At 37.8% G+C, this 454,300-nt stretch carries 447 protein-coding genes, 4 pseudogenes and 1 other annotated feature (1 of these 452 cut by a window edge); of the genes and pseudogenes, 370 read left to right on the forward strand and 81 right to left on the reverse strand.

The annotated features are described in order from the left end of the window. The 3 genes from TY13_RS02500 to TY13_RS02510 form a co-directional block, all read left to right on the forward strand. Positions 1 to 80, forward strand: the 3' end of a protein-coding gene (locus tag TY13_RS02500) for a competence protein CoiA (RefSeq protein WP_042471240.1). It extends 1,054 nt beyond the left edge of the window; only the last 80 of its 1,134 coding nucleotides appear in the window; its start codon lies beyond the left edge, outside the window; the stop codon is at positions 78 to 80. 46 nt (positions 81 to 126) lie between these two features. After that, entirely contained in the window at positions 127 to 1,935 is a 1,809-nt protein-coding gene (pepF, locus tag TY13_RS02505; protein WP_042471242.1) for an oligoendopeptidase F, read from the forward strand. 636 nt (positions 1,936 to 2,571) lie between these two features. Continuing rightward, positions 2,572 to 3,402: an EcsC family protein gene (locus tag TY13_RS02510; protein ID WP_042471244.1), complete on the forward strand. Its 831-nt coding sequence runs from the start codon at positions 2,572 to 2,574 to the stop codon at positions 3,400 to 3,402. Between the two features lie 48 nt (positions 3,403 to 3,450). Here TY13_RS02510 and TY13_RS02515 read toward each other — a convergent pair whose 3' ends face one another. The 4 genes from TY13_RS02515 to TY13_RS02530 form a co-directional block, all read right to left on the reverse strand. Beyond that, positions 3,451 to 4,275: a DsbA family protein gene (locus TY13_RS02515; RefSeq protein WP_042471246.1), complete on the reverse strand. Its 825-nt coding sequence runs from the start codon at positions 4,273 to 4,275 to the stop codon at positions 3,451 to 3,453. After that, positions 4,272 to 4,670 (reverse strand): globin domain-containing protein, encoded by a 399-nt coding sequence (locus TY13_RS02520; protein ID WP_042471248.1) that lies wholly within the window; start codon positions 4,668 to 4,670, stop codon positions 4,272 to 4,274. The genes TY13_RS02515 and TY13_RS02520 overlap by 4 nt, the downstream gene beginning before the upstream one ends. A 139-nt stretch (positions 4,671 to 4,809) precedes the next feature. Beyond that, positions 4,810 to 5,508, reverse strand: coding sequence for a lytic transglycosylase domain-containing protein (locus tag TY13_RS21100; protein ID WP_042471250.1), 699 nt, complete (start codon positions 5,506 to 5,508; stop codon positions 4,810 to 4,812). A gap of 193 nt (positions 5,509 to 5,701) precedes the next feature. Then, a complete protein-coding gene (locus TY13_RS02530) occupies positions 5,702 to 6,286 on the reverse strand; it encodes a CYTH domain-containing protein (RefSeq protein WP_042471252.1) in 585 nt (194 codons plus the stop codon). Positions 6,287 to 6,572: 286 nt separating this feature from the next. On the opposite strand from TY13_RS02530, the gene TY13_RS02535 reads away from it, so the two are divergent. The 6 genes from TY13_RS02535 (at position 6,573) to TY13_RS02560 (ending at position 11,632) form a co-directional block, all read left to right on the forward strand. Beyond that, entirely contained in the window at positions 6,573 to 6,968 is a 396-nt protein-coding gene (locus tag TY13_RS02535; protein WP_042472363.1) for a UPF0738 family protein, read from the forward strand. Positions 6,969 to 7,274: 306 nt separating this feature from the next. Next, complete coding sequence (locus TY13_RS02540; RefSeq protein ID WP_042471253.1) at positions 7,275 to 7,949, forward strand: GTP pyrophosphokinase; 675 nt, start codon at positions 7,275 to 7,277, stop codon at positions 7,947 to 7,949. Next, on the forward strand, positions 7,946 to 8,743 hold the full coding sequence (locus TY13_RS02545; RefSeq protein ID WP_042471255.1) for an NAD kinase: 798 nt from the start codon (positions 7,946 to 7,948) through the stop codon (positions 8,741 to 8,743). The genes TY13_RS02540 and TY13_RS02545 overlap by 4 nt, the downstream gene beginning before the upstream one ends. 11 nt (positions 8,744 to 8,754) lie before the next feature. Beyond that, entirely contained in the window at positions 8,755 to 9,648 is an 894-nt protein-coding gene (locus TY13_RS02550; RefSeq protein WP_042471257.1) for an RluA family pseudouridine synthase, read from the forward strand. Between the two features lie 223 nt (positions 9,649 to 9,871). Then, a complete protein-coding gene (gene mgtE, locus TY13_RS02555) occupies positions 9,872 to 11,248 on the forward strand; it encodes a magnesium transporter (RefSeq protein ID WP_042471259.1) in 1,377 nt (458 codons plus the stop codon). 48 nt (positions 11,249 to 11,296) lie between these two features. After that, the gene (locus TY13_RS02560) at positions 11,297 to 11,632 is read left to right on the forward strand and encodes a 4-diphosphocytidyl-2C-methyl-D-erythritol kinase (protein ID WP_154661498.1); all 336 of its coding nucleotides are present in this window, start codon (positions 11,297 to 11,299) and stop codon (positions 11,630 to 11,632) included. Between the two features lie 311 nt (positions 11,633 to 11,943). Here TY13_RS02560 and TY13_RS02565 read toward each other — a convergent pair whose 3' ends face one another. Beyond that, positions 11,944 to 12,444, reverse strand: a complete 501-nt coding sequence (locus TY13_RS02565; RefSeq protein WP_042471263.1) for a CotY/CotZ family spore coat protein — start codon at positions 12,442 to 12,444, stop codon at positions 11,944 to 11,946. 187 nt (positions 12,445 to 12,631) lie between these two features. Between TY13_RS02565 and TY13_RS02570 the strand changes: the two genes are divergently transcribed. The 6 genes from TY13_RS02570 (at position 12,632) to TY13_RS02590 (ending at position 15,307) form a co-directional block, all read left to right on the forward strand. Then, the gene (locus tag TY13_RS02570) at positions 12,632 to 13,030 is read left to right on the forward strand and encodes a YhcN/YlaJ family sporulation lipoprotein (protein WP_042471264.1); all 399 of its coding nucleotides are present in this window, start codon (positions 12,632 to 12,634) and stop codon (positions 13,028 to 13,030) included. Next, positions 13,030 to 13,485: a stage V sporulation protein AC gene (spoVAC, locus tag TY13_RS02575; protein ID WP_042471266.1), complete on the forward strand. Its 456-nt coding sequence runs from the start codon at positions 13,030 to 13,032 to the stop codon at positions 13,483 to 13,485. Before TY13_RS02570 ends, spoVAC begins: the two co-directional genes overlap by 1 nt. Further along, entirely contained in the window at positions 13,479 to 14,474 is a 996-nt protein-coding gene (locus TY13_RS02580) for a stage V sporulation protein AD (RefSeq protein WP_042471268.1), read from the forward strand. The genes spoVAC and TY13_RS02580 overlap by 7 nt, the downstream gene beginning before the upstream one ends. Before the next feature lie 9 nt (positions 14,475 to 14,483). After that, positions 14,484 to 14,846 (forward strand): stage V sporulation protein AE, encoded by a 363-nt coding sequence (spoVAE, locus tag TY13_RS02585; protein WP_042471271.1) that lies wholly within the window; start codon positions 14,484 to 14,486, stop codon positions 14,844 to 14,846. Positions 14,847 to 14,944: 98 nt separating this feature from the next. After that, the gene (locus TY13_RS19990) at positions 14,945 to 15,046 is read left to right on the forward strand and encodes a YjcZ family sporulation protein (protein ID WP_230199378.1); all 102 of its coding nucleotides are present in this window, start codon (positions 14,945 to 14,947) and stop codon (positions 15,044 to 15,046) included. A 12-nt stretch (positions 15,047 to 15,058) separates the two neighbouring features. Further along, a complete protein-coding gene (locus TY13_RS02590; RefSeq protein WP_042471273.1) occupies positions 15,059 to 15,307 on the forward strand; it encodes a stage VI sporulation protein F in 249 nt (82 codons plus the stop codon). 172 nt (positions 15,308 to 15,479) lie between these two features. On the opposite strand, the gene TY13_RS02595 is transcribed toward TY13_RS02590, so the two are convergent. The 3 genes from TY13_RS02595 to TY13_RS02605 form a co-directional block, all read right to left on the reverse strand. Further along, positions 15,480 to 15,908 carry a GNAT family N-acetyltransferase gene (locus tag TY13_RS02595; protein ID WP_042471275.1) on the reverse strand — a complete coding sequence of 143 codons (429 nt, stop codon included), beginning with the start codon at positions 15,906 to 15,908 and terminating at the stop codon, positions 15,480 to 15,482. Between the two features lie 4 nt (positions 15,909 to 15,912). Further along, positions 15,913 to 16,425 carry a 2'-5' RNA ligase family protein gene (locus TY13_RS02600; protein ID WP_042471277.1) on the reverse strand — a complete coding sequence of 171 codons (513 nt, stop codon included), beginning with the start codon at positions 16,423 to 16,425 and terminating at the stop codon, positions 15,913 to 15,915. A gap of 86 nt (positions 16,426 to 16,511) precedes the next feature. Then, positions 16,512 to 17,231, reverse strand: coding sequence for an alpha/beta hydrolase (locus tag TY13_RS02605; RefSeq protein ID WP_081796909.1), 720 nt, complete (start codon positions 17,229 to 17,231; stop codon positions 16,512 to 16,514). A gap of 105 nt (positions 17,232 to 17,336) precedes the next feature. Here TY13_RS02605 and TY13_RS02610 point away from each other — a divergent pair, with 105 nt between their 5' ends. The 9 genes from TY13_RS02610 (at position 17,337) to TY13_RS02650 (ending at position 25,813) form a co-directional block, all read left to right on the forward strand. After that, positions 17,337 to 17,918, forward strand: coding sequence for a phosphatidylglycerophosphatase A family protein (locus TY13_RS02610; RefSeq protein ID WP_042471284.1), 582 nt, complete (start codon positions 17,337 to 17,339; stop codon positions 17,916 to 17,918). A 354-nt stretch (positions 17,919 to 18,272) separates the two neighbouring features. Further along, on the forward strand, positions 18,273 to 18,941 hold the full coding sequence (locus TY13_RS02615; protein ID WP_042471285.1) for a thermonuclease family protein: 669 nt from the start codon (positions 18,273 to 18,275) through the stop codon (positions 18,939 to 18,941). Positions 18,942 to 19,113: 172 nt separating this feature from the next. Continuing rightward, positions 19,114 to 19,764 (forward strand): heme uptake protein IsdC, encoded by a 651-nt coding sequence (isdC, locus tag TY13_RS02620; RefSeq protein WP_230199365.1) that lies wholly within the window; start codon positions 19,114 to 19,116, stop codon positions 19,762 to 19,764. Positions 19,765 to 19,784: 20 nt separating this feature from the next. Continuing rightward, on the forward strand, positions 19,785 to 21,554 hold the full coding sequence (locus tag TY13_RS02625; RefSeq protein ID WP_042471287.1) for an NEAT domain-containing protein: 1,770 nt from the start codon (positions 19,785 to 19,787) through the stop codon (positions 21,552 to 21,554). A 149-nt stretch (positions 21,555 to 21,703) separates the two neighbouring features. Then, complete coding sequence (gene isdE / locus TY13_RS02630; protein ID WP_042471291.1) at positions 21,704 to 22,594, forward strand: heme ABC transporter substrate-binding protein IsdE; 891 nt, start codon at positions 21,704 to 21,706, stop codon at positions 22,592 to 22,594. An 18-nt stretch (positions 22,595 to 22,612) separates the two neighbouring features. Then, a complete protein-coding gene (locus TY13_RS02635; protein ID WP_042471292.1) occupies positions 22,613 to 23,578 on the forward strand; it encodes a FecCD family ABC transporter permease in 966 nt (321 codons plus the stop codon). Between the two features lie 4 nt (positions 23,579 to 23,582). Next, positions 23,583 to 24,353, forward strand: coding sequence for an ABC transporter ATP-binding protein (locus tag TY13_RS02640; RefSeq protein WP_042471295.1), 771 nt, complete (start codon positions 23,583 to 23,585; stop codon positions 24,351 to 24,353). A gap of 12 nt (positions 24,354 to 24,365) precedes the next feature. Beyond that, positions 24,366 to 25,085, forward strand: a complete 720-nt coding sequence (gene srtB / locus TY13_RS02645; protein WP_042471299.1) for a class B sortase — start codon at positions 24,366 to 24,368, stop codon at positions 25,083 to 25,085. Positions 25,086 to 25,288: 203 nt separating this feature from the next. Continuing rightward, complete coding sequence (locus tag TY13_RS02650) at positions 25,289 to 25,813, forward strand: YceI family protein (RefSeq protein WP_042471302.1); 525 nt, start codon at positions 25,289 to 25,291, stop codon at positions 25,811 to 25,813. A gap of 75 nt (positions 25,814 to 25,888) precedes the next feature. On the opposite strand, the gene TY13_RS02655 is transcribed toward TY13_RS02650, so the two are convergent. Both TY13_RS02655 and TY13_RS20815 read right to left on the reverse strand, forming a co-directional pair. Beyond that, positions 25,889 to 26,371 (reverse strand): hypothetical protein, encoded by a 483-nt coding sequence (locus tag TY13_RS02655; protein ID WP_042471306.1) that lies wholly within the window; start codon positions 26,369 to 26,371, stop codon positions 25,889 to 25,891. A gap of 219 nt (positions 26,372 to 26,590) precedes the next feature. Continuing rightward, positions 26,591 to 26,740, reverse strand: coding sequence for a hypothetical protein (locus TY13_RS20815; protein WP_195891646.1), 150 nt, complete (start codon positions 26,738 to 26,740; stop codon positions 26,591 to 26,593). 300 nt (positions 26,741 to 27,040) lie between these two features. Between TY13_RS20815 and TY13_RS02660 the strand changes: the two genes are divergently transcribed. After that, entirely contained in the window at positions 27,041 to 28,429 is a 1,389-nt protein-coding gene (locus TY13_RS02660; RefSeq protein WP_042471308.1) for an aldehyde dehydrogenase, read from the forward strand. 77 nt (positions 28,430 to 28,506) lie between these two features. On the opposite strand, the gene TY13_RS02665 is transcribed toward TY13_RS02660, so the two are convergent. Next, positions 28,507 to 30,084 (reverse strand): two-component system sensor histidine kinase NtrB, encoded by a 1,578-nt coding sequence (locus tag TY13_RS02665; RefSeq protein WP_042471309.1) that lies wholly within the window; start codon positions 30,082 to 30,084, stop codon positions 28,507 to 28,509. A gap of 241 nt (positions 30,085 to 30,325) precedes the next feature. Between TY13_RS02665 and TY13_RS02670 the strand changes: the two genes are divergently transcribed. From TY13_RS02670 to TY13_RS02695, 6 genes are all read left to right on the forward strand, one after another. Further along, on the forward strand, positions 30,326 to 31,387 hold the full coding sequence (locus tag TY13_RS02670; protein WP_042471313.1) for a M42 family metallopeptidase: 1,062 nt from the start codon (positions 30,326 to 30,328) through the stop codon (positions 31,385 to 31,387). Between the two features lie 3 nt (positions 31,388 to 31,390). Continuing rightward, positions 31,391 to 32,860: a UDP-N-acetylmuramoyl-L-alanyl-D-glutamate--2,6-diaminopimelate ligase gene (locus TY13_RS02675; protein ID WP_042471316.1), complete on the forward strand. Its 1,470-nt coding sequence runs from the start codon at positions 31,391 to 31,393 to the stop codon at positions 32,858 to 32,860. Between the two features lie 111 nt (positions 32,861 to 32,971). Further along, positions 32,972 to 33,550 (forward strand): VanZ family protein, encoded by a 579-nt coding sequence (locus TY13_RS02680; RefSeq protein WP_195891647.1) that lies wholly within the window; start codon positions 32,972 to 32,974, stop codon positions 33,548 to 33,550. A gap of 31 nt (positions 33,551 to 33,581) precedes the next feature. Further along, positions 33,582 to 35,153 (forward strand): peptide chain release factor 3, encoded by a 1,572-nt coding sequence (locus TY13_RS02685; RefSeq protein ID WP_042471318.1) that lies wholly within the window; start codon positions 33,582 to 33,584, stop codon positions 35,151 to 35,153. Between the two features lie 182 nt (positions 35,154 to 35,335). Continuing rightward, positions 35,336 to 38,404, forward strand: coding sequence for an efflux RND transporter permease subunit (locus tag TY13_RS02690; RefSeq protein ID WP_042471322.1), 3,069 nt, complete (start codon positions 35,336 to 35,338; stop codon positions 38,402 to 38,404). Between the two features lie 278 nt (positions 38,405 to 38,682). Then, entirely contained in the window at positions 38,683 to 39,444 is a 762-nt protein-coding gene (locus TY13_RS02695; protein ID WP_042471325.1) for a TerC family protein, read from the forward strand. An 88-nt stretch (positions 39,445 to 39,532) separates the two neighbouring features. Here TY13_RS02695 and TY13_RS02700 read toward each other — a convergent pair whose 3' ends face one another. Continuing rightward, complete coding sequence (locus TY13_RS02700; protein WP_154661499.1) at positions 39,533 to 39,970, reverse strand: hypothetical protein; 438 nt, start codon at positions 39,968 to 39,970, stop codon at positions 39,533 to 39,535. A 172-nt stretch (positions 39,971 to 40,142) separates the two neighbouring features. Here TY13_RS02700 and TY13_RS02705 point away from each other — a divergent pair, with 172 nt between their 5' ends. Next, a complete protein-coding gene (locus tag TY13_RS02705) occupies positions 40,143 to 41,492 on the forward strand; it encodes a TrkH family potassium uptake protein (RefSeq protein WP_042471330.1) in 1,350 nt (449 codons plus the stop codon). Positions 41,493 to 41,803: 311 nt separating this feature from the next. Here TY13_RS02705 and TY13_RS02710 read toward each other — a convergent pair whose 3' ends face one another. Further along, positions 41,804 to 43,543 carry a B12-binding domain-containing radical SAM protein gene (locus tag TY13_RS02710; RefSeq protein WP_042471332.1) on the reverse strand — a complete coding sequence of 580 codons (1,740 nt, stop codon included), beginning with the start codon at positions 43,541 to 43,543 and terminating at the stop codon, positions 41,804 to 41,806. A gap of 206 nt (positions 43,544 to 43,749) precedes the next feature. Here TY13_RS02710 and TY13_RS02715 point away from each other — a divergent pair, with 206 nt between their 5' ends. Together TY13_RS02715 and TY13_RS02720 are read left to right on the forward strand one after the other, a co-directional pair. Further along, complete coding sequence (locus tag TY13_RS02715; protein WP_042471333.1) at positions 43,750 to 45,171, forward strand: PAS domain-containing sensor histidine kinase; 1,422 nt, start codon at positions 43,750 to 43,752, stop codon at positions 45,169 to 45,171. A gap of 371 nt (positions 45,172 to 45,542) precedes the next feature. Further along, positions 45,543 to 45,989, forward strand: coding sequence for a MarR family winged helix-turn-helix transcriptional regulator (locus TY13_RS02720; RefSeq protein WP_042471335.1), 447 nt, complete (start codon positions 45,543 to 45,545; stop codon positions 45,987 to 45,989). Between the two features lie 102 nt (positions 45,990 to 46,091). Here the strand turns inward: TY13_RS02720 and TY13_RS02725 are convergent, their stop codons facing one another. From TY13_RS02725 to TY13_RS19995, 3 genes are all read right to left on the reverse strand, one after another. Then, positions 46,092 to 46,790 (reverse strand): hypothetical protein, encoded by a 699-nt coding sequence (locus TY13_RS02725; protein WP_042471337.1) that lies wholly within the window; start codon positions 46,788 to 46,790, stop codon positions 46,092 to 46,094. A 64-nt stretch (positions 46,791 to 46,854) separates the two neighbouring features. Beyond that, complete coding sequence (locus TY13_RS02730) at positions 46,855 to 47,466, reverse strand: CPBP family intramembrane glutamic endopeptidase (RefSeq protein WP_042471340.1); 612 nt, start codon at positions 47,464 to 47,466, stop codon at positions 46,855 to 46,857. 242 nt (positions 47,467 to 47,708) lie between these two features. Then, positions 47,709 to 47,885 carry a YkvS family protein gene (locus tag TY13_RS19995; RefSeq protein WP_066169499.1) on the reverse strand — a complete coding sequence of 59 codons (177 nt, stop codon included), beginning with the start codon at positions 47,883 to 47,885 and terminating at the stop codon, positions 47,709 to 47,711. Between the two features lie 263 nt (positions 47,886 to 48,148). Between TY13_RS19995 and TY13_RS02735 the strand changes: the two genes are divergently transcribed. From TY13_RS02735 to TY13_RS02820, 19 genes are all read left to right on the forward strand, one after another. Beyond that, positions 48,149 to 48,337 (forward strand): hypothetical protein, encoded by a 189-nt coding sequence (locus TY13_RS02735; RefSeq protein WP_042471345.1) that lies wholly within the window; start codon positions 48,149 to 48,151, stop codon positions 48,335 to 48,337. 39 nt (positions 48,338 to 48,376) lie between these two features. Then, positions 48,377 to 48,553, forward strand: coding sequence for an aspartyl-phosphate phosphatase Spo0E family protein (locus TY13_RS20000; RefSeq protein WP_074432918.1), 177 nt, complete (start codon positions 48,377 to 48,379; stop codon positions 48,551 to 48,553). A 217-nt stretch (positions 48,554 to 48,770) separates the two neighbouring features. After that, positions 48,771 to 49,649, forward strand: coding sequence for an NAD(P)-dependent oxidoreductase (locus tag TY13_RS02740; protein ID WP_268258001.1), 879 nt, complete (start codon positions 48,771 to 48,773; stop codon positions 49,647 to 49,649). Between the two features lie 230 nt (positions 49,650 to 49,879). Beyond that, positions 49,880 to 50,782, forward strand: a complete 903-nt coding sequence (locus TY13_RS02745; RefSeq protein ID WP_042471350.1) for a chemotaxis protein — start codon at positions 49,880 to 49,882, stop codon at positions 50,780 to 50,782. A gap of 196 nt (positions 50,783 to 50,978) precedes the next feature. Next, a complete protein-coding gene (locus tag TY13_RS02750) occupies positions 50,979 to 52,514 on the forward strand; it encodes a Ppx/GppA family phosphatase (protein WP_042471353.1) in 1,536 nt (511 codons plus the stop codon). 35 nt (positions 52,515 to 52,549) lie between these two features. After that, positions 52,550 to 54,694: an RNA degradosome polyphosphate kinase gene (locus tag TY13_RS02755; protein ID WP_154661522.1), complete on the forward strand. Its 2,145-nt coding sequence runs from the start codon at positions 52,550 to 52,552 to the stop codon at positions 54,692 to 54,694. 42 nt (positions 54,695 to 54,736) lie between these two features. Continuing rightward, entirely contained in the window at positions 54,737 to 56,380 is a 1,644-nt protein-coding gene (locus TY13_RS02760) for a putative bifunctional diguanylate cyclase/phosphodiesterase (protein WP_052344207.1), read from the forward strand. A 175-nt stretch (positions 56,381 to 56,555) separates the two neighbouring features. Then, entirely contained in the window at positions 56,556 to 57,323 is a 768-nt protein-coding gene (gene fadH / locus TY13_RS02765; RefSeq protein WP_042471358.1) for a 2,4-dienoyl-CoA reductase, read from the forward strand. 82 nt (positions 57,324 to 57,405) lie between these two features. Further along, on the forward strand, positions 57,406 to 57,657 hold the full coding sequence (locus TY13_RS02770; protein WP_230199379.1) for a short-chain dehydrogenase: 252 nt from the start codon (positions 57,406 to 57,408) through the stop codon (positions 57,655 to 57,657). A 151-nt stretch (positions 57,658 to 57,808) separates the two neighbouring features. Beyond that, the gene (gene cbpB / locus TY13_RS02775) at positions 57,809 to 58,252 is read left to right on the forward strand and encodes a cyclic-di-AMP-binding protein CbpB (RefSeq protein WP_042471364.1); all 444 of its coding nucleotides are present in this window, start codon (positions 57,809 to 57,811) and stop codon (positions 58,250 to 58,252) included. A gap of 67 nt (positions 58,253 to 58,319) precedes the next feature. Next, positions 58,320 to 59,207 (forward strand): LysR family transcriptional regulator, encoded by an 888-nt coding sequence (locus TY13_RS02780; protein ID WP_042471367.1) that lies wholly within the window; start codon positions 58,320 to 58,322, stop codon positions 59,205 to 59,207. 321 nt (positions 59,208 to 59,528) lie between these two features. Beyond that, positions 59,529 to 61,916, forward strand: coding sequence for a hypothetical protein (locus TY13_RS02785; RefSeq protein WP_042471370.1), 2,388 nt, complete (start codon positions 59,529 to 59,531; stop codon positions 61,914 to 61,916). Beyond that, positions 61,916 to 62,851 (forward strand): ABC transporter ATP-binding protein, encoded by a 936-nt coding sequence (locus TY13_RS02790; protein WP_042472373.1) that lies wholly within the window; start codon positions 61,916 to 61,918, stop codon positions 62,849 to 62,851. Before TY13_RS02785 ends, TY13_RS02790 begins: the two co-directional genes overlap by 1 nt. Continuing rightward, a complete protein-coding gene (locus TY13_RS02795) occupies positions 62,848 to 63,699 on the forward strand; it encodes an ABC transporter permease (RefSeq protein ID WP_081796910.1) in 852 nt (283 codons plus the stop codon). The genes TY13_RS02790 and TY13_RS02795 overlap by 4 nt, the downstream gene beginning before the upstream one ends. A 12-nt stretch (positions 63,700 to 63,711) precedes the next feature. After that, the gene (locus TY13_RS02800; protein WP_042471376.1) at positions 63,712 to 65,157 is read left to right on the forward strand and encodes a hypothetical protein; all 1,446 of its coding nucleotides are present in this window, start codon (positions 63,712 to 63,714) and stop codon (positions 65,155 to 65,157) included. An 11-nt stretch (positions 65,158 to 65,168) separates the two neighbouring features. Then, the gene (locus tag TY13_RS02805; protein WP_042471378.1) at positions 65,169 to 66,164 is read left to right on the forward strand and encodes an AAA family ATPase; all 996 of its coding nucleotides are present in this window, start codon (positions 65,169 to 65,171) and stop codon (positions 66,162 to 66,164) included. Beyond that, complete coding sequence (locus TY13_RS02810) at positions 66,161 to 67,036, forward strand: DUF58 domain-containing protein (protein ID WP_042471381.1); 876 nt, start codon at positions 66,161 to 66,163, stop codon at positions 67,034 to 67,036. Before TY13_RS02805 ends, TY13_RS02810 begins: the two co-directional genes overlap by 4 nt. A gap of 10 nt (positions 67,037 to 67,046) precedes the next feature. Then, the gene (locus TY13_RS02815; RefSeq protein ID WP_042471384.1) at positions 67,047 to 68,792 is read left to right on the forward strand and encodes a vWA domain-containing protein; all 1,746 of its coding nucleotides are present in this window, start codon (positions 67,047 to 67,049) and stop codon (positions 68,790 to 68,792) included. After that, on the forward strand, positions 68,776 to 71,373 hold the full coding sequence (locus tag TY13_RS02820) for a VWA domain-containing protein (protein WP_042471387.1): 2,598 nt from the start codon (positions 68,776 to 68,778) through the stop codon (positions 71,371 to 71,373). Before TY13_RS02815 ends, TY13_RS02820 begins: the two co-directional genes overlap by 17 nt. 162 nt (positions 71,374 to 71,535) lie before the next feature. On the opposite strand, the gene TY13_RS02825 is transcribed toward TY13_RS02820, so the two are convergent. Together TY13_RS02825 and fdhF are read right to left on the reverse strand one after the other, a co-directional pair. Further along, a complete protein-coding gene (locus tag TY13_RS02825; RefSeq protein WP_042471389.1) occupies positions 71,536 to 72,012 on the reverse strand; it encodes a DUF1641 domain-containing protein in 477 nt (158 codons plus the stop codon). Between the two features lie 4 nt (positions 72,013 to 72,016). Next, positions 72,017 to 74,950 (reverse strand): formate dehydrogenase subunit alpha, encoded by a 2,934-nt coding sequence (fdhF, locus tag TY13_RS02830; RefSeq protein ID WP_042471392.1) that lies wholly within the window; start codon positions 74,948 to 74,950, stop codon positions 72,017 to 72,019. Between the two features lie 327 nt (positions 74,951 to 75,277). Here fdhF and fdhD point away from each other — a divergent pair, with 327 nt between their 5' ends. Both fdhD and moaA read left to right on the forward strand, forming a co-directional pair. Further along, positions 75,278 to 76,087, forward strand: coding sequence for a formate dehydrogenase accessory sulfurtransferase FdhD (gene fdhD, locus TY13_RS02835; protein WP_042471394.1), 810 nt, complete (start codon positions 75,278 to 75,280; stop codon positions 76,085 to 76,087). Positions 76,088 to 76,119: 32 nt separating this feature from the next. Continuing rightward, entirely contained in the window at positions 76,120 to 77,136 is a 1,017-nt protein-coding gene (gene moaA, locus TY13_RS02840) for a GTP 3',8-cyclase MoaA (protein WP_042471396.1), read from the forward strand. Positions 77,137 to 77,219: 83 nt separating this feature from the next. On the opposite strand, the gene moaC is transcribed toward moaA, so the two are convergent. The 3 genes and pseudogenes from moaC to TY13_RS02855 form a co-directional block, all read right to left on the reverse strand. Then, positions 77,220 to 77,702 carry a cyclic pyranopterin monophosphate synthase MoaC gene (moaC, locus tag TY13_RS20820; RefSeq protein WP_042472376.1) on the reverse strand — a complete coding sequence of 161 codons (483 nt, stop codon included), beginning with the start codon at positions 77,700 to 77,702 and terminating at the stop codon, positions 77,220 to 77,222. A gap of 105 nt (positions 77,703 to 77,807) precedes the next feature. After that, positions 77,808 to 78,272 (reverse strand): annotated as a pseudogene (locus TY13_RS20950) (molybdenum cofactor guanylyltransferase); the annotation flags it as partial. After that, positions 78,269 to 78,766, reverse strand: coding sequence for a MogA/MoaB family molybdenum cofactor biosynthesis protein (locus tag TY13_RS02855; RefSeq protein WP_042471399.1), 498 nt, complete (start codon positions 78,764 to 78,766; stop codon positions 78,269 to 78,271). The gene TY13_RS02855 and the pseudogene TY13_RS20950, both read right to left, overlap by 4 nt. 62 nt (positions 78,767 to 78,828) lie before the next feature. Between TY13_RS02855 and TY13_RS02860 the strand changes: the two genes are divergently transcribed. The 5 genes from TY13_RS02860 to moaD are packed head-to-tail and all read left to right on the forward strand — an operon-like array spanning position 78,829 to position 82,339. Further along, complete coding sequence (locus TY13_RS02860) at positions 78,829 to 79,845, forward strand: thiazole biosynthesis adenylyltransferase ThiF (protein WP_042471402.1); 1,017 nt, start codon at positions 78,829 to 78,831, stop codon at positions 79,843 to 79,845. A 13-nt stretch (positions 79,846 to 79,858) separates the two neighbouring features. Continuing rightward, complete coding sequence (locus TY13_RS02865; protein ID WP_042471406.1) at positions 79,859 to 81,151, forward strand: molybdopterin molybdotransferase MoeA; 1,293 nt, start codon at positions 79,859 to 79,861, stop codon at positions 81,149 to 81,151. Next, on the forward strand, positions 81,112 to 81,633 hold the full coding sequence (mobB, locus tag TY13_RS02870; protein WP_042471409.1) for a molybdopterin-guanine dinucleotide biosynthesis protein B: 522 nt from the start codon (positions 81,112 to 81,114) through the stop codon (positions 81,631 to 81,633). The genes TY13_RS02865 and mobB overlap by 40 nt, the downstream gene beginning before the upstream one ends. After that, complete coding sequence (locus TY13_RS02875) at positions 81,633 to 82,103, forward strand: molybdenum cofactor biosynthesis protein MoaE (protein WP_042471412.1); 471 nt, start codon at positions 81,633 to 81,635, stop codon at positions 82,101 to 82,103. The genes mobB and TY13_RS02875 overlap by 1 nt, the downstream gene beginning before the upstream one ends. A 2-nt stretch (positions 82,104 to 82,105) precedes the next feature. Beyond that, entirely contained in the window at positions 82,106 to 82,339 is a 234-nt protein-coding gene (gene moaD, locus TY13_RS02880) for a molybdopterin converting factor subunit 1 (RefSeq protein WP_042471415.1), read from the forward strand. A gap of 45 nt (positions 82,340 to 82,384) precedes the next feature. On the opposite strand, the gene modB is transcribed toward moaD, so the two are convergent. The 5 genes from modB to TY13_RS02905 all read right to left on the reverse strand — a co-directional run bounded on the left by modB (position 82,385) and on the right by TY13_RS02905 (position 85,965). Next, on the reverse strand, positions 82,385 to 83,050 hold the full coding sequence (gene modB, locus TY13_RS02885) for a molybdate ABC transporter permease subunit (protein WP_042471418.1): 666 nt from the start codon (positions 83,048 to 83,050) through the stop codon (positions 82,385 to 82,387). 3 nt (positions 83,051 to 83,053) lie between these two features. Further along, complete coding sequence (gene modA / locus TY13_RS02890; protein ID WP_042471421.1) at positions 83,054 to 83,824, reverse strand: molybdate ABC transporter substrate-binding protein; 771 nt, start codon at positions 83,822 to 83,824, stop codon at positions 83,054 to 83,056. Continuing rightward, entirely contained in the window at positions 83,821 to 84,303 is a 483-nt protein-coding gene (locus tag TY13_RS02895) for a hypothetical protein (protein ID WP_042471424.1), read from the reverse strand. The genes modA and TY13_RS02895 overlap by 4 nt, the downstream gene beginning before the upstream one ends. A 42-nt stretch (positions 84,304 to 84,345) precedes the next feature. Beyond that, complete coding sequence (locus TY13_RS02900; RefSeq protein WP_042471426.1) at positions 84,346 to 84,678, reverse strand: CpXC domain-containing protein; 333 nt, start codon at positions 84,676 to 84,678, stop codon at positions 84,346 to 84,348. A 99-nt stretch (positions 84,679 to 84,777) separates the two neighbouring features. Continuing rightward, positions 84,778 to 85,965, reverse strand: a complete 1,188-nt coding sequence (locus TY13_RS02905; RefSeq protein ID WP_042471428.1) for an MFS transporter — start codon at positions 85,963 to 85,965, stop codon at positions 84,778 to 84,780. A 595-nt stretch (positions 85,966 to 86,560) separates the two neighbouring features. On the opposite strand from TY13_RS02905, the gene TY13_RS20955 reads away from it, so the two are divergent. Then, positions 86,561 to 91,063 (forward strand): S-layer homology domain-containing protein, encoded by a 4,503-nt coding sequence (locus TY13_RS20955; RefSeq protein ID WP_230199366.1) that lies wholly within the window; start codon positions 86,561 to 86,563, stop codon positions 91,061 to 91,063. Between the two features lie 48 nt (positions 91,064 to 91,111). Here TY13_RS20955 and TY13_RS02915 read toward each other — a convergent pair whose 3' ends face one another. From TY13_RS02915 to TY13_RS02935, 5 genes are read right to left on the reverse strand one after another with little or no spacing between them, the layout of a single operon-like run. Then, complete coding sequence (locus TY13_RS02915) at positions 91,112 to 92,188, reverse strand: ABC transporter substrate-binding protein (RefSeq protein ID WP_042471431.1); 1,077 nt, start codon at positions 92,186 to 92,188, stop codon at positions 91,112 to 91,114. A 3-nt stretch (positions 92,189 to 92,191) separates the two neighbouring features. Next, positions 92,192 to 92,986, reverse strand: coding sequence for an ABC transporter permease (locus tag TY13_RS02920; RefSeq protein ID WP_042471433.1), 795 nt, complete (start codon positions 92,984 to 92,986; stop codon positions 92,192 to 92,194). After that, on the reverse strand, positions 92,986 to 93,792 hold the full coding sequence (locus tag TY13_RS02925) for an ABC transporter permease (protein ID WP_042471436.1): 807 nt from the start codon (positions 93,790 to 93,792) through the stop codon (positions 92,986 to 92,988). Before TY13_RS02925 ends, TY13_RS02920 begins: the two co-directional genes overlap by 1 nt. Further along, positions 93,782 to 94,888, reverse strand: coding sequence for an ABC transporter ATP-binding protein (locus TY13_RS02930; protein ID WP_042471440.1), 1,107 nt, complete (start codon positions 94,886 to 94,888; stop codon positions 93,782 to 93,784). The genes TY13_RS02925 and TY13_RS02930 overlap by 11 nt, the downstream gene beginning before the upstream one ends. A 15-nt stretch (positions 94,889 to 94,903) precedes the next feature. Beyond that, positions 94,904 to 95,449 carry a helix-turn-helix domain-containing protein gene (locus TY13_RS02935; protein WP_042471443.1) on the reverse strand — a complete coding sequence of 182 codons (546 nt, stop codon included), beginning with the start codon at positions 95,447 to 95,449 and terminating at the stop codon, positions 94,904 to 94,906. 197 nt (positions 95,450 to 95,646) lie between these two features. On the opposite strand from TY13_RS02935, the gene TY13_RS02940 reads away from it, so the two are divergent. Then, entirely contained in the window at positions 95,647 to 96,081 is a 435-nt protein-coding gene (locus TY13_RS02940) for a redoxin domain-containing protein (RefSeq protein WP_042471446.1), read from the forward strand. Between the two features lie 61 nt (positions 96,082 to 96,142). Then, a complete protein-coding gene (locus TY13_RS02945) occupies positions 96,143 to 96,799 on the forward strand; it encodes a potassium channel family protein (protein ID WP_042471449.1) in 657 nt (218 codons plus the stop codon). Positions 96,800 to 97,131: 332 nt separating this feature from the next. Here TY13_RS02945 and TY13_RS02950 read toward each other — a convergent pair whose 3' ends face one another. The 6 genes from TY13_RS02950 to TY13_RS02975 form a co-directional block, all read right to left on the reverse strand. After that, entirely contained in the window at positions 97,132 to 97,335 is a 204-nt protein-coding gene (locus TY13_RS02950) for a hypothetical protein (protein ID WP_042471452.1), read from the reverse strand. 93 nt (positions 97,336 to 97,428) lie between these two features. Beyond that, complete coding sequence (locus TY13_RS19655) at positions 97,429 to 97,818, reverse strand: MerR family transcriptional regulator (RefSeq protein ID WP_052344208.1); 390 nt, start codon at positions 97,816 to 97,818, stop codon at positions 97,429 to 97,431. 12 nt (positions 97,819 to 97,830) lie between these two features. Beyond that, positions 97,831 to 98,148 carry a hypothetical protein gene (locus tag TY13_RS02960; protein ID WP_042471455.1) on the reverse strand — a complete coding sequence of 106 codons (318 nt, stop codon included), beginning with the start codon at positions 98,146 to 98,148 and terminating at the stop codon, positions 97,831 to 97,833. A gap of 194 nt (positions 98,149 to 98,342) precedes the next feature. After that, positions 98,343 to 100,010 (reverse strand): ribonuclease J1, encoded by a 1,668-nt coding sequence (gene rnjA, locus TY13_RS02965; RefSeq protein ID WP_042471460.1) that lies wholly within the window; start codon positions 100,008 to 100,010, stop codon positions 98,343 to 98,345. Positions 100,011 to 100,015: 5 nt separating this feature from the next. Then, entirely contained in the window at positions 100,016 to 100,225 is a 210-nt protein-coding gene (locus TY13_RS02970) for a DNA-dependent RNA polymerase subunit epsilon (protein WP_042471462.1), read from the reverse strand. Between the two features lie 302 nt (positions 100,226 to 100,527). Next, positions 100,528 to 100,707: a hypothetical protein gene (locus TY13_RS02975; RefSeq protein ID WP_042471464.1), complete on the reverse strand. Its 180-nt coding sequence runs from the start codon at positions 100,705 to 100,707 to the stop codon at positions 100,528 to 100,530. A 60-nt stretch (positions 100,708 to 100,767) separates the two neighbouring features. On the opposite strand from TY13_RS02975, the gene TY13_RS02980 reads away from it, so the two are divergent. Next, complete coding sequence (locus tag TY13_RS02980) at positions 100,768 to 101,538, forward strand: Cof-type HAD-IIB family hydrolase (RefSeq protein ID WP_042471467.1); 771 nt, start codon at positions 100,768 to 100,770, stop codon at positions 101,536 to 101,538. A gap of 60 nt (positions 101,539 to 101,598) precedes the next feature. Beyond that, the gene (locus tag TY13_RS02985; protein ID WP_042471469.1) at positions 101,599 to 102,285 is read left to right on the forward strand and encodes a response regulator transcription factor; all 687 of its coding nucleotides are present in this window, start codon (positions 101,599 to 101,601) and stop codon (positions 102,283 to 102,285) included. A gap of 99 nt (positions 102,286 to 102,384) precedes the next feature. On the opposite strand, the gene TY13_RS02990 is transcribed toward TY13_RS02985, so the two are convergent. Next, on the reverse strand, positions 102,385 to 107,499 hold the full coding sequence (locus TY13_RS02990) for an ATP-binding protein (protein ID WP_042471472.1): 5,115 nt from the start codon (positions 107,497 to 107,499) through the stop codon (positions 102,385 to 102,387). Between the two features lie 143 nt (positions 107,500 to 107,642). Then, the gene (gene def / locus TY13_RS02995) at positions 107,643 to 108,200 is read right to left on the reverse strand and encodes a peptide deformylase (protein WP_042471476.1); all 558 of its coding nucleotides are present in this window, start codon (positions 108,198 to 108,200) and stop codon (positions 107,643 to 107,645) included. 569 nt (positions 108,201 to 108,769) lie between these two features. On the opposite strand from def (TY13_RS02995), the gene pdhA reads away from it, so the two are divergent. The 21 genes and pseudogenes from pdhA to TY13_RS20960 form a co-directional block, all read left to right on the forward strand. Continuing rightward, positions 108,770 to 109,816, forward strand: coding sequence for a pyruvate dehydrogenase (acetyl-transferring) E1 component subunit alpha (gene pdhA, locus TY13_RS03000; protein WP_407637701.1), 1,047 nt, complete (start codon positions 108,770 to 108,772; stop codon positions 109,814 to 109,816). 3 nt (positions 109,817 to 109,819) lie between these two features. After that, entirely contained in the window at positions 109,820 to 110,797 is a 978-nt protein-coding gene (locus TY13_RS03005) for an alpha-ketoacid dehydrogenase subunit beta (protein WP_042471480.1), read from the forward strand. A gap of 19 nt (positions 110,798 to 110,816) precedes the next feature. Continuing rightward, on the forward strand, positions 110,817 to 112,124 hold the full coding sequence (locus TY13_RS03010) for a dihydrolipoamide acetyltransferase family protein (protein ID WP_042471483.1): 1,308 nt from the start codon (positions 110,817 to 110,819) through the stop codon (positions 112,122 to 112,124). Between the two features lie 3 nt (positions 112,125 to 112,127). After that, entirely contained in the window at positions 112,128 to 113,540 is a 1,413-nt protein-coding gene (gene lpdA / locus TY13_RS03015; RefSeq protein WP_042471486.1) for a dihydrolipoyl dehydrogenase, read from the forward strand. Positions 113,541 to 113,699: 159 nt separating this feature from the next. Next, a complete protein-coding gene (locus tag TY13_RS03020; protein WP_042471488.1) occupies positions 113,700 to 114,482 on the forward strand; it encodes an SDR family NAD(P)-dependent oxidoreductase in 783 nt (260 codons plus the stop codon). A 79-nt stretch (positions 114,483 to 114,561) separates the two neighbouring features. After that, positions 114,562 to 114,939 carry a CidA/LrgA family protein gene (locus TY13_RS03025; protein WP_042471491.1) on the forward strand — a complete coding sequence of 126 codons (378 nt, stop codon included), beginning with the start codon at positions 114,562 to 114,564 and terminating at the stop codon, positions 114,937 to 114,939. 1 nt (position 114,940) lies between these two features. Further along, positions 114,941 to 115,621, forward strand: a complete 681-nt coding sequence (locus TY13_RS03030; RefSeq protein ID WP_042471494.1) for an LrgB family protein — start codon at positions 114,941 to 114,943, stop codon at positions 115,619 to 115,621. 34 nt (positions 115,622 to 115,655) lie between these two features. Then, a complete protein-coding gene (locus TY13_RS03035; protein WP_042471497.1) occupies positions 115,656 to 116,615 on the forward strand; it encodes an NAD(P)H-dependent flavin oxidoreductase in 960 nt (319 codons plus the stop codon). 137 nt (positions 116,616 to 116,752) lie between these two features. Next, positions 116,753 to 117,022, forward strand: a complete 270-nt coding sequence (locus TY13_RS03040; protein WP_042471500.1) for a UPF0223 family protein — start codon at positions 116,753 to 116,755, stop codon at positions 117,020 to 117,022. A 101-nt stretch (positions 117,023 to 117,123) separates the two neighbouring features. Next, positions 117,124 to 117,276 carry a YpzG family protein gene (locus TY13_RS20010; protein WP_074432919.1) on the forward strand — a complete coding sequence of 51 codons (153 nt, stop codon included), beginning with the start codon at positions 117,124 to 117,126 and terminating at the stop codon, positions 117,274 to 117,276. 113 nt (positions 117,277 to 117,389) lie between these two features. Beyond that, positions 117,390 to 117,824, forward strand: coding sequence for a GNAT family N-acetyltransferase (locus TY13_RS03045; RefSeq protein WP_042471504.1), 435 nt, complete (start codon positions 117,390 to 117,392; stop codon positions 117,822 to 117,824). A 377-nt stretch (positions 117,825 to 118,201) separates the two neighbouring features. Continuing rightward, a complete protein-coding gene (locus TY13_RS03050; protein ID WP_042471506.1) occupies positions 118,202 to 120,040 on the forward strand; it encodes a BglG family transcription antiterminator in 1,839 nt (612 codons plus the stop codon). Between the two features lie 11 nt (positions 120,041 to 120,051). After that, complete coding sequence (locus tag TY13_RS03055) at positions 120,052 to 121,176, forward strand: amidohydrolase/deacetylase family metallohydrolase (RefSeq protein WP_042471510.1); 1,125 nt, start codon at positions 120,052 to 120,054, stop codon at positions 121,174 to 121,176. Then, positions 121,173 to 121,505 carry a PRD domain-containing protein gene (locus TY13_RS03060; RefSeq protein WP_042471513.1) on the forward strand — a complete coding sequence of 111 codons (333 nt, stop codon included), beginning with the start codon at positions 121,173 to 121,175 and terminating at the stop codon, positions 121,503 to 121,505. The genes TY13_RS03055 and TY13_RS03060 overlap by 4 nt, the downstream gene beginning before the upstream one ends. 12 nt (positions 121,506 to 121,517) lie before the next feature. Further along, entirely contained in the window at positions 121,518 to 121,877 is a 360-nt protein-coding gene (locus TY13_RS03065; RefSeq protein WP_042471516.1) for a glycine-rich SFCGS family protein, read from the forward strand. A gap of 6 nt (positions 121,878 to 121,883) precedes the next feature. Further along, positions 121,884 to 122,231, forward strand: coding sequence for a DUF4312 family protein (locus tag TY13_RS03070; protein ID WP_042471519.1), 348 nt, complete (start codon positions 121,884 to 121,886; stop codon positions 122,229 to 122,231). Positions 122,232 to 122,242: 11 nt separating this feature from the next. Continuing rightward, complete coding sequence (locus TY13_RS03075; protein WP_042471522.1) at positions 122,243 to 123,028, forward strand: DUF4311 domain-containing protein; 786 nt, start codon at positions 122,243 to 122,245, stop codon at positions 123,026 to 123,028. Between the two features lie 3 nt (positions 123,029 to 123,031). Continuing rightward, entirely contained in the window at positions 123,032 to 123,700 is a 669-nt protein-coding gene (locus tag TY13_RS03080) for a DUF4310 family protein (protein ID WP_042471523.1), read from the forward strand. Between the two features lie 10 nt (positions 123,701 to 123,710). Beyond that, positions 123,711 to 124,814, forward strand: coding sequence for a DgaE family pyridoxal phosphate-dependent ammonia lyase (locus tag TY13_RS03085; protein ID WP_042471526.1), 1,104 nt, complete (start codon positions 123,711 to 123,713; stop codon positions 124,812 to 124,814). A gap of 5 nt (positions 124,815 to 124,819) precedes the next feature. Then, entirely contained in the window at positions 124,820 to 125,539 is a 720-nt protein-coding gene (locus tag TY13_RS03090; protein ID WP_042471528.1) for a KDGP aldolase, read from the forward strand. A gap of 438 nt (positions 125,540 to 125,977) precedes the next feature. After that, positions 125,978 to 126,167 (forward strand): annotated as a pseudogene (locus TY13_RS20960) (IS1595 family transposase); the annotation flags it as partial. A 13-nt stretch (positions 126,168 to 126,180) separates the two neighbouring features. On the opposite strand, the gene TY13_RS03095 reads toward TY13_RS20960, so the two are convergent. Beyond that, entirely contained in the window at positions 126,181 to 126,678 is a 498-nt protein-coding gene (locus TY13_RS03095) for a DinB family protein (RefSeq protein WP_042471532.1), read from the reverse strand. 500 nt (positions 126,679 to 127,178) lie between these two features. Here TY13_RS03095 and TY13_RS03100 point away from each other — a divergent pair, with 500 nt between their 5' ends. Further along, a complete protein-coding gene (locus tag TY13_RS03100) occupies positions 127,179 to 127,622 on the forward strand; it encodes a hypothetical protein (RefSeq protein ID WP_042471535.1) in 444 nt (147 codons plus the stop codon). Between the two features lie 392 nt (positions 127,623 to 128,014). Here TY13_RS03100 and TY13_RS03110 read toward each other — a convergent pair whose 3' ends face one another. Further along, entirely contained in the window at positions 128,015 to 128,896 is an 882-nt protein-coding gene (locus TY13_RS03110) for a LysR family transcriptional regulator (protein ID WP_042471543.1), read from the reverse strand. A gap of 154 nt (positions 128,897 to 129,050) precedes the next feature. Between TY13_RS03110 and TY13_RS03115 the strand changes: the two genes are divergently transcribed. Genes TY13_RS03115 through TY13_RS03125 form a run of 3 tightly spaced genes read left to right on the forward strand, consistent with a single transcriptional unit; the run spans position 129,051 to position 132,180 of the window. Continuing rightward, positions 129,051 to 129,722, forward strand: a complete 672-nt coding sequence (locus tag TY13_RS03115; RefSeq protein ID WP_074432928.1) for an ankyrin repeat domain-containing protein — start codon at positions 129,051 to 129,053, stop codon at positions 129,720 to 129,722. A gap of 4 nt (positions 129,723 to 129,726) precedes the next feature. Beyond that, complete coding sequence (locus TY13_RS03120; RefSeq protein WP_042471547.1) at positions 129,727 to 130,956, forward strand: amidohydrolase family protein; 1,230 nt, start codon at positions 129,727 to 129,729, stop codon at positions 130,954 to 130,956. A 15-nt stretch (positions 130,957 to 130,971) separates the two neighbouring features. Then, positions 130,972 to 132,180: an amidohydrolase gene (locus tag TY13_RS03125; RefSeq protein ID WP_042471549.1), complete on the forward strand. Its 1,209-nt coding sequence runs from the start codon at positions 130,972 to 130,974 to the stop codon at positions 132,178 to 132,180. Positions 132,181 to 132,248: 68 nt separating this feature from the next. Here the strand turns inward: TY13_RS03125 and TY13_RS03130 are convergent, their stop codons facing one another. Next, entirely contained in the window at positions 132,249 to 132,875 is a 627-nt protein-coding gene (locus TY13_RS03130) for a YktB family protein (protein ID WP_042471552.1), read from the reverse strand. 96 nt (positions 132,876 to 132,971) lie between these two features. Here TY13_RS03130 and TY13_RS03135 point away from each other — a divergent pair, with 96 nt between their 5' ends. Beyond that, complete coding sequence (locus TY13_RS03135) at positions 132,972 to 133,169, forward strand: hypothetical protein (RefSeq protein WP_042471553.1); 198 nt, start codon at positions 132,972 to 132,974, stop codon at positions 133,167 to 133,169. Positions 133,170 to 133,330: 161 nt separating this feature from the next. Continuing rightward, the gene (locus tag TY13_RS03140; protein WP_042471556.1) at positions 133,331 to 134,122 is read left to right on the forward strand and encodes an inositol monophosphatase family protein; all 792 of its coding nucleotides are present in this window, start codon (positions 133,331 to 133,333) and stop codon (positions 134,120 to 134,122) included. A gap of 62 nt (positions 134,123 to 134,184) precedes the next feature. Here the strand turns inward: TY13_RS03140 and TY13_RS03145 are convergent, their stop codons facing one another. Next, positions 134,185 to 134,400, reverse strand: a complete 216-nt coding sequence (locus TY13_RS03145; RefSeq protein ID WP_042471558.1) for a DUF5325 family protein — start codon at positions 134,398 to 134,400, stop codon at positions 134,185 to 134,187. A 122-nt stretch (positions 134,401 to 134,522) separates the two neighbouring features. On the opposite strand from TY13_RS03145, the gene typA reads away from it, so the two are divergent. The 7 genes from typA to TY13_RS03180 all read left to right on the forward strand — a co-directional run bounded on the left by typA (position 134,523) and on the right by TY13_RS03180 (position 140,931). Then, positions 134,523 to 136,373 carry a translational GTPase TypA gene (gene typA, locus TY13_RS03150; RefSeq protein WP_042471560.1) on the forward strand — a complete coding sequence of 617 codons (1,851 nt, stop codon included), beginning with the start codon at positions 134,523 to 134,525 and terminating at the stop codon, positions 136,371 to 136,373. Between the two features lie 29 nt (positions 136,374 to 136,402). Beyond that, positions 136,403 to 136,807 carry a YlaH-like family protein gene (locus tag TY13_RS03155; protein WP_042471561.1) on the forward strand — a complete coding sequence of 135 codons (405 nt, stop codon included), beginning with the start codon at positions 136,403 to 136,405 and terminating at the stop codon, positions 136,805 to 136,807. A 223-nt stretch (positions 136,808 to 137,030) separates the two neighbouring features. Next, positions 137,031 to 137,447 carry a DUF2243 domain-containing protein gene (locus TY13_RS03160; RefSeq protein WP_407637702.1) on the forward strand — a complete coding sequence of 139 codons (417 nt, stop codon included), beginning with the start codon at positions 137,031 to 137,033 and terminating at the stop codon, positions 137,445 to 137,447. Between the two features lie 12 nt (positions 137,448 to 137,459). Further along, positions 137,460 to 138,257: a cytochrome c oxidase assembly protein gene (locus TY13_RS03165; RefSeq protein ID WP_042471566.1), complete on the forward strand. Its 798-nt coding sequence runs from the start codon at positions 137,460 to 137,462 to the stop codon at positions 138,255 to 138,257. Between the two features lie 134 nt (positions 138,258 to 138,391). Further along, positions 138,392 to 139,387 carry an ABC transporter substrate-binding protein gene (locus TY13_RS03170; RefSeq protein WP_042471570.1) on the forward strand — a complete coding sequence of 332 codons (996 nt, stop codon included), beginning with the start codon at positions 138,392 to 138,394 and terminating at the stop codon, positions 139,385 to 139,387. Between the two features lies 1 nt (position 139,388). Then, the gene (locus TY13_RS03175) at positions 139,389 to 140,159 is read left to right on the forward strand and encodes an ABC transporter ATP-binding protein (protein WP_042471572.1); all 771 of its coding nucleotides are present in this window, start codon (positions 139,389 to 139,391) and stop codon (positions 140,157 to 140,159) included. Then, the gene (locus tag TY13_RS03180; RefSeq protein WP_042471574.1) at positions 140,095 to 140,931 is read left to right on the forward strand and encodes an ABC transporter permease; all 837 of its coding nucleotides are present in this window, start codon (positions 140,095 to 140,097) and stop codon (positions 140,929 to 140,931) included. The genes TY13_RS03175 and TY13_RS03180 overlap by 65 nt, the downstream gene beginning before the upstream one ends. Before the next feature lie 173 nt (positions 140,932 to 141,104). On the opposite strand, the gene TY13_RS03185 is transcribed toward TY13_RS03180, so the two are convergent. Both TY13_RS03185 and TY13_RS03190 read right to left on the reverse strand, forming a co-directional pair. Further along, on the reverse strand, positions 141,105 to 142,178 hold the full coding sequence (locus TY13_RS03185) for an LLM class flavin-dependent oxidoreductase (RefSeq protein WP_042471576.1): 1,074 nt from the start codon (positions 142,176 to 142,178) through the stop codon (positions 141,105 to 141,107). A 217-nt stretch (positions 142,179 to 142,395) separates the two neighbouring features. Next, entirely contained in the window at positions 142,396 to 143,598 is a 1,203-nt protein-coding gene (locus TY13_RS03190) for an MFS transporter (protein WP_042472389.1), read from the reverse strand. 236 nt (positions 143,599 to 143,834) lie between these two features. Between TY13_RS03190 and TY13_RS03195 the strand changes: the two genes are divergently transcribed. Continuing rightward, entirely contained in the window at positions 143,835 to 144,416 is a 582-nt protein-coding gene (locus tag TY13_RS03195) for a TetR/AcrR family transcriptional regulator (RefSeq protein WP_042471579.1), read from the forward strand. Positions 144,417 to 144,570: 154 nt separating this feature from the next. Here TY13_RS03195 and TY13_RS03200 read toward each other — a convergent pair whose 3' ends face one another. Then, positions 144,571 to 144,774 (reverse strand): YlaI family protein, encoded by a 204-nt coding sequence (locus tag TY13_RS03200; RefSeq protein WP_042471581.1) that lies wholly within the window; start codon positions 144,772 to 144,774, stop codon positions 144,571 to 144,573. Positions 144,775 to 144,788: 14 nt separating this feature from the next. Next, positions 144,789 to 145,286, reverse strand: coding sequence for a molybdopterin-binding protein (locus tag TY13_RS03205; RefSeq protein WP_042471584.1), 498 nt, complete (start codon positions 145,284 to 145,286; stop codon positions 144,789 to 144,791). A 375-nt stretch (positions 145,287 to 145,661) separates the two neighbouring features. Here TY13_RS03205 and TY13_RS03210 point away from each other — a divergent pair, with 375 nt between their 5' ends. Genes TY13_RS03210 through pyc form a run of 3 tightly spaced genes read left to right on the forward strand, consistent with a single transcriptional unit; the run spans position 145,662 to position 150,622 of the window. Next, complete coding sequence (locus TY13_RS03210) at positions 145,662 to 145,943, forward strand: YlaN family protein (RefSeq protein ID WP_042471585.1); 282 nt, start codon at positions 145,662 to 145,664, stop codon at positions 145,941 to 145,943. A 56-nt stretch (positions 145,944 to 145,999) separates the two neighbouring features. After that, positions 146,000 to 147,172: an FtsW/RodA/SpoVE family cell cycle protein gene (locus TY13_RS03215; RefSeq protein WP_042471587.1), complete on the forward strand. Its 1,173-nt coding sequence runs from the start codon at positions 146,000 to 146,002 to the stop codon at positions 147,170 to 147,172. Between the two features lie 15 nt (positions 147,173 to 147,187). Continuing rightward, the gene (gene pyc / locus TY13_RS03220) at positions 147,188 to 150,622 is read left to right on the forward strand and encodes a pyruvate carboxylase (protein ID WP_042471589.1); all 3,435 of its coding nucleotides are present in this window, start codon (positions 147,188 to 147,190) and stop codon (positions 150,620 to 150,622) included. Between the two features lie 273 nt (positions 150,623 to 150,895). On the opposite strand, the gene TY13_RS03225 is transcribed toward pyc, so the two are convergent. Then, positions 150,896 to 151,816, reverse strand: coding sequence for a COX15/CtaA family protein (locus tag TY13_RS03225; RefSeq protein ID WP_074432920.1), 921 nt, complete (start codon positions 151,814 to 151,816; stop codon positions 150,896 to 150,898). A gap of 992 nt (positions 151,817 to 152,808) precedes the next feature. Between TY13_RS03225 and coxB the strand changes: the two genes are divergently transcribed. The 6 genes from coxB (at position 152,809) to TY13_RS03255 (ending at position 158,715) form a co-directional block, all read left to right on the forward strand. Next, a complete protein-coding gene (gene coxB, locus TY13_RS03230) occupies positions 152,809 to 153,876 on the forward strand; it encodes a cytochrome c oxidase subunit II (RefSeq protein ID WP_042471592.1) in 1,068 nt (355 codons plus the stop codon). Positions 153,877 to 153,912: 36 nt separating this feature from the next. Beyond that, a complete protein-coding gene (locus TY13_RS03235) occupies positions 153,913 to 155,853 on the forward strand; it encodes a cytochrome c oxidase subunit I (protein ID WP_042471594.1) in 1,941 nt (646 codons plus the stop codon). Beyond that, the gene (locus tag TY13_RS03240; RefSeq protein ID WP_042471597.1) at positions 155,853 to 156,488 is read left to right on the forward strand and encodes a cytochrome (ubi)quinol oxidase subunit III; all 636 of its coding nucleotides are present in this window, start codon (positions 155,853 to 155,855) and stop codon (positions 156,486 to 156,488) included. Before TY13_RS03235 ends, TY13_RS03240 begins: the two co-directional genes overlap by 1 nt. 1 nt (position 156,489) lies before the next feature. Further along, the gene (locus TY13_RS03245; protein WP_042471599.1) at positions 156,490 to 156,831 is read left to right on the forward strand and encodes a cytochrome C oxidase subunit IV family protein; all 342 of its coding nucleotides are present in this window, start codon (positions 156,490 to 156,492) and stop codon (positions 156,829 to 156,831) included. Between the two features lie 483 nt (positions 156,832 to 157,314). Beyond that, positions 157,315 to 158,229 (forward strand): cytochrome c oxidase assembly factor CtaG, encoded by a 915-nt coding sequence (gene ctaG, locus TY13_RS03250; protein WP_042471602.1) that lies wholly within the window; start codon positions 157,315 to 157,317, stop codon positions 158,227 to 158,229. Positions 158,230 to 158,253: 24 nt separating this feature from the next. Beyond that, positions 158,254 to 158,715, forward strand: a complete 462-nt coding sequence (locus TY13_RS03255) for a DUF420 domain-containing protein (RefSeq protein ID WP_042471604.1) — start codon at positions 158,254 to 158,256, stop codon at positions 158,713 to 158,715. Positions 158,716 to 158,785: 70 nt separating this feature from the next. Here TY13_RS03255 and TY13_RS03260 read toward each other — a convergent pair whose 3' ends face one another. Then, complete coding sequence (locus tag TY13_RS03260; protein WP_042471607.1) at positions 158,786 to 159,277, reverse strand: Lrp/AsnC family transcriptional regulator; 492 nt, start codon at positions 159,275 to 159,277, stop codon at positions 158,786 to 158,788. Between the two features lie 218 nt (positions 159,278 to 159,495). Between TY13_RS03260 and TY13_RS03265 the strand changes: the two genes are divergently transcribed. Continuing rightward, entirely contained in the window at positions 159,496 to 160,419 is a 924-nt protein-coding gene (locus tag TY13_RS03265) for a DMT family transporter (protein ID WP_042471609.1), read from the forward strand. Positions 160,420 to 160,581: 162 nt separating this feature from the next. Here TY13_RS03265 and TY13_RS03270 read toward each other — a convergent pair whose 3' ends face one another. After that, positions 160,582 to 160,938, reverse strand: a complete 357-nt coding sequence (locus TY13_RS03270) for a YugN family protein (protein WP_042471612.1) — start codon at positions 160,936 to 160,938, stop codon at positions 160,582 to 160,584. Positions 160,939 to 161,087: 149 nt separating this feature from the next. On the opposite strand from TY13_RS03270, the gene TY13_RS03275 reads away from it, so the two are divergent. From TY13_RS03275 to TY13_RS03290, 4 genes are all read left to right on the forward strand, one after another. Next, positions 161,088 to 162,164: a CAP domain-containing protein gene (locus TY13_RS03275; protein WP_042471614.1), complete on the forward strand. Its 1,077-nt coding sequence runs from the start codon at positions 161,088 to 161,090 to the stop codon at positions 162,162 to 162,164. Positions 162,165 to 162,211: 47 nt separating this feature from the next. Further along, entirely contained in the window at positions 162,212 to 163,669 is a 1,458-nt protein-coding gene (locus tag TY13_RS03280; RefSeq protein WP_042471617.1) for a UDP-N-acetylmuramoyl-L-alanyl-D-glutamate--2,6-diaminopimelate ligase, read from the forward strand. Positions 163,670 to 164,059: 390 nt separating this feature from the next. Further along, the gene (locus TY13_RS03285; RefSeq protein ID WP_042471620.1) at positions 164,060 to 165,022 is read left to right on the forward strand and encodes a 2-hydroxyacid dehydrogenase; all 963 of its coding nucleotides are present in this window, start codon (positions 164,060 to 164,062) and stop codon (positions 165,020 to 165,022) included. Between the two features lie 252 nt (positions 165,023 to 165,274). Then, positions 165,275 to 165,721, forward strand: a complete 447-nt coding sequence (locus TY13_RS03290; protein ID WP_042471623.1) for a YlbF family regulator — start codon at positions 165,275 to 165,277, stop codon at positions 165,719 to 165,721. A gap of 78 nt (positions 165,722 to 165,799) precedes the next feature. Here TY13_RS03290 and TY13_RS03295 read toward each other — a convergent pair whose 3' ends face one another. Next, complete coding sequence (locus TY13_RS03295) at positions 165,800 to 166,708, reverse strand: glycerophosphodiester phosphodiesterase family protein (RefSeq protein ID WP_042471627.1); 909 nt, start codon at positions 166,706 to 166,708, stop codon at positions 165,800 to 165,802. Between the two features lie 646 nt (positions 166,709 to 167,354). Here TY13_RS03295 and TY13_RS03300 point away from each other — a divergent pair. After that, a complete protein-coding gene (locus TY13_RS03300; protein ID WP_042471629.1) occupies positions 167,355 to 167,627 on the forward strand; it encodes a YlbG family protein in 273 nt (90 codons plus the stop codon). Here the strand turns inward: TY13_RS03300 and TY13_RS03305 are convergent. Continuing rightward, complete coding sequence (locus tag TY13_RS03305; protein WP_042471631.1) at positions 167,622 to 168,017, reverse strand: DUF7147 family protein; 396 nt, start codon at positions 168,015 to 168,017, stop codon at positions 167,622 to 167,624. The two genes, TY13_RS03300 and TY13_RS03305, sit on opposite strands and share 6 nt — an antisense overlap. Before the next feature lie 55 nt (positions 168,018 to 168,072). Here TY13_RS03305 and TY13_RS03310 point away from each other — a divergent pair, with 55 nt between their 5' ends. The 3 genes from TY13_RS03310 to coaD are packed head-to-tail and all read left to right on the forward strand — an operon-like array spanning position 168,073 to position 170,572. Next, positions 168,073 to 169,500, forward strand: a complete 1,428-nt coding sequence (locus tag TY13_RS03310) for a hypothetical protein (protein WP_042471633.1) — start codon at positions 168,073 to 168,075, stop codon at positions 169,498 to 169,500. A gap of 15 nt (positions 169,501 to 169,515) precedes the next feature. Continuing rightward, a complete protein-coding gene (gene rsmD, locus TY13_RS03315) occupies positions 169,516 to 170,091 on the forward strand; it encodes a 16S rRNA (guanine(966)-N(2))-methyltransferase RsmD (RefSeq protein ID WP_042471636.1) in 576 nt (191 codons plus the stop codon). Further along, the gene (gene coaD / locus TY13_RS03320) at positions 170,084 to 170,572 is read left to right on the forward strand and encodes a pantetheine-phosphate adenylyltransferase (RefSeq protein ID WP_042471638.1); all 489 of its coding nucleotides are present in this window, start codon (positions 170,084 to 170,086) and stop codon (positions 170,570 to 170,572) included. The genes rsmD and coaD overlap by 8 nt, the downstream gene beginning before the upstream one ends. Positions 170,573 to 170,639: 67 nt before the next feature. Here coaD and TY13_RS03325 read toward each other — a convergent pair whose 3' ends face one another. Continuing rightward, on the reverse strand, positions 170,640 to 171,557 hold the full coding sequence (locus TY13_RS03325) for a hypothetical protein (protein ID WP_052344210.1): 918 nt from the start codon (positions 171,555 to 171,557) through the stop codon (positions 170,640 to 170,642). 66 nt (positions 171,558 to 171,623) lie between these two features. Between TY13_RS03325 and TY13_RS03330 the strand changes: the two genes are divergently transcribed. Then, positions 171,624 to 172,667 (forward strand): SepM family pheromone-processing serine protease, encoded by a 1,044-nt coding sequence (locus TY13_RS03330; RefSeq protein WP_230199367.1) that lies wholly within the window; start codon positions 171,624 to 171,626, stop codon positions 172,665 to 172,667. Between the two features lie 147 nt (positions 172,668 to 172,814). Here TY13_RS03330 and TY13_RS03335 read toward each other — a convergent pair whose 3' ends face one another. After that, on the reverse strand, positions 172,815 to 174,026 hold the full coding sequence (locus tag TY13_RS03335; protein WP_042471647.1) for a nucleotidyltransferase: 1,212 nt from the start codon (positions 174,024 to 174,026) through the stop codon (positions 172,815 to 172,817). Positions 174,027 to 174,257: 231 nt separating this feature from the next. Between TY13_RS03335 and TY13_RS03340 the strand changes: the two genes are divergently transcribed. The 35 genes from TY13_RS03340 (at position 174,258) to TY13_RS03510 (ending at position 210,493) form a co-directional block, all read left to right on the forward strand. After that, a complete protein-coding gene (locus TY13_RS03340) occupies positions 174,258 to 174,791 on the forward strand; it encodes a YceD family protein (RefSeq protein ID WP_042471651.1) in 534 nt (177 codons plus the stop codon). Between the two features lie 22 nt (positions 174,792 to 174,813). Then, positions 174,814 to 174,987, forward strand: coding sequence for a 50S ribosomal protein L32 (rpmF, locus tag TY13_RS03345; RefSeq protein ID WP_042471657.1), 174 nt, complete (start codon positions 174,814 to 174,816; stop codon positions 174,985 to 174,987). A 130-nt stretch (positions 174,988 to 175,117) separates the two neighbouring features. Beyond that, positions 175,118 to 175,882 carry an enoyl-CoA hydratase/isomerase family protein gene (locus tag TY13_RS03350; RefSeq protein ID WP_042471660.1) on the forward strand — a complete coding sequence of 255 codons (765 nt, stop codon included), beginning with the start codon at positions 175,118 to 175,120 and terminating at the stop codon, positions 175,880 to 175,882. A gap of 303 nt (positions 175,883 to 176,185) precedes the next feature. Beyond that, entirely contained in the window at positions 176,186 to 176,563 is a 378-nt protein-coding gene (locus tag TY13_RS03355) for a transcriptional regulator (RefSeq protein WP_042471663.1), read from the forward strand. 274 nt (positions 176,564 to 176,837) lie between these two features. Continuing rightward, positions 176,838 to 177,050, forward strand: coding sequence for an acetyl-CoA carboxylase biotin carboxyl carrier protein subunit (locus TY13_RS03360; protein WP_042471665.1), 213 nt, complete (start codon positions 176,838 to 176,840; stop codon positions 177,048 to 177,050). A 24-nt stretch (positions 177,051 to 177,074) separates the two neighbouring features. Then, positions 177,075 to 178,610 (forward strand): acyl-CoA carboxylase subunit beta, encoded by a 1,536-nt coding sequence (locus TY13_RS03365; RefSeq protein WP_042471667.1) that lies wholly within the window; start codon positions 177,075 to 177,077, stop codon positions 178,608 to 178,610. A gap of 345 nt (positions 178,611 to 178,955) precedes the next feature. Beyond that, positions 178,956 to 179,858 carry a ketopantoate reductase family protein gene (locus TY13_RS03370; RefSeq protein WP_042471670.1) on the forward strand — a complete coding sequence of 301 codons (903 nt, stop codon included), beginning with the start codon at positions 178,956 to 178,958 and terminating at the stop codon, positions 179,856 to 179,858. After that, complete coding sequence (locus TY13_RS03375) at positions 179,855 to 180,244, forward strand: DUF3397 domain-containing protein (protein ID WP_042471673.1); 390 nt, start codon at positions 179,855 to 179,857, stop codon at positions 180,242 to 180,244. The genes TY13_RS03370 and TY13_RS03375 overlap by 4 nt, the downstream gene beginning before the upstream one ends. Before the next feature lie 115 nt (positions 180,245 to 180,359). Next, on the forward strand, positions 180,360 to 181,976 hold the full coding sequence (gene bshC, locus TY13_RS03380; protein WP_042471675.1) for a bacillithiol biosynthesis cysteine-adding enzyme BshC: 1,617 nt from the start codon (positions 180,360 to 180,362) through the stop codon (positions 181,974 to 181,976). A 176-nt stretch (positions 181,977 to 182,152) separates the two neighbouring features. Beyond that, complete coding sequence (mraZ, locus tag TY13_RS03385) at positions 182,153 to 182,584, forward strand: division/cell wall cluster transcriptional repressor MraZ (protein WP_042471679.1); 432 nt, start codon at positions 182,153 to 182,155, stop codon at positions 182,582 to 182,584. Between the two features lie 21 nt (positions 182,585 to 182,605). Continuing rightward, positions 182,606 to 183,544 carry a 16S rRNA (cytosine(1402)-N(4))-methyltransferase RsmH gene (gene rsmH / locus TY13_RS03390; RefSeq protein ID WP_042471681.1) on the forward strand — a complete coding sequence of 313 codons (939 nt, stop codon included), beginning with the start codon at positions 182,606 to 182,608 and terminating at the stop codon, positions 183,542 to 183,544. A 15-nt stretch (positions 183,545 to 183,559) separates the two neighbouring features. After that, entirely contained in the window at positions 183,560 to 183,946 is a 387-nt protein-coding gene (gene ftsL / locus TY13_RS03395; RefSeq protein ID WP_042471683.1) for a cell division protein FtsL, read from the forward strand. 65 nt (positions 183,947 to 184,011) lie between these two features. Further along, a complete protein-coding gene (locus TY13_RS03400) occupies positions 184,012 to 186,165 on the forward strand; it encodes a penicillin-binding protein (RefSeq protein WP_456061797.1) in 2,154 nt (717 codons plus the stop codon). Positions 186,166 to 186,239: 74 nt separating this feature from the next. Next, positions 186,240 to 188,168 (forward strand): peptidoglycan D,D-transpeptidase FtsI family protein, encoded by a 1,929-nt coding sequence (locus TY13_RS03405; RefSeq protein WP_042471685.1) that lies wholly within the window; start codon positions 186,240 to 186,242, stop codon positions 188,166 to 188,168. A gap of 21 nt (positions 188,169 to 188,189) precedes the next feature. Next, a complete protein-coding gene (mraY, locus tag TY13_RS03410; RefSeq protein ID WP_042471688.1) occupies positions 188,190 to 189,164 on the forward strand; it encodes a phospho-N-acetylmuramoyl-pentapeptide-transferase in 975 nt (324 codons plus the stop codon). Continuing rightward, entirely contained in the window at positions 189,161 to 190,513 is a 1,353-nt protein-coding gene (murD, locus tag TY13_RS03415) for a UDP-N-acetylmuramoyl-L-alanine--D-glutamate ligase (RefSeq protein ID WP_042471691.1), read from the forward strand. Before mraY ends, murD begins: the two co-directional genes overlap by 4 nt. An 18-nt stretch (positions 190,514 to 190,531) precedes the next feature. Then, positions 190,532 to 191,632 (forward strand): putative lipid II flippase FtsW, encoded by a 1,101-nt coding sequence (gene ftsW / locus TY13_RS03420; RefSeq protein WP_042471695.1) that lies wholly within the window; start codon positions 190,532 to 190,534, stop codon positions 191,630 to 191,632. After that, positions 191,629 to 192,450, forward strand: a complete 822-nt coding sequence (locus TY13_RS03425; RefSeq protein WP_042471697.1) for a cell division protein FtsQ/DivIB — start codon at positions 191,629 to 191,631, stop codon at positions 192,448 to 192,450. Before ftsW ends, TY13_RS03425 begins: the two co-directional genes overlap by 4 nt. Further along, positions 192,428 to 193,156, forward strand: a complete 729-nt coding sequence (locus TY13_RS03430; RefSeq protein WP_042471701.1) for a DUF881 domain-containing protein — start codon at positions 192,428 to 192,430, stop codon at positions 193,154 to 193,156. The genes TY13_RS03425 and TY13_RS03430 overlap by 23 nt, the downstream gene beginning before the upstream one ends. 13 nt (positions 193,157 to 193,169) lie before the next feature. After that, positions 193,170 to 193,889, forward strand: coding sequence for a DUF881 domain-containing protein (locus tag TY13_RS03435; RefSeq protein WP_042471704.1), 720 nt, complete (start codon positions 193,170 to 193,172; stop codon positions 193,887 to 193,889). Positions 193,890 to 193,892: 3 nt separating this feature from the next. Beyond that, the gene (locus TY13_RS03440) at positions 193,893 to 194,255 is read left to right on the forward strand and encodes a small basic family protein (RefSeq protein WP_042471706.1); all 363 of its coding nucleotides are present in this window, start codon (positions 193,893 to 193,895) and stop codon (positions 194,253 to 194,255) included. A gap of 353 nt (positions 194,256 to 194,608) precedes the next feature. Next, positions 194,609 to 195,901: a cell division protein FtsA gene (gene ftsA, locus TY13_RS03445; RefSeq protein WP_042471710.1), complete on the forward strand. Its 1,293-nt coding sequence runs from the start codon at positions 194,609 to 194,611 to the stop codon at positions 195,899 to 195,901. 41 nt (positions 195,902 to 195,942) lie between these two features. Continuing rightward, entirely contained in the window at positions 195,943 to 197,079 is a 1,137-nt protein-coding gene (ftsZ, locus tag TY13_RS03450; RefSeq protein WP_042471711.1) for a cell division protein FtsZ, read from the forward strand. A gap of 1,060 nt (positions 197,080 to 198,139) precedes the next feature. After that, complete coding sequence (locus TY13_RS03455) at positions 198,140 to 198,964, forward strand: sigma-E processing peptidase SpoIIGA (RefSeq protein ID WP_042471715.1); 825 nt, start codon at positions 198,140 to 198,142, stop codon at positions 198,962 to 198,964. A gap of 16 nt (positions 198,965 to 198,980) precedes the next feature. Next, complete coding sequence (sigE, locus tag TY13_RS03460) at positions 198,981 to 199,685, forward strand: RNA polymerase sporulation sigma factor SigE (RefSeq protein WP_042472399.1); 705 nt, start codon at positions 198,981 to 198,983, stop codon at positions 199,683 to 199,685. A gap of 91 nt (positions 199,686 to 199,776) precedes the next feature. Beyond that, positions 199,777 to 200,550 carry an RNA polymerase sporulation sigma factor SigG gene (gene sigG, locus TY13_RS03465; RefSeq protein WP_042471718.1) on the forward strand — a complete coding sequence of 258 codons (774 nt, stop codon included), beginning with the start codon at positions 199,777 to 199,779 and terminating at the stop codon, positions 200,548 to 200,550. A gap of 219 nt (positions 200,551 to 200,769) precedes the next feature. After that, on the forward strand, positions 200,770 to 201,009 hold the full coding sequence (locus TY13_RS03470; RefSeq protein ID WP_042471720.1) for a PRC-barrel domain-containing protein: 240 nt from the start codon (positions 200,770 to 200,772) through the stop codon (positions 201,007 to 201,009). A 210-nt stretch (positions 201,010 to 201,219) separates the two neighbouring features. Beyond that, on the forward strand, positions 201,220 to 201,888 hold the full coding sequence (locus TY13_RS03475; RefSeq protein ID WP_042471722.1) for a YggS family pyridoxal phosphate-dependent enzyme: 669 nt from the start codon (positions 201,220 to 201,222) through the stop codon (positions 201,886 to 201,888). A 16-nt stretch (positions 201,889 to 201,904) separates the two neighbouring features. Beyond that, on the forward strand, positions 201,905 to 202,399 hold the full coding sequence (locus tag TY13_RS03480; RefSeq protein WP_042471723.1) for a cell division protein SepF: 495 nt from the start codon (positions 201,905 to 201,907) through the stop codon (positions 202,397 to 202,399). Between the two features lie 22 nt (positions 202,400 to 202,421). Further along, a complete protein-coding gene (locus TY13_RS03485; RefSeq protein WP_042471725.1) occupies positions 202,422 to 202,682 on the forward strand; it encodes a YggT family protein in 261 nt (86 codons plus the stop codon). A gap of 64 nt (positions 202,683 to 202,746) precedes the next feature. Continuing rightward, positions 202,747 to 203,535: a YlmH family RNA-binding protein gene (locus tag TY13_RS03490; RefSeq protein WP_042471726.1), complete on the forward strand. Its 789-nt coding sequence runs from the start codon at positions 202,747 to 202,749 to the stop codon at positions 203,533 to 203,535. A 94-nt stretch (positions 203,536 to 203,629) separates the two neighbouring features. Then, entirely contained in the window at positions 203,630 to 204,151 is a 522-nt protein-coding gene (locus tag TY13_RS03495) for a DivIVA domain-containing protein (protein WP_042471728.1), read from the forward strand. A 76-nt stretch (positions 204,152 to 204,227) separates the two neighbouring features. Beyond that, positions 204,228 to 204,454, forward strand: a binding site (T-box leader). A 255-nt stretch (positions 204,455 to 204,709) separates the two neighbouring features. Then, positions 204,710 to 207,469 (forward strand): isoleucine--tRNA ligase, encoded by a 2,760-nt coding sequence (gene ileS, locus TY13_RS03500; protein WP_042471730.1) that lies wholly within the window; start codon positions 204,710 to 204,712, stop codon positions 207,467 to 207,469. 233 nt (positions 207,470 to 207,702) lie between these two features. After that, positions 207,703 to 208,932, forward strand: a complete 1,230-nt coding sequence (locus tag TY13_RS03505) for an EAL and HDOD domain-containing protein (protein WP_042471732.1) — start codon at positions 207,703 to 207,705, stop codon at positions 208,930 to 208,932. A gap of 331 nt (positions 208,933 to 209,263) precedes the next feature. Then, positions 209,264 to 210,493 (forward strand): EAL and HDOD domain-containing protein, encoded by a 1,230-nt coding sequence (locus TY13_RS03510; RefSeq protein WP_042471734.1) that lies wholly within the window; start codon positions 209,264 to 209,266, stop codon positions 210,491 to 210,493. A 78-nt stretch (positions 210,494 to 210,571) separates the two neighbouring features. Here TY13_RS03510 and TY13_RS03515 read toward each other — a convergent pair whose 3' ends face one another. Next, complete coding sequence (locus tag TY13_RS03515) at positions 210,572 to 211,096, reverse strand: isoprenylcysteine carboxyl methyltransferase family protein (RefSeq protein ID WP_042471737.1); 525 nt, start codon at positions 211,094 to 211,096, stop codon at positions 210,572 to 210,574. Beyond that, a complete protein-coding gene (locus tag TY13_RS03520) occupies positions 211,096 to 212,178 on the reverse strand; it encodes a type III polyketide synthase (protein WP_042471740.1) in 1,083 nt (360 codons plus the stop codon). The genes TY13_RS03515 and TY13_RS03520 overlap by 1 nt, the downstream gene beginning before the upstream one ends. Positions 212,179 to 212,319: 141 nt before the next feature. On the opposite strand from TY13_RS03520, the gene lspA reads away from it, so the two are divergent. The 13 genes from lspA (at position 212,320) to TY13_RS03585 (ending at position 226,563) form a co-directional block, all read left to right on the forward strand. Continuing rightward, positions 212,320 to 212,796, forward strand: a complete 477-nt coding sequence (gene lspA / locus TY13_RS03525) for a signal peptidase II (protein WP_042471742.1) — start codon at positions 212,320 to 212,322, stop codon at positions 212,794 to 212,796. Continuing rightward, positions 212,796 to 213,701 (forward strand): RluA family pseudouridine synthase, encoded by a 906-nt coding sequence (locus TY13_RS03530; protein ID WP_042471745.1) that lies wholly within the window; start codon positions 212,796 to 212,798, stop codon positions 213,699 to 213,701. The genes lspA and TY13_RS03530 overlap by 1 nt, the downstream gene beginning before the upstream one ends. A gap of 217 nt (positions 213,702 to 213,918) precedes the next feature. Beyond that, the gene (gene pyrR / locus TY13_RS03535) at positions 213,919 to 214,461 is read left to right on the forward strand and encodes a bifunctional pyr operon transcriptional regulator/uracil phosphoribosyltransferase PyrR (RefSeq protein WP_042471748.1); all 543 of its coding nucleotides are present in this window, start codon (positions 213,919 to 213,921) and stop codon (positions 214,459 to 214,461) included. 20 nt (positions 214,462 to 214,481) lie between these two features. Next, on the forward strand, positions 214,482 to 215,819 hold the full coding sequence (locus TY13_RS03540; protein WP_042471751.1) for a solute carrier family 23 protein: 1,338 nt from the start codon (positions 214,482 to 214,484) through the stop codon (positions 215,817 to 215,819). 65 nt (positions 215,820 to 215,884) lie between these two features. Further along, on the forward strand, positions 215,885 to 216,763 hold the full coding sequence (locus tag TY13_RS03545) for an aspartate carbamoyltransferase catalytic subunit (protein WP_042471753.1): 879 nt from the start codon (positions 215,885 to 215,887) through the stop codon (positions 216,761 to 216,763). Position 216,764: 1 nt separating this feature from the next. Next, positions 216,765 to 218,036 (forward strand): dihydroorotase, encoded by a 1,272-nt coding sequence (locus TY13_RS03550; protein ID WP_042471756.1) that lies wholly within the window; start codon positions 216,765 to 216,767, stop codon positions 218,034 to 218,036. Positions 218,037 to 218,041: 5 nt separating this feature from the next. Beyond that, positions 218,042 to 219,136 (forward strand): carbamoyl phosphate synthase small subunit, encoded by a 1,095-nt coding sequence (locus TY13_RS03555; protein WP_042471759.1) that lies wholly within the window; start codon positions 218,042 to 218,044, stop codon positions 219,134 to 219,136. Beyond that, positions 219,129 to 222,329, forward strand: a complete 3,201-nt coding sequence (gene carB / locus TY13_RS03560; protein ID WP_042471760.1) for a carbamoyl-phosphate synthase large subunit — start codon at positions 219,129 to 219,131, stop codon at positions 222,327 to 222,329. Before TY13_RS03555 ends, carB begins: the two co-directional genes overlap by 8 nt. After that, complete coding sequence (locus TY13_RS03565) at positions 222,326 to 223,099, forward strand: dihydroorotate dehydrogenase electron transfer subunit (RefSeq protein WP_042471764.1); 774 nt, start codon at positions 222,326 to 222,328, stop codon at positions 223,097 to 223,099. The genes carB and TY13_RS03565 overlap by 4 nt, the downstream gene beginning before the upstream one ends. Next, positions 223,096 to 224,007: a dihydroorotate dehydrogenase gene (locus TY13_RS03570; RefSeq protein ID WP_042471766.1), complete on the forward strand. Its 912-nt coding sequence runs from the start codon at positions 223,096 to 223,098 to the stop codon at positions 224,005 to 224,007. The genes TY13_RS03565 and TY13_RS03570 overlap by 4 nt, the downstream gene beginning before the upstream one ends. Continuing rightward, entirely contained in the window at positions 224,007 to 224,714 is a 708-nt protein-coding gene (pyrF, locus tag TY13_RS03575; protein ID WP_042471769.1) for an orotidine-5'-phosphate decarboxylase, read from the forward strand. Before TY13_RS03570 ends, pyrF begins: the two co-directional genes overlap by 1 nt. 1 nt (position 224,715) lies before the next feature. Then, positions 224,716 to 225,345 carry an orotate phosphoribosyltransferase gene (gene pyrE, locus TY13_RS03580; protein WP_042471771.1) on the forward strand — a complete coding sequence of 210 codons (630 nt, stop codon included), beginning with the start codon at positions 224,716 to 224,718 and terminating at the stop codon, positions 225,343 to 225,345. Between the two features lie 561 nt (positions 225,346 to 225,906). Then, positions 225,907 to 226,563 (forward strand): HAD hydrolase-like protein, encoded by a 657-nt coding sequence (locus TY13_RS03585; protein WP_042471773.1) that lies wholly within the window; start codon positions 225,907 to 225,909, stop codon positions 226,561 to 226,563. A 209-nt stretch (positions 226,564 to 226,772) separates the two neighbouring features. Here TY13_RS03585 and TY13_RS03590 read toward each other — a convergent pair whose 3' ends face one another. The 4 genes from TY13_RS03590 to TY13_RS03600 form a co-directional block, all read right to left on the reverse strand. Then, positions 226,773 to 227,174, reverse strand: a complete 402-nt coding sequence (locus tag TY13_RS03590) for an NUDIX hydrolase (RefSeq protein ID WP_042471776.1) — start codon at positions 227,172 to 227,174, stop codon at positions 226,773 to 226,775. 24 nt (positions 227,175 to 227,198) lie between these two features. Continuing rightward, positions 227,199 to 227,978, reverse strand: a complete 780-nt coding sequence (locus TY13_RS03595) for a methyltransferase domain-containing protein (protein ID WP_042471779.1) — start codon at positions 227,976 to 227,978, stop codon at positions 227,199 to 227,201. Positions 227,979 to 228,157: 179 nt separating this feature from the next. Beyond that, positions 228,158 to 228,298, reverse strand: coding sequence for a hypothetical protein (locus tag TY13_RS20525; RefSeq protein ID WP_154661501.1), 141 nt, complete (start codon positions 228,296 to 228,298; stop codon positions 228,158 to 228,160). A gap of 129 nt (positions 228,299 to 228,427) precedes the next feature. Next, positions 228,428 to 230,104: an Rqc2 family fibronectin-binding protein gene (locus TY13_RS03600; RefSeq protein WP_042471782.1), complete on the reverse strand. Its 1,677-nt coding sequence runs from the start codon at positions 230,102 to 230,104 to the stop codon at positions 228,428 to 228,430. 154 nt (positions 230,105 to 230,258) lie between these two features. Here TY13_RS03600 and TY13_RS03605 point away from each other — a divergent pair, with 154 nt between their 5' ends. The 15 genes and pseudogenes from TY13_RS03605 (at position 230,259) to spoVM (ending at position 244,057) form a co-directional block, all read left to right on the forward strand. Continuing rightward, positions 230,259 to 231,134, forward strand: a complete 876-nt coding sequence (locus TY13_RS03605; protein ID WP_042471784.1) for a YicC/YloC family endoribonuclease — start codon at positions 230,259 to 230,261, stop codon at positions 231,132 to 231,134. Between the two features lie 22 nt (positions 231,135 to 231,156). Beyond that, positions 231,157 to 231,774: a guanylate kinase gene (gmk, locus tag TY13_RS03610; RefSeq protein WP_042471786.1), complete on the forward strand. Its 618-nt coding sequence runs from the start codon at positions 231,157 to 231,159 to the stop codon at positions 231,772 to 231,774. Positions 231,775 to 231,777: 3 nt separating this feature from the next. Then, positions 231,778 to 232,002 (forward strand): DNA-directed RNA polymerase subunit omega, encoded by a 225-nt coding sequence (rpoZ, locus tag TY13_RS03615; protein WP_042471789.1) that lies wholly within the window; start codon positions 231,778 to 231,780, stop codon positions 232,000 to 232,002. 76 nt (positions 232,003 to 232,078) lie between these two features. Beyond that, a pseudogene (coaBC, locus tag TY13_RS03620) lies at positions 232,079 to 232,621 on the forward strand (bifunctional phosphopantothenoylcysteine decarboxylase/phosphopantothenate--cysteine ligase CoaBC); the annotation flags it as partial. A gap of 20 nt (positions 232,622 to 232,641) precedes the next feature. Continuing rightward, a complete protein-coding gene (gene priA, locus TY13_RS03625; protein WP_042471792.1) occupies positions 232,642 to 235,056 on the forward strand; it encodes a primosomal protein N' in 2,415 nt (804 codons plus the stop codon). A gap of 18 nt (positions 235,057 to 235,074) precedes the next feature. After that, the gene (gene def / locus TY13_RS03630; protein ID WP_042471795.1) at positions 235,075 to 235,569 is read left to right on the forward strand and encodes a peptide deformylase; all 495 of its coding nucleotides are present in this window, start codon (positions 235,075 to 235,077) and stop codon (positions 235,567 to 235,569) included. A 1-nt stretch (position 235,570) separates the two neighbouring features. Further along, positions 235,571 to 236,512, forward strand: coding sequence for a methionyl-tRNA formyltransferase (gene fmt / locus TY13_RS03635; RefSeq protein WP_042471797.1), 942 nt, complete (start codon positions 235,571 to 235,573; stop codon positions 236,510 to 236,512). After that, positions 236,509 to 237,867 (forward strand): 16S rRNA (cytosine(967)-C(5))-methyltransferase RsmB, encoded by a 1,359-nt coding sequence (gene rsmB / locus TY13_RS03640; RefSeq protein ID WP_042471800.1) that lies wholly within the window; start codon positions 236,509 to 236,511, stop codon positions 237,865 to 237,867. The genes fmt and rsmB overlap by 4 nt, the downstream gene beginning before the upstream one ends. A 5-nt stretch (positions 237,868 to 237,872) precedes the next feature. Next, the gene (gene rlmN, locus TY13_RS03645) at positions 237,873 to 239,012 is read left to right on the forward strand and encodes a 23S rRNA (adenine(2503)-C(2))-methyltransferase RlmN (RefSeq protein WP_042471803.1); all 1,140 of its coding nucleotides are present in this window, start codon (positions 237,873 to 237,875) and stop codon (positions 239,010 to 239,012) included. A gap of 9 nt (positions 239,013 to 239,021) precedes the next feature. Further along, the gene (locus tag TY13_RS03650) at positions 239,022 to 239,771 is read left to right on the forward strand and encodes a Stp1/IreP family PP2C-type Ser/Thr phosphatase (protein ID WP_042471806.1); all 750 of its coding nucleotides are present in this window, start codon (positions 239,022 to 239,024) and stop codon (positions 239,769 to 239,771) included. A 3-nt stretch (positions 239,772 to 239,774) separates the two neighbouring features. Then, entirely contained in the window at positions 239,775 to 241,745 is a 1,971-nt protein-coding gene (gene pknB / locus TY13_RS03655) for a Stk1 family PASTA domain-containing Ser/Thr kinase (protein ID WP_042471809.1), read from the forward strand. 12 nt (positions 241,746 to 241,757) lie between these two features. Beyond that, positions 241,758 to 242,639: a ribosome small subunit-dependent GTPase A gene (gene rsgA / locus TY13_RS03660; RefSeq protein ID WP_042471812.1), complete on the forward strand. Its 882-nt coding sequence runs from the start codon at positions 241,758 to 241,760 to the stop codon at positions 242,637 to 242,639. A gap of 3 nt (positions 242,640 to 242,642) precedes the next feature. Next, positions 242,643 to 243,311, forward strand: coding sequence for a ribulose-phosphate 3-epimerase (gene rpe, locus TY13_RS03665; RefSeq protein WP_042471816.1), 669 nt, complete (start codon positions 242,643 to 242,645; stop codon positions 243,309 to 243,311). Then, positions 243,308 to 243,955 carry a thiamine diphosphokinase gene (locus TY13_RS03670; protein WP_042471819.1) on the forward strand — a complete coding sequence of 216 codons (648 nt, stop codon included), beginning with the start codon at positions 243,308 to 243,310 and terminating at the stop codon, positions 243,953 to 243,955. The genes rpe and TY13_RS03670 overlap by 4 nt, the downstream gene beginning before the upstream one ends. 12 nt (positions 243,956 to 243,967) lie before the next feature. Continuing rightward, on the forward strand, positions 243,968 to 244,057 hold the full coding sequence (gene spoVM / locus TY13_RS20530; RefSeq protein WP_154661502.1) for a stage V sporulation protein SpoVM: 90 nt from the start codon (positions 243,968 to 243,970) through the stop codon (positions 244,055 to 244,057). A 295-nt stretch (positions 244,058 to 244,352) separates the two neighbouring features. Here the strand turns inward: spoVM and rpmB are convergent, their stop codons facing one another. Then, positions 244,353 to 244,541 (reverse strand): 50S ribosomal protein L28, encoded by a 189-nt coding sequence (rpmB, locus tag TY13_RS03675; RefSeq protein WP_004227417.1) that lies wholly within the window; start codon positions 244,539 to 244,541, stop codon positions 244,353 to 244,355. Positions 244,542 to 244,815: 274 nt separating this feature from the next. After that, on the reverse strand, positions 244,816 to 245,556 hold the full coding sequence (locus tag TY13_RS03680; protein WP_042471823.1) for an IclR family transcriptional regulator: 741 nt from the start codon (positions 245,554 to 245,556) through the stop codon (positions 244,816 to 244,818). Positions 245,557 to 245,750: 194 nt separating this feature from the next. On the opposite strand from TY13_RS03680, the gene TY13_RS03685 reads away from it, so the two are divergent. The 8 genes from TY13_RS03685 (at position 245,751) to sdaAA (ending at position 254,702) form a co-directional block, all read left to right on the forward strand. Next, positions 245,751 to 246,623 carry a dimethylarginine dimethylaminohydrolase family protein gene (locus TY13_RS03685; RefSeq protein WP_042471824.1) on the forward strand — a complete coding sequence of 291 codons (873 nt, stop codon included), beginning with the start codon at positions 245,751 to 245,753 and terminating at the stop codon, positions 246,621 to 246,623. 64 nt (positions 246,624 to 246,687) lie between these two features. Next, positions 246,688 to 247,449, forward strand: coding sequence for a dimethylarginine dimethylaminohydrolase family protein (locus tag TY13_RS03690; RefSeq protein ID WP_042471827.1), 762 nt, complete (start codon positions 246,688 to 246,690; stop codon positions 247,447 to 247,449). A gap of 114 nt (positions 247,450 to 247,563) precedes the next feature. Further along, the gene (locus TY13_RS03695) at positions 247,564 to 248,904 is read left to right on the forward strand and encodes an amino acid permease (RefSeq protein ID WP_230199381.1); all 1,341 of its coding nucleotides are present in this window, start codon (positions 247,564 to 247,566) and stop codon (positions 248,902 to 248,904) included. Between the two features lie 19 nt (positions 248,905 to 248,923). Further along, positions 248,924 to 250,528: a M20/M25/M40 family metallo-hydrolase gene (locus TY13_RS03700; protein ID WP_042471833.1), complete on the forward strand. Its 1,605-nt coding sequence runs from the start codon at positions 248,924 to 248,926 to the stop codon at positions 250,526 to 250,528. Between the two features lie 328 nt (positions 250,529 to 250,856). Then, positions 250,857 to 251,219, forward strand: coding sequence for an Asp23/Gls24 family envelope stress response protein (locus TY13_RS03705; protein ID WP_042471835.1), 363 nt, complete (start codon positions 250,857 to 250,859; stop codon positions 251,217 to 251,219). An 18-nt stretch (positions 251,220 to 251,237) separates the two neighbouring features. Continuing rightward, the gene (locus TY13_RS03710; RefSeq protein WP_042471837.1) at positions 251,238 to 252,881 is read left to right on the forward strand and encodes a DAK2 domain-containing protein; all 1,644 of its coding nucleotides are present in this window, start codon (positions 251,238 to 251,240) and stop codon (positions 252,879 to 252,881) included. Positions 252,882 to 253,130: 249 nt separating this feature from the next. Further along, complete coding sequence (gene sdaAB, locus TY13_RS03715) at positions 253,131 to 253,793, forward strand: L-serine ammonia-lyase, iron-sulfur-dependent subunit beta (RefSeq protein WP_042471839.1); 663 nt, start codon at positions 253,131 to 253,133, stop codon at positions 253,791 to 253,793. Between the two features lie 12 nt (positions 253,794 to 253,805). Continuing rightward, complete coding sequence (gene sdaAA / locus TY13_RS03720; RefSeq protein WP_042471841.1) at positions 253,806 to 254,702, forward strand: L-serine ammonia-lyase, iron-sulfur-dependent, subunit alpha; 897 nt, start codon at positions 253,806 to 253,808, stop codon at positions 254,700 to 254,702. A gap of 255 nt (positions 254,703 to 254,957) precedes the next feature. Here sdaAA and TY13_RS03725 read toward each other — a convergent pair whose 3' ends face one another. Both TY13_RS03725 and TY13_RS03730 read right to left on the reverse strand, forming a co-directional pair. Beyond that, a complete protein-coding gene (locus TY13_RS03725; RefSeq protein ID WP_042471843.1) occupies positions 254,958 to 255,659 on the reverse strand; it encodes a hypothetical protein in 702 nt (233 codons plus the stop codon). A gap of 205 nt (positions 255,660 to 255,864) precedes the next feature. Then, entirely contained in the window at positions 255,865 to 256,809 is a 945-nt protein-coding gene (locus TY13_RS03730) for a phosphotransferase enzyme family protein (protein WP_042471845.1), read from the reverse strand. A gap of 257 nt (positions 256,810 to 257,066) precedes the next feature. Here TY13_RS03730 and recG point away from each other — a divergent pair, with 257 nt between their 5' ends. From recG to TY13_RS04285, 111 genes are all read left to right on the forward strand, one after another. Then, positions 257,067 to 259,109 carry an ATP-dependent DNA helicase RecG gene (recG, locus tag TY13_RS03735; RefSeq protein ID WP_042471846.1) on the forward strand — a complete coding sequence of 681 codons (2,043 nt, stop codon included), beginning with the start codon at positions 257,067 to 257,069 and terminating at the stop codon, positions 259,107 to 259,109. A gap of 93 nt (positions 259,110 to 259,202) precedes the next feature. Then, the gene (gene fapR / locus TY13_RS03740; RefSeq protein WP_042471848.1) at positions 259,203 to 259,781 is read left to right on the forward strand and encodes a transcription factor FapR; all 579 of its coding nucleotides are present in this window, start codon (positions 259,203 to 259,205) and stop codon (positions 259,779 to 259,781) included. Continuing rightward, positions 259,778 to 260,782 (forward strand): phosphate acyltransferase PlsX, encoded by a 1,005-nt coding sequence (gene plsX / locus TY13_RS03745; RefSeq protein ID WP_042471850.1) that lies wholly within the window; start codon positions 259,778 to 259,780, stop codon positions 260,780 to 260,782. The genes fapR and plsX overlap by 4 nt, the downstream gene beginning before the upstream one ends. Next, positions 260,782 to 261,726, forward strand: a complete 945-nt coding sequence (fabD, locus tag TY13_RS03750; protein ID WP_042471852.1) for an ACP S-malonyltransferase — start codon at positions 260,782 to 260,784, stop codon at positions 261,724 to 261,726. Before plsX ends, fabD begins: the two co-directional genes overlap by 1 nt. Next, positions 261,726 to 262,469: a 3-oxoacyl-[acyl-carrier-protein] reductase gene (gene fabG, locus TY13_RS03755; RefSeq protein ID WP_042471854.1), complete on the forward strand. Its 744-nt coding sequence runs from the start codon at positions 261,726 to 261,728 to the stop codon at positions 262,467 to 262,469. Before fabD ends, fabG begins: the two co-directional genes overlap by 1 nt. A 38-nt stretch (positions 262,470 to 262,507) precedes the next feature. Continuing rightward, a complete protein-coding gene (gene acpP, locus TY13_RS03760) occupies positions 262,508 to 262,744 on the forward strand; it encodes an acyl carrier protein (RefSeq protein WP_042471856.1) in 237 nt (78 codons plus the stop codon). 287 nt (positions 262,745 to 263,031) lie between these two features. Continuing rightward, complete coding sequence (gene rnc, locus TY13_RS03765; RefSeq protein WP_042471858.1) at positions 263,032 to 263,793, forward strand: ribonuclease III; 762 nt, start codon at positions 263,032 to 263,034, stop codon at positions 263,791 to 263,793. Between the two features lies 1 nt (position 263,794). Then, the gene (gene smc / locus TY13_RS03770; protein WP_042471860.1) at positions 263,795 to 267,367 is read left to right on the forward strand and encodes a chromosome segregation protein SMC; all 3,573 of its coding nucleotides are present in this window, start codon (positions 263,795 to 263,797) and stop codon (positions 267,365 to 267,367) included. Between the two features lie 2 nt (positions 267,368 to 267,369). After that, positions 267,370 to 268,593, forward strand: coding sequence for a signal recognition particle-docking protein FtsY (gene ftsY, locus TY13_RS03775; RefSeq protein ID WP_042471863.1), 1,224 nt, complete (start codon positions 267,370 to 267,372; stop codon positions 268,591 to 268,593). A 208-nt stretch (positions 268,594 to 268,801) separates the two neighbouring features. After that, on the forward strand, positions 268,802 to 269,134 hold the full coding sequence (locus TY13_RS03780; RefSeq protein ID WP_042472403.1) for a putative DNA-binding protein: 333 nt from the start codon (positions 268,802 to 268,804) through the stop codon (positions 269,132 to 269,134). A gap of 13 nt (positions 269,135 to 269,147) precedes the next feature. Then, complete coding sequence (ffh, locus tag TY13_RS03785; protein WP_042471865.1) at positions 269,148 to 270,506, forward strand: signal recognition particle protein; 1,359 nt, start codon at positions 269,148 to 269,150, stop codon at positions 270,504 to 270,506. 92 nt (positions 270,507 to 270,598) lie between these two features. Then, positions 270,599 to 270,871 (forward strand): 30S ribosomal protein S16, encoded by a 273-nt coding sequence (gene rpsP / locus TY13_RS03790; protein ID WP_042471867.1) that lies wholly within the window; start codon positions 270,599 to 270,601, stop codon positions 270,869 to 270,871. Between the two features lie 16 nt (positions 270,872 to 270,887). Next, positions 270,888 to 271,124 carry a KH domain-containing protein gene (locus tag TY13_RS03795; protein WP_042471869.1) on the forward strand — a complete coding sequence of 79 codons (237 nt, stop codon included), beginning with the start codon at positions 270,888 to 270,890 and terminating at the stop codon, positions 271,122 to 271,124. Between the two features lie 114 nt (positions 271,125 to 271,238). Continuing rightward, positions 271,239 to 271,754, forward strand: coding sequence for a ribosome maturation factor RimM (rimM, locus tag TY13_RS03800; RefSeq protein WP_042471870.1), 516 nt, complete (start codon positions 271,239 to 271,241; stop codon positions 271,752 to 271,754). Further along, positions 271,754 to 272,482, forward strand: a complete 729-nt coding sequence (trmD, locus tag TY13_RS03805) for a tRNA (guanosine(37)-N1)-methyltransferase TrmD (RefSeq protein WP_042472407.1) — start codon at positions 271,754 to 271,756, stop codon at positions 272,480 to 272,482. The genes rimM and trmD overlap by 1 nt, the downstream gene beginning before the upstream one ends. Positions 272,483 to 272,787: 305 nt before the next feature. Continuing rightward, on the forward strand, positions 272,788 to 273,132 hold the full coding sequence (gene rplS / locus TY13_RS03810; RefSeq protein ID WP_042471872.1) for a 50S ribosomal protein L19: 345 nt from the start codon (positions 272,788 to 272,790) through the stop codon (positions 273,130 to 273,132). A gap of 123 nt (positions 273,133 to 273,255) precedes the next feature. Continuing rightward, the gene (gene lepB / locus TY13_RS03815; RefSeq protein WP_042471874.1) at positions 273,256 to 273,819 is read left to right on the forward strand and encodes a signal peptidase I; all 564 of its coding nucleotides are present in this window, start codon (positions 273,256 to 273,258) and stop codon (positions 273,817 to 273,819) included. Positions 273,820 to 273,878: 59 nt separating this feature from the next. Further along, entirely contained in the window at positions 273,879 to 274,754 is an 876-nt protein-coding gene (gene ylqF / locus TY13_RS03820) for a ribosome biogenesis GTPase YlqF (protein WP_042471875.1), read from the forward strand. A 110-nt stretch (positions 274,755 to 274,864) separates the two neighbouring features. After that, positions 274,865 to 275,620: a ribonuclease HII gene (locus tag TY13_RS03825; protein WP_042471877.1), complete on the forward strand. Its 756-nt coding sequence runs from the start codon at positions 274,865 to 274,867 to the stop codon at positions 275,618 to 275,620. Between the two features lie 4 nt (positions 275,621 to 275,624). Beyond that, positions 275,625 to 277,511, forward strand: a complete 1,887-nt coding sequence (locus TY13_RS03830) for a hypothetical protein (protein ID WP_042471879.1) — start codon at positions 275,625 to 275,627, stop codon at positions 277,509 to 277,511. Further along, complete coding sequence (locus TY13_RS03835) at positions 277,508 to 277,801, forward strand: EscU/YscU/HrcU family type III secretion system export apparatus switch protein (protein ID WP_042471881.1); 294 nt, start codon at positions 277,508 to 277,510, stop codon at positions 277,799 to 277,801. The genes TY13_RS03830 and TY13_RS03835 overlap by 4 nt, the downstream gene beginning before the upstream one ends. Positions 277,802 to 277,970: 169 nt before the next feature. Next, positions 277,971 to 279,131 (forward strand): ADP-forming succinate--CoA ligase subunit beta, encoded by a 1,161-nt coding sequence (gene sucC / locus TY13_RS03840; RefSeq protein ID WP_042471886.1) that lies wholly within the window; start codon positions 277,971 to 277,973, stop codon positions 279,129 to 279,131. Between the two features lie 18 nt (positions 279,132 to 279,149). Further along, complete coding sequence (sucD, locus tag TY13_RS03845; RefSeq protein WP_042471889.1) at positions 279,150 to 280,052, forward strand: succinate--CoA ligase subunit alpha; 903 nt, start codon at positions 279,150 to 279,152, stop codon at positions 280,050 to 280,052. Positions 280,053 to 280,388: 336 nt separating this feature from the next. After that, positions 280,389 to 281,285 (forward strand): DNA-processing protein DprA, encoded by an 897-nt coding sequence (gene dprA, locus TY13_RS03850; protein ID WP_042471893.1) that lies wholly within the window; start codon positions 280,389 to 280,391, stop codon positions 281,283 to 281,285. Between the two features lie 271 nt (positions 281,286 to 281,556). Then, positions 281,557 to 283,641, forward strand: coding sequence for a type I DNA topoisomerase (topA, locus tag TY13_RS03855; protein ID WP_042471896.1), 2,085 nt, complete (start codon positions 281,557 to 281,559; stop codon positions 283,639 to 283,641). A gap of 16 nt (positions 283,642 to 283,657) precedes the next feature. Then, positions 283,658 to 284,971, forward strand: coding sequence for an FADH(2)-oxidizing methylenetetrahydrofolate--tRNA-(uracil(54)-C(5))-methyltransferase TrmFO (gene trmFO, locus TY13_RS03860; RefSeq protein WP_042471898.1), 1,314 nt, complete (start codon positions 283,658 to 283,660; stop codon positions 284,969 to 284,971). A gap of 215 nt (positions 284,972 to 285,186) precedes the next feature. Then, positions 285,187 to 286,089, forward strand: coding sequence for a tyrosine recombinase XerC (gene xerC / locus TY13_RS03865; RefSeq protein WP_042471900.1), 903 nt, complete (start codon positions 285,187 to 285,189; stop codon positions 286,087 to 286,089). 12 nt (positions 286,090 to 286,101) lie between these two features. Beyond that, positions 286,102 to 286,644 (forward strand): ATP-dependent protease subunit HslV, encoded by a 543-nt coding sequence (gene hslV / locus TY13_RS03870; protein ID WP_042471902.1) that lies wholly within the window; start codon positions 286,102 to 286,104, stop codon positions 286,642 to 286,644. Beyond that, entirely contained in the window at positions 286,641 to 288,029 is a 1,389-nt protein-coding gene (gene hslU, locus TY13_RS03875) for an ATP-dependent protease ATPase subunit HslU (protein WP_154661504.1), read from the forward strand. The genes hslV and hslU overlap by 4 nt, the downstream gene beginning before the upstream one ends. A gap of 128 nt (positions 288,030 to 288,157) precedes the next feature. Beyond that, entirely contained in the window at positions 288,158 to 288,937 is a 780-nt protein-coding gene (codY, locus tag TY13_RS03880; RefSeq protein ID WP_042471906.1) for a GTP-sensing pleiotropic transcriptional regulator CodY, read from the forward strand. Between the two features lie 349 nt (positions 288,938 to 289,286). Further along, positions 289,287 to 289,679, forward strand: a complete 393-nt coding sequence (gene flgB / locus TY13_RS03885) for a flagellar basal body rod protein FlgB (protein ID WP_042471907.1) — start codon at positions 289,287 to 289,289, stop codon at positions 289,677 to 289,679. A 2-nt stretch (positions 289,680 to 289,681) separates the two neighbouring features. Continuing rightward, positions 289,682 to 290,143, forward strand: a complete 462-nt coding sequence (gene flgC / locus TY13_RS03890; RefSeq protein WP_042471908.1) for a flagellar basal body rod protein FlgC — start codon at positions 289,682 to 289,684, stop codon at positions 290,141 to 290,143. A gap of 26 nt (positions 290,144 to 290,169) precedes the next feature. Further along, positions 290,170 to 290,475: a flagellar hook-basal body complex protein FliE gene (fliE, locus tag TY13_RS03895; protein ID WP_042471910.1), complete on the forward strand. Its 306-nt coding sequence runs from the start codon at positions 290,170 to 290,172 to the stop codon at positions 290,473 to 290,475. Between the two features lie 343 nt (positions 290,476 to 290,818). Beyond that, positions 290,819 to 292,414 carry a flagellar basal-body MS-ring/collar protein FliF gene (fliF, locus tag TY13_RS03900; protein ID WP_042471912.1) on the forward strand — a complete coding sequence of 532 codons (1,596 nt, stop codon included), beginning with the start codon at positions 290,819 to 290,821 and terminating at the stop codon, positions 292,412 to 292,414. 201 nt (positions 292,415 to 292,615) lie between these two features. Then, a complete protein-coding gene (fliG, locus tag TY13_RS03905) occupies positions 292,616 to 293,629 on the forward strand; it encodes a flagellar motor switch protein FliG (RefSeq protein ID WP_042471914.1) in 1,014 nt (337 codons plus the stop codon). Continuing rightward, positions 293,613 to 294,413 (forward strand): flagellar assembly protein FliH, encoded by an 801-nt coding sequence (fliH, locus tag TY13_RS03910; RefSeq protein ID WP_326582855.1) that lies wholly within the window; start codon positions 293,613 to 293,615, stop codon positions 294,411 to 294,413. The genes fliG and fliH overlap by 17 nt, the downstream gene beginning before the upstream one ends. Before the next feature lie 5 nt (positions 294,414 to 294,418). After that, positions 294,419 to 295,747, forward strand: a complete 1,329-nt coding sequence (fliI, locus tag TY13_RS03915) for a flagellar protein export ATPase FliI (protein WP_042471918.1) — start codon at positions 294,419 to 294,421, stop codon at positions 295,745 to 295,747. Continuing rightward, complete coding sequence (gene fliJ, locus TY13_RS03920; protein ID WP_195891659.1) at positions 295,744 to 296,193, forward strand: flagellar export protein FliJ; 450 nt, start codon at positions 295,744 to 295,746, stop codon at positions 296,191 to 296,193. Before fliI ends, fliJ begins: the two co-directional genes overlap by 4 nt. A 4-nt stretch (positions 296,194 to 296,197) precedes the next feature. Then, positions 296,198 to 296,803, forward strand: a complete 606-nt coding sequence (locus TY13_RS03925) for a MotE family protein (protein ID WP_042471921.1) — start codon at positions 296,198 to 296,200, stop codon at positions 296,801 to 296,803. Positions 296,804 to 296,822: 19 nt separating this feature from the next. Beyond that, entirely contained in the window at positions 296,823 to 298,007 is a 1,185-nt protein-coding gene (locus TY13_RS03930) for a flagellar hook-length control protein FliK (RefSeq protein ID WP_042471922.1), read from the forward strand. Positions 298,008 to 298,010: 3 nt separating this feature from the next. Continuing rightward, positions 298,011 to 298,730, forward strand: a complete 720-nt coding sequence (gene flgD / locus TY13_RS03935; protein ID WP_042471925.1) for a flagellar hook assembly protein FlgD — start codon at positions 298,011 to 298,013, stop codon at positions 298,728 to 298,730. 21 nt (positions 298,731 to 298,751) lie between these two features. Beyond that, entirely contained in the window at positions 298,752 to 299,114 is a 363-nt protein-coding gene (locus TY13_RS03940; protein ID WP_195891660.1) for a TIGR02530 family flagellar biosynthesis protein, read from the forward strand. 98 nt (positions 299,115 to 299,212) lie between these two features. After that, positions 299,213 to 300,199, forward strand: coding sequence for a flagellar hook-basal body complex protein (locus TY13_RS03945; protein ID WP_042471928.1), 987 nt, complete (start codon positions 299,213 to 299,215; stop codon positions 300,197 to 300,199). 61 nt (positions 300,200 to 300,260) lie between these two features. Beyond that, on the forward strand, positions 300,261 to 300,482 hold the full coding sequence (locus TY13_RS03950) for a flagellar FlbD family protein (protein WP_042472409.1): 222 nt from the start codon (positions 300,261 to 300,263) through the stop codon (positions 300,480 to 300,482). Next, on the forward strand, positions 300,472 to 300,903 hold the full coding sequence (fliL, locus tag TY13_RS03955) for a flagellar basal body-associated protein FliL (protein WP_042471930.1): 432 nt from the start codon (positions 300,472 to 300,474) through the stop codon (positions 300,901 to 300,903). The genes TY13_RS03950 and fliL overlap by 11 nt, the downstream gene beginning before the upstream one ends. Positions 300,904 to 300,939: 36 nt before the next feature. Further along, entirely contained in the window at positions 300,940 to 301,935 is a 996-nt protein-coding gene (fliM, locus tag TY13_RS03960) for a flagellar motor switch protein FliM (protein ID WP_042471931.1), read from the forward strand. Beyond that, the gene (gene fliY / locus TY13_RS03965; RefSeq protein WP_042471933.1) at positions 301,928 to 303,163 is read left to right on the forward strand and encodes a flagellar motor switch phosphatase FliY; all 1,236 of its coding nucleotides are present in this window, start codon (positions 301,928 to 301,930) and stop codon (positions 303,161 to 303,163) included. The genes fliM and fliY overlap by 8 nt, the downstream gene beginning before the upstream one ends. Positions 303,164 to 303,184: 21 nt before the next feature. Next, the gene (locus tag TY13_RS03970; RefSeq protein WP_042471935.1) at positions 303,185 to 303,547 is read left to right on the forward strand and encodes a response regulator; all 363 of its coding nucleotides are present in this window, start codon (positions 303,185 to 303,187) and stop codon (positions 303,545 to 303,547) included. Positions 303,548 to 303,551: 4 nt separating this feature from the next. Then, complete coding sequence (locus TY13_RS03975; protein WP_052344212.1) at positions 303,552 to 304,214, forward strand: flagellar biosynthetic protein FliO; 663 nt, start codon at positions 303,552 to 303,554, stop codon at positions 304,212 to 304,214. After that, the gene (fliP, locus tag TY13_RS03980; protein ID WP_042471936.1) at positions 304,211 to 304,876 is read left to right on the forward strand and encodes a flagellar type III secretion system pore protein FliP; all 666 of its coding nucleotides are present in this window, start codon (positions 304,211 to 304,213) and stop codon (positions 304,874 to 304,876) included. The genes TY13_RS03975 and fliP overlap by 4 nt, the downstream gene beginning before the upstream one ends. 13 nt (positions 304,877 to 304,889) lie before the next feature. Beyond that, positions 304,890 to 305,159, forward strand: coding sequence for a flagellar biosynthesis protein FliQ (gene fliQ, locus TY13_RS03985; protein WP_042471938.1), 270 nt, complete (start codon positions 304,890 to 304,892; stop codon positions 305,157 to 305,159). A gap of 3 nt (positions 305,160 to 305,162) precedes the next feature. Next, a complete protein-coding gene (fliR, locus tag TY13_RS03990) occupies positions 305,163 to 305,939 on the forward strand; it encodes a flagellar biosynthetic protein FliR (protein WP_042471939.1) in 777 nt (258 codons plus the stop codon). A 1-nt stretch (position 305,940) separates the two neighbouring features. Continuing rightward, the gene (flhB, locus tag TY13_RS03995) at positions 305,941 to 307,029 is read left to right on the forward strand and encodes a flagellar biosynthesis protein FlhB (RefSeq protein ID WP_042471941.1); all 1,089 of its coding nucleotides are present in this window, start codon (positions 305,941 to 305,943) and stop codon (positions 307,027 to 307,029) included. A gap of 23 nt (positions 307,030 to 307,052) precedes the next feature. Next, on the forward strand, positions 307,053 to 309,086 hold the full coding sequence (gene flhA / locus TY13_RS04000) for a flagellar biosynthesis protein FlhA (protein ID WP_042471942.1): 2,034 nt from the start codon (positions 307,053 to 307,055) through the stop codon (positions 309,084 to 309,086). Further along, positions 309,083 to 310,261, forward strand: coding sequence for a flagellar biosynthesis protein FlhF (gene flhF, locus TY13_RS04005; RefSeq protein ID WP_042471945.1), 1,179 nt, complete (start codon positions 309,083 to 309,085; stop codon positions 310,259 to 310,261). The genes flhA and flhF overlap by 4 nt, the downstream gene beginning before the upstream one ends. After that, complete coding sequence (locus TY13_RS04010) at positions 310,258 to 311,130, forward strand: MinD/ParA family protein (RefSeq protein WP_042471948.1); 873 nt, start codon at positions 310,258 to 310,260, stop codon at positions 311,128 to 311,130. The genes flhF and TY13_RS04010 overlap by 4 nt, the downstream gene beginning before the upstream one ends. Before the next feature lie 51 nt (positions 311,131 to 311,181). Then, positions 311,182 to 312,258: a protein-glutamate methylesterase/protein-glutamine glutaminase gene (locus TY13_RS04015; protein ID WP_042472414.1), complete on the forward strand. Its 1,077-nt coding sequence runs from the start codon at positions 311,182 to 311,184 to the stop codon at positions 312,256 to 312,258. A gap of 14 nt (positions 312,259 to 312,272) precedes the next feature. After that, positions 312,273 to 314,324, forward strand: coding sequence for a chemotaxis protein CheA (locus TY13_RS04020; protein ID WP_042471950.1), 2,052 nt, complete (start codon positions 312,273 to 312,275; stop codon positions 314,322 to 314,324). A gap of 24 nt (positions 314,325 to 314,348) precedes the next feature. Beyond that, a complete protein-coding gene (locus tag TY13_RS04025) occupies positions 314,349 to 314,795 on the forward strand; it encodes a chemotaxis protein CheW (protein WP_042471951.1) in 447 nt (148 codons plus the stop codon). Between the two features lie 56 nt (positions 314,796 to 314,851). Next, positions 314,852 to 315,484 (forward strand): chemotaxis protein CheC, encoded by a 633-nt coding sequence (locus TY13_RS04030; protein ID WP_042471954.1) that lies wholly within the window; start codon positions 314,852 to 314,854, stop codon positions 315,482 to 315,484. Then, positions 315,485 to 315,982: a chemotaxis protein CheD gene (locus tag TY13_RS04035; RefSeq protein ID WP_042471955.1), complete on the forward strand. Its 498-nt coding sequence runs from the start codon at positions 315,485 to 315,487 to the stop codon at positions 315,980 to 315,982. Then, positions 315,982 to 316,359 (forward strand): hypothetical protein, encoded by a 378-nt coding sequence (locus tag TY13_RS04040; RefSeq protein WP_042471958.1) that lies wholly within the window; start codon positions 315,982 to 315,984, stop codon positions 316,357 to 316,359. Before TY13_RS04035 ends, TY13_RS04040 begins: the two co-directional genes overlap by 1 nt. A gap of 323 nt (positions 316,360 to 316,682) precedes the next feature. Further along, positions 316,683 to 317,483, forward strand: coding sequence for a FliA/WhiG family RNA polymerase sigma factor (locus tag TY13_RS04045; RefSeq protein WP_326582874.1), 801 nt, complete (start codon positions 316,683 to 316,685; stop codon positions 317,481 to 317,483). A gap of 11 nt (positions 317,484 to 317,494) precedes the next feature. Continuing rightward, positions 317,495 to 317,800 (forward strand): hypothetical protein, encoded by a 306-nt coding sequence (locus tag TY13_RS04050; RefSeq protein ID WP_042471963.1) that lies wholly within the window; start codon positions 317,495 to 317,497, stop codon positions 317,798 to 317,800. Positions 317,801 to 317,808: 8 nt separating this feature from the next. Continuing rightward, positions 317,809 to 318,348 carry a hypothetical protein gene (locus TY13_RS04055; RefSeq protein ID WP_042471966.1) on the forward strand — a complete coding sequence of 180 codons (540 nt, stop codon included), beginning with the start codon at positions 317,809 to 317,811 and terminating at the stop codon, positions 318,346 to 318,348. 302 nt (positions 318,349 to 318,650) lie between these two features. Next, positions 318,651 to 319,379: a 30S ribosomal protein S2 gene (rpsB, locus tag TY13_RS04060; protein ID WP_042471967.1), complete on the forward strand. Its 729-nt coding sequence runs from the start codon at positions 318,651 to 318,653 to the stop codon at positions 319,377 to 319,379. Positions 319,380 to 319,479: 100 nt separating this feature from the next. Further along, complete coding sequence (tsf, locus tag TY13_RS04065; RefSeq protein ID WP_042471970.1) at positions 319,480 to 320,361, forward strand: translation elongation factor Ts; 882 nt, start codon at positions 319,480 to 319,482, stop codon at positions 320,359 to 320,361. A 109-nt stretch (positions 320,362 to 320,470) separates the two neighbouring features. Beyond that, positions 320,471 to 321,196 (forward strand): UMP kinase, encoded by a 726-nt coding sequence (gene pyrH, locus TY13_RS04070; RefSeq protein WP_042471972.1) that lies wholly within the window; start codon positions 320,471 to 320,473, stop codon positions 321,194 to 321,196. Then, complete coding sequence (frr, locus tag TY13_RS04075; protein ID WP_042471974.1) at positions 321,196 to 321,753, forward strand: ribosome recycling factor; 558 nt, start codon at positions 321,196 to 321,198, stop codon at positions 321,751 to 321,753. The genes pyrH and frr overlap by 1 nt, the downstream gene beginning before the upstream one ends. Positions 321,754 to 322,711: 958 nt before the next feature. Beyond that, the gene (locus TY13_RS04080) at positions 322,712 to 323,497 is read left to right on the forward strand and encodes an isoprenyl transferase (protein WP_042471977.1); all 786 of its coding nucleotides are present in this window, start codon (positions 322,712 to 322,714) and stop codon (positions 323,495 to 323,497) included. Next, entirely contained in the window at positions 323,497 to 324,291 is a 795-nt protein-coding gene (locus tag TY13_RS04085; protein ID WP_042471979.1) for a phosphatidate cytidylyltransferase, read from the forward strand. The genes TY13_RS04080 and TY13_RS04085 overlap by 1 nt, the downstream gene beginning before the upstream one ends. A 112-nt stretch (positions 324,292 to 324,403) precedes the next feature. Further along, entirely contained in the window at positions 324,404 to 325,549 is a 1,146-nt protein-coding gene (gene dxr / locus TY13_RS04090) for a 1-deoxy-D-xylulose-5-phosphate reductoisomerase (RefSeq protein WP_042471981.1), read from the forward strand. Positions 325,550 to 325,722: 173 nt separating this feature from the next. Further along, on the forward strand, positions 325,723 to 326,991 hold the full coding sequence (gene rseP / locus TY13_RS04095) for an RIP metalloprotease RseP (RefSeq protein ID WP_042471984.1): 1,269 nt from the start codon (positions 325,723 to 325,725) through the stop codon (positions 326,989 to 326,991). Positions 326,992 to 327,057: 66 nt separating this feature from the next. Beyond that, positions 327,058 to 328,764 carry a proline--tRNA ligase gene (locus TY13_RS04100; protein ID WP_042471986.1) on the forward strand — a complete coding sequence of 569 codons (1,707 nt, stop codon included), beginning with the start codon at positions 327,058 to 327,060 and terminating at the stop codon, positions 328,762 to 328,764. Positions 328,765 to 328,849: 85 nt separating this feature from the next. Next, positions 328,850 to 333,178 carry a PolC-type DNA polymerase III gene (locus TY13_RS04105; protein WP_042471988.1) on the forward strand — a complete coding sequence of 1,443 codons (4,329 nt, stop codon included), beginning with the start codon at positions 328,850 to 328,852 and terminating at the stop codon, positions 333,176 to 333,178. A gap of 391 nt (positions 333,179 to 333,569) precedes the next feature. Then, positions 333,570 to 334,055 (forward strand): ribosome maturation factor RimP, encoded by a 486-nt coding sequence (rimP, locus tag TY13_RS04110; protein ID WP_042471991.1) that lies wholly within the window; start codon positions 333,570 to 333,572, stop codon positions 334,053 to 334,055. A 12-nt stretch (positions 334,056 to 334,067) separates the two neighbouring features. Next, the gene (nusA, locus tag TY13_RS04115; RefSeq protein ID WP_042471994.1) at positions 334,068 to 335,207 is read left to right on the forward strand and encodes a transcription termination factor NusA; all 1,140 of its coding nucleotides are present in this window, start codon (positions 334,068 to 334,070) and stop codon (positions 335,205 to 335,207) included. A gap of 122 nt (positions 335,208 to 335,329) precedes the next feature. Next, entirely contained in the window at positions 335,330 to 335,608 is a 279-nt protein-coding gene (gene rnpM, locus TY13_RS04120; RefSeq protein WP_042471997.1) for an RNase P modulator RnpM, read from the forward strand. Further along, positions 335,605 to 335,913, forward strand: a complete 309-nt coding sequence (locus TY13_RS04125) for a YlxQ family RNA-binding protein (protein ID WP_042471999.1) — start codon at positions 335,605 to 335,607, stop codon at positions 335,911 to 335,913. The genes rnpM and TY13_RS04125 overlap by 4 nt, the downstream gene beginning before the upstream one ends. Before the next feature lie 14 nt (positions 335,914 to 335,927). After that, positions 335,928 to 338,201: a translation initiation factor IF-2 gene (gene infB, locus TY13_RS04130; protein WP_042472003.1), complete on the forward strand. Its 2,274-nt coding sequence runs from the start codon at positions 335,928 to 335,930 to the stop codon at positions 338,199 to 338,201. Next, positions 338,201 to 338,479 (forward strand): DUF503 domain-containing protein, encoded by a 279-nt coding sequence (locus TY13_RS04135; RefSeq protein ID WP_042472005.1) that lies wholly within the window; start codon positions 338,201 to 338,203, stop codon positions 338,477 to 338,479. The genes infB and TY13_RS04135 overlap by 1 nt, the downstream gene beginning before the upstream one ends. Before the next feature lie 34 nt (positions 338,480 to 338,513). Continuing rightward, entirely contained in the window at positions 338,514 to 338,858 is a 345-nt protein-coding gene (rbfA, locus tag TY13_RS04140) for a 30S ribosome-binding factor RbfA (protein WP_042472008.1), read from the forward strand. 137 nt (positions 338,859 to 338,995) lie between these two features. Next, positions 338,996 to 339,916, forward strand: coding sequence for a tRNA pseudouridine(55) synthase TruB (truB, locus tag TY13_RS04145; protein ID WP_042472010.1), 921 nt, complete (start codon positions 338,996 to 338,998; stop codon positions 339,914 to 339,916). Positions 339,917 to 339,922: 6 nt separating this feature from the next. Beyond that, positions 339,923 to 340,867, forward strand: a complete 945-nt coding sequence (gene ribF / locus TY13_RS04150; protein ID WP_042472011.1) for a riboflavin biosynthesis protein RibF — start codon at positions 339,923 to 339,925, stop codon at positions 340,865 to 340,867. Between the two features lie 135 nt (positions 340,868 to 341,002). After that, positions 341,003 to 341,272, forward strand: a complete 270-nt coding sequence (gene rpsO, locus TY13_RS04155) for a 30S ribosomal protein S15 (RefSeq protein ID WP_042472014.1) — start codon at positions 341,003 to 341,005, stop codon at positions 341,270 to 341,272. A gap of 161 nt (positions 341,273 to 341,433) precedes the next feature. Beyond that, positions 341,434 to 343,539, forward strand: coding sequence for a polyribonucleotide nucleotidyltransferase (pnp, locus tag TY13_RS04160; protein WP_042472016.1), 2,106 nt, complete (start codon positions 341,434 to 341,436; stop codon positions 343,537 to 343,539). Between the two features lie 117 nt (positions 343,540 to 343,656). Further along, positions 343,657 to 344,883, forward strand: coding sequence for a M16 family metallopeptidase (locus tag TY13_RS04165; RefSeq protein WP_042472018.1), 1,227 nt, complete (start codon positions 343,657 to 343,659; stop codon positions 344,881 to 344,883). Positions 344,884 to 345,126: 243 nt separating this feature from the next. Then, positions 345,127 to 345,390 (forward strand): PRC-barrel domain-containing protein, encoded by a 264-nt coding sequence (locus tag TY13_RS04170; protein WP_042472021.1) that lies wholly within the window; start codon positions 345,127 to 345,129, stop codon positions 345,388 to 345,390. Beyond that, a complete protein-coding gene (locus tag TY13_RS04175; protein ID WP_042472024.1) occupies positions 345,387 to 346,175 on the forward strand; it encodes a dipicolinate synthase subunit A in 789 nt (262 codons plus the stop codon). The genes TY13_RS04170 and TY13_RS04175 overlap by 4 nt, the downstream gene beginning before the upstream one ends. Next, positions 346,148 to 346,735: a dipicolinate synthase subunit B gene (locus tag TY13_RS04180; protein WP_042472026.1), complete on the forward strand. Its 588-nt coding sequence runs from the start codon at positions 346,148 to 346,150 to the stop codon at positions 346,733 to 346,735. The genes TY13_RS04175 and TY13_RS04180 overlap by 28 nt, the downstream gene beginning before the upstream one ends. Before the next feature lie 431 nt (positions 346,736 to 347,166). Then, positions 347,167 to 348,207: an aspartate-semialdehyde dehydrogenase gene (locus TY13_RS04185; RefSeq protein ID WP_042472028.1), complete on the forward strand. Its 1,041-nt coding sequence runs from the start codon at positions 347,167 to 347,169 to the stop codon at positions 348,205 to 348,207. A gap of 255 nt (positions 348,208 to 348,462) precedes the next feature. Further along, positions 348,463 to 349,380 carry a 4-hydroxy-tetrahydrodipicolinate synthase gene (dapA, locus tag TY13_RS04190; protein WP_042472030.1) on the forward strand — a complete coding sequence of 306 codons (918 nt, stop codon included), beginning with the start codon at positions 348,463 to 348,465 and terminating at the stop codon, positions 349,378 to 349,380. 144 nt (positions 349,381 to 349,524) lie between these two features. Next, positions 349,525 to 350,106, forward strand: coding sequence for a hypothetical protein (locus tag TY13_RS04195; RefSeq protein ID WP_042472032.1), 582 nt, complete (start codon positions 349,525 to 349,527; stop codon positions 350,104 to 350,106). Positions 350,107 to 350,298: 192 nt separating this feature from the next. After that, positions 350,299 to 351,966, forward strand: a complete 1,668-nt coding sequence (locus tag TY13_RS04200; protein WP_042472034.1) for a ribonuclease J — start codon at positions 350,299 to 350,301, stop codon at positions 351,964 to 351,966. A gap of 207 nt (positions 351,967 to 352,173) precedes the next feature. After that, on the forward strand, positions 352,174 to 354,399 hold the full coding sequence (locus TY13_RS04205; RefSeq protein WP_042472037.1) for an FtsK/SpoIIIE family DNA translocase: 2,226 nt from the start codon (positions 352,174 to 352,176) through the stop codon (positions 354,397 to 354,399). A 180-nt stretch (positions 354,400 to 354,579) separates the two neighbouring features. Continuing rightward, the gene (locus TY13_RS04210; RefSeq protein WP_042472417.1) at positions 354,580 to 355,308 is read left to right on the forward strand and encodes a GntR family transcriptional regulator; all 729 of its coding nucleotides are present in this window, start codon (positions 354,580 to 354,582) and stop codon (positions 355,306 to 355,308) included. Positions 355,309 to 355,361: 53 nt separating this feature from the next. Beyond that, positions 355,362 to 356,453 carry a BMP family lipoprotein gene (locus TY13_RS04215; protein ID WP_042472040.1) on the forward strand — a complete coding sequence of 364 codons (1,092 nt, stop codon included), beginning with the start codon at positions 355,362 to 355,364 and terminating at the stop codon, positions 356,451 to 356,453. A 286-nt stretch (positions 356,454 to 356,739) separates the two neighbouring features. After that, positions 356,740 to 358,278 (forward strand): ABC transporter ATP-binding protein, encoded by a 1,539-nt coding sequence (locus TY13_RS04220; protein WP_042472042.1) that lies wholly within the window; start codon positions 356,740 to 356,742, stop codon positions 358,276 to 358,278. Position 358,279: 1 nt separating this feature from the next. Beyond that, complete coding sequence (locus TY13_RS04225; RefSeq protein ID WP_042472045.1) at positions 358,280 to 359,326, forward strand: ABC transporter permease; 1,047 nt, start codon at positions 358,280 to 358,282, stop codon at positions 359,324 to 359,326. 1 nt (position 359,327) lies between these two features. Beyond that, positions 359,328 to 360,290 carry an ABC transporter permease gene (locus TY13_RS04230; RefSeq protein WP_042472047.1) on the forward strand — a complete coding sequence of 321 codons (963 nt, stop codon included), beginning with the start codon at positions 359,328 to 359,330 and terminating at the stop codon, positions 360,288 to 360,290. 391 nt (positions 360,291 to 360,681) lie between these two features. Beyond that, positions 360,682 to 361,962, forward strand: a complete 1,281-nt coding sequence (gene yfmF / locus TY13_RS04235) for an EF-P 5-aminopentanol modification-associated protein YfmF (protein WP_042472049.1) — start codon at positions 360,682 to 360,684, stop codon at positions 361,960 to 361,962. After that, the gene (gene yfmH, locus TY13_RS04240; protein WP_042472052.1) at positions 361,949 to 363,247 is read left to right on the forward strand and encodes an EF-P 5-aminopentanol modification-associated protein YfmH; all 1,299 of its coding nucleotides are present in this window, start codon (positions 361,949 to 361,951) and stop codon (positions 363,245 to 363,247) included. Before yfmF ends, yfmH begins: the two co-directional genes overlap by 14 nt. Continuing rightward, positions 363,247 to 363,969, forward strand: a complete 723-nt coding sequence (gene ymfI, locus TY13_RS04245; RefSeq protein ID WP_042472054.1) for an elongation factor P 5-aminopentanone reductase — start codon at positions 363,247 to 363,249, stop codon at positions 363,967 to 363,969. The genes yfmH and ymfI overlap by 1 nt, the downstream gene beginning before the upstream one ends. A 56-nt stretch (positions 363,970 to 364,025) precedes the next feature. Beyond that, positions 364,026 to 364,283 (forward strand): DUF3243 domain-containing protein, encoded by a 258-nt coding sequence (locus TY13_RS04250; protein ID WP_042472056.1) that lies wholly within the window; start codon positions 364,026 to 364,028, stop codon positions 364,281 to 364,283. A gap of 594 nt (positions 364,284 to 364,877) precedes the next feature. Beyond that, positions 364,878 to 365,663: a DUF3388 domain-containing protein gene (locus TY13_RS04255; RefSeq protein WP_042472060.1), complete on the forward strand. Its 786-nt coding sequence runs from the start codon at positions 364,878 to 364,880 to the stop codon at positions 365,661 to 365,663. An 8-nt stretch (positions 365,664 to 365,671) separates the two neighbouring features. Next, positions 365,672 to 366,565, forward strand: coding sequence for a helix-turn-helix domain-containing protein (locus TY13_RS04260; protein WP_230199368.1), 894 nt, complete (start codon positions 365,672 to 365,674; stop codon positions 366,563 to 366,565). 58 nt (positions 366,566 to 366,623) lie between these two features. After that, positions 366,624 to 367,202: a CDP-diacylglycerol--glycerol-3-phosphate 3-phosphatidyltransferase gene (pgsA, locus tag TY13_RS04265; RefSeq protein WP_042472066.1), complete on the forward strand. Its 579-nt coding sequence runs from the start codon at positions 366,624 to 366,626 to the stop codon at positions 367,200 to 367,202. Positions 367,203 to 367,218: 16 nt separating this feature from the next. Next, positions 367,219 to 368,460 carry a competence/damage-inducible protein A gene (locus TY13_RS04270; protein WP_042472069.1) on the forward strand — a complete coding sequence of 414 codons (1,242 nt, stop codon included), beginning with the start codon at positions 367,219 to 367,221 and terminating at the stop codon, positions 368,458 to 368,460. A gap of 154 nt (positions 368,461 to 368,614) precedes the next feature. Beyond that, positions 368,615 to 369,682 (forward strand): recombinase RecA, encoded by a 1,068-nt coding sequence (gene recA / locus TY13_RS04275; RefSeq protein WP_042472070.1) that lies wholly within the window; start codon positions 368,615 to 368,617, stop codon positions 369,680 to 369,682. Between the two features lie 253 nt (positions 369,683 to 369,935). After that, the gene (gene rny / locus TY13_RS04280) at positions 369,936 to 371,501 is read left to right on the forward strand and encodes a ribonuclease Y (RefSeq protein WP_407637698.1); all 1,566 of its coding nucleotides are present in this window, start codon (positions 369,936 to 369,938) and stop codon (positions 371,499 to 371,501) included. Positions 371,502 to 371,765: 264 nt separating this feature from the next. Next, the gene (locus tag TY13_RS04285; protein WP_042472073.1) at positions 371,766 to 372,563 is read left to right on the forward strand and encodes a TIGR00282 family metallophosphoesterase; all 798 of its coding nucleotides are present in this window, start codon (positions 371,766 to 371,768) and stop codon (positions 372,561 to 372,563) included. Positions 372,564 to 372,590: 27 nt separating this feature from the next. Here TY13_RS04285 and TY13_RS04290 read toward each other — a convergent pair whose 3' ends face one another. After that, positions 372,591 to 372,878, reverse strand: a complete 288-nt coding sequence (locus TY13_RS04290; protein WP_042472075.1) for an RNA polymerase alpha subunit C-terminal domain-containing protein — start codon at positions 372,876 to 372,878, stop codon at positions 372,591 to 372,593. Between the two features lie 137 nt (positions 372,879 to 373,015). Here TY13_RS04290 and TY13_RS04295 point away from each other — a divergent pair, with 137 nt between their 5' ends. The 19 genes and pseudogenes from TY13_RS04295 to TY13_RS04380 all read left to right on the forward strand — a co-directional run bounded on the left by TY13_RS04295 (position 373,016) and on the right by TY13_RS04380 (position 394,354). After that, positions 373,016 to 373,282, forward strand: a complete 267-nt coding sequence (locus TY13_RS04295; RefSeq protein ID WP_042472077.1) for a stage V sporulation protein S — start codon at positions 373,016 to 373,018, stop codon at positions 373,280 to 373,282. Positions 373,283 to 373,586: 304 nt separating this feature from the next. Next, complete coding sequence (locus TY13_RS04300) at positions 373,587 to 373,979, forward strand: hypothetical protein (RefSeq protein WP_195891652.1); 393 nt, start codon at positions 373,587 to 373,589, stop codon at positions 373,977 to 373,979. A gap of 198 nt (positions 373,980 to 374,177) precedes the next feature. Next, on the forward strand, positions 374,178 to 375,911 hold the full coding sequence (locus tag TY13_RS04305; protein WP_042472081.1) for a 2-oxoacid:acceptor oxidoreductase subunit alpha: 1,734 nt from the start codon (positions 374,178 to 374,180) through the stop codon (positions 375,909 to 375,911). A gap of 2 nt (positions 375,912 to 375,913) precedes the next feature. Next, positions 375,914 to 376,780: a 2-oxoacid:ferredoxin oxidoreductase subunit beta gene (locus TY13_RS04310; RefSeq protein ID WP_042472082.1), complete on the forward strand. Its 867-nt coding sequence runs from the start codon at positions 375,914 to 375,916 to the stop codon at positions 376,778 to 376,780. Positions 376,781 to 377,338: 558 nt separating this feature from the next. Then, positions 377,339 to 377,509, forward strand: a pseudogene (locus TY13_RS21230) (methyl-accepting chemotaxis protein); the annotation flags it as partial. Positions 377,510 to 377,623: 114 nt separating this feature from the next. After that, on the forward strand, positions 377,624 to 378,454 hold the full coding sequence (locus tag TY13_RS21235) for a methyl-accepting chemotaxis protein (protein ID WP_407637704.1): 831 nt from the start codon (positions 377,624 to 377,626) through the stop codon (positions 378,452 to 378,454). Between the two features lie 32 nt (positions 378,455 to 378,486). Next, entirely contained in the window at positions 378,487 to 378,840 is a 354-nt protein-coding gene (locus TY13_RS04320) for a hypothetical protein (RefSeq protein ID WP_042472086.1), read from the forward strand. Between the two features lie 243 nt (positions 378,841 to 379,083). Further along, positions 379,084 to 380,622, forward strand: coding sequence for a tRNA (N6-isopentenyl adenosine(37)-C2)-methylthiotransferase MiaB (miaB, locus tag TY13_RS04325; protein WP_042472089.1), 1,539 nt, complete (start codon positions 379,084 to 379,086; stop codon positions 380,620 to 380,622). Further along, a complete protein-coding gene (locus TY13_RS04330) occupies positions 380,622 to 381,056 on the forward strand; it encodes a RicAFT regulatory complex protein RicA family protein (protein WP_042472091.1) in 435 nt (144 codons plus the stop codon). Before miaB ends, TY13_RS04330 begins: the two co-directional genes overlap by 1 nt. A gap of 339 nt (positions 381,057 to 381,395) precedes the next feature. Then, positions 381,396 to 383,573 (forward strand): sensor domain-containing protein, encoded by a 2,178-nt coding sequence (locus TY13_RS04335; protein ID WP_042472093.1) that lies wholly within the window; start codon positions 381,396 to 381,398, stop codon positions 383,571 to 383,573. A gap of 345 nt (positions 383,574 to 383,918) precedes the next feature. Then, positions 383,919 to 384,503 (forward strand): O-methyltransferase, encoded by a 585-nt coding sequence (locus TY13_RS04340; protein WP_042472097.1) that lies wholly within the window; start codon positions 383,919 to 383,921, stop codon positions 384,501 to 384,503. A gap of 306 nt (positions 384,504 to 384,809) precedes the next feature. Next, on the forward strand, positions 384,810 to 386,231 hold the full coding sequence (gene aspA, locus TY13_RS04345; protein ID WP_042472100.1) for an aspartate ammonia-lyase: 1,422 nt from the start codon (positions 384,810 to 384,812) through the stop codon (positions 386,229 to 386,231). Positions 386,232 to 386,358: 127 nt separating this feature from the next. Further along, positions 386,359 to 386,955, forward strand: coding sequence for an outer spore coat protein CotE (cotE, locus tag TY13_RS04350; protein ID WP_042472102.1), 597 nt, complete (start codon positions 386,359 to 386,361; stop codon positions 386,953 to 386,955). Positions 386,956 to 387,338: 383 nt separating this feature from the next. Beyond that, positions 387,339 to 389,903: a DNA mismatch repair protein MutS gene (mutS, locus tag TY13_RS04355; RefSeq protein WP_042472105.1), complete on the forward strand. Its 2,565-nt coding sequence runs from the start codon at positions 387,339 to 387,341 to the stop codon at positions 389,901 to 389,903. Between the two features lie 12 nt (positions 389,904 to 389,915). Then, positions 389,916 to 391,769 (forward strand): DNA mismatch repair endonuclease MutL, encoded by a 1,854-nt coding sequence (gene mutL / locus TY13_RS04360; RefSeq protein ID WP_042472107.1) that lies wholly within the window; start codon positions 389,916 to 389,918, stop codon positions 391,767 to 391,769. 55 nt (positions 391,770 to 391,824) lie between these two features. Then, entirely contained in the window at positions 391,825 to 392,736 is a 912-nt protein-coding gene (locus TY13_RS04365; RefSeq protein ID WP_042472110.1) for an alpha/beta fold hydrolase, read from the forward strand. Then, positions 392,723 to 393,628, forward strand: a complete 906-nt coding sequence (gene miaA, locus TY13_RS04370) for a tRNA (adenosine(37)-N6)-dimethylallyltransferase MiaA (RefSeq protein WP_042472112.1) — start codon at positions 392,723 to 392,725, stop codon at positions 393,626 to 393,628. Before TY13_RS04365 ends, miaA begins: the two co-directional genes overlap by 14 nt. A gap of 147 nt (positions 393,629 to 393,775) precedes the next feature. Continuing rightward, a complete protein-coding gene (gene hfq, locus TY13_RS04375) occupies positions 393,776 to 394,003 on the forward strand; it encodes an RNA chaperone Hfq (protein ID WP_042472113.1) in 228 nt (75 codons plus the stop codon). 48 nt (positions 394,004 to 394,051) lie between these two features. Then, entirely contained in the window at positions 394,052 to 394,354 is a 303-nt protein-coding gene (locus tag TY13_RS04380; RefSeq protein ID WP_042472115.1) for a rhodanese-like domain-containing protein, read from the forward strand. A gap of 44 nt (positions 394,355 to 394,398) precedes the next feature. Here TY13_RS04380 and TY13_RS04385 read toward each other — a convergent pair whose 3' ends face one another. Continuing rightward, positions 394,399 to 395,004: a trimeric intracellular cation channel family protein gene (locus TY13_RS04385; protein WP_042472117.1), complete on the reverse strand. Its 606-nt coding sequence runs from the start codon at positions 395,002 to 395,004 to the stop codon at positions 394,399 to 394,401. 163 nt (positions 395,005 to 395,167) lie between these two features. On the opposite strand from TY13_RS04385, the gene TY13_RS04390 reads away from it, so the two are divergent. The 5 genes from TY13_RS04390 (at position 395,168) to TY13_RS04410 (ending at position 399,346) form a co-directional block, all read left to right on the forward strand. After that, the gene (locus TY13_RS04390) at positions 395,168 to 396,415 is read left to right on the forward strand and encodes a methionine gamma-lyase family protein (protein WP_042472121.1); all 1,248 of its coding nucleotides are present in this window, start codon (positions 395,168 to 395,170) and stop codon (positions 396,413 to 396,415) included. A gap of 340 nt (positions 396,416 to 396,755) precedes the next feature. Beyond that, entirely contained in the window at positions 396,756 to 397,130 is a 375-nt protein-coding gene (locus TY13_RS04395; protein ID WP_042472124.1) for a MerR family transcriptional regulator, read from the forward strand. 33 nt (positions 397,131 to 397,163) lie between these two features. Beyond that, on the forward strand, positions 397,164 to 398,498 hold the full coding sequence (gene glnA / locus TY13_RS04400) for a type I glutamate--ammonia ligase (protein WP_042472126.1): 1,335 nt from the start codon (positions 397,164 to 397,166) through the stop codon (positions 398,496 to 398,498). 96 nt (positions 398,499 to 398,594) lie between these two features. Continuing rightward, positions 398,595 to 398,789, forward strand: a complete 195-nt coding sequence (locus TY13_RS04405) for a hypothetical protein (protein ID WP_042472128.1) — start codon at positions 398,595 to 398,597, stop codon at positions 398,787 to 398,789. Positions 398,790 to 398,896: 107 nt separating this feature from the next. Next, a complete protein-coding gene (locus TY13_RS04410) occupies positions 398,897 to 399,346 on the forward strand; it encodes a hypothetical protein (protein ID WP_042472130.1) in 450 nt (149 codons plus the stop codon). A gap of 207 nt (positions 399,347 to 399,553) precedes the next feature. Here TY13_RS04410 and TY13_RS04415 read toward each other — a convergent pair whose 3' ends face one another. From TY13_RS04415 to TY13_RS04425, 3 genes are all read right to left on the reverse strand, one after another. After that, entirely contained in the window at positions 399,554 to 400,825 is a 1,272-nt protein-coding gene (locus TY13_RS04415; protein WP_052344213.1) for a murein hydrolase activator EnvC family protein, read from the reverse strand. 202 nt (positions 400,826 to 401,027) lie between these two features. Continuing rightward, positions 401,028 to 401,744 carry a ZIP family metal transporter gene (locus tag TY13_RS04420; RefSeq protein ID WP_042472132.1) on the reverse strand — a complete coding sequence of 239 codons (717 nt, stop codon included), beginning with the start codon at positions 401,742 to 401,744 and terminating at the stop codon, positions 401,028 to 401,030. A 341-nt stretch (positions 401,745 to 402,085) separates the two neighbouring features. Continuing rightward, on the reverse strand, positions 402,086 to 402,418 hold the full coding sequence (locus TY13_RS04425; RefSeq protein WP_042472134.1) for a hypothetical protein: 333 nt from the start codon (positions 402,416 to 402,418) through the stop codon (positions 402,086 to 402,088). Between the two features lie 189 nt (positions 402,419 to 402,607). Here TY13_RS04425 and TY13_RS19660 point away from each other — a divergent pair, with 189 nt between their 5' ends. From TY13_RS19660 to TY13_RS04450, 5 genes are all read left to right on the forward strand, one after another. Then, on the forward strand, positions 402,608 to 403,018 hold the full coding sequence (locus TY13_RS19660) for a helix-turn-helix domain-containing protein (RefSeq protein ID WP_052344214.1): 411 nt from the start codon (positions 402,608 to 402,610) through the stop codon (positions 403,016 to 403,018). 15 nt (positions 403,019 to 403,033) lie between these two features. Next, a complete protein-coding gene (locus tag TY13_RS04435; protein WP_042472137.1) occupies positions 403,034 to 403,741 on the forward strand; it encodes a DNA alkylation repair protein in 708 nt (235 codons plus the stop codon). A gap of 382 nt (positions 403,742 to 404,123) precedes the next feature. Then, on the forward strand, positions 404,124 to 404,666 hold the full coding sequence (locus TY13_RS04440) for a 5' nucleotidase, NT5C type (protein ID WP_042472138.1): 543 nt from the start codon (positions 404,124 to 404,126) through the stop codon (positions 404,664 to 404,666). A 155-nt stretch (positions 404,667 to 404,821) separates the two neighbouring features. Beyond that, positions 404,822 to 406,078 (forward strand): M20/M25/M40 family metallo-hydrolase, encoded by a 1,257-nt coding sequence (locus TY13_RS04445; protein ID WP_042472142.1) that lies wholly within the window; start codon positions 404,822 to 404,824, stop codon positions 406,076 to 406,078. A gap of 244 nt (positions 406,079 to 406,322) precedes the next feature. Then, complete coding sequence (locus TY13_RS04450; protein ID WP_042472144.1) at positions 406,323 to 408,491, forward strand: DUF2339 domain-containing protein; 2,169 nt, start codon at positions 406,323 to 406,325, stop codon at positions 408,489 to 408,491. A 48-nt stretch (positions 408,492 to 408,539) separates the two neighbouring features. Here the strand turns inward: TY13_RS04450 and TY13_RS04455 are convergent, their stop codons facing one another. From TY13_RS04455 to TY13_RS04465, 3 genes are read right to left on the reverse strand one after another with little or no spacing between them, the layout of a single operon-like run. Next, entirely contained in the window at positions 408,540 to 410,144 is a 1,605-nt protein-coding gene (locus TY13_RS04455) for a pilus assembly PilX N-terminal domain-containing protein (protein WP_042472147.1), read from the reverse strand. Then, a complete protein-coding gene (locus tag TY13_RS04460; RefSeq protein ID WP_230199369.1) occupies positions 410,141 to 410,596 on the reverse strand; it encodes a prepilin-type N-terminal cleavage/methylation domain-containing protein in 456 nt (151 codons plus the stop codon). Before TY13_RS04460 ends, TY13_RS04455 begins: the two co-directional genes overlap by 4 nt. 1 nt (position 410,597) lies before the next feature. Continuing rightward, positions 410,598 to 411,062 carry a type IV pilus modification PilV family protein gene (locus tag TY13_RS04465; RefSeq protein ID WP_042472150.1) on the reverse strand — a complete coding sequence of 155 codons (465 nt, stop codon included), beginning with the start codon at positions 411,060 to 411,062 and terminating at the stop codon, positions 410,598 to 410,600. 539 nt (positions 411,063 to 411,601) lie between these two features. Between TY13_RS04465 and TY13_RS04470 the strand changes: the two genes are divergently transcribed. The 10 genes from TY13_RS04470 (at position 411,602) to TY13_RS04515 (ending at position 421,288) form a co-directional block, all read left to right on the forward strand. Next, on the forward strand, positions 411,602 to 412,933 hold the full coding sequence (locus TY13_RS04470) for a VanW family protein (protein ID WP_195891653.1): 1,332 nt from the start codon (positions 411,602 to 411,604) through the stop codon (positions 412,931 to 412,933). Positions 412,934 to 412,951: 18 nt separating this feature from the next. Beyond that, positions 412,952 to 414,622, forward strand: a complete 1,671-nt coding sequence (locus tag TY13_RS04475) for a GspE/PulE family protein (protein ID WP_042472152.1) — start codon at positions 412,952 to 412,954, stop codon at positions 414,620 to 414,622. 12 nt (positions 414,623 to 414,634) lie between these two features. Next, complete coding sequence (locus TY13_RS04480) at positions 414,635 to 415,678, forward strand: type IV pilus twitching motility protein PilT (protein ID WP_042472155.1); 1,044 nt, start codon at positions 414,635 to 414,637, stop codon at positions 415,676 to 415,678. Beyond that, positions 415,675 to 416,880: a type II secretion system F family protein gene (locus TY13_RS04485; RefSeq protein WP_042472158.1), complete on the forward strand. Its 1,206-nt coding sequence runs from the start codon at positions 415,675 to 415,677 to the stop codon at positions 416,878 to 416,880. The genes TY13_RS04480 and TY13_RS04485 overlap by 4 nt, the downstream gene beginning before the upstream one ends. Positions 416,881 to 416,980: 100 nt before the next feature. Then, positions 416,981 to 417,442, forward strand: a complete 462-nt coding sequence (locus TY13_RS04490; protein ID WP_052344220.1) for a prepilin-type N-terminal cleavage/methylation domain-containing protein — start codon at positions 416,981 to 416,983, stop codon at positions 417,440 to 417,442. Between the two features lie 103 nt (positions 417,443 to 417,545). Continuing rightward, positions 417,546 to 418,523, forward strand: a complete 978-nt coding sequence (gene pilM, locus TY13_RS04495; RefSeq protein ID WP_042472160.1) for a type IV pilus biogenesis protein PilM — start codon at positions 417,546 to 417,548, stop codon at positions 418,521 to 418,523. Then, entirely contained in the window at positions 418,520 to 419,107 is a 588-nt protein-coding gene (locus TY13_RS04500) for a PilN domain-containing protein (RefSeq protein WP_042472162.1), read from the forward strand. Before pilM ends, TY13_RS04500 begins: the two co-directional genes overlap by 4 nt. Next, positions 419,107 to 419,772 carry a hypothetical protein gene (locus tag TY13_RS04505; protein WP_042472165.1) on the forward strand — a complete coding sequence of 222 codons (666 nt, stop codon included), beginning with the start codon at positions 419,107 to 419,109 and terminating at the stop codon, positions 419,770 to 419,772. Before TY13_RS04500 ends, TY13_RS04505 begins: the two co-directional genes overlap by 1 nt. Before the next feature lie 3 nt (positions 419,773 to 419,775). Further along, complete coding sequence (locus tag TY13_RS04510; RefSeq protein WP_042472169.1) at positions 419,776 to 420,531, forward strand: prepilin peptidase; 756 nt, start codon at positions 419,776 to 419,778, stop codon at positions 420,529 to 420,531. 64 nt (positions 420,532 to 420,595) lie between these two features. Continuing rightward, complete coding sequence (locus TY13_RS04515) at positions 420,596 to 421,288, forward strand: gamma-glutamyl-gamma-aminobutyrate hydrolase family protein (RefSeq protein ID WP_042472171.1); 693 nt, start codon at positions 420,596 to 420,598, stop codon at positions 421,286 to 421,288. A gap of 646 nt (positions 421,289 to 421,934) precedes the next feature. Here the strand turns inward: TY13_RS04515 and lexA are convergent. Then, a complete protein-coding gene (gene lexA / locus TY13_RS04520; RefSeq protein WP_042472172.1) occupies positions 421,935 to 422,555 on the reverse strand; it encodes a transcriptional repressor LexA in 621 nt (206 codons plus the stop codon). 340 nt (positions 422,556 to 422,895) lie between these two features. Between lexA and yneA the strand changes: the two genes are divergently transcribed. From yneA to tkt, 4 genes are all read left to right on the forward strand, one after another. After that, the gene (gene yneA / locus TY13_RS20375; protein WP_042472174.1) at positions 422,896 to 423,225 is read left to right on the forward strand and encodes a cell division suppressor protein YneA; all 330 of its coding nucleotides are present in this window, start codon (positions 422,896 to 422,898) and stop codon (positions 423,223 to 423,225) included. Then, positions 423,225 to 423,881, forward strand: a complete 657-nt coding sequence (locus TY13_RS04530) for a YneB family resolvase-like protein (RefSeq protein WP_042472177.1) — start codon at positions 423,225 to 423,227, stop codon at positions 423,879 to 423,881. Before yneA ends, TY13_RS04530 begins: the two co-directional genes overlap by 1 nt. A 99-nt stretch (positions 423,882 to 423,980) precedes the next feature. Then, complete coding sequence (locus tag TY13_RS04535; protein WP_042472178.1) at positions 423,981 to 424,217, forward strand: DUF896 domain-containing protein; 237 nt, start codon at positions 423,981 to 423,983, stop codon at positions 424,215 to 424,217. Between the two features lie 143 nt (positions 424,218 to 424,360). Beyond that, complete coding sequence (gene tkt / locus TY13_RS04540; RefSeq protein WP_042472181.1) at positions 424,361 to 426,355, forward strand: transketolase; 1,995 nt, start codon at positions 424,361 to 424,363, stop codon at positions 426,353 to 426,355. Positions 426,356 to 426,825: 470 nt separating this feature from the next. Here tkt and TY13_RS04545 read toward each other — a convergent pair whose 3' ends face one another. The 5 genes from TY13_RS04545 to TY13_RS04565 form a co-directional block, all read right to left on the reverse strand. Then, complete coding sequence (locus tag TY13_RS04545; protein ID WP_042472184.1) at positions 426,826 to 427,458, reverse strand: response regulator transcription factor; 633 nt, start codon at positions 427,456 to 427,458, stop codon at positions 426,826 to 426,828. After that, positions 427,451 to 428,476, reverse strand: a complete 1,026-nt coding sequence (locus TY13_RS04550; RefSeq protein WP_042472185.1) for a sensor histidine kinase — start codon at positions 428,474 to 428,476, stop codon at positions 427,451 to 427,453. The genes TY13_RS04545 and TY13_RS04550 overlap by 8 nt, the downstream gene beginning before the upstream one ends. Continuing rightward, entirely contained in the window at positions 428,473 to 429,150 is a 678-nt protein-coding gene (gene liaF, locus TY13_RS04555) for a cell wall-active antibiotics response protein LiaF (protein ID WP_042472188.1), read from the reverse strand. The genes TY13_RS04550 and liaF overlap by 4 nt, the downstream gene beginning before the upstream one ends. Before the next feature lie 110 nt (positions 429,151 to 429,260). After that, the gene (locus tag TY13_RS04560; protein ID WP_042472191.1) at positions 429,261 to 429,914 is read right to left on the reverse strand and encodes a PspA/IM30 family protein; all 654 of its coding nucleotides are present in this window, start codon (positions 429,912 to 429,914) and stop codon (positions 429,261 to 429,263) included. A 20-nt stretch (positions 429,915 to 429,934) separates the two neighbouring features. Further along, complete coding sequence (locus TY13_RS04565; protein ID WP_042472193.1) at positions 429,935 to 430,276, reverse strand: lmo0954 family membrane protein; 342 nt, start codon at positions 430,274 to 430,276, stop codon at positions 429,935 to 429,937. A gap of 206 nt (positions 430,277 to 430,482) precedes the next feature. Here TY13_RS04565 and TY13_RS04570 point away from each other — a divergent pair, with 206 nt between their 5' ends. The 4 genes from TY13_RS04570 to TY13_RS04585 all read left to right on the forward strand — a co-directional run bounded on the left by TY13_RS04570 (position 430,483) and on the right by TY13_RS04585 (position 432,967). Beyond that, on the forward strand, positions 430,483 to 430,701 hold the full coding sequence (locus TY13_RS04570; RefSeq protein ID WP_042472194.1) for a YneF family protein: 219 nt from the start codon (positions 430,483 to 430,485) through the stop codon (positions 430,699 to 430,701). Positions 430,702 to 430,720: 19 nt separating this feature from the next. Then, positions 430,721 to 431,212 (forward strand): hypothetical protein, encoded by a 492-nt coding sequence (locus TY13_RS19670; protein WP_195891654.1) that lies wholly within the window; start codon positions 430,721 to 430,723, stop codon positions 431,210 to 431,212. Positions 431,213 to 431,518: 306 nt separating this feature from the next. Beyond that, entirely contained in the window at positions 431,519 to 432,700 is a 1,182-nt protein-coding gene (locus TY13_RS04580; protein WP_042472197.1) for an acetyl-CoA C-acetyltransferase, read from the forward strand. A 9-nt stretch (positions 432,701 to 432,709) separates the two neighbouring features. Beyond that, positions 432,710 to 432,967 (forward strand): YqkE family protein, encoded by a 258-nt coding sequence (locus TY13_RS04585; RefSeq protein WP_042472200.1) that lies wholly within the window; start codon positions 432,710 to 432,712, stop codon positions 432,965 to 432,967. Positions 432,968 to 433,016: 49 nt separating this feature from the next. On the opposite strand, the gene TY13_RS04590 is transcribed toward TY13_RS04585, so the two are convergent. Together TY13_RS04590 and TY13_RS04595 are read right to left on the reverse strand one after the other, a co-directional pair. Beyond that, positions 433,017 to 433,496 (reverse strand): VanZ family protein, encoded by a 480-nt coding sequence (locus TY13_RS04590; protein WP_042472202.1) that lies wholly within the window; start codon positions 433,494 to 433,496, stop codon positions 433,017 to 433,019. Then, positions 433,493 to 434,383, reverse strand: coding sequence for an aldo/keto reductase (locus TY13_RS04595; protein WP_042472204.1), 891 nt, complete (start codon positions 434,381 to 434,383; stop codon positions 433,493 to 433,495). Before TY13_RS04595 ends, TY13_RS04590 begins: the two co-directional genes overlap by 4 nt. 69 nt (positions 434,384 to 434,452) lie before the next feature. Here TY13_RS04595 and TY13_RS04600 point away from each other — a divergent pair, with 69 nt between their 5' ends. From TY13_RS04600 to TY13_RS04670, 15 genes are all read left to right on the forward strand, one after another. Then, positions 434,453 to 434,992, forward strand: coding sequence for an NUDIX domain-containing protein (locus TY13_RS04600; RefSeq protein ID WP_042472207.1), 540 nt, complete (start codon positions 434,453 to 434,455; stop codon positions 434,990 to 434,992). Between the two features lie 76 nt (positions 434,993 to 435,068). Beyond that, positions 435,069 to 435,581: a hypothetical protein gene (locus tag TY13_RS04605; protein ID WP_042472209.1), complete on the forward strand. Its 513-nt coding sequence runs from the start codon at positions 435,069 to 435,071 to the stop codon at positions 435,579 to 435,581. A 100-nt stretch (positions 435,582 to 435,681) separates the two neighbouring features. Continuing rightward, entirely contained in the window at positions 435,682 to 436,137 is a 456-nt protein-coding gene (gene fur / locus TY13_RS04610) for a ferric iron uptake transcriptional regulator (RefSeq protein WP_042472212.1), read from the forward strand. Positions 436,138 to 436,285: 148 nt separating this feature from the next. Next, positions 436,286 to 437,185 (forward strand): site-specific tyrosine recombinase XerD, encoded by a 900-nt coding sequence (xerD, locus tag TY13_RS04615; protein ID WP_042472214.1) that lies wholly within the window; start codon positions 436,286 to 436,288, stop codon positions 437,183 to 437,185. 151 nt (positions 437,186 to 437,336) lie between these two features. Beyond that, positions 437,337 to 438,515: a phosphopentomutase gene (gene deoB / locus TY13_RS04620; protein ID WP_042472216.1), complete on the forward strand. Its 1,179-nt coding sequence runs from the start codon at positions 437,337 to 437,339 to the stop codon at positions 438,513 to 438,515. Between the two features lie 13 nt (positions 438,516 to 438,528). Next, complete coding sequence (locus TY13_RS04625; RefSeq protein ID WP_042472218.1) at positions 438,529 to 439,833, forward strand: pyrimidine-nucleoside phosphorylase; 1,305 nt, start codon at positions 438,529 to 438,531, stop codon at positions 439,831 to 439,833. 389 nt (positions 439,834 to 440,222) lie between these two features. Then, the gene (locus TY13_RS04630; RefSeq protein ID WP_042472221.1) at positions 440,223 to 440,576 is read left to right on the forward strand and encodes an STAS domain-containing protein; all 354 of its coding nucleotides are present in this window, start codon (positions 440,223 to 440,225) and stop codon (positions 440,574 to 440,576) included. Next, complete coding sequence (spoIIAB, locus tag TY13_RS04635) at positions 440,569 to 441,009, forward strand: anti-sigma F factor (protein WP_042472223.1); 441 nt, start codon at positions 440,569 to 440,571, stop codon at positions 441,007 to 441,009. Before TY13_RS04630 ends, spoIIAB begins: the two co-directional genes overlap by 8 nt. A 4-nt stretch (positions 441,010 to 441,013) precedes the next feature. Beyond that, positions 441,014 to 441,793 (forward strand): SigF/SigG family RNA polymerase sporulation sigma factor, encoded by a 780-nt coding sequence (locus TY13_RS04640; protein WP_074432925.1) that lies wholly within the window; start codon positions 441,014 to 441,016, stop codon positions 441,791 to 441,793. Further along, the gene (locus tag TY13_RS04645; RefSeq protein WP_042472224.1) at positions 441,790 to 443,232 is read left to right on the forward strand and encodes a spore germination protein; all 1,443 of its coding nucleotides are present in this window, start codon (positions 441,790 to 441,792) and stop codon (positions 443,230 to 443,232) included. The genes TY13_RS04640 and TY13_RS04645 overlap by 4 nt, the downstream gene beginning before the upstream one ends. A 74-nt stretch (positions 443,233 to 443,306) precedes the next feature. Continuing rightward, positions 443,307 to 444,626, forward strand: a complete 1,320-nt coding sequence (gene lysA / locus TY13_RS04650) for a diaminopimelate decarboxylase (RefSeq protein WP_042472226.1) — start codon at positions 443,307 to 443,309, stop codon at positions 444,624 to 444,626. A gap of 148 nt (positions 444,627 to 444,774) precedes the next feature. Continuing rightward, complete coding sequence (locus TY13_RS04655; RefSeq protein WP_042472228.1) at positions 444,775 to 445,128, forward strand: GNAT family N-acetyltransferase; 354 nt, start codon at positions 444,775 to 444,777, stop codon at positions 445,126 to 445,128. Between the two features lie 80 nt (positions 445,129 to 445,208). Continuing rightward, positions 445,209 to 445,529, forward strand: coding sequence for a DUF3221 domain-containing protein (locus tag TY13_RS04660; protein ID WP_042472230.1), 321 nt, complete (start codon positions 445,209 to 445,211; stop codon positions 445,527 to 445,529). 144 nt (positions 445,530 to 445,673) lie between these two features. After that, on the forward strand, positions 445,674 to 446,648 hold the full coding sequence (locus TY13_RS04665) for a helix-turn-helix transcriptional regulator (protein ID WP_042472233.1): 975 nt from the start codon (positions 445,674 to 445,676) through the stop codon (positions 446,646 to 446,648). Positions 446,649 to 446,716: 68 nt separating this feature from the next. After that, a complete protein-coding gene (locus TY13_RS04670) occupies positions 446,717 to 447,175 on the forward strand; it encodes an SRPBCC domain-containing protein (protein WP_042472235.1) in 459 nt (152 codons plus the stop codon). A gap of 339 nt (positions 447,176 to 447,514) precedes the next feature. Here TY13_RS04670 and TY13_RS04675 read toward each other — a convergent pair whose 3' ends face one another. Further along, positions 447,515 to 448,012, reverse strand: a complete 498-nt coding sequence (locus TY13_RS04675) for a DUF309 domain-containing protein (RefSeq protein ID WP_042472238.1) — start codon at positions 448,010 to 448,012, stop codon at positions 447,515 to 447,517. 210 nt (positions 448,013 to 448,222) lie between these two features. Here TY13_RS04675 and TY13_RS04680 point away from each other — a divergent pair, with 210 nt between their 5' ends. The 7 genes from TY13_RS04680 to TY13_RS04710 all read left to right on the forward strand — a co-directional run bounded on the left by TY13_RS04680 (position 448,223) and on the right by TY13_RS04710 (position 454,083). Continuing rightward, the gene (locus tag TY13_RS04680; protein ID WP_042472239.1) at positions 448,223 to 449,005 is read left to right on the forward strand and encodes a segregation/condensation protein A; all 783 of its coding nucleotides are present in this window, start codon (positions 448,223 to 448,225) and stop codon (positions 449,003 to 449,005) included. Next, positions 448,974 to 449,558: an SMC-Scp complex subunit ScpB gene (scpB, locus tag TY13_RS04685; RefSeq protein ID WP_154661507.1), complete on the forward strand. Its 585-nt coding sequence runs from the start codon at positions 448,974 to 448,976 to the stop codon at positions 449,556 to 449,558. The genes TY13_RS04680 and scpB overlap by 32 nt, the downstream gene beginning before the upstream one ends. A 12-nt stretch (positions 449,559 to 449,570) precedes the next feature. Beyond that, positions 449,571 to 450,536, forward strand: coding sequence for a D-alanyl-D-alanine carboxypeptidase family protein (locus TY13_RS04690; RefSeq protein ID WP_042472244.1), 966 nt, complete (start codon positions 449,571 to 449,573; stop codon positions 450,534 to 450,536). A gap of 184 nt (positions 450,537 to 450,720) precedes the next feature. Next, positions 450,721 to 452,082 (forward strand): HAMP domain-containing sensor histidine kinase, encoded by a 1,362-nt coding sequence (locus TY13_RS04695; RefSeq protein ID WP_042472245.1) that lies wholly within the window; start codon positions 450,721 to 450,723, stop codon positions 452,080 to 452,082. 16 nt (positions 452,083 to 452,098) lie between these two features. After that, on the forward strand, positions 452,099 to 452,779 hold the full coding sequence (locus TY13_RS04700) for a response regulator transcription factor (protein WP_042472248.1): 681 nt from the start codon (positions 452,099 to 452,101) through the stop codon (positions 452,777 to 452,779). Between the two features lie 29 nt (positions 452,780 to 452,808). Then, on the forward strand, positions 452,809 to 453,333 hold the full coding sequence (locus TY13_RS04705; protein ID WP_042472251.1) for a CueP family metal-binding protein: 525 nt from the start codon (positions 452,809 to 452,811) through the stop codon (positions 453,331 to 453,333). Positions 453,334 to 453,351: 18 nt separating this feature from the next. Beyond that, the gene (locus tag TY13_RS04710) at positions 453,352 to 454,083 is read left to right on the forward strand and encodes a cytochrome c biogenesis CcdA family protein (RefSeq protein WP_042472253.1); all 732 of its coding nucleotides are present in this window, start codon (positions 453,352 to 453,354) and stop codon (positions 454,081 to 454,083) included. Positions 454,084 to 454,300: the final 217 nt, after the last annotated feature.

Genomic DNA, 454,300 nt, shown 5'->3' on the forward strand with positions numbered 1-454,300 from the left:
CAATTACTAATAAAATTGAAGATACGACGCTATTCTTGCATTTATTCAGCGAATTGATTGCATTTTCTGAAAAGAATTGAGAAAATAAAAGGGTATTTCGTAATATGATTTTTGGAGGCATTTATAATGGCAAAACAAGTGTTAACACGTGAAGAAATTCCTGTAGATTTAACTTGGGATTTAACATCTATTTTCCCAACTGACGAAGCTTGGGGACAAGAGTTTACAGAAATTCAAAGCTTATTAGAGCAAGCAGGAGAATATAAAGGGAAAGTAGCAACAGGAGCGCAAGGGTTATTTGAGACACTGCAATTTAGCGATTTAGTTAGTCAGCGCTTCAGTAAGCTATATGTATACAGCCACTTAAAGCACGACCAAGATACGGCGAACAGCACATATCAGGCGATGGATAGCCGTGTTAAATCACTTGGTGCGAAATTAAGTGCGGCATTATCATTCATCACACCAGAGATTTTAGCTTTAGATGAAGCGACAATTAATGCATATGTTGCAGAGTATGATGAGCTAAAATTATATGAGCAAAGCTTAAAAGAATTAAATTTAGGTCGCCCACATGTTTTATCTGCTGAAAAGGAAGAGTTACTTGCACAATTATCTGAAATTTCGAACGCATCAGGCGAAACGTTCGGCGCATTAAACAATGCAGATATCGAATTCCCAAAAGTGAAAAATGAAGATGGTGAAGAAGTGCCGTTAACACATGGCTCATACATTTCATTTTTAGAGAGCGATAATCGTGAAGTGCGTGAAGGTGCATTTAAGGCTATGTACAGCATATACGGTCAATTCCGTAATACATTTGCATCAACATTAGCTGGTAATGTAAAAGCACAAAATGCAAATGCAAAAGTTCGTAATTATCAATCAGCTCGTCATGCAGCAATGAGTAATAACTTCATTCCTGAGAAAGTGTATGATCAATTAATTTCAACAATTCACGATCATTTACCATTATTGCATCGTTATGTAGCATTGCGTAAGCAAGTTCTTGGCTTAGAAGAGCTGCATATGTATGATTTATTTACTCCACTTGTGAAGGAAGCGAAGATGGAGATGCCATATGATAAGGCAAAGGAGCTTATGGTGAAAAGCTTTGCGCCACTTGGTGAAGAGTATCAAGACATCGTACAAAAAGGTTTAGATAGCCGATGGGTAGACGTTCTTGAAAATAAAGGAAAGCGTAGTGGTGCTTATTCATCAGGTACATTCGGCACAAATCCATATGTTTTAATGAACTGGCAAAATAATATGGATAATTTATTTACGTTAGCGCATGAGTTTGGTCATAGCTTACATAGCTATTACACACGTGCCAACCAACCATACCCATATGCAAGCTATTCTATTTTCGTAGCAGAGGTTGCTTCGACATGTAATGAAGAACTATTATTTGATTATTTATTAAATACTTTAGAGGATCCGCAACAAAAAATTTATTTATTAAATCACTGGTTAGATGGGTTCCGTGGTACTGTTTTCCGTCAAACAATGTTTGCAGAGTTTGAGCACATTATCCACGAAATGGATCGTAATGGTGAAGCATTAACAGCAGAAAAGTTAACAGAAATTTATTACAACTTAAACAAGCAATACTTTGGTGATGCGATGGTAGTAGATGAGGAAATTGGTTTAGAGTGGGCACGTATTCCACACTTCTATTATAATTATTACGTGTATCAATATGCGACAGGTCAAAGTGCTGCAACGGCATTAAGCAAGCAAATTTTAGAGGAAGGTCAGCCAGCAGTAGAGCGTTATATCAATAACTTCTTGAAAGCAGGCTGCTCAAATTTCCCAATCGAAGTATTAAAGGCAGCAGGTGTCGATATGGAATCACCAGCACCGATTGCAGAAGCTTGTAAAGTGTTCGAAGAGAAGCTAAACGAGCTTGAAAAATTACTTTTAGCAAACTAAATTGAAACAGGGATGTTGGGAAAAGCGAAAATCTTCCCAACATCCCTTTATTATTTTTGAATTGGGCGGATTAAGGTGGTTTACGGGCGAAATCGAATAAGAATCGGGCGAATAGTTACTTTAGACCTGTTCTATACGTAAATTTTTGTGCTCCTGCGGTGGCTGCGCCATCCTCGTCGCAAAAAACATATCTGAAAATTACATTTTCAGATATGTTTTTTGCAACCGCTTACTATATGACGATTTTGTGAAACAAGCCGTAAAGCGTTGCAACGGCTATTGTTCCGTGATAAAGTAATACATGTGAAATACATCACATAACAAACATACACCCCTTTGTTTGAACGTGAACATTTCTCCCATCCCCTTTTGTGTAAGAGGCGTCCTATTGTCGAGAGTAGGGCGCCTCTTTTGTTTTAGTTGTAGGAATATGCTTTATTAAAGCAACAAAAATCTTCTACATAGCTAGCACTTCTTTTAAACCATTCTCATCCTAATGTTTAGAATAAAATTATGCTCCTTTCTAAATAGTACATAAATGAAACTTTCTTCTTTCTTTTACGTATATTAATCTAAATCAGCGACGAATGTTATATAGAATCTCAAATTAAGCCTAAATAGAAGGAGTGGGAATGAGTGGAGGAGCAAGCGCAATTACAGCAGTATTTACAAGAAATTGAGAAGTGGGAGAAAGAGCAACAAGGGCTTTGGTTTTGGGAGAAATTAGGTAGACTACCTTTTGTGCTGCTTGATAAAGTAACTCCGTCTTTTGTGCAAAAGAAGATTGCTTTATTAATGGATGAGCTAGGAAGCTATATTCAGTCTGGTGGTAAATATTTAATTAATGAACAAGCGATGATAGCAAAAATTAGACATTATTCATCGAAATGGGATATTAAGAATATAGAAGATATTGGGCAGATTCCGTTACAAGACATGATTGCTATGAGTGAACAACTGCAAAAGGAGCGTGTGAAATTTGCAACTTTGCAAGGGGCTTCCACAGGCATTGGAGGTATTTTTACATTAGCAATTGATATTCCATTTATTTTAGGGATAGCGTTAAAAACATTACAGGAAATTGCTATCATTCATGGTTATCATCCAAATGATAAAATGGAGCGCGTATTTATTATAAAATGTTTGCAATTTGCAAGCGCTGATATCGTTGGCAAAGAAGCGATTTTAAAGGACATTTCCTCTATGCACGATAAATCTCATACATCTGAGGAGATGATTGCACAATTGCAGGGATGGCAGGAAGTCTTTCACACGTATCGGGATCATTTTGGCTGGAAAAAGTTATTTCAGATGGTTCCAATCGTAGGTATTATTTTTGGTGCGTATGCCAATAAAGGGATGATACAGGATATTGCAGAAGCAGGAAATATGTTGTATAGAAAAAGAAGAGTTTATGAAAAATTAAGAGAAATAAAAAATGGGGCTGACGGGAAAGGTACTGTCTGAAAAGTTATTTTTAGACAGCTTCATTTCTCGTCAGCCGATTTGTTATATTTATAATGACTGAAAGCTTCCCTTTTGGCGCCATAGCGCAATATCATCTTTAATAAATCGTTCAATTTTTTGTTGAAGCATACGCTTTTTTAATTCTCGCTCCGCAACTGATTCAGCAATTTGATAAATCGCTGCAATTTCAGCTGTTGTGAATGTTTGGAAGCGGATAAATAATTCGTCTAATGTAGGAAGTGGCTGGCGTACAAGCTGCTCTTGAATCATTTCCTGTAAAATATGTTCATACACTTCGTAGCTATATAAACCACTTACCTTTAGTCCTTCATCTTCGACATTTTCATTGAAAAAGACGATGCTTGGTACCTCATTAACTTCCATTTCGCGCGTAATATATAAATCACATTGAAATGCGTGTGCTGCTTCTTTTGAGCCGAAATCAACTGTAAATTCATTCATATCTAGTTGTACTTCAGAAGCAATTTCTGTAAGTGCTGTATGAGAAAGTACGTTTTTCGTTTGTAATGCAGCATGTTCCTGTAATTTTGATAAATAGCGCGAGCCAGCGCGCTTGCCTTGCAATTCAGCTGCTTTAACTGCAATTGAAGGTAAGGCAGGGTGTGTAATATCTAGTTCATCACCTGATAGGCAACCTTTAATACGATTACTTAAGCAGTTTAATGATGTTAATTTAGTGCTTAATACATAACGCCAAGAAAAATAGTGCTCATACTCCAATTGAAGCTTACGTAGCATCGACTGCATAGCAAAGGAGTTTGGACATAGCGGATCGATGAAAATATACAGTTCTACTGGCTTATTCGTCGGTAAGGAGGCAGTAGGCTGTGATATCATCTGAATATTATTCACTCCGTTTCCTCCTCTTCGTTTGGTGAATTGACCATGTGATGAGCAGTTAGTACAAGACGCTGATAATAAACTTCACGGAATTTTCCGTCCAAGCCTACTTCATCCATTGCTTCTGCCATACATTCAAGCCAAGCTTGTGCCCTGTCTGGTGTTATTTTGAAAGGTATATGTCTAGCTCGCATCATTGGATGACCATGTTCCTCGGTATATAGGCTAGGTCCACCTAAGTACTGCGTTTGAAATTGGATTTGCTTACGAATTGTGTCTGTTAAATCCTCTGGAAAAATAGGGATAAGTTTCGGATGTTTTGCTACACGAGCATAGAAAGCATGAATTAGCTCAGCCAGCTTTTCAGCACCAAGTTCCTCGTAAGGAATCGTATACTTTCGATTCATAGGTGATACTCCTTTATACTTGCAATTACATTTTCTATATTTAAGTGCATTTTACTATGACATTATATTTATTCTAACAACGTCTATCCTTTTTCACAAACAAAGCGCTCTTTAACATTTTAAGGAAAAATAAAAAATACTAAGTATTATAATAGCTTAATACTTTCCTTACATAATTTTGCGTTTCTTTGAAAGGTGGGATACCATTATATTTTTTTACATTGCCTGGGCCTGCATTGTAGGCCGCTAATGCTGTTTCAAGATTTTGTCCAAATTGATTTAGCATTTGACGTAAATATTGTGCGCCACCCATTATATTTTGCTCATTGTCAGTAGGGTTTTGTATACCTAAATATTTTGCTGTACCTGGCATTAATTGCATTAAGCCGACAGCACCTGCTGTACTTACTACTTCAGGGTTAAAATTGGATTCCTGTTTCATGACTGCTGCAATTAATTTTTCAGGTAAGTTATATGTTGAAGCAGCTTTGGTAATAGAATCTTGAAAGCGATTTGCGCCTGCTAATACGTTGTTAAAAGCTTCTTGTCCAGTATAGTCTGTAATGTATTGCTCAATTGGTGAACTAGCAGTGGCACCTTCATATAGAAAGGCATCTAAATATTTCGATTGTGGTGCTGGCCATTGACCTGTTTGCATTATTGTATGCTCACTACCTAAAGTTTCTGTCAAATTAGTTGTAGAATTCGCTTGCTGTGATTGTAAAACGTCACCTAGCATTTCATTGAATAGTGCTGTATTGGAATCACTTAATGCTGTGTTACCAACAGATTGGATTGCTTGTATTTCCATTAATAGTTTCATTGCTTGGATATCCATTATATGCTCCTTCTCCCTTAGCTAGTAAGTTATTTTAATTTAGCCAATGTTTTATACCGAAAGTACTACCTCCATAGGTAGTGAGATGAATGCCTGTTTGTGCTTTATTCAGTAAATATAGGAATCGTTATTCGTATGAAAAAATTTAAAGCCCTTAATGGACGATTTTTTGAGCAAGCTTCTTCAAAAAAACTTAGTTTCTAGCTGCTAGTGCCGCTGCAAAACGAGCGATTTTTTTTTCTGCATGTGCAATTGGAATATTATAATCTGTTAAAAATTGTTGGAAAACTTTCTGCCCAATTGTTTCATCTTTCGCTTCATATTCTACCTCATAATCTTCACGGTGCAAATAAAAAGAATGATCTAATACAAGTAATCCCCCTTTATAAGGGATTTCTACACGTTCTGTTGCAAGCGTACCAAATAGAGCGAGTTGTTCGATTGCAATACCACGTTCTTTTAATCTTGCAACGACTGTTGGTGCTGTGAATTGTCCACCTTGTAAAATTTGGTTCGCTTCTTCCTCTGTTAAAGCATCGGTTGTTTCAATATGTGTATGATTATTGCTCTTTTCTTTTAAAGTACATTCAATTCTATTTGGTAATACACGAATTCGCAATCCACTTGCAATCGCCTTTAATTGAAAATCCGCAGTGTCGAAATAATGATTTTCCTGCCGAATGACTTCTTCCTCTTGAATGTCGAATGTTGTAAGTAGTTCGTCGTATTTTGTTTTCGACAACATATTTTTAAATTCGATTTCAATTTCATGATTCATTATATTTCACCCTTTATTCGCTATTTTTTGCATCTTCGCTATTTTGAATTACTATTAACTAAATTCTTTCGAGTACCTCATTTACCGTGGATGGTTTTATCCTGAGTCCACTTTATGAAATATAGAACAAGCATCTATCTTACCCCCAAATACAAGAAGTTTCTACATTTGGCTCCGCTGCACTTTCGGTATAAAAACATTGTTTAATTAAGATAAAACCACACTGCATCCCTTTTCGTCGTATGGTAAAATAGGAAGAGAACATTTGGAAGGGAAGTACAAAAAAGTGCGTAAAGTATATACAATTCAAAAATTTGAACAAATACATAATGATATTTATTTTAGTTTACACGATAATGAGCATGGGATTCAAATTCAACCGACAGGGCAGGTCATTGTCGATTCAGATAATATGGCATTTATTTATATTGTGGAGGAAGAGGGAGCGTATAGTTATTTAAGCTTCCCGCAAACAGTGTGGGCAGGATTATTACAAATTGTACAAAATAAGCGCGATCCATTTTTATCACCTGACTTGGCACTTCCTAATTTTACGGAGGAGCTTGAGTATTTATTGTGGAATATTCAAGGTAATGAAAACTATGGTAAAGAATTTGTCCAAGCTATAGAAGAGCAATTTTCAATAATATATCTTGATTCAGCAGAAGATTCGCCTCTTTAAGAGATGATGAGACAAATGCTTTGTTCTAATTACGTAGGTGTGTAAACTCTTGCTTATAGAGAGCAATTTAGTTTACACCATACATGCGTACCCGACATCATGCTGCTCCAAAGCCTCTGACACAAATTTTCCTGTGGTGAGCTTAAGGAAAATTGAATGAAGGTTAGACAAGGTGTAATGATAATGATTAATAATTACTCATAATCAATAAATTCGATTGCATATATTACGATTTGTGTGGTAAATGAAAAATACGTAATGTATTGCTGAAATAGGCATGCTATTTCATATGAGGAGGTTGTTGTGATGGGCCAATGGGATGTTTTTTTAAGCCCTTATAAACAAGCGGTAGAAGAGCTGAAAATAAAGTTAAAAGGTATGCGCTCGCAGTTTAATATTGTGGGGGCAAACTCGCCAATTGAATTTGTGACAGGACGAGTGAAGCCTTTAGCAAGTATTTATGACAAATCATTAGAAAAAGGAATCGCATTTGAACCTTCTCAGCAGTTAGCAAAAGAACTACAGGATATTGCAGGGCTACGAATCATGTGTCAATTTGTCGATGACATTGCGACAGTAACTGAGTTGATTCGACAGAGAGAAGATTTTAGTGTAGTGGAAGAGAAGGATTATATTACACATAGCAAACCGAGTGGCTATCGCTCGCATCATATGATTGTTGAATATCCAGTTGAAACGATTCATGGCAAAAAAGTTGTTTTAGCTGAAATTCAAATCCGAACATTAGCAATGAATTTTTGGGCTTCAATTGAGCATTCATTAAACTACAAATATAAAGGGGCTTTTCCAGAGGAGATTCAAACTCGTCTGCAAAGCGCCGCTGAAGCAGCCTTTCGTCTAGATGAGGAAATGTCTCAAATTCGCAATGAAATACAAGAGGCACAGGTATATTTCAGTGAGGTAAAAGAAGCTCCAAGCGTAACACTACATGCAAACAAAGATAAGGGGGTAAGCTCATGACATCATTTGCAATTCAATCACGCCGCGACGCACAATCTAATGAACTAATGGAGCTCGCAACATCGTATTTACAAGATTTCGGACTAGAACTTAATGAAGAAGAGCCTGATATTGTACTTTCTATCGGAGGAGATGGAACGCTTTTACATGCCTTTCATCGCTATGCACACCGTCTGGATAAAGTGGCATTTGTCGGAATTCATACAGGCCATTTAGGTTTTTATGCAGATTGGAAACCATCTGAATTGGAGAAGCTTGTATTATCTATAGCCAAAAAAGATTTTAATGTTGTCGAATATCCGCTGTTGCAAGTACATGTTCACCGCCATCATTCAGAAACAAGTCATTATTTAGCTTTGAATGAGGCGACAATTAAATCACCAGATGTTACGCTCGTTATGGATGTTGAATTAAATGGTACTCAGTTTGAGCGCTTCCGTGGAGATGGTTTATGTGTTTCAACACCATCGGGTAGTACGGCTTACAATAAAGCATTAGGTGGAGCAATTATTCATCCAACATTACCAGCGTTTCAACTAACAGAAATGGCATCCATTAATAATCGAGTGTTCCGTACTGTAGGCTCTTCGCTTGTATTCCCTGCACATCATACATGCGTGTTAAAGCCAGTTAATAATCAGCGTTTTAATATTACAGTCGACCATATTCAACTGACAGAAGCCGATGTTAAATCAATTGCATTTAATGTTGCGGTGGAACGTATTCGTTTTGCAAGGTTCCGTCCATTCCCATTTTGGGAGCGTGTGCATGATTCGTTCATTTCAAATGAGTAGCTGAGGATAATATGAAAAATAGATTTACATTACAGTTTGAAGTACAACATGAAATGCTATTGCGTGAAGCAATTGCATTATGGGGAATTTCTAAGCGAGCATTAACAGCGATTAAATTCGATGGTGGTGATATTCTTGTTAATGGTATTAGGTGCAATGTACGTTATGTAGTTGCAAAAGGAGATACTGTAACAATTATATTTCCAACAGAAGAAGCGAGCGAGGGACTTATCCCACAGCATGGAGAGTTAGATATTGTTTATGAGGATGAGGCATTGCTCGTTATTGATAAGCCAGCTTATATGAGCACAATTCCTTCACGTGAACACCCGGATAGTAGTGTAGCGAATTTTGTCCTTGGTTATTTTGAAACGCAAGGACTTGCTTCTACTGTACATATTGTGACACGGCTTGACCGAGATACGTCAGGTTTATTATGTATTGCGAAGCATCGACATATACATCATTTAATGAGTGCATCACAACAACAAGGTGCGGTGCATCGGCAATACGAGGCCATCGTTTATGGACAGACTATGAGTCAATCAATTATCGTACCAATTGGGCGTAAAGAGTCTAGTATTATAGAGCGAGAAGTGCGCGAAGATGGACAGTTTGCGCATACAGACGTCGAAGTGATAGAATACGGTAGACTAAACGATTGCATCGTATCGCATGTTCGTTTAACATTGCACACAGGACGTACACATCAAATACGTGTACATATGGCTCATATAGGTCATCCGCTTGTTGGTGATGAGTTGTATGGAGGCAATAAGCAAGTAATCAACCGCCAAGCATTGCACTGTGTATCATTAACATTTCGGCACCCATTAACTAAAAAAATGCTATCTTTTAGCAGTGAGTTGCCTAAAGAATTGGGAAATTTACTAAAGGAAAATTAGTACGTATTGAAAATGGGAAGAAGTTATTAAGCAAGGATTTACTATTATATTTATTGATAAAAATCCACGTAGACGCCAGCGGTTTAACCGTAAAAATCGAAGTGGATTTTTATTGTTTTAAGCTGCTCAGCTATAAATGTAAAATTTCCATGTCTTTTTGAAATAATGATTTACGAACTTACTATATTGCTTGTATGATGAACTTTGAGAGGAGGGGACAAGAATGGTAGAACAAAAACGAGAAAATAACGAAGTGCGTTATAATGAAGAATTTTTACAAATGCTTTTAACTGAAGAAGAGATTGATGCTTTCCGAGAGCATTTTTTAGCACTTCACCCGTATGATCAAGCCCAATTTTATAAAAAGGTGGGACCAGACATACGTCAAACCATCTATTTATACTTGTCTCCTGAAGAAATGGCCTTGATTTTTGAAGTAATCGAGCTAGAAGATGATGAGTACGAGCAATTTTTAGGTGAAATGGAACCAGCATACGGTGCATCGATGTTATCACATATGTACACAGATGATGCTGTTGACGTTTTAAATGAGCTGGACAATGAACAGCGTGAAAGCTTTTTAGAAATGATGGATAGCGAAACTGCTGAAGAAATCAATGAATTATTAAGCTACGCTGAATATACTGCCGGTGCAATTATGACAACTGAGTATGTAACGATTTTAGAAAACTCAACAGTTCGCTCGGCAATGGCTGTGTTGCGTAATGAGGCGCCAAACGCAGAAACAATCTACTATATTTTCGTCGTTAACGATCACCATCAATTGGCAGGAGTTATGTCATTACGTGATTTAATTATTGCTGATGAGGATACACTTATTCACGATATTATGAGTGAGCGCGTTGTATCGGTAAAAGTGGGAGATGACCAAGAGGATGTTGCGCAAATTATGCGAGACTATAATTTCTTGGCAATTCCTGTTATAGATGATAATAATGAGCTACAAGGAATTATTACAGTCGATGATATTATCGACGTTATTGATGAAGAAGCATCTGATGACTATTCTAAGCTAGCCGGTATTTCAGATGCGGATGATATTGATGCTGGACCTTTTAAAGCAGCGATGACACGCTTACCTTGGTTAATCATTTTATTATTTTTAGGAATGTTTACGGCAAATTTAATGGGGCAATTTGAGGCAACATTAGAAAAGGTAGCACTTCTTGCTGTCTTTATTCCACTTATTTCAGGAACATCTGGGAACAGTGGTACACAGGCACTAGCAGTTGCAGTGCGTGGTATTGCTACAGGTGAAGTGGATGAGCAGAGCAAGCTGAAGCTGCTTATAAAAGAATGTATTACTGGCTTGCTTACAGGTTTAGTTTGCGGTTTAACAGTTGTTGCAATTATTTTCTTTTGGAAACATCAAATTATGATTGGCTTGTTAGTTGGTGCAGCTATTTGCTGTTCAATTTTAGTCGCAACAATAGCAGGCTCGTTTATCCCGTTATTAATGCATAAGCTTGGCATTGACCCAGCCGTTGCATCAGGTCCATTTATTACAACATTAAATGATGTGACGAGTATTTTAATCTATTTAGGATTAGCGACTACATTTATTAATCAAATTTTGTAACAAAAGCTGTTAATAGTGCATATTGTATGAAAAAAAGGTGGGCGATTGTTGATGAAATATCAACCACTGCTTTTCATCAGGACGCCGTCTTATGCTGTTGAAATAACGGCGGCTGAGCAGCGGGAGCTAGAAGAAAGCACCTCAATTTACGAAATGCCACAGACACATAGTATTGCCAATTCACTTATTGCACATCAATTACGCTTTTTCGCACGACCAGCAGTAAAGCCACGTGTACTACTTGTTGTGCTGAAAAATGGGGAGCGTCTCGTTGGAACGATTGAGCATTTGAATGGAACGGATGTTGTCATGAAAGTATTTGAGCAAAAAATGGTTGTCAATGCCAACGATATTGCGACAATACATGCATCGAGAATACATTAAAATGGATAAGGAGGTTGTCCGAGAAGCAGGCTGGTGCGCCGCTTTTTGGACAGCCTTTTGCTGTTTGTTTAAAATATGCATCATGTATAAACATGTCGATATTTTGTTCATTAATAAAATGAATAAGTTAGCTTAAATTTTCTGCTGTGTCAAAGGTGAATTCGACTTTCTAGCCAACAGATTTTCTATATTGTAAAGCTGCGAGTAAAAGCGCACATGCGAGTCATACTATAAATAGGAGCTATCGAATCAACTGACAAGAATACAAATATAAATTGTGTGGGTGCATAGCACCCACACAATTTATATAATTAGTTACAAATTCCTAAATTCACATCAGCAACACATTGTACAGCGCAGAAGCAATTTAAATCGACTGTAATACAGCTATCTGTCACTGCGAAGTTTGTTACATCACAAATAGCGCGCAATGACACGGCAGTGCCATCACTATTTAATAAATCAACCGTATCTCCACCGCGGTCTAAAGGCATTAACACACGTAATGTTGCACAGCAATCGTCGAATACATCTTCTACACGGAAGAACACAGATGCACAATCCATACAGTCCTCAGCACTAAATGTTGCAACGAAAGGCGTTCCGAATTTCGTTAATAACATAAATACCCTCGTGTCTACTTGTGATCTACCAGGGCTAACGATGCCGCCTAAAGGCTCTAAAAAGCAATTTGTTGTACAACGAGAACATTCTTCACGCACAGATTGATTTTGGATGTCTAAAATAGCACGAACTACTTCACAAACGCAACCATTACTCGAGCTTGGGCTAATATTTTTACTACAACCCATACTCTTTCACCTCCTAATTTTAGTTCTCTATACAATATGAGTAATTTGCCAAGGGAACAGGGCGTTCGCATAGAAAGGATTGCCTAGATTTTGAATAAAGCAAAAAAATTTGTTCATACTAGATAAAGTAAAACTGTAATTACATGAATTCATATGTCAATATACAAATTGAAGAGGGAGGCATGAAATGGTAAGGCGTTTTTTAGGTATCGCAATATGTTTGCTCTTACTATCTGCCTGTGGCGCAAAGGAAAAGATTGTCGCATATGATGAGCAGGATGAAAAAACAAAAGAGATTAGGCAAGAAATCGAGAAAATGAATAATATTCACAAAGCTAAAATAGTCGTTGTTGACAGTGATATTATCGTTGCAATTGAAGTAAAGCCATTGCACTCATTTAAAGAGCAAAAAATCGCAAGTGATTTGCAAAAAAAATTAGAGAAAAAATGGGAACATTATGATGTGCTTGTTTCTTCGGATTTCAAACTGCTCTGGGAAACGGATAAGCTAATGTCTGAGCAAAACAAGCAGAAGGTCAACGAAAAAATAGAGCATCTAAAGAAGTTAGCGAAGGAGGAAACATAATGAAGGAATCTCAATATGAAACAATTGAACAGCAAATGACACCAACTCCACCATATGTAGTAAACGTATTAAAAGCTTTTCTAATCGGTGGACTCATTTGTGTTATCGGACAAGCTATTTCCTTCTTTTATATGATTTTTTTCGATTTTACTGAGAAAACAGTTGGCAATCCAACTGTCGCAACGATAATTTTTATTTCGATGATTTTGACAGGTTTAGGACTGTACACAAGACTTGGGCAATTTGCAGGTGCTGGTAGTGCAGTCCCTGTTACAGGTTTTGGCAATGCGGTCGTCTCAGCTGCCATTGAGCATCGAACAGAGGGCTATGTGCTAGGAGTGGGGAGTAATATGTTTAAGCTAGCTGGCTCGGTTATCGTCTTTGGTACAGTGTCTGCTTTTGTCGTAGCTTTAGTGAAGACAGTGCTTGTCATGCTGGGGGTTGTCACATGGTAATTGTGTTTCAGACGAAACCAGCATTATTAGCTGGAGCAGCAGCAGTTGGTCCATTGGAGGCTCGGAGCGTCTTTCGTTCCTATTTTGATATCGTAGCAGATGATGAACGCTTTCAAGAAAAAACAAATGAACAAGGGCAGAGGCGCCTTATTACAAACACCTGTCAGCATGTGATGGATAAGGCAAAAATAAAAAATTTAGATGTTGATTATTTTTTGAGTGGTGATTTAATTAATCAAATGACACCAACCAATTTTGCTGCGAGAGAATTAGCCGTTTCCTTTATCGGGATGTTTTCAGCATGTGCAACATCCATTTCATCAGTTATTGTTGCAGGTTTATTAACGGAGCTAGGAGCGTCGAAACTGGCAATTGCTGGCGCTTCGAGTCAACACAATGCGACAGAGCGTCAATTTCGCTATCCAGTTGATTATGGTGCACAGAAGCCTGCAACAGCACAATGGACAGTAACGGCAGCAGGCTATGCGTTAGTTGGTCAATACCAACCAGATTTCCCCTATATGGTAGCAGCAACAGTAGGGAAAGTAATTGATTATCATGAAACAGATCCATTTCATATGGGTGGAGCGATGGCACCAGCCGCTTACGATACAATTAAAAGGCATTTACAGCATAGAAAGCAAAAAATAAGTGATTACGATATGGTGATGACAGGTGATTTAGGTAAAATCGGTCTAAAACTAGTGAAAGCGATGTTAGCTGAGGATGGCATTAAAAATGATGAGCTACAGCTAATCCGTGATGCAGGGGCTGAATTTTATGGAGATGATCAGGCGTTTCAGGCAGGAGCAAGTGGGGCAGGATGCTCAGCAGCAGTTTATTATAGCTATGTTTTAAGTCAATTTATGACAGGACGCTTTAAACGAGTATTGCTTGTAGCAACAGGCGCACTATTATCTCCGCTGTCCTACCAGCAAGGGGAAACAATTCCATGTACAGCCCATGCGATAGAAATTGCGATGAACTGAGGGAGAGCAATGTATACTTTTATTTTTGCGTTTTTGGTTGGAGGCGCTATTTGTGCGATTGGGCAGCTACTAATGGATGTTGGCAAGCTGACACCAGCGCATACATTATCAACACTTGTTGTAGCAGGCGCTATTTTAGATGGATTTGGTTTATATGAGCCACTTATTGATTTTGCTGGTGCGGGTGCCACGGTTCCAATTACTTCATTTGGTAATTCGTTAACACATGGTGCGCTTGCAGAAGCAGAAAAACATGGCTTAGTCGGAGTCGTAACAGGGATGTTTGAGGTAACGAGCTCCGGCATTAGCGCGGCGATTATTTTTGGTTTTATTGCTGCACTTATTTTTCATTCAAAAGGAAAAGTGAATTAGGGCATTTACCCCTCCTATGACAGTTGGCTTAGCATAAACTACACTGTAGAAAGGAGGGGTTATTCATGTCTGGCTACGGATGGAACCAATGTGGAAATGTGCAACCAGGCTATTATGGTGGGGGCGGATATGGCTCCACATTTGTATTAATCGTTGTATTATTTATTTTACTAATCATTGTTGGTACTGCATTTTATTAAGGAGGGCGAGTAATGGATAAGGGTTTTTTTAAACAGTTTGAGCGTAAAACTGGTGTGGAAATGGATGAAGTATTCGCATTAGCTCGCGCCATACAATATGCAGATTTTACAAATGAAAAACAAGTGAGAAAAATTGTACAAAAGGTAAGTAAAGTTGCAAAACGTAAAGTATCACCACAGTTAGAACAGCAAATTGTACAGTCTATTTTAAAGGATGGCAAATCTCTTGATTTTAGTAAAATAGAGCGAATGATGCGCTAATAAAAAGAGGGGCTATCGGGAAAGTTACGGCTTTTTCGGTAGCCTATTTTGTGAAACGTGGAATAAACTTCGAAAAACGTAGAATAAAGCTCTGAAAACGTAGAATAAACTTTGAAAAACATAGAATAAACCAAATAAAAAGCTGTTTGGAAATTTCCAAACAGCTTTTATATTAAATAGATTTCTCCATAGCGCGATGCGGAATGCCAGCATCTAAAAATTCTGGAGACGTTACGATGTATTGTAGTTTTTCATAAAATGGAACAGCATAGCTTTGGGCATTGAGTTTTAATTTTTCCCAGCCCTTTTCTTTTGCTACTTGCTCGATATGTTCCATTAATAAAAACCCTAGTCGTTGTCCGCGATATTCACTTAATACGCAAACGCGTTCAACTTTCCCTACTAATGGCTCGTATTCTCTTAAACGGGCCGCAGCGATTGTTCGCTCACCATCTATCACAATAAAGTGATATGCTGTTTTGTCATACTCATCTAGTTCAAGGTGAATGGGTACACCTTGTTCCTCAACAAACACTTTTTTGCGGATATCGAACGCACGCTGTAATTGTTCTTCAGATATTGCAGAGTGTACTTCAAACATTAGGTTATTCAGCTCCATTTAATCTAAATGATTCGACGATTTCCCATTTACCATCTTGTTCTTTTAGTAAATGAATTTGCTGAATTTCCTCTTGTACATCAACGCCAGACATACGTAATTGACCGAAGACATCGTCGTGCTCAGAAGCTGTTAGCTTTTGCGCAATTGTAATATGTGGTACAAAAACGTGTTTTTGTTCGCCAAAAGCAATTTTTTCTTGAATTGTCTTTTGAATATTAGCTAATTGCTCTGTAGGTTCAATTCGGAAATACATAGCATTCGTTGTAGGGAAAAACGAGCTAATGCGTGATGCATGAATTTTTAATGGTGCAAAATTGGATGCAATTTCAGTTAATTTTGCAGCAATATCTTGTACGGCGCTTTCATCAGCTTCAAACGCATCCTTTAATGTCATATGCGGAGCGATTTGTGCATAATGTGGGTCGTAACGTTTACGATAATTATTCGCTAAATCTTGTAAATTTTTAGAAGGAAAAGCAACAATACCATACTTCAAGTTCATAACCTCCCGGAACATTTCGATTTTTCTCTCTTTATAAGTATAACAGAATTTGATTATTTACTACATTTATTACGCCGTTTTTATCCGAAATTTTCTATAAGTGCTCGTCTTAAGTCTGGTTTCCAGTATTTCCAAGTGTGATCGCCATCAAATTCTTCATAAAATGTATTGAACCCTTTTTCATGGAATAGCTGATGAAGCTCTCTATTTGGTGCAAGGAAGTCCTTTACTTCTTTATTTGTTGTAACAACTTTATCTTCACCTTTACCAATAATATGATAAATCGATAGTGCACTATAGTTTGTGGCATTCATTACTGCCTTAAGCACAAGCTCATCAACATAAGGGGATTGCAAAATGGCTTTACCAAATACATTTGGATACTTTAGAGCTGCCATTAAAGCGGCTGTTGCGGCCATTGAATCACCAATCATAGCGCGGGTTTGACCAAGCTGAAATGTCGCATAGTTGTCGTCTAAATAAGGTACAAGCTCATGTGCTAAAAAGCGTAAAAATGCTTCATGTTCTTCACCAGAAGGGATATATTTTTTTTGGCGATCTGCAACATTTTTATATGGTACGCCTACAATAATCGTATTTTCCATTTCATAATTACCAATTAATTCATCAGCAAGCTTTGTAATGCCACCTAATTGAAAATAGTCTTTACCATCTGCCGCAATGAGTAAATTATATTTATATAGTGGCGAATAATTTGCCGGAATATAAACAAGTAGTTGAAGCTCTTCCTGAAGTGCTTCACTATAAAAAACTAAATCCTTTACTGTTCCTTTATCCAAAACACTCATTCCTTCTCAAGTAAGATGTAACGAAATTGTATCATAATCGTTGGGAAAGGTGTAATATGATGTAGGAAAGAAAATACATTAATAGAGGTGTAAATTATGCATAATCGAGAAGTTCGTGTTCATTCTGATCAAGTAACAGCAGCAACTTATTCTGCGTTGGAGCGTAGGGGAGTAAAAGTTGAGGATATTGCGGAAATCGTTTATGAAATGCAAAACCCTTATAATGAAGGATTATTGATGGAGCACTGTGTCAGCTCAGTTGAGCGAGTATTACACAAGCGTGAAGTACAACACGCGGTATTAGTGGGTGTTGAGCTTGACGAGTTAGCAGAAAAGAAAATGTTATCAGAGCCATTGCAATCTATTGTAGAGTCAGATGAAGGATTGTTTGGTGTCGATGAAACGATTGCACTTGGTTCCGTATTTACGTATGGTAGCATTGCAGTGACAACATTCGGTCATTTAGATAAGAAGAAAATCGGCATTATTAATAAGTTAGATACAAAGGCAGGACAATTTGTAAATACATTTTTAGATGATTTAGTTGCGAGTATTGCAGCGAGTGCAGCCTCACGTATTGCCCATCGTATGCGTGATTTAGAGGAAGAAGGAGAAACATTTGCAGCCATTTCACCAGATAAGCTAGGCCCGCAGCCAAAATCAAATGAGGATGTTTAAATAGAAAAACCAGCTGAGTAAGATATGATGTCTTATCGCATGTAAACTAAATTATCTTAACGAGGCAAGTTTCGTATTTAGTAGCAAGAAAATACAGAGGAGATATCACATTACAATTGAAAGCAGGAAAATTCGAGTACGTTTCAGAGACAGAAAGGTTAGTAATAAGGCCATTAAGGAAAGAAGATCATAAAAACTCAAATTAATTTACTACAACAATTGAAGAAGGGAACTCCAAAAAACGGAGTTCCCTTTTGTTATGGATTGAAAATGCCTTTTTTCAGACATTTGTATCATGTGGAAAGTTTGATAAAATAAAAGCAATGTTAATTTACGAAAGGGAATAAAGTAATTATGAAACCATCAGATATTAAAACACTTATTACAAGTGGAACGATTATTTTAGCAGTTGCGCTTTATTTAATTTTTAGTCCAGACCCAAAGGACAAACCTGTAGATGAAAATATTACAACTCAACAGGAAGAGAATAAAATCGGGCAAGAAAATGAACAACAATCAGCAGTAGCTGCTAGCATTTCCATACAATATGCGCAGCAAGCTACGGGAAATAAGCTGCAAGCAGTTAAATATTTATCTATTAATGACGGAGATACATTTAGCATAGAAATGAATGGTGAAAAGCATAAAGTTCGCCTATTAATGGTTGACACACCTGAAATGAACTATGATAAAGGAAAGCCGATGCCATATGCAGAAGATGCAAAGGCATTTACAGAAAATCTGTTGAAAAATGCATCGAAAATTGAGTTGCTTTTTGATGTTGGTCCAGAAACAGATAAATATGACCGAATACTCGCTTATATATATGTAGATGATGTGCTTTTACAGGAATCTTTGTTAAAGGAAGGTCTTGCTGTTATGCGCTATATAAATAAGCCGAATAATACGTTAGAAGCAGAATTGAAAGAGGTTCAAGCAGAAGCACAAGCGCAAAAACTGAATGTTTGGGCGCATGAAGGTTATTTTGATGGCAAGCAATTCCATGAGGATGCAGTTCATTAAATTCATTTGAAATAGGTTAACTTCCAACCAACTTAGGAAAATCTGGACAAAAGTTAGCCGAGGTACGATTGATAATATGACAATTCGTTGAAGTTTTAAATTCTAATTGAGAATTATTCTTATTTATGCCATAATTGTGAAGGAAATAATTATTTTGAGGAGGACTTGAACTGTGAAAAAGCTTTTTCTAAGTCTTTTTGTGTTGATGTTAGGGGTATTTATATTTGCGCCTAATTATTCGCATGCACAATTAGCTGATGGAACATACGATATTAATTATCAAGTAAATAAACCGACTAGTATTTCAGCTTCTATGGCGAACGACTATTTCTTAAAGCCAGCCAAAGTAATTGTGAAAAATGGCAAAGCGACTGTGCAGTTGACGATCAAAAATAGCGCATGGGTAACAGAGTTTAACCCACCAGGTGGCGCAGCAGTTATTAATCAAAATACTAATGCAGATACACGTGTTGTGCAATTTGCAGTAGCAAATTTATCAAATCCTGTAACAGTAGCAATGAAAATTGATATTGATGATATTAATTATCATCACAGCTATAGCGTTGATTTTGTATTTGATGCAACAAGTATTCCACAAGCAACAGTAGGAAACAATACGCCAACGACAAAAGAATCATCGAAAGCTGCGAACAATGTGAATAAGACATCTAGCGCTTCAAATGCTGGAAATAAAGCTGACGAGTCAGTAAGTGTTAACGAAAAAGTAGAGAATCCACAAACAAGTGATTCACTACCATATCTTCTTATCATTATGCTTATTACTTCGGCGCTTGTATTTTATAAAGTAAAACAAACAAATTAATTAATTGGGGGAAATGACAAATGTCAAAATTTCAATCTCGTACGACAAAAATAGCTTTAGCTTCAGTATTAGCAACATCTGCTATTGTACCAGCAGTAGCAGCTTCAGCGGCTGAAACAACACCTTCACGCTCTATGCCAGATGGTAAATACACAATCGATTTCACAATTACAGATACGACAAAGCAATTGGCGAAATATGTAAAAGGTCCAGCTACTTTAGTTATTGAAGATGGTAAATATGCAATTCAATTATCAGCAGATGAGACTGTTATGAACATGTTAACGAAAGTAGAAGTAAATGGTGCAAATGTTGTTCAAGAAGTAAATGGACAAAAAGTAATCTATATTCCTGTAGAACGTCCAGGTGGCACTGTAAAGGGTGAAGGTACAGTAAAAGTTGGGGACAAAGAAATTCCAACATCATTTGAATTGACATTAGATCCAACAACAATTAAAGCACCTGAAGCAAAACCAGAGGAAAAAGTAGAATTCAAGCCAGGTAAAACATTTAAGCAAGTAAAAGATGGTGAATATGCGATTACATTTGATGCTTATCATCCAGAAACAAATAAAGGTGAATATACAGCAATTACAAGCCACATTGAAAAGGATGCAAAGTTAATTGTTAAAGATGGCAAATATTCAGTACAATTAGCGATTACTGAAAAAAGTAATCCAATGATTACTGGTTTAAAAGTAGGTGGTGTTGATGCAAAGGTAGTATCAGGCTCTGTGGAAAAGGGACCACAAGTATTTAACTTTCCAATTACATCAATTAGCGATTTAGTAAAAGCGGAAATCCATGTTGTAGTACCTGCTGCAAATATGGATAAATGGTATCCATTCGGTTTTGCAATTAACACAACAAACCTTGATTTACCAGAAGTGACGGCAGAGGAACCTGTAGAAGCAGGGGAAGAGCTTCCTTTATACATTTACAAAGATAAAACAAATGAAGTTTCTGTTATGTCGAATTATGTGAAACCGACTGTTACAGTGACGGAAACAGAAGAAAGTTTCCTTGTTGATTTAACATTTGTACAAGGTCAATACTTGAACAAATTTGATATTAAAGGTGCAACAATCGCTAATGAGAAAACGGTTGAAGCGGGCAAAAATACAACAAAAATCTATACAGTCGAAACAACAAACTTGGATGCTATTTACACAGCGACAGTTGATGTCTCTGTAGATGCTGGACCTGTGAAATATGATTCAACATATCCTGTGCAATTACAATTTGGTGGTAAGCAAAATCCATTCAAAGATATTACAAAATTAGGCGACTACGGAAATATCGTAACACTATATTCTTTAGATATTTTCAAAAAAGCGGATAAATTTAATCCAAACGGCAAAGTGAAGCGCTCACAATTTGCATTAATGCTAAACCGTTACCTAGGGCTTGATGCATCTGCAAAAACTACATTTAAAGATATTACAAAATTCGATGCTGAAACGCAAAATGCGATTAAAGCATTAAGTGAGTCTGGTATTATGAATGGCACATCTGCAACAGCATTCGAGCCAACGAAGGAAGTTACTCGTCAGCAAGCAGCGGTTATTATTTACCGTGTTTTAGAGGGGGCTGGCTATAAAGCAACTGGAGCAAAAGTGCCGTTTAAAGATGTGACAACTTCAAATAAAGAAGTAGTAACAGCGATTGCTGAATTAAATGCATTAGGCATTATGACTGGCAATGAAGGTAAATTCAATCCAAACAACACTTTAACACGTAGCCAAATGGCGAAAGTTATTTTAAACACACTTTATGTGTTAGAATACTAAGAGAATAATTCAAAGAGTTGGCTTCCTCTCACTATATGAGGGGGAGCCACTGTTGTTATTTTGATTCAGTGGGCGTTTGGATGTCCCATTTATAGTACGAAAAACAACATCCACTGAATCAAGATCAAGCAAAAGAAAGGAAGCTAAAAATGAAAAAATACTTACCACTTTTATTGCTTATGGCTGTCATGCTACTTGCTGCTTGTAGCGGAAAAACAGTGGCTCCAGAACAACAAAAAGATAATGATTCGGAAGAGAAGCAAGAAGAGCATCGTATTGTAGCTGGAACAGTTGTTGTGGCAGATATTATGGATCGTTTAGAGCTTGATGCAATTGCTGTACCAGACACTGTGAAACAATTACCTACTCGCTTTGCTGGCTTACCATCAATCGGTAATGCGATGCAGCCAGATATGGAGATTATTAAATCGTTAAAGCCAACAGAGGTATTATCAGTATCAACATTGGAATATGATTTAGCTCCGACATTTGAGCAACTACAAATACCTGTCGATTTTGTTGATTTAACGAGCATTGATACGATGCTTACCGAAATTGAAGAACTAGGAAAGCGCTATGCAAGGGAAGAACAAGCGAACGCGCTTATTGAAAAACTAAATGGCGAAATCGCCCAAGTAGAAAATGTTGCAAGCCAGCATGAGCAGCCGAGCGTTCTTATTTTACTAGGTGTGCCAGGGAGCTATTTAGTTGCTACGGAGCATTCATATGCAGGCGACCTAGTACGACGAGCTGGTGGAGTTAATGTTATGGCTGGTCAGGAAGCAGAATATTTAGCCTCTAATACAGAGCATTTGTATAACAGCAATCCTGATATTATTTTACGTATGGCACACGGGATGCCAGATGAAGTTATTAAAATGTTTGATGAGGAATTTAAAACAAATGATGTTTGGAAGCATTTTAACGCCGTGAAAAATAATCGCGTATATGATTTAGAGGAAGAATTATTTGGTACAACAGCAGCATTAAACGTGTCAGAGGCATTACAGCATTTAATTGAAACTTTCTACAATGAGTAACTTAAAAGGTGTTGTTAAGTGATGAAAAAAATAATTAGCACTGTTATCATTGCTGCTTTGCTTGTGATAACAGCTATATATGCTGCGACAACAGGCAGCATTAAAATGGGGTTTTGGGAATTCATTAGCGCATTATTCGATCCAAATAACGAAACGATGGCAGCCATTCGAGATTTGCGTTTCCCACGCATTATTGTAGCGATATTTGCTGGAGCTGCTTTATCTATAGCGGGCGCCTTGCTACAAGCGATTATGCGCAATCCTCTTGCAGATGCAGGTGTTATTGGGATTTCGTCAGGAGCAGCCTTTACAAAATTATTTATTGTTTCAGTTATTCCAACTTTGTTTTTTATGACGCCGATTTTTGCATTTATCGGTGGTGCCCTTGCCTGTTTTTTAGTGTTTGCATTAGCGTGGAAATCAGGTTTAAATCCACTGCGTTTAATTTTAATTGGTATTGCCATCAATGCGATGTTTACAGGTTTAACGGAGGCCTTTATTAGCTTTGGAGGCTCTTTAAATGCTTCTGCTAGTAGTGTTCTTGGTTCAAGCTTAGCATTTAAAACGTGGGATGATGTAACGATTATTGCAATTTACGGTTCAATTGGCATAGTTTTGGCGTTCGTTATGTATTCATGGTGTAATGTGCTTGCATTGTCTGATAAAACAGCACAAAGCATCGGCTTTAATGTTACATTGGCACGTTTAGCGATTGCGGCAGTTGCCGTATTATTATCAGCTATTTCAGTCGTTGTAGCAGGAGTTATTGCCTTTGTAGGATTGCTCGTTCCTCATATTGCACGACGCATCGTTGGACATGACCATAAAGTGCTATTACCTTTTACAGCTTTGCTCGGTGCATTTATTATTTTATTGGCAGATACGATTGGGCGCACAGTAATCGCACCATTAGAAGTGCCTGCATCGACAATTATGGCGATTATAGGTGGTCCATTTTTAATATTTTTACTGAGAAAAGGGTGATAGTGTGGAATTACAAAAAATTGTTGTCTCACATGACGGTAAAAAACAACATTTACAAGGTGTATCAACAGCGATACAGCGCGGCAAAATTACGACTATTATTGGCCCAAATGGCTGCGGCAAATCAACATTATTAAATGTAATGGCACGCAATCATTCTCCACTTCAGGGCAAAGCATTACTAGACAATAAAGATTTAGTTCATTATCGACCAAAGGAATTTGCACAAAAATTCGCGATTGTTTATCAGCAAAATGATATTCCTCAAGATTTAACAGTTGAAAAGCTTGTTAGCTATGGGCGTATGCCTTATCACTCATTGCTAAAAAAGAACGATGCTGATGATGACAAGGCTGTTGATTGGGCATTAGCATGTACAAGTTTGAGTGAGAAACGTCAGCATGATTTATCGGCATTGTCTGGAGGAGAAAGACAACGTGTATGGATTGCGATGGCATTAGCGCAGCAAACAGAGCTACTATGCCTAGATGAGCCAACAACATACTTAGATATTTACTATCAGCTAGAGTTATTAGAGCTAGTAAAAGAGCTTAATGAAAAGCATGGTTTAACGATTGTCATGGTGCTACATGATATAAATCAAGCAATTCGTTATAGCGATCATATTATTTTAATGAGTGCAGGGTGTATTGTCGCAGAGGGGGAGCCCCGCAATGTTATTACAAAGCAAACAGTGAAGGAAGTATATGGTGTCGAGGCGATATTTCAAGAGGACGCTACTCTCGGATTGTATATGGTGCCAATCGGAATTTAAGGAGGCGATAATATGAAGGTGAAAATTATAAAAGCCATTTGTATTATCGTCTTTATTATGTCGGCTGTTGGGCTCGTTAACCATTTTTATAGCTACAAGCAAGTGGAAACGGAGCTTCAACAAGTACAGGAAGTGTATGAGCAAGTTGAAGAAGAGATAGCGGCAGAGTATGATGCAAAAAATGCAAAATTTATTGAGCTACAAAAAATCAATTCTGATATTGTCGGTTGGCTTCATTTAAGCGATTCACAGCTTGATAATCCTGTATTACAAACAAATAATAATGAATTTTATTTGCATCATAATTATGCGGGCGAAAAAAGTCGTGCAGGTAGTGTTTTTATGGATTACCGCAATGATTCTAATGCACGTCATACGATTTTCTATGGGCATGTTATGCGCAATGGCACGATGTTTGGCGAGCTGGCAAAGTTTGCTGAGCAGCATTATGCAGAGACACACCCATATTTTATTTACGAAACTCCGAATGCAACATACCGTCTAGAAGTATTTGCAGCTTATGAAACGACAACAGATTTTTATTATATTGAAACAGATTTTACTGAAGACACGTATGTAGCATTTTTACAGACGATTCAGCAAAAATCGGTTATTCGTATGCCTGTTAATGTGACAGAAGACGACAAAATTGTTACGTTTTCAACATGTACAACATCACCAAACGATAATGAACGCTTTGTCGTACATGCAAAAATTGTTGTCGAAAAATAAAATCTTGAATTCGAAATATTTTTCTTGACTCATGTAAAAATGTGAATTATACTAAGTTACAAATAGTAAGTAATAAAGTTCAGCCTTGCAGCATAAAAATTAATGTTTAACAAATCACCTCAGTGGGGATATGTAATGATGTAGGCTGCTTTATTTTTAATAAAATATCTCGAAATCGAGACAAAAAACAGGAGGGTTTTTTTATGACAAACTGGACAGTAGACCAATCACACTCAAGCATCGGATTTAACGTAAAGCACATGATGGTATCAAAGGTAAAAGGAGCTTTTGAATCTTATACAGCTCAAATCGAATCATCTGATTTAGCAGATTTATCAACTGCAAATATTACATTTGTAATTGATACAGCAAGCATAAACACGCGTAACACAGATCGCGATAATCACTTAAAATCAGGAGATTTCTTTGATGCAGATCAATTCCCTAAAATTACATTCCAATCAACTTCGATTGAAAAATCAGGTGATTCATATAAATTAACAGGTGATTTAACAATTAAAGATGTAACGAAACCAGTAACATTTGATGTAGAATTCAACGGTAAAGGCACAAACCCTTGGGGTCAAGAAGTATACGGTTTTGAAGCAGAAACAAAAATTAACCGTGAAGACTTTGGTTTAACATGGAACGCAGCACTTGAAACAGGCGGGGTTCTTGTAGGTAAAGATATTAAAATTCAAGTAGAGCTTGAAGTTAACCAAGCATAATTGATTTGGTGGAACACGTAAAATCACTCACAATGACAAAAAAGCAAGGAATCTGCTAGCAGTTTCCTTGCTTTTTTAATACTGTTCAAATGTATTTGCAATAGATGCTAAATCACTATATGCAATCGTTGGAATTTTATCGAGTCCAGCGCGATCAAATGTCATAGAAAGTACGACATGATTTTTATTTTTAACAGGCTGTTGCCAAATAAATGTGAATTCTGTAATTTGTGGTGCGTCAGCAATTTTGGCTAGCATATTATAGCTATCCTTTAGTAATGTATCAAACGACATAAATTCTGAGCTTTGCATTTCGACAACAACGACTTCTTCATTTTTCTTTGGCGTAACCTGAATATCTAATACTGCATTTTCTAACTGCTGATCTTTTGTCATTTCCTCAATTGTACGCATTGTTGCATAGCCAGGTGTTTTTTCTAAAGCAATTTCTTCAACTGTCTGTTCTGGGTTTTTATTTTTTGAGGAAGAGAATCCAGAAATGCCAACAACAATAAATAGTACCAACAATATTAAATAAAAGTTAACAAATTTTTTCATCGTAATCATCCCTTATACTTGAAAAAATAGTAAAAAAGACCCCCGGCAATCCGCGCCGTTCAATGGGGTCTTTTGCGTGTATTAGTTGTTCCGGCTAATACACTAGGTTTGGCACCTAGTGACAAATTATAAGGGATTTTGAAGAAAAAATCAATAAAAGATAGGAACAGCTAGACAAAGCAGAAGCCTTGTCCAGCTGTTAGTATGCTGAGGGGGTTTTTATGATGTTTGAAGTTCTTCCTGCTGTAAAGGCGGCATAGTAAAATATAAAAACGATTCATCTTCAAGTTCTAGTAACTTTTGTTCATTAATACCGATTGATAAAGGTCCAGAAAAAATTGCTTCCCACCAAGTTTCAGTAATAATCATTGAAATTGCCTCCTTGTCGATGTAAAAATATATAAGAGAATGCTTATCCTAAATTTGGTTGCCTGACGGTAGTCATTTTTGATCCAGCACTGCTAAAACTCCTGCTAGGTCAAGGGTAATTCTCTAACTGATATTATGGATTTTCCTATTCAAGCTAGAAAAAACCTTAATGCAGAGCTATGCTGAGGCACAATTGATGTACAATCAATTGAAAGGATAATAAGCAATCGTTATAGTAGTTAATATGTGTGGGAATGATGAAATTATGCATAAAAATAAAAAATGGAGAGGAAGTTTTTTATGAATTTTACAGCTCAAGATGTAGAAAATATGATAACAGCACAGCGTAGCTACTATTTTTCACGTGCTACAAAAAATATAGAATTTCGCAAGCAACAATTGTTAAATTTAAAAGAAACAATAAAAAAATATGAAAAAGAAATTATAGATGCTTTAAAGTTAGATCTGAACAAAAGTGAATTTGAAGCATATGCAACAGAAATCGGAATCGTCCTAGATAGCATTACGCATATGGTGAAAAATATCGATGACTGGGCAAAGCCAGTTGCTGCAAAAACACCTGTTCAATTTCAGCCAGGAAAGAGCTATATTGTTCGTGAGCCGTATGGAGTTGTTTTAATTATTGGACCATTTAATTATCCATTCCAGCTTGTAATGGAGCCGTTACTTGGTGCAATTATTGGTGGCAACACTGCAATAATTAAGCCCTCTGAAGCGACTGTTCATACAACAAAAATTATTAAAAAAATTATTACAGAAACATTCGCTGAAAATTACGTGCGTGTGGTAGAAGGAGAAAAAGCAGAAGTAGAGGCATTAATCCATGCTTCATTTGATTTTATTTTCTTTACAGGCAGCGTGTCGACAGGCAAGGTTATTATGCGTGCTGCTGCCGAAAGATTAACGCCAATTGTATTAGAATTAGGTGGAAAAAGCCCTGCGATTGTTGATCAAACTGCCAACTTGCAAGTCGCAGCAAAGCGCATTGTTTGGGGGAAATTTACGAATAATGGGCAAACATGTGTCGCTCCTGATTATGTTTTGGTGCATAGCTCTGTCTATAAAAAATTTATTAAAATTTTGAAGCAAACGATTACGGCCTTTTATGGAGAAAATCCGCATCAAAGCGATGATTATGGTCGTATTATCCATCATCGTCATTTTGACAAGCTAAAGGCGATATTAGAGGTCGATGCTGAGTACATTACATTTGGCGGAACAACAGATCGTGAAGATTTATATATTGCACCAACGATAATTGAAGGTGCAGGATGGGATAGTAAAGTAATGGAAGATGAAATATTTGGTCCGATTTTACCGATTATGGCCTATAACGATTTAGCAAATGCAATTCACGCAATACGCCGTTTGCCAAAGCCTTTAGCCGCGTACTTATTTACGGAAAATGATAATGCACGTGAATATTTCCTAGAGGAATTGCCGTTTGGTGGAGGCTGTATTAATGATATTATGGCGCATGTAGGTAACACTAATTTACCGTTTGGTGGTGTTGGACCATCAGGTATGGGTGCTTATCATGGTCAAGCAAGCTTTGAATGCTTCACACATCAAAAATCAATTTTACAGCGCTCAACAAAGCTAGCGACCAATATACTATTCCCACCGTATAAACAAAAGGTTAAGCTAATTCGTAAGGTGATGAAATAAAGCTAGGCTAAAAGTAAGTATTCGCATGTTAAAGCCTGCTTTTGCATGCAAAACTAAAAGCGCATGAAACTTTGATTTCATGCGCTTTCTTTTTGATGTTCTAACGGGATTTTAATAGTAATCGTTGTACCGACATGCTCCTCGCTTTGAATATTAATGGCCCCGCCATGCTCACAGATAATTTTATTTGAAATCATCATACCTAAACCAGTGCCATGAATCTTTGTCGTATAAAATGGTTCGAAAATATAGCCGATTAAATGCTGAGGAATTCCTTCACCTGTATCGGAAATTTCGATATAAGCAAAATGTTCATCATGATGGCAAATAAGCGTAATTGTACCGTTCTTCTCGATTGCTTCAATTGCATTTTTAACAATATTAATAAATACTTGCTTAATTTGATTATTATTACCGTAAATAAATAAACGGTCACTACTAAACTGCTGAACTAATTGAATTTGATGCTGCTCTAGCTGAAACTCGAAAAACAGTACGATATCTTGTAGAATTTCTAATAAATTAAGTGGGCTCTTTTGTTCAGCGAGTGGCTTAGAAAGTACTAAAAACTCGGAAATAATTAAGTCAATTCGCTCGATTTCAGACTGAATAATGTTTGTATATGCAAGATAGGGTGATTGTGAATCCTCGTTCATCATTTGAATAAATCCTGATACGACCGTCATTGGATTGCGAATTTCATGTGCTACGCCTGCCGCAATTTCCCCTGCTAATTTTAATTTCTCTGATTGTAAAGACAGCTTTTCATTTTCTTTAAGGTAGGAAATATCCCGTGAAATAACCGAAACAGCTAACATATCTCCGTAAGAATTATAAATAGGGGATAATGAAATTTGTGCATCAAAAATGGAGCCATCCTTGCGCATATCTTTCGTTTCGAGTAAACGGAAGCGTTCTCCTTGTAGTAGCTTTAGAAATCTTTCATTTGCTGCATCCGTATTTTCAGGTGCTACGAGTTTAAGCGATTGACCAATGCATTCTTCTCTTGTCCAGCCATACATTTTTTCGAAAGCAGCATTTACTTCAATAATTTTATTATTTAAATCGAACACCGCCATTGCATCTTCAGCATGATCGAAAAATAACTTTAAATATGCTTCGGTTGAGGAAAATTCAAGCCTCTTATCTATATTTCTTTTTTCCTCATAAAGCCAAAGCTTCTTTGCGTACAGTGTTTGCAAAAAGCCAACGATACATAAAAATAATGTGAAAAAAATAAAGCTTTGAATAGGGTGGGTAAGATTAATATTGGATTGTTTAAAAACAACAACGAACGCTATTTCAATAGCCGTAACAATTGCTAATATCGTATTAATAATATGTGATTGATAAACATTGGCGATAAGTAATAAATATAAAAAACCAAATAAAAATAATAATTGGCCGCTCCCGAGTGTTAACGTGATAATCAATATATTCCATGTTAAAATTAATAAAATTTGAACGAATCGTGCATGTACTTTTTTATAAAGTAAAAGTCCAATCAATGCTACAACTAAAATAATAACTAGTGTATAGCTATGAGTATAGTGGACAATACCGAATAAATTAATCGTAATAAAGAACATTGTACAAATGAAAAGCGAGTAGTAAATAAATAAGTTGCGCTTATGTATAATGGCAAGTGGATGCATTATTTTCTCCTGAAAAATTTTAATTATTGTTAAAACTTGTATAATACTTTATGTATAATTGAACCATAAAACTGTCTGTCGATATACATTAAAATTTGATATGATAAAATATAACTTCAATTAGTTGGGGATTTTCTTTTCTTCACTAATTACTAGTTTTTATTTATCGTGTTTTACAGGTAGTTCATCTTTAAAGTGGATAGCCTGATAATGCAGGATAAAAAGCATTAGGAGGGTTTTTATGACGAATATATTCAATCAACAACAGACTTTATCATTATTAGAGAAATTAGTAAATATTGCAAGTCCATCTGGATATACGACAATAATTATGCGATTTATGGGAGAATTTTTGAAGGAGCATAATATTGCTTATACAAAAACAAATAAAGGTGCGATTGTTGTAACTTTCGAAGGTAAAAATGATGAACAACACCGCTTATTAACAGCTCATACAGATACGCTTGGTGCGATGGTCAAAGAAATTAAGCCGAGTGGTCGTTTAAAACTAGCAATGGTTGGTGGCTTTAAATGGAACGCTGTAGAGGGGGAATATTGTACGATTCATACAGCAGATGGTAAAACGGTGCGTGGTACAATTTTAATGCATGAAACGACGGTGCATGTGTATCGTGATACAGATAGTTTAAAACGTGACGAGAATCATATTGAGGTGCGTATCGATGAAAAGGTATTTAATGCAGCAGATACACGTGAACTTGGCATTGAAGTAGGTGACTTTGTATCATTTGATGTGCGTTATGAGGAGACGGCATCAGGCTTTATTAAATCACGTCATTTAGATGATAAGGCAAGTACAACATTGCTTCTGCAATTAATGAAATATATAAAAGAGCATAATGTAAACCTACCTTACACAACGCATTTCTATATTTCCAATAATGAGGAAATTGGCTATGGTGGTAACTCTAATATCCCACCGCAAGTTGTAGAGTATATTGCTGTTGATATGGGAGCCATTGGTGACGGTCAAACGTCTGATGAGTACACAGTGTCAATTTGTGCAAAGGATGCGGCAGGTACATATCATTATGAGCTTACACAGCATCTAGTGCAGTTAGCAAAGGGAAATAATATCCCATATAAGCTTGATATTTATCCATACTATGCTTCAGATGCATCAGCAGCGATTCGCGCGGGCTTTGATATTCGCCATGCTTTATTCGGTCCAGGTATCGAATCATCGCATGCTTATGAGCGTACACATGTTGATTCATTACAGGCAACAGCAGAATTATTATATGCCTATGTAACATCGCCAATGGTTGAAATGGGGGAATAGTGAATGCGCGTTGAGGAATTAATAAGTGTCATTCCACAAAAGAAAATACTTGGCGTATTACCTAGCTATATTGAAGATATCGCAGTTGATTCAAGAAGCGTGCAACCGCAAAGCATGTTTATTTGTATAAAAGGTTATACAGTTGATGGGCATGATTATGCACAGAAAGCTGTGGATGCAGGGGCAACAATGATTGTAGCAGAGCGTGAATTGCAGCTTACAGGCAATGTAGCACAATTAATTGTTCCTAGTACAGAGCGAGCGTTAGGTTTACTGTCAGCCAGATTTTTTGGTTATCCATCAGAAGAAATGTTGATGATTGGGGTTACAGGTACGAACGGTAAGACGAGTGTAACAGGCATAATTCATAATATTTTAATGGGCTTAGGCAAAAAATCAGCGCTAGTAGGAACAATAGGCTTTAATTTAAATGGCACGCTTTACGAGTCTGCTAATACGACGAGTGATGCCCTAAGTACGCAGCAAATGATTTACCGCGCAAAAGAAGAGCGCTGTGATGCAATGGTGATGGAAGTATCCTCACATGGCTTGGCATTAGGTCGGTTAGCAGGAGTCAGTTATGATGTTGCCATTTTTACGAATTTAACACATGACCATTTAGATTTCCACGGTACGATGGAGGCTTATGGTAACACAAAAGGGCTATTATTTGCACAGTTAGGACAGGATTTGCGCAAGGATAAGCATGTTGTGTTAAATGCTGACGATGAATGGTCAGCGCATTATAAAACGTTAACACCGTTTCCGATTTGGACATATGGACTACAAAGCGATGCAGATTTCCGAGCAGTAAATTGTCGTTATGAGGATGGTATGACACACTTTACAATGCAAACGCCTGAAGGCATCTATGATATTTCGATGCATTTACTTGGGGAGTTCAATGTTTATAATGTGTTAGCTGCAACAGCGTGCTTGTATGCTCGCCAGTTTTCGTTATTTGACATTATCCAGCAAATTGAGCAGCTCCCGCCAGTAAAGGGACGTATGGAAAAGGTACAAACGGATTTGCCAATCCAAATATTTATCGATTATGCACATACACCTGACGCGATTGAAAAGGCGATTAATGCAGCAATGCCTTATAAAGGCGAAAATAGCAAATTAATTTTCTTAATTGGTACTGGTGGCAACCGTGATAAATCAAAGCGCCCAACGATGGCAGCAAAGGCCTCAGTTGCAGATTACGTTATTTTAACGACAGACGATCCACGCTACGAGGAATACGATAGCATTACGGGCGATTTAGCTAAAGGAATGCTACATGACCAATATGCATGTATAGGCGATCGCGCAGAGGCAGTTCGGCATGCAATTCATATTGCAGAAGCAGGTGACATTGTCATTTTCGCTGGCAAAGGCCATGAGGATTACCAAATTATCGAAAATACCAAATACCCTCATAGCGATGCAGAGATTGCTATTTCTGAAGGAAAAGTGAAGTTTGTGTAAGTGCCATGCACATATACAATTCAGACACAATTTGATAAGGCTATCTGGAAAGTAGCATTACGCACTTTCTAGATAGCCTTTTCTAGGAGAGCGATTAAAGGAGCAATATATATGATTCAATCTTTTTTAGTCAGCATGCTTTTGTATTGTATGCTGACACTGCCGATTTATGGGGTGTTACGTTTTCTTTGGATGCGGAAACGCCCTATAAACAAACAATATGAAATCATGATGTTACTATTCTTTTGCTTCTGCATCAGTATTTTTTCGCAAACGATTTTGCCTGAATATTGGTTTGAGAATGGGCGTATCGTTTTGCAGTTGGAGCCTGCTTTCTTACGGCATAATTTTATCCCCTTTCGCACTATTTCTTTGTATATGTCTGAACTAAATGGTCCGATAGCAGAAATCGCTTTTTACAATTTAGCTGGCAATATTATTTTATTTATTCCATTTGGTTTTTTTATTCCTTTATTATGGACAAGTATGCGTAGTACATTGAAAATGTTGTTTGTATCATTAGTGATTCCTTTGTTTATAGAGAGCTGTCAGTTTTTCATTGGACGCAGTACAGATGTGGATGATGTGTTGTTAAATACCATTGCGATTGTGATAGGTTATATTTTGTATCAGATTGTACAGTTTCTAAGAAAAAAGGTTGTAACAATAGGGGAAAGTCTTTTAAAATAAGTTAGGATGAAAAAAGGAGACGGAAAAAATTATGACTTTAGAGCAAGATATATTATCACGTCGCACATTTGCGATTATTAGTCACCCGGATGCTGGGAAAACGACAATTACGGAAAAGCTGCTTTTATTTGGTGGTGCAATTCGTGATGCAGGTACAGTAAAAGGGAAGAAAACGGGGAAATTTGCTACTTCTGACTGGATGGAAATTGAGAAGCAACGTGGTATTTCGGTTACCTCGTCGGTAATGCAGTTTGATTATAGTGGGCATCGCGTCAATATTCTAGATACACCGGGGCACCAAGATTTCTCGGAGGATACGTATCGTACATTAATGGCGGTGGACAGTGCAGTCATGGTAGTTGATGCTGCGAAAGGGATTGAGGCACAAACATTAAAGCTATTTAAAGTTTGTAAAATGCGTGGCATCCCTATTTTTACATTTATTAACAAATTAGACCGTCAAGGGAAAGAACCTTTAGAATTAATTGAAGAGCTAGAGGAAGTGCTAGGCATTAACGCATATCCAATGAACTGGCCAATCGGTATGGGAAAAGAGTTCCTTGGGATTTATGACCGTTACAATAAACGTGTAGAGCAGTTCCGTACAGAGGAAGATGAGCGCTTTTTACCGCTTGACGAAAATGGCGAGCTAGCAGTAGACCACCCAATGAAAGTAACTTCTTATTATTCTCAGGCGATGGACGATATTTTGTTATTAAATGAGGCAGGTAATGAATATTCGGAGGAGAAAATTCGTCGTGGTGAATTGACACCAGTATTTTTTGGCTCTGCACTAACGAATTTTGGTGTGCAAACATTTTTAGAAACATATTTGCAATTTGCACCAGTACCACAACCTCGTTTAACAGAGGATGAACAATTTATCGATCCAGTTGAGCATGGGGAGTTTTCAGGCTTTATTTTCAAAATCCAAGCGAATATGAATCCAGCTCACCGTGACCGTATTGCCTTTGTGCGTATTGTATCAGGCAAGTTTGAGCGCGGCATGAATATGACGTTAGCACGTACTGGGAAATCATTTAAAGTAACGCAGTCAACGCAGTTTTTAGCGGATGATCGTGAAACGGTGGATGAAGCTGTTGCGGGTGATATTATCGGCCTATACGATACAGGTACGTATCAAATTGGCGATACAGTCGTTGGAGGCAAGAAAACATTCCAATTTGAAAAATTACCTCAATTTACGCCAGAGCTATTTGTTCGTGTAACTGCGAAAAACGTGATGAAATCGAAGCAATTCCATAAAGGGATTTTACAGCTTGTTCAAGAAGGAGCAATTCAATATTATAAAACATTGCATACTGAAGAAGTATTGTTAGGTGCTGTAGGTCAATTACAATTTGAGGTTTTCGAGCATCGCATGAAGAATGAGTATAATGTTGAAGTGAAGATGGAGCCAGTGGGTAGTAAAATCGCACGTTGGATTGAAAACGAGGACGATGTGAGAGAATCTATGTCTTCTTCACGCTCTATGCTTGTGAAGGATCGCTTTGACAACCTAGTATTTTTATTTGAAAATGAATTCGCGATGCGCTGGTTCTCAGATAAAAATGAAAATATTAAATTATATAGCTTATTATAAAGCGACTTTGTTTTAGCGAATAAATCACATTTAAAAATTCTACTAATAAGAATAGAGGCGCATGAAATCAAGGTTTCATGCGCTTTCTGTATTTGATAAGCTATCCGTTTTAACAGAGAATGTCGAATAAATACAATTAATTAAGGTGAAAATAGAGTAACTGATATGAAGGAGTATAACGAATGAAAATAACTGAATTTTCTGTTAGACGCCCTGTATTTACAATTGTGACGATGGCACTTGTTATTATTTTAGGGGTTGTCTCACTTTTTAAAATACCTGTAACACTTATTCCTAACTTGAATCCGCCAGTTGGTGTTGTTGTCACAAGCTATCCAGGTGCTAGCCCACTTGAGGTGAGTGAAAAAGTAACGAAGCCTTTAGAGCGTAGCTTAGCGACATTACCTGGTATTAAGCGATTACAGTCCACAGCACAAGAGGGGGCTAATTTGACAATTGTAGAATTTAGCTGGACGACTGATATGAATGTGATGCAAATGGAAATAATGCAGCGTTTAGATGCGGTATCATTGCCAGATGAAGTAGGTAAGCCTTCATTTATGAAATTTGATCCATCTCAATTCCCGATTATTCAGCTAGGTTTGCAGGCAGAGAGTGCAGATGTTAATCTACGGCAAATGGCAGAGGCTTTAGAGCAGGAGCTGAAGCGTACAGAAGGTGTAGCAAGCATTAATGTATCAGGGAAAATTGTTGAGGAAATTCGCATTGTTTTAGATGCTAACAAGTTAGAAGAGAAAGGCCTAACACAAACCGATATCATTCAACTTGTGCAGGCGAATAATATTTCTCTGCCTGGAGAAACAGTTTCGACAGATGGTCAGCAATTGACGACACGTATCGTTAGTTTATTTACATCCTCTGAACAAATCGCTGAGCTTATTATTTCGGTGAATCCATTAACAAATGAACCGCTGCTACTGCGAGATATAGCTTCAGTAGAGCGAACTGAACAGCCCCAAACAACGATTACGCGGGCGAATGATTATCCAGCACTATTAATTTCAGTACTCCAGCAATCAGATGCAAATACAGCGCAAGTATCTGATGCTTTCCAAGAAGCTTTAAGTGAATTATTAGCCCAGCCACAATATGCGGGTGTTACGGCGCATGTACTATTTGATCAAGGTGACTATGTGAAGCTAGCAATTGATAATATTACCTCATCATTATTATTTGGTGGCGTCTTTGCTATGCTTGTATTATTTGTCTTTTTAAGAGGCTTTATTAGTCCTTTAATCGTCGGCATTGCGATTCCTTATTCGGTTATTGTGACGTTTGTGCTCATTTATTTTGCTGATTTTACTTTAAATATTATGACGCTTGGTGCACTTGCACTAGGGATAGGTATGCTTGTTGATAATGCAATTGTTGTAATTGAAAACATTGAGCGTCATATGGCATTAGGTAAATCACCAAGAGAGGCGACTTTATATGGAACGAAGGAGGTAAGCCTCGCCATTATTGCTTCGACATTAACGACTGTGGCAGTCTTTTTACCAGTCGTCTTTATTTCGGGTTTAATTGGGCAAATATTCACTGAGTTTGCATTAACGATTGCTTTTAGCTTATTTGCTTCATTGGTCGTAGCATTGACAGTTGTGCCAATGCTAGCTAGCCATTTATTAAAGCCAAGAATGACAAATTTGGCAGAACGACGCCAGATATCAAAGTTTTATCAAACGTATAACAAAATAATTCACTGGGGACTACACCACCGCGCCATTGTATTAATAACAACTTCACTGCTTTTTGCAGTAACAGGCTTTATGCTTTATCGCACAGGGACTGAATTTATTCCAGCAACAGATGAAGGTTATGTTTCGTTACAAGTTCAGTTAGAAAACGGTTCTTCTATAGAAAAAACAGAAAGTGTCGTAGCAGATATTGAGGATTACATACAGCCGCTTAAAGAAGTGGACGTTGTTGTCAGCATTATTGGTGGAAATCAACAATCGATGTCACGTGGTACAAGCATGGCGAATGAGGCAGAGCTTTATATTAAGCTTGTACCAATTGCAGAACGTAACAAATCTATTTTTGAGCTTGTTGAAACAATGGAGAAAGATTTAGCAGCAATACTAGGAGAACGCGCAGAAATAGAATTTGCTCTAACTTCATCATCTGGTTCGACTCCAAATACATTGACGTTTCGCGTAACAGATTCAAATGAAGTGCAGTTGCAGGAGTCGGTACTAGCTATTCAACAAGCTGTAGAAAAAATTGATACAGTGAGTGAAGTGACAACAGATTTAAATAGCACTGTTGAAGAAATTCGTATTGAGGTTAATCCGAAAAAAGCGAAAGATTATGGTTTACTGCCTGCACAAATTGCGCAAACAGTAGGGAGTATGACACGGGGGCTTTATACGACGCAAATTATAGCTGAGGACGGTGTTGTTCTGCCTGTAATGACAAGCTTTGGTGATGTATTTAATAAGAGCATTGAGGCGCTAAAAAGTATGAAGCTGCGCACACCAGCAGGTCTTTTTGTCGAGCTTGAGGATGTTGCTACAATTGAGCTAGCGCAAAGACAAACAGCAATCAGACGATCAGATCAAGCTTCAGCGGTAGCTTTTTTCGTTAAATATACAACGACAGAATCATTAAGTGGCATTTCAACAAAGGTTGACAAAGCCATTGCAGACGTAGATTTAAACGAGACGACGCGAGTTATATTTAGTGGGGATAGAGAGCTATTTGAAAGTGCTAAAAACGATATGATACTTGCGATATTGCTTGCGGTTATTTTAGTGTATATCGTGATGGCAGCGCAGTTTGAATCATTAAAATACCCGTTTGTTATGCTGTTTAGTGTGCCATTAATGGTTATAGGAGTCGCTTTTGCATTATTCATCACAAATACATTACTCGGTGTGACAGCGATTATTGGGATATTAGTGCTTGTAGGGATTGTTGTTAACAACGGTATTGTACTCGTAGATTACATTAATCAGCAGAAAGAGCTTGGGCAGTCGTCCTATGAAGCGATTATCCTTGCGTGCCAAGATCGTTTACGTCCAATTTTAATGACAGCTTTAACGACGATGCTTGGATTAGTTCCACTTGCATTAGGTATAGGAGAGGGAACGGAGCTTAATCAACCAATGGCAATTGTTGTAATTGGGGGACTTTTTGCTTCAACGCTTCTTACTTTATTTATTGTCCCAATTATTTATAGCCTAATGGATAAAGAAACACGTCATTTAAAGAAATTTATTGCAAAAACATAGTATTTTGCTGTATACTATTTATAAAGTTGAATATCCATTGACAACATGTCAAAGGGGAGTAGCTATAAGTATTGTTGGATTGCTTGATGTAAATAGTAATCTAATGAACTTACTTCACATTCGTCATTACATGGCTTCATGCCATCGGGTGTGATAGCAATGAAATTTGCTTAGCAAGACCTTTGCCTACTTTTTAGGCATAGGTCTTTTTTGTTGCCTAAAAAAGGTATTTACAACGTATGGAAATGGGTAAACAATAATTAAAGGAGGAATTGACAATGGAAACAATATTATTAGAATACGCATGGGTGCTCCTTGTACTTGTCGTATTAGAAGGACTACTTGCAGCAGATAATGCTGTTGTAATGGCAGTTATGGTAAAACATTTACCACAGGATCAACAAAAGAAAGCTTTATTTTATGGATTATTTGGGGCATTTATTTTCAGGTTCGCAGCATTATTTTTAATTACAGTATTAGTAAATTATTGGCAAATCCAAGCGCTTGGTGCAGCATACTTATTGTTTATTTCATTTAAAAATATTTATGATGCGAAATTTAAAAAGGACGATGAGGAAGGACAGGCTAAAGAAAAAAAAGGTTCTGGCTTCTGGATGACTGTTGTAAAAGTGGAGTTAGCTGATATTGCTTTTGCTATCGATTCAATGCTTGCAGCAGTAGCTATTGCAGTAACATTACCACATTTGACTGACTATCATATCGGTGGTATTAATGCAGGGCAATTCTCTGTTATGTTCCTAGGTGGTCTAATCGGGTTAATCATCATGCGTTTTGCAGCGCAATGGTTCGTAAAAGTTTTAAACAAACTACCATCACTTGAAACAGCAGCGTTTTTAATTGTTGGCTGGGTAGGGGTAAAATTAGTAGTTTTAACATTAGCGCATGAAAGAGTAGCGTTAATTCCAATGGATTTCCCACATTCAACATTGTGGAAAGCGACGTTTTGGATTGTGTTAGTTGCAATTGCAGCAGGTGGTTATTTCTTTAGTGTAGCGAAAAATAAAAAACAAGAAGCTTAATAAAATGATAAAAGCAACTGTTGGATAAGTAAGCTTATCGACAGTTGCTTGTTTTTTAGCGTTCTACAAAAGGGTAGCCATATGTACATCAATTAATTAACTCAATATCAAATACAAAAGTAACCATACTGCCATTTTCCCATTGTGCAACAACTTCATATAAATAATAGCCTTCAACTGATGGTAACGAAATTTTATTATTTATGGCATTAACTATTTCCATTTCACCGTCAATATTGTATTGTTGTACTGAAATAGTGTCAGGGTTTTTTTCGATTTCTAATATCAATTCACTATCCTTTGATATAGTTAATGTTTCGAAGTTGCTAGCATACTCATATAATGATTTTCCTAATCTAGGTGCTCGCATTGTTAAATTCCCGTCTATCCATTCATGTCCTGCATCTATCATTTGATAATTCTTGTTATCTATAAGAACTTCCCCAATGGGTGCTCTTGTTTCCTCATTAGATTGACAAGCAACTAACAATAAAATGCTTAATAAAAATATGAAAGACTTCTTCAAAATATCACCTACTTTTATTTGTGAATACACCATTTATATAATTTTACCAAAAAAGAATGAATTTTGCATTTATTAATTACTATAAACATTCCGTTACTTCTCTGTTTCCCCTTTTCTTTTTTCTTAACATTGTCTATACTAATGACTACCTAAAGAAGGAAAGGGCATTTAGATGAAAAAGAAAAAGAAGCAATTACGATTAGTTACGCCATTTCAATTACTTGTGTCTTATTATTTCATAGCAATCGCTACATCGTTTGTTTTACTACGGCTGCCATGGGTACATAAGGAAGGCGTAGAGGTAGCTTATTTAGATACATTATTTACAGCAGTTAGTGCAGTTAGTGTTACAGGATTAACCGTTTTTGATATTTCGGAAACATATACGACATTTGGACTTGTTATGCTCCTAATTGTTTTGCAATTAGGTGCAATTGGTATTATGTCGCTTGGAACATTTATTTGGCTACTAGTTGGAAAAAGAATTGGTATGCGTGAGCGACAGTTGATTATGATTGATCATAATCAATACAAGTTATCTGGGGTTGTCCAGTTAATTAGGGAGATTGTAAAAATATTATTTTTCATTGAGGCTACTGGTGCTATTATTTTAACTTTGCATTTTAAACGTTATTTTGATACGTGGCAGGAAGCTTCGATACATGGTATTTTTACATCGATCTCAGCAACAACAAATGGTGGCTTTGATATTACCGGAATGAGCTTGCAGCCGTTCCACTTAGATTATTTCGTTCAATTTGTTACGATGCTATTAATTGTACTTGGGGCGATTGGTTTTCCAGTTTTAATTGAATTAAAAATCTTTTTAACAAAAAGAGACCAACCGTTCCGATTTAGCCTGTTTACGAAGATTACAACGGCAACCTATGGAATATTGTTTATTGTAGGTTCATTAGGTATCCTAGCTCTTGAAAGCTTCCACTCATTCAAAGGGATGTCATGGCACGAGGCGCTATTTTCTGCAATGTATCATTCAATCTCAACACGTTCAGCGGGATTGACGACTTATGATGTACAGACATTTGGTGAGGCAACTGATCTTTTCATGAGCTTTTTAATGTTTATTGGAGCATCTCCTAGCTCAGTAGGTGGAGGAATTCGTACGACAACGTTTGCGATTGCTATTTTATTTTTAATTACGTATGCGAACGGTCGTGAGGAAATTCAGGTGTTTGGTCGAGAAATTCACATGATTGATGTGTTCCGCTCCTTCGTTGTTATTACATTAGCGCTTTTTATGGTGTTTTTAGCGGCGATTATGCTGCTAATTTCAGAGCCACAAGCAACAGCTACACAGCTAATTTTTGAAATCACATCGGCATTCGGAACATGTGGTATGTCACTTGGTATCACGAGCGATTTATCGACATTCGGGAAAATCGTTATAATGATTTTAATGTTTATCGGGCGTGTCGGGCTTATTTCGTTTTTATATACTTTGGGGGGCAATACGAAAAAATTGAAGTACCACTATCCTAAGGAACGCGTCATCATTGGATGAATAACAAAAGGCTAGCCAAGAAATTTGGCTAGCCTTTTGTTGAAGTTACTGTTAGAACAGAAAAAGTTCCTCATAAAATGCAAGAGAGTGTCTTTGATAGTCATTGTAATGAATCTTGTGCATATTTTGTGCCCTCTATGTTCCATTGTTGAGATATGATATTATCCGTCGAATCATATTGTATTATGAAGAAATTTGCCTTAGCTAATCTGTTTGCGTTTATTCAAATAGTTTGTACTATGATTCTGCAATTTGTGACAAAATAAAAGAGGTATCAAGGAATTTTTTTCCTGATACCTCTAGATTTTCCCCTATAAAGCCTTAATATCTGCAAAGTATGGCTGCTGCCCTTGGCGGAAATACGTGAATAAATAGCCTTTATGCTTTTTGACTTGTCCATTAATGAAATCATTATAAGAAATTGTTGTTGGGATAATAAGCGAGTGCTTAAATAAATCGCGCTCTGTAATATCCATTGCCACAAATTCTTCCCCTACAATAGCAGGGTTTTGGCGAAGTTGTGCATAAATATTTTTCTGCTGTTCGCCATCCACACGTTCATGCCACCAAATTTTACGCGGCTGGAATTGCTGCTCCTTTAAATAATCAAGCTGCATAATATTTTGAATAATATCTAGATCAACATTTGGTACTGTCTGTAAAAATTCGAGCAAACGACGGAATAAATCTTCTAGCTGATGTCCGATACGAGACCAACCTTGAGTTTCCCAATATGTGCCGAAGTTTTGGAAGAAGTCAAATGGTGTTTCAAATACTTCCGTTACTAAATATTCAATCGTGTAATCCATGCGATGTGCGTTCCAATATTTTTCAAGTACATCTTCGGCATGTTTGATACGGACAATCTCATCAAATGTTAGGACATTGTTTGAGAAAATTTCGTATGGTGCAATATCAACATATGTGTAACCATATTTTTTAGCTTCTAAGCGCAATCCAGTCCCACGTAAAAGCTTTAAAAAGCCTAACTGTAATTCTTCTGGACGCATTGCAAAAACATCGTTAAAAGTGTCACGGAAGGAATCGTAATCTTCTTCAGGTAAGCCAGCAATTAAATCTAAATGCTGATCAATTTTTCCGCCTTCCTTTACCATTGTGACAGTGCGTTTTAATTTTTCAAAGTTTTGACGGCGTTTGACAAGCTCGTTTGTTAAATCATTTGTAGATTGGACGCCGATTTCAAAGCGGAACAAGCCCTTTGGTGCATTGTCATTTAAAAATTGAATTACTTCTGGGCGCATTATATCTGCTGTAATTTCGAATTGGAACACAACGCCTGGCTTGTGTTCATCGATTAAAAATTGGAACATTTCCATCGCGTAGCTGCGGCTAATATTAAATGTTCGGTCTACGAATTTGATTGTTTTTGCACCATTGTCCATTAAGAAGCGAATATCTTCTTTTATTTTTTCGCGATTAAAATAGCGTACACCTACTTCGATACTAGATAAGCAAAATTGACATTGGAAAGGGCAGCCACGGCTTGTTTCAATATATTGAATACGCTTGCCAAGATGAGGTAAATCCTCCTCAAAGCGAAATGGTGTTGCAAGCTCACGTAAATCAATTTTAGGCGGCTGCGCATGAATTTTCACTTTGCCATCAATTAAATAGCAGATTCCACGTACATCTTCTAAAGGCATTTCTCCATTGAAATAATGCATTAATTCCTTAAATGAAGTCTCACCTTCACCCATTACGATAAAATCGATTTCAGCATGGTTTTTTAGCCAATGGTGCACATCATATGAAACTTCAGGTCCACCTAAAATAATCTTTGTATTAGGTAAGACAGTTTTCAGCATTTTTATGACATGTAATGTCTCTTCAATATTCCAAATATAACAGCTAAACCCTACAACATCGGGTTGCTTTTGGAACAAATCAGAGACAATATTAAAAGCAGGGTCTTTAATTGTATATTCAGCAAGCTCCGGTATAAATTCTGGATAGGCACTCGCCTTTAGGTAACGGATTGCTAAATTTGTATGAATATATTTGGCGTTTAATGTTGTTAATACAATTTTCATAATTTCTCTCCTCTTCACATTTATCATTGTAGCAGTGTATTAAAAAGGGGACAACTTACTAATTATTCGTAAAAAATGTCTTTATTTCTAAATAATTTTTCGGAAAATATAGAATATTAGGTAATAAAAATGTAATATAGTTAATAGGATATAAATAGCATACTAATTGATAGCGCGATTACTTTACAACAGGAGGTTCGTTTTCCTTGAGTTATATTGATATTTCCAAGCTTGATAGACTCTTTGATGAGTGCAAAGAGTCGATTATTATCATGCACGAATCAGGTCAAATTCAAAAAATGAATCAAGAAGCAGCGCAATTATTAGATAGGAATCATGTAGTAGGGCAGCTGATGCTTGATGAAATGTCTAGTGAAACATGGAATGCTTTTATGAAACAAGTGAAGTATTCAGGAATAGCATTTTGCAATGTAAACATTATTGTAGAAAATAATGCTATTTCTACAAGTGTATTTGGTTGTTATTTTAGAAAAGAGCAATCACTTATCATATGGCTAAATCCAAATTACAATGAGGACAAGCTAGTCAATAAAGATGTTCTATACTCTATTATAGACTGTGCATGCTACGATGCAATTTTGTCGGACAAGCATGGTTATATTGTGAATGCAACACAAGGTGTTTTAAAAATTTTAGGGCATACAAGCGAACAGACGATGCAAAAGACGTATGAACAACTATTACATGATTTAGGTATTTCACAAGTGCGAACTTTAAAGTATTTTGAAAACATAGATTGTTGCTCTACAAGTACACTAGTTTTTCAACGTGAAATGGCTAGTGGAACAATGATTTATGAAATGACAGCAACCCCAATAAGCTCTAATAACTTGATTGTTACAATATTTAAAGATGTAACGTCTGAAACAAATGTTGCACATAATGAAAATGAAGAGGAAAAAATGCTATCCAATTTAAATGAGCTTGTTGCAACGATTGTGCATGAAATACGAAATCCAATGACTTCTTTAAAAGGATTTTTAGATTTACTAAAATTAAACATGAGTGAAGATGGCAAGCAATATTTTTCGATTATTGACGCAGAATTCGAACGCTTAGAGCTTATTTTAGAGGATTTTCTATATCTATCGAAGCCACCAAGATATTCAATGGAGGAAATCTCCTTGGTTGGAGTTGTTCAACAAATAGTCGATCTTATGCAGCCGCAAGCAATTCAAAGTAATATTATATTAATGCTCCAATACTCTCTAGTAGATGAATTTAAGATGATGGGGAATGAAGTACGTTTGAAGCAGCTGCTTATTAACGTTATTAAAAATGCGATTGAAGTGATGCCGCTAGGAGGAACGATAACAATTGCACTGGGCTATAATATTGATGGCAATATTGAGTTGACTGTAAAAGATGAAGGCTATGGTATGAGTGAAGAAACAATGCAAGGGTTATTTACACCATTCTTTACTACGAAGAAGCAAGGTTCGGGTCTTGGTTTACCTCTTGTAAAGAAAATTATTGAGGAACACAATGGGGATATTAATGTTTGGAGTAAGGAAGGTGTAGGTACAGAGTTCACATTTACAATTCCTATTGATCCATACAAATACGTAGTAAATATTCCACTACATGAATCTGTAAGCCTAACTTGAATAATCGATAAAGAGGCTGCGGTAAAGTCAGATATTTATCTGGTTTTACCGTAGCCTTTTGACGCATTTTAGTTTCAATTTTAATTTATAGAAGAGGCAAACAAGCCGATGATTTCCGTTATGGGTGGAGCTATGCCCCGTGGAAAGCGAGCCAATCGTAACGGAAATCAACTGCGTTTTCGGCTTTTTATATAAAATCTGCGAAAGTGAGCATACACTCCACTTTGAGCCATAATTATATTTAATTTTATCAACCACAGCTTTTGACAATAAACCTAAATATAGAAAATTAGTTTAAAAAATTGGACAAGTCTTTCAAGCAATGGCTATAATGCTTTGTAGATAAGTTTTCTCAGATAAGGATGGATCATATGGCTTCAGAAGAAATTAAACAATCATTAAAATTATTTATCGTACTGTCACGTGCATATAAAGCGATTAATGAATCAACAAATCAATTTTTCCACCAAAATGGATTGAATCCAACGGAGTTTGCTGTATTGGAGCTACTCTATCATAAAGGAAGACAGCCATTACAGCATATTGGCAATAAAATATTATTAGCAAGTGGTTCGATAACTTATGTAGTAGATAAACTTGAAAAAAGGGGCTATTTAACGCGAGTATCCTGTGCAGCGGATCGTCGTGTAACATATGCAGCCATTACAGATGCAGGATCTCAATTTATGGCGGAGCTATTTCCGCAGCATGAGAAAAGCTTACACGAGCTGTTGAGTGCGTTAACTCCAGAGGAAAAAGACCAAGCAATTGAGCTGCTGAAAAAGCTAGGTTTATCTGTTAAGGATTTATCATATTAAAAGAGAGTGTGGCCAAACACTAATTATTTTAAAACCACTATCCTTCTAAAAATAGCTGTAGAGAAAGCTCGCATTTGTTCGCTTTCCCTACAGCTATTTTAATTACTCAATTGTTAAACCCATTTGTATTAATGCATCTTTTAAATCAGCTTCATTATCAAAAATCGTTAGGCGAATAAATTTTTCAGGTAGTTCGTATAAAAGTGTTAATACTGTTTCGCCTTCAAATTCAACATAAAATGTATGCATATTTGTAATTTGTTCATTTAATTGAATAGATGATAAATCATATTCATTATAGCCATCTTCAGGGGCAATTGCGCTCACTGTGTCATTCGTATTTGTTAACAATTCATCGAATACAGCTTCAGATTTCGGAAATGCTTCAATACGCATTGATACATCTGGATCTGCATCAGCCATTACAACATCACGACCAGGCTCTTCGGCAGTGATTGTAAATCCCTCCATTAAATCCATATGATAGTCTTGCTGCGGACTCTTTGTATTAATTGTAGAACCTTTCATTTCCTGATTATTTGATTTATACGTAATTGAATGTACTTGACTAGATGGACTTTCTTCTGATGTTATGTTTTCTGTATCTACTTCTTCATCTTCTTCTTTTTCTTTTTCTTCTATTGCGCCATCCTTGTCCGTTTCCTCTTGGTCGCTAGGATTTTCAACTGTAACGTCATTTGAATCAGTTTCTGGAGATGGTTCCTCAGATTGGGACTCTGCATTACATGCTGCTAGTAATAGAGCAGTTAGAATAGAGAAAATTAATAAATATTTTTTCATTTAACATTCCTCCTTAAAATATAAGGACGTACTTAATTAAAATAAGTTTCCTGCAAAAAAGTAATTATGTGAGTGGTAAAACTAAAAATAATAACAAAACAAAGACAACATGAGACACAATAATTAGCGGTAAGCTCTTTTTCCATTCATATAAAGCACCCCATAAAAGCCCGGAAACAAGGGCAGCTATTGTACCTGGGATGAAGCCGCTGATAGCGACCGAAATAGAGAAAAGAACGGCTGTAATAATGACCGCATAGCTACTTTTGACAAAGCGTTTTAATTGTTGCTGAACAAAGCCACGCCAAAACATTTCCTCTCCTACGACAATAATAAAGATAAGTAGTAAATAATGCCAAACAGTTGATGGTCCATATTTTGCTAAAAAGCTCGCGATTTGTTGTGGAGCACTTTGACTTATTATTGGTAATATTATATAGCCCGCTTTTACAATCCCATAGGTGATTGTCCCATAACCAATACCGAATATTAAATATTGCCATGTAGGTAAGCTATCTTCAAATTTTTCTGTTACGAGTGAAATGGCGATACCAACTAATAAAGTGAATGTGTACAAATACCAAAAAATCGTTTTTTCAGAAAATGTATAAAACAGCATTGCGTACATGAAAATTAAAGAAAGCAACAGTACTGGAGCTTGTTTAATTAATTTCATAAAATGTATCAACCTCCTAACGTAATACTATCAAAAAAACTCCCCTTCATCATCAATTTTATGACGAAAGGGAGTTTTTCTAAACATTGTAGTATAGTAATTGTAAATAATGCCATATTATAATACTAACAGAACTTATTATCAGTCTGTTGTAGCAAAGATTGCGGCATTTGTAGAGAGGTTTGAAACAGCATAAATTTTAAAAAAATGGTAATAAATATGCATTGTTTTTTATTGCTGAATCAAGATAAAATTTTATAACGTTTATGGTTAACGACTGTTTTCTCTTCTATTTCTAAGTCCGTGAAATTTTCCATAATGGTTAAGTCAACGATAACAGAATTCTCATTTACTTTTTCAACAATACCTTGTAAGCCATCTTTAAATTCAATGATATTTCCAACTTCGGCAATTTTCACAGGCAGTCAACTCCTTTAATGACTTCATAATTCACGTCATTACCATAACTGTTGTTAAGAATAACATACTAGGAGTATATAAAGCAATTATATGGGCAAGGTTTGTATTATTTTACAAAAATGTGCTAATTGGAGCTGTATTCTTAAGGCAAATATTGTATAATAACAATATATTAATTTCAAATTCGAAGTAATATTTGATGGTGAAAATTGCAAAAACAAAATAAAGAAATTTTCTTTTTCGAAGGAGATATGAGTTTCATATGGAATTATATAGAAAAAAGATTGATGATTTGCGAAATAAAGAAGTACAGTCAATAGAAATAGAAAAAGATGAATTTTTAGCTTTTCGACAAATTTTGGTGAATGAGCCTGATTTCAAGCATTTTAGAGGAGAAGCGAAACAAGGTGGCAATATTATATATACTTATTTAGACATTGCCCGAACATAATAGGCACGTTATTTGTATCAATGTTAGGGGGGGACAAAAGTGGAGGAAGGTATTTTAAAGCAGCTTGAACGTACGCGTGAACTAATGATTCGTTCGGGAATTGAAAATGGACTGCGAAATGCCAAAACAATTCGCTTGAGTAAACAACTAGATCGATTGATGAACAAATACGCAAAACAAAAAGAACAAAATCAAAGTGATCAGTTAATGAACTAAAAATAACAAATATTTTTTATAAAGTATGTTTAACTATATGAAATCCTGGGAATAATATAATTGAACACAGCAACATTCTCATTTCCCCCTTTTGGAGTAGAAGCAAATTAAGCTTCTACTCTTTTTTTGTCCAACTACTATAATAATTACTCTTTTTACAGTACAGTAAAGAGAGGGAATATTTAAAATTTACACATCCAAGGATTTTGAGGAGGAAATAACTATGACAACAATCGCGTTTATTGGAACTGGTGTTATGGGCGCAAGCATTGTAAAGCATTTATTAAAGGCAGGACATGAGGTAACAGTTTATACAAGAACACAGGCAAAGGCATTGCCACTAATTGAACTAGGTGCAAAATGGGCTGATTCACCAGCACAGGCAGCGTTAAATAAAGAGGTTATTTTTACAATGGTTGGTTACCCTCAAGATGTAGAGGAAGTGTACTGTGGAGCTAATGGCATTTTATCAACAGCTAGGCAAGGTGCAATTGTTGCAGATATGACAACATCTGAACCAACATTAGCGAAGAAGCTTTACACTCTGGCATTAGAAAAAGGGATACATAGTATTGATGCACCTGTATCAGGCGGTGATATTGGTGCACAAAATGGCACATTATCTATTATGCTTGGAGGAGATAAAGCTGTTGTAGAGTTGATTCGACCAATATTTGAGGTGTTTGGAGGAAATATCGTATATCAAGGACAGGCTGGAGCTGGACAGCACACAAAAATGTGTAATCAAATCGCAATTGCAGGTGGAATGATTGGTATATGTGAATCCATTATTTACGGTTTACAGGCTGGTCTGACAATGGAAGATGTTTTAAAATCTATTTCATCAGGAGCAGCGGGATCTTGGTCTCTTTCCAATTTAGCACCACGTATATTACAAGAAGACTTAGAACCAGGCTTTTATATAAAGCATTTTATTAAAGATATGAAAATTGCCTTAGATGAGGCTGAAAAAATGAACTTGCAATTACCAGGCTTACAGTTAGCCAAAAAAATGTATGATATTTTATTAACAGAAGGTTATGGTGATAAAGGCACACAAGCGCTAATTCAATATTATAAAACGAAAAATAGCTAAATGATTAACAAGATAGAGAGTGCCTATTATATGTAATTTACTTTAAGCACAAAGAGAGAAGTCTAGTTAAATGGTAACAGTCCATTTAACTAGACTTTTTGATTGATAGCTATGCTTGCTTAAGAAAAATGTAACAATTGTAAAAATTAAAAACGGTGATATGACAAATAGGCTTGCTGTGATACAATTGTAGTATAAAAATAGGGGCTTTAAGAGAGGGGCGAGCGACCTTGGATCAGAAAGGTATTTTATTAGAAAGTGGTACTAATGAATTAGAAATAGTTGAATTTGAAGTAGCTAATAATAAGTTTGGTATTAACGTTATTAAAGTAAAAGAAATCATTCAACCGATTCCCGTAACATTTATTCCACATGTCCACCCACACGTAGAAGGGATAATTCAACTACGCGGTGAGGTTTTACCTGTTGTAGATATGTTAAAGGTATTAGGGCTGAACCATTTGCAGCATGGTCCACAACAAAAGTATATCGTCGCTGAGTTTAACAAACAGCGTGTAGTATTCCATGTGGATAATGTGACACAAATTCATCGTATTTCATGGAATCAAATTGAGAAACCGTCTGATATGTATCAAGGTGGAGTTTCGCAAGTAATCGGTGTTATCAAGTATAATGAAGAAATGATACTACTCCTTGATTTTGAGAAAATTATGGTAGATATAAACCCAGATTCAGGTATTAGTGTAGAGTCAGTGAAAAAATTAGGTAAACGCGAGCGTTCTGAAAAGAAAATTATTATCGCTGAAGATTCGCCATTATTGCGCAAGCTTCTACATGATACGATGCATGAAGCAGGCTACGATAATATTGACTTTTTCGAAAATGGTCAAGATGCGTTAAATTACTTAGAGACATTAGCGAGAGCTGGCGGAAATATAGGGGAACATGTTCAATTAGTTATTACAGATATTGAAATGCCTCAAATGGACGGGCATCATTTAACGAAGCGAATTAAAACAAACCCTGATTTAAAAGTGTTACCTGTTATTATCTTCTCAAGTTTAATCACGGATGATTTGCGACATAAGGGAGATCAAGTTGGTGCTGAGGATCAAATTTCAAAACCGGAAATCGCAGAGCTAATTTTACGTGTAGATCAATTTATTTTGTAGTAAGCACCTATCATTGATATGTAATGAAAAGTCGGATGCTTACGCAAGGTATTCCGACTTTTTTATTTTGATTTCCATATGGCGGATAAGTAGCTATTTCGAGTAAAAATAGTAAAGCATATTTTAATTGCGCAAAAGGCGTACACCTACTAAATCATGATAAATAGATTAAATAGATAGAAAAGGAGCGACAATTATGAAAGATATGCGAACAGCGATTATTGATATCGGTTCAAATACTGTCCGTCTCGTTATGTATCGTTTTAGCAAGGATGAAGGTTTACGAGAATTTGGAAATATGAAAAAAGTTGCAAGGCTGCGTACATATATTTTACCGACTGGTGAGATGTCCGAAGAAGGTATTCAATTATTACAAGATTTATTGCAGTCATTTAAGCAAATTTTAGAAGACTACAATGTAAAAGACATTAAAATTGCAGCAACTGCAGCAGTGCGTCAAGCAACAAATAATAAAGAAATTGTGCAACGAATGCAAGATCAGCTCGGTATGACATTGGACATTTTAACTGAGGAAGAAGAAGCATACTATGGTTTTTTAGCTATTGTTAATTCAATGGCTACACCATCTGCAATAACAATTGATATTGGTGGTGGCTCAACAGAAATAACATTGTTTAAAGATAAAAAGCTTCTTAAAACGCATAGTTTTCCTTTTGGAACGGTATCGCTAAAGCAAAATTATGTGAAAAATACAATTATTACTGAAGAAGAAAAGAAGCGATTGCGCAGCTATTTGCGCCAACAATTTATGTCACTGCCATGGATAGTTGATGCTAATTTACCTATTATCGGCATTGGAGGAAGTGCTCGTAATATTGGACAAGTTTATCAGCAAAAAATAGGTTACCCCATTTCAGATGTACATCATTATGAAATGACAAAGCAAAATATTGAAGCATTAAAATTAGAGCTTGGCAGTATGACCTTTGAGCAGCTTAAAAACTTAGATGGTCTATCAGCAGATCGCGCGGATATTATCGTCCTTGCACTTGAAGCATTTGCTGCATTAATGGATGTAGTAAAATCAAAGCACTTCCAACTAAGTAAAAAAGGATTGCGTGAAGGCTTAATTATTAATCGGGTTGCAGGGAATAATGGGGCGGCATTTGATAAGTACAACGTATTTAATCAAAATGCCCGTCGTATCGCATTTGAGTATGGACGTTCTGAAACGGAAGTAATGATGCTTAGCAGTTTAACGGAGCAATTATATCAAGTAGCTTGTCATTTAAAGTTGTTTGATTATAACAAAACACATCTAGAGCTTATTACGCGAGCAGCTAAGCTGTATGCGATAGGTGAGTATATTGAGTTAGATTCAGCAAGCCAGCATACATTTTATTTAATTGCCAACCAGTCGATTCCAGGGGTAACACAAATAGAGCGAATAAAAATAGCTCTTTTAGCTTCTTATAAAAATAAAGAATATTTTGAGCGCTTTATACAGCCGTTTTCAGGGTGGTTTTCTAAAGAAGAGCAAAAGGTTTTAAGGGATTTTGGGGCACTATTAAAGTTTGTCTATGGATTGAATATCTCGAAAAGAAATATTGTAAGCACAGTAACACTCGAAAAAGTGGATGAAGGAATAGTAGTTATTGTAACAACAAAAAGAACTGCTGTTGCTGAGGAATACCAAGCAAATAGACAAAAAAAGAATCTTGAACGCTTATTTAAATGCAATTTAACAATTAAATTTGTAGTGGAAGGATGAAACCAATAATGCCAGCAAACTTAAGTACAGAGCAAATGAATAATAATCATGAAAATGTAGATACTATTATATCAAACGAGGCTTTAATTGAAGAAATTAGTAAGCCTGAATATTATAATAATCGTGAGTTAAGTTGGTTAGCATTTAATGAACGTGTGTTAGAAGAAGCAGAAGATACGAATAACCCATTACTTGAACGCTTGAAATTTTTGGCTATTTTCAGCTCTAATTTAGATGAGTTTTTTATGGTGCGTGTAGCAGGGCTGCAGGATCAGGTGAGAGCAGGCTTCCATAAGGCTGAAAATAAGTCTGGTTTAACACCGAAGGAGCAATTAACAAAAATCGCAGAGCGTACACAGGCATTAGTACGTCGACAAATGGAAGTTTATCGTCATTTAATTGATGAGCTACTGCCACAAGAAAATGTTTTTATTCGTGATTTGAAGCTATTGAATCCTGAACAAAAGCAATATATTAATGAATTGTTTATGGAAACTATTTTCCCTGTTCTGACACCGGTGGCAGTTGATGCTTATCGTCCTTTCCCAACACTTTTGGGGCGTACGCAAAACTTGCTTGTTATGTTGGAAAATAACAATGATACGGAAATGGAGCATTTTGACAAAGTAGCTATCGTTCAGGTTCCTTCTGTATTAGATCGAGTAATTAAAGTACCTGGCAATAAAGATGAAGCTATTTATGTACTGTTAGAAGACGTTATTACAAGCCAAATTGATAAATTATTTTATGGCTATAAAGTGAAATCTTCACAAGCGTTCCGATTAACTCGTAATGCAGATCTAACAATTCATGAAGAAGGTGCACAGGATTTATTAGTTGAAATAGAGAAAGAGTTAAAGAAGCGTAAATGGGGAGTTGGGAGTCGTCTAGAAGTACGAGAAGGCGAAATGGACGATGATGTACTTGAATATTTATTGGAGGAATTCGAAATTGAAGAATCTGATGTATTCAAAATTGACGGACCACTTGATTTAACCTTTATGTTTTCCTTTGTAAAGACGATTTCTGAGGGGCTTGAGCATTTAATGTACGAAAGCTTTATACCACAGCCGCCACAAGATTTACACTCAAATGAAAATTTATTTGAAAAAGCATTAGTGCAGGATTTATTTTTCCACCATCCTTATGAATCCTTTGCGCCAATTGTTGATTTTATTACAGAAGCAGCAAATGATCCATCGGTATTAGCGATTAAACAAACATTGTACCGAGTTAGTGGCAATTCACCTGTTATTCAAGCATTGAAGCAAGCTGCTGAAAATGGTAAGCAAGTTAATGTATTAGTGGAATTAAAGGCCCGTTTTGATGAGGAGAACAATGTTCATTGGGCAAAACAGCTTGAACAGGCAGGTTGCTTAGTTATTTATGGTATGAATAATTTAAAAACCCATTCTAAAATTACATTAGTTGTACGCAGAAGATTAGGTAAAATTGAGCGCTTTGTACATTTAGGAACTGGAAACTATAATGATGCAACAGCTAAAATTTATACGGACATGGGGATTATTACATCAAATAAAGATTTTGGTATTGATGCAACGAACTTCTTTAATTATTTAAGCGGTTATACTGAAAAACCAAAATTCAATCATTTAGTCGTATCACCTTACGATATTCGAGATGAATTTATTAAATTGATTGATGAGGAAATTCGTTGTCATAAAGAGCATGGTAATGGCTTTATAAAGGCAAAAATGAACTCATTAACTGATAAAGATTTAATGCTGAAACTTTATGAGGCTTCCATAGCAGGAGTGAAAATAGAATTAATTATTCGTGGTATTTGCTGCTTGCGACCTGGTATTAAAGGGGTAAGCGAGAATATTCGCGTGACGAGCATTGTTGGACGATTTTTAGAGCATTCGCGAATTTTTTGGTTCCATCATAATGGAGCAAACAAACTATTTTTATCGTCTGCAGATATGATGACACGTAACATGGTGAATCGCGTAGAAATTCTATTCCCGATTTATTCAATGGATATTAAACAACGCATTATGGATATTATGGATTTACAATTAAATGATAATCAAAAAGCGCGTATTCAAGATGCTAATGGAAAATACCACTATAAAGAGGGGCATACTGGCATGGAGCGTATTAATAGCCAGGAGATGTTTTTACAAGAAGCGATTGGTACGGTCAAACTTGAGGAATAGGCAAACGCGAAATAACATTTGTCTGGAGGATTCGATAACAACATGATAAAGCAGAATATGAACAATTTGTTCGAAAGAATTATTCAACTAAATCCATTTGATGCAATTGTAGTTTTACAATACACTGAACAAAAGTATATTGTTCAGTGTGCAAATTGTAAAGCAGCTCGTTTATTAAATTCTTTATTCAAAGAGGGAATGAGTGCAGAGCATTTTTTTCATCAAATCAATTGGTTTGAAGTAAAAAAACTTCTCTTACAAAATGACCAAGAAATCAAAAAAATTAGAATTAATGATGTTGAAATAGCTGTCGTATTACAAACAATTATTGAGCAGGACGAGGAGTATATTGTTGTGATTATGCGCTCTTTAGTAGCATCACCAATTATTGATGAACAAAGTTTGCATATCATGGGCTCAGCCTACTACGATGAATTAACGGAGCTATATAATCGCCGAGCATTAAACAAGCAATGGGCAGATCATAATAACTTCAAAAAAACATCAAATATTGCATTATTACTTGTGGATTTAGATCGCTTTAAAAAGTTCAACGAATCCTTAGGCAAACAACGTTCAGATCGATTGTTATTTGAAGTAAGCGAACGATTTAAAAGTTTACGCAGTGAGTACTGTGAAGTGTTTCGACATAACGGAGATGAATTTGTAGTAATTTTCCATTATGAAGAATTAGATGAAGTGGAAACTGTAGCATACAATATTTTACAAAGTCTACAGGAGCCATTTATAGTAGAGAACCAAGAATATTTTATTACTGCCTCAGTTGGGATTGCTTTATCAACAATCGAAGAAAGAGATTTAGACATTTTACTTCATCAAGCGGACCAAGCATTATTCTATATGAAAAATAATGGAAGAGGGCATTATTGTTATTATAATGAGGAATTGAAACATTATTTCCCTAATGAAGCTTTAATGGAGGCCCATCTACATCGAGCCGTGGAGTTAAATGAGCTTATGATTCATTTTCAGCCTCAGGTTAATTTAGAAACAAATAAAATAGACAGCTTTGAAGCGCTTATACGTTGGGAAAATAGAAAATTTGGTATGGTTTCACCAGCACAATTTATACCTATAGCTGAATCCTCGGGTCTTATTATTAGCATTGGTGAGTGGGTTTTAGAGCGAGTTTGCCAGTATCAAAAAGAATGGCGAGAATGTGGCTTCAACCCAGTGCGTATTGCGGTCAATATTTCACCGAAGCAATTCAAACAAAAGGATTTTGTGAAACGTGTCTCAGCATTGTTGAAAGAATATAGCATTGAGCCAAGATATTTAGAGCTTGAAATTACTGAAAGCTCCATGACGAATCTACATGAAACGACGACTATTTTAAGACGGCTAAAAGAAATAGGTGTATATGTTTCGGTAGATGATTTTGGTACAGGCTATTCATCGCTCAGTTATTTGAAGGAATATCCAATTGATATTATAAAAATTGATCAATCATTTATCACAGATATTGAGAAGGATCAAAAAAATAAAGCAATCGTAGAAACGATTATTTTATTAGCTCAAAACCTTGGTTTAGAAGTAATTGCTGAAGGTGTTGAGGAAACTGCACAAGAACAATTTTTAAGGGAAAATAATTGCCAAAAAGTGCAAGGTTACCTGTATAATCGACCATTGCCAGCCGAGCAAATAGTAGAGCAATATTTCCATTAGGTTATTTCAATTATGGAGCTAGGCTAAAATCAACAAGATAAGCCTAGCTTTTAAATTGCAGTATATTTTTGGAGTAGCTCATAGTAATATATAATTAGGTGTAGCTTTTAAAGCTTTAGTTACATCAAAAAATGAATGATAATTCATTCATTAAAAGCTGTAAGGGGGAGTATGTATGTTACAGGCAAAAACAATTATTATTACAGGTGGCTCTAGTGGGATGGGGCTTGCTATGGCAAAGCAATTTGTACAAGAAGGGGCAAATGTCGTTATTACAGGGCGAGACGTAGAGCGTTTGGCTAAAGCTAAAGAAGAAATAAAAAGCTTCGGCAATCATATTGAAACATTTCAAATGGATGTACGCGAGCCAGAGCATGTAAAGGGAATGCTCGCTTTTGCGCTAGAAAAGTTCGGACAAGTAGACGGGCTAGTTAATAATGCTGCGGGTAATTTTTTAGTAAAAGCAGAAAATTTATCACCAAATGGTTGGAAGGCAGTTATCGATATCGTATTAAATGGTACTTTTTATTGTTCTTCCGAGTTAGGGCGTTATTGGATTGAAAATAATATTAAAGGTTCAATTTTGAATATGGTTGCGACTTACGCTTGGGGAGCGGGAGCAGGCGTCATTCATTCAGCGGCTGCTAAAGCAGGTGTCTTGTCATTAACACGGTCCTTAGCTGTTGAATGGGGTGGACAGTATGGGATTCGAGTGAATGCTATTGCGCCAGGACCAATTGAGCGAACAGGTGGAGCCGATAAATTATGGGAATCGGAGGAACAGGCTCGACGTACAATTGAGTCAGTACCATTAAAACGTCTAGGTACACCTGAGGAAATTGCTAATTTAGCGACATTTATTTTATCTGATAAAGCAGCCTATATGAACGGGGAATGCGTTACTTTAGATGGTGGCGCATGGTTAAACCAATTCCCGTTTTAATATGTGAATTACTTCCTTAGACCTGTAAGCAAATTTGAATATATTTTAGTTGGAAAAGCACATACTAACGAAAACGAAAGGAGTGTTTCCGTTGGGGATATGGCTTTATCCAACTATTTTTGTTGGCGTACTATTGCTTGCATGGAGCTATTATGTGACGGTTCGTGTAGCAAAAGAAACAGAAAGACACGCAAGTACAGAAGATACACCGATTCACGAGGCAATTAAAGATCACCCGTTTCTTTTAAATCCCATCATCGTCATGTATTTTATTATGAACTTATTTTTAGGAATTATTATTTTTTATTACTGGGCAACGACAGGTTCTTATTAATAACAATAGGGAAAGTTGGATTTTATCCAATTTTCCCCCTTTCTCATGGCAACTTCTCCGACCTTCACATAGTCATAATGAAATAAAGTATGATATGATAGTAGTAAGGGTGCGATTCTAGTGAAAGAACGCAAAAAGGAGTTATGATGTCATGATTTCATTAAACAATAAAGCTATACTTGACATGCCAATAGCTGATTTGGTGATTCCAGCTGAAAAGGTTGCGCATGTTCAAAGTGGCAACAGTGCTGAGCATGCCTTGTTAGTTTTGACGAAAACAGGTTATTCGTCGGTTCCGGTATTAGATGTGAAATATCGTCTACAAGGCTTGCTTAGTACGAAGATGATTACTGAAGAAATTTTAGGATTAGAACGTATTGAATATGATCGGCTTGCAACACTTAAAGTAGAAGATGTGATGGATCAAGAGGTTGCATATTTAAAAATAACTGATACGTTTCGACGAGCTTTAGATTTAGTTATTAACCATGCTTTTCTTTGTGTAATAGAGGAAGATGGGACATTTGCAGGTATTATGACGCGACGTGTTATTTTAAAGCAACTAAAGAAACACATTTATTCAAGCGAATTATAGGGGAATTTGGGGGTGTCGGGAAAAAGTTTCCTGACACCCCTATTATACTAGATAAAGAGGTGAAACAATGACTACAACAGAAGCTGAGATTATTAAAATATTAGCAGAGGAGCGCAATATGAGAAAGGCGGCGGAGCGTTTATTTTTAACGCAACCAGCATTATCTCAAAGGTTACAGTCAATTGAAAAAGACTGGGGAATCCAGCTATTTTTACGATCTCCAAAAGGCTTATCCCCAACACCGGCTGGTGAGCTTGTCATCCAATATGCGATTGATTCGATAGCAAAACGCGAGGAAATTTTTGAAACGATTCAGGCCTTGAATTCGAAGGTGCATGGTACTTTGAAGATTGCTTGTGCCTCGATTGTTGGGCAAAACTGGCTACCAAAAGTATTGAAGGATTTTGTGACACAGTATCCAGATGCGAAAATTTCTTTAATGACAGGCTGGAGCTCAGAAATCGTCAAAGCACTTTATGAAGGCGAGGCACATGTTGGTATTGTGCGAGGGCAAGTTGATTGGAAGGGGAAGAAGCTACATTTGTTTCGCGATATGATGTATTTGGTTGATACAGAAATTACGAATTTAAAGGAGATTGAAACGACAGATCGCCCGTTTATTCAATTCAAAAGTGATTCCAATTACTATCAAGAAATTCAACAATGGTGGCAGCGCCATTTTCATTCTAATCCGCGCCATCAAATTGTCGTTGACCAAATTGAAACATGTAAGCAAATGGTAATGAATGGGATTGGCTATGCGATTTTACCTTCGATTACACTGAACGGTGCTGAGTATATGAATAAAATTCCTCTAATAAATTCGGAAAATGATTTAGGGCTAACACGTGATACATGGCTAATTGGCTATGAATCTTCATTTGAGCTACGCCAAGTAAATGCTTTTGTAGAAGTTGTGCAAGATCATGCGAGATGTTTGTATGAATATAAATAAGCAAGGATGTAGGTGAACACTGTTTTCATCTACGTCTTTTTTGCATTTGAGTATATATGTTGTAACAAACAATTATTTATTACGTCTAATAAGAAAAGTAGGTAATATGACAAAAACTGTTTTGTGATTTTCCTTCCGCAGTATACAAAAAGATATGAGAGTCGATAAACGCAGTTTTACTGTATAGCTACTCTAAGAAAGAGGATAATAATGAAGTTTTTCTTAAGAATTTCTGAAAATTTCATAATAATTGGAACTAATGGAGTTTAAAAGCGTATAATTATTTAGGGTAGTTAATGAATTAGAAGAGGGGTTGAGCTTTTGAGAAATGTAAAAATAACAGCATACATACTAGTCATGATGCTAATGATTGGCTTGTTTTTACCGTTTGGACAAGCTAGCGCGGCATCATCTCTAGAGGTCGATGCAAAAGCAGGTATTAACGGGAAAGCGAAACATATGCAGCCCACGCCATTATATGTAACAGTTAAAAATACTGGAGACGATTTCAATGGGGATATGGTAGTGAACACAGCCTACTCCTATGAAGCGGCATCAGCGCTTGTTATTCCTATTTCGATAGCAAGTGGTGAAGAAAAAACATTTGAATTATATTTGAATGGCTTATCGGATTATAATTATTCAGATCAGGAGATATTCGCCTTTTTTGAAGGTGGGATTGAAAAGGATAAGAAAGTAAAATACAAAGGGACGAAGCGTCTTCAAACAAACTTTATAGATCCAATGTCAACCTTTGTTTTTACTGTAACTGATAGCAGCGACCGTCTTAGTGGATACTTGAAACTATCGCAATTTTCACAAAACTATCAAACTGAAGTAATACATTTAAATCAAATAAAAGGATATAAGCTTCCTGAGGACGCATTAGGCTTAGCAATGGCCAATATTATTGTATTTGATGAGGTGTCCATCGCAGATTTGTCACAAAAACAGCAGCAAGCATTGCTAAGCTGGGTGCAGGAGGGCGGCACACTTGTTATTGGTGCGATGGAGCAAATAAATACTGCATCTGGAATTTTTAAAGATGTTTTACCGTTAACATTGTCAAAAGAAATGATAACAATTGAAGCTGATACGTTAACAACATTATCTAATGGTGGGATTTTCTCAGATTCGATTCAAGCATATGCAGCTACTATGACGGATGGGAGCCTTCCTGTATTAGAGGATGGGAATAATGTTTTAGCTGCAAAGAAAAAAGTAGGCAGTGGTGAAATTATTCAAACAACGTTTTCGTTAGGCGATCAGCCACTTGCTTCTATGGATGGCTATGCAGCATTGACTGCAAAAATGTTAAACATTCAAAAATTCTCTAATAACTCAGGGATGTATTACCAACCGCCATTAGAGCAAATGATGTATGGCTTACGTACAGTTAACGAACTGTTTCCATCTTTTGAAGTTTCGATGAGCTCCACTCTTATTGTTGTTATTATTTATATCATCTTTATTGGACCTATTCTTTACTTTATTTTAAGAAAGCTAGATAAGCGTGAACATGCTTGGTGGATTATTCCTTTAATATCGATTGTTGTATCGATAGCACTATTTATTATAGGTGCACAGGGGCGTATTATGCAGCCTCAAGTACAGCAATCCGCAGCTTATAAAATAAACGAGGATGGTAGTTTAAATGGCTATTATATAGAATCAATTTTAACAAATCGTGGTGGGAATTTTGTTGTTAATACAAATTCAAATACAACTGCAATCGCCCTACGTAATTATGGTAGATTTACAGGTTCAGACGCAATATATGAAAGTTCATATATTAAGGAACATGCAGATGGTACAAAGCTCACGATGCGCAATTTAAGTTATTGGTCTGTGCAATCGTTTATAGGTAGTACAAATGCACAAAATGTAGGGAAAATGGATATTGATTTAACATTAAAAAATGAAAAGCTAACAGGGACAATTAAAAATAACTTCCCGTTTGATTTAAAAGATGTAACATTGCAATCAGGCTTGAAGGTAGTAAAATTAGGCGATATTGAAGCAAATGGTACGCTTGCTGTTGAAAAAGATGTGAAATTGACAACATTACAAAAGCCAACAAATTACAACGGATATAACTATAACTATCCAACAACGAAAGAGGATATTGATCCAGTTCGCATTGAAAATTTACAAGCGACAACAGGATCTTTAACTATGCAAGACGAGCAGCCAATTATCAGTGCATGGGCAGAGCAAGCGTTAGTAGGTGTTGAGCTAGAAACAGGTGCTGATATGTCTCCGATTTCATATTTCGTCCAGCCATTTGAAGGGAAAATAGAATTATCAGGACCATTTACAATGAAGCAAAGCAATTTAAATTATGATGTACGACCTCTATCAATAAATGGCTACTTTGACCCGTACGATAAGCTAATGAACAGATGGTATTTATCGGATGGCACATATGAGGTTGTTGTTTCATTGCCAAATAATTTCACGCAACATATTAAGAAACTTGATGAAATTAATATTACTAATAAAGATACAGCAAATATGGTGCTAGCTGTGTGGAATAACAGTACGAGCACGTATGAGCCTTTAGAAAGTGCACGTGTTTCATTAACAAATACTGTTGAAAATTATATAAATGAGACTGGAGAAATCCGTCTAGAGCTAGTTTTCTCTACAAATCAGGGAACAGTTGAGACGACATTACCTAACGTTGAGCTGAAAGGAGTGGCGAAATGATGATTGAAATTCAAAATTTAACGAAAAAATACGGCTCCTTTATAGCTTTAGATCAATTAAATTTATCGTTAGCTGAAGGAACTGTATTCGGATTTGTAGGCGCAAATGGTGCAGGAAAATCAACAACGTTCTCCATTTTAGCAACGTTGCTCTCACCTACTTCCGGGGATGCTTTTATTAATGGAAAAAGCGTCATTAAGGAACCTAAGGAAGTGCGCAAGCAAATTGGCTATATGCCAGATTTCTTTGGTGTTTATGACCAGCTAAAAGTCGATGAATATTTAGATTTTTATGGCGCTAGCTATGGTATTAATATAGCGGATCGTGCGGTGTTAATTCCACAGCTTTTGGAGCTTGTTAATTTAACAAATAAGCGCTATGAATATGTTGATTTATTGTCACGTGGTATGAAGCAGAGACTCTGCTTAGCAAGGGCTTTAATTCATGATCCAAAAGTGCTGATTTTAGATGAACCAGCATCTGGATTAGATCCACGCGCACGAGTAGAAATGCGCGATATTTTACGCAATTTAAAAACGATGGGCAAGACGATTTTAATTTCATCACACATATTACCTGAATTAGCGGAAATGTGTGATGAGATTGGTGTTATTGATAATGGGAAGCTTATTGCGCATGGCAATGTGGCGACAATTCAAGCGCAACTACAAGGTGAAAAGCATATCGTTGTAAAAGTAACAGACCGTTTAAATGAAGTGCGTGCTTTTTTAGAGGAGGACCCGAAAATATCTGCAATCGATGTTATTGAAAGCAAATTGGAAATAGAATTTAATTACCGAGGGACAGATGAGGAGCAAGTTGTCTTACTAAAAAAAGCGATTTTAGCTGATTTACCGATTTATGCTTTAACAGAGGAAGAGAAAGACTTGGAAGATGTCTTCATGGCAATTACGAAAGGAGCGGATGCAGAGTGATGGAACGCTTATATAATCCAGTATTTGTGAAGGAGCTGAAGTTGCGCTTCCGTTCCTTTAAAAGTTTTTCAGGTTTAATGTTTTATTTGGCGGTTTTAGTCATCTTTATTGCAGGCTTTTTATTAATAACAACTGGTTTTACGGGAAAAGGGTTTTTTAGACCAGATACAAGCTTTGCGATGTTTTCTGTATTAACAATTATTCAAATGGCACTTGTTTTGTTTATTACACCAAGCTTAACAGCAGGTGCTATTAGTAGTGAGCGTGAAAAGCAAACGTTAAATATTTTGCTGACGACAACACAAAGCTCTACGCAAATTGTGATTGGCAAATTATTATCATCGGTGTCATTTCTTGTATTAATGCTTATTGCAGGCTTGCCATTATATAGCTTGGTTTTCTTATTTGGTGGTGTATCACCATCGCAGATTGCTTCAATTTTTTTATTTTATTTATTAACAGTTGTAGCAGTCGGGAGTATTGGCGTGATGTTTTCGACAATTACGAAAAAAACAATTGTAGCGATGATTGCTACATATGGCTCCATCATTTTTTTAGGGGGCATAACAGCCTTCTTCTTCTTCATAACAATGGCGTTTAGCCAAATGACACCACCAGCGGCAGGGGGGACAGCGCAATCCTTTATGGCCTATTTTTGGGCAGCGATTAATCCTGGAGCATTAATTCTCACATTAATCGAGCCTGAAATGGGGAGAGGATTAAAGGAGTTATCTGGAGTTAAGCTACCTGTTTGGGTAACCTATTTAATTTTTTATAGTGGTATAATGCTACTTTGTTTAACTGTAGCTATTAAGAAATTGCGTGCAAATATGAAGAGCAATCGATAAGGAGGAATGGATATGGAGCAACGTAAGCAATTATGGAGTTATATTCAACGTGCAAAAAGAAGTTTACTACTAGAAAAAAGCATACCGCTTGCGCAATATGGCTTGTTTTTTGCATTGCTTGCGGGCGCTTCAATCATGATTATTTCAAGATTGTTCGTCTGGCCATATTATCGTCATACAGCCTTAGCAGCATTTGCTGTAGGGCTTGTTGTGACGATAATTGTTATATGGTGGAAGCGTGTACGTGAGCAGGAAGCTTTATTTAAGTTAGATAGTTATTTTGCGCATAATGAACTAGTAACAGCACTATCTTTTAAAGATGATGAGGAGCCACTAGTTCTATCGCTGTTACAAAAAGCATGGCGCAATATGGAGCAGGCATATGCAGCATTTAAAAAACGTGACAAGCAGTTGTTTCGACCAAAAGCATTCATTGGCCTAATCATGACTGCTTGTTTATTAGCTGTCATGTACATGTTTCCTGCAAAGCCACAAATGGAAGCAATTGAAACGGAAAAAGAGCGTGCAGTGATACAGGACATAAAAAAAGAAGTGGCTGAGTTAGAAAAAAAAGCAGAGTCAAAAGAAGTAAAGGAACAATTGAAGGAACTACAAAACAAATTGAAAGAAACACAAACAGCTGAGGAAGCATTGCGTGAAATGGTGAAAAAGCAAAAGGAACTTGCATTGAAGGAGCAGCAGCTAAAGGATAAGCAGACAGCGAACAGCAATGAAGGAAATGAAAATGAAGGCTTAACGGAGCAAGAAGTTGAACAGCTAAAGGAGCTAGCGCAAACACAGCAGCAATTAACGAAAAATGCAAACTCCACACAGACAGCAATGGGTAAATTAGGAAAGCCTTTAAGTAAATCGCTACAAAATGCGATTGCAAGTGCGAACAATTCCAATGCAAATGCTACAAACCAAAGTAATCAATCCAATCAACAGGGGCAGTCAGGACAGCAAGGGCAGGCTAGTCAACAAGGTCAAGCGGGACAACAGGGTCAATCTGGTCAACAAGGGCAGTCAGGACAACAAGGTCAATCTGGTCAACAAGGGCAATCAGGTCAGCAAGGAAAAGGTTCGGGACAAGGGCAAGGGAATGGTCAAGGTCAAGGAGCTGGGCAAGGTCAAGGACAGGGGCAAGGCTCTGGACAAGGCAATGGTAAAGGTGGCACAGGTGCAGGTACGGGCCAAGGCAGTCGCGATTTACTAACAATCCCTAATCGAATAGGTGGCTCAAGTGAGACAACTGTTGATGGTGGTTCATTAGGCCAAGGCTCACATGTTTCTGAGCAGGAGGCAGATGGCCCTGTTGTAAAAGGGACAATACGTCCATATGAAGAAGTGATTGGCACATATAAAGATAGCTATTTAGAAAGCTCGGAGCGTTTACAGCTACCAAAAGATTTGCAATCAGTTGTACAATCATACTTTACGTCAATCGAGTCGCGCTAGGAGGAAGATTCATGGCATTTACAGAGCAGCAGTATACAGAAATGAGTAAAAAATTACAGCAAGTAAAAGAAGAAATTCATCGCTTCATTGTTGGACAGGAGGAAGCGATTGATTATACTTTATATTCAGTTTTAGCGGATGGTCATGCGTTATTAGAAGGTTTACCAGGCTTAGGGAAAACGATGTTAATTCGCACGATTTCGGAGGTCTTGGATTTGTCGTTTTCACGAATTCAGTTTACGCCAGATTTAATGCCAGCAGATATTACGGGAACGAGCATGATTGAGCGGACACCAGATGGCAAACAGCAATTTACATTCCAGCCAGGCCCTATTTTTAGCCAGATGGTATTAGCGGATGAAATTAACCGTGCAACGCCAAAAACGCAAAGTGCTTTGCTTGAGGCTATGGGTGAAAAAACAGTAACGATTTTAGGCGATACAAAAAAGATGGCAAAGCCGTTTTTCGTATTGGCTACGCAAAACCCTATTGAAATGGAAGGAACATACCCATTACCAGAAGCACAAATGGACCGCTTCCTATGTAAAATACTTGTACCATACCCAGCAAAGCAAGAGTTAATGGAGATTATGAAACGCACAACGGGCTCGATGGAAATTGGCTTACAAAAAATAATGGATGCCGAGGAATTAGTTGAGGCACAACGCATGGTGAGAGAAGTATTAGTAGCTGATGAAATGCTAGAATATGCAACAGAGCTTATTGTAGCTACACATCCAGAGGGTGAATATGCGATTGATGAAGTAAAGCAATATGCGTTGTATGGCAGTGGTCCACGTGGCTTGCAAAGCTTAATTAAGCTTGCAAAGGCACGTGCATTAATGAATGGTCGCTTCCATGTTTCAGTAGCGGATATTAAGACGGTTGCGAAGCCTGTACTGCGTCATCGTATGCTGTTGAATTATGAAGGGGAGGCTTCTGGGAAAACAGCGGATGATATTATTGAGGTTATTTTAGAAAAAGTGCAGCAAGGTGTCAGCAAGTGACAAATAAATATGTATTGCCGGAAGATTGGCTTGTCAAAATAGGTCGCTTCCAAGTAGCAACGGCCTCCAAATTACGTGGGCAGCATAAAGGCTCGCACCGTTCGCAACGCTTCGGGGCATCACTCGATTTCTCAGATTTCCGTGAGTATCATTTAGGTGATGATGTGCGACAAGTAGATTGGAATGTTTTTGCAAGAACAGATAAATATTTTATTAAACGCTTTTTAGATGAGCAGGAGATGCGTGTGCATATTTTGCTTGATACGACAAAATCAATGGGGGCAGATGCGAAATGGCTATTTGCAAGGCAAATAGCTACATCGCTTGGTTTAATGGTGCTTGGGCGCGATGATCGCTTGTCCTTTTCTTATTTACAGGAGGAGGTAGTTCCTCCGTTTCGTCGAAAAGGTGCAACATATAGGCGCGCCTTTTTGCAAATTGTTTCTGTAATCGAGCAAGCAAACTATAATGGAAGCTTTGCACAAGGTGCTTTAAGAGCGTTACCAAAGGATAGTACAGTGCTGTTTATTATTACAGATGGCCTAGAGCCAATTGAGGAATGGGAACAGCTATTGAAACGACTGCCACGCTTTGCAGGAGATGTGCGCATTATTCAAATCGTGACTGATGAGGAGCTTTCACCAAATTACACAGGAGATGTGCGACTTTTAGATAGTGAGACAGGTAACGATGTTAATGTGACGATGTCGAGCAAAGTATTACAAACGTATACAGAAAGACGAATATTACATGAGCAACAATTCGATGCGGAATGCCATCGCTTTGGCATTCGAAAATTACAATTGAAGGTGGAGGATGGCTTACAGCATGCCATATTTCATCAATTAATGAAAGCACATTGGATTAGGTGAGGTGAGCCGTATGGGCTTTAGTCAAATACTTTATAGCTGGACGGCCATCTTTCCAGTTATTGTTCTACTATATTATTTCTTCCGTAAAAAATATACGGATCAGCCTGTTTCTTCAACCCTTTTTTGGTCAGAAATTATGCAGGAAACACGTGTATCACCGTATTTAAAGCATTTGCAAAAAAATGCATTGCTCTATCTACAATTGCTTGCATTATTGCTACTTGTGCTTGCATTGATGAATCCCTATGTTAATAAATCAAAAATTGCGGGTTCACAAGTAGTCTTCATTGTTGATACTTCAGCAACAATGCTGGCAGGTAAAGAGCAATCAACATTTGAGCTACATAAGCGCGAAATGCTGTCGTTAATTAATGATTTAAACGGTAGGCCAGTAACACTTATTACAACAGGACATGCTCCGACAGCTATATTGCAGCAAGAAACTAATATGAGTGCGATTGAGCAAGCAATTCAAGCATTACAAGTAACATATGAAACAGCCCAAATTCACAAATCACTTGATGTAGCACAGGCTTTTATTGGGAATTTGCCAACGTCCGTTTATATTTTTACGGATGCGCTTGATAAAATGCAATTGCCGATTGAAAAGGACGAGGTACAGTGGATTGTGAAAGGGGCAGCAAAGGATTTAAAAAACATTGCGATTACACGCTTTGCCGCGACTACAGATGGGCAGGCTGTCATGGCACTTGTGCAGCTTCGTAACGATACGAAGGAGGAGCAGCAGGCGACGCTAACATTGTATGATGTTAAAAATAATGAGCTTGTCAGTGAAAAAGTCACTTTACCTGCAAAGGAAACTGTTTCGAAAACTTTTAAAAACCTACCTGTCTCTACAACGATAACGGCTCAAATTGCAGTAAAGGATGATTATGCAATTGATAACACGCAAATAGCATTGCTACAAACAACTAGCTCTGCATTAGTCGTTGATCAAAGCTTGCATCAGCTTATTCAAAAAGGATTTCAAGCAATACAGCCTAATGTTAAAATGGTGCCTGCTCTACAGCTAACTGACAATAAAGACGCAGTCATAGTAACGAATCAAGCGACATTGCTCGGACAAACGACAAAGCCTCTTATTTTATTTGGAAGAGATGATGTAGAAAAGCGAGAAGCTGTGGGCAATGTTAGCACGACAAATGATGCATTATTCGCATTTAGCGATTTAAAGGACATTTATGTAGGTGCATTGTATGAAGGCTTTGATAGCTATAAAACAATTGCAACAGTTGATGAAGAGCCGTTCATCCAACGTTCTCCTGAGGGAGATATTGTTATTTTAGCGGATATTGAAGATACAGATTGGCCATTACATCCATCGTTTCCACTGTTTTTATGGAGCGTGGAGCAGCAATTATTAGAGGCGTCTAGCTCACTTGGCATATTTGCTCCAAATGAGGAACGAGTAGTTGCATTGGCACAAGGAGATTGGTCTGTGTATTCGCAGGATGATGAGTTTTTATCAACTGTAACAAATGGCATTTTAACAGCTCCAATGAAGCCAGGTGCTTATATTGCACGTTCGTCGGATGAAGAGAAGCGCTTTATTGTGCAATTGCAAGCACAGGAGCGTACGATTGAAGAGGGAACAAGCTATACCATTGGAGCTCTACCAGACAACGGGAAAGAAGAGCTATCAAAATCATCCATTGTACCGTGGATTATCCTGCTTGTTTTAATATTGTTAATTGCAGAATGGGAGGTGCAACGACGCCGTGGATTTACGAATTGATATACCGCTCGCTTTGTTGCTATTACTTCCAGTGTTGATTTATTTTAGTTGGACCTATTGGCGTGAACGAGAGCGCCTAAAGAAAAGTCATATTGTAGTGCTATGTATTCGAATTGCGGCAGCCTGCTGTCTTGTATTTGCGATTGCAAGTCCTTACATTCTACTACCGATTAAAGAGCAGCAAATTATTTTTTTAGTCGACCGATCAGCGTCAATGAATACAACGGAGCAGGAGCTTACTGATTTTATAGTAGAAAGCTTAAAATCGAAAAAGGATGACCAAGCAGTCGGCATTTATTCCTTTGCTTCAACAATGCAAACTGAAGCTACTATAGCAGCTGATTTAAAGGAAGTACCGAAATTTACAGCATTAAAAAATAATAGTGAAACGAATATTGAGCAAGGATTACAAATAGCTACAGGAATTGTTGACCCGCGAAAGGCAACACGCTTTGTACTATTAACAGATGGTAATGAAACAAAAGGCGACGTACTAGAGTTTACGACTAAGCTAAAAGGCTCTACAATGAGCGTTGATGTTGTTCCATTCCAGCAAAATATTAGCAATGACGTGTCATTGAAAAGTTTTGTGACGCCACAAGTTGCTTATGCTGGAGAGCAACAGCAGCTCGTAACAGAAATTTATGCGACAGAAGCTGGGCAAGGGGAGCTTTTATTATATGAAAATGACCAGCTTATACATCGTGAAGCAATTGAGCTGACGGAAGGCTCGAATGTTTTTACGTATAAGCACAGCATGAAATCTGAGGGGCTTGTTAAATATGAGGCCGTTGTACAAGTTGGAGAAGATGCAATTTATGAAAATAATAAGCTAACAAGTATTACAATGGTGCAAAGTGAACCACGTCTATTAGTTGTTAATGGCTATGATAGCGCGTCTCCAATTGCAGCGGCGCTTGGTCAACATGCAATATCTTATGACGTTGTCGATGCTACAAGCTTACCAAACGAGCTTTCAAGCTATTTACAATACAATGCCATTATTTTTGATAATGTACCAGGACATTTAGTTGGCGAGGCGAAAATGCTTGTTATTGAACAGGCTGTGAAAAACTTCGGTGTAGGTTTTGCCATGATTGGTGGGGAAAATAGCTTTGGCTTAGGTGGTTATTTTAAAACGCCAATTGAAGCGTTATTGCCTGTTGAAATGGAGATAAAAGGTAAGGAACAGCTTCCTTCACTAGGTCTTGTTATTGTACTTGACCGCTCTGGTAGTATGTATGGTAATAAGATAGAGCTTGCCAAGGAAGCAGCAGCCCGTTCAGTCGAATTGCTACGTGAGGAAGATACGCTAGGCTTTATCGCCTTTGATGATCGGCCATGGGAAATTATTGAAACAGGCCCGTTAGGCAATAAGGAAGATGCTATTGATACAATTTTATCGGTAACGCCTGGCGGTGGTACCGAAATTTATACCTCTTTAGCGTTAGCATATGAAAATTTAGCAGATTTACAATTGCAGCGAAAGCATATTATTTTATTAACAGATGGTCAGTCTCAGTCTGGAAATTATGAAGAATTAATTGAAGAAGGTAAAGGCAATAATATTACGCTATCAACAGTAGCGATTGGCAGTGATGCAGATGGTGTACTACTACAACAATTAAGTGAAATGGGAAGTGGGCGTTTTTACGATGCTGTAGATGAACAAACAATCCCATCTATTTTATCGCGGGAAACAGCAATGATTTCGCGCACTTACATTGAGGATAATCCGTTTTATCCTACGATCTACAATGCATCTGGCTGGAATGCACTGTTTGCACAAGGTGTGCCGCAGATGAATGCTTATATCGGCACTACAGCAAAGCAAGGTGCAATCGTTGTAGCGGAAAGTGCGAAGGAGGACCCTGTACTTGCACAATGGCAATATGGCTTAGGGAAAACATTCGCCTTTACTTCTGATTCAACAGGAAAATGGACAGGCGACTGGGCAAGATGGCAGGAATGGGGCATGTTCTGGCAAACCCTGCTATCACAAATGCTCCCAAGCTATAATGATATTGCCTACGATGTTCGTTTAGATGCAGATGGCTCTTTTGTTATTACAGACCCAACAAATGAAGCAGCCTTTTTAGATATTGTTGCTGTAAATGAGGCAGGGGAAGAGCTAGAAACACAGCTTGAGATGATTTCTGCATCACAAGTAAGAGCGACAGTGGAGACAGAGCAAGGGCTAATCTTTTTCCGTATTGCAGACGAAGAGCAAACCATTTATCAGGCTGGTTTAACAGTTCCATATAGCTCGGAATATGAGTTGAAGCCTGTGAATGAAAGGCTAGTTCAAGATTTGACGGAACAAACAGGCGGTGCCATTTTGAAAGAACCAGCTGAAGTATTCCGTGACTTCACAACTAAAGGTGCTGAACGCCAAAATATTGCGGTATGGCTCTTACTAGCAGGTATGCTACTGTTCTTTATTGATATTACGCTACGTCGCTTTGGTTGGGGCTTTTTCGTTCAATCAAGAAAAGCAGCACCAATTTTAGAGCAGCAGCCTGTACAAGCTGAGGACACAAACGTTGCCCAATTGTTGAAAGGTATGAAAAAACGCTCATAAGATAACAGAAGTGCTTTTACTCAAAGTGTCGAGGCAACCATGTTAACAAGCAATTAAGAGATGATTCCTATATTAGGGATCATCTTTTTATATGTGATGGTGATAAGAAAAAGCGCAAGGAATCAATTGGAAATTCGATTTCTTGCGCTTTTGTCTATTTCATTATTTTAGCCCTTTACCGAGCCCTTTTAAAAAATGTACGCCAAAATTTACAGCGCGGTTAACATCAGGGTCTTTTAATTGCTTCATTAATTGTAAAACACCGATTTTTTCATCTGTTTCTACGGCTTTATTTGCTTCATCTATCCCGCTATTTAAAGCATCGATAAGTTTTGTCGTAGTTGCTGGGTCCATATCAGACAATGCACCAGCAACGCCCATTAAATTATTAATTATATTTGTAACAGGTTTCCGTGTTAATTGACCTAATGTAATGTGGGCAATCTCTTCTTTTGCTTCAATTAATTTTGAAGCTGCTTCTAGTGCACCTATATCATTCAATTCAGTTAAGATTGTAAAGATTTGCGTCACAGCCTCTTCGTTATCTGTTACAAGGCGCTTTAAATCTTCGAGTTTCTGGGCCTGCAATTGCTCTTCAGTTAACTGTTCTTTTTTTATCGTAGAAATTAATTTTGCCAATTTATCACTTCCCTCCATTCGTTGTTAAATGCACATAGCCAGGGCGATCCCATTTGCGCTGTACTTCTACACCATTTTGTGGGTGGCGCTGTTTATAGCGCGGGTTTGTTCTAGGAAGTGGCGATTTCCCCTTAGGCTTCAGCACCTCAATCCGCACCTTGGTCTGTTTATATGCAGGAGTAGATGTATTGATATCTGCTGCTGGCCCTGTTAGGAAATTAATTGCTGAATCTTTGCTAACGGAGTTCATCGGTAAAAACAGCTCATTTCCTTGAACGCGGTCTGTGACAAGTGCATTTAATTTCAATGCACCATATGGCGATACGAGGCGCAGAAGAGCACCATCTTCTATCCCACGCTGTTTAGCTAATTCAGGTGATATTTCAACGAAAATTTCAGGTACTTTTGCTTGAATACCTTTTGATTTATTCGTTAAATTTCCTTCATGGAAATGCTCTAGCATACGTCCATTGTTAATTAAGCAATCATATTGCGCCTCATATTCAACAGGTTTTATCCAGTCATTTAAAGCAAAACGTGCTTTTTTATCAGGGAAGTTAAAGCCGTCTTCATATAATAAAGGTGTATCTCTTCCGTCAGAGCTACCCCAGCAGAAGCTACCCCAGCCCTCTAACACATCATAATTTGCTTGAGCAAATAAAGGTGAAAGGCTAGCCATCTCATCAAATATTTCACTCGGATGATTATAATTCCAATCCGCTCCTAAGCGACGCGCAATTTCTTGTGTTATTTCCCAATCAGCTTTTGAGTCACCTAGCGTTGGCAAAGCTTGGTACAGACGCTGTACACGGCGTTCTGTATTTGTGAAGGTTCCTTCTTTTTCAAGCGATGGAGCAGCAGGTAAAATAACATCGGCATATTGTGCTGTACGTGATAGGAAGCAATCTTGCACAACGAAGAAATCTAATTGTGAGAGCACTTCATCAACATGGTTTGAATTACAATCTACAAGTGCCATATCTTCTCCAACCAAATACATTGCTTTCATTTTGCCTTCCATTATCGCATCCAACATCGCCATATTTGTTCGACCAGGCTGTGCGGGAATTTTGACACCGTAAGCTTCTTCAAATTTTGCACGCTCATCATCGTTTACAACCTTTTGATAGCCTGGTAATAGATGAGGCAATGTTCCCATATCACAAGCACCTTGTACATTGTTATGACCTCGTAATGGGTAGGCACCTGCTCCTGGGCGACGATAATTCCCAGTAGCTAATAGTAGATTAGAAATTGCTGCAGATGTATAAGAGCCACCTGTATTTTGTGTTACACCCATACCCCAAAGAATACATGTGCCATCAGCATCGCGAATCATTTCAGCTACTTGGATTAATGTTTCCTTTGAGATACCTGTTTGTTGTTCCGCGTAGTCTAATGTGTATTTTGCTAGCACATCTTTAAATTCATCATAATAATTAACATTTTCCTTAATAAAGGCTTCATCATGCCAGCCTTGGTCAATCATATATTTAGTAACAGCCATTAACCAAACTTGATCTGTTCCTTGTTTTGGGCGCATGAAAATATCGGAACGTTCCGCCATTTCGTGTTTACGAATATCGGCAACAATTAATTTTTGTCCATGTAATTTATGTGCACGTTTGACACGGGTAGCTAATACAGGATGCCCCTCAGCAGGGTTTGCTCCGATAATAATAACAAGACCAGCTTTTGCAATATCTTTAATTGTACCTGCATCACCACCTAGACCAACTGTGCGAATTAGACCGTCTGTAGCAGGTGATTGGCAGTAGCGTGAACAGTTATCGACATCATTTGTTTGGAACAATTGACGCGCCATTTTTTGAATTAAGTAGTTTTCCTCATTGGTAATTTTTGAAGAAGAAATAAAGCCGATAGAGCCTGAGCCATATTGCTCATGAATGCTGCCTAATTTGCTCGCAATTAAATCAAGAGCTTCATCCCAAGAGGATTCGACAAATTCATCATTTTTACGAATTAAAGGCTTTGTTAGTCGTTCTTCTGAGTTGATGAAATCCCATCCAAATTTGCCTTTAACACAAGTTGAAATAGCGTTGACAGGTCCATCTGAGGGCTGTATTTTTAAAATTTTGCGTTCCTTTGTCCAAACTTCAAATGAGCAGCCTACACCGCAAAATGTGCAAACGGTTTTTGTTTTTTTAGTGCGCTTGCTACGCATCGCAGCTTCAATTTCAGAAACGGCAAAAATACCACTATAGCCTGGTTCAACTTCTTTAATTAAGTTAATCATAGGGTCTAATGTATCTTGCTTCAGCCCAGTCATAAAGCCAGCCTCTCCAAGCATCGTTTTTTCCATTAATGCATTACATGGGCAAACTGTAACGCATTGACCACAGCCAACACAGGAAGAGTCATTAATAGCAACGCCTGTATCCCAAATAACAAGAGGTCTTTCGGCTTCCCAATCAATTGATAAAGTTTCATTCACTTGTAAGCTCTGACATACCTCTACACATTGACCGCAGGCAATACATTGATTTGGATCATAGCGGTAAAAGGGGTGTGACATATCTACTTGATGTGGTTCCACTTTTGGTTTATAAGGATATTTTTGATGTTCAATTTCCATCATTTGTGCAGTGTTGTGCAATTTGCAGTTACCGTTGTTATTATCACAAACTGTGCAGTATAGTAAGTGATTTTCTAATAATCTATCCATAGCTTCTGTTTGTGCAGCTTTTGCTTTAGCAGAGGCCAATTGTACACTCATGCCATGTACCGCTTTTGTCGAGCAAGACCGCACTAATTGCCCATCTACCTCAACAATGCATGTATCGCATGTTTCGATGGGGTCAACAACTGGCAAGTGGCAAATTTGCGGATGAGCAATATTATTTTGATTAATTGTATCAAGAATTGTTGCACCTTCAGTTATAGGATATAATACGCCATTAATGGTAATATTAGTCAATTTAATTCCCCCTTATTCTCTTCATCTTGATGGAATACTATATTAAAAAAATCCACCAAGAAATGACACGCTATTTGCATGTTAGTCATTCGTGGCGGATAAAACTTTTAACAGAATGAGCTAAAAACTCAATCTATTTTTCAATTAATTTGACAATAGCATTCATAAAATTCACTTAATTTCGTTTGTCTAACTTTTATTATAGCGCTTTCATTTTGAATGAACAATCCTTATTATATGACTTGTTGCAATTGTTTTTTCATTGATGATGTTATAATAGTAGCAAACTAGCCAGAAAATATTATTAGTGAATAGAGGTGATGACTGATGGAAAAAGCAGTTATGCGAAAAGTTTTGCGTGTTGATAATCAGCATGTGAAGGAGATAGAGGATACGATTGTGACAGAGCATGCTGTGACAATTAAAATTAATCAGCAGGAATTTGTGACAATGGTTTGCACACCGGAATATGTGGAGGATATGGTAATTGGCTATTTAGCCTCTGAGCGTGTAATCCGAGGCTTTGAAGATATCGAGGATATTTGGTATCAGCAACAGGAGGGCTTTGTGCATATTACAACGAAGCAAGTGAATCCATATTACCAACAAATCCAAAACAAACGCTATATCACTTCATGCTGCGGTATGAGCAGGCAGGGCTTTGTATTTGCTAGCGACGCTTTGACCGCGAAAACAATGAAAGATACTCAAACTCGTATTACGACAGAAGATTGTTTTCGCTTTATGCAGGAGATGCAAAATGCAGCAGTAATATTTAAGCAAACAGGTGGCGTGCATAATGCAGCTTTGTGCGATAGTAACGGCATACTATTAACGCGCATGGATATCGGGCGGCACAATGCGCTTGATAAAATATATGGCTATTGTATGCGACAGCGAATTGATATGCAGGATAAAATTATTGTATTTAGCGGGCGTATTTCCTCTGAAATTTTATTAAAAGTATCTAAAATTGGCTGTGCAATCGTTCTGTCAAAATCAGCGCCTACAGAATTGGCATTGCAATTAGCCGAGCAATTAGGTATTACCACAGTAGGCTTTATTCGTCATAATTCACTGAATATTTATACACATCCAGAACGCATCCAGCTGACACAAGATAGTTCGGAGCTATAAAATCTGGACACTGAGGAAAAGGAGGGTTAAAGATGCTGAATGTACAAGATCAGCTACACAGACCATTGCGAGACTTGCGGATATCTGTAACAGACCGCTGTAATTTTCGTTGTCGATATTGCATGCCAGCAGAAATATTTGGACCAGATTATGCATTTTTACCGTCCGATAAAATTTTAAGCTTTGAAGAAATTGAACGATTAGTGAAAATTTTTGTATCGTTAGGTGTAAAAAAGGTGCGAATTACAGGCGGTGAACCTTTACTACGACGAGATTTGCCCACTTTAATTGAACGCATTCAGCAAATAGCTGGCGTAGAGGATATTGCTTTGACGACCAATGGCACTTTATTAAAAAAATATGCACAGGATTTAGCACGGGCAGGTTTGTCGAGAGTGTCTGTTAGCCTAGATTCGCTGGATGAGCAACGTTTTTCGGAGATGAATGGTCAGCGTGGAAAAGTAGCTACGGTGTTAGAAGGAATTGAAAAAGCAGCAGAGGCAGGATTACCTGTAAAAATTAATATGGTTGTACAAAAAGGTAAAAATGAGCAAGATATCGCAGAGATGGCACGCTTTTTCAAGGAAAAACAACATATTCTCCGCTTTATTGAATATATGGATGTAGGGAATTCCAACGGCTGGCGTTTAGATGATGTTGTGCCGAAAAAGGATATTCTTGCGCAAGTGCAGCAGTTTTCACCGCTCAATGCCACGAAACCGAATTATACAGGAGAGGTAGCGTCACGCTATCAATATGAGGATGGACAAGGAGAAATAGGGGTTATATCGTCTGTTACAGAATCTTTCTGTTCAACATGCTCACGTGCACGTATCTCAGCAGAAGGGACATTATACACTTGTTTATTCGCAACAACAGGTGTTAATTTAAGAGAATTGTTACGCTCTGGAGCTGATGATGCCATTATTACTGAGCAATTAGCAAGCGTATGGCAAAAGCGCACGGATCGCTATTCTGATGAACGAAATGAACAAACGATGCAAAAAAGAAAAAACGCAAAAATCGAAATGTCGCACATTGGTGGGTAACTATTTTTGAATTTTCTAGTTTAAAGATAGGGTTCGCCCATTAAAGAGGGGCGTGTCTAGAATTTCCAGACAGCCCCCTCTGATTACTCACGTATATACGTACCGTTTTTTCCACCTGTTTTTTGAATAAGGCATGTTTCTTTAATAACCATCGATTTATCGACTGCTTTACACATATCATAAAATGTCAGCGCTGCAACAGAAGCGGCTGTCAGTGCTTCCATCTCAACACCTGTCTTACCGCTACATGTGACCATCACTTCAATATGTAGCTCGTATCCAGATGTTGTTTGTTGATAATCAAAATGAAAATCTGTTCCTTGCAGCATAATTGGATGGCACATTGGGATAATATCTGCTGTTTTTTTTGCAGCCATAATGCCAGCAATTTGAGCTACTTGTGTAGGGTCACCTTTTTTGATATGCCCTTGCTGAATCGCTTGATATACTTCATTAGATAAAGTGATAATACTACGGGCGATAGCTGTACGCTGTGTAATATCTTTAGCAGATATATCGACCATCTTTGGACGACCTTGCTCGTTCCAATGGGTAAAATTATTCATAGCTTGACTCCTTTGCCAATCTTGCTGTGTATTGATATTGGTAAATGCCATTGTATCGTTTTCGAATGGGACATAGCAAACACGAAGCTTTCCTAATAAAGCTTGCATACTACGTCGATTTTGTTGGACTAATTCACTTGCTATCGGATATGCACTACGTCTGTACAAGGCTGCAAGAGGTTGCAATTTATCGACTTGTTTCGGCACAATAGCATCATAACGTTCATCTATAAATAAGAGTAATGTTTGGACAAACTGAGCATTGATAAAAGGCATATCACACGCTAATACGAAAAACCACTCAACACTAGGGAAGTTTTCCATAACATTATGCAAGGCAAAGAGTGGCCCTTGATGCGGCTGCTGCTCAATAAGCCATTGCACATTATCTGCTGCAAAACTTGATTGTAAGCTAGAATTTGTTGCTATGATTAAAGGCTGTAGCTGATTTTGTTGTAAAGCTTTTAAGCTATATTGATATAGAGGCTGATCTGCAAAGAGTTCAAACATTTTTGGCTGACCATAGCGAGAGGATTGTCCTCCTGCTAATACGACACCTGCAATTTTCATAAGCGCTGTAACTCGCCAACAAAATGTTGGATTGTAGGTAAAATAAGCTGCGTCATTGCAAGCGTTACAGCATTAGTAGAGCCAGGCAGTACATAGATTGCTGTTTGCTTGCGGCTGCCTGCTGTTGCACGGCTAAACATTGCTTTTGCGCCAATTTCATTATAGCTAAGTGTTCGAAACAGCTCGCCAAAGCCCGTCATCTCCTTATCGAAAAGGGGGGCCACTGTATCATATGTTTGGTCTCTTGCTGTAAAGCCGGTTCCTCCTGTTATAATGATGGCATGGATTGTCGAGTCATCACACCAATTTTGAACGTATCGAGAAATTTCAGCAGGTTCATCTTGAACAATTTGATAGTCTGCTAATGTGAATGAAGCTTCTTCAAGCAATGCTTGAATACGTTGGCCACTACGGTCATCCGCTATTGTACGCGTGTCGCTCACTGTTAAAATTGCAGCTCGTATGGATAGATGGTGATGTGTAGGATGTGTCATACATAAGCCTCCTTTTCTGAATCTTATTATAATAAAAATATAAATAGAAAGGCAAAAATGCCATGCATGATAGATATTCTAGACAACAATTATTTCATCCAATTGGACAATTAGGACAGCAACAACTCAAGCACAAGCATGTACTAATTGTAGGTGCTGGTGCATTGGGCAGTGCAAGTGCAGAAGCCCTTGTACGAGCCGGTATTGGCAAAGTGACGCTGGTTGATCGTGATTATGTGGAATGGAGTAATCTACAAAGGCAGCAACTATATACAGAGCAAGATGCGCTACAAAAAATCCCAAAGGTAATTGCTGCAAAACAGCGATTACAGCAAATTAACACAGAAGTGACGATTGATGTACATATTTTAGATGCTCATACAGAGCTGTTTACAGCATTGCTTGATGATGTAGATCTTATTATAGATGCAACTGACAATTTCGATATTCGCTTTTTTCTCAATGATCTTGCCCAAAAGTATCGAATCCCATGGGTGTATGGCTCTTGTGTTGGCAGCTATGGTGCTACCTATACAATTGTGCCTGGCGTAACACCTTGCTTACACTGCCTGTTGTCCGTCGTACCAAATACAGGGGCAACCTGCGATACAGTAGGAATTATTAGTCCGACTGTACAAATTGTAGCGGCCTATCAAGTAGCTGAAGTGCTAAAAGTGTTAGTAGGAGATATAGCAGCATTGCGAAAAAGCTATTTAACGTTTGATGTTTGGCGTAATCAACATTATGAAATTAATGTAGACAGCATACGGAGTGACAGTTGTCCATCCTGTGGAACGAATCCGAGCTATCCATATTTAGCCTATGAAAATCAAACAAAGCTCGATATATTATGCGGGCGTGATGCTGTTCAAATTCGCCCGCCACAGCCAGTTCACTATGACTTGCAGCAACTTGCGAATCAGTTTCGACCTTATGGGGAAATTCAACAAAACCCTTATTTGCTTTCCTGTCAAACAGAGGATTACCGCTTTGTCCTTTTTCAAGATGGGCGAGTTGTTATTCATGGTGTGCAGGATGTCCAGCAAGCTAAAAGCATTTATTATCGTTTACTAGGATAAAGGGGTGTTCAATATGGTAGAACAAAGAAAGCCAATAGCTGTAGAGGAAGCTGTGCTACGCGTTATGGATTTTGCATATGAAGAAAAAACAGAAATCGTTCCATTACATCAAGCATATGGACGTTTTTTAGCGGAGGATATTGCAGCAGACCAAGATGTCCCTGCTTTTGACCGTTCACCTTATGATGGCTATGCTATTCGTTCAATTGATAGTAAAGAAGCATGTGCTGAACAGCCTACTACGTTTCATGTTGTAGGGGAAATTGGTGCGGGCTATGTATTTGATGGTATCGTAGGTGAGCGACAAGCCGTACGTATTATGACAGGTGCTATGATTCCACAAGGGTGTGATGCCGTTGTCATGTTAGAAATAACACATAGCTTTGAGCAGGATGGGCAAGCATATATGTCGTTAAAGCGCCCTATACAGGCTGGAACAAATATCTCATACAAAGGTGAGGATATTCAAGAGGGAGCTGTTTTAATAACAAAAGGGCAGTATATTAATCCAGGGGTTGTGGCATTACTTGCGACATTTGGCTATGCAGAAGTGTCCGTTTTCAAAAAGCCAATTATCGGTGTGCTTGCGACAGGCAGTGAATTACTAGAGCCCCATGAAGCGCTGCAAGTTGGGAAAATTCGTAATAGCAATGCTTATATGGTGATGGCGCAAATTGAACGCGCTGGTGCAAGCGCAAAATATTTTGGACAATTGAGTGATGATCTTGATTTATGTATTCAAGCTGTAGAACAAGCTTTAAAAGAAGTAGATATACTTATTACAACAGGCGGTGTATCTGTTGGAGATTATGATTACTTACCGGCTATTTATAAAGCAATTGGTGCAGATGTGCTATTTAATAAAGTAGCAATGCGACCTGGTAGTGTTACAACAGTTGCTGTTCGCAATGGTCAGCTATTATACGGTTTGTCAGGAAATCCATCTGCTTGCTATGTTGGCTTTGAGTTATTTACGCGGCCGATTGTGCGAGCTGCCTTTCATAATCCACAGCCACATTTACGTCGAGAGCAAGCCGTGTTAGGAGCAGATTTTACAAAGCCTAATCCATTTACTCGCTTTGTGCGCGGGGCGGTTTCCTTGAATAATGGACAACTAATTGCTGTGCCTTCGGGTTTTGATAAATCAAGCGCTGTGTCCTCGTTAGAAGGAGCCAATGCTTTTATCGTCTTACCAGGTGGTTCGCGTGGTTATGAACAGGGCATGCAAGTAGCAGTTTTATTATTGGAAGATATGCAAGGAAGTGAATGGCCTTGGGACAAAATCGAAAAATCCTACAGATCGTAGGCTATCAAAATAGCGGTAAAACAACGCTTATTGAGCAACTAATTGCATATGCGACAAAAGAGGGGCTGCGTGTAGGGACAATCAAGCATCATGGTCATGGCGGTACCCCACAAATAGATAATATAAAGGATAGCGCACGACATGAGCAGGCGGGTGCTATCATGACAGCTGTTGAAGGGGCAGGTACTTTGCGTTTAAGCATACAGCAGGAGCGCTGGGAGCTAGCAGATATTTTAGCTATTTATGCTTCTTTTCCTCTTGATCTGCTTTTAATTGAAGGCTATAAAAATGAACATTACCCAAAAGTTGTACTGCTACGAACAGCGGAAGATAATGTTTTATTACAGCAAGTATCCAATATTATCTGTGTGCTATATTGGCCTAGTTATCCACTTCAGCAGCCACTGCATTATCCATCTTTTTCAATTGATGAAAAAGCACAATATATTGATTTTTTAGTAGCAGAAATGAGGAGAAATTGATGAATGGACCATTGTTTGAGATTACGGACAAAGTGATTGATGTGGAGCAGGTAAGGCAAAAAGTAGTAAGCCGTAATGCTGGTGCTATCACCGTTTTTATTGGCACAGTGCGAGAAATGACAAATGGCAAAAAAACGTTGCATTTGGAATATCAAGCCTACACACCTATGGCAATTAAAATGTTTGAGCAAATAGCACAAGAGATAAAGGAACGCTGGCCAGATGCGCATATAGCTATTACACATCGTGTTGGTCATTTAGCGATTTCAGATATTGCAGTTGTAATCGCTGTCTCCTCGCCACATCGAAAAATGGCCTATGAAGCAAATGAATATGCCATTGATCGTATAAAACAGATTGTGCCAATATGGAAAAAAGAGCATTGGGAAGATGGAACGGAATGGATAGGGGATCAACTAGAAAATGTCCCTTATCCTACAGGAGCTCCACCATTAAATGAGGAGGAATAAACATTATGCATATTTTATTATTTGCTCATTTACAAGAAACCATTGGGCAATCAAAAATAACGATTGATTTACCACAATGCACAGTTGGTGAAGTGAAGGAATGGGTAGCAAGCAACTATCCAAATATTTCATTACAGCAAGTGATGGCTGCGGTAAACGAGGAATTTGCGACAGACGCAACGATTGTTCAACCAGAAGATACAGTTGCCTTTATTCCACCAATTAGTGGTGGATGACTTGGGCAAGTCGCAAATAAATCAAACAAAAGAGCGGGCAATTCATCATGAATCGCTCGCTCTTATTATATGCACAGCTATTAGCATAAGAAATGAAATCCCAACCATGCAGCCTACCCATGCCCATGCGAGTGGCATATTGTTGGAGCCTAGCGCCATATAAATCGCGATTGGGGCAGTTTGTGTTTTGCCAGGCAAGTTGCCAGCAAACATTAATGTTGCGCCGAATTCGCCTAAAGCTCTTGCAAAGCTTAGTACGCCACCTGCTAAGAGAGCTTTGAAGGCAAGGGGAATAGCTATATAGAAAAAAATTTGCCTTTCATTTGCCCCATCTACACGTGCTGCATTTTCAATGTCTTGGTCAATCGACTCGAAGCCTAGTTTGGCCGATTGATACATTAATGGAAAAGCGACCACAGTCGAAGCAAGAACTGCTGCCCACCAAGTGAACATAATTGGCTGGTTGAAAAGACAAATAATGGCACTACCTAATACACTATTTTTACCGAAAAGGATAATTAATAAAAAGCCAACAACAGTAGGTGGTAAAACTAGCGGTAATAAAAGCAAAGTTTCTACCAATAATTTTCCGCGGAAATGTCGCCTTGCCATCCATCTTCCTAGCAAAGTACCGATAATCAGAACGATACCACAAGAAACAAAGGCAGTCTCCATAGAAAGTATAAGTGGAGACCAAAAATAAGCGCCCATCAACTATTGCCCCTTTTTAAAGCCGTACTTTTCGAAGATATTCATTGCTGTATCGCTTTGTAAAAATTGATAAAAATCTGTGGCAGCAGTAGCTTGTTCACTATCCTTTAAAATGCCTACTGGATAAATAATAGGTGTATGAGTGTCGCTCGCAGCAGTCGCTACAATCTTTACTTTATCTGAGATGAGCGCATCTGTTTTATAAACTAAGCCTGCATCAACATTTTCAGTTTCAGTATACGTCAGTACTTGTCGTACATCTTTTGTATAGGCAATTTTATTTTCTATTGCAGACCACAATCCTATATTTTGTAATGTTTCCATCCCATATTGACCAGCAGGAACATTATCAGGTGTACCAAGCGCAATCTTTTCAGCATTTTTTAAATCCTCGAAAGATTGGATGTTTTTAGTATTGCTTGTAGGAACGACTAAGACAAGCTCGTTCGCCAGTAAATTTACCCCTTGTTGTGGGTCAATTAAACCTTCATTTACTAGCTCATAAAATTTATTTTCTGCTGCTGAAAAAAACAAATCAACAGGTGCACCTTGTAAAATTTGCTGCTGTAATGCACCAGAGCCAGCAAAATTATAGGTAATATTAATAGTGGGGTGCTCCGCAATATAAGTAACTTTTAATTCTTCTAACGCATCTTGTAAGCTAGCGGCAGCCGAAATAGTTAGTTCAGTTGTTGCAGAGCTGCTTGTTTGACTGTTACAGCCTACTAATAGAATAGATAAAAATAGAATGGCTAAGCTATAAAATTTTTTCATATTCGCTTTGCTCCTTGATTTTTAGAGAGGTTAGTCATGAAAGAATTTTTTTGGCTATCAAATAATTGCTCTACTAGCGCAATATTTTTCTCCATTTGTTGCAAGCGTTGTTGTGACATATTCAAGCTATTTTTATAGGCAGCTGCTTGTTTTTCTAAGTTACCCTTAGCACTAGAAAGGGATTTGAGAAGGTGCGAGCTCGTTGTTTCTTGTAAAATATTCGACATTTTCTTATTGTCGTTTAAAACGTCATGTATACTATCAGGGATATGAATTCCTGATAACAGCCCTTTACTAAAAGCAAGGGAGCTGGCGTCAGAAAATAAGTTAAATGTCGTATCTGTTTTTTTATAATGCTTCTTATCCTTTGCATCAAATACACTCAATAAAGTATCAAAGAAATCTTTGTCGTTCGTAGCTTCTTTTGTAGAAAAAAGATTTTGGTTTATATACTTTACATTTGATATAGAATTGGTCATGTTTTTGCCCCCATAGTAAATGATTCGAATTGAAATGTCCCTCTATTGAAACAGCCAGCTCCAAATAACTGCAATACCTCTACCAGCAAAAAATAGCGCGACTATTGCGCCGAGTAAAATAAATAAACAACTAAATGATAAACCATACATTAGCTTTTTGGGAGAGGGGATTTTGCGATTGCCCCACTCATTCGGATCCTCACTTGAAACTGTATGGACATGCCCGCACTTCGGACATGCCTCTATAAATAAACGATTTTCAATTGTTTTGCCGTTAACTCTAGCAACTTGCACTGACAAGTTTGCTGTAGCAAAATCAATTGTAAATGTTTCACCGCATTGCTCGCACTGTAATCTCACCTTTTTTGCTTCCAATTGTCTTCATCCTTTTACCGATTATTAATTATAATTATAACAAAACATCCTATCGCTAAGCGATGAGGATGTTTATAAAGGCATATGAAAATAAAGTTTCTATTCACTTGGTTGCATTAAATGCGACGCTTTACGCGTTGTCCATGTAAATGCGAGTAGTAAGCATGCAAGTAAAATAACGGTTCCAAAAATATAAGGAGCATTCATATTCCAATCAAATAAAGTACCAGCAAGTGCAGGTCCTACCATATTACCTAAGCTCATATAAGCATTATTCATACCAGCAGCATAGCCTTGTCCATCGCCAGCTAACTTCGATACAAGCGTATTAACAGCAGGGCGAATAAATGTTGTTGCGATTGAGAATAGTGTTGCAACAGTTAAAATAATGAAGAAGCCGCTAATATAAATCATTAATAGCATTGTAATTGCTGCAACGAGTAAATTTATAAGAATGACTTTCATTTCACCGAAACGTTTAAATAGTCGGTCGATAACAAACATTTGCAAAATAACCCCAGCAAAGCCACCGACAGTAAGTACAATGGCAATATCTGTAGGCGTATAGTGGAATTTATAGCCTAAATAAATAGCCATCGTTGCTTGGAAATTAGCGATACCAAAGCTGAATGTGAAAATAACAATTAATATAACGAAGTATGGCATTTTTACGGAATTTGCTAATTGTTTAAAGACATTATCCTTTTTCACCTGCTGCTTTATTTGTGCGGCTACATTTGGTAAAACAAAATAAGAGACGACTGCAGTAGCTAAAGCAAAGCTACCTGCAATATAAAAAGGAAAGTGTAAATTCACCTTTGCTAAAAAACCACCAATACCAGGTCCAATTGTGAAACCTAAAGACATCGCAGCCCCAAGCATCCCCATACCTTTGCCGCGTTCTTCTACTGTTGTAATATCAGCAACATAAGCCATTGTTGGAGCCATAATTAAAGCTGCGCCAACCCCAGCTAAGAAACGTGCAACAAACAGCATCCAAACATGTGTAGCTAGACCGAAGAAAATTTGGGCACAGCCATAGATAATAAGCCCCGCAATAATAAATAATTTGCGCCCATGTCGGTCAGATAAATCGCCAGCAATCGGCGAAAATAAAAATTGTGCTAAAGCAAAGCCTGCAATTAAAAAGCCTAGCGCCTGGCCACCAACGCCAAATAGCAGTAGGTAATCAGGCATCACCGGAATAATAATTCCGATACCACCCATTGTAATAAATAAACTAAACATTAGTATGTATAGCGCGGATTTATTCGTTTGTTGTGTCATATTTTTGTCCATCCTTTCGATTCAATTTAGTCTACCATAAGGAGTTGGGGACTGCTATTAATTAAGATTGTGGCAGTACATTAAATAAATTGAAGTTAGTAGTTCGTATATACTACTGATTGTTAACTTCACTAATCATTTTTTATCTTGATTCAGCAATGGTTTACTGCGACGAGTAACCGCAGGAGAAGATGTCTTTTTGTATCGAAAGCGAAGCGTCAGATACAGAAAACTCCCATCTCTACAGGTGGGGAGATGAATGCTCTATTTTGTTTTCTATGGTTCAGTAGGTGTACAAACACGCACTGAATCAAGATAAACGCCCCGGCGGATGTCACAGATTTTTGGAGAGGAGCTTTTCGAGCAAGCTCGAAAAAATCTGGACGCAATTACGCCTTGGCGTAATTGATAGGCTGTCATTCCTCACTAAAACTACATCCATTTAGCTTCAATTTTTTGAAGTGGTGATACTTCACTTTCGACACAAAAAAATTGTTAATACAGGTTAATTTTTTTGTTTTTTTAACCTAATTTTAACCTTGTGTCTATATAGTCTATTTATAAGGAAAAAAACAAATGAAGGAGGGATAGTAATATGCAACAAAAAAACAAGCAAACATTAGCACTTATCGCCATTATTGTATTGCTAGTGCAAACTGTATTTAGTAGCTTACCAGTTATGGCGACAAGTACCACCTCTATACTACAAGTTATGATGACCACAGATGGCAAGCCGTATGTAGAAGGCGACATAGCGACAAGCCCTGTAGCCATTCAAGTCACATCTACTTATGCGGATAGTGCTACGGTAGAATTTTCGCAAGACGGGCAAACATGGCAACCTTTTGATGTAGCAAAACTATTTATGGTAGAAGATATTGGTGAGCATTTTCTATGGTTCCGTCTAATGGGGTCAAGTGAGATACAAAAATACACAATTCGCATTGCTCAGCCAATGCTTCAAACAATGGCTAATGGGTTAAATGAAGTAACGCATTTACCAGAAGCAGATGTTATGACATTTGAAGGGAGTATTGGTGGTTCTTGGGATGGCATGTACAACAATTACCAAAATGGTAAATTATACGTCGGTATGACGCATCAAGCCCCTGATCTTTTGAATACCAAAAGTAGAGGGGCCTTCCGTTTCAAGTTAGATGCGGGGAAGGAGGTCACTGCTGCTACCTTGGAGTTGTATGTTCAAGACGTCGAGGGGGTGAATCCAGGGTATCCCCTGTATGTTGATGTGTATGGCTCCCCAAACAACGATTTCCCCAACGCTGATAGACCGTTAAATTCATTCCCTCTAGTAGAAACAGGGGCATCTTCGGTACGCTACATAGCTCCGACAGATCTCAGCGGTCTTCCAGTAGTACCGCCAGGAGGTAAAATAACAAAAGATGTGACTGAAATGGTCAAAGCATATACAAACAATACAGACCGGGATATTACGCTTGTTGCAATTGGAAATGAATCGAATCCACTTAATGGGCGATTTTCTATTTATTCAGCCGAGCACACGAACGCAATACTTCGCCCTAAGCTGATTGTTACTTATGCAGACAACCAACCACCGACTGGAACGATACTTGTCAAGGAGGGGGCATATACGAATGAAGCTTCTGTTACGCTTGCGATTACCGCCTCTGACCCTGATGCAGGTGATATTGTGACAGCTATGAGATTCACAGAAAATCTAGCAAATTGGCCTTCTGTATGGGAGAATTTCACAACCTCGAAGTGGTTCCCATTATCGCCGGGGGATGGTAATAAGACCATTTACATGCAGCTAAAGGACAATCGGGGTGGAATTTCGGCTATTGAAAGCACGTCCGTCTTTATGGATACATCTGCTCCGACAGGAACATTGCAAATTAACGGAGGTGCATTATGGACAGCTTCCACAAACGTTAATCTGAGTCTGACGGCGTCTGACTCAGGGAGCGGCTTGAAAGAAATGCGATTCTCGAATGATTCCCTGTCATGGGGAGCATGGCAAGCATTCAACTCATTAGCCTCTTGGAATATTGCCAATCAAGAAGGCGAAAATACCGTGTATGTCCAGTTCAAAGATGCTGCAGGCAATATTAGTTCAGGCACAATCAGCGATACAATTTGCCTTGATAAAACGAGTCCTTCTGGAACAATCATGATTAAGGGAGGTGCTTCGATAACAGCAAGCGCCAATGTCAACCTTGCGTTAACAGCTAACGACAGTGGATCTGGTGTTACGCTCATGCGGTTGCGCAATGAGAACCAGCCTGCGGGTATGGGTACATGGGAAAACTATACAACATCCAAAGGCTGGACACTTTCTGGCGGGGAAGGAACTAAAACCGTATATGTAGAGTATCGTGATGCTGCTGGTAATGTAAGCACAGCAGTCAGTGCAAGCATTGTTTTGGATACCACTCCACCTCAAGTAGTCGGAGTAACAAATGGAGGGCTCTATAATGAAAGGGTAGCTTTCATCTTTAATGAGGGGACAGCAACACTAAACGGCGCCCCTATAACCTCTCCTTATATGGTTACAGACGAAGGTGATTATACGCTCATTGTTACAGACGGTGCTGGTAATACAACGACTGTTTCGTTTAAGGTTGATTGGACGCCACCTGAAGGGGAGCTTACGATCAATAACGGGAATCAGTGGACGAACAACGTTAATGTCACTTTAATGCTATCGGGCTTGAGTCCAGATACTCATCAATTGCAAATCTCCAATGACCCGGTGGGCTTCGATGATCATAGCGGCTGGTTGCCTAAAGCTACAACGATAGGCTGGGCCCTAACGCCAGGAGACGGTGAGAAAACAGTATATGTCCGCTTTAAGGATCAAGCTGGCAATATTAGCAACATCGTAAGCGATTCGATAAAGCTTCTGACAGCAATACCTGCTGGAGCAGTGACAATCAATAACGGTGCTACATGGGCGACAAGAACGGCAGTAGAGCTTTCCTTTGATAATCTTAGTGATGGTATTGCTGAATTCCAAGTGTCGAATCTGAATGGAGACTGGAGCAATGCAGTCTGGACGCCGATTGCGCCGGTATATAACTGGAATCTTTCAACAGGAGACGGCGATAAGACAATTTATGTCCGTTTTCGTGATAAGGCAGGCAATATCGGCAACGAGATTAGTGCTGCAATTAAGTTAGATACGGAAGTACCAATGGGTAACTTTACAATTAACGATGGAGACGAGTGGGTAACAGATAAAAATGTAACGCTAAAGTTTACGGGGGTTAGCGCAGATGTGGTAGCAATGCAAGTATCGAATGAAGCTGATACATGGTCGTCTGCATGGGAAAATATCACATCAACGTACAATTGGAATGTTGAATCGGGAGATGGCGTAAAGACAGTTTATGTCCGCTTCAAAGATGAAGCAGGCAATATAAGTAATGTCGTAAGTCAAACGATTAAGCTAGATACAGAAGCACCGATAGGGACGGTTGTAATTAACGATGGCAACGAGTGGACAATGGATACAGATGTAACACTATCGATTACGAATGTCAGCCCAGATGCGGAAGCAATGCAAATATCGAATAAGGCAGATACATGGCCGTCTATATGGGAAAATATCGAACCAACATACAATTGGAATCTTGAAACAGGAGACGGTACGAAGACAGTCTATGTGCGTTTTCGTGATGAGTCGGGCAATATCAGCAATGCGATTATTGCTACAATCAAGCTGGATACGGAAGCACCGATAGGGACGGTTGTAATTAACAATGGCAACGAGTGGACAATGGATACAGATGTAACACTATCGATTACGGATGTCAGCCCAGACGCAGAAGCAATGCAAATATCAAATGAGGCTGGTACATGGTCGTCTATATGGGAAAATATCACATCAACGTACAATTGGAATCTTGAATCGGGGGACGGTGTAAAGACAGTTTATGTCCGCTTCAAAGATGAAGCAGGAAATATAAGTAATGTCATAAGCCAGACGATTAAGCTGGATACAGAAGCACCAACGGGAAGCTTTACAATTAACAATGGAGACGAGCTGACGAAGGATAAAAATGTAACGCTATCATTTGTTGGAGTCAGTGCGGATGCAGAAGCAATGCAAGTATCGAATGAAGCTAATACATGGTCGTCTGCATGGGAAAATATCACATCAACGTACAGGTGGAATCTGACAACAGGGAACGGTATGAAGACAGTCTATGTGCGCTTTCGAGATGAGGCGGGCAATATAAGCACCGCGGTTAGTGCTACAATCAAGTTTGATGCTACGCCATCAACAGGAGGTAATACAACGTCACCTTCAACATCAAACGACAATGATGATTCAGCACCAGCACCTGTTAAAATTACATTGCATACAAATGGTGGCACAGTGCTAGCGCCAATTGAACTTGCTTATAATACAAAAATAAGTGACTTACCTATACCAACAAGAGGAGGCTATCGCTTTGACGGCTGGTATGAGGATGAAGCATTGACAAAGCCTTGGGCAGCAGACACAGTTGTGCGAGAAAATATTTCGCTATATGCGAAATGGACAGCATTGCCCGTGGAAGAATCTGAATCTCCACAAGAGCCACAACCATCAAAGCCAACTGTAACGTTTGGTGATGTAGAGACACATTGGGCGAAAGAAATGATTGAAGAACTAGCGGCACAGGGGATTATCCAAGGCTACGAGGATGGCACTTTCCGTCCAAATGAATCAGTTAGCCGTATGCATGTCGCTGTATTACTAACAAGAGCTTTTTCATTGGAAGCAGTGAGAGAGGCGGATGATTTCTTAGATGTACCAAAGAATCACCGCTATTATGAGGCGATTAAGGTGTTACAGCAAGCGGGCATTATTGACGGCTCCAATGGCGCATTCCTGCCAGCAGAAAATATGACAAGAGCGCAATTGGCGAAGGTGCTTGTTGGTATATTGGGATTAACACCAGATGGCACAAGCTCGTTCACTGATGTAGACAAGAAGCATTGGAGCGCAGGCTATATTGCCGTACTAGAGCGTGAAGGCATTGCGTTAGGTGATAATGGCAATTTCCGACCGAATGAAGCTGTCACAAGAGCGCAATTTGTGGCGTTTTTATATCGCATTATGCAAAGATAGTTAGAAGAAAAGAAGCTTGTTTGGAAAAAATCCCAAACAAGCTTCTTTTTAACGCATATTCATTTTAAACTCTAAAAACAGCTCATTATATTTACCTAACCATTCAAGACCAAGGTTTTCGTATACTTCGAGATGCTCGCGTGTTTCTTCATCAGGATAGTAACGCTCATCCTCAACTACCTCAGGGTCCATTAGCTCCATTGCTGCTGCATTAGGCGTAGAGTAGCCTACGTAATCCGTATTTTGTGCGTTGACTTCTGCATCCAGCATAAAATTAATGAAGGCATGTGCCCCATCAATATTTTTCGCCGTTTTTGGAATAACGAAATTGTCAAACCATAAATTCGAGCCTTCTTCTGGTACAGCATATGTTAAGTCTTCATTTTCAAACATCATATCTGCGGCTTGCCCTGACCATGTAAGAGCAACAGATGCTTCATTATTAATCATTAAGGGTGTAATTTCATCACCGATAATCGCTTTTACATTTGGCGCAAGAGTGATTAATTTATCCGTTGCTGTGCGTAAAATTTTATCATCTTTCGTATTTAAAGATTCGCCAATTGAGTTTAAGCCCATACCCATTACTTCACGTGCACCATCAACTAAAAAGACTTTACCTTTTAATGATGGATCCCATAAATCTTCCCAAGAGTCAAATGTTAATTCATCACCAATTATCGTAGGATTATAGACGATACCAACAGTTCCCCAAAAGTATGGAAGTGAATATTCATTGCCTGGGTCAAATGCTAAATCTAAAAAATATGGATCAATATTTTTCAAATTTGGTATTTTTGAATGATCTAAAGGAATTAATAAATCCTTTTCCTTCATCATTTCGACTGTATATTCAGAAGGAGCAGCTATATCGTAAGCTGAGCCTCCTTGTTGAATTTTCGTTAACATTGCTTCATTTGAATCAAATGTTTCATAAATAACATGGATACCTGTTTCTTTTTCAAATTGCTTAATTAAATCTGGATCGATATACTCTCCCCAGTTAAAAACAGTTAGTGTATCCTTGCCTCCTTTACCCCCAGTTACCTGCAGTTGATTAGCAGCTAGAAATAACAGAGCACAAGCAATGACGATAGCAATTGTAGCTTGAAGTAACTGTCTCATTTGTTAGCGTCCCACCTTTGCTTGTTTTGAGCGACTATTAACAAAATAGTAGCCAACGACTACAAGTACTGTAATAACGAAGATTAAACCGGAAATTGCGTTAATTGTTAATGTAATACCAGTACGAGCCATAGAGTAAATTTCTACAGACAATGTGCTAAAGCCGTTTCCCGTTACGAAAAATGTAACAGCGAAATCATCTAATGAATAAGTCAAGGCCATGAAAAATCCTGCGAAAATACCTGGTGCAATATAAGGTAAAATAACACGCATTAACACATCGCGTTTTGTTGCACCTAAGTCACGCGCAGCATCAATTAAAGATGTATTCATTTCAAGCAGCTTTGGCAATACCATCAGTACAACAATCGGTACGCTGAAGGCGATATGTGATACAAGCACAGATGCAAAGCCCAACTTGACACCGATAAAAGTAAATAAAATTAAGAAACTAGCACCAATAATAACGTCTGGGCTAACGATTAAAACGTTATTTAATGACAACAATACGCTACGCATTTTTGCATTTTTTACGGAAACAATACCAATTGCTCCGAATGTACCGATAATTGTGGCAAGCAAACCAGATAGCAGTGCTACTAAAACAGTATTAATTAAAATGACAATTAAGCGTGAATCGCCGAATACTGCGGCATAATGCTCCCACGTAAATGATTCGAAATCGTTCATATTGCCAGCGCTATTGAACGAATAAAAAATAAGGTAAAGGATGGGTGCATATAAAATAGCGAAAACAAGCACCAAGTAAGTTTTAGCAAGGGGCGATAGTCTTTCCATTATGCACGGCCTCCCTTAGAGTTTTTCCCTGTAAATAGCATAATTAATACCATAATAAAGATTAAAAATACCGCAATTGTAGAGCCCATTCCCCAGTTTTGTGATACGAGGAATTGCTGCTCAATCGCTGTCCCAAGTGTGATTACTCGGTTACCTGCAATAAGTCGTGTAATCATAAAGAGCGATAATGCAGGAATAAATGTTACTTGAATACCCGACTTTACACCATCAATCGTTAATGGGAAAATCACACGACGAAACGTTGTGAAGCTTGAAGCACCAAGGTCACGTGCAGCATAGACAAGCGTCGGATTTAGCTTATCAAGTGAATTGAAAATCGGAATAATCATAAACGGTATGAAAATATAAACCGATACGAATACAAAGCTGAAATTAGTAAATAAAATTTGTTGTGGGTCAAAGCCAAACACTTCAATCATTGCATTGATAGGTCCATATAAACCGAAAATACCGATAAATGCATATGTTTTTAATAACAAGTTAATCCAAGAAGGAATAATGATGAGCATAAGCCATAAATGTTTATGCTTCGTTTTCGTTAATAAATAAGCTACTGGATACGATACAAGCAATGTGAAAAATGTAATTAAAAAGGCGTACCAAAAGCTAGATAGCGTCATTTTCAAATAAACAGTTGAGAAAAATGCAGCATAGTTAGCTAATGTAAAATTTCCTTCTAAGTCCTGCAAAGAATAATAAATAATTAAAGCAATTGGTGCGATAACAAATAGTGCAATCCAAATGGCATAAGGAAATAATGCACTTTTTGAATTTTTAGTTTGCATCATCATCATCTCCATATGATTCAAGTCGCTTGTCGAAATCTTCTTCCGTTTCGTTTAGGCGCATAACATGAATAGCTTCTGGATCAAAATCTAAGCCGATTTTTTGCCCTACTTCCGCTTTTTTCAATGAGTGGACAAGCCATTCATTACCATCTTGGTCGTATGTTGAAATTTCATAATGAACACCACGGAATAATTGTGTATCTACTGTTACAACAAGTTTACCTTTGTCAACAGCTGTAATTTCTAAATCCTCGGGTCGAATAACGATATCGATTTTTTCATTTTTTTGCATCCCTTGGTCAACACATTCAAACTCTTTTCCCGCAAAGCTAACACGGAAATCATCAAGCATAATGCCATCAACAATATTGGATTCGCCAATAAAATCAGCTACGAAGCGGTTAATTGGCTCGTCGTAAATATCTACAGGAGTACCTGATTGCTGAATTTCACCGTTTGATAAAACGAAAATTTCATCGCTCATTGCTAACGCTTCCTCTTGGTCATGTGTAACGAAGACAAATGTTTTCCCAAGACGTTGCTGTAATTCACGTAGCTCATACTGCATTTCTGTACGCAGCTTTAAATCAAGTGCTGATAATGGTTCATCTAATAAAATAATTTCTGGATCATTAACGATGGCACGTGCGATTGCTACACGCTGGCGTTGTCCACCTGACATTTCAGAAATTTCACGGTTGCCATAGCCTGCTAAGTTAACGAATTTCAATGCCTCTTGTACACGTTCCTCAATTTCTGCCTCTTTTACTTTTTTAATACGTAGACCAAATGCCACATTTTCAAAAACATTTAAATGAGGGAACAGCGCATAATCTTGGAACACTGTATTTACTTGACGCTCATTAGCAGGTACATTATTGATTTTTTTATCATGGAAGAAAACAGAGCCGCCAGTTGGCTCAGTAAAGCCTGCAATAATTCGTAAAATCGTTGTTTTACCACAGCCAGATGGACCAAGTAACGTATAAAACTTACCTTTCTCTAGCTCAAAGTTAATGTTTTTCAGAACGACTGTCCCGTCGTCATAAGATTTCGTCACATTTTCAAAACGAATAATTGTATTGTTGTCCATAACAAGCCTCCTAAACTATAAATAAGATTCAGTTGCAACGAGCAACAATTCTGTTGTCCCGTCATGAGCATTAAAAATTTGATGATTGGACACAGCATCATAGTAAACAGAATGTCCCTCTGTTGCAATATAAGCCTCGTCGCCAATCACAACACGAATGCGCCCTTTTAATACGTAAATAAAAGTTTCCGCAAGAGAAGGTTCAAATGCTTTAAAAGCTCCACCTTTTTGGATTTTTAAAAAGACAGGCTCCATCTCTTTATCGTTTGATGTTGGTATCAGCCATTCAATTTCAAATTGTTTTTCGCTATCTGTAAAGCTAGTGCGGTCTTCCTTCGTAAATACAACGTGCTTATTTTGCCATTTTTCATCATCAAAAAATTGCTTCGGTGTTGTACCGAGCACCTCTAAAATTGAAAATAATGTTTCGATGGAAGGGGAGTTTAAATCGCGCTCAAGCTGCGAAATATAGCCTTTAGTTAAGTCTGTTCGTTCGCCAAGCTCTTCTTGGGTAAGCCCTTTTTTAAGGCGAAGCTCTTTTATTTTCATGCCAATTTGCATTTCTTTGCCTCCTTATAAGTTTAGTAATTTTAAACTGTTAGTTATGAAAGTTTACTTTTACAAAACTTTAAGTTTACAAAAACATAGATAATTATACAGCTTTCTACCTAAAATACAAGTGCTTTCAAAAGTTTTTACAAAGAATTTAGGGCAAATTTTTATGGTGCTTACATATTGTAAAGAAGGAGGAGATAATAATGAAATTGAAAGATACGATGCCGGAATTTCATGGGGCAACAGGCTGGTTAAATCGTAAAATAAGAAAAAGTGATTTGAAAAATATTACGATTGTTCATTTTTGGTCAGTTAGCTGCTCTTTATGTAAAGAGCTATTGCCAAAGCTTTATGCAATTTCAAAAAATTATGAAGTTGATTTAATCGCAGTTCATATGCCAAGGCAGCCAGAGGATGAAGTACTTGCAACAGTAAAGGATGCTGTGCAGCAATACGGAATGAAGGAAGCAGTTTTTTTAGACCACAAGAAAAATCTAACAAATATTTATAATCCTCGTTTTGTGCCAACTTATTATGTATTTGATCAGGAGCAGCAGTTACGCCATATTCAAATTGCAGGGAGCATGCGATTAATTGAAAATAAAATACAATATTTATCCCGCAATAACATTCAGTAATTAATTGAAAGAATAAAGCAATTTACGTTACACTGATGACAGCAGAGTGGAGGAGACACAGATGAAAAAAGAATTCGTAGTAATTGGATTAGGGCGTTTTGGAGGAAGTATAGTAAGGGAATTAGTATCACTTGGTGCAAACGTTATGGCAATTGATTTAACGAGTGAGCGTGTAGATGAATATGCTCAAATTGCCACACAGGCTGTTGTTGCAAATACAACAGATGAATCCGTTATTAAATCGCTAGGTCTATGGAATTTCGAACATGTTATTGTGGCGATTGGTGAGGATATTCAAGCAAGTATTTTAACGACATTAATTTTAAAGGAGCATGGTGTTCCACAAATTACAGTAAAGGCACAAAATGATTATCACGAAAAAGTATTAAGAAAAATTGGTGCAGATTTTGTCGTACATCCAGAGCGAGATATGGGAATCCGTATTGCCAACAATATGATGTCGACAAGTGTGCTTGATTATTTAGAGCTTTCAGATGAATATTCTATAATGGAAATTAAAGCGAGCGATAAAATTGCCGGTTACAGCTTAATTGATTTAGATATCCGTGCACAATATGGCATTAACATCGTAGGTATTAAAAGGGATGAAACAATTATCGTCTCGCCAGCACCACAAGACCCAATTTTATTAGGAGATATTTTATTAATAATTGGCGCGGATGTGGATATTAATCGCTTTGTTAAAAAAGCTTTATAAATAATAAGAAGTTGTTCGAAAAGCAGGCTAACAAGCCGCTATTCGGACAACTTTTTGCTTGAAATGCTCACAAATTTTTAAAACACGTAGTATGATGTTTCACCATTTATTTAAAAGGAGAAACTAGTTGAATTCTGTTGGGGAGGGACGCTTTCCGCAGGTATGGCTTCAACTAATTTATCTCGGCCATTACCGAAATATATAGGTTTTCAGCACATGCTATGTCTCATGGAAAGCGAGCCAATCGTAACGGAAATCAATTGAGTTCTCGGCTTTCTAGAGGAAATCTAAGCAAAGCTGAATTTTTTAGATAACCTCTTTTATTTATTCATTCATTCATAGCGTTTCTCACTGGATGAAGTATGCTTCGTATTATTTTTATCCCTTTCATCCTTTACTTGCTCGTTTAGGTCTTCGACAGGTATTGCATCCACCGTCTTCATATCTTCGTGCATATCAAAAATGCTTTCTTTATCTGTATCTAATACATCTGGATTGTGTAAATGTCTTGTTTTAAATCGGTTATTATTTTTCATAATTCCATCACCTCACTACTATTTTTCACAGAAATCGAAATATTAAACATAAATAAAAGGTGAAATGAGTTTTGCTTTTTAGTAGATGGAATTTTAGCTTTTATTTTTTTCTAAAAGCTGCTCTATTTTATTATCAGCTTGTAGTAATACTTGTTTTATTTGTTGAATTTGTTCTTCTTTTTGGAGCATTTCCTCATACTTTTTTTGGAATGTTATTTTTATTTGGAGAAGATTTTGTATCTCTTCTTTTGTTAGTTTTTTATTTTGATCAGCGTTTTGTGACCATTCAAAAAGCATTTTGATTTCTTGAAGTGAAAATCCTGTTTGCTTTAACTTTAGAATAATATTTATTATATCGATATCCTTGTTACTATAATCACGGTGCTTATTTTTGATTTCTGGATGCAATAAATCCATTTTTTCGTAATAACGAATAGTGTCTTTACTAAGACCCGTACGTAGGGCAAACTCACTTATTTTCATTATTATCACCTGTTATTTTATATATTTATAAACCATTAGAACAACTATAAAATGAAACATAAAACGAATAATATGATGTCTATAATTAAGCTTACCATTTGCTATTATTCCTTCAGCCACTGTTAATACATGAAATAAGAAAAATGCAAGTATTAGTAATATCAACATCCATGCTTTATTTGATATAAATAATATTAACAAAGTGCTTATTGATACAATAATAAATAGACATAATCGTATTTGAAATCCCGTTTCCTTCAATTTAGCCATACCTGCAATTCCTGTCAACAATGCATATAATGCAATTAATGCATAGATAATAATATTCATGTATATCACTCCATTCTTTTATTACATTCACTTTAAAATATGGAGTTAACTCCATGTCAATAAATAAAAATTTGTGGCTTTCAAAGGTTTATAAATTCTCTATGGTGAGATAAAAGCCCATGAAAAAGCCCTCAATTAGGGGAGACATCTATCCACCTAATTGAGGGCATATAAAAATTTTATATCTCTTTTTATTATACTTCCATAATAATTGGTAAAATCATTGGGCGACGTTTTGTTTTTTCATATAAATATGGTCCTAAAACATCTGTTATTTCATTTTTTAATTCTGCCCATTGAATTGATTTATCTTGAATCACTCTTGTTAAATGTTGATTTAGCATTTTTTGTGCTTCATTAATCATTAAGCCCGATTCACGCATATAGACAAAGCCACGCGAAATAATATCTGGGCCTGATACCATTTTATGCTTTTCCATATCGACACTTACAACAACGATTACAAGACCTTCCTCAGATAAAATGCGGCGATCACGTAATACAATATTGCCAATATCGCCAATACCATTACCATCAATATAAACATCACCAGATGGAATGCGACCAGCGACATGAGCTTCATTTGCACTTAATGCTAAAACATCACCGTTTTCCATAACAAAAGAGTTTTCGATTGGAACATCACAATCTGCAGCAAGTTGTGTATGCATTTTTAACATACGATACTCACCGTGGATTGGCATAAAGAATTTTGGCTTAATTAGGCGCAGCATTAATTTCTGCTCTTCCTGTGAGCCATGTCCAGAAGTGTGAATATTATTAAGTGAGCCATGAATAACTTCAGCTCCTGCGCGATATAGCAAGTTAATAATTTTATTGACACTAATTTGGTTTCCAGGGATTGGTGATGATGAGAAAACTACTGTATCACCAGGCTGGATTTGAATTTGACGGTGCGTACCATTAGCGATACGGGATAGTGCAGCCATTGGTTCACCTTGTGAGCCAGTACATAAAATCAGCACTTCATTGGCTGGTAGGCGATTGATGCTCCCAGCATCTACGAAAGTTTCTTTAGGAGCTGAGATATAACCTAGCTCTCGACCAATTGTAATTGCATTATCCATAGAGCGACCAAATACAGCGATTTTGCGTCCATGTGCTATTGCTGCATCTGTAACTTGTTGTAGGCGATGGATATTTGATGCGAATGTCGCAAAAATAACACGACCTTCAACTTTACGGAATACATCATCAATGCTCTCACCGACTTTACGTTCAGACATCGTAAAGTTTGGCACCTCAGCATTTGTACTATCTGATAATAAGCATAGTACGCCATCACGCCCAATCTCGGCCATTTTTGTTAAGTTTGCTGGCTCACCAACAGGAGTAAAATCGAATTTGAAATCTCCTGTATGTACGATATTGCCAGGTGGTGTTTTTACAACGATACCATAGGCATCTGGAATACTATGTGTAGTACGGAAAAAGCTAACCGATGTTTTGCGGAATTTGATAACATCTTCTTCCTTAATTTCGATCATCTTTGTTGTGCGTAATAAGCCATGCTCTTCTAGTTTATTACGCAATAGACCTAGTGCCAGTTTACCTCCATAAACAGGGATATTTAATTGGCGTAGTAAGTAAGGAATACCACCAATATGGTCCTCATGTCCATGCGTAATAAATAAACCTTTAATTTTATCCACATTACGTACTAAATAAGTGTAGTCTGGAATAACATAGTCAATTCCTAGTAAATCATCTTCAGGGAATTTAATACCTGCATCAATTAAAATAATTTCGTCTTGAAATTGAACGCCATATGTGTTCTTGCCGATTTCACCCAGTCCGCCAAGTGCGAAAACAGCTGCTTGATCATTTTTAACAAATTTCATAGAGTTTATGCGTTCTCCAGACGGAAGTTCGGACTTGCTTGTTCATACTCTAAGTAGTTGCCTTCTAAAAGCTGAACAAGTTCGATATTGTAGTTTCGTTCTTTTAAGTAGAGACGTACTTCACGCTCTGAAGAAGCTTCTACATAAAGTGTTTTAGTGTTTTCGCGAACTGGAGTTTCGTGCTTGTTTTCTTGATAATAAACTTTGTAAATCATATTGACTCTCCTTTTAATTACGTACATTATTATTGCATTTTTATATTCATAGTCTATTCGTAATGTGCATTGTTGCATGTCTGAAGGTTTTGCACAGTAAGAAATAAATGAATGTGAAATCAATCACGCCTCCGCTAACTCAAGTACAAATTTTTTTGAGTTTGCGCTAGCATTTTCTCTTCAAAATTTGTGATTTCAGCCAGAGGCTTTATCTTAATTCAGCATACATCCTGTCATAGAGAGAAGGATGTGCTACTGCAGTCACTTTGCATTCGATAAAAAAACATATTTAACTCCTGCGGTTACTCGTCGCATACAACATTGCCGAATAAAGATAAATGCATTTCCTTTATATTATCATGCGTTTCCTTTAAAATAAAGAAAAGCCCTTCAAAAGAAGGGCCTAAGCAATTGATTTTTTTCCGAGGATGCCATTCAATCGTTTCAACAACTTCTTTTTGAGCCGTTTTAGCATGGCGCATCACTCCTTGTGAGCATTATACTGAATTTTTCGAAAAATGTAAAGGAGAACGATTAAATTTATGAAGAAAATTTTATTTTTTGATGTAGATGGAACGCTTTATAATAGTGATAAAAAACTTCCAAGTTCTGCAAAGGAGGCTTTATTACAGGCACGTGCGAATGGTTATGAGCTAGCAATTGCGACAGGTCGTGCACCTTATATGATTGAAGAGCTAAGAGAAGAACTGGGAATCGATACATATGTCACATTAAATGGTCAATATGTTGTTTATAAAGGAGAAGTCATTTTTACAGATAAGATTAACGATGAGATTCTAGATGAACTTGTGAAAGTTAGTGCGACACAAGGGCATCCAGTTGTTTTTATCGATGAAAAGCATATGATAGCCTCCATGCCAGAACACGAAGGCATTCGAGGAAGCTTGGCGACATTACATTGTCCTTACCCTCAAGTCGTACCAGACTATTATAAAAATAATCCGGTTTATCAAACATTGCTTTTCATGAGAGAGCATGAAGAGACGCAATATATTGAAGCATTTCCAGATATACAATTTGTGCGTTGGCATAAGGAAGTATGTGATGTATTGCCTAAGGGTGGCTCGAAAGCACGAGGGATTCAAAAGCTTCTTGAAAAAACAGGCTATACAATGGAAAGTGTAATCGCTTTTGGTGATGGCACAAATGATATTGAAATGCTACAGCAAGCTGGTATCGGTGTTGTGATGGGGAATGGCCACATCGATGCTAAAAAAGTAGCGGATGTGCAGGCACCGCATGTGGATGATGATGGCATATACAAAGTGATGAAAGAATTAGAACTTATTTAGTTGTAGCTTTTGGTTATTAGAGCGCTAAAAATCTTACTATAAATGAAAGGAGGGGCCTAGATGGCGGGTGAGAAAATATTAATAATTGAAGATGACGAAGATATTATAGAAGTATTAGCTTTATCGATGAAAAGTGCCAATTATAAGGTGTGGCAAGCAATGACCTTCCGAGAAGGCTGGAACGCTGTATCGCAGTATTTGCCAGATTTAATTTTACTAGATGTAAATCTCCCCGATGGTAATGGCTTTCAATTAGCAGAGAAAATTAGGGAAATATCAGATGCTATTATAATTTTTGTGACTGTAAATCATTTAATTGATGAAAAATTGCAAGGATTTGAAGTTGGGGCGGATGATTATGTAACGAAGCCTTTTATTCCAAAAGAACTTGTAGCGCGTGTACAAGCGCATTTGAAAAGAAGGGGTGCAACAGCTAGTCAGCAAATCTTGAAGTTTGATCAATTGGAAATTCATATAGACGATAAAATGGTTTATAAAGATGGGCAGTTAGTAAATTTATTTACGAAAGAAAGGCAGCTGCTATTTTATTTAATTGAAAATTTGAATAAGGTGCTTAGTGTTGAGCAATTAATTAATCATGCTTGGGGATTTGATGGTACAGCAGATGGGAAAACTTTATCTGTTCATATGAGTACACTACGTCGGAAAATTGAAGAAAACCCCTCACAGCCAAAGTATATTCAAACAGTACGGGGCTTTGGCTATGTTTTTAGCAAGAGAGATTAGTAGAGAAATCAAGTTTCCAACAAATATGAAAGATAAAAAATGGGGCTATTCAGAAAGAAATCTTTTTCTGAATAACCCCATTTGTTTTGGTTGTAGTAATTAATCCTTTAATAAAGGCAATGTGAAGGTGAATGTTGAGCCGCTCTGTTCAGAGCTTGTTACCCCAATTTCTCCATGATGCTGTGAAATGATTTGTTTACAAATCGCAAGACCAATTCCATGGGAATTTTTAACATTTGAATTTGAAGCCCTGTAGTAGCTATCAAATACAAACGGTATATCGCTCGCGGGTATACCAATACCGCTATCTTTAATAGAGCACACAAGCTGTTCATCATTTGTATAAATTGTTAACTCAATACTCCCTTTTGTCGTATATTTCATTGCATTCAACATAATATTTTCAAATACTTGCTGTATACGTGCAGGATCGATAAGAAGCTGGGCATGCTGAGAACCATAAAAATGTGCGCTGTAATGTAAATCCAGCTGTTCAATTTCGTACTCATAGCACAACTCAAATTGTTGGAATAGCTCCTTGGCACTTATTTTTGTAAATTGATATTCTGCTCTGCCAGATTCTAAATTCGCTAAATCAAATAAATCCTGAATCAAAGTATTTAAAGAAAGCAATCTATCCTTCCCGCGTGTTAAATACTTTATTTTCTCCTCTTCATCTGTAATGACACCATCTAAAATTAGTTCAATATAGCCTAAAGAAGAGGTGATAGGTGAGCGTAATTCATGGGAAATGCTATGCAATAACTTTTTGCGTTCAAGCTCGTTTTTTGCAAGCTGCTCGTTTACTTTTTTCAAATGCTGATTGGTTTCATCCACTTGCTTTGTTCTTGCCTGCACCCGATGCTCAAGCTCCTCATAAATTTGGGCATTTTCAATTGAAATAGCAATTTGTGTTGAAAGCATTTTAAGCAAATCGATATGTGATGCATTAAAAGCATTTGCTGTTAAAGTATTTTCCAAATATAAAATAGCGATGATTTCACTTTTATGGTGAATTGGTAAGCATAAAATGGATTTGGCTACTGAAAATGAACGCAATAGCGCATTTGATACTTTTGTATTTGGAATAATATAAGGCTCTTCACTTTGAATAACATAACGCACAATTGACTGCATATTTTCATGGAATTGCTCAATATGCTGCTGTTCATATGTGGCAAACAGTGTATTATCAGCCTCGGCCTTTGCTAATACGATTAGCTCATCAGCGCGTCTATGAATAAAATAGCCTACCGTTGCGCTTGCATGTTTAAGCAATGAAAATAGAATATTTTGCAGTAAACCCTCCATTTGAATATCCTTTGCAAATGATTGTGTTGTTTCTAACACTGTCATCATTTCAAAGCTACTGTTGTTGCTTAGCTGTGTTGTGGGGGGGAGCGTAAGAACATCGTATAGTGTTTCCCAATGCTCTGCGACAGTTTCAGCCCCCCATTGACGAGCTGCATTAATTGCCTGCACACTATAATACCTTGCAGTAACATAATCTTCCTTCGTTTTGTAATAGTTTGCGGCACGTTCACAAGCAATGGCTCTATCCTGTATAAATAAATGCATTTTTGCCAGCTGAATTGCACGATCATAATAGAGCTTTGCGTTTTCATCTTCATTATTTAAACGGCAATTTTCTGCTAGCAGCAATAAATATAAGTGTTCGTAATGTTGAGGCGAGAATTGCATCCATTTTTTGAATTTTTGAATGCTTTCTTTAATTTCTGTACGAAATACTTTTTGTTCTCGCTTACTTCCTTTTTGCTGGTAAAGCCAGTCGAATTGCCATAATGCTCGATAAAAATAATAAAGTGTTGTAATTGGTAGATCGAAAACTTCCTTATGAATAGGGTTTAGCAGTGATAGCACAGCTAAACCTTGCTGCTCATTATTTAATAAAAATGACATTTGTAGCCGAACTGAGTAATGCATCGTCTTAATAATCGGTTGATCCTGTATTTTAAATGGATAAGACCATTCGACTGGATGATGTGGGTCGCGAAGTACATCCATCCATAAAGCCATTTCCGCTAAAAAATCAATCGTTAAAGAGGTTGCATTTAATGAAAATTCATCTTGCTGTTGTCTGATTTCTTGCTGTAGCTCAGAAATTGTTGTACCGCGAATGAACTGCGCTACAACGATAAAGCAGGAAGCGGTTGTGACAATAACATGTAGCCCGATTTCACGACAATACTGCTGTGCTTTACTCATATAGTGGATGCTTGTTTCATATGAATTTGTCCAATGGCTAATAAATAAGCCATATACATAATAGACATGCCCTTTTATATAAATACTGTCTTGATTGTCAGCTACTTCAATTGCGAGTTGGCCAAAACGAATAGATTCCTTGATATTGCCAAATCCGGAGTTCAACAGCATAGCATAATTAATAAGGATGATGCCACCCTTTGTACCAAGTCCATACTTTAACTGCAAGCGAAAAGCACGTATCAGTGCAATACCTGTTAAGTTAGAATCAACTCTTACTGTGCTTGCAGCCATATTAATCAATAATTGAATAATAATATCTATTTCTTTATTTTCAAAATTTGAAGCTATTAGCAAGTCTTGATTTGATTTGGTGCGTAAAGTGAAGTGTAGCTTAATCAATTCATTCAATACTTGTAGCTTACTAGGACGCTCCACAATGGGCATTTTCGCTTCAGATAAGCCTGTTAAAGCAGCTTCTATACTTGTATGAGGGTCATCAGATTCTATATATAGCCAAGTTTTTAAGTTGTAAATGGTTAGTCTCTCAAGCAATGTTTCAGAATAAAGAAGTGCCTCTGATAAATGTTTATCAGAGGATTCAAAATCCCCTATTAAGCATTCACATTCTCCTAAATTAATGTATATATCCATTGCTTCTTTACGCATTACTTGCCAGCAATTTGAAGGGAGTAAACGACGACTAATTGTTAAAAAGTATAGAGCATTTTCCAAGAGACCAACCTTTTTAGTACTAACACCAAGTTGATAGTTCCAAATGGCTAGCTGATATTTTTCTTGATCGCTTAATAATGATTGACAATAATTAAAGTGCTTCACTACTTCATGTAGCTCATAGCTATCTTGTGAATTGCCAAGCAGTGTTGTAAAAAGTTGTCCGATTTGATAATGTAGCTGCAGTTTCTGTTCCTCAGAAAGTCTTTTATAGGCTGCTTGTTGAAAGCGATTATGAACAAATTGGAAAGTTAAAATGTGCGTTAGAAGCACTTCTTCTAATACAAGCTGACTAGCCCATTTAAAATCAGTATTTAAAGGAATGATAAAGCCATTTGTTATTAGTAAATCAAGGTGCTTGAGAAGCTCTTGGTCTGTAAAATTAACTAGTTGCTGCAATATATGAAATTCAAATTTTGATCCTAGGCAGGAGGCAATTTGCAAAACGTGTAATGTGTCTAATTGCAAATTGGTGAGTTTATTTTCTAGGAAGAGCAACAGCTCCGAGTTAAGGGCAGCTTGATTAAACTTTTGTATATCGAATTTCCAATGTTTTGATTCAAAATCCAAATAAATTGTATTGTCCTGTTGTAAGGAACGAAAGGCCTCTTTAATAAATAAAGGATTGCCATTTGTTAAATTATTCAAATGTTTGACAATTTCTTCTGTCGTTGACTCTTGCATGTGCAGTGATTCTTTAAGCCAAAGTGTCAAATCCTCCTTTTTAAGTTCTTTTAGCTCAATATGCTTATAAAAGGGAAGCATAGCTTTTAACTGTTTTTCTTCAGCTTCACTTTTTTCATGAATACGAAGTGTTGTGATGACCATTAAAAACCCTTCGCGATGTTGCTCATAAATATCAATCAATGCTTTTAATGTGTTTTTATCGGCCCAATGTAAATCATCAATCAATAAAACAATTGGTTTTTTTTGTAGTGCAAAGCATTGTAATATTTTTTTTATACTATTAAATAAATGAGCTTGTAATTGCTTGCTATCCTCATAAAATTCATCTTGAATGCTGTCTTTATCATAAAACCAACGTAACTCTGGCAACAGAACTGCTAAATCCGCTGTAACATGTAATTGCGTTTCTTCAAAATAATTCCGCCAATTTTTAACGGATACTTTGCCCTCCATATAGATTTGCTTTAATAAATTTCGCAATGGTTGAATGACGGAAGTAAAATCATTTTCCAATTGTAATTGGCTATATTTTGTTTCAATAAAATAGCCTTTCGCTGCGGCTACCTCCCCTTTTAATCCATAAACAAGCTGTGACTTTCCGACACCTGCTTCTCCAGATATAAGGGCAAACTTTTTGTCGCCGTTTATAACTTGCCGAAATAGATGATTAAGAGATGTAGCATGTTGTTCACGACCATAAAGCTTGTTAGTTAAAGTCGGTGACAGGGCTATATCTTCAATGCCTAAAACGAAATCCTCAATCGCTTCATCTGCAAGAAGTGCTTTTTGAATGGTTAGCAAATCTGCCCTTAAGCCAACTGCACTTTGGTAACGAGCGCTAGGGTTTTTTTCAAGTAACTTTTCGATAATACGCCAAAGAGCAAAAGGGCTTTTATGCTGTGTAGCTAATAATGGTGCTGGTTTTTTCGTTAAAATATTATAGATGATATCGAGATTATTTTGACCCATAAACGGTGGAGTGCCGCTTAATAATTGATAAAAAATTGCACCTAGTGCATATAAGTCAGCTCGATAATCAATAGCAATATTTAATCTTCCGGTTTGCTCAGGTGCATAATAAGGGAGCTGCTGCAAATGTTGTTGGGTATTGTCCATTACAATTGTGGCACCAATATTATATTTTGTACTTGTATCACTGCTTAGAAGTTTTAGCTTCAATGAGTCAGGCTGGATTAAAATATGGTACGGATTTAATGCTAAAAATAGTATTTGATTTTGATGCAAACTAATGCAAATATTGCTAAGCTCGATTGCTATTTGTAAAAATTGTAACATCGTCATGCTTTTAAAATTAATTAAAGGAATACCATCGAAATTTTCATAAATAAGCCCGTAGTGCTGCTCCATATAGTCAACTGCAATCGGCTTTAACAACCATGGATTGCTATCCTTAGAAAATAACGAAAACTCATAATTTAGCCGAGCGCGATATTCAGCAGAATTTTGATGAATACTTTTAACAAGCATCCTATTATGAAATTTATCGATATAGATTCGTTGTAAGTGCCAACCTTGATTTGTTTGCAAAATAATATGACTTTTCAATGTTCAACACCTCGATTCACTTTGTTTTTCATTCATTATAAAAGATGGAGGTTAAAATTAGGTTAAACTTTTCACGATTATAATTTTTTTAAGAAATAAAAGAGGCTAGAGGAAAGGTTTTAGCTTTTCCTCTAGCCGATTGATTATTCTCTAATAAATGGTACAGCATCTTGTATTTCAGCGAACGGATTTTGTTCATTAATGCGATCATAAAACATCACACCATTTAAATGATCTAACTCATGTTGGAATGCGATAGCAGGTAGTCCTTTTAAGCGCATTTTTTGTTCATCACCATCTATAGTCTTAAACTTAACAGTAATGCGTGCATAGCGTGGGACATAGCCTGGTATAGCACGATCAACCGAAAGACAGCCTTCACCAGATTCAATATATGTTTGCTCAACAGAATGGCTAACGATTTTAGGGTTAATTGCGACAAAGCTTAATTGTTCACCTTTGTCGTCTTCTAAATGTAGTGCAAACATGCGTTTTAAGCTGTTCACTTGGTTAGCTGCTAAACCAATACCTGGGCGTAAATTGTATTTTTCAGCTACTTCCTCATCTTGGCTATTTATTAAATACTGTAGCATTTCTTCTGCTAATTTGCGGTCTTCTTCTACTAAAGGAAATGTCACTTCCTCAGCGCGAGTACGTAATACTGGATGACCTTCACGAATTATATGTTCCATTAAAATCATAAAAAAGCTCCCTTTCTATTTTGCTCTCTATACTTAGTATACAATATGTAGCTATCTGTTCAATGTGAAATGCTTGAAATAATTCAAAGATATTTGTATTACTCCTTGAAAAACAGTGCAATATAGAGTTGTTCGAAAAGCAGGCTGGTGGATTGCTTTTCGAACAATATTTACTGTTTTATTGAAATGTAAGTATGTAATATTGCTTTTGGGCAAAAAATATCTACTTAACTCAAAATAAATCTGATGATAAAAAAGAGGATACGACGAAAACGCTTGTTATTGTTGAATTCTATCTTTGTTATAATACAGATTTATATCTAATGTATAACAGAGATAACGCTTTCTTTTTTACGTCGAATTTTGAAGAAATGTGTCTAATAAAGAAAAACTATTGATTGACCGATGAAGTTTTATTATTTATACTCAAGGAGAAGATTTTGTTGTACTAATAATTAATGATTATTTTTTAATACAGTTGAAAGGGAGTTGTACTACAAATGGGAGAAAATATTTTAAAAAAATATGATCCAACAGCAACATTGCATGAAATTGAAGATAAATTTCAGATGTTCCAAATTTTAAATGAAGAAGGACAAATTGTTAATGAGGAAGCAAATCCAAATTTATCGGATGATGAGCTTGTGGAATTAATGACACGTATGGTTTATACGCGTATTTTAGATCAACGTTCAATTTCTTTAAACCGCCAAGGTCGTTTAGGTTTCTATGCGCCAACAGCTGGTCAAGAAGCATCACAGCTTGCTTCTCATTTTGCACTGGAAAAAGAAGACTGGATTTTACCTGGTTACCGTGATGTACCACAAATCGTGTGGCATGGTTTACCATTAGCGAAAGCATTTTTATTCAGCCGTGGTCACTTTATGGGTAACCAAGTTCCAGAAGGCGTAAACATTTTAGCACCACAAATCATTATTGGTGCACAATATATTCAAACTGCTGGTGTTGCACTTGGCTTACAAAAGCGCGGCAAAAAATCAGTAGCAATTACGTATACAGGTGATGGTGGTTCATCACAAGGTGACTTCTATGAAGGTATCAACTTTGCAGGTGCATTTAAATCGCCAGCAATTTTCATCGTACAAAATAACCAATACGCAATTTCAACACCTCGTGAATTACAAACAGCTGCAAAAACAATCGCACAAAAAGGTATTGCAGCAGGTATTCCAAGTGTGTTAGTAGACGGTATGGACCCATTAGCAGTATATGTAGCAACACGTGATGCACGTGAGCGTGCAGTAAATGGCGAAGGTCCAACACTAATTGAAACAATGTGTTACCGTTACGGTCCACATACAATGGCAGGGGACGATCCAACTCGTTACCGTACAGCTGATACAGATAATGAATGGGCAGCAAAAGATCCGATTGTACGTTTCCGTAAATACTTAGAAGCAAAAGGTTTATGGACTGAAGCAAAAGAAGAAGAAGTAATCGAGCGTGCGAAGGAAGAAATTAAAGAAGCAATTAAAGAAGCTGATCAAGCACCAAAACAAAAAGTAACAGAACTAATTGAAAATATGCATGCAGGTGAAATGCCATATAACTTACAAGAACAGTATGCAATTTACAAAGAGAAGGAGTCGAAATAAGCTATGGCACAAATGACGATGATTCAAGCAATTACGGATGCACTACGTTGCGAATTACGCGATGACGAAAACGTTCTAGTTTTTGGGGAAGACGTAGGTGTAAACGGCGGGGTATTCCGTGCAACGGAAGGCTTACAAAAAGAATTTGGTGTGGATCGTGTATTTGATACACCTCTTGCAGAATCAGGAATTGGGGGCTTAGCAATCGGTTTAGCTCTTGAAGGTTTCCGTCCAGTACCAGAAATCCAATTTTTCGGCTTCGTTTATGAAGTAATGGACTCAATTAGTGGACAATTAGCGCGTTTACGTTACCGCTCAGGTGGTACGTATAATGCACCTGTAACAATCCGTTCACCATTTGGTGGTGGGGTTCATACACCAGAAATGCACTCTGACAGCTTAGAAGGCTTAATGGCACAACAACCAGGCTTAAAAGTTGTTATTCCATCAACACCTTATGATGCAAAAGGGTTATTAATTTCATCAATTCGTGATAATGACCCAGTTATTTTCTTAGAGCACTTAAAACTATATCGTTCTTTCCGTGAAGAGGTTCCAGAAGAAGCTTACACAATTCCACTTGGTAAAGCGGATGTGAAGCGTGAAGGAAAAGACTTATCAATTTTCGCATATGGCTTAATGGTACATGAAAGCTTAAAAGCGGCTGAAGAATTAGAAAAAGAAGGCTATTCAGTTGAAGTTGTTGATTTACGCACAATTCAACCTTTAGATATCGAAACAATTATCGCTTCAGTTGAAAAAACAAATCGTGCAATCGTTGTACAAGAAGCGCAAAAGCAAGCAGGTATTGCAGCGAATGTTGTAGCAGAAATTACAGATCGCGCAATTTTAAGCTTAGAAGCACCAGTATTACGCGTAGCAGCTCCAGATACAATTTATCCATTCCCACAAGCGGAAGGTGTATGGTTACCAACGTATAAAGATGTAATGGAAACGGCGAAAAAAGTTTTAACATTCTAATGAAGTGAGGGTGACAAATATGGCATTTAATTTCCGTTTACCAGACATTGGGGAAGGAATTCATGAAGGTGAGATCGTTAAGTGGTTCGTAAAAGCTGGCGATCATGTAAAAGAAGACGATATTTTATGTGAAGTACAAAATGATAAAGCTGTCGTTGAAATTCCGTCTCCAGTAGAAGGTACAGTAGAAGAAGTATTAGTAGCAGAAGGAACAGTTGCAGTAGTAGGGGACGTGTTAATTCGTTTAGATGCACCAGGCTACGAGGACATGAAATTAAAAGGCGACGAGCATGCGGAAGCTAAAACTGAGGCACAAGTGCAAGCGACAGCTGAGGCTGGTCAAGATGTTGAAAAAGCACCTGTTGAAGAAACAGCAAAAGTAGAAGATAATAAACGTATTATTGCAATGCCATCAGTGCGTAAATATGCGCGTGAAAAAGGCGTAGACATTCGCACAGTAGTTGGCTCTGGCAAAAATGGTCGTGTATTAAAAGAGGATATCGAGAAATTCTTAGCCGGTGGACAAGAAGCTGTTGCTGAACAAGCACAGGCTGTAGAAGAAACAGTAGTGGAAGCTGCGGTAGAAGCACCAAAAGCTGCACCAACTGTAGTTTTAGAAGGTGACTTCCCAGAAACACGTGAAAAATTATCAGGTATGCGTAAAGCGATTGCCAAAGCAATGGTGCATTCGAAGCAAACAGCTCCACACGTTACACTAATGGATGAAGTAGATGTAACAGCGCTTGTAGCACATCGCAAAAAGTTCAAAGATATGGCAGCGGAAAAAGGTATTAAATTAACGTACTTACCATATGTAGTAAAAGCGTTAATTGCAACATTACGTGAATTCCCTGAGTTCAATCGTTCACTTGACGATGCAACACAAGAAGTTATTCAAAAGCATTATTACAATATTGGAATTGCAGCAGATACAGAAAAAGGCTTGCTTGTACCAGTAATTAAACATGCAGACCGTCAATCGCTATTCGCTATTTCTAACTCAATCAATGATTTAGCTACAAAAGCGCGTGAAGGCAAATTAGCATCGCATGAAATGAAAGGTGCTTCAATGTCTATTACGAATATCGGCTCAGCTGGTGGACAATGGTTTACACCAGTAATCAACCATCCAGAGGTTGCAATACTAGGAATCGGGCGTATCTCAGAAAAACCTGTAATAAAAAATGGTGAAATTGTAGCCGCACCTGTGTTAGCATTATCATTGAGCTTTGACCATCGTATGATTGATGGAGCAACTGGGCAAAATGCATTAAATTATTTAAAGCGTTTGCTAAGTGAGCCAGACTTATTATTAATGGAGGCGTAAAAAATGGTAGTAGGAGATTTCCCAATCGAACTAGATACTCTTGTTGTAGGATCAGGCCCTGGTGGATATGTTGCAGCAATTCGCGCAGCGCAAACAGGTCAAAAGGTTACAATCGTAGAAAAAGGTAACTTAGGAGGCGTATGCTTAAACGTTGGATGTATCCCATCAAAAGCATTAATTTCTGTAGGTCACCGTTATGAGCATGCGAAGCATTCTGATGATATGGGTATCGTTGCATCAGAAGTGAAGCTTGACTGGGCAAAAGCTCAAGCTTTTAAAGATGGCGTTGTTAAGAAGCTAGTTGGCGGTGTTGAAGGTTTACTAAAAGGTAATAAAGTAGACATCGTAAAAGGTGAAGCATACTTTGTTGATGCGAATACTGTTCGTGTGATTAACGAAGATTCTGCACAAACTTACACATTCAAAAATGCTATTTTAGCAACAGGCTCTCGTCCTGTTGAGATTCCAACATTCAAATTTACTAAGCGTGTAATTAACTCTACAGGCGCACTTTCTTTACCAGAAGTACCAGGTAAATTAGTAGTTATCGGTGGTGGTTACATCGGTACTGAGTTGGGCTCTGCTTATGCAAACCTTGGCTCACAAGTAACGATTATCGAAGGCGGTAAAGATATTTTAGCTGGTTTCGAAAAGCAAATGACGCAAATCGTTAAAAAAGGCTTAAAGAAAAAAGGCGTAGAAGTAGTAGTTGGCGCATCAGCTAAAGGTGTAGAAGAGAGCGATACTGGAGTTGTTGTAACATATGAAGTAGGCGGGGAAGAAAAAACTGTCGAAGCTGATTATGTATTAGTAACAGTAGGTCGCCGTCCAAATACTGACGAAATGGGTCTTGAAGAAGTAGGTATTAAATTTGCTGAGCGCGGTTTAATCGATGTTGATAAACAGTGCCGTACTTCAGTTCCAAATATTTATGCAATCGGTGATATCGTTGCAGGTCCACAACTTGCACATAAGGCATCTTATGAAGGTAAAGTTGCTGCTGAAGCAATCGCTGGTGAGCATTCTGTAGTAGACTACTTAGCAATTCCTGCTGTATGTTTCACAGATCCAGAGCTAGCAACAGTTGGTTATTCAGAAGAGCAAGCAAAAGCAGAAGGTTTAGAAGTAACAGCTGCTAAATTCCCATTCGCTGCAAATGGTCGTGCTTTAGCATTAAATGCAACAGAAGGCTTCGTGAAGCTAGTTGCGCGTAAAGAAGATGGCTTATTAGTAGGTGCTCAAATCGTAGGTGCTGGTGCATCTGATATGATCGCTGAAATGGGTCTTGCAATCGAAGCTGGTATGACAGCTGAAGATATCGCATTAACAATTCACGCTCACCCAACATTAGGTGAAATCACAATGGAAGCTGCTGAAGTATTACTAGGCAACCCAATCCATATCATTACAAAATAATGTGTAGAAATCCTTTGCCGTTTTTTGGGCAAAGGATTTTTTTCATAGTTCGATAATAAAAGAAAGAAACCTACCAATAGAAAGGCTTCAATAGATGAAATATTTACGGAATTTTCATATAATTATAGATGGAGATGATAAGATAGGGGGCAATTAGGGATGGAACTAGGTTTAAAGGAGAAAGTAGCAATTATAACAGGAGCAAGTAAAGGAATTGGTTATTATACAGCGCTACAGCTTGCACAAGAAGGAGCATCAGTTGTGCTTTGTGCGCGCGGTGAAAAGCAGTTAGAGGTTGCTGCTGCGGCTATTAAGGAAAAAACAGGTGCACAAGTTTTGATAGTGCCTGCTGATATGACAAAGGAAAAAGAATGTGTAGAGTTGATTGCAAAAACTGTTGAGCATTTTGGACGACTTGATATTTTAGTAAATAATGCGGGTACAGCTTCTGCTAATCCATTTGAGCAGGTTGGTAGCGAGCTTTGGCAAAGCGATTTAGATTTAAAATTGTTCGGTGCAGTCAATTGCTCAAAAGCAGCCCTTCCACATATGAAAGCATCAGGCGGTGGCTCCATTATTAATGTCACAGCAGTTCTTGCCAAAACGCCGCCAGCATCCTCATTACCAACAACTGTGAGCCGTGCCGCAGGGCTTGCTTTAACGAAGGCGATGAGCAAGGATTTAGGAAAATATAATATACGTGTAAATGCTGTTTGTATTGGACTAATTCGCAGCGATCAAATTGAAAAGCGCTGGAAAAATGACGCACCTAATATAACATGGGAAGAATATTCACGAAAAGTAGGGGAAACAATTCCTTTAGGGCGAATTGGCAATACAGAAGAAGCTGCAAATGTCATCACGTTTTTAGCTTCGGATGCTTCTTCATATGTGACAGGTACTTCAATAAATATTGATGGTGGTTCGGGTGGGGCATTGTAGCGCCACCTTTTCTTTTCAGCCCTTATAGACATATTATTTCGGAAGTCGTACAATATGGGGGAAGAAAAGAGGTTTTTTTATGCAAATTATACGGACAATTGTTCAAATTGGTATTTTAACGATTTATTATTATTTAGGTGTTCTTATTGTTAATATAACGGGCATTTTTATTCCAGCAAGTATTGTTGGGCTTATTTTATTATGGCTATCGCTATACTTTAAGCTGCTAAAGGTAGAATTTATTCGTGATGGCGCAACATTTTTCCTAGCATTTTTAACATTATTTTTTATTCCATCGACAATTGGCGTAGTAGATCATCCGGAGCTACTATCAAAAGCAGGGCTTTATTTAATTTTAGCAGTTATTATTAGCACGCTTGTAACAATAGCATTGACAGGCAAATGGAGCGGGTGGATTGAGAAAAAAGAAGCAGCTGTAAAGGACGGTGAGCAATAACATGCAAGCATTATTCGCCATCGTTAGTACAGTCGGCCTATTTTTAATTTATCAAAAACTTTATGCAAAATGGAGCAAACCCTACTTACTCCCAATTTTAACGACAGCTATTACACTTGTTACTGTACTGCTAGTATTTAAAATTCCATATGCTACATATATGCAAGGAGGTCAATGGATTCATAAAATGCTAGGACCTGCTGTTGTTGCGTTAGCATATCCGTTGTACAACCAACGCAAGCTTGTTTTCCAATACAAATATTCCATTATATCAAGCTTAATCGTTGCCATGCTATCAGGATTAATTAGCGTTTTTCTATTATTAAAAGTGTTTAAAGCATCGCATGCATTTATGCTAACGGCGTTACCGAAATCTTTAACAACACCGATTGCGATGCAGGTGAGTGAAACGATTGGTGGCGTTGTGCCATTATCTGCATTGCTAGTTATGATTGCAGGCTTTACAGGTGCGCTTTTAGGACCCACTGTTTATAAATTAGCGAAAATTGACACTGCGATTAGTCGAGGTGTCTCAATGGGTAGCGCCTCACATGGTGTAGGCGTATCAAAATTAACAGAGTACGGGGAAAAGGATGTGTCGATTGGCTCATTGGCAATGGGGTTAAGTGCAGTACTCGGTGCATTTATTTGTCCATTATTTGCTATGTTATTTTTATCTTGATTGTTATTTCCGAGGAAATAAAGGGGGACTTTTTATGAAATGGGAGACACGTGTAACAGAGCTTTTAAATATTAAGTATCCAATCATTCAAGGAGGGCTTGCGTATTTAGCTTATGCTGATTTGGCCGCAGCTGTATCCAATGCTGGAGGACTTGGACAAATTACTGCAATGAGCTTAGCGACACCTGATGATTTGCGCCAAGAAATTGAAAAGGTTCGTACATTAACAAATAAACCTTTTGGTGTTAATTATGCAATCGGTCAGCATGGCAAAGGCTATGAGGATATGGTAAAGGTCGCAGTAGAAATGGAAGTACCTGTTGTGACAATTACAGGTGGCAATCCTGCACCGATTTTTGAATTGTTGAAAGATGCCCCTTGTAAAAAGCTTGTACTTGTGGCCGCAAGACGCCAAGCACAAAAAGCAGAGGAGCTTGGTGCCGATGCAGTTATGGTCGTTGGACAAGAAGGCGGAGGTCATTTAGGACGAGACGATGTTGGAACAATGGTGCTTGTACCACAAGTAGTAGACCATGTCTCCATTCCAGTGATTGCTTCAGGTGGCATTGGTGATGGTCGTGGCTGGATGGCTGCACATGCACTTGGCGCAGAGGGTATCGAAATGGGGACACGCTTTATCGCGACACAGGAATGTGTGCATGCTTCAAATGCTTATAAAGAGGCACTTTTGTACAGTGCAGAATATGATACAACAGTAATAAAGCGTTCTATCGGTGCGCCCGCACGCGCATTGCGCAATGAATTTACAGAGCGCATTTTACAAGTAGAAGGAGAAACGCCAACATATGAAGCACTGAAAGACTTGATTAGTGGAAAAGCAAATCAACGCTTTATTTATGATGGTGAGAGTGCGCAAGGCTTTGGATGGGCTGGTCAAGTGGCAGGCTTAATCAAAGATGTGCCAACAGTTGCCGAATTAATTGAGCGCATGGTTGCAGAGGCGACATCCATTCGTGTAAAATGGGGCGAGTAATTAAGTGAAAATCCCACATAAATCGTTGTAGAAGAACACAAGCTAAGTTCACCAGATTTTGTGAAAACATTAAATTATGTTGATCGAAGGTTAGCTTTTACAGGCAGTTAATATGGGTGAAAAGGTAGGTTAATGAAATGGAATATTCTTATCCACTATCAACAGACTGGACAACACAAGAGATGGTTGATGTTGTACACTTTTTCGAAGTAGTCGAGGCAGCTTATGAAAAGGGTATTAAGCGAGAGGAAGTTATGGCAAAATATCGCCGCTTCAAGGAAATTATCCCTTCACAGGCTGAGGAAAAAACAATTTTCCGCGACTTTGAGAAGGCAAGTGGCTATGTCAGCTACAAAGTTGTCAAACAAGCGAAGGAATCAGCAGATGGAACGATTATTCGTTTATAAGACAAGGACGTAACAGTCCTTGTCTTTTCCATAGGTATAAAATAATAAAAATCACACACACTACTATAGATTTCACTTTTGAACAGAGGGAGGCGGAAGGGATGAGTAAGAAGACCGATATGGATCCGAAATCTCAGAAAATCCACCAGAACTGGACAAGAAATAAGCAGCAGAAATCTCAAGTAAATGGTGAGACGGAGATTACTCTCCATAACCAGATGCTGAGAACTGCTGCAAAATCGAAACAGCTCTAGCTTTTGGAATGAAGTGAATCAAGCCTTCGTACGCGAGAAATCGCTTGCGAAGGCTTTTTTGTAAAAGGAATTCACCCTCACTATAGCGAATATTCCTAGAGGGGGGAGATACAATGATTCAATTTAAAGAAATAGATAGAAAAAACTTTTGGGATGTTATTGATTTAAAGGTGGCAGAGGAACAAAAAAGCTTCGTTGCCTCAAACTTATTTTCACTCGCACAGGCGAAGGCTTATCCAGAGTGCATCTGCTTAGCAATTTATGCAGATGAGGTGCTCGTTGGTTTTACGATGTATTGTATTGATGAGGATGATCATGAATATTGGATTTATCGTTTAATGATAGACGAGAAATTTCAAGGAAAAGGCTACGGCAAAGCAGCAATGGAAAAATTAATTGAGCATATAAAAGAAGACAGCGAGCGCAATGTAATCTATTTAAGCTTTGAGCCAGAGAATTCTTTAGCAAGAAGCTTATATGAAAAATTAGGCTTTGAAGCGGATGGTCGTATTATCGATGGTGAGGTTGTTTATCGATTAGTTTATTAGTAGGAAAGTCATAATTCGCTCGCAAAGTATAGGAATTCGCTCGTGAAACAGTGAAATTCGCTCACAAGATATGAAAATTCGCTCATTAAACAGCAGGATTCGCCCGCAATAACAATAGAATTATAAATTTCTCGAAGTTATTGCCAGTTTTACTAAGAAAAGCCTGATACTGAAGTTTTCATTATATGAAACATAAGCAACAGATAAGACTGTGGAAAGCAAATAAAAGCTTTCTCACAGCCTTTTTAATTTGTCGGATGAAAATTACTTCACCATTTGGAGGGAAAGCATTTGGTCTTTAATATTCAGAATATACAAACTATAATGAAGACACGTAAGCGGTTTCAAAATCTACTATTCATAGGGGTGGTGAGAGGATGTTAAGTGAAAGAGAATTGAAAATTGCAATTAAACTTCTTGAAACCAAATTACCTATGAAAATAAAGGATTTATCACAGGATTTCGCTGTTACTACACGAACGATCAAGTATGATCTTGAGCATGTGAAAGAATGGTTTCAGCTTCAGAAAATAGATGTACACTCTCAGCCGAATAAGGGGCTATGGGTAACTTGTGACGATAGTATGCGTGATAAAGCATTGCAACAATTGCTTGGCGATGAAAGATGGAGGCAAAGTCCTGATCAAAATGTTAGGTTACAACGAATTTTAGTAGCTATGCTTTTAAGCCATGATTACATTACAGCGAATAGTTTAGCCGAAAATCTTCAAGTGAGCCGCAATACGATATTAAGTGATATGAATTTTGTTAGTGAATATATCGCTCCGTGGATGATGCAGTTAGACCGAGTTAAGCGCAAAGGCTATAAGCTAGTTGGGGCAGAGCTGAACATTCGGCTATTTATGGAGCATCTTATTTATACGAATTTGACAAACTATGAAATTTATCAAATTATGACACGCATTACGGCGGATGAGGAAGAATCTGAGCAAAAATTTTTAATGGATACAACGCTTCTTGCTATGTTCAAAATAGCGGAGCGACATGTAAAAAATTTATATACACCAGCAATTGGGCAGCTATTTCATCAGTCTGATTTAATTTTGCTTTTAATTCGCATGACGATATCTGTTGTGCGCTTAGAAAGCGGGCAAACGATGGATGGCTACCGTGTATTGAATAAACAGTTGTACACAGATGATGCCTCATTATTTATGTTAGCTTTAATGGAAAATGTTTTGACTGAGTTGGAGTTGCCGCTGCTGCACAATGAATTTTTATATTTATCTGGAGATATTGCAAAGGATACACGAGGAATTGATTTAACAGTTGTGACGAATCAAGTTATTCAATATGTTAGTGCAAAGGAAGGCGTTGAATATGGCAAGGATCCTAGATTATTTAATAGTCTATTTGCCCATCTATCCTTACGTTTAAATAAAGGTGTATTCAACGTTTCAGAGATAAACCCCTTTGCAGATGAAATTAAAGCAGATTATCCTAAGCTATTCCAAAATATCACAGAGGCTTGCAGAATACACCTTGGTCTATCATCTATTATTAATCATGATGCATTTATCTCGTTAATTGCACTACATTTTTTAACTTCATTCGAAAATACCTTTGCTACAAAAAGAAAGGTTCGAGGGTTATATGTTTGTGCTACTGGTGGGGGAGTTGCACGACTAATCAAAAATAGAGTGGAGAAGGAAATTCATGATATTGAAATCGTTGGCTACTGCTCCATTGTGGAAGTAGAAGAATTATGCCAACGGGAGCATGTAGATTTAATTATTAGCGTATTTCCTATTCAATCACATTTACCGGTTATTGCAGTAGATGCGATACCAACAAAACGAGATATCGAAATGATTCGAGAGCATGTTAAGGCACTGTTAAAGGATGGTCACTCTTATCAACCGAATTTGCCATACGATCATCAGCCTTTAGCGAATGAAGATCATGAGCAAGTAAGCTTAGAAATTATTTTGAAGGGCTTTGAAATATTTCATGAAATTTCGGCCGCATTTCAAAAGGATATTCAAGAAGAACGTAAGCAGGCATTACAATTTCATATTTTTTTAATGGTGCATCGTAGTTATTTTGATAAGCAATATGACAATTTTCTTTATACAAATCAGCCTCTATCAGAAAAGCAACAACGTAATATACAACTATTGCAGGAAATACTCGAACAACTTCAAGTATTTGTTCAAAAATCTGAGTTAATGGCACTTTTACAATATTTAAAATAGGAGGTGGACGTGTGGGGAATTATGCAATTATTCAAAATGGATTTGTGATTGATCCAGAGCAGAATAGCATTGAACAAAGGGATATTGGCATTATCGATGGCAAGCTAGCTGATAGCAAAAGCGTACTTGAGCAAGGTACAAATATTGACTTTATTGATGCAGAAGGAGCATATATTGCGCCAGGTTTTATTGATTTACATGTCCATGTTTTTAAGGATGCTACAACATTAGGTATTGAAGCGGACCTTGTAGGGATTAAGCAAGGTGTTACAACAATTGTTGATGCAGGGAGTGCAGGCTACGCCAATTATCAGCTATTAAAGGATACAGTCATAGAGCGAAGTGTAACAGAGGTATTGGCGTTTTTGAATATAGCCAAAGAAGGGCTAGGTGCTGGGCTATCTGAGCTTGCAGACCCAACAAACTTAATGACTACAGAAGAAGCGAAGGAAATTTTCGCAAGTGAGCCACAAATTGTAGGTTTAAAGGCGAGGATGAGTGGTTCTGTTGTGAAGGAGCAAGGTATCGCACCACTTCAACATGCTCGTTTAGTAGCAGATACGCTGCATAAGCCGATTATGGTGCATATTGGCAATCCACCGCCTTATTTAGATGAAGTGTTCCCATTATTAATAAAGGGAGATATTGTAACACATGCCTTTCATGGCAAAAAGCATGGCATTTTAAATGAGCAAGGACATCTAATTGATGAAGCCGAAAAAGCGTTACAGCGTGGTGTGCTTTTGGATGTAGGGCATGGTACATCGAGCTTTAGTTATCAAACACTTCGGAAATTTAAAGAAAACTATAGACAGCCCTTTTCAATTAGTACGGATATTTATCTAAATAACTATGATAATCCAGTTGGCAGCCTAATGCTTACGATGTCCAAGCTTCTGGAATTAGGCTTTACGCTTGAGGAGGTTGTACGGGCTGTAACCATTCAAGCAGCGCAAGCAATTGGCTTAACAGAGCAAGGCACATTACAAAATGGCACACGCGCAGACTTAACGATTTTTACATTGCACGAACACCCTACAGATCTTGTGGATTCAGAGGGAGCAGTTTTAATCGCAAATCGTGTGCTACAACCAAAAATAACAGTAAGAAATGGAAGAGTGGTGTTTCGTCAATGACAGCATTAGATATGGAAAAGATAATCGAAAAAAGTGGGGATGCTGCGAGATGTCGTGAGCTACTAGCGGCAACAAAAGAAATTATAGCACAGGCAGAAGTTGTAATGAATGAAACACAATGGCTATCATTAGCCTCTCATTTATCTGCTATGCTCTATCGCTCGATAAATAAAGAGCCTATTCAGCCATTGGATAGCACGATGTTTAGTGAAGTGTCGCAGGAATCTATTAAGCTGGCAGCTACTGTTTGTGGGTTATTACCTGATTTACATGAAGATGAAAAATATTTACTATCTATTCATTTTGAAGCAGCAAAAATAAATAATTAGGAGGAATTGAATATGAGTCAAGTTGTTGTTGTAATTGGAGATCGTTTAGGGAAAGGGCAAAATGTAGCGAAGGGAGTAGAGGCTGCTGGTGGCAAGGCAATTGTCATTCCAGGAATGGGTGCTGATATGAAATTAGGTGACATTATGCAGGCTGAAAATGCGAATATCGGTATTTCTTTCTGTGGTAGTGGTGGAGCAGGCGCGATTACAGCACAAACGAAGTATGGCTATCCATGTCACTATGGCATGCGTTCAATCGATGAAGGAATTACAGCTCTGCGTGAAGGAAAATGTGTATTAGGCTTTGGTTTTATGGATGTGGAGGAATTAGGTAAACGAATTACCGAGGAATATATCAAACTCAAAGGGTGATATGGGATGAAAAAAACGTTTCAAGCAAAGGTGCAAGTTGAAGGTGTTGGACAATCAAAGGAACTAGCGATTAATACGGCATTAGGAAGCATTCAAAAAAAGATTATGTCGAGTTATAAAGGCTTAATTCTTAGAATCGAGCCAATTGATGTATCGATTATTGAAGCGAAAGAAGTAACTTATACAGAACGCTTCTTCCTGCTATTTTTCCCAAGGCAACGCAGTAAATATAAAGTTGTACTAGAGGTAGAGGTTAATGTCTTCCTGCTAGATGCGGAGGAAATCGTCTTTGAGAAAACGGATGTACCAGATAATATGCGCAATATGTTGTTAGGCAATCAAGCAAATAAATAGGGGGTGGTTGTATGGAGCTTATTGAAATTATTATCAAGTCAATTATTATTGGGGGACTTGTTGGGTTTGGTGTTGGGGCAGGTGCTGCGAGGATGTTCCATGCACCAAAAGTACAAGGAATGGGCGCTTTCCGAACATTAGGTGAATTAAACGCTTGCGCAGGGGATGCAGCCTCTCACTTTTCATTCGGTCTTGGCTTCTTCTTCAATGCATGGGCATCCTCTGTTGGAGCAGGTGCATTTACACAGGATGTAGACCATCGCATTATTCCAAACTGGGCAGCAGCCATTTTAATGAGAAAAGGCAAACGCCCTGAAGATACGTTGCATAATCCGAAAAAGATGGCGATTGCAGGAGCAGTTGTAGGTGTGGTTGTTGTTACATTTCTTAATTCCACAGCATCAGCAATTCCAGAATCTTTACAGGCGATTGCCATCAAGGTGCTTGTACCAGCAGCCAATTTATTAATTAATCCAGTTATGCCAGTGATTTTCTGGTTGGCAGCATTAGATGCTGGTAAACGCTCTGGCTTATGGGGCACAATTTTTGGTGGTGCAGCCCATTTGATCATGGGTAATGCTGTGCCAGGGATTGTACTAGGGATTTTAATTGGTAAAGGTGTAGATGATGGCGGTTGGTCTAAAGTTACAAAAACGTTGTTAACATCCGTTATTTTGTTATTTGTGCTAAGTGCGTTTTTCCGCGGCTTCGATATTCAAATGATTAGAAGCTTTAATTTGGAAGTACCAGGTTGGATTATTGATTTACACAAACTAATTGGATTTGAGGTGAAGTAGCATATGACAAATCAACAAGAGACAGAAACGTTGTATAATAAAAGCTTTTGGTATGCAGATTGGTCGTTTCCTATTTTTGTAGCGCTTCTATCAGCAGGTATATTTGCTGGAACACATATGTACTACCAATATCATATTGGTGCTTTTAACGATGTTGCCATTGTGGCGATGCTTGAGGCAGGGCTTCAAGGAGCAGGCTACGGAGCAGCGGCTGCTTTTGGTGCAAGTTTCTTATTTGCTCGTATTTTAGAAGGCTCATTAGTTGGTATTTTAGATATTGGTGGCTCTTTGCAAACGGGGCTCGGTATTGGGGTACCTGCATTGCTATTAGGTGCAGGAATTACAGCACCGCTTGAATCCTTTGTTTTATCATTAGCAACAGGTGGTATTTTAGGGATTGTTATTGGTTATGTCATTATCGGTATTCGAAAATTTACAGTAGGGCAATCGAATTCAACATTTGGTGCGGATATTATGATGGGTGCAGGAAATGCCTCAGGTCGCTTCCTAGGACCATTGATTGTTATTTCAGCAGCAAGTGCTTCAATTCCTATTGGTATTGGCTCAATTATCGGTGCAGCAATTTTTTATGCTTGGAAGAAGCCTGTAGCAGGTGGCGCAATTCTTGGAGCAATGCTATTTGGTGCATTCTTCCCAATTTCACTTGATTGAGGTGTAATAAATGGGGATTTTTAAACAACTAGGCTTACGTGAAATTATTAATGCCAGCGGTAAAATGACGGCGCTTGGGGCGTCAGCAGTGACAGATGAGATTGCGCAGGCTTTAAAGGATGCTGCGCAAGATTATGTAGATATTGATGAGTTGATGGAGTTTACTGGAAAGGTCATTGCCGAAAGCACAGGTGCTGAAGATGGCTGCCCAACATGTGGAGCAGCGGCAGGTATTGCGATTTCGATAGCGGCAGTAATTGCAGGTAAAAACTTATCACTAATTGAACGCATTCCAAATACAGTAGGGCTGCGCAATGAAATCATTGTTCAAAAAGGTCAGCTTGTTCATTTTGGTGCAAGCATTGGGCAAATGATTCAAATTGGTGGTGGGCAAGTTGTAGAAGTAGGGCAAGCAAATAAAGTGGAAAAAGAACATATTGAGCAAGCGATTACAGATAAAACAGCCGCACTGCTTTATATTAAATCACACCATGCTGTGCAAAAGGGGATGCAATCCATCAAGGCGATGATGGAAGTAGCACAGGACCACGGGCTACCATTTATTATTGATGCAGCAGCAGAGGAGGATTTTCAAAAATATATCTCGATGGGCGCAGATATAGTGATTTATAGTGGTGGCAAAGCATTAGAAGGGCCAACATCAGGTTTGATTTGTGGGAAGAAAGAGCTAATGGAAGCATGTCGTATGCAGTACAAAGGTGTTGGCCGCCCAATGAAAGTTGGGAAAGAAGCAATGGCTGGTTTAATTACAGCATTGCGCCAGTATCCATCAAAAACGTCAAATGCAGAGCAGCAAATAGCGCGTATGACTCATTTATGTAATAGGCTAGAAGCGATTCAGGGCTTAACTTGCTCAATTAAACAAGACGAAGCAGGAAGAGAAATTTATCGCGCGCAAATTCATGTAGATGAAAAAAAGACAGGTCTTTCTGCTGAAAGGTTGTTGCATTTGCTTGAGGCGGGCAATCCAGCAATTTATTTACGCCATCATTATGTAAATGTAGGTATTTTATCTGTTGATCCTCGCCCATTATTAGATGGGCAGGAGGATATTATTGCTGATGAAATTATTCGAATTGTAGCAGGAGGTTGAGCAAATTGAATTTGCAGCATAAAGTCATTTTTAATGTACTAGCGAAAGATGTAGACAATGCAAAAGAATTAACGGCAGTAGCAGGTGAACGTGTATTAGTCGGTGTGATGGTGAAGGATTTCCCGACTGAGGAAGCGGCTATTAAGCAAGTGCAATCCTTCCAAGAGAATGGTGTATTGGTTTCTGTAGGCTTAGGTGCGGCTGATCCTGCAATGTGGAAAAAAGTAGCGGATGTTTCTGCTGCAACAAAGCCTGATCATATTAATCAAATTTTCCCAGCGGCAGGCTATACGCTTGGACGCATGGAGCAACTGGCAGAGCAGCCTGTAGTCAATGCAGTTATTGAGCCTACGGGTACACCAGGTAAAGTATATATTTCAACAGGACCAAATAGCTCAGCTAATCGAGAAGCCATTTCCTGTGAGATGGCTGCCAACATGCTAGCTGAAATAGGGATTCATTCAGTAAAATTCTACCCAATCGAGGGGGAAAAAAGATTAGCTGAGGTTGCGGCAATGGCACAGGCAGCAGTAAAGGCAGGCTTGAAAATTTTTGAGCCAACAGGCGGTATTACTGTAGAAAACGTCTATAATATCGTGAAAACATGCTTAGATAACGGCGTTGAAACGGTTATCCCTCATCTTTATACATCCTTGATTGATAAGGCAACAGGTAAAACAGAGGTTGAAAAAATCCAGCAACTGCTTGAAATGCAGTGGGATTGATTATAGAGGATGTAGAAGTAGGTAATGAATGTATGCTTAAATAAAAGTTATTTTAATGTATATTGGCATACAGATGGAGAAGAAAAAAGAAAAGAGTATAATATAGGCCAATCATTAAGATTTATTAAATAATTTATGTGTAAAGTTTATAAAAAGAGACTTGGAGTTTTAAAGGCAATAGAATACTCGTTTAGTGTTGTCATTTTTTAAATTAAAAATTATTTAGTTTATGCTTTAATTAGAATCATCAAATTAGCCAATTGATTGGGAATTGGCTATGATATGTTAATAGTTTATGTTAAGAAATCTCTTTAAAGTGATTGTGTATGACTTTAAAGGGATTTTCTATATCATTTAAAAAATAGGGATATCTCATGACAATAATATATAGGATTATTGTTTTTTCATTATACTTATTGGCACATTTTTTCTAAATATAATAATTTCCATAATCGCTTAAAAGGGTGGTTGGAACGTTTTCGAGGAGGAGGAACTTATTATTTGGACATTGGTTCCGTTCGTTGGAAAAAGGAGAGACTTGGCATTTGATAAATGAGTAGAACAAATGCTTATTTTAGCGTGTCAAAAATCTAATTATACAACGGTTGAAAGGCTAAGAAGCGCATAAAAAACAACTTGAATTAGTCCAAGTTGTTTTCCTTTAGGAATTGTATAATTTGTCCTTTATGGTGATTATCGTGGTCTGTAAATTCCTTGACAATATATATAAGTGAGTAAGGTGTCAAAGTATGGGGACAATGAGATACACCATTTGCAGTTAATGGTTTGTTTAAATTTTTAGTTGGTAGTTCGTTAAGTTCTTTCACAAGTAGTTCCCTAGTATCTTTTGCTTCTTTAAGTAATTTTGACTGTGATATGCCTGATTTTGCGTAATCAGATGCTTTTTTATTATAGAAATCAAAATCTGGAAACTCCATTCCAATTTCGTCCCTTACTGATGGGATGACTCCGGATAAAAGGTGTTTATCCCAATTTGTAATATGGGCTATTATTTCACTTACAGACCATTTACCTTTGGCTATTGGTGTAGACCATAATGTTTCATCCATATTTTCTAATGTAATTAACCAAGATGAATAATTATTAAAATCTTTAATTATTTTTATTTCTTCACTCATTTTTATTTCCCCCATTCCTATGTTAATTAAGAATATTATAACATAAAATCACATTCTAATAAAACGTACGTTCTTATATTTATGCTGAAAAAAAGGGTTTTTTAGAAAACAGCCTTTCTAAAAATATGTATTCTTCCTTAAAATGTACTTCCTTCAGCCTGAAATGACAGTAATCTTTCAGTAAGGAAAAATAAACTCTTGGAAAATATCTTTTTTGTTGTTTTAATCTATACTGAGTATTTAGCTATTTCCTTCTTCGTATATAAGAAAATTACAAAATATTGATTACTGAGGTATGGGATGATAGGTTTGCGGGTATTGACCATTGTTTTAGGTATTGCCATTTTTCTTATAGGATATTTTGCGCCAGTGAACTTTCTGTACACACTCCCTATAGCAGCTGTGATGGTTTTGATTGGGGTATTTTTTATAAAAAATAAAGTGAAATAGTAATTAGGGGATTGATGAGTATTTTTTTAGAAAGCAGGAAGATCTATTATATGAAAAAAAGATATTTAGCTATTTTTACATTAGTAATAGTTCTATTAGTTGGTTGTGCAACAAAGGAAACAATTATTGATACAAGTGATATTAATATTTCTTTGCTTGAAGAAAGTAAGGATGAATTAGATGGAAAACGCTATATTTTTCGCGTAGCAAACAATACAGAGCAGTCGCTAGAAGCACTTGTACTTTATTGGGAGTATCCAGGATTAGCTACAGAAGATGAGAGCTATCGACTTGTTAGTGTGAGTGAGAATACGAGTGTCGTTGAACAGCTTGGAGTTGGGCAACAAATAGATTTTCAGCTTCATATTCCTAAAGAAGAGGGCTTTTTGAGCGATTATCCTATCGATATTGATAATCCATCTCTTATTGCAGCAGGCTTTGTGCAAAATCAAGAAATTCAGTTAATTATAGCTGTTGATAAATTAATCGAATAATGCTGCGAAATTCCCTTTTGTTGTTTCGTTAAAAAGAGGAAATGTATTTTGAAAAAACAAAGTAAATTAAAAAATGGGTTACTATTTACGCTTGTGACAGTAGCATTAGTCTTTCTTTACCATGGCATCTATATTCAACGAGGAAATAAGACAATTTGGTGGAATCAATCCATTTGGGTGATAGTTTTACTAGGAAGTTGTTTCTTAGTTATGGCGATTAACAACTTTATAATGAAAAAATATATTATGCTCTATCTTTGTACAGGGGCATATATTGCTTACATATTAATGATTATTTTGAAAATCATATTTTGATAGAAGGTGACTGTCAGAAAATGTGGTTGTTAACCTATTTTCCAACAGCCTTTTATTGATATTATCGCAAGTGAAAATTATTGAAGCCCTTGCTTTTTAAATAGCTCCACAAAATTTTGAGCTGTTTTAGATAAATAATGATTTTTCAGCCAAATTAGACCGACTGAGGAAGCAAGGGAGCTACTGTCGATTTTATAGGTATAGATGTTATTTAAATGATGTTGTTTTAACACTGATTCTGGTACGATTGCTGTGCCAAAATTTGCTTCGACTAGCTTGAGTAGCAAAGTAATATCCGAGCATTCACTAATAATATTTGGTTGTATTTGCTGGCGAGAGAAGGCTTCCCAAATTAAATAATGTAAACCCAACCCTTCAGTGCTTGGTAAAATTAGCGATTCTTGTTGGATATCTATTAAAGAGATTTCCTCATGAAGGGGAAATTGCTTCTGGCTTGTAATAAAATAAAAAGGCTCTGTGTAGAGATGAACGACTGAAAAATCCTCAAGCTCTAATGGTAGCCGAATGAAGGCGAGCTCAACATGGCGTTCCCGCACAAGCCGACATAGGTACGCAGATTCATTTTGCTGAATTTTGTACGTCACATTTGGATAGAGCTGTTTAAATTGCTGAAGTACATCACTCAGCTTTGAAACGGATAATGTATTCACGCCAATTTTTAATATGCCGCTGCCTCCATTCCCAATTTCTTTTACTTCTGCTTGAGCCTCCTCCATTAGCTGCGTCATTTGCAGTGCATATTTATATAAAGTTTTCCCAGCCTCAGTTACTTCAAAAAAGCGCCCGTTACGTTCAATTAATTTAGCATCAAGCTCCTGCTCCATTGCCTTTAAATGTTGGCTTAATGGTGGCTGCGATATGTGAAGTCTTTCAGCAGCAGCTGAAATTTTTTGTTCCTCTACAATAGCAATAAAATAGCGTAGTTGTCGAATATCCATCGTACATTTCCTCCTTTATATAGCTAAATCTTAAGTGAAATTAATTTATTTAATATTTTTCATATAGTTCATTCCATGCTAGCATATTTAGTAAGAAATATAAAAGGGGGTATTAGCAATCATTAAAACTCAAGCGATTGTGCTAGCGTCATTTATGATGATGACTGCATGTCAGCAAAAGGAAATAGTCACATACGAGCTTGAAGGACAAAATGAAGCAAAGCAGGTGGAGACGATGGGGCAGCAATTAATTAAATATGCAGAGCAAGGGGATATAAAAGAGGCTTTAGCATTATTAGAAACAAGCATTAATATTAATGAACAAGATATGAATGGAAGAACTGCTGTTATGGCAGCGACATATAACAACCAAGTAGAAATGGTGGAATTATTAATTGAGTATGGTGCAGATATTAATATTCGCGATAAACAATTAAATAATGTCTTATTGTATGCTGGAGCATCAGGCTATTTGCCAATTGTTAAGCTTGCACTTGAGGCAGGTGCAGATACAAAGCTTACGAATCGCTTTGGTGGTATCGCTATTATTCCTGCATCTGAACGAGGGCATGTAGAGGTGGTTAAAGAGCTACTTGAAAATAGTGATACGAATGTAAACCATATTAATAATTTGCATTGGACAGCGTTAATGGAAGCAGTAATTTTAGGTGATGGTGGTAAACGCCATCAGCAAATTGTTCAATTGCTTATTGAACATGGAGCGGATATTACGATTGCGGATGCACAGGGGGTTACGCCACTACAACACGCACGTAAGCTAGGTTTTACAGAAATTGAAAAAATATTAACAGCAGCAGGAGAGTGAAAAAATGAATAGCACAGCTTATTGGTTAACAAATGTTCGTTTAGAGGAAGGCTATCATTATGAAAATGGCACAGTAATTGCAACGAAAACAGGACTTTATAATCTTCATATTGAAGACGGAACAATAAAGGAAATTACTGCAGTGGGTGAGCCATTATCAACAAGCTTACCACAGCACGATGTGGAAAAGCGCTTAATGTTACCATCGTTTAGAGATATGCATATCCATCTTGATAAAACGTATTATGGTGGCGATTGGAAAGCACCTTCTATTCCAACAAAAGGGATTATCACGCGTATTGAGGAAGAGCAGGAGCTACTACCACGCTTATTACCGGTAGCACAGCAACGAGCTGAAAAGCTGATGGATTTATTATTAAGCGCAGGTACAACACATATTCGTTCACATGTGAATATCGACCCTACGATCGGCTTAAAAAATTTAGAGGCAACTTTGCGTGCAGTTGAGAATTATAAAAATAAAGCGTTTGTTGAAATCGTAGCATTTCCTCAGCGTGGTTTATTACGTAGCGATTCAGTTGCGCTTGTAAGAGAGGCAATGAAAAACGGTGCCGCATTAGTTGGTGGTGTAGATCCAGCCACGATGGATGGCGATGTTGAACGATCTTTACAAACTGTGATGGATATTGCGGTAGAGGCGAATGCTAATATCGATTTACATATTCATGATGGTGGACATTTAGGTATTTATACGTTTAAACGTTTAGCAGCATTAACAGAGGAAGCAGGCTGGCAAGGTCGAGTAACGATTAGCCATGCGTTAGCACTTGCAGATATTCCGTTAACAGAGGCAAGTGAAGTGGCAGAAATGCTAGCACAGCAACGTATTTCAATCGCTTCGTCTGTTCCACTTGGACATACGATTCCGATTCCAATGTTAAAGGAAAAAGGAGTAGAGGTGTTCCTAGGAGACGATAGCATTATCGACCATTGGTCACCATTTGGTAAAGGGGATAGCTTGGAAAAGGCGAGCACTTTAGCAGAGCGTTTCCGATTAAGCAATGAGTATTCACTTGGACAAACTTTAGGTCATATTACAGGTGGTATTACACCACTTAATGAAGAAGGGCAACGTGTGTGGCCAAATGTCAACGATGTAGCAAACTTCGTATTAGTAGATGCAAGCTGTTCAGCAGAGGCAGTAGCACGTAGAAGTAATCGAGCAGCTGTTGTATATAAAGGTTCTTTAGTAGCAGGCACGCTGTTGAAATAAGGGAGGATAAGGAAAATGACATATTGGTTAACGAACGCATTATTAGAAACAGGCTATGAAATGGATGGCGAAACGGTAATTAGTACGAAAACAGCTAGTTTTCATTTATTAATAGAGAATGAGCAAATCGCAAAAATCGTGCCAGCAAATGAAGCATTAACGGATAACTTACCACAAAAGGATGCTAAAAACTTATTAGTATTGCCTTCATTTGTAGAAAAGCATTGTCATTTAGACAAAACATTGCTAGGTGATGATTGGCGTGCTGTTACGCCAACGAAAGATATTTTCGGACGTTTCGAAGTGGAAAAAACAGTGCTACCTACACTGCGTACATCGACACAGGAGCGCGCGGAAATTTTACTCGCACGTTATGTACAATACGGCGTGACACACGTTCGTACACATGTTGATATTTATCCAGAAGTTGGGTTAAAAAATTTAGAACAAGTACAAATAGCGTTACAAACATTTGAAGGGAAGCTATCAAATGAAATCGTAGCATTCCCACAACATGGCTTATTACGTACAGATGCCAAAGAGCTAGTGCGTGAAGCGTTACGACAAGGTGCAGGGCTAGTTGGTGGTGTAGACCCAGCAATGGTAGATGGCGATATTGAGCGTTCATTGCAGGAGATGGTGGAGCTTGCGGTAGAAGGCAATGCAGGTATTGATTTGCATTTGCATGATGCAGACCAACTAGGGATTTATACGATTAAACGTTTAGCACAGCTAACAATAGAAGCGGGCTTACAAGGGAAAGTAGCAGTGAGCCACGCATTTGCGCTTGGCGATATTTCTCCAGCACAGGCAGAGGGAATGGCGGAGCTTTTAGCGAATGCAGGTATGTCGATTATTACAAGTGCACCGATTGGTCGCAACTTCCCACCTGTTGGTTTACTTCATAAAAAAGGTGTGAATGTAGCAGTAGGCTGCGATAATATTTTTGATTCATGGTCACCATTCGGTAATGGCGATGTTTTAGAGCGTGCAGGTCGTCTAGCACAGCTTTCAAGATGGTCACATGAACGTGCATTAGCAGAAACACTACAATTTATCACAGATGGTATTAAGCCTTTGGATGATAAAGGACAGCAAGTTTGGCCAAAGGTTGGCGATGCTGCAAATATGGTGCTTGTGGAAGCATCATGCTCTGCTGAAGCGATTGCAAGAACGTCGAAGCGAGTAGCTACAATTTATAAAGGAAATGTCGTAGCGGAATAAGATAAAAAAAGACTAACAACACCAACTTGGTATGTTTGTTAGTCTTTTTTGCATAGTATATAATAACGTTATTTTCCAACAATCGTATTATAAATTGGTAGAAGTGCATCGAATGTTTCTTCAGCAAATGTTAAAAATTCATCAGCAGACAATGCTGTTGCTTGCTTGATTGTTAAATGGCGACCAACTAAAAACTCTCCCTTTTTCACATCACGTAAACGTTGAAGTAGCTTTTGTAATTGCTTTGGGCGTGCTTCAACTAATGGAATAACGTTAGGTGACATATGGTCGCCTGAAATGACGTAATCATTTGTCAGTTCATCGAATAACGTTAAGTTTGCTAAGAGGCGCTCTGCCATTTCAGCTTTTTGAGGCGCTTCATAAATAACGGCGACAACGATGAAAAGATGCGTACCCCATAAGCCGATTTGGAAATGTGGTAATGCTTTATAGCCGCGTTTATAAGGCGCAAAGGCAACCCATGAATCTTTCGGTGGATTTATTGTACGGCGAGCATGCTTCGCAACATGTGGGAAAAATTCATCTCCTGTTTTAGTACTAAAGTATGTAGTGAAATACTCACCTAATAGCTGAAATTTTGGGCGTACAATTGTTGTTAATGCCCCCATTCTTTCGTCTAAGCCATCTATTGAAAAGACTTGGAAATCTTCATTTGTCCATTGTATTTTTTTCATTTTATTTGAACTCCTTTCAAAATTAAGGTTTATTTTCTTTATTTTTTGGGAAAATAGTAGTAACAGCAAAATCAAACTAGAGGGAGCGTGACGAGTATGAAACAGATGGTTAAAATTATACGCAAGGTTGATGTTGAAAAGCAATATGAATACATTCTAAGATTAGAGCTTGATTACGAGCTAGCTTCCTTGTTTGAGGCGATGCAAGTAAAAGATGAAAAAGAAATGGAAAAGTCAAAAACACGGCTGAAAGAAATTCAACAAGAGCTAGAAAACCTATATGCCTATGAATAAACAACAATTACAATCAAATTAAAAAATCACTTGCTAAAAACATTCGGGTAGCAAGTGATTTTTGTTATACTAATATTAGGTCTTCAGTTTATATGTAGTTTATTTCTCATAAGTATATATATTGTGTTTCGTGACAGAGAGAAGAAAGGTGGTACATAGTGATGGATTTACAGCAACTAGATTTGTTTGCAAAAGATTTAATTATGCAGGCAGGACAGCGTATTCGCGCTGCATTCTCCTATGATTTAAAAATCGAAACAAAATCAAATGCCAATGATTTAGTGACAAATATTGACCGAGAAACGGAATTGTTTTTCATTGAAAAAATTAAAGAATACGATGCATCACATAAAATTTTAGGCGAAGAAGGTATGGGCGAAAAGGTTGAGTCATTAGATGGTGTTGTCTGGATTATAGATCCGATTGATGGCACGATGAATTTCGTTAAGCAACATCGTCATTTTATGATTACAATTGGTATATTTGTTGATGGTGTTGGGAAATTAGGATACATATTCGACGTGATGCGTGAAGATTTATTTTGTGCGATGGCAGGTCAAGGTGCTTGGTATAATGACACGCCGTTACGCAGGCTAAATCCTGTTAAGCTAGAAGAGGCTGTTATTGGTATTAATACAATCTGGGTAACGCCAAATAAAAGGGTAAACCACGAAAAATTAATTGAGCTTGTCAGAACAGTACGTGGTACAAGATCGTACGGTGCAGCAGCAATGGAAATTGCCTTTGTTGTTAGCGGTAAGCTTGATGCCTATTTATCAATGCGCTTATCGCCATGGGATGTCGCAGGTGGTATCATTATTGCACAGGAGGTTGGTGCAGTAGCAAGCAATTTGCAGGGACAGCCGTTTAATTTATTATCTTCGGGTACATTTATGATTGCTAATCCATCAATTCATTCGCAAATTTTAGAACAGTATATTGAATTGAAATAAAAAATAAGGATTCATTTGTAAATTAAAACAGCGCGAGAACGTATTATTTTCTCGCGCGTTTTTTATAAAAGCCCTTGCTCTTTAAATTTACGTTTTGTTTTGAAAGCCATCATAAAGATGAAGCACATCACAAGCACACAGGCGATAACACCAATAATTCCTGCTTTATCATATTCTGTACCTGTAACGCCGATAAGCGATACAGAAAAACCGATGCCTACCATTGATAAAATAGCAGCTAATGCATAAATGAACATTACTAATTTTGCTTTATTCACTATTTTCTCCTCCAAACTATCTTCTATATTAAATCAGTTCAATCAATTGACAAAGACAATTAACTATTCTTATGCTATAATATCACAGTTAAACATTCGAAAAAAGAATATGGAGTGGAATAATGACAAATTTACGTCAAGATTTACGTAATATAGCGATTATCGCGCACGTTGACCATGGGAAAACAACTTTAGTAGACCAATTATTAAAACAATCGGGTACATTCCGTTCAAACGAGCAAGTAGAAGAACGCGCAATGGATTCAAATGATATTGAGCGTGAGCGTGGGATTACTATCCTAGCTAAAAATACGGCAGTAAATTATGAAGGCACACGCATTAACATTTTAGATACACCAGGACACGCCGATTTTGGTGGAGAAGTAGAACGTATTTTAAAAATGGTAGATGGCGTTATTTTAGTAGTAGATGCTTATGAAGGCTGTATGCCACAAACACGCTTTGTGTTGAAAAAAGCGTTGGAGCAAAATTTAACACCAATCGTTGTAGTAAATAAAGTAGATAAAGATTCAGCACGTCCAGAGGAAGTAGTAGATGAAGTGCTTGAATTATTAATTGAGCTTGATGCTAATGACGATCAGTTGGACTTCCCTGTTGTTTTTGCATCAGGTGTAAATGGTACAGCAAGCCTTGATCCTAATCCTGCAAACCAAGAAGAAAATATGAAATGCTTATTTGAGCAAATTATCGCTCATATTCCAGCACCAGTTGATAATTCGGACGAGCCATTACAATTCCAAGTAGCTCTTTTAGATTATAATGATTTCGTGGGACGTATCGGTATTGGACGAGTAGCGCGTGGTACAATTTCAGTTGGTCAGCAAGTATCATTAATGAAGCTTGATGGCACGGTGAAAAACTTCCGCGTAACGAAGATTTTCGGTTTCTTTGGCTTAAAACGTGAGGAAATTCAAACGGCAAAAGCAGGAGATTTAATTGCAGTATCTGGTATGGAAGCAATCAATGTAGGGGAAACAGTATGTCCTGTTGAGCATCCAGAGGCATTGCCACCATTACGCATCGATGAGCCAACATTACAAATGACGTTTTTAGTAAACAATTCACCATTTGCAGGACGCGAAGGAAAATGGGTAACTTCTTCAAAAATTGAAGAGCGTTTACGTGCACAATTGCAAACAGACGTATCTCTTCGTGTAGAAGATACAGATTCACCAGATGCATGGACAGTTTCTGGTCGTGGGGAGCTGCATTTATCAATTTTAATTGAAAATATGCGTCGTGAAGGCTTTGAACTACAAGTATCAAAACCACAAGTTATTATTAAAGAAGTTGACGGTGTGAAATGTGAACCAATCGAGCGTGTTCAAGTTGATGTACCTGAAGACAGCGTAGGTTCAATTATTGAATCGCTTGGAACACGTAAAGGCGAAATGCTTGATATGATTAATAATGGTAACGGACAAGTACGTATTATTTTTAACGTACCAGCACGTGGTCTAATCGGTTATACGACAGAGTTTATGTCATTAACAAAGGGCTTCGGTATTATTAACCACACATTCGATTCTTACCAACCAGTAGTTCCAGGTAAAGTTGGTGGACGTCACCAAGGTGTGCTTGTTTCAATGGAGAACGGTAAATCTACAACTTATGGTATGATGCAAGTAGAAGACCGTGGTACATTGTTTGTAGAGCCTGGTACAGAAGTGTACGAAGGTATGATTGTTGGTGAAAATACGCGTGAAAATGATATTACTGTAAATATCACAAAAATGAAGCAAAAAACGAATATTCGTTCTGCTAACAAAGACCAAACGAACGTTATTAAAAAGCCTCGTATTATGACTTTAGAGGAAGCACTTGAATATTTAAGTGACGATGAATATTTAGAAGTAACACCTGAATCAATTCGTTTACGTAAGCAAATTTTAGATAAAAATGAACGTGAACGTATTGCGAAAAAGAAAAAATACGCGGAAATGGAGCAATAATTTCGCGTGAACATGTGAAAGGATGAGTAATGTTGTTGAATTTAGCTTCAAACTTGATTCAAGCATCTACATCTGTTGCAACAATTAATGACCCGCTTGTCTATAAGAAAATGTCTGGTATTACACGCTTTATTTATGAGTATTTTGCAAGTGTGGATGCCAATGGTATGGTGAACTATACGATTCCGGGATACATTACACTATTAGTGATTTTTGCTTTATCAGCTCTTGTGTTCAAATTAGGCTTTGCACGTGAGCTACCGTTAATGAAAAATATTATTATTTATACATTTTTATTTGTCGGTTGTATTGTGTTAACATTGTTCGCCCTCTACCTACCAATGATTGAGGGGCTTATCGTCGCAGCGTTAATTTTAATAATTTATAAAACACGCTTATGGCGAGAAAAACGTGAGCAAGCTACTGGAAAATAATAATAGATAAGAAACTACCACATTTGAAATTTTTAATGTGGTAGTTTTTTTCTTTACCTTCAAAGTACTTAAAAATATATGACTTATAGAGAGCGTATAAATTTCCTAATTATTTGGATAAACTAATAAAAATTAAGCTGAGGTGATGGAGTTGACCTTATCAAATACGTATACTGAAAAAAGTCATAAACATGAAAAACGCTTTCAATATGGACAACGTAATATGTGGACAGGTTTAATGTTTGGACTTGGTGTTGTGGCATTTATAGATGAGGTTGTCTTTCATCAATTATTACAATGGCACCATTTCTATGATAAATCTACGGCTAAGATTGGATTAATTTCAGATGGGTTATTTCATGCTTTTAGCTTTTTTGCTACAATTGGCTCTGCTTTTTTACTTGCTGATCTTCATCGAAAACATGGCTTTTGGTTAAAAAGATGGTTAGGAGGAGTTTTTCTTGGGGCAGGAGCGTTTCAACTTTACGATGGTATTATTCAGCATAAATTTATGAAACTACATCAAATACGCTATAATGTCGATATTATTCCCTATGATATAGCATGGAATGTTATTGCATCCCTTTTGATTATTATTGGTATTGTTTTATTAGTAAAAACGAATCAACTAAAGCGCTAGGAGGATTCAAATTTGCACTCACATGAAACGCATCTTCAAGGATTCCCCAATCTGATACAAGCAATAATTGTTTTACCATTTCTAATTTCCCTTGTCATTTATATTGTTGCAGTTATTTACTCTAATCGCTATAAAAAAAGATGGTCACATTTTCGTACAATAAGTTGGATACTAGGCCATATATGTGCCATCGCCACCTTAATTGGCCCATTTGCAGAGCTTGCACATATTAATTTTGCTGCACATATGATTGCTCACTTATTGTTTGGAATGCTTGCCCCACTTCTAATCGCTTTAGCAGCACCAATGACTCTACTAGTAAGATCAATCCCAGTGAAAATGGCTCGTCGTATTTCTTGTGTATTAAAAAATCGCTACTTAACTCTTGTACGTAATCCAATTATCGCTTCAATATTTAATATAGGTGGCCTGTGGTTACTCTACACAACCCCACTTTTTTACATGATGCATGAAAGCTTGCTTTTATATATTTTAATCCATGTTCATATTTTTCTAGCAGGTTATCTTTTTACAATTGCTTTTATTTATATCGATCCTACCCCTCATCCACTTTCTTATATTTTTCGATCCATTGTTTTATTAATTGCCCTAGCAGCACATTCCATATTAGCTAAATATATTTATGCTTATCCCCCTAATCATGTATCTCCTATACAGGCGGAAATGGGTGCTAAGATTATGTATTATGGCGGAGATGTGATTGAAATAGGGCTGGTTTATTTACTCTTTTATCAGTGGTATAAAAGTACGAGAGGTTCTAATTTAGCAAAATCCATTCCTGCTAAATAATCATATTAGACGATATACTTGATGAATCTTGATGAAAGCATTTTTAAATGAAGCTTTTCGAGTTAGCGCACACTTTTTTCTTTTAATGCATACGCTACTCTAGGTATAACAGTCGTATGTAAGGAGGAGTGACAATGTCTAGACGTAGAATGCTAAGTTTTCTTGTGATGCTATCTTGCTTTATACTCCTAACAATGGGTGCTTGTAAACAGGAAGAACTCAAGGAAGTTCGTGTTGGGGAAGTGACGCGATCTATTTTTTATGCCCCCCTTTATGTAGCAATTGAGGAAGGGTTTTTTGAGGATGAGGGCTTGAAAATTGATTTAAGAACAATTGCAGGTGGAGACAAGACGATGACGGCGTTATTATCAGATGGCATTGATGTAGCGCTTGTTGGATCGGAGACATCTATTTATGTCAACGCCCAAGAAGCAAATGATCCGATTATTAATTTTGCGCAATTAACACAAACGGACGGGACATTTTTGGTAGCTAGGGAGGACATCAAAGATTTTTCATGGGAAATGTTGAAAGGGTCTGTTTTTCTTGGGCAGCGTAAAGGTGGAATGCCTCAAATGGCTGGGGAATATGTGCTAAGAAAGCATGGTGTGGATCCACAAAAGGATTTAGAGCTAATACAAAATATCGATTTTGCAAATATTGCTACGGCTTTTGCTTCAGGTACAGGGGATTTTGTTCAATTATTTGAGCCAACAGCGAGTCTATTTGAGCTAGAGGGAGTTGGGCATATCGTTGCTTCTTTTGGTGCACAATCAGGTCATTTACCATACACTACTTTTATGGCGAAGAAAAGTTATTTAGAGAAACAAGCAAGTATTGCAGAAAGCTTTACGCGTGCTATACAAAAAGCGCAAAATTGGGTGTATGCAAATAGTTCGGAAGATGTAGCGAAGTCCATTGCTCCTTATTTTGAAAATACGGATATCGCATTAATTACTACTGTTGTAGAGCGTTACCGGGCGCAGGAGTCGTATGCAAAAAATCCTATTTTGGATGAGGCAGAATGGGAGTTGCTACAAGATGTGATTGAGCAAGCAGGAGAGCTTCCACGAAGAATGGACTACAATCAGTTTGTAGATACTTCTTTTGCAGAGAAAGCAATGAATTAATATGGCGATACTTACAGTTAATCATGTGTATCATACGTATTTTTCGCAAGAGGTAGCAACTGAAGCATTGCATGATATCCATTTCTCTGTAGAGCCTGGTGAGTTTGTTTCAATTTTAGGGGCCAGTGGATGTGGAAAATCTACGCTACTTTCTATTATTGCTGGTTTACTTGAGCCAACAGCAGGCGATGTCATTATCAAAAACCACGACCAAAGCACATCAATCGGCTATATGCTGCAACAGGATTATTTATTTCCATGGAAAACCATCGAAGAAAATGTCACACTCGGTTTAAAGTTATTAAAATATCATGATTTACACGCTAAAGACATTGCTAAGGAGCTGTTACAGGCTGTAGGTTTGCCAAACATTGAAAAGAAATTTCCGAGACAGCTATCAGGGGGGATGCGGCAACGAGCTGCGCTGGCAAGAACACTTGCAGTAGATCCTAAAATATTATTGTTGGATGAACCATTTTCGGCATTAGATTATAAAGCGAAATTAAAGCTTGAAGACTTGGTTTGTGCAATGTTAAAAAGCTATGAAAAAACAGCGATTTTAGTAACACACGATATTGGGGAAGCTATCGCGATGAGCGACCGAATTATTTTAATGAGTGCGAAGCCTGGGGCGATTCATAAAATTTTCGATGTGCCGCGAGAGTTAGCAGCTTTAACACCATTTGAGGCTCGTACACATCCGAGCTATGGAGCCTTTTTTCAAAGCGTTTGGAAGGAGCTTGAGAGCCTTGAACATTCAACTTCTTCATGAACAATATAAAGCATTATTAAGAAAAGAGAAGCGCCGCATTCGTTTCTTTCAATTGTTGATAATAATCAGTTTTATTGGACTTTGGGAGCTTGCCTCACAAAACCATTGGATTGACCCACTTATTTTTAGTGCACCTTCAAAAGTATGGAGATTGTTTGTAGAAAAATGGTCTGATGGCACATTGATGATTCATGTTAACATTACGTTATTTGAAACAGTGCTCGGCTTTATTATTGGGACATTGCTAGGTACAATTATTGCAGCGATTTTATGGTGGTCGCCATTTTTCTCGAAAGTAGCAGATCCTTACCTCGTTGTGTTGAATGCGATGCCGAAAGTAGCGCTCGGCCCTATTTTAATTGTTGCACTTGGACCAGGAATGATATCCATTATCACAATGGGCGCAATTATTTCGGTTATTATTTCAACAATTGTTATCTATACAGCCTTTATTGAAGTTGATACGAATTATGTGAAGGTATTACAAACATTTAATGCAAATCGTACGCAAATTTTTAAAGAGGCGATTTTACCAGCATCCTTTCCTACTATTATTTCAACATTGAAAGTGAATGTTGGATTGTCATGGGTTGGTGTAATCGTAGGAGAATTTCTTGTATCAGCAAAAGGCCTTGGCTATTTAATTATTTATGGCTTCCAAGTATTTAATTTTAATCTTGTATTTTTAGCTCTAATGATTATTGCAGTGTTTGCAACGATTATGTATCAGCTTGTGGAATTAGTGGAAAGAAAGCTAATAAAAGCAAGATGATCGTTGAAAAGCATAGGAAGTTATATTGCAGCGAGTCTAGTATCATTTAATTGTTGTAACTGATGCTAAGCACGCAAAACAATAAAAGATAAGGCTGTTGGGAAAAGCAGGGTTAAGCCTGCTTTTCCTAGCAGCCATGTGCATTAAAAAGGAAACTTCACTAGTTCAATTAATTAAAAAAGCGGACGCCCTGTTAATTGTATTTCAGCTTCCCATTTAGCTACTTCTTCACGTACACGAGGCGCAACTTTTGTTCCGAGTAATTCTATTGCTTGCATAACTTGATCGTGCGGCATTGTACTTAAAGGCACATACAGCATAAAGCGTGTAATTCCAACATGTTTTCGTAGATGAATAATTTTTTCTGCAACTGTATCAGGGTTACCAACATAGAGTGCTCCATTAAAACTTCGCGCAGCATCATAGCTAGAACGACTATAATAAGGCCAACCACGTTCTTTTCCTAATTTGTTCATGCCTGCCTGAGTAGATGGGAAAAATGTATCCGCTGCTAATTCCGTATTTTCACCAATAAAGCCTATTGAATGAGCCCCTACTTTAAGCTTGGCAATATCATGACCTGCATGAGTAGCCGCTTTTTTATAAAGCTGAACGATAGGTGCAAATTGCATTGGGCTACCACCAATAATTGCAAGCATAAGTGGTAATCCTAAAAGACCAGCACGAATAGCGGATTGTTGATTGCCCCCACTACCAATCCAAATTGGTAAGGAGCTTTGAACAGGTCTTGGGTATATCCCTAAATTATTGATAGCTGGTCGGTGTTTACCTTGCCATTCTATCTTTTCAGACTGATTAATTTTGAGTAGTAACTCTAAGTGTTCTTCAAAAAGCTCATCGTAATCGTTTAAGTTATAGCCGAACAATGGAAAGGATTCAATAAAGGAACCTCGGCCTGCTATAATTTCGGCACGTCCATTTGAAATACCATCCAAAGTAGAAAAGTCTTGAAAGACACGAACGGGATCAGATGAGGATAGTACCGTCACTGCGCTTGTGAGTCGTATGTTTTTTGTTTGTGGAGCTGCAGCAGCGAGCACCATCGCTGGAGAAGATGCAGCATAATCCTCTCGATGGTGCTCACCGACACCAAAGACATCTAACCCCACTTGATCAGCAAGAATGATTTCTTCCACTACCTCGCGCAGACGTTGTGCGTGGCTAATGACCTCACCACTATGCACGTCTGGTTTTGTTTCTACAAAAGAAGTAATTCCTATTTCCATTTTTTATATCTCCTAATTAAAAAGTTTTTTAATCCTAAATGGTTTAATTTGGTAGATGTCAAAACATCCATTGGGACCACATACACGCATACTGGCGAAGTGATCAATATTATTTTGGCTCAAAGTTTCTGCTGGATATTGCAGGACATGGCAATTTTAAGCTAATATCCATTGGTCAGTTAGAATAAATTTAGACTGGAATTAAAAGTGTAGCAATTTACCGTTTTGTTATTGCCCAAAAAAGCAGAGCGACAACGCTGACAACTGCCCCCAATAAACAAACGCCTTCCCAGCCAAAGTGTGCATACATCTGAGTTGATGCGATAGAGCCACAAGCACTGCCGATTGAATAAAACATCATATAGCCAGCAGTTAGACGACTTCGTGCCTCTGCGCGCAATGGAAGAATCATCGTTTGATTTGTAACATGTATTGCTTGTACAGCTAAATCGAGTAAAACAATTCCTATAACGACTGCAATTAATGATTGCTTTATGTAAGCAATAAACAACCACGATATGAATAAAAGCGCTAACGCGATGCCTGTCGTTCTTTGCCCATAGCCCTGGTCAGCCAATTTTCCTGCACGCGTAGCAGCTAATGCACCAGCTACTCCTACAAGACCAAAAGCTCCGATTACACTATGTGATAGAGCGAATGGAGTGGCGCTTAGCGGTAATACAAGAGAAGTCCATAAAATACTGAAATCAGCAAATATCAGCATTGCTAGAACAGAACGGATACGTAACGTTCGTTCTTCAATAAATAACATAAGCACGGATTTTATTAACTGGAAATAGGAAAGTGATTGTACCTCTCGCTCCATATTAGGTAACAACCTCAAAAATATTAAAGTCATTGAAAACATTAGTATTGCAGAAAATAAATATACGGAACGCCAGCCAGCAATATCCGTTAAGATACCTGCTATTGTTCGTGCAAGCAATATACCGATAACAATTCCGCTTGTGATATTTCCAACAATACGCCCTCGTTCTAAAGGGGAGGCCATAGTTGCTGCGAAAGCCACAATAGTCTGTGTTACAACTGCAAGCAGCCCTACTAAAGCCAAACCACTGAAAAGTACTGCACTAGAAGTGGCAAAACTAACGATGACCAAGGCTATTGTGGATAGAAGCATCTGACCAATAATTAACTGACGTTGGTTTAATAAATCTCCAAGGGGTACAAGTAATAGTAAACCAAGACCATAAAATATTTGCGTAATAGTAATAACAACGCCAATAACAGAGTGGTCAATATGGAAATCACGAGCCAGTTCATCAAGTAAAGGTTGTGCAAAGTAAATATTGGCAACTGACATCCCACAGGCTATCGCAAACAATAATGTTACAAAGTATGGTATTGATGATTGTCGTTCTGTATTCAATGCCTTCATTTCGATATTAGTATAGAACATTTGATTTCTTCGTTTAGCCACATCTTATCCTCCATTCACTAATAATTCGCGATTATAACATACCGAACGGTACGTAATAATCATCGATAAATATATATCTAATTTGTTCGTTATGTCAATACTTTAGTAAGTAATAATTGACTATAAAAAATATTTGATGTACATTAATTACATACTGATTGGTATTTTAAAGGTTACTAACATACATATCCTTAAATAATGGAGGGCTGTTTCTAATGGCAAGAACTCGAGAATTTGATGAAGAAAAAGTATTAAACGCAGCGATGCAGTTATTTTGGGAGAAGGGGTATGAGGCTACTTCTTTAAGCGATCTCACAGCTAGAATGGAGATTCAACGTCCTAGTATTTATTCCACTTTTGGCGATAAAAAAGAGCTATTTGAAGCTGCACTTCGCAAATATACTACGGCCCGTGCATCCGAGATACGGGCATTACTACAAAGCTATACATCTGTTAAGCAGGCGTTTGCTATTTTTTTTAAAGAAGTGATTGAAGCTGAGTATAAAGGTGATTTGAGTAAGGGATGTTTTTGTATTAATACAATGGTTGAACTTGCTCCACATGATGAAAGATTTGAAATTTTAACTAGGGAGCATCAATTATATTTAGCTGTTATTTTTCAAGAGACAATCGAACGGGGCATTCAATCTGGTGAGCTTGAAGTCGGTACGGATGCTAAGTCTTTAGCGCAAGCACTTATTATTGCATTAATTGGGATAACTGTTATGATGAAATCTCAACCACAGCGTTCATTTGTTGACAATGCAATCGCCAAAACACTGACATTACTAAAATGATAGGTTTAACTAAGTCTATTAATATTTCAAATTTTTATATTTTACTTGCAAGGTGGTAAGTAGCTTAATAAAATGCAAATGGCTGTTAGGAAAGCTTTTGCTTTTCCTAACAGCCAAATCTTTATAAAGAACCACTCCTACCTATTCAAATGAATTAAAATTCCTCATCGAACTTTGAAGATGTGCGGAAAAATCGAAATTTTCCTGTGGCTAGCCTTTTTTCTGTATTGTTGGCGATGCGTGTATGGCATGATTCGCACATATACGTATGGATTGGTCGATTGCGCAGCTTTTTAGAGAGGGGTAAATCGTCCTCAAGCTGCTGTATAGTATCACAAATGACACATTTAACACGCATAACTAATTTTCCTCCTATTGAATACGAATAGCGTCTACATGTGTGATTGGGTTATCAATGTTTGATCCATCAGCGAATAAAATATGGACTGGTCCGTCTTCAGTTAATGGCTTACCGTCATGACTGTATTTAAAAATAAGTGTTTTTGCTTCTTCAATTGAAAAAATGTGTTCTTCTCCAGTGCGGCATTCAAAAACAACTTCTGTTGCATCCTCTTTAATGCCAGCATTGTTTAAAAAAGGCTTAATTTCGATGCCGAATGTCCCTGTTATCATACCTTTACGGTCGAATTTTCTTTCTGTTTTTAAAGTAGGAGGGAATACAGCGCCTTCCATAATTTCCCGTGACCAATGTGCGCCAACCTCACGTAAATATTTTTCCTCGTCGTCTTCTGCTGGTTTTTCATTAAAGTATGTTTTTAAATCTAACTTACGATCATCAAAAATCCAAACAGTTGGGTCAAGTGTTAAATTATATGTAACTGCACCTTTAATCGGAATTATTCCTTGCATCTTTATGAAATCCTCCTTCTTTCTTACATCAAACTATAGTATACCGTTTTTCTATCTTAATAATCAATTCGTGGTTATAAGAAAGTGAAAGAATAGAGCTCATCTTGTAAAAAGAAACTTTAATTCAGTGTGATGTCCTTACGTTTATCTTAAATTTAGAAGTGCACAACTTATTGACACTTAACAAATGAGTGAAAACTTCTATTCATAAAAGGCTGTCTTCACACAAGCTTACTACAGTCTAGCAGGCACTGTTTTATATTGAAGTGTGATAAAAGAGTAGATTCCTTATATAGATACTTGCATTTTTACTCACTAAAAGATAAAATTTATTAATATACAATCCAAGAAATATCAAATAATGGGGGCGTCCTCATGGATACTAAAGCACAATCTTCTTTTCAGGAAAAGGCATTAACTTTATTACAAGCAGATGCAGAAAAAATTGCTCGTTTAATTAAAGTGCAAATGGATCACTTAACGATGCCGCAATGTCCTTTATATGAAGAAGTATTAGATACACAAATGTTTGGTTTATCACGTGAAATTGATTTTGCTGTAAAACTTGGCTTAATTGAGCGTGATGAAGGAAAGAAAATTCTTGATACATTAGAAAAAGAATTATCTCTTTTACACGATGCGTATACAGAAAAATAAAAAAACTCAAACGCTTTACGCGCTTTGAGTTTTTTTTCTAAACGAGGTTTTTTGAAATGAAAAAATATTTAAAGACTTACTTTCGTAATTTTGATTACCCATTATTTATAACATATGTTTTGTTATGCCTATTTGGACTTATCATGATTTATAGTTCAAGTATGATGGTGGCTATTATAGAAGAAAAGCCGCCAGATGCTTATTATACGAAGCAGCTAACTAACTTAAAAATCGCAGCGTTAGCGTTTTTAGTAGGTGCGTTTTTCCCTTATAAGCATTATAGTAATAAAATAATTCTCTTTATTATGATGTGTGTAATGGCTATTTTACTAGCTTGGGTGAATGTCAAAGGAATTTCAGCAGGGGGATCTAAAAGTTGGATTTCTTTATTTGGTGTAATGAATTTCCAGCCTTCTGAATATGCGAAATTATTTGTTATTTTATATTTTGCTGGCTCATTGTATAAAAAAGGATTACGGGAAAATTCCATCCAAAATGTGCAACCTAATGATATTATTTACCCCATCTCCATATGGTTATTAATTTTATTTAGTGTAGGTATGGAAACCGATTTAGGTGCCGTTATGATTATCGGGGTAATTGCCATGTCTATCTTAATGTTTAGTGGTATTAAGGGCAAGACATTGGGGAAGTTTGCCGCTGTACTAGGGGTTTTTGGAACCATTATTATTGGTGCTGTATTTTTAATCAAAGATGACATTATTAACGAGAGCCGAATGGGGCGCTTTTTAGTATTAAAAAATCCTTTTGAATATATAGATGGATCTGGATACCAAATTGTTAATGGTTATTTAGCAATTGGTGCTGGAGGGCTTGAAGGTCGAGGGCTTGGGCAGTCAATTCAAAAGCTCGGTTATTTACCGCACCCTGAGACCGATTTTATAATGGCCATTATAGCCGAGGAGTTAGGTGTGTTTGGAGTTGGGATTGTTATCATTGGGCTTGCTTTTATTGTATTGCGTGGTTTATATATTGCGATGACCACAAAAGATCCATTAGCACGTATGATTGCGGGCGGAATTGCTGTATGGATTGGTTTCCAAGCATTTTTGAATTTGTCAGGTTTATCAGGTATTTTTCCTTTAACTGGTGTTACGTTGCCATTTATTAGTTATGGTGGTACGTCAATACTACTATTATCGTTAGCGATGGGAATATTAATTAATATTTCTATGTACTATAAATTTGATAAGCATAAGCAATCATAGGAGGGGTTTTGAGAGATGAAGAAAATCAGCAAAATATTGGTAGCAAACAGAGGGGAAATTGCAATTCGAATTTTCCGAGCATGTAATGAACTTAATATTAAAACCGTTGCGATTTATTCGCGAGAGGATAGCGGCGCTTATCATCGCTACAAAGCAGATGAAGCTTATTTAGTAGGGGCAGGCAAAAAGCCAATCGATGCCTATTTAGACATAGAAAGTATACTCTCGATTGCAAAAGATGCAGAAGTGGATGCGATTCATCCTGGCTATGGCTTTTTATCAGAAAACGTGGATTTTGCTAGACGCTGTGAGGAAGAAGGGATTCAGTTTATTGGACCAACTTCTGCACATTTAGATATGTTTGGGGATAAAGTAAAGGCACGTGAGCAAGCGATTAAAGCAGATATTCCTGTTATTCCAGGAACGGATGGACCTGTAGCTGACCTAGCAGAAGTAGAAGCGTTTGGGGAAGCACACGGTTACCCGATTATGATTAAAGCTGCTTTAGGCGGTGGCGGTCGCGGGATGCGTATGGTACAAGCAAAGGGCGAGCTTGCATCAGCATATGAGCGAGCAAAATCTGAGGCGAAAGCAGCCTTTGGGTCAGATGAAGTATATGTAGAAAAATGTATTGTTAAGCCAAAGCATATTGAAGTGCAAATTTTAGGGGATGCGACAGGTGAAATTGTTCATTTATATGAACGAGATTGCTCGATTCAACGTCGTCATCAAAAGGTAGTGGAAATTGCACCATCGAACTCAATTTCTGCTGATTTACGTCAACGCATTTGTGATGCAGCAGTGAAATTAATGCGCAATGTAAACTATATTAATGCAGGTACTGTGGAGTTTTTAGTAGCGGGAGATGATTTTTATTTCATCGAAGTGAATCCACGTATTCAAGTAGAGCATACAATTACAGAAATGATTACAGGGATTGATATTGTGCATGCACAAATTAAAGTCGCAGAAGGGCATGCATTGCATTCAGAAACAATTGGTATCCCTGCTCAAGATAAAATTCCATTATTCGGTTATGCTATTCAATCACGTGTAACAACAGAAGATCCAACAAATGATTTCATGCCAGACACAGGTAAACTAATGGTTTATCGTTCAAGTGGTGGATTCGGTGTACGTTTAGATGCAGGAAATGGCTTCCAAGGTGCTGTTGTTACACCTTACTATGATTCACTGCTCGTTAAAATTTCGACATGGGGTATGACGTTTGCGCAAGCAGCAGCAAAAATGGACCGAAATTTACGTGAATTCCGTATTCGTGGTGTAAAAACAAATATTCCGTTTTTAGAAAATGTTGTTGTGCATGAGAAGTTTTTAAATGGACAATTTGATACAAGCTTTATTGATTCGACACCAGAGCTATTCCAGTTCCCAGAAAGAAAAGACCGTGGAACAAAACTATTAAACTATATTGGGAATGTAACGCTTAATGGTTTCCCTGGGGTGGAAAAGCGTACAAAGCCAATTTTTGTTCAACCAAATAAGCCGAAAATAGACTTGTTAACACCACCACCTGCTGGTACGAAGCAGATTTTAGATGAGCGTGGTGCAGATGGCTTAGTTGGGTGGATTAAAGCACAAAATGATGTGCTTCTAACAGATACTACATTTAGAGATGCGCATCAATCATTACTTGCTACACGTATGCGTTCACAGGATATGTTCCAAATTGCGGACCATACAGCACGTATGATGAACGATTTCTTCTCACTGGAAATGTGGGGCGGTGCAACATTCGACGTTGCTTACCGTTTCTTAAAAGAAGATCCGTGGGCACGTTTAGAAAAGCTACGTAAACAAATGCCGAATGTGCTATTCCAAATGTTATTACGTGGAGCAAATGCAGTTGGTTATACGAACTATCCAGATAGTTTAATTCGTGAATTTATTCAAGAATCAGCGGAATCTGGTATCGATGTATTCCGTATTTTTGATAGCTTAAACTGGATTAAAGGAATGGAAGTAGCTATTGATGAAGTGCGCAATACTGGTAAAATCGCAGAGGCCGCAATTTGCTATACAGGCGATATTTTAGATGATTCTCGTGCAAAATATACGGTGCAATATTATAAAGATATGGCACGTGAGCTGGAGGCTGCAGGTGCACATATTTTAGCAATTAAAGATATGGCTGGCTTATTGAAACCAGAAGCAGCATATCGCTTAATTTCAGAGTTAAAAGATGCAACAAGCTTACCAATTCATTTACATTCACATGATACGAGCGGTAATGGCATTTACTTATACGCAAAAGCAATTGAAGCTGGTGTAGATATCGTTGATACTGCATTAGGCTCAATGGCAGGCTTAACATCTCAACCAAGTGCCAATTCGTTATACTACGCAACAAAGGGTGGTAGCCGTCAAGTACGCGCTAATATCGAGTCATTAGAGCAATTAAATTATTATTGGGAAGATGTACGTAAATATTACAAAGATTTCGAGAGTGGTATGAATAGCCCTCATTCAGAAATTTACGTGCATGAAATGCCTGGTGGACAATATAGTAACTTGCAGCAACAAGCAAAGGCAGTAGGGCTTGGCGATCGTTGGGATGAAGTGAAGAAGATGTATTCTCGCGTTAACTTTATGTTTGGGGATATCGTAAAGGTAACACCATCGTCAAAAGTGGTTGGAGATATGGCATTATTCATGGTACAAAACGATTTAACAGAAGACAATATATTAGAGCGAGGTCAAGGCATCGACTTCCCAGACTCTGTAATTGAGTTTTTCCAAGGTTATTTAGGCCAACCACATGGCGGCTTCCCACATGATTTACAACGCATTGTGTTAAAAGAGCGAGAGGCAATTACAGTGCGTCCAGGTGAATTATTAGCACCTGTTGATTTTGCTAAGCTAGCAACAGAATTAGAAGAGAAAATTGGGCGTGCTGTAACGAAAAAAGATGTGTTAGCATATGCGCTTTATCCGAAAGTGTTTGAAGAATACGCAAATGTGTATGCGCAATTTGGCGATACATCTGTTTTAGATACGCCAACATTCCTATATGGCTTAAAGCTAGGGGAAGAAATTGAAGTTGAAATCGAAAAAGGGAAGACATTAATTGTAAAGCTAGTGTCAATCGGAGAGCCACAGCATGACGGTACACGCACAATCTATTTTGAGCTGAACGGTCAATCACGTGAGCTTGTTATTCAAGATTTGACTGTTGAAGTGGATGGTAATGTCGCATTGAAGGCAGACCCATCAAATCCAAATCAAATTGCAGCAACAATGCCTGGAACGGTGCTAAAAGTTGTTGTATCGAAAGGTAGCCCAGTTAAACGAGGTGACCATTTGCTTATTACAGAAGCAATGAAAATGGAAACGACGGTACAGGCACCGAAAGATGGCATTGTAAAAGAAATTTATGCTTCAGCAGGTGACGCTATTTCAACAGGTGATTTATTAATAGAATTAGAATAAAAGGAGTTGTACAAACAGCAGGCTAGTGCGCCGCTGTTTGTACAACTTTTGTGCTCCTGCGGTTACTCGTCGCAGAACTGATTTTCTGTTTAATTGAAGTGTTTGTTATTTAGAAAAATGTAAATATTTTTTGAGAGGTAAAAAATTGATTTTCACATCGTTCTTTCAATTTTAAATTGAATTGGAGCCAATGTGATATAGATTTCTTGGGCAGTCTCATATTTTAACCACTTTAAAACAAAAGAAGTGAAACCAATTTGGTTTCACTTTTTGTTATCTTCTTTGATTTAAATTGCTGCGGGAAACGAGTAAAATCATGTAACAGAATAAACCGAATAACAACGAAATAAATAGGGAGTGGAGCAATGCTACGAATAAATTAAGCCTTGTCATAATAACGAACATTCCTACTAATGCTTGTACAAGAACAAGACCTAATGCGATAATCCAGCCCCAATAAAGAACGGCTTGATTTTTATAATGTTTTACTGCATGCCATGTAATATAGGCAATCCAAATTACGATTAGTAATACTGCGAAGCGATGTCCCATTTGCACCCATTCATACATATTTCTCGGTAATGCAGTAAGATCATTATTACGACAAAGCGGCCAATCAGGACAAACAAGACTAGAATCTGTATGGCGTACTAACGCACCAGTGTATACTACGAAATAAGAATAAAGTGTAACACCGATTGTATGTCTTTTTAGTTTGTCACCAATATAAACTTTATCGGCGTCGAATTTGCGGTCAACCTCGAATACAATTAATGCTAAAAGTAAGACAGCGGCAAAGGATATTAATGAAATGCCGAAATGCAGTGCTAAAATAAAGTCACCTTGACCCCAAAGCACTTGTGCAGCCCCTATTAAAGCTTGAGCTACTAAAAAGAAGATAGCTAAAATACCTAAAAACTTTACTTCACGGATATGACCAAGCGTACGCCAAGTCCATGCGACAAGAAGAACTATAAGAATGGATACTGAGCCAGTTACAGCACGATGTGAGAATTCGATTAATACTTCTGCTGTGATTTCTTTTGGGATAAGTGAACCATTACAATCAGGCCAATTTCGACCGCAGCCTAAACCACTATCTGTTTTTGTAACGAGCGCACCACCTAACAGAATTAACAGCATCCCAACCGTTGCTGCTACTGCAAGCCATTTTAAATATTTACTATGCTGCAATTATAAGCCACCTACTTTGTCTATCAACATCGCTAAAAAATAGCGTCTCTAGTTTTAGATAATAGCGAATTATAGTCTAAAAGACAACTTCATTCACAGAATGACATTTTAATGTAGAAAGCTTTTCACAAATTGTTCATAAATTCGTGCCGTTACCTTCACAAAAGCGATTGTAAAATAGCTTACTATAGAATATGGTATTTCTATATTCAGAACAGTTACGGACTTTTTCTGTATTCTTCACTGAAATTTCACCAAACGTCTAGAAATTGAAGACAAATTTCGCTATAGTTATGTTAGCGGAATATGCTTACAAAAATGAAAGGCAGTTTGTAAGATGCAATTTAGACTTTGCTTATGAATTGAAAATAATAGGGCTAAGGCGATTTCTATCGTACAAACATCTTCTCGCATTTATTAGACAGATTGTTATCGTTAAATCTAATTTTTTCAATTAGCTTTTCCTTGCAGAGGTTATTGAAGGTAATTTAGAAATGCTCTATTTTTATTTTACATTTAAGTCAAATTGTAAAAACTGCTTATAATGACGTAAGCGAAATTTTGTAATTTTAGCATTACATAGTGCTAACATGTGAAGATATACAAGGATTATTTCTCGCGATTCAGCAGATGTCATAGATTTTGAAGGAATGCCTGCACAATGTAGGTCAGTTAACTGCTGGCGCTTGTGAGCATATTCGGAAGAGTCTAGACTAGAGTTAGCTGAGGAGCAATTGGTATGGTTGTTCAGCAAGTAATTAGAAAATAATACTCGTTCTAAAAATAACATTATACTAGTTGCCCATTTAGGATAAGCTAGTATGGGTAATCAATGTTATTGAAAGTGGCGAGTGTAGCTAAAGATAACACTAAAGCTGAAATTACACTGAGCTACTAACTAAGGATTCTTTCTGTAACAAGAATTCGTATAGGGAACCATAGTCCGAGTCACACATGGAAATACAAAAAAGAAAGAGGGGTTTAATTAAGCTATGATGAAAGGGCTTAAAAAATGGCGTCTATTTTCACTTTTAGCAGTAATGACAGTATTCCTTGCAGCTTGTGGTGAAGAGCAACTTTCCACTTTAAAACCAGCTGGCGCTGTAGGGAAAGAACAATTGGATCTTTTACTGCTTACAACTTCAATCATGACGGTAGTAGTAATTGTTGTTTCGGTAATTTACTTACTTGCATTCGTTAAATTCCGTCGTTCAAGAGTAGGGGAAAACGTAATTCCAAAGCAAGTAGAAGGAAGTCACACGCTAGAAGTAATTTGGACAGTTATTCCAATTATTTTATTAATCATTATTTCTGTTCCAGTTTTAACTGCTACTTATAAATTTGCAGATGTTGCTGCAATGGAGGAAGTAGATGAAAATGGAGAGAAAACAGCTCTAACAGTTAACGTAACAGCAAAATTATATTGGTGGGAATTTGAATATCCAAACCAAGGTATTATAACTGCACAAGAGTTAGTAGTTCCAACTGGCGAAAAAGTTTACTTTAACTTAAAGGCAGCAGATGTTAAGCACTCGTTCTGGATTCCAGCTGTTGGTGGTAAAATGGATACGAACGTAGATAACCTTAATAAATTCTATTTAGAGTTTGATAAAACTTCTAAGGATTTAAAAGATGGTGTATTCTACGGTAAATGTGCTGAGCTATGTGGACCATCACATGCTTTAATGGACTTTAAAGTAAAAGCATTAGATCGCCCAGAGTTTGATGCTTGGGTTGCATCAATGAAAGCAACTGAAGGTAAAACAGCATCAGCTGAATCAACAGATTTAGGTGAAGCAACATTTGCTAACAGCTGTTTAGGCTGTCACGCAGTTTCAGGTGTAGGTGTAGCTGGTAGCTACGGTCCAAACTTAGCGGCATTTGGAGATCGTAACCGTGTAGCTGGTTTCTTAGATCACACAGTAGAAGATACTGCTGCTTGGATTAACGACCCAGAATATTACAAACCAGGCAACTTGATGACTGGTAAATATAACGTTACACCAGAAGAGGCTCAAGCAATTGCTGAGTACTTAATGACACTATCTGTAGAAAAATAATTACAAGAGATAGAAACTTTGAAGGAGGTTAAAGTTGTGAGCTCTGTTGCACAGAAAAAAGGCTTTGGCGCACAAGTATGGGACTATTTAACGACAGTTGACCATAAGAAAATCGCCATTATGTATTTAGCTGCCGGTACACTGTTCTTCGCAATTGCCGGACTTGAAGCATTGTTTATGCGTTTCCAACTTATGTTCCCAGAGAGTACTTTCGTTTCAGCGGGTACTTTCAACCAATTATTAACAATGCACGGTACAACGATGCTATTCTTAGCAGCGACACCGTTACTATTTGCATTTATGAATGCGATTGTACCGTTACAAATTGGGGCACGTGACGTAGCGTTCCCATTCTTAAACTCATTAGGATTTTGGTTGTTCTTCCTAGGGGCAGTTTTCCTTCACTTATCATTCTTTATGGGTGGAGCGCCTGATGCAGGTTGGACTTCGTATGCATCATTATCTTTATACTCTCCAGGACATGGTATTGACTTCTATGTTCTTGGTTTACAAATTTCGGGTGCTGGTACATTAATTTCAGGTATCAACTTCATCGTAACAATTATTACGATGCGTGCACCAGGTATGACATTTATGCGTATGCCACTATTTACGTGGACATCTTTAGTATCTAGTACTTTAATTTTATTCGCATTCCCTCCACTTACTGTTGGTTTATTCTTAATGTTAGTGGACCGTATGTTTGGAGCAAACTTCTTCGATCATACTATGGGTGGTAACACAATTATTTGGGAGCACTTATTCTGGATCTTTGGTCACCCAGAAGTTTATATTTTAGTATTACCAGCGTTTGGTTTATTCTCTGAGATTATTCCAGTATTCGCTCGTAAACGTTTATTCGGATACTCTTCAATGGTATTCGCTACAATTTTAATCGGTTTCTTAGGGTTCATGGTATGGGCTCACCATATGTTCACAACTGGTCTTGGCGCAACAGCGAACGCTATTTTCGCAGTAGCAACAATGACAATTGCTGTACCAACTGGTATGAAAGTATTCAACTGGATTTTAACAATCTGGGGTGGATCTATTAAAGTTACAGTACCAATGCTTTATGCACTTGGTTTCATTCCGTCATTCGTAGCGGGTGGGGTAACAGGGGTTATGCAGGCTGCTGCACCACTAGATTACCAATTACATGATTCTTACTTTATCGTAGCGCATTTCCACTACGTAATCGTAGGTGGTATCGTTACAGCTTTATTCGGAGCGGCTCATTTCTATTGGCCAATTATGTTTAACCGTGCTTTAAATGAAAAGCTTGGGGTATTAACTTTCTGGATATTCTTTATCGGATTCCATTTAACATTCTTCTTACAGCACTTCCTAGGTTTAATGGGTATGCCACGTCGCGTATTCACATATATGGGAGATCAAGGTTGGGATTTATTCAACTTAATTTCGACAATTGGTGCTGCTATGATGGGTGTAGGGGTAATTTTATTAGTACTTAATGTATTGATTTCTATCAAGTCTGAACCACTTAACCGCCGTGATTACTGGGGCGATGGTCGTTCACTTGAGTGGGCATTAGAAACACCACTACCATTCTATAACTTTAAGCAAACTCCACTTGTACGTGGATACGATCCATATTGGATTGAGAAGCAAGAAGGAAATAAAGAAGGTATGGTATATGCTGAGCCAGTAGGCGATATTCATATGCCAAATAACTCAATCTTACCGTTAATTATGTCAATCGGTACATTTATCGCAGCATTTGGGGCATTATATAGCCCATGGGGTGACCAAGCGATTGCTGGTACTGCGGATAGCGTATCACCAGGTCTTTCTGTAGGACTTATCGTACTTGGTTTAGGTATTACAGTTGGAGCGATGATTGCTCGTTCATTAAAAGACGATTTAGGCTATCATGTGCATGTTGCTGAAATCGAAGCAATTGAAAAAGATTTAGCACAATACCGTGCAACAGGTAAAAAAGGAGGTAACAAATAATGGATTTAAATACTAAATTCACTCCTCAAAATTGGCCTGAGCATGCTGAGCAAGCAACAATGGAAGGGAAAAATAAGTTTGTTGGCTTCTGGATTTTCCTTTCTTGTGAGGTTGTCTTATTCGCAAGTTTATTTGCAACATACTTAGCTTTAAAGGATTCTGGTCCAGCTGGTATGGATTTAGCAAAATATTCAACGAAGGCACTTTATGAGTTGCCATTAGCATTCGCAATGACGATGATTCTTTTAACATCATCTTTAACATCGGTTTATGCGATGTACCATATGAAAAACTTTAATTTCAAAGGTGTACAAACTTGGATGGGGATTACAGTTATTTTAGGCTTATGTTTCTTAGGTCTAGAAATTTACGAATTCTATCACTATGTACACGCAGGCTTTGGTTATAGACATTCAGCGTTCTCTTCTGCATTCTTTACTTTAGTAGGGACGCACGGATTACACGTTATTATCGGTTTAGTATGGATTTCTTGTTTAATCTTCCGCAACATGAAGCGTGGATTAAACTTATATAACGCTCCGAAATACTTTGTAGCTTCTCTATACTGGCATTTCATTGACGTTGTATGGGTATTCATCTTTACTGTAGTTTACTTGATGGGAGTGTTAGGATAATATGGCACACGATACACATTTCGAAGCTCGTTCTCAAGTTCAACAAGAGTACTACCGCAAAGAAAATGCAGCAAAAATGCGCTCACAAGTAACGCAATTTGCGATTATGATTTTATTAACTTTAGTAGCATTTGCGTCAGCTGTAGCAGACTTTGCTCCAAACTTTGTTAAACCGTTTGTGCTTTTACTAGCAGGTGTTCAAGTAGTACAACAATTGTATGCATTTATGCATATGGAGGATAAAAAAGCTTACCACATCGGAGTTATTTCATTCTTCATGTGGGGTGGCGCTTTAATCGCCTTCACATTCTTCCTATGCTTCTTAACAATTATTTGGTGGTAATATTAAAAGCTGTCGAGAAAATTATTTCTCGACAGCTTTTTAGCGTCTTATTATCCATTAAATTAGAATATCTAATAAGATGTATTGATGTAAAAAGAACTAGAACATCATGAACTGGAAATAAGTGTAGGAAGGCTATTACACGGGGATAGGTGCAAATTTTAAACTTACTTAAACATTCGAGATATTTTCCGCAAGGAAGGTCCACAAGCACTATATTGATTTAATTTATTAATGGTACCCTCTAAGTCATCATTATCTATAATAGTTAATAATTTTGAACTTTGTTGATTGCAGGGGTGAATACGGCTCTTAATAAAATTGTACTCCATGAGTTTGCAAATACTTTGGAAAACGCAGGGATTTCAAGAAAGACAACTATTCCATCTTCAAAATTGCTTTAATTGTCATAGTTCCTCTATTGCTGTAACTACTAGTGGCACTTTATAATAGAAGTATTGAAGTTAAAGGAGCGCGGTAGTTATGCCATTAAGTATTTTTGGATTTAAGGCATTATGGAGTCCTTATTTTATTGGGGTATTAGTATTTTTAACAGTTGTTTATTTTTTAGTAACTGTTACGTGGAGAAAAGATTTTAAAGTAAGCGAGCCTTTGAAAAAAAGTGAGGCTATTTATTTTATTTTAGCTATGATTGTTCTTTACATCATTAAAGGCTCTCCTGTTGATTTATTAGGTCATATTATGTTTACAGTGCATATGACGCAAATGGCATTTTTATTATTGTTAGTGCCTATCTTTTTAATTAAGGGGATACCTTGGTGGGTGTGGAGCGTTGTAGTCAATGCACCAGTTGTAAGAAAGATTTTTAAAGTTCTTACACAGCCATTAGTTGCGATTTTTGTATTTATTGCATTATTTTCGTTTTACCATATACCATCAGTTTTCGATACGATTAAATTAGATGAAACATTGCATGGTTTATACACGTTTATTTTATTTTTATCGGCGGTCTTCATGTACTGGCCTTTATTTAATAAAGTCGATGGGCAGCATCAGCTTAAGCCGCTATATAAAATTGTTTATATTATCGGAAACGCTGTACTAATTACACCAGCCTGTGCCTTAATTATTTTTGCACCAAACCCAATGTATGCAACATATACAGATGCTGATGTGTGGCTAAAAGCGATGGAGCTGTGTGTACCAAAATCAACGTTATCTGGATTATCATTATCAGGGCCGGAGCTATTTTCATCTATGAGCGCATTAAGCGATCAGCAAGTTGGCGGGATTTTGATGAAAATTATTCAAGAAATTATTTTTATAGTTGCTTTAGTAGGTATTTTCCGTAATTGGTGGAATAGTGAGCGAAAAGATCCTGATGAAATTACAGCAAAATCTTTAAAGGAATTTCAAGAAAAGGCAGTTTATAAATAAGATAAAGAGATTGGAGAAAAAGAAATGGGTGTACCAATTTTACCTACAATCAGTACAACTTTTATTGTTATTAGTGCAGTTTTAGTTGCGATTGGTTGGTATTTAATTTATAAGCGTAAAGTAGAGGCACATAAAAAGGTGATGCTAGCAGCTGGTGTATCAGCGCTAATCTTCTTTATTATTTATGCATCGCGTACAATTTTTGTTGGAAATACTGCGTTTGGTGGACCAGAAGAAGTAAAAATATACTATACGTTCTTTTTAGTTTTCCATATTATTTTAGCTACTGTTGGAGCGGTATTTGGAATTGTTAGTATTTTATCTGGCTTAAAAACAAATTTAAAATTACACCGCCGCATTGGTCCAATTACAAGTCTTATTTGGTTTTTCGTTGCGATTACGGGTGTAGCAGTATATATGTTACTATATGTAATCTACAAAGGCGGAGAAACAACTTCAGTTATTAAAGCAATTTTAGGATTTTAATCAATAAGTCCTCTATCTTGAAATTTTTTCGGATAGAGGACTTTTCTTTATAGGTTGCTTGAAATTACTTTTAGCAGGATTGCTCATTATCTACTATTGGTAAAATAGTGGAGTTTTTTACTTCCCTCAATGATAAGTTTGTTTGGATTCTCGATATACCTAGTTTATTTAACTTTCTTATAAAATAATCCAATTCCTTTCTATCCCGAATCACCACTTTTAATAAATAATCATGTTCTCCAGTTAAACAATGACATTCTAAAACTTCAGACATAGTAGCTAAAGAGCCTTCTATTTTTTCTAACAACTCCGATTGATGAATATTTGTGCTAATAAAAATATAACATAACAAATCGAACCCAAGCTTCTCTTGGTTTAAAATTGCCACTTGTCGTTCAATAAAGCCTTCACTTTCCAGTCGTTTAATTCTGGTGTGTGTAGCTGGTGGTGATAAATTAACACGTCTTGCCAATTCGGCATTATTAATTTGTGATTCTTTTTGAAGTAAGTCCAAAATTTTAATATCAATCTCATCTAAAACTTTACTCACATAGGACTCCATAAAATTTCCTCCTTAATAATCGTTCAAAATATAACATATATCCCGTATGCATTTTGAACTTTGTTTTATCAAAATCCATTTACAGTTAATTTTATTTCATTTTTCTGTATTTTATAAGAATAATATTTTGTATTGTAGATGAATCAATTATAATAATTACAAATGTCATTGCGCAATGGCTTCAGTTTTCAACAATGAAAAAAAGGAGCTAAAATGATATGCCCAAACGTTACGTATTATTATTGCTTGTTACAAGTTTATTTTGGGGAGGCAATTTTGTTGTAGGGAAGTCACTTGTAGAACACGCTTCTCCATTAACTTTGACAAGTTTAAGGTGGCTTATCGCTATTCTCTGCCTTCTTCCAATAGTGTGGTGGAAGGAAAAAAAGTTATTGCCTCCGCGTCAAGCGCTACTCCCTTTAATACTAATGGGGATTACAGGGGTCGTTTTATTTAATCTATTTCAATTTGTAGCTCTAGAGCGTACATCATCAATTAATGTAGGTTTAATTTCTACGTTAAACACGATGTCAATTGCTATTTTTTCATTTATATTTTTAAAGGAAAGGATAAATTTTTTACAAATATTTTCAATACTCCTTTCATTTTGCGGAGTGATTTTAGTGCTTTCTCAAGGGAAAATCGAGTTATTGCTATCTGTGAGTTTTAACTCTGGAGATTTGTGGATGATTGTCGCAGTATGTATATGGGGCATATACTCTATTTGCAGTAAATGGGCAATGCAAACAGCGTCGCCCTTAATGTCTACATTATATTCTGGGATTTTTGGGCTTATTATTTTATTGCCTTTTAATATTTCGAGCTTTTCTATTACAAATATCAGTTTTTCTTTTATTCAAGCATTGCTCTATACAGGAGTCATTTCAACAGTTGTTTGTATGCTCTTATGGAATGTTGGTGTACAAAAGTTAGGAGCTACTACAGCGGGAGTTTTCCTGAATTTTAACCCTATATTTACCGCTATTTTGGCTTTTCTATTTTTAGGTGAACAATTGTCATGGTTACAGGGGATTGGTGGACTTTTAGTAATAGGAGGGTGCTATTTATTTTCCCGTTTTAAAACGAAGCCGCCTTTACAAAATCAATGTCATTTAAAGAAAACTACTGTTGTTTCATCATAAGTAGAATTAAGGATTTACTCCTGCGATTACTCGTCGCAAAAAACCTTGCTCCTGCGGTTACTCGTCGCAGAAAATGATTGCTAAATCAAGATAAATGCATAAGGCTGTCAGGAAAGACAAGTACATGTCTGTTTTCCTGACAGCCTATAATTTTTGGGAAAATTAAATACCAAACTCAGTTAAATCTTTACGAACGTCTGCTAAGATTTTTTCGCAATCTTTTACTAAATGAGCAGGGAATACTTCGTCTGTGTATTCAACACCATGCGGATAGTAGTATTTACCAAGAACTGGTTTGTGTAATTTTAATGTTGAATCATGTGCACCTACATCACCAGAAATAGCGCTACAGAATAAACGTAAATAGTATCGTCCTTCGCGTACATCAAAGCGGCGGTCGAAAGTCATACGGTCATAATCCCAAGCACCGTGACATTCTAGACCATGTTTTTCTAAAAGTCTTGTCAACACTTGTTGATCAACTACTACGTCTTCAAGGTTCGTGTTTTCAAAATACATTGTATAGTCCTCCTCTAAAAAATCGTACATACTCATATATGCTCCATTTTATAATAGAGCAAATTCAGCTTTGTTGCAATGACAACATTGTGTCAAGCTTGCTTTAATTGCTATAATGATTAATAAGAAAAGGATACAAGGAGGTAGAAATGGAAGCCCTTTTCCGAATTTTAATTATCATTGCTTTTTTAGGCATTATATATTATTACGCAGGTCCTAATGCGAAGCAGCATGATCCATTAGAAGGACCAAACACAGTGCAACAACCAATTTTGGAAGAAAAAGAAATTATAGATAATGGAGATACCTTAACGCGCCCTACTAAAGGTTTGTCAACGCATATAGGGGAATCGAGTAAGGAGATATTATCTACATATGGGCGACCTACCCGCATTGATAAATCGCCATTTAATTATAAATGGTGGGTCTATCATAATAAAGACGGATTTAAAATGTTTGGTATTGCCGATGATAAGGTGGTACAAGTTTATACAAATAGTCCAAATATGAATGTTGCTCCTTACGAAGTTGGACAAATGCTAGGAGATATATATCGTATGACGATTATTGAATCGGAAGTAACAGCACATATCGGTGATAACATCTATATGTTTGCAATGAATGATTATGATTTGCATAGTCGCATATTAGTGAAATTTCAAGATATTTTTGCCCAGCTTTATATTGATACAGAAACTGAAAAACTAATTGGTATTCGGTTTTTAGATAAGGAGACACTTGTTACACATAAGCCCTATGAGATGCAATTTATTGGGGAAGTAATTAATTCACCAGCTCCTTCATCTTTTAGTCAACTATATATTCATCAAGCAAACGCAGCACAACTTGCTGATTTAACAAATGTGTTTAGAGAGCAATATGGTTTGTTAGCATTAGTTAATGATTCAGCACTTAATGATTTGGCCATGGAGAATAGTGAAAATTTATTTTTACAAAGTATGACAACACAGCAAACAGAGAGTAATGATATTTCATTAAAGGATCGCTTATCCGCTTTAGACATTCAATTTAAATCAGCTAGTGAAATAACAGCAACAACTTATATTGATGCAATTGAGGCAATGCATGGCTGGTTAAACTCTAAAGAGCATCGAAAAGTATTGCTTGATGAAAGCTTTTCCCATATAGGTACTGGTGCGTATATGGATTACTACACACAAATATTAATAACAAAAAATAACCGAGATTTATCTGAGATACAGTAGCATTTATAGCTTCTTTTCATAAAGTAATGAAAAGGAGTGAACTGAATGTGCAGCTAGCTGAATTGTTAAAAGATTGGCCATGTATCGTAAAAGGCTCGATTCGAGAGCAAGTAACAGGTATAGATGATTATGCCCAAAATATTCAGCAGGGTTATATATATGTGCTGCGAAAAGGGAAAAAATTCAATGGTAAGACGTTTTTACAGCAGGCTATTACTAATGGGGCAAGTGCTGTAGTTGTTGACGATGATACATTGCTCGATTTAAAACTAGCAATTCCGATTGTGTGGGTACCAAATAGCATGCAATTTTTATCATTTGCAAGTGCAAAGTTGCGGAATTTCCCTGCAGAAGCTTTAACAGTAGTTGCTGTCACAGGAACGAATGGTAAAACAACGGTGAGTCATTTTATTAGCCAGATGCTGCAAATGCAAGGTAAAAGCTGTGTCGTTATTGGTACGAATGGCGTGTTTTTAAATGGGGAGCGCTGGTTAACTTCCTACGAATCCTTGACGACATTACAGGCGAAACAATTACAAGAAATATTTCAAATTGCTGTGCGCCAAGGTGTAGAATACGCAATTTTAGAAGCTTCTTCAATGGGATTAGCACACCATCGATTAGATGATTGTGCTATTGATGTCGGCATTTTTTTAAATTTATCAGCAGAGCATATTGAGGATCATGGTTCATTAGAAAACTATAAAAAGGCGAAACAAAGACTAGCATTATTAGCAAAAAATATCGTTTTAAATGGAGACGACCCATTCAGTCGTTCAGTCGGAATAAACTTAAAGAAAAAAACAGTGTTATTTGGCTCAAAAGGACGAGTTGATATGCAATGGCAACTGTTAACTGAAAGCGAAGGACATAGCACATGCTGCCTACAGTACAAAGGTGAAGAGCATATATTTATATTGCCCTTTGTAGGAGAATTTCAAATTCAAAATATGATGGCGGCATTTGCTACATTGTATGTATTAAATTTCGATATAGCACAAGTTATTCATCAATGTTTGCATTTAAGGCTACCAGAAGGGCGCATGCAGGAAATAAACAATGACAGGGGTTTGCGTATTATTATTGATTATGCTCACACACCAGCAGCCTTAAAGGCGGTACTACAGGCATTAAAACAAGAGAAAGTTCGACTTGTTTTTAGTTGTGGTGGCGAGAGAGATAAAGAGAAAAGGCGTAAAATGGGAACAATCGCATCAACTTACGCCTACAAAATTTATTTGACGACAGATAATTCGAGAAGCGAGAAACCTGCTGAAATTAATGCACAAATAAAAGCAGGCTTTTATAGTGAGCAGTTGTATGAGGAAATCGAAGATAGAGCACAGGCGATTGAAAAAGCCATTCGTGAGGCACGAAAAGGAGACGTTGTGTTAATCGCTGGGAAAGGCCATGAGCAAACGCAAACAATCGGCTCTACAACAATTCCATTCTCAGATAAAGCATGTGCAGAAAATGCTTTGCGAATAACGGGCTCTATAGAATAATAAAATGATTTGATTGTTTAATTTATTATCTAGGTGGTAACAAGTTAAACGTGGTGTCAGGAAATATGAGCTTGAGCTTCCTTTCCCGACACCTATTTGTATTTTATCTTGATTCAGCAAGTGTTTTCTGCGACGAGTAACCGCAGGAGCAGAAGTCTTTTTGTATCGAAAGCGAAGCGTCAGATACAGAAAACTCCCACCTCCACAGGTGGTGAGATGAATGCTTATCTAGTCTTTGATTCAGTGGGTGTCCAAACACTCACCGAGAAAGAGGTACTCAGTCTAAGAACGCCAAGTCCTGTGGCAACGACTGAGTGACCAACATCGTGTTGCCCTAAAGCTTCCGGCAGATGTCACAGATTTTTAAAATAGAAAAGAGAGGGACTACATGTGAAAAAGAAATTATTAATTACGCGCAAATTACCATCTCATATTATTGAGCCGTTACGCAATTATTATGATATTGCTGAATGGTCAGAGGAAGAGGCAATAATGCCACGTCAGAGATTACTAGCATCAGTCAAGGATTGTGAGGCTCTTTGGGTAACATTAGCTGATAAAGTGGATGAAGAGCTTTTAGCACATGCACCAAATTTAAAAATAGTAAGTACATTATCAGTTGGGTTTAATAATATTGATGTGAGTGCACTGCACAGTAGAGATATTATAGCAACAAATACACCAGATGTATTAACAGACACAACCGCTGATTTAGTATTTGCTCTATTATTAGCAACTGCTAGAAGAATTCCAGAGGCAGAGCGCTATTTACGTGAAGGACAATGGCAAGGGTGGTATCCACTACAGCTTGTAGGTAAAGATGTGGGTGGTGCAACAATTGGCATCATAGGTTTAGGACGAATTGGTCAAGCCGTAGCGAAACGAGCACTAGGCTTTAATATGAATGTGCTGTATTATAATCGCAGCCGTAAAATTGCTAATGAGGAGCAGTATGGCTTTCAATTTAGGGAGTTTGAGGATGTATTAAAGGAGTCAGATTTTGTTGTGATTATGACGCCGTACAGCAAGGAAACAGAAGGGCTGATAGGTGCACGAGAGCTAGCGTTAATGAAAGATGATGCAATATTAATTAATGCTGCACGTGGAGGGATTGTCGATGAAGACGCGCTATATCATGTACTGAAAGATGGTAAGCTATGGGCAGTTGGATTAGATGTTTTTGAACAAGAGCCTGTTGCTTTAAATCATCCGTTATTGACCTTGCCAAATGTTGTCGCCTTGCCACATATCGGCAGTGCTACTTTACAAACAAGGACAGCCATGATGAATTTAAATGTTCAAGCACTACTTGCGTACGCACAAGGTCAGCAGGTGCTTAATCAAATCCATTAATTGCGTCCAGATTTTTTTCGAGCTGACTGTCAGAAGTTAATCTAAAATTGTCACGTTCTGTGACAACGGTTAATTGCTTTACGCTAGGGCGTGTATTTTGATTCATTGAGTTTTTGTACACCCAATGAATTACAGAAAACAAAATAGCATTTATCCTACCACCTTTGGGGAGCTATTGAATCAAGATAAATCATTCCAATTCCACAGAATCTATATTTCTGTTATGATAATGACAGACTGGAGGAAAAAAGAATGTTAATGACTTCTGAATGGGCATTTATTTTGGATGAAGCGGATGAGCTAAGCGCGATGATTCTTTCCTCAGAGCCCGTAAAAAGGCTGGAAGATGCATATAGAACAGTTTATAAAGATGTTGAACTTGCTAATCAAATTCAAGCATTTGGGCGAATGAAGGAGCATTATGAGGACGTGCAACGCTTCGGTAAATATCACCCGGATTATCATACAATAATGAAAAAAATACGTGAGCAAAAGCGAGCATTAGATCTTGATAATCGTATTGCTGCCTTAAAGCTTGCAGAAAATGATGTGCAGGATTTATTAGATGAGATCAGCTTAATCATTGGGCGCTCTGTATCTGAAGCGGTAAAGGTGCCGGTAAGTAATCCGTTCTTTAATAGCAGTACTAGTTGTGGCACAGGCTGTGGTACTGGTGGCAGTTGTTCTTGCTCAGCATAAGACAAGCTAAAATAAATAAGGTGCATGAAATCAAGTTTTTCAATTTGATTTCATGCGCCTTTATTTTTTATAATCTTGCTAAGCCTCTTTATATTTTAAGAGTAAGGGTTGTGCCAAATCTGGGCGATCTGTAACAATACCTTGTGAGCCTGTACGTAATAAACGGCTCATCGCAACTAAATCATTTACTTCTTTAAAGAAAATAGCAACATTTAAACCATTTAAAAACTGCATAAATTTAGTTGAATCAAATGCAATAAGTGCTGATTTTGTTGGGATAGTAAATACATCTACCTTTGGGTTAAATAAATGCCCGAACTGGCTTGTAAAGGATGTATATGCTTTTGTAGCTTCCCCTTCACCAGCACCTAATATTATTTGGTTTTGTGCGTATAAATTAAAGCGCTCAATTTGTTCGTTATAAGCACTTGTAATTATAACCTGCGGGGCAAGATTGAACTCTTCAATAATGCGCCATAGTTTTGAAGGAATCAAGCTACCTTCATATGTGTCAGGACTATCTTGAATATTTAAAATAAATTTTTTATCTTGATATTTTTTGAATATTTCTTGTAGCGTTACAACGGAAATATGCTCATTTGCAAACGGCTTATGACCTTCTAAATCTTCAAATTTCTCACCAAAATTAATTTCTTGTAGCTCTGCTAATGTAAAATCTTTAACAAAGCCAATAGCAGTAGATGTACGTTCTAATGTTTCATCTGCGAAAAGGATAATTTCTTCATCTTTCGTTAAGCGTAAATCTACATAAAAGCCATCTACTCCTAATTCAGCAGATTTATCAAATGCTAAAATTGAATGTTCTGGGGCTAAATGTGCGCCTCCACGATGAGCAAAAATTAATGGTCTACCTTGTAATAAATCTTTCGTTTGTCGTTTTTGTGGTTTTACTACGGCTTTAGAGCCTGCCCAAATTGCTGCACTCGCTGCAGCAATTGCAAGTGCAACTTTCGCTTTTTTCCCCATATGTCTTCCTCCTCAGATTCTTCCTCAATCATTGTGAATTGAAAACAAATAAGCTGTATAGAGAATATTTTATCTCACATTAACAGGCAGTATATTCTGCGACGAGTAACCGCAGAAGCTCTTTATCTGTATTAAAAGCAATGCAACAGATGCAGATACATGGTACCCACTGCAAAACTTAGGTATAACAGAAAAGTTTTGGTGGGCGACGAATAGCCTGTAAAAGCTTGATTAGTGAGAGCTGACAATCAGTAGAGATGAAGTTAACTCAAGACGTAACAGTTATATGCCAATTTACATCCTATGCATAAAAAATCCCTCTTTGATTGAAGCTTCACATTATCATAATAAGCCTATTAATGCTTATTATAGCTGAAAATGTTACCTATTGTCTAAACTCTGTTGCTATCAAATTAGACATTTGGTATGCTTTTATCATGATTTAGACGAAAACTTCCACTGATAAAAAGGAACTTAGTCTAAGAACGCCACACGTGCACAGTGGAGTGACCAATGACCTATTGATCCGAAGCTTCAGGCAAATGTCACAGATTTTGAAAAGAGAACTGCACAGCGCAGGTCAGCTCGAAAAAAATCCTGACGTAAGTTAGCCAAGGCGTAATTGACTTGGAAATGAGGGGAACTTATGAACGAAAGACAGGGACTTATTGTTTATGTTAATCAATTGAAGCATGCCAAATCCTTACGTAAATATGGTCATGTTCATTATATCTCAAGAAAATTAAAATATGTCGTGATGTATTGTCAGCGCGAGGATGTTGAGGCAACTAAAAATAAACTACAACGCCTTCCATTTGTGAAAGACGTTGTAGAATCATTTAGACCGTTTTTAAAAACGGAATTTGAAAATGCTAAGCCTGACAAAGCGAAGGAATACGATTACAAATCAGGTCTATAATGCGTGCATAGCAGGGATATAGTGATTTAATCGTAAAATGCCAATTAAATATTGGTAAAATAAAGCCGTTTCAGTAAAATCAGCGGAATGCTTCACTTCAAGATAGTGTAGTTGTTGATTTACGTGTTGGACACTCTGTTTAAAAATTTCTAAACGTTGTGTTGGTTTTTCCTCATTATAAGGAATCCCTTCACGGCATATGTAAATCGGCATGAATTTACTCTCTTGTGCTGGTTGTAATGCAACGGCAAGTGAGGCATATGTTTTTCCTTCCTTCTGTGAAGTAAACACAAATGTGCGATGAATACGAGCTTTATTTGTATTAATTAACTCACAAAGCTCAAATACGTCGCCATAGCCTTGTCCTAACTCGATAAATTGTTGAATCATTATAAGTCACACCCTTTCCACACATAATAGTATCATGATGCAGGAGGATGAGCACATGAAATTTGCCATTAGCTTTTTTGTTGTTTTAGTTAGTACTATAAGCGCACTACTTTTTATGCAATTTCAAGTTTATTCAAATCAAATTGATTTGGAGGATTCAGCGTTTAACTATTCACAAGAAATTGAAATTGTTTATCGTGGTGAAAGTTTAGACATTCGTCAGCATTTTAAAAATTTACCGAATGAGGATGTAACAATTGTTTGGCCAAGCAAGGCTGAAAATCCAAACTGTTTTATTGAAACTGAATATAGTTGTTCGCGTTTAAGTGAAGATTTAACTACTTTTAATAGTGGAGAAAATCGCACGCAGTCGCTATCGTACATAATTCCTTTAAAAGGAGGACTTAAATCTAATCAATTAATGGAAGATTTATTTATTAAATTGAAAAATGGGACTGTTAAGTTTTCAACAGTACATATTTCAACTGATAGTGAGATAGGCGGTCAGTGGGTAACTGGCTTACCATTAATCGGTCAACAGTCGTTATCACTTGTAAATTATTCGATGTTTAGTGGAGAAGGGGAAGTTCGAGACCTTTATTGGAAGGCAGGGAATTTGGCGCTACAACAAGCAACAAACACCATTTCTGTTTATGCAAAGAACCCAACTTCTATTGCTTTTAACGAAAAGCTAGCAAAGCTAAAACTTTTAAATGATGAGCATATTGCGATTGTTGAAGGGGAAAATAATTCAGATTCACAAGGTAAGCGCATTTTATTTTTACCACAGATTACAACGAAGCAAATTCAGCAGTCTGTCATATTTGCGCAATTAAATGCGATGTATGATTTTGTTGATACACCGAGATGGTTAAAGGAAGTTGTTGCGAGCTATTTAACAGGGAGTACATTAGGTGGAGAGCGTGCGACAACAATCGTTCAAACATTGACGAACCAAATGACAGATGAGCAACTGCAAAAATGGCTTGATGAATTGCGGGCGCTTCAAGGTAAAGAAGTGACGCCAAGTAAATTAGATGAGGTCTTATCTACAGTATTTGGTATTCATACATCATACTTTTCGTTGAATGCTAACTCTAAGGAAATATTCCCATTCTTATTTAATGATAAACGAGATGTTTATATTGACGAGGAGAAGCAGAATACAGTTGATGTTATTTTCAAAGAAGGACTTGTTCTATACTCAGCGCAAGACTTGCTTAATGGTCTAGGCTATGAGGCTACAAAGGGGCAGAATGGTTATTATGTTGAAAATGCAACACGTGCCTTCAGATTCCCTAATGAACCTGGTTTCTACGTGTTTAATCAACGACGTTATAATACAATTTCAGAACCTATTGTACAAGTTGCTGGGCAATATTATATTGAAGAATCATGGTTACAACGTCTGTTTTTAGTAGAAATTCAAAAAACAGAGCAAAATATTAATTTAATTACTGCTGAAGTACAGCAGGAGAAATAAAGGTTTGGTGAAAATATGCGCGTCGTAGCAGGACAACGAAAAGGGATGCCATTAAAAGCAATAGATGGTACAACGACAAGACCTACAACTGATAAAGTAAAGGAATCTATTTTTAATATAATCGGCCCATTTTTTGATGGTGGGATTGCACTAGATTTATTTGCGGGTAGTGGTGGTCTAGGTATAGAAGCGCTAAGTCGAGGAGCGGATAAAGCTATCTTTATTGAAAAAGATGGACGAGCTTTTCAAGTGTTACAAGAAAATATTAAAAAATGTCGCTATGAGCATGATACGGAGCTTTTCCGAACAGATGCTATACGCGCAGTAAAAGGCTTATTGAAGCGAGAAATTGTACTTGATTATATATTCGTAGACCCACCATATCACAAAGAAGCATATTATGATTTAGTGGAGCAGCTCGTAGAAAATGAGAAAGTTGCGCTAACAGGTATCATCGTATGTGAACATGCGAAGGAAGTATCATTGCCTAAAAATTATGGTGCATTTCAATTAACGAGACAAGAAACATACGGGGCAGCGGTTGTATCAATTTATCGCTGTATGCAGGAAGAGGGAGAAACAATTGGCTGAAAAAATCGCAGTAGTACCTGGTAGCTTTGATCCAATAACAAATGGGCATCTAGATATTATTAATCGAGCAGCAGATGTTTTTGATATTGTTTATGTGGGGGTACTCAATAACTCATCGAAGCAGCCGTTATTTACGATTGATGAGCGTATTCATTTGATTAAAGAAGTAACGAAAGAGCGATCAAACATTCGCGTTGAAAGCTCTACAGGACTATTAGTAGATTATGCAAAGGAAAAAGGGGCGCAGGCCATTGTACGTGGCTTGCGTGCAGTATCTGACTTTGAATATGAAATGCAAATTACATCGATGAACCGTGTGCTTGATGAAAATATTGAAACATTTTTCATCATGACAAAAAATCAATATTCCTTCTTAAGTTCTAGCATTGTTAAAGAAGTAGCGAAATATGGAGGCAATATTAGAGAACTTGTGCCACCTGTAGTAGAGCAAGCGTTAAAGGAGAAATTTAACAAAAAATAAAAGAACGACTAGTCTTAAAGCATTTGCTTAAAGACTAGTCGTTTTTTAACATAAAAATTAATCGCATCTATAAAAAAATTAACCAATAAATTGTTGGGATAATGACTACATAAAGAAGGCGCATGTATATATATGGTCGGAACGCAATGGCGTTTGATTTTGCAATAACGAGTACTTGCATATGGATGCTTAAGCTTTGGGCGGTTAGCCCTGTAACCAACGCTAATATAAGTAGTGTACCTTGAAGATCTCGCTGCATTAACTGCAATCCATTTGTCATTTCAAGTAATGACGCGAAGAAAATTTGCAAATTGTTATTCAAAGTGAAGAAATGATTCATACTATGCAAAAGGACAGCATAAATCGTTGTAAAAAAAACAATCGTTGCACAAACAATTAATACTGTTGGTACACTATCCTTTATACTTTGGGCAAATGCGTAGCGCGCGGTAACTGACTGTGATACATTTTGATTTCTATGATGCGGCAAAGCAATATAAACAATACAAAGCAATAATAATGAGAATATATGCAGCACAATTAAATAGCGCCATCCTATAGTTACATCATTAAGTAAATCTAAACTGACGAAGCCTATGATAAAGAGAGGGCTTGGACAATGGCAAATACCGAGTAAAATGGCAGCCTCCTTTTTTGACAGCTCATTCGATTTGAAAAGCTGAGCAATGGCAGCAGCACCTGTTGGGAACCCACCTAAAGCGCTAATAGCATATGTTTTTATATATAATAAAAAAGGATGTGCTGTATATTTTCCTGTAATACGCAGTAGCCAGCTCGTTAAAATCAAATACGGCAGTAGATATGGAAACAAAGCTTCCATAAATAAATGAACACCTAAGTCTGCTCCTTCGTGTGCGACACCAGGAAAAAGAAGGAGTAAAATAATTAATGTAAAACAAATAAAAATAGCGAAAAAATGTGTAATAACATCAACTCTTTTCAATATTTTGTGAAGTGTTGTCACAAGTGTTACACTAACTATATGCATTCATGCTATTTATTAGTCATAGGCAAAAGGAGTCGGGGCATCGTGAAAAAGAAAATAGCCATTATTATTGTGGCTTTTGTTATGTTAAGTTTTTTAATGTTTTATAAGCTTGATTCCTACATTATGAGCCCTGGAAGCGCATATGATGTGAGCGAATTTGTTGATGTTCAAAATGCAGGCAAAGAGAATGAAGGAACATTTAATTTAATGACTGTATCAATGATGAGGGCAACCCCACTTTTATATGCAATTGCTCTTGTTAAAGAGCATCAGGAAATAATACAGTTAAACAATGTGCGTCAAAATGAAGAAGATGATGAAGAGTATAATATTCGTCAATTCAAGCTAATGACGGATTCACAGTTTAATGCCCTATATGTAGCATTCTCCAAAGCGGGGCTAGACTATAAAGTTACATTCAAAGGGGTATACGTATTAAATGTGTTAGCTGGGGGAGCTGCTGAAGGCATCATAAAAGCTGGCGATGAGATTGTCGAGGTCAATGGACAGCGCATAAAAAAACAATCGGAGTTAGTAGATATTATCAGTAAAGCACAAAAAGCCGATAGTGTGGAGCTTGTCATCAATCGTAATAATGAATTATTAACGAAGGATGTACAATTAAAGGAAATTCCCGGATCTGATGGTCGTGTAGGGCTAGGGGTAGTGTTTACAGAAAGTAAATCGATTAAAACCGAACCTATAGTGAAGATTAATGCAGAGGATATAGGAGGTCCATCTGCTGGTCTAATGTTTACACTGGAAATTTTAAATCAATTGTTGAATGAGGACCTTACAAAGGGCTATACAGTTGCTGGAACAGGTGAAATGCATGAGGATGGTACTGTTGGACGTATTGGAGGTATCGACAATAAAGTAATTGCTGCTGACCGTGATGGTATGGAAATTTTCTTTGCACCAGATGATGAAATCACTGCTGAAATGCGTCAATATAATCCAAAAATCGAATCGAACTATGCGGTAGCAGTTAAGACTGCAGAAGAAATTGGTACTAAAATGAAAATTATCCCAGTTAAAACAATTGATGATGCACTAGATTATTTACAAACTTTGCAGCCAAAATAAAAGAAATCTGTAGGGAGAAGAGATACTCATTTGTCTCACCCTACAGATTTTTTGTTTTATTTTTCTAAATGATTTACATTTCAATCAAACAGCAAAAAGTTAGCTGGAAAGCAGCTCGCAGCCTACTTTTTGGACAACCCCAATCATCTATAGCTCTCGTATAGGTGGTGTATTATAATCGTCATTGATGCTCTGCTTTGCATGAAATTGTAGACCTTGTTGATATGTTAGCGTTGCCCGTATATCGAGCTCTAGCATTTCATTTTGTATAGCGGCAACTCTGCTAATTAAAGGCAATGTCATTTGTTTTTTATGAGCGGATAAATAACGTTGTCCATTTTCTGTCATACCAAGCAAACGGATATAGGATGGTTCAGAATAAGCATGAAGCTGTGCCTTTGTAATACCTGTATAAATATGTGTTAATATTCTTTGCAAACGTGTCCAAGTATAGCGTTTTGACTTGATTTTATTCATAAAATCGTTAAATGAAGTTGCGTTTTTTGCGTGTTTAATAAGCGCATATTCAATCCCCTCTGAAACATCTGCAAAAGCGGTAAGCTGCTCTGGCGTATAGCGCAAAATAGTAAAGCGTAATAAAGGCCAAAAAGTATTCCAGCTTGCAAATATATTATGTGTTTGTTGCCACTCTTCTAACAGTTTATAAGTTGGGAGTGGGATAAATTGCTCTACACCTTGCAAAACTTGTTGTTGAAATAATGCTTGCCGTATTCCTGTAGCACTGGCGATTTCGCTTTGCTCATTAATAATATCGTGATAACCTGCGCCTATACGTGTGATTGTGACAGGCTGTATCGTATTATTCAACGAATTTGCAGCTTCAATATAATGAAAGCCTAAAATATTATTGGGCTTGGCTAAATCAATATAAGTGCCGGGAAATTGCTGCTGTAAAGCTGTATAAGCCTCCTGTAATGCCTTTGGGTAACTAATACCTGTAGCGATTAGTTCCTTAATAAGTGCATCATAAAGCCCTCTATTACTCTCAATAAGTGCATAGCTATTAAGAAATGGTTGAAGCCTTCCATCCTCACTACCAAAAGCGAATGTTTGGCAACCTATCGCATGGAGTAAAGAAATAGCACCATAGGCAAATTGCTTTGCGTGTGCCGTACTAAAAATGTAGGGTAATTCAATGACAATATCAATACCATTTGCAAGTGCCATTTTCGTGCGAGTCCATTTATCTACAAGAGCAGGCTCGCCACGCTGTAAAAACTGCCCGCTCATCACAGCGATAACAACATCGGCCTCTGTTAATTTTTTTGCTTGCTGTGCATGATAGGCATGTCCATTATGAAAAGGGTTATATTCTACAACAACACCTACAGCCTTCATAAATTTCCACCTCACAATCCATATGTTTTAGCTGATAATTGTATAATATACACATTATAAGTGGTAAAATAAGATTGTTAAAGTAAACCTTTGATTATGAGGGATGGAAAAACAACACGCTGCCTGATAGTGCAGGGCAAATGTAATTTCATATAGTGACAAGAAATTATCTTGACATCTAATTTAGAAATCTATATAATCAACAGTGTTGTCTAACGAGGTGATTAATGAATGAAATGGTCAATTCATCAACTATCGAAATATCGTCAAAATGGACTTCCACTTGATACACATATTCAATTGGATGAAGTGATGACACGCAATCAAGATATTCGAGCAATCTCACCCGCACATGTAAAAGGGCTATGCACATTTGGTGCATCGCAAATGACTTGTCAATTTACATTAAGTGCGACATTAACTCTTCCTTGTGCAAGAACATGGGAGGATGTTGAATTTCCGATTGAAATCGATACAGTTGAAGTTTTTAGCTGGATTGATGAGGATAAGCGTGGCGATTTAGACGGGGATATACATTATATCGACGGTGAAGTAATCGACATGAAACCAGTATTAGAGGAGTTAATTCTTCTTGAAGTACCAATGCAAGTATTTAAAGAAAATACCGAAGGACAAGTGCACGGGGGTAAAAACTGGTCTTATACAACGGATGAAGATGTAGCTCTTAGTCGTAAAGATGACGAACCAAAATTGGATCCAAGACTGGCTGATTTAGCTAAGTATTTTGATCAAACAGATGAATAACTATCTGTAAGGAGGTGCCATAATGGCTGTACCATTTAGAAGAACTTCTAAAACTGCAAAAAGAAAGCGTCGTACGCATTTCAAATTATCTGTACCTGGTATGGTAGCTTGCCCAAACTGTGGTGAACATAAATTAGCTCACCGCGTTTGTAAAGCTTGCGGACACTATAAAGGTAAAGAAGTAATAGCGAAATAATTCAGTATTACGCTATATAAAGGCGAATGAAGAGGCCATGGCTCTTCATTCGCCTTTTTTCGTATTGTCAAACGAAATATTATTCGCTACGATTGAATTGTGTGTGCCTAGCACGGAAGGGGAGAGAGCAATGGCATATTTATTTGAACATAAAGATGGTATCGCAACGTTTACAATAAATCGTGAAGAGAAACGGAATGCTGTGAACGATGAAGTGATGGATGGCTTACAAGAAGCAATTACATATGTAGAACAAAGTAATAATGTTCGTTTTCTAGTGATTACGGGCGCAGGTGAAAAATCGTTTTGTTCAGGTGGGGATTTATCTGTTTTTCATGCATTGGAAACGGAAGACGAAGCTTTCGGTATGCTGAGTAAAATGGCGAATATTTTATATAAGCTTGCTACATTACCAGTACCTACAATTGCATTAATAAATGGAACGGCAGTAGGTGGAGGCTGCGAGATTGCTACAGCTTGCGATTTTCGTTTGATAGCAAACCATGCGAAGGCAGGCTTTATTCAAGGAACCCTTGCTATTACGAGCGGTTGGGGTGGCGGCACATATTTATTTGAAAGAGGGCTACGCCATGACCGCGCATTAAAACTGCTTGTGGATGCGAAGGCCTACGAAGCGAGAGAATTATATGAAATTGGCTGGGCAATGAAAGTTTTTGAAGGAACAAAGGAGCAAGCGTTAACAGATTTTATAGAGGAAATGCGCAAAATTCATCCTTCTGTCCATCAAGCATATAAAGAAATTGAGTTGCGAAAATGGCGTGAACGCAATATATATGAGCGTGTTATGGAGGAAGTACGTACGTGCGCAAAGTTGTGGGAGAGCGAGGCGCACCATCAGGCTGTTAACAGCTTTCTAACAAAATCAAAAAAATGAATGTGGCTGTAGGGAGACGCTAGTGTAAATTAGCATTTTCCTATAGCCTCATTTTTGATTCAGCGGATTTTTTGAGCAACCACGAAAAATCTCGAGCTAAGATGAAATTAATTTAAGCTCATCACATACTTGTTAGAAGGGTGTGAGTTTGCTGTGAGAAATTTCAATAGCACAAAATTGAAAAGTGAGAAGGAGTATAAAAAGTAAGTATTAAAGGAATTTTAGTTTGATATTTTCGATAGATTTAAGATTCTATTTCCTCGTCTGCTGCATATAGTAGTAAAAAAATAAGAGGTGATAGAGATGGAAGCGAAAAGAAGAAAAGATCAATGGACGATTGCTGATGATGAAAAATTAGCGGAAATCGTTATCCAATTTGTACAAAATGGAAAAACACAACTCGAAGCGTTCGAGGAAGCGGCAACAGTGTTAAATCGCACGAAGCAGGCATGTGGTTTTCGTTGGAATAAAACGCTAAGAGCGCAATATGGGCAAATGCTTGGCAGTGTGAAGAAAAGACCAAAGCAGCTTATGCGTAGCCATTTAAAGCTTGCTTTAACAAGCTTTGAAGAGCTCACGGAAGCTTATGGGCAGCTTGAACTAAAATATCATGAGCTACAAACAGAGCATGAACGATTACTGAAATGGTTGAAGCAAGGCGCACAGTTTACTCAAAAATAAAAAGCTGGAAGTATTTACTTAAGTATAGAATACGGAACTTTAATTAAATGATGTGTAAGTGTAGTTGTTTCAAATTTTTCGAGCCTTCGCATGAAATCCTCCTCAAAATCGGGGGTATCTGCTATAGGCTTTATCTTGATTGTTTGAGAGTTTCAACGTCTAACAAATACTGAAATAAGAAAAAGAAAAATGAAAAATAGTTGGAATCAATTATATGAGTGACGTACAATAAAGAGGAACAGCTTTGTTCAATTACACAAAGGGGGATTTTCAAATGACACAAGTAAAAGCACCAATGGCAGGTACAGTTTTCGAGGTAAGTGTAAAAGAAGGGGATACTGTAACGGTTGGACAAACATTAATCATCTTAGAATCAATGAAAATGGAGATTCCATGTGAGGCGGAAGTCGCAGGTACTGTTAAGAAAATACTTGTAGCAGAAGGCGATTTTATTGATGAAGAGGCGGTCCTTTTAGAGCTAGAATAATAGTGCTGCAAAGGGGTAGAGAAAATGACAAAACAATACAATGAACAGCTACAGCAAAAAATTGATGCAATTTATGCGGGTGGAGCGCAGAAATATCATGATAAACTAGCGGAAACAAATAAACTATTTGTGCGCGATCGCCTAGCATTGCTATTTGATGATGGACAATATGAAGAAGATGGTCGCTTTGCAAACTGCGAAGCAGGTGATTTACCTGCTGACGGTGTTGTATGCGCTATTGGAAAAATAAATGATGAAACGGTTTGCGTTATGGCGAATGATTCAACAATCAAAGCAGGCTCATGGGGCTCACGTACGGTTGAAAAAATCATTCGCATTCAAGAAACAGCAGAAAAGCTACAAGTGCCTATGTTGTATCTAGTCGATTCAGCGGGTGCACGTATTACGGATCAACTTGAAATGTTCCCAGGACGACGCGGGGCAGGGAAGATATTCCATAATCAAGTGAGAATGAGTGGTGCTGTTCCACAAATCTGTATTTTATTTGGTCCTTCAGCAGCAGGTGGTGCTTATATTCCGGCATTTTGTGATATCGTTATTATGGTTGAAGGCAATGCTTCAATGTATTTAGGCTCACCACGCATGGCTGAAAAGGTTATTGGTGAAAAGGTAACATTGGAGGAAATGGGTGGAGCACGTATGCACTGTACAGTGAGTGGCTGCGGTGATGTCTTAGCTACAACTGAGCAGGAGGCAATTGAGCTAGCACGGCAGTATATTAGTTATTTCCCTAGCAACTTTGCGCAATTACCACCTCTAAAAGAATCGCTTCAGCCTGTTGCGGGGCGAACGTTGGAAGAAATCATTCCAGAAAACCAAAATGCTCCGTTTGATATGTATGAGTGTATCAATCAATTAATTGATGAAAATAGCTTTTTTGAAATTAAAAAGTTATTTGCACCAGAATTAATAACAGGCTTGGCAAGAATTGATGGGCAAGTAGTTGGGATTGTTGCAAATCAGCCAAAAGTAAAGGGTGGCGTTTTGTTTGTCGATTCAGCAGATAAAGCTGCTAAGTTTATTACATTATGCGACGCCTTTTCGATTCCATTGTTATTTTTAGCGGATGTACCAGGCTTTATGATTGGTACAAAGGTGGAGCGGGCAGGCATTATTAGACATGGTGCTAAGCTTATTTCAGCAATGAGCTCTGCAACGGTTCCTAAAATTTCTGTAATTGTGCGCAAAGCATATGGAGCGGGCTTATATGCGATGTGTGGACCAGCATTTGAACCAGATGTATGTATCGCACTGCCAACAGCACAAATCGCTGTAATGGGACCAGAAGCAGCCGTCAATGCAGTCTATTCAAATAAAATTGAGGCAATTGAAGACCCAAAAGAGCGCATGCAATTTGTTAAAGAAAAAATCGAGGAATATAAAAAGGAAATCGATTTATATAAGCTTGCCTCGGAGTTAGTTATCGACGAAATTATTGCACCTGGTTATTTACGTGAGACATTAGTGAAGCGCTTACATTATTATGGTTCAAAGCAAATTTTATCACCATATCGTAAGCATCCTGTTTATCCAGTTTAATAATGTGATATCATGCTGCTCTGAAAGTTATGTATAATGGCTAGTATGAGGAGAGGGCTGTCTGAAAAATGCGCTAGCGCAAGGCTTTTCAGGCAGCCATTTGCGCTTATATTGAAGAACTCCCGATTTAAAAAATAGGTATTCTTACGGCAGGGCCGAGATAAATTAGTTGAAGCCATGCCTACGGTAAGCGTCCACCCGCAACTGAAATCAACGGCTTTTTTGTCTTGTCTATGAATAAATGGTGAAACAACATGCTAGTTATTTAATCAACCTTCAGTTATTGTGATGAACATTTTTAAGGAAATAAAATCTGAAGATTATATACAACGAGGTGAGTGAATAGTGCGTATCTATATAATTGGTGCTGGAGCAGTAGGTTTATTAATGGCGAGTTTTTTAAGTGAGGCAAACTATCCTGTAACAGTAGTAACAAGACGTGAGGAGCATGCAGAAGAAATTCGTAAGCATGGCATTACACGCTATAATATAGATGGACAGCAACAAAAATTTAATGTTACTTCGATGACGGAGCAACAAATACATATAGAAGAAGAGGCAATGGTTATTGTTGCGACGAAATATGATGCTTTGCAATCTCTTTTCCCGACATTAGCAGCAATACGAAATGTTCCACTATTATTTATGCAAAATGGCTTGCTACATTATGAGCAAGCATTAGCACTAAAGCATCAGGATATAGCATTTGGATCAGCACAATTTGGAGCTGAGAAAGCTGGTGAAACAACTGTTTATCATCGCGGCATAGGTGTTTTGAAGCTAGCTATCGGGCGAGGTAATGATGCCATTATTAATATTTTTGAAGCTGCTAGTAAAGAGGAATTCTTCATAGAGTGGCAAGAAGACGCTGAACAAATGCTATTGGAAAAAGCGCTGCTTAATTGCTTTGTTAACCCGCTAACTGCGCTTTTGCAAGTGAGAAATGGACAATTAATTCATAATGAGCATGCATATCATTTATTACAGCAGTTATATAAAGAATTAATGCAGGCATTTCCTCAAATGCAGCAAAAATTTCCGTTTCAATCTGTCTATAATTTATGTCAGCGAACTGCTAATAATATTTCTTCTATGCTAGCGGATAGGCAAGCTGGGCGAAAATCAGAAATTGAAACGATAGTTGGAGCAATTATAAAAAAAGCACAAAAAATGGGGGCAGATGTGCCAACGCTCAGCGTGTTATACTATTTATTATTAGCGATAGAGGAGAGCGGTGAAAAAATGTGAAGTTTTTAGCTTTTTTAATAACGGTAATTATTATTTGCCCTTTAGTTGCACTTGTTATCACTTACTTTATATGTCGGAAATTTCGTTTAAGTAATTCAAAAGCATTTGGCTTTGCTGCTGATGTTGCAACATTATTACTGTTTTTTTCAGTTCCAATGGCTGTCGCAAGTATTTGGGATATTTCGATTGTGATTCCGCTTATTATAATTGCTATTTTTATAGCCATTACGTTTACATATATTGATTGGCGAACAAAAAAAGAAATTGCTGTACCGCAATTGCTCAAAAAGATATGGCGTGTTTATTTCATATTATTGAGCGTTAGTTATTTTTTCATTTGCATTGCTGGTTTAACTTTAAATGTACTTGAATATGTCTCAGTGTAAGCAAATTCTTTTTCGAAATGCTACATAACGTTTACAATGGAATAAGTTAAAATGTTGAAAATAACAATAGACATATTATTTTAAAAGTTAGTAAGGGATAGAGAGGGTTTTCATAATGAAACTGGAACAAAACGTTTTACCAGTACAAAATAAAATAATGACACATTATTGGGATAGGCAGTCTGATATACAGAGTTTCTTTGATTATGCATATAATGAAGATGCCTTTCAAGAGCGTGCTCAATATCTATCTACAAAAACATATGATACAACACAATTAAGTAACATCGTTCGGTCGTATATGGCACCATTCGGTTTATCAGAGGCAAGTGAACATCATTTAAAAGAACTGGCGGCTGGTGCTTATGTTATAGTAGGGGGGCAACAAGCTGGTTTATTAACAGGACCGATGTATTCGATGCACAAGGCAATTTCGGTTATTTTGCTTGCAAAGCAGCAGCGTGAAAAGCTTGGAAAGCAGGTTGTTCCGTTATTTTGGATTGCTGGTGAAGACCATGATATTGAAGAAATTAATCATACGTATACAACGGTTGATGCTAGCTTAAAGAAGCGTGTTTATAAAGAACGCTCAAAGCGCAAAACAATGGCTTCTACAACAGCTATAAACAAAGAAGAGATGGAGCAGTTTGTACGTACTGTTTTTGCGGATTTTGGAGAAACGCAATATACAAAAGATTTACTACATAACGTATTAATGCATTTACATGCTAGCAAAACGTTTACAGACTTCTTCACAGCACTAATGAACGAGCTGTTTGCAAAGCATGGTTTGCTTATGTTAGATGCGGCGTTTCCTGCATTCCGTCAATATGAAGCAAACTTTTTTGTGAGATTAATAGAGCGCAATGAAGAGATTGCACAAGTGGTTGTAGCGCAGGAGGAGGCTTTCAATCAGGCAGGTTACGGCAAGCCAATTGAGGCAACGGTGAATAATGCAAATTTATTTTTTGTACAGGATGGCGAGCGCTTTTTATTAGAGCGCAAAGATAACTATTATACGAATGCGCTTGGTCATATTAAGCTGACAAAAGAGCAGCTGCTAGAAATTGCACGACAAACGCCTGAGAAATTAAGCAATAACGTTGTTACACGTCCATTAATGCAAGAAATGACAATCCCTGTCTTAGCCTTTGTTGGCGGACCTGGTGAATTGGCGTATTGGGCAACATTGAAACCAGCATTTTCTTTATTGAATTTACAAATGCCTATTTTCGCCCCAAGGTTAAATATTACGTTAGTTCCTCGTACAGTACAACCGTTACTAGCACAAAATGATTTAACTGTGCAAGATGTAACAAGAGGGCATGCAGAGCAATTAAAAAATCGCTTTATCGAAGAGGTGCAGGATGAGCAAGCTAAAGAAAAAATTGCTCAAATGCAGCAACAATTAATTGCGCAATATGAAGAGCTTGAAAAGCATTTGCATGGTGAGCAGCTAGATTTACGTAATGTAATTTTGAAAAATAAACAATATCATTGTATGCAGTTTGATTATTTAACGTCAAAAATAGAGCAAGAGGTATTACGTAAGCATGATGTTAAAATAAAGCAGTTCAATTTAATCATAGCAGAGCTTTTCCCTAACAATAATTTGCAAGAACGTTTGTTTAATCCGTATCAGTATTTAAACCTATATGGACCAACGTTGATTGATAGTCTTATTGAACTATATTTAGTCCCTTCTGACCAACATAATTGCATAACGCTTTGATATAAAAAGGCTATTTCTATTGAGAAATAGCTTTTTTGTGTGCATATATTATCAGTCTCCTTTTTTATAGTAAGGTCTATTTGCGTAATTTCTTATTATAACAGAAGAAATGTGAGGAATTGGTGGTGAAAAGTGGGGGCTTGTGGTACATTTATTAGTAAAGTGGGGTGAGTAGCATGTTCATGGGGGAATACGTGCATTCCGTTGATGTAAAAGGACGTCTCATAGTACCTTCGAAATTTCGAGAATCACTAGGAGAAACGTTCGTTATTACACGTGGATTGGACAACTGTATTTTTGGATACCCTATGGATGAATGGCGAAAGCTTGAAGAAAAATTAAAAAACTTACCGATGACGAAAAAGGATGCACGTGCATTTGCGCGCTTCTTCTTTTCGGGTGCAACGGAAGTTGAGTTAGATAAGCAAGGTCGCATAAATATTCCAGCTACATTAATCCAATATGCAAATCTCGAAAAAGAGTGTGTTGTATTAGGTGTATCAAGCAGGATAGAGATTTGGGCGAAGGAAGCTTGGGACACATACTATGATGAATCAGAAGCATCATTTAACGAAATAGCAGAAAATATGATAGGCTTTGATTTTTAAAGCACTAAAGGAGTAAAGAATATGTTCAATCATACAACTGTATTATTGAAGGAGACGGTTGATGGGTTGAACATCAATCCAGATGGGGTATATGTGGACTGCACATTAGGTGGCGCTGGACACAGTGAATACCTCGTACAGCAACTGTCTCCAAACGGAAAGCTTATTTGCTTTGACCAAGATACGACAGCAATAGAAAATGCAAAAATTCGATTAGCTAACTATTTAGATCGTGTAACATTTGTCCACTCGAATTTTAGATATTTAAAGGACGAGCTATATGCACTAAACATTCAGCAAGTAGATGGAATTTTATACGACTTAGGTGTATCTTCCCCACAACTGGATACACCAGAGAGAGGTTTTAGTTACCATCATGATGCACCACTCGATATGCGCATGGACCAAACAGCAGAATTAACAGCATTCCATGTAGTGAATGAATGGTCATACGAGGATTTAGTGAGGATTTTCTTCCGTTATGGTGAAGAGAAGTTTTCAAAGCAAATTGCACGCAAAATTGAAGCAGCACGAAAAAATGCCCCGATTGAAACAACAGGGCAATTAGTGGAATTAATTAAAGAAGGTATTCCTGCTGCTGCACGACGCACAGGGGGGCACCCTGCGAAGCGAGTATTTCAAGCTATTCGCATTGCTGTGAATGATGAGCTTGGAGTAGCAGAGGATTCTATCGTTGATGCGATTGAACTATTAGCGATTGGTGGGAGAGTTAGCGTTATTACGTTCCATTCATTGGAGGATCGCCTTTGTAAAACAATATTTAAAGAAGCTTCTTCATTACCAGAATTACCACCTGGCTTACCAATAATTCCGGATGATATGAAGCCGAAGCTAAAATTAATTACGAAAAAGCCAATTGTACCTACGGAAGAAGAGTTAGAGGCTAATAACCGTTCACGTTCAGCGAAGCTACGCATCGCTGAAAAAATTAATAAATAAAGGAAGTGGATGACGATGGCAGTACGCGTAAGGCAACAACCGTATATACAGCAGCCAGTAATATCACCACAACCACAGCAACCAGAAAAGCAACCTAGCAAAAAGTCGAGCTACAGGAAAAGTAAAGGATTAATTTCTAAACGTGAAAAATTATTATATATTTTATTCCTGATTATTGTAGCAATAATGGCAGTTGCAATCCTACATACACAAAGTAAAATCCAAACGACAAGTATGGAAATACAGCAAGTAGAAAAAGAAGTATCTCAAATTGCAAATCAAAATGTAGGCTTAAATGTGCAGGTTAGTGAGTTGTCGGCTTATGAACGTATTTTGAAAAAAGCACAAGAACTCGGTTTAACTCTTAATGAGAAAAATGTAAAGGTAGTGCCGGGAGAATGAAAAAAAGTACATTTCGTTTCCAAAAAGGAGCCTTCCTGATGTTTTTAATATACGGAGGGCTCTTTTTGCTATTATTTTGGCGCATCGTCCATTTGCAAACGGCTAATGAAGTAAACGGTTATTCACTCGCGGCTGAGGCGGCAGCTAAATATGCGCGAGAAGTACCACTTGCGGCAAATAGAGGACGTATTTTAGATCGCAATGAAAATGTTATTGCGGAAGATATATTAGCATATAAGCTTGTGGCAGTTGTTAATGAATCAGCGACAGGAAAATCAAAAAAACCGTTACATGTTGCTGACCCTCAAAAAACAGCAAAAGTGTTAGCACAATATCTAGAAATGGATGAGCAAGATATTTATCAAATTTTGACGAGAAAGTTGGACGATGGAAGAACACCCTATCAAGTTGAGTTCGGGGCTGCAGGACGCAAAATTAGTTACGATACGAAAGTGGCAATCGAAAAAGAGCAGTTGCCAGGTATTATTTTTATAGAGGACACAAAACGATATTATCCGAATGGTCCATTTGCATCACATTTAATTGGCTTTGCTGTAGAAGAAAAGCAAAAGGATGATAAGTTGAAAACAGTCGGTAAAATGGGGCTGGAATATACTTATAATGATCAATTGACAGGGACACCTGGTTCCATCTCGTATGATAGCGATATTAAAGGCTACTTATTGCCGAACAGTGAAAAAATGATTCAACCTGCAAAAGATGGTGCTGAAATCTATTTAACAATTGATAAAACAATTCAAAACTTTTTAGAAGAAGCGATGACGCAAGTTGATAAGCAATATAACCCTGAATCCATGACTGCTGTAGTGGCAGATCCGAAAACAGGTGAGATTTTAGCCATGTCACAAAGACCTACCTTTGATCCAGCAGACCGTATTGGCTTAGAAAGCAACTGGCTGAATGAAACAATAGAAAATGTAATCGAGCCAGGTTCAACGATGAAAACTTTTACGTTAGCGGCGGCGATTGACTCGGATAACTGGCATCCAAATGCGAAATTCCAGTCAGGGCAATATGTAGTTCACGATCGTATAATTAGAGACCATAATAACGGAGTTGGTTGGGGAAAGATTAGTTATTTAGAAGGCATCCAACGTTCCTCTAATACAGGAATGGCACATATGCTATCAATTATGGGGGCAGAGACTTTTTATGACTATTTAGATCGATTTGGCTTTGGTCAGAAAACAGGTATTGATTTGCCTGGCGAAGTGACAGGTACATTGCTATCTAGGTATCCAGTTAATAAAGTAACCACAGCATTTGGTCAAGGGTCCACCGTAACACCAATGCAGCTTATTCAAGCTATGACTGCAATTGCGAATGACGGTAAAATGATGCAGCCATATGTAATTGATAAAATTGTTGATCCAAGTACAGGAAAAATAATATTAGATGATGAGCCTATCGTAAAGAATCAGCCTGTTTCAGCTGAAACAGCAAAGCAAGTACGAGAAATTCTTGCAACGACTGTAACGAGCAAGAATGGGACAGCACAACGCTTTGCATTAGAGGGCTATGAGGTTGCAGGGAAAACAGGAACTGCACAAATTGCTCGAGAGCAAGGCGGAGGCTATTACTCAGGGAAAAATAATTACCTGTATTCATTTTTAGGAATGGCTCCAGTTGATGACCCACAGCTTATTATGTATATTGCAGTAAAAAAACCAAAGCTAGCTGACACTGAGGGTGGTTCAGAACCGACTTCAACTGTATTTAAAACAGTAATGGAAAATAGCTTGAAATATTTTAATATTAACCCTGAGGAAACGGCAGAGGTTCAAATGACAAAATTAGCCGATTATACTAAAAAGCCAGCTGAAAATGTTCAAGTAGAGCTGATAAATAAAGGGTTAACGCCAATCATCATTGGTGAAGGTGGGCAAATTGTTGAGCAATATCCAGCAAAAGATTTAGAAGTGACACAAGGAAGTATCGTCTTTTTAAAGACAGATGGAGCAGTTACGTTGCCATCATTTATTGGTTGGTCGTTACGCAATGTCTTAATTTATAAAGCCTTATCTGGATTGCCAATTGAAATTGTTGGAGAAGGCTATGTAGATAGTCAAAGTGTATCAGAAAATACACCAATTCAAGATACCGCGCCGATTGTTGTAAAGCTGAAGACACCTGAGGAATCCTTTGCACCAGAAGTGGAGGAAACGGATGAAGAGGGGGAACAGTTGCCACAAGATTAGTAGAGGCGTAATTGCTGGAAAGCTGAATAGAAGTCCACTTCTATACATACTTTGTTAAAAACGGAGTGTGTCGAATGAAGTGGATTTCACTGCTTTCCAAGAAGCGATTGAAATTAATTATTTATGCCTTTTTCTTATATGGACTGGCGATTATTGCTCGGTTAGTATATGTACAAATTATTCAACACGAGCATTTAACGGAGCTAGCGAAGGCAAACTGGGATCGAGAAATACCTTTTGTAACAGAGCGTGGGAATATTGTTGATCGGGAAAATGAGATTATCGTCACGAATAAATTAGCACCGACACTTTATTTTATCCCAAAGCAAAGTGACGATATAGCACTAGCTGCTAGGCAACTGGCACCTATTTTAAAAGCGGATGAAGCGGAGCTACTTAAAAAAATGCAAAAGCATGCTTACTTAGTGAAGCTTGCGCCAGAAGGTAAAAATATTACTGAGGAGCAGGTTGAAGCGATACAAGCTTTGCGCATTAAAGGTGTTTATAGTGGAGTAGACTATATCCGGCATTATCCATACGGCTCCTTATTATCAAGATTTTTAGGTTTCACTGGTTATGATAACCAAGGTTTAGCTGGTGTTGAATATGAATATAATAAAATACTTACTGGCAATAATGCTGCAATTCGTTTATTTACAGATGCTAAAAACATTGAAATGGCACATGTCGATGATGAATGGAAAGAGGGCGAAGCAGGTGCGACTGTTCAACTTACCATTGATTTAACGATACAGCAAGTAATGGAAAGAGAATTAGCTCAGGCAATGCAACGCTATGATGCGGATCAGGCAATTGGTATCGCAATGAATCCGAACACCGGTGAAATTTTAGCCCTGTCTTCCTTCCCAACATATGACCCAACAAATTTTAAAAATGTTGATTCAACAATTTATAATCGTAATTTGCCAGTCTTTATGACATATGAGCCTGGTTCAACATTTAAAATTATTACGTTAAGCGCCGCTTTAGAAGAAGGTGTTGTTAACCTTGAACATGATCATTTTTATGACCCAGGTTTTACAATGGTTGAAGGTGCGCGTTTACGTTGTTGGAAACGTGAAGGACATAAAGATGAAACGTTTTTAGAGGTTGTTGAAAACTCTTGTAACCCGGGCTTTATTGAGCTAGGACAGCGTGTTGGTTCACAAAAATTGCTACGATATATTAAAGATTTTGGCTTTGGACAAAAAACTGGCTCGAATATAGCTGGTGAGGCAAGTGGTATTTTATTCTCAGAAAAGGCATTTGGACCTGTTGAGCATGCGACAACATCATTTGGGCAAGGGATTTCTGTGACACCAATTCAACAAATGCAGGCAGTTGCAGCCGCAATTAATGGCGGTACTTTGTATACACCATATGTTGTTTCACGTATTGTCGCAGACGATGGAGAAGTTGTTGTAGAGAATAAGCCAGAAGCAAAACGTCAAGTAATTAGCGAACAAACATCTGCGCAAGTACGTCATGCATTAGAGTCAGTTGTTGCAAAAGGTTCTGGTAAACAAGCATTTCGTGAAGGATTGCGCATAGGTGGAAAAACAGGAACAGCACAAAAGGTAGAAAATGGACGATATAAAGATGGCGATTATATAGTATCATTTATAGGCTTTGCACCAGCAGATAAGCCAGAAATTATCGTTTATGTAGCAATTGATAATCCTAAAAATCATTTACAATTCGGTGGACTTATTGCAGCGCCTATTGTTGGGCAAATTATAGAAGATGTTGCACCGATTGTTGGCATTGAAAAATCGCAAGAACAAATTGAGAAAGTAACTGTTTGGACAGATCCTATTATGGTAGAGGTAGCTGATTTTGTCGGGCAAACTGTCGATGAAGTAGTTCAGCAACACTATCCATTGACAATTGAATGGCATGGTGAAGGAACGATTGTCTCTGAACAAATGCCTGCTGCGGGTAGTAAACTCATGCAGCAAGGGACATTGCATTTATATTTAACAGAAAAAAAACATGAAGATTGATGAATTTAAAGGAGATTTAACATGAAACTTGCAACAACATTGACCATCTTAGTAATAGCATTCGTAGTAACTGTTATTTTAGCACCTATTGCTATTCCAATATTAAGACGATTAAAATTTGGTCAAAGCATTCGCGAAGAAGGTCCAAAATCCCATATGAAAAAAGCGGGTACACCAACGATGGGTGGTATTATTTTCCTGTTGGCAATTATTGCTACTACATTGGTTACAGGAAATATGTTTAACTTATTTACGACGCATACAGTAGTGCTGTTACTTGTATTAGTTGGCTTTGGTGTTATTGGCTTTCTAGATGATGGAATTAAAGTTATTTTCAAGCGTAATTTAGGTTTGACATCATTACAAAAGTTAATTGGTCAAATTATTATTTCTATCGCAGCGTTTATGCTATTACGATTAGGGACATTTGATACAGTTGTTGAAATTCCATTCACAGACTTCTCAATTGATTTTGGTTTATTTTATATAGCCTTTTTAATATTTTGGCTTGTAGGCTTCTCAAATGCAGTGAATTTAACTGATGGTTTAGATGGTCTTGTTGCTGGAACAGCTTCAATTGCCTTTGCAGCCTTCGGAGTTATTGCTTTATTTAATGAGCAGGCTGATATAGCCTTAGTTGCATTCGCAATTACAGGAGCATTGTTAGGGTTTTTAGTTTTCAATATCAATCCAGCAAAGGTATTTATGGGGGATACAGGCTCACTTGCGCTTGGTGGGGCTCTTGCAATGTTTTCAATTTTAGTGAAGGCAGAGCTTTTACTTTTGTTAATTGGTTTAGTATTCGTAATTGAAACATCATCTGTTATTTTGCAAGTAGGTAGCTTTAAATTACGTAAAAAACGTATCTTTAAAATGAGTCCTATTCATCACCATTTTGAATTATCTGGATGGTCAGAATGGAAGATTGTATTAGTATTTTGGTCTACAGGATTAGTTGTTGCATTAATCGCAGTAATGATGGAGGCGTTATTATGATTCAATACACAGGATTGCAATATAAAAAAGTGCTTGTATTAGGCCTTGCAAAAAGTGGCGTTGCTGCTGCCGAGCTGTTACATGAACTTGGCGCATTTGTCACAGTAAACGATGCGAGGCCATTTGATGCAAATCCAGAGGCACAAAGCCTTTTAGCAAAGGGGATTACAGTAATTTGTGGACGCCATCCAGAAGATTTACTTGATGAAGGTTTTGAATTAATTGTGAAAAATCCAGGTATTCCATACAGTAACCCAATTGTAGCTGATGCAATTAATCGACAATTACCAGTCATTACAGAAATGGAACTTGCATATTTAGTAAGTGAGGCACCTTTTATTGGAATTACAGGGTCCAATGGCAAAACTACAACGACGACATTATTATTCAAAATACTTGAGCATGGACAGAAGCAGCCATTAATTGCTGGTAATATCGGAACAGTCGCATGTAGCGTTGCTGCTGAGGCAACGAAGGAGCAAGTATTGGTAACTGAGCTTTCCAGTTTTCAATTAATGGGGACACGCACATTTAAACCGCGTATTGCTATTTTAACGAACATTTATGAAGCGCATTTAGATTATCATAGCTCGTTTGAGGAATATGCAGATGCAAAATTTGCTGTAACACGCAACCAAGATCAGCAAGATTATTTTATTTACAATGCTGATCAACCGCTCGTACAGCAATATGCAACGAAGTCGAAAGCACAAAAGATCCCTTTTACGACAACTGGAAAGACAGCCGAAGGGATTAGTGCCGATGCGGTGGCTATTTATTGGAAAGGTGAGCATTTATTAGATCGCTCTAGCATCGTGCTACCTGGTGAGCATAACTTACAAAATATTTTATGTGCTGTAGCTGCTGCTTTGTTAATGGAATGCTCAGTTGATGCCATTAAGGATATTTTAGCTACATTTACAGGAGTGAAGCATCGCACACAGTTTGTCCGCAATTGGAAAGGTGTGCAGATTTATAATGATTCAAAAGCGACGAATTGCCTTGCTACGAAAAGTGCACTTGCAGCATTTACACAACCGATTGTCCTGCTAGCTGGTGGCTTAGATCGTGGGCATTCTTTTGAAGAATTGCGTGAAGTGATGGGGAATGTAAAGGCGGTTGTTGCATTTGGAGAAACAGGAGCACGTTTTATCGATTTTGCGAAATCATGCGGAATTGAACAAACTATTGCTGCAACAAATGTAGAGGATGCGGTTATGTACGCTGCCAAACTTGTTACAGCAGGAGACGTTATGTTACTGTCTCCAGCTTGTGCAAGCTGGGATCAATATGCTAGCTTTGAAATCCGTGGCGATTTATTTATTGATGCTGTGATAAAACTAACTTAAAAAGTCCTAAAAGAAAGGATGCCCTTACTGACGCACCATTATCAAAAGCTATTTGTTTTTTGTGCATTGATGTTAACGGTTATTGGAGTTGTGTTTGTATACTCTGCCAGTACTTATTGGAGCTCAGTTCATTATGAAGGACAAACGCCTTTTTATATAAGGCAAATTATTTATTTTGTTATTGCATGTATTGTTTTTTTTGCCATTATAAAAGGTCCAGAGCTAACAGAAAAAAAGCTCTTAATGCTCTATTTGTTTTCTTTGGCACTGCTAATTATCGTATTAATACCAGGCATTGGTATTTGGCGTAATGGCTCTCGTAGTTGGATAGGAATCGGTCCATTAACAATTCAACCAGCAGAGCTTGTAAAAATTACGACATTATTGTATTTAAGTACTCGATTGGCGAAAGTTAAATCCTTTGAAAGGGTCGTTAAGTTAGAGCATTTTGTTATCGTATTTTTACCAGCTCTCTTGATTATGCTCCAGCCTGATTTTGGTTCTGTGTTTATTTTAGTCGTCACAGCCTTTATTTTGCTTTTTATCGCAAAGTATCCTATTAAACTATATATTTTTTTAATGTTTGCGGGTGTAGCAGGTTTAACAGGACTTATAATTTCTGCCCCATATCGCTTAAAGCGCATCCAGTCATTTTTGGATCCGTGGTCTGATTCGCTTGGAAGTGGCTTTCAGGCCGTACAATCTTTAATGGCTATTGGTCCAGCCGGATTATTTGGTCACGGATTTTTGCAAAGTCGTCAAAAGTATTTATACTTACCGGAGCCGCAAAATGATTTTATTTTCTCTATTATATTAGAGGAGATGGGGTTTGTTGGCGGGTTAGTTTTATTAATTTTGTTTGCTATTTTATTTTATAGTGGCTATGCGCTATCAATTAGAGCATATAGCTTGGAGCAATTTTACATGATTAGTGCTTTAACGACGATGCTTGTTTTACAAACATCTTTAAACATAGGAGTAGTTATTGGCTTGCTGCCCGTAACGGGGGTAACTTTACCGTTTATTAGCTACGGCGGAACTTCACTTATCGTCATTTGGTTAACGGTTGCTCTTATAATTAAAATAACGAATACAACAGGAAGGAGGAGTAAAAATTGAAAAAAGTAATTGATATAGAAGAGCGCATACCTACACTCCGAGCGAAGCGCAGGCGTCGCTCGAATATTAAATTTATCTTATTAACAACAATTTTCGGTGTAATATTATTTTTACTCCTTTATTTCCAATCACCTTATAGTGATATTAAAACGATTGACGTGACTGGAGGAAGCATTGGAGATGCTACATTTTATCAAGAGCAATCAGGATTGAATGTAGGAGAATCAATGTGGGGATTCAAAGAAGAGGATATTGAGGCGCGTATATTGCAGCAAGATTGGGTCAAGGCTGCCACCGTAAAGCGTAAATGGCTAACGACTGTTTCAATTCAAATTGAAGAATGGAGCAAGGTAGCTTATATAGCAAAGGACAATAATTTTTATCCGATGCTAGAAAACGGCGTAATTTTACCGTTACAGGATCAACTAGTACCAATTGACGCACCAATTTTCCTTGAATTTGATAATGAAAAAGTACGGAAACGCTTATTGAAGGAGCTGGCAAAGCTTAATAAAGAAGTGCTAGCGATGATTTCGCAAATAAAGGCGACTCCAACAAGTACAGACCCTTACGCTGTGACATTATTTATGAATGATGGCTATGAAGTACGTGCGGAAATAACAACATTTGCTAGTAAGCTTAATCACTATCCATCATTTGTAGCATGGATTGAAAAGACAGAAGGCTATGAAAAAGGCATTATTGATATCGAAGTAGGAGAATACTACCGCTCTTATTTGAAAGAATATAAACAAGTAGAGGAAGCAGAGGACGGGCAACAAGGAGTGGAGCAAAATGAAGAACAATCAGAGGAATAACAGACCATCCTTGTTTCAACGTAAATATTTTATTATGCTTATCGTCTCTATTATGATCGGTTTTATCATCGGTATTTCTTATAATTTGACGAAGGATAATAAAAAACTAAGCTCACGTTCGCCGATTTATTTGCAACAACAGGAAACATACCGTGAGGAACTAATTACACAACAAGAGCGTAATAAAGAGTTGGCGGACGAGCTTAATCATTTACAGCAAACAATTCGCAAATATGAAAAAGAGCTAACTTCAAATGCAGAACAACATGAGGATTTAGTAGCTGAGGCTGAACGTTTACGCCTTTTACTCGGCGATATTGCAGGTCAGGGACAAGGTATTCGTCTAACGTTAGCAGACGGTGAATATGATCCGAATTCAACGAATCCGAATGACTATATTGTACATGAAAGCCATATTTTTAAAGTGCTGACAGAGCTAAAAATTGCAGGTGCAGAGGCGATTACAATTAATGGCCAACGCCTCAAAACAAATTCCTATATAAGTTGTAACGGTCCAGTTATTACAATTGATGGAAAACAATCGCCGGCACCATTTGTGATTGAGGCTATTGGAGAACCAGATACACTAGTTTCATCTTTGGAAATTCCAGGAGGAGTTTTTGATCAACTATTAAATGAGCGTATCAATGTTACTTTTGAAAAAAGCAATTTAATTTCTATGCCTTCCAATACGGCAGAAAGTTGAGGGGGGAGGATAGATGAAAAATAATAAAAATCTGCATATTACACTTATTTCTCTAATCATCGGCTTTATGCTCGCTGTGCAGTATAATACGATGCAAAATCCGCAAGAGCGAGATACGCGAGATATTTGGGAAATTCGGCAAGCACTATCTGAGGAGAAAAAGCGGCATTCCGAATTATTAACAAGTATTCAATCGTTAAATGAAGTTGTTAGTAAGTATGAGGATGCTGAATCAAGTAATCCAGAGCTCGTATTACAGGAAACAATTACTGATTTACATCGTCAAATAGGTTTATTGCCTGTCACTGGTCCAGGTTTAACATTAACGATTAAGCCTGCTCAAGAATTAATTGAGTATGGCTATAAGATAGAAGCAATATCACCAGAGCTATTATTTCGTTTAGTCAATGATATATACCGCAATGGTGGTCAATATGTTGAAATTGGTGGACAACGTCTGCTGCACACTTCAGCTATTCGAGATATTAATAGTGTGACTACAATTAATAGCGTACCGATAAGTAAAGCAGATGTAGAAATTAAAATTATTATGCCATCTGAAGAACTAGCGCAAAAATTATATAATTATTTACTTTCCTCTTCATTAATGGACGAGTTTTACATTGATAATTTAGAGCTCGTCGTCAATGATGTAGAAAGCTCTATTGAAATTAAAAATACAGCAACTCAAATAACAAGCAGCTATTTGAGTGAGGCAAATAAAGGGGATTAGAATATGTGGCTGCCACTTTTAGGACTGATTTTAGGTATTGCGCTAGGTCTATTAACGGATATTCAAATTCCAGCAGTATATGAAAATTATTTATCAATTGCAGTATTAGCTGCGCTTGATACAATGTTTGGTGGTATACGTGCAAAATTGCAAGAAGTATATGATGATAAAGTATTTATCTCAGGATTTTTCTTTAACATCGCACTTGCAGCAGGACTTGCCTTTTTAGGTGTCCATATTGGTGTCGATTTATATTTAGCGGCAATTTTTGCATTTGGCGTTCGACTATTTCAAAATATAGCAGTAATTCGACGTATTTTATTAACAAAGCTTGATGAAAGAAAAACAAAAAAGCAAGAAAAGTAATATTAATTACACCTCTGCTAATTTAAGTCTAGATTTTTTCAGACTAGTTAGAGGGAAAAATCAACCTAAAACCGTGACTACACATATCAACGGTTAACCGACCTGCGTCGTGCAATTTTCTTTTAAAAATCTGTAATAAACGCAGCAAGTCTATCTTCATTCAGTGAGTATTTAGTCACTTGTGAAACCAAATACTAAAAAATCATTCATCTAATCATTTAGAGAGATGGGAATATTGTACTGTATGAAGATGAAACTCATTAAAATTTCGTTACAAAAGCGAATAAGCTTAGACAACAGCGAAAAATTGCAATAGAATGAACATTAGGAGTATTAGAAGGAGGTGCAGCGAGTTGAGTCAACAAGATATTTATATTTCGCTGGATATTGGATCATCCTCTATTAAAGTGCTAATAGGTGAAATGAGTGAGCAACAATTACATGTAATTGGTGTCGGTCACGTAAAATCGACTGGAATTCGTAAAGGCGCCATTGTTGATATTGATGCAACAGTTCAATCAATAAAAAAAGCAGTTGAGCAAGCTGAAAGAATGACAGGCATTAAAATACACGATGTAATACTGGGAGTACCAGCAAATCAAACATTTTTACAACCGGTAAAAGGTGTTGTTGCTGTAAACAGTGAGAATCGTGAAATTGGCGATGATGATTTAGAGCGCGTCATCGAATCTGCCCAAGTTATGTCTATCCCACCAGAACGTGAGTTAGTTAACTTAATACCTAAGCAATTTATTGTGGATAATCTTGATGAAATTAAAGATCCGCGCGGTATGATTGGCATTCGTTTAGAAATGGATGCAACGATGATTACGACTTCAAAAACTTTATTACATAACGTGTTACGTTGTGTAGAGCGAGCTGGTTTACAAATTCGAGAAATTTATTTACAGCCTTTAGCAGCAGGCTATTTTGCTCTGACAGAAGATGAAAAAAATCAAGGCACTGCTTATATCGATTTAGGCGGAGGGTCAACAACTATTGCTGTATTTGAAGAAGGCTTATTAAAGCATACAGGAGTTATCCCAGTAGGTGGAGAGCATATTACAAAAGATTTATCAATTGTTCTTAAAACACCAACTGAACAAGCCGAAAAAATAAAAAGACAATTTGGACATGCCTTTTATGATGATGCTTCAGATGACGAATTATTTGAAGTACCTGTTGTAGGAACGGATACAACAGACCAATATAATCAACGCTATATTGCTGAAATTATCGGTGTTCGTCTAGAAGAAATGTTTGAGCTTGTGCTGGATGAATTAGCACGTTTAGGTGTGCGTGATTTACCGGGAGGTATTGTGATTACTGGTGGAGTAGCACAGCTCGAGGGGCTTGCACAGCTTGCGCGGGAAGTGATGCAGACGCGTGTACGTGTATTTGTGCCAGATTATATCGGCGTACGTGATTCAGCGTTTACAACATCGGTAGGATTAATTAGTTATGCATATGCGGATGATAAATTCTACGGAAGAAGTTCTGTAACAGATGTATCACCATATATTGCCGCAACGGCACAGTCGACTCCTACTAAAAAGCAATCTCAGCAAGTAGAATATACAGATAATAGTAATAAAGTAAGCGTTATTGATAGAGCGAAAAATATCTTTAATAAGTTTTTTGAATAGTGAGCTTAGGATAAAAGTCGAGTGAAGTGGGAGGAGAAATAATGTTAGAATTTGATACAAGTAATGATCAGCTTGCTGTCATCAAAGTAATTGGTGTAGGTGGCGGCGGTAACAATGCTGTTAATCGTATGATTGAACACGGTGTGCAAGGTGTAGATTTTATTGCAGTGAATACAGATTCTCAAGCTTTAAATCTATCAAAGGCTGAACATAAATTACAGATTGGTGGAAAGCTTACACGCGGCTTAGGAGCAGGTGCAAATCCAGAAGTAGGGAAAAAGGCAGCTGAAGAAAGCCGTGAGCAAATAGAAGAAGTACTACGTGGTGCAGACATGGTGTTTGTTACTGCTGGTATGGGTGGCGGTACTGGTACGGGAGCAGCTCCAGTTATTGCTCAAATTGCACGTGATTTAGGTGCATTAACAGTAGGTGTTGTAACACGTCCATTTTCATTTGAAGGTCGTAAACGCCAAACACAGGCAATAGGTGGAATTGGCTCAATGAAAGAAGCTGTTGACACTTTAATCGTTATCCCTAACGATAAGCTATTGCAAATTGTTGATAAATCAACGCCTATGTTAGAGGCATTCCGTGAAGCAGACAATGTATTGCGTCAAGGTGTACAAGGTATTTCTGATTTAATTGCAACACCTGGTTTAATTAACTTAGACTTTGCCGATGTAAAAACGATTATGTCTGATAAAGGGTCAGCATTAATGGGTATTGGTATCGCTTCTGGTGAAAATCGCGCAACAGAGGCTGCAAAAAAAGCAATTTCAAGTCCGCTTCTTGAAACATCAATCGATGGTGCGAAGGGCGTTATTATGAATATTACTGGCGGTACAAACTTAAGCTTATTTGAAGTACAGGAAGCAGCTGATATTGTAGCTTCTGCATCAGATGAAGAAGTAAATATGATTTTCGGTTCGGTTATTAATGATAACTTAGATGACGAGATTATTGTAACTGTTATTGCAACTGGCTTCTCAGATGATATATTAGCGCAGCGTCAAAACATGCGACCTAGCATGGGAGTACGTCAACAAGCTCCTGCACAACAGCAGTCGTCTCGTCAAGAGCCTGTGCAACAAGAAGCACCACGTCAAACACAAAATTATCAACAAGAAGATACACTAGATATTCCAACATTTTTACGTAATCGTAGAAATCGAGGATAATAATTTCTGAGGGTGTTAGAAAAGATAAAATCTTTCCTAACACCCTTAGTTTTTGACTTTAATTAGAGCTAATAAGAGGCTCCAGAAAGTCAAAATCCTTAGCCTTACTTATCCATTTTAAAATTGAAAAACCAGCGTAGAAGCCATTGTTGTGGCTTAACAATGCAACTTGAAGTTAATTTAGATAAGTAACAGTTTGTTTCACCATTTATCCCGTATTAACAGGCTGTACTTTTGCGACGAGTAATTGCGGGACGCTCACCATTCCAATCAACTAGAAAAAGTTTTTATCCAATGAAATAGCCAAAAACACATTATTCAATAGCGGATACATAAAAATAATAGCAATGTACCTATTTCATTTTAAGATTCAGAATAAATCAAACCTTGTATTGTGGAACAATCTATATAGAGAGCTTACTCCCTTCAGCAAAAAGTGGGCTATATGTAATTTTAACGATGAATCAAAGAATCTTCTTCAAATAGGACATAGTAAAAATAATATTCTTTATGTGCGTGTTTTTTGGTTAAGACACTTGTTATCAGGCTGTCTCCAGTTGATTGGAGTGAAGATGGCTCGACTCCAACGGGAAAAGGCATAGCGGAAAATCCATTATTTTCGGCCCCCGCCGAAAATAATTAGTTGGAGCTATGCCCCGTGGAAAGCGAGCCAATCGTAACGGAAATCAACTGAGTTTTAGCTTTTTATTGTAAATCAGAACTAATAAGCACATATATCTCTTTCGGCAACCTTAGCCACTGCAACTACCTTCAACCAATCTCCTACCATTTTAAATTTCAACAAAAAGGCCTTAAATCCAAAATTTTAACCATCCAAAGAAAATGACTACTTTTTAAATAACCAACATTTCTAAAAAACACCAATATCTACAGAAAAAGAGGCGTGTTTGCCCACGTTTTCTGTAGCCCCCCTCTCATTTTGTCATTTCACCAATTTTTTTGTATTTTCTTGTCTAAATTTTTTATTAACTGAATACAATGAAGTGACAATTTCTAACATAGCACTAATGGTAAGCTTCTAATTAGGAGGAAGCGATACATGGTTGGCGAATGGCTTGTATTTATAAATACACTATTTAACTATTTACTTGTGTTGTTTATTAGCAAAATTACAAATGTGTATATTACGAAAAAGCGCGCTTTGTTTGCTGCTTTTATAAGCGGTATGATTAGTGCAATTTTTTCACCATCATTATTAATTGGTGTTATAAGTGCTCTTTTATTAGCTGGCATTGCTTTTTCATTCAAATATCGCATTTTACTGAAACAAACAGCGGTACTTGTTGTAGCAACTATATTTCTAGGAGGCTTATTAACAGCGGTACAACCTTTCTTGGCAGGTCGTTCATTGCTTTTTTATATAGTGCTTTGTAGCTTACTCGCTATTTTTAGCTCCAAATGGGCAGAAATAAAATGGCAGAGTTTTTGGCAACAAAAAATACAAGCAAGCTATGTAGTGACATGCAAGTTACATCTAGGTGATACAGAATTGGAGCTACGTGGCTTTATAGATACTGGAAATATGTGTACTGAGCCCATTAGTCAACAGCCGGTACATTTTATTTCCTATCGTATGATTAAGGATAAGCTACCTGCAACCATTAATAATGCCATTACTTCATGGGATGCAGCATCACCTTATAATTTATCGATGTTTCCACGTGAATGGTTGACATCTATCCGTCTTATTCCACTGACAACCGTACAGCAGAAGGCAATTGTACCTGCATTTCGTTTAACAGAATGGACGATTAATGAAAAAAAGGTGACAGGACATTATGTCGTACTAACAAAAAATGATGCCAATTTTCCGCAGCAAGCTGATATGATGCTTCATGTTTTAGCGCTTTCCAATCAACAATAAAGGAGGAGAATGATTGATTCAAAAACTAGTAGCGTATTTGCAAAATATTTGGAGTAAGTTCTTTGCTAAAGGAACATACTATATAGGAGGACATGATTCATTGCCAGTACCATTGACTAGAGAAGAAGAATTAACTGTCGTTGAAGCCTTTATGAATGGAGATTTATCCGCAAGAGATACATTGATTGAACGAAATTTGCGTCTGGTTGTTTATATTGCACGACGCTTTGATAATACAGGCACGCCAATTGAAGATTTGATTAGTATCGGCTCAATCGGTTTGATTAAAGCGATTGAAACGTTTAATAAAGAAAAAAATATAAAGCTCGCAACATACGCTTCACGTTGTATTGAAAATGAAATTTTAATGCATTTGCGTAAAACGAGCCGTATGAAGGGTGAAGTATCGTTCGATGAACCTCTTAACTCAGATGCGGATGGCAATGAATTATTGCTATCTGATATTTTAGGAACCGAGGTACACATTATTACGAATGATGTTGAACGCAAAATTGAACGTCAACATATGTTTAGCGCAATAAATTGCTTAAATCCACGCGAAAAATATATTATGGAATGCCGCTTTGGATTGAATGGTAAGGAAGAAATGACACAAAAAGAAGTAGCCGATCATTTAGGGATTTCGCAATCATATATTTCAAGATTAGAGAAAAAAATAATACTTGAGTTACGAGAATATTTAAATGCGCCAATTGCATAACTTGGATGAATTTGCCGCTCATTTTTACGCATAGCCTAAACTGCCCCGGGACAAACTGAACGAAAGATAATTGTTCGGAGGGGAATATTTGATGAGAACAAAAGTAGAGCTATGTGGTGTAGATACGGCAAAGCTACCAGTTTTAAAACATGAGGAAATGCGTGAGTTATTTATTCAATTGCAAGCAGGAAACATAGCTGTGCGTGAGGAGCTTGTCATTTGCAATTTGCGTTTAGTATTAAGTATCGTAGGACGCTTTTCATATCGCGGCGAGCAGGCAGACGATTTATTTCAGGTAGGCTGTATCGGTTTATTAAAAGCAATTGATCATTTCGATTTAAAGCATAATGTTCGATTTTCGACATATGCTGTACCGATGATTATCGGTGAAATCCGCAGACATTTACGTGACCATCATGCACTTCGTGTGTCACGTTCATTAAGGGATATTGCTTATAAAGCGATGCAGGCAAAGGAGCGATTTATTACCGAAAATCTACATGAGCCAACAATTGAGCAATTAGCCGCTGCGATTGAAATGAAGCCTGAAGATGTTTTATTTGCGCTTGATGCAATTCAAGATCCGGTTTCATTGCAGGAGCCAATTTATTCTGATAGTGGAGATGCAATGTATTTAATGGATCAACTTAAGGGAGATGTATCAGAAGATCAGTGGGTAGATTATGTATCTGTAAAGGAAAGTTTACAAAAATTAGACGAGCGACAGCAGCTAATCGTAGCAAAACGTTTCTATTATGGCGAAACACAAACAGAAATCGCTAAATCACTAGGCATATCTCAAGCACAAATTTCACGCTTAGAAAAAAGTGCAATTGAACTAATGCAGTCGGACTATTTACAGTAGCAGGGTGGCTGTTGGAAAAGCGAGTTAATGCGTCATTTTCCTGACGGCTACTTGCACTTTGATTGTAGTGATGCGATTTAAAACGAAGCATTTGCATTGTACAATAAATATTTATTTTTCAAAATATGTATGGCTATAACGATAAAATCCACTTAGACGCACTCGCTATAAGTGGATTTTTAGCGTTTATAGGAACAGTGGTAATTTAGGAGGGATATTATGCGTTTTTCTGTTGCGCAGCAAAAAGAAATAATTGAAGCTGGAAGTGGCCGCTTTATCGGTTACATTGTAGATGCTGAAATTTGTGAAAGGAGTGGGCTAATTACTGGCTTTATTGTTGCAGAACCAAAGAAAATACTGCACATTTTTCAAGCGGAGGAAACAACAAGGAAAATCGATATTAAGGATATTTTAACAATCGGTAAAGATGTAATATTAGTAAAGGGAGTCATGTCATAAGATTTCTTAGGACAATAGATATAGAGCAAGCTATTCATTGATAAATCACAGTAGGCTTGTTACAATGAAATAAAATAAACTTCAAACAATGCGTAGTTTTTCTAACGTTGATTAAGATTTACAGAGAATTATAACTACATGTATTATCTATTTTTGGCTAAAAGCACTATTTAGAGCAGAATAAATTATTGTTGTAAAGATGGGAATAAAATGGCGAAAATTATTGAAAACTTAAAGCAAATTCAAATTAAAATAAAACAAGCACAAGAGCGAAGCAATGCACAGCAGCAAGTGCACATCATTGCTGTTACAAAAGAGGTAGATGTAGCTCGTACTAATGAAGCAATTGAAGCAAGTTTACTTCATTTAGGTGAAAATCGTCCTGAAGGATTGCTCACGAAAACTGAGGCCATAGAGCAGCCTGTAAACTGGCACTATATCGGATCATTGCAGACACGCAAGGTGAAGCAAGTAATAAATAAAATCGATTATTTGCATTCGTTAGATCGTTTCAGCTTAGCTGAGGAAATTGAGAAGCGAGCTGAGCATGTTGTTAAATGCTTTGTACAAGTAAATGTATCTGGTGAGGAATCCAAGCATGGTTTAACTGCTGAAGAAACAATACCATTTCTCCGTAGCTTAAGTGAGATGACAAAACTTGAAGTTGTTGGCTTAATGACAATGGCACCGCATTCTGATGATGAACAGCTAATACGTTCAGTGTTTCGAAATTTGAAAAAATTACAGCAGGAAGTTGTGGCACTAAAGCTACCGTATGCACCTTGTACAGAACTTTCGATGGGGATGTCAAATGACTATGAAATTGCCGTTGAGGAAGGTGCGACATTTGTAAGAATTGGCACAGCTCTTGTTGGCTAGAAGGAAGGGATAAAATATGAGTATGAAAAATAAAATAAAAAACTTCTTTTATTTAGACGAAGAAGAAGAGATGGAAACAGTACAAGCAACACCAAAAAATTCATATGAGCCGCCAAAGCAACAAGAACAGCCAAAGCCTATCGTTAATAATCGTGTAAAAAAAGAGCGAAAAGTTCAAATACATGAAGAACCAGCGTCTATACAAGCGATAAATAATGTAGTAAGTCTACAAGCGGCAGCATCGTCGAAGGGCTCAAAAGTAATACTAATCGAACCACGTGTTTATGCAGAAGCACAAGATATCGCGGAGCATTTAAAAAATAAACGTGCGACAATTGTGAATTTACAGCGCATCGATATCGATCAAGGCAGACGTATTATTGACTTCTTAAGTGGCACAGTTTATGCATTAGGTGGAGATATTCAACGAGTAGGTGTAGATATTTTCTTATGTACACCAGATAATGTTGAAGTTACAGGCGAAATTTCAAGCTACTTAGAAGATATATAAAATTTAGTGAGGATACTTAACAATGATTCTTTTAACGATTATACCGCAAGTTTTTCTGATTTACAGATTTATACTAATTGGCTATGTTTTAATGTCGTGGATACCAGCAGCGCAAGAGTCAGCAGTTGGGCGTTTTTTAGCAACATTAGCTGAGCCTTATTTAGGCTTTTTCAGAAAGTTCATTCCGCCGCTTGGCATGATTGATATTTCACCAATTGTAGCGATAATAGCATTGTCCTTTATTGAAAAGGGTGTTTGGGTTGTTATTAGCTACTTAATTTAAACATGGAAAAACAGTTGCCTCCTTACTAGGGGGCTTTTATTATACACAGAGATGGAGATTAAAAATGGAGCATTTAATTCAGCATTTCAGGAAGGATGAACAGCCATTTATTGAGCAAGTTATTGGCTGGCAACGTGAGGTAGAGGATCGTTATGCACCTAAATTAACTGATTTTTTAGATCCGCGTCAGCGCTTTATTGTAACTGCTGTTGTTGGACATGCTGACGATTTACAAGTAAAAGCAACAGGATTATTTGATGCAGCTGAGCGCGAGCGTATAATGATTGCGCCAAGCTATTTTGATGCAACTATAGAGGATTTTCAAATAACAGTTTTTCGTGTTAATTACCCAGCAAAATTTGTGCAATTAAAACATCCAGATGTTCTTGGAGCATTATTATCTCTAGGTATAGATAGAAGTAAATTTGGAGATATTCGTGTAGCGGATAGCACAATTCAATTTGCAGTTGCTAGTGAAGTTGCTGATTATGTAAGAACCAATTTAACGAGTATTGGAAAAGTAAAAGTTCATGTGGAGGAGACGGATGGGCAGACACCTCTTATTCAATTAGAAGAGCAATGGGTGGAGCAACTCATCTTAATTTCTTCTATGAGGTTGGATGTTGTAATTGCAACCGTTTTAAACGTGTCTCGTCAAAAATCGCAAAGCTTAGTGACAGCTGGTAGAGTGAAGATCAATTGGACAGTACGTGAAAATGTGAGCTTTGAATTGCAGGAAGGCGATATCGTTTCTGTTAGAGGTTTCGGACGTTTCAAACTACTCATGACAGAAGGACGGACAAAAAAGGATAAAATTCGATTACAAATAGGTCGTTTAGAGCAAAAATCATAATTATTGATTGTTTTTTATGAATAACCGTATTCATAATTGCATAAAAGCTTTATAATAGACGAAAATGATGAAATGGATAAAGGAGTGTCATGTAATGCCGTTATCACCGCTTGATATACATAATAAGGAGTTTACGAGAGGCTTTCGCGGCTACGCGGAGGACGAAGTAAATGAATTTTTAAACCAAATTATAAAAGACTATGAAATTATTTTGCGTGACAAAAAAGAAATGGAAGAAAAAGTGAAAATGATGTCAGAGCAAATTAACCATTATAATACACTAGAAGAAACTTTGCAAAAATCCATTATTGTCGCACAAGATGCTGCTGAAGAGCTTCGTCGTAATTCGCAAAAAGAAGCGAAGTTAATTGTGAAAGAAGCTGAAAAAAATGCCGATCGAATTGTTAACGAGGCCTTGACAAAGGCTCGTAAAATTACAATTGAAATTGATGAGCTGAAAAAGCAGTCAAAAGTTTTCCGCAACCGCTTTAAAATGCTTGTAGAAGCACAGTTGGATTTATTAAGTACAGATGACTGGGAGCATTTACTTGAGTATGATGTGGATTTAACTGATATTCAAGAGCAAATAAAAGTAGGGGAAGATGACGAAAAATAACTTGGTCTACACTATAATTACTTGCTATTGAGCTTGACGTTTTTTTGTGTTTTTCATATACTGTGAGTACACATTGATTATGGCACTTGAGGAAGACAGTATGTTTTAATTGCTGTTTAGCGATCTGGGGATAGTGGGAGCTCAGACGAAACAATTAAAGCAGAATATCACTTCTGAGCTAAATTACTGAAAATGACTATGAGTAAGTAATTTCGTTTAACGCTATGTTACAGCGTTCTAAGAGACACAAGGTATTTGTGTAAATTAGGGTGGTACCACGAGTTATAGCTTCTCGTCCCTTGTTATAAGGGATGAGAGGCTTTTTTTATCTTGATTTAGTGGAGATACAAACAATCACGAATCAGAATAACTCAGTCTAGGAACACCTCCCACGCGCGCAACGTATCGTGTTGTTACAAACGCCCAGGCGGATGTAACAGATTTTGGAGAGACCTGCACGACGCGACGGTTTTAGGTAAACTTTTACTCAGTTCGCAAAAAATTCGAGCTAAAATTAGCCGAGGTCTAATTGATTTAATTAAGGAGGAATTTAAACAAATGGTAGAGTATAAAGACACGTTATTAATGCCAAAAACGGATTTCCCAATGCGTGGAAACTTGCCGGCAAATGAACCGAAAATCCAAGAAAGATGGAACGAGCAAAACATTTATCAGCTTGTAGACGAGCGTACGAAAGGCAAACCACATTATGTATTGCATGATGGGCCACCATATGCAAATGGTGATATCCATATCGGGCACGCCTTAAACAAAGTGTTAAAAGACATGATTGTGCGCCACCGTTCAATGACAGGTTATTATGCACCATATGTTCCAGGTTGGGATACACACGGTTTACCTATTGAGCAAGCATTAACAAATAAAGGCGTTAAACGTAAAGAAATGTCTGTTGCGGAATTTCGTAAGCTTTGTGAAGAGTATGCGTATGAGCAAATTGATAATCAACGTGAGCAATTTAAACGTTTAGGTGTACGTGGTGATTGGGAAAACCCATATATTACGCTAAAGCCAGAATTTGAAGCTCGCCAAATTGAAGTTTTCGGAAAAATGGCGGAGAAGGGCTATATTTATAAAGGCTTAAAGCCAGTTTATTGGTCACCATCTTCAGAATCAGCGCTAGCAGAGGCCGAAATTGAATATAAAGATGTAAAATCGCCATCAATTTACGTAAGCTTTGCAATTAAAGATGCAAAGGGTGTTGTACCAGCTGATGCGAAATTTATTATTTGGACGACAACTCCTTGGACATTACCTGCAAACCTTGGTATTACAGTAAATCCAGAATTAACGTATGTCGTAGTAGCAGTAGCTGAAAATAAATTTATCATCGCGAAAGATTTATTAGAAACAATTGCAAAAGAATTAGACTGGGAAAACTATGAAATTGTACAAGAACTAAAGGGCGAGTCATTAGATCGCGTTGTTGCAGCGCATCCATTTTATGAGCGTGACTCACTTGTAATGCTTGGGGAGCATGTTACAGCAGATGCTGGTACAGGTTGTGTTCACACAGCACCAGGTCACGGGGAAGACGACTTTAATGTTGGTAAATTATATGGCTTAGATGTTTTATCACCTGTGGATAATCGTGGTTGCTATACAAGTGAAGCACCTGGCTTTGAAGGGATTTTTTATGATGATGCCAATAAAGTCATCACTGAAAAATTAAAAGAAGTTGGCGCCTTGGAAAAATTAAACTTCTTTACACACTCATATCCACATGATTGGCGTACGAAAAAACCTGTTATTTACCGTGCAACACCACAATGGTTTGCATCTGTAGAAATGTTCCGTAGCGAATTATTAGGTGCTGTTAAGGCGACTGAATTCACACCGGCATGGGGCGAAACACGTTTATACAATATGATTCGCGACCGTGGTGACTGGGTAATTTCGCGTCAACGTGCATGGGGTGTTCCGATTCCAATTTTTTATGCAGAAAATGGTGAGGCAATTATTACACCAGAAACGATTACTCATGTAGCAGCATTATTCCGTCAAAACGGCTCAAATATTTGGTTCCAAAAGGAAGCGAAGGAGTTATTGCCAGAAGGCTTTACACATCCAGGTAGCCCGAACGGTGAATTCACAAAAGAAAACGATATTATGGATGTTTGGTTCGACTCTGGCTCATCTCACCAAGGTGTCTTGGTAGAGCGCGGTATAGCGTATCCTGCAGATCTTTATTTAGAAGGCTCTGACCAACACCGTGGTTGGTTTAACTCATCATTAATCACATCTGTTGCGATTAATGGTCATGCGCCATATAAAGGCTTATTAACACATGGCTTCGTGTTAGATGGTGAAGGGCGCAAAATGAGTAAATCACTAGGCAATACGATTGTTCCACAAAAAGTAATGGATCAGTATGGCGCAGATATTTTACGTCTATGGGTAGCATCTGTAGACTATACAGGTGATGTGAGAATTTCAATGGATATGTTAAAGCAAGTTTCAGAAGTATATCGTAAAATCCGTAATACGTTACGCTTCCTACATGGGAATGTGTCTGATTTCAACCCAGCGACAGACCGTGTTGCTTATAACGAATTACGCGAAATGGATCAATATATGTATATGCGCCTGCAAGAAGTGTTGAAAACAGTACGTGCAGCGTATGACCGCTACGAGTTTTCAACAGTTTATACAGTTGTGAACAACTTCGTAGCAGTTGAGCTTTCTTCATTCTATTTAGACATTGCAAAAGATGTTGTTTACATTGAGGGAACAGATCAAAAAGATCGTCGCGCAATGCAAACAGTAATGTATGAAACATTAATGACATTATTAAAAGTATTAACGCCAATTTTACCGCATACGACTGATGAAATGTGGTCTTACTTAGGTCAAGAGGAAGTGTCTGTTCAATTAACAGACTTCCCAGAAGTAGATGAGCAAGCGAATTTTGCAAGCTTACGTGCGAAGTGGACGAAAGTAATCGCAGTGCGTGATGAAGTGTTAAAAGCATTAGAGGAAGCGCGTAATGCCAAAACAATTGGTAAATCTTTAGAGGCAAAATTAACTGTTTATGCAGATGCGGAAACTGCGGCATTGTTACAAGAGGAAAATATTAATTTTGCACAATTATCTATCGTTTCGGCATTTGAAGTGGCGGGAGCAAAGGCAGATGCACCTGCTCATGCATTAGTCTTGGATAAAACAGCAATTATTGTTGAAAAAGCAGAGGGCGAAAAATGTGAGCGTTGCTGGACGATCTCACAAACTGTTGGTACAAATGACAAGCACTCTACATTATGTGCGCGTTGTGCAGATGTTGTAGAAAAATATTATGTTTAATATTCTTAAGCAAGCTAGAAATGTTCCCCATTTCTAGCTTGCTTTTTTTGATTAAGCTTCCTTAATTCTAATTAAGGAGATGTAACTAAAAAACACACAAGGGTTTATTATTTATCCTGTATATTTCCTTTTTAACAGGTATTTATTTAGGTCTTTTTAACTTATTTTTAATGTATGTTTGATATAATTATTTTGTGGATAAAAAAGTGTATAAACACAAGGGGGAAATAATAGTGGAAGTGTTTGTAGGAAGGCAGCCAATTTTTAATGCTAATAAACAAATTATTGCATACGAACTATTGTATCGAAATAAAAGTTTAACTGCATTTCCAATGATTAATGAGGATGTAGCAACAATTAAAGTACTAGTTAATTCATTTTTACACATAGGAGCAGAAAAAGTTACTAGAGGAAAGCCTGTCTTTATAAATTTTACAGAAAACTTATTAGAAAGTACCTTAGATCAGCTTTTAGAATCTTCGCAAGTAGTTATTGAAATTTTAGAAAATGTGCAGATTACACCAAAACTTATCCAACGAGTACGTGAATTGAAAGAAAAAGGCTTTAAAATTGCCCTTGATGATTTTGTTTTAGATAAAGAAGTGACTAGCTATAATGAGTTATTTCAATATGTCGATTATATTAAAATCGATTTCTTAGCAACAACATTGGAAGAACGGCGAAAAATTGAAAGGAAAGTACAAGAAAAATTTCCACACATTCAACTGCTTGCTGAAAAAATTGAAGCATACGATCAATTTAAGACAGCAAAAGATTCAAATTATCAATTATTTCAAGGTTATTTTTTCGAAAAGCCGCAAATTATCAAGGGTAGTAGCATTCCGCCTAATACAATTCAGTATCTAAACATATTGCTATTATTGAGTGAGGAAAATCCTGATGTTCATTTGATTGCGGAAAATTTTGAGAGGGATTTATCACTAGCTTATAAATTGCTACAAATAATCAATAATGCAACAGGGCAAGTAAAGGTAAGGATTCATTCTATAAGACAAGCAATTATGATGATTGGCATACCAAACTTAAGAAAATGGGTTTATTTCGTAGCAATGAGTGAACAACAAATGGATGGAGACGAGGAGTTTTTTGAGGAAGTTATTCGGGCATCTTTATTTCGGGCAAAAGTTTGCGAAATATTAGCGAAGCGTAATGGTAAGCAAAATCATTCAGAATATTTTTTAGTAGGTATGTTTTCTTTGATTAATATATTGCTTAACAACTCTTTAGAAGAAATTTTAAGAAAATTACCTTTATCTGATAATGTAATTCATACACTTTTAGATCAACAAACAGAGATGACACCATACTTACAATTTACGATAGCACTCGACAAATTAGAATGGGAGAAGCTCGAAGCATTGGGAGAGAATATAGGTTTGAATATACATGAGATGGATAAGTTGTATAACGAGGCTCTAACTTGGGCAGAAAAATCATTATAGAATTCTAAAATTTTAAGATAGGTCTCACAAAAAAATTTCACTTACTTAAGCATTTGGAAGAGTATATATAGGTTAAGTTCCACCAAATTAACTCAAAATAATAATAGCTATTAATATGCCCTGGTTAGGTAAACTTATCTAATCGGGCTTTTTTATGATTTTATTCGATTGATGGGGAAATAAGGAACCCTAATCGGTCTGTAAAAGTAAATTCTAACTATGTTCAGTAATTGTTTAGGTCTGTACTGTAATATTTAAATATTAGATTTACTAAAACTAAAATTGGAATAATTAGTTAAAAAGATAATTTTATTCAAGAAAGGAAAGTGGAATGGAAGTTTTTGTTGGAAGACAACCGATTTTTAATGCTAAAAAGCAGATTGTTGCCTATGAGCTACTGTATCGCAATAAAGATATAAACGCATTCCCAGTTATTGATTCGGATTTAGCGACAATCGAAGTGTTGGTAAATTCATTTTTGCTAATTGGCACAGAAAAAGTGACGAGAGGGAAGCCAGTCTTTATAAATTTTACAAAAAATTTATTGGAAAGCTCCATTGCAGATTTTTTGAAGCCTTCAGAAGTAGTTATTGAAATTTTAGAAGATGTGCCGATTACGCCTAATTTAGTGAAACGTGTATATGAATTGAAAACAAAGGGCTTTAAAATAGCTTTGGATGATTTTATTTTAAATGAGCAAGTGAAAGGCTATGATGAGCTGTTTCGATATGTGGATTATATAAAAATTGATTTTTTGCTTTCTTCAATGGCAGAGCGCTATAAAGTCGAGAGAAAAATACAAGAGAAATTTCCAAATATCAAATTACTTGCTGAAAAGGTAGAGGCACATGACGAATTTAATGTTGCACAAGCTTCAGGCTATGAGCTGTTTCAAGGCTATTTTTTTGAAAAGCCACAAATTCTTACGGGAACGAGCATCCCTCCAAATACGATTCAATATTTAAATACATTGCTATTATTAAATGAAAGGGAGCCTAATGTGCAGTTAATAGCGGAGAATATTGAACGAGATTTATCGCTTACATATAAGCTGTTAAAGATGATTAATAATACAACAGGACAAGTAAAATCGAGAATACAGTCAATTAAACAAGCGATTATAATGATCGGTATACCAAATTTACGAAAATGGATTTATTTTGTTGCGATGAGTGAGCGGCAATTAGAAAATGATGAGGAGTTTTTCGAAGAGGTAATACGCTCCTCTTTATTTAGGGCAAAAGTTTGTGAAATGCTGGCGAAGCGTAATAATAAGCAAAATCCATCTGAATATTTTTTAACAGGTATGTTTTCGTTAATTGATACTTTGTTAAGAAGCACTTTAGAAGAAATTGTGCAAAGATTACCACTATCTGAAAGGGTTATTCATACGCTTTTAGGTCAGCCCACAGAAATGACACCTTATTTACAGTTTAGTATCGCATTAAGCAAATTAGAATGGGATAAACTTGAACTACTTGGTGCTGATGTAGGGCTGGATGTTTATGAGATGGACGAGCTATATAGTGAAGCATTGAGTTGGGCAGAAAAATCATTTTGAAAAAACTGTAATGAGACCATTGGAAAAACTGGTTAACAGCTATATTCCCTGACGGCTCAATACAGTTTCAAGTCATTATTACTTAAATGCTTCATTATAATTAGTTGCTTGCCTAAGCGCACGTTCCTCAATCGGTATACGCACAGATAAAATGATAACATTTAACAACGTAAAGATGAATGCAGTGAAATAAGCTTGGAACATGAAAGGCAATAAAAGAATTTCCAGGCTGACAACGATATAATTAGGGTGACGCAAAAAACGGTAAGGTCCTTTTTGAATGACTGGAGCATTCGGTAAAATGAAAATTTTTGTGTTCCAAAATCTCCCTAAAGAATATATACACCATATGCGTAATCCTTGAACAAGGATAAACAGTAGTAGCAATAATGAAAATAAAGGAGATAGTACAATTTTTTCGAGTGTGACTTCTAAAATTAAGACGATAAAAAAGCTGCTATGCATTGCAAGCATGTATGGATAATGTGAAGTTCCTACTTCATAAGCTCCTTCTGCACGTAGCCAACGCTCATTTTTGCGTGCAATGATTAACTCCGCAAAGCGTTGTAAAATAACAATTAATATAAATAAATAGACCATCATTACGTCCCCCATTCTACCAGTACAGCTTCACCGCAAAAGCCAGGTCCTAGTGCAACAAGTAAGCCGAATTTATAAGACTCTTTATTTTGTAACATAAATTGTTCTAGTACATAAAGCACAGTAGGTGAGGACATATTACCGAATTGCTGTAAAATCGCGCGAGCAACTGCCGTTTGCTCAGTTGTTAGGAATAATGCTTGTTCATAAGCCTCAAGCACTTTTTTGCCACCAGGGTGAGCGATAAAATAGGCAACATCTCGTTCTGTTAAGTATTGTTCCTCTAAAAATTCCGTTATAAAAGGGCGTAGCCAGCTATTAATAATAGCCGGAATACTTTTTTGAAAAATGACATGCAAGCCGCTATTTTGTACATCCCAGCCCATTACCTGCTCAGAGTTTGGCAATAATTTAGAGGCGCTATGAATAATGTGGGGGACAGCACATCGCAGTTCGACATCTGCTTCATCACCACATATTAGAACAGCAGCGGCTCCGTCAGCGAATAATGAGGCACCAACGATATTGCTTTTGCGTATATCCTCAGTTTGGAATGTTAAGCTACAAAGCTCTACACAAACGACGAGTACTTTAGCAGTTGGGTATGCTTTGCAATAATCAAATGCTCGACTAATACCTGCTGCCCCACCAGCACAGCCAAGCCCCCAAAGAGGCATGCGCCTTAATCGATCAGAAAAAGGTAATATATTCATAACGCGTGCATCGATGCTTGGTGTTGCTAATCCAGTTGTGCTGACGAAAATAATGGCATCAATGCTGGATGGGGTAACAGGCGAGGTAAGGAAATGTTCATTCGATAAGCATTGTTGGATTACTTCAACACTATACTGTGTTGCTAATTCCATATATAATTGATTGCGCTCCGCAAATGACCGCTGTGTGCGATGCCATTCTGCTGGCACACAGAGCTGCCTTGTTTCAATGCCCCCATTATGAAAAACTTTTAATAATCTTTCCAATCGAGGCATGTGCTGCTGGAATAGCTCTTTCGTTAATTGCTGTGCATTTTGCTGTGTTAATGTGTGAGGTGCTTTATATGTACTAATTGAACATATTTTAGGCATATAGATTTTCCCTCCAATTCAAGTATGCTGTAATGTATGCAACGAAGAAGGTGTAACATGCAAATTTCATATATAATATTATTCGTCGTAAGCGGACTGTGGTAAAATGAATAACATATTGCGTAAACGGAGGCGGCGTTTGTGAAGAAGTATTATGGAATAGCGTTAATTGCTATTTTACTGGATCAAATTACAAAATGGATGATTGTTAAAAACATGGAATTAGGTGAGCGTATCGCTATTTGGGACCCGTGGCTCGGCTTGTTATCACATCGCAATAAAGGGGCGGCTTGGGGCATGCTGCAAGGGCAAATGTGGCTGTTTACAATCGTAACAATCGGTGTAATAATTGCTATTCTTTATTTTTTCTATACAGAGGCAAAAGGCAAGCCGCTGCTACAAGCAAGCTTAATGCTATTATTTGGTGGAGCAGTGGGGAACTTTATCGATCGTTTATTTAGAGGAGAAGTAGTCGATTTCGTAGATGTTCTTATTCCGGTTATAAATTATGAATTCCCAATTTTTAATGTGGCAGATGCTGCACTTTCGATTGCAGTTGTCATGTTATTAATTGCAGTCATTTTAGATGAAAAACAACAGAAGAAAAAGGTGAAATAATGACAGTAGTCACATATACAATTGAAGTTGAACAAGCAGGTGAGCGTATTGATAAAGCGCTAGCAGGTTTTCAAACAGAATGGTCACGCACACAAATTAGCAATTGGGTAACAGATGGCATTATTAAAGTAAATGGTGCAGAGGTAAAGGCAAAATATAAGGTAAAGGAAGGCGATGTAATTGAAATCGATGTTCCTGAGCCAGAGCCATTAGAAGTAGTTGCAGAAAATTTAGCACTTGATGTTGTCTATGAGGATGCGGATGTTGCCGTTATCAACAAGCCAAAAGGGATGGTTGTTCATCCCGCACCAGGGCATCTGACAGGTACGCTCGTGAATGGTTTAATGCATCATTGCAAGGATTTATCAGGCATTAATGGCGTGTTGCGTCCAGGAATTGTACACCGGATTGATAAAGATACGTCTGGTTTATTAATGGTTGCGAAAAATGATGTAGCACACGAATCTTTAGTAAATCAACTTGTAGAAAAATCAGTGACGCGTAAATATACAGCGCTTGTACACGGCCATATTGCACATGATAAAGGGACGATTGATGCACCGATTGGTCGAGATTCAAAGGATCGCCAAAAACAAGCGGTTGTCGATAATGGCAAACATGCTGTTACACATTTCCAAGTAATTGAACGCTTCGGGGATTACACTTTAGTTGAGTGTCGCTTGGAAACAGGGCGTACACATCAAATTCGTGTCCATATGCAATACATTGGTTTCCCGCTTGTAGGTGATCCGAAATATGGACCGAAAAAAACAATTGATTTCGGTGGGCAAGTGTTGCATGCAGGTGTTTTAGGCTTTATTCATCCTGTAACAGGCGAGTATCTAGAATTTTCTGCACCACTACCAGAAGACTTTCAACAATTACTTGCTGAATTACGCAAGTAACTGTTGACATCGACAAAAAACAGCATTATAATAAGTACCAGTAAAAATGAATATTGCACCTTTAATGGCAGTCCAGAGAGGCTGAGAAGGTAACTTGTGAAGTGTAGGGGATTTTTGTGCGCAAAATTCTTGCTACATGCTATTTAAACACGGACTTTTCAACCTCTCAAGCAGCTGCTTGAGAGGTTTTTTGTATAGCAAAGAGAGGGGTTAAAAAATGTCAAACGGAAATGTTTTGCTTGATAGTACTTCAATGAATCGTGCTTTAACACGTATCGCTCATGAAATCATTGAGCGTAACAAAGGAATTGATGAATGTATTTTAGTAGGGATTAAAACGCGTGGTGCTTTTTTAGCAAAGCGATTAGCAGAACGCATCGAGAAAATAGAGGGTAAGCCAATTCGCACAGGGGAGCTAGATATTACATTATATCGTGATGACCTGACAGAAAAACAAGCTGAAGCTAAGGTTCAGCAAGTGGCGATTGATTATCAGGTAAGTGAGCAGAAAATCGTTTTGGTAGACGATGTGTTATACACAGGGCGCACAGTACGCGCAGGACTTGATGCTGTAATGGATTTAGGAAGACCTGCACAAATTCAACTAGCTGTTTTAGTGGATCGCGGTCACAGAGAATTGCCTATTCGAGCAGATTATGTAGGAAAAAATATTCCGACATCTGGACAAGAGCGCATCGTCGTAAGCTTAGTCGAAGTTGATGGGCTAGATCAAGTAAGTATTCACAAAAATAATGAATAGTAAAAATTAGGAGGAACAAGATGTCGAAGCCGCTATTAGATATTCATCAAAAGCCATCTGGCATTCAATTAGTTACATTAAGCTTTCAGCATATGTTTGCAATGTTTGGTTCGACCATATTAGTGCCAAAGCTAGTAGGCTTAAGCCCTGCTATTGCATTGTTGACAAGCGGGATTGCGACAATCGTATTTTTATTAATTACTCAGTTTAAAGTACCTGCCTATTTAGGTTCCTCCTTCGCATTTATCGCACCGATACTTATTGCAGCAGGTGGACTAAATGATAATGGTGAAAGTGTCACCCCAGGTAATGCAATGATAGGTGCAATACTAGTAGGGGTTACATATGGAATTGTTTCATTAGTTATATGGCAGACAGGCTACAAATGGTTAATGAATATTTTACCGCCAATTGTTGTAGCGCCAGTTATTATGGTCATCGGTTTGGGACTAGCCGGAACAGCTGTTGGGATGGCGATGAACATTACTGTTGAAGTGCTAGATGAAGCAACGGGCGAGATGATTAAAACGACGGTTTATAGCTTTAAGCATTTTACAGTAGCATTAGTAACATTGTTTGCAGCGATTATTTTCACGGTGTATTTCAAAAATATTTTAAGTGCAATGCCAGTCTTACTCGGCATAGTTATTGGTTATATATACGCTGTTATCATCGGAATTGTTGATTTCACAGCAGTGAGTGAGGCGAAATGGTTTGCAATGCCAGACTTTATAATACCAGGTGTGCATTATGAATTTACCGTTACATCAAAAATCTTTTGGGCGATGGTACCAATTGTTATCGTGACATTATCAGAGCATATCGGGCATCAGCTCGTACTTGGGAAAGTTGTAAATCGCAACTATATTAAAGACCCGGGCTTACATCGTTCAATTTTAGGGGATGGACTTGGCACATTTTTGAGCGCCTTAATTGGTGGTCCACCAAAAACAACATACGGTGAAAATATAGGTGTACTAGCAATTACACGTGTGTACTCAGTTTATGTAATTTTAGGTGCAGCAATTATCGCGATTGTTTTCTCTTTCGTAGGAAAAGCGATGGCATTAATTCAAACGATCCCGACAGCGGTGTTAGGCGGTATTTCCATCCTGCTCTTCGGAATTATAGCATCAAGCGGGTTACGCATGCTTGTTGAAAATAATATAGACTTCGGTAACAACCGTAACTTAGTGATTTCATCTGTTATTTTAGTCATTGGTATCGGCGGCGCAGCCTTCCACTTCACAGATGCATTTAAAGTAGAAGGAATGGCATTAGCAGCAATTGTAGGGGTTTTATTAAACTTAATTTTACCAGGGCGTGAAAAAACAGTTACTTATTTAGATGAAGAGTAATTTGAAGAAGATGACGATTCTCTCAACAAAAAAATTTAGCACATTGTAAATGGAGGCATTAATATATGAAAAACTTATTTTCCATGGAGCATTTAACGAATGAAGAAATTTTACACATTTTAGACCGAGCGCGAGCTTTTGAAAATGGGGAGCAGTCAAAGTTAGCACGCTCCTACAATGTCGCTAATTTATTTTTCGAACCTAGCACAAGAACGAAAACAAGCTTTGAAATGGCTGAGCGTCTTGTAGGCTGTACAGTGATTCCTTTCGATGCTGATTTTTCAAGTGCAATAAAAGGTGAAACGATGTACGACACTGTAAAAACGCTTGAAATGATTGGGCTAGACGCAGTGATTATTCGTGCAGAGGAAGATGAATTTTACAATGAGCTTTTAGAAGGAATTAATTGTGCTGTCATCAACGCAGGAGATGGCGCAGGGCAGCACCCATCACAGAGCTTACTAGATTTATATACAATACAAAAAGAATTCGGCACATTTGAAAACTTAAATATTACGATTGTGGGAGATATTTCTCATAGTCGTGTAGCGAAATCAAATGCGACTGCTTTAACGAAACTTGGAGCCAATGTACGCTTCCTATGTCCAGAAGAGTGGGCAGGGCAATTTGAAGCGCATCATTCATGGGATGGGCTAATCCAAGATAGCGATGTAATTATGTTGTTACGCGTTCAACATGAACGTCATACGGGAAATAAAAAATTTTCTAAAAGAAGTTACCATGAGCAATATGGTTTAACAGCAGAGCGTGAGGCACAAATGAAGGAGGGGGCAATCATTATGCACCCTGCACCAGTAAATCGCGATGTTGAAATTGCTGACCATCTTGTAGAATGTGAACGTTCACGTATTTTTCAACAAGTACGAAATGGTGTCTATACGCGTATGGCTATTTTAGAAACAATTCTGGAGGAGAGAGAATAACATGACTACTTATATCCACAACGTAAAAATAGTGAACGAAGCAAGTGAACTAGTGACGACAAGCATTACAATTGAAGATGGTAAAATTACAGCAATTGGTAGTGAGCAACCAACAGGGGCACAAGTAATCGATGGAAAAGGCAATTTAGTTGCACCAGGCTTCGTTGATGTACATACACATTTACGTGAGCCAGGCTTTGAGCATAAAGAAACGATTGCGACTGGTACAGCATCAGCAGCAAAAGGTGGCTTTACAACAATTTGTGCTATGCCAAATACGAAGCCAGTGCCAGACTCAATTGAAAATATGCAGCTAATTAATGGCTTAATTAAAGACAGTGCAGTGATTCGCGTATTACCATACGGCTCACTTACAAGAGATATTTCGGGTGAAGTGCGCACGAACATGGAAGAGCTAAAGGCGCACGGTGCAGTTGCGTTTTCAGATGATGGTGTCGGTATTCAGCTAGCAGCAACAATGTATGAGCAAATGAAGGAAGCTGCTCGTCTTGATGCAATCGTAGTAGCACACTGTGAGGATAACTCCTTAATTTATGAAGGTGTTATGCATGAAGGGAAGCGTAATAAAGAGTTAGGCTTACCAGGCATTCCTTCAATTTGTGAATCTGTACAAATTGCACGTGATGTACTTTTAGCTGAGGCAGCAGGAGCACGCTACCACGTTTGTCACGTATCAACAAAAGAGTCTGTACGCGCAGTACGTGATGCAAAGGCAGCGGGTATTCGAGTAACGGCAGAGGTTTGCCCACATCATTTATTACTAGAGGAAATGGATATCCCTTCAGATGATGCAAACTGGAAAATGAACCCACCATTACGTGCAATAGAAGATAAGGATTCTTTACATGCAGCATTATTAGATGGCACGATTGATTGTATTGCAACAGACCATGCACCACATACAGTAGAAGAAAAATGCTGTGGCATGGTAGGCGCTCCATTCGGTATTGTAGGCTTTGAAACAGCCTTCCCACTTTTATATACGAACTTTGTTGAAACTGGCAAATGGACTTTAAAGCAATTAATTGACTGGATGGCAATCAAGCCTTCACAAATTTTCGATTTGCCATATGGCACATTAGCAGTAGGCGCATCAGCAGATTTAACAATTATAGATTTAAATAAAGAGCAAACGATAGATGCTGAAGGGTTTGTAACAAAAGGTCGTAACACACCATTTAATGGTTGGGTAGCAAAAGGCTGGCCAGTATTAACGATGGTTGAAGGTAAAATCGCATACGAGGAGGCATAATCATAATGAAAAAGCGTTTATTAATTTTAGAAGATGGAACGGTGTTTAACGGTATTGCATTTGGTAGTGACAAAGCGTCACAAGGAGAGGTCGTATTTACAACAGGTATGACAGGCTATCAGGAAACACTATCAGATCCATCATTCTATGGACAAATCGTAACATTGACTTACCCTCTAATCGGAAACTACGGAATTAACCGTGATGATTTTGAAGGTATTACGCCAGCAATTCGCGGCTTTGTAGTGCGTGAGCTAGAGGAGCATCCATCAAACTTCCGCTGTGACATGACATTAAATGATTATTTAAAAAGTCAAGATATCCCTGGTATTGAGGGAATTGATACGCGTAAATTAACACGTATTATTCGTTCAAAAGGTGCAGTACGAGCGATTTTAACTGCAGCGAATGAGGAAGTTAATGTAGAAGATATCGTGGCACAATTACAGGCAACACCTTTGATTACACATCATGTAAGAGAAGTATCACCAAAAGCAGCTTATCCATCACCAGGTCGTGGCAAGCGCGTTGTTGTAATAGATTTTGGTATGAAGCACGGTATTTTACGAGAACTTAATAAACGCGATTGTGATGTACTTGTTGTACCTTACAACACATCAGCAGAGCAAATTTTAGCATGGCATCCAGACGGCATTATGCTTTCAAACGGTCCAGGGAATCCAGCCGATGTAACAGAAGGCATTGAAACAATTAAAAACTTAATCGGCCAAGTACCGATTTTCGGTATTTGCTTAGGTCATCAGCTATTTGCGCTTGCAAGTGGTGCAACAAGCTTTAAATTACCATTCGGACACCGTGGAGCTAACCACCCTGTTAAAGATTTACGCACAGGTCGTACTGAATTAACATCTCAAAATCATGGCTATGCTATAGATCCAGAATCATTAGCTAATACAGATTTAGAAATTACACATATTGCATTAAATGATGGAACAGTTGAAGGGGTACGCCATAAAACATATCCAATCTTTACTGTGCAATATCACCCGGAAGCTTCACCAGGCCCAGAAGATTCAAATCATTTATTCGATGAATTCATTGATATGATGGAAGCAGAAAAGGAGAAAAAATATGCCTAAACGTACAGATATAAACACAATTTTAGTTATCGGATCAGGTCCAATTGTTATCGGTCAAGCAGCGGAGTTTGACTACGCTGGTACACAAGCTTGTTTATCGCTAAAAGAAGAGGGCTACCGTGTAATTTTAATTAACTCAAATCCTGCGACAATTATGACAGACACAGAAATCGCGGATAAAGTATATATCGAGCCAATTTCATTAGAATTCGTTTCACGCATTTTACGTAAAGAGCGACCAGATGCCCTATTACCAACTTTAGGTGGACAAACGGGCTTAAACATGGCAATCGAATTACATGAATCAGGTATTTTAGACGAGTTAGGCATTGAAATATTAGGGACGAAGCTGGATGCTATTCATAAGGCAGAAGACCGTGATTTATTCCGTAATTTAATGTACGAATTAGGCGCACCAGTACCTGAATCAGATATTATCCACAATTTAGATGAAGCAAAGCGCTTTGTTGAAAAAATCGGCTACCCTGTAATCGTTCGCCCAGCCTTCACTTTAGGTGGTACAGGTGGAGGTATTTGCAACAATGATCAAGAGCTAGAAGAAATCGTAACTTCAGGCTTAAAATATTCACCAGTAACGCAATGTTTACTGGAAAAATCAATCGCAGGCTTTAAAGAGATTGAATATGAAGTAATGCGTGACGCTGCTGATAATGCAATCGTTGTGTGTAGCATGGAAAACTTTGACCCTGTAGGTATTCATACAGGTGACTCTATCGTAGTTGCGCCAGCTCAAACTTTATCAGACCGTGAATATCAAATGCTACGTAATATCTCTTTAGATATTATCCGCGCATTAAAAATTGAAGGTGGCTGTAACGTTCAATTAGCGTTAGATCCAAATAGTTTCCAATATTATGTAATTGAAGTAAACCCACGTGTTTCTCGCTCATCTGCTTTAGCATCGAAGGCGACGGGTTACCCAATTGCAAAGCTAGCAGCGAAAATTGCGGTAGGTTTAACTTTAGATGAAATTAAAAATCCTGTTACAGGCTCTACATATGCATGCTTCGAGCCGGCAATCGACTATATTGTAGCTAAAATTCCGCGCTGGCCATTCGATAAATTCGAATCAGCGAAACGTAATTTAGGTACGCAAATGAAGGCGACTGGTGAAGTAATGGCACTTGGTCGTACATTTGAAGAAGCGTTATTAAAAGCAGTTCGCTCACTCGAAACAGGTCATGTCCATATCGAAATGAAAAATGCTAATGAATTAACAGATGCTTGGATTGAAAAGCGTATTCGTAAAGCAGGGGATGAGCGTTTATTCTTCATCGGTGAAGCATTACGTCGAGGTGTGACAATCGAGCAAATTCATGACTGGTCAGCAATTGATTTATGGTTCTTAAAGAAATTAGAAAAAATCGTAGCAATGGAAAGCACATTAACTGCGAATAAAAATGATAAAGATGTATTGCGCACTGCAAAACGTCTAGGCTTCGCCGATAAAAAAATTGCAGAGCTTTGGGAAACAACACAAGAAGCTGTTTACACATTCCGCAAAGAGCAAGGCATCATCCCTGTTTATAAAATGGTTGATACTTGCGCGGCAGAATTCGAATCACAAACACCATACTTCTACGGCACATATGAGGAAGAAAACGAATCGGTACGCTCTGACAAGCAATCTGTTGTTGTACTTGGTTCAGGTCCAATCCGCATTGGTCAAGGAGTAGAGTTTGACTATGCAACGGTACACTCTGTGTGGGCAATTCAAGAGGCAGGCTATGAGGCAATTATTATTAACTCAAATCCTGAAACGGTTTCAACAGACTTCTCGATTTCAGATAAGCTTTATTTCGAGCCATTAACAATCGAAGACGTAATGCATATTATCGACTTAGAGCAACCAATTGGTGTAGTTGTTCAATTCGGTGGACAAACAGCTATAAATCTAGCAGATAAGTTAGAAGCAAACGGCGTGAAAATTTTAGGTACGACTTTAGAGGATATCGATCGTGCTGAAAACCGTGATAAATTTGAACAAGCATTAAGAGAATTAGCTATTCCACAGCCTCCGGGTGACACTGCCACTTCAGCAGAGGGTGCAATGGCAATTGCTGAAAAGCTTGGCTTCCCAGTATTAGTACGTCCATCTTACGTTCTTGGTGGTCGTGCAATGGAAATCGTTTATAACATGGAAGAATTAGCACATTATATGGAGCATGCAGTAGAAGCTTCTCCTGACCATCCGGTGTTAGTTGACCGTTATTTAACTGGTCAAGAAATCGAAGTTGATGCAATTTGTGATGGCGAAAATGTTTTAATTCCTGGTATTATGGAGCATATTGAGCGCGCGGGTGTACACTCTGGTGACTCGATTTCTGTATACCCACCACAAAAATTAACGGATGCACAAAAGGAAACGCTAGTAGATTATACAACTCGACTTGCAAAAGGTCTAGGCATCGTTGGTTTAATGAACATCCAGTACGTCTTAAGCGATGGGGAAATTTACGTAATCGAAGTAAACCCACGTTCATCTCGTACGGTACCGTTCTTAAGTAAAATTACGAACATCCCAATGGCAAATATTGCAACGAAGGCAATTTTAGGTCAAACAATTCCAGCGCAAGGTTACCCAACTGGTTTAGCTGATGAACAGCCGGGCGTATTTGTAAAAGTACCTGTATTCTCATTCGCGAAATTACGCCGTGTAGATATTACATTAGGTCCTGAAATGAAATCAACAGGTGAGGTAATGGGTAAAGATGCTACCTTAGAAAAGGCGCTTTACAAAGGCTTAGTAGCTGCAGGAACTGAAATTAAAACTTATGGTACAGTATTATTTACTGTATCTGATAAAGATAAAGAAGAAGCAATCGCAATTGCAAAACGTTTCTCAACAGTGGGCTACCGCATTATGGCAACAGAAGGTACAGCACGAAGCTTCGAAGCTGCAGGTGTACAAACAGATGTTGTCGAAAAAATCGGTGCAAAGGGCAAAACATTAATTGATGTCATTCAAAATGGTGAAGCACAATTAGTTGTTAACACCTTAACAAAAGGTAAGCAGCCAGCGCGTGATGGCTTCCGTATTCGCCGTGAGTCTGTGGAAAACGGTGTGCCATGTTTAACGTCGCTAGATACGGCAGAGGCAATGTTACGTGTTATTGAATCAATGACATTTACAGCAGAAGAAATGCCAAAAGCGGAGGTACAGCATTCATGATTAGAAGTGAACGTATGATAGTCGTTCGCCAAGCAAAAATCGCTCATAATATTTTCGAACTAGTATTACAAGGAGAGCTTGTCCAGGATATGAGTCCTGGACAGTTCGTTCATGTAAAAGTATCGGATACACTTGAGCCGCTATTGCGTCGACCAATAAGCATCGCTGATGTGAACAAAGAAAAGAGTCAATTTACAATGATTTACCGTGCAGAAGGGCGCGGTACAGAAGTGCTTTCATTAGCTAATGCAGGTCAGCTTGTAGATGTGCTTGGTCCATTAGGTAATGGATTCCCTGTAGAAGCAGCACCAGTGGGCGGCACAGCGCTATTAGTAGGTGGAGGCATCGGTGTGCCACCATTGCATGAACTATCAAAGCAACTAAATGCGCGTGGTGTACGTACAATTCATGTGTTAGGTTTCCAATCAGAAAATGTGACATTTTATGAAGAAGAGTTTAACAAGCTAGGTGACACATATTATGTAACCGTAGATGGCACAAAAGGTACAAAAGGCTTTGTAACAACATTGCTAGATGAGTTACAACCAGAGTTTGATGTATTTTATTGCTGTGGTCCACTGCCAATGTTAAATGCAATGGAAAATGCCTACCCTAATAAAGAGGGTTACTTATCATTTGAGGAGCGTATGGGCTGCGGTATCGGTGCGTGCTTCGCTTGCGTTTGTCAAACGACAGAGCAAGTAGAAAAAGATTATGTAAAAGTGTGCTCAGATGGGCCAGTATTCCCGAAAGGAGTTGTCCAACTATGAGCCGTATCAATATTGAATTACCAGGATTATCGTTAAAAAACCCGATTATGCCAGCATCAGGCTGCTTTGGCTTTGGGCGTGAATATGCACAGCTCTATGATTTATCAAAGCTAGGTGCTATTATGATTAAAGCAACAACACTTGAAACACGTGCAGGCAATCCAACACCACGTGTAGCAGAGACAGCTGCGGGTATGCTGAACGCAATTGGTTTACAAAACCCAGGTCTTGAAAAGGTTATGAATGAAGAATTAAAGTTTTTAGAAAGCTATGATGTGCCAATTATTGCAAATGTAGCAGGCACAGAGGTGTCAGACTATGTAGAGGTGGCACGCCAAATTTCTACTGCATCAAATGTGAAGGCACTTGAATTAAATATTTCTTGTCCGAATGTGAAATGTGGTGGCATTCAGTTTGGAACAGACCCAGCAACTGCACAGGAATTAACAGCAGCAGTGAAGGCTGTATCAAGCGTTCCGGTTTATGTAAAGCTATCACCGAATGTTACAAGTGTTGTAGAAATTGCAAAGGCAGTAGAAGCAGGTGGAGCGGACGGTATTACGATGATTAATACATTAGTTGGCATGCGACTACATGAAAAAACAGGAAAGCCTGTTATCGCTAATGGTACAGGTGGTTTATCTGGCCCAGCCGTGAAACCAGTTGCGATTCGCATGGTATATGAAGTGTATAAAGCAGTGAATATTCCAATTATCGGTATGGGTGGCGTAACAAATGCACAGGACGTAATTGATTTTATGTCAGCAGGTGCTTCGGCAGTAGCAGTTGGAACAGCCAATTTTGTAGATCATTTCGTTTGCCCAAATATTATCGATGCATTACCAGCGAAGCTAGATGAGTTAGGTGTAGAGCATATTTCAGAAATTATTGGAAGGAGTCATCGTTAATGAACAACAAACCGATTATTGCACTTGACTTTCCAGGCGAGAAAGAAGTGTTTAACTTTTTACAACAATTTAATGAGTCATTGTTTGTGAAAGTCGGCATGGAGCTTTATATGCAGGAAGGTCCAAGCATTGTGAACAAAATTAAGGAGCAGGGACACGATATCTTTTTAGATTTAAAGCTTCATGATATTCCAAACACAGTGCAATCTGCAATGAAAGGTTTAGCCCGTTTAGGCATTGATTTAATCAATGTTCACGCAGCGGGTGGCAGACCGATGATGGAAGGAGCCCTAGAAGGCTTAGAGGCAGGAACAGCAGCAGGTAACAAACGTCCAGCATTAATAGCTGTAACACAATTAACATCGACAACTGAGGAACAAATGCAAGCTGAGCAGAAAATTGCTTTATCTTTACAGGAATCTGTCCTACATTATGCAAAGCTAACAAAGGATGCAGGTTTAGATGGTGTTGTGTGTTCTGTACACGAAGCAAAAGCAATTGCTGAAGCTTGTGGCAACGATTTTTTACGCGTAACCCCAGGTATCCGCATGTTAGGTGGCGATGCGCATGACCAAAAGCGTATAGCTACACCAGATGGCGCTAAAAAAGATGGTTCTTCATTAATCGTTGTTGGACGCGCAATTACGGGTGCAGCAAATCCAGTACAGGCATACAAAGAAGTTTGTCAATTATGGGAGGCAAAATAACATGACATTACAAAAAGAAATCGCTCATGCAATGTTGCAAGTAGGAGCAGTAGAATTAAACCCAACAGACCTATTCACATGGGCATCAGGCATTAAGTCACCAATTTACTGTGACACACGTTTAACGATTTCTGATCCAGTAATTCGCAAGCAAATTGCAAACGGCTTAGCAGCGAATATTAAAGAATTTTTCCCTGAAACTGAAGTAGTAGCAGGTACGGCAACAGCAGGCATTCCACATGCTGCATGGGTATCAGATATTTTACAATTGCCAATGGTTTACGTACGCTCAAAAGCAAAAGAACACGGTCGAGGCAACCAAATTGAAGGCAAATATGCAGCAGGACAAAAAGTAGTAGTAGTTGAAGACATCGTATCAACAGGTGGCTCATCAATTACAGCAGTAGAAGCATTACGCGCAGCAGGCTGTGAAGTTGTAGGCGTAGTTTGTGTTTATACATACAACCTACCAAAAGCAGAAAAAGCATTCGACGAAATCGGCGTAAAATACGTATCACTAACAAACTTCGACTATTTAGTAGAAGCAGCCTCAGAATCAGGCACAATCTCAGAAGACCAAATCCCATTCTTGAAGGAGTGGCATGTAAAACTTAAAGCTGGGGAGCTTTAAGTTTTACATGCGCCGAGGATGGCGCAGCCACCACAGAAGCACACGGATGGAAGGTTCAGCGAATAGCTGAACCTTTTTTGCATAAAACAGGAGAGTTTTAAGCTTTTCATATGGCGAAGGTGATGTAGTCATTAAAAATAGGTCTAAAGTAATGATTCGCCCGATTAGCAGGTTAATTCGCCCGTTTAACGGATAGACTCGCCCGATTCAAAGCGAATTTCGCCCGAAAATGGGTTCAATTCGCCCGCAAATTTGAAGATAAGCAAAATCAAATTAAAAAAGCGCTAGAAATCTATCTTTTAAAATGGATTTCTTGCGCTTTTTAAAATTTTAAGTTGTTTTGTTTCTAAGCATATGTAGTGGTTTTCAAAACGTAGAATAAAACTAATTAAAGGGTTCGGGTATTTGCTATTTTACATAGTTGATAAATAGCTATGGAGATTCATTAAAGCAGGAGGATATTGATTGTTTTATTAGCTAAAACAAATTAGAATTTGCATTATGGAATATCTTGGACAATGTCCTAGAATAGACAATAAATATGATTGGATGATGCTAATGATGAATAATGCAATTATTTTCGACATGGATGGGACCTTATTCCAAACTAATCTTATTTTAGAGCCTGCTTTAGAAAAAACCTTTGCTATTTTACGAGAAGAAAAGCTTTGGTATGGTGCTACACCTATTGAAAAATATCGAAATATCATGGGGGTGCCATTACCGGTTGTATGGGCAACATTATGTCCTGAACATTCATTAGAAACACGCATTCAAAGCAATGATATATTTCATAAGCAGTTGATACATCAAATTAATGATGGGCAAGGAGCTTTATATGATGGTGTTATTGAAACTCTGAGTAAATTAAAAGATGAATATTCTTTATTTATTGCAAGTAATGGGCAGCAAGAATATTTACATACGATTGTTGAGAAGTATCAATTAGCTCGCTTTATTCAAAAAACATATAGCATTGAATTGATTGAATCTGGTGATAAATCACAACTTATCCACCTTGTAAAAGAAGAGAATGGCATTCAAAATGGTTTTGTAGTTGGGGATCGTTTATCAGATATTAAAGGTGCTAAAGATAATCGACTCACTTCTATTAGCATGCGTTTTGATTTTGCTCAAGAAGATGAATTAGAACTGGCAGATTATGTGGTAGATTCTTTTAGAGATATTTTAGATATTACTATAGAAGAAATTTTCTAAAACATAGAATAAACTTCCGAAAACGTAGAATAAGTCATAAAAAACGTAGAATAAATATTTGAAAACGTAGAATAAACCTCAAAAAACGTAGAATAAAACTTATTAAAGGGTTCGGCAAAGGCGCCGAATCCTTCTTTAGCGTAATTTTTAAGTTGTTCTAGGGGAAATTTTCCCTCACATAAATCACTTGCATAAGCTATTTTGCAAGGTTACTCAAAGAATAGGGTAAATGGTTGCAAAGCCTTATCATAGCAGGACAACAGCTCCATTTTAAAGTCTTCGTTAGTGATTAACTGTAAAGCCTGTTCTAAGCTGAAAAACCCAACCTCTAAGCTTTCGTTACTAGTATTTAAGTTACCACTGACTGGTTTACCTATCCACCAAATATTGCATAACTGCTTATTTAATTCTTGTGAGATACCGCAAAATCTCTCAATTATAATTTCTATTCCTGTTTCTTCCTGTACCTCTCTTACAGCGGCTTCTTTAAATGTTTCATTCAATTCAACCATTCCACCTGGAAGCTCCCAGCCACGCTTAGGATCCTTTTTTAGAAGGATTTCTTTTTCATTATTCAATACTAGACATGCCGATGTTATCAAATATTTCATTTTTTCACCTGAATTCTATAGATATTAAATAATTGCTTTCACAATATAGCGGGAAAATGTAATAGGTAAGCCATTTTCTGTTGCATGCTGCTCAAAAATAGTAGTTATTTCATATAGGTTTTTTTCTTTTAATGATTCGTAAATAGATGGTTGTTGACCAAAGCAACGCAATTTTAATATATCTAATGGAGTTTCGAAATACTCAATTGTATTGATTGTTTCAATAGCTGCATCTGAGAAATCACTGCTAACGAGCCTTTCTTTAATTGTATCTAAAATGGGGGTTCCTGTTGATAACTCAAAAAGATTAGGAAACAAAAGGGGGAGCTCTTTACCTGATGCATCTCCAGGGTGTAGTCCAATAACTGATCCACCTTGTTTTACAACATTTTTAAGCGAGGGATAGGCGGATGTAGGGCCCTTTTTTATGTATGCACAATCAAATTCATTTGTTTGAAAAGGTAAACCATCTTTTGTATTTCCTACAATAAAAGAGGCATTTGGTCTTGTATTGTTGAGACCAGTTTGAATGAAATGATTTGTTACATCAAAGCCAATGATTTCTTTTGCTAGTAAACTACATTTCAATGTGAACTCACCATGGCCGCATCCAACATCCAATACTTTTTTGTCTACTATACTTTGGGCTACTAATTCATCAAAAATAGATTCCCCATTTGGCTCTGTAAGAGAGGAAGCCCACGAATATTCGTAACGCTGTTGGAGGATACCTAGCTGTTCATACCACTCAAGGGAATGAGGGGCTAACCAATTAGAAAAGGTTGTCGGGTTATGTAGTGTCATATACTGTTCTTCCTTTCTTATGTAAAAATGGTGATAGAGGATAATTTTAACGAATATTTGTTGTTATGTCTATTAGGTTTTGTTTTGATGAAAAATTATTTTTCATAATAAAAAATGTATGGCACCATTCACCATACATTTTTCAAATGTCTTCAATTAACATGTTTTGTGCTCCTCTTTTAGAAGTCATTATCGCCAAAGTGGTCAAATGTGTCTTCACAACGTTCCTCATGTAAGTAAGAATCATTATTCTCGCAAGAACCTTCGTATGTGTAAGGGTATTTGCTTTGCACTTGATCTAAGTATAATTGATAGGGCATATACAGCACCTCCTAATAAGATATTTTTTAATTATACAATATTCTGAATATTTTTTAAATAGAAAAATGAAAATTTTTTTAGAAACAAAAAGCCTGCTACCTTTTGATAGGCGCAGGTCTTTTGTAAAGCTATTTTTTCTTAAGTTTCAGCACCAATTCTTCATCTGGTGTCACATACAATGTTTTCTGTTCAAAGTAAATGACGAAGCCAGGCTTTAAACCGTTAGGTTTTTTTACTTGGCGGATTTCAGTGTAGTCGACTGGTACAGAGGAAGATTCTCGCGCTTTGCTGAAATAGGCGCTTAGCATGGCAGCCTCGTGCAAAGTCGTTTCATCAGGTGATTCGCTATGAATAACGACGTGTGAGCCTGGGATATCCTTTGTGTGTAGCCAAATATCACTTTTCTTTGCAAGTTTAAATGTTAAAAAGTCATTTTGCTTATTATTTTTACCGACAGAAATGGCAACACCTGTTGATGATAAAAATGTTTCAGGCATTGGCTTAGTCGGCTTTTTCTTTTTCTTTGATGCACGCAGGCGTAAAAATCCTTGCTCAGCTAATTCCTCACGAATTTCTTCAATATCGCTTGGGGCAGCTTGTGCAACCTGTTGTGCTAGCATTTCGAAATAGTCGATATCCGCATGTGTTTTTGCTAACTGTTCCTCAATCATTACAAGTGCATTTTTTGCTTTATTATAGCGTTGATAGTAGTGCTGTGCATTATCAATTGGCGTTTTACGAGGGTTAATAGAAATTGTTACCGTTTCTCCAGTATAGTAGTTTTCCACTGTAACGCTCTCTTGCCCTTTATCGAATTGGTAAATATTTGCCATTAATAATTCGCCGTATAGTTGCAACTGATCAAGTTTAGAAGCCTGCTCATAATCTCTTTCAAGCTTTTTAGTTTTTAGCTTTAGTTTATCAACTTCATTGCTCAGCCAACGTTCCAAATCACCTGCCTGCTGCTTCACACGATCACGCTCTGCTCGTGCAAAAAAGACGCGGTCAAGGAGTGCACCAAGCGTTGGATAGGTAGCGATTTGTCCTTCTAAATGTGTTAAGTGGCTTGGTGAAAAGGCTGCTTTACCATCCGTTTCTACATAAGTAGGGTTAGTAGCGTTCGTCAAGTCCTGTAAAAATTGTTGGAATGCTGCTGGTCCATGCTGCTCTAAACGTGTTAGCAATTCCTGTGCATGTAACGGCGAGAAGCCTGCAAAATGTGTGACAACTTCTTTTGCGTTTATCGGTTCACTAAAAAAGCTTCTCACTTCTTCATCAGTCACTGTATATGGATTTACTTTATGTTGGGCAGGTGGTGCGATATAAGGCTGACCTGGCAAAACAGTACGATAGCTATTTAATGAAGGGGGTAAATGCTTCAAGCTATCGAGTATTTTGTCATTATCTGCATCAATTAATAAACAATTGCTGTGTCTGCCCATTATTTCAATAACCAGTTTGCGCATAATTGGGTCACCAATTTCATTTTTACTTTCAATGACCAAATGTAAAATACGCTCTGTACCATCCTGAGTAACGGCATGAATAAAGCCCCCCTCTAAATGCTTGCGCAATAGCATGCAAAACATTGGTGGTTCTGCGGGATTATCAATCGTTTGCTCTGTTAAATGTACCCGTGCATATGAAGGGTGGATTGAAATAATAAGTTTATGATTTGCACCATTTGCCCTGATATGAAGCATTACCTCCATTGCATTTGGCTGGTGAATTTTTGTAATACGTCCTGTTACTAGTTGCTGTAATTCCTGCGCCATTGCGCGTGTAAATAATCCATCAAAAGCCATATTAATTCCTCTTTCGTTCATTACTTGATTCTCTTATCATAGCATTTTTCTTCTGTAATGCTCTAGTTGAATGTTTTTCTTCAAAATGTACGAAAAAACATCCAATCCTATGTTATAATGGTGTGCAGTATTTTAAAGGAAGGTGTGACGGACCTTGGTGCGTAGTATGACAGGCTTTGGCAGGGGTGTCACAACGACGAAATCGTATCAATTAACGGTTGAAGTTCGTGCTGTGAATCATCGTTTTTTAGAAATAAGTGCAAAATTTCCGAAAGAATGGATGGAAGCGGAAGTACTAGCGAAGAAAATGCTTTCCACTGCCATTTCGCGTGGGAAATTAGATGTATTAATTGTAATGAAAGAACTTCAAGCAGAAGAACAGCATATACAAATTAATTGGCCTCTACTAGAAGCATACATAAATGCAAAAGAAGCGTTGTCACAAAAAATTGCGATGCAGGAAAAATGGTCGATGCAGGAAATTGCGATGCTTGATCAAGTGCTTGTAGTAGAAAAGCAGGATGCAGTGCAAGATGACTTATTGGCTTCTGTAGAGCGAGCGATGCAAGAAGCAATTGAAAATTTAGTGCAAATGCGTGAGCGTGAAGGGCAAGAGTTGAAGCTAGTTATGTTACAATATAAAGAACAATTGCAACAGCAAATAGCAGAGATTCGCGGCACGTCTTCGGACGCGGTGAGAAAATATCGTGAGCGGTTAAAAACGCGCATTGAAGAAATTGCTAGTGGACAGCTACTAGAGGAACGTTTGTTAATGGAAGTGGCATTATTCGCAGAGCGTGTAGATATTACGGAGGAGCTGGACCGTCTTGATAGTCATTTTGGACAGCTAGAAGAAACATTGAAAGAGCAAGGTGCTATTGGGCGTAAGCTGGATTTCTTGATGCAGGAAATGCACCGCGAAATTAATACAATTGGCTCAAAAAATCAATCCTCAGAAAGCTCGATAGCGGTCGTACAAGCGAAGGCCATTTTAGAGAAAATGCGTGAGCAAGTTCAAAATATTGAATAGCTAAAGGGAGATTTAATAATCAATGAGAAAACAACGCGGCTTATTAATCGTATTATCTGGCCCATCTGGTGTCGGAAAAGGGACGGTTCGTAAAGAGCTATTTTCACAGGCGAATACAAATTATGAATATTCGATTTCCATGACGACACGTCAGCCTCGCGAAGGAGAAGTAGATGGTGTAGACTATTTCTTTAAAACGCGTGAGGAATTCGAAGGTTTAATTGAGCAAGGTGGCTTATTGGAACATGCAGAGTTTGTAGGGAATTACTATGGTACACCGCTTGCCTACGTAAATGATACACTTGACGCAGGGCGAGATGTATTTTTAGAAATTGAAGTACAAGGTGCAGCACAAATTCGCGCGAAAGCACCAGATGCGCTCTTCATCTTTTTAGCGCCACCGAGTCTTTCTGAATTGAAGGATCGTTTAGTTGGTCGAGGAACAGAAACAGAGGATATTATTGCAAAGCGCATTGCTACGGCACGTGAAGAGCTTGAAATGATGAGCCTTTATGATTATGTTGTAGAAAATGATGAAGTTCAAAATGCATGTGAAAAAATTAATGCTATTATTAAAGCAGAACATTGTCGACGTGAGCGCGTCGAAAAAATATATTTGTCAATGTTGAGAGGAGAATAATCTATGTTATACCCATCAGTAGATACATTAAAAAAAGAAATCGATTCAAAATATTCACTTGTGAGCTTAGCTTCTAAGCGTGCTCGTCAAATGCAAGAGCAAGGTGGCGAAAAGCTTGGTAAGTACGTATCGTATAAGCCAGTAGGACGTGCTTTAGAGGAAGTAGCGGCAGGCGTTTTACGCAAAGAGGCACAAGATGCTTCGACTGTTTACGAGGATGAAATTTAAACGACTTAAAGACTGATGAATTAGCTCCCGAGGAAATATTCTTTGGGAGCTTATCGTTTGAAAGGGTGATAAATCAATGAGCAAAAAGAATATTTTATTATGTGTGACAGGTGGAATTGCTGTTTATAAAGCTGTGGCACTCGTAAGTAAGCTATCGCAGGCGGGGATGAATGTAAAAGTAATCATGACCACATCTGCAAGACAGTTTGTTAATCCATTAAGTTTCCAAGTAATGTCTAAAAATGATGTTTTTTTTGATACATTTGATGAAAAGGATTCAAGTGTTATTGCCCATATTGATTTGGCAGATTGGGCAGATCTTGTTATTGTCGCTCCTGCAACTGCAAATGTTATTGGCAAGCTAGCGAACGGCATTGCCGATAATATGGTTACAACAACGCTGCTAGCAACAACGGCTCCCGTGTGGATTGCACCAGCAATGAATGTCCATATGTATGATCATCCAGCTGTTAAACGAAATATTCAGCAACTACATGAAGATGGCTGTCATTTTATTGAGCCTTCAGAAGGGTTTTTAGCGTGTGGCTATATTGGTAAAGGGCGCTTAGAGGAGCCAGAAAAAATAACGGCGCTTGTGCTTGAGCATTTTGCTAAGCAAAAGGAAAGAGAAGAGCAGCAATGACACGCATCGCGAAAGTAATTGTAGATGTGGCGGCATACCCTGTTGATCGTCCGTTCGACTACATTGTGCCAGCTGATTGGCATGATTTAATTGAATGCGGCTGTCGTGTCAAGGTGCCATTTGGGCCGCGTAATGTGCTAGGTTTCGTCGTAGAGCTTGCGAGTGAAACAGATGTACCACTTGATAAAATAAAGCCGATTGCACAAGTTTTAGATATGGAGCCTGTATTAACAGAAGAAATGCTTACATTAGCACAATGGCTAAAAAAAGAGACAATTTGTTATGAAATTGATGCACTGCAAGTAATGTTGCCCTCCGCTTTACGAGCAAAGTATGAAAAAATGGTGTATTTACAAGTGGCATTAGAGGAGCTAGAGCCATCAATAGCCGCTGTTTTTCAAAAGTCAAAAAAAGCAAATTTCAAGCAATTCGAAAAGCTGGAGCTATTAAAGGAGCTTAAGAAAGCAATCATCCAACAGCATGTCTACATTGAAAACGAAGTGAAGCAGCAAGGCAATATTAAAGAGGTTCGTAAAGTGCAAATTCATGCAGATGCCACTTATTTAGCTACGATTGAACAGCAGCTATCAAAGCGAGCAAAGAAGCAAATTCAATTGGCACAGTGGATGCAAGCACATAGTGGTGAAATTTATTCACCTGATGCTATTTATGAACAAGTAGGTGTGACAGCAAGCGTTTTACAGGCACTTATTGAAAGTGGTGCGGCACAATTTATTCAAGAGGAAGTGTACCGAGACCCTTTTACAAAGGATGTAGAGCTAACAACAGCGCTACATTTAACAGATGAACAACAGTACGCATTAAGCGCCATAACGAACGCTATGGAGGCTCTTCGCAATGAAACTTTTCTATTACATGGTGTAACAGGTAGTGGTAAAACCGAGGTTTATTTGCAGGCGATTCAGCATGCGCTAGGAGAAGGGAAAGAGGCGATTATGCTTGTACCTGAAATCTCCCTTACACCCCAAATGACGGAGCGCTTTCGCTCACGTTTTGGTGAGCTAGTAGCAGTACTACATAGCGGTTTGTCTGTCGGTGAGAAATATGATGAATGGCGTAAAATTCAGCAAGGGAAAGTGAAGGTTGTCGTAGGTGCACGTTCTGCGATTTTTGCTCCGTTCCAAAATGTTGGATTAATTATTTTGGATGAAGAGCACGAATCAACGTACAAGCAGGAAGATACACCTCGCTATCATGCTCGCGATGTAGCAATTTGGCGCAGTGCATTTCATCATTGCCCTGTTATTTTAGGGAGTGCTACACCAGCGCTTGAATCCTTTGCGCGTGCGAAAAAAAATGTTTACACATTGTTAACGCTTAAGCAGCGCGCCAAGCAGCAAACCTTACCAAGCGTTGAAGTTGTTGATATGCGCGAGGAGCTTAAATTGGGAAATCGCTCCATGTTTTCGACAAGCTTAATTGAGGCGATGCGTGATAGGTTAACTCGCCAGGAACAAATCGTTTTATTTTTAAACCGTCGCGGCTATTCGAGCTTCGTTTTATGTCGAGATTGCGGAACCGTTGTACAATGTCCAAACTGTGATATTTCCTTAACATATCACCGCTATAATGAAAAATTAAAATGTCATTATTGCGGCTATGATGAATATGTGCCGCAAAGCTGTCCACAGTGTCAAAGTGAGCATATTCGCTTTTTCGGAACAGGAACGCAAAAAGTAGAAGAGGAAATTTATAAGCTCTTTCCAGAGGCGAAAATTGTACGTATGGATGTTGATACAACATCGCATAAAGGAGCACATGAGCAACTGTTAGAAGTGTTTGGAAGCGGGCAGGCAAATATTTTACTCGGTACACAAATGATTGCAAAGGGGCTGGATTTCCCGAATATAACACTAGTTGGTGTATTAAGTGCGGACACGTCCTTGCATTTACCTGATTATCGAGCGAGTGAGCGCACATTCCAGCTATTAACGCAAGTAAGCGGGCGAGCTGGCCGTCATCATTTGCCTGGTGAAGTCATTGTCCAAACGTACACACCTGAGCATTATGCAATTGAGCTGGCAAAGGAACAACAATATGAGCCGTTTTATACACGTGAAATGCATGCGAGGCATCAAGCAGGCTACCCGCCATACTATTATTTGGCGCTCGTCCAAGTATCACATGAGGATGTTATCATGGCGGCAGAGTATGCTGGACGCGTAGCGGATTATTTGCGCTCCAATTTATCATTTAATGTGGACATTATTGGCCCTACAACTGCTAGTATTAGCCGCCTCCATAATAGATATCGCTATCAATGTTTGATAAAATACAAAATAGAACCGAACTTGATTGATACATTATTGCAATTGATTAAAATATATCGTACAGACTGGAGCAAGAAGGGGATACAGCTTATTGTAGACCTTGATCCATCTGTCATCTAGAAAGAAGGAATTAAACTTATGGCTATAAAAGAAGTAGTAAAAAGCCCAGCAGCAATTTTAACGACTCCAACAAAGGAAGTCGATGTAATTAACGAAGAAATCATCGAGCTGCTAGATGATTTATATGACACGATGGTGGAATATGATGGCGTTGGTATTGCCGCACCGCAAATTAATGTTGGCTTACGTGTAGCTATCGTTGAATTAGGCGAAGATATTTTAGAAATGATTAACCCAATTGTTTTAGAAACGAAAGGGGAAGAGGAAGATGTGGAAGGCTGCTTAAGTTTCCCCCAATTATTCGGTATGGTGAAGCGTCCTACCTATGTAAAAATTGAAGCTGCTGACCGTGAAGGACGCATTTATGAGCTAGAGGCAGAGGATTTTGAGGCGCGCGCTATTTTACATGAGATTGACCATTTAGATGGCATTTTATTTGATTCGAAAATTACGCGTATATTAACAGAGGAAGAATTGGAAGAAATGTACGCAGAAGAGGACGAGGAGGAATAACATGACATCAATTGTTTTTATGGGGACACCTGCCTTTTCTGTACCGATTTTGCGTATGCTACATGAAGAAGGCCATAATATACTAGCTGTTGTTACACAGCCTGATCGTCCAGTTGGTCGTAAAAAAGTGTTAACGCCACCCCCTGTGAAAGAAGAGGCGCTGCGCTTAGGCTTACCAATTATTCAGCCAGAAAGGCTACGTGGCTCACAGGAGTTAGAGCAAATTTTAGCCTTAGAACCAGATCTAGTTGTAACGGCTGCATTCGGTCAAATTTTACCGAAAGTACTGCTTGATGCACCGCAACTAGGCTGCATTAATGTACATGCTTCATTGTTACCTGCATATCGCGGTGGAGCGCCTATTCATCAAGCGATTATTGATGGACAAAAGTTTGCTGGTGTAACGATTATGTATATGGTTGAAAAGCTTGATGCGGGCGATATGATTAGTCAACAGTCGATTCCGATTGAGGAAACTGACCATACAGGAAGCTTATTTGACAAACTAAGTATTGTTGGGCGTGATTTACTTAAGGAAACATTGCCTTCAATTATTGACGGTACAAATAGTCGTACAGCTCAAGATGAAACAAAGGTGACATATGCGCATAATATTAGCCGTGAGCAAGAACGTATCGATTGGCAGCAAAACGCTCGTACGATTTACAACCAAGTGCGCGGCTTACATCCGTGGCCAGTTGCCTACACAACGTTTGAAGATAGCAATGTGAAAATTTGGTGGGCACAAATGGGCGCTACAAAACATAATTCGGCACCAGGTGAGGTTGTGCATATAGCAAAGGATTACTTTGAGATTGCAACTGGTGAGGGTGAATCTATCGCAATTTATGATTTGCAGCCTGCGGGCAAAAAACGATTAAGTGCAGAGGAATATTTGCGTGGTACAGGGGCGAAATTGCAGATTGGAGATCGTTTTGAATGACGAAGAAAAAGCAGCAAATTTGGAATGGTAATGTAAGGGATGCAGCATTAAGTATTTTATTAGCGGTCGATAAAAACCAAGCTTATAGTAACCTATTACTACATCAAACAATTGAGAAATATAAAATAGAAGCCAAGGACCGCGCGTTATTAACTGAGATTACGTATGGTACTTTACAGCATAAATTAACATTGGATTATTATTTAACACCGTTTTTGCGTGGGAAAGTGGATGCATGGGTGCAATGGCTGCTTCGATTATCACTATTCCAAATCCACTATTTAACGCGTATTCCACCACATGCGGCAGTTAATGAGGCGGTAGAAATTGCAAAGAAGCGTGGACATAAAGGGATTGCCTCAATGGTTAATGGCGTTCTACGTTCTATTTTACGTCAAGGCGTGCGTTCCACAGATGATATAAAAGATGAGACGGAACGTTTAGCAATTGCAACAAGTCATCCACAGTGGCTAGTAGAGCGCTATGTGACAACATATGGTATGGAAAAAACAGCAGAGATGCTAGCATATAATAACTTACCAGCAAAGCAAACGGTGCGTGTCAATACGCTTAAGGCTACACTCGCAGAAGCTATTACTGCATTAGAGCAAGAAGGAATGACAGTGCAGCAAAGCTCGTTTTTACCTGAATGTTTGACAATTACAGGTGGGCAAGCAGCGCGTACAACTGCTTTCAAACAAGGGCTTATTACAATTCAAGATGAAAGTTCCATGCTACCAGCAAATGTCTTGAATCCACAGCCAGGTATGCGCGTATTAGATATGTGTGCAGCACCAGGTGGTAAAACGACGCATTTAGCAGAAAAAATGCAAAATGAAGGGACAATCCTTGCCTTAGATTTGCATCCACATAAGCTAGAGCTTATCGATGAAAATACAGGGCGTCTTGGTATTGATATTGTGCAAACAGCACCGTTAGATGGACGCAAAGCTGCGAATACTTTACAAAAGGAAAGCTTCGATGCAATTTTAGTCGATGCACCATGCTCAGGGCTAGGGGTTATGCGCCGCAAGCCAGATATTAAATATACAAAAAGCATTGAGGATTTCGCTAATTTACAAACGATACAGCTCGCAATTTTAGCGAATGCTGTAGAGCTTTTAAAGCCGAACGGGCGATTAGTTTATAGCACATGTACAATTAACAAAGAAGAAAATGAAGGAACAGTACAAGCATTTTTAAAAGAGCATCTGAATATGGAAGCTGTTACACTAGAAAATTTACCAAAACAGCTTAGCTCAGAGCAGCATAATGGAATGCTTCAAGTATTCCCACAACATATGGACAGTGACGGCTTCTTCGTCGCTGCATTCGTAAAAAAGGAGACAAAATAAATTTTATGGACCAAAATAAATTCGATGAACGTATTTTAGACTTAGTCGAGGAAGCAGAAGATAAACCCGTACGCCGTGAGAAAAAAGAGAAGCCACAATTAAAAGAATCGATTTATTCATTACGACCTGATGAATTGCAAAACTGGTTAGTGGAAAATGGCGAAAAAGCATTTCGTGCAGGACAAATTTTTGATTGGTTATACCATAAGCGTGTGAAAACTTTCGAGGAAATGTCGAACTTGTCAAAAGCATTACGTGAGAAATTAAGTGCCCATTTTGCATTAACGACACTATCGACAATTATTCAGCAAGAATCCAAAGATGGAACAATCAAATTTTTATTCCAACTGCAAGATGGTTATTCTATTGAAACGGTATTAATGCGTCACGAGTATGGTAATTCTGTTTGTGTAACTACACAAGTGGGCTGTCGCATCGGTTGTACATTCTGTGCCTCTACTCTAGGTGGATTAAAACGCCATCTGCTTGCAGGAGAAATTGTGGAGCAAGTTGTTAAAGTACAACAGGCCTTGGATGAGGTAGATGAGCGTGTTAGCCATATTGTTATTATGGGAATCGGCGAGCCGTTTGATAATTATGATGCAATGATGAACTTCTTAAAAGTGATTAATGATGAAAAAGGATTGAATATTGGGGCTCGCCATATTACTGTATCAACTTCAGGTATCGTACCAAAAATTTATGATTTTGCGGATGAGCAGCTACAAATCAATTTCGCACTTTCTCTACATGCACCGAATCAAGAGTTGCGTCAAAAGCTGATGCCAATTGCGCGTGCCTACAAGCTGGAACAATTAATGGAGTCAATTCGTTATTATACGAAGAAAACGGGACGTCGTGTTAGCTTTGAGTACGGCTTATTTGGTGGAGAAAACGATTCAGTTGAACATGCAGAGGAGCTTGCAAAATTAATTAAAGGGATCAAATGTCATGTCAATTTAATCCCGGTAAACTATGTCCCAGAGCGAAATTATGTAAGAACGCCACGCAATCAAATTTTTGAATTTGAAAAAACATTAAAAAAGCATGGAATCAATGTGACAATTCGTCGCGAACATGGCTCGGATATTGATGCGGCATGTGGACAGCTGCGAGCAAAGGAGCGAGCACAAGAAACAAAGTAGGTGGATAATGTGGACTTTACAGTTGAAAGTGATGTTGGCTTAAAGCGTTCAGAAAATGAAGATCGAGTAGCTTTTTGTGAACGTCCAGACAAGTATAAGCTAGCGGTATTAGCTGACGGTATGGGCGGGCATAATGCGGGAGATATAGCGAGTGAAATGGCAATTACCGCGTTGCAGCGTGCATTTATACAGGCAGAGGCTGCTGAATTAGCGACAGAAGAGGTAAGGCAGCAGTGGCTAAGTAATGTAATATCACAAATAAACGAAGACATTTATCATTATTCATTATCACATGAAGGCTGTAAAGGAATGGGAACGACGCTTATCGCCGTTGTGATTGATAGTGCTACTTGCACGATTGCTCATATCGGCGATAGTCGCGTGTACCATTTCACTACAGAGGATGGCAAGCTTATTACACGTGACCATTCTTATGTCAATGTACTAGTTGATAATGGAGAAATTAGCGAGGAAGAGGCACAGCATCATCCAAAGAAAAATTTTATATTAAGAGCCTTAGGAACAGAACTAACAATTCAAGCGGATTTTTATAGTATGGAGTTGCAGGAGGATTCCTATTTACTTATTTGCTCGGATGGTTTAAGCGATAAGCTGACCTTGCATGAAATGGCGGCATTAATTACATTGCCAATGACCCTACAAGAAAAGGGGAAAAAGCTTGTACAGCTTGCAAATGAGCTAGGTGGCGAGGATAATATTTCGCTTATCCTGTTGAGGCTAAAGGATAAGGAGGTGTAAGGGATGATTATTGGCAAAAGAGTTAGTGACCGTTATAAAATTATAGAACTAATCGGCGGTGGTGGTATGTCCAATGTTTATTTAGCGCACGATATGATTTTAAACCGCGATGTAGCGATTAAAATTTTGCGCTATGATTTCACGAATGAAGAAGAATTACATCGCCGCTTTCAACGTGAAGCACTTTCCGCAACGAGCCTTACACACTCCAATATCGTTAGCATTTATGATGTTGGCGAAGATGGCGATATGCATTATATCGTCATGGAATACATTAAAGGCAAAACGTTAAAGCAATACATACAGGAGTTTTCGCCTTTATCGCCTGCAAAAAGCGTTCACATTATGAAGCAGTTAACTTCAGCGATTGCCCATGCGCATGAAAATGGCATCATTCATCGCGATATTAAACCACAAAATATTTTGATGGATTCAGAACGCAATGTAAAGATTACCGATTTTGGGATAGCGACAACTTTAAGTGCGACAAGCTATACACAGACGAATTCGGTTATTGGTACGGTGCACTATTTATCGCCTGAGCAAGCGCGAGGTGGTATAGCAACAGAGCAGTCAGATATTTATGCGTTAGGTATTGTATTATATGAGTTATTAACAGGAGAATTGCCGTTTTCAGGAGAGTCTGCTGTTGCTATTGCATTAAAGCATTTGCAGGCAGAAACACCATCCGTTCGTGCCTTTGATGGATCAATTCCACAAAGTGTGGAGAACGTAGTATTAAAGGCAACTGCAAAAGACCCAAAGCATCGTTATGCTAGTGCAGAGGAAATGGAAAATGATTTAAAAACATGCTTATCTGCTGAGCGTACTCATGAACCGAAATTCACGTTGCCGATAGATGATGATGCAACAAAGATTTTACCAATTATTAAAGATGAAAAAATGCCTATTCAAGATATAACAGAAACGAAGCAAATGGAAACGGTGAAAAAAGAACCACTTAAGCAACAGCCTGCACCACCAAAAAAGAAGAAGTGGCCGATGATTATAGCAGGAATTGTGCTATTGGCAATAATAGCGATTGCTGCGATTTATTTCTTAACACCGAAAAAAATTGAAATCGAGGATGTTAGCGGAATGACGGTGGAGGAAGCAACGAGGGAATTAGAAAAGCAAGGCTTTGTTGTGAGTGGAACCGAAGAACGACATGATGAGACTGTTGATCAAGATAAAGTCATTGAGACGAATCCGAAAGCGCACACGTTGAAGGTAAAAGGTACTGAAATAAAGTTAATTGTAAGTCTTGGTGAAGAAACTTCGAAAATGTCAGATTATGTAGGTCAAATGATTTCACAAGTACTTCCAATGCTAGAAAAAAGAGATTTTGTAAGAGTTGTTGAGGAGCCAGTATACTCAGATGAAGAGGTAGGTAGGATTATTAGACAAGAGCCAGAAGCTGGGAAGGATATTATTGTGAAAGATACAACAATTCGTTTTTTTGTAAGTCAAGGCAAAAAACATGCAAAGATGAAAAATTTCTACAATTCTCCAAAGGCTCTGCTCGATGATTTTGCTAATGAAAATAAATTAAAGGTAAATGTTGTAGAGCAAAAAACATCGGAAACAATTCCGGCTGGTAGTATCATCTCTCATAGCCCGACAGAAGGGCAGGAAATTGAGGAAGGCGGTACAATTAACGTCGTGCTTTCGAAAGGACCACCTGAAAAAAGAGTAAAATATTGGACTCGTTCGATAGATATTCCTTATGAACCAATAGAAAATGAAGATGGCGAAGAAGGCGAAGAAGAGCCAACTGAGCAAACTATAAAGATTTATATTCAGGATAAAACGCATACAATACTTGATTTATACGACACAATAACAATTACTGAATCAACGAAGTATACTATTAGTCTAACAATTGAAGAAGGTAGCACAGGTGCATACCGTATTGAGCGCGACTCATTCAAAATTGCTGAGGAATCGATTCCATATGATGGAGTACCAAATTAAAGGAGGTATTTGATGGCGCAAGGCCAAATTCGTAAAGCATTAAGTGGCTATTACTATGTGTATCAAGGCGGGGAGCTTATCCAGTGCCGCGGTCGTGGTGTTTTTCGCAACCGCGGGGAATCTCCGCTTGTTGGAGATATTGTCGATTATACAAAAGAGGGTGAATCAGATGGCTATGTTATGAAAATTCATCCTCGTAAAAATGAGCTTGTACGACCTCCGATTGCGAATATCGACCAAGCCATTTTGGTTTTTTCTGTCAAGGAGCCAGATTTTAATACATTGCTATTAGATCGTTTTTTAGTTGTGCTAGAATCATTTTTTATTCAGCCGGTTATTTGTTTAACAAAAATGGATTTACTATCAGAGAATGATAAAAAGAAACTACAAGAAATCATTGCTGATTATGAGGCAATTGGCTATACCGTATTAACAACGTATCAAAATGATGAAGCATTGATGGCTCGATTGAAACCATTATTAGAGGGCAAAGTTAGTGTTTTGGCGGGGCAATCAGGCGTTGGGAAATCGACGTTATTAAATACATTACTACCCAATTTACAATTAAAAACAGGGGAAATTTCACAAAGCTTAGGGCGAGGTAAGCATACAACACGTCATGTTGAATTAATCGAAGTCGGTGATGGCTTACTAGCGGATACCCCAGGCTTTAGCTCCTTTGATTTTGATACGATTGAAAAAGAGGAATTAACTGCCTGTTTCCCAGAGTTTTTACGATTAAGTGAAGATTGTAAATTCCGTGGCTGCCTGCATATAAAGGAGCCGAAATGTGCTGTAAAGGAAGCGCTTGAAACAGGAGAAGTTCGCCCATATCGCTATGAGCACTATGAACAGTTTTTACAAGAAATTATGGAACGAAAGCCGAGGTATTAGAAGATGATTAAAATTGCACCATCTATTTTAGCTGCGAATTTCGCGAAATTAGGACAAGAAGTAAAGGAAGTAGAAGCTGCTGGCGCAGAGCTTATTCACATCGATGTAATGGATGGACATTTTGTCCCGAATATTTCATTTGGCTCTATCGTCTTAGATGCGATTCGCCCTTTAACATCGCTACCACTTGATGTACATTTAATGATTGAAAATCCAGACCAATATATCGAACAATTTGCGAAAGCCGGTGCAGATTATATTACGGTGCATGTAGAGGCTTGCCGCCATTTGCACCGCACAATTCAGTTAATTCGTTCATACGGTGTGAAGCCAGGTGTTGTATTAAACCCACATACGCCGATCGAATCAATTCAACATGTTTTAGAGGATATCGATATGGTATTATTTATGACAGTAAACCCAGGCTTTGGCGGGCAAAAATTTATTTCGTCTGTTGTGCCTAAAATTGCTGCGCTATCAAAAATTATTAAGGAGCGCGGCTTAACTATCGATATCGAAATCGATGGTGGTATTACGGCAGAAACAATTGTTCCATGTGCACAAGCAGGCGCTAATATTTTTGTGGCAGGTTCTGCTATTTATAATCAAGAGGACCGCACAGCTGCATTACAGCAAATTAAAGCAGCTGGTGAAGCGGCATATGTACGATGATTGTCGTAATTTGTTCAGGTGGGCCAAGCGAGGAGCTTTGTTCATTTGAGCCTTTTATGAAGAAAGAGGATGTTATTTTTATTGGTGCTGACCGAGGAGCCTATCGTCTATTAGAACGAGGAGTTCGACCAGCAGCAATTGTTGGAGATTTAGACTCTCTCACAGCCAGTGAGCGTCAAAAACTAGCACAAGCAAATATACCAATGGAAATGTACGCGGCTGAAAAGGATGAAACTGATACTGATTTAGCACTGTTAAAAGCTATTTCCTATAAACCAGAGAAAGTTGTGTTAACAGGTGTTACAGGCGGTCGCTTAGATCATTACGAGGCTGTGTTACGAACGGTGTGTGGTTTACAGCAAGAGCATCCAAATATTGTGTTCGAGATTAGAAATCGTCATAATCAAATGCGCTTTTTGATGCCAGGCACGCACAAAATTCAAGAAGATAAAAGTTACCAATACTTATCGTTTTTTGCTTACGGCGAAACAGTACGAAATATAACGCTACGTGGCGTGAAATATGAAACGACAAACGAAGAAATTAGCCTATGGTCATCGCGCTTTACAAGTAATGAGATTATAGAACAAGCGCATATTACCTTTACATCTGGCATATGTTTAGTGATAAGAAGTGCCGATTAAGGGGGAGCGACTGTGAAAGTATACACATTTCAATTACCAAAGTTTGTTAGCTCAATGACACGTGCATGTATAAGATTATTTAAGAGAGAGAAGAAAAATTAAAGGGCTAGAGGGAAAGCAGATTTATATCTGTCTTTTCCTCTAGCCCTTTCGCATTTTATAAAGTTAAAAATAGCTAAGGAGATGAAAAAACTAAAATAAATTAAAAAACCGTAGATAATTTGTGAAATTCGCAGAAAAATTTAGATTTGTATCCGAAAGAGAATGTACGTTCTTTTAATAGTGCACATCAAATAGAATTTCTTGTTCCTTTATTTCCATATTATTAGTATAAAAATTTCCAATCAATAAAACAAAAAACATCGACCATATTAATGGTCGATGTTTTTTATCGCGATTACACGCGCTCAATTTTACCTGATTTTAATGCACGAGCAGAAACCCATACGCGCTTTGGCTTACCGTCAACTAAGATACGAACCTTTTGAAGGTTAGCACCCCAAGTACGTTTGTTAGCGTTCATTGCGTGTGAACGGTTGTTGCCTGTACGAGCTTTACGGCCAGTGATAACACATTGTTTTGGCATGTAAATTCCCTCCCTACAGTTGAATCTGAAAGCAATATATTTCAGTTCGATATTTCACATACCATATTAATTTAACATAGACTCCAAGCGAGTGCAACAATTTTTCAACAACCTTTCAAGAAAAAAACCTTTACAGTAGTTTAAGCATAATTGAATAGGGTGTTCAATCGACTGAGCAATCAACATTGTGCCATCCTAAAGTGTCTATCAGATGTCACAGATTTTTAAGAAATTCCTAGCGAAGACGCGAAAAATCTGAACTCAAGTTAATGGATTAGTTTCCACGGTAACCTAGCTTCATGGAAACTTGTTGTCCTGTTGCGATTAGTTGTTTTGTTAGCAGCTCAATTCTTTCTGTAGATACATTGAAGCTGACGAAGCCAATACTGATAGCTCCAACAATTTCACCAAAACCATTAAAAATGGCTACAGCTATAGCAGAAGTTCCTACTGTACGCTCCCCATGACTTATGGCAAAGCCCTGAGCCCTAATTTGTTCAAGCTGAGCCTCAATTTGTTCTATCTCTTCACCAGAAACAAGTTGCTGTAAAATTTCTCTAGCACGATCTGGTGACATTGCGGCAAGAATGGCTTTATTTGCTGCACCGATGTTCATTGGGACACGAATACCTAATTGATCATAAATTCGAATAGGATTGGAAGGATTATCAATTCTCTCAATAATAATTGTGTCTAAGTCGGCAGGTTTATTCAAATAAACACTTTCCCCTACTAATCGAGCTAGTTGCTCTAATTCAACTCTGATTTTGCTTATGTAATCCATTGAATCATACACTTGCAAACCAATTTCCATCCAAATTGATCCAAGATGATAATGCTTTGTTTGACTATCTTGCACGACCATACCTTGTTTAATCATTGCTTGTAAAATTCTATGTAATGTACTTAATGGTAGATCACATTTTGTGGATAGCTCCGAAATGGATATACCATTTTCATTTGCTTTAGAAGCTAAAATTTTTGTAATAGTCATTGCTCGTTCTAATAATTGCATAAATGTGTCACCTCTTCTATGTCTATTCTATTGTGATTTTGAATACGCGTCTAGTTTTAGAATAGTAGTTTTCGACAACACTCCAAAAAAATTTCTGAATATATTGACATTTTGTTGTGGAACGCATATATTTTTTATATAAACTTTCCTGTACGCGGAAATCGTTTCCGTTTAACGGAAAAAGGAGTGGTGTAATGTATTATTGTTCATCTATGTATGCGCCATTGAAGCATGTGATTGTGAAACATCCAAAAGATGCATTTCAAAATCAAAATCATCTACACGCAGAGTGGCAAACATTTAATTATTTAGCGGAGCCAAATTATGCTGAGGCTGTTGAAGAATATGCTCATTTCATAGCTGTTTTAGAAAAGCATGTTGAGCATATTGATTATTTGCCAAAGTCTGAATCTGTTGGTTTGGATTCTCTTTATGCACATGATCCAGTAAAGTTCACGCCAAAGGGGGCAATTATTTTAAAGTCTGGTAAAAAATTAAGACAGCCAGAAGCAATCGTTTATAAAGAATTTTTAAGAGCTAAAAATATAGCGATTATTGGTGAACTAACAGGCGAAGCAGTATCGGATGGAGGGGATATCGTTTGGTTAGATGACCGCACATTAGCGGTGGGACGAGGCTATCGGACAAATGATGAGGCCATCCGTCAATTAAAGGAAATAACGGCTGATATGGTAGATGAATTTATCGTTGTACAGCTCCCACATGATTTAGGAGAAGCAGAGTGCCTGCACTTGATGTCCTTTATTAGCATGGTGGATAAAGATTTAGCAGTTGTACATTCACGGTTAATGCCAGTCTTTTTCCGCCAATTGTTATTAGCACGAGGGATTCAATTAATTGAGGTACCAAAAGAAGAATATGATGCACTAGGTTGCAATGTGCTAGCACTAGCACCGAGGGTATGCGTCATACCTAGTGGTAATCCAATTACAAAACAGCAATTAGTAGATGCAGGTGCAACTGTCTATGAATATAAAGGTGATGAAATTACGGTCAAAGGGACAGGGGGACCAACATGCTTAACCTGTCCAGTAATTAGAGGATAAATTGGAGCTTTTACCTGCTGATGCGGGGTAAATAACTATTGTAATAAAAAGGAGAAGAATAATAATGTTTAAAAATGTGATTGTGAAAAACCCAGGAAATAGTTTTGTTAATGGCTTAACAACGAGTGATTTAGGAAAACCGATATTAGAAAAATTATTTGAGCAGCATGCACAATATGTAGAGGCATTAAAAAAATGTGGTGTAGAAGTGACACAACTAGCGGCTGATGAGGCATTCCCAGACTCCACATTTGTTGAAGATACGGCTGTCTTAACGTCTGAGTTTGCTATTATTTCAAATCCTGGCGCAGAGGCACGCAATCGTGAAATTGAGGCGATGGAGCCAGCAATTCAACAGTTTTACGACAAAATTTATTATATTAAAGCCCCTGGTACACTTGATGGTGGGGATGTATTGCAAGCAGAGAAAAAGTTTTACGTAGGTATTTCGGATCGTACAAATGAAGAAGGTGCACGCCAATTTAAAGAAATTGTTGAAAAGGTAGGCTACGAAGCAACGATTATCCCATTAAAAGAATTTTTCCATTTAAAAACTGGAATTGCCTACGTTGGGGAAAATCGTATGGTGCTTGCTGGAGAGTTTGTCGACCATCCTGCCTTTGCTTCTTATGACAAAATTATTATTCCAAAAGAGGATGAGTACTCAGCAAACTGTATTCAAGTAAATGATTACGTTATTATCCCAGCAGGTTATCCAGAAACAAATCGTAAGTTAATAGAATTAGGTTATCAAACAATTGAATTAAATATGTCAGAGTTTCGTAAGCATGACGGTGGTCTAAGCTGTTTATCATTACGCTTTTAATGATATTAAGAGAAAATAGATTTTAAAATACTTTTAGAATTAATGCTGTATGGAAAGAAGGGAAGAACATTGGATAACGGACAACAACAGCACGATAATACATTAAAACGTTCCATGAAAAGTCGCCATTTATTAATGTTATCACTTGGTGGCGTTATTGGAACAGGCTTATTTTTAAATGTTGGTTATACCATTAATCAGGCTGGACCTGGTGGTGCATTAATTGGTTATTTATTTGGTGGCTTAATTTTATTTATGGTGATGAATTGTCTTGGAGAGTTAGCCGTTTATATGCCTGTAACAGGCTCTTTTCAAACATATGCTACCCGCTTTATTAGTCCAGCGGCAGGCTTTTCCTTAGGCTGGATGTATTTTGTTGGCTCCGCTGCTACGGCAGGTGTTGAATTTACTGCGGCAGGTATTTTAATGCAGCATTGGTTTCCAGACGTAGCGATATGGATATGGTGTGCTGTTTTTATGGTGCTGTTGTTTGGCTTGAATGCCTTGACAACGAGAGGCTTTGCAGAAGCAGAGTTTTGGTTTGCGGGTATTAAAGTTGTCGCAGTTATTGCCTTTATAGTGATTGGAGCAGCTGCAATTTTGGGGGTTATTCCTTTAGCGGATCGTCCAACTCCGCACTTAACGAATTTAGCACCGTCTGGATGGTTTCCAGCAGGTGTCACGGTTATTTTTGTAACAATGATGAATGTTATCTTCTCTTATCAAGGGTCTGAGCTAGTAGGGATTGCAGCTGGAGAAACAGAACAGCCAGAAAAAAATATTCCAAAAGCAATACGCACAATTATTTTTAGAATTATTGTCTTTTATATTGCTTCTATTATTGTATTATCTGCCATTTTCCCTGCGTCTGAGCTCGGTTTGTTAGAAAGCCCATTCGTTACTTTAATGAAAATAGCAGGTGTACCATATGCAGCAGATATTATGAATTTTGTTATTTTAACAGCCATTTTATCAGTAGGGAACTCTTGTCTTTTTGCTTCAACTCGCTTACTTTGGTCAATGTCAAATGAAGGTATGGCACCTAAAATGTTTGGACGTTTAACAAAAAATAAAGTCCCATTAAATGCACTAATATTTACGATGTTATTTTCATTATTATCGCTATTAACAAGTGTTATAGAAGCGGATACAGTATTTGTTATTTTAATGTCGATAGCAGGTATTTCAGTCACAATATCTTGGATGGGTATTTGTGCATCACAATTCATGTTTCGTCGTCGTTTCATACAAGCTGGAGGCGACATCGCTGATTTAAAATTTAAAATTCCCTTTTATCCATTAATACCGTTAGTTTGTATAGCGTTTTGTGTATTAATTCTTGTATTTTTAGCATTTGACTCAACACAGGTAATTGGTTTGTTATATGGGATTAGTTTCTTTATCGCATGTATGATTTTTTATAAAGTAAAATTAAGTAAACAACAGCATGGATAATTATAGAGGAGAAATATTTATGAATTGGAATACACCAGAAAAGCTACGCGCCTTATTATGTGAAATTGTAAGCTGGGAAAGCAGAACATTAACGAAAGGCGAAAATGAGTTTGCTTATAAAATGAAGGGTAAATTGGAAACTCTGTCATATTTTCAACAGCGACCTGAATTGATTGAATTGCATGATGCTGGACTTGGTCGGCATGCTGTAACAGCACTTTATAAGCATCCAATGGCGACAGAAACTGTTGTATTAATCAGTCATTTTGATACAGTGCATACAGAAGAGTATGGTGAGCTTGAACCACTTGCTTTTTATCCAGAAGAACTGACGAAAAAGTTGATGGAGCCAAAGCATTTTAAAGATTTACCCGAATCAGTGAAAATCGATTTGGAGTCAGGTAAATATTTATTTGGGCGCGGCACAATGGATATGAAAATGGGACTAGCCTTGCATATGCAGTTGATTGAAAAGGCAAGCAATGAAGGGTGGCCAATTAACCTTTTATTAACTACTGTTCCAGATGAAGAGGTAAATTCAGCTGGAATGCGTGCAGCAGTAGCAGAGCTAGTTCGATTACGTGAGCAGCATCAGTTAACATATAAATTATTTTTAAACAGTGAGCCTTCTTTTTCACAAGAACCTACTGATATCAAAGAGTATATTTATTCTGGAACAATTGGGAAGATTATGCCTGCCGCTTTGTTTTATGGGAAAGAAACACATGTTGGTGAGCCTTTAAAAGGGATGACTGCTAATTATATTGCTTCTTATATGACGCAGCATATGGAATGGAATCCCGTTTTCCGTGAGCAGGATTTAGGAGAAAGCACGCCACTTCCAGTATCATTGCAATTAAAAGATTTGAAAATGGAGTATTCGACACAAACTCCTTATCGCGCTGCTGCGCTGTATAATGTGTTTTTAATGAAGCGAACAGCATCAGAGGTAATGGATATTTTTGAGCAAGTGGCAGTAGAAGCGATGAATGCTTGTAATACGCATTATCAAAAAATTTGTGAGCGTGAAGGTGTCAAAGGTGTAGGAGCTGTAAAGGTTATTCGTTATGAAGCACTTTTAGAGCATGCTATAGGGAAGCTAGGGGAAGAGGAGGTTGAGGAAATTAAACAGCGCGTTATCAATCATGAAGGCTGGGACGATCGGGAGAAATCCATTCGTATTGTGGATCAGCTAATGATTCGCTGTCAGGAGTTAGCACCAGCAACCGTGCTACTTTATGCACCACCATACTATCCAGCAATTAACTCATCGAATCATCCTGTTGTCGAACAATCAACCGAATTGCTGAAAAAGATAGCGAAAACGTTTAATAATGAGGTTGAACAAATTCATTATTTTAATGGCATATGTGATTTAAGTTATGTCAATTATTCAGATAGTGAGAACGACTGGTTAGCATTCGAAAAAAACACACCTGTCTGGGGAGAAACATACAGCATACCTTTTGATATGATGGCAGCACTACAAGGTCCAGTGTTGAATGTAGGTCCATTCGGTAAAGATCCACATCAGAAAACAGAAAGATTACATGTCGATAGTGCCTTTATTGAAATGCCTGTGATGATTGAGACACTTATTAAAAGTTTATCTGGAACAGATTGAAAGTAATAATTTGAACATAAGCAAAGGTATTTCGCACGCAAAGAGGCCAAATTTGCACGTTAAATTATACTTTTCGCACACAAAGAACTCCAATTTACACGCAAGCCTGAATGTAGAAAGCGCGCATGGAATCAAGGTTTTCCACTTTGATTTCATGCGCTTTATTGATGTTATATCGTAGTCCTGTTTTTAAAATAACAGTTTGTGTTTGTGAGTTAATAACTATATTCCTATAAATCACTCTAGACGAATCACGGCGTTTCCTTTTATAATTATTGTTTATGTAGTACAATAAAGAGTAGTCTAAAAGTGCTTAGGGGGCGTATTTATGTCAATAGAAATCCACAACGAATTCGGACAAATTGATATTTCGAACGATGTGATCGCGCAAATTGCAGGTGGGGCAGCGGTAGAATGCTATGGTATCGTTGGTATGGCAAGCAAGCATCAAATTCGAGATGGATTAACAGATATTTTACGTAAAGAGAACTTTACAAAAGGTGTGATAGTTCGTCAGGAAGGCGAAGATTTACATATTGATATGTACATTATCGTAAGCTACGGTACAAAAATTTCTGAAATTGCTTACCAAGTTCAATCAACAGTAAAATATACAGTAAATAAAACATTAGGTATGAGCGTGAAGTCGGTTAATATTTTCGTACAGGGCGTTCGTGTGATGAATGTGTAAGAGGAGGAAATCAATCTAATGAAGTCTTTAGGCGGAATGAAACTCGCAGAAATGGTACAAATGGGTGCACATCATTTATACCAAAATGCGGCTTATGTAGATTCGTTAAACGTATTCCCAGTTCCAGATGGTGATACAGGAACGAACATGAATTTATCGATGACATCGGGTGCGAAGGAAACAGAGGTACAAGCACAGGAACATATCGGAAAAACGTCACAAGGATTAGCGAAAGGCCTATTAATGGGGGCTCGTGGAAATTCGGGTGTTATTTTATCACAATTATTCCGTGGCTTTAGTAAAGCAATCGAAAAGGAGCAGGAAATTGATGCGATTAGCTTTGCTGACGCTTTTCAAGCAGGTGTAGATACAGCATATAAGGCAGTAATGAAGCCTGTTGAAGGAACGATTTTAACAGTCGCACGTGAAGCGGCTGCAAAGGCTGTTGAAGTAGCGCATGATGAAGACGATATTATCGTTGTTATGGAAGCACTTGTGGCGGAAGCAAAAGCATCTCTTGCGCGTACGCCGGAGCAGCTTCCTGTATTAAAGGAAGTAGGCGTTGTGGATAGCGGTGGACAAGGTTTAGTATTTGTTTATGAGGGTTTCCTTGCATCTTTAAAAGGCGAGCCATTACCACAAAAAAATGAATCTTCTTTAGATGATTTAATTAATGCTGAGCATCATCGTGTGCAAGATTTTATGAATACAGAGGATATCGAATTCGGTTACTGTACAGAAATCATGGTACGCTTCGAGGCGGATAAAGAGCCGTTTAATGAAGAACAATTCCGTCAAGAGTTAAACCCTATGGGTGACTCATTACTTGTAATTTCAGATGATGAGATTGCTAAAGTGCATATTCATTCAGAAACACCAGGAGCGGTACTTGCAGCAGGTCAAAAATATGGTAGCTTAATCAAAATTAAAGTAGATAATATGCGTGAGCAGCATTCTGCAATTGTGGGTGAGACACCTGTAGCGAAAGCGCCAAAAGTGGAGCAACATCCATATGCTGTTGTGACGATTGCAATGGGTGAAGGCGTAGCAAATTTACTGCGCTCAATCGGAGCTTCTTATGTTATTGAAGGTGGTCAAACGATGAATCCTTCTACAGAAGATATTGTGAAAGCAGTAAAGGAAATCGGTGCAGAACGCGTAATCATTTTACCAAATAACAAAAATATTATTATGGCTGCAGAGCAAGCCGTTGAGTTATTAGATATTGAAGCAGCTGTTGTACCAACAAAAACAATTCCACAAGGGATGGCAGCGATTTTAGCATTTAATCCAGAAACTTCGGTTGAAGAAAATAAATCAAGTATGACGGATAGCTTTGCTCATGTCAAAACAGGTCAAGTAACATTTGCGGTACGCGATACATCGATTGACGGTGTAGAAATTCGCAAAGATGAGTTTATGGCATTAGCAGAAGGTAAAATCGTTTTATCAACACCAACAATGATGGAGGCAGCACAAACAGTTGTAACATCACTTGTTGATGAAGATGCCGAAATTATCACGGTTATTTATGGTGAAGATGCAACAGCAGATGAAGCAGCACAATTAGCTGCATTTATCGAAGAAAATTACCCTGATGCAGAAGTTGAAATTGTTGATGGGAAACAAGCATTATATCCGTTTATATTGTCTGTAGAGTAAGATAAAGCTGTAGGGAAATTTGTTTCCTTGCAGCTTTTTGTGATAATCAAAAATAATAATCCGCACAACGATATTTTGGATAAAAATAGATTGAGCAAGAAGTAACTTTTCTTTTTATTAGAATCATATCTCTAATCCAACCTTGTTTTAAGGTGGAAAATCTCACCTTAAAATAAGTAAATTTTGTGTCTAAGCGATAATTCTGATACACTACATAGTAAATAAGAGATTTTTTTAGGAGGAACGGGTATGAAATTTACTTCCGTTTTTGATATTATCGGACCTGTTATGATTGGTCCTTCATCCTCACATACGGCTGGTGCAGCACGAATAGGGCGTGTGGCAAGAGATTTATTTGGTCGTCAGCCAAAATGGGCAAAAATTTATTTATACGGTTCGTTTGCAGAAACTTATCGTGGACATGGTACAGATGTAGCAATTGTCGGCGGTTTACTTGATTACGATACGTACGATGAACGCATTAAAACAGCATTTGAGGATGCTGAAAAAGCAGATTTATCCTTTGAATTTATCCCTGAGGAGGCGCATAAGGAGCACCCAAACACAACGCGCATCGTTATGGGAGATGATGAAGGTGAAATGAGCGTTGAAGGTATTTCAATTGGTGGAGGGAAAATTGAAATCAGTGAAGTAAACGGTTTCAAACTTCGTTTAACAGGTGGTATGCCTGCAATTTTAGTTGTTCATGATGATCGTGCTGGTTGTATTGCCAACGTTGCCAATTGTTTAGCGATGCACAATGTCAACATTGGGCATATGGAAGTATCGCGTATTGAGCGCGGTTTAACAGCGTTAATGGTTATTGAAGTAGATCAAAATATCGAAGATCGTGTGCTTCAGCAAATTTCATATATCCCACATATTACTAAAGTATCGAGAATTAACAACTAAGGAGTGAGCAAAATGGACGTATTATTTCAAAATGTACGAGAATTAGTAGAGCGTGCAGAGCAAGAAGGAAAGCTCATTTCTGAAATTATGATTGAGCAGGAAATAGCAATTACAGGGCGGTCACGCGAGGAAATTATGAAACAAATGGACCGCAATTTAACGGTTATGGAAGAAGCGGTAGAGCGTGGATTACAAGGTGTACAATCTGTAACAGGTTTAACGGGTGGCGATGCAGTGCTATTGCAAAAATACATTGCCTCTGGAAAATCATTAGCGGGCGATTTATTATTAGATGCAGTAAGCAAAGCGGTTGCAACAAATGAAGTAAATGCTGCGATGGGTACAATTTGCGCAACGCCAACAGCTGGTTCGGCTGGGGTTGTGCCAGGTACACTATTTGCGATTCAGCATAAATTAAATCCAACACGTGAGCAAATGATTAACTTTTTGTTCACATCAGGCGCGTTTGGCTTTGTAGTAGCAAACAATGCATCGATTTCTGGAGCAGCGGGTGGCTGTCAGGCGGAAGTTGGTTCAGCCGCAGGTATGGCAGCAGCAGCTATCGTTGAAATGGCTGGTGGTACACCACAGCAATGTGCGGAAGGCTTTGCCATTACATTGAAAAATATGCTTGGACTTGTTTGTGACCCTGTTGCAGGATTAGTAGAAGTACCTTGTGTAAAGCGTAATGCGATGGGGGCATCTAACGCAATTGTTGCAGCAGACATGGCATTAGCGGGTATCACGAGCCGTATCCCTTGTGATGAAGTCATCGGCGCAATGTATCGCATCGGTGAATCAATGAACCCAGACTTAAAAGAGACAGCACGCGGTGGACTAGCTGCAACACCTACTGGTAAAGCATTAGCAGCAAAAATCTTTGGTGGTGCAGTAGTGCAAGGGCAATAAGGAATTTTTATCTTGATTCAATAAAAGTTTTCGAGAAATATAGGTGATAGCCTGCTTTCTCGAAAGCTTTATTTTTTATTATATTGATAATTTTTTATTACATAATAAAAAATTAAACATATGTTTCTTTTTGTAAGGAGCGAGTATTATACGTCTACAAAAAGTTATTAATGATAAACGTACAAATAAATAAGATAACAGCGGCAAAGAGCTACGATATATCCACAGCGTTTATATGGTTTATTGCAAGTCCTTTTAAATGTATATGTAAAACATATTTGGGAACTGCTTTACAATGGCAATCGTAATTGTGTCTGCCATTTGTAAGGCTTGTGCTTCAATTTTATCAAATACGTTAATACTGGATTTAAAATCACCTTGGAGCATAAATACTGCCTCCGTTTTAGTAAGTGCCAGATGCTCAAAAAACATTTTTTGAAATCCCTCTCTTGAAATAAAAGGGTTTATCCTATTTAGAAAGTGGGCTACTTCTGCTCCATTTATGTACCACCTTTTTTCAGCAGCGGTTGCAGCCTCTTGATTGCCAGCTTTTGCGGCTTTGACAAGTTCCGCAGCAATCACCAAGTGCTTCCTTATTAAATTGCTATACATTGTCGCAATTTCATTTCCATAATAAGGTTTTAATATATCACCTGAATCTTCAGCATTGCGAAGAAGACGAGCCGTAACATCGTCTATATCTGGTAAACTAAAAACTATACTAATGATTGTCATCCTAGTCCAATATACATGTTGCTCCCAAACTAAACGCATAGAATTACTTAAATTAACTTTCTGTTGCGTATAAACAAGGTTGCCGCCACCGTGACATTGGTGCCTATGGTCACACCTACAATTTTCTCCACACTGACAATAGGGATTCAAACAAGCTGGATTGGAACAATTACGTTGGTAATAAGGATAACCACCAGAATATTCTCGTTCATTTCGCCACATCTTTTATCCCTCCGAAAAACTTTCATTTTCATAAAAACACAGGTATTTATAATCATATGTAATTCTTAACTCATTTAGAATTGCAAGAAAAAGATAAAATAGTTTTGAAAAAAACTCTAACATATTATAGATGTCTAATATTTTTTATAATTAAGTCTTAATAATTGTCTTTTCCCCAACACCTCTTTTTTGGTTATTACTCATATCAAATGGAATTGCGTAAAATTTCTAATGTTTCATTTAAAAAGCATTCTTTAGAAGTGACATTTTTAATACCGTTGTCCACTCGGTCATAACGAAATGCGCGTATGATTGCAAATAATGCAGGTATCGCCGTTTTTTCTAAAGAATTCAATGCTCTTTGCTCTTCATAAGCCTGCATAAATCGTTGAAACCTTTGTGTAGGAGACTGCTCACCTTGATAATCCACAGACCAGCATAAATAAACTCCAACTGCCACGTACTCATTAACTAAAACTTCATCGCCTGCTAAATTAAAGTCAAAAATGCCGCTAATTTGCTGTTGCTCATTAAAAAGCATATTGTAATAGCAAAAATCGCCTTGTGTCGCCGCCATTGGTAGCTCTTGCCAAACCGCAGCTAATTGCTGGCGATGCTGCATATAAAGTGAGGCGATTTCCTGCATTTGTGGCTCCTGTGCAAATGCGGTCGCAAAATCGCGGAAGCTTAGTTCATTTTCATCATAATCACCAATTGCATCACTTTGATTGCCTCCAAACATCGACCAAGAGGTAGCTTGATTTAATGTGAAGGTATGTTCAAGTGAAAAACGGTGCATTTCACCCAGTGCTTTACCGATTTCTTCAATATGTATATCTTTTAAATGATTAATAGCTATTCCTGAAAGAGCATGTTCAAGCGTATAGGCAATATTATGGTCTGTCACAATATAGCTACCCTCTGCTGTTTTTAAATATGTTGTAACAGGTAAAATCACAGAAAGCTGATTTGCAAAGTCACAAATTTTTTGCATATTTTCCCCGTTTTGTTGCTCCCCCTTTAGCATATAGTGAGTGCCATCAAACGCTGTAATTGCAGCAAGCTTTTTGTTGCCATCGCGAAGCACTTGGCATTGTGCTATTTCTATATGCCAAAAGGTTGTCGCAATTTTTTTGAAAGTGTCGTTCATTGGAAAGTCCTCCTTTATCAATGTAATATAAGGATTATATAGGAGAAAGAGACGAATGAGCATGAAAAATGTTCACCTTGAAGTTCTTAATAGCTATGATTTGCATTTACATAATATATTTGAATGTCTAATTGATGTATCTTTATGCAACAAATGAGCAATGGCTTTGACAGATTACAAAACGAGTGCAACTATCAAAATATTTAACTGACAGTGAATGGTTATCATACATTGTGGGGGAGAAAGGAGGATACGATATGACAAGCTATACAGAGCCTGTAACGACTTTGAAGGGTATTGGGAAGGAAACAGCTGAGCATTTACAATCATTACATATTAATACAATCGGCGATTTAATTTGGACATTTCCTTATCGGCATGAAGATTTTCGCCTAAAGGATTTAGCAGAAACACCACATAATGAGCGTGTAACGATTGAAGCTACGGTCGAATCGATGCCCTCCGTTATGTTTTTAGGGAAAAATAAGCAACGTTTAACTGTGGCGGTGCGCGCAGGGCGACATTTAGTAAAGGCAGTATTTTTTAATCAAGGCTATTTACGCCAAAAACTACTACCTGGGACCATTGTAACAGTGACAGGAAAATGGGATCGAGGGCGGCAGGTAATTGTGGGCTCTTCTGTTACGTTTGGTCCGAAAACGGAGCAAATAGATTTTGAGCCAGTTTATAGCTTGCGAGGCTTAATTCAGCAAAAACGTTTCCGCAAATATATGCGACAAGCGCTTGATACAGTCGTAGATATTGAAGATATTTTACCAGAAAAATTGCGCGAAGACTATCAACTACTGGACATTCAAGAAGCTCTAGAAGGTGTACATTTTCCAAAGGATGCAGCGCATGCAAAGCAGGCTCGTCGCCGTTTTGTGTATGAGGAGTTATTGGAGTTTCAACTGCGTATACAAGCATTGCGTAAAAACCGTAAAGAGGCGGAGCGTGGGCTTGAAATTAGCTATGATATTGATAAACTTCGTGCCTTTATTCAAACATTGCCATACGAGCTTACCTCGGCCCAAAAACGTGTAGTAAACGAGATATGTAAAGATTTAAAGCTGCCACAGCGTATGAATCGTCTACTACAGGGGGATGTAGGCTCAGGGAAAACTGTTGTTGCGGCAATTGGCTTATATGCAGCAGTAACAGCAGGCTATCAAGGAGCGCTAATGGCACCGACGGAAATTTTAGCTGAGCAGCATGCGCAGTCGTTGCAGGAGTGGTTTGAGCCGATTGGTGTGCGTGTGGCGATATTATCGGGTTCCACAAAAACGAAGGAACGTCGCAATTTACTTGAGCAACTAGCTACAGGAGAAATCGATATTTTAATTGGCACACATGCGTTAATACAGCCTGATGTCACATTTTATAAATTAGGCTTCGTGATTACCGACGAGCAGCATCGCTTTGGTGTTGAGCAACGCCGTGTGTTGCGTGATAAAGGAGAGCATCCAGATGTGTTATTTATGACGGCGACACCAATTCCGCGTACATTAGCCATCACAGCGTTCGGTGAAATGGATGTGTCGATTATCGATGAATTGCCAGCAGGACGTAAAGAAATTGAAACGCATTGGATGAAAGAGGAACAACTAGGTTCTGTACTGCTCAAAATGCAGACAGAGCTAACGAACGGACGGCAAGCATATGTGATTTGTCCGTTGATTGAGGAATCGGACAAGATAGATGTACAAAATGCAGTAGATGCCTACAATCACTTAACTGGGTATTTTGCAGGGCGTTTTACGGTTGGCTTAATGCATGGTCGCTTACATCCGACTGAAAAAGATGAAATTATGCGTGCGTTTAGTAATGGAGAGGTTCATGTACTTGTTTCAACAACGGTTGTAGAGGTTGGTGTAAACGTGCCGAATGCGACATTTATGACGATTTATGATGCGGAGCGCTTCGGTTTAGCACAGCTACATCAGCTTCGTGGGCGCGTTGGACGTGGTGAACATCAATCATATTGTGTTTTAATTGCAGATCCTAAAAGTGATGAAGGACAGGAGCGCATGCGTTCGATGACGGAAACCAATGATGGCTTTAAGTTGGCAGAAAAAGATTTAGAGCTACGTGGACCTGGTGATTTCTTCGGTAAAAAGCAAAGCGGTTTACCTGAATTTAAAATGGCAGATCTTGTGCATGATTACCGCGCGTTAGATGTAGCAAGGCGTGATGCGGAGAGTTTAGTCCATAGTAAGGTATTTTGGGAGGCAGAGGAGTATAAGCTATTGCGCAGCAATTTAGAAACGTCTGGTGTGCTACAAGGTGAGCGTATCGATTAATGAAAAAAGAAAAATGGTTGCGTTCTTATTTTTGAAAATGTATACTGGTATTAGTACCAAGTTCTAATACTAATAGGTAGGTGACAAGTGACGATGAAAAGAACGAAAAAAGAACGCCAACAATTATTAATAGAAACGATTACAGATAACCCATTCGTCACAGATGATCAGTTAGCTGCTAAGTTTAGTGTTAGCGTACAAACGATTCGGTTAGATCGTATGGAGTTGGCGATTCCAGAGCTGCGTGAGCGCATTAAAGATGTGGCAGCTAAAAACTATGAAAACGAAGTTAAATCTTTACCGTTAGATGAAGTAATCGGTGAAATTATAGATATTGAATTAGATAAACGTGCTCTTTCCATTTTTGATGTAAGGGAGGAGCATGTCTTTCAACGCAACGGTATAGCACGAGGGCATCATTTGTTTGCACAGGCCAATTCATTAGCAGTTGCTGTTATTAATGATGAATTAGCACTTACTGTTAAATCAAATGTTACGTTCGTTAAACCTGTAAAGTCAGGCGACCGTGTTGTTACAAAGGCAATGGTACGTGCTGAGGATAAGTTGAAAAACCGTACATATGTCGATGTGCAGTCGACAGTAGATAATGAAATTGTATTTCTAGGTGAGTTTGAAATGTACCGTACGAAAGGTGTAGGTGAAACAACATGAGATTAGCAGTAGATGGTATGGGTGGCGACCATGCACCACAGTCGATTATTGAAGGGGTATTTCTTGCTTTAGAGGATTTCCCAACAATTGAAATTCAATTGTACGGTCAGCAAGAAAAGATGGCTCCATATTTAAAGGAGCACCCACGTCTTAAAGTAATTCACTGCTCTGAAGTAGTAGAAGGAGATGATGATCCAGCACGTGCTGTACGTCGTAAAAAAGATTCTTCTATGGCAAAGATCCTTGATGCAGTTGTAGCAAACGAGGCAGATGCCTGCTTATCAGCAGGAAATACAGGTGCTTTAATGGCTGGTGGCTTATATAAAGTTGGGCGTATTGAAGGTGTCGCTCGTCCAGCGTTAGCAACAACGTTACCTACAGTTAATGGTAATGGATTTTTAATGCTAGATTTAGGTGCCAATGCCGAGGCTAAGCCTGAGCACTTGCAACAGTATGCGATTATGGGCGACATTTACGTAAAAAAAGTACGCTCACAAAAAGCGCCACGTGTGGGGCTGCTGAATATTGGAACAGAAGACAATAAAGGAAACGAATTAACAAAATCGACTTTCACTCTATTACAAGAAACAGAGTTAAATTTTGAAGGTAACGTCGAAGCACGTGAGCTATTGAATGGTGTGGCTGATGTTGTTGTAACGGATGGCTTTACTGGTAATATGGTGCTGAAATCCTTGGAAGGAACAGCAGGCACAATTTTTTCGATGTTAAAAGAAGCGTTAATGGCGACGACAAAATCGAAGTTTGCAGCAATGCTTGTGAAAAACGATTTGAAATCATTGAAAGATAAAATGGACTATACAGAATACGGCGGTGCGGCACTTTTCGGCTTGCAAGCACCTGTTATAAAAGCACATGGCTCATCAAACGCGAAAGCTATTTATAGTGCGATTAGACAAGCGCATATGATGGTAGAGCATGATGTTTGTGCAACAATTAAGGAAGCAATTGCGAAACAGCAACAAGCAAAGGAGAGCAACTAATGACGAAAATCGCTTTTATTTTCCCTGGACAAGGCTCACAGCAAGTAGGCATGGGCGCACAGTTTGTTGAAACAACAAAGGCAAGTAAGGAGCTTTATGAGCGCGCAGACGAAGTGCTTGGCTTTTCTTTAACAAATTTAATGCTAAATGGTCCACAGGAGGAATTAACATTAACATATCATGCACAGCCTGCATTACTTACAACAGGGGTGATGGTTGCTAATAAAATTATGGAAGCAGGCATTCGCCCACACTATACAGCAGGACACTCATTAGGGGAATATAGCGCATTTGTTGCTTCTGGTGTAATGACGTTTGATGAGGCAGTGGCGACAGTACATAAGCGCGGTCTTTTTATGGATGAAGCAGTACCGGCTGGACAAGGCGCGATGGCGGCGATTTTAGGCTTGGATGCTCCAGCCTTAAAGATGGTATGTGAAGCTGTATCAACAGCAGGAGATGCAGTACAGTTAGCGAACTTAAATTGTCCTGGCCAAATTGTTATTTCAGGTACTAAAGATGGTGTTGAAAAAGCATGTGTTGCTGCAAAGGAAGCGGGAGCAAAACGCGCAATTCCGCTTGTCGTTAGCGGACCGTTCCATTCTGCTTTAATGCAGCCAGCAGCCGATAAATTAGCACAAGCGATTGAACAACTAACTATTCAACAACCAACAATTCCTGTAGTAAGCAATGTGACATCTGAGCTACTGACAGATGCGTCAGCAATTCGTCGTGAAATGGTTGAGCAAGTTGTAAGCCCAGTTCTATGGGAACAAAATGTGCGTACACTATTAGAGCAAGGTGTTACTGTGTTTGTAGAATGCGGACCTGGCAAAGTACTATCTGGTTTAGTGAAGAAAATCGACCGCTCAGCGGAAGTACATTGTGTATATGATGAAGAGTCACTACAAGCATTGTTAGATGCATCAAAGGAGTGGGCATAATGACATTACAAAATAAAACGGCTGTTGTAACAGGTGCGTCACGTGGTATTGGTCAAGCCATTGCATTGGAACTCGCAAAGCAAGGGGCAAAAGTAGTTGTCAACTACAGCGGTAGTGAAGCACGGGCACTACAAGTAGTTGAGCAAATTCAAGCGGCTGGCGGCGAAGCAATTGCAGTACAGGCAAATGTGGCAGATGCAGAATCAGTCACTCAATTAATGAATAAAGCATTAGAAACGTTCGGCTCAATTGACATATTAGTAAACAATGCAGGTATTACACGCGATAATTTACTAATGCGTATGAAGGAAGACGAATGGGACGATGTGATGAACACGAATCTAAAGGGCGTCTTTTTATGTACGAAAGCTGTAACGCGTCAAATGATGAAGCAACGTAGCGGTCGCATTATTAATATTTCCTCTATTGTAGGGGTATCTGGTAACGCAGGTCAGGCAAACTATGTTGCAGCTAAAGCGGGTGTTATTGGCTTAACAAAAACGACGGCGAAAGAGCTAGCGAGCCGCAATATTTTAGTCAATGCGATTGCGCCAGGCTTTATTACGACAGATATGACAGATGAGCTGTCAGAGGAATTGAAACAAGCAATGCTTGCGCAAATTCCTTTAGCGAAGCTTGGACAGCCAGAGGACATCGCAAAGGCTGTTGCGTTTTTCGCTTCTGATGCAAGTAGCTATATTACTGGACAAACATTGCATATTGATGGTGGTATGGTAATGTAAAAAAGTATGTTATGTATCTTTGAGGGGAGGTGACCGATTTGTCTACAGTTTTAGAACGTGTAACAAAAGTAGTTGTTGATCGTTTAGGCGTTGAAGAGAGCGAAGTAAAATTAGAAGCTTCTTTCCGCGACGATTTAGGTGCAGATTCATTAGACGTAGTTGAACTTGTTATGGAATTAGAAGATGAGTTCGACATGGAAATTTCTGATGAAGACGCAGAAAAAATCGCAACAGTTGGTGATGCAATCAGCTATATCGAGAGCAAAGTTAACTAATGAATATGGGGCTGTCTGGAAAGTTAGATGAAAATCTGCTTTTCTGACAGCTCTTTGCATTTTGTGGGCCATAAAGGGGACTAAACTCGAAAACGTAGAATAAACCATGAAAGGGATGCTTTAAATAGTAGAGAATGCTAGATTGCGATGCTGTGAAGTATAGGGCATCACTTCAGAGGATAATGGGTATTTTAAGTTGTAGGAAAATATTTATAGTTACACCTTTGAAAAAACCGCTATTCCATTGTACACTTAAAGGTAGAAACTACTAGGAAGGCAGATTGTGCATGACAATTAGAAAAAAAGGAAGCCAGCACAAAGCAGGCGCATTTTCAGAAAAGATAAAAAATCAATTTCAAGCTTTACAGCAACAACTTAATATTTCATTCAACAACACCGCACTATTGTATCAAGCATTTACCCATTCATCCTATGTGAATGAACATCGACGCAAGTTATACACAGACAACGAACGCTTAGAATTTTTAGGAGATGCAGTATTAGAGCTTTCCGTATCTAAATATTTATTCGAAAATTATCCTCACATGAGCGAGGGTGAACTAACAAAGCTTCGTGCATCAATCGTATGCGAGCCGTCACTCGTTATTTTCGCTAACGAGCTGCAGTTTGGGCAGTTTGTTTTATTAGGAAAGGGAGAGGAGTTAACGGGGGGGCGTGAGCGTCCAGCACTTTTAGCAGATGTCTTTGAGTCGTTTGTTGGTGCACTATATTTAGATCAAGGTTTAGACAATGTTGTCGCATTTTTAGAGCGTGTCGTATTTCCTAAAATAGAAGTCGGTGCTTTTTCGCATGTGATGGATTTTAAAAGTCAACTACAAGAAATGGTTCAACAAACAAATAATGGACCACTTCATTATGAAATTGTTGATGAGAAGGGACCAGCCCATAATCGTACTTTCATTTCTCGTGTGTTATTGAATGACAAAGAACTAGGTGTTGGGAACGGGAAATCGAAAAAAGAGGCGGAACAGCAAGCTGCTCAAAGTGCAATGAATGCATTTAAACAGCTAGAGCAGGAGGATGCATAAAGTGTTTCTGAAGCGACTAGAAGTAATCGGTTTTAAATCTTTTGCCGAGCGTATAGGCGTTGATTTTGTACCAGGTGTAACGGCTGTCGTTGGTCCGAATGGAAGTGGAAAAAGTAATGTTACAGATGCAATCCGCTGGGTATTAGGTGAGCAATCTGCAAAATCGTTACGTGGTGCAAAGATGGAGGATGTTATTTTCTCGGGGAGTGATTCCAGAAAGCCGTTGAATTTTGCAGAAGTAACATTAATTTTAGACAACCAAGATGAGCAAATTGCAGTACCATATACAGAAATTAGTGTAACAAGACGTGTGTATCGTTCAGGTGAGAGCGAATATTTACTTAATAATCAACAATGTCGCCTGAAGGATATTACGGACTTGTTTATGGATTCTGGGTTAGGAAAAGAAGCCTTTTCAATTATTTCACAAGGGCGAGTAGATGAAATTTTAAATAGCCGTCCAGAAGACCGTCGCCTTATTTTTGAAGAAGCAGCAGGTGTGTTAAAGTACAAGCTACGTAAAAAAAAGGCTGAATATAAGCTAGTTGAAACAGATGAAAACTTACACAGAGTATTAGATATTTTACATGAATTAAATAGTCGCTTAGAGCCTTTGCAAATGCAAGCTTCAGCAGCAAGAGACTATTTGCGTATGACTGCGGAATTAAAGGATGTAGATATTGCTCTGACAGCCCATGATTTAACGCAATGCTACAATTCATTACAAACGACAGATGCAGAATATGCAAAGTTATCGCAAACCGAGCAACAGCATGCAAATGAAATTGCAAATAAAAATAAGCAATTACGTGATATTCGCACACAGCTAAAGCAAATTGATGAAGCGCTTGATAAGTCACAGGAGCGATTAATTGAGGCGAGCACGGAAGTCGAACGTTGGGAAGGACGCAAGGCACTTGTTAATGAAAAGCGCCAAAATGCGGAAAAGCATCTACAACAATTGCAGCTATCCTTAGCGCAGGCTACCGAGGAAGAGCAGCAGCTTATGCAGCAGGAAGTGGCAAATAAAGAGCAATTTGTGCTAAAACAGCAGCAGGTACAGCAGATTAAGCAAGCGATTAAACAGCTGGAGCAATCATTAACAAAGTCCGTAGCGGAAATTGAAGCAGATATTGAACAAGCAAAAAATCATTATATCGACTTGTTAAATGAAGAGGCGACTGTCAAAAATGAATTGAAGCATTTTGAGCAACAGCTAATACAGCATCAAGAGGCAGCTTTACGTATGACAGGACGTTCAGATGAAGCTGAAAAAGAGCTTAAGCATGTTCAGGCATTTAAGCATAGAGAAATCGAGCGATTAACGCAATTAGATACAAAATACAATGAGCATTCTGTACAACTTGATTCAGTACAAATTCAATTGAATTCAGCAACAACACAGCTAGATGAGAAGCAGGCACTACTTTATAAAGCATACCAGCATCACCAACAATTAAAAGCGCGCAAGGAAACATTAGCCGAATTAGAGGCAGATTTCTCAGGCTTTTTCCAAGGTGTTAAGGAAGTTTTATTAGCACGTGAGCGTGGTCAATTAACTGGAATTGTTGGTGCAGTTGCTGAATTAGTTCAAATAGAGGGACAGTACACAGCTGCCATTGAAACGGCATTAGGAGCTGCATCACAGCATATTGTGACAGAAAGTGAGCAACACGCACAACAAGCGATTGGTTGGCTTAAGCAACGTAGAGCAGGGCGAGCAACGTTTTTACCAAAAACGGTTTTGAAACCTCGCAAAATATATGCTGAACAGCTGCCACAAGCAGCAGAGCATCCTGCTTTTATTGCATTCGCAGATGAGTTAGTACAATTTGATTTTTCAAACCAAATAATCATCCAAAACCTACTGGGAAATGTTATAGTAGCAAAACATTTACAAGGCGCTAGTCAAATTGCACGTCTATGCAATTATAAATATCGAGTTGTTACGTTAGAGGGCGACATTGTCAATGCAGGTGGATCATTAACAGGTGGTGCTATGAAACAGCAGTCATCTGTATTTTCACGTAAGCTAGAGCTAGATACACTTATCGAAAAACTTACGGAGCTTGAAAAAAATATTATAACAGCTGAGCAAACTGTTGCTAAATTGAAGGAGCAAGTAGCAACATTAAATGAGCAAGCAGATAGTATTAAACTAGCCCAAAATAGTTTACAAAGTGTATTACAAGAACATAAAACAAAAATTGTGGAGCTTGAAGTACAAGAGAAAAACTTACAACAAACTGTTGCTATATCTAGTTCAGAGCATAGTTCAGCTACAACGCGTAAAGAACAGCTAACTGAACAGCAACATCAAGCACAGGAACGTTTGCAGCAAATTACAATGGAGCTTACAACAATTAATGAACAAGTAGAGCAACTAACAGAGGCAAAAGTTTATAGTGATACACAAAAGGATGCTTTGCGTGAGCAATCAGCAGAAAAACGCTCAGAGCTAGCAGTAGCTGGTGAGCAACTAACTCAATTGCAAGCAACAGCTGCTGATATTACTTTAAAACGCTCAAAACTACAACAACACTGTGAAAATATTTCCCAAGAAATAAAATGGCTACAGTCTGAAGAAGGTACAGGACCTTCAATAGAAGAAATTGAGCAAGCAGTCGTTGATTGGACAACAAAAAAGCAAGACTTAACAAAAACGATTCAAATAGAACGTGAAGCAAGAGCAACTTACCAACAGCAATCAACACAACTAGAGCAAAATTTACAAGAATTATCACGAATTCATAAAAGCTTTGTTGATGCATTGCGAGCATTAGAGTTAAAACGCAATCGAACACAGTACGAATTAGAAGCACTTGAACAACAATTAGAAGAACAATATGAACTGAGTTATGAAGAGGCACAAGAGCTTGCAATAACGATTGATGACATTGAACAAATGCGTCGAACAGTTCGCTTATTAAAATTGTCTATCGAAGAGCTTGGTCCAGTTAATTTAACTGCTATTGAAGAGTATGAGCGAGTGCAGGAGCGTCATTCATTTTTAACGGAACAACGCAATGATTTAGTCGAAGCACAAGAAACATTACAAGAAGCTATAAAAGAGATGGATGAGGAAATGAAAGCACGCTTTGCTAGTACATTTACAGCAATACGTGCTCAGTTCAAAGTGGTATTCCGTGAGCTCTTTGGTGGTGGGCAAGCCGACTTAATATTATTTGATGAAAATAATATTCTTGAAACGGGTATTGATATTGTTGCACAGCCACCAGGAAAAAAATTACAAACTTTAAGCCTTTTATCTGGTGGGGAGCGTGCATTAACAGCAATTGCATTGTTATTCGCCATTTTAAAAACGCGCCCAGTACCGTTTTGTATTTTGGATGAAGTAGAAGCTGCTCTTGATGAATCAAACGTTATGCGCTATATTCAGTATTTAAAAAAGTTTAGCGAGCAAACGCAATTTATCGTTATTACACATCGCAAAGGTACGATGGAAGGGGCAGACGTATTGTATGGAATTACGATGCAAGAGTCAGGTGTTTCGAAGCTTGTATCAGTTAAATTGGAAGAGGTTGCATTAGTAGGACAAAGGAGCGAAACATAATTATGAGTTTTTTTAAACGATTAAAGGAAAAATTAATGGGTAACGCTGAAGAGCAGATTGAAGAACACCCACAGCTTGAGGAGCAAACGGAAGAGCAGGAGCAGTCTGAAGTTAATGTGGTAGATACCAAGGAGCAACAAGAAGCAGTCGAAACAGTAGAAGAACCGATTGTAGAGCAGGAAGCACCTGAAATTGTTGAACAACAAGTAGCTGTCCTAGAGGAAAAAGAAGCGGAACAGCCTGTTGAGGAAAAAAAGCCATCTGCGTGGTCAATTACACAGAAGTTTAAAGCAGGACTTGAAAAAACACGTAATTCCTTTACTTCAAAAGTAAATGATTTAGTGGCACGCTACCGTAAAGTAGATGAGGACTTCTTTGAGGAATTAGAAGATGTGCTATTGCAGGCGGATGTTGGCTTTGAAACAGTTATGGAATTAATGGATAAGCTGCGCTTTGAAGTACAGCGTAAAAACATTAAAGATACAGCAGGTATTCAAACGATTATTTCTGAAAAACTTGTTGAAATTTATGAAGCTGGCGAAGATAACTTAACAACGATTAATATGCAGCCAAAAGGCGAGTTAACAGTTATTTTATTTGTTGGGGTAAACGGTGTTGGAAAAACAACGACAATTGGTAAGCTTGCACACCGCTTAAAAACGGAAGGAAAAACAGTTATGCTTGCAGCGGGTGATACTTTCCGTGCAGGAGCGATTGACCAGCTACAAGTGTGGGGTGACCGCGTTGGTTGTGAAGTGATTAAACAAGCTGAAGGCTCAGACCCAGCAGCTGTTATGTACGATGCAATTCGCGCAGCGAAAAACCGCAATGCTGATGTATTAATTTGCGATACGGCGGGGCGCTTACAAAATAAAGTGAACTTAATGAATGAGCTCGAAAAAGTACACCGTGTTATTTCACGCGAAATTCCAAACGCACCACATGAAGTATTGCTAGCACTTGATGCAACAACAGGGCAAAATGCGCTTGTGCAGGCACAAATGTTCAAGGAAGCTACAGATGTAACAGGTATCGTTTTAACGAAGTTAGATGGTACGGCAAAGGGCGGTATCGTATTAGCAATCCGCAACAAGCTGCACATCCCTGTGAAGCTAGTAGGTCTAGGTGAAAAAATGGATGACCTCCAACCATTTGACGCAGAACGCTATGTATACGGACTATTTGCAGAGGGCTTAGAAAAAGAGTTAGAACAAGTAGAAGATTAAGATAAAGAGGTTGTCGGAGAAACTTCTCCTTACAACCTCTTTTTGTTAAAAATAACTGCATCTCTCTGGAAACATAGAATAAATCTCGAATCCATAAGTACCGAGATAATGAATTCCACTAGAATGCGAGATATAAAGGGATTTCCCTTGACGGGTATCTTGAAACGTCATATGATACAAGAGAGAAATTATGAATGGAGAGAGTAAAATGCTACTGGAAAAAACAACACGCATGAATTTTCTCTTCGACTTTTATCAAGCATTATTGACGGATAAACAGCGTAGCTACATGGAACTGTATTATTTAGACGATCACTCATTAGGTGAAATTGCAGAATCATATGAAGTGTCTCGTCAAGCGGTTTACGATAATATACGTCGTACTGAAGCGATGCTTGAAGAATATGAGGATAAATTACAACTGTTGGAGAAATTTCAACAACGTCAGCAAGTGCTTAAACAGTTAACAGAGGCGCTACAGCAAGACGCAACAGTTGAATCACAACTAGCACTTATCGAACAACTGAAAGAAGTGGATTAGGGGGCAACGGCGAATGGCGTTTGAAGGATTAGCGGAACGGCTCCAAGGAACGATCCAAAAGATCACAGGTAAAGGGAAAGTAACGGAGCAAGACGTAAAAGAAATGATGCGTGAAGTCCGTATGGCATTAATTGAGGCGGACGTAAATTTAAAGGTTGTAAAAGAATTCATCAAAAAAGTAAGCGAGCGTGCAGTTGGCTCTGAAGTAATGAAAAGCTTAACACCAGGTCAGCAAGTTATTAAAATCGTACAAGATGAATTAACGGAGCTAATGGGTGGAGAGCAAAGTCCGATTAAATTTAATACGAGACCACCAACTGTTATTATGATGGTCGGCTTACAAGGTGCTGGTAAAACGACGACTACAGGTAAGCTAGCGAACGTTCTGCGCAAAAAGTATAATCGTAAGCCACTTTTAGTAGCGGCTGACGTTTATCGTCCAGCAGCTGTACAACAGCTCCAAACATTAGGGAAACAGCTTGCATTACCAGTATTTTCTTTAGGTACAGATGTTTCACCAGTAGAAATTGCGCGTCAAGCGTTGGCTCACGCAAAAGAAGAACATTTAGATGTTGTCATTATCGATACAGCGGGACGCCTGCATATCGATGAAGAGCTAATGCAGGAGTTAAAGGACATTCGTGCATTAAAAGAGCCAGACGAAGTATTTTTAGTTGTAGATGCGATGACAGGGCAAGATGCAGTGAATGTTGCTGAAAGCTTTAACGAGGCAGTAGGTATTACAGGCGTGGTCTTAACAAAGCTTGATGGTGATACACGTGGTGGTGCAGCGTTATCGATTCGTGCTGTAACGGAAAAGCCGATAAAATTTGTTGGTATGGGCGAAAAGATGGATGCATTAGAATCATTCCATCCTGAGCGCATGGCGAGCCGTATTTTAGGGATGGGCGACGTGCTATCATTAATTGAAAAAGCACAAGCAAACGTCGATATGGAAAAGGCGAAGGAGCTTGAAGAGAAGTTTTTAACGCAAAGCTTTACGTTCGACGATTTCATTGAACAAATACAGGCATTGAAAAAAATGGGACCACTTGATGAATTGTTAAAAATGATTCCTGGCATGAACAAAATGAAAGGGATGGATAATGTTAAAGTCGATGAAAAGCAAATGGGACGCATTGAAGCAATCATTTACTCTATGACACCGGCTGAAAAAACAAATCCTGAAATTATTAACTCAAGCCGCAAAAAGCGCATTGCACAAGGGTCTGGTACATCAATTCAAGAAGTCAATCGCTTATTAAAACAGTTTGAAGATATGAAAAAAATGATGAAGCAAATGACAGGGATGGCGTCTGGAAAAGGCAAGAAAAAGATGAAATTACCTGGCTTGGACTCATTATTTAAATAAAATTTTTAGGTGTTAAGAAAAAACACTTTACAAACAACACAATCATTGATAATATACTATCTTGTGTGAAACTTATTCGGAGGTGCTTTAAAATGGCAGTTAAAATTCGCTTAAAACGTATGGGAGCTAAAAAATCTCCTTTCTATCGTATCGTAGTAGCAGACGCTCGTTCACCACGTGATGGTCGTCAAATCGAAACAGTAGGTACTTACAACCCACTTACAACTCCAGCTACTGTAGCTATCGATGAAGAGAAAGCTCTTAAATGGTTAGCTGATGGTGCAAAACCATCTGATACTGTTCGTAACCTGTTCTCAGAACAAGGTATTATGGAAAAATTCCATAACCAAAAATTCAGTAAATAATCTGAGGTGACACGATATGCAGCAACTGATTGAAACAATCGTTAAACCGTTAGTCGATTACCCAGAAGAAGTCCGTATTGAGACGGACGAAAATGCCAATCGAATTGTTTATAAGCTTTTTGTTCATCCAGAGGATCGAGGAAAAGTCATAGGCAAGCAAGGACGTGTCGCAAAGGCGATTCGAACAATTGTTTATTCAGCGGCGAGCAGTCACCGTAAGAAAAAGACTTACGTCGATATATTGGATGATTAAGGCTGACCAAGTATTTGGCTAGCCTACATAAGAAAGAAGGAGGGAGCTTACTAGTTCCCTCCTTCTTTTTATTATATAATAGGCAAAGATAGATTATATAAGAGGTGTACAAACATGGAATGGTTTAATGTAGGACGTATAGTTAATACACATGGTATTCGTGGAGAGGTTCGTGTTATTTCGACGACAGATTTCGAGGATACGCGCTTTGCAATAGGTAGTAAGCTAGCAGTGTTTAAAAAGGATGAGAAACGTCCGATTTGGGTGATAGTGGAAAGTGCTCGTCGTCATAAAAATTTTATTTTATTAACATTTGAAGGCATGAATAACATCAATTTAGTTGAGCCATTTAAGGAAGGCTTATTAAAAGTAACGAAGGATCAACTAGCAGATGATGAGCTTGAAGAAAACGAATATTACTATTTCGAAATTAAAGATTGTGAAGTCTTTTCAGAAGAAGGCGAAAAAATAGGTGTTATTACAGATATTTTAGAAACAGGGGCAAACGATGTATGGGAAGTAAAAGGTCCTAAAAAAACGCATTATATCCCTTATATTGAGGATGTTGTAAAAGAAATCGATGTTGACAATAAAAAAATTATTATTCATGTTATGGAAGGCTTATTATGATGAAGATTCATGTGCTTAGTCTGTTTCCTGAGATGTTTGAGGGTGTGTTTAATTCATCCATTTTGAAAAAAGCACAGGAAAAAGAGGCCGTTACACTTGCTGTATCAGATATTCGTGATTTTAGTGATAATCGTCATAAGCAAGTAGATGATTATCCATACGGTGGAGGAGCAGGTATGGTGCTGAAGCCTGAGCCGTTGTTCCAAGCGGTTGAGGAAATTACGGCAGGACGTAAACCGCGCGTTATTTTAATGTGTCCGCAAGGTGAACGCTTTACACAAAAGAAGGCAGAGGAGCTAGCACAGGAAGAAGAACTCGTGTTTTTATGTGGCCACTATGAGGGCTATGATGAACGTATACGTGAACATCTCGTAACCGATGAAATATCAATCGGTGATTTCGTCTTAACGGGTGGGGAACTGCCAGCAATGACTGTAATTGATGCAACTGTTCGTTTATTGCCAGGCGTTTTAGGGAAAGCAGATTCTCACATATTAGATTCATTTTCGACAGGTTTACTAGAGCATCCTCATTATACACGCCCAGCTGATTTTAGAGGCATGAAAGTCCCAGAAGTATTAACATCAGGTAATCATGCAAAAATTGAAGAGTGGCGTGAAGAACAATCTTTAAAGCGCACACTACTACGCCGCCCAGATTTATTAGAGGCATTAGAGCTAACACCAAAACAGCAAAAATTATTAGAAAAATTAAAGCGTGAAATGTAAAGTGAATGCTAACAATCAGAGGGAGTTTTCCCCGCTGATTGTTAGCATTCACCAATCGGGCTTTTACAGGCAGTGAATCCTTGTTATTTATGGTTGGAAAGGCAAGTCCAACATGAATAGAAACCACGTTATTTTCAAGCAAAAGATATTACTGCCTGTTAATGCGGGGTAAAGTAAAAATACTTGCAAGTAGAAATTATTTATGATAATATTCAATCTGTGCTTTTATGTAAGCACTGAATTACGGTGTTCCGCTGTGGCCAAAAAATGAGCGTGCATGAGCATCTGTCTAAGGAGAGAAAACAATGTCAAACATTATTACAGAAATCACAAAAGAGCAACTTCGTACAGATTTACCTTCATTCCGTCCTGGTGACACAGTTAAGGTACACGTTAAAATTATTGAAGGTACACGTGAGCGTGTTCAATTATTTGAAGGTGTAGTTATTAAACGTCGTGGTGGCGGCATTAGCGAAACTTTCACAGTTCGTAAAATCTCTTACGGAGTAGGTGTTGAGCGTACTTTCCCAGTACACACACCAAAAATCGCTAAATTAGAAGTTTCTCGTCGTGGTAAAGTACGTCGTGCGAAACTTTACTACTTACGTGAATTACGTGGTAAAGCAGCTCGTATTAAAGAACGTCGCTAATAATTATTTAAAGAAGGGGGCTTGTGATGACAAGCTCTCTTCTTTTCGTCAAGAGGTAGAATTTTTTGCTTGTCATAGCAATTTCGTATACAATGAGTATGGAAGAACGAGGGGGATATTCGCTTGGAACAAACAAAAAAAGAAAAAAATGAGCTTTGGGAATGGACAAAGGCATTATTAATTGCGTTTGCTGTAGCCGCTGTTATTCGCTACTTTTTATTTACACCAATCGTTGTAGATGGAGAGTCAATGATGCCAACCCTTGAAAATGGCGACCGAATGATTGTCAATAAAATAGGCTATAAAATAGGTAGCCCTGATCGCTTCGATATTGTCGTATTCCATGCTCCAGAGCAAAAAGACTATATAAAACGTGTGATTGGATTACCAGGCGATCACGTTGAATATAAGGACGATCAGCTTTATATTAATGGCGAACCAATTGATGAACCATACTTAGACCAGTATAAAGCGGAAATTGTAGAAGGCAATTTGACAGGAAACTTTAAACTGCAAGATATTGATCCAAATTTGGACGTTATTCCCGAGGGTTATGTCTTTGTAATGGGCGATAACCGTCGCTTCAGTAAAGATAGCCGTCATATTGGGATCGTCAATCAAAAGGAAATTATCGGTAGTACAAACATTATCTTTTGGCCTGTGAGCGATATAAAGATAGTGAAATAATAGGCTGAGGGGGCGTCCTAAAATTTTTAGACGCCCTCTTTTTTAATAGGAGGATTTTCATGACAATTCAATGGTTTCCGGGGCATATGGCAAAAGCGCGCCGCGAAGTATCCGAAAATTTAAAGCTTGTAGATATTGTTTTTGAGCTAGTTGATGCTAGGCTCCCTTTATCATCACGCAATCCGATGATTGACCAAGTCATTCATCAAAAACCACGACTATTAATTTTAAATAAGCAAGACATGGCAGATGAAGCGGAGACGCGTAAATGGCTGCAATATTTTGAGGAGCAGGGGAATAAGGCGGTAGCAATTAATTCGCTAGAAGGTAAAGGTCTGCAAGCTGTAACAAAGGCTGCACAAGCAATTTTAGCAGATAAATGGGAACGTATGAAGGCAAAAGGCATGAAGCCACGTGCTATTCGCGCGATGATTGTCGGCATTCCAAACGTAGGAAAATCAACGCTAATTAATCGTCTAGCTAAGAAAAACATTGCAAAAACAGGAAATACGCCAGGTGTTACAAAGGCACAACAATGGATTAAGGTCGCAAAAGAGCTAGAGCTGCTTGATACACCAGGTATTTTATGGCCTAAATTTGAGGATCAAGAAATAGGCTATAAATTGGCACTAACAGGGGCAATTAAAGATACGATTACTAACATGGAAGATTTAGCTGTGTACGGACTGCGTTTTTTAGCATTACACTACCCAGCGCGAATGGAAGAGCGCTATGGCCTATCCTTTGTGCATGAGGATTTAGTCGTAACATTCGACCATATCGGTAAGTTGCGCCGCGTTTTCGGACAAGGTGGCGAAATCGACTATGACCAAGTAGCCGAATTAATTGTGCGCGACATTCGCAGCCAGCATTTAGGAAAGCTAACGTTTGATTTTGTGGATGAGCAATTAGAAAGAGAAGCATTAACGGAATAAAAAATAGGGGTTATTCGAGAAGTAGGCTGGTGCGCCACTTTTCGGATGACCTTTTGTTTTATAATAAAGAAAACAAGCCGATAAACGTAATAGAGATGAGGTTATAAAATATGCAAACGATTAAAGAAATTACAACTGCTTTGAAAGCTGCTACACAACAAGAGCCTTGGATGGAGGCAATTCAGCAAGATGAGCGTGCAGGCGTACAAAAAGCATGGCAGCAATTTTTGAAGCGTATGGATAAACAACAGCAATTACAGCAGGAGCATGATGCGAAAATTGCATTTGATGCGAATTTTGGGCAACTAGTTGCTGGAGTAGATGAGGCCGGGCGTGGTCCATTAGCGGGACCTGTAGTTACTGCAGCAGTTATTTTGCCTGAAAATTGTCAAGCATTACTAGGCTTAAATGATTCTAAGCAATTGTCAAAAGAAGCGAGAAACCGCATGAGAGCATTAGTAATGGAGCATGCACTAAGCTACGCTATTCATTTTCAAAGTGCTCAAATGATTGATACACTAAATATATATGAGGCAACGAAACAGTCCATGGCGAGTAGTATAGAAGCACTGAAAATCAAGCCAGATTTTGTTTTAGCGGATGCGATGACTTTGCCAATTGATTTGCCACAGCAGTCGATTATTAAAGGGGATGCGCAAAGCTTAGCCATTGCGGCCGCTTCTATTTTAGCGAAAACAGCGCGTGACGACTATATGGAGAAGCTGGCACAAGAGTTTCCGCAATATGGCTTTGAGCAGCATGCTGGCTATGGTACAAAACAGCATTTAGAGGCACTTGCTAAACATGGGCCAACTATACATCATCGTACAAGCTTTGAGCCAATCAAATCTATGATGAAGGGGTAAGAATATGACATCTACATCATTTAATCCAATAACTGCACAAACGCAAGCGTTATCGACCAATCAACCTTTAGCACTAAGGCAAGGGCAAATATTTCATGGCACAATAAAACAGCTTTATCCTGATCAAATGGCAGAAATACAAGTTGGTAATAATAAATTAATTGCCAAATTAGAAGTGCCGTTAAAGGTGGGCGATGCGCATTTCTTTCAAGTGACAAACACAGCAGGCGCACAGACGGAACTTAAAGTCGTATCGAATCCAATGTCATCTACATTAACGCCAGCACAGCAAATGGCGCAGTTGTTAGAAACGATGAATTTACCGAAAACTTCGGATATGCAGCAAGTGTTAAGCCATTTTATGAAGCAGCAAATTCCAATTTCAAAGGAACAGCTTATGCAGGCGGAATTGTGGATGAAAAACTTACAGGAGGGTGTTTCGAAGCAGGATGCTCTAACAGCAATCCAGCGCATGGTGGAATTGAAAATGCCTTTTACCAATCAGGTGTTCCAAGCATTAGTGCAAGGAGCGAAAACGGATGGTATGTCAACGGCGTTGCAAAATCTGTTGCAGCAATTAGCTAATACTGCAACAGGTAATGAACAATTAAAGGCTTCTGTTTTAGGACAATTACAAGCCATTGCGAAGCCTTTCGATACAGAGTTAGGGGGTGCAATGCTAGCGAGAGCTGTACAATTATTAAGCAATCAAACTTCTAATGTAAGTGAGCGTCTACAATCATTACAACTTTTAAAACAGGCAGGTGTCATGCCGCAAAATGCCACCCTCACAAATTGGCAAGGACAACAAGCACAAGGACAGCCGCCAGCAAATAGTGCAGGGCAATTAATTGCTCAAATTATACAGGCAAAACCTGAGCAAAGTGCAACGATTGTTGAACAAGCACGTGCTTTTATTACAAATGACAATCTTTTAACAACAGCACAAAAAGAACAACTGCAGCAGCTTGTTACACGATTTTCACAATTACCGCAAAGCAAGCAAGTGCTGACAACGTTTGCTCAGCAGCTACAAACGGAGTTGTTAAAAGCATATGCCAATAATACGACAAGTCAGCAATTTACAAGCAATGAGCAAGGCTTATCAACAAAAGAGCAAATTCTTTCAATGTTAAAGCCTGAAATAACAGTGCACAATCAAGAAATGCTATTACGTAATATAGTGCAAGAGGCAAAAAATATGCCACAGCCATCGATTCAATCGATGCTAACACAAGCTGATGCGCAGTTGCAATCGTCAATTGATAGTAAAGCGATGGAGCAAGCAATGAAAACCGTTTTAAAAGGGCTAGGTATTAGTTATGAAGCAACTCTGCAAAATAAAGCCACAGATATGCAAGCTGTTGCAGGACAGCTAAAGCCACAACTATTGGCACTTATTCAAGATATAGCGACACCACCTGCGTTACGCGATGCTGCAGAAATGGTTATGGCACGCATGAATGGTATGCAATTGTTATCAGGAGAAAATGGGCATCAGCACCAGCTTGTTATGCAAGTACCATTAGAATTTTTTGGTAAAAGAATGGATGCAACTTTACAATGGAATGGTCGCATGAAAGAGGATGGAAAAATTGATGCCAATTTCGCGCGCGTTCTCTTTTATTTGCATATGGAGTCCTTACAGGAAACCGTTATTGATATGCAGGTGCAAAATCGTATCGTCACAGTGACGCTTTTTAATGATAACTTAGGCTTAACCGCATTAGCCGAACCATTAAAAAAATCCTTAAAGGAAGGCTTAGCAAGTAAGGAATACCAATTGTCTGGAGTCTTTATTAAGCAGTTTGAACGTGCCATGCAAGAGCGGACTGAGGGCTCCACAAAAGAGCAAGCAGAGGAACATAGTGGGGTGGATATTCGCGTATGAGTGAAAGAAAATATGTCAGAAAAGAAGCGATTGCCCTTTCTTATAACCCTGCTGACAATACGGGTCCGAAAGTAGTAGCAAAAGGGAAAGGGAAAATCGCAGAAAATATTTTAGAGCAGGCCTCATTGCACGATGTTCCTATTCATGAAGATCCAAATCTAGTTGAACTATTAGGGCAGCTTGACTTAAACGAAACAATACCAGAGCAACTATACCAAGCTGTGGCGGAGGTATTTGCGTTTATTTATCATCTGGATCGACAGCATAATGAATTAAAACGACACAATTAGAGATAATTTACTGTGTTATAACAAATAATGCTATTGTTTCGAGAATAATACAGTATAATTAATTGAAAATTCCGCATTAAAGACAATTATAGACATTGTCAGAGTGTTTGTATAAAATAGATGATGGTAATTAAAATAATATCCAAATTGTCTGATAGGAGGATGGATTATGAATATCCATGAGTATCAAGGGAAGGAAATCTTGAGAAAGTATGGCGTTGCTGTACCGAAAGGGAAAGTAGCATTTTCTCCAGATGAAGCTGTGAAAGTAGCGAAAGAACTAGGCGCTAACGTAACAGTAGTTAAGGCACAAATCCATGCAGGTGGTCGCGGTAAGGCAGGCGGTGTAAAAATCGCTAAAAATCTTGAAGAAGTACGTACTTACTCAAAAGAACTACTTGGTAAAATATTAGTAACGCATCAAACTGGTCCAGAAGGTAAGGAAGTAAAACGCCTATACATCGAAGAAGGGTCAGATATTCGCAAAGAATATTATTTAGGGTTAGTACTTGACCGTGCTACTTCTCGTGTAACTTTAATGGGTTCAGAAGAAGGCGGTATGGATATTGAAGAGGTGGCAGAAAATACACCAGAAAAAATCTTCAAAGAAGTGATTGATCCTGTGACAGGCTTACAAGCATTCCAAGCACGTCGCATGGCATTCAACATGAACATTCCAGCAAAATTAGTAAATAAAGCGGTTAAATTAATGCTAGGTTTATATCAAGCATTTGTAGAAAAAGATGCATCAATCGTTGAAATCAATCCACTAGTTGTAACTGGTGACGATGAAGTTGTAGCACTTGATGCGAAATTCAACTTTGATGCAAACGCGTTATACCGTCACAAAGATATCGTTGAATTACGTGACTTTGATGAGGAAGATGCAAAAGAAATCGAAGCATCAAAATATGACTTAAGCTATATCTCTTTAGATGGCAACATCGGCTGTATGGTTAACGGTGCTGGTTTAGCGATGGCAACAATGGATACAATCAGTTATTACGGCGGTCAACCCGCAAACTTCCTTGACGTTGGGGGCGGCGCTACAGCTGAGAAAGTAACTGAAGCATTTAAAATCATCCTATCTGACGAGAATGTAAAAGGTATTTTCGTTAATATCTTTGGTGGTATTATGAAATGTGACGTTATCGCAGAGGGCGTTATTGAAGCAACGAAGCAAGTAGGATTAACAATTCCATTAGTAGTACGTTTAGAAGGTACAAACGTAGACCTTGGTAAAAAACTATTAAACGAATCTGGTTTAAATATTGTCGCAGCGGACTCAATGGCTGATGGCGCACAAAAAATCGTAGGACTTGTAGGCTAAGGAAGGTAGGGAGAATCAATGAGTGTTTATATTAATAAAGACACGAAAGTAATCGTACAAGGGATTACGGGTGAAACAGCCCTTTTCCATACGAAGCAAATGCTTGAATACGGTACAAAAATCGTAGCTGGTGTAACACCAGGTAAAGGCGGCTTAGAAGTTGAAGGAGTACCTGTATTCAACACTGTAGAAGAAGCAGTAAAAGCAACTGGCGCAAACGTATCTGTTATTTACGTGCCAGCTCCATTCGCAGCAGATGCGATTATGGAAGGTGTAGACGCTGGATTAGATATGACAATTTGTATTACAGAGCATATTCCTGTTCTTGATATGGTGAAAGTAAAACGCTATATGGAAGGCAAGAAAACACGCTTAGTAGGACCAAACTGCCCAGGTGTTATCACATCTGATGAATGTAAAATTGGTATTATGCCAGGCTACATCCATACAAAAGGTCACGTAGGTGTTGTATCACGTTCTGGTACTTTAACATATGAAGCAGTACACCAATTATCACAAGAAGGTATTGGCCAATCAACAGCAGTTGGTATCGGTGGAGACCCTGTAAATGGTACAAACTTTATCGACGTATTATCAGCTTTCAATGACGACCCAGACACATATGCGGTTGTAATGATTGGTGAAATCGGTGGTACAGCAGAAGAAGAAGCAGCTGAATGGGTAAAAGCTAACATGACAAAACCTGTAGTAGGCTTCATTGGCGGTCAAACGGCACCTCCAGGTAAACGTATGGGACATGCTGGTGCGATTATTTCAGGTGGTAAAGGTACAGCTGCAGAGAAAATCAAAGCGATGAATGCAGCGGGTATTGAAGTGGCAGATACGCCATCAGTTATCGGTGAAACATTAATTCGTGTTATTAAAGAAAAAGGTCTTTACGATAAATGTAAAACACATTAATCTTGAGTCAGCAATGTTGTTTCTGTTGCGAAAAAATAGCAGCAAAAATAAATATTTTCAACATGCCTTTAATTAGAGTAGTGTTGAATCAAGATTAAGCCTCTGGCGGATGTCGCAGGTTTGAAAATCTGGAATCAATTCCACCTTAGTGGAATTGATTATTGTGGAAAGTGTAGCACATTTTGTGCTACACTTTTTTTAATATAGCTTTATCCCCATAAGCTATATTCTATTTCTGCGACGAGTAATCGCAGAAGAAAAAATTGCTCCTGCGGTTACTTGTCGCAGAAAAATTGCTATGCGGTCATATTACTTCAAATTTGAAGGAGTGATGACATGCTAAATCAAATAGAAATTCAGCAATTACTAGCGTTGCATTATGTTTATCCCCTACCATTAAATAAACTTCAGCGCCTATTATGTGAAATACACACATTGCAACAATTGCCAGTTATTTCAGCAAAAGAGCTTGCACAAATACTTCAAATCCAACTACAAACAGCTCAAACATTAAAAATAAATTATATGAAGGCAGTAAAAACATCATTTAAAGCGTATTATGAGCGGTGTAATATGTGTGCAATTCCTTTCACGAGTGAATATTACCCTGCAAGCTTGTTGCAGCTTAGCGACGCTCCTACAGTCATTTATGCGAAGGGACATCTTGACTTGTTGCAACAAGAACGGAAAATTGCCTGTATCGGTTCGCGTGATGCAACAAATTATTCTAAAATTGCTTTACACTCGATATTACCACCTTTAATTGCTGAGCAATATATCATTGTTAGTGGATTAGCAAAGGGAGCGGATACATTAGCGCATCACATGACAATTGAAATGGGTGGTAAAACAATTTCGGTTATTGGACATGGCTTTGCACATATATATCCGAAGGAAAATAAAAACCTCGCTGCTAAAATAGCAAGCGAGCATTTATTGTTGACGGAGTATCCTCCGTATATGGGTCCAAAGAAATGGCATTTTCCAATGCGCAATCGAATAATTAGCGGTTTAAGTCGTGCTTTAGTAGTGACTGAAGCAGCTGCTAAAAGTGGTACACTTATTACGACAGATCACGCGCTAGAGCATGGGAAAGATGTTTTTGTTGTGCCAGGACCTATTCATTCAGAGCAATCAAAAGGAACCAATAATTTATTAAAAGAAGGCGCGATTCCAGTATGGAATGGACAACAAATTATTGAAGAATTACAAACGTTTCGAATGAAATATTGAAAAAAAGTTGCATTCTCTCTCAATCTGTTATACATTTTGCAACAGGTATGCTTTGTATTTCACAAAATTTGCGAAATCAATTAAGCTTCGGTTAAACCAAGTTTAGGGATTTTCGATTGAGCCAGAAAAGCCCCTCTTTCAAATCCGTGCTATCCACCCGAGGCTATATTTCACAAAGCAAAAATAAATTTGACGCCAATAAAAAGGTAATGGAGACACCATGGCGTATTAAATATAAAATGAGTAACCTCTCTAAGGGGGAAAGAAATGAATGGCAGATTATTTAGTAATAGTGGAATCGCCTGCAAAGGCAAAAACAATTGAACGATACTTAGGAAAAAAATATAAAGTAAAGGCTTCTATAGGACATGTGCGTGATTTACCACGTAGTCAAACAGGAATTGATACTGAAAATAACTATGCACCTAAGTACATTACCATTCGTGGTAAGGGACCTGTTTTACAGGAATTAAAAACAGCTGCAAAAAAAGTGAAGAAAATTTATCTTGCATCTGACCCTGACCGTGAAGGGGAAGCGATTGCTTGGCATTTAGCAACAGCATTAAATATCGATATTGAATCAGATTGTCGAGTCGTTTTCAACGAAATTACAAAAGACGCTATTTTAGAATCATTTAAAAATCCGCGCCCAATCGATATGGATTTAGTAGATGCGCAACAAGCGAGACGTATTTTAGACCGTCTAGTAGGATACAATATTAGCCCGATATTATGGAAAAAAGTTAAAAAGGGCTTATCTGCTGGTCGTGTGCAATCTGTTGCACTGCGATTAATTATTGATAGAGAGCATGAAATTACTCATTTTGTTCCAGAGGAATATTGGACAATCGAGAGCATGTTCGAAAAAAATAAAAAGCAATTTGATGCGCTTTATTACGGTAATGGAGCAGAGAAAGTTAAGTTGACAAATGAAGAGCAAGTGAAAGAGATATTAAGAAATATCAAAGGCAACTATTTCACCGTAACTGATGTTGTGAAAAAAGAACGTAAACGCAACGCGGCACCAGCCTTTACAACGTCTTCATTACAGCAAGAAGCTGCACGTAAGTTGAACTTCCGTGCTAAGAAAACAATGATGCTGGCACAGCAGCTATATGAAGGTATCGATATTGGTAAAAAAGAAGGTACGGTTGGTTTAATTACGTATATGCGTACAGATTCGACGCGCATTTCTGAAACAGCAAAGGCGGAAGCAGTGCAATATATTGACGCTAAATATGGCAAAGACTACGTTGCAAGCCAGCCAAAGCAAGCAAAAAAACAGTCGAATGCACAAGATGCGCATGAAGCGATCCGTCCTACGAGCACAATGCGTACGCCGGATGATTTAAAGGCTGTTTTAAGCCGTGATCAGCTACGCCTATATCGTTTAATTTGGGAACGATTTATCGCTAGTCAAATGGCACCAGCTATTTTAGATACAGTTTCCGTTGATTTATTAAATGAAAATGTGAAATTTCGAGCAAATGGCTCACATGTGAAATTCCCTGGTTTTATGAAGTTATATATCGAAGGTACGGATGATCAAACTGAAGAAACGACAAAGCTTTTGCCAGAGATGGAAGTTGGCGATAAAGTAAAGTCTTTATCAATTGAACCGAAGCAGCATTTTACACAACCACCCCCTCGCTACTCAGAGGCTCGCTTAGTTAAAACTTTAGAAGAGCTAGGTATCGGACGACCTTCCACGTATGCACCTACGTTAGATACAATTCAAAAGCGTGGTTATGTACAGCTTGATGCAAAGCGCTTTGTACCTACGGAGCTTGGAGAAATTGTTCATCAACTTGTGCTGGAGTTTTTCCCAGAGATTATTAACATTGAGTTTACGGCAAAAATGGAGCGAGATCTGGATGGAGTAGAGGAAGGCATTACAAATTGGGTACAAGTAATCGATGCTTTTTATAAAGATTTCGAAAAAAACGTGAAATATGCTGATGAAGCGATGGAAAAAATCGAAATAAAGGATGAACCAGCAGGAGAAGATTGCGAAAAATGTGGTGCTCCAATGGTTTATAAGCTTGGTCGTTATGGCAAGTTTATGGCATGCTCAAATTTCCCGGACTGCCGTAATACAAAGGCAATTATGAAGCCGATTGGTGTGAAATGTCCTACATGTAAAGAAGGCGAAATTGTTGAGCGTAAAAGTAAAACAAAGAGATTATTTTATGGCTGCAATCGCTATCCAGAATGTGAATTCGTTTCATGGGATAAGCCAATTAATCGACCATGTCCGAAATGTAGCTCATTATTAGTTGAAAAGAAACTGAAAAAAGGTGTACAAATTCAGTGTACGAATACAGATTGTGATTATGAGGAAACACCGTCACAATAGAAAGTTGGTAAGTGATATGTCAGATAAAATAGTAAATGTAATTGGTGCAGGACTAGCTGGTAGTGAAGCTGCATGGCAAATTGCGAAGCGCGGTGTAAAAGTACGCCTTTATGAAATGCGTCCAGTGAAGCAAACACCTGCCCACCATACGGACAAATTTGCAGAGCTTGTATGTTCAAACTCTTTACGTGCTAATACTTTAACAAATGCAGTAGGGGTTATTAAAGAGGAAATGCGCATGCTTGATTCTGTTATTATGAAAGCTGCAGATGGCTGTTCTGTACCAGCTGGTGGTGCACTAGCTGTAGATCGTCATGAATTTGCAGGCTATGTAACAGAGGCTGTTAAAAATCATCCGTTAGTAGAAGTGATTCATGAGGAAGTAACTGAAATCCCAGAAGGCATTACAGTAATTGCAACAGGACCTTTAACATCACAGGCATTAGCGGAAAAAATTCAAGCTTTAACTAGCGAGGATTATTTATACTTTTATGATGCAGCGGCACCAATCATCGAAAAGGATTCAATTGATATGAACAAAGTATATTTAAAATCACGCTATGACAAAGGTGAGGCAGCATATTTAAATTGCCCAATGACAAAAGAAGAATTTGACCGTTTCCGACAAGCCTTGATTGAAGCGGAAGTTGTGCCATTAAAGGAATTTGAAAAGGAAATTTATTTTGAAGGCTGTATGCCAATTGAGGTAATGGCGGCTCGCGGAGAGAAAACGATGTTATTTGGGCCGATGAAGCCAGTTGGATTAGAAGATCCGAAAACTGGAAAACGTCCATACGCGGTTGTTCAATTACGTCAAGATGATGCCGCTGGTACGTTATATAATATCGTAGGTTTCCAAACGCATTTAAAATGGGGACCACAAAAAGAAGTACTACAGTTAATCCCGGGCTTGGAAAATGTTGAAATTGTACGCTATGGTGTAATGCATCGCAATACATTTATTAATTCACCAAAAGTATTGGCGAAAACGTATCAATTAAAAGCACGACCAAATATTTTCTTCGCAGGTCAAATGACAGGTGTAGAAGGCTATGTAGAATCAGCGGGGAGCGGCTTAATTGCAGGTATTAATGCAGCCCGTTTAGCGAAAGGTGAAGAATTACTATACTTTCCGGAAGAAACAGCACTTGGCTCAATGGCTCGTTACATTACCGAAGCAGATTCGAAAAACTTCCAACCGATGAATGTAAACTTCGGTTTGTTCCCTGATTTAGGCGAACGTATTAAATCAAAAGTAGAACGTGCGGAGCGACATGCTAATCGAGCGTTAGAAACAATTCGTAATTTTGTGAATTCGAGAACAATTTAATTGCAGAAAAGCCCTTTGAATTGTATAATTTGAAGGGCTTTTATTTGGGTATACTGTTAAAGGCGAATAAAAATTTTTAGATATCGAATAGTTTGTCATGTGATTGACAAAAACGATTGATTTATTAAAATTTACACATATTTTACTTGCTAATTTTTTAGTTAAGGTATAGTGTCAGTATGTAATTAATTTGCTCCATTTGAGGGGGTTACGTTATGTTTAATCATCAACAGAATGAACTGTTACATCAATTTATTCGCTATGTACAAATTGAAAAAAATTTTTCCATACACACAGTGCGAGAATATGAAACGGATATTCAGCATTTTTTGATGTTTTTACAAACGGAAGGTATCGAAAATTTACAAGATGTTGAATATATCCATGCTAGATTGTACGTGACAAAGCTCTATGAGGAGAAAAAAGCTAGAGCGTCTATTTCAAGAAAGATATCTGCGATTCGCTCGTTTTTCCGCTTTTTACATAGAGAATTTAATTTGGATGACTCATCTTTTCGATCATTGTATCACCCGAAAAAAGAGGAAAGGCTTCCAAACTTTTTTTATGAGGAAGAGCTTACGCAATTATTTGAAGCAAATCAAGGGCAAGATTTTCAGTCACTACGTAATATCGCCTTACTTGAGCTACTTTATGCAACAGGCATTCGAGTAAGTGAATGTACCGCATTGGAGTTATCGCATATCGATTTTTATTACTCTATTATTCGTGTTATGGGAAAAGGGCGTAAAGAGCGCATTGTACCATTTGGTGAATATGCCCATACAGCGCTACAACTCTACATCGAAGAAGCGCGGCCGCATATAATGAAAAATGCAAATCATTCTTTTGTTTTTGTCAATATGAGAGGAGGCGAACTTACTCCTCGTGGTGTACGTCACATATTAAGTGAAATGATGAATAAAGCGAGTATGCACACAAAGCTCTATCCACATATGCTTAGGCATTCATTTGCTACACATTTATTAAATAATGGTGCAGATATGCGTACTGTGCAGGAATTATTAGGGCACGCACATCTTTCCTCGACGCAAGTGTACACACATGTGACAAAGGAGCATTTGCGCAGCACGTATATGAATACACATCCGAGAGCTTAAGGAGGAATCAAAATGGGGCAAATACATGCTACAACGATTTTTGCTATTCATCACAATGGCGGTTGTGCGATGGCTGGAGACGGTCAAGTGACACTAGGGAATGCTGTTGTGATGAAACATACAGCAAGAAAGGTCAGACGTCTGTTTAATGGTAAAGTACTAGCTGGCTTTGCTGGTTCAGTGGCAGACGCCTTTACTTTGTTTGAGATGTTTGAAGGGAAGTTAAACGAATATAACGGCAATTTACAACGTGCTGCTGTAGAAGTAGCAAAACAATGGCGTGGTGATAAAATGCTTCGTCAATTAGAGGCAATGCTACTTGTGATGGATAAATCAACTTTACTTCTTGTTTCTGGAACAGGTGAAGTAATCGAGCCAGATGATGGCATTTTAGCAATTGGCTCAGGTGGAAACTATGCATTATCTGCAGGGCGTGCTTTAAAGATGCACGCGGGTGAACATTTAACGGCACAGCAAATAGCAGAGGCGGCTTTAACGACAGCAGCCGATATTTGCGTATTTACAAACCATAATATTATCGTGGAGGCGCTATAATGACGACTAATTTAACGCCAAGACAAATTACAGAGCATTTAAATCGTCACATTGTTGGGCAAAATGAAGCAAAGCGGGCAGTTGCCATTGCGTTGCGTAACCGTTATCGTCGCTCTTTATTGAACGATGAAATGAAAAATGAAATTATTCCAAAAAATATTTTAATGATTGGTCCAACTGGTGTTGGTAAAACTGAAATAGCAAGACGCATTGCTAAATTAACGAAAGCGCCATTTATTAAAGTAGAGGCAACAAAGTTTACGGAAGTAGGCTATGTTGGTCGCGATGTTGAATCGATGGTACGCGATTTAGTTGAAGCTTCATTGCGTCTTGTAAAAGAGGAAATGCTTGCTACAGTACAAGATGAGGCTGAAAAATTAGCAAATCAAGCAATTGTTAAGCTGCTTGCACCATCAAAAGTAAAAGCAAAAATGCAGCAAAACCCGTGGGAAATGATTTTTGGGCAAAAGCAAGAACAGGCTGAGCAGGAAAATCCAACAGAAGAAGCAGAGATACGCTCTCGTCGCAGCCAAATCGCCACTGATTTAGCAGAGGGTAAACTTGAAAGCCAGTGGGTAACAATCGAAGTGACTGAACAAGCGGCGCCGTTAATCGATATGCCTGGTATGGAAATGCAAATGAGTGGCATGCAAGATATGCTAGCAAATTTAATGCCTAAGAAAACAAAGAAACGAAAAGTGCAAGTAAAGGATGCACGTCGCATTTTAGCGTTAGAAGAGGCAAATAAATTGATTGATACGGATGAATTGACATCAGAAGCAATACACCGTGCTGAGCAGACAGGAATTATTTTCATCGATGAAATTGATAAAATTGCGAGTAAGGATAGTAGTTCTTCCGCGAATGTTTCACGTGAAGGGGTGCAGCGTGATATTTTACCAATCGTCGAAGGTTCCACTGTGACAACAAAATACGGTCCTGTAAAAACGGATTATATATTATTCATAGCAGCCGGTGCCTTCCATATGTCAAAGCCGAGCGATTTAATTCCGGAATTGCAAGGTCGTTTCCCGATTAGAGTGGAGCTAGAAAAGCTGACGAAGGCTGATTTTGTACGTATTTTGCAAGAGCCTGATCAATCGCTTATTTTGCAATATAAAGCACTTTTGGAAACAGAAAATGTAACGATTGAGTTTTCAGAAGACGCAATTGACCATATAGCTGAAATTGCAACTGAAGTCAATCAAGAAACAGATAATATTGGAGCGAGACGTCTGCATACGATTTTAGAGCGCTTGTTAGAGGAATTATCCTTTGAGGCTTCTGAAATCGCACCAGCACACATTGAAATTACACCTGCATACGTTGAGCAAAAATTAGGAAACATCGTGAAAAATAAAGATTTATCACAATTTATTTTGTAGATAGCAAAATATTTTTCACAAATGTGTAGACCTTTACAATATTTAAAATAATAGATAATTGCTATAAAATATAAAAACCTTTAGAATATTACGTAAATATAGAAATAGCCTTAGGAGGACTATATAAAATGAACTTATTATCAAAAACAAGAAAAATTAATGCAATGCTTCAAGCTTCTGCGGGTAAGCCGGTAAATTTTAAAGAAATGGCGGATACACTAGGCGATATTATCGACTCTAACGTCTTCATCGTTAGCCGTAAAGGGAAACTTTTAGGTTTATCAATCCATCAACAAATCGAAAATGATCGCATTAAGAAAATGTTTGCAGAACGTCAATTCCCTGAGGAATATACACAAAACTTATTTAACATTACAGAAACATCTCCAAACTTAGATGTTAACAATGAACATACTGCATTCCCAGTTGAGAATAAAGATTTATTTGCATCTGGGTTAACGACAATTGTGCCGATCATTGGCGGTGGTGAGCGTTTAGGTACATTAATCCTTGCTCGTATTAACGACGAATTTAGCGATGATGATTTAATTTTAGCTGAGTATGGTGCAACTGTAGTTGGTATGGAAATTTTACGTGAAAAAGCAGAGGTAATTGAAGAAGAAGCTCGCTCGAAAGCAGTTGTGCAAATGGCAATTAATTCATTATCATACTCTGAACTTGAAGCAATTGAGCATATCTTCGAGGAATTAGATGGCCATGAAGGGTTACTTGTAGCTTCAAAAATTGCTGATCGTGTAGGTATCACTCGTTCAGTTATTGTAAATGCATTGCGTAAATTAGAGTCTGCAGGAGTAATTGAGTCTCGTTCTCTTGGGATGAAAGGTACGTATATTAAAGTACTTAATGATAAATTCTTAGTAGCGTTAGCTGAAATAAAAATGAAATAAATGGAAAAAGGTCTTGTTGATTCGTCACAAGGCCTTTTTTTACATAGTCCTAACAGTCTGGTGTAAAAAATGGGTTTTTTGGTTTAGTTTTTTTAGCAAGTTTGACAATACATAACGAAGTTTTTGATAATATTTATTGAATCTTAATAATAAAATATCAATTTCAAAAAAATTCCATTACAACACTTTGACAAGAAGGAGAAAAAAATGGAACAAAATAGTTCTTATAGACTATCTAAAAACGATAAAAGACAATAGACACTATGGATTAACTTAATTACAATTAAACTAATAAAATCTATTATCGAAATGTGACGAATACCCTACATACATAAAAGAGGTGAGTGACTTGAACTTATTCAGTGGAACAATTCGCAATCTAGAAAATGGACTTTCATATGCGACTTTAAAACATAAAACAATTGCCAACAACATAGCGAATGTCGATACGCCAAATTATAAGGCGAAAGATGTAAACTTTAAAAGTATGCTAGCAGATGCAAAACAATCGACAATTGCCGCAAATAAAAATGATGTTCGTCATTACGATTTTAAATTTAAGCAATTTGAGTCAGGTGTATTTAATTATGCAAACTTACGTGCTCGTCATAATGGAAATGGTGTAAATATGGATGCAGAACAAGCAAAACTTGCTGAAAATACAATCTATTACAATGCACTTATTGATCGCGTAAACGGGAAATTGAATACGTTAAACACAGTAATTAAAGGTGGGAAATAAAAATGACAATTTTTCATAGTATGAATACAACTGCCTCGGCCCTGACAGCGCAACGCTTGCGCATGGACGTTATTTCCTCAAATATGGCAAACATCGACACAACGCGTGCAAAACAAGTGAATGGGGAATGGGAGCCATATCGTCGTAAAACAGTTACTTTAACTGCAAAAGAAGGACAGTTTTCGAATTTTCTTAATGTTGCAATGGGGAAAACGGAGAAACAAGGTGTAGGAAATGGTGTAAAAGTATCGCGAATTAAAGAAGATAATGAAACACCATTTAAGCTTGTCTATGATCCGACACATATTGATGCAGATGAAAATGGTTATGTGAGAATGTCTAATGTAGATCCGCTAAAAGAAATGGTTGACTTAATCTCTGCAACACGCTCTTATGAAGCAAATGTAACAGTATTTAATGCTAATAAATCGATGCTGACAAAGGCTTTAGAAATCGGTAAATAACATATCGGAAGGAAAGGTGACGAAATATGGCGATTAGCTCTATATCGATGCTTACACCAACACAAGTTGTACAGGAGCCAAATAAACTTACAGCAACACCTTATGAGGCGCAACAAAATTTTGCTGCGACATTAAAAGAAGCCATTGCAAAAGTGAACGCACAACAGATTCAATCAGACACAATGACAAATAAATTAATCAATGGTGGCAATGTGGACCTACATGAAGTAATGATTGCTGCACAAAAGGCAAGTATTACGTTAAATGCAACGCTAGAAATTCGTAATAAAGCGGTTGAGGCCTACCAAGAAATTATGCGAATGAGTGTATAATGTACGGTTACAGAGAAGCGAATTTACCTTGATTCGGCAATATTTAACTGCGACGAGTACTCGCAGGAAGAAATCTTTCCTGCGACTAGTAGCCGCAGGAGAAAGGTTATTTTGCACTGAAAACGAAGTGTGAGGTGCAAAAGGTTCCAACTTCTATGGCTACGAGAATAGCGCATTTTTTATTTAATTTAACAGGTATTTAAAGCCTCGTTGAATCAAGATAAAGCCTCTGCGAATGTCGTAGATTATGAAAGGTAGTTTTATCTTTACTCAAAAGAAATCTGGACAAGGATTGGCAGAGGCGTAATTGATTACAGCATTCACTATTACCGGAGGATCCATAATGAATGAACGACTGACAAAAATAAAAACCGACTCGACCAATTTTTGGTCCAGTCGTACAAAAAAACAAAAGGGCGCAATGCTTGGTGCACTTGTAGCAATAATTGCGTTTGCAAGTGTACTTACATATTTTTCAACACGAACAGAAATGGTACCAATGTATACGGGTTTATCACAAGCTGAAGTTGGAAAAATTAAAGATGTTTTAGATAATGAAGGCGTTACATATGAAATCACACCAGGAGGCACTAACATTTTAGTGCCGGCGAAGCAAGCAGACTCGTTAAAAGTATCATTAGCAAATCAAGGTTTTCCACAATCAGGCGGGATTGATACGTCTTTTTTTGCTGAGAATGCAGGATTTGGGATGACAGATAATGAATTTGAGGTTTTAAGCAATGAAGCAAGGCAAACAGCTATTGTGAATTTATTAAAGCAAGTTGAAGGTGTCAACGGTGCTGTTGTAAATATTACTATGCCAAAGTCAGGCGTCTTTTTACAAGATGGTCAAGGAGAAGCTACGGCAGCGGTTATGTTAAACACGGCACCTGGACAACAATTTACAGATGTTCAAATTCGAACATTATATAGTTTAGTAGCAAAAAGTGTTCCAAATTTACCGTTAGAAAACATTGAAATTTCAAATCAATATATGGAATATTACGATTTAGATGCTGCAACATCTGGAAACAGTTCTGTAGCTACTCCTGTTGGACAAATGCAATTGAAAAAAACTGTTGAACGTGACTTACAGCGTCAAGTCCAAAATATGCTCGGTGGATTAATGGGACAAGATAAAGTTCTTGTTTCTGTTACAACAGACATCGACTTCAAGCAGGAAAATCGTCAAGAAAATTTAGTAGAGCCTGTTGATACAGAAAATATATCAGGTATTGCGATTAGTGCCCAACGTATTACAGAAACGTATACAGGTACAGGAGCAAATGCTACAGGCACACCAGAAGCGGGGCAAGTGACAGATAATTTCACTGACTATGTAGAGGGGGCTGCTGGGAATGGCGATTATGAGCGAATGGAAGAAACAATCAACAATGATGTTAATCGCATTCGTCGTGAAATCCAAGAAAGCCCTTATAAAATCCGCGATATTGGAATTCAAGTAGCAGTAGAGCCGCCAAACCCGGAGGACCTAGCATCATTATCTGATGAAGTACGCGCAGATATTGAGCAAATTTTATCGACAATTATCCGCACATCGATAGATAAAGATGCAGCTGGTAACTTGTCTGATGAAGATATTGCTGACAAAATTGTTGTATCTGTGCAGCCATTCTTAGGGAAAGATGTTGCAGTGGATACTACAACATCCAAAATACCTTGGTGGGTTTGGGTAATTGGTGGTGTGTTAGTAGTTGCGATTGCACTGCTAGTATTCTTTATTTTACGTTCACGTAAACGTAGAGAAGAAGAGGAATTATCGGCAATTGAAGAGCAGCAAGAAAAAATCATTGTTGACGATATTGCAGATGAAAAAGAAACAGAAGCTACAGTACGCCGTAAGCAATTAGAAAAAATGGCGAAAGATAAGCCTGATGATTTTGCTAAATTGTTGCGTAGCTGGATTGCTGAAGATTAATTTTGATTCAGTAGATATCTATCTTAATAGATCGTGAGATGAATATATAAGTAGCATGTAATTCAGTGGGTATCCAAAAACCCACTGAATCAAAATATAGCCTTTGGCGGATGTCACAGATTTTTGAAAAGGAGCTTTTCGAGCAAGCTCGAAAAATCTGGGCACAATTACGCCGAGGCGTAATTGACTAGGGGGTCGGCTATGTCTAAGAAAGATAAGGAATTAACAGGAAAGCAAAAAGCTGCCCTATTATTAATTTCACTAGGACCAGAAGTGTCAGCTTCGGTATATAAACATTTAAGCGAAGAGGAAATTGAGCGCCTGACATTAGAGATTTCAAGTGTTAAAAAAGTGGAATCAAATGTTAAAGAAGAGATTATTGAAGAATTCCATAATATCGCATTAGCGCAAGATTATATTACGCAAGGTGGTATTGGCTATGCCAAAACGGTACTGGAAAAAGCATTGGGGAGTGACCAAGCGCAAGCGATTTTAAATCGTTTAACATCGTCATTACAAGTAAGGCCGTTTGATTTTGCACGCAAAGCAGATCCTGCTCAAATATTTAACTTTATCCAAAATGAACATCCACAAACAATTGCCCTGATTTTATCTTATTTAGAGCCAGGGCAGGCGGGTGTAATTTTATCGTCATTGCCACAAGAAGTTCAGGCAGATATTGCGAAGCGTATTGCAGTAATGGATTCAACATCGCCAGAAGTAATTAGCGAAATTGAGTCTGTCTTAGAGCGTAAACTATCCTCTACTGTGACGCAAGATTACACAGAAACGGGTGGCGTGGATGCTGTTGTTGAAGTGCTTAGTGGGGTAGATCGTCAAACTGAGAAAACAATTTTGGATGCACTCGAAATTCAAGACCCAGAATTGGCAGAGGAAATCAAGAAGCGCATGTTTGTATTCGAAGACATTGTTACGCTTGATAACCGTTCAATTCAACGAGTTATTCGCGACTGTGAAAATGAAGACTTACTATTATCATTGAAGGTTTCTTCAGATGAAGTAAAAGATATTATTTTCCGCAATATGTCACAACGTATGGCAGATACGTTTAAAGAAGAAATGGAAATTATGGGACCTGTCCGTTTAAGAGATGTAGAGGACGCACAATCGCGCATCGTAGCTGTTATTAGACGCTTAGAAGATGCAGGAGAAATTATTATAGCTCGTGGTGGAGGAGATGACGTCATTGTCTAGAATTATTCGCTCTATACAAGCACAGTCAACTGAAGCAGAGCAAGGCGTTAAAATTGAAATTAAAGACTTTTTTCAACCAATAGTTTTTCAAGCAAATAATCAAACTGACGAGCTTGAGAATCTGACATTAGAAGACATCCATGCAGAACGTGAAATGTATTTAACTGAGGCGCGTCAACAAATTGAGATGGAGCGTCAACAGCTAGAACAGTATCGCGATGAACAATTGCTAGCAATTGAACAATTGAAGCAAATTTGGCAGGAAGAGAAGCTTTTGTTAGAGCAACAGGCTCATGAAGAAGGTTTTGCTGCTGGCTATGAGGAAGGTATTCAAAAAGCTAATGCGGCCATGGAGCAATCGTTGCAAATTGCCAATGATACGATGACCCAAGCACAGCAAAATGCGAAAAAATATATCGACGATCAAGAATTTGTTGTGCTAGAACTAGCCTTAACAGCAGCAGAACGTATTATTGGTGTAGCGCTGGAGCGAGATAGTGAAATATTTACTGAAATCGTCAAGCGCGGCTTGAAAGAAGCGCGAGAAATGAAAGAAATAAAAGTATACGTAGCACCAGCATATTATCAGCTAATAACGAAAAATCGTGATGAATTAGCCGAAATGTTTCCACCAGATGTGCCTTTATTGTTTTTTGTAAATGAGGATTTAGAAAATACAGAAAGCTACATTGAAACGAATCATGGGCGTATTGTCGTATCGATTGATGAACAGCTAAACGAGCTACGTTTGAAGCTGAATGAAATTTTAACAAGCAAGGACTGATATGGATGAAGACGGCTCAATTAATTGAACATATACCAAATCTCAATACATTCAAGAAATTTGGACGAGTAACGAGAGTAGTAGGCTTAATGATTGAGTCGCGAGGTCCAGAAAGCTCGATAGGAGATGTATGTAAAATACATGTCCAAACGGTACAGCATGGTCAGCAAACAATATTAGCTGAAGTAGTAGGTTTCAGAGATGAAATTGTAGTTTTGATGCCATTTTCCTCATTGCGTGAAATTTCAATTGGCTGCCTTGTTGAAGGAACAGGTAAGCCATTAGAAGTAAAAGTCGGTCCTGAGCTCATTGGTAAAATATTAGACTCGATGGGCAATCCATATGATGGCTACACATTACCGAAAGGGCTTGTCTCAGTGCAAACTGAGCGCCAGCCTCCTAACCCGATGACACGCCCACCTATTAGTGAGCGTATGGAAGTCGGTGTAAAAGCCATTGATGGTATGCTGACAATTGGTACTGGTCAGCGTGTAGGGATTTTCGCGGGTTCAGGTGTCGGAAAAAGTACATTGCTTGGTATGATTGCTCGTAATACAAAGGCAGATTTAAACGTAATTGCATTAGTCGGTGAGCGTGGGCGTGAAGTTCGAGAATTTATAGAGCGAGATTTGGGACCGGAAGGACTTAGTCGTTCAATTGTTGTTGCAGCAACAAGTGACCAGCCTGCATTAATGCGTATTAAAGCCGCATTTACAGCGACAGCAATAGCAGAATATTTCCGAGACCGTGGTATGAACGTTATGTTGATGATGGATTCAGTAACGCGTGTTGCAATGGCGCAGCGTGAAGTAGGTTTAGCAGTTGGAGAGCCTCCCGCAACACGAGGCTATACACCTTCCGTTTTTGCTATTTTACCTTCTTTATTAGAACGTACAGGAACAAATTTAAAAGGCTCTATCACAGCTTTTTATACTGTACTAGTAGATGGAGATGATATGAATGAGCCAATTGCAGATACTGTACGCGGTATTTTAGATGGACATATCGTTTTAGATCGTACTTTAGCAAATAAAGGTCAATATCCAGCCATTAATGTTTTAAAAAGCGTTAGTCGACTTATGAACCATATCGCAGACCCAGAGCATGTGAAGGCAGCAGAACGTTTACGAGAATTGTATTATACGTATGCAAAATCGGAGGATTTAATTAACATCGGTGCATATAAGCGAGGGACATCGCGTGAAATCGATGAAGCTATCCAATATGAATCACTTATTACAGCCTTTTTGAAGCAAGGTTATAAAGATTATGTGTCAATAGAACAAGCTGTAAATGAATTAATTACTTTAGCAAATGGTGGTGTATCGTCATAATGCAATACACATATCGATTCGAAAAAATATTAGTTGTGCGTGAGCAAGAAAAAAATGAATTTGAAATTGCTTATAAAGAATCTGTACGTGTCTTTGAAGAAATTGCAACGAGACTTTATGACTTATTAAAGAAAAAGGAAGATCTAATCACCTTTCAGCAAGATCGTCTAACAATTGGTGCTTCAATTGATGAAATTAGCCATTATGCTAATTTTATTGACAGTATGGAAAAGACAATTGCGGATGTTCAACAAAAAGTTGTACAAGCCCGTTCAAAAATGAATTGGCATGAGCAAAAGTTATTGGAAAAAAATTTAGAAGTACGTAAGTTTGAGAAGATGCGTGAAAAAGATTTCGATGCTTTTAAAGAAGAGCAAAATCGTATCGAAGCAAAGCAATTAGATGAACTATCATCGCTTGCGTATAACAAGAGAGAAATCAGGTGATGTCATGGCGAAAAAACAGATTGAAAGCATAAATGAAGAAGAACGTGATGACAAGAAACCGGGGTTTTTTCAAAAATTCTTTATGCTGTTTATTATCCCATTGTTATTTACGGTTACGATTGTATTAATCGTGGCATATTTCACGAATACGAATGTTTTCCAATTTGCAGATAGTATGAAAGAAAAAATTCCATTCCTTGACACGAAAAAAGAGGAAGTAATTGAAAATACTTCAATAACAGAGCAAAAAATTGTAACACTGCAAGCAGAGTTACAAGAAAAAGAAGCGCAGATTGATAAATTGCAATCTGAAATTAAAGCTTCAAGTGAAAAAAACAATGAGTTGTTAACTGAGCAAGAGCGTTTAAATTTCGAAATAGAGAAATTGAAGCGAGAGCAGGAAGATGTGAAAAAAGACTTCCAAGAGATTTTATCTGCTTATGAAAAAATGCCTGCCAAAGTAGCAGCACCAATTTTAATAGAAATGAAGGATGCTGAGCTAGCACTTCGCATTATGTCGAATTTGAAGCCAGACACCCTATCGGCTATTTTTGCAAAAATGCCCCCAGCAGATGCAGCGCGTTTTACGGAGTTACTAGCACAACAATAATGCGAGAGGAGGTGAAAAAATGGATATCGCAATGGTTCAACAATTATCACCGAAAGTGGCAGCGCCTAAGCAGGCACCAGCGACTACTAGCGGCAAGCCTAGCAGCGAAAAATTTGGTTCTGTATTTAACGAAATTTTAGCAGCAACGAATCAACCGTCTATGAAATCGACTACTACAACAGAAACAGATGCAGCTGAGCAGCTTATTTCTGCGGATTCACTTGAATCTGTGTTAGAGATACTAAACATTCCACATGATGAAGCATTATTATTTATTGAGGTGGACGGGGATGCTGTAGCTGTTGAAAATATGATGAATCTAGATGATTTAGCAGCAGCTCTAGACATTGACAAAGAAGATTTAGTGGCATTTGTCGAGCAGTTGCTTGGGCAGGAAGTGCAAATTGAGGATATTTGGTCTTTACTTGAACAAGCGCCAAACTTATTAGCGCAAATTATGAGCGCATTGCAAGGAGAGCATCAAGTAACACCGCTGGAAGCTGAGAAAGTGCTATCTATGTTAAAGTTAGCTGAAGTTATTGGGGCTAAAACAGATACAGTTTACAACCAAGAATGGCAGTTAACACAGGTGAAAGAAGCGTTCAAGCAAATTGCAGCACAGTTGCAACAAACAACTCAAGCGCAACAACAAGCACCTAAGCAAGCTGTGTTTCAGCAAGTAATGAAGCAAGAAACAGATGCTTCACAGCAAGCACCAGTAACATCGCAGCCAACGCCAACAGTGGTTAAAACAGTAACATTAACGTTACCAGCTGAACGCCCAGCACAATCTGAAGCCTTAATAAAAGAAATACAAAATTTAATTAATCGTAGTCAACTATCAAATACCCAAGGTACTATGAGATTAATGTTAAAGCTTTATCCGGAAAATTTAGGCTCTATTCGTATTGAAATTATGCAAAAAGATGGTATGTTAACAGCGCGATTACTCGCAACTACAGCCGCTGGGAAAGAATTGTTGGATTCTAATTTACAGCAATTAAAAACAGCATTCGTAGCACAGAACATTCAGATGGAGCGTATTGACGTATCGCAAGCTTTACAGGATGCTGAGCGCAATATGCGTGACCAAAGCTTCTTTAACAACTTTTTCAAGCAGCAAAATGAAGAGCAAGAAGCACAGACTGATGAAGAAGATGATGATAAAAAATCATTTAGTGAATTTTTAAATGAGGAGGTGTAAAATATGACAACTACAAATAAAGTTACAGAGGATTTATTTCATTCAAACTATAAGCCACCTGTACGAGAAACAGGAAATAGTGCACTTGGAAAAGATGCCTTTTTACAACTACTAATTACCCAGCTTCAAAATCAAGATCCTACAAACCCAATGAACGACCGAGAGTTTATAGCTCAAATGGCACAATTTTCATCTCTGGAGCAAATGCAAAATATGACTAAAGCAATAGAGGTGTTGGTAGAATCACAGCAACAAACACAATTAATGTCCTATACTACTTTTATTGGTAAAGAGGTAAAATGGCATGAGTTAACAGAAGAATTAGATGCACAAGGTAAGCCTATTGCAGTTGAGGGAGTCGGAACGGTTGTTGAATTAAAGTTTGTTGATGGTCAGCCACAATTTGTACTAGATGATGGCAAGACAATCTCAGCAGGGAATATTTCATCAATTGCTGGAAATGGTTCTTCAACAGGGAATGTTGGAAACCCATTTGCTGAAGCGAGTAAATTAATCGGTCAAAGTGTTCGCTATGAGGTAGATGGACAAAATATCGAAGCGATTATTGAAGCGATTACGATGAAAAACGGTTCCATTATTTATATTTTAAATGACGGTGCACGTTTAACGAAGGAACAATTCAACATAGTAGATGAATCAACAGAGCCCAATAAACCTTCAGAGCAAACTAATGATGCGAATAAGCCTGTTGATGGAGAATAAGGTGGTGTGAATATGAAACAGATGAATACTATTCAACGTATTCCGTATCATCCACCGTTACAGCCACCAAAGCAAACTAAGCAAGCGACTGCGAATTTTAAAGATCATTTACAGTCCGCAGTAGACACGCAACAATTAAAAATTAGCAAGCATGCAACAGAGCGTTTGCAGGAGCGTGATATTACGATTTCTGATGCGGAGTGGCAACATGTAGCCGATATCGTATTTGAGGCGCAGGAAAAAGGTGTACAGCAGCCGTTAGTAATAATGGAACAAGCAGCACTTATTGTGAATTCCAAAAATGCGACGGTTATTACGGCGATGGATCGTGTAGAAGCGAAAGCGCAAATTTTCACAAATATTGATGGCACAATTATATTATAGGCTGGACCTTTAGGGGGCCTACGGATGCTACCGACTGACTGACGTAGCATTGTAATCAGACAAATGAAATTGATAAAACGAAGGGAGAACAAAACAATATGTTACGTTCTATGTATTCGGGTATTTCAGGACTAAAAAACTTCCAAACGAAATTAGATGTTATTGGTAATAACATTGCAAATGTTAATACACATGGCTTTAAAAAAGGTCGCGTTATTTTCAAGGATTTAATGTCACAAACACAAGCTGGTGCATCAGGTCCTACCATGGGGGCTGGGGGTATCAACGCAAAGCAAGTAGGTTTAGGCTCTACACTTGCTACAATCGATACAATCCATGGTACAGGCTCTCGCCAAACTACAAATCGCGTGCTTGATATTGCGATGGAAGGTGAAGGATTCTTCGTAGTAGGTAAATTGGCAGGGGACGATGTTGACGAGGCTTTAGTAGATGGCTTTACAGAAACAGCCTATACGCGTGCAGGTAACTTTTATATGGATAGAGAAGGCTTCCTTGTAAATAGTAATGGTGATTATTTAATTGGTTGGCGACAAGATGGTGATGTAGACTTAGATCAATATACAGAAAATATAACAAGTCCTGATGGAGCAATTATTGGTCATTCTCGATTACAAGGTGATGACGCAGTTGATGATATTTCTGAGTTAAAATGGAATGAAGAAGCTCTGCAAACCGAAGATATTGAAGGCGGTCGTATTTTAATTCCGACAGATGCCCAGGAAATATCAATTGGTGCAGATGGTACAGTAACATATGTAAGCTCTGAGGGCCTTTTAACATTTGCTGGACAGATAATGATGGCAAAATTCCCTAACGCAGAAGGTTTAACAAAGGTTGGAAATAACTACTTCCAAGTATCAGCTAACTCAGGTGAAACACAATTTGGAGCTGGCTCTAGCTTCGGTATTGGTAAAACAGTGTCGGGTGCTTTAGAAATGTCGAACGTGGACTTATCTGAAGAGTTTACAGAAATGATCGTAGCACAACGAGGTTTCCAAGCGAACACACGTATTATCACGACATCAGATGAAATTTTGCAAGAGCTTGTTAACTTAAAACGATAATTAATTAAATTCATTGCAAGGGAGGGTCGGGCCGGCACTTCGTTTGTCCGGCCCTAATTCAATGATTGAACTTACGCGCCTTAATGGCAAAACATTTACCTTAAATGCTTTATACATAGAGACCGTTGAATCTTTCCCAGATACAACGATTACATTAACAACTGGTAGTAAATTACTCGTTTTAGAAAAAGAAGAGCAGGTGCGCCAAAAGGTGAAAGCCTTTTATCAACATATACAAATATTATCTAATCCGCATCTACGAGGTGAAGAGAATGAAGAATAATAAGTTGTTAACAATTATGATTATTATTTTAGTAGCGATTATTTTAGTAGGGGCAATATTGTTTGTAGTTTATGTACAGGCAAATAAAGGGGCACAAAATACAGAGCCTACAATTGATGAGATTGTAGAAGCATCAGTGGATGTACCTGAAATTAAAACCAATTTATCCGATAAGCGCTTTATCGTAGTACAGTTAAAAGTGCAAACAGATAGTAAAGATGCTGCTGTTGAGTTAGAAAAACGCCTATTCCAAGTACAGAATATAGCTATTCAAGAACTTTCGGATATGGAATTAAAGGACATAGAAGGTAAGCAAGGCAAAATAACATTAAGAAGTACATTAAAATCTAAAATTAATGAATTGATGCAAGACGGAGAAGTTAAAGAAGTTTATATAACGAATTACATTACTGGACAATAAAATTAGAGAAACATCTTTTGAAATGGAGGTGGGCAAATGGCAGGAGATGTATTATCCCAATCTGAGATTGATGCGCTGTTATCCGCGATATCAACAGGAGAAATGTCAGCGGATGATATGAAAAAAGAAGATGAAACAAAAAAAGTGAAAGTTTATGACTTTAAACGCGCACTTCGTTTTTCAAAAGATCAAATCCGAAGTTTGACCCGAATACATGAAAACTTTGCTAGATTATTAACAACATCGTTTTCAGCACAATTAAGAACTTATGTTCAAATAACAGTTGTTTCTGTTGACCAAATACCTTTTGAAGAATTTGTTCGTTCAATACCGAATATGACATTAATAAATGTGTTTGAAGTGCCGCCATTGGATGGTAATATTTTAATGGAGATTAATCCAAACATCGCCTATTCGATGTTAGATCGTTTGATGGGAGGCGCAGGTTCAAGCCATAGTAATGTAGATAACTTAACAGAAATTGAAACGAAAATTATGACGAATTTATTTGAACGCTCGTTTGATAATTTGCGTGAAGCATGGGAAAGTGTTGTAGAAATTGATCCTATGCTTGTTGAGTTAGAAGTAAATCCACAATTTTTACAAATGATTTCACCAAATGAAACAGTTGTTGTTATTTCATTAAATACAGTAATTGGTGAAACAACAGGGATGATTAATATTTGTTTACCTCACGTTGTGCTTGAACCGATAGTTCCTAATTTATCGGTACGCTATTGGATGCAGGCTAATACGAAACAAAACTCACCTGAACAAACTGATTTTTTACAAAATCGCGTGAAGCAATCTACATTACCAGTTGTAGCAGAGCTAGGAAATACAATTATTTCAGTTGAAGATTTCTTAACGATGCAACTGGGGGATGTAATACCGTTAGAACAAAAAATTGATGAGCATCTTACACTGAGAGTCGGTAATGTGCCGAAATTCACTGTACAACCTGGTAAACTAGGGAAAAAGATGGCTGTTCAAGTTATAGATCCTATGGAAGGAGGAGACGCAGATGAGTGATGAAATGCTCTCCCAAGAAGAGATTGAAGCCTTATTAAGAGGTGAAACTTTAGAAAATCGAAGTGATACATCAGAGGATGCTGCAACAGCACTATCAGATGAAATTAGAGTCGAAGATCATCTGAGTCCAATGGAGCAAGATGCATTAGGTGAAATAGGTAATATTTCTTTTGGTAGTTCAGCAACTGCGTTATCAGCATTGCTTGGTCAAAAGGTAGATATCACAACACCTAGCATTTCGATGATTAATCGCAATAAATTAGATGAGGAATTCCCTCATCCATATGTTGCAATTCAAGTTGAATATACAATTGGATTAAAAGGTGTAAACTTACTTGTTATTAAACAATCAGATGCAGCTATTATTGCAGACTTAATGCTTGGTGGGGACGGCTTAAATCCGAAGCCTGAGTTAGGCGAAATCCAGTTAAGTGCAGTACAAGAAGCAATGAATCAAATGATGGGTTCAGCAGCGACATCTATGTCAACAATCTTTAATCAGAAAGTTGATATTTCACCACCTTCCATTGATTTAATGAATATTGCTCAAAATGAAGGTAAAGACAATATACCTGACGATGATTTACTTGTACGTGTTTCCTTTAGATTGCGTATTGGTGAATTAATAGATTCGAATATTATGCAATTATTGCCTTTAAATTTTAGTAAGAAAATAGTAAAGTCATTAATGGGGGAAACTGATGAAGAATCATCGGTGGCAACAGAAACTGTAGCACAGCCAGTTTCTGAGGCGGCGCAACAGCAAGTACAGCAGCCTACACAGCAAATGCAACAACCGCCTGTACAGCAACAGCCGATGTATCAGCAGCCTATGTACGAGCAACCGGCATATCAACAACCGCCAATGTACCAACAGCCTGTATATCAAATGCCTCCGCAGCAACCGGTTAATGTACAACCAGCGCAATTTGCAAGTTTCGAACAAGCAAATTTATCGCAACAAGAGGCGCGTAATTTAAACATGCTGTTAGATATCCCATTACAAGTGACTGTAGAGCTTGGAAGAACAAAGCGTTCAGTAAAAGAAATTTTAGAGCTTTCAAGTGGTTCTATTATCGAACTAGATAAGTTAGCAGGTGAGCCTGTTGATATTTTAGTTAATAGTCGCTTAATTGCGAAGGGTGAAGTAGTTGTTATTGATGAGAATTTCGGTGTTCGTATTACAGATATTTTAAGTCAAGCTGATCGCTTGAATAACTTACGATAGTTTAAATTGGAGGAATTGATTATGTCTAAAAAGATTTTAATTGTTGATGATGCTGCTTTCATGCGTATGATGATTAAAGATATTTTAACGAAGAATGGCTTTGAGGTAGTTGGAGAAGCAGCTGATGGTGCACAAGCAGTTGAAAAATATAACGAATTACGTCCTGACTTAGTAACGATGGATATTACAATGCCTGAGATGGATGGTATTGCTGCACTAAAAGCAATTAAAGGAACAGATCCAAACGCTATTGTTATTATGTGTTCAGCAATGGGGCAACAAGCAATGGTAATTGATGCAATTCAAGCTGGTGCAAAAGATTTCATCGTAAAGCCGTTCCAGGCTGACCGTGTAATTGAAGCTATTCAAAAAGCTTTAGGTTAAAAGAATGCTAAAAAACAAATCATTACATGCGTATTTTTTTGTTGTGCTGCTTGTATTGATTACCGTTTTCTCACCAACTGAAGCATATGCGGCACAAGATGGTTATGTTATTGATAATCTCAAAAAAAATCCATCTTCTAATGATACTAATACTGAAACAGATGCCGTTCTGAACGAAAGTACACCGGCATCTGACTCTTTCGGTTTATGGAGTTATGTTAAAGTATTGTTTGCACTTATTCTAGTTCTAGCTTTGTTAATTGGTGTACTAAGATTTTTAAATAAACGTAATATTAAATATCAACAAAATAGTGTTGTTCGTAATATTGGTGGACTTTCGGTTGGTGCTCAAAAATCTGTTCAAATTATTCAAGTTGGCAACCGTCTTTATATGATAGGAGTCGGTGAGAATGTTCAACTATTAAAGGAACTCTCAGATGAAGAGGAAATTGAGCAAATTTTAGGATACTATGAAGACAAACAACTAACAATGTCAACAGTACCACATATTGTTGAACTGTTTACGAAAAAATCGGAGCAAAAACAAAAAACGGAACAACAAGCAGAAACCTTTGGCAATATATTTGATAAAAAATTATCAGAAATAAAAAAAGAACGTAGTAACAGACTAGAGCAATGGAAAGAAAAGGAGCATGATAAGCAATGATGTCATTAATTACTACATTCTCTGATTTTGATCCAGCAAATGTCTCAACGTCAGTCAAACTACTTCTTTTATTAACCGTACTATCATTAGCACCTAGTATTTTAATTTTAATGACTTCTTTCACACGTATAGTCATTGTCTTGTCTTTTACTAGAACAGCATTAGCAACACAGCAAATGCCCCCAAATCAAGTGATTATAGGATTAGCATTATTTTTAACGTTTTTCGTTATGGCACCTACCTTTCAAGAAGTAAATAGCCAAGCGTTACAGCCACTTTTTAACGAGGAAATTGGTCTTGAAGAGGCATATGACCGTGCTGCAGTACCTTTCAAGGAATTTATGGCTAAACATACGAGACAGAAAGATTTAGAATTATTTATTTCATACAATCAAGCAGAGCGGCCAACAACGGTTGAAGAAATTCCACTGACGATGTTAGTACCAGCTTATGCATTAAGTGAAATAAAAACAGCATTTCAAATGGGCTTTATGATTTTCATTCCCTTTTTAGTAATCGATATGGTCGTAGCAAGTACACTTATGTCGATGGGGATGATGATGCTACCGCCTGTTATGATTTCATTACCATTTAAAATTTTGCTATTTGTATTAGTGGATGGCTGGTATTTAGTGATGAAATCGTTACTTCAAAGTTTTTAGGGGATGATACATAATGACACATGAAATGGTCATTTCGATTGCAGAGCGAGCAATTTTTGTTGTCCTTGTGACATCGGGACCGCTACTTCTTATCGCACTAGTGACAGGATTATTAGTTAGTATTTTTCAAGCAACAACGTCCATACAAGAACAGACGTTGGCATTCGTACCAAAAATTGTCGCCGTGTTGGTAGCAATAGTCTTTTTTGGTCCGTTTATGATTTCACAAATGACGAATTATTTTCATGATATTTTAAATAATTTAGTTCGTTACATAGGATAAGAGATGGCAGAATTAGTTCCTAAAATAACAGTTTTGCTACTGATTTTTGTTCGTGTATCTGCCTTTTTTGTATCAGTCCCGTTATTTTCATATCGTACAATACCACCTCAAATGAGAATTGCCCTAGCGTTTGCGATAGCGTTGATTATGTATTATACCTTCCCTAACGAGGCAATTGCATTTGATGGTAATTACATATTACTTGTTTTAAAAGAAGCTATTATTGGCTTAATGCTTGGATTAACAGCTTATATTATTATGTCAGCAGTCCAAATTGCTGGTGGTTTTATTGATTTCCAAATGGGCTTTGCAATGGCCAATATTATTGATCCACAAACAGGTGCTCAAAGTCCATTAATGGGGCAATTTTTTAACTTCTTAGCTCTCTTAACAATGCTTGCTATAAATGGACATCATTTGTTGTTAGATGGTATTTTTTATAGCTATCAATTTATGCCGATGAATCAATTTTTTCCAAACTTCGGCAGTGAGACGACTGTGGATTTTATTTTAAAAATGTTTGTGGCTGTATTTGCTATCGCCTTTCAAATGTCAGCTCCAATAATTGCAACACTATTTTTAGTAACAGTGGCACTTGGTATTACAGGAAAAACTGTTCCTCAACTAAATATTTTCGTCGTTGGTTTTCCAATTAAAATTGCAGTTGGCTTTATCGTACTAGTTGTTACGATGGGTGTCATGGTAGGCGTTATGCAAAGATTGATTGAAATGATGATTGTGCACTTACGAGATTTAATGGTTGTTTTAGGTGGTGGCTAACGTGAAATTGTATATTACGCTTGATCTCCAATTTTTCGCAGGCGAAAAAACGGAGAGAGCGACGCCTAAAAAACGTCAAGATGCGAGAAAAAAGGGACAAGTATTAAAAAGCCAGGACGTAACAGCTGCTGCTTTATTACTTATTATGTTCATTTTTTTATTCGTTTTCGCACCTTCTATGTTTAAAGGTTTAATCGGCTTTTTAAATCAGGCATTTCAACGTAATTTGCTAATCAATACAATGACGGCTGATGTAGCAATGGAGATGTATTTTGAATCTTTAAAAGAAATGGCAAAGCTTGTTTTGCCTATTATGCTAGTTGCAATGGTTGCAGGTATTGGAGCTAACTATTTTCAATTTGGGCTTTTATTTACAACAGAAACATTAAAATTAGATTTAAAAAAGATGGACCCTATAAAAGGGGTAAAGAAAATAATTTCAGTAAGGGCGATTATCAATTTAATTAAATCGTTATTAAAAGTTTCATTTCTTGGGGCTGTAACGACTGTTGTTATTTGGATGAATTTAGATAAAGTACTATCTCTCGCTTTTAAAAGCCCTTGGGAAACTTTAGGAACAGTCGCTTATTTAACAGGCATTATGGGGCTTGCCGCTGCCTTGGTGCTAGTATTTATTGCACTGCTTGATTATTTATATGAAAAATTTGAATATGAAAAGCAATTAAAAATGTCGAAGCAAGATATTAAAGATGAATATAAAAATAGCGAGGGTGACCCTTTAATTAAATCAAAAATTAAGCAACGCCAACGTGAAATGGCAATGCGACGTATGATGCAAGAAATACCGTCAGCTGACGTTGTTATTACAAACCCGACGCACTATGCAATTGCTTTAAAATATGATGAGGATAGTATGGATGCGCCGCGGGTAATCGCAAAAGGAACGGATTTTGTTGCTCAAAAAATGAAAATCATTGCGAAAGAACATGATGTAATAATGGTAGAAAATCGACCATTAGCACGTGCGATGTATGACCAAGTAGAAATTGGTGATGCCGTACCGGAAGAGTTTTTTAAAGCAGTAGCAGAAATTTTAGCGTATGTGTACCGTATTAAACGCAAAATTTAAGTACCGATGCAGGAGGGAAAGTAATGAAAATTCGCGATATAGGGGTTTTAGCTGCGGTTATTTTAGTAGTAGCGATGCTCATTATCCCTCTACCTACGTGGTTGTTAAGCTTTCTAATTATTATTAATATTACGCTGGCTCTACTTGTGCTGTTAACAGCTATGAATATGAAGGAAGCTTTGGATTTCTCCATTTTTCCATCCGTTATTTTATTACTGACATTATTCCGTTTAGGATTGAGTGTTTCTACGACACGAGCGATTTTAGCGAACGGTGATGCTGGTGATGTTGTTGAGACTTTTGGTAATTTCGTAACAGGTGGTAATGTTTTAGTTGGTTTAGTTATCTTCATGTTGTTAGTTGTTATTCAATTTATCGTTATTACAAAAGGGGCAGAGCGTGTAGCTGAGGTAGCAGCACGTTTCACATTAGACGCGATGCCTGGTAAGCAGATGAGTATCGATGCAGATTTAAATGCCGGTATTATTTCTGAAAAGGAAGCGCGTGAACGACGTGATAAAGTTGCAGGAGAATCGGACTTTTACGGAGCGATGGACGGTGCCACGAAATTCGTAAAAGGGGATGCAATTGCCTCCATTATCATGGTATTTATTAACCTATTGTTTGGTATGATTATAGGGATTCTTAACTTAGGTTTAAGCTTTGGTGAAGCTGCAAATAGATTCTCGATATTAACTGTTGGTGATGGTCTTGTATCACAAATTCCAGCACTGTTAATTTCGACTGCAACAGGTATTGTTGTAACACGTGCAGCATCAGATGGTAACTTAGGTGAGGATATTACAAAGCAGCTATTCGCACAGTCTAAATTACTTTATGTAGCAGGTGCTACAATCTTCTTACTTGGCTTATTCACGCCAATTCCATTCTGGATTACGATTCCGATTTCTGGTGCTTTAGCGATTGGCGCTTGGTTAATGGATCATAAAAAAGAAGAAAGCCCTGAAGAGTTGCTTGAACTAGAGGAAGAAGTGGCAACTGATACGATGAAAAGCCCTGAAAATGTTGTCAGTTTATTAAGTGTTGATCCAATCGAGTTTGAGTTTGGATATGGTTTAATACCACTTGTTGATGCTGCACAAGGGGGAGATTTATTAGACCGCGTTGTAATGATTCGCCGCCAATTAGCATTAGAATTAGGTATTGTTATCCCTGTTGTGCGAATTCGTGATAATATACAATTACAACCAAATGAATATCGCATTAAAATTAAAGGCAATGAAATGGCTCGTGGCGAGCTTTTATTAGATCATTATTTAGCGATGAGTCCTGGCGATGATGACAGTATTGATGGTATTGATACAATTGAGCCATCCTTTGGTTTACCTGCAAAATGGATTACAGAGCAGGTGAAGGAAGAGGCAGAAATGCTTGGTTATACAGTTGTTGACCCACCAAGTGTTGTTTCAACGCACTTAACAGAAATGATTCGAGGAAATGCCTTCGAGTTGCTTGGACGTCAGGAAACGAAGCAATTAATTGATCATTTACGTGAAACACATGCTATTTTAGTAGATGAGCTGACACCTACTCCATTATCAATTGGAGAGATTCAAAAGGTGCTTAGTAAATTGTTACGCGAAAATGTGTCAATTCGAAATTTACCAATTATTTTTGAAACATTAGCGGATTATTCAAAGCTTACAAGTGATACGGATGTTTTAACTGAATATGTAAGGCAAGCACTTGCAAGGCAAATTACGACGCAATACGTCAATGGTCAACCAGCACTTAAAGTAATTACTGTTTCAGCGAAAGTTGAAAAGTTAATTGCAGACAGTATTCAACAAACCGACCATGGCAATTATTTAGCTATGGATCCACATGATTCTCAGCTGGTGCTTGAAACGATTGCTAAGGAAGTAGAGCGAGTATCTTATATGGAACAATCCCCGTTAATTTTATGCTCACCAGGAGTGCGCATGTATTTACGTCAATTAACGGAACGCTATTTCCCACAAATACCTATTTTAAGCTACAATGAGCTTGATGCAGCTGTGGAAATTCAAAGTGTTGGAGTGGTGAGTGTTGAATGAAGATGAAAAAATATAATGCGCCATCGATAGCAGAAGCAATGAAGCTAATTCGTGCTGAATTAGGTGATGATGCAGTAATTTTAAATTCAAAAGTCGTAGTGAATAAAAAGTTTTTCGGCTTAGTAAAAAAGAAGAGCTTTGAAGTTGTAGCAGGTATTGATAAGGTGGATGCAAGACCCGCTTTTCCACCTTTACAAGACTTGCAATCATTGAAGCCTATAATGCAAGCTGCAGCACCAACTGTAGTGAAAGAAGTAGAGCAAACAACTTCAAAAAAAGCGTCTATAGAAGAAGAGTCTGCAATGACAAGCGAATTAAAAAAAGAAATTGCAGATTTAAAATCAATTATGCAATCTTTACATCGACAATCCATTCAGTCAAAATACCCTGATGAACTCTTGCGCTTAATCGATTATTTGAAACAGCAGGAGCTGAATGAAGAGCTCATCACACAAATTAGTGATGAGCTTTTTGTTCATATAGAAAACATTGACACAATTGATTTTAATGATTTACAAGTGGCAACAGAGCGTATTTTGGAAAAGCAGTTAAGAGGAGTTGCAATAGGTGGCGTGTCGGATGACCGAAAATATATTAATGTACTTGGTCCTACTGGTGTAGGTAAAACGACAACGATTGCTAAAATGGCAGCAAGAGCCGTGTTAGAAAAGAAAAAGAAGGTCGGTTTTATTACGACTGATACATATCGTATCGCAGCAATTGAACAGTTAAAAACTTATGCTGGCTTATTGCAAGTGCCAATTGAAATTGTTTACAGCTCTGAAGATTATAAAGCCGCAATTGAGAAGTTTGCGCATTTAGATTTAGTGTTCATTGATACAGCAGGACGAAACTATAAAGAGGCCAGATATATTGAAGACTTACAACGCCTCATTGATTTCGGTGATGAAGTGCAAACATTTTTAGTGTTGTCATTAACATCGAAAGAACATGATTTAGATACAATAATTAAGCAGTTTAACCAAATTCATGTCGAAAAATTCATTTTTACGAAGCTAGATGAAACAAATTCTATTGGCACAATGTTCAATTTAATGATTAAATATAAGAAAGGACTTGCTTACTATACAAATGGGCAAGAAGTACCAGAGGATATAGAAGAACCAAGTCTAGAAAAATTATTTAAGTTGTTCTTTCAAGGAGAATTTAAATGAGAGATCAAGCTGAAATTTTACGAATGAAAATGTTGGAAAGCCAAGGTGCCTTAGGAAAATCACTAGCGATAGTAAGCGGTAAAGGCGGTGTTGGAAAAAGTAATTTTACAACGAATTTTGCCGCGCTATTAGCGACAGAAGGGAAAAATGTCGTCATTTTAGATATGGATATTGGTATGGGAAACATTCATATTCTTTTTGGTAAAACGACAGAATATAGTTTACAAGATTACTTGCAAGGTAATGTGACACTTGAGCAAGTGATGTTTGAAGGACCAAATGGTGTTCGTTATATTTCTGGTGGCTCAGGTATGTCTGCATTGGTTGAATGGTCTGATTCTATGTTTGAGGCACTTATTTCTGCCTTTAGACAGCTTCAACAATCATTTGATTATATATTATTCGATATGGGTGCTGGTGCAACGAATTGGTCACTTGATTTATTAACATCAATAGATGAAATTATCGTTATTTCTACAGCAGAGCCAACAGCTATTATGGACGCCTATTCGATGATGAAGTTTATTCATCTAAAGGACAGCGAAAAAACATTTTATTTATTATGTAATCGCGTAATGTCAAAAGAAGAAGGGCAAGAGACGTTAGGACGTCTAAATGGAGCCATGCAAAAATTTATGTCCAAAGAAATAATACCGCTTGGTTCATTGCCAGAAGACCCTGTAGTAAGGAAGGCCGTAAGGGAGCAAGTACCATTTACTATTTTGTATCCAAATGCGCCAATTTCTAAAACGATGCAACAAATTGTACAACGTTTTTTACAAGAAACAACCGATGAAATACATGCACCGAAACATTCGAATAATTTTTTAACTAAACTAAGAAGTATTTTTTCGAAAGGGCGTGATTAGTTGAGATTCTCAAGTAAGAAAAAGTTGCTTATCGTAGATGACTCAGCTTTTATGAGAAAGTTAGTTGGCGACTTTTTTGATGGTAACTTAAATATTGAAGTGGTGGGAACAGCACGCAATGGAAAAGATGCGATTGAAAAAATACAACAACTACAACCAAATGTTGTCACGATGGATGTAGAGATGCCCGAAATGAATGGGCTAGATGCATTAAAAGAAATTATGAGTACATGTCCTGTTCCAGTAGTTATGCTATCAAGCACAACGAAACAAGGTACGGAAAATACACTAACAGCGATGGAGTATGGTGCTGTAGATTTTGTTGCAAAAACTAGTGGTACTATTTCTCTTGATTTACATAAAATTAAAGAGGAGTTAGTTCAGAAAGTAGAGGCGGCTGCAAATATCTCTATTGCAAAACTAAAAAGACCGTTAGAAATGACGCGAAAAATAGAACCACTCAAAGTGGAAAGGTCTTTTAATAATCCACAAATAAAAAAGCAGCAACCAGTAGCACAGATTACCCCAAATAAAAAAGAGTGGAGCAAAGCGTCTAAAAAAGTTATTTTAATTGGTACTTCCACAGGAGGACCCCGTGCATTGCAAGAAGTGATTACGAAAATTCCTGCTAACGTTAATGCGCCAATTTTAGTTGTGCAACATATGCCAGCAGGTTTTACTAAATCTTTAGCAAATCGCTTAGATCAATTAAGTAATATTCATGTAAAAGAAGCAGAGCAAGGCGATGTTTTAAAAGATGGTGTTGCATATATCGCGCCTGGAGGCTACCATTTAAAGCTTCGAAAAATAGGAACATCTTATGGTATCGTTCTAGATCAAACGGAGCCACCAAGGTCTGGGCATCGTCCATCAGTAGATGTGATGTTTGAAGATGTTAGTAACTGTAATGATATGGATAAAATTGCAGTCATTATGACAGGTATGGGGCAAGACGGTGCGAATGGTTTAAAAGCATTGAAGAGATCAGGTAATGTAAGAGCGATTGCTGAATCGGCAGATACGTGTATCGTATATGGTATGCCAAAAGCAGCAGTAGAAACGCAGCTTGTTGATGATGTGGTAGACGTAGATCATATCGCACAAACAATTATGAAATATATGTATTAAAGGGGTGCCTTCATATGGAAGTGAATCAATATTTAGAAATGTTCATCGAAGAAAGTAAAGAACATTTGCAGGCGTGCAGTGAGCATTTATTAGAACTAGAAAAAAATCCAGAAGATTTATCGATTGTTAATGAGATTTTTCGTTCTGCACATACGTTGAAAGGCATGTCTGCGACGATGGGCTTCGAGGATTTAGCGGATTTAACACATAAAATGGAAAATGTTTTAGATGCGATTCGCAATGAAAAAATTCAAGTAACGCCAGAGATTTTAGATGTAGTTTTTGAATCTGTTGACCATCTTGAGGAAATGGTGATGGATATTGCGGAGGGCGGAGACGGTAAACGTGACGTACAAGCTACAGTTGAGCAATTAAAACGCATTGAAGCAGGAGAAGAAGTAGTAAAAGTAATGGAAGCAGCTAAAGAAATAGCTGCGACAACTGTTCAACAGGAATCACAATTAATATATGATGATTTTGAAAAAACTGTATTAGCACAATCAGTAGAGCAAGGTCATTTTGCATACGAGATTTCTGTAACATTACGTGAAGATTGCTTATTAAAAGCAGCACGTGTTTTCATGGTTTTTGAGATTTTGGAGAAAAACGGAGATGTTATTAAATCCGTTCCAGCTGTTGACCGTTTAGAGGAAGAGCAATTTGATCAAACATTCCACATTGCGTTTATTTCAAAGGAACAAGCTGATGATTTACAAAAGAAATTAATGAAAGTGTCTGAAGTTGAGGAAGTCCTAGTAATACCTTTAGAAAACAATGTTTTAAAGTTAGATAAAAAGGTAGAAACAGTTGAGGAAGTACCACAGCAGCCACAACAAGAAGTAGTAAAAGCGGTTGTAGAGCCAGTAGCAACAAATAATAAAGCACAATCACCTAATAATAAATCAGGTCATGTTTCTAACAAAATGATTCGCGTTAATATCGAGCGTCTCGATATTTTAATGAATCTGTTTGAGGAGCTTGTAATCGATCGAGGACGTTTGCAATCTATTTCGGCTGAAGTTAATCATCAAGAGTTAAATGAAACAGTAGAGCGTATGAGCCGTGTTATGGGCGATTTACAAAACATTGTATTAACAATGCGTATGGTACAGGTTGAAACTGTATTTAACCGTTTCCCGAAAATGGTACGCCAATTGTCGCGTGATTTAAATAAAAAAATTAATTTAGAAATTATCGGTGCAGAAACGGAATTAGACCGCACAGTTATTGATGAAATTGGCGATCCACTTGTACACTTAATTCGCAACTCTCTTGACCATGGTATCGAAAGTCCAGAGGTTCGCTTGGCAAAAGGAAAGCCAGAGGAAGGTACTGTACAGTTACGTGCTTTCCATAGTGGAAACTATGTATTTATTGAAATTGAAGATGATGGTGCAGGTATTAATCGTGAGAAGGTTTTAGCAAAAGCTATTTCTAAAGGTGTTGTTACAACAGAAACAGCTAAAACATTATCTGATAAACAAATAAATGAGCTTATATTAGCTTCTGGTTTCTCAACAGCAGATGTTATTTCTGACATTTCAGGTCGTGGTGTGGGACTTGATGTTGTAAAAACAACGATTGAGTCATTAGGTGGTAATATTTCGATTGATTCTACTGAAGGCGTTGGTTCAACATTCTCAATTCAATTACCTTTAACATTATCGATTATTTCTGTAATGCTTGTAGAAATCGAAAAAGAAATTTATGCAATTCCTTTATCATCAATTATTGAAACTTCGATTATTCGCCATTCAGAAATATTAAATGCTCATAATCAAAAAGTAATTGATTTCCGTGGCAAAGTAGTACCGCTTGTGTTCTTAGATGAGATTTTTGAAGTACCTCGTTCGGAATCACAGGATGACGAATTCTACTCAGTAGTAATCGTACGTAAAGGTGAAAAACTTGCTGGTTTAGTTGTTGATTCCTTTATCGGACAACAAGAAATTGTTTTAAAATCTTTAGGGAATTACTTAACGAATATTTTTGCAATTTCAGGTGCAACAATTTTAGGAAACGGAAAAGTAGCATTAATTGTTGATTGTAATGCGCTAATGAAGTGATAAGGATAAGAAGAGGTGTAAACTATGACAAGTGCTGTTGAACAAGAATATATTAAAGTAATTGTTTTTCAATTAGCAGATAAAGAGTATGCAATTCCTGTATCACATGTTCAAGGAATTGAGAAATTAATGCATATTACGCGTGTACCTAAAACGCCACCTTTTGTAAAAGGAGTTATTAACTTGCGCGGAGTGGTAACACCAATTATTGATTTGCGCGAACGCTTTAATTTACCGATTGTAGGTGAGGAAGATGCGGCACGTATCATTATAATTACGTTAGAAGATATGGAAGTAGGCTTTGTTGTTGATTCAGCAAATGACGTATTAGATATTGCAGCAGATTCTATTGAACAGCAACCTGAAGTTGTCGGTTCCTTAGAAGAGGAATTTATTTCAGGTGTTGCAAAGCTGGACAATCGTTTATTAATTTTATTACATTTAGACAAAGTATTAAATCCATTAAGCTAAAATGATGCTTCTAAATAGCCACGGCTGTTTAGAAGCTATTAAAGTAGGGATATGAGATGAATTTTAATCAGAAAATTACTTCGCTACATTTAGATGTATTAAAGGAAATCGGTAATATTGGTGCTGCGCATGCAGCAACCGCTCTATCAGATTTATTAAGTAAAAAAATTGATATGCAAGTACCTAAAGTTGAAATGGTAACCTTTGACCATATGATGGAGCTAGCAGGAGGCTCAGAAACGGTTGTAGTTGGTGTTTTTTTAAGAATAGAAGGGGATATTGAGGGAAGCATGTTTTTCATCTTACCGATTGAACAGGCAAACCGCTTTATTCGTCGTTTAATTCATGATGATGCATTTGATTTTTATAAGGCACCGGTATCAGAGCTAGCGTTGTCGGCGATGCAGGAAATGGGAAATATTTTATCAGGCTCTTATTTATCTGCATTATCAGATTTTACGAAACTAAAAATATATCCGACTGTACCGGGGTTAAGTGTTGACATGTTTGGTGCTATCATTAGTACAGGATTAATTGAATTATCTCAAGTAAGCGATCATGTTATCGTTATTAACACATCCATTTTTGAAGAAGATATTGCTGTTTCCGAAGCTGTACATGGACATTTCTTTTTGTTACCAGACCCAGATTCGTTTGCAACAATTTTCAAAGTGCTAGGTGTATCATAGATGATTGTATCTAACACAATTGTTAAAGTTGGTATTGCACAAATGGATGTAGTAAAAGCTCCTAACACAATTCGCACATCAGGCTTAGGATCCTGTGTTGGTGTTGTAATTTATGACGAAACAAAACAAATCGCCGGTTTAATTCATGTAATGCTTCCTGATTCGAGTTTAGGTAAAGTAGATGCAACAAATGTAGCAAAATTTGCTGATACGGGTATTAAAGCGTTATTAGATTTATTAAAAGCTGAAGGTGTCCAAACATTTAAGCTAAAAGCTAAAATTGCAGGCGGTGCACAAATGTTCCAATTCACGTCTGATAAAAGCTCGATGCGCATTGGACCACGTAATGTAGAAGCTGTAAAAAATGAGCTAAACAAATATAAAATACCTCTTATTTCAGAGGACACAGGCGGAAACAGTGGTCGAACTATTGAATTTAATCCTGCTACTAGTAAGCTAAATATTCGTACAGTGAACCGAGGGGTGAGTGAAATATAATGCTTGGTTCAATTTTAATTAATTGTTGGATTGCATTAATTAGTTTTACAGCTTATTTCATATATGCGATTCGAAATCCATTTGCAATGCCTATCTCAACGATTTTAATGTCGCTAGGTATTGCAGCGATTGCTTTTATAGTCGCATTTCCATTACGCTATGTTTTGGGCTATATTTTTTATACACCAGAAGAAATTGTATTTAGTGATGACAATGTCGAGGTTGGCGAAACCCCCTCTCCAGCGCAGCAACCATTTGTTCAACAAAACACTACATCAACAGTTGAATTTGCTGATGAAAGTGCAGAGGATGTTGCGCAAGTTGTGCGTACGATGATGCATAGAGATGATGAATTGGTAAGTAACCATTCTTCTTAAAACTAAATCATAATATGTTTTGTAAGATACAGGGCTGTTTAGAAAGATTGGAGACTTTCTGAACGGTTCTTTTTTATAGGAAAGTATCCAACGTACATATGAAAAATATGCATAAATTTGTTATAATAATTTTAATAATGCTTTACCTTGATTCAGTAAGGATTCTCCTCTCACTGAATCAAGGTAAAGCCTCCAGCAGATGTCACAGATTTTGAAGAGGAGGCCTGCGTGATGTAGGTCTGTTAGCTGTTGCCATGGGGGGACAATTTTAGGTTAACTTTCTCCCAATCTCTCAAAAAATCTGGACTGGAGTTTGTCGAGGCATGATTGATTTTAAAGAGAGGTGGATACGTGTGACACAACCGATGATAAATGATGAGCAAAATCTTTGGCATAGCTGGACGATGGAGCGGGATGTAGATGCAGGCAATCAGTTAATAAAAAAATATAAGCCGCTTGTGTCTTATCATGTGCAGCGTATCGGAGCTGGATTGCCAAAAAATGTTTCTAGAGATGATTTATATAGTTTAGGAATGATGGGGCTATTTGATGCTTTAAACAAATTTGATATAAAAAGAGATTTAAAATTTGACACATATGCATCATTTCGTGTCAGAGGAGCAATTATAGACGGCTTACGTAAGGAAGACTGGCTGCCACGTTCAGCACGAGAAAAGGCTAAAAAGCTGGAAGCACAAATTGAGGAGCTTGAGCAAAAGTTAATGCGCCATGCTACTCCTGAAGAATTGGCGAAGCACATGCAATTACCAGTTGAAGAAATCTACCAAACTGTTCAAGAACATTTCTTCTCAAATATTTTGTCGATTAACGAACAGCAGGATCAAGAAGAATTAGAGGGAAAAACATTTGTTATACGTGATGACGCTACGCGTACACCAGAACAAGAGGTCGTGCATAGTGAGCTACTAGCCGATTTAGGGCGCAATATTGAAAAGCTTAATGAAAAAGAGCAACTTGTTTTAAGCTTGTTTTATACGGAAGAAATGACGCTCACAGAAATTGGCGAAATGCTTGAATTATCGACTTCTCGAATATCACAAATTCATTCAAAAGCGCTATTTAAGCTACGCAAGTTTTTATCATCAGAAGTAATTAATTCGTAGGAGTGATAAGCATGAGTTTAAAAGGTGTGGAACTACAAATCGCAATTCCTAAAACTTTTGATGCAGGTAAAATAGCTGACCAGCAGCATCAAAATAATATACTTCAACAAATGCACGCGAATGAAGCGCTAAAAAAAGAACTAGAGCGGAAGCAAAAGGCTGTTAATGATACTGAAAACTTAAATGCGATTTCAGATGAAGAGGGCCACAATGAGGCAAATGCCGAACAGCAGAACAAAAAGAAACAGCAAACAAATGAGGAAAAAGTGAAAGCACATCACCCGTTTAAAGGAAACTTTATTGACTACAGCGGATAGGAGAAAGCATGAACTCAGTTATTAGCATTTTATTAATAGGGCTTATTATTTCACAGCTCATTATTTATTATTTAATTATATTATTAAACAATAAAGTGTCAAAGTTTAAAGATTTAGAAGTTAGACAAGATCAATTAATGCAGGAAATGGACAACGCAATTGGTGTATATTTAATTGAAATGCGCGAGGAAAATGACCGTTTACTACGTGAATTAACAGTAAAAAGTACTACATCTGTTGCCAATCAACAAAGGATAGTTGAGCAAGAAGTTGCAACAACTTTAGAAATAAAGAATGAGCAGCTATCTGAAACTATCTTGAAGGAGCCAATGCAAATTGAAAAGAAAGCTTTTGTTCCAAAAAATGTTGCAGCAAGTGTTTATAAGCAGCATAAGATAAAGGAGCCTTCAGCACCAAAACAAGAACCGATAACACTTGAGCAACAAATTATTACCATGCATAAAAATGGGCAATCTATCGAAGAAATCGCCAAACAAACACAAAAGGGCAAAACCGAAATCGAACTTCTTATTAAATTCCATTCCTAGGAAGGCGGAAAAAAAGCAGGCTAGTGTACCGCTTTTTTCCGCTTTTTGAAAAGCTAACTTTCTAGAAAAATACATACTTTCATTCAAGAATTAACAACGGATTTAAAGTTTCTTCATCAAGTCAATCATTATTAATTGCACACCAAATACTTGCAAGACAAATAAAAATATGCTATATTATGAAACGGTGTTAACAATACACACGCGTTTTGATGTAGTAAGTGGTGCTCTATTTTATAGGGTTGCTTGTTGCAAATGATAAATGCGGAGGAAAAAAACCAAACAATTAGGAGGAACTAAACATGTCAGTAATTTCAATGAAACAATTACTTGAAGCTGGTGTACATTTCGGTCACCAAACACGCCGTTGGAACCCAAAAATGAAGAAATATATCTTCGTTGAGCGTAACGGTATCTACATTATCGATTTACAAAAAACAGTTAAAAAATTAGAAGAGGCTTATGACTTCATGCGTCAAGTTGGCGAAGAAGGCGGTAAAGTGCTTTTCGTTGGTACTAAAAAACAAGCTCAAGAAGCTATCAAAGATGAAGCTGAGCGTTCAGGTAACTACTATATCAACCAACGTTGGTTAGGTGGTACTTTAACAAACTTCGGTACAATTCAAAAACGTGTTGCACGTATGAAAGAAATCGAAAAAATGGAAGAAGAAGGTATCTTCGAAGTTCTTCCTAAAAAAGAAGTTATTCAAATTAAAAAAGAGCATGAGCGTTTAGTGAAATTCTTAGGCGGTATCCGTGATATGACAGCTATTCCAGACGTAATGTTTGTAGTAGACCCACGTAAAGAGCGTATTGCAGTTGCGGAAGCTCGCAAATTAAACATTCCTTTAGTAGGTATTGTTGATACAAACTGTGATCCAGATGAAATCGACTACGTAATCCCTGCTAACGATGATGCTATTCGCGCTGTTAAATTATTAACTGCAAAAATGGCTGATGCACTAATCGAGTCTAAACAAGGTGAATCAGAAGCTCCAGCTGTTGAAGAAGAAGCAGTAGCTGCTGAGTAATTCCCTACTACACAATGGTGATAAGTGGCTGATCCCTCTTATCACCTTTTTTTGAGAATACAACATTATTTTATATATAATTCAAGGAGGCACATTTAAAATGGCAATTACTGCACAATTAGTTAAAGAATTACGTGAAAAAACTGGCGCAGGTATGATGGACTGTAAAAAAGCGTTAGTAGAAACAGATGGTAACTTAGAAGCAGCAATCGATTTCTTACGTGAAAAAGGTTTAGCTGCTGCTGGTAAAAAAGCGGACCGTATCGCTGCTGAAGGTACTACTTACATTTTAGAACAAGGTAACGAGGCAATTCTTTTAGAAGTAAATGCTGAAACTGACTTTGTTGCGAAAAACGAAAAATTCCAAGTATTAGTTGCTAGCTTAGCTGAGCAATTATTAGCTGCTAAACCAGCATCAGTAGAAGCTGCTTTAGAAATCGAAAAAGATGGCGTGAAAATCGTTGATCAAATTTCACAAGCTACTGCTACAATTGGAGAAAAAATCTCTTTACGCCGCTTTGAAATAAAATCTAAAACTGATGCTGATGCATTTGGTGCATACTTACACATGGGCGGTCGCATCGGTGTATTAGTAACTTTAGAAGGTTCTACAGATGCAGCTGCTGCTAAAGATATCGCAATGCATATCGCTGCTATTAACCCAACTTACGTATCTCGTGACGAAGTATCTGCTGAAGAAGTAGAGCGTGAGCGTAAAGTGTTAACTGAGCAAGCTTTAAATGAAGGTAAGCCAGAAAATATCGTAGCTAAAATGGTAGAAGGTCGTCTTGGTAAATACTTCGAAGACGTTTGCTTACTTGACCAATCTTTCGTTAAAAACTCAGATCAAAAAGTTCGTGATTTCGTAAAATCAACTGGTGGTAATGTAACTGCATTTACTCGTTACGCTGTAGGTGAAGGTATCGAAAAACGCGAAGATAACTTTGCTGAAGAAGTAATGAACCAAGTTAAAGGTAACTAATCTTATATCTCAAATTGAGAACTACATTTAGGGAGCACAGCACTTGCGTGTTCCCTATTTTTCAAGCAAATTAACTATAATTTAAATATACAGATGACGGGGGTTTACTATGAGCGTGCCAAAATACAAACGTGTAGTAATTAAACTAAGCGGTGAAGCGTTAGCTGGAGAAGCAGGCTTCGGCTTAGCACCAAAAATAATTAAAGATGTTGCAGCTGAAGTGAAGCAAGTAGTGGATCTAGGCGTAGAAGTAGCGGTTGTAGTAGGCGGAGGAAACATTTGGCGCGGCAAAGTAGGCAGCGAAATGGGAATGGATCGTGCTGCTGCTGACTATATGGGTATGCTAGCAACTGTTATGAATTCTTTAGCATTACAAGATGCATTAGAGAAATTGGGCATTGAAACACGTGTTCAATCATCAATTGTTATGACACAAGTTGCTGAACCATATATTCGTCGTAAAGCTGTACGTCATCTTGAGAAAAAACGTGTCGTAATTTTTGCAGCAGGAACAGGTAATCCTTTCTTCTCTACAGACACAACAGCTGCATTACGTGCTGCTGAGATTGATGCTGAAGCAATATTAATGGGTAAAAATAATGTAGATGGTATTTATTCTGCTGATCCAAAAACTAATCCAGATGCTGTGAAATATGATGAGTTATCATATTTAGATGTGATTCAACAAGGATTACAAGTAATGGATTCAACAGCCTCTACTTTATGTATGGACAACAACATTCCATTAATAGTATTCTCATTAATGGAAGAAGGAAATATTAAGCGCGCTGTACTTGGCGAAAAAATTGGAACTGTTGTTAGGAGGAATTCATAATGGCAAAGCAAGTTTTAGAACAAGCAAAAGACAAAATGGCAAAATCATTAAGCGCATTTTCACGTGAATTGGCATCAATTCGTGCGGGACGTGCTAACGCTTCATTATTAGATCGTATTTCTATTGACTACTATGGTGCACCAACACCAATTAACCAATTAGCAGGGATTTCTGTACCAGAAGCTCGTCTTTTGGTGATTGCACCTTACGATAAATCAGTATTAGGTGAAATCGAAAAAGCCATCATGAAGTCAGATATCGGTATTACACCAACAAATGATGGAACTGTTATTCGTTTAATGATTCCTGCTTTAACAGAAGAACGTCGCAAAGAGCTAGTGAAGCAAGTGAAAAAAGAAGCAGAAGAAGCGAAAATCGCTGTTCGTAACGTTCGTCGTGATGCAAATGATGATTTGAAAAAGCTTGAAAAAGGCGGCGACATCACAGAAGACGATTTACGTGGCTATAGTGACGATATTCAAAAGCTTACAGATGAATTTATTGCAAAAGTTGATGACGTAACAAAAGAAAAAGAACAAGAGATTTTATCTGTATAATAATGATAGAACTTTAATTGGATTAAGGCGTCCTTTCAAACAGGACGTCTTTTTTATCTTGATTCAGTGATACTTTACTGCGACGAGTAACCGCAGGAGCAAATCTTTACTGCGACGAGTAACCGCAGGAGCAGATGTTTTTGCGACGAGTAATCGCAGGAGCAGATGTTTTTGCGACGAGTAACCGCAGGAGCAGATGTTTTGTATCAAAAGCATAGCAACAAATATTTTTTGTGCAAAAGCAACGCATCAGGTATAGATACAAACAACTCCCACCTCCATATGTGAAATTTGGGTACAATTACGCCAAGGCGTAATTGATTGCGATATGAAATAATGGAAAGAGTAGTAAAAGAAGTAGCTGCATCATAAATTGTTTACATATGATAAAAAGGCGATTAATAAATACTGTAATGTAATTTGAATAAAAAGAAATAGAGAAAGATTATATTACTTAGCTTCCCCTTAACAAAGAGGGCGAGGGTGTCAAGATAACGGCTAAATGTCCGAGAAATTAATAATAAAACATCTTATTTTATTAAATGCGTATGTTAAAATATACTAGAGGTGCTTTATCTTGATATAGTAGAAGTATAAACACTCACTGAATTAGGGGCAATCAGTCTAAGAGCGCCGCCCAAGCGTACAACGACTGAGTGACCAACATCTAGTTGGCTCAAACGTCCCAGCATGTCACAGATTTTGAAGAGAGTGCTGCATTACGCAGGTTAGTTAACCAGTGGCGCGTGTAGTGACGGTTTTTGGTTAACTTCCAACAGTCAGCTTGAAAAAGGTCTGGACTAGAGCTAGCCTCGGCGTAATTGATAGAGAGGGCAGCGTTTTCACAATTGAAAGACATTGTTGAAACAAGAGAATGCATGGGGGCTTTCGGTGATACCATCATAATGTTTTAACACAGTAAATATGTCCGATATGCAAGTAGTTGGAGGAATAGGCTATGTTTAAAAAGCTTTTAGGAAAAAAATCAAAGAAAAATGAAATTGAATATAATAGCAAGAGCTTAATTGAAGCAAAAGTTCCTTCGCATATTGCAATTATTATGGATGGCAATGGTCGATGGGCAAAAAAACGGGCAATGCCGAGGATTGCAGGACATCATGAAGGAATGAAAACTGTTCGTAAAATTACTCGCTATGCTTGTGATTTAGGTGTTGAAATTTTGACGTTATATGCCTTTTCAACGGAAAATTGGAAGCGACCTAAATCGGAAGTCGAGTTTTTAATGGGATTACCAGAGCAATTTCTTAATTCCTTCTTACCAGAGTTGATGGAGCGCAATATTCGAGTACAGATGATAGGGGATTTTGAGAGCCTACCTGAGCATACACAAAGAGCCTTACACCATGCTATGAATACAACAAAACATAATACGGGTTTAATTTTAAATTTTGCTATGAACTATGGAAGTCGTGCAGAGCTTCTACTGGCAATGAAAAATATTATGCAGGAAGTGGCAGCAGGCAATTTAACAATTGAAGAAGTCACAGAAGAGCATATTAGTACTAATTTGATGACGGCACATTTGCCTGAGCCAGATTTATTAATCCGTACAAGTGGAGAAGTGCGTTTAAGTAATTTTATGTTGTGGCAGCTAGCCTATACTGAGTTTTTGTTTACAGATACACTTTGGCCGGATTTTGATGAGCAATGCTTATTGGAGGCGGTCCAAAAATATCAGCAACGAAATAGAAGGTATGGTGGGCTGAAAGGAGAAGAACAGTAGTGAAGCAACGAATCATAACAGCAGTTATTGCAGCGGCGTTATTTATTCCTTTCGTCGTTTATGGGCAATGGCCATTCGCTATATTAGTGTATGCAATGGCGGCAGTAGGATTATATGAAATTTTAAAAATGAAAGGTATCACAATTTTCTCTGTACCAGGAATATTAGGGGCATTAACATTATTTACAATTTTGTTACCGGAAAATTTAGCGGGAAAAATACTTGAAATAACAAGCTATACAAAATTTGAGCTTCTTATTATTGGTGTTATTTTATTGCTTGTTTATTCAGTGGTTGTGAAAAATCATTTTACATTTGATGATGTGGCGTTTGTTATTTTAAGTACATTATATGTTGGTATTGGCTTTTATTATTTTATTGAAACGCGTGAAGCTGGTTTAGTATTCGTTATTTTTGCATTATTAATTGTTTGGACAACTGATTCTGGGGCATATTTTATCGGTCGCCGTTTTGGAAAAAATAAACTATGGCCAGAAATATCGCCAAATAAAACTGTAGAAGGTTTTTTAGGAGGGGTGGTTGTCGCCGTTATTGCAGCAATAATTATGCAATTTATTGTGCCGTTTAATATATCATGGACATTATTGATTGTCATTACAATTGTTAGTTCAATATTTGGACAAATGGGGGACTTGGTAGAGTCTGCTATCAAACGCCATTATGATGTGAAAGATTCGGGAACAATACTACCTGGGCACGGCGGCATTTTAGACCGCTTTGACAGTTTATTATTCGTGTTACCATTATTAAACTTGCTGCATTTTGTTAGTTAATTCCACAGAAATTCTTTATATTAAAAAGTGCAGCGGATGTCCGCTTCAAAACTTGAGGTAGCGGGAGATCAATTACTTGTAAAATCCCGAGTAGTGAAAGGAAGTAAAGACATTGAAAAAGATTAGTTTATTAGGAGCAACAGGCTCTATTGGATTGCAAACAATTGATATTTTAAAGGCGCAAAAGGAAGCTTTTCAGCTTGTTGCAGTATCATCAGGCAGAAATATAGATGCAACGAAACAAATCATTGAAGACTTACAGCCACAGCTTGTTTCTGTACAGGATGCGGAGGATGCACGACGCCTACAGCAGGAATATCCTCATATTGAAGTTACATATGGAGCAAAAGGGCTTGAAGAAGTGGCAACACACCCAGAAACAACTGTGTTAGTAAATGCTGTATTAGGTAGCGTGGGTTTACAATCTACTTTAGCAGCGATTCGCATGGGCAAAACAATCGCAATTGCGAATAAAGAAACGCTTGTAACGGCTGGACATTTAGTAATGGCAGAGGCAAGCAAATACAATGCAGCAATTTTACCTGTTGATAGTGAACACTCAGCTTTATTCCAATCAATGAACGGTGAAAATCCCAAAAATATTGAACGTTTAATTTTAACTGCTTCAGGTGGTTCATTCCGAGATCGTAGTCGTGAAGAACTGCAGCACGTGACAGTAAAAGATGCTTTAAATCATCCAAACTGGTCGATGGGTGCCAAAATTACAATTGATTCAGCAACAATGATGAATAAAGGGCTTGAAGTAATTGAAGCCCATGTATTATTCGGCATGCCATACGATAAAATAGACGTGTTATTACATCGTGAAAGCATTATCCATTCATTAGTGGAATACCATGATACAAGTGTTATTGCGCAGCTTGGTACACCGGACATGCGCGTGCCAATTCAATATGCGCTTAGCTATCCAGAACGCTTACCAGTCCAAGGTGGACAAGCTTTAAATTTAGCGCAAATCGGACAATTATCGTTTAAAGAGGTCGATTTTGAGCGTTTTAAAGCACTGAAACTGGCTTATGATGCAGGGCGTGCTGGTGGAACGATGTTAACAGCAATGAATGCTGCGAATGAGGCGGCTGTCTCGTTATTTTTACAAGAAAAAATAACATTTTTACAAATTGAAGAGCTTATTGAACGTGTAATGGATGCACATAATAATATATTGCTACCAGATTTGGAGACAATTTTACATGTAGATAGCGAAACGAGAAAAACAGTTATAGACATGGTAAAATAGAGGAAAACTACAATCTGTGGACATATTTTCTCGTTTTTGCCCAAGATCGAACAAGCAGTGATATGATAATGCTTGTGCTACAGGTTATCTGCGACAAAATTGGGGAGCCTGTTAATAAGAGGAAAAGCCACACTTGTGGGAAACTAATAAAAAGCTTATGAAGGTGGGTATTTATGCAAACAGCTATTGCATTTATCGTAATTTTTGGCTCGCTCGTATTTTTTCATGAGCTAGGTCACTTCCTGTTCGCTAAACGCGCAGGAATTATGGTTCGAGAATTTGCCATTGGAATGGGGCCGAAAATTTTCGGTATGACGAAAGGTGAAACTATTTATACGTTACGCCTTCTTCCTATTGGTGGTTATGTTCGTATGGCTGGGGATGATTTAGACTCGGTTGAATTACAGCCTGGCTATCGTGTAGGTCTATTAATAAATGCGGATAATGTCGTTGAAAAAATTATTTTAAATCAAAATAGTCAGCATCCAAATATTTTATTTATGGAAGTTGAGCGTGCGGATTTAGAGCGCGAGCTATGGATTGAAGGTTATGATGAAGACGAAAATTTAGTACGCTATAATATTTCACGTACAGCAGCTATTGTGGAAAATGGTAAAGAAACAATAATTGCTCCTTATGACCGCACATTTAATGCGAAAACAGTCGGGCAACGTTCGATGGCTATTTTTGCAGGTCCGTTATTTAACTTCATTTTAGCGTTTTTCCTATTTTTACTAATGGGGTTATTACAAGGCGTACCTACAAATGAATCACTTCCAAAAATTGCACAAGTTGCAGATAATGGTGTAGCAAGCGAAGCGGGTTTACAACGTGATGATGTTGTGACAGCGATTGATGGCGATAAGATTTCAACATGGGAAGAATTATCGCTAGCAATTCAAGCGAAAATGGGCAAGCCAATGCTAATGGAAGTAAATCGTAATGGTGAACAATTAACTTTTGAATTAACACCAAAAATTATACAAAATGAAAAAGGTGAGAAAGTAGGGCAGATTGGTATTTATGCGGCGCGCGCTTATGAGAAATCGCCAGTAAAGGCTGTTGCATATGCGGGAGAATTGACATATGAAACAGCAACAATGATTTCTAAAGCCCTCATAAAGTTAATTACTGCACAATTGTCGATTGACGAGCTTTCGGGTCCTGTAGGTATTTATAAATATACAGAAGAAGCAACGTCCTATGGTATTTTTAATTTAATGTTTTGGGCTGGAGCATTAAGTATGAACTTAGGTATTATGAACTTATTGCCTTTACCAGCACTTGATGGTGGACGTCTATTATTCTTTGGCTTTGAAGCGGTGCGTGGTAAACCAATTGATCGTCAGAAGGAAGGGCTTGTACACTTTGTTGGCATCGTGTTATTGATGATTTTAATGATTGTCGTAACATGGAACGATATTCAAAAGTTTTTCTTTTAAACAGTAGCATCTGAAGCAAAATTTGTTTAAGCTAATTATATAATCATTTTAAAGGTGGAACTATATATGAAACAAAGTTTAACATTCATTCCAACTTTGCGAGAAACGCCAGCAGATGCGGATGTACAATCACATAAAGCATTATTGCGTGCGGGCTTTATTCGCCAAAATGCAAGCGGTGTTTATTCATATTTGCCGTTAGCGAAGCGCGTATTAACAAAAATTGAGCAAATTATTCGTGAAGAGATGGAAGCAATCAATTCTATTGAGCTACTAATGCCATCATTGCAACCAGCAGAGCTTTGGCAAGAATCAGGTAGATGGGAAGCATATGGTCCAGAATTAATGCGTTTGAAAGATCGCCATGAACGTGATTTTGCATTAGGTCCAACACATGAGGAAGTTATTACAACATTAGTGCGTGATGAAATCAAATCTTATAAAAAGTTACCAATTACGCTTTACCAAATTCAAACGAAATTCCGTGATGAGAAGCGCCCGCGCTTTGGGTTATTACGCGGTCGCGAATTTATTATGAAGGACGCGTATTCATTCCATGCATCAAGAGAAAGCTTGGATGAAACATATGAGGATATGTACCGTGCATATTCAAATATTTTTACACGTCTCGGTTTGAATTTCCGTGCAGTTATCGCTGATGCAGGTTCAATCGGTGGTAAAGGCACGCATGAATTTATGGTATTATCGAAAATCGGTGAAGATACAATTGCTTACTCAGATTCGTCAGATTATGCTGCAAACGTCGAGATGGCAGAAGTTATTACAGAATATAAAGCAAGTAACACAGCACAAAAAGAACTAGAAAAAGTAGCAACACCAAATATTAAAACGATAGAGGAAGTAAGTAATTTCTTATCTGTTGATGCAGCAAACTGCATTAAATCGTTAGTATTTAATGTTGATGGTGAACTTGTTGTTGTGCTAGCACGCGGTGACCACGAAATCAATGATATTAAATTAAAAAATGCTTTAAATGCAACATCTGTAGAATTAGCAGAAGAAGCAGAAATTAAAAACCTATTAAACTGTACACCTGGCTCGATTGGACCGATTAAACTACCGGTTGAAGTGAAGGTCATTGCAGATAATGCGATTAAATCAATTCGCAATGGTGTAGCTGGTGCAAATGACGATGGCTTCCACTATATCAATGTGAATCCAGAGCGTGATTTTGCAATTAATAGCTATGAGGATATTCGCTTTATCCAAGAGGGTGACCTATCACCAGATGGCAATGGTACAATTAAATTTGCTGAAGGTATTGAAGTAGGACATATTTTCAAATTAGGAACGACATATTCAGCTAAAATGGATGGTACGTTTTTAGATGAGCAAGGTAAAGCACAGCCATTTATCATGGGTTGCTACGGTATCGGTGTATCACGTATACTTGCTGCGGTTGCAGAGCAATTCCAAGATGAAAATGGCTTCGTATGGCCGAAGCAGCTTGCACCTTATGATGTACATTTAGTACCTATTAATTTAAAGGACGAGGCTCAAAATCAATTAACAGACGAGCTTTACAATATTTTAAAATCCTATCGTTACGATGTACTATTCGATGATCGTGCAGAGCGACCAGGTGTAAAATTTGCGGACGCAGATTTACTAGGCTTGCCAATTCGTATTACGGTTGGTAAAAAAGCTTCAGAAGGCATCGTTGAAGTGAAAGTGCGTGCAACAGGCGAAACATTCGAATGGGCGAAAGAAGAGGTTGTTGATCGCTTAAGCGAATTTTTCCGCACAAACTAGTAATATGAATTAGAAAAAACGGGCTGTCTAGAAAGTTTTTTGACCTTTCTAGACTGCTCTTTTTTGCTAGAGGAAGGTGATAACGATGACGAATGAACAAGAAGCAAGAACTAGGTTTTTAATGCTCTTGCAGCAACTAGAGCTAACTGATGATATTTACATGTCGTTATTTGAAGGTGGCGAGCTGACAAGATTATCTGTTCATAAAAAAAATCGTATATGGTGCTTTGTAATTAAACTACAAAATATATTACCGTATAAAGCGTATCAGCTATTAATCGCCCGTTTAACAGAGAAGTTTTCCCATATTGCAAGCGTTACATTAGCGATTGAGACGATTGCGCCTGTTGTAACGGAAGAGCTTGTACTAGACTATTGGCTACCGGCAATTCGGCAACTAGAGGATATGTCACCGCCATTAAAAAATCAATTGATGGGGCAAAAGCCTGAATGGACAGGCCATAAGCTAATTGCTACAACGATGCATGAAATAGAGCAGATGTCATTAAAGTCAAAATATACGGATAAACTGTCAGATAGCTATCAGCAATTTGGCTTCTCGCATATTCCGCTTGAATTTCAACTAGTAGAGCAATCAGATGAGATGAAGCAGGCACATGAAACATTTTTAGAGCAGCGTAGACAAGAAGAAGCGATGTTAGCACAACAAGCACTAGAGGATTTTGCGAAGCGTGAGAAGGATAAAGCCGATTCACCACAGGCAGTTGTGAGTAATCGCCCATTCCAGCTTGGTGCGCAAATTAAAGATAGCGAGACAGCGGAAATTCGTACGGTGCTTGAAGAAGAGCGCTCAATTGTATTAGAGGGCTTCGTTTTCATGACGGAAATCAAAGTTTTAAAAAGTGGCCGCTCATTACTAGAATTTAAAATGACCGATTATACGGATTCGATTTTAGTAAAAATGTTTTCGCGCGATGATAGTGACGCCGAATTGATGGCTCAACTTTCAAAGGGCATGTGGGTAAAAGTTCGTGGTGCTGTACAAATGGATACCTTCGCACGCGATTTAGTAGTTATGGCACGAGATATTGTAGAAATAAAAAAAGAAACAAGAAAAGACCTTGCACAAGAAGGGCAAAAGCGTGTTGAATTGCATATGCACACACCGATGAGCCAAATGGATGCCGTAACACCTGTTGACAAATTAGTTGGACAAGCTGCTAAATGGGGGCACCCAGCAGTTGCGATTACAGACCACGCGGTTGTGCAAGCCTTCCCAGATGCTTATGCAGCAGGAAAAAAACATGGTATTAAAGTTATTTATGGTGTAGAGGCTAATTTAGTCGACTCAGCCGCATTAATTGCTTATGAGGAACAGCATATTAATTTAGACAATGCGACATTTGTTGTTTTTGACGTAGAGACAACTGGTTTATCTACTGTCTACGATACAATTATTGAGTTGGCAGCTGTCAAAATCCAAAATGGTCAAGTGGTGGAGCGTTTTGAGCGATTCGCTAATCCACATAAGCCATTAACAGCGAATATTATCGACTTAACACATATTACTGATGATATGCTGAGAGACGCACCAGAAGTGGAAGATGTTGTACGTGAATTTCATGAGTTTATTGGGGATAGCATCGTTGTTGCACATAACGCTTCGTTTGATATTGGCTTCTTATATGTTGCCTATCAAAAGTACAATATCAGTAACGATAAGCACCCTGTAATTGATACATTAGAGCTATCACGTATGCTAAATCCAACATTGAAAAATCACCGTTTAAATACTCTTTGTAAACGCTATGGGGTAGAGCTAACACAACATCACCGCGCCATTTATGACACAGAGGCAACAGGTGAATTAATGCTTCATTTATTAAAAGAAGCGCATGATAAAGGCATTAAATATCATGATGATTTTAACCGTTTTGTTGGTGGAGATGAAAGCTATAAACAAGCGAGACCATCACATTGTACAATTTTAGCTGCTAACGAAATCGGCTTGAAAAATTTGTTTAAGCTCGTTTCAATTGCTCATACAGAGACGTTTTACCGTGTACCACGTTTGAAAAAGAGTGATGTACAAAAATACCGTGAAGGTTTAATCATTGGTTCAGGCTGCTCTAATGGTGAACTTTTTGAAACAATTATGAATAAAACACCTGAAGAGGCGGAGCGAGTAGCGAAATTTTATGATTACATTGAGGTGCATCCAAAGCCAGTTTACTCGCAGCTTATTGCTCGCGGTACGATTCATGATGAATGGAACTTAGAAGATATTATTCGCAGGCTTGTGAAGCTAGGGAAAAAACTAAACATCCCCGTCGCAGCTACAGGTAATGTCCACTATTTAGATGAAACGGATGCGAAATTTAGGCAAATTTTAATTGGCTCGATGGGCGGTGCTAATCCACTAAATCGTTATCCTTTGCCAAAGGTGCATTTTAGAACAACGGATGAGATGCTTGCAGAATTTGATTTTTTAGGCCCTGATTTAGCTGAGGAAATCGTTGTTACAAATACGCAATTAATCGCTGGAATGATTGGCGATGTAAAACCGATAAAAGATGATTTATATACACCTAAAATTGAAGGCTCAGATGATGAAGTAACAAATTTAACCTATGAAATGGCACATCAAATTTATGGTGAGGAATTACCTGAAATTGTACAAGCGCGTATTGATAAAGAGTTAAAGTCGATTTTAGGTCACGGCTTCGGCGTTATTTATTTAATCTCTGCTAAGCTCGTAAAAAAATCGTTAGCAGATGGCTACTTAGTAGGTTCGCGTGGTTCGGTAGGTTCGTCTATAGTTGCTACGTTTATGGAGATTACAGAAGTAAATCCATTGCCACCACATTATATTTGTCCAAACTGCAAGCATTCGGAATTTATTGCGGATGGCTCGGTCGCTTCTGGCTTTGACTTGCCAAACAAAGACTGTGTAGAATGTGGTACACCTTATAAAAAAGATGGACATGATATTCCGTTTGAAACATTTTTGGGATTTAAAGGAGATAAAGTTCCAGATATTGACTTGAATTTCTCGGGTGAATATCAACCAAATGCACATAATTATACAAAAGTTCTATTCGGTGAGGATTATGTTTATCGTGCAGGAACGATTGGTACAGTAGCTGAAAAAACAGCGTATGGCTATGTAAAAGGCTATGCAAGTGATAATAATTTAACATTCCGAGGGGCAGAAGTAGATCGTCTGGTGCAAGGTTGTACAGGAGTAAAGCGAACGACGGGACAGCACCCTGGAGGAATTATTGTAGTACCTGATTATATGGATATTTACGATTTCTCACCAGTACAATTTCCGGCCGATGCGCAGGATTCAGAATGGAAAACGACACACTTCGATTTCCATTCGATTCATGATAATATTTTAAAACTTGATATACTAGGACACGATGATCCGACAGTAATTCGTATGCTGCAAGATTTATCGGGCATTGATCCGAAAACGATTCCGACAGATGATCCAGAAGTAATGAAGATTTTCAGTACGACTGAGTCGCTCGGTGTTACGATGGAGCAAGTTGGCACAAAAACAGGGACGCTCGGTATCCCAGAGTTTGGTACGCGTTTTGTACGCCAAATGCTGGAGGAAACGCAGCCTTCTACATTCAGTGAATTAGTACAAATTTCTGGCTTATCCCATGGAACAGACGTATGGCTAGGAAATGCACAGGAACTTATTAAAAATGGAACATGTGTATTATCGGAAGTAATTGGCTGTCGTGATGATATTATGGTGTATTTAATCTATCAAGGATTAGAGCCAGCATTCGCCTTTAAAATTATGGAATCTGTACGTAAAGGTAAAGGCTTGACAGATGAAATGGAAGAGGAAATGCGTAAAAATAAAGTGCCAGCATGGTATATCGATTCTTGTAAAAAAATTAAGTACATGTTCCCGAAGGCCCACGCAGCTGCATATGTATTAATGGCGGTGCGTATAGCATGGTTTAAAGTACATCATCCAATTTTGTATTACGCAGCGTATTTTACAGTACGTGCAGATGATTTCGATTTAATTGCGATGAAGCAAGGCCCTGCAGTTATTCGTACTAAAATTGATGAAATCAACGCCAAGGGCTTAGATGCAAGCCCGAAAGAGAAAAACTTAATGACTGTGCTTGAAATTGCGCTTGAAATGTGTGAGCGAGGCATGTACTTTAAATCAGTTGATCTTTATCGTTCAACAGCAAGTGAATTTATCATTGATGGTAATGCATTAATTCCACCATTTGATGCAATACCAGGTCTTGGAACGAACGTAGCAAAGCAAATTGTTGCAGCGCGTGAAGAAGGCGAATTTTTATCGAAGGAAGATTTACAACGACGTGGTCGCGTGTCTAAAACATTAATCGAGTATATGGATCAGCTCGGTTGTTTAGAGGGACTACCAGATGCGAACCAGTTGTCATTGTTCTAATGAGAAGTGACGATATTTGCAATTGCCTCCCGAGTATGCTATTGTTAGTGTAATAATTTGTTGATAGTTCGCAGCAAAAGAGTGGGTTTCTCCCGCTCTTTTCTGTTGTTTACAACAACAAATACAGAAGATGAGGCTGTCGAAAAAGCAGGCTGTCGCCTTCATTTCTTAACAGCTATGTAAGCTTTGATTGAAACATCGACTTTTTAGAAAAATGCTTACTTAGTGCTTAAAACACAATATAAATAGCTGTCTGCTAAATTAAAGGTATGCTATGTAGTGAATTTTGCTTTCTATTTGAGGAATGATGCAGTTTTACCTTAATTTCTTATACACGCAAGATAAATAATAAAATTAGTAAATTGAAAGAACAACATGTGAGGAGGATATGATGAGCAAAGTTACTTCAACTATTGAAGCGCTCGTAACGCCTATTATTGCTGAACTAAATCTTGAATTAGTGGATGTCGAGTTTGTGAAAGAAGGTCGCAACTATTTTCTACGTATTTATGTAGATACGCCAGAGGGTGGTATTGACATTGATCAATGTGCACAAGTAAGTGAGCGTTTAAGTGTCATTCTGGATGAGAAGGACCCAATTGAGCAAAATTATTATTTAGAAGTATCTTCACCAGGTGCGGAACGACCATTGAAAAAAGAAGAGGACTTTGTTAAATCTGTTGGTAAGTATATTTATGTGAAAACATATGAGCCAGTGAAAGATATGAAAGAATTTCATGGCTACTTAACGGCATATACTGAACAAAGTTTAGAAATGGAAGTTCGTATTAAGACACGTAAAATCAACGTACAAATCGATAAAGAAAAAGTAGCGCAAGCGCGACTTGCGATCGACTTTTCAGATAAGCAAATTTAGGAGTGAACAAAAATGAGTAGTGATTTACTAGATGCTTTAACTGCCCTTGAGGAGCAAAAAGGGATTTCAAGAGAAGTATTAATTGAAGCAATTGAAGCGGCATTAGTAACAGCGTATAAACGCAATTTTAACCAAGCGCAAAATGTGCGAGTGGATTTGAACCTAGATAAAGGGACGATGCTTGTATATTCGCGTAAAGATGTAGTGGAAGAAGTAGAAGATGATCGTTTAGAAATCTCAATAGAAGATGCAAAAATGATTAATCCTGCATATGAAATTGGCGATGTATTAGAGCAAGAAGTAACGCCACGTAATTTCGGGCGTATCGCAGCTCAAACAGCGAAGCAAGTTGTCACTCAACGTGTACGTGAAGCAGAGCGCGGCTTAATTTACGAGGAGTATGTGGATCGTGAAGATGATATCGTAGTTGGTACGATTGAACGTCAAGATGCACGTAATATTTACGTGTCATTAGGTAAGGTAGAGGCAGCTTTACCAGTAAATGAGCAAATTCAAGGTGAGGTATATAAACCACAATCACGCATCCGTGTTTATATTACGAAGGTAGAACGAACAACTCGTGGACCACAAGTAATTGTGTCACGCACACATCCAGGCTTACTACGCCGTCTTTTTGAAATGGAAGTGCCGGAAATTTTTGATGGTACAGTAGAAATTAAATCGATTGCTCGTGAAGCAGGGGATCGCTCAAAAATCTCAGTTTATGCGCATAATCCAGAGGTAGATCCAGTAGGTTCATGTGTAGGTGCTAAAGGTGCACGTGTACAAACAATTGTTAACGAATTGAATGGTGAAAAAATCGATATCGTTGAATGGTCTGAAGATCCGATTGTATTTGTAGCAAATGCATTAAGCCCATCGAAAGTATTAGATGTACAAGTAAATGAGGAAGAAAAGTCAACAACTGTTGTTGTACCAGACTACCAGCTTTCATTAGCAATCGGTAAACGTGGTCAAAATGCGCGACTTGCTGCGAAGCTAACGAGCTGGAAAATCGATATTAAAAGTGAAACAGATGCACGTGAATTAGGAATTTATCCTTCTGAAACGAGCACGTTCGTTCCACAAAATAATAATACTGCAGCATATGATGATATCGAATATGATCTATATCAGGATGATGAAGAATAATCATATGAAGAAAATAGTATAGCTACTCATAGGCATTCTCTCAAGCTCCTTAAGCATGACGCGGAAATGCTGTGAGTAAGCAAGCGTATATGCTGAAGTTTTTGGAGAGAAGGTGAGCAAGGGTGGCTGTGCAAAGAAAAGTGCCTTTACGAAAATGTGTAGCAACAGGCGAAATGCATCCGAAAAAAGAAATGATTCGTGTCGTACGCTCAAAAGAGGGCGAAGTATCTGTTGATGTAACAGGTAAAAAATCGGGACGCGGAGCTTACGTTTCTAAATCGGAGCAGGCTGTTGAAGAAGCGCGTAAAAAAAATAGCTTAGGAAGACAACTTGAAGTAGCAATTCCAGAAGAAGTGTATGAGGAGCTGCTGAAGCTTATTCGCAGGGAGTCTATTTTATGACGAACAGAGCAATACTGCAAATGTTAGGGCTAGCTGCAAGAGCGAGGAAAGTTGTTTCTGGAGAAGAATTAGTCGTGAAGGAAGTACGTACAGGAGGAGCGAAGTTAGTTTTGCTTGCAAACGATGCTTCTGCTAACACGGCGAAAAAGATTAAAGACAAATGTACGTATTACAACGTTGAGTTTTATGTTTTTGGAGATCGCTATGATCTAGGACATGCTACAGGAAAGGAAGCACGTGTAGTATTAGCTATAACCGATAGTGGGTTTGCGAAAAAAATGTCTAGTCTACTCAACGAAAATTAATCGGGGGTGAGCAGATGAGCAAAATTAGAGTTCATGAATATGCGAAAAAGGTAAATAAAACGAGTAAAGAAGTAATGGAAAGGCTCACAAAGCTTGATATTGAAGTAAAAAACCATATGTCGATGCTTGACGCTACAACTATTACGAAGCTTGATTCTGTCTTTCAGCAAGTAGCAGAACCGAAAAAAGCAACACCTGCAAAGCCAGTTGCTAAAAAAGAAGGCTTGTCGCAACAAGGGCAAGCAGAAACACGTTCACAATCCAAGCAGCAACAAATGAAAAAAGCGGATAAAACTCCGAAAGTAGAACAAAACAAAGCGTCAAATAGTGACAAATCTAATAATGCAAAGGGTAACCAAAATCGAAATATGACACAAAATAATAATCAAAATAGTCGTGGTAAGAGCGGCGGTAATAAAAATAACAATCAAGGTGGCTTTAATCAACAACGTAAAAAGCCAGGCATTCATGGCGGTAAACGTCGTCCAAATAGAGGACCACAACAACCTGTACAAACAGTACAAAAAGAATTGCCAGAAAAAATCACATTTTATGAATCACTAACAGTTGCTGAGCTAGCAAAAAAATTGTACCGTGAGCCATCTGAAATTATTAAAAAATTATTTATGCTAGGCGTTATGGCAACAATTAACCAAGAGCTTGATAAAGATGCAATTGAGCTTATTTGTGCTGATTATGGTGTAGAAGTAGAGGAAGAAGTACGTGTAGATATTACAGACCTTGAAACACACTTTGAGCAAGAAATTAGCGAAGAAGAACAACGTGAGCGTCCACCAGTTGTAACAATTATGGGTCACGTTGACCATGGTAAAACATCTCTTTTAGATTCAATTCGCAATACTAAGGTTACTGCTGGAGAAGCTGGTGGTATTACACAGCATATCGGCGCTTACCAAGTAGAGGTTGATGGCAAAAAAATTACGTTCCTTGATACACCAGGACACGCCGCATTTACTACGATGCGTGCACGTGGTGCGAAAGTGACAGACTTGGCTATTATCGTTGTTGCAGCAGATGACGGTGTAATGCCTCAAACGGTAGAAGCAATTAACCATGCGAAGGCAGCAGAAGTTCCAATTATCGTTGCCATTAACAAAATGGATAAGCCATCTGCAAACCCAGACCGTGTGATGCAAGAATTAACAGAGCATGGTTTAGTGCCAGAAGATTGGGGCGGCGATACAATTTTCGTACCAATTTCTGCACTTAAAGGTGAAGGAATCGATCAATTATTAGAAATGATTTTACTTGTATCTGAAGTTGGTGAATTGAAAGCAAGCCCAGCACGTTCAGCAATCGGTACAGTTATTGAGGCTCAATTAGATAAAGGTCGCGGTTCTGTTGCGACATTATTAGTACAAGATGGAACATTGCGCGTAGGTGACCCAATTGTAGTAGGTCATGCTTACGGTCGTGTTCGTGCAATGGTAAATGATGTTGGTCGTCGTGTAAAAGAAGCGGGTCCATCGACACCTGTTGAAATTACAGGTTTAAATGATGTGCCACAAGCTGGTGACCGTTTTGTAGTATTTGAGGACGAGAAAACAGCCCGCTCTGTTGGTGAATCACGTGCGATGACAGCGATTCAAGCACAGCGCTCTGAAAAACAACGTGTAACATTAGACAACTTATTTGAACAAATGAGCCAAGGCGAAATGAAGGAATTAAACTTAATCGTTAAAGCTGATGTACAAGGTACAGTAGAAGCGATGGCTGCATCATTAATGAAAATTGATGTAGAAGGCGTTAATGTGAAAATTATCCACACTGGTGCCGGTGCGATTACTGAATCAGATATTACATTAGCAGCAGCTTCAAACGCGATTGTTATTGGTTTCAACGTTCGTCCAGATGTAAATGCAAAGCGTGCGGCTGAAGAAGAAGGAGTAGATATTCGTCTACACCGCATTATTTATAAAGTAATCGAAGAAATCGAGCAAGCGATGAAGGGTATGCTTGATCCAGAATACGAGGAAAAAATCGTTGGTCAAGCTGAAGTTCGTCAAACAATTCGTGTATCAAAAGTTGGTACAATTGCAGGTTCTTACGTAACAGAAGGCAAAATGGTACGTGATGCAGGTGTACGTATTATTCGTGAAGGTATCGTTATTTTTGAAGGTGAGCTAGACTCATTAAAACGCTTTAAAGATGATGCCAAGGAAGTAGCGAAAGGCTATGAATGTGGTATAACAATTAAAAACTTCAACGATATTAAAGAGGGCGATGTAATTGAAGCCTTTGTTATGGAAGAAGTTAAACGTGCATAATGATTGTTTACGCAGAGATTGAGTTTATCATTCACACTGCCCATTCATTAAAAGAAAAGCGCGCAGTGCTGCAAAGAATGGTGACGCGAACGAAGCAGAAGTTCAATGTGTCTGTTGCGGAAATTGATCACCAAAATGTCTGGCAGCGCACGCGCCTCGCGCTTGTAACAGTTGCTTCCTCAAAGGAGGCGGCTGAGCGCGAAATGATGCATGCGCTTCATTATTTAGAGTCGAACCCAGAATGGGAACGACTTGAAATGTTTCGCGAGTATTTGTAATATAGAAGGAAATTTGTTAAGGTGGTGACTTTTTATGTCTCTACGATCAAACCGAATTGCTGAGCAAATGAAAAAGGAGCTTGGCGATATTCTTGGACGTAAAATAAAGGATCCGCGTGTAGGCTTTGTCACAGTAACGGATGTTGCAGTAACAGGTGATTTACAACAGGCAACTGTTTATATTTCATCATTAGGCAATGAGCGTGAAAGAGAAGAAACGTTAAAAGCATTAGAAAAAGCTTCTGGCTTTATTCGTTCTGAAATTGGCTCACGTATCCGTTTACGCCGTACACCAGAAATTTTATTCGAATTCGATTCTTCTGTAGAATATGGTAATAAAATTGATGCTTTATTGCGTTCATTGCATGAAGATAAATAGGGAGCTGTCAGGAAATCAGGCTGTTGCCTGCATTTCCCGACAGCTTTTTTCACTTTGAAAGAAAATTAGTCCTTTCAATCTATGAGATTGAAAAAAGGGTAACCCCTTTTAAAGCTTAAAATAGGAGGTATTTTGCGATGAACGGTATTTTACCATTATGGAAAGAGCGTGGTATGACTAGTCATGATTGCGTATTTAAGCTGCGAAAAATTTTAAAAACAAAAAAAGTAGGTCATACAGGGACACTAGATCCTAATGTAGAAGGAGTACTCCCTATTTGCATTGGTCAAGCAACAAGAATTGCAGAATATATTACGGATGCTGGCAAAACATATGAGGCTGTTATCAGTATTGGGCGTACAACAACAACTGAAGATGCAGAGGGAGAAACAGTTGAACAAGATACTACCCATAAATCATTTAGCCGCGCAGATATTTTGGCAGCATTAGAGCAATTGACTGGCACAATAGAACAGACGCCTCCTATGTATTCAGCGGTTAAAGTGAATGGCAAAAAACTATATGAATATGCGAGAGCTGGGCAGACAGTGGAGCGTCCAACAAGACAAGTAACTATTTATGATTTAACATTATTAGACGAGGCTGACGTATTCCAAGGAGAACAAGTGCAGTTTGCAATACGTATTAAATGCAGCAAAGGTACATATATTCGTACGCTTGCTGTGCAAATCGGCGAAATGCTAGGCTATCCTGCTCATATGCAAGAGCTTGTACGCACAGCTTCAGGCACATTTACAAAGGAAAATTGTTTAACATTAGCTGAAGTACAGGAATCAATGGATAGAGGGCAAATTTTTGAGCAAATGCTACCTGTTGAATACGCATTAAATAGCTACCCATTCATAGAAATAGATGCAACAAATGACAAGCAAATATTTAATGGACAAGTACTTGAAATGCATGCATTATTAAAGGAGCATAAGAAAATTGTCTATGCGAAAAATGGACGAGCGAGGGCAGTTTATATCGCACATCCAACAAAGGCAAATATGATGAAACCAGAAAAAATGTTCCCTGAAATAGAGCAGGAGGTATAAATCGTAATGGAAGTCATTTATTTAAAATACCCTCATCAGTTAGAGCGGTCAGAAGCAGCTTACTCTTTAGCAGTCGGTTTTTTCGATGGTGTTCATAAAGGGCATCAAGCTGTCATTAAGCACGCGATTTACAAGGCGCAAGAATTAGGCATTAAAAGTGCGGTCATGACTTTTGATCCGCACCCCACTATTGTATTAGGCGCTCGCAATGAGCAAGTATTTTATATTACACCTCTTCAGCAAAAGCTAGATACACTAAAAGCACTGGGTGTAGATACAGTATTTGTTGTAAGCTTCACCTCTGACTTTGCGAAGCTATCACCAGAAGAATTCGTGCAATACTTCATTCGCGATTTACATGTACAGCATGTAACGGCAGGCTTTGATTATTCATTCGGAGCATTTGGTAAAGGCGATATGCGTTTAATGGAGGAGCTGTCGCAAGGTGAATTTAGTGTGACAACGATTGAAAAGCAACTCGACTGTGATGAAAAAATTAGCTCTACACGTATTCGCAAATTGTTAAAAGATGGTGAGATGGAAGAAGTAGGCACATTACTTGGTCGAGCATTTGAAGTACCAGGCATCGTTGTACACGGTGATAAACGTGGACGCACCCTCGGCTTCCCAACCGCTAATGTGCAATCAATGGCAGGCTGCTTTATTCCGGCAACAGGCGTGTATGCTGTAAAGATTTTAGTGCAAAATAAATGGCACAATGGCGTTTGTAATGTCGGCTATAAGCCAACATTTAATAATCCAGAAGAGAAACAGCTGTCGATTGAAGTACATATTTTTGATTTTAATAAAAATATTTACGGCGAGGAAGTTGTTGTCGGTTGGTATAAACGTATTCGTAGCGAACGAAAATTCTCAGGCATTGACGAGCTTGTTGCACAAATTGAGCTGGATAAGCAAGAGGCAATCAATTATTTCGCGAGTAAGGTATAAATTGTTGCTTGTCATATTCTAGTATGATATACTTCCTAAAGTGTTCAATATACACTGAACCTTAGCTCGGCTTTCCGTTACTCCTGACGATTGCTGTGCTATAGGGGATATTTAAATTTTAGGAGGTCATTTCAAATGGCAATTACAAAAGAACGTAAAAACGAAATTATCGCTGAGTACCGTACTCACGAAGGCGACACTGGTTCTCCAGAAGTACAAATCGCTGTATTAACTGCAGAAATCAATGCATTAAACACGCACTTACGTACACACAAAAAAGATTTCCACTCTGAGCGTGGTCTTTTCAAAATGGTAGGTCGTCGTCGTCACTTATTAAAATATCTTCGTGAAACAGACGTACAACGTTACCGTGAATTAATTACACGTTTAGGCTTACGTCGCTAATCTCATATAAAAAGCGGGAAACTTCCCGCTTTTTATTTATGCATAAAAACTTCTAATAAAAATAAAAAAATTTAGCATAGAAACTACATTTTTGATACACTAACTATAAGTACATACAAAAAAGCTGAAATAGGGTGTAACAGTAGAAAGGGGTTCATCAGATGAACGACAAAAAAGTCTATTCTTATGAATGGGCAGGCCGTCCACTCGTAGTTGAAGTAGGACAGTTAGCAAAACAAGCAAATGGCGCTGCATTAATCCGCTACGGGGAAACGGCAGTATTAGCCACAGCCACAATGTCAAAATCACCAAAGCCTTTAGATTTCTTCCCATTAACAGTGAACTATGAAGAACGATTATATGCTGCAGGTAAAATTCCAGGTGGCTTTATTAAGCGTGAAGGACGCCCTTCAGAAAACGCGATTTTAGCATCACGTTTAATTGATCGTCCAATTCGGCCGATGTTCCCAGACGGTTTCCGTAACGAAGTACAAGTAATTTCAATGGTTATGTCAAATGATCCGGATTGTCCATCAGATGTAGCTGCAATGTTCGGATCTTCATTAGCATTAGCGGTTTCAGATATTCCATTCGATGGTCCAATTGCTGGGGTACACGTTGGCTATATTAATAACGAATTCGTATTGAATCCAACAACAGAGCAAATGGAGGAAAGTACAATCCATTTATCTGTAGCTGGTAATAAAGATGCAATTAACATGGTAGAGGCAGGCGCTTTAGAAGTGCCAGAGGAAATTATGTTAGAAGCAATTATGTTTGGTCATGAAGAAATTAAAAAATTAATCGCTTTCCAAGAGCAAATTGTAGCTGAAGTAGGTAAAGCAAAAATAGAAGTTACATTATATGAGCTTGATGCTGAATTAACTCAAGCAGTAAAAGCAGCTTGCGAAGCAGACATGAATGCAGCAATTCAAACAGTTGAAAAGCATGCGCGTGAAGAAGCGATTACAGCGGTAAAAGAGCGTGTATTAGCAACTTATGAAGAAGCAGATGACGAGACAATCAAGCAAGTAAAAGGCATTTTAGATAAAATGGTGAAGGATGAAGTACGCCGCTTAATTACAGAAGACAAAGTGCGTCCAGATGGTCGTAAACTTGATGAAATTCGCCCATTATCTTCTGAAGCAAGCTTACTTGACCGTACACACGGTTCGGCTTTATTCACACGCGGTCAAACACAAGCATTATCGATTTGTACTTTAGGTGCTTTAGGCGATGTACAAATTATTGATGGCTTAGGCATCGAGGAATCAAAACGTTTTATGCACCATTACAATTTCCCACAATTCTCTGTAGGGGAAACAGGTCCAATACGTGGTCCTGGTCGTCGTGAAATCGGTCACGGTGCATTAGGTGAGCGTGCGCTACTTGCAGTTATTCCGAACGAAGTAGATTTCCCATATACAATTCGTTGTGTATCTGAAGTATTAGAGTCGAATGGTTCAACGTCACAGGCTTCTATTTGTGCCTCAACACTAGCTATGATGGACGCAGGTGTACCATTAAAAGCGCCTGTAGCAGGTATTGCGATGGGTCTTATTAAAAAGGACGAGCATTATTCAATTTTAACAGACATTCAAGGTATGGAAGACCACCTTGGTGATATGGACTTTAAAGTAGCGGGTACAGCTAAAGGTGTAACAGCGCTGCAAATGGATATTAAAATTGATGGTTTATCACGCAATATTTTAGAAGAAGCATTAACACAAGCAAAAATCGGTCGTATGCATATTTTGGAGCATATGATGACGACGCTTAACGAGCCACGTACATCATTATCGAAATACGCGCCAAAAATTATTACGATTAAAATTAATCCTGATAAAATCCGCGATGTAATTGGACCAGGTGGTAAGCAAATTAATAAAATTATCGATGAAACAGGCGTAAAAATTGATACAGAACAAGATGGTACAATTTATATTTCTTCAGCAAACGAAGAAATGAACAACCGCGCGAAAGAAATTATCGAATCAATCGTACGAGAAGCAAAAGTAGGTGAATACTACTTAGCAACTGTGAAACGTATCGAAAAATTCGGTGCATTCTGTGAAATCTTCCCAGGTAAAGATGGATTACTGCACATTTCAGAAATTCAAGAAGAACGTACGAAAGCAGTGGAAGACGTGTTAAAGCTTGGCGATCAATTACTAGTGAAATGTATTGAAATCGATAATCAAGGTCGTGTTAACCTGTCACGTAAAGTAGTGATTAAAGAAGAAAAAGAACGCGCTGAGCAACAATAAACAATTACGTCTTAGCCTCAAAATCTTTAAAATCTGTGACTAACGCTGAGTCAAAATCAATAAAGAAATGGACTGTACACTTTTGGTACAGTCTTTTTTGTCGAAGGAGAAAAGGTAATGACAGTGCAAGTAACAACATGCCAAAATGGTGTGCGTATCGTATCAGAGCATCTTCCACATGTGCGCTCACTTTCTGTTGGTATATGGGTAAATGCTGGTTCTCGTTATGAGCTACCAGAGGAAAATGGTATTACACATTTTATTGAACATATGCTTTTTAAAGGAACAATGACGAAAACTGCAAAACAAATTGCTGAAATATTTGACCGCATCGGTGGCGAAGTAAATGCCTTCACATCAAAAGAAAACACTTGTTATTATGCAAAAGTGCTAGATCATCATGCAGGGTTAGCTGTTACTGTTTTAGCAGATATGTTTTTCAATTCAACATTTACTTCAGAAGATATTGAAAGGGAACGTCAAGTTGTACTCGAGGAAATTTATATGAGTGAGGATGCACCAGACGATGATGTACACGAAAAGCTATGGGCTGTTATGTATCCATCTGACGCACTTGGCCGTCCGATTTTAGGAACTGCTGAAACTTTAGCGACTTTCGATGAGGCAATGATTCGACATTATATGGCGAAGCATTATAGTCCACAAAATATCGTTATTTCCGTAGCTGGTAATATAACGGACGGACTCTTAGCGACGATTGAGCAGTTGTTTGGACAATTTCAAGCAAGTTCTAAAGCAGTGCAACACATTTTATCTTACCCGGTATTTTCGGCAGGTGAAATTATTAAGGAGCGCGATATTGAGCAAGCACACGTAGCCATTTCATTCCCTGCAATTGGGGTGAAAAATCCTGATGTTTATAGTTTGATTGCACTGAATAATATTATTGGTGGCAATATGAGCTCAAGGCTGTTCCAGGAAGTACGTGAGGAGCGTGGCTTAGCTTATGCAATTTATTCTTATCAAACATCGTATGAGGATGTTGGCTCGATAACGGTATATGGCAGTACGAGTAAGCAGCAGCTAAGTCAAATGCAGCATACAATTGATGCAACATTACTTGATATTGTAGCAGGTGGAATTACGGAGCTTGAACTAGAAAACGCCAAGGAGCAGCTAAAAGGTAGCTTCGTTTTAGGGCTTGAAGGTACAGAGGATCATATGAATCGCAATGGACTGAATGAATTAATTCATCAGCGCCACCGTTCAGTGGATGAAGTACTTGCTTCAATTGATGACATTTCAATGGAGACAATTAATGAATTAATTACAGATATTTTATTGCAGGAACCAGCAATTGCGATAATAGGACCTGAAAAATAAAAAACGCCTGAAATCAAGAGAAAAACTTGATTTCAGGCGTTTTTTAGCAATGAAGAAGTCAAATTCATCAGAACTTATGCTCGATAAAGTAAACAGCGTGTTATTTACCAAGCTAATTTTGTTAACTACATCTTTTAGTGAAGAGCCAGAAATTATCCAACCAATGATAAAATTCCTTTTTAGGCGAACGTTCAAAATGAGCTATGCATATAGTATGGTGAAGCACTGAAGAGGAGGGAGAATATGCTTTTATCAGAGCTTGCTGACAAAGAGTTAATTGAAATGCAAAATGGTGTTCGTTATGGTTATTTAGCGGATACAGAATGTTTATTTGAGCCGACAACGGGGAAGATTATCGGCTTTGAGCTAATGCCTCAATCTAAGCTTATGTTTCAAAAGCGAAAAACAGGGGCGGCGTTTATTCCTTGGGAGGAAATCGTCTTAATCGGTGAGGATCGCATTTTATTTAATAAAACAACAACGACATTTAGAAGCTACGACCAATGACGGAGCGATGGTTAGTTGTTGGTGCAGATGAAAGAATGAAGGTTTTAGCTAAAAATTTAGCTAGTGAGGAACGGACTGTTTTTTACAAAAATAAAACGAGCTGGGATGCAGAGCTTAATGCAACAGCTCTCGAGTTTCATCCAGATGTTGTTGTGCTGCCTATTCAGCCATTGCAAATCGATGTACAAATTGTGCTTGGTATTCAAAAAGCAGTTATGCATGTTGGAAAGCTATCACCAGAATGGGAAGTCATTTTAAAAGAGCATATGGTATACCGTTATTTGCAGCAGGAGGCATTTATTTGGCAAAATGCGGCATTAACAGCAGAGGCATTTCTAGCTTATTTTTATGAACATAAACGTGCTGTACGTCACAAACGCTTTATTATTACTGGCTTTGGTCGTGTTGCGAAAATGACAGCTCATATGCTCAAAAATATGCAGGCAGATGTCGTAATTTTAGTACGTTCTGTTGCACAGCACTGTGAAGCATTAGCGCTTGGCTATGAATCCTATTTATTAGATGAGTTACCGCATATTGATGGAGTAGCATTAATTAATACGATTCCCGCACAATGGTTAACACCATCAATGCGAGAGCAATTTGCAATGCCAATTTATGATTTAGCTTCGGCACCAGGCTGTGTAACTGATAGTGTAGAGCACTATATATTACTCGCAGGGTTACCCGGGAAATATTTTAGCACAGATGCTGCGCATTTATTGAAAACAGCAATATTAGATTGGGGGGCGGAGCAATGCTTGAAGGTAAACGCATTGGATTAGGTATTACAGCATCGCATTGCACATACGCCGATGTAGTGCCTAAAATTGAAAACTTAAAGCAGGCAGGGGCACAAGTCGTGCCAATTATTACACCATCTGTTTTACATGCAGCAACTCGTTTTGGAACAGGGGAAGAATGGGTTGCAAAAATAGAAGCGGCAACTGGAGAAAAGGTTATTTCTTCAATAGTTGAAGCAGAGCCGTTTGGGCCAAAAAATCCATTAGATTGTATGCTAATAGCACCTATGACAGGTAATTCGATAAGTAAATTTGCTAATGCAGCAACGGATAGTGCAGTTTTAATGGCAGCAAAAGCAACTTTACGTAATGGTTCTCCTGTCGTTATAGGCATTTCGACGAATGATGCACTTGGCTTAAATGGTCAAAATATAATGAAGCTGTTAAATGCAAAAAATATATATTTTATTCCGTTTGGTCAGGATGATCCATTCCAAAAGCCGACATCACTTATCGCTGATTTTTCTAAAATGGTTGAAACGGTGCATTCGGCAATTTTTCATAAAAAACAATTACAGCCAATATTTATCTCTTTCCAATAGAAGATTCTCTTCTTTATAAATAGAGGGGTGAATTTTGAGGCTGTCTGGAAAGAATACTCGTTGCAGAAAATATGACTAGCACACCATTTTCCAGATAGCCAATTGCTGCTTTTTTAGTATGGAGCATTTAGAAAAGTGCGGGCTTTCTTTATAAGGCTTGAAAACATCTAAAACTGAATGTTGAAAGAAAAATAAGGTAGCGTGCTTTTTGGTCTTTTTAGAAGTACCTAAAAGAAGATCATAGTCCAAGAACAGCATAGGCGCATATGATTAACATTGCGTTTGCCGAAGGCTTAAAAAGAATTAGATTTGTATTAGCAGGGTGTAATTCGTATGAGTTTTTTTAATAATCAAATTAATCCTACACATTTGCAAGGTTTTATGTTACAATATCCAACATTATGTAACTAGTTCCGAGGAGAGATGAGATTATGACTAAGCAATTGACAGTAGCTGTCGTAGGTGCGACAGGGGCAGTAGGTACAACAATGATGGAGCATTTAACTAAACGTAACTTTCCTATTAAGCAAATTAAATTTCTAGCATCTGCGCGTTCTGCGGGTAAAGAAATTAAGTTTAATAATCAATTATATACAATCGAAGAAGCAACACCAGAGAGTTTTGAAGGGGTAGATGTTGCATTATTTTCAGCAGGCGGCTCTGTATCTGCTGCACTTGCACCAGAAGCAGCAAAGCGTGGGGCAATCGTTGTAGATAATACAAGTCATTTCCGCATGGATCCTGAGGTACCTCTAGTTGTACCTGAAGTAAACCGTCATGCATTAAAAGATATTCCAAAAGGCATTATTGCCAACCCTAACTGTTCAACAATTCAAATGGTTGCAGCATTACAGCCAATTCGTGGAAAATTCGGCTTAACAAAAGTGGTGGTATCTACATACCAAGCTGTATCTGGCTCTGGTATTGCAGCAATTGAAGAGTTAAAAACGCAAAGTGCACAATGGGAAGCTGGAAAAAATGTGGAGGCGCATATTTTACCTGCTAAAGCGGATAAAAAGCATTATCCAATTGCTCGCAATGTTATTCCGCAAATCGATAAATTTACTGACAACGGCTATACGTATGAAGAAATGAAAATGATTAACGAAACGAAAAAAATTATGGAAATGCCTGAATTACATGTCGCTGCGACTTGTGTGCGTGTGCCAGTAGTATCAGGGCATTCTGAATCTGTATATATTGAGCTTGAGCAAGAGACAACTGTGCAAGCCATTTTCGAAGTATTACAAAATGCGCCAGGCATTGTGTTACAAGATGATATTGTAAACCAACAATATCCGATGCCGATTTTTGCTGAAGGAGAAGATCCTATATTTGTAGGTCGAATTCGTCAAGATTTAGATAATAAAAAAGGGTTCCATTTATGGATTGTATCAGACAATTTACTAAAAGGGGCAGCACTCAATTCTATTCAAATTGTTGAAGCAATGATAGAGGATAACTTATTTTGATTCAGCAAATATTTTTAGTCTTATAACAAAAAATTAAAAAAATTACTTATTTCAGCTTGGTAGTAACATATCTGCTGATCAAAATAAAACCCTCAGCTGATGCGACAAATTTCGAAAAGGGGACCTGCATAGCGCAGATTGAATAACTGTTGGAGCACGTAGCGACAGCTTTAGGTTAACTTTTTCCCCTATTTGCTCGAAAAAATTTGGATGCAATTACCTCGAGGTGTAATTGATGATAAGAGGTGTATATTTATGAATTTAGGTCGAATTGGAACGGCAATGATTACACCGTTCAAAGAGGATGGCACAATTAACTATCCTGAGCTTGAACGAATTATTAATTATTTAATTGATAATGGTACAGATAGCATTGTTGCATGTGGTACGACATCTGAAAACCCTACGATGTCGACAGAGGAGAAAATTGAGGTTGTGCGTTTCACTGTAGAAAAAGTAGCAGGACGTGTACCAGTTATTGCTGGAACAGGGGATAACGAAACAGCATACTCAATTATGATGACACATAAAGCAGAGGAAAACGGCGCAGATGGTATTATGCTAGTAGCTCCGTACTACAATAAGCCAAATCAGCGTGGTATTTATGCCCACTTTGAAACAATCGCGCGTGAAACGAAGCTGCCCGTGATGCTGTACAATGTACCAGGGCGTACTGCTGTTAATGTTTCCTATGAAACGTCGGTTGCTTTAAGTAAAATTCCGAATATTTTATGGATTAAAGAAGCAAGTGGTAACTTAGATCAAATGGGCGATATTATTGAAAATGTTGAGAAGAAAGATAATTTCTTAGTTTATAGTGGAGATGATGGTTTAACATTACCACTTTTAGCGATTGGTGGATCAGGTGTTATTTCGGTTGCAGCACATGTTGTTGGGAACGATATGCAATTAATGATGCGTGCATTTGAAGAAGGTAAGCATGAGTTAGCTGCAAAAATTCATCGCGCATTATTGCCATTGGTACGTGCATTGTTTGCACAACCTAATCCATCTCCAGTAAAATACGCGATGACAAAATTAGGCTTTGATACTTTAGCGGTACGATTGCCTATGATGGAAATGACGGATGAGGAAAAAGCTAATTTCGATAAAATTTGGGATACGTACCAAGCGAAAATAGCTGAGATTCGTGAAACTTTGGCGCTGTCCTAAAAGTGATATGCTCCCTAGTAGGTAGACAGATGAAAAAGCAAAAATCATCTACCTATATAGGGAGCTTTTTCGTGTGGCTTTTTATAACAAAAAATGATGGAAATGAGTTTGTAGCCAATAATACGATGAAGGAAGGAGTTAGTTATGAAATTTAAAATAGCTGTTGTTATTTTGATAGCATTTCTAATTGGGGTTGTGGCTGGCCTTTTATTGTCCACAAAAAATATAACTTCATCGAAAATGAATAATTTAGACACGTCAAATTATGAATTACTTGTCAATCGAATTAAAAATGAATTTAACGTGGAGGGATACAAAGAAATACTGGGAGAGAACGGCGATATTGTAGTTGTTCCAGATATTATAGATGGTCAACAGGATATTTTTCCTGAAGGCTTATACTATAGAAATAAAAAGTTTGTATATAAGAATTCCGAAAATGGAATGATTATTATTTTGAGTATAAGTGCTGCGGAAGAACGAGAGGGGCGTTTTTGGAATCATAGTATTAGCTACGATTCCGAAAGCTATAACTCTAAAACAGGAATGTATAAAGATACATACAATGCTATTTTCCCGAATTCAGAAGCTAGTATTTATGAATTCACAGGAAACGGCTATTCACTTTTACTTGTTGGTATATCAAGCAATCTCGATAATGTTGATGTGTTCACGCTTAATGAAACAGCCCAGTTTTTACAAGAGCTAGCCAAATATCTAAATTAGGAGGAATTGAATATGATTCAATTTCATCACCTATGCCCTATCAAAAAATAACAGCTCAAAACATGACCTACGTTTGTGTTACTAATGTTTAGTATGATTTTTTATGAATTTTTAATTTGTGCTTAAAGGCAACTACACGTATAATGAGTGATAAGTGGTTGCTGTTCGGGATATTTTTTAGGAGGAAATAAAGTGACAAAAGTAAAAAATGAAGTAATCCGTATCATCCCTCTAGGTGGAGTTGGTGAAATCGGAAAATCTATGTATGTAATAGAAATTGACGAGGAGCTATTCGTTGTAGACAGTGGGCTAATGTTCCCAGAGGACGAAATGCTTGGTATTGACATCGTCATTCCCGATATTGCGTACTTAGAAGAAAACAAAGAGCGTGTGAAAGGAATTTTCCTAACGCATGGGCATGAAGATGCTATTGGTTCTATCGCGTATGTCTTGAATAAAATTAAAGCGCCAGTATACGGTTCAAAATTAACAATTGCGCTTGCTAAAGAACATTTAAAAGAGATGCCTGCACCGCATCCAGTGAAATTCTTCGAAGTAACGAATAAAAGTCGTATGAATTTCAATTCAACGTATGTAACATTTTTCCATACAACACATAGTATCCCCGATTCGCTAGGGATTGTGTTCCATACGTCAGAAGGTGCAATTGTTCATACTGGAGAATTTAAATTTGACCAAGCTGCACAAGGAAAATTTAAGCCTGATTTAGCAACGATGGCGCAACTTGGTGAAGAAGGCGTATTTATTTTATTATCTGAATCAACTGAGGCGGAGCGTCCAGGCTATACGACAAGTGAAGCGGTAGTTGGTGAGCAGCTTGCAAAAACATTCCATTCTGCACAAGGACGAATTTTAGTAGCAGTATATGCTTCAAACTTTATCCGTGTACAGCAAGTATTTACACAAGCGCGAAGCTCCTTCCGTAAAGTTGCTGTTATTGGCAAATCGCTTGAAAAGGTTGTAGAGCTAGGGACATCACTTGGCTATTTAGATATTTACGAAGATACGTTAATTCCAGTAAGTGATATTCATAAATATGAAGATGACGAAATTATTATTATCGCAACAGGTAACCAAGGTGAACCACTCGAAGCACTTGATAAAATTGTGCGTAAGCATCATCGAGATGTTAAAATCAAGCAAACTGATACTGTGTTAATTACATTTACGCCATCCCCTGGGATGGAAGTGCAAATGTATAAAACGATGAATCAACTGGCAAAAGCAGGTGCTCACGTACTGTCAGCAGATAAAAAGGTTCACGTTTCAGGGCATGGTAGCCAAGAAGATTTGAAATTAATGCTAAACTTAATGCAGCCGAAGTATTTTGTGCCGATTCAAGGGGAATACCGCATGTTAATTGCCCATTCAAAGCTAGCACAATCACTAGGCATGCAGAAATCACAAATTTTTATTGCGGATAAAGGCGATATCGTAGAATATAAAAACGGCAAAATGCGCATGAGTGGTCGTGTACAAGCAGGTAATGTATTAATTGATGGTATAGGTGTTGGCGATGTTGGCAATATCGTATTGCGTGATCGCAAGCTACTATCACAAGATGGTATTTTCATTGTTGTTGTCACGTTGAATCGAGCGCAAAAGAAAATTGCATCTGGACCAGAAATATTATCGCGCGGATTTGTTTATGTACGTGAATCAGAGGGGCTGATGATTGAAGCGTCTGAAATTGCACGTGGTGTTATTGAGAAATATGTGAATAAAGATACGTTTGAATGGACAAATATTAAACAAGAAATTCGTGATACGCTTAATCAATATTTATTCCAAAAAACGAAGCGCCGCCCGATGATTATCCCGATTATTATGGAATATTAAGCGAGAAAGGATTTTCTTATGCCGTATTGGCACAAGGAAATCCTTTTTTAAGCCGATAAGAACAGAGGCTCATCACCAAAAAATAAGGTTGATTAATTAATTATGTGCATGAATTTATCTTGTTTTTTTAATAAAAGGGTTACTTGGCTTTCTGTGATTAATTATAACGAGGTGTAATTGATGAAGAGCTAGAAAGGAATAGGTGAAATGGCGAGCAAAGGGAAGAAAAAACAAATGAAGGCAAATAAAAAAGAGTGGCATCCACTTACCTATGAAATCGTTGGTATTTTATGTATTGCTTATGCGATTATCATTTTTTTTGAATATGGTATGGTTGGTCGTTTGACACAATCAATTGCTTTATTTTTATTCGGTAATTTGCATTTCGTTATCCCGTTTTTACTTGTATTAATAGCATCAATGCTAATGGTGAGAAGACGTGGCGTGACGATGAAAAATCGTGTTGTAATTGGTGTGTTTCTCATTATATGTAGCTTCACTGTGTTTAGCCATAGCCTACTTTTTGAGGAGTTGCACAAGGCCAATGCACTGTTGTCAAATTCAGTTTTACGTGAGACTTGGCGCCTCTTAATTGAAATGGATGGCGTTGCAAATCGAGGGCAAGCACTTGGTGGTGGTGTAATAGGGGCATTGCTCTTTAGCATACTACATGTGTTATTTGACTCAACTGGTGCAAAGGTAACAGCATGGGTGTTGCTGTTTATAGGCATTATATTAGTGACAGGTAAAGCGCTAGTTCCTATTGTTATCGAAAAAACACCTGCGATGAAAAAAAAGCTAGCTCGTCAAAAGAAAGAGAAGACACGCCGCTCTCCCAAATCGGTAACTTCTGAATCTGAGGTACTTGCAACGGAGGAAACAATTGTACATGAAGAACCTATTATTTCGGCCTTTACTCAGCCTACAATTCGTGAAGAAGAGCCACCAGCTGTTGAAGTAGAAATAGAAGAAATACTTGATGAGCCAGTGCAAGTGAATGAATCCGAAAGTCCGTATACCCTACCATCAACTCAATTACTACAGTTACCACCAGCACATGATCAAAGTGGAGAGTATAGCATTATTCAAGCTAACGCTAAAAAGCTAGAGCAAACACTGTTAAGCTTTGGTGTTAAGGCTAAAATTGTTCAAGTTCATTTAGGACCAGCTGTGACAAAGTATGAGGTGTTGCCAGATGTCGGGGTAAAAGTAAGTAAAATAGTTAGCTTACAAGATGATTTAGCTCTAGCATTAGCAGCAAAGGATATTCGCTTAGAGGCACCGATTCCAGGGAAATCTGCCATTGGTATTGAAGTGCCTAACAATGAAGTAGCAATTGTAACATTAAGAGAAGTCATTGAAGTGCCTGAAAATAAAGCATCAAGTAAATTATTAATTAGTTTTGGGCGAGATGTAACAGGTCAAGCAATGCTTGCTGAGCTGAATAAAATGCCACATTTACTTGTTGCTGGTTCAACAGGTAGCGGGAAAAGTGTATGCATTAACGGCATTATTATTTCAATACTTATGCGCTCAGCGCCACATGAAGTTCGAATGATGATGATTGACCCAAAAATGGTAGAGCTGACTGTATATAACGGCATCCCACACTTGCTTGCACCGGTTGTGACAGATCCACGTAAAGCAGCACAGGCATTGCAAAAAATCGTTTCTGAAATGGAACGACGCTACGATCTCTTTTCACATACAGGTACACGCAATATTGAAGGTTATAATGAGCATATTGAACAACATAATGCAGCAAATATAGAGCAGCAGGCGAAACTACCATATATTGTTGTTATTGTGGATGAATTAGCGGATTTAATGATGGTTGCATCAAGTGAAGTAGAGGATGCTATTACACGTTTGGCACAAATGGCACGTGCTGCAGGTATTCATCTCATCATTGCAACACAGCGTCCATCTGTAGATGTTATAACGGGAATTATTAAAGCAAATATTCCTTCACGTATTGCATTTGCTGTATCTTCAGCTGTTGATTCGCGCACAATTTTAGATATGGGTGGCGCAGAAAGATTGCTTGGACGTGGTGATATGCTATTTTTACCAGCGGGTGCTTCCAAGCCAATGCGCGTACAAGGCGCTTTTGTCTCGGATAAAGAAGTCGAGGCAGTTGTTGACTTTGTTATACAACAGCAAAAAGCACAGTATGAGGAGTCGATGATTCCGACTGAGGTGCCGCAAACAGAAATTATTGAGGAGACTGATGACTTGTATGATGAAGCCGTTATGCTTGTTATCGAGCAGCAGAGTGCCTCTGTTTCGATGCTGCAACGTCGCTTCCGTATAGGCTATGCAAGGGCTGCACGCATTGTTGACCAAATGGAAATGCGCGGTGTAGTTGGTCCACCAGATGGTAGTCGACCACGACAAGTATTGCTAGCAAAATCTAGCATTTCAGGCGAATAAAAATAATGTATTTTTCTGAATATTATATTTTTGTTCAAAAATTAATATAAAATTTACGATTCCGTCACACTTTTTAAATAAATGTGTTTGCAACAGCTATTAAAAATGTTATATTGAAAACGAATTAGTAGGAATGTTGTACATCAGATGTCTGATCTCTTTGTTGGTGGTGGTGAAAAAGTGACAATTAAAACAGATCACCGTCATTTATACTTACAAGTAATCGATCGCTTAAAATCGGATATAGAAAAAGGGATTTATCAAGAAAATGAAAAATTACCATCTGAATTTGAGCTATCTAAATCACTTGGAGTAAGTCGTGCCACTTTACGTGAGGCGCTACGATTGTTGGAGGAAGAAAACGTTATCATCCGTCGACATGGTGTAGGAACATTCGTTAACCCTAAGCCAGTATTTACTTCGGGAATTGAACAATTGTCGAGTATTTCATCAATGATAGAGCAAGCGGGAATGACACCAGGCACGATTTTTATAAAAGCAACAGAAGAAAAATCGACTGAGGATGATGTAAAGCGTTTTCAAACCGACATTGATGACAATGTGATCACGATTGAACGTGTAAGAACAGCGGATGGAGAGCCAGTTGTTTATTGTATTGATAAAGTACCGGCTAACTATTTACCGCAGCAATTTATTAATAATCAGGATGTATCTCTTTTTTCAGCGCTTGAAAAATCAGGTGCAATCCATGTCAACTATGCGATCACGTACATCGATCCGATAGGCTTTCATGAAGAGGTTTCGCCAATCTTGGACTGCGGTCCCGAAACAGCGTTACTCGTTTTGAAGCAGCTTCATTACGATGATAATGATCGAGTAGTTTTATATTCTAAAAATTATTTTAGAGCTGATAAATTCAGCTTCCATGTAGTTCGAAAAAGGGTGTAGAACAAAGTTTATTTCCTGCTAATGACTAAAAACCTTTCTGGGAGGATTCACTAATGAAAAAGCGTAAATTTGGTTTATTAATCTCATCTGTTGTAGCTACAGGTGCAATTTTAGGTGCATGTGGTACAGATGATGGCAAAAAAGAAAATACAGCAAATGAAGGCTCAAATGGTACAACTGATAAAGGTACTGAAGCATTCTCAATTGCTATGGTAACAGATACTGGTGGGGTAGACGATAAATCATTTAACCAATCTGCTTGGGAAGGTATTCAACAGTTCGGTAAAGATAACGGATTATCAAAAGGCGATGGTGGCTTTGACTACTTAGAATCAAAACAAGATTCAGAGTACAACACAAACTTAAATGCTTTAATCCGTCGTGACTTCGATTTAGTATTTGGTGTAGGCTTCTTATTCGAAGATGCAATGGGCAAAATTGCAAGCCAACAAAAAGATGCGCAATTAGCTATTATTGATGGCGTAGTAGACGCACCAAACGTAGCATCTGTATTATTCAACGAGCAGGAAGGTGCTTTCCTTGCAGGTGTAGCAGCTGCTAAAATGTCTCAAACAGGTAAAATCGGTTTTATCGGTGGATTAAAAATTCCTGTAATTGAGCGCTTCCACGCAGGATTTATCGCAGGTGCAAAAGCAGCAAACCCTGATATTATTATCGAACAAGATTATGCAGAGTCTTTCGATAAAGCGGATATCGGTAAAATGATTGCAAACCGTATGTATTCTTCAGGCGTAGATATTATTTTCCACGCTGCTGGTGGTGCAGGTAATGGTGTATTCACAGAAGCAAAAGAGCGTAAAGAAAAAGATGCTAACGCAAACGTATGGGTAATTGGTGTAGATAAAGACCAATATGACGAAGGTAAAGTAGGCGACCAAAACGTAACTTTAACTTCTATGGTAAAAGGTGTTGGTAACGCAGTTATCGATATTGCAAACCGCACAAAAGAAGGCAACTTCCCTGGTGGTAAAACAACTATCTATGGTTTAGCTGAAGGCGGAGTTGGTCTTGCTGACTCTCGCGGTGCAATTAATGATGAAGTATTAGCGGTTGTTAAAGAGTTCGAAGAGAAAATCATTGCAGGTGAAATCAAAGTACCTACACATCCTGATGATGTAAAATAATTGATTGATACTAAATCATCATAGAGGTCAAACCGACTTCTATGATGATTTTCTCACTGTAAAATTGTTTTATTTACATACTTCAAGAGAAGGACTTTGTGGAAGATTTATTGAATTACATTGTAAGTGGTTTGAAGTTAATAGATGAGGGTGCCGGATGCGTTATTTCTTTTCCGACAAGTCCATGTGTTAATTTTTGACAACACAAAATGTACTCACCATCTATAATGAGTACATGCCTTTATATATACTTTTAATTTAAATTGTGCCTAAAGGAGTGAAACGATTGGAATATGTGATCGAAATGCTAGGCATCCGTAAGGAATTCGGGAGCTTTGTAGCAAACAATAATATCACCCTCCAACTTAAAAAAGGCGAAATTCATGCATTGTTAGGAGAAAATGGTGCAGGTAAATCGACTTTAATGAATGTATTATTTGGACTTTATCAGCCAGAAGCTGGTGAAATTAAAGTGCATGGCAAGTCTGTAAAAATTACAGATCCGAACGTTGCCAATGAATTAGGAATAGGGATGGTTCACCAACACTTTATGCTTGTAGAAAACTTTACTGTTACAGAAAATATCGTATTAGGAAATGAACCAACAAAAGGCGGGACAGTCAACATTAAAGAGGCTGCCAAAAACATTAAGGCTCTTTCTGAAAAATATGGCTTAGATGTTGACCCATATGCGAAAATTGAAGATATTTCTGTTGGTATGCAACAACGTGTAGAAATTTTAAAAACATTGTATCGCGGTGCTGAAATTTTAATTTTTGACGAACCAACAGCATCACTTACACCACAAGAAATTAAAGAGCTTATTGAAATAATGAAACGCTTAATTTCTGAAGGAAAGTCAATTATTTTGATTACCCATAAATTAAATGAAATTATGGAAGTATCTGACCGCGTAACAATTATTCGTAAAGGAGAAGGAATCGGTACAGTTGTGACAGCTGAGACAAATCCAGATCAACTTGCGGAATTAATGGTTGGGCGTCAAGTAGAGTTTAAAACAGAAAAAACGGTAGCAAACCCGAAAGATGAAGCTTTAAACATAGAAAACTTAGTTGTACTTGACTATCGCGGTATTGAAAAGGTAAAAAACTTAAACTTAACTGTTCGTAAAGGTGAGATAGTTGGTATTGCTGGGATTGATGGAAATGGACAATCTGAATTAATCGAGGCAATTACAGGCTTACGCAAAGTGAAGAGTGGTAGAGTTACTTTGAATGGTCAAGATGTAACAAATAAAAAACCTCGCCAAATTACAGAGTCGGGTATTGGGCATATTCCACAGGACCGTCATAAGCATGGTTTAGTGCTTGATTTTACAATTGGCCATAATATTGCTTTACAAACGTATTACAAAGAACCGATTTCGAAGTTTGGTATTATCGATTATAAAAAAATATCAAATAAAGCAAAACAAATTATTGAAGAGTTTGACGTTCGAACAGGACATGGTGAAACGACGTTAGCTCGTGCTTTATCAGGTGGTAACCAACAAAAGGCGATTATTGGACGCGAAGTTGATCGCGACCCAGATTTATTAATTGCTGCATTACCGACACGTGGATTGGACGTTGGGGCAATTGAATTTATTCACCGTCGTTTAATTGAGCAACGTGATAAAGGGAAAGCGGTTTTACTTATTTCCTTTGAATTAGATGAGGTAATGAACGTATCAGACCGTATTGCCGTTATTTATGATGGTCAGATTGTGGACACGCTAAATGCTAATGAAACAACAGAGCAAGAGCTTGGTTTATTAATGGCTGGTCAATCAAAAAGTAAAGCAGCAATGAAAGGGGACGAATAAGGTGAGCAATCGCGCAATTAATATTCTCGTTCCTATAATTTCAGTTATATTGGGTCTAATTGTTGGTGCAATCGTTATGGTTGTTACTGGTTATGATCCGATTAAAGGATATACTGCATTATGGAATGGTATATTTGGAGATATTTATACAATTGGTGAAACAATTCGCCAAATTACACCATATATTTTAGCGGGACTTGCTGTTGCCTTCGCATTCCGAACAGGCTTATTTAATATTGGTGTTGAAGGTCAGTTAATTATGGGCTGGGCAGCAGCAGTTTATGTTGGCTTTGCAGTGGAGGGCTTACCGAAACTTATTCATTTACCGTTAGCGTTACTTGCAGCGGCAGCAGCAGGAGCTTTCTGGGCATTTATAGCAGGTTATTTAAAAGCACGCTTTAGCATCCATGAAGTAATCGTAACGATTATGCTAAACTATACAGCGTTACATATTGCAAACGCGCTTATTAAATCTTGGTCAGGTAAAGAACGTACAGAGAATATTTTACCGACAGCTTCCTTAGGTTCGACTTGGCTTGAGGAGATAACAGAATATTCTCGTCTACACTGGGGTATTGTAATTGCCATTATTATGGTATTTATTATGTGGTTCATACTAGAACGTACAACTTTAGGTTTTGAGCTAAAGGCGGTAGGCTTTAACAAAAACGCTGCTGAATATGCAGGTATGAGCGTTAAGAAAAATATTATTTTAGCAATGACAATTTCTGGTGTATTCGCTGGCTTAGCTGGAGCTATGGAAGCATTAGGTACATTTGGCTATATGGCTATTCGAAGCGGCTTTACAGGTATTGGATTTGACGGGATTGCAGTTGCCTTATTAGGTGCAAACACACCTCTTGGAGTTGTCTTTGGTGCATCGTTATTTGGTGCATTAAAATTTGGGGCAACAAATATGCCAAACGCTGCAAACATTCCGTTAGAAATTGTCTCGATTATTATCGCATTAATTATTTTCTTTGTAGCTTCTGGCTATGTAATTCGTATTGCTTTAGAAAAATTCGGAAAGAAAAAGGAGGGCAACTAATATGAGCTTTTTAGACGTCTTATATTTTATCGTCCCTTCTGCTATATTTTACGCAGCACCGCTTATTTTCGCGGCTATTGGAGGCGTGTTTTCTGAGCGTTCAGGTGTTGTAAATATCGGTATTGAAGGTATTATGGTTATCGGTGCCTTTGTAGGGATTATATTTAATCTATTTACATTTGAAACGTTTGGTAGCTTTACACCATGGGTAGCCCTTTTAGCGGCCATGATTATCGGAGCTTTATTCTCATTATTATTAGCAGTAGCAGCGATTGCCTTCCGAGCTGACCAAACAGTAACAGGGGTAGCGATAAATTTATTAGGAATTGCGGTTGCACTATTTTTAGTAAAAATGATTTTTGAAGGTCGTGGACAAACAGATTTCATCTCTGAACGTTTCCCACGCTTTGACGTTCCGTTACTAGCAGATATTCCATTTTTAGGACCTTTACTGTTCCACAGTATTTATGGAACATCGATTTTAGCATTTGTTGTTGCATTTTTAGCATGGTTCATTATTTATAAAACACCATTTGGCTTGCGTTTACGAGCAGTTGGTGAACATCCGATGGCGGCGGACACAATGGGAGTTAATGTGACGAAGATGCGTTATATTGCCGTTATGATTTCGGGTGCTCTTGCAGGAATCGGTGGTGCAGTTTATTCTCAAACAATTACGAATGACTTTAGCCACGCTACGATTAATGGACAAGGGTTTATGGCTATTGCGGCAATGATTTTTGGAAAATGGCATCCAATTGGTGCGATGGGTGCAGCACTGTTCTTCGGTTTAGCGCAAGCATTATCGATTGCAGGTAGCACAATTCCATATGTAAAAGATATTCCACCAGTATTTTTAACAATTTTACCTTATGTGCTGACAATCTTAGCTTTAGCAGGTTTTATTGGTAAAGCACAAGCACCAAAAGCAGTCGGTCAACCATATATTAAAGGTAAACGATAGATAGAGGGCTGTTAGGAAAGGGGGTGTCTGAAAAATTATTTTCAGACATCCCCTTTGCGCTAAGATAGTAGCAATTTGCTCATCGAAAAAAGCTTTAGGTGTAATCACTGTGGCAGCACAAATTTCTAGCTGAGGCTAGGGTTGCAAAAAAAGCAGGCTAGCATACTACTTTTGCTGTTTGATATGTCCCTAATTGTAGACAAATGAAATGTAAAAATTCATTTGCCCTAATTAGGGGCTTTTCTATGATGAAATTCTTTAAAAACATAATGTTTTAGCATATTTATTTTGCAACTACACCATACTAAGGAATAATTTTGTATGACAGTAGTATAAGCATGGTATAGTAGGAATAAAGCATGTTATATCGTTACTTTAGGGAGGTATTTTTTTGTTTTCAACTATACAACTAGCGAAGGGTGTTTCGCTGCATATTCGACAAACAACACAATTTAAAACAGTAAATTTCTCGATAAAATGGCGCGCTCCATTAACGGAAAAAGATGCAGCACACCGTACAGTGTTAACGAATGTGTTACAGCATAGCAATGAAAAGTTCACAACATCAGCAGCGTATCGTAGCTATTTGGATGATTTATATGGCACGGTGCTGTATTTCGACACGTCGAAGCGTGGCAATGAGCATACGGTATTAATGAGCGTAGAATCGGTAAATGACCAATTTTTAGCGCAAAGCAATGTGCTGAATGAAGTGCTTGAGCTACTTCATACAGCTATTTTTAAGCCTAACCTTGAAAATGGAGCATTTGTATCTTCCATTGTGGAACGTGAAAAAGATATGGTTATGCAACGTATCCATTCTGTATTTGATGATAAAGCACGTTATGCACAACAAAGAATAACGCAAATTATGCGTCCAAATCATGCTGCTTCTATTTCTGCGAACGGTACGATTGAAACTGTAGCTACTATAACACCAGAATCACTTATGGAAGCGTATGCGCACATGATTCATCATGATAGCATTGATATTTATGTTGTAGGCGATGTAGATGAAACAGCAATGATTGAAAAATTGCGTCAAGTGCTACCGTTTGCAGATCGTGAGCCATATGAGAAGGAAATGATTGCTGCAATCAACCAACCGGGTGACAGCTATACAAAAGAGCAACAGGAAATGAAGCAAGGAAAATTGCATATTGGCTATAGCACACCAGTCTTATTTGGTGATGCAGATTTTCCGAAAATGCAAATTTTTAATGGCATTTTCGGTGGCTATGCACATTCAAAATTATTTATGAATGTACGTGAACGTGAAAGCTTAGCATACTATGCATCAAGCTCTTATGCATCACAGTATGGCCTAATTTTCGTTGGCTCAGGCATTGAACCGAGCAATGAAAAAAAGGCAATTGAGGTAATTGATGAGCAGCTTGTAGCTTTACAAAAAGGCGAAATAACAGATTTGGAGTTAGCACAGACAAAGGCGATGCTTATTAATCAATTGAAAGAGGCATTAGATTCTGCACGAGGTCAAATCGAGATTTATGATCAATATAAAACTTTAGATACAACGTTCTCAGCAGATGAATGGGCTACAAATTGGCAGAAAGTAACGAAAGAAGATGTGCAACAAATGTCGTTAAAAATAAAACGTGAGGCAATTTATTTCCTATGTGGCAAGGAGGAGCAAAGTGATGCAAGCAATTGAGTTTAAACAGCTAGATGAAACACTTTATTATAAGCAACTTAGTAACGGCTTAGATGTCTACATTTTGCCGAAAAAGGGTTTTTCAAAGGCATTTGTGACGTTTACGACAAAATATGGCTCTATTGACCGATCATTCGTACCAATTGGTGAAACAGAGCCTATCACTGTACCAGATGGTATTGCTCATTTTTTAGAGCACAAAATGTTTGAAAAAGAAGATGGGGATGTTTTTCAGAAATTTAGTGAAGTAGGAGCACAAGCGAATGCCTTTACTTCATTTACACGTACATCATATTTATTTTCTGCAACAGAACATATTCATAAAAGTACAGAAACATTGCTTGATTTTGTGCAAGAACCTTATTTTACAGAGGAAACTGTGAACAAAGAAAAGGGTATTATCGGGCAGGAAATTACAATGTATGACGATTTACCAGATTGGCGATTATATTTTGGGGCGATTGAAAATATGTATCATCAGTTTCCTGTCAAAATAGATATTGCTGGTACAATCGAATCGATTGATAACATTACAGCAGAGCATTTATACACTTGTTACAATACTTTTTACCATCCGTCAAACATGCTACTATTTGTTATTGGTGCAATTGATCCAGAGGAAATGATGAAGGTTATTGAAGAAAACCAAAATCGCAAAACTTTCCCACAGCCGACACCTTTAACGCGTATTTTTGAACAAGAGCCAACAAACGTTGCCATTCAGGAACGTGTTCTTCATATGGATGTGCAAAAGCCAAAAGTTTATTTCGGTTTAAAAGCTAAACAAACTGGTTTTTCAGGAGAACAAATGTTAAAGCATGAGCTTGCTGTACAAATTGGCTTAGAATGCTTATTTGGCCGTGCCTCTGATTTTTATACAAAAATTTATGAGGAAGGCTTAATTGATGAAACATACTCTTATGATTTCATGTTGGAACAAGGCTATGGCTTTGCATTAATTGGTTCAGATACGCCGAAGGATGAAGAGCTTGTAAATGTGATTAAAGAGCTTCTTGCTGAAGCGGAGAAGCAAGTGTTATTTACAACAACTGATGTTGAGCGTATTAAACGTAAGAGAATTGGCTTTTTCCTACGTGCATTAAATTCTGTTGAATTTATTGCAAACCAATTTACGCGTTATAAATTTAATGATATGAACTTATTTGACGCTGTTCCAATGCTTGAAACCATTACGGTAGAAGATATTGTGGAAGCCTTTAAAACGATTCAAGGCGAGGAGCAACAAACGGTATTTAAAATTTTACCGATGAGCAAGCGTAAATAATGAAAAAATATGCATTAGTTTGTGGAGCTTCAGGTGAAATCGGTACAGCGATATGCCAGCACCTAGCGCAGCAAGGCTGGTCGCTCTATGTGCATTATGCCTCTAAGCCGACAACCGAATTAGTTGAAAAGCTAACAGCTAGATTTCCACAGCAGGAATTTTTCGCCGTACAGGCCGACTTTACTAATGAAGGAGCTGCGACACATTTAGCAAGTCAAATTTTTACGATACATGCGATTATTTTTGCCAATGGGCATGCGGTATATGGCTTGCTTGAAGATATACCAGCGATTGATATGCAAGCATTATGGCAAGTTCACGTACAAACGCCAATGCTCATTTTACAGCAACTTGCCTCTAAATTACGCTCCCATAAAGAAAGTTATGTCTTGTTTATTGGCTCTATTTGGGGAGCAGCAGGAGCGGCAGGAGAGGTTGTTTATTCTGCTGTCAAAGGTGCGCAGCATAGCTTTGTAAAGGCATACGCACAGGAGGTAGCCTACAATGGTATTCGAGTGAATGCAATTGCGCCAGGCTTTATCGAAACAAAAATGAATAGTCACATCGATGAGGAGGAGCGCCGGCAAATTATCGATGAAATTCCATTACAGCAGCTCGGTACAGTGGATGATGTAGCACGATTATGTGCCTTTTATATAAGCGGTCAAGCCGATTATGTAACGGGCCAAATTATACATTTGAATGGCGGTTGGTACATCTGACTGTATAATAAAATACTCCTTTGCAAATACTAATTGTGCAAAGGAGGCGAAAATGGATGAGTATTTTAGGAAATTGGCAAGAATGGACATCATTTTTGGGTGCTCAAGTAGAGGATGCAAAGGACAGCGGAATGCCCAATAAAATTATTGAGAGAGCTGCTGTGCAAATCGGTAATTACTTAGCGGAAAATGTAGATCCTAAAAATGAACAAGAACGTGTTCTTTCTGATTTATGGTCAGTGGCGGAATCGGATGAAAAAAAGGCGCTTGCTAGCTGTTTAATTAAGCTCGTACAAAATAACAGAGTACAATAAAGCGAAACTCCAATTAGTGGGGCTTTTTCTCACCCACTAATTGGAGCATAAGCTTTGTACAATCAACATTGTGCTAGCCTTGAATTCGGTTCTTTTACAGGCAGTTATTTCTACGCATAACATTTTGTCCCGTATTAACAGGCTGTAAAAAACCGATTGGTGAAACTACCAATCAGTGGGAATTAGGAAAACTCCCACTGTCTGTTAATGCAGAATAATATGGGGCTGTCAGGAAGACACAACTTCCCGACAGCCTATATGTATTTTTATCCAGATTTACGTTGGATTAGAAGCCTTAGTGGAAGTCTCATAAGGGTCTGTACAAGGCAGGGGAGTTCGAAAAAATCTTGACTAAAGTTAGCTTTGATATGATTAATGTAAAAATTACATACTTTTGTTTTTTAGTTCTGATTTATGCTTGATAAAAGTATCAAACTTAAAGTATAATTTGCCCTTCTTATTTTGATCTATATAATAAAAAATAAAAATATAGCAAGAAAAGCGTTGTTTCTAACTTTTCATACGTTGTAAAATCAGCTATGATGGAACTTATAGAGTGATTTTACGTTTCTATAATGAAAGGGACGGATTTTGATGAGCGAATGGTATTTTGAATATGAAATTCAAGTGAATCGCCCTGGTTTATTAGGCGATATTTCATCTTTGCTAGGTATGTTACGTGTTAATATTGTAGCGATTAATGGTGTCGCGCAAGAACGACGAGGTATGCTGTTGGAATCAGATAATGACGAAGCGATTCAGCGCTTTAAATCCATTGTGACGACAATGGAAAATATCAATGTTACAAGATTCCGTTTGCCAAAACTGCACGACCGTTTAGCGATGCGACATGGTCAATATATTCTTCGAGATGCAGACGAGAGAAATACCTTTCGATTTGTGCGAGATGAGCTTGGTATTTTAGTTGATTTTATGGCTGAGTTGTTTAAACAGGATGGTCATAAATTAATAGGTATTCGAGGTATGCCACGTGTTGGAAAAACAGAATCAATTGTTGCGGCAAGTGTTTGTGCAAATAAAAAATGGATTTTTATTTCTTCGACAATGATTAAACAAACAATCCGTAGCTCGCTTATGGGAGATGAATTTAGTGACAATAACATCTTTATTCTAGATGGGGTTGTGACACGAAAATCAACAGATGAAAGACATCAGCAGCTTGTGCGTGAAATGATGAGTATGCCAACAATAAAAGTAATCGAGCATCCGGATATTTTTGTACAACATTCACAATATACAATTGAGGATTTTGATTATATCATTGAGATTCGAACTCACCCTGATGAAGAAATAACGTACGAGATTATTGAGAAAAACGATATGATGTCAAGCTCTGATTTCGGAGGATTTAATTTTTAGTAAAGTAGGTGTTATTGTTGACAGATCTAGGAGCTCGCTTGAAAGAAGCGAGATTAGCTAAAGGACTTAGCTTAGATGATTTACAAGAAGTAACGAAAATTCAAAAGCGTTATTTAGTCGGTATAGAAGAAGGTAACTATTCGATTATGCCAGGTTCGTTTTATGTGCGAGCATTTATTAAACAATATGCAGAGGCAGTTGGGTTAGACCCAGAAGAAGTGCTAGCAAGCTATCAAAAGGATATTCCAGGTGTACAACAAGAAGAGGTTGTACAAGCTTATACGCAAAATACAAGACGACGTAGAATAGCATCAAGTTCATCGAATAAAGTACTAGAAATGATGCCAATGTTAATTGCTGCATTATTTATTATTGTTATTATTGTTGTTAGTTGGTATTTGTTCCAACAAAAGGCGAATAATAATTTACCGCCTGAAAATGAACAGCAGAATGAAGCTCAAGAAGTTCAAATAGACAATAATAAAGGTGTAGCTGACAAAAAAGAGCAGGATGATAAAGATAATGAAGAACAAGCTGAGGAGCAAAAACCAGTAGAAGAGGAAGAGCCTGTTGAAGAAGTAAAACAAGTTGTAACGCAAACAGAAGTTAATGGATTAGACGTTCTTTTTGAGGTGACAGGTACAACTGAATTAAAGATTCGCACTGAAATTGTAGAACAAAGTAGCTGGGTTGCGTTCCGAAATACACAAGGGATTGATCATCTAGGAAAAGAGTATTTCCAGGGTCAATCAGCAGAGTATGATGCAACAGAGGATGGCTATGTAAGAATTCGTCTAGGACGCCAAGCTGCTGTCAAAGTATTTGTAAACGATGAAGAAATTACGTCCCCATCTAATGAATATACGCAAAATTACATTATCAAATTAGCTCAACAACAATAAGCAAAGTAGCCATGTCGATGTATGTGGCTGCTTTGTTTTAAATGAAAGGTGCTTAACCATGAATATTCCAAATAAGATTACAGTTTCACGCATTTGTTTAATCCCCCTCTTTATGATTGCTATGATGTTTGATTTCGGATGGGGAAACATGACACTTTTTGGTGCTGAAATGCCTATCCATCATTTTGTTGGGGCATTGATTTTTATTTTTGCTTCAGCTACAGATTGGGTGGATGGTTATTACGCGAGAAAGTATAACTTAGTTACAAACTTCGGAAAGTTTTTGGATCCTTTGGCAGATAAGCTATTAGTATCGGCAGCGCTTATTTTACTTGTAGAGCTACAGCTAGCACCTGCATGGATTGTTATTATTATTATTAGTCGTGAATTTGCCGTGACAGGCTTGCGTTTAATTTTAGCCGGAGAAGGCGAAGTTGTTGCTGCAAACCAATTAGGAAAAATTAAAACATGGACGCAAATTGTTGCTATTTCAGCATTGCTCCTACACAATACTATTTTTACACTTATTGGTATCCCGTTTGATAAACTTGCGCTTTATGTTGCGTTATTTTTCACAGTATGGTCTGGCTGGGATTATTTCTACCTAAACCGCCGAGTATTACTAGATTCAAAATAAAGAGAGGTTACCCCTTATGAATGCGGAAATTATTGCAGTGGGCTCAGAGCTTTTACTTGGACAAATTGCCAATACGAATGCAAAATTTATTTCTAGCCAGCTATCCGAATTAGGTGTCAATGTTTATTATCATACAGTAGTTGGTGATAATGCGGCTCGACTTGAGGAAGTTATTGCAGTTGCCGAGGGTCGCGCAGATATTATTATTTTTTCAGGTGGCTTAGGTCCGACTAAGGATGACTTAACGAAGGAAACAATTGCGCGTCAATTAGGAGTAGAGTTAGTATTTGATCAAACTGCACTAACATACATTGAAGCGTTTTTTGAACGTTTAGGACGCCCAATGACAGACAATAATAAAAAACAGGCACTTGTATTAGCTGGGAGCGATGTCTTGGCAAATCATCATGGTATGGCACCAGGGATGATTTTAGAGAAAAACGATAAAACCTATATTTTATTACCTGGACCACCAAAGGAGCTGGAGCCAATGTTTCAATATGAAGCAAAGCCGAAGCTTGCGTCCCGTTTAACGGACGGTGCGATTATCCTGTCTCATGTGATGCGTTTTTATGGTATAGGTGAAGCGGAATTAGAGGTCGCGGTGCAACATATTTTAGACAATCAAACAAATCCAACTGTTGCCCCATTAGCATCTGATGGAGAAGTGACACTACGCATTACAGCAAAGGCTGCTAATGAGCAAGAGGCACTTATGCTTATTGAAGCAAAAACTGCAGAAATTCAAGCGATTGTCGGACAGTTTCAGTATGGTGTAAATGATGATTCACTCGCATCAAAAACAGTAGAAGCGTTGCTTGCTAATAATTTAACAATTGCTGCAGCGGAAAGCCTAACAGCAGGTCTATTTCAATCTGAGTTAGCAGAAATTTCAGGAGTGAGTGGAACTTTAGTTGGCGGCGTTGTTACATATAATGAGCAAACGAAAACAGAGCAGCTAGGCATTGCGCCTGAGTTATTTGCCGAATATGGAGTTGTCAGTAGCGAATGCGCAGCAGCGATGGCTGAGAGCGTACGTGCAAAATTTGGAACAAATATTGGCGTAGGCTTAACGGGTGCTGCAGGCCCAGATGCACATGGTAATCAACCAGCTGGTACTGTTTGGATAGGCGTTAGCATGGAAGGGCGCGATGTACAAACATACAAACTTCAACTGTCAGGCATGCGTAATACAAACCGTCTAAGAGCTGTTAAATTCACATGTAGTTATTTACTGCGCTTACTTAATGAAAAATAATAGCGAAAAAATGAAATTTGGGCGTATTTTAGCGTCCAAATTTTTATTTTCAAACAAAATCGAAAATACGTTCGCTTTTTTATTGCTATTTTCTCAAAGAACAAGTATAGTAGTGTTATAAATAAATCTAACCTTTTTTAGAGGAGGAACTATAGTGAGTGATCGTAAAGCAGCCTTAGAACAGGCGTTAAAACAAATTGAAAAGCAATTCGGTAAAGGTTCTATTATGAAGCTTGGAGAAACAACAGATCGTGAAATTGCAACATCTTCAAGTGGTTCATTAGCATTGGATGCAGCACTAGGTGTAGGTGGCTATCCACGTGGGCGTATTATCGAAATTTATGGACCTGAATCATCTGGTAAAACGACAGTTGCATTACATGCTATCGCAGAGGTGCAAGCGGCTGGAGGACAAGCAGCATTTATTGACGCAGAGCATGCACTTGACCCAGTATATGCACAAAAATTAGGGGTAAATATCGACGAGCTATTATTATCACAGCCGGATACAGGTGAGCAAGCATTAGAAATTGCTGAAGCATTAGTACGAAGCGGTGCCATCGATATACTAGTAATTGACTCTGTAGCAGCACTTGTGCCGAAAGCAGAAATCGAGGGAGAAATGGGGGACTCACACGTAGGTTTACAAGCTCGTTTAATGTCACAAGCATTACGTAAGTTATCTGGTGCGATTAATAAATCAAAAACACTAGCTATTTTCATTAACCAAATACGTGAGAAAATCGGTGTAATGTTCGGTAATCCTGAAACAACTCCGGGCGGTCGTGCACTAAAATTCTACTCCTCTGTTCGTTTAGAGGTGCGTCGTGCAGAAACAATTAAGCAAGGTAATGACATGGTTGGTAACAAAACAAAAATTAAAATTGTAAAAAATAAAGTAGCACCACCATTCCGTACTGCAGAAGTAGATATTATGTATGGAGAAGGTATTTCAAAAGAAGGCGAAATCGTCGACTTAGGCGTTGAGTTAGATATTGTTCAAAAAAGCGGTTCTTGGTATGCCTATGGTGATGAGCGCTTAGGACAAGGGCGTGAAAACGCGAAGCAATTCTTAAAAGAGAATGTTGCTGTGCGTGAAGAAATTGCAGATAAAATTCGTCAATCTTACGGTATTGCTGCCGCAAACTACACAATTGGTGGTCATGACGAAGATGAGGAAATGGACGAAGAATTAGCTTTATTATTAGACGAAGAAAAATAAAAGCAATTAGAGCTGCCAAGAAATGCGAATGAAATTTGTATTTCTTGACAGCTTTTTTACATTTTATAGAAAAATAATTAGAAATACCTTGCAAATAATCTATCTCGCATCTAGCGGCAATCCTTGACAGCTCAATAACAGAACTATACAATTAAAAATGTATAATTTCTAAAAATTGAAATGAAAAATGATTAACTGCATGAGCAATTAATCAATAAAAACAACATGAAATTGGCACTTGGAGGTGTTTAGTATGATCGAAGTAATTATAAGCATCTCCGCTTTGCTTGTTGGACTCATCGTTGGTGCCGCTGTTAGCTATTTCTACATGAAAAAAGTGAATGACTCAAAAATCACGGGTGCTACGCATACTGCAAGGTCTATCGTCGAAGAAGCGAAACGTGAAGCAGATGCATTGAAAAAAGAAGCGCTACTTGAAGCAAAAGATGAAACTCACAAATTTCGAAATGAAGCAGAGAATGACATTCGTGAACGTCGTTTAGAACTTCAAAAACAAGAGAACCGTTTATTGCAAAGAGAAGAAAATCTTGATCGCAAGGATGATGCTCTCAATAAAAGAGAAGCCGGCTTAGAGCGCAAAGAAGAAGCTCTATCTGACAGACAACAGCATATTGAACAGATGGAAGGCAAAGTGGAAGAGCTCGTTACAGCGCAAAAGACAGAGCTAGAACGTATTTCTGCATTAACGCGAGAAGAAGCGAAAGCGATTATTTTAAGCGAAGTAGAAAAGGAATTAGCGACGGACATTGCTGTAATGACGAAAGAATCAGAAACGCGTGCGAAAGAGGAATCTGATAAAAAGGCACGTGAAATTTTATCATTAGCACTACAACGCTTTGCAGCTGATCATGTAGCGGAAACAACAGTATCTGTTGTTAACTTGCCAAATGATGAAATGAAAGGTCGTATTATTGGACGAGAAGGGCGTAATATCCGTACCCTTGAAACGCTAACGGGTATCGATTTAATTATTGATGATACGCCAGAAGCTGTAATTTTATCTGGTTTTGATCCAATTCGACGTGAAACAGCTCGTCTAGCACTTGAAAAGCTTGTTCAAGATGGACGTATTCACCCAGCAAGAATTGAAGAGATGGTTGAGAAATCACGTCGTGAAGTTGATGAACAAATTCGCGAGACAGGTGAACAAACAACATTTGAGGTTGGTATTCACAATTTACATCCAGACCTAATGAAAATCTTAGGTCGCATGAAGTATCGTACAAGTTATGGACAAAATGTTTTAAAACACTCTGTTGAAGTTGCTCACCTTGCAGGTTTACTAGCAGCAGAGCTTGGAGAAGATGTAACACTAGCAAAACGCGCAGGACTTTTACATGATATTGGTAAGGCAATCGACCATGAAGTTGAGGGCAGCCATGTAGAAATTGGTGTAGAGCTTGCAACGAAATATAAAGAGCATCCAGTAGTTATTAACAGTATTGCTTCCCACCATGGGGATACAGAAGCTACTTCTGTTATTGCGGTACTTGTTGCTGCAGCGGATGCTTTATCAGCAGCACGTCCAGGTGCACGTAGCGAAACGCTTGAAAACTACATTCGCCGCTTAGAAAAGCTAGAAGAGATTTCGGAAAGCTACGATGGTGTTGAAAAATCATATGCTATTCAAGCTGGTCGTGAAGTACGTATTATTGTACAACCGGATAAAATCGACGATCTTACATCGCATCGCTTAGCCCGTGATATTCGCAAGCGTATCGAAGAAGAGCTTGATTATCCAGGACATATTAAAGTAACAGTAATTCGGGAAACACGTGCAGTAGAGTACGCGAAATAGCAGATTATATAAAGCGAACCCTCAGTCAATGTGGGTACTCATACTAACAGATAATTATTTCTTCATGAAAAGAGCTTTAAAAGCTCAATACAAAAAAGCAATTGTTCTTGCGATTACTTGTCGCAGAAGACATTAAAGCAGAATAAAGGCTGTGTTATAAGTGAAATACTTATCACACAGCTCTTTTTCATGTAGAAGCTGTAAAAATATGTGTAGCAAAGTATTTCTTTCTTTGTTTACATTTTAGAAATGGATTGGTTAAAAATGAAAATTTTATTTATTGGTGACATTGTTGGCTCAATTGGACGAGATGCAGTGGCAAAATATTTACCGCGCTTGAAAAATAAATATGAAATTGATGTTGTCATTGCAAATGGAGAAAATGCAGCAGCAGGGCGTGGTATTACACGCAATATTTATAATGAACTATTACAAATGGGTATTGATGTAATTACAATGGGTAACCATACATGGGATAATAAAGAGATTTTTGATTTTATCGATGATGTGGATTATTTAATTCGACCAGCTAATTTTTCAAAGGAAGCACCAGGTAAAGGGATAATGCAAATTACGAAAAATGATGTTACATTATCGGTTATTAATTTACACGGACGTGTATTTTTACCGCCGCACGAAGATCCATTTGCAATGGCGGATGAGCTAGTCGCAGAGGCACGAAAAATATCGCCGCTTATTTTTGTTGATTTTCATGCAGAAGCAACGAGCGAAAAAATTGCATTAGGATGGCATTTAGACGGAAAAGCATCAGTAGTTGTTGGTACGCACACGCATGTGCAAACGGCGGACTCGCGTATTTACCCAAATGGTACAGCATATATTACTGATGTCGGAATGACAGGACCTTATGATGAAATTTTGGGGATGACAAAGGAAAGCGTTATATATAAATTCCAAACAAATATGCCATCACGCTTTGAAGTACCAAAAAAAGGGCGTGAAGTGCTAAGTGCGTTCTTTGTTGAAGTTGATAACACAACAGGTAAGGCACTACGTCAAGAGCGTATTTATATTAATGAGGATTACCCATTTAAACCATAATCAAAAAGGGTTAAGCTTTCCACTCGGTTAAGAGCGGAAGCTTAACCCTTTTTCTTCTAATGCTGTGCGCATTATTGGTAAAGATGCGCGTCCAATGCCGTGTAGCTTCAAAACTTCTTTTTCTGTATATTGTGCAAGCTGCTCTATAGTTGTGATACCCTCATGTACAAGTGCATTTCTAGCTGGAGAAGATAATCTCGCTAAAAAATCCTCAGTTGGTTTATTGTCCTTTTCGCATTTTGGGCAAGTATTACAATCGCTACTTTTATAATAGCGATGTCCTTTCTCACAAATTCTTAATGTTTTTTGTGTCAAAGCTTTTCACCTTCCTTATATAAAAATATACAGTAAATTCATTCTATTTGTCATGTTCCATTTGGTTCAAGCATACAATGACCTACAGACAATAAATAAAAAGTTGTCTCGATCATGCAAAATGGGGAGGAATAGTTGTGGATTCATTAAAAGTATCATCTCGCTCAAATCCAAATTCTGTTGCAGGTGCATTGGTTGCCGTCATTCGAGAGCAAGGCTTTGTGGAAATGCAAGCAGTGGGAGCGGGAGCACTCAACCAGGCCGTAAAAGCTGTTGCAATAGCTAGGGGCTTTGTAGCACCAAGCGGTACTGATTTAATTTGCGCACCAGCATTTGCAGATATTACGATTGCAGGGGAAGATCGAACAGCACTTAAATTAGTTGTAGAGAAAAGAAACCGATAATGTACAAAGCCATCAATTTAGTGAAAGCTAATTTGATGGCTTTTTTATTTTGATTTAGCAATGGTAACTGCGACGAGTAACCGCAGGAGCAATAACTAACTGCGACGAGTAACCGCAGGAGCAATAACTAACTGCGACGAGTAACCGCAGGAGCAAATGTCTTTTGTACTGAAAGCAATGTGTCAGGTACAGAGAACTTCCACCTTAATAGAGGATGGAAAAATGCTTATTTTCTATGATTCAGCATGATTTAATGTACTTTGATAAAATTAGTATCATGAAGCATAAAGAAAGGGAGATGCTAATGAATACATCATTTTTAATCATTGTTAATCCAATAATTGCAATTTTAGTTAGCTTGCTTTTTTATTTTACACTTGGCAATATTTATGACATACCGATGCAAGAAACTGCAGCAATACATATTGGGTTAGTATTATTTTTTATCTTAGTAGTCCCTTGTTATTTATTAACTATTGTATTTTGGCATTTTCAGAAAAAAAGATTTGCTACCTATTCAGTTGCCGTTAATATTTTAATTGGTCTTTGTATGACCTACTACTTAATTAACGTACATTTTTTTAGAATACACTTTCCTTTAGAAATGGTAATCCTCTTAATTATCAGCTTTGTACCTGTTAGCCTTATTAGTTTATACGGTGTATTTGGAATATATCGCAAAGTAATCAATTATTAGATTTAAGCAGTGGAATATTAAATATAGTATCTTATTTCCAGTTATAATTAACAAAACCTATCTAAAAACTCGACTTTTTTTCCGCCAAAGGACTGAATTTTTGTAGAATTACATATTAACAATAGTACAGACACCACGTTCGTGTTAAACTAATGTAGGAAATTCATATATAAAAACGCAAGTTAAGGAGATGTTTATATGTTACATCAGCTTTCATGGAAAGTCGGTGGGCAACAAGGGGAAGGTATTGAAAGTACTGGTGAAATTTTCGCAACTGCGATGAACCGTTTAGGCTATCACTTATACGGTTACCGTCATTTCTCTTCTCGTATTAAAGGTGGCCATACGAATAATAAAATTACAGTACGTCCAACACAAGTTCGCTCGATTGCGGACGATTTAGATATTTTAGTCGCATTCGATCAAGAAACGATCGATGTCAATTACAAAGAGCTTACAGCATCAAGTATTATTTTAGCTGATGCTCGCTTTGAGCCAGCAAGCCCCGAAGGTTGTACAGCGCCATTATTTGCAGTACCATTTACAGAAATCGCAACAGAGCTAGGTACATCATTAATGAAAAACATGGTAGCAATTGGTGCAACAGCGGCGTTATTAAATTTAGAGGAAACAGTATTCCAAAGCGTGGTAGAAGAAATCTTTGGGCGCAAAGGTGAGGAAGTTGTAGCTAAAAATATTGAAGCGATTCAAAAAGGTCGTGAAGCAATTGCTGAACAAATTGGGGATCGTGTTGGCGAGTGGGCTTTAGCACCTGCAGATGGTCAACGTCGCTTATTTATGATTGGTAACGATGCAATCGCACTTGGAGCAATTGCTGCGGGCTCTCGCTTTATGGCAGCATATCCTATTACACCAGCATCTGAAATTATGGAATATATGATTAAAAAGCTACCGTTAGTTGGCGGTGCAGTTATTCAAACAGAAGATGAAATTGCCGCAGCAACGATGGCAATTGGCGCGAACTATGGTGGTGTACGTTCATTCACAGCTTCTGCTGGACCAGGTCTTTCGTTAATGGTTGAAGCAATTGGTTTATCAGGTATGACAGAGCAGCCGCTTGTTATTATTGATACACAGCGTGGAGGCCCTTCAACTGGCTTACCGACGAAGCAGGAGCAATCAGACTTAATGGCAATGTTATACGGCACGCACGGTGAAATTCCAAAAGTAGTGATTGCACCATCAACAATGGAAGAAGCGTTTTTCGATACAATTCAAGCATTTAATATTGCAGAGCAGTTACAGCTGCCTGTTATTTTAATGACAGATTTACAGCTATCATTAGGTAAGCAAACAGTGGCACCATTTGACTACAGCAAAATTGAAATTAAGCGTGGGAAAATTGTTGAAGCATTAGAGGATGAGGAATCGAAGGATTACTTCAAGCGCTATGAAAATACAGAGGATGGCATTTCGCCGCGTATTTTACCAGGGACAAAGGGCGGCATTCACCATGTAACAGGTGTCGAGCACGATGAAACAGGGAAGCCATCTGAAGCGACTGGTAACCGCCGTACACAAATGGATAAGCGTATGCGCAAGCTAAATTATTTACAATTTGATACACCGATTTATGTCAATGCACCGCATGAGGAAGCTGATGTGCTTCTTGTAGGTTTTAATTCAACACGTGGCGCAATTGAGGAAGTACAAGAAACGTTAAACGCAGAAGGTATTAAAACGAATCATGCACATGTTCGTTTATTATTCCCATTCCCAGCAGAGGAAATGGCGAAATTAGCTGATAAGGCGAAAAAAATTATTGTTGTAGAAAACAATTCAACTGGTCAGCTTGCAAATATTATGAAAATGAATATTGGCGTACATGCAAAAACAACAAATGTTTTAAAATATGATGGTACACCATTTTTACCACGTGAGCTAACAAACTTAGTAAAGGAGAAGATTTAATCATGGCAACATTTAAAGATTTTCGTAATGCTGTGAAGCCTAACTGGTGTCCGGGCTGTGGTGACTTCTCAGTACAAGCAGCGATTCAACGCGCGGCTGCAAATGTAGGCTATGAGCCACATGAATTAGCAGTTATCTCTGGTATTGGTTGCTCCGGGCGTATTTCGGGCTATATTAATTCATATGGTTTCCATGGCATTCATGGGCGTGCTTTGCCAATTGCACAAGGCTTGAAAATGGCTAACAAGGATTTAAAGGTTATCGCATCAGGTGGTGACGGTGACGGCTTTGCAATTGGTATGGGACATACAATTCATGCGATTCGCCGTAATATTGATATTACGTATATCGTTATGGATAACCAAATTTACGGTTTAACGAAAGGGCAAACATCACCGCGTTCTGCCGCTGGATTTGTGACGAAGTCTACGCCAGGCGGAGCGATTGAGCCATCATTAAAGCCACTAGAAGTCGCGTTAACAAGCGGTGCGACATTCGTAGCACAAGGCTTCTCAACTGATATTAAAGAACTAACAGCATTAATTGAAGCAGGCTTAAATCATAAAGGCTTCTCTTTTATTAACGTTTTTTCACCATGTGTAACGTATAATAAGGTGAACACATATGATTGGTTTAAAGAAAACTTAACAAAACTTTCTGATGTTGAAGGTTATGACCACACAGACCGTTCATTAGCAATGCAGACTGTTATGGAAAAAGAAGGACTTGTAACAGGTATCATTTACCATAATCAAGAAACAACTTCTTATCAAGAAAAAGTAACAGGCTATTCAGAGCTACCATTAACGGATATCGATATTAGCTTATCAGAAGAACAATTTGACCAACTAGTAAAAGAATTTATGTAATAAGAGAAAGCTGTAAGAGAAAATAAATTTCTCTTGCAGCTTTTTATTTTTTAGCAACAATAGTACTATAACAAAAACTTAACATTCTCTTTACATCTTATTTATACAGTTCCTATATGCTTATTTTAGATAGTAAAAAAGGAGCATATAAAAATGAAGTATGTTAAAGTGAAGGACAAGCTGATGTTATTAATGCTTGTTTGCGTTGTTTCAAATATTATTATTGCTATTTTTTGTATCGATTATTTGCGGAAAATGGAATGGCATGCACAGCAAGTATATGAGCAAAAGGTACAAGGAATGTATGTGCTAAAGTCGGCAGAAGCACTAACCGCAGCAGGTAAAATAAAGGAAGCGCAAGCATTAATTAATGAGGCCCCTTATTTAGCATTTGATTCGAAAATGGATTTTTACTTAAAACAATTAAAAACAGAAATAGATGAAGCCTATGTGCAAGAGATGATTGATTATGTGCTTACACGTACAGAACAGCAAATAATCAATTATGAAAAGGATATAAAAAGAGGCTATTTCGTTATTATATTTATTTCGCTCATGATGGTAGTGCTTGTGCTTATTTTAAGCTATACTGCCTCAAGGTCTGTACGTAAGCCGACAAGACAATTAAAATACTTATTAAAGCGTGCAGAGCAAGGCGATTTTACGCAAAAAGCAGTATATACATCGCATGATGAGCTTGGGGAGCTACTGCTTTGCTATAATCATATGGTTGAGGAAGTAAAGGGCTTATTAGAAGTGGTTAATAATAGTGCAAGCTCTGTAGGGGAAGCAAATGAGAGTATTCGTGCAAGCTCGCAAACAATGACGGAATCTGCACAGCAAATGTCAAAAAATACAGATGGCATTACACGCAGTATTATTGAATCAACAACACATTTAACATCAAATACAGCGATGATTCAAGAGGTAGCAAGCAATATTGTAATCATTACAAATCGAGTGCAGACAATGAAGGAAAATATTGCTGAAACGGTTAAGCAAGCAAAGCAGGGAGAGCAAGAAATCGCTGTGAATATGTCGCAAATGCAAGTAATTGAACAAGCGATGATTGAGACAAATGCGAAAATGCATAAGCTAGAGCTACAATCACAGGAAATTTCACAGGCTGTTGATATTATTCAGGCAATCGCTAATAACACGAGTTTGCTTGCACTGAATGCAGCTATAGAGGCAGCCCGTGCAGGAGAAGAGGGAAAAGGTTTCTCAGTTGTTGCAAATGAAGTGAAAAAGCTAGCACAGCAATCACTTGACTCAACAAAAACAATTACAGCAATCGTTAAAACGATACAGGAAGACACACAAGCTGCTGTGGGAATGATGGAAGTAGCAAATGAAGCAGTCCATTCAGGTATCCAAGTAACAACTCGCACTGCAGATAACTTCCGAGCAATCGCAGCACGTATCGAGCATGTTGAGCCACACATCGCGGATGTATCAATAACTATCGAAAAAATGTCACAATATGCACAAAACGTGGCAGATCAATCAAGAGAGCTAACACAAATATCTGAGGAAAATAGCACCCAAGTTGAACAAATTGCACAACAAACAGCACAGCAATTAAAAATAACGACAAATATGCATGAGCAAATCGGGCAGATTTCCAAAAATACACGCTCCTTAGCGCATGCACTTAATAAATTCATTGTATAATGAAGGGACAGCAATGAATTGAGGTGTTTGAATTGACGAACGTCATAGATTTTATTACAAGGCGCGAGCAAAAGGAATTCAGCAAATTAAAGCGTTCAGTGGAAGGTAGCTATTATAAAGCTGAAGAATTGCAGCGTCTCGTCAATGAGCAGCAGCTACAAGTCAAGGACCACACGCTATTTTTAGGCTTTTTACTCTACTTACAGGAGCGCGATATCGACGCCTTAACGATTTTTAAGGATTCCTTTTCGATGCCACGCTATAAATTTGAGCATCAATACAATATGAAATGGTGGTCAGTTGCACAACTAGGCTTCACTTTTTTAGCCATTTTAAAGGATAATGAACCAGAGGAATATGAGCGTTTTTTTGATAATGTGGAATAAACTCCTCGCAATGTGGAATAAAAGCTCAAAAACATGGAATAAATTACTCAAAACATGGAATAAATTATTTATGCAAAAGTAGGTGGTAGAATATTACTACCTACTTTTGTAATTAATCTAAAAAATTCACACAAAGTCCTTAACAATTGAAGCTTGAATAGTGTTCTTTCTTTGGAAATTCGTTATAATAGTTTAATGGATATTCGTATGCACGAAATCAACTGAAAGGAGTATATGAGCTCGATGAATGAGGAACAACGATTAGCAGGCAAGCAAGTTAATCAACCAAAACCTGCGGCTGAAAAAGATTATAGCAAATATTTTGAAAAAGTATTCACAGCTCCTTCTTTAAAAGATGCTAAAAAGCGCGGCAAAGAAGAGATTAAATATCATAAGGATTTTACAATTGACGAGCAGTTTTTAAATATGGGTAATGGGCGCAAGTTCTATATTCGCACATACGGCTGTCAAATGAATGAGCACGATACCGAGGTGATGGCAGGTATTTTTATGCAGCTCGGTTATGAGCCAACAGAGGATATCGAGCAGGCGGATGTCGTGCTACTAAACACTTGTGCAATTCGCGAAAATGCAGAAAATAAAGTATTTGGTGAGCTGGGCTTCTTAATGAAATATAAGCGCCGCAACCCTGAAATGTTAATAGGGGTATGTGGCTGTATGTCACAGGAGGAATCTGTTGTTAATAAAATTTTAACAACATACCAGCATGTTGATATGGTATTCGGTACACACAATATCCATCGCCTGCCAAATATTTTAAAAGAAGCATATATGTCGAAGGAAATGGTTATTGAAGTGTGGTCGAAGGAAGGCGATGTAATTGAAAACCTTCCAAAGCAACGCCTCGGCTCAATTAAAGCATGGGTTAATATCATGTATGGCTGCGACAAGTTTTGCACGTATTGTATCGTACCATATACGCGTGGTAAGGAGCGCTCTCGTCGACCAGAGGAAATTATAGCAGAAGTGCGTGAACTAGCAGCAAAAGGCTATCAGGAAATTATGCTACTAGGACAAAACGTTAATGCGTACGGTAAGGATTTCGATGATATCAACTATCGTCTAGGTGATTTAATGGACGAGCTGCGAAAAATAGATATGCCACGCATTCGTTTTACAACGAGTCATCCACGTGATTTCGATGATCATTTAATCGAGGTTTTGGCAAAGGGTGGTAACTTAGTTGAGCATATTCATTTACCTGTGCAATCAGGCTCAAATGAAATTTTAAAAATCATGGCACGTAAATATACAAGAGAGCATTTCCTTGATTTAGTGCGTAAAATTAAAGAAGCGATGCCTGACGTTGCATTATCAACTGATATTATCGTTGGTTATCCAAACGAAACGGAGGAGCAGTTCCAGGAGACCTTGGATTTATATCGTGAGGTAGGCTTTGAAATGGCCTACACATATATTTATTCACCTCGTGAAGGAACACCTGCTGCGAAAATGGTTGACAATGTACCGATGGAAGTGAAAAAAGAGCGCCTACAGCGTTTAAATGCAGTGGTGGAGGAATTATGTGCTGCGGCATTGAAAAAGCTTGAAGGTGAAGTAGTAGAAGTGCTTGTAGAGGGTAGCAGTAAAAAGCGTGATGATGTATTAGCAGGCTACACACGTAAAAATAAGCTAGTGAACTTTGAAGGTCCAATGGATTTAATAGGGCAGCTAGTAAAGGTGATAGTTGTGGAAGCGAAAAGCTACTCATTGCGCGGAGAATTTGTGGAAATTGTAAAACGACATGAGGTGCATAGTTAATGACAACATATTATACAAAAGATGACATCATTGCAAAGGCAAAAGAAATTGCGCATATGATTGCTAATACAGAAGAAGTAGAATTTTTCAAAAATGCAGAGGCACAAATTAACGAAAATCAATTTGTGCGCGAAAAAATTGCTTCATTGAAAACATTACAAAAGCAAGCAGTGAATTTTCAACACTTAGGTAAAGAAAAGGCGTTAAACATGATTGAAGGCAAAATTGAAGACATTGAACAGGAAATTGATGAAATCCCTGTTGTGCAGCAATTTAAACAATCACAGATGGATGTTAACGATTTATTGCAATTAGTTTCTAATGCGATTGCAAACGCAGTAACAAACGAGATTATTGAATCAACAGGCGGCGATTTACTGCGCGGCGAAACAGGTTCGAAAGTACAAAATAGCGTACCTGGCAGTTGCTCATAATAGCGTAGAAATATGTAAGGGGTATGAGAAAGACAGAAAAAATCTGCTTTCTTATACCCCTTTATTTTTATTTGTAATGTTTCTATTTCCTCTGTAGATGGAAGGTTCAGATGTCAGGAGTCAGCAAATTTACCTTTAATACATATAGTAAAGATTTCAGATTGTTAGTTGAGATATAATAGATTCATAAAAATATAGTCAATATATCAAAAAAATACATAATTAATTTAAAATGGTTTGTCGAACAGAGTGGAAAATGTTATAAATAAGTAAAATGAACTAATGGAATTTGTGGGAGTCTAATACATTTATTAAACGAAAAACAAAGAAGGGTAGCCAATGGATAAAAACAACAATAACACAGTTGATAGGGGACAATTGTATTTTGGTTTATGCCAAGTAGCAAAGCAATTTGAATCAGGGTTAGTTATTTTAGATGCACAGCAGCAATATAGCATAAAATTTGCAAATAATATTTTTGCTAGCATGACTGAATATAGTAACGATGAACTAATTGGCTCAACATTATCAATCTTAAATGGTCCATTAACAGACCAAAATAGCGAATCGCTTATTTATGAAAGCCTTCAACTAGGACTGTCACTAAAGTTATCGGTATTCCATTATCGAAAAGATCAGACCGCCTTTTGGAATGAATTGTCAATTATTCCTATAAGAGACCACGAGAGTATCGTACAATTTTACATTGTAGCAGCTAGAGATATTACAGATTCTATTAATGTGGAATCATTGATTACTGTTGAACGAGAAGCTTATTCTGAGCTAGAGCAAGGGGCAAATATTACAGATGTTTTTGAGCATCTTTGTAGACACATTTCTACAACATTACAAAAGAAAAGCTATACCTGTATATTTTTAATTGAAGAAAACCGCTTACAATTAATAGCATCAAATACATTACCCAAAAAAATAAAGAAAATCTTTAGTCAGATTGATAGTTTGAATTTAGACTATAGCAATTTTTTACAAGCAATAATACAAGAACGATATGTTATTCATGATTTAGTACAGCAACCGCAAGAATGGGCAAAAATTTTACAACAAAACGACATGGAGGCAGTCTGGCACCAAGCAATTAAAACACCTGAAGGAGAGCTTGTAGGTATATTCTCTTTATTTTTTGAGGAGCCTATAAAATTCCCGCGACCAAATGAGCTCAAATTTCTAGATAGAGTTGCGCCAATTATTACGCTAGCATTGAAATATTTTAATCAAAAAAAAGAAATTTTGCAGTTAGCCTATTATGATGAGAAAACTGGGCTACCCAATTTTACACTATTTCAAAATGAGTTAAATCAATTTTATCAAGAGGATTATAGTGGTGTTATTTGTATAATTGAACCTGGAGAGTACCAAAAGGTTGTAGATTTATATGGGAGGCAAGGTGGTGATGCATTATTGTTGCAGTTGGCACAGCGAGCAATGCTTATTCCAGCATTTGAAAATGCACTTATCGCCCGATACACTAATTCCTCTGTTATTTTAGCAAGCAAATATGCTATCAACGATGAATTGGAAAAGTTATTGCAAGAAATTATCGTTGAACCTTTTACAATTGAAGGAAAAAGTGTTTATATTACTTTAAAAATTGGTACTTCAAACTACGGTAAAACAATTTTAAGCGCTGAGGCAGTCAAGCATGCGGATACGGCATTATCTGTTGCATTAAAAAGTGCAGGTACGACGATGAAAGTATACGATGAATCACAAGTTCAAACACTACAGCTCGAAATGGACGTACTATCCTCTTTTTCATATGCATTAAAAAATAAAGAATTTGTGCCTGTACTACAGCCAAAAATGAATATTCAAACAGGTCAAATTGAAGGTTTCGAGGCACTAGCCCGATGGTTTTCAGAGAGCCTAGGCTTTGTATCACCAGCTATTTTTATTCCTGTTGCAGAAAATACAGGTAATATCCATAAAGTTGACCGCGTTATTTTAAGAAAAATTTTAACGTGGCAAAAAGAGAGACAAGATGCTGGCAAAAAAATGTATCAAATCGCAGTCAATATATCACCAAGCCATTTTTATGACCCTAGCTTTGTAGAAAGTATGAAGCAGATTATTAATGAATATGGAGTCGAGCCGCAATATATTAAATTTGAAATTACTGAAAGCGTAGAGCTTGAAAATATGATTCGAGCAAAGGGAATTATTAGCGAGCTAAAAGCATTTGGCATTGCTATGTCGATTGATGATTTCGGCGTAGGTTATTCATCGTTAGGTTATTTAAAAGAATTGCCATTTGATGAAATAAAAATTGATAAAAGCTTTATCGACCATTTATCAGATGAGCGAATGAACGCAGTTGTTCGCACACTTATTCAATTATCGGCAAATTTGAATATGAAATCTGTAGCAGAAGGCATTGAAACGGAAGAGCAACATTTGGAACTACAAAAAATTGGCTGCCAAGTTGGACAAGGCTATTTTTATTACAAGCCAATGACTTTAGCAGAAGTAGAGCAACTACTAGATGATGAAACGTTATAGTAATATAATGAAAAGTTGCCCCATAAATATTTCTTTTTCGGGTAGCCTTATCTTCTATATTAAATATTTGCTAAAAAACGATTACTCGTCGCAATGGTATGTCTCAAAATGGCTTCCCAGACACGCTCTTTTATGTTGTTGCTAAAATCAACCAGGTAATTTCTGTGAATATTTACAAACTAAAACTTTAAATATGCCCGTTTTTGTAGGTGAAATTTAATAATATTGACTAAAATAAATCTAATTCACTGGATGGGCTAATACAGATACTTAGATGAGTTCACTTTGGCTCATGTTTTAATTTGTAAAGGAATTTATAGATGAAATTAAAAAGGTGGTTTATTGATGATGCTAACAAAATATCGTTCTAATACATATATTCCTGAATTGGTGAAGGCCAGTAAAATGTTAGCACAAAGGCATAATTTTGAGCATTCCTGTTCAGATGAGGCCGGAAGATTGTTAGCAGTGCTTGCAGGTCAAATTGCACATGGGAAAATTCTTGAAATTGGAACTGGCTATGGTGTAGGTAGTGCATGGATTCTTTCTGCTATAGCGCCAAATGTACAGTTTGTCTCAGTGGATTGTGTAAAGGAAAAAATCGATGCCGTTTCCAAAATAATTTGTCATCAACGGGCAGAGTTTCTAGTAGGGGATTGGAAAGAGGCGATAGCAAAAGGCCCCTTTCAACTAATCTTCGCTGATGCAGCTGCTGCTAAAACAATTGAAGGGGTACAACTATTGGAGACCTTAGCAGTTGGAGGCATGTTAGTGATGGACGACTTTACGCCAGAAGAACATTTTCCAGAAGAATGGAAAGGGGAACCTGATAAAGTTAGGGAGTTTTGGCTAAATCATAGGGAATTAATTGCCACGGAGATTTATCTAACACCAACAACTTCAGCCATCCTTGCAACCAAACTAGAATAATGCAAGTATAGATGCTATACATTTTCATACAAAAAACTAGGAATTGGTTTATATTAAAATAGTTATTTGAAATATAGTGAGTGAATAAATGAAGTAGACAAAGTCGATTTTTACGATTTTGTCTATTATTTTTTAAATAAAATCCTCAGACAAAGATTTTCAAACTTCTTCATTTCAATTGCTTAAAAAAAATTACGAATAAAGTCGAAAATTGTTTACAATCTACGAAAAATTGGCTACTATCATGTTGAATAGATATCAAAATTAGATGAAATAGATATCGAAATTAGATAAAGGGGATACTTTATGGAACAGCAAATGCGTATAGAGAAGGATTTTTTAGGAGAACGTCAATTACCAAGTGATGCGTATTATGGTATTCAAACACTACGTGCGACTGAAAACTTTCCTATTACTGGTTTATCACTACATACTTCGTTAATTCGTGCAATGGGTATAGTAAAAAAAGCAGCAGCTTTAGGAAATATGGAAGTTGAATTATTGCCGAAAGAACTAGGTGTAGCCATTGTCGTAGCAGCAGATGAAGTTATCGAAGGAAAATGGGATAAGCAATTTATCGTAGACCCAATTCAAGGTGGAGCAGGAACTTCAATTAACATGAACGCTAATGAGGTGATTGCCAACCGTGCTTTAGAAATTTTAGGTAAAGAAAAAGGCGATTATGCAACAATTAGCCCGAATAGCCATGTTAACATGTCACAATCGACAAACGACGCCTTCCCAACAGCAATTCATATCGCTATTTTAAGTTTAATTGAAGATTTATTAGCAACAATGCAGCATATGCAAAATACATTTGAAATGAAGGCAGAACAATTTGCGCATATCATTAAAATGGGGCGTACACATTTACAAGACGCTGTTCCAATTCGACTTGGACAAGAGTTTGAAGCATATAGCCGCGTAATTAGTCGTGATATTAAACGTATTGCACAAACACGTGAGCACTTATATGAAGTGAACATGGGAGCAACAGCTGTAGGAACAGGCTTAAACGCAGTGCCGAATTATATTTTGGCAGTAGACCGTCATCTAGCTGAGCTTTCTAACTTCCCATTAACAGGTGCAACAAATTTAGTTGATGCTACACAAAATACTGATGCTTATACAGAAGTATCAAGCGCATTAAAAATTTGCATGGTCAATATGTCAAAAATTTCAAATGACATTCGTTTAATGGCTTCAGGTCCACGTGCAGGATTAGGTGAAATCTTCCTACCAGCACGTCAACCGGGCTCGTCAATTATGCCAGGTAAAGTGAACCCAGTTATGCCAGAAGTATTGAATCAAGTTGCATTCCAAGTAATTGGTAACGATCATACAATTTCAATGGCTTCAGAAGCAGGTCAGCTAGAATTAAACGTAATGGAGCCAGTATTAGTATTTAATCTAATCCAATCGTTAAGCATTATGAATAACGTTTTCGAGGCGTTCACTGAGCACTGCTTAAAAGATATTCAAGCAAATGAAGAGCGCATGAAAGAATACGTAGAAAAAAGCGTTGGTATTTTAACTGCGGTTAATCCACATATTGGCTACGAAACAGCGGCTCGCTTAGCAAATGAAGCGATTCAAACAGGTCGTTCAATCCGTGAGCTATGTATTGAAGCAGGTGTGTTAACAGCAGAGCAATTAGACCTTATTTTAGATCCATACGAAATGACGCACCCAGGTATTGCGGGCGCAAGCATTTTGAAGCATCGATAAAATGAAATTGGTGGGGATTTTCCTTATGCCGCACTAATTATGAACATGAGATATTCCCTCTTCCTAGCACCATTTAGGCGAGTGCCGCATAGACTATGGCGAGCCACATAGGAAGGGGGATTTTTCGTTGAAACGATTACGTCAAATTGTGACAAAGGCAGTTGTAGCGAAGGGAAAGAAGCGTATTGAGAGTGTTGAAACGCTATGCCCGCCAAATGTTCCAACGAGTATTTTAGGGTGCTGGGTAATTAATCATCATTACCAAGCTAAAAAGAATGGAAATTTTGTTGAAGTGTCAGGGAAATTTGATATTAATGTATGGTATGCTTACAATCAACATTCGAAGACGGCTGTTTACACAGAAACAGTAACATATCGCGATCGAATTAAATTACAATATCGCGATGAAAAAGTGAAGGATACAAACGATATTCATACACATGTTCTACAGCAGCCAAACTGTGTTGAGGCAATTATTGTAAATGGTGATAAGTTCCAAGTAACGATTGAGCGGGAGTTTTTAGTGGAGTTGGTTGGTGAAACGACTGTTTGTATCCATGTTCATCCATTAGAATTCGAAGATGAATGGGAGTTTGAAGAATCATCATCCTCAAGCTCTTCATCTATACTAGGTAGTACCAGTTCCTCAAGCTCTTCATCTATATTAGGTAGCACCAGCTCTTCAAGTGTCCGCCATATAAAAGAATCATCATCATTCCAATAAGCTAAGCATAGGCAAGGTGAAATTCACTTTGTCTATGCTTATTTTTTTAAGGGAAGCATCGAATTTATCTTTTAGTGGTATGAAGGGTTTTAAAGGAAACCTACACAATGCGTCAGGAACATGGGGAAATCGCAGATAACTTGAGAGAACCACAGATAAGTCATAAGAAAACGAAGATAACTCATAAAAAATCAACAAATTAGATTCGAGGATAGGTTTTCTAATTCTGTGTTATTTAGTATAGATAAGCCATTTAGATTTCTCTAGCTAAATAATTGATGCAATTTTTCCTTCTTTGTAAAGGGGACTAACATGCACAACGCATGTTTTTTTTATATAATAGTAAATATGACGATAGAAATTGATTAAAAGAGGTTTTATATATGACTACATACACACCGATGATGCAACAATATTTAATGATAAAAGAAGATTATAAGGATGCCTTTTTATTTTTTCGTTTAGGCGATTTTTATGAACTATTTTTTGAAGATGCAGAGCGTGCATCGCAGTTACTAGAAATTACATTAACGAGCCGCGATGCGGGTAGTAAAGAGCGTATTCCAATGTGCGGTGTGCCACATCATTCTGCTAAAAGCTATATTGAAACACTTGTTTCAAAGGGCTATAAAGTAGCGGTTTGTGAGCAGACAGAAGATCCAAAGGCAGCGAAGGGGGTTGTGAAGCGAGAAGTTGTACAACTGATTACACCTGGAACGATTACAGAAGGAAAAACGATTGATGGTAAAACAAATCATTTTATCGGTGCAGCAGAATATATAGCTAAGCAGCAAATTGCTTTTGCAACACTTGATATTTCAACGGGTGAGGCGACAGCGACGGTTATTGAAGGAGATATTAAAACATTATTCCAGCACCTGCAATCATACGCAATTCGAGAGCTTATTGTTGGTGAAGCATTAAATTTGGAAGCTGCAGAAATGGCACAAACATTAAATATTGTGCTGTCAATTGAGAATGAAGAAATGCAGCAAGCAGAACAATTTACTGCTGGCTTACCTAAAAATGTAAAGCCAATTGCAAGCAAGCTTTTACGCTATATTGAGCGCACGCAAATGCGTTCCCTCTCCCATATTCAGCCATTCCATTTTACTGAAATGAACCATTACTTATCGATTGATGCCAACTCAAAGCGCAATTTAGAGCTAATGCAATCCATTCGCGGAGGAGATCAAAAAGGCACGCTTTTATGGCTGCTTGATGAAACAGTAACTGCGATGGGGGGGCGAAAATTAAAGCAATGGTTACATCAACCACTTGTACAGCGCGCTAAAATTGACAATCGTTTAACAATTGTTGAGCATTTATTGGAAGACTTTTTTATACGTGAGGAGCTGCGCGAGCGTTTAAAGCAAGTGTATGATTTGGAGCGTTTAGCTGGTCGGGTTGCATTTGGTAATGTAGGGGGGCGTGATTTAGCGCAGCTACGTGAATCGTTGCGTCAAGTGCCTGCTATTCGTGAACAGCTTTTGACAAGTACAAAGGAGCCATTACGTCAGCTAGGTGAGACGCTTGATTTATGTGAAGAAATTGAGCAGCTACTTGCAAAAGCAATTACTGACCATCCGCCGATTACGATTAAAGAAGGCGATGTGATTCGTGATGGCTATAATGAAAAATTAGATGAATTGCGCTACGCTGCACGCAACGGTAAAGATTGGATTGCTCAGCTAGAGCAAAAGGAACGTGAGCTAACAGGCATTAAAAACTTAAAAATCGGCTATAATCGCATCTTTGGCTATTATATCGAAATTACGAAATCCAATTTTGGCAACGTTGATTTAACGCGCTATGAGCGCAAGCAAACGTTAGCTAATGCGGAGCGTTACATTACACAGGAGCTGAAAGAAAAAGAGGCTATCATTTTAAATGCTGAGGAGCAAAGCTTAGCACTTGAATACGATTTATTCGTGGCATTACGTGATGAGTTAAAAGCATATATTCCTCGTGTACAAGCACTTGCTTCAGAGATAAGTGAGTTGGATGTATTCATAAGCTTTGCCTTAATTTCTGAGAAATATCATTTTACTCGTCCGACATTCCATGAAGGGCGCACATTAACGATTAAAGAGGGACGTCATCCTGTCGTTGAAAAAATGCTGAATAAGCAATTATATGTGCCGAATGATTGTATTTTACCAAGTGAGCGTAATATGATGCTTATTACAGGACCAAATATGTCTGGTAAAAGTACGTATATGCGCCAAGTTGCTATTACTGTTATTTTGGCACAAATGGGTTGTTATGTTCCTGCAAAAGAGGCGCATTTACCAATTACTGATCAAATTTTCACCCGTATCGGTGCGGCGGACGATTTAGCAGCAGGGCAGTCCACTTTTATGGTTGAAATGCTTGAATCGCAATATGCAATCACACATGCTACAAAAAATAGCTTGCTATTGTTTGATGAAATTGGACGTGGTACATCGACGTATGATGGAATGAGCTTGGCACAAGCAATGATGGAGTTTATTCATCAGGAAATTGGCGCAAATACATTATTCTCAACACATTATCATGAATTAACAGAGCTTGAGCATGACTTAGAGCGATTACAAAATGTACATGTTAGTGCAACTGAACGTGATGGTAAAGTTGTCTTTTTACACAAAGTCAAAGAGGGTGCAGCAGATAAAAGCTATGGTGTGCATGTAGCAGAATTAGCAGAAATGCCACAACCTATTATTGAACGTGCAAGAGTGCTATTAACGCAATTTGAGGCTAAAGAAGTAAAAATTGTGAAGGAAGCACCTACTGCCCCAACATTAGTGGCGGAGCAATTAACGCTCTTCACGGAGCAGCCTACAATATCACAAGAGGAGCAGGAAGTGCTAGAGATGCTAGCTAAGGCAAATATAATGGGTACGACACCGCTTCAAGCAATGACGCTACTGCATGAATTGCAGCAAAAACTATTGAATAAATAGAGGTGAGTGCGAATGGGGAAAATCCATATTATGGACGAATGGCTGTCCAATAAAATTGCGGCAGGTGAAGTAGTAGAGCGTCCTGCATCTGTTGTCAAGGAGCTCGTAGAAAATGCGATTGATGCTGGTGCGACAACAATTGAAGTATTTTTAGAGGAAGCGGGATTATCATTTATCCAAGTCGTCGATAATGGTAGTGGCATGAGTGAAGAGGATGCACTGAAATCCTTTGCACGCCATGCCACTTCGAAAATTGAAAAAGAGCAAGATTTATTCCGTATTCGCACACTCGGTTTCCGCGGGGAGGCATTAGCCTCAATTTCATCGGTCTGCAAAATGACGATGAAAACATCGGATGGTCAAGATGGAGCAGAGTTGTATATTGAAGGTGGCCATATTAAAAGTCAGCAGCCAGCAGCTTTACGGCAAGGAACAGATATTACTGTAGCGCAATTATTTTATAACACGCCTGCGCGATTAAAATATTTAAAGACTGTGCAAACAGAGCTTGGTCATTCGATCGATTTAATAAATCGTTTAGCTTTAGGTAACCCACATATTGCCTTTAAGCTAGTGCATAATGGACAAGTGCAGCTACAAACAAATGGACGTGGACAAGTGCAGCAAGTGCTAGCGGCAATTTACGGAGCACATAATGCAAAGAAAATGTTTGCATTCAAAGGGGAGACGAATGATTATAAAGTACATGGCTTTGCGACATTACCAGAGCTAACGCGCGCTTCGAAAAACTATATTTCGGTATTCGTCAATGGGCGCTGGGTAAAGCATTATTTAGTACAAAAGGCAGTCGTTGATGCATTTCATACGTATTTACCGATTGAACGTTATCCAATTGCAGCATTATTTATTGAAGGTGACCCTCAGCTAACGGATGTCAATGTGCATCCTGCAAAGCATCAAATTCGTTTAAGCAAGGAAACGGAGCTTTTACAATTAGTAGAGCAAACAATTCGTGATTCTGTGCGCGAAGTTGTCCGTGTACCGTTAGCTGCAAAGCCGAAAAAGCTCGAAAAATTGCCGAGTGAGCAGATGAATATATGGAAGCCCGCTCCAACATTTAACGAGGATAAAATGGCAGCTATCGTCAATCGTTTAAACGAAAATAAGCTAGAGCCTGCCCCTTTAAGAGGAGAGCCAGTTCAAATAAAGGAAAGTACACCGCCATTAATAATGGAGCAGCCCGTTGTAGAAGAGCAAACAACGCAGCTACTGGTGGAAGAGCCTGTAATGGATGCACCGTTACCAAAAGAAGAGAATGCTCCATTCCCACAGCTTGAAATTATCGGGCAAATTCATGGCACATACATTGTTGCACAAATGGAGGACGGCTTTTATTTAATTGATCAACATGCTGCCCAAGAGCGTATTAAATATGAATATTACCGGGAAAAAGTGGGCGAGGTTGATGCAAATGAACGTCAAACGCTACTCCTGCCTTTAACATTCCATTATTCAGCAGATGAAGCACTGCGTTTAATGGAACACCAGCAAGGCTTACAGGAAGTCGGTATTTATTTAGAGCCTTTTGGGCAAAATTCCTTTGTTGTACGGGAGCATCCAACTTGGTTCCCGAAAGGCTTTGAGCAGGAAATCATTGAAGAGCTAATTGAGCAAGTGTTGACAACACGCAAAGCGGATGTAAAAAAACTGCGTGAGGAAGCAGCGATTATGATGAGCTGTAAAAAGTCGATTAAAGCGAATTATTATTTAACAAAGGAACAAATGGATCAGCTGTTGAATGATTTAAGAGAGGCGGAAAACCCATTTACATGTCCACATGGACGCCCTGTATTAATTCATTTTTCAACATATGAGCTAGAAAAAATGTTTAAGCGTGTTATGTAAAGTTAACAATGAAAACTTTACTGCCTGTTAATAAGGGATAAAAAGGGGGATTTTTATGGAACAGCAGCAACAATTTTTAACGATGCGAGATGGGCAACAAATTTTCGTTCGTACATTTGAGCCTGAGCATACAATCGGCCATATTCATATTTTACATGGAATGGGCGAGCATTCAGGGCGTTATGAAGAGTTTGCTAAGCTACTTTGCGCAGAGGGCTATTATGTATCAATGCATGACCACCGAGGGCATGGTCATACTGCGCAAGGCAATTATGGGCATTTTGCGGATGAGCGTGGCTTCCATCATGTTGTATTAGATGTGTTAGAAGTACTTTTATATCTACGCAAAACGGTTACAGCACCACTTACGTTGTTTGGGCATAGTATGGGCTCATTTATTACACGTCGTTTTATTCAGCTATATAGCGATCAGATTTCGGCTTGTATTATTTGTGGCACAGGCGTTACGTCGGCAACACATTTAGCGGGCAATCAACTTGCTAATACTTTAGCGAAGACACAAGGAAAGCAAACGGCTAGCCCTTTGATGAATCGTTTAAGCTTTGGTAGCTTTAATAAAGCGTTCGCAAATACAACAACAGAGTTTGATTGGTTATCACGGGATGCGGATGAAGTGCAAAAATATATCGATGACGAAATGTGTGGCTTTATTCCATCACATCAGTTTTATGCAGATTTAACAGAAGGCTTGCTGTTAGTTCATCGCAAAGAGGAAATGGCGCGTACACGCACAGATTTACCAGTACTATTTATTAGTGGTAGCCACGATCCTGTCGGTGATTTCGGCAAAGGCGTGTTCAAAGTTGCTGAAAGAATGGTTGATGTTGGCATGGAAAATGTGACAGTACATCTATTTGAAGAAATGCGCCATGAAATTTTAAATGAAAAAAATAGACAGCATGTACACGATGTTGTATTACGGTGGTTGAAAAATGTTAAAAACTAATTTTGATGTTGTCGCGATTATTGGTCCGACAGCATCAGGCAAGACAGCATTAAGCATCGAATTAGCGAAGTTAATAGATGGGGAAATTATTAACGGTGATTCGATGCAGGTTTATAAAGGGCTTGATATTGGAACTGCCAAAATCACACATGCTGAAATGGATGGCATCCCTCATCATTTACTTGATATTAAAGAACCGACAGAAAGCTTTTCTGTTGCGGAATATCAGCAGCTTGTGCGAGCGAAAATCGCTGAAATTGGAGCGCGCGGCAAAGTGCCTATTATTGTGGGTGGTACAGGTTTGTACGTGCAATCTGTGCTATTCGATTTCCAGTTTACAAAAGAGGAAGTGAATGAAGAGGCACGTTCTCTTTACTACAAGGAGCTAGAAAAAAACGGCCCTGAGGCAATGCATGCAAAACTAGCAGCGTTAGATCCAGAAACGGCGCGAACAATTCACCCAAACAATACAAGGCGAGTTATTCGAGCGCTAGAAATGATAGAGCTAAGTGGTACATCAAAGGCTGCAGATGAGCATAACAGAGGGCATATCCCGTTATACAACCATTTAATTATCGGTTTAGATATGGAGCGCGAAAAATTGTATAAGCGCATTGATATGCGTGTAGATATTATGTTGCAGCAAGGTTTAGAGCAAGAGGTTAAAGGCTTCTATGATGCAGGTCTTCGTGATGTACAGGCAATGAAGGCAATCGGCTATAAGGAATTATGCGCTTATTTTGATGGTCTTGTTTCGTATGAGGATGCTGTGGAGCAAATTAAGCAAAATTCAAGGCGCTATGCAAAGCGCCAGCTTACGTATTTCCGCAATAAAATGGAAGTGCAGTGGATTGGTACAGACTGGGAGCAAGTAAAGGCACTTTTTCATTAAGGAATTTGAAAAAATAGAAGGAAATTTATAAGACATACCGAATATTTACTAATGGTCATAAAATAGCTTGGTATTTGCTGAGGCAATGTCGATTTTAATGTTTACTCAAAAGTAAATACCATACAAATAACAAAGGCGGGTGCTTACGTGAAACCAATTAATTTGCAAGATACGTTTTTAAACCAGTTACGTAAAAATAATATATTTGTAACGGTCTTTTTATTAAACGGCTTTCAACTAAAAGGTTTAATAAAATCCTATGATAATTTTACCGTATTGTTAGAAGTAGAAGGTAAGCAGCATTTGATTTATAAACATGCAATTTCGACGTTTGTTCCAGCAAGTACTATAGATATTAATAAAGAAGATATATAGTTCGCTACTTATACTATATAATAGAGAGCGAATCGGAGGTTTATAGTGATGAAAACAATGACAACAGAAGAACTAATTAATTTACTTGATGCAAACGAGGATTTACATGTAATTGATGTACGTGAAGATTTCGAAGTAGCGGATGGTGTAATTCCTGGGGCAGTGCATATTCCGTTAGGCGAAATTCCAAATAGCCTAGAGCAGCTTGATAAATCAGTGCCTTATATCCTTGTATGTAAAGGTGGCGTGCGCAGTGCAAACGCTTGTGAATACTTAGCAGAGCAAGGCTATGATGTAACGAACCTAGAAGGCGGCATGCTTGCTTATGATGGGGAGTTAGAATTTAAATAAATAAAAAAGGGCGTCCCAAATGGCTTGGGACGCTCTTTTGGAAATTATTTCACTAGCAGCTTTTTACGTGGTAAGCGCCAGCCTCGTAAATAAGATAAAATGCGTAATGCGGTTACCAAAGCGAACATTACATATAAAAATACGTCACCTGTAAAAAATTGAAGCCCAATAATTAAGCCAGCCCCAGCTGCCCACATTGCGTAAATCTCATCGCGTAATATTGTTGGTTTGCGACGAGCGAGTAAATCTCGCACGATTCCGCCGCCTGAGCCAGTTAAAACTGCCGCAACAATGACGGCACTTAGAGGTAACTCTAATTTAATCGCATACATCGCTCCCTGCACTGCAAAGGCAGCTAAGCCAATTGCATCAGATAAATTCCCCCAGCGATTCCAATGTTTCATAAATCTATATGGTACTAAAAAGAACAATGTAATTGCAGCGAGTGCAATTTGAAACATCATTTCTTGACTCCATAAAGTAGTTACCGGCAAGCCAATTAATAAATTGCGTATAGCTCCACCGCCGAATGCTGTTACAACGCCGAGCAAATAAACACCGAATAAATCATATTCCTCTTCCATTGCAACAATTGCACCTGATAATGCAAAGGCGATTGTTCCGATAATACTAAAAACTTCCCAAGCCATTTTCAAACCCCTTTAAACATGTATAATAAAAATTTAAGTCAGCAAAAACGAGCATAACAATTATCTAAGCAATAGTAAAGAGTAAATAGTTGACGTGATGAAAATAGTTGATAAGATGGGAGAGGATTAAAAAACTAACTAGAAAAAATGTAAGGAGACACCGATGTTTACGTCAAATTTAACAGAACAAACATTAGAACTTGCTGCTCGTATTGAAAATAAAGTAGTAGAGTTTCATAAAAAAGCGGATGAAATTGCTTTTTTTAATCAACAGAAGGTGTTAACGGCCTTTAGAGAGAATCACGTATCTGATTATCATTTACATCCTTCAAGCGGATACGGCTACGATGATGAAGGGCGCGATAATTTAGAACGTGTATACGCACAAGTATTTGGTGCAGAAGCAGCAATTGTACGTCCACAAATAATTTCAGGTACGCATGCCATTACACTTAGCTTATTCGGTGTTTTGCGTCCAGGTGACGAACTTGTTTATATTACGGGAAAACCATATGATACGCTACAGTCAATCGTTGATGGTGGTGATAAGGATACAGGCTCACTAAAGGATTTTGGTATTAAATACAGCCATGTTGACTTAATTGATAATAAAGAGATTGACTGGGATGGGGTACGTTCAGCAGTTAATGACAAGACAAAAATGATTGCAATCCAACGTTCGAAAGGCTATGCAAGTCGTCCATCGTTTACAGTTGCAGAAATTAATATGATGGTGGAACAAATCCGTTCAATCGTACCACAGGCCATCATTTTTGTAGATAACTGCTATGGAGAATTTGTTGAACAGATAGAGCCAACAGAAATTGGCGTTGATTTAATGGCAGGCTCATTAATTAAAAATCCAGGTGCTGGTCTTGCGAAAATTGGTGGCTATATCGCAGGGCGTGCCGATTTAGTAGAAAAATGCGCGTATCGTATGACATCGCCTGGTATCGGTGCCGAGGCAGGGGCAACATTGAACACTTTAGCTGATTTTTATCAAGGATTCTTCTTAGCGCCACATACTGTCGCTCAAGCGCTAAAAGGTGCAATTTTCACTTCAGCTATGCTAGAAGAAATAGGTATGATAACTTCGCCGCACTATAGCGCGCCTCGTACGGATTTAATTCAATCGGTTTCATTCCAAACAGCCGAGCAAATGGTAGCATTTTGCCGTGAAATTCAAGCAGCATCACCAATCAATGCACATTTCGCTCCTGAGCCAGCTTATATGCCTGGATATGAGGATGACGTTATTATGGCGGCAGGCACATTTGTTCAAGGCTCAAGTATTGAACTAACAGCAGATGGTCCAATTCGCCCACCATTCACCGCTTTTGTGCAAGGTGGCTTAACATATGAGCATGTGAAATATGCAATATGCAGTGCTGTTCAAAAATTAATGAAATGATTGATAAGGTTGTCCAAAAAGTAGCCTAACGTAGAAACCACTGAAAAAATCGATTTACACCAAATCTCTTGGTATAAATCGATTTTTTCCTTTTTTAGAATTGAAAAATTCCAAAATATTACGAGGTTTTTCAGTGGCTTTTTTAACGCTGAAGAAATTTAGAAAAATGATTGTTTCCTTTGACATATTGAAAAAGTAAAAGTGGATTTTTCATTATTTAAAGGTATTTTCGACTTCTTAGGCTGCCACATTTTTTTCACAAAATCCATGTGAGGTTTCCTTACATGGTCGTTGACATGATAAAATGTGAGGCGTATTATAAAAAACGGAGGTGAATTAAATGGGTAGTGAAATTCGTCGATCTATGCCAGTGCTGCCAATTAGTATCGTAATGCAGTTAACAGATTTAACGGCACGTCAAATACGGTATTATGAAGAGCATAATTTAATTCAACCGCATCGCACAGAAGGAAATAGACGAATGTTTTCGTTAAACGATATTGATGTATTGCTAGAAATAAAAGAGATGCTTGAGCGGGGCACGAATATGGCAGGAATTAAAAAAGTATTCGAGCGGAAGAAACAGCTAGCCTCAGAGCAACAAGAAATTTCTGATCGCGACTTACGCCGTATTATGCGGGAAGAAATGCGACAAGCGCGTAACATGCAAAAAACATCTATTCGTCAAGGGAACTTTTCGCGTTTTAACCAATAAGTGAGAGTAAACTAATTTAGGAGAGTGGTACATTTGGGTAAGTACACAAAAGAAGATATTAAAAAACTGGTGCAAGAGCAAGAAGTAAAATTTATTCGATTGCAGTTCACTGATATTTTAGGAACGATTAAAAACGTAGAAATTCCAGTTAGTCAATTAGACAAAGCGTTAGATAATAAAATGATGTTCGATGGTTCTTCGATTGAAGGCTTCGTCCGCATTGAAGAGTCAGATATGTATTTATTCCCTGACTACGATTCATTTATGATTTTCCCATGGACTGCTGAAAAAGGGAAAGTAGCACGCTTTATTTGTGATATTGCAAACCCAAATGGCACACCTTTTGCAGGTGATCCACGCTCAAATTTAAAACGTGTACTAAAAGAAATGGAAGAAATGGGCTTCACTAATTTTAATTTAGGGCCTGAACCAGAATTTTTCTTATTTAAGCTTGACCAAAAAGGCGAACCGACTTTAGAAGTGAATGATCATGGAGGCTATTTCGATTTAGCACCAACAGATTTAGGTGAAAACTGCCGCCGTGATATCGTACTTGAACTAGAGGAGATGGGCTTTGAAATTGAAGCATCTCACCATGAAGTAGCACCAGGTCAGCACGAAATTGACTTTAAATATGCCGATGCAATCAAAGCATGTGACAATATCCAAACATTTAAATTAGTAGTGAAAACAATCGCTCGTAAACATGGTTTACACGCAACATTTATGCCAAAGCCTTTATTTGGTGAAGCTGGGTCAGGAATGCACTTTAACGTTTCTTTATTTAAAGGAAAAGAGAATGCATTTTATGATGAGCAGACGGAGCTAGGTCTATCTGAGACAGCAATGCAATTTATGGCTGGTGTATTAGAGCACGTACAAGGCTTTACGGCAATTACAAACCCAACGGTAAACTCATATAAACGTTTAGTACCAGGTTATGAAGCACCTTGCTATGTAGCATGGTCAGCACAAAACCGTTCACCATTAATTCGTATCCCATCATCACGTGGCATTTCAACACGTGTGGAAGTGCGTTCTGTAGACCCATCTGCAAACCCATACTTAGCAATGGCTGTTATTTTAGAAGCTGGTTTAGAGGGAATCCGTCAAAAGATGACACCACCCCCAGCAGTAAACCGCAATATTTATGTAATGACAGAGGAAGAACGTCAAGCAAATGGCATTGAAAATCTACCGGCTGCATTAGACGACGCATTAGTTTTATTAGCGAAAGATAAAGTTGTACAAAAAGCATTAGGCGAGCATATTTATGCGAACTTTAAAGAAGCAAAAGAAATCGAGTTTGAAATGTATCGCTCAACTGTCCACCAATGGGAACGCGACCATTATTTGAAGATGTATTAAGAGAAAAGCGTTGGAGCTATTAGGTTCCAACGCTTTTATTTTATCTTGATTCAGCAATGTTTTTATGCGACGAGTAATCGCAGGAGCAATGTTTTTATGCGACGAGTAATCGCAGGAGCAATGTTTTTACTGCGACGAGTAATCGCAGGAGCAAATCTTTCCTATTGCGAAAGCGAAGCGCCAGATACAGAAAGCCCCCATCCCCATAGAGAGGAGATAAATGCCCTAGCAGATGTAATAGATTTTGAAGAGTTTCCCTCGCAATCTCGAAAAAATTTGGACAAGAATTAGCCGAGGCGTAATTGATAAGGTATTTTTATCTGAAATTATAAAAATAATATAGAAATTCCTCCATTTACTGTGTATAGTGTTATTAGACTATTTGGAGGAGGTTTAATGTGGGAATTGTAATTGCAATTGCGTTTATTATAATTGGTCTTATAGTCGTAGTAATGCTTTTTGCAGCCGCGATAAGTAGTGCGAACTTAAGGGATCAAAAGCGAAGAGAATTAAAAACAAAGAAAAAGAATTTAAATGCGTTAGTACATACAACTTTAAAGCATTCGGCAGGATTGCCATTACCTCATGATACAATATGCGATTTCTACTACAGCAATGACAAGATTGTAATTGAGGGTGGAGGCAGTACATTTAATTTATCTTCTACTAAAATAATCGACATTACTCTGAAAACTGAAAATAACATGAACTTAATTATAGCTTATGATAACGATTACGGAATACCAAGGTATATTAGTTTTGATGCATCTGGTAGTTTTAAAGCAATAAAAATAGTTACCTTGTTTAAAAAGCAGCCCAGGGCTACACGTCGATCGATTGAATTATAAATGTTTTTATTATGCCAAATTGAGAGTGTATGTAAACTACATCTAAAAGTATCATATTTAATAAAGTATAAGGTTTCTTTAATACAACTTAAAAATGTACCCTGTAAGCTAGATTAGTCTAAAGCGTCTATCTTATAGGGTACATTTTATTGGCCTTATGGTTCTGTATATTATTTTAAGTAGCCATGCATTAAATCAAATTAGTTTTTAAAAAGGAACATAGCGTAAAGGATTAACGTGACCGACTTTTTGTCCAGCCCAAGTACCAGTATGTAATTCAAAATGTAGGTGTGGTCCAGTTACACGACCTGTCATACCCATTTTACCGATTTCTTGTCCTTTTGAAACGGTTTGACCGGATGTTACACCAATGGAACTCATATGAGCATTTACAGATGTAAAGATTTCACCATTAATTGAATGTGTTACTATAACAACATTACCATAGGTGCTTAGCGGCGCAGCGTATGAAACTATACCATCTGCAGCAGCAACGATAGGTGTGCCTATGGAATTCGCAACATCCGTGCCGTAATGGAACTCTTTTCCGCCAAAGTTTCTCCAGCCATATGGGGAAGTTAAAACACCCTTTGCTGGGGTTGTCCATGTACCGCTGGATGTCACAGGTAATACTGTTGAACCAGCAGCTTGGCTTCTTTCTTTACGTCTTTGCTCTTCCTGACGTGCCAACTCGGCTATACGTTTTTGTTCAGCAATAATTTTAGCTTCTAAGTCTTTGCTAATTTCATGAACTTCTTGATATTCTGCTTCCAGAAGTTCTTTTGAATCCTTAAGTTTTTCTTGTTCAGCTTCTAATTGATCAATTAAAGTCGTTTTATCAGCTTTTTGGCTATCTAATTGTGCTTTTAGAGATACTAATTCATCATGACTTTTTTTAAGAGATGCGCGCTTGTCTTCTAACACTGCTTTCTTCTTTTCTAATGCATCTATATCCTTTGCTTGCTCCGCCATTATATTACGATCTGCTTCCATTAATGTATCTACAGCTGAAAAGCGATCAATAAAATCTACAAAACTATTTGCACCTAACAATACATCGAGATAACTAATGGGACCACCGCTTACCTGAACAGCACGTGCACGCTCCCTTAATAGTGCATCTCGATTATTAATTTTCTCTTCTAAACCTTTTATATCATTTTGCAAACTTTCAATTTCTTCATTTGTCAGATTAATATCCTTGTTTAACTTTGCGATTTTATCCTCTGTTGTAGTTATTTTTTTATTTAGCTCTAATATTTGCTCCAGTAATTTTTCTTGTTTTTTTTGGTTCGCTTGAATATTATTCTCTTTATCTTTAATTTCACTATTTAATTCTGTCTTTTTTTGCTCCATCTCAGATTGCTTACCTTTTAAATTACTTAAAGTATTTGCAGTGGCTTGCGAACCAAATAATAATGTTGAAATTAACAACATAGAAGTTCCAGTCAAAGCATAGTTAGTTAACTTTTTCTTCAATTAATAAATCCCCCTACTGCAATAAATCGATAAATAGCTATTGTTTATTCTATTTTATTGTTTATTTTTAACAAGTTAATTGTACCATTTAATATCAATAGTTAATTTTACAGTTTGATTTCAAATGTATGCAGAAATTATGCACTTCTTTTACAAAAAAGGATTGAACAAATAATGTCAATCCAAGTGTAACGCTATTGAATTATAATAATAATTTTAGATAGACCCCTATTATTCCCAGTCCTATTAAAGTACTAACTAAAGCTTTAAATATTGAAGGTTTAATAAGTACTGGGTATAAAATTTCTGATATAGTCACCATAAAAATAATCCCGATGGTAAAGCTTATTAAAATCGTATTTATTAATTGGGAATCTAATCCTAAAAATCCGCCAATAAAGACTCCTAAAGAAACAGGAATTGATACAATGAAGGCAGCTAAAATACCAATAAAAATATTTATACCTGCTAAAATTAAAGGCGTGAACAAAATAATTCCTTCAGGGATACTATGAAATATGAGAGTTTGCAATAAGGTAATTGTAAAATCAGATTTTTGATTCGCACCTAAAATAATTCCCATAGGTATATTGTGAACCGAAAAACTAAACATTAATAATAAACCTGTACGAATATACAATCTTTTTTTTGATGTGCTCTTAGTATCATTGTTAGAGTGCAGTCTATTATGTAATATTTCGAATACAATTACTCCTACAGCAAGCCCAATAGAGGTGATTAACCAACCCCCTAGTTCAACTGCCTCAGGGAAAATCTCGAAACTAATCAGTCCCAAAATTATACCAGCACAAAGACCATAAATGATGTCTACCTTTTGTTGTAGTCCCTTAAAAAGCCAAGCAATAATTCCACCTATTAGCATACCTGAAGAAGTACATAGAAATCCTAATAACCACATTCCACATGATCACCTTTCAAAGATTATAATTAGTGGTATGATTATTGGAGTGGGTTTATGAATATCTCAATTGGTGACAAGTTGCCATAAAGGTATATTTGAATATGAGGCATTTGGCGAATAAGATATTGAAATGTGTTTGTACCAAACTATTAACACATTCAAAACTGATCGTCTATAAGAATGTGATTATTATTTGAAGATGTATTATAGGAAGTTTAAGAAACAAGAAATTTTAGTTACTATTCAAAAATACTTTGTTATAAGGAGAAAGGATGCTTAGTGATTTAGGGAGCATCCTTTTAAAATAGGTTTATGCGGTCAAAATGAAGAACTTTTAGTCATGAAGAAATCGCCTTTTCTATAATTTTTACATCTGTTTCCACATCATCGATTCTTTTGGTGAGGCTTTGGATTATAAATTGCACTTCGATATTTTTTACCGTTTGTTCTCGAATCACTTTGGTTGCTGAGCTGTTTTCGCGAACTTCTACCGTTACCGCTTCTAACCGTGCAATCATAGAACTAAATTGAGTTTTTAAAGAATCTAATCGAATATTCATGGAAACAAATGGGGAATCTAAGGAATTCAATTTTGTTTCAATCTTATCTAAACGTTGCTCAAAATGATCAAATTTATGAACAATTAATTCTAGTAATTCGCGGTCAAACATTTTTTCAGCTCCTTTTTGATTGGTTTTTCTACAACAATAATAACTAATTGTTAATCATATTTATTCCCCGACTAAAAATGAACATGATAAACTATATCTATATTTGTTTAACTAAATTTATAATACAACAAAAGAGAACTTAATGCAACTTGTAAATTCTCTTTTGTTTATATATGAGGTGAAAAGTATATGAATGTGAACTTTAAGGGCGTTGGTGAGCGTATTGCTGCCAAAATTAAGGAGCAAAAATTAAAGCAAATAGATGTAGCAAGAGCAACAGGAATTTCTAAAAATGCTATTAGCAATTACATTAACGGCAATCGAATTCCTGATACGGAGTCAATTTATAAGCTAGCTACCTTCTTTTCTGTATCAATCGAGTGGTTGCTAATAGGGGAAAAGTGTTATTCCACAGCCTCGGAAATATTGACTGCAAGTGAAGCTAATACACAGTATAACACTCAAAATAAAGAAGATAAGGCCATTATCCAAAAGCTACTTCTATTAAATGAAAGGCAAAAAGGCAAGATTGAAGAGAGGATAGATATGCTACTTCTGGAGACAATGGGCAATACAGATACTATAATTGAGAACGACTAGAAAGGGTGAGTTTATATGGATTTTCAAACAGTGATGCAAGAGCTAGAAGCATTGGGAAAAGAGCGCACGAAAAAAATATATTGCTCTAATGGTGCAAAAGAGCCTGTTTTTGGTGTTGCAACAGGTGCTATGAAGCCGATGGTAAAAAAAATTAAAACGAATCAAGAGCTTGCTGAAGAGCTATACGCGACTGGTAATTATGACGCGATGTATTTTGCGGGTGTTATTGCAGAGCCAAACACGATGACGGAGGCCGACTATAACCGTTGGATTGAGCAAGCGTATTTTTATATGCTATCAGATTATGTTGTGGCGGTTACGTTAGCGGAAGCCGATATTGCCCAGCAAGTAGCGGATAAATGGATTGCAAGTGGTGAGGAGCTGAAAATGTCGGCGGGCTATAGCTGTTACTGTTGGTTATTAGGCAATCGTAAGGATGAGGAATTTTCACAAAGTAAGCTTGCAAGTATGTTAGAAGCTGTGAAAGATACAATTCATGCTGCACCTGAGCGAGCTAAATCTGCAATGAATAATTTTGTGACAACTGTTGGTGTATCTTTTAAACCATTGCATGAGGAAGCACTTTTAGTTGCGAAAGAAATAGGGGTTGTTGAAATGAAGAAGGATGGTAAAAAAAGCAGCTTCTTGAACGCACTACAAAACATTGAAAAAGAGATAGAAAGAGGTCGCATAGGCTTTAAGCGCAAACATGTAAGGTGTTAACTTGATTCAGCAAATCGTTACTGCGACGAGTAATCGCAGGAGCAAATGTTTGTTGTATCGAAAGTGAAGCGTCAGATACAGAAGTCTGCCACTTCTATAAGTGGCTGTATGAATGCAGGAAAAGTAAAAAAATCAGAGGGAGTGCCAAGCTCCCAACTCTTGCGGTTACTCGTCGCAGAAAAACTTTGCTGATTCAAGTTAAGCCTCCGGCGGATGTCGCAGATTTTGAAGGGGAGTTTTCGAGCAAGCTCGAAAAAATCTGGACGCAATTACGCCAAGGCATAATTGATTTTTGTAAAATTTGTTAAGTTCCTTGAATGGGCTTGTTTCTAATTGGCAAGTTGATTACACTTAAAATTAGGAACTAGGGGGAGGAAGCGCTATGAGAAAAAGTATTGCAATTGATATGGATCAAGTGTTAGCGAATTTTTATAAAAAACTTTGTCAAACAGTGAATGAAAATTTCAACACAAATTATACAAATGAAGAGTTTTTAGCAGGATCAAGACGTGACTTACCTGAGGAGCAAACAAAAAGACTGTATGAATTAATGAATGAACCAGACTTTTTCCGTGATTTAGAAGTGCTAGATGCTGATGCAATAGAAGTTGTAAGAAAATTGCAGGAGCATTTTGATATTTATATAGCAACAGCAGCAATGGAAGTACCAGGCTCATTTAAGGCGAAATACAATTGGCTAATGCAGTATTTCCCATTTTTAAATAAGCAAAATATCGTTTTTTGTGGTACCAAATCGGTTATACATACCGACTATTTAATTGATGATAGCCCATATCAGCTAGAGGCATTTAAAGGTACAGGTATTTTATATTCAATGCCATACAACGAAGCAACAGAAGGTTTTATTCGAATGAATAATTGGAAAGAGATTGAAATATACTTCCAAGAGCAACTAGTAAAATAATGAAAAATAACAAAGTCTCTCATTGTTATGAGGGGCTTTATTTTTGGATATTAGTTGATTTTATATTCAGAAAAATAAAACTACTTTATTGATTTCATGATGATTAATCGCTATCCTTAAGACAGATCATTGAGTAACAAAAAGGAGGCATTTTCATGACAGCAACTCTCGAAGGAAAAGTCTTGCCAAATGTAAAAGAGGCAATTGAAAATTTAATAAAGGATCCAGCTGTGCAAAAAGGATTTAAATTTATTGAAGCAGACCATCAACATACTATCGAAGAGCAAATTGAAATTACGGAAATTCCTGCACCACCATTTAAAGAGCGGAAACGAGCAGAGAATTTTATGCATCGTTTACAGGAGCTGAATGTGCAAAATATACATATGGATAGTGAGGGCAATGTGTACGGATTTAGATTAGGAACCGGCAATGGGCCAAAAATAGTTATTTCAGCCCATTTAGATACAGTGTTTCCAGAAGGGACAGATGTAACAGTAAAATCAAAAAATGGTGTTTTATATGCGCCAGGAATTAGTGATGATACACGTGGGCTAGCGGAACTCTTGGCAGTTATTCGCGCAATAAATGAAGCAAATATCAAAAATATTGGGGATATTATTTTTTGCGGGACAGTGGGGGAAGAAGGTGCTGGAGATTTGCGTGGCGTGAAAGCTTTCTTTAACGACCATCAAGATATTGATGGATTTATTTCGATTGACGGACCAGAATCAAATGGCATCGTTTATTTAGGAGCAGGTAGCTATCGTTATAACATTACATATAAAGGACCGGGTGGACATAGTTTTGGTGCATTTGGATTACCTAGTGCAACACATGCTTTAGGAAGAGCGATTGCAAATATAGCAGATTTACAAACGCCAAGTGACCCTAAAACGACTTTCACTGTAGGTGAAGTGACTGGTGGAACTACTGTGAATGCGATTGCGGCAGAAGCAAGTATGAAAGTCGATTTGCGTTCGAGTGAAAAGAAGGAGCTAGATGAGTTAGCTGAAAAATTTTTAGCCATTGTGCAAAAAGCTGCAGACGATGAAAATAAACGTTGGGAGACGGATGCAATTACTGTTGAAATTGATAAGTTTGGTAATCGTCCTTCAGCAAAGCAAGCGTATGAAGAGGTCATTGTACAGGCAGCGTGGGCAGCCATTGAAGCAACAGGTGAAACACCTAAACTCACTGGACCTAGTAGTACGGATGCTAACTACCCGTTAAGCATTGGTGTCCCATCCATTACATTAGGGCGTGGTGGCAAGGGAGGCGGTGCTCATACACTAGGTGAGTGGTTTAACCCAACAGATGGACATATCGGTATACAAAAAAACTTTCTTACGCTTTTAAGTCTTGTTGGTGTAGAAGGTGTTTGTGCACCGCTTTTACAAAAGAAAAATTAAAGTGTAGCTATCGGGAATTTTCCTTTCCCGATAGCTGTTTCCACATTCCTTAAAATAAAGCCTTGAAAAAAGATATGGAGCTCTAATCCTATATTTCTGCAAAACTACACCATATATTTTCTCCTATAGTAAATAACCTTCCTACTACTTTCTCCTTAATTTTCCCGTAATTCGCAATAAACCTAATAATAATTACATTCTGCCTATGATAAAATGTACAAAAAGTAAAAGGTAGGTGGGGGGAATGGAAAGAGAATGGCAGAAGAGAATTGAACAGCTTGAGCAAGAGGTCATTAGATTGCAAACAGAAGTAGCGTTGCTTAAGCAGAATAATGAAACACATAAACAACAACCTATTATAAAGCCACAGTTACAAGCAGAGGCATTGAAAGTTGAAGGTAAGACATTAGAGTCGGTTGAAAATAAAAAGATTGTAGCTGTAACAGTAGCACAGAAGCAGCAAGATAGTGAAGAAAAAACAGAGAAACAAGCAGCACTAAAGATGAAAGAACCTGTACAAAAGCCAATAGCACCAAAGCCGACAAAATCCTTCGAGGAACGTATTACAAATATTTTACCGAAGCTTTTTATGCTTATTTTAGTGCTTGGTATTTTATGGGGGCTTAAGCTAGCCAGTGAATTTGGTTTCTTATCTGATACGGTTAAGGTTATGCTAGCATATATCGTATCGATTGTTATAGGCGTTTATGCATGGCGTTTGGAGAAGAAAAAAGAAGCACTTACAGCGATGATCGTCTCTTTATACGGTGGTGCCTTTATTATCGGCATATTAGCGACGGCAGCAGGAGCTATTTTATATGAGGTGTTCACATTAATTGTTGCGCTCGTTATCGCGATATTGTACATTACGTATGGCATTGCGATAAGCTATTTGAAAGGAAGTCAAGCGCTGACTGGCTTTGTTGTATTTACATCTTTACTATTACCTTATTTACTAGAATATATGGATTTTAATAAAGTATTTATTTTAATTTATATCATACTTATTTTTGGAGCAATTCAGCTCGTTATTCTACAACATAAGCAACAAATCGCACTGTATGTCGCGATGTTTTTCTCGCTACTGGCAATACAAATTATTTGGCTTACCCAATTCAATCAAACGCTATATTTTGCACTTAGTTATATCATTATACTAGCGCTATTTTTAAATAGCTGGTGGCAGTTATTTAAACGCAGTGAAAAGTGGAAAGTAGTACAAGAGGGCGCATTATTTAGTGTAAGTAGCTTTACACTATTATTACTTAATATCATTATTTTCGACGAGCCTTATCAAATTGGTTATTTATTAGTTGTATTTGCGTTATATACAGTAATGGCATTCATCGTCTATAAAGAGAATGAGCATCACGTTTTCGATATTACAGCAACGATCGCTTTGTTATTAACGTTTAATATCGTGCTAACATTTGATTTTGCACAAGGATACAGTGAGCTAGCTCTTGTTTTATCAGTTTTTGCAGGAATTATGCTAGCAATTCGCTTACGTGCACCATTCATGAAAATTACCTACTCAGCACTTTTATTTATTATGGCATTTGCATTATATATAACAACAGATGTTCAACCGTTTTGGCATGTGGAAAACATAGCATTGCTATTATTAATCATTAGCCTTGTTTCAGCTTATATATATGCCAAAATGCCAAAAGGGGAGCTAACGCGCTTTGAGCGTTTGACAGAAAAATATTACGTAATTGATAGTATCGCCGCAGCTATTGTGTTGTACGTGATGTTTTATAGCGTGAAGCTTGACTATGCTTATATTTCAACAACACAGTCTATCCCTTACGCTGTATTTATCCTAACAGCAATTTGTTCGCTTGTTATTTTAGTAGTGGATCAGCGCTGGATAGGGCGTTTTGTACCGTTTGTTCTGATGCTTTGTTACTTAACACAAAGTATCACATTGCTAATGACAGGGCTTGTAAATGAGACGCTTATTGCATTACAGCTTGTAACACGTGCTACCTTTATCCTAGTGCTACTTGCGTTGCTTGTAGACTTATATAAAAAGGGTCTTATTTATCAAAAATGGCAAAGATTCATTGAAAAATATATTGAAGCCTATATAAGTTTAGGCATGCTAATTATGATGTTGCATTTTATTAATCTAACATCTAATTTATATATAATTGATACATTAACATGGGGCATTGCCACTATGATTAAAACATTAATTCTCTTTGCAACAGCAAGTATAGCGATATTATTAGGAAGAAGAAGACAATGGAAAACGCTCCGAACAATGGGCTTTGTCCTATTATTAATCGCAATACTAAAACTAATCTTCTTTGATTTAGCAACATTAAACCTACTTATTCGCGCAATTCTCTTTATTGTAATTGGCACGGCGGGAATGCTGCTGTCAGGGAGATTGGGGAGGAAATAGAAAGGTAGCCTAATGAGCGCTATATTGCTCATTAGGCTATGTTACGATTTAATTTTCAATCATATTGGTTTCCTTGGGATCTTCAAGTTCTTCATCGCCAATTTGGAATTTGGGTGTTTCATCAATTGTACCAGGAGGTAGTGGAGTAGTTGGTCCTCCATAAGTAATATGAGTACCTCCAGAGGAAGTAATATTTTTTGCCACGACAATCCCTGTAATATTTCCTCCTCCGCCTAAGTCAAGATTTGCATTTGGTGCAATAATATATTGACCATTTGTTGGTACACCACCACTTATCTTTAAAGAACTTCCTCCAGAAACTATGTTTCCGTAAAGTGCTGCTCCTCCTGTCAACTCTATAGCTGCACTTTTACTAATAATAGAACCATAAAGTTTTGTGCTACCATCAAATTTTACTGTACTACCCCCATTGTAGTATAAATTAACTTGTGCGGAATCTTTTCCTTCAATAGATCCGTTAATTATAGGTGGACTACTTTTAACAAGCAAATTAACCTTACCAGATCCTATGATATTAATGTGTCCAGCTATATCTAATTTATCCACATATAAATTAACCTCTCTATTACCAACATTAATATTTACAGTATAATTACTTGATATTTTGAAGTTTTTAAAACTTATATCTGAATTGGTAGAGGTTAAATCCAGTGTATAATTGTCAGTTTGCCAATTTGTTGCATTGAAATTCCCATTATGAATAACTGAAAATGAGCCCGCTGTCTGATTCGGAAGCGATGTTATTGAATCTGCTTTCATAAATTTCTCATCAGGGAAAAAAGTAGGTAATAAATATTTAGATGGGTCAATTTTCAATTTTGGCTCAATTTTATAATTATTTTTGATAAAAGCCTCTTGTTCAGCGTTTTTTCTTCCCTCTAAAGGAATGGAAATATTCTCTATCGATTGGATGCTCACATCGCCACTAATTCTGCCTGTTGAAGTACCTGAAATATAAATATTTCCCCTTGTAGAAGCAGCCCCACCATAAATTGAACCACTACCTTTTAAATCTATATTTCCTGAAACAATCGCTGCATAGCCTTCTGGGAAGCCGCCTGGGACTTGTTCATTATCATTACCTTCATCACTATCACCATTATCATTCGTATTAAAGGTAAGTTGTGGTTCGATGTAAAGCTCTTGCGTTACTTCGCGACTTTTGGCAGTGTCAATAGAGCCGATTGAAGTAATAACTATGCCATAACGTGGCGGTTCTACCTTTATTTCAGTTATTTCAATATCAGCTTTTTTTCCTTTTGAAATCATATGCTGTTTGGATACATGGGTAGCATTATAGGAATCGAATTCATCATTTAAAAGGTTTTTGAAATAACGTTCTGCCTGTTCTTGTGTTAAGCAAAGTGAATCTTTTCGTTTAATACAATCTTTGGTTTTATCATATGCCTTGTTTTGAATATTTTTTAACTCCTTTGACACTTCCAACTTTGCTAAATTCATACCTGCCTCTGCAATATAAAATACCGCTTGGTCTGTACGCTCATAATCTACTTGCTTAAGACTATTGGAGGAAACACTTAGTAAAGATACACCGAGAACAGAAATAATCACAATTAAAAATAATGCAATAACAAGAGCAGAGCCTCGTTGATTAAAAAATTTTTTCATCATTGTCTACCTCTCCTTATTGTGATGTTTGTTGTTGCTTTTTGACCATCTCGATTAACAATGGCAATGGTATCGCCACGAATTTCAAACTCTTCTACGTTTATAGCAAGTACTTCTTGCCCGGTCGATGTACTTCTTATAATTTGATGGTTTTCAAGTTTGTAGGTTGCTATTTCTACCTCATCTAATGTGAATATGTAGAAAGCAGTTGTTTCCTCTGCAGTTTCATCTACTATTTCTCTCAAATCATCACTTTTCCTAAAATCCTTCGTAATTACCTTTAAAGCATAGGACAGCTCTTTAATATCCTGATTATGTGTACTTTGTTCTATTTGTTGTTTTGTCGCAGAGGTAACAAGGACAATGCTAAGCATGGAGACAATCGCTAAAATAGCAATTACTGCCAGTGTTTCTACTAATGTAAATCCTTTATTATTTCGTAACGGGTGCATCATATTACTTTGCACCTCCTAATATATAAACATTTTCCATTGTTGCTTTGCTATTTGTACTGTTTTCAATTACTTCAAGATGAACATACACTGCTTTTTTGTAATCGGAGTCTTGAGAGAATGTTTGTAATGTTAAATAGTACGTAAAATTTTCGCTTTCTCTTGGTAAATATTTATATACATGGTCAGTAGGTAAGGAAGTAAGGCTCGTTCCAGGATTATCTACATCTAATGTATAACCAGATGCTAGATTCTCATATGAGCTAGCCCCACCTGCTGTGTTATAAAGACTCTCCATCTCCTTTTGTGCCATATACGTAGCATCCATAATATCATTCGATTTATGTGTCGTTTTATTTGACTGAATAAGCAATCCGAAAAATGAAATCAAAACAATTCCTATTATTAAAAGGGCAGCTACGACTTCTACTAAAGACATGCCTTGCTCGTTTTTTAAATATTTTCTCAATCAGGTACTCCTCCCTATGATTTTTTGGTTAGATGTAGAGAGAATATTGGTGAATTTTAATTTGATTCTAAAGTATTGTTTTTGATAATTTCCATTTTATTTTGTTTGAAAATAGGTAATATAGATTAATTGTAGAGCTGTGTGATTTAATTTATAAACTAAAAAATAAGCCTATATTTAAGTTTATACTATATTTTTAGCGAAAAAAAGCTTTTATAAAATTTATATATTTTTTAACTTAAGCTTAATATTCATGCTATAGTCTATAAAACAGAGCTAATTTTATAGGTTAATTGGATTATAATTATTCTAAAATTAATGATTTATAGATATTTCTTAGGCATAATTTAGTGTTATGTCCAGATGTTTTAAATTTATATTTATTTTTTATAATAAATGTAATTTAAAAGTCGTATAAATTGTTTTGAATTTGTGAAAATAGGTCAAATAGTATATACAAAGAATCGTAGCTAGTGTATTCTGAAGGCAATAGATGGTAAAAAATTAAAGTTTTAAATTAAGAAAGTGAGGTGTTGTATGTGAGAGTTAGTCTGAAAATGTGTTTATTTTCATCTTTATTAGTTCTTATAGCATGCACCCTATATCCTAATAATTTATCTTATGCTAATTCGGAAAGTAGACACTCAACTATAGGTGGCGTAGTAGTAGATGATTTAAAGGCTGACAGTATTAGAGAAAAAGTGCAGGAAGCTGTGAATAACTGGACCAGTGAATCGATAATTGTTTCGGGTGCTGGGACAACAATCAGCTTAAATGCAGAAGCTATTCAGTTTGATATAGATGGCACAATTGCAACATATGAGCAAATGACAAAGAAATCATGGTTTTCTTTTTGGAAGCCAAAGCCAGTGGTACAACTACCACTACAAATTACCGAAAATGAAGTATTTAAAACGGAAATTAAGAAAGTAAAATTTTGGGAAACGGATTCTACCTATAATCAAGTACTGATACAAGCTACTAATTTAGCATCTCATGAAGTAGAGGCTGAAGTTAAAAATTTAAATGCATATGAAAATGTGCGTATCGCGCTAGAAATCCAGCCAATTCCAGAAACAACAGCTGGCTTAACTACTCTAGTACAAGCATTAAATGAGCAAATAATAAACCCAGGAACTCCTTTCTCATTAATGGAAAAACTGGGTGATAAGAAGGGCGATGCTAATAATGAGGCATTAAATTTCATAGCGTCAATGCTTTATAGTATTGCATTAAAAACAAATAGCGAAATTTACGAGCGTGCATCTCAAAATAGTATTCCCTCATATTTAGAGCCGGGAATTGAAGCAACTGTTACACGTGATGGCTCAAAAGATTTGAAGTTTTTAAACACAACAGATTATGTACTACAGCTGAAATTTACGATTGAAGCTGGAAACTTAAAAGCAGAAGCCTATGGTCCTGCAAATAATCAGAGTGTGGGCGTTCAAGTAACACGAGATTACGAAATATCACCGCGTGTGATTACACGCTATTCAAAGGATCTACCTGCTGGTCAAGAGCACCTAATTGAGGAGGGACAAGTGGGATTACGCGTTTCAGTTGTGCGCTATAGCACTGATGAGCCAGAGGGTGAGCTAATTAGTAAAGATTATTATGCACCAGCTCATCGTGTCATTTTAAAATCTTCCAAGCAGCCAGACGCTACGCCAAAAACTTCAAATAATTTAGTGCAGAGCCATGATCAATCTTTAAGGCAGAAATCAAAGCTTGATTTGAATGGTGATGGTTTAGCTGATTTTGAAAATGAAGTGGGGAAACAACCAAAATTCCCACCATTGCCACAAGATGAAAAGGATTTACCAGAAGGTAGCTATTACGATAAAGGGGGCAATTTGGTTACGCCTTAGAAGGAGGAAGAGCAACGTATGAGAGGAACAACTAGAAAACGTCTTGGAGATTTACTTGTCGAAGCGGGAGTTATTACAGATGAGCAATTGAATCATGCACTCGAAACGAAAAGCCGCGATGAGAAGCTTGGTGACTTTCTTATTAAAGAGAATTTTTTGACTGAGCAGCAATTAATCGAAGTGCTTGAATTCCAATTAGGTATTCCACATATCCATTTAAATCAGTATGCTATTGAACCTGAATTAATAAAGCTTGTACCAGCTGAATTGGCGAAACGGGCGAGCATTATGCCAATACGTCGCGATAAAAATAAATTATTTATCGCAATGGCAGACCCGATGGATTACTTTGCGATTGAAGAAGTTCGCATGGCTACAGGCTGTCAAATTGAAGTGAGTATCGCTGCTAAAGATGATCTTTATCGGACAATTACAAAATATTATGATTTGCAGGAGTCGATGGAGGCTGCTTTATCTGATTTAGGGGATGCGGCAACTCGCGCAGAAGCCCAGCAGGAAATTACGGACGACGATTCACCTATTGTACGTCTTGTTAATAAAATCATTGCCAATGGAGTTGCACAGCGCGCTTCAGATGTCCACTTTGATCCACATGAAACGGAATTTCGTGTGCGCTATCGTGTAGATGGTGTATTGCGTACAGAGCGTTCCTTGCCGAAGCATATGCAAAGCATTATTACTGCTCGTATTAAAATTATGGGGAACTTGAATATTACAGAAAATCGCATACCGCAGGATGGTCGCATTAAAATCCAAGTAAACTTTAAACCTGTTGATATTCGCTTATCAACGCTTCCAGGAATTTATGGTGAGAAAATAGTAATGCGTATACTAGATTTAAGCAATGCGCCTACTGACATTGATCAAATTGGGTTTACTGAGCAAAATGAGACGATATTCCGTTCGATGATTCAACGCCCAAACGGTATTGTGTTAATTACAGGCCCAACAGGTTCAGGGAAATCAAGCACTCTGTATGCAGCGCTTTCCAACTTGAATGATGAGACGGTTAATATTATTACAGTAGAAGACCCTGTGGAATATCAGTTAGCAGGTATTAATCAAGTGCAAGTGAAGGAAGAAGTAGGACTTACTTTTGCGTCAGGTCTGCGTTCGATTTTACGCCAAGACCCAGACATCGTCATGATTGGTGAGATTCGAGATTTTGAAACAGCACAAATTGCTGTACGAGCCTCTTTAACAGGGCATTTAGTTTTAAGTACTTTGCATACAAATAATGCAGTTGAGTCCATTTCACGTTTGAAAGATATGGGCATTGAGCCATTTTTAATATCTTCCTCATTAATAGGTGTTATGGCACAGCGTTTAGTACGTAGAGTATGCCGTGATTGCAAGCAAACTGTTGAAGCGACAGAGCGAGAAAAAGCAATCTTCGCAGAAAATGGCTTAGTAGTTAATACAGTTTCACGGGGCAAAGGCTGCCCATCATGTAACAATACTGGCTATCGAGGTCGTATGGCGATTCATGAGCTACTACCATTTGATCGTCAGCTTAAAAATCATATTATTAACAGCCACGATGTCAGCGAGATTAAAAATTATATGACTAAAAAAGGCTATAATACGCTTCTCAAGGATGGTTTACTAAAAGTGCTAGAGGGTGTAACGACGACTGAGGAAGTGCTACGTGTAGCAACTGTAGAGTAAGGGAGTGATAGGATGACACACTCAATTCGTGAATTATTAATGCATGCCTATGAGCAAAAAGCGTCCGATTTACATTTAACTGTTGGCATCCCACCTATGTATCGTATTGATGGAAAACTAGCTCCTTATGGTAATGAAGTAATAACACATGAACTGTTGAAAGTAATGGTACATGATATATTACCAAGCCATAAAGTTCAGGAATATAAAGATAAAGGAGAGACGGATTTTAATTATTCCTTAGAGAGCCTATGTCGATTCCGTGTCAATGCTTACCATCAACGCAATACAAGTGCGATTGCGGCTCGTTTAATTTCAAGTGAAATACCAACAATCGATTCTTTAAATATGCCAAGCGTATTGTTTGATTTAGCGGACAAGCCACAAGGTCTAATTTTAGTAACAGGTCCTACAGGCTCTGGTAAATCAACAACACTAGCAGCGATGATTGATTACATTAATACAAACAAAGCCAAGCATATTATTACACTGGAAGACCCAATTGAGTATTTGCATACCCATAAACAATCTGTTGTCAATCAACGAGAGGTCGGCGTTGATACAGAAAGCTTTGCAAATGGGTTACGCGCCTCATTACGCCAAGATCCCGATATTATTTTAGTAGGGGAAATGCGCGATTTAGAAACAATTTCTACAGCAATTACGGCAGCGGAAACAGGGCATCTTGTATTTGGTACATTACATACATCAAGCGCGCCAACGACAATTGACCGCATTATCGATGTATTTCCACCACATCAGCAAGGACAAATACGCATCCAGCTTGCAAACGTTTTACAAGGTATTATTTCACAGCGCTTATTTGTACGAAAAGGAAAAAAGGGGCGTGTGGCTGCAACAGAAATACTCGTTGCAATACCCGCTATTACAAACTTAATACGTAATGAAAAAATTCATCAAATCCCGAGTGTTATGCAAACGAATCGTGCACTCGGCATGCATACACTGGAAACCTCTATCCAAGGGCTTGTGTCCTCTGGTCAAATTGCGTTAGAGGAGGCGCGCCCATATATGAATGTAGGTGAATACATTTGACGGTATTTAAATATACAGGTCGCACATCAGCAGGTGTTACGAAAAAGGGGACCATTGAGGCTGTAAATCAAAATGCAGCAATTGCAAAGCTGCGCGAGCGTGGAATAAATCCACGTGAAATTAATGCATCCTCAAGCATTTTGCATAGGGAGATCAGTATTGGCGGCAAGGTGAAAAATCAGGATTTTGTTATTTATTGTCGTCAGTTTGCCACATTAATACGTGCGGGTGTTTCGATTGTCGAGGCAACCAATATTTTAGCACGTCAATCGACATCAAAGCCTTTGAAAAGAGCGTTAGAGCAAGTGGAGGAGGATGTCCGCACAGGGGTGGCCTTTTCGCAGGCAGTTAGCAAACATTCAAAAGTATTTCCAGAGCTATTTATCAATATGATGCGCTCTGGGGAAGCAACAGGCAACATTGATAGCACACTAGAACGCTTAGCCAATATGTTTGAAAAGCAATATAACTTGAAGAAAAAAGTGCAATCGACATTAGCATATCCAGCTATTTTAACAGTATTAATTATCGTCGTTGTAGCATTTTTACTTATTGTAATCGTCCCAAGCTTTGTTACTTCGTTTGAGGAAATGGGGGCAGAGTTGCCAACGATTACAGTTATCACAGTTGCCTTTAGTGCATGGCTACAAAAGTTTTGGTGGCTTGTCTTACTGGCGATTGCTGTTGGCATTAGCGCATTCGCTTATTTATTCAAAAATAATAAGCAATTTAATTTTACCGTTCATTATATGCTGCTGAAAATGCCGCTTTTTGGACCATTGCTTCAAAAAACAGCAATTGCCCGTTTAATGCGTACATTAGCATCACTTTTTAGTGCAGCAGTCCCAATTTTACAGGCATTAACGATTTCAGAAAAAGTAAGCGGTAATCCTGTAGTAGGGAAAGTAATGCTTGATGCCAAAGCGAGTTTAGAACGCGGAAGCACGCTATCAGAGCCACTTGAACAAAGCTGGATCTTCCCGCCTATGGTAACAAGCATGACGCAAATCGGAGAAACAACAGGCTCACTTGATTTTATGCTAGAGAAAATTGCCGATTTTTATGAAGAGGAAGTGGAGCGCTCAGTCGACACTCTAAAATCGCTAATCGAGCCATTAATGATTGTGCTATTAGCCGTAGCGGTAGGCATTATCGTTGCAGCAATCTTTATGCCAATGTTTAGCCTGTACGAACAAATGTAAAAACGGAGGACGTTTTGCAAGGAGGTGAATAATCATGCAACAAGCGTCCGAGCAAATGTACATCAAACAAATAACTAATAGAAACAAAGGAGGAATTAATATGTTTAAAACTATGAAAAAACGTATTAAAAACGAGAAAGGTTTAACACTAATTGAGCTATTAGCAGTAATCGTTATTTTAGCGATAGTAGCGGCGATTGCAGTGCCAGCGATTGGGAATATTATTGATAATTCACGTTATAATGCAGTTAAGGCAGATGGGATTAATGTATTGAATGCGGCTAATATTTATTATACAGATAATTCTGATGCAGCAGACAATGTTACTGTTCAAACATTAATTAATGAAAAATATTTAGATGCAGCTGGTAAAATTCCTACCGAAGCAACTATTAGTAAAGATGTTCCTCGCAAATTAACAACTGATTCGATTACAAACGCAGTAGGATCAAAATCTGTTACATTTGCTAGTGTTACAATTGATGATATTAATAAAGATAATAAAAAAGGTAGTGAAGATGGTGATAAAACTATTTCACCTGTCACATCAGGCACACCATAATTAACCCCCCAAAGAACACCTAACCTAGCAATTGCTTAGGTGTTCCATTGAAGGATTAATTCATTCAAGTTTAATAGACTTAGCACAGAAGGAGCTGCACCTTATGTTCAAATTTAAAAAGAAATCACATGTAGCTATTGAATTAAATGATTACATATTGCGCGTGCTCGTGAAAAAGGGGGAGCACTCAGCACAATGGGAAACGCACGATATTTTGCTTGCACAAGGTATTGTTCAAGATGGCGTTATTGTCGATGAGGTAGAGCTATTTAAAATTATTAAAAATAATATTGCTTTGTTTGGTGGAAAAAAGCAATTTGTACGTACATTTGTATCTGATACATCAGTTTTATTGAAAACATTTGAGCATCCAGATGATGTTGAGGGTAGCAAACTGAAGCCTTATGTACAAATGGAGCTAGGGCGAACAGTGCATTTGCCATTTCATGAGCCGTTAATCGATGTTTATGATCCAATTGAAGGAGATGGACAGGCAACATTGTTTGCAGCGCCTTCGGAAGAAGTGACGAAGCTTGTCAATTTGCTTTTGGATGCACCACTTACCCCTGAGGCAATTGATATTCGGGCATTAAGCAATTTGAGATTGCTTGAGAAGATGGGGAAATTTCAGGAAAATAAAACGTATATGATTACAAACTGGTTAATTAACGAACTAACCGTTTGTATTTATTCAAATGGGCAGGTTGATTTTTTACGTTTTCAAACCATCGATACCGATTTGGCAAAATGGCATGGTATTGTCGATAGTAAAAATGAAGTAATGTTCTCTTACACTGGGGAGGAAGGGGACTACAGAATGCTTCTTGTCGATCGTGTAATGGAGCTCGATCGCATTATGAATTTCTTTAGATTCTCTCTTCATAAAGGTGAAAAAATGATTGATGAAATTATTGTAATGGGCGATAATCCTTGGCTTCCTACAATCAGTGAATTGATTGCTGAAAGCTTACCCGTAGCAATTAAAATAGTAGACGATCAAATGATTCAGCAATCTTATCCAAATATGAAAGCCAAATATGCGGCTCTTATAGGACTTGCCTTAAAGGAGGTACGCGTATGATTCCAGATATAAACCTGTTACCTCATATCAATAGAAGCGAATCAAATTTAAAAATTTTTTATAGTAGTTTAGCAGTTTTGGCGTTGCTTATTTTAAGCCTAATAGTGTGGCAATTCTTTTCTATGAAAGATGAGGTTACAAAGCTTACGAATGAGCAGCAAACACTTCAGGCACAAAAAGATCAACTGCAAGGAGAATATAATGCATTGCTAAATAGTAATACAGGCTCTATAGAGCAAGCAGTTACATTTGTCGAAAAAGTTTCTTACCCTGTATCGCCTTTAGTAGATGAAGTTCGGGCATTACTTTTACCGAATAGTTATTTACGCAACTATACCTTCGATGAGGAAAAAGTAATAGTAAAGGCTGATTTTGAAACCTTTACTAATATTTCTAAATATGTTGCATTGTTAGAGCGAAGTGAATATTTTAATGATGTTCAACTTGGAACAGTGGATGATTTTGAAATAAATCCGAATGGCAGTAATGAAAAAGAAGTAGATTTTAGCAGTGTATCACGCTATTCTGTACAAATTGAGCTATATATTGATAAAAAGTATTTAGCTTTTGGGGGTGCACAGTAATGTTTAGCAATAAAAATTCAGCCCCCATCTTATTAACAGTTCTTGTCGCACTCTTATTATTCGCAAGCTATTATTATTTTGTTCTGCCAAAAAAGGATGAGACCGAGCGTTTGCGTAGTTCTGTGTCAAATCTACAACAAGAGATTAAGAGCTTACAATCTCAAATTGCGATGAAGAAAAATGAAGAGGGACAAGTTCCTGAAAATCTTTTTGCACTGCAAAAGAAAGTACCGCAAAATAAAGATATTGTGAATTTATTATTAAATATGGAAGAAATCGAATTGCTATCAAAATCAAAAATTACAGGGATGCAATTTAATAATTATGATGCTTTAGTAAGTGAATCTGAATTACAAGAACCAAGTAAACCAGAAGCTATTAACAAAACAGAAGAACAGGCTACTGAAGAGCTACCAACTTCTTCGATTTCAAAAGAATTATTGCCTCCAGAGCTACAAATGGTGACATTTAATGTGGAATTTGAAACTAAGAATGAATCAGATCTTACTATATTTTTAAAAGAATTAGAGTCATTAGAGCGTATTGTTCGAATTGATCAAATTGATTTACAAGTTCCTGGTGAAGCAGATTTAGTTGAAGAGGGACCTGCAAAAACAGTTTCAACTAAAATACAAGCGACAACATTTTATTATGTAGGTGAGTAAAAAATGACAGTCACATATACTTTTCTTTCTCTTATATTAGGGCTTGTGCTTGGCTCTTTTTATAATGTTGTTGGCTTACGTATTCCCAAAAATGAATCTATCGTTTACCCTGGATCTCATTGTACAAACTGCCACCGTTCATTAAACGCAGTTGATTTAGTACCAGTATTTTCTTATCTTTTATTGCACGGGAAATGTCGCTTATGTAAAGTGCGCATTTCCCCAATATATATGGTGATGGAGCTTTTAACAGGAATCTGTTTTGCCTTTTCTTATTGGCAGCTTGGAATTTCGTTAGAGCTAATTGTTGCATGGCTTTTTATTTCGCTATTAATTATTATTACAGTATCTGATATTGCTTATATGCTTATCCCAAACAAAATTTTATTATTCTTTTTACCCCTAATAGCACTGGGACGGATATTATCCCCACTTGAGCCTTGGTGGGATAGTTTACTAGGTGCAGCAATTGGCTTTGGTACTTTACTGCTAATTGCAGTTGTTTCAAGAGGTGGCATGGGGGGCGGAGATATAAAACTCTTTTTCATTATAGGGCTTGTTCTTGGTACGATTAACACACTACTTACATTATTTTTAGCAGCAGTTATTGGTATGTTTGCTAGTGTAATCATCTTAAAAAAACATAATCAAAGTCGCAAAACACCAATCCCCTTCGGACCATCCATTGCACTTGCTGCAATTATTGTATATTTTTTCGGTAATAAAATAATGGAGTGGTATAAAAATTTATTTTTCTAGCATTGCTAGCAACAAATAATTAGCATAATATAATACTAATTATGTGTAAGTGGGAGGAATGTTTATGAAGCCAATTATTGCAGTTACAATGCATACAGGGGATAAAAAGCTAGAAATTAACGAAACATACATACAGTCCGTAGAGCTTGCTGGTGGGATACCTTTATGCATCCCGCATCTTGATGCACAGGATGTAGAGGCTCTATTAAATAAGGTAGATGGCTTACTATTAATTGGAGGTCATGATGTGAATCCTTATTTATATGGACAGGAGCCTCATCAAAAATTAGGCATGTTCCATACGAAACGAGACAATAGTGATTTAGCGATTTTACAAAGCGCTTTTAAAAGACAAATGCCAATACTTGCAATATGCCGTGGACATCAAGTATTGAATGTAGCGTTTGGAGGCACTTTAATTCAAGATATCCCTTCGCAATGGGAGCAACCACTTGCTCATGCACAAGCCTCAATGAGGGATGAGGCAACGCATACTGTCAAAATTAACGGAGAAAAGCTTCGTGCGATTTTCGGAACAGAGGAAATTCGAACGAATTCATTCCACCACCAAGCAATCGATCAACTTGGTGAAGGATTAGTAGCTGCTGGTGTTGCAGTAGATGGCATGAATGAAGCGGTCGAGCATGATGAGCACCCATTTTGCATTGGCGTACAATGGCACCCGGAGGCAATGGCTCCATTTGGTGATGCAAATTCTATTAAATTATTCCAATCGTTTATTGAAGCATGTAAATAATTTAGGAGCAAGTGAACGAGAAAATTCGTTCATTTGCTTTTTTTATGAAGAATTCTCTCTTAAGCTGCTACTTAAACTGTATTTATTAAGAAGTGGATTTAGGGGTGAGAATAGGTAAATAAGGAGAATCGTAGATAACCCAGAGAAATTCGCAGATAAGTCATGAGAAACGCAGATAACTCGAGAAATTCGAAGATAAGTCATGAGAAAACGCAGATAACTCGAGAAATTCGAAGATAAATCATGAGAAAACGCAGATAACCCAGAGGAATTCGCAGATAAATCATAAGAAAGTGCAGATAACTCATAAAAAACGCCGAAAAAAATCATCAAGAAAACCAATTTCATGCAAATTGCGTTATTTTTGACGGAAAACCTTAAAAAACAATGCTTTAATTTATCGAAATGTGGTGATTTTAACAAATTACAGGCTATTTATGAACATTCACAAATTTCTGTAGGGTGTGTAAGATAACAGTATTACCTCGCTAGCATGATTTCTTGAGTGATTACTCCTCACACTCAATCTATGATTTCACTTTTCGATAATGTCTCCGATTTTCTCCTCAAATAAACTATTTGGAAGCCATGCTAGCTTTAAATAAAAAAACTGAGCGGACCAAAAGTTGGTAGCTCAGTTTTTACATTATTGTATTTTACGATATAGGCCAACTACTTGCCCTAAAATTGTTACTTGATTAACTAAAATTGGATCCATTGAAGAGTTTTCAGGCTGCAAACGGAAATGTGTTTTTTCTTTATAGAAACGTTTTACTGTCGCCTCATCATCCTCTGTCATAGCAACGACAATATCTCCGTTGTTAGCAGTTGATTTTTGCTTAACTATTACATAATCTCCATCTAGAATTCCAGCTTCAATCATTGATTCTCCCATTATTTCTAACATAAATAGTTGATCTTCTGAAGTACCATATGAATTTGGAAGAGGGAAGTATTCTTCGATATTCTCGATTGCTGAGATAGGTAATCCAGCTGTTACTTTACCAATTAAAGGTACATGAATAACACCTTGTTGTCCTGATTCATGGTCATTGCCATCTAAAATTTCGATAGCACGTGGTTTTGTTGGATCTCGACGAATAAGCCCTTTGCTTTCTAAGCGAGCTAAATGTCCATGTACAGTCGAGCTAGATGCTAAACCAACCGCTTCACCTATTTCACGAACTGACGGTGGGTAACCTTTTGACCTGACTTCTTCTTTGATAAAAGCTAAAATTGCTTCTTGGCGTTTTGATACTTTTGTCAACTCATTCACCTCTTTTTTCTTGTTTTAGTAAAACATTCTCACCCCATAATTAGTGAGTTAGATGCAATATTTGGTCTTGTTCAGCGCTTGTATTGAGTGTTCGTTGAATCAAGATAAAGCCTATGATCGATATCATAACTTTGTAAACTTACTCCAAAAAAGTTTGGATGCAATTACGCTAAGGCGCAATTTATAGAACAAATTTTCTTGTTTTCAGTATAACAAAATAGGAAATAGAATGCAAACGTTAGTTCGAAAATAATTGTTGACAAAAACACTTGTTCGTTTTAATATGGGAACATATATTCCGAACGAACATTCTATTACAGGGGGCGTTTATATGAATTGGTTGAAAAAAAATAGCTATATTACAGTTTTTGTCGCATTTACAGTGTTAGTAATTTCGGTGTTAGTTATTACCGATGAAGATATCGAACAATATGACGAGGTGGTCATTGCACATGGTGATACGCTATGGTCATTAGCAGAACAGTATCGAGGGAGAATGTCAGCAGAACAATGGATTGGCTTTGTGAAAAAAACAAATTACCTTTCTGATGAAAAAATAATTGTTGGACAACAGTTGCTAGTTCCAGTTGAAAAACGTTCTATTATTGCACAACAAATGACAGGAGAAAGCCATTTACGTGAAGTGGCTAACAAAAACTAATGGCTATCCAAACGGCGGTTATATATGCAAGGGTAAGCACTGAAAAATCAACCCAATATACATCTCTTGCAAGGCAAAAAGAAGAGCTAATAGCGTACGCTAACAATTTAAATTTTAAAGTAGTAGAAATATTTGAAGATCAACAGAGTGGCTTTGATGTAGAAAGAGAGGGTTTGCTAGATATGCTAGATTATATGAAAGCAAACGATATTAAAACTCTGTTTGTACAAGATGAAACTCGATTAGGTCGTGGCAATGCACGTGTAGCAGTGTTGCACCTTTTACAAAAACAAGGGATGTCCGTCATATCTTTAAATGATGCAGGTCCACTAGCATTAAATGAAATGGATACAATGCTCTTAGAAATTTTGGCGATAGTAGAGGAATATCAGCGTAAGTTACACAATGCTAAAATACGACGTGGAATGAGACGTGCTGTAGATAACGGCTATCGACCAGAAAACAATCTAAAAAATCGTGGCAATGTAGAGGGGCGCGAGCGAATTGATGTGCCAATCGAAGAAATTTTAAAACTGCGCGCAAAAGGCTTTACCTTTGAAGAAATTGCCACTACATTAAGAAGTCTAGGCTTCAATGTTAGCAAAGCAACCGTTCATCGGCGCTTTGTAGAATATCAAGAAGAGAATAGCATGTAAGTAAACCTTTCAAAACGTATTGTACAAGATAAATCACTTGCGCTTTACGTTTTTTTCTCATACCTTTGTAATATGGAGTTTTAGAAAGGTGAGAAAAATATGTTATCAAAACAAAAATTAGCTCGAATTAATACATTAGCAAAAAAAGCGAAGGAAGGAACATTAACTGAGGCAGAAGCAAAAGAGCGTACAGCACTTCGTAAAGAATACTTGGACACATTCCGCTCAACGATGCGTGAGACGATTGAGCATGTGAAAATTGTCGATCCGGAAGGCAATGACGTAACGCCAGAAAAACTAAAAAATATAAAACAACAAAAGGGTTTCTTGAACTAAGGTTACACAATTTCATACAATGTGACACATTTAGCATTTAGTATGACAAATTTCAAAGAAAACACCTACTTACCATTGTTTTCTTTAACGTTCTTGACTACACTATAAAAGTAAACTATATAGCACGAGAAAGGATGTCAAAAATGACTCACACTCCGGATCAACTTGCAATTAATGCAATTCGTACATTGTCAATTGATGCAATTGAAAAAGCAAATTCTGGCCACCCTGGTTTACCAATGGGTGCAGCTCCAATGGCTTACACGCTTTGGACAAAGCATTTACGCCATAACCCACAAAATCCAAATTGGTATAACCGTGACCGCTTTGTATTATCTGCTGGACATGGCTCTATGCTACTTTATAGCTTACTACATTTAGGTGGCTATGATTTGCCAATGGAAGAAATTAAAAACTTCCGTCAATGGGATTCATTAACACCTGGTCACCCAGAGTATGGTCATACCGTAGGTGTTGAAGCAACAACTGGGCCACTTGGACAAGGTATCGCGATGACTGTTGGTATGGCGATGGCTGAGGCACACCTTGCAGCTAAATATAATAAAGATGACTATCAAATTGTAAATCACTACACTTATGCTTTATGTGGTGATGGTGATTTAATGGAAGGTGTAGCTGCGGAGGCTATTTCATTAGCAGGTCATTTACAATTAGAAAAATTGATTGTGCTTTATGATAGTAACGATATTTCATTAGATGGCGAATTAGGCATGGCATTCTCTGAAAATGTTCAAAAACGTTTCGAATCATATGGCTGGAACTATTTACGCGTCGATGATGGTAACGATGTAGCAGACTTAAGCGCTAAAATTGAAGAGGCGAAACAACTAAAAGGCAAGCCAACTTTAATTGAAGTCAAAACAGTAATTGGCTACGGCTCACCAAATAAATCTGGTAAATCAGATTCTCACGGTGCACCACTTGGAGCTGATGAAGCAGCGTTAACAAAAACACATTATGGCTGGGGACACGAGCCTTTCAGCATTCCACAAGAAGTATATGAAACATTTAAAGAAGCAGCAGAGCGTCAAGGTGTAGCAGCAGAAAAAACTTGGAATGAACAATTCGAAGCTTACCGAGCTGAATACCCAGAGTTAGCTGCAGAATTCGAAAATGCAATGGAAGGTGACTTACCAGCAGATTTTGCAGCTGAAGTGCCAGTTTATGAAGCAGGCAAATCAGTCGCAACACGTTCATCTTCTGGCGATGTAATTAACGCATTAGCGAAAAAGTTACCTTCATTCTTCGGTGGAAGTGCGGACTTAGCAAGCTCAAATAAAACAACAATTAAAGGCGCTGGAGATTTCTCGGCAGAAAACTATGCTGGGCGCAATATTTGGTTTGGTGTACGTGAATTTGCAATGGGTGCAGCATTAAATGGTATGGCTTTACATGGTGGTGTTAACGTATTTGGAGCAACATTCTTTGTATTCTCTGACTACGTTCGTCCGGCAGTGCGTTTATCTGCATTAATGGGCTTACCAGTAACATACGTGTTCACACACGATTCAATCGCTGTTGGTGAAGATGGTCCGACACATGAGCCGATTGAGCATCTAGCTTCATTACGCGCAATGCCAAACTTAAATGTGATTCGTCCAGCAGATGCAAATGAATCAGCAGAGGCATGGAAGCAAGCAGTTCTATCACCAAGCACACCAACTGCTTTAGTATTATCTCGTCAAAATTTACCAGTACTAGAAACGACAGCGGAATTAGCTGCTGATGGTGTAGTGCGTGGTGGTTATGTAATTTCACCAGCAACAAAAGCAACACCAGATGCAATTTTAATTGCAGCAGGCTCTGAAGTTTCTTTAGCGGTTGATGCACAAAAAGCATTGCTTGCTGAAGGAATTGATGTATCTGTTGTATCAATGCCATCAACGTTTGCATTTGATCAACAAGATGCAGAGTATAAAGAATCTGTCTTACCGAAGGCTGTTACAAAACGTTTAGCAATCGAAATGGGTGCTACGCAAAGCTGGTACAAATATGTTGGCTTAGATGGTGATGTATTAGGAATTGATACATTTGGCGCATCAGCACCTGGCGATTTAGTAATCGAAAAATTTGGTTTCACAGTTGAAAATGTAGTGAATAAGGTAAAAGCATTATAAGCTGTCAATAAAATATAAGGTTTCTCTAATGTTATGATTAGGGGAGCCTTATTTTTTTATCTTTATGAAGGCTGTCAAATTATAATGGATAACCAATTTATGTGTAAATAATTTCTGTTTGTTGGAAATGTTCAATTGAGGGAAGAGAATATCGAACTACCTTTCGGGTTTTGTCCAATACTTTATTAGAACGATACACATTCACGCATAAGTCAGGGGTTAGCAACAATCATAAAAGCAGGTATATCTAATAAATTTGAATTAAATCATGTTATGAAAATGGGGTAATGTTACGGTATAGACATTTTGATGAGAAAAATTATGTGTTAGCATGTTAATTTTTTGCTATTGAAAAGTTTGATTTTGACACTTTCAACGAATGCTATATCGGTTTAACAAAAGCCAAATATGGTACTGCACCCCAAAGTAAAAAAAGCCTTGGCACTATAAAGGCATAGCACCAAAGGTTATTATTTTGCCAATCCGTTCTGGAAAGCATAGACGACTGCTTGTGTTCGATCTTGTACATCTAATTTACTTAAAATATTGCTAACATGTGTTTTCACTGTTTTTAATGCGATAAATAACTCATCTGCAATTTCTTGGTTTGCTTTACCCTGAGCCATTAAAAGTAGTACTTCCATTTCACGTTCTGTTAAGCTTTCATGTAATGGGGCAGTTGTAGCACTGCGCATTCTAGAAATCATTTTTGTTGTAACTTCAGGTTCTAAAACTGTTTCGCCATTTATCGTTTTACGAATGGCATCGGCAATTTGCTTCGCGTTTGATGTTTTTAAAATATAGCTAACAGCCCCTGCCTCAAGGGCTGGATATACTTTATCATCATCTAAAAAGCTTGTTACCATCATGACTTTTGCAGTAGGCCATTGCTGCAAAATTTTCTCTGTTGCCTCTGCTCCTGTCATAATTGGCATAACATTATCCATTAAAATTAAATCAGGACGTAAAGAGAGCGCCTTATCAATTGCCTCTAAGCCATTTGCAGCCTCGCCGATAACTTCGATATCAGGCTGTGCTGATAGATAGGCTGCTACACCAATCCGCACCATTTCATGATCGTCTACAAGTAATACTTTAATCAAGCTGTTCACCTTTCTTTCTCGGAACTTTTACTTCAACAATTGTACCTTCATTTGGAACGGATACAATTTTATAAAGACAGCCAATTTCAACCGCTCGCTCGGCAATATTATTTAAGCCGTATGATGTGCTTTTATCAGATTGATTGTCGAAGCCTATACCATTATCTTGAATTCGTAAGATCGCAAAATCATCACGTGCTACAAGGAGCAATTCAACAACTGTTGCCTTGGCGTGACGCAATGTATTGGAAAGTGCTTCCTGTGCAATACGGAAAAGATGATCTTCCTGCGCTTTTGTGAGTTCAATTTCCTCTAGTTTATATTCAATATGAAAATAAACCTTCTGTTGAAGCTCTTGAATTAAATCGTTTAACCCTTCTGCTAGTGTTTTGTTACGCAGAGCAACAGGGCGTAAATGTAAAAGAAGTGCTCGCATTTCAAGCTGTGTTTGCTGAACAATTTTTTCAACTTGCCCAAGCTGCTTCTTTGATTGCGGATTTTCCTCTTGCTCTGTTAAAGCAGAGAGCAACATTGAGGCTGCAAAGAGCTGCTGTGATACAGAATCATGCAATTCACGTGCTAAACGCTGGCGCTCCTCAATCAATCTTTCTTGTACAATTTTGTCATTTGTTTCCGCCTTTTCATTCGATAAGCGCTGTAAGGCAGCACGCTGTGATTCGATTAAAGCACCAGCCTCATTGATTGCTTTTTTCATTGAACGGGAGATACCTCGCTTCTTCAATGGCTTAAACTCAGGGCTAGTCAGTTTATTAATCGTACGGGTTGTTGTGATTTCACGCGTTTTTGTTAAAGCAGACATCCATAAACTAATGAAAAATGATATCGTAAAAATGACGCTTACAATTGTAATATCAAGCGGTAATACACCAAGTTTTTCATCGATAAAGAAATGCCATTTCTCTTCTGATGGTACTCCTAAAATATAAACGAAAAAACCAAAAGTCATTGACGATAAAAGGCTAAAAAGGATGATGATACGAAAGATAAATCCAATCATGCGCGCGACACCTCCACATCACCAATCCACGTTGACACATTGATGACTAATAAACGCTTGTCATCAGTCTGTCCGTCTTCAAATCTTAAGCTTTCATTAATCAAGCGTTTAGGAGGCTCATTCAAGCAACATGCCTCCCCGTAAAATGTCGTATAATGCAATCGGACTGACACTTCATATGGAACGAGGATATGCACTTTTCCGATTGCCTGCTGAATAGTGATAACGGATTTACCAGTAGGTAGTATCGTTTGTGTTGTATCAATTACGATATCGCCTACAAAACGCTTTAGTAGTACATCGTCCCATTTGTAAGGTTCTAAAGGCGAGCTTGTTGCCCCGATTAATTGGTTGCGAGAAGTAGAGGAAGTCCAACCTTGATTTGTCACTTCTACAATCTCGTTCTCTTTAGTCAATTGTTTATATAGTAAATAGCCAATTAAAACAATAAAGTACAATCTTAAACTCCACAAAGCAAAAAGAGCCATTATTATAAATAGAATACCAGTCCATAATAGAAATTTACGCTGTTTTTTCATTCCAAAATAAAGAGAAATTATACCGAAAAACAATAGAAAGACGGAGCCATTTTGAAATATTGAAAGTTCAATTAACATAATGAACAGTAATCCTAATAGAAAAAAAGTTACTTGGTCTGTTGTCAGCCGTTTCATAGAGGGGTCTCCTTTCAAAATTTAAGGTCTTTTACCTTGAGTCAACCGACGTGCTGACATCAGCTGACTCAAGATAAAAGGGAGAGGATGTGTACCCTCTCCGATTATGGCTATTCTACTATAGCATGATTTTGCTGTTGTTCGTTAGTTGTAATTAATTTTTGCTCTTTTTCTAACTTTGCAAGACGCGATTCAAATGTTGTTACCTCGTATTTATTGTCAATTTTTGCTGCGATATCATCAAAGTAGTTTGAAAGTTCATCGAAATTGCTCTCATCTTGATTATGAAGCACTTTGTCCATTTGATGATGTGCACGTACGACATTTTCTTTCCCCATTAACTGTAGCTGACGCACTTTCATATCTTTAATTTTATGTTTCATTGTTTCAAATTTACGCTCTAATTCAAAGTATTCAGCTGTGCACACATCAATGCTAGAAAGTAATCCAACTTTACGTGTTGTGTAGGCCTCGACTTCCCCTTGTGCAAAGATGATTAAATCACTTTCACCACTTATTGTTGCAAGATTTAACTGCTGCTCACGCTTTGCTAGCATTGTTTCTGTTTCTTTTAATTGTGCTTCAAGTTCTTTTTTCAGTTGACCTTGACGTGCTAATAGTTTTCCTGTTTGTTCAGTTTGTTGCTCTGCTTGACGAATGTATTGATTTAAAAGAGCGATTGGATTTTTGCGCTCCTTTTTATCAAAGAAATCGTGTAAATCTGCCTGTAATTGATATTTAAAACGTGTGAATAAATTTGCCATTGTAAATCCGCTCCTTTTTATTATTTAGATAATTTTGACCATTCTCTTTCAAAGTTGTTGAATGGATCTTCATCTGTTTCAATAATGTTTGACTCTTGTTTCCAATTTTTTGCGATGTAGTAAAGTACAAAAATTGCGATTAAACCAATCAATGCTGGGATGTTTGATGCAGCGCTAAGGAAACCTGCTAATGCAACCGTTGCACTCATAATTTTGCCAAATACAGATGTACATTTTGTGTAGTAGTGTAAACCTGCTGCCACAAGTAATCCTGAGAATAGTAAGCCGATCATCGGCCCTAGTAATGCTAAAGCAATTAGAAACGCGATAGAGCCTCCGATAAAGTAAAGAAATTTTTTCATTTTGTTGACCTCCTTTTGTTGATACCTTTATGTTAAAGGATGTTCCGTTTTTGCATAACGACCTGTAAATGTATCTTTTTCTAGGTCTCGAGGCTGAGGGAGAATGAGACTTATAAATAAACAATAGAAAGCACAAATAAAGTAGTGTATAATGCTTTGTGGAGAGTTTTCTCATGAGATAGGTAATGGAGGAGGTTGGTTTAACGATGACATGGGCATGGATTCTTGGAATTATTGTTGCTTTAATTGCTGGGGTTGCATTAGGCTTCTTCCTTGCGCGTCAATATATGATGAAGTACTTGAAAGAAAATCCACCGATAAATGAACAAATGATTCGTGTTATGATGGCTCAAATGGGACGTACCCCGTCTGAAAAGCAAGTTCGCCAAATGATGGCACAAATGAACAAAGTTCAAGGTAAATAATATGAAGAGAGATGTCTGGGTGGAATTTCAGGCATCTTTTTTTATGGATAAAATTGAAGAAATAAGTAGTGGATTGGAGTTTTATGTAAGGAGCCTTCTTTTACAATACAAGCCACGACTAACCTCTGAAGAGCTTCATCATCTTCTCGATAAATTAATTCAAATGCAATTTATAGCCAAACCACAATTTAATATTGATAAATCAAAGGTACGACAAGGTGTGCTTTGCCAGCAATGTGATTTTCAAGTACAAATGAAATTTTATCACGGACAATTTATATGCCCACGCTGTTCTATGAAAGATGATGGTAAACTGCTGCGGCAAGCATTGAATGATTATTGTTTGTTGATAGATGAATGGATTACGAATGATAAATTTAGAGAATTTGTCGGGATAGCTTCGTTATACGCTGCAAGACGTTTGTTGAAAAAACTAAACCTTCCTTTTGAAGGTGAGAATAGGGGAAGAAAATATTTTATTGATATAAAAAGGGATGCAGATAACTTATGAGAAAACCCAAATAACTTAAGAGAACCGCAGATAAGTCATAAGAAAGCGCAGATAACTTGGAAAAACCGCAGATAAGTCATAAGAAAGCGCAGATAACTCGGAAAAATCGCAGATAAGTCATAAGAAAGCACAGATAACTTGGAAAAACCGCAGATAAGTCATAAGAAAGCGCAGATAACTCGGAAAAACCGCAGATAAGTCATAAGAAACCGCAAATAACACGAGAAATTCACATATAAATTCCAATTGTAATTTGGTAAAATAGTAAATGTACAAAAGGTGTTATGAATTTAAGGGGGAAATGACATGATAAATGAAGTAGTGGTTGTGAGTGCGGTACGAACGGCGATTGGGGCTTTTCAGGGGACACTTAAGGACATACAAGCACAGCAACTAGGTAGTATTGTAATAAAGGAAGCAATAGAACGAGCGAATATTGAGCCACAATTAGTGGATGAGGTTATAATGGGGAATGTGCTTGCAGCGGGGTTAGGGCAAAATCCAGCGCGTCAAGCTGCGTTAAAGGCAGGGATTCCTTACACAGTGCCAGCGATGACGATTAATAAAGTGTGTGGCTCGGGGTTGAAGGCTGTACATTTAGCCGCACAGGCAATCGCACTGGGGGATGCGGAAATTGTTGTTGCAGGTGGCTTTGAAAATATGAGTCAAGCACCATATGTTTTGAAAAATGCGCGCGAAGGCTTCCGCATGGGTGACCAAAAGGTTGTTGATACGATGATTCATGATGGGCTATGGTGTGCACAAAATGATTATCATATGGGAATAACAGCGGAAAATTTATGCGATAAATATGAAATTACGCGTGAGGAGCAGGATGCTTTCGCGGCTCGTTCACAAACAAGAGCAGCACAGGCAATGGGTGATGGGAAATTCGTTGATGAAATTGTACCTGTGGAAATTCCACAGCGCAAAGGGGAACCGATTATTTTCGCACATGATGAATATGTTAAGGCTAACACCACAGCGGAAAAGCTTGCTGCGCTTCGCCCAGCATTTAAGAAAGATGGCTCAGTGACGGCAGGTAATGCTTCGGGAATTAATGATGGTGCAGCGGCACTCGTATTAATGACTAAGAAACGCGCACTTGAATTAGGATTAACACCGATGGCAACGATTATCGCCAATGCAAGTGTAGGTGTTGACCCGCAAATAATGGGGGCAGGTCCAATTAAAGCGGTGCAAAAAGCACTAGCAAAAGCAAATAAATCATTGCAGGACATCGATTTAATTGAAGCGAATGAAGCTTTTGCGGCACAGGCAATAGCAGTAGACCGCGAGCTGCAATTCGATCATGATAAGCTCAATGTTAACGGCGGTGCGATTGCATTAGGGCATCCAATTGGGGCTAGCGGAGCACGTATTTTAGTAACATTATTGTATGAAATGCAGAAACGAGATGCAACACTTGGTCTTGCTACATTATGTATCGGTGGCGGACAAGGTGTTGCGACGATAGTACAACGGTAGGTGAATAAAATGGCAAAAAAGAAAATAGGTCAAAAACAAGCAGCACAACCAAAGCTTGAGCAAGAAAAAGCACCAACATTGCAGGACCAACTAGGTGGCGATGTGCTAGCAAAGTTAAAGGCAACAAAGCAGGCGCTAGTAGATAAAGAGCAGGCAGCCGAGGAAGAGCGTCAAGCAAGGCTTGTTTTTGAGCGTAAGCAACGTGAGAAAAACATGAGCTTTGAGGAGCTGCTAGACCAATACGGTGATAAAGGCTCGAAATATTAAAGGCTGTTAAAACCAGCAAAAAGGACGTGTCACAGCAGACACGTCCTTTTTATCTTGGTAATTTACGGCGTTTCAAGCGTAAAATAATGGCCATTATAATAATAAAAAACAATGCACCAGAGCTATCGAGTAAAACATCTGAGAAGACGCCAGTGCGTCCAGGTGAAAATGCTTGTCTTATTTCATCAAGTGAGGCGATCAAAAATACCGTCGCCAATGCAAGAATAGCAGGAAAGCGCCATGTTAGCTTACGGTAAAGTAGGTAAAAAAGAACGCCGACAATGCCAAAGCCAATAAAATGGGTAGCCTTTCGAATTAAAAATTCTACAAAATAAAAATAACCTCTTGATTCTACGGAATTAATTCTTCCCCAATAAGGTATTTTAAGTAAGCTTAATGTTTCTTCAAAGGGCTTATTTGCTAATAAAACGCGAAGCTCTGGAACAATTGTTTGTGACTGGTAGCTCATACTTGATGAAAATGCAATGATAGATAGTGCGGCGACTATAAGGAAAATATATTTTTTCATCGGTGTTCTGTGTAAATATCCTTCTTTATTTGTTCTCCTATAGCATCAATTAGAGGTAAATCTTCTATTGCATAGTATGCATTAATATTTTCTAGCAATTGCTGCTTTGTGCTTGCGCCAATAACGGTTGAAGCGATGGTTGGATGCTGTAAGTTGAAAGCTAATGCTAAGCTATGTAATGAGCCGTATTGTTCTTCCAGTTTTGCTAACAATGTTTGCAGTTCTTCCTGTGAATAATTCATATAAGGCTGCAAGCGAGAGCGCCATTCTTTTGTTAATAAGCCTTTAGCGATAGAGCCTCGTGTGACAACAGAGACGCCGTTTGCTGTAAGCTCTGAAAACCATTCTTCTGCACGCCGATCGAGCATGCTGTATTGCATCATATTGCTAATTGCCTGTCCTTTTTTGGTAAAGGGTACAAAAACATTTGGTCGAATTGAAGAAATCCCATAGGCACGGATTAAGCCATCTTTCTTTAATTCTTCAAATGTATCAATTACTGCGTCTAAATTGTCTTCTATCGTTCCACCATGTAGCTGATAGATATCAATATAGTCTGTTTGGAGACGCTGTAAGCTATCTTTTACGGCTTTTTTTATATAGCTTGGTGAAGCATCCCATGACCAGCCTTCTTGCCCAACTTCAAAACGATTACCTACTTTTGTAGCGACAATAAGTTTATTACGATATGGCTTTAAAATTTCACCAACTATGCGTTCATTTTCACCTCGCATATATAAATCTGCTGTATCAAAATAGTTGATTCCGGCATCAAGCGCGGCTTCTATAATAGATTGGGCTTCACTTACATTCGCAGGCAATGACATGCAGCCAAGACTAAGCTCAGAAATTTCAATATTGCTCTTTCCAACAGTTCTTTTTTTCATGAAATACACACCTTTCTCTGTATAATGTTACAATGGATTCATCTAATACGACAAGTGAGGCGAATAGTTTTGAATAAATTTGAGGAAAAAACAGTTACATCGCAGCCTATTTTTAAAGGACGGGTGATTTCGCTGAAAGTAGATGATGTATTGCTACCAAATGGTGAGATAGCGAAGAGAGAAGTGGTAAATCATCCTGGTGCAGTAGCAATAATTGCATTGACGGATGAAGGCAAATTATTAGTCGTTGAGCAATATCGTAAGGCATTAGAACGCTCAATTGTAGAAATTCCTGCTGGTAAACTAGAGCCGGGAGAAAAACCAGAAGTAACAGCGCGTAGAGAGCTTGAGGAAGAGACAGGCTATGCGTGTGAGGAGCTTACATATTTACAAACATTTGCGACTTCGCCAGGCTTTGCGGATGAGGTGATTCATTTATTCGTTGCACGTAAGCTCATTCCATTAAAGGAAAAGGCTCCTCTTGATGAAGATGAATTTGTTGAATTAATGGAAGTGACATTAGAAGAAGCAGAAGCTATGATGGCAAGTGGTGCAATTTATGATGCGAAAACAGCATATGCTGTGATGTGGTTGAAAAATCAAAAATAATGCATAGAAAAACGATTTAAAATATCCGCATATCAGCCTTGGACTAGCATAAGTTGGTTGTAAAGGAGGCTTAAATTTGCGGACAAGCATTATAATACAATTAACGAGTATGATTGTCGTTGGCTTTCTAAGTGGTGTTGCCTGCTTTTATATATTTAGCTTGGAACAGGCAATTGCACTTATTCAATTGATGGACGGGCGTCTATTGCAACAAGAGGCACCTAGCGTAATGCAAACCATTTTACCAGTAGTTTTTGCAATAGCAATTGTGCTATTATTTGCAACACATCCTTTTTGTGCGTTTGTTGCTAAATGGTTAATTGCGCTACGAGTGACATTTTTAGGGTTTAGCTCAATGTATTTGTTAACACAGCAAAAATCTTTACTTGCATATGGTATATGGTGGTTTCCTTTTCAATTTATTTATTGTATCTTACTATTGATGATTTGTTTAGGTATATCAACGAAAAGACCGATGCGATTCGCCAAAAAAGGTACTGCGACATATAGACGAATGTTAGCAATTATACTATTATTTTGCATACTTGCATTATTTGAAATGCTTGTTATATCGTATGTGTTTGAATAGATTCATAATAAGAGCAAATGAATTAACTAGATAAAGCATCATTAGCTTGTCAGTCGTTTTGCTCATTTGGTATAATAAGAGGAGTTTAGGAGGGCGTCACATGGAGAGCCGTATTGATCGTATTAAAAAACAACTGCATAGTGCTAGCTATAAGTTGACGCCACAGCGTGAAGCGACAGTGGCCGTTCTGCTTGAACATGAAGAAGATCATTTAAGCGCAGAAGATGTTTTTTTGCTAGTAAAGGAAAAAGCTCCTGAAATAGGCTTAGCGACTGTATACCGCACGTTAGAATTATTAACTGAGCTGAAAATTGTTGATAAAATCAATTTCGGTGATGGTGTGTCTCGTTATGACCTCAGACAAGAGGGAGCTGCTCATTTTCACCATCATTTGGTTTGTATTGAATGTGGTGCAGTTGATGAAATTCAAGAAGACTTATTAGAAGATGTAGAAGCAGTAGTAGAAAAGCGCTGGAATTTTATCATTAAAGACCATCGACTAACATTCCATGGTATTTGTTGGAGATGTCAGGGCAATGAAGATTCAAGTGAGTGAGGGGGGGCGTGTCTAAAAGCGATTTTAAGACACGCCTTTTGCGACCATTATGGGAGCAATATTGATATAGTAGTAAGGGGGCGTCGGGAAGGTTTTGATTTTCCCGATGCCCCTTTTCATTTCTACTTATTCGGAAGGGGTTTTAGGGATGAATGTATTTCAAGATGCTATTGCAGATTATATTCATTTTATACGCGTAGAGCGCCAATTATCTGATAATACACTTGTATCGTATGAGCGCGATTTGGCGAGTTATGCAGCATTTATTCAAGCACAGCAGCTACCGTCCTTTAATGAAGTAACGCGTGCAACCATTTTATTGCATTTAGAAGCGCTGCGTGCAGCAGGAAAAACACCACGCACAATCGCTCGCCATATTTCATCAATTAGGTCGTTCCATCAATTTTTATTAAGGGAAAAAGTAACGACAACTGATCCGACTGTGCATCTTGAAATGCCACAATTGGAGCAGAAGCTACCAAAAGTCCTTTCCATACAAGAGATTGATGCACTAATTGCAGCTCCAGACCTTTCTAAGGCTCAAGGGGTTCGCGATGTTGCCATGCTTGAGTTATTGTATGCTACTGGGATGCGCATTAGCGAGTTAATTGAGCTCGATATTAATGATATCCATTTAACGATGGGCTTTGTGCGTGTATTTGGTAAAGGCGGAAAGGAAAGAATTATTCCGCTTGGTCGCGGCGCAATTACAGCATGCGAAAATTATTTAGGGCGAGCACGCTACGAGCTCCAAGGTAAATATCCAAAAACTGACGCGTTATTTATTAACCGTAGAGGGAAAAGATTAACTAGACAAGGTTGCTGGAAGCTATTGAAGGAGCATGCGCAGACAGCGAAAATTCAGCATGAAATTACGCCGCACGTGTTGCGCCATTCCTTTGCCACTCATTTAATTGAAAACGGAGCGGATTTACGAGCGGTACAGGAAATGTTAGGGCATTCAGATATTTCAACGACACAAATTTATACACATGTGAGCAAAACGAGATTATCTGAGGTATATAAGCAATTCCACCCACGTGCATAAGTAGTTAGTCATTGTTAGAACAAAATGTCACATAGAAGGATGGACATCTTTTATTCAGAAGATAAAAATTTTGTACAGTCAGATGTCTGACCTTTATTTTTGAATTATTTTTGGTAAAATATATATATAGTGAAAAGGAGGTCGTGCAATAATGGAAGCGTTTAAAAAGATACATGTAATTGTAATGGATTCGGTAGGAATTGGTGAAGCACCAGATGCTCAGAAGTTTGGGGATGTCGGCTCAGATACGTTAGGCCATATTGCAGAAAAAATGAATGGCTTAAAGATGCCTACGATGGAAGGCTTAGGCTTATCTAATATTCGAGAGCTACAAGGAATAGCGCGAGTAGATGAACCAAAGGCTTACTATACTATGATGCAAGAGGCATCTGTAGGTAAAGATACGATGACTGGTCATTGGGAAATTATGGGCTTAAACATTGACAAGCCATTTAAAGTATATCCAGATGGCTTCCCCCAAGAGCTAATTGCACAATTAGAGGAACGTACAGGGCGTAAAGTATTGTGCAACAAGCCTGCAAGCGGAACGGCGGTTATTGATGATTTTGGGCAAGAGCATATGGAAACAGGGGCAATTATTGTTTATACATCTGCTGACCCTGTGCTACAAATCGCAGCACATGAGGAAATTGTGCCATTAGAGGAGCTTTATAAAATTTGTGAAATCGCACGCGAATTAACATTGCAGCCAGAATATTTAGTTGGGCGAGTAATTGCGCGTCCGTTTATTGGCGAACCAGGCAACTTTACACGTACAGCAAATCGCCATGACTATGCATTGACACCATTCGGTCGTACAACGATGGCAGAAATGAAAGATGCAGGCTTTGATGTTATTGCAATCGGTAAAATCTCTGATATTTTCAATGGTGATGGCGTAACAGAAGCCATTCGCACGAAAAACAACACAGATGGCATGGATAAAATGGTGGAAGTGGCACAGCGCGATTTTCATGGGATAAGCTTTTTAAACTTAGTTGATTTTGACGCAAACTTTGGTCACCGTCGCGATCCTATTGGCTATGGTGAGGCGCTAGAAGAATTCGACCGTCGCTTACCAGAGGTGCTATCGGAGCTAGGTGAGGATGATTTGCTAATGATTACAGCTGATCATGGTAATGACCCAACTTTCCCAGGTACAGATCATACGCGTGAATATGTACCATTAATCGTTTATTCTCCACGTTTTAATGGTGGAGTAGAACTGCCACTACGTGAAACATTTGCGGACATTGCAGCAACGATTGCTGACAATTTTAAAATTGCAGCACCTAAGTTTGGTACAAGCTTTTTGCAACAATTGAAATAGGGAGGCTAGGCAAATGAGAATGGTAGATATTATTGAGAAAAAACGAGATGGTCAAACGTTAACAACAGAAGAAATTCGTTTTTTCATTAACGGCTATACAAACGGCAATGTACCGGACTATCAAGCAAGTGCATTGTTAATGACCATTTATTTTCAAGGAATGGATGACCGTGAACTAGCTGATTTAACAATGGCAATGGTGGAGTCTGGTGAGCAAATTAAGCTAGCACAAATAGAAGGTATAAAGGTAGATAAGCATTCAACAGGTGGCGTAGGTGACACGACGACACTACCGTTAGCAGCAATGGTCGCTGCAGTAGGGGTTCCAGTTGCGAAAATGAGCGGTCGCGGCTTAGGGCATACAGGCGGTACAATCGACAAGCTAGAGGCGATTGCAGGCTTCCATGTGGAACTAACAAATGAACAATTTGCGAAGCAAGTAAATGATATTAAAATGGCGGTTATTGGGCAAAGTGGCAATTTAACACCGGCCGATAAAAAGCTTTATGCCTTGCGCGATGTTACAGCTACTGTATCAAGTATTCCATTAATTGCTAGCTCGATTATGTCGAAAAAAATTGCAGCAGGTGCAGATGCCATTGTACTTGATGTAAAAACGGGTGATGGCGCCTTTATGAAAACAGCCGAAGATGCGAAAAAGCTTGCTGAGACGATGGTGCGCATCGGCAATAACGTTGGGCGTAATACGATGGCCATCATTTCAGATATGAGCCAGCCATTAGGATATGCAATAGGAAATGCACTTGAAATTCAAGAGGCAATCGATACGTTAAAAGGGCATGGTCCAGCTGATTTAAACGAGCTGTGCTATACACTTGGTTCACAAATGGTTGTGCTTGGTGGTAAAGCAGCAACAATTGACGAAGCACGTGCGATGCTAAAGGAAGTTGTAGAGAATGGTGCTGCGCTTGAAGTATTGAAAAAATTTATTGCAGCACAGGGCGGAGATGCCTCTGTTGTTGATGAACCAACAAAGCTACCACAGGCTACTTATGTGACAGAGCTTGTAGCGAAGGTAGCAGGCTATGTAGCAAAAATCGAGGCAGATGATATTGGTACAGCGGCAATGCTTCTTGGCGCAGGACGTGCAACAAAGGAATCAGAAATCGATTTAGCTGTGGGCTTAGTGTTGCGCAAAAAAGTTGGAGATTACGTAGAAGCGGGAGAGTCGCTGGTAACAATCCATGCGAACCGTGAACAAATTGATGATGTTGTTGAGAAAATTTATGCACACATCCATTTATCTCAGGAGCCAGTTGTTGCTCCGAAATTGATTGAAGCGATTATTACGAAATAATAGATATTTTACCTATAAAATCGGATTAATACCGATTTTATAGGTTTTTTTGTTGATAAAATCAGAAAAATACTAGCGGTTATAAAAAACGTGGAATAAAACTCAAAAAACGTGGAACAAACTCCTGAAAACGTGGAATAAAACTCAAAAAACGTAGAATAAACTCCTGAAAACGTAGAATAAACCTCCAAAACATAAAATAACTCCGCGAAAACATGGAATAACCTCAACACCCAATAAAAAATAAATGCGATGTTTAAAAAATAATTCACTTTCCCATACTTTGACGTATAGACACTAGTTTTAGCGAAGCAGCACTAGTTTTGTCGGGTGTGAAGGGAAAAGAAACTCGTCATAGAATTAGCGTTAGGACGAGGAGGCGAAGCAATATGAATTATGAACTTTCGATGTACCCAGAGCAGATTGCAATTATTCGATTATATGGGGAGCTTGGGCATCATGAAACTGAAAAAATCCGTGCTCAAATTTCGAAAACGATACTGCAAGGGCATGTGACGACATTAATTTGGAATTTAGCAGGTCTGCAATTTATGGACAGCTCAGGCATTGGCTTAATTTTAGGAAGAATGCGAGAGCTTAGCATCGTAGGTGGTCAAATCATTATTTTAAATCCTTCATCGACAATGCAGAAAATATTCCAATTTTCTGGTCTTGCACAATATATTATGCATGCAGATGAACAAGCAGCTATTTCACATATAAGGGGGATTGTTCATGGATAACGAAATGACATTATCATTTATTGCAAAAAGTGAGAATGAAAGTTTAGCAAGAATGGCGGTTATGAGCTTTATTGCTCAGCTTGATCCGACAGTAGACGAGTTATCTGAATTGAAAACAATTATTTCGGAGGCTGTTTCCAATGCAATTATTCATGGCTACGAGGAGGATGGCAAAAGCGTTGTGACAGTGCGAGCAACGTTAATCGGTCATACGATACAAGTAAGCATTCAGGATTATGGGAAAGGGATTGGCGATGTTGCACAGGCGATGGAGCCTTTATTTACAACAAAAGCAGCTTTAGAGCGTTCAGGTATGGGCTTTACGATTATGGAAAGTTTCGCGGATGAGCTTGTTGTGCAGTCTGTTGAAGGCGAAGGGACAAGCGTGACTTTTACGAAAAAAATATCATCAGCACATGCGTCAGTAATGTAAAGGGGTGGGGACAATCGAAAAGTCTTCAGAAGTGTTGTTGACGCAGGCGGAGATGCGGGTATTAATTGAGCGCTCGCAACAAGGGGATATTGAGGCAAGGAAGCGGATGATTGAAGGAAATACACGGCTTGTTTGGTCAATTGTACAACGCTTTTCATCGCGCGGTGTAGAGCTGGAGGATTTATTTCAAATCGGCTGTATTGGCTTAATGAAATCGATTGATAAATTTGATTTATCTTACGAGGTAAAATTTTCAACATATGCTGTGCCAATGATTATTGGAGAAATTCAACGCTTTTTACGCGACGATGGTATGGTAAAGGTTAGCCGTTCAATTCGTGAGCTAAACTATAAAATTCGTCATGCTACAGAGGAATATATGAAGACGAATGAGAAGCCACCTTCTATTTCAGAGCTAGCGGAGCGCTTAGGTGTGACGCAGGATGATATTTTGATTGCGACAGACGCAATGAGAGATCCGGCCTCTTTACATGAACAGCTCTTTGAAAACGATGGGGACTCCATTACATTGATGGATCAAATGTATGATGAAAAATCGCAACTCCCATTTGAATATATTCCCCTCAAGGAAATGCTAACAAAGCTTGATAAACGAGAGCAGTCCATTATTTATTTACGCTATTTTGCGGATTTAACGCAAACTGAAATAGCGGAGCGACTTGGAATTTCACAAGTGCAAGTATCGCGCTTAGAGAAAAAAATATTAGCACAGCTGAAGCAATGGATGGATGTGACAACTACGAAAAAGGCAGTGAAAAAATGAGCAATCAGCTTTTTACATCTTTAGAGCAGGCACAGCAGTATTTAAGTGAAGTTTTAGGCGATAGCGAATCGTTTGACGTTTGTGTAAAGCCTATTTTTGTACGCAATATGGAAGTGTTATCGGTCTATATTTCAGGACTGGTTGATAGTGAAACGTTAACGCAACTACTAGCTGAATTACAGTATGAGAGGTCTGAACATATTGAGGATGAACCCGCCTATTTTGATGCGCACTTTAATCATCATGGAAAAGAGCCTGTCGAAACGATTGAAGATTTTTTGTTGGGCGTTTTAAGCGGACGAGTTGGTCTTGTGACGACACATGGCTATTGTTATTGCGCAGAGTTTCGCAAGTATCCGGGACGTAACCCAGAGGAACCTGATAATGAAAAGGTGATTCGAGGTGCACGTGATGGTTTTGCAGAAAATATTATACAAAATGCAGGTTTAATTCGTCGCAGAATTCGAAGTGCAAATTTGCGCTTTCAGCTTTCGCAAATCTCTAAACTAGGGAAGACGGATGTCGCGCTTTGTTATATAAAGGATTTAGTAAATGAAGAGCATCTTCACTGGCTTCAGGAGCGCTTTCAGTTAATCGAGCATGATGGTTTAACGATGGCGGATAAATCTTTGGAGGAGTGGTTATTCAAGCAAAAGTTTCATCCCCTACCATTCGTCCGCTACTCTGAACGGCCAGATATTGTGGCAGCGCATTTATTGGAGGGACATATTGCAATTATTGTTGATACGTCACCATCTGTTATGCTGATGCCTGTGACGATGTTCCATTTTTTACAGCATGCCGAGGAATATCGTCAGGCGCCATTAATTGGCTCAATGATGCGGCTTTTACGCTACGCGGCAGCATTGCTTAGCTTAGTGTTGCTGCCATTATGGTATTTATTTGCGCAGGATAGTCATTTGCTACCTGATGCGCTTTCTTTTTTAGGAGAAGCAGAGCAGTCGAAAGTGCCGCTCTTTTTGCAAATGATTATTGCCGATTTAGGTATTGAATATTTGCGGATTGCGGCTATTCATACCCCAACACCGCTTTCGACCGCAATGGGATTAATTGCCGGGATAGTTATTGGGCAAATTGCCATTGATGTTGGGCTCTTTTCAAGCGAGGTTGTATTATATACAGCGCTTGTTGCAATTTTTACATTCGCAATACCGAATTATGAGCTAAGCATTTCAATTAAAGTTTTCCGTATTTTTTTATTGATTATGACAGCATTATTTGAAGCTAATGGATTTTTTATTGCATTATTTATAATTTTCTCTTATTTATGTGCACTACGTCCGTTAAAAGTTCCTTATATGTGGCCGCTTATTCCTTTTTTCCCAAAGGCATTTATGCGCGTCTTTATTCGTTTTCCAATGTCTGATGATGCACTTAGGCCATATATTGTGGGTGCACAGCAGCGAAAACGAGCATAAAGCACATTGCACTCGGTTCTCTCCTATGTTAAAGTTCTCATATACTATTTTGAGCGGTAATGGAGGAGAGTAGAGTGCATTTATATGGAACACAAAGTATTTCAAATAATGGGCATTTGATGATTGGCGGAGTAGATACAGTTGAGCTAGCAAAAGATTATGGCACACCGCTATTTGTTTATGATACTGAGCTAATTCGTGAGCGTTCTAGAAGCTTTATCGATACGTTTAAGCAACTGGGCATAAAAGCCGAGGTAGCCTATGCTTCAAAAGCATTTTCTTGTATTGCTGCATATCAACTAGCAGAGCAGGAAAATTTATCGCTTGATGTTGTATCTGGCGGTGAGTTATATACTGCAATTAAAGCAGGGTTCCCAGCAGAGCGCATTCATTTTCATGGCAACAATAAATCATATGCGGAGCTAGAGCTTGCTTTTGATACGAAAATTGGCTGTATCGTTGTCGATAATTTTTATGAAATTAGCTTGTTAAAGGAAATCTCAAAGGCAAAGCAGCAATCGATGCGTATTTTACTACGTGTAACACCAGGTGTAGAAGCACACACGCACGACTTTATTACTACTGGGCAAGCAGATTCAAAATTTGGTTTCGATTTGAATAATGGGCAAGCAGATCGTGCTTTTGAGGAAGTAAAGGATCATGATTTTTTACAGCTTTTAGGTTTGCATTGTCATATTGGCTCGCAAATATTCGAAACGGATGGCTTTAGCTTAGCAGCTGGCAAGCTAATGAAAAAAATAGGTGAATGGAAAGAAAAGCACGGCTTTGAGTGTACTGTATTAAACCTTGGCGGAGGCTTTGGTATTCGTTACACGGAAGAGGATAAGCCTCTTGCACCACATATTTATGTAGCTGAAATGATCAACACTGTACAAGCGGAGGCAGCTGCGCTAAAATTAGCGATGCCGGAGATTTGGATTGAGCCAGGTCGCTCACTTGTCGGTGATGCAGGAACATCACTTTATACGATTGGATCACAAAAAACAGTGCCTAACATTCGTGAATATATCGCAGTGGATGGTGGGATGAGTGATAATATCCGTCCAGCTTTGTACGATGCGAAATATGAGGCTGTTATTGCAAATAAAGCAAATGCACCGAAAAATAGCACTTATACGGTTGCTGGTAAGCTTTGTGAATCTGGTGATAAATTGATGATTGATGCTGCACTACAGCAGGCGGAGTCTGGTGATATTTTAGCTATGTTTTGTACAGGTGCCTACGGTTATTCGATGGCTTCAAACTATAATCGTGTGCCGCGCCCAGCCGTTGTTTTTGTAGAAGCAGGTGAACACCAGCTAGCTATTCGACGTGAAAGCTATGATGATATTGTACAAAACGATCTCCCATTAACATTTAAGAAGGGTGAATAATCGTTGAGAATATCAAAATGGAAGCTATTAATAGGGTTAGTGTCCTTTATACTATTTTGGGGTTTGATTTATATTTATGTGATCATTCCGACCTTTGTAGTTGATTAACATAATAGTTTTGTATAGCAGAAAATGAGGAAATGTAAAGATGTTAGTAAAATATAAAAAAACATTTGAAAAAATTGCGATGGGTTTAATTTCATTAATGCCGAAGTGCAAAGATTCAAAGTATTTAATGGATATTGTGCATCATTATGAGCAAGCTACAGATCGGCAGTTATATTTATGGAAGAAAGATGAAGAATTTGTTGGCATAATTGGTGTTGCTGTAGAAGGTTCGACGGCGACTATTCAACATATTTCGATTCTTCCTTCTTATCACGGCGAAGGAATTACTGCCGCGATGCTAGAAGAGCTACGCGCTTTAGGGCAATATGACAGTCTGCAATATAATGATGAAACAGCACCATTTTTGCAGCATCATCTATCGAATAAGGAATAAAGAAAAAGAAGCTGTGGAGAATAGGCTAATGCTAGCATTTCTCTACAGTTTTTTGTATTTCTTTAAAAGGAGAAGAAGTATTGAGGTACATTTTAGTTAGTTCATTACTAGTTGTCATTTTGATGGTACTAAGTGGCTGTGGCGTACAAACTGAAGGTTACATATTAAAAATAGAAGATGAAATATTAATTGCCGAAAACATTACTGCAAATGACTATGAAGTAACAAAAAACAAGTCGATTACTACTTTACAAGAAGAAGGGGTTCGATTGACGTACTATAAATCCAATAAAACTGACAATTTAAAAGAAGGAGATAAAGTGAAGATTTGGGCAAAAGGTAAAGAACAAACTTCTTATCCAACAAGGGCGGGTGCGAAAAAAATTGAGGTAATCGAATGAATTTTCACTCCAAGTCTTTTATATATTGATTCAGCAATCTTTTCTGCGACGAGTAATCGCAGGAGCAATCTTTTCTGCGACGAGTAATCGCAGGAGCAAATCTTTTCAGCATTTATTTGAATTCAGAGAAAGGAAGCTCTATATATGTCTAAAATGGTTAACATGCTCTCTATATTATGGCTCCTCAAATCGAGAAAACAATTGACTGCTAAGGAGCTAGCAGAAGAATTAGAAATTAGTATCCGTACAGTGTATCGCTATATTGATGCTCTGTGTGCAAGTGGAGTACCAATCATTTCAGATGCAGGACATAATGGTGGGTACAGTTTACTGAATGAATTCACAAAGGCACCTTTGTTTTTTAACCAGGATGAACAAAAAGCACTTGTCCATGCTGCAAAATTTGCAATAGATGCAGGGTACCCCTTTAGTGAAGATTTAGATGAAGCAATTTCTAAATTAAAAACATATACAAATGAGGAGCAATTGGATAATATCAATCGTCATTTAAGAGGATTTGAAGTTATACATCCTACTGTTGAACCGTCATTGAAACCCATTCTTCAAGATTTAGAAATTGCTGTTGCCGAAAGTTATAGGCTATTTATTGATTATCATAAAGGGAATGAGATTAAATCACAATCACGCCATATTGACCCTTATGGTCTTGTTTATTGGAAAGGTAAGTGGTATACCGTTGCTTATTGCCATTTGCGTCAGGAAATTCGAAGTTTTCGAATTGATCGTATTCAATCATTATCTAGAACGGATAAAAAATTTGATAGGCCTTCGGGATTTTCAGCACGAACTTTCTTTCTAAAAGATCTTTTACCTAATTCCAATCAACTTGAAAAGCTTATTTCTGTCCGCATCAAAGGCAAGGCACATGCGCTTGATGATTTGTGTCAGCATTGGTTATTTAATCATGCTTTAATAGAGCGAAAAAACAATGAAGCTCTTTTTAAGGTTGATAAGGAGGCTATTCATAGCTTTGTACCTTACTTTCTTCTACCCTATGGTAGATCTATAACCATTTTGGAGCCAACTGTATTACAAGAAAAATTGGCAACTATCAGCCTTGAATTATTCAATCATTATCAAAATACTTCACTTCACTGACCGTACTTGTCAGTGAAGTTTTTTTATAATGTACTTGTTCAGAATATAATTTTTAGGGGGCAAAAAACATGAAGGACTTGAAATATCAGTTTTACATCGCAGCTACACCTGAGGAAGTATGGAAGGCACTTGTCTCTCCAGAAGGTACAAAACAAATTTATTATGGGTCTGTCATTAAATCTACATTTAAAATTGGCGATTCTTTAGAGTATGTCGGTCCAGGAGTCGATGGGGATGAAACCGTGCATGTATACGGAAATGTATTGGGATACGAGCCAAATCAGTTACTTCAATTTACTCATTATCCTGGAAAATCTTATGTGAAAGATGATCATGCATTTGAATCAAGAATCACATATATTTTAGAGCCTTTAAGCTCATGTACGAAATTGACACTCATTCATGACCAGTGGAAAGAAGAGGATTCCTCTTATGAAAATACCGACAAGGCATGGTGGATGATTTTAAATAATACAAAGACCTTGATAGAAACGGGGAATGTTTTAAACTTTAGCGAAGGCTCATAGGTCTATCACAAATAAGGAGGTAGTGGAGCTCCTTATTTGTGTTTTAAGATATACGATGTGAAGTCTATTTCACGAATCTCTGCTAAAAGATAATCCATTTTGATCAATTTTTTTCAAAATGGATTATTTTTATTTACAGATAAAGTGAAACTACCAATCGAGTTTTTACGGGCTGTTTGATCCCCCGCTTATACATCTCAATGTTATCTGATGTTTTGAAGTGGGGGTCTGGTGCTCCTGCGGTTACTCGTCGCAAAAGTACAGCCTGTTAATACGGGATAAATAAAAGTTCATGAGATTTTTTCGAAGTTACAACAGCAATAAAAAAAGTCACCTTTCTTATTTTGCTTGATTTTTTGCATCAAGTCTTGCCTGACGCTCAGCAATTATAGCAGAACGGTCACGCAGTTTATGTTTATCCCGCAAAAATGCGTTAGATACTGGCTCCAGCTTTGCACTGTAGGAGCTAACTAGCTGTGCGAATTCTTTATTTACAATTAATAGTTGAAATGCTTGGAAGCTTTCTTTTGCCTGAATACGCCGTATCGCTTTTTGTAATTCATCTAACAAATTTGCACGATTTAACATGTCGAAAAAAGGAGATTGCGCTTCATTTTGCAAACAATTATAAGCTTTTTGCAATGTGCGTAATGCCCCGTTCATATTGCCACGGCGCCAATGATACAGGCCTGTTGCAAGCTGCACAAAGCCAACGAGGATATGCTGTCTATCCCCTGGTGCAATTTCCTTCCAATACTCCTCTAACACTTCATGGCATTCAAAATAATCTTCATTGCCATTAAAATAAGCGCAATATTGCACAAACAATGGATGCATAACCCTCACCTTTCCTCTTTACGAATAACGTATTAAAATAGTATCATATCAATTGCGCCCAGGCGTAATTGTGTCCAGATTTTAATAGGAATTTGCAAGGATATCCCAATTAAAATCTATGACATCCTCTGAAGGATTTATATTAATGCAATGGATTTCCACTGAATGAATTAATATAAATCTCGACAAGAAACGACAGGTGGTAATCAAATGTCTTATGAAGTAAAGCTTGAAGCATTTTCAGGCCCACTCGATTTATTATTGCATTTAATTAATCGTTTGGAAATTGATATATATGATATTCCGATGGCGGAATTAACGGCTCAATATATTGATCATATACATGCAATGCAAGTGTTGGAATTAAATGAAGCAAGTGAATATTTGGTAATGGCAGCAACGCTTTTAGCCATTAAAAGTAGAATGCTTTTACCTATTCATGAAGGTGAAATGGAAGATGCAGAGTTTGAGTTAGATAGCGCTGACCCACGTGATGAACTTGTAGCACGCTTAATCGAATATAAAAAATATAAAGAGGCAGCAACGCAACTGCAAGTGCTTGAAACGGAGCGTGCCCAAGTGTATACACGTCCACCAGCGGATTTATCAGCATTTATGCCGGATGAGCAGCTGGCGTTATTCGATGCAAATGTTAACGTCTATGATATGCTTGCTGCATTCCAGAAGCTGCTGCGCCGTAAGCAATTAAAAAAGCCTTTGCAAACGAGGGTAGCAAGGCAAGAAATTTCAATTCGAGAAAAAATGTATTCGGTTGTCGCTTCTTTAAAGAAAACAGGGGGGCGCGCGATGTTTTCAGAGCTATTCCCTTATGAGGATAAATCGACTTTAATTGTTACTTTTTTATCACTATTAGAATTAATGAAGCGTCAAGTAGTATTTGTAGAGCAGCAGCGCAACTTTGAAGATTTGACGGTGCTATTACAGAAGGAGGAGATTGACGATGAACTCGAGGACGTTGATGAGCAAAATTGAAGCACTCCTCTTCGTAGTTGGAGATGAAGGCATGACGGTACGTCAGTTAGCAAATTATTTAGAAGTAGAGGATATGGACGTTGAAGCAGGACTAAGTGAGCTTGCAACGCAATATAATGAATCAGAGACATCTGGTATTGCATTGAAGCAATTAGCAGGTACATATCAATTAACAACAAAACCAGAAATGGCAGAAACAATTAAAAAGCTTGTTGATAACCCGACAAATCAATTACTAACAGCTGCTTCTGTCGAGGTGCTTGCAATTATTGCGTACAAGCAACCTATCACAAGAGTTGAAGTAGAAGATTTACGCGGAGTTAAAAGCGAAAAGCCAATTCAAACACTTGTTTCAAGAGGGCTTATTCAGGATGTCGGACGTGTAGAAGGGACAGGGCGTGCTATTTTATATGGCACAACGAAGGAATTTTTAAACTACTTCGGCTTGAAGGACATTGCAGAGCTACCGCCATTACCAGAAGGACATGACGTGGAAGAAGAGCAGGAAGCCGATCTATTTTTAACGAAATTCCAAGAAGCATTTAATGACTAAAGGAGTGAATGTTTGAGAAAGTGGCTATGTGTCGTATTACTTTTCGTTTTATTGCAGCCTTCAGCACAAGCGTCAAGTCATGCATATGCGGTAGTGGATGCGCAAACAGGAAGGCTACTTATGGGTACGAATGAGCATGTGCGGTTACCGATTGCGAGCTTAACAAAAATATGGACAGCGCTAGTCGTCCTTGAAAACAGCGAGCTAAGTGACAAGGTGACCATTTCAGAGCGCGCTGCATTGAGCGAAGGCTCCTCCATTTATTTAGAAAAGGGGCAGACATATTCTATTGAAACGTTGCTATATGGTCTTATGTTACGCTCTGGTAATGATGCAGCACACGCACTTGCAGAGCATGTAGGAGGCTCTGTAGAAGGCTTTGTTTATTTAATGAATGAGCGGGCGCGGCTAGCGGGCTTGTCGGATACGGTGTTTAGCAATCCGTCAGGCTTACACAATGAGCAGCATCTTTCCTCTGCTTATGATACAGCTCGTATGCTACAGATTGCGATGCGCAATGAACAATTTAAAAAAATTGCTTCAACTGTTATTTTTAATGGAGAACAAAACTGGAAAAATAAGCATCGCCTTTTATCAGAAAATAACGGAGCAATTGCAGGCAAGACAGGCTTTACAAAAGTAGCAGGTCGCACGCTCGCCACTTATTTTCAAAAGGAGCAAAAGCAATTTATTGTTGTCACTTTAAATGAATCAGATGATTGGCGTGTACACAATGCACTGGCCGATAATATTGCTAAAAATTATGCAGAACGTACTTTGGCTAAAAAAGGAACATACACGGTGGCGGGAGAAAAAATAATTGTTAATGAGCCTATTAAAATGCTTGTGACAAAAGCTGAAGTGCGCGATATGCAGCATGTCGTCTATTTGCCAACAGATGCTCGTAAAAAAGAAGCTATCTGGTATGTCTATAACAAAGGTCGCCCAGTACACGCTGTGGCGGTGGAAAGAGAATAAGATACAGCACCTCAAGTTGTTGGAGTATGTTTAACAACTTGAGGTGCTGTTTTTTTACACAGACAAGATGGAATGATAGAGTAACCTCAACTTAATTATGAACAAACTTTCTTATTTTCTGCATAATTTCTTCACATTTATTGATTATACTAGTTTTAGTAATGGGAAAGGAACAAATGGAAGAGTGAATAAACTATCTACAAAATTAGCAATTAGCTTCTTTTTAGTTGTGTTAATAATGGAATCTATCCTAATGTACTATCTACATCGAAGCATGATTAATACGAGAGTAGAGGAGGAATTTTCTTTACTATTGGCAAATGGCGCCAATCATCGTGATGTGCTTGTAGAAAATTATTCAGAAATCACCTTAAAGCATATCTCTTTAATGGAGCAAAACGGAAATAGAGAAGTGATGATTACAAATAAAACGGGTGACATAATTAGTAGCTCAGCTTCTTCTCATATGATACAAGAAGAGTACCAATTTATCATTAAGGATCTTCACAATAAAAAGGACGAAATCATTGTTTCTGAATGGAGGAGTTCACCGTATATTATTAGCGTTCATCCATATAAAGTCGATAAAGAGCGCTATGGCTATGTACTTATGCTGCAAAATACAAGCTCGCTTAATCAAATGGTTGATAAAATGAATATGCACTTTGTTTTATCAGGTATTACTGGCTTTGTTGCACTATTTATCGTGTATATTATGCTATCAAAAATCATTACGAGACCTTTAATGCGCATGAAAGAGGCAACAGAGAAATTGAGCAAGGGGGACTTTAAAGTGAGCTTGCTTAATTTAGGGAAGGATGAGCTAGGTGAATTAGCAGGCTCCATTCATAAATTAGCCAATGACTTGGAGCGCCTACAAAACGATAGAAATGAATTTTTAGCAGCAATTGCTCATGAATTGAGTACACCGTTGACCTATTTAATAGGCTATTCAAAAATTGCGATGAGGGAGGGAACTAGTGAGAAAGAGCGTCAACATTATATTGAAATCATTGGTGAAGAAGCGAATCGGATGAAGGATTTAGTAAAAAATCTAATGGATTTAGCTCGGATGAATGAAACAGCATTTGACGTGTCAAAGGAAACTTTTCTCGTTAGATCATTTTTAGAAAATGTTTGTCAGCTTGTTGCGTCGTCTTATAGCTTAAAAAAGATAAAGCTTGAGCTTATTTGCGATGAGCAGCTTCAAATTTATTCGGATCGAACACGCTTAGAGCAAACTGTACTTAATTTATTGGATAATGCATTGAAATATTCAAATGAAAACTCAGTTGTCACTTTAAAGGCTGAGCAAAATAATGAGAAAATTGTTATTTCTGTTAAGGATACAGGTATCGGTATTCCTGCTGAGGAAATCGAATACATCTTCGAAAAGCTGTATCGGGTTGAGAAGTCACGTTCCCGTACAAATGGTGGCTCTGGAATAGGGCTGGCGATTGTGAAGGAGCTCGTTTCTGCACTTGGCGGAACGATTGAAGTGACAAGCAAAGTAGGAGAAGGAAGTACATTTACAATCACAATTTAAAGGGGGAGGGAAATAAGTGCATACGGTTCTTTTAATTGATGATGAGGAAAGAATGTTAAATTTAGTAGAGCTGTTTCTTTCTCCTTATAACATTGCATGTCTAAAGGAAACAAGTGGTGAAAAAGCACTAGAAATACTAAAGAAAAAAGAGATTGCTCTTGTTCTACTAGATGTAATGATGCCGTATATGGATGGCTGGCAAGTGTGTCAAAAAATACGTGAATTTTCAAACGTTCCCATTATAATGCTGACTGCACGGGCTGATAAGTCAGATTTAGTGAAAGGGTTAAACCTTGGGGCTGATGATTATATTGCTAAGCCTTTTGATGAAGGGGAATTAATAGCGAGAGTCAACGCACAATTGCGTAGAGCTTCAGTAAATGACAGGTCAAAAAAAGCTGCCATTTACTTTGAAAAATTTATTTTAGATGCAGAGATGTATGCCTTGCACTATGAGCATTTAACAACATCGCTTACGTATAAGGAGTTTTATATATTAAAGGCGCTTATTTCTAGACCTTCTAAGACATTTACGCGGGAGGAATTATTAACTGCAGCATGGGAATATGAAGCAGAAATCGATATTCGAACAGTAGATTCTCATATTCGAAATTTAAGGGATAAGCTAAAAAAGGCTAGTTTTCCGACAGATATATTTTTAAAAACAGTGTGGGGAATTGGCTACAAGTGGAATTAATTGATTTGAAATAAGGGGGAGCAAATAAAATGAAATTAAAATTATTAGTAGCTACATTAATGGGAGTAAGTTTATTAGCAGCATGTGCTGAAGAGGAAGCGGCAGTGAAAAAGATTGAAGCGTCAGCAATTAAAGAAATGGTGCAAGATTATACGTTGCGAAATACGACTGCCAAATCTGCCTCTATTACGTCTACTCAGCTAGTCGTAACAAATGATAACGGTGCCAAGGAGATTTATGAGTTACCAGAGAATGAGTTTTTTGTTTCCATTGCCCCGTACATAAATGAAACACATCCTTGCGATAATCATAGTTTAACGGGGTGTCAAGGTGAATTAGCAAGCAAGCAGTTTGATGTCTATATTGCGGATGAAAAGGGCAATGCTGTTGTCAATGAAACATTGCAAACAGAGGCAAACGGGTTTATTGACTTGTGGCTCCCACGCAATCAAACATATCAAATTAAAATACAGCATGATGGTAAGGCAGTTGAATCAGAGTTTTCTACTTTTGACAAGGATGGAACTTGCATTACAACACTGCAATTAAGCTAATAAAGTAGGGGGATAAAAATGTATAGTTTTTTGTCTCAAATAGGTCAAGTAATTAGCGAGCCATTGTCATCGTTTTTTAGCTCATACAACCATTCACCCATTGTTGCTGCACTGTTGCTCGGGTTAATTGGCGCCGCTGCTCCCTGTCAGCTAACAGGAAATATTAGCGCCATTACGTTATACGGCAATCGCACGATTCAAAAGGATGCTAGCTCGGGGGTTATTGCTGCTTTTATTATGGGGAAAATTGTAGTTTACAGTGCCATTGGATTGTTTGCATGGCTTTTTGGACAAACATTTGAAACGGCACTTACAGCCTATTTCCCGCTATTTAGAAAGAGTATTGGTCCATTATTAATACTTACAGGGCTAGTGCTCATAGGTGTTCTAAAGCTGAAATTTTTAAATCGTCTTACAAGCTATATGCCATCGAAATTAATAAAAGGAAAGCTTGGCTCATTTCTGCTGGGTGCAAGTTTTGCCATCGCATTTTGCCCAACAATGTTCGTTATCTTTTTTGTGTGGCTAATGCCAATCGTTGCTTCCACCTCTTACGGCATAGTATTGCCAGCTATTTTTGGCAGTGCAACATCGATTCCATTGATTATTGTTTTATGGTTTATTTGGTATTTTGATGTAAAGGGCTTAGTAATGAAGAAAAGCATGAAAATCGGAAAAGTGATTCAACAAGTAGCAGGGGCTTTACTAATCATTATAGGCTTTCTCGATACACTCACTTATTGGGGGTAGTAGTAAAAGTAGAAACCACAGATAGTTTGAGGAAAGCGCAGATAAATCATGGGAAGTCGCAAATAAATTGAGAAAGTCGCAAATAAAGCATGAGAAATCGCAGATAACTCATGTGAAAACGCAGATAACTCGAGAAATCCGCAGATAAATCATGAAAAAGCGCAGATAACTCAAGAAATCCGCAGATAAGTCATGAAAAAGCGCAGATAACCCAAGA

Origin of the sequence: Bacillus ndiopicus, assembly GCF_000612805.1 — a bacterium.
GTDB classification, from domain to species: domain Bacteria; phylum Bacillota; class Bacilli; order Bacillales_A; family Planococcaceae; genus Metasolibacillus; species Metasolibacillus ndiopicus.

Bases quoted from the DNA above. Each gene is read 5' to 3' on its own strand.
- flhF (WP_042471945.1), top strand. From the start codon at position 309,083: ATGAAGATGAAAAAATATAATGCGCCATCGATAGCAGAAGCAATGAAG.
- TY13_RS02670 (WP_042471313.1), top strand. From the start codon at position 30,326: ATGACGAATATATTCAATCAACAACAGACTTTATCATTATTAGAGAAA.
- TY13_RS02920 (WP_042471433.1), bottom strand. From the start codon at position 92,986: ATGGAAAGACTATCGCCCCTTGCTAAAACTTACTTGGTGCTTGTTTTC.
- TY13_RS02530 (WP_042471252.1), bottom strand. From the start codon at position 6,286: ATGAATCATGAAATTGAAATCGAATTTAAAAATATGTTGTCGAAAACA.
- gmk (WP_042471786.1), top strand. From the start codon at position 231,157: ATGAGAAAACAACGCGGCTTATTAATCGTATTATCTGGCCCATCTGGT.
- TY13_RS02660 (WP_042471308.1), top strand. From the start codon at position 27,041: ATGAATTTTACAGCTCAAGATGTAGAAAATATGATAACAGCACAGCGT.
- TY13_RS02545 (WP_042471255.1), top strand. From the start codon at position 7,946: ATGACATCATTTGCAATTCAATCACGCCGCGACGCACAATCTAATGAA.
- TY13_RS04455 (WP_042472147.1), bottom strand. From the start codon at position 410,144: ATGATGAAAAAATTTTTTAATCAACGAGGCTCTGCTCTTGTTATTGCA.
- TY13_RS02710 (WP_042471332.1), bottom strand. From the start codon at position 43,543: ATGAAAATTGTATTAACAACATTAAACGCCAAATATATTCATACAAAT.
- TY13_RS04305 (WP_042472081.1), top strand. From the start codon at position 374,178: ATGTTACATCAGCTTTCATGGAAAGTCGGTGGGCAACAAGGGGAAGGT.
- def (WP_042471795.1), top strand. From the start codon at position 235,075: ATGGCTATAAAAGAAGTAGTAAAAAGCCCAGCAGCAATTTTAACGACT.
- TY13_RS04625 (WP_042472218.1), top strand. From the start codon at position 438,529: ATGAGAATGGTAGATATTATTGAGAAAAAACGAGATGGTCAAACGTTA.
- TY13_RS02570 (WP_042471264.1), top strand. From the start codon at position 12,632: ATGGTAAGGCGTTTTTTAGGTATCGCAATATGTTTGCTCTTACTATCT.
- TY13_RS03025 (WP_042471491.1), top strand. From the start codon at position 114,562: ATGCAAATTATACGGACAATTGTTCAAATTGGTATTTTAACGATTTAT.
- TY13_RS02665 (WP_042471309.1), bottom strand. From the start codon at position 30,084: ATGCATCCACTTGCCATTATACATAAGCGCAACTTATTTATTTACTAC.
- TY13_RS03115 (WP_074432928.1), top strand. From the start codon at position 129,051: ATGATGATGACTGCATGTCAGCAAAAGGAAATAGTCACATACGAGCTT.
- TY13_RS03705 (WP_042471835.1), top strand. From the start codon at position 250,857: ATGTCAATAGAAATCCACAACGAATTCGGACAAATTGATATTTCGAAC.
- TY13_RS02610 (WP_042471284.1), top strand. From the start codon at position 17,337: ATGCATAATCGAGAAGTTCGTGTTCATTCTGATCAAGTAACAGCAGCA.
- TY13_RS02815 (WP_042471384.1), top strand. From the start codon at position 67,047: ATGGGCTTTAGTCAAATACTTTATAGCTGGACGGCCATCTTTCCAGTT.
- TY13_RS02970 (WP_042471462.1), bottom strand. From the start codon at position 100,225: ATGATTTACAAAGTTTATTATCAAGAAAACAAGCACGAAACTCCAGTT.
- TY13_RS04500 (WP_042472162.1), top strand. From the start codon at position 418,520: ATGATTCCAGATATAAACCTGTTACCTCATATCAATAGAAGCGAATCA.
- TY13_RS03260 (WP_042471607.1), bottom strand. From the start codon at position 159,277: ATGGAGTCCTATGTGAGTAAAGTTTTAGATGAGATTGATATTAAAATT.
- TY13_RS03830 (WP_042471879.1), top strand. From the start codon at position 275,625: ATGACATCTACATCATTTAATCCAATAACTGCACAAACGCAAGCGTTA.
- sucC (WP_042471886.1), top strand. From the start codon at position 277,971: ATGAATATCCATGAGTATCAAGGGAAGGAAATCTTGAGAAAGTATGGC.
- TY13_RS03195 (WP_042471579.1), top strand. From the start codon at position 143,835: ATGGCAAGAACTCGAGAATTTGATGAAGAAAAAGTATTAAACGCAGCG.
- TY13_RS02860 (WP_042471402.1), top strand. From the start codon at position 78,829: ATGCATGATAGATATTCTAGACAACAATTATTTCATCCAATTGGACAA.
- ymfI (WP_042472054.1), top strand. From the start codon at position 363,247: ATGAAAAAATATGCATTAGTTTGTGGAGCTTCAGGTGAAATCGGTACA.
- tkt (WP_042472181.1), top strand. From the start codon at position 424,361: ATGACTCACACTCCGGATCAACTTGCAATTAATGCAATTCGTACATTG.
- dprA (WP_042471893.1), top strand. From the start codon at position 280,389: ATGCTAAATCAAATAGAAATTCAGCAATTACTAGCGTTGCATTATGTT.
- TY13_RS02750 (WP_042471353.1), top strand. From the start codon at position 50,979: ATGAAAGATATGCGAACAGCGATTATTGATATCGGTTCAAATACTGTC.
- TY13_RS04705 (WP_042472251.1), top strand. From the start codon at position 452,809: ATGAAATTAAAATTATTAGTAGCTACATTAATGGGAGTAAGTTTATTA.
- TY13_RS04045 (WP_326582874.1), top strand. From the start codon at position 316,683: ATGATTGATTTTAAAGAGAGGTGGATACGTGTGACACAACCGATGATA.
- TY13_RS04460 (WP_230199369.1), bottom strand. From the start codon at position 410,596: ATGATGCACCCGTTACGAAATAATAAAGGATTTACATTAGTAGAAACA.
- rsmH (WP_042471681.1), top strand. From the start codon at position 182,606: ATGTTCAATCATACAACTGTATTATTGAAGGAGACGGTTGATGGGTTG.
- TY13_RS02565 (WP_042471263.1), bottom strand. From the start codon at position 12,444: ATGGGTTGTAGTAAAAATATTAGCCCAAGCTCGAGTAATGGTTGCGTT.
- TY13_RS04515 (WP_042472171.1), top strand. From the start codon at position 420,596: ATGAAGCCAATTATTGCAGTTACAATGCATACAGGGGATAAAAAGCTA.
- TY13_RS02520 (WP_042471248.1), bottom strand. From the start codon at position 4,670: ATGAATCGAAAGTATACGATTCCTTACGAGGAACTTGGTGCTGAAAAG.
- TY13_RS02595 (WP_042471275.1), bottom strand. From the start codon at position 15,908: ATGTTTGAAGTACACTCTGCAATATCTGAAGAACAATTACAGCGTGCG.
- TY13_RS02905 (WP_042471428.1), bottom strand. From the start codon at position 85,965: ATGACACAACAAACGAATAAATCCGCGCTATACATACTAATGTTTAGT.
- hslV (WP_042471902.1), top strand. From the start codon at position 286,102: ATGGGGCAAATACATGCTACAACGATTTTTGCTATTCATCACAATGGC.
- TY13_RS04035 (WP_042471955.1), top strand. From the start codon at position 315,485: ATGATTGTATCTAACACAATTGTTAAAGTTGGTATTGCACAAATGGAT.
- TY13_RS04580 (WP_042472197.1), top strand. From the start codon at position 431,519: ATGATAAATGAAGTAGTGGTTGTGAGTGCGGTACGAACGGCGATTGGG.
- pyrH (WP_042471972.1), top strand. From the start codon at position 320,471: ATGAGCGTGCCAAAATACAAACGTGTAGTAATTAAACTAAGCGGTGAA.
- TY13_RS03050 (WP_042471506.1), top strand. From the start codon at position 118,202: ATGTTAAGTGAAAGAGAATTGAAAATTGCAATTAAACTTCTTGAAACC.
- TY13_RS03430 (WP_042471701.1), top strand. From the start codon at position 192,428: ATGAAGAACAATCAGAGGAATAACAGACCATCCTTGTTTCAACGTAAA.
- TY13_RS04710 (WP_042472253.1), top strand. From the start codon at position 453,352: ATGTATAGTTTTTTGTCTCAAATAGGTCAAGTAATTAGCGAGCCATTG.
- TY13_RS03155 (WP_042471561.1), top strand. From the start codon at position 136,403: ATGTTGTTGAATTTAGCTTCAAACTTGATTCAAGCATCTACATCTGTT.
- TY13_RS03795 (WP_042471869.1), top strand. From the start codon at position 270,888: ATGCAGCAACTGATTGAAACAATCGTTAAACCGTTAGTCGATTACCCA.
- mraZ (WP_042471679.1), top strand. From the start codon at position 182,153: ATGTTCATGGGGGAATACGTGCATTCCGTTGATGTAAAAGGACGTCTC.
- TY13_RS03405 (WP_042471685.1), top strand. From the start codon at position 186,240: ATGAAGTGGATTTCACTGCTTTCCAAGAAGCGATTGAAATTAATTATT.
- mobB (WP_042471409.1), top strand. From the start codon at position 81,112: ATGGCCTTGGGACAAAATCGAAAAATCCTACAGATCGTAGGCTATCAA.
- TY13_RS03975 (WP_052344212.1), top strand. From the start codon at position 303,552: ATGCTAAAAAACAAATCATTACATGCGTATTTTTTTGTTGTGCTGCTT.
- fliH (WP_326582855.1), top strand. From the start codon at position 293,613: ATGACGTCATTGTCTAGAATTATTCGCTCTATACAAGCACAGTCAACT.
- TY13_RS03570 (WP_042471766.1), top strand. From the start codon at position 223,096: ATGAGCCGTATCAATATTGAATTACCAGGATTATCGTTAAAAAACCCG.
- TY13_RS03045 (WP_042471504.1), top strand. From the start codon at position 117,390: ATGATTCAATTTAAAGAAATAGATAGAAAAAACTTTTGGGATGTTATT.
- spoVAE (WP_042471271.1), top strand. From the start codon at position 14,484: ATGTATACTTTTATTTTTGCGTTTTTGGTTGGAGGCGCTATTTGTGCG.
- TY13_RS21100 (WP_042471250.1), bottom strand. From the start codon at position 5,508: ATGGATATCCAAGCAATGAAACTATTAATGGAAATACAAGCAATCCAA.
- yneA (WP_042472174.1), top strand. From the start codon at position 422,896: ATGAATTGGTTGAAAAAAAATAGCTATATTACAGTTTTTGTCGCATTT.
- liaF (WP_042472188.1), bottom strand. From the start codon at position 429,150: ATGAAACGGCTGACAACAGACCAAGTAACTTTTTTTCTATTAGGATTA.
- TY13_RS02755 (WP_154661522.1), top strand. From the start codon at position 52,550: ATGAATAATAATCATGAAAATGTAGATACTATTATATCAAACGAGGCT.
- aspA (WP_042472100.1), top strand. From the start codon at position 384,810: ATGGAACAGCAAATGCGTATAGAGAAGGATTTTTTAGGAGAACGTCAA.
- pyrR (WP_042471748.1), top strand. From the start codon at position 213,919: ATGTCAAACGGAAATGTTTTGCTTGATAGTACTTCAATGAATCGTGCT.
- TY13_RS04230 (WP_042472047.1), top strand. From the start codon at position 359,328: ATGAGCTTTTTAGACGTCTTATATTTTATCGTCCCTTCTGCTATATTT.
- TY13_RS20525 (WP_154661501.1), bottom strand. From the start codon at position 228,298: ATGCCCTATCAATTATACTTAGATCAAGTGCAAAGCAAATACCCTTAC.
- sdaAB (WP_042471839.1), top strand. From the start codon at position 253,131: ATGAAATTTACTTCCGTTTTTGATATTATCGGACCTGTTATGATTGGT.
- ctaG (WP_042471602.1), top strand. From the start codon at position 157,315: ATGCCATTAAGTATTTTTGGATTTAAGGCATTATGGAGTCCTTATTTT.
- TY13_RS04670 (WP_042472235.1), top strand. From the start codon at position 446,717: ATGAAGGACTTGAAATATCAGTTTTACATCGCAGCTACACCTGAGGAA.
- TY13_RS04010 (WP_042471948.1), top strand. From the start codon at position 310,258: ATGAGAGATCAAGCTGAAATTTTACGAATGAAAATGTTGGAAAGCCAA.
- TY13_RS04180 (WP_042472026.1), top strand. From the start codon at position 346,148: ATGCTTGAAGGTAAACGCATTGGATTAGGTATTACAGCATCGCATTGC.
- TY13_RS03945 (WP_042471928.1), top strand. From the start codon at position 299,213: ATGTTACGTTCTATGTATTCGGGTATTTCAGGACTAAAAAACTTCCAA.
- TY13_RS02655 (WP_042471306.1), bottom strand. From the start codon at position 26,371: ATGAAAAAATTTGTTAACTTTTATTTAATATTGTTGGTACTATTTATT.
- TY13_RS02690 (WP_042471322.1), top strand. From the start codon at position 35,336: ATGAAAATAACTGAATTTTCTGTTAGACGCCCTGTATTTACAATTGTG.
- ftsZ (WP_042471711.1), top strand. From the start codon at position 195,943: ATGTTAGAATTTGATACAAGTAATGATCAGCTTGCTGTCATCAAAGTA.
- TY13_RS04420 (WP_042472132.1), bottom strand. From the start codon at position 401,744: ATGTGGTTATTAGGATTTCTATGTACTTCTTCAGGTATGCTAATAGGT.
- frr (WP_042471974.1), top strand. From the start codon at position 321,196: ATGGCAAAGCAAGTTTTAGAACAAGCAAAAGACAAAATGGCAAAATCA.
- TY13_RS04450 (WP_042472144.1), top strand. From the start codon at position 406,323: ATGGAAAGAGAATGGCAGAAGAGAATTGAACAGCTTGAGCAAGAGGTC.
- cbpB (WP_042471364.1), top strand. From the start codon at position 57,809: ATGATTTCATTAAACAATAAAGCTATACTTGACATGCCAATAGCTGAT.
- TY13_RS03040 (WP_042471500.1), top strand. From the start codon at position 116,753: ATGGAATATTCTTATCCACTATCAACAGACTGGACAACACAAGAGATG.
- TY13_RS03690 (WP_042471827.1), top strand. From the start codon at position 246,688: ATGTTTAAAAATGTGATTGTGAAAAACCCAGGAAATAGTTTTGTTAAT.
- TY13_RS03020 (WP_042471488.1), top strand. From the start codon at position 113,700: ATGGAACTAGGTTTAAAGGAGAAAGTAGCAATTATAACAGGAGCAAGT.
- TY13_RS04015 (WP_042472414.1), top strand. From the start codon at position 311,182: ATGAGAAAGTTAGTTGGCGACTTTTTTGATGGTAACTTAAATATTGAA.
- TY13_RS03360 (WP_042471665.1), top strand. From the start codon at position 176,838: ATGACACAAGTAAAAGCACCAATGGCAGGTACAGTTTTCGAGGTAAGT.
- TY13_RS02935 (WP_042471443.1), bottom strand. From the start codon at position 95,449: ATGCAAATTGGCATGAAAATAAAAGAGCTTCGCCTTAAAAAAGGGCTT.
- TY13_RS04595 (WP_042472204.1), bottom strand. From the start codon at position 434,383: ATGAAAAAAAGAACTGTTGGAAAGAGCAATATTGAAATTTCTGAGCTT.
- TY13_RS04330 (WP_042472091.1), top strand. From the start codon at position 380,622: ATGACAACATATTATACAAAAGATGACATCATTGCAAAGGCAAAAGAA.
- ffh (WP_042471865.1), top strand. From the start codon at position 269,148: ATGGCGTTTGAAGGATTAGCGGAACGGCTCCAAGGAACGATCCAAAAG.
- TY13_RS04300 (WP_195891652.1), top strand. From the start codon at position 373,587: ATGAATACATCATTTTTAATCATTGTTAATCCAATAATTGCAATTTTA.
- rpmB (WP_004227417.1), bottom strand. From the start codon at position 244,541: ATGCCAAAACAATGTGTTATCACTGGCCGTAAAGCTCGTACAGGCAAC.
- TY13_RS03695 (WP_230199381.1), top strand. From the start codon at position 247,564: ATGAAAAGTCGCCATTTATTAATGTTATCACTTGGTGGCGTTATTGGA.
- TY13_RS03130 (WP_042471552.1), bottom strand. From the start codon at position 132,875: ATGAAAAAAATACAATGGACAAATGAAGATTTCCAAGTCTTTTCAATA.
- rpoZ (WP_042471789.1), top strand. From the start codon at position 231,778: ATGTTATACCCATCAGTAGATACATTAAAAAAAGAAATCGATTCAAAA.
- TY13_RS04425 (WP_042472134.1), bottom strand. From the start codon at position 402,418: ATGTTTGACCGCGAATTACTAGAATTAATTGTTCATAAATTTGATCAT.
- TY13_RS04435 (WP_042472137.1), top strand. From the start codon at position 403,034: ATGGATTTTCAAACAGTGATGCAAGAGCTAGAAGCATTGGGAAAAGAG.
- TY13_RS02985 (WP_042471469.1), top strand. From the start codon at position 101,599: ATGGCGGGTGAGAAAATATTAATAATTGAAGATGACGAAGATATTATA.
- rbfA (WP_042472008.1), top strand. From the start codon at position 338,514: ATGTCTCTACGATCAAACCGAATTGCTGAGCAAATGAAAAAGGAGCTT.
- TY13_RS20815 (WP_195891646.1), bottom strand. From the start codon at position 26,740: ATGATTATTACTGAAACTTGGTGGGAAGCAATTTTTTCTGGACCTTTA.
- TY13_RS03005 (WP_042471480.1), top strand. From the start codon at position 109,820: ATGGCACAAATGACGATGATTCAAGCAATTACGGATGCACTACGTTGC.
- trmFO (WP_042471898.1), top strand. From the start codon at position 283,658: ATGTCAGATAAAATAGTAAATGTAATTGGTGCAGGACTAGCTGGTAGT.
- TY13_RS04380 (WP_042472115.1), top strand. From the start codon at position 394,052: ATGAAAACAATGACAACAGAAGAACTAATTAATTTACTTGATGCAAAC.
- TY13_RS03010 (WP_042471483.1), top strand. From the start codon at position 110,817: ATGGCATTTAATTTCCGTTTACCAGACATTGGGGAAGGAATTCATGAA.
- TY13_RS03970 (WP_042471935.1), top strand. From the start codon at position 303,185: ATGTCTAAAAAGATTTTAATTGTTGATGATGCTGCTTTCATGCGTATG.
- TY13_RS04365 (WP_042472110.1), top strand. From the start codon at position 391,825: ATGGAACAGCAGCAACAATTTTTAACGATGCGAGATGGGCAACAAATT.
- fliR (WP_042471939.1), top strand. From the start codon at position 305,163: ATGGCAGAATTAGTTCCTAAAATAACAGTTTTGCTACTGATTTTTGTT.
- TY13_RS04050 (WP_042471963.1), top strand. From the start codon at position 317,495: ATGAGTTTAAAAGGTGTGGAACTACAAATCGCAATTCCTAAAACTTTT.
- TY13_RS02800 (WP_042471376.1), top strand. From the start codon at position 63,712: ATGGAGCAACGTAAGCAATTATGGAGTTATATTCAACGTGCAAAAAGA.
- TY13_RS03825 (WP_042471877.1), top strand. From the start codon at position 274,865: ATGCAAACGATTAAAGAAATTACAACTGCTTTGAAAGCTGCTACACAA.
- mutL (WP_042472107.1), top strand. From the start codon at position 389,916: ATGGGGAAAATCCATATTATGGACGAATGGCTGTCCAATAAAATTGCG.
- sdaAA (WP_042471841.1), top strand. From the start codon at position 253,806: ATGGACGTATTATTTCAAAATGTACGAGAATTAGTAGAGCGTGCAGAG.
- fliY (WP_042471933.1), top strand. From the start codon at position 301,928: ATGAGTGATGAAATGCTCTCCCAAGAAGAGATTGAAGCCTTATTAAGA.
- flhA (WP_042471942.1), top strand. From the start codon at position 307,053: ATGAAAATTCGCGATATAGGGGTTTTAGCTGCGGTTATTTTAGTAGTA.
- TY13_RS03100 (WP_042471535.1), top strand. From the start codon at position 127,179: ATGAAAAAAAGATATTTAGCTATTTTTACATTAGTAATAGTTCTATTA.
- TY13_RS03135 (WP_042471553.1), top strand. From the start codon at position 132,972: ATGAAACAGATGGTTAAAATTATACGCAAGGTTGATGTTGAAAAGCAA.
- TY13_RS02705 (WP_042471330.1), top strand. From the start codon at position 40,143: ATGAAAAAGAAAAAGAAGCAATTACGATTAGTTACGCCATTTCAATTA.
- TY13_RS03510 (WP_042471734.1), top strand. From the start codon at position 209,264: ATGGAAGTTTTTGTTGGAAGACAACCGATTTTTAATGCTAAAAAGCAG.
- pyc (WP_042471589.1), top strand. From the start codon at position 147,188: ATGAAGAAAATCAGCAAAATATTGGTAGCAAACAGAGGGGAAATTGCA.
- TY13_RS03170 (WP_042471570.1), top strand. From the start codon at position 138,392: ATGTCTAGACGTAGAATGCTAAGTTTTCTTGTGATGCTATCTTGCTTT.
- TY13_RS03585 (WP_042471773.1), top strand. From the start codon at position 225,907: ATGAATAATGCAATTATTTTCGACATGGATGGGACCTTATTCCAAACT.
- TY13_RS03125 (WP_042471549.1), top strand. From the start codon at position 130,972: ATGACATATTGGTTAACGAACGCATTATTAGAAACAGGCTATGAAATG.
- isdE (WP_042471291.1), top strand. From the start codon at position 21,704: ATGAAAAAATACTTACCACTTTTATTGCTTATGGCTGTCATGCTACTT.
- TY13_RS02925 (WP_042471436.1), bottom strand. From the start codon at position 93,792: ATGCAAACTAAAAATTCAAAAAGTGCATTATTTCCTTATGCCATTTGG.
- TY13_RS04395 (WP_042472124.1), top strand. From the start codon at position 396,756: ATGGGTAGTGAAATTCGTCGATCTATGCCAGTGCTGCCAATTAGTATC.
- TY13_RS03240 (WP_042471597.1), top strand. From the start codon at position 155,853: ATGGATTTAAATACTAAATTCACTCCTCAAAATTGGCCTGAGCATGCT.
- TY13_RS04105 (WP_042471988.1), top strand. From the start codon at position 328,850: ATGACGAATGAACAAGAAGCAAGAACTAGGTTTTTAATGCTCTTGCAG.
- pyrF (WP_042471769.1), top strand. From the start codon at position 224,007: ATGAACAACAAACCGATTATTGCACTTGACTTTCCAGGCGAGAAAGAA.
- TY13_RS03435 (WP_042471704.1), top strand. From the start codon at position 193,170: ATGAAAAATAATAAAAATCTGCATATTACACTTATTTCTCTAATCATC.
- TY13_RS03290 (WP_042471623.1), top strand. From the start codon at position 165,275: ATGTTAATGACTTCTGAATGGGCATTTATTTTGGATGAAGCGGATGAG.
- TY13_RS04570 (WP_042472194.1), top strand. From the start codon at position 430,483: ATGACATGGGCATGGATTCTTGGAATTATTGTTGCTTTAATTGCTGGG.
- miaA (WP_042472112.1), top strand. From the start codon at position 392,723: ATGTTAAAAACTAATTTTGATGTTGTCGCGATTATTGGTCCGACAGCA.
- TY13_RS04100 (WP_042471986.1), top strand. From the start codon at position 327,058: ATGAAACAAAGTTTAACATTCATTCCAACTTTGCGAGAAACGCCAGCA.
- fliI (WP_042471918.1), top strand. From the start codon at position 294,419: ATGAAGACGGCTCAATTAATTGAACATATACCAAATCTCAATACATTC.
- TY13_RS03065 (WP_042471516.1), top strand. From the start codon at position 121,518: ATGAGTCAAGTTGTTGTTGTAATTGGAGATCGTTTAGGGAAAGGGCAA.
- pnp (WP_042472016.1), top strand. From the start codon at position 341,434: ATGAACGACAAAAAAGTCTATTCTTATGAATGGGCAGGCCGTCCACTC.
- murD (WP_042471691.1), top strand. From the start codon at position 189,161: ATGATTCAATACACAGGATTGCAATATAAAAAAGTGCTTGTATTAGGC.
- srtB (WP_042471299.1), top strand. From the start codon at position 24,366: ATGAAGGTGAAAATTATAAAAGCCATTTGTATTATCGTCTTTATTATG.
- TY13_RS04165 (WP_042472018.1), top strand. From the start codon at position 343,657: ATGACAGTGCAAGTAACAACATGCCAAAATGGTGTGCGTATCGTATCA.
- TY13_RS03270 (WP_042471612.1), bottom strand. From the start codon at position 160,938: ATGTATTTTGAAAACACGAACCTTGAAGACGTAGTAGTTGATCAACAA.
- topA (WP_042471896.1), top strand. From the start codon at position 281,557: ATGGCAGATTATTTAGTAATAGTGGAATCGCCTGCAAAGGCAAAAACA.
- TY13_RS04630 (WP_042472221.1), top strand. From the start codon at position 440,223: ATGAATTATGAACTTTCGATGTACCCAGAGCAGATTGCAATTATTCGA.
- TY13_RS03140 (WP_042471556.1), top strand. From the start codon at position 133,331: ATGGATTTACAGCAACTAGATTTGTTTGCAAAAGATTTAATTATGCAG.
- TY13_RS03595 (WP_042471779.1), bottom strand. From the start codon at position 227,978: ATGACACTACATAACCCGACAACCTTTTCTAATTGGTTAGCCCCTCAT.
- TY13_RS03520 (WP_042471740.1), bottom strand. From the start codon at position 212,178: ATGCCTAAAATATGTTCAATTAGTACATATAAAGCACCTCACACATTA.
- sucD (WP_042471889.1), top strand. From the start codon at position 279,150: ATGAGTGTTTATATTAATAAAGACACGAAAGTAATCGTACAAGGGATT.
- TY13_RS04675 (WP_042472238.1), bottom strand. From the start codon at position 448,012: ATGCATCCATTGTTTGTGCAATATTGCGCTTATTTTAATGGCAATGAA.
- modA (WP_042471421.1), bottom strand. From the start codon at position 83,824: ATGAAAAAATTTTATAGCTTAGCCATTCTATTTTTATCTATTCTATTA.
- TY13_RS02940 (WP_042471446.1), top strand. From the start codon at position 95,647: ATGAAATTGAAAGATACGATGCCGGAATTTCATGGGGCAACAGGCTGG.
- TY13_RS03110 (WP_042471543.1), bottom strand. From the start codon at position 128,896: ATGGATATTCGACAACTACGCTATTTTATTGCTATTGTAGAGGAACAA.
- rseP (WP_042471984.1), top strand. From the start codon at position 325,723: ATGCAAACAGCTATTGCATTTATCGTAATTTTTGGCTCGCTCGTATTT.
- TY13_RS02805 (WP_042471378.1), top strand. From the start codon at position 65,169: ATGGCATTTACAGAGCAGCAGTATACAGAAATGAGTAAAAAATTACAG.
- TY13_RS03480 (WP_042471723.1), top strand. From the start codon at position 201,905: ATGAGTATGAAAAATAAAATAAAAAACTTCTTTTATTTAGACGAAGAA.
- TY13_RS03835 (WP_042471881.1), top strand. From the start codon at position 277,508: ATGAGTGAAAGAAAATATGTCAGAAAAGAAGCGATTGCCCTTTCTTAT.
- TY13_RS02780 (WP_042471367.1), top strand. From the start codon at position 58,320: ATGACTACAACAGAAGCTGAGATTATTAAAATATTAGCAGAGGAGCGC.
- TY13_RS03190 (WP_042472389.1), bottom strand. From the start codon at position 143,598: ATGTTCTATACTAATATCGAAATGAAGGCATTGAATACAGAACGACAA.
- ribF (WP_042472011.1), top strand. From the start codon at position 339,923: ATGGAAGTCATTTATTTAAAATACCCTCATCAGTTAGAGCGGTCAGAA.
- TY13_RS03490 (WP_042471726.1), top strand. From the start codon at position 202,747: ATGGAGCATTTAATTCAGCATTTCAGGAAGGATGAACAGCCATTTATT.
- TY13_RS04175 (WP_042472024.1), top strand. From the start codon at position 345,387: ATGACGGAGCGATGGTTAGTTGTTGGTGCAGATGAAAGAATGAAGGTT.
- fmt (WP_042471797.1), top strand. From the start codon at position 235,571: ATGACATCAATTGTTTTTATGGGGACACCTGCCTTTTCTGTACCGATT.
- TY13_RS04040 (WP_042471958.1), top strand. From the start codon at position 315,982: ATGCTTGGTTCAATTTTAATTAATTGTTGGATTGCATTAATTAGTTTT.
- rpmF (WP_042471657.1), top strand. From the start codon at position 174,814: ATGGCTGTACCATTTAGAAGAACTTCTAAAACTGCAAAAAGAAAGCGT.
- TY13_RS03515 (WP_042471737.1), bottom strand. From the start codon at position 211,096: ATGATGGTCTATTTATTTATATTAATTGTTATTTTACAACGCTTTGCG.
- fdhD (WP_042471394.1), top strand. From the start codon at position 75,278: ATGGAAAAAGCAGTTATGCGAAAAGTTTTGCGTGTTGATAATCAGCAT.
- scpB (WP_154661507.1), top strand. From the start codon at position 448,974: ATGAACTCGAGGACGTTGATGAGCAAAATTGAAGCACTCCTCTTCGTA.
- deoB (WP_042472216.1), top strand. From the start codon at position 437,337: ATGGAAGCGTTTAAAAAGATACATGTAATTGTAATGGATTCGGTAGGA.
- TY13_RS03355 (WP_042471663.1), top strand. From the start codon at position 176,186: ATGGAAGCGAAAAGAAGAAAAGATCAATGGACGATTGCTGATGATGAA.
- rimM (WP_042471870.1), top strand. From the start codon at position 271,239: ATGGAATGGTTTAATGTAGGACGTATAGTTAATACACATGGTATTCGT.
- TY13_RS19655 (WP_052344208.1), bottom strand. From the start codon at position 97,818: ATGAAAATAAGTGAGTTTGCCCTACGTACGGGTCTTAGTAAAGACACT.
- TY13_RS03725 (WP_042471843.1), bottom strand. From the start codon at position 255,659: ATGTGGCGAAATGAACGAGAATATTCTGGTGGTTATCCTTATTACCAA.
- TY13_RS03035 (WP_042471497.1), top strand. From the start codon at position 115,656: ATGAAATGGGAGACACGTGTAACAGAGCTTTTAAATATTAAGTATCCA.
- rimP (WP_042471991.1), top strand. From the start codon at position 333,570: ATGAGCAAAGTTACTTCAACTATTGAAGCGCTCGTAACGCCTATTATT.
- TY13_RS02855 (WP_042471399.1), bottom strand. From the start codon at position 78,766: ATGACACATCCTACACATCACCATCTATCCATACGAGCTGCAATTTTA.
- TY13_RS02950 (WP_042471452.1), bottom strand. From the start codon at position 97,335: ATGAAAAATAATAACCGATTTAAAACAAGACATTTACACAATCCAGAT.
- TY13_RS03075 (WP_042471522.1), top strand. From the start codon at position 122,243: ATGGAGCTTATTGAAATTATTATCAAGTCAATTATTATTGGGGGACTT.
- TY13_RS03540 (WP_042471751.1), top strand. From the start codon at position 214,482: ATGTCGAAGCCGCTATTAGATATTCATCAAAAGCCATCTGGCATTCAA.
- lpdA (WP_042471486.1), top strand. From the start codon at position 112,128: ATGGTAGTAGGAGATTTCCCAATCGAACTAGATACTCTTGTTGTAGGA.
- TY13_RS03060 (WP_042471513.1), top strand. From the start codon at position 121,173: ATGACAGCATTAGATATGGAAAAGATAATCGAAAAAAGTGGGGATGCT.
- TY13_RS04385 (WP_042472117.1), bottom strand. From the start codon at position 395,004: ATGGCTTGGGAAGTTTTTAGTATTATCGGAACAATCGCCTTTGCATTA.
- pdhA (WP_407637701.1), top strand. From the start codon at position 108,770: ATGTTCCAAATTTTAAATGAAGAAGGACAAATTGTTAATGAGGAAGCA.
- mgtE (WP_042471259.1), top strand. From the start codon at position 9,872: ATGGTAGAACAAAAACGAGAAAATAACGAAGTGCGTTATAATGAAGAA.
- rpsB (WP_042471967.1), top strand. From the start codon at position 318,651: ATGTCAGTAATTTCAATGAAACAATTACTTGAAGCTGGTGTACATTTC.
- TY13_RS03730 (WP_042471845.1), bottom strand. From the start codon at position 256,809: ATGAACGACACTTTCAAAAAAATTGCGACAACCTTTTGGCATATAGAA.
- spoIIAB (WP_042472223.1), top strand. From the start codon at position 440,569: ATGGATAACGAAATGACATTATCATTTATTGCAAAAAGTGAGAATGAA.
- TY13_RS04490 (WP_052344220.1), top strand. From the start codon at position 416,981: ATGTTTAAAACTATGAAAAAACGTATTAAAAACGAGAAAGGTTTAACA.
- TY13_RS03340 (WP_042471651.1), top strand. From the start codon at position 174,258: ATGAAATGGTCAATTCATCAACTATCGAAATATCGTCAAAATGGACTT.
- TY13_RS04020 (WP_042471950.1), top strand. From the start codon at position 312,273: ATGGAAGTGAATCAATATTTAGAAATGTTCATCGAAGAAAGTAAAGAA.
- fliQ (WP_042471938.1), top strand. From the start codon at position 304,890: ATGACACATGAAATGGTCATTTCGATTGCAGAGCGAGCAATTTTTGTT.
- TY13_RS02590 (WP_042471273.1), top strand. From the start codon at position 15,059: ATGGATAAGGGTTTTTTTAAACAGTTTGAGCGTAAAACTGGTGTGGAA.
- TY13_RS03085 (WP_042471526.1), top strand. From the start codon at position 123,711: ATGGGGATTTTTAAACAACTAGGCTTACGTGAAATTATTAATGCCAGC.
- nusA (WP_042471994.1), top strand. From the start codon at position 334,068: ATGAGTAGTGATTTACTAGATGCTTTAACTGCCCTTGAGGAGCAAAAA.
- TY13_RS02865 (WP_042471406.1), top strand. From the start codon at position 79,859: ATGGTAGAACAAAGAAAGCCAATAGCTGTAGAGGAAGCTGTGCTACGC.
- TY13_RS03095 (WP_042471532.1), bottom strand. From the start codon at position 126,678: ATGAGTGAAGAAATAAAAATAATTAAAGATTTTAATAATTATTCATCT.
- fliE (WP_042471910.1), top strand. From the start codon at position 290,170: ATGGCGATTAGCTCTATATCGATGCTTACACCAACACAAGTTGTACAG.
- TY13_RS02580 (WP_042471268.1), top strand. From the start codon at position 13,479: ATGGTAATTGTGTTTCAGACGAAACCAGCATTATTAGCTGGAGCAGCA.
- TY13_RS02680 (WP_195891647.1), top strand. From the start codon at position 32,972: ATGATTCAATCTTTTTTAGTCAGCATGCTTTTGTATTGTATGCTGACA.
- TY13_RS04215 (WP_042472040.1), top strand. From the start codon at position 355,362: ATGAAAAAGCGTAAATTTGGTTTATTAATCTCATCTGTTGTAGCTACA.
- fliF (WP_042471912.1), top strand. From the start codon at position 290,819: ATGAATGAACGACTGACAAAAATAAAAACCGACTCGACCAATTTTTGG.
- TY13_RS03310 (WP_042471633.1), top strand. From the start codon at position 168,073: ATGAAATTTGCCATTAGCTTTTTTGTTGTTTTAGTTAGTACTATAAGC.
- typA (WP_042471560.1), top strand. From the start codon at position 134,523: ATGACAAATTTACGTCAAGATTTACGTAATATAGCGATTATCGCGCAC.
- rsmD (WP_042471636.1), top strand. From the start codon at position 169,516: ATGCGCGTCGTAGCAGGACAACGAAAAGGGATGCCATTAAAAGCAATA.
- TY13_RS04390 (WP_042472121.1), top strand. From the start codon at position 395,168: ATGTTTACGTCAAATTTAACAGAACAAACATTAGAACTTGCTGCTCGT.
- TY13_RS04440 (WP_042472138.1), top strand. From the start codon at position 404,124: ATGAGAAAAAGTATTGCAATTGATATGGATCAAGTGTTAGCGAATTTT.
- TY13_RS04310 (WP_042472082.1), top strand. From the start codon at position 375,914: ATGGCAACATTTAAAGATTTTCGTAATGCTGTGAAGCCTAACTGGTGT.
- TY13_RS02915 (WP_042471431.1), bottom strand. From the start codon at position 92,188: ATGAGACAGTTACTTCAAGCTACAATTGCTATCGTCATTGCTTGTGCT.
- plsX (WP_042471850.1), top strand. From the start codon at position 259,778: ATGAGATTAGCAGTAGATGGTATGGGTGGCGACCATGCACCACAGTCG.
- rnc (WP_042471858.1), top strand. From the start codon at position 263,032: ATGACAATTAGAAAAAAAGGAAGCCAGCACAAAGCAGGCGCATTTTCA.
- TY13_RS03335 (WP_042471647.1), bottom strand. From the start codon at position 174,026: ATGAAGGCTGTAGGTGTTGTTGTAGAATATAACCCTTTTCATAATGGA.
- TY13_RS03685 (WP_042471824.1), top strand. From the start codon at position 245,751: ATGTATTATTGTTCATCTATGTATGCGCCATTGAAGCATGTGATTGTG.
- infB (WP_042472003.1), top strand. From the start codon at position 335,928: ATGAGCAAAATTAGAGTTCATGAATATGCGAAAAAGGTAAATAAAACG.
- TY13_RS19660 (WP_052344214.1), top strand. From the start codon at position 402,608: ATGAATGTGAACTTTAAGGGCGTTGGTGAGCGTATTGCTGCCAAAATT.
- TY13_RS03710 (WP_042471837.1), top strand. From the start codon at position 251,238: ATGAAGTCTTTAGGCGGAATGAAACTCGCAGAAATGGTACAAATGGGT.
- TY13_RS04510 (WP_042472169.1), top strand. From the start codon at position 419,776: ATGACAGTCACATATACTTTTCTTTCTCTTATATTAGGGCTTGTGCTT.
- TY13_RS02685 (WP_042471318.1), top strand. From the start codon at position 33,582: ATGACTTTAGAGCAAGATATATTATCACGTCGCACATTTGCGATTATT.
- TY13_RS04665 (WP_042472233.1), top strand. From the start codon at position 445,674: ATGTCTAAAATGGTTAACATGCTCTCTATATTATGGCTCCTCAAATCG.
- TY13_RS03455 (WP_042471715.1), top strand. From the start codon at position 198,140: ATGGTTGGCGAATGGCTTGTATTTATAAATACACTATTTAACTATTTA.
- xerD (WP_042472214.1), top strand. From the start codon at position 436,286: ATGAATGTATTTCAAGATGCTATTGCAGATTATATTCATTTTATACGC.
- TY13_RS04475 (WP_042472152.1), top strand. From the start codon at position 412,952: ATGAGAGGAACAACTAGAAAACGTCTTGGAGATTTACTTGTCGAAGCG.
- TY13_RS02930 (WP_042471440.1), bottom strand. From the start codon at position 94,888: ATGGACAACAATACAATTATTCGTTTTGAAAATGTGACGAAATCTTAT.
- TY13_RS02625 (WP_042471287.1), top strand. From the start codon at position 19,785: ATGTCAAAATTTCAATCTCGTACGACAAAAATAGCTTTAGCTTCAGTA.
- TY13_RS03530 (WP_042471745.1), top strand. From the start codon at position 212,796: ATGACAGTAGTCACATATACAATTGAAGTTGAACAAGCAGGTGAGCGT.
- TY13_RS04655 (WP_042472228.1), top strand. From the start codon at position 444,775: ATGTTAGTAAAATATAAAAAAACATTTGAAAAAATTGCGATGGGTTTA.
- rplS (WP_042471872.1), top strand. From the start codon at position 272,788: ATGTCAAACATTATTACAGAAATCACAAAAGAGCAACTTCGTACAGAT.
- TY13_RS03470 (WP_042471720.1), top strand. From the start codon at position 200,770: ATGCGTTTTTCTGTTGCGCAGCAAAAAGAAATAATTGAAGCTGGAAGT.
- TY13_RS03070 (WP_042471519.1), top strand. From the start codon at position 121,884: ATGAAAAAAACGTTTCAAGCAAAGGTGCAAGTTGAAGGTGTTGGACAA.
- TY13_RS02725 (WP_042471337.1), bottom strand. From the start codon at position 46,790: ATGAAAAAATATTTATTAATTTTCTCTATTCTAACTGCTCTATTACTA.
- TY13_RS04025 (WP_042471951.1), top strand. From the start codon at position 314,349: ATGACAAGTGCTGTTGAACAAGAATATATTAAAGTAATTGTTTTTCAA.
- TY13_RS02720 (WP_042471335.1), top strand. From the start codon at position 45,543: ATGGCTTCAGAAGAAATTAAACAATCATTAAAATTATTTATCGTACTG.
- TY13_RS03185 (WP_042471576.1), bottom strand. From the start codon at position 142,178: ATGGAAATAGGAATTACTTCTTTTGTAGAAACAAAACCAGACGTGCAT.
- TY13_RS02960 (WP_042471455.1), bottom strand. From the start codon at position 98,148: ATGAATATTATTATCTATGCATTAATTGCATTATATGCATTGTTGACA.
- TY13_RS04335 (WP_042472093.1), top strand. From the start codon at position 381,396: ATGGATAAAAACAACAATAACACAGTTGATAGGGGACAATTGTATTTT.
- fliL (WP_042471930.1), top strand. From the start codon at position 300,472: ATGAAGAATAATAAGTTGTTAACAATTATGATTATTATTTTAGTAGCG.
- pilM (WP_042472160.1), top strand. From the start codon at position 417,546: ATGTTCAAATTTAAAAAGAAATCACATGTAGCTATTGAATTAAATGAT.
- TY13_RS03120 (WP_042471547.1), top strand. From the start codon at position 129,727: ATGAATAGCACAGCTTATTGGTTAACAAATGTTCGTTTAGAGGAAGGC.
- mraY (WP_042471688.1), top strand. From the start codon at position 188,190: ATGAAACTTGCAACAACATTGACCATCTTAGTAATAGCATTCGTAGTA.
- TY13_RS02975 (WP_042471464.1), bottom strand. From the start codon at position 100,707: ATGCGCCATGCTAAAACGGCTCAAAAAGAAGTTGTTGAAACGATTGAA.
- fadH (WP_042471358.1), top strand. From the start codon at position 56,556: ATGTTACAGGCAAAAACAATTATTATTACAGGTGGCTCTAGTGGGATG.
- TY13_RS03485 (WP_042471725.1), top strand. From the start codon at position 202,422: ATGATTCTTTTAACGATTATACCGCAAGTTTTTCTGATTTACAGATTT.
- TY13_RS04405 (WP_042472128.1), top strand. From the start codon at position 398,595: ATGCGACGAGTAATCGCAGGAGCAATGTTTTTACTGCGACGAGTAATC.
- ftsL (WP_042471683.1), top strand. From the start codon at position 183,560: ATGGCAGTACGCGTAAGGCAACAACCGTATATACAGCAGCCAGTAATA.
- TY13_RS04195 (WP_042472032.1), top strand. From the start codon at position 349,525: ATGAAATTTAAAATAGCTGTTGTTATTTTGATAGCATTTCTAATTGGG.
- TY13_RS03080 (WP_042471523.1), top strand. From the start codon at position 123,032: ATGACAAATCAACAAGAGACAGAAACGTTGTATAATAAAAGCTTTTGG.
- mutS (WP_042472105.1), top strand. From the start codon at position 387,339: ATGACTACATACACACCGATGATGCAACAATATTTAATGATAAAAGAA.
- TY13_RS03680 (WP_042471823.1), bottom strand. From the start codon at position 245,556: ATGCAATTATTAGAACGAGCAATGACTATTACAAAAATTTTAGCTTCT.
- TY13_RS03440 (WP_042471706.1), top strand. From the start codon at position 193,893: ATGTGGCTGCCACTTTTAGGACTGATTTTAGGTATTGCGCTAGGTCTA.
- TY13_RS02980 (WP_042471467.1), top strand. From the start codon at position 100,768: ATGAAGAAAATTTTATTTTTTGATGTAGATGGAACGCTTTATAATAGT.
- TY13_RS03295 (WP_042471627.1), bottom strand. From the start codon at position 166,708: ATGGGGAAAAAAGCGAAAGTTGCACTTGCAATTGCTGCAGCGAGTGCA.
- TY13_RS03200 (WP_042471581.1), bottom strand. From the start codon at position 144,774: ATGCGTGTTAAATGTGTCATTTGTGATACTATACAGCAGCTTGAGGAC.
- TY13_RS04255 (WP_042472060.1), top strand. From the start codon at position 364,878: ATGAGCGAATGGTATTTTGAATATGAAATTCAAGTGAATCGCCCTGGT.
- TY13_RS04505 (WP_042472165.1), top strand. From the start codon at position 419,107: ATGTTTAGCAATAAAAATTCAGCCCCCATCTTATTAACAGTTCTTGTC.
- TY13_RS02550 (WP_042471257.1), top strand. From the start codon at position 8,755: ATGAAAAATAGATTTACATTACAGTTTGAAGTACAACATGAAATGCTA.
- TY13_RS03205 (WP_042471584.1), bottom strand. From the start codon at position 145,286: ATGCAAGGAATAATTCCGATTAAAGGTGCAGTTACATATAATTTAACA.
- TY13_RS03180 (WP_042471574.1), top strand. From the start codon at position 140,095: ATGGAGCCTTTTTTCAAAGCGTTTGGAAGGAGCTTGAGAGCCTTGAAC.
- TY13_RS03545 (WP_042471753.1), top strand. From the start codon at position 215,885: ATGAAAAACTTATTTTCCATGGAGCATTTAACGAATGAAGAAATTTTA.
- ylqF (WP_042471875.1), top strand. From the start codon at position 273,879: ATGACAATTCAATGGTTTCCGGGGCATATGGCAAAAGCGCGCCGCGAA.
- TY13_RS04250 (WP_042472056.1), top strand. From the start codon at position 364,026: ATGAGTATTTTAGGAAATTGGCAAGAATGGACATCATTTTTGGGTGCT.
- TY13_RS03255 (WP_042471604.1), top strand. From the start codon at position 158,254: ATGGGTGTACCAATTTTACCTACAATCAGTACAACTTTTATTGTTATT.
- TY13_RS03175 (WP_042471572.1), top strand. From the start codon at position 139,389: ATGGCGATACTTACAGTTAATCATGTGTATCATACGTATTTTTCGCAA.
- TY13_RS02875 (WP_042471412.1), top strand. From the start codon at position 81,633: ATGAATGGACCATTGTTTGAGATTACGGACAAAGTGATTGATGTGGAG.
- TY13_RS04480 (WP_042472155.1), top strand. From the start codon at position 414,635: ATGACACACTCAATTCGTGAATTATTAATGCATGCCTATGAGCAAAAA.
- flgC (WP_042471908.1), top strand. From the start codon at position 289,682: ATGACAATTTTTCATAGTATGAATACAACTGCCTCGGCCCTGACAGCG.
- TY13_RS02650 (WP_042471302.1), top strand. From the start codon at position 25,289: ATGACAAACTGGACAGTAGACCAATCACACTCAAGCATCGGATTTAAC.
- TY13_RS04340 (WP_042472097.1), top strand. From the start codon at position 383,919: ATGATGCTAACAAAATATCGTTCTAATACATATATTCCTGAATTGGTG.
- TY13_RS03350 (WP_042471660.1), top strand. From the start codon at position 175,118: ATGGCATATTTATTTGAACATAAAGATGGTATCGCAACGTTTACAATA.
- rnjA (WP_042471460.1), bottom strand. From the start codon at position 100,010: ATGAAATTTGTTAAAAATGATCAAGCAGCTGTTTTCGCACTTGGCGGA.
- TY13_RS04135 (WP_042472005.1), top strand. From the start codon at position 338,201: ATGATTGTTTACGCAGAGATTGAGTTTATCATTCACACTGCCCATTCA.
- rlmN (WP_042471803.1), top strand. From the start codon at position 237,873: ATGGACCAAAATAAATTCGATGAACGTATTTTAGACTTAGTCGAGGAA.
- miaB (WP_042472089.1), top strand. From the start codon at position 379,084: ATGAATGAGGAACAACGATTAGCAGGCAAGCAAGTTAATCAACCAAAA.
- TY13_RS04645 (WP_042472224.1), top strand. From the start codon at position 441,790: ATGAGCAATCAGCTTTTTACATCTTTAGAGCAGGCACAGCAGTATTTA.
- fliG (WP_042471914.1), top strand. From the start codon at position 292,616: ATGTCTAAGAAAGATAAGGAATTAACAGGAAAGCAAAAAGCTGCCCTA.
- TY13_RS03555 (WP_042471759.1), top strand. From the start codon at position 218,042: ATGAAAAAGCGTTTATTAATTTTAGAAGATGGAACGGTGTTTAACGGT.
- TY13_RS03365 (WP_042471667.1), top strand. From the start codon at position 177,075: ATGACAAAACAATACAATGAACAGCTACAGCAAAAAATTGATGCAATT.
- fabG (WP_042471854.1), top strand. From the start codon at position 261,726: ATGACATTACAAAATAAAACGGCTGTTGTAACAGGTGCGTCACGTGGT.
- codY (WP_042471906.1), top strand. From the start codon at position 288,158: ATGAACTTATTATCAAAAACAAGAAAAATTAATGCAATGCTTCAAGCT.
- TY13_RS02675 (WP_042471316.1), top strand. From the start codon at position 31,391: ATGCGCGTTGAGGAATTAATAAGTGTCATTCCACAAAAGAAAATACTT.
- rsgA (WP_042471812.1), top strand. From the start codon at position 241,758: ATGGCGCAAGGCCAAATTCGTAAAGCATTAAGTGGCTATTACTATGTG.
- TY13_RS04170 (WP_042472021.1), top strand. From the start codon at position 345,127: ATGCTTTTATCAGAGCTTGCTGACAAAGAGTTAATTGAAATGCAAAAT.
- fliP (WP_042471936.1), top strand. From the start codon at position 304,211: ATGATGTCATTAATTACTACATTCTCTGATTTTGATCCAGCAAATGTC.
- TY13_RS04185 (WP_042472028.1), top strand. From the start codon at position 347,167: ATGACTAAGCAATTGACAGTAGCTGTCGTAGGTGCGACAGGGGCAGTA.
- recG (WP_042471846.1), top strand. From the start codon at position 257,067: ATGACAAGCTATACAGAGCCTGTAACGACTTTGAAGGGTATTGGGAAG.
- TY13_RS03210 (WP_042471585.1), top strand. From the start codon at position 145,662: ATGGATACTAAAGCACAATCTTCTTTTCAGGAAAAGGCATTAACTTTA.
- moaC (WP_042472376.1), bottom strand. From the start codon at position 77,702: ATGAATAATTTTACCCATTGGAACGAGCAAGGTCGTCCAAAGATGGTC.
- TY13_RS04585 (WP_042472200.1), top strand. From the start codon at position 432,710: ATGGCAAAAAAGAAAATAGGTCAAAAACAAGCAGCACAACCAAAGCTT.
- TY13_RS04565 (WP_042472193.1), bottom strand. From the start codon at position 430,276: ATGAAAAAATTTCTTTACTTTATCGGAGGCTCTATCGCGTTTCTAATT.
- ileS (WP_042471730.1), top strand. From the start codon at position 204,710: ATGGTAGAGTATAAAGACACGTTATTAATGCCAAAAACGGATTTCCCA.
- TY13_RS03265 (WP_042471609.1), top strand. From the start codon at position 159,496: ATGCCCAAACGTTACGTATTATTATTGCTTGTTACAAGTTTATTTTGG.
- TY13_RS03300 (WP_042471629.1), top strand. From the start codon at position 167,355: ATGAACGAAAGACAGGGACTTATTGTTTATGTTAATCAATTGAAGCAT.
- TY13_RS04270 (WP_042472069.1), top strand. From the start codon at position 367,219: ATGAATGCGGAAATTATTGCAGTGGGCTCAGAGCTTTTACTTGGACAA.
- TY13_RS03925 (WP_042471921.1), top strand. From the start codon at position 296,198: ATGGCGAAAAAACAGATTGAAAGCATAAATGAAGAAGAACGTGATGAC.
- TY13_RS03670 (WP_042471819.1), top strand. From the start codon at position 243,308: ATGATTGTCGTAATTTGTTCAGGTGGGCCAAGCGAGGAGCTTTGTTCA.
- tsf (WP_042471970.1), top strand. From the start codon at position 319,480: ATGGCAATTACTGCACAATTAGTTAAAGAATTACGTGAAAAAACTGGC.
- TY13_RS03600 (WP_042471782.1), bottom strand. From the start codon at position 230,104: ATGGCTTTTGATGGATTATTTACACGCGCAATGGCGCAGGAATTACAG.
- pgsA (WP_042472066.1), top strand. From the start codon at position 366,624: ATGAATATTCCAAATAAGATTACAGTTTCACGCATTTGTTTAATCCCC.
- rpsO (WP_042472014.1), top strand. From the start codon at position 341,003: ATGGCAATTACAAAAGAACGTAAAAACGAAATTATCGCTGAGTACCGT.
- TY13_RS04590 (WP_042472202.1), bottom strand. From the start codon at position 433,496: ATGAAAAAATATATTTTCCTTATAGTCGCCGCACTATCTATCATTGCA.
- spoVAC (WP_042471266.1), top strand. From the start codon at position 13,030: ATGAAGGAATCTCAATATGAAACAATTGAACAGCAAATGACACCAACT.
- fliM (WP_042471931.1), top strand. From the start codon at position 300,940: ATGGCAGGAGATGTATTATCCCAATCTGAGATTGATGCGCTGTTATCC.
- TY13_RS04680 (WP_042472239.1), top strand. From the start codon at position 448,223: ATGTCTTATGAAGTAAAGCTTGAAGCATTTTCAGGCCCACTCGATTTA.
- TY13_RS04080 (WP_042471977.1), top strand. From the start codon at position 322,712: ATGTTTAAAAAGCTTTTAGGAAAAAAATCAAAGAAAAATGAAATTGAA.
- TY13_RS03475 (WP_042471722.1), top strand. From the start codon at position 201,220: ATGGCGAAAATTATTGAAAACTTAAAGCAAATTCAAATTAAAATAAAA.
- TY13_RS21235 (WP_407637704.1), top strand. From the start codon at position 377,624: ATGTCAAAAAATACAGATGGCATTACACGCAGTATTATTGAATCAACA.
- ftsY (WP_042471863.1), top strand. From the start codon at position 267,370: ATGAGTTTTTTTAAACGATTAAAGGAAAAATTAATGGGTAACGCTGAA.
- TY13_RS03245 (WP_042471599.1), top strand. From the start codon at position 156,490: ATGGCACACGATACACATTTCGAAGCTCGTTCTCAAGTTCAACAAGAG.
- TY13_RS04125 (WP_042471999.1), top strand. From the start codon at position 335,605: ATGACGAACAGAGCAATACTGCAAATGTTAGGGCTAGCTGCAAGAGCG.
- ftsW (WP_042471695.1), top strand. From the start codon at position 190,532: ATGCCCTTACTGACGCACCATTATCAAAAGCTATTTGTTTTTTGTGCA.
- rpsP (WP_042471867.1), top strand. From the start codon at position 270,599: ATGGCAGTTAAAATTCGCTTAAAACGTATGGGAGCTAAAAAATCTCCT.
- TY13_RS03940 (WP_195891660.1), top strand. From the start codon at position 298,752: ATGAATACTATTCAACGTATTCCGTATCATCCACCGTTACAGCCACCA.
- truB (WP_042472010.1), top strand. From the start codon at position 338,996: ATGAACGGTATTTTACCATTATGGAAAGAGCGTGGTATGACTAGTCAT.
- def (WP_042471476.1), bottom strand. From the start codon at position 108,200: ATGATTTTAATGGAACATATAATTCGTGAAGGTCATCCAGTATTACGT.
- fapR (WP_042471848.1), top strand. From the start codon at position 259,203: ATGAAAAGAACGAAAAAAGAACGCCAACAATTATTAATAGAAACGATT.
- yfmH (WP_042472052.1), top strand. From the start codon at position 361,949: ATGCAAGCAATTGAGTTTAAACAGCTAGATGAAACACTTTATTATAAG.
- TY13_RS02695 (WP_042471325.1), top strand. From the start codon at position 38,683: ATGGAAACAATATTATTAGAATACGCATGGGTGCTCCTTGTACTTGTC.
- TY13_RS04285 (WP_042472073.1), top strand. From the start codon at position 371,766: ATGAAAATTTTATTTATTGGTGACATTGTTGGCTCAATTGGACGAGAT.
- TY13_RS04205 (WP_042472037.1), top strand. From the start codon at position 352,174: ATGGCGAGCAAAGGGAAGAAAAAACAAATGAAGGCAAATAAAAAAGAG.
- TY13_RS03700 (WP_042471833.1), top strand. From the start codon at position 248,924: ATGAATTGGAATACACCAGAAAAGCTACGCGCCTTATTATGTGAAATT.
- moaA (WP_042471396.1), top strand. From the start codon at position 76,120: ATGCTGAATGTACAAGATCAGCTACACAGACCATTGCGAGACTTGCGG.
- dapA (WP_042472030.1), top strand. From the start codon at position 348,463: ATGAATTTAGGTCGAATTGGAACGGCAATGATTACACCGTTCAAAGAG.
- TY13_RS20010 (WP_074432919.1), top strand. From the start codon at position 117,124: ATGAGTAAGAAGACCGATATGGATCCGAAATCTCAGAAAATCCACCAG.
- TY13_RS03030 (WP_042471494.1), top strand. From the start codon at position 114,941: ATGCAAGCATTATTCGCCATCGTTAGTACAGTCGGCCTATTTTTAATT.
- TY13_RS03590 (WP_042471776.1), bottom strand. From the start codon at position 227,174: ATGAAATATTTGATAACATCGGCATGTCTAGTATTGAATAATGAAAAA.
- coxB (WP_042471592.1), top strand. From the start codon at position 152,809: ATGATGAAAGGGCTTAAAAAATGGCGTCTATTTTCACTTTTAGCAGTA.
- TY13_RS04030 (WP_042471954.1), top strand. From the start codon at position 314,852: ATGAATTTTAATCAGAAAATTACTTCGCTACATTTAGATGTATTAAAG.
- rsmB (WP_042471800.1), top strand. From the start codon at position 236,509: ATGACGAAGAAAAAGCAGCAAATTTGGAATGGTAATGTAAGGGATGCA.
- TY13_RS03215 (WP_042471587.1), top strand. From the start codon at position 146,000: ATGAAAAAATATTTAAAGACTTACTTTCGTAATTTTGATTACCCATTA.
- fur (WP_042472212.1), top strand. From the start codon at position 435,682: ATGGAGAGCCGTATTGATCGTATTAAAAAACAACTGCATAGTGCTAGC.
- TY13_RS03950 (WP_042472409.1), top strand. From the start codon at position 300,261: ATGATTGAACTTACGCGCCTTAATGGCAAAACATTTACCTTAAATGCT.
- rny (WP_407637698.1), top strand. From the start codon at position 369,936: ATGATCGAAGTAATTATAAGCATCTCCGCTTTGCTTGTTGGACTCATC.
- TY13_RS03275 (WP_042471614.1), top strand. From the start codon at position 161,088: ATGGAAGCCCTTTTCCGAATTTTAATTATCATTGCTTTTTTAGGCATT.
- fabD (WP_042471852.1), top strand. From the start codon at position 260,782: ATGACGAAAATCGCTTTTATTTTCCCTGGACAAGGCTCACAGCAAGTA.
- TY13_RS04535 (WP_042472178.1), top strand. From the start codon at position 423,981: ATGTTATCAAAACAAAAATTAGCTCGAATTAATACATTAGCAAAAAAA.
- bshC (WP_042471675.1), top strand. From the start codon at position 180,360: ATGAAACTGGAACAAAACGTTTTACCAGTACAAAATAAAATAATGACA.
- TY13_RS03780 (WP_042472403.1), top strand. From the start codon at position 268,802: ATGCTACTGGAAAAAACAACACGCATGAATTTTCTCTTCGACTTTTAT.
- TY13_RS04550 (WP_042472185.1), bottom strand. From the start codon at position 428,476: ATGATTGGATTTATCTTTCGTATCATCATCCTTTTTAGCCTTTTATCG.
- TY13_RS02615 (WP_042471285.1), top strand. From the start codon at position 18,273: ATGAAACCATCAGATATTAAAACACTTATTACAAGTGGAACGATTATT.
- modB (WP_042471418.1), bottom strand. From the start codon at position 83,050: ATGGGCGCTTATTTTTGGTCTCCACTTATACTTTCTATGGAGACTGCC.
- TY13_RS02735 (WP_042471345.1), top strand. From the start codon at position 48,149: ATGGAATTATATAGAAAAAAGATTGATGATTTGCGAAATAAAGAAGTA.
- pknB (WP_042471809.1), top strand. From the start codon at position 239,775: ATGATTATTGGCAAAAGAGTTAGTGACCGTTATAAAATTATAGAACTA.
- TY13_RS20955 (WP_230199366.1), top strand. From the start codon at position 86,561: ATGCAACAAAAAAACAAGCAAACATTAGCACTTATCGCCATTATTGTA.
- xerC (WP_042471900.1), top strand. From the start codon at position 285,187: ATGTTTAATCATCAACAGAATGAACTGTTACATCAATTTATTCGCTAT.
- TY13_RS04530 (WP_042472177.1), top strand. From the start codon at position 423,225: ATGGCTATCCAAACGGCGGTTATATATGCAAGGGTAAGCACTGAAAAA.
- TY13_RS03495 (WP_042471728.1), top strand. From the start codon at position 203,630: ATGCCGTTATCACCGCTTGATATACATAATAAGGAGTTTACGAGAGGC.
- rpe (WP_042471816.1), top strand. From the start codon at position 242,643: ATGATTAAAATTGCACCATCTATTTTAGCTGCGAATTTCGCGAAATTA.
- TY13_RS02790 (WP_042472373.1), top strand. From the start codon at position 61,916: ATGATTGAAATTCAAAATTTAACGAAAAAATACGGCTCCTTTATAGCT.
- TY13_RS03305 (WP_042471631.1), bottom strand. From the start codon at position 168,017: ATGATTCAACAATTTATCGAGTTAGGACAAGGCTATGGCGACGTATTT.
- TY13_RS04055 (WP_042471966.1), top strand. From the start codon at position 317,809: ATGAACTCAGTTATTAGCATTTTATTAATAGGGCTTATTATTTCACAG.
- trmD (WP_042472407.1), top strand. From the start codon at position 271,754: ATGAAGATTCATGTGCTTAGTCTGTTTCCTGAGATGTTTGAGGGTGTG.
- sigG (WP_042471718.1), top strand. From the start codon at position 199,777: ATGAGAACAAAAGTAGAGCTATGTGGTGTAGATACGGCAAAGCTACCA.
- TY13_RS02760 (WP_052344207.1), top strand. From the start codon at position 54,737: ATGATAAAGCAGAATATGAACAATTTGTTCGAAAGAATTATTCAACTA.
- flgD (WP_042471925.1), top strand. From the start codon at position 298,011: ATGACAACTACAAATAAAGTTACAGAGGATTTATTTCATTCAAACTAT.
- TY13_RS04560 (WP_042472191.1), bottom strand. From the start codon at position 429,914: ATGGCAAATTTATTCACACGTTTTAAATATCAATTACAGGCAGATTTA.
- TY13_RS03930 (WP_042471922.1), top strand. From the start codon at position 296,823: ATGGATATCGCAATGGTTCAACAATTATCACCGAAAGTGGCAGCGCCT.
- TY13_RS03565 (WP_042471764.1), top strand. From the start codon at position 222,326: ATGATTAGAAGTGAACGTATGATAGTCGTTCGCCAAGCAAAAATCGCT.
- pepF (WP_042471242.1), top strand. From the start codon at position 127: ATGGCAAAACAAGTGTTAACACGTGAAGAAATTCCTGTAGATTTAACT.
- carB (WP_042471760.1), top strand. From the start codon at position 219,129: ATGCCTAAACGTACAGATATAAACACAATTTTAGTTATCGGATCAGGT.
- priA (WP_042471792.1), top strand. From the start codon at position 232,642: ATGACACGCATCGCGAAAGTAATTGTAGATGTGGCGGCATACCCTGTT.
- pyrE (WP_042471771.1), top strand. From the start codon at position 224,716: ATGACATTACAAAAAGAAATCGCTCATGCAATGTTGCAAGTAGGAGCA.
- TY13_RS02945 (WP_042471449.1), top strand. From the start codon at position 96,143: ATGAAAAAAGAATTCGTAGTAATTGGATTAGGGCGTTTTGGAGGAAGT.
- TY13_RS04445 (WP_042472142.1), top strand. From the start codon at position 404,822: ATGACAGCAACTCTCGAAGGAAAAGTCTTGCCAAATGTAAAAGAGGCA.
- TY13_RS02730 (WP_042471340.1), bottom strand. From the start codon at position 47,466: ATGAAATTAATTAAACAAGCTCCAGTACTGTTGCTTTCTTTAATTTTC.
- TY13_RS03550 (WP_042471756.1), top strand. From the start codon at position 216,765: ATGACTACTTATATCCACAACGTAAAAATAGTGAACGAAGCAAGTGAA.
- TY13_RS03160 (WP_407637702.1), top strand. From the start codon at position 137,031: ATGTGGACAGGTTTAATGTTTGGACTTGGTGTTGTGGCATTTATAGAT.
- TY13_RS02540 (WP_042471253.1), top strand. From the start codon at position 7,275: ATGGGCCAATGGGATGTTTTTTTAAGCCCTTATAAACAAGCGGTAGAA.
- TY13_RS02895 (WP_042471424.1), bottom strand. From the start codon at position 84,303: ATGACCAATTCTATATCAAATGTAAAGTATATAAACCAAAATCTTTTT.